Here is a 461,373-nt window from a genome sequence, read left to right on the forward strand (position 1 = left end):
CGTTATGTGATTTAGGTATGATTAATATTTTTAAGCGTGGTTCGCGTGGTAGCCATGCTTATACATTCAATGTGTTGATTGATGACGAGGTAGAGTTTATCACGCGATTCCCGGATGCGATTCCGAATTACGAGAAGAAGTTGGCTAAGGTCGAGCGTATCGATGCGAAAAAAGCTGCTTTTGATAAGTTGATTCCGGTACGTGGTCAGGACATTGAATTGTCACAGTCTGATTTTTAGACCTCGACTATCTCGTTTATTAGTATATATAAAGACTTAACGATAAAGACCTAATGTATAAAGATTTAAAGATATTCCGCTATTTGCAAAAAGACGCAAATAGACGGGCTAGTAATATCGCTAAATATATTATTGATTGTAGATAAAAGAGAGATAGAGCAAAAGAAGGCTCGCAGTCTAATTTTTAGACTATGAGAATAACCAAGGGGGATTCAGCCAATGACGAAAGCAGTCGCAGCTAAAATGAGAGCCAGTAAAACAACGTTCGCACTAATCGAGTATGCCGAAGCTGAAAAGAAATTAACAGGTATTCCAGTCACTTATGAAAACGTCTATCCTGGATCGGTATTCACTCATAAAATACTCACAGCGTACCATCACGTCAAGACTAGCGAAGATATGCCGAAATCTAAAAGTCCGTCAATACTTGAGCGGTTTGCAAATGTAGATGACGTACCACTGAAAACTGCGAAGGTTACAACGTTGGAGGGGATGGCAAGAGAGTTCGCTAAATTGTCGGAGCATCTAGATCGTAAGAGTATTCAAGCAAATCCGCCTGTTAACGATCGTGCTTACGTAGAACGTTCCGAATTTACAATTACAGATTTATATAACGATTTAATGTCAAGAATCGAATGGTCACTGTTTCGATATATGGCGTTGGTTTACACGTTTGGATTCGATGCTTTGCCGTACTATTCTACCGTGCTGGATTACTCGTATTACGTTAAACAGCGTAAGAAGTTTCGAAGATGTAAGTATATGTTTTGTTTGAACATGTTCGCTATAGAAGATAACTTCCGGGATGCGAAATCAAAGCGAGTAGATAGCCGATTCTGCTGCGATGCATGTCGCAAAGCCTCGCATGAATCGAAAAAGCGATTCGATAAAACAGGCTCGTATTTACCGATTGAGTATTATTTGCCTTTATATAGTGAGTCGATAGATGATCGGTTTAGACTTCGTGAGGAAACACAGCCATCCTATAAGGTTGAAACGGAGATAATGAAGAAGAAGCCTATGTTCAAAGCGAAACTGAAAAATGAAAGTTATAAGCATGGAGAAATGGTCAAATATAAAACGTTGGCCGAAGCTAAACAAGCCCAAATAATTGCTGAAAAAGTTGATAAAATAGCCGTTTATCGTCAGATTATCCGTCAGACGAACCCCTATATTAGTGAAGGGCAATAGCCCGCATTTATTTTTAAGGTAGTAGCGTCAATATTGAACAATAGAATACAAAGGAGGACAAAGATGAGACCGCACACTATTAAGTCGTTACGTAAGTTTCACGGATTAACGCAAGCTGAGTTTGCATCTCGAATTGGTTACGCTCGTACTACGATTAGCGACGTGGAGAACATGCGTAAAAATCCGTCACTGACACTTTTAGCAGCGATTACTCGGCAGTTTGAAATTACAGATGAGTTTATAGCTTTTTTGCGCAGTTTTGAAAAATTAAATGGAATTATCCATGATTACACGATAACACATTAAATGTCAAAAGTAAAGTGTTTCGAGAATCAGCAAATAATCAGTGCAGAGGGGATGACTGCTATCACAGCAGAACTTTGGAGACAAACAGATTCAACGTTCGCACTCTATGTAGACGCGGTGCATGAACGTGAAATCCGCAACATTAAACGATCACGCGATTGGGATATTACCGCGACATATCAAAAAGGGGGACAAGTAGTCGGATTACAATGGCGCGTACCAGAATCGGACTATCGAGCAGCGAAGCGTATTGAAAAACGCATCAACAATAGTGTACACGATTCAGCGATAGAGCCTTCATTTTGGCGTGAGGAAAGTGGCTAGGATAAATACTATTAACTTTTAAATTTAACGTCTAATTTGAAGGCGTTATAACGAGTTTATGTCAATATACGTATCAAATTTTAAGGGGTGTTGGTTAAGGAATGCAGATTTACTACAGTAACGATAACGGAGAGCATTGCGTTTACATTGACGAAGAGGAACGTCAGCATCGGATATTTTTACCACCGGAAGTTGCAACGCTAGATGCTCGATATTTCGTGCAATCAGAGGCAGCAACATATGTAATTGAGCAACTGTTAAAAGGCGGTGATTAATATGGAAGTTGTAGTGACGAAATATGAGCGAGAAGTAAATCACTATGGTGGACTTGAATACATTTTTAAAGTTCATAAAGTGCCAGGCGGCAGGGTAATTAACTCATTTTATGTACTTCATAGTTACGATCCTGAAGAAATGCTTGAATCTGAAGAGAGAGTAAGAAAAGAAATTCATGAATATCTAATAAAGAACGATTATAAAGCAGTCACAAAATATTAAAAAGGGCGGTAATTAAATATGACAAAAACAAACATTGAAATTTTAGAAGAATTAATTGAAAAAGGCTACACACTAGTACGAAAAAATCCTACATCAATCGCATTAGAATTTAAGCAAGATTATTATGCGGAAGTAGATAAGATTAAACGTGATAGAGACCTTACGCCTGCTGCAAAGGCGTATAAGCAAGAGCAATTACAAGAGAAGTTCGGTAAACGATTATTTGAAGTATTAGCGGAGCAAAAGGCTGATTATAAAAAGGTAGTAGATCAAGCACAAAAGCTGGCGCAAACAATTCAAACTACACCTCATGATAAACCCAAAGACGATTTAAAGGTTAAATTATTTGAGGATGAAATCGCCTCACTCGTTACATCGACAATGTTAGGAACTAATGCAGGACGTTCAATTGAGGCGCTAGATGACTTTATTGGGAAGTATGGAGATGAGCCATATTTTGCACAACAAATTAAATCGCAGTTCCCACAATTCGCTAGCAATGTCCTAGGTATTGAAAGTTCGCCTCAGAATCGATTCGCACTTTCTAAAGTATTAGAGCGAGTAGAATCGAAGGTAACAACCCCAGAGCGCGCAAAAGCAGCCGAGGCATTAGGGTTCTTCGGCAATGGTGACGTCAAGTTCTATCCGGAAGGTTTAGCGCCATATAACGCAATCCAACAAATCATTGGACGTGATGCAGCGCGGTATTTAAATGAGCCGGAAAAAGCGATTGAACTAATCTCTACTGCAGAGTAAGCACAAGAAAATGTAAGGCATGGCGGACTTAGTTCCGCCTTTTATATTTTCACAAATAAATAACGAATGGAGACGATAGTATATGATTAAAATTTATTACCGAGAAGATGGAGCAGCAGTGATTAAGGAAGATAATCTATTAAAAGAAAAATTACCTGACGACTTAGATATACCAAAAGTCGATATTTCAGACGAAAAAATCGACGCACATAACTTAGCTTTCTTAGCAGACAAAGTATCTTGTGCTGGAGTTTATTATGTATAGCGTTATATTGCAGTCAAGGCAGCGTTCGAGCGACGGTTGGAATTAATCGCGGAGCAAGCAAGACAACCGAAAGTTTCGCATCCGCCGGCTATCACATCACGATCAATTAAGCCAGTGGACGCATAATAAATCTAATCACGCATGGCATGATATATAATTGGTTTAATTAGTTTATATTTAACAAAGAGGAAGGTGATTAAGGTGATTAACGAAAAAAAGCTAGCTGATATGGTAATTAGAATGGATGCGATGCATCCAAACGATCCTGCTATTGAATCGTGTTGGCAACAGATGGTCGACGAGTTTAACGATGAACAAGATACAATTAATTATCTAAATAGTTGTTCAGAAAAAGAAATTTACTGGATATCTTCCGTTTTTGATGATCTCGCTTACAAATTCCCAAGCAAAACATATGTAGATTGTATTAAACAGTTGGCAAAGAAGTTTCCAAAAGTAGATATGGCCCTTGAAATTAAAATTGCAGAATCATACATTTCTTAAAATAAAGTAACGCAAGGCATGACGTTTAACCGACGTTGTGCCTTTTTCTATGCAAAAAAACAAGAGGGGGACACAGGGATGGACGGAAAACAAATAGTAGTAAAAGCTGGCGGTATCGTTAACTTTATCGATAAGTACAAATTTAAAGTTAATGCTGATTACATTCGATACGCGAACGATATTAAGCCTTTGTTGTTACAGGTGGTTGTAAGCGATGCTCAGTGGTCACTAGCGGCAGGAAAGATACTAGAGGCGCTTATGCTGGCTATCAAACAAGTAGAGGGACAAGATGTCCAAGCTGAATTTAAACGCGCTTGCAAAGAGTTTGATTCTGTTATCAGCAATATGAACGGTGGGAAATCGTATGGAATTTAATCTAGATTTATCCCAGCTAACACAATCTTTAAATCAATCTCCGAATGCGGTAGGCAGAGCATTGCTAAACGGTCTCACTGACGTTAAGAACGATTGGAAAGCAGAATCAGTCGACATTGCTCCAATTGCTGAGAAACTAGGAGGTACATTACGACGAAGTATTGACGCAGAAGTATTTACAGACGGTGACAGTACTGGCGTTGAAATTATAGCCAATGCAACACGGGGACCGAGGAATTTCAATTATGCATATTACATTCATGAAGGTAACGGGAACGCTGTTACTGGTGAGAAGAAATTTCTTGATAAACCAGCACAACAAAATCAGGATAAGTGGCGTCAGTGGCTTGAAAAAGAGCTTGAAGAAGAGCTTAGAAGGGTGGGGTGGTGATTTATGAACCTAACCGCAGTATTCCGAGTTCGTGATCAAGGTAGCTCACGATTACGTCAAATTACTCAGGCGATGGAACGTATGAATCGGACTAGCCGTAACGCTAGTGATAGTATGTCACGTTCCCAAGCTGCAGTAAATCGTTTCGGAAGTTCAGTATCTTCCACATCTAATCGTGTGGGAGGATTTGCAACGCGGGTCTCATCGTTGAGAGTTGGTGCAGACGGTGTAAGTGCATCATTACGAGGTATGCAAGGTGCTTTAGTTGGACTCATGGGTGCGTACGTTGGAGTAACAGGGGCGTCTAAGTTGTTTAGCGCTACAATCGGTGCTGCAGCAAACTACGAACAAAATGCGATGGCTATTACAGGGATGTTTGGTGACGATAAACAAGCTAAAAAGTATCTTCAAATGGTCGAAAAGGCTGCTATTGATAGTCCGGTATTGAACAGTACAGATATGATGACAAACTCAAAAGCATTCATAGGAATCAGTAAGAACCTTGATGAATTAAAACAGGTTTGGGGTTTAGTTGAACGTATACAGGCGCTTTCAGGCGTAGACACTCAGCAAGCAGCTTTCTCGACAAAAGAGCTTATGCAAGGTGACTACGTTTCAATGTATGAGGCAGTCGGACTAGATAAAAAGGAATTGCAAAAAATCACTAAAATGGACGGAATGTCTGCTAAGATGGCTGGCCTAGATAAATTATTAACCAAAATGGGCGTAAATGATGAAATGGTTAATAATATGGCGAATACAACAAAAGGATTGTGGTCGCAACTCGAGGAGAAGTCACAGACGTTCTTTAGAAACATAGGAATGGAAAGCAATACAAAACTAGCGGACTTTCTAAGGCGATTAAATAAGATGTTTGATGGTATTGATACCGACGCACTTAGTAACAAACTAGGTGGAATGCTTGGAAAAGTGACAGATAAAGCGATTGCTTTATACGATATATTCGTGAAATGGCGAACACAAATAGCATACGTAGCAGGGGCGATTGGCACGTTTGTAGCTGCGCTAGCTGTAGTAGGAACAATTTCCGCCTTAGCGAATCCAATAGCGTTAATAGCGATGGGGATATCAGCTGCAGCCGTCGGACTCAAAGCGCTTTACGACAATAGCGAAACGTTCCGCGGAGCTATCGAAAAAGTTGTTACCGTAGTAAAAGACTTGTGGTCCGTGTTCCAAAAAGGCGGCGTAGAAGGTTTAATAAGCGTCCTATTTCCACCGGATGTGGCTGAAAAAATCAACGGAATTATTACCGGGATTAAATCGAAAATATCTGAGTTGATGACGGCTTTTAACGAAGGTGGATTTGGCGGAGTATTCGATAAGATTTTCGGAGAAGGCTCTTTTGAGTCGCTTAAAACAAAATTTGAAGAAGTCAAGTCGTACATTACTGAAAAAATAACACAATTTCAGCCTGCATTTGAACAGCTAGTAGACGCTTTCTCTACAGCATGGGACACGGTATCTGACATCTTAACAAGCGCATGGGACATTATAGGTCCGATTTTAAGCGGTTTATGGGATTGGATACAAATACTCGGTGACATTATAATGATCGTTTACAATAATGTAATTGCTCCAGCAATTTCGTTCTTAGCGCAACTATTCTCGACTTTATGGTCAATCGCAAAGCCGATCTTAGAGCTATTAGGTATAGCATGGGAAGCACTTTCCGCAATCATTAAATGGGCATGGGACAACGTTTTAGCTCCATTAGTTGAATTCATTCTAACTGGCGTCAAAAATGCGTTGGATGGTTTTTCTGGCGCACTAGAGATCGTCCAGGGCTGGTTTGAAACACTCAGCGGATGGGTCTCGACTGCATACGGACATGTTAAGGACTTTATCGGTTTTATTTCCAACGCTAAATTGCCGAGCTGGATTACGAACGGAATTAGCGCGGGGGTAGACTTTGTTGGTAATTTAATCGGTGCTGGCGGAGATAAAAAGGGCGGTAAGAAATCGCACTATAGCGGATTAGACTCCGTACCATATGACGGATATTCAGCGCGTTTACACAAAAACGAAAAAGTTCTTACGGCGCAAGAAGCGAAGGCTTATGACGAAGGTCAAGGCGGCACAGGTGGTGGAGTAGTTATCACCGGCAACAACTTTACAGTACGTGAAGAAGCTGACATCGAAAAGATTGCGTATCAACTAGCGAAATTAATCGAGGAGGTGAAGGTGCGTCGTGGCTAAAAGTACTATCGGACTATGGCTCAAAGATCGTCATAACTTTGGTCTTGTGAAATTAATTGAATTGGAGAGGATACAACGTGGTTAAATATACACCAAATTATAATTTAGGAAAGCCGGAAGGTACTGATATGTATAGTGTGCTTCCGCAAAACGCGAATATGGATATCATAGATACAACATTAAAGGGATTAGATACAAAAGTTACTGACCTTTTGGCTGATGTAGTTTGGCAAGAAGCAGAATTACTAAACGGTTGGGAATCTTATGGTGAAGGATATGAACCGAAATTTGCCGTAGATAAGCACAATAATCTAATTATGAAAGGCGCTATTAAAAATGGGGTGATGACTAGAGGGACAGTTCTATTTATCTTGCCAGAAGACATGCGTCCTATCGTGTATCGTATCTTCGTAACATCTTGTAATAATCAAATCCATGATCACTATGAATATAGGGCCATCGAATTGGTAATCGAACCTAATGGAGCTGTGGCTTTAGGTAGCTCTATACCTTATACACGATTCTTAGGGTTGGAAAACATATCTATAAAACTATAGCAACAACTATTAACGGGCAGGCATCGGCTTTTATAGCGTTGCTTGCCTTTTCTATTACAACGAAAGAAGGGGCGATGAAATGAAGCGATCATCCACAATTGAAGAATTAAAAGAGGACATTGAGCGTTTACAGGCAGAGATTAATGCGTCAGATATGGAGCGAGGTTATTGTAATGTTCCGTTCCCATCGGTTAGTGACGTTTGGGCAGAACAAGCATATAAACGTAATTTAGTAGATATAAAGCAGTTTTTAGCAGAATATACAGAACTAGTTTTAACTGCAAAGGAAATTATACCTTTAGGTGAACAAGACCGTATTAATGAGTGGTTAGAGATGCTAAAAGTTGCGAGAGAAGCGAAGGATTTAATACTAGGTTCTACGTGTACACTGATTGCTGCTTTATTACTGATCGCTACTAACGGTGACAGCAGAATGCACTACGCAAATTTAGCGGATATGCTTGTAAGTATCATTGAAGAAACGCCTTATTCCGTTTATTCCGAAGATGTCTATAAAGGCGACTATGACGGAAATTATGATAAATACTACGCTGAAAAGCGAGAGGAGCTAATTAAATGGCACGAAAACTAGATGAAATTTTGAAGGAACTGACGGCCGATCAGGCGAAGGCTGCTGAGTTAATTTATGAAAACGACCTATTGCCGAAAGGTAAGCGTCGTTCTTACGTTGAAATTGCAAAGGAAATTGGCGTATCTGACCGGACATTACGTAAATGGAGACAGTTGCCTGGGATGTTAGAATATAAGACAGCGGTAACAGATATGTATTTAGCGGATAATCGTACACGCGTTATGCAGGCGCTTATTCAAGGTTGTGTGGACGGCAACGCTTCGCATATGAAACTGTACATGCAAACGATGGGTATGCTAGTTGATAAGGCGGAAGTTGAGATTAAAGCGCCTAATGCGGATCCGGACGCAGTTGCAGCACGACTAGCGAATATTAAAAATCGATATTAAAAGGCGATATATCAATGATTTAGTGCGATAAAGTGCTAAAAATGCGGAGTTGGCTACGTGCTGGTTTCGCTCTTTTTTTTATGCGTTGAAATAGCGTTGAGGCTTCCGTTTAATTCCGAAATATGGCGAAAACATCGGGCAGAAGGCGCTGGCGCGCGTGGGTACTCGAAAACAAATCGTTATCTGACAATTTAACCGGTATTTTATGCAGCATTTTATGCAGTATTGTAACGCATATGCAAACAGGGATAGTCGCAAGAATTGCTGCATATCAACGATGTATAAGATTGTGTATATGTTGTTTCTGCGCAGAAGTAGAGAAACACTGTTATATCAATGGTTTTGCGTATATTTTAGTTTACATAATCAAGCTTATGGGAAGTTAGAAACGAATAATTATTCAATCGTCATGTATTGCGTCAATTCAACGTTAAAATACCGAAAATCCCCCCAAGCCGCCTACTTTCGAATCCGCCTTTCTGCTGTCCGATAATTGCAGATACCATTTTTAAAACAAGCAGTTTTTTTTGCGCTGCCAGACGCATCGAGAATCGTTGAATAGGATAGTTATGCGTGTAAGCTTGTCTGAGGTGCGTTTATTATTAGGTTGTTTATGTCAACATTTCGAATTTATAGAAGTGAATTATCCCGATTGAATTTGCGTCAGTTTTGCGTTAAAAAATGAGCGCAGGAATCCCTTGCGCTCATAACTCGTTTTTTAAATGTTACATAAATAATAACCTAAAATAAAAGTGCCGTAAATACCTTTTTAAAAAGCCGTTAATCAGTCGCTAAAGCCTATTCCCATACGGTTTCTTTCAGTATATACTCCGAATAATAGATGGGGGTGATACGGATGTTAAAAAGAAGACATTCGGTAAAGGACGTATTAGAGAAGCTAAATATTACGGACAAAACATTAACTAGTTACGCGGATTTAATGTGTGAAGTAGACGACAATTTTGCTGATTCGTTGGAAAAGACCAGAAAGTATAGCGGTAAAGAAATCGAAGTTATTCAGTATATGCTGCGTAGAAAATCCGAGGGAATTTCGAAAGAGATGGCGCGCGATGAAGCTGCTGAAGTATATTACGATCAAAGTAAATGTGAAGAAGTGCTCTCAGAATTTCAGTGTTTGTTAGATAAAATTAAGAAACGATGATTAGTAGTTTGGAAAATATTATGATATTTGACTTTAGAAAAACACTACTTTACAATTGATTTTAGTAATCTAATAGGAATGTGGAGTACACTCGATTCCTATGACAACTGAATAGCGTGTAGTAATAGGTGTAAATTGCGTGCAATTTACTTAAAAGGGAAGTCGGTGTGAATCCGACACTGTCCCGCAACTGTAAATGTGAGCGACTTTTCAGCAACCACTGTCAAATGATGGGAAGGGGAAAAGTGGCGATGACCATGAGTCAGGATACCTGCCTAGTTACGAGTACACACCATAAACCTACGAGGAATAGGAGGTGGCATGTTGACAAAACAGAATGCTCTGTTCGTCACAGTACGTCAAACGCCCAAAGTTCATGAAAGGGTTCATTTTAGAACTCCTTCGCATTTACTTAGGGTTTGTTTGGCATTGTGTGATGAAGCACATTAAAGCGAAGGATTTCCTCAAACATAGTAGGAAGTCCTTTTTGTTTTGAAAATATGTACGCAAAGGGGATGCACATAGGATGAATATTCATGCAACGACAACAGAGGAAACGCCTTTTGTAGATATGACGATTTGTAAGCAGCCACGGACAGAAATTGCCAAGAAAGCGAAAACCAGAATGGTGGTTGAATCACTAATTGATCAATTATTAGCAACGAGACTGATTCGCAACGATCGCTTTTTTGAGCAAATCTTATATAATAAAGACATTATTTGGATACAAAATGGGGAGGTAGAGGGCCATCTTTTTGCACAGGCAACGTTAACGGATCAACTGAAAACGAAGACGAATAGCTTTATGATGTATATGCCAACCAACCCTATTGTTTATGAGGTGAATGGGGAGCAGTACCACTTAATTACACGCATTGATTCAACACGAGCAAAGCCTAATCTTGACCGTCTTTCACAGGAGCCCAATCCAGTGTTAAGCGCTGCACGTGTCAATGATTTACTGTGCTCGATTGTCATTCGTTTTTATGAAACGTATATGAACGATTTAGAGCAAATTCCTCATCAGGATAAACTAATCGCATTTGTGCAGCAGGAATACACACAGTTTCTTCAAGCCGTTCAGGAATTAAATGATTATCACTTTAATTGGCATCCACGTGGGAACGGCCACGAGCTATTATTAACATTAATTGATCAACTACAAATATTAAAAAGTCAGCCTGGAAAAGTAGTTATCGACTTCACGAATACGCAAGGTTACGTGGTGGTTGAACCTGCCTATCCAGTGCACAAGCCTTCAAAGAAAGCTGTTGGTGCCATATAAAAACAAGCCCTCCATGAAGCGGAGGGCTTGCTTTATTTTTTGTATGGATATTCTATCTTCATCTGAAGTACTAGTTCAACAGATTTGCCATGCTAGTACATAAACTTAACTCTGACAATGCATGGCTGCTTGCGCCTCTTGCCAGGGGACGGAATAGCCTTTACCTTTTGCACAAAAAATGCTGGAAGAACTGTATTCAGGGTCGGCATTTTTATCATAGCCTATTTGAGTTATTACTTCTTCTGCATTATGACACACATCATAGCCATCAAATTGGAGGGTAAGCGCACCTTTCCCATTTGTATAGGCGGCAAAAATCGTGCTATAGCTCATGAAGGTCGCTACTGGTGCACGTCCTGTTAATACAACGTCTGTTTCAGTGAGTACGGGGTCGTCAAAGGTGCCAGCAGCCTGTTGAATGTCGGTCATCATACGGCCAATAAAATCATTGGAAGCCTTCATTTTAAAGCGATAATACGGCTCAAGCAGGACGTTCTGTGCTTGTTCCAGTCCTTGGCGCAGTGCTCGGAAAGTGGCTTCTCGGAAATCACCGCCAGACGTATGTTCATTATGCCCACGTCCCGTCAAGAGCGTAAAATGAATATCTGTTACTGCGTAGCCTGTGAGTAAGCCATGATGATCACGTTCAAACAAATGCTTTTCTACGAGGCGTTGGTTGCCCACTGATAAATCATCTGCATGACAGGCATTGCTAAAGGTAATTCCTGTCCCACGTTCATTTGGCTCCATTAATAAATGAATTTCTGCATAATGCTTGAGTGGCTCAAAATGTCCGTAGCCTGTAACGGTTGTCGCAATTGTTTCCATGTATAATATTTGCGGCTCTCCAAAAGAGATGTTTAATGTAAAGCGCTTCATTAAAATTTCAATCAGGACCTCTAACTGAATGACACCCATTATATGCACATGGATTTCCTGAAACTTTTCCTGCCATACGACACGCAATGATGGCTCCTCGGCCTCTAGTAGACGGAAAATCTTTAATACTTCTTTAATATGTTGTTCACCCTCATATTGAACTTTTGCCTGTAATGTAGGGACAAGCTCATAGGGCTGTGATAGCGTGTTACTGCCAATGCGATCGCCAATGTTTGCCTGGCTGAGCCCTTTAACAGCGAAGATTTCACCAGCCTCAACTTGTTGAACAGTTTCAAATCGACTGCCATTATAAAGACGAATTTCCGTTACTTTCTCTGTGAGGTCTCCAAACATAAATTCATCTCGAACATGTAATTTGCCTGTTAAAGCCTTGATGAAAGTTAAACGCTGATGGCCGTCATGTCGTATTTTAAAAACCTCTCCTTGAAACGGTGCTTCCGGCTCGAAGTGAGTACCAGTTATGAGTGGAAGTTGAGCAATAAATTCTTGAATGCCTTCATCCTTCAATGCAGAACCTGTAAAGCAGGGGAAGGCGTATTCATTTTTAATCATCGATAGGAGCTGAGTTACGCAAGGACCATGTTCCAATGTTTCATTCAAAAAGGCATCCAGCAGCTCTTCATCACGCTCCGCCAGCCATTCCATGATTGTCCTTGAAACATAGTTTTCCTGAAGTGGTTCATCTACGAATAATACATGTTCAGAGAAATCTTTATGGAGCTGAGTCATCACAGCCCTTACATCTGCTCCGTCACGATCTATTTTATTAATAAAAAAGAATGTAGGGACATGATAGTTCCGTAAAAGCTGCCATACAGTTTCAGTATGACCTTGTATACCTTCTACTGCACTAATAATAATGATAGCATAATCCATGACACGGATGGCACGCTCCATCTCTGGGGAGAAATCGACATGTCCTGGTGTATCAATCAACGTATATGTATCGTCGCCAATAGTCATGCGTCCTTGCTCGGCAAATATCGTAATGCCACGCTTGCGCTCAAGCTCATGATTATCTAAATAGGCGTCCTGATGATCGACACGCCCCCGTGCTTGTATACTATTTGTATGAAAAAGCATTTGCTCGGAAAAGGTTGTTTTTCCTGCATCAACATGAGCAAGAACCCCAATCGTCTTGTACATAATAAATCCTCGTTTCTATAAGTGGCTATCTTCTCATTGTATCAGAATACTAGCACAACTATTTCTTGTAAAATGATTCGTCTTTTTGTCGAAATAGTGCTAATATAATGATGATTATATTTTTTGCATTCTACTACAGATCGCGAATTAACGCATGAACTGCTAGTCTATCAATAGCATGAATAGAACATATTGGTGCAAATGGCCTTTGTCATTTGCTTAAAAGGGAAATCGGTGCAATTCCGATGCTGTCCCGCAACTGTAAATGGGGAGTCTATACAGCATGCCACTGTAGTTTTACTATGGGAAGGCGTATAGATGATGAACCTAAGCCAGGATACCTGCCAGTATATGTATGTTAACTAAGAACCACGAGGATGGGGATAGTGATAAAGGTACTAATACCGTTTTTTCACTATGCAACTCTCTTGGCGACAAGAGGGTTTTTTTATGCCCTTCCAATTATCCTGGTAGCAAAGAAGTCTCTGATTTCTTTCTATATTTATCACAACAAAGGAGAAAAGGACATGAAAAAATGGAGAAGTATATGGCTAGTCATGGTCATCGCCTTAATCAGCGTTTTAGGTGCGTGTGGCACAAACGACAAGCCTGAATCAGCAACGCAAACTGAAAAAGTTGAACCGTCTGAGGCGACAGCATCTGAGGTAATCATTGAAAATAATGAAACTACCCAAACCTATAAGGAAGCACCTAAAAAGGCAATCAGCTTAAATCAGCATGTAACAGAAATTATGCTTGCATTAGGCTTAGAGGATTCCATGGTAGGGACAGCTTATTTAGATGACAAAATCTACGAGCCGCTTCAAGCAGCCTACGATAAAGTTCCAGTTCTTTCAGATCAATATCCAACGAAGGAGCAAGTCATTGATGCCGAAGCAGATTTCTTGTATGCAGGCTGGAAAAGTGGCTTTGGTGAAAAAGGTGTTGGAACACCAGAGGAGCTTGAGGAATTAGGAATTCATACGTATCTACATACGGCTTCCAATATGACAAAGCCAACATTAGAGGATATTTTCACTGATATTCGTCATATCGCGGAAATATTTCGCGTGGAAGATCGTGGCGAAGCATTAATTGAACAAATGACAAAAGGTGTGGAAGAAGTTCAAGCTCAATTACCAAAAGACAGCGAAAATTTACGTGTGCTAGTCTTTGATAGTGGAGATAAAGATGTGTTCACGGCTGGTCAAAACTTTATGAATGAGCTAGTAACAATTGCTGGCGGTCAAAATATCTTTGGAGATGTGGAGTCAGGATGGACAACGGTATCGAAGGAAAATGCAGTAGATCGCAATCCAGAGGTGGTTGTTGTCATTGATTATGGTGAAACAACTGCCGAACAAAAGATAAAATTCTTAAAAAATGATCCAGCGTTGAAGGAAATGGAAGCAGTCAAAAATGATCGCTTTGTCATCCTTCCACTTTCAGCGGCATCTGAAGGAGTACGTGCCGCAGAGGCCATTCAAATTTTAGCCAAGGGCTTCTACCCAGCAAACTTTTAAAAACATTCGAGCTAGCGCTTTGCTAGCTCCTTTTTCTTAAGGAGTGATAACAATGAATGCATTTCGTCAAAACATACCAGATAAAACGTTTGAAACCCTTAATCAGCAAGGTGGATATTCACGATTAGCGGTAAGCCCTGGCATTATTAATAAGCATTACACGCCAGCCCAATTTCAAAAAATAGCTGAAATTGTAGGGGAGAAGGGGGCCATTAAATATTCGGCTTCCTATAGCCTATTATTATCGATCCCCTCTAGCGAACTGACAGAATCTACCCATGCCTTACAGGAGGCTGGGCTGTTTGTTGCTTTGTCAGGTCCTCATATAGCCATGAAGGCATGTGATTTTTGTGATGGCGAAAAAATGGAGGCAGTTCCTCAAACAGAACAGCTCTATCAGGCGTTGGACGGTATAACTGTGCCTGCAAGAGTTCGAGTCAATGTGAATGGCTGTGCATCGGCTTGTTATAATCCTACATATGACGATATAGGACTAGTCTATCAGCATGAGAGCTTTGATGTTTATTTAGGATCCATTCCAATGGGGGCAAAGGCACAGGCGGGTACTCTCTTTGCGAAGAGAGTAGGGATCGACCATATTGAAGATTTCTTGCTACAAATCATTCGTCTCTATCAGGACCAAGCTCGTGCCAATGAACCTTTTTATAAGTTTTATAGCAGAACAAAATCGAATGCTGATTGGAAACTAGTAAAAAAATTGATAGAGTAGCAGGAATAATACTTAGGGTGTCGAAATATTGTAGTAGAGCATAGAAAATGACAATATAAAGGAGCAAGAACATGACATCTAAACAAGGGATTCAACCAGAAGATCTTTATCACTTGAAATCAGTGGCAGATCCACAACTCTCACCTGATGGGACTGAGGTAGTTTATGTAGAGACACGTATTGATGAGAAGAAAAAAGACTATGTATCGAACTTATTTTATTTAAATTTAAAAGACAAACGTCCTCAGCAATGGACATATGGTGAATATCGTACAAGCTCTCCTGTATGGTCGCCAGATGGCAGTCAAATTGCTTTTTCCTCTACAAGATCAGGCAAGCCGCAAATTTTTGTACTGTCGAAAACAGGGGGAGAGGCGAAGCAAGTGACGTATTGTAAAAACGGTGCGTCCACGCCTGTCTGGTCTCCATGTGGAGAGAAAATTGCGTTTTCAGTTATGCTAGGTAAAGATGAAACTATCCTAGATAAAGCTGAAGATGACAAGAAAGAAGAAAAAGAACTCAAGCCACTTGAAATCGATAAGATGAAACATAAATCGGATGCGGGTGGATTTATGGATATGGACCAATATACTTACATTGCCATTGTCGATTTAAAATCTGGTGAATTAGAGCAAGTGACAGAAGGGAACGAGCATTTCCATCTGAGTACATGGTCGCCAAATGGCAGTTATCTTACGTACTTAGCAGATAAAGCAGAGGATTTAGATTTTTCATATAATGCTGATATTTATTTATTCGATGTAGAAACAAAACAGAGCCGCAGGGTAACAGAGGGGATTGGCTCTTATTACCAAACGTCCTGGTCGCCTAATAGCCGCTTTCTATCCTTTGTTGGAGGAAAACGTGAATTTGAAAATGCCACACAAGCGAAGCTATGGATTTATGATATGGAACAAAATCTGCTAAACTGTGCAACAAGCGAGTTTGATGCCCCTGTTGGTGATTATGTCATCGGTGATTTCCTGCAAGGGGTAGCAGCACCACGTGTGCAATGGATGAATGATAATCATAGTTTCTACTTCCAAGTAACTGATCACGGTAATGCGGCAATTTACTTTGGTAATGTAGATGGTGAAATTTATCCAGCAATTCACGATGATCAATACGTTTATGGTTTTTCACTAGATACTCACAATGATCAAGCCGTTGTCGCAATAAGTACGACAACGAATCCGGGCGATTTATATTACGTCAACTTAAAAACGGGTGAAAAAGAACGATTGACGACAGTCAATGAAGATGTTTTAAAGACGAAAGAGTTAGCTGTTCCAGAGAGCATTGAGTTTGAAGGAGCTGAGGGCTGGAAGGTCAACGGCTGGATCATGAAGCCAGTGGGCTATGAAAAAGGAAAGAAATATCCCCTTATTCTTGAAATCCATGGTGGTCCTCATGCGATGTATGGCAACACCTATTTTAATGAATTCCAAATCCTAGCTGCTCAAGGCTTTGCAGTCCTATATACAAATCCGCGTGGAAGTCATGGCTATGGGCAAACATTTGTGGATGCCGTACGTGGTGATTATGGGGGCAATGACTATCAAGACCTGATGGCCGCTGTTGACTATGCTTTAGAGCAATATGATTTCATTGATCCAGATCGACTAGGTGTAACAGGTGGGAGTTATGGAGGCTTTATGACAAACTGGATTGTTGGGCATACCAACCGCTTTAAGGCAGCAGTTACACAACGCTCTATTTCGAACTGGATTAGCTTTGCAGGAGTTAGTGATATCGGCTATTACTTTACAGACTGGCAAATTCAAGCGGGGCTCGATAATATTGAGAAGCTATGGCATCATTCACCATTGAAATATGTAGACAATGTTGAAACACCATTGCTCATTTTACATGGTGAAAAAGACTATCGTTGTCCAATTGAACAGGCGGAGCAATTATTTATCGCCTTGAAGTATCGGAAAAAAGAAACGAAATTCGTCCGTTTCCCTGAAGCAAATCACGAACTGTCAAAAAGCGGAAAGCCAACATTAAGAATTAATCGTCTCGAATATATACGAGATTGGTTTGTGGAAAAACTTTAAAAAAGAAGTGGCTTAAGAAGTGAACATACTTCTTAAGCCATTTTTTATAGAAAAAAGAATCACAGCAAAGTGTGATTCCAGATCAGTTAGTCCATTTTTTGAATAAAAACGACCTTCAAATAATTAAATTCAGGATATTCACGAGGCACACGGAAATCCTTTGGTAAACCGTATTCTTCTACAATTTTATAGCGTGTACGAGTCTCTTTAAATGCTTGGTCGATAAACCCTTTAAACTTTTTCATACCGAAGCTTGCGTTGTTTGTAGAAGCCACAATAATGCCATTTTTGGCTGTAATCGCAATCGTATCCTTCAGTAATTTTGGATAGTCCTTCGCCGTTGAGAACGTCATTTGCTTTGTGCGGGCAAAGCTTGGTGGATCTAATACAACAAGGTCAAATTTTAATTCGTGACGCTGTGCATATTTAAAATAATGAAAAACGTCCATTACTTTTATATCCTGAGCTTCGTAATCAATTTGATTGACGCTAAACTGCTCAATCGTTTTGGCTAAACTGCGCTTCGCAACATCGACACTTGTTGTTTTAATAGCTCCTCCAAGCGAGGCTGCTACAGAAAATGCCCCAGTGTAGGAAAAGGTATTTAGCATATTTGTTGTGTTCGCATAGCGCTCACGAATAGCTAATCGTACTTCCCGTTGATCAAGAAAAATCCCAGTCATAGCACCATCATTTAAATGGACTGCATAGGTCATCCCATTTTCCTTAACCATGATTGGAAATTCGCCAGGAGTCCCCATAACAAAATCATCCTGTTCCATATATTGCCCTTTACTATCGAATCGTTTTTTCTCATAAATTGCTTGGTAGTTGATGGTTTCAGCAAGCGCCTCATAAACGACTTCTTTCAACGAGTAAATGCCCTCGCTATACCAACTCACCATATAGTAGCCATTAAAGAAATCGATAGTTAGACCTCCGATGCCATCACCCTCGCCATTGAAAACACGGAAGGCTGTTGTATGTTCATTTTGGAAGAATGCTTCTCGTAGCTGTATGGCTTTTTTGAACTTTTTAATGAAAAAAGCTTTATCGATGGTTTCATCTATATCTGTCGTCAGTACCCAGCCAATCCCTTTATTTTGAATACCGTAGTAACCTGTACCAATAAAACGATTATGGTGATCCATCAGCTTAAGCAGTGTCCCTTGCTCGGAAGGTAGTTGTCGTGCATCCACTGCATCTTTTGAAATTAATGGGTAGCCTTTTTTTACTTGATCAGCAAAAGGCTGTTTTAATTGTAGTGCAATTGTTTGTGTCATGTTGTCATCCTTTAAAAACGTTTTGCTCTATTATCGCACTGTTTGGATGGGATAGCCAAACTTATTTCAGGAATTCAGCAATTTTTGCCACCGTTTCGATTGTTGCCTCTTCAAAATAATTCATTTTGCTAAAATAACTATGAATTAAACCAGACATGGTCATATGCTCCACAGATACTCCAGCGTCGGTCAGTTTTTGGGCATAACTTAAACCTTCATCAAAGAGAACATCTGCCTCTGCTGCAATGAGGAGGGTTTTAGGCATATGACTTACATCCTCGAGCTGTAGGGGAGACACCAATGGATTTGTAAAGTTCGATTCATCCGTATAGTGTTGAGAAAACCATTGCATGCCCTGTTTATCTAGGCCGAAATTTTCCCCATAAGCCTGATAGGAAACGGTCGTGAAATCCACATTCGTAACAGGATAAATGAGCGCTTGTGCTTGCAAAGACGGTCCACCTGAAGTTACAGCTAAGTAGGCCACAACAGTTGCTAAATTACCGCCGGCACTATCCCCAGCCACCGTCAACCGAGCAGCATCGCCGCCAAATGCTTCGATATGGTCATGCACCCATACTAAGCTATCGTAGGCATCTTGCAATGGAGTTGGAAAAGGAAATTCAGGAGCCAAACGATAATCCACTGAAACCACAATAGCTTGCGCTTGGTCTGCTAAAAGCTGACAGCCAGCATCAACAGACTCTAAATTACCATATACCCAACCACCGCCATGATAATAAACAATAACAGGTAATGGTTGGTCATGAGTAGGTATATAAAGTCGTAGCGTAATTTGAGCACCATCACGCACTGTAATTTGTTGGTCTTGCATCAACGCTAATTTTGGCTTGTGTGGTGATTGCCATGGCGTAACAGTACGCATTGCGCGTGCTTCCTGTGGTGTAACTTGATAGTAAGGTGTAGCAACATGTTGATCTTGAATATAATGAACAGCTTCTTTTCTTAAAGTAGTCATCCTCATCAGTCCTTTATCGTGACGTTTATTACTTATATTATAAACTATTCGTATAATTTTACTAGGATTTAATTTTAGAAAAAGAAAATTCTTTCATAATAGAGGTGAAATTAGCGAATTGTGTTTATAATAAAAGGGAAGAAAGTATTTGGAGGGACAGTATGATTTCTTTAATTGTGGCACATGATGACAACCATGTAATAGGTTATAATAACGGAATGCCTTGGCATTTACCAGGAGATTTGCAGTATTTTAAAAACAAAACAATGGGCAAGCCAATGATAATGGGACGAAAAACGTTTGAATCCATTGGTCGTCCACTTCCAGGACGTCGCAATATTGTTATTACACGAGATGAAAATTATCACGCGGAAGGCATTGAAACTGTGACAAGCCTAGAAGAAGCAATAGCGGTAGCAGGGGATGTAGAGGAAATCATGATTATTGGCGGCGAGCAAATTTTCCGTTTATCGATGGAAATGGCAGATCGCTTATATATTACGAAAATTAACCATTCTTTTCAGGGCGATACCTTTTTCCCGAGCTATGAGGAGGCTTTTGTAGAGGTTTCTGCTGAACAGCCCGAAACAGCTTCAGAAGGCTATACTTTCCAATATCAAATTTTTGAACGTAAATAACATGGGAAACGCACGGTTTTGATAGACCGTGCTACTTCTATATTTAGGGGAGATATTGCTGCGCAACATCATGTTATCGAGTGGAGAAATTGCTCATGTTGATTGCTTGAGCTGTGCAATCATAAGTGGACAGGTCGAGCCTAATGGTGGTGTTGTCATTGAAACGGATTATTTTCACGCCCACCAGGATATAGCTTATCCTATAAAAGGATTAGTTATCTTAGCTTCAAAGCGTCACATCTATTGCTTTGATGAATTAAATAATGACGAAAAACTGGATTACATCAAACTCTTAACAAAATTTAGAAAAGCTCAAAGGGAAGTATTGGGCATAGAATACGTTTATTATTTTTACAACGAAGATACGACTCATCATTTCCATACTTGGATGGTGCCTCGCTATGACTGGATGAATGCATTTGGGCGATCCGTTGAATCCTTGAGGCCAGTGTTACTTCATGCAAGAAATAATTTGAGTAATGAGCAGCATGAAAAAGAAGTAAGAGAAGCTATTAAGCTTTTACGAGAATCCATAAAAAATCGCTCCTTATGAAGGGAGCGATTTTTTTATAAATAGAAGTACACACAAGCGTACATGGAAGCACAGCCAGCTAACACAAAAAGATGCCATATTGCATGGTTATAAGGTAGAGAACGCCAAGCATAAAAGATGGCTCCAATTGTATAGAACAGTCCACCTGCAAGTAGTAAAGCAAAGCCGTAAAATCCTAAGTATAAGTAAACAGGCTTAATAGCAAAGATGATTAGCCAGCCCATGCCAATATAAAAAATTAAGGATAGCACTTCAAAACGATTAATGAAGAAACATTTAAAAAGAACACCTAATATTGCGAGGGACCAAATAATACTTAATAAAGTTATGGCTAGGGTGCCACCAACAGCAATTAATAAAAACGGCGTATACGTACCGGCAATTAAAATGTAAATGGACGAGTGGTCCAAAATAGCGAAAAAGTGTTTATATTTTTCTGGCATACTGTGTAGCAATGTGGACATTAAAAACAGGATGATGACAGAGGCACCAAAAATACTAAAAGTAGTAATATGTAGAGCATTACCTGTTTGCACAGCTGTAAGCAGTAAAACAACTAGAGCCGGAATACTTGCAATAAAGCCAATACCGTGTGTAATAGCATTCCACAGCTCTTCCTTCCAAGATTTATAGTCAAATGAATCAATCATTTACAACACTCCTTTCGTTCATATATTTACTATACCCCAATAATTTATACATGAACATTTACATTTGTCATATATTTCATATCAAAAATGTCATAAGGCTGTCATATTCTTTTAGGGGCTTTGATAGACAAGAGATAAAGGAAACGCTATAGTATCAAAGGTAGCGTTTACATTCTCAAGAAATCAATGCTTTGCCTAATGACAAATGTCATGTTTACATAATGATTCATTAGTCTATATAATAAATTTTAATGAAGTAAAAGGATGTGTCGAAGTGGGACGAATTCATATAGTAACGGACTCAACTTGTGATTTAACAAAAGAAGAAGTAGCACAGCATGGCATACATATCGTGCCATTAACAATTCAAATTGATGGTGAAACATATATAGATGGTGTGGATTTAGAGCCACAACCTTTTTTAGGCTTAATGAAAAATGCTAAAAATTTACCGAAAAGTTCACAGCCTGCGCCAGGGAAATTTAAGGAATTATATGATGAGCTAGGCAAGGAAGGCGATCAAATTATCTCCATCCATATGACAGGTGGTATGAGTGGCACGGTAGAGTCAGCACGACAAGCAGCTCAAATGACAGACGCTGATGTGACTGTGATTGACTCCCGCTTTATTGCGATCGGTTTAGCTATTCAGCTACGTGAGGCAATTAAAATGCGCGATGCAGGAGCGACAGTTGAAGAAATCGTAGCTCGTCTGGATAAAGTACGTGCAAATACAAATTTATATGTGATTGTGGATACGCTTGAAAATCTTATTAAAGGTGGTCGAATTGGTAAAGGAACGGGCTTTATCGGTTCATTGCTGAACATTAAAGTTATTGCTAACCTAGAGGGTGGCGTTTACAATCCTGTTTCTAAGGTGCGTAGCCATAAACAGGTAGTGAATTACTTATTTAAACAATTCCAAGCAGATACGGCTGGGAAAACAGTCAAAGCTGTCGGTATTTCTCACGCAGATGGCCTCATCACAATGGGGAATCCATTAAAAGAGTTAATCGAAGGTACTGGTTTTAATGATGTTGAGATTGCCTTTACATCTCCAATTATTTCGACACATACTGGACCAGGTGCCATCGGATTTATTTATTTTGCAGAATAATAGTGAGGAGCTACTACATAAGTAAATGTAGTGGCTTTTTTTCGTTTTGGCTCTTAAAGCTGGATGCTTGTTCGGCTATTTGGAAAAGAGGAAATTTGGCAACAACACAAAATTATGGAGAACAGAGGGTAAGTCACTTTTCATTAGGGTATGAACTATTCTATAATAGAAGGTACAGAAAGGGATGGAAGGTGGTCAAATGGACATTTGGCGATTTATGTTGTCATGTTTGACCGTCTTAGTACTAAGTGGTTGTGCAATATCAATCGATGAGCCGAATCCGCAAGCAGAGCCTGACGGTGAGCAAGCAGAAACGGAGCAAGATATGACGCAGGATGAGCAACAAACAGTAGAAGAGGAAAAAACCTCCAAGAATATGTTGACGCAAATTTTTGAACATTTTTTTGAGCCATCAGCAGAGGATTTATCGCAAATTGATGAAGAAAATGCAAAGCAACTGCATTATCTGGCACTAGGAGATTCATTAACAGATGGTGTCGGTGATGAGTATAGTCAAGACGGTTATGTAGGAAGATTAGCAGATTCATTGCTTACGTGGCCCTCGATTTCCGAGGTAGATGTTGATAATCGTGGCAAACGGGGCAGACGCAGTGATCAGCTACTAAAATTAGTGAAAAAAGGGCATTATGATGAAGAGTTGCAACAAGCGCAGCTCGTTTCTTTAACAATGGGTGGCAATGATGTCATGAAAGTTGTTAAACAGGATTTGTTTAATTTGAAGCGTGACGCATTCGATAAAGAATTGCGGACGTATAAGCAGCGCTATAGCAAAATCATTGAAGGAATTCGTGCAAAAAATCCGACAGTACCCATCCTACTCATTGGATTCTATAATCCGTTTTCGATTGTGACCAATGAGGCGAATGAATTCGATACAATTATCACAGAATGGAATAATGTGATTGAGGAAGTAGCGAGCGAAGATTCCAATGCTTGCTATGTATCGGTGGAGGATTTATTTGATTCAAATGAAGAGCTCGTCTATCATACTGATTTTTTCCACCCCAATGCAAAGGGATATGAAAAAATGACAGAACGTATACTATCAGCAATGGAGCAGTGTGGTATGGAAGAAAAGATTAACAAGGCAATAGGCTTCGAGGAGTGACAAAATGAATAAATGGAAAGTCGCGTTTTTCGCCTTAGCAGGCACAGTGCTTTTTGCAATCCTCCTCGTCGTTTTTTTAGCAACTAGACCAGTAGATGGAGTCGATGTTGCCAAGAGTTCAGCAGGTGAAAGTGAAAGCAAAGGAAATGTACTCGTGGTGCAAACCACAACAAAGGAATTAGAATCGATTTCCAAAAAATATTTAAAGGATGCAGCAAAAGGCTCGCCTTTACCACTTGATTTTACAATCGGTGATGATATTCAATTACGAAGCACGCTCACGGTATTTTACACGGAAATCCCAATTTCCATGAATTTTGAGCCCATTGTGGATGACAAGGGCAATATTATTTTAAAGCAGACGGGAATGAATGTCGGGCTATTAAATATTCCGCCGGAGACGACGATGAAAATTATGCGGGATTCGGTGGAATTCCCTTCATGGATTACCGTGAACCCGAATAAAGCAGAAATCTATATTGATTTATCGCGCGTTAACATTGCATCCGGATCACGTGTCCGTGCTAAAGAATTGGACTTACCAAATGACAAAATTTTATTAGAAATTATTGTTCCTGGTGAATAAGGAGTGAGATGAATGGCAAAGCAATATGCAACATTTGCAGGAGGCTGTTTTTGGTGTATGGTCAAGCCATTTGACGAAACACCTGGCATTGAGTCGGTGCTATCAGGCTATACAGGTGGACATGTTGTCAATCCAACCTATGAGCAAGTGTGCTCAGAAACTACCGGACATGCAGAAGCTGTCCAAATCGTATACGATGATGATCTTTATAGCTATGAGCAACTACTGTCTATCTATTGGACCTTAATAGACCCGACAGATGCAGGTGGCCAGTTTTATGATCGCGGCGAATCCTACACAACAGCCATTTACTATCATAATGAAGAACAACGTCAATTAGCAGAGCGTTCAAAGGCTGATTTAGAAGCCTCTGGAAAGTTTAATAAACCGATCATGGTGAAAATCTTACCTGCTAGCACATTTTACCCGGCTGAGGACTATCACCAATATTATTATAAGAAAAATCCAATGCACTACGAACGCTATTCGGTTGGAAGCGGTCGCCGAGCATATCAAGAGCATCACTGGGGGAATAAACATGAATAAAGAACAACGTTTAAAAGAACTGACAGACATGCAATATTATGTGACACAGGAAAATGGCACAGAACCACCGTTTCGCAATGAGTTCGATGAGCATTTTGAAGAGGGCATCTATGTGGATATCGTCTCTGGAAAACCACTATTCAGCTCATTGGACAAATACAACTCAGGCTGTGGCTGGCCAGCCTTTACGAAGCCCATCCAAAAAGAAGAAGTAACCGAGCACTTCGACACAACCCACGGTATGCGCCGGGTAGAAGTACGCAGTAAAGAAGCAGACTCCCATCTAGGACATGTCTTCCCAGACGGCCCAAGCGAACTAGGAGGCCTACGCTACTGCATTAACTCAGCATCCCTTCGCTTCATAGCAAAAGAAGATCTAGAAAAAGAAGGCTATAGCCAATTCCTTTCATTATTCAAATAAAAAATCCTAGCAAGAGCAATCTTGCTAGGATTTTTTTGTTTGGGTGGATACGGATCGAGCCGCAAGGGTGGGGAGAGGTAGAGGAAGAATTCTAATGAATGGAGGGAATTAGCTAAGAGGTGGATAGAACGGGCAAAGAGACAGATAGAACTCCGAAAGTGACGGAAAGCCTGCTCAAAGAGAGGGACATAACTCACAAAGAGCCGATTAGCCACCCTGACCGTGACTAATCCACCTCTCCCCAATGGAAGCATTCCCCAGCCAAAAAAAGAGGGGATCCTTCCAACGAAAAGATCTCCCTCACAAATTCGTAATAAAAAACTTAAACTTTAAATGCACCTACTAAATTACGGAGGCTGTCTGCTTGTTGGGCAAGCTCTGTGGCAGCCGCGTTGATTTCCTGCATGGAAGCCGAGCCCTGTGTGGCAGCGGCGGCGGATGTTACGGTGTTAGCTGCGGACTGCTCGGCATAGGCATTGACGTGAATGAAGTCACTTGCTACCGCGTTGCTAAAGTCCAGTGTCGACGCAATTTTATCCACCATGGCTGCAATTATCGTTGTAGTTTCTTCTGTATGCGATAAAATGTTGGCCAAGGATTGATTGGTTTCATTGGTCACTTCTACGCCACGAATAACAGTAGTGACCCCTTCATGGTTTTGGGCAATGATGGATGTGACTTCATCCTGAATAGATGTCACTATAGCAGTTACTTCCTTGGCAGCACTTTGGGATTGCTCTGCTAGTTTTCGAACTTCATCCGCAACCACGGCAAAGCCTCGACCATGCTCCCCAGCTCGAGCCGCTTCAATCGCTGCATTTAAAGCTAATAGATTTGTTTGCTCGGAAATGGCTGTAATGGTACCAATGATCGATGTAATGTCGGCAGATTTACGACCTAACGCCTCGACCGTGGATGTTGTGGAAGCCATTGTTTCTTCGATTGATTGCATAACAAGCGAAGATTGCTCCACAGAAAGACTTCCTTCATCGGCTGCTTGTTGCATCGCTATTGAGGCACGATGTACGGCACTGGCTTGTTCGCTTAATTGATGCATAGAGTGCTCTAGGTCGCTCATTTTTTGTTGCGCACTATTCATACTAGAAATGGTATTATCACTATCGCTTGCAATATCTGCGGTTGCATCTGCAATATCTTGAATAGTACGAGCATTTTCATCTGCTAACGACATGAGTTCCTGACTACTACTTGATACATGATCAGCCAGTTCGCTTACACGTCGAATTAAATTGGAAATCGACTCAATCAACGTATTTGTGGAAGCAGCAATAATGGAAAATTCATCGCGATTTCGCACTTTCACACGTCTAGTTAAATCGCCTCCTGCCTGAGCAATATCAAGGATGGAGTCATTAATCGCTTGTGTATTACGTTTCAAAGATTTAAATAACATGAAACCGAAAATGATGATCGCTAAAAAGCCGATAATGGATACGATAAAAAATGTAGCGATCGAAAGGTTGACTTGCTGATTAAGCTTGTCTAACTTTGCTTTATTCGACTCATCCATCACCATATTTATGGATTCGATATTAGTATCAATATGCGTTTTCATTGTTTCCCCAGTAGCACCCATCATAAGCTTACGAGCCTGCTCAAGACCAAGTTCATCACGCATAGTCATTACTTTTTTTGAATAATCCAGGTAATTTCTATAATACTGATCAATGGCCTGCATATGACCAAGTTCAACTTGCCGATCCTGAAATTGTTCATTTAATGCTGCTAATTTTTTATTAATGGTGTCAATTTTCAAATGATATGAGGTAGAATAAATGCCATTCCCTGTTATTAAGTAACTTTGCTCCAAATTCGTCAACCTTGCTATTTCATACGCAAGTTGGTTAACTGTTAATTGCTCAAGGACATTCTTCTTAGTGAAGTCCTCCATCTCCTGCTGAAGCTTCTGTATATTGACGTAAGACAATATACCCATTACACCGTTAATTACAATAAGAAGTGCGAACATAATAAGCACTTTGCCTCGAATTAAATGGTAAAAACGTTGTCGTTTTTCTTTAATAGGAGGGGGATTAATCCCGGTTTCCTCTTGTATAGAGGCTTTCTTACTCTTAAAAAAGCTAAAAGTGAAGAGAGTCGGGCGTTTTTTTGCTGCATCATGAGTTTTTTTAGTCTTTTTCATCGCATCACCTTCCTATTTTTTAGTAATCGATTTCAATTTTATCTTATTTTACTAGATTTTTCTATATTTTTTCTAAAAATTAAAATTTTTCTGATAGATATAACTGTGTCAAAAGTCAGGACATCCAAGAAAATAGTTCTAAAATTATGAATAGGTAATATATCTTAGTAGTGGGAATTATGACGAATAACGTTTTTTCTGATACACTATCGAAAAGTAAATGCAAAAAAGGGGAAATTGTGTGATGAAAAAAAGTTTTTATTTATATGTCCTTACATTTCGGGGCGGCGACTGGTCCGATGCCAAGGTACGGTTTGCAGAGGAAATGTTTCATGAGCATAATTTTCCAAAGCAAAGTACAGACTTTAATGAGTTATCTAACTACATTGAATCCTATGCAACAGAAAATTTAACAATTGAAGCTTTTGATCATTTGTGGGAGTTATATGAGGGACAGGCATAATTGTACGAAAACTATAAATAATTTTTCAGTTGCTAGACGTCTAGCATTGCGTAAATGACAGAAACACAGTATTATTTATAGTGATAACTGACAGAAAAGAGGGATTGCAGTATGAGTGTTCATATTAATGCAAAAAAAGGTGAAATCGCTGACACAATTTTACTTCCAGGAGATCCACTTCGTGCAAAATACATCGCGGAAACATTTTTAGAAGATGTAACTTGCTACAACGAGGTACGTAATATGTTTGGTTATACGGGTACGTATAAAGGCAAACGTATTTCAGTACAAGGAACTGGTATGGGTGTGCCATCTATTTCAATCTATGCGACAGAATTAATGCAAGAATATGATGTTCAAAAGTTAATCCGTGTAGGTACTTGTGGTGCAATTCAAAAAGATGTGAAAGTGCGTGACGTGATTTTAGCGCAAGCAGCAACATCTGATACACGTATGAACCAAATCATTTGGGGCGGTGCTATCGACTTCGCACCAATCGCAGACTTTGACCTATTATTAAAAGCGTATAACGCAGGAAAAGATGCTGGACTTAACTTACAAGTGGGGAATATCTTCACAGCAGATTTATTCTACTCAGATGAGCATCAAAATGAAAAATTAGCACAATACGGTGTACTAGCTGTAGAAATGGAATCAGCAGCTCTTTACACATTAGCAGCTAAATTCGGCCGTAAAGCACTTTCTGTTCTAACAGTAAGTGACCACATTTTAACTGGCGAAGTAACAACATCAGAAGAACGTCAAACGACTTTCAACGACATGATGGTTGTAGCGTTAGAGGCAGCTATTCAAGACTAGTTGATATAACAAGGTTTTCAACATGTATTAAATACCTTAAATAAGAGCAACCGACCAAAAACCGACCGTTTTTTTATAAAATGGAGTTGAAGTAGTCGGTTGCTTTTTCTTTGTCTTTCATAGTTAAGTGGCTATAGGTATTAATCGTTTCTTGAATGTTAACATGTCCAAGTTGTTCTTGAATAATTTTAAAATTTACATTTTTACTAATCATAAAAGATGCGTAGGTATGCCTTAAACCATGAAATGTTAGTTTAGGTAAATTGTGACGGTCTACAATCTCACGCCATCTTCCAGACATACTATCTGGATGTGAAGGAAAGCCGTTTGTTTTTGTAAATAGTAGATTTATTGAGTTGCCCTCATTATCCTTCATCGGCTTCCAAGCTTCACCTGATGCGAGTTGTAACTTCTTGTGATCCTTTGCATATTGTTTTATTTCTTTCGTTAACTCAATAGGGACATTGACAGTATGTGATCTTTTTGTTTTTGTGGTACCTAAGAAAAATTTTTTTACTTCTTTATCATATTGAAGTGTCGAGTCAATATATATGGTATTGTTTATAAAATTTATGCTTTCATGTCTTATTCCAGCAATTTCGCTCATTCGTAAACCTACTAGTGCTGCTAGTTAATCTGTAATGCATGTTTAGGATACATTTCTTTTGTTTTTTTTAAGAGTGATTTCAATTGTTCTTCATCATAAAACTCAATTTCCTTATACCTTTTAGATTGAGAGGGTCTTTCTACACCAATCATCGGATTGGTTTCTATAACTTGCCATTTAATGACTGTACTAAAAATACTTTTTAAAGCCATATATTTTCCTTCTAATGACTTTTTATTTTCTTTCTTTTGTTTAGAAAAAAATTGCACAATGTGAAATGTTTTAATATTTTTCATCTGTAATGAACCAAGACTATCTAAAATACCATTTTTTAAATATGACTCATACGAGTTTCTACTCTTTACTGAAAGATCAATTTTTACATACATGTCCATCCAACGCTCAGCAAAGGTTTCAAAAGTAATTTTTTCTGAACTAACATTTGGTTCATTTGAAACTTGGATTTCAAATTCGGTAATAGCTTTTTTTATTGATTTTTCGGATAGACTATTTAAAGTAACTGTTTTGTATTTTCAAATACGCTTTCCTTTGTCGTCATACCCTAGTTCTACAGTGATTTCAATACGGGGCTTGGCTTTTTTACTAGGTTCTAATTCTCTGTAACTTGCCATCAATATTTCCTCCTTCCAATTAACAACAATCCTTAACAACCTTTTTTAGATAATAATCACCACCTTCAAAGGGAATGTTTGTTCTGTTTAGGGCAAAATTTTTTTACCATCTACTATTTTCAAAGAAAGTAGTTCAAGTGGAACGCCTTTTTCTTCAATTGCATCATAGATGGTAAAACCTGAAAATATTTGATCGTTAAATAAATCATCAGGTAGTAATAGTTCAACAGCAAATGTATTAGCTTCTATTTCAATTTTTTCAGTAGAAAGTAATGTATTTAATTTTAAAAATCCGGTATTTTCGTTTGGATGTAATACAGCATGGCCTAGTTCATGAGCGCATGTTGAAAACTGTTTATTGTGTGGTATATTCTCATTGATATGAATTACTTTGGTACGGTGAGATCTACTATAATAGCCATAAATTGGCCCTAATGGCTCAACAACAATCACTATTCCAAGTAGATCGGCTAACTTAAAAGGATTACTCGTGCCGTATTTACCGCCTTTTTATGGCGGTCACGTGGTAACAAATGTTTTAATCTTCATGCCTGAATCTGTCAATACTGTACTATTCAATATTCATTATGAAAGGGAAATTTTATTTTGTATATTTTATTGTGAGTGAAGAAAAATCTCTTCTAGGTATTATACTTAATGTATTAGGGCCATCTGCTTACATATGTGCCCATCCCATTCCTTTTCCTGCATAAACCTGTTCCTTAACTATATCAAAGTTTGCTGCACCTCCAGCAAATTGCTGGTGCTATTGCGATTTTACTTAAAGTTATGAATCCAGTAATAAGAAAAGTCCATCCTAACGTATTTGATTGTTTGTATACGTATTCCACATAATCTCTTAATTGTTTATTTGTTAGGTAACCTTGTTCTTTTATGTAATATCCAGTTTGTATAGTCATAGTGGCACGTGGTTGCACACTAAAATTTTGTAAATTATTATCATTATCATGGATATACGTTTCTAATGGTAAGTAAGTTAAATTTTCTTCTTGAGAGAGTTTTTTTTAACATGTAAATTACTCCTTTTGTTAATATAGTATTATACTGGTTAAGTACAAGTAATATATTACTATAACAATCATTTTTTGTAAAATAGTGTTATTCTAAATCAAAAACTGGTGGAGGTTATTGTGAATTGAAAAAATTTATTATTTTTAATTTTTTATTTTTATTTTTAGTTGGATCTGTAATTAGTTATTATGGGATATATGTTTCTAGAGACGATTGGAGCTTCCACATTAGCTCAATAGGTGGGGCATTAATGGGATATAGTATATATGTAAGTTTAAAATTATATTTTCACGTCTATAAAAGAATTGCAAAAGAGAGTATTATAAATTAATAATTGCTAATGAAACATGTACTTAACAACATAAAAAGACCACTCCGTTATGGGTGGTCTTCTTTATTTCTTATTATATATGTTTTTTCATGTTCCTATTATCATTACAAGTCATGCTGTTTCAGGTGGGAAAATTGAGTTGTGAATTAAGGGTACATGAGTGTCTCGCTTAATTATACAATTTGCGATTAATCTATGTAAGTCAATAGGTGGAAGCCCGTCCCAACAACAACTATTAGAATAGAATAATACAGTTGGAGGTGAGAAATTGAATTTTTATAACTACTATAATCGTAGATGTCGTAAATGTTGTAAAAGTTGTAAATGTAATATAGATGCTTGCTCTTGCAGTAAAGTTTGTAGACTACCTAGAGTACACATAGGACCAATAAAGGCTATCGAATCTAAGGAGCTATTATCAGTAAATCATATTTATGTAGCAAATTTTAATGAAAATACAGTTTCTGTAATTGATGGAGCAACCAATACAGTAGTTGCTACTATTCCAGTTGGAGTCAATCCAGCAGGGGTAGGTGTCAATCCATTAACCAACCGAATTTATGTGGGGAATTTGAATAGTGATGATGTTTCAGTAATTGATGGGTTTACTAATACATTGATTACTACTGTTCCTGCTGGGGATGGAGCAAGTGCGGTCGCGGTCAATACCGCTACAAATACCATATATGTAGCAAATTTTAATGATAGTACAGTTTCCGTGATTGATGGAGCAACCAATACAGTAGTTGCTACCATTATTCCTGTCGGAGGTTTGTCACTTCCAACTGGAGTAGGAGTCAATCCATTAACCAACCGAATTTATGTAGCAAATTTTAATTTTGATATCGTTTCAGTAATTGATGGGTTTACTAATACCGTGATTACTCAGATTCCAGTCGGAGTGAATCCGTTCAGAATAGGGGTCAATCCAAATACTAATCGTATTTATATATCAAATTTCACTAGTAACACTGTTTCCGTGATTGATGGAACAACTAATACAGTGATTGCTACTGTTCCTGTCGGCATTACTCCAGGTGAAGTGGCAGTTAATATAGCTACGAATAATATTTACGTACCAAATCGTGATAGTGATAATGTTTCCGCAATTAGTGGATTAACAAATACTGTGTTTGCTACCATTCCAGTTGGAGATAATCCAAATGGTATAGGAGTTAATCCATTAACTAATTTAATTTATGTGACAAACCAGAATGATAATACAGTTTCAGTAATTAATGGCGTAACTAACACGGTGATTACTACGATTTCAGTCGGAGCTCGTCCATTTTCAGTAGGGGTCAATCCGTAAGGCAGGTTTACTTGTTCAATTCTATGCGTTTGAAGAAAATATAAATTAAGACCACTCCATGATGGGTGGTCTTAAATCATAAAAAATCAACCGACTTAACCGACTAAAAACCGACCAAATCATGATTTTTAAAGATTATTTATGATGATTCTTGAGGATTAAAGAAAGTTTGCAGACAATAAAATACTGTTATATCAAGCTTTTGACCAGTCATGATTTATCATGATAGCACAGATACTTCAACGACATGATGGTTGTAGCGTTAGAGGCAGCTATTCAAGACTAATTGATATAGCAAGGTTTTAGAGTGTTTTTTAAATGTTAAAACTAAGCAAGTGATCAAAAGCGACGAAAAGGAGTCCTTTTTACAAGATTTCGTCAAATAGGTCACTTGCTTTTATTTTGTCACGATCAGTTAAATGACTGTAAGTATTAATCGTTTCTTGAATGCTAGCATGTCCAGGTTGTTCCTGAATGACTTTGAAATTTACATTTTTACCGATCATATATGAAGCATATGTGTGACGTAATCCATGAAAAGTCAGAGTGATTTTGTAAATCTAATGAAGTGCCTACAGAGTATCCATTAGGAGAGCCTCACCGCAAGGCTTATATGCACAGTAGCTCTAGTCGTGCAAAGTTGGAAAAAGAAGTGCCTCCAGTGCAAGTGAATGCGGTATTTGCAGTATGGGGAGAAAAACCAACAGTAGAAGAATAAATCTTATAATCGTATCGAATATCATGCCTTCCACAGATAATTGTGGAGGGCTTTTATTTTTAAAATAGCAAAGGAAAGGTGATTAGATGAACATTGTAGCCACAGTAAAAGCAGCAAGTAACATTGCGAATTCTCAGTGGTCGATTTTATGTATTTGCTTAGTCGTATATGTTTTTGAAGGGTTGAAGATTATCATTGCACAACGTTAAAGAGAAAAGCCCGTTACCTTAATTGGTAATGGGCTTTACAAAATTATTGTTTATTTCTAGCTATTAATGAATCTTACCAATGAACTTGAAGTTTATTACCATTTGGGTCATAAAAGTGGAAAAAGGCATGACCATTATCTTCTTTAATATTTTCTACCTTAACTTGATTATCAATTAAGTGTTGGTGAAATTTGGATAGCTCTGAACTTGTAAAGCCAATGCTAAATTCTTGTTCATTATCAATTGTAAAATGTGCAAATGTTTCATCTTTGGTTGGAACTAAGATAAGTAAGAAAGGCCCTTCATTTACTTTTAATATCGCAAGTTCCTCAGTAATGTTTAATAACTGTAACCCTAATACGTCTTGATACCATTGTACAGATAGTTCTAAATCTTTTACTGGAATTCTAACATAATGCACTTGTTCAATAAATGATTTACTCATGCCTCTCTCCTTTAATTTAATATGGTATATCGAATAGTTTCCTTTCTACATACATTTTTCCTTCCAATTATTAAATTAACCTGCACCGTAGAATAAGAATCAGTTTCACAACTTTCAAGCAGCGGGTAATAATGCTGACAATGCTCTAATGTAAAATAATTTCTTGTATAAAATCTCCCTTGTTATTACCATTTTAGGAAATAACGCAAAGAAAGTATACAAAAAACAGACAACCTTGTTTAGTTATCTGTTGAATGATAAAAAGTTTATTTTGTAATCTTTACATTATTAAATTTGTAGTCTTCCCAGTTAACAGTAATCGCAATGTTAATTGAATCGGCATTGACAGGCTCAAAGAAAATCACATTTTCAGCAGTTACACCTGGTTCTATAGATGAATCAGCGTGAGGAACATCTTTTTTATACCATCTTTTAAAATTGAAGTCAGAGTTGTAACTGTATTGTTTTCCATTTGCAACTACCTTAGACAAAGAAACAGTAGTATTTACTTCATCATCTGAATTATTAACATATGTTAAATAAACTCTTAAAGAATCTGAATCCTGAATTACTTTGTCAATTTTAACAGTTACTTCATCAATAGTTTTCGTCAATTCAGATTGAGTAGTAGATTCAGTAGCGTTTGTTGAAACAGCAAATGTTTTAGTTTTGCCATCGTAAGTTAGTTTACCTTCAAATAGTTTAGTAACTTCAGCTAACGGTACATATGCAATATTATTAATATACTGTATATCAGTAGATTGCTTTTTTCCGTTAAAAGTTAAATTGTATTTAGTTGCAGCGTAAGCGCCCATACTAAAGGTAAAAAGTAAAATAATTACACTAAATATAACTGTTGATTTTTTCAAATTAAATTTCCCCCTTTTTTAACTATATTAGGGAATTTAACAGGCCTTGTACATAACAAAAAGCAGACAACTATATTAGATATCTGCTCTTTAAAACAGAGTGATTTCAGAATCGTCGTCGATTTTAGAGCTTCGTCGATTTTTTCTAATGCATTCTTCTTATAAAAGTCTCTTCTGATCCCAACTTCGTTTTCCATAAATCTAGTCCATACAAAGACTGTTTATCGATCGATGAAGAAATTAGTGGAGTTAGGAATCATTGAAAAAGTACCAAGCATTAAATTGTACGGCATAAAAGGGACTAGTAATTATCGATTTTCGTATGTCCCAACGAGAGAAAGTCGATGAAGCTAGTAATGACAAGGTTTGCCCTCCACAATCTCAGAATCAAGCACTTAATTCTTTTAAGTTCTTTCATGAATAGTTTGCCATTGGCTGATACCTTGAAAGATGAATTTCACAAGGTTGTATTGGCTACTCAGGTTCAAAATGCACCTGACTTTATAAAAGCAAAGAACGTGCTATTTAAAATTGCCATGGATAGTAAAGAAGGTACTTTATATAGTAGCAAGTACATTGAAAGCTGTATTTGTAGGAGCGTGATAACAAGGCTGTAGAGGGTTCAAATGTGAATCCTAATAAAAAGCATCATCTATAGAAGAAACTCCTTCTAAAGAACGTCCAGTACCTTCCAACAATTGGTTAGAGGGACTAGGCGCTCAACTACTTTTTAATAAGGAGATATTGTTTTAGAAAATTTGAATGTTGATGTATGTATCTTGTGCACTATCGAACCAAGTTAAATAGTTGTTTTTAACTGCATTCATTACATCTTGTAGCTGAAATATGTGTGTTTTCTATCTTTGCTGTAATGATTGCTTTCTCAAAGAGAAGGTGATGGTCCTATTGAAATTAGGGTATAGAAAAAGGTACTTGTGCAATAGAGAGACAAAAGTACCTAGAATCTATATTTAGGGTTTTAAAACTACTTTAATACAGTCTTCCTGTTTTGTATCGAATATTTCATAACCATGTTTTGCTTTTTCAAGAGGAAGGACGTGTGTAATGATATCACCTGGATTTACTTTACCATCAGCGATTAAGTTATAGACATAAGGCATGAGATGAACAACTGGAGCTTGTCCAGTACGAATTGCTACATTACGCTGGAAAATATCTCCTAGTGGGAAGGCATTGTATCGACCACCATAAACACCAGTAATTTGGATAGTTCCACCTTTACGTACAGCTTGACTGGCTGTGACAATGGCTCCCATAGCACCACTTTGAAGTTTTACGCCACTTGCAAGAAATTCGAGAGGCGTCATTTTTCCGCTCATACCCACACAATCAATGACAACGTCTGCACCACCCTTAGTAATCTCTTTTAAATATTCACCACAATTTTCATGGTCTTCAAAATTAACGATTTCGACGTTATTTGTCTTTTTTGCATGTTTAAGCCGATATCCGATGTAGTCAACTGCGATTACTCTTTCTGCTCCTTTCAACCAAGCAAATTTTTGTGCTAATAGTCCAACAGGGCCGCAGCCAAGAATAACAACGGTATCTCCTTTCTTTACACCGGCATTATCTACACTCCAAAAAGCAGTAGAGGCAGCATCGGCAAGGAGAACTAGACTTTCATCAGGAACTTCAGATTTCTCCGGAATTTTGAAAGGGATAAAATTGCCATATGGAACCCGCATATACTCTGCCTGTCCTCCCGGAAAACCGCCTGTTGTGTCTGAATAACCAAAATAGGCACCCATTTCACCATTATCGTTTGCATTATCACACTGACTTTCCAAATCATGATTGCAATACCAGCATTCCCCGCATGCAATATTAAAAGGAATGACAACTCGGTCACCCTTTTTAACTTTCGTCACCCCCTTGCCAACTTCTTCTACAATGCCCATCGGTTCATGGCCAATGACATAGTCTTGTCCAATATTTGGGATCATTCCATGGATCAAATGCAAGTCTGACCCGCAAATGGCAGTAGTGGTTAAACGAACAATAATATCATCGGCTTTTTTAATTTTAGGATCTTTTACTTCTTTAACCTCAACATTTTTTATACCTTGAAAAGTGACAGCTTTCATAAAAAATTCCTCTTTTTCGTTTATTTTTTCGGTGGGGTAGGGAACATTCCTTTTCGATTCATGCTTTTAGGGAATAAATCCAACTGTGCAATACTAATCGCATTTTCGGCAGATTTAATATCCAGTTCTTTTTGACCTTCTAAATCATAAGGTTTTAACCATTCTTTTTTTAGCATCAGTTCAGAAATTTCAAAGTATAAATCAATCATGACATCCAGCTGTGTTTTCATGATTTTCCGAAGCGTAGGAGAAGCTGTTTCTGTTAAGGCAATTGAAAGATTTCTAATACCAGTCTTTGTTGTAAGTAAAAACTCCAGAGCAAGCCCCGAATCAGTTAGTTCAGGCATTCCAATTGAATTTATAGGATCTAAATAGTCTTCCATACAATTGTCCTCCTAATATTCTAATTCCGATTTAGAGTAGAGCTTAACCATAGCAGTGAGTGCGGGTGTAGATAATTTTACATTTTTGTCCAATAATGCTCTTAAATCATCATCAAAGACCACACCTTGACTCAGCTTCGATTTAAGTAAACTAGTTGTCATAAAGTTAATGACTTCATGAAATTCCATTGTTTCATGAAGTGCTAATTTTTTCTCAAACACGTATTTCCCACCTCCAGAATTTTTTTTAAAAAGTCTACCCTGTAGGAAGTCTATTTATACAAATTCGCCTTAGGGTTTAGATTAAATTGTATTTCTGAAAAATATTTTGATAGCTAGAAATCATGTATTAAAGCGCGGTTTAATTGAAATAACCGTAGAAAAGCTTAGAGAACTCTGAATTTAAATTGAATATCCTCCATTAGTGACTATTTAAAAAATAAAGACCACTCCGTGATGGGTGGTCTTAAATGATAAAAAATCAACCGATTAACCGACTAAAAACCGACCAATTCATGATTTTTAAAGATTATTTATGATGTTTCTTGAGGATTAACGAAAGCTTGAAGACAATAAAATACGGTTATATCAAGCTTTTGTCTAGTATTTGTTACAACTAACTATTAATAATCTTCTTTTTGCATAAATGTTGCACCAACAATAATGAGTAGGATGAATAGAATAACGATTAAGACAAATGTTGAACTATTACCTTTGCCATGGTCCATGCAGTAGCCCATGCTATATTCATTCCCATAAACGCTGTAGCAACAACTGTAATTACCTACACTACCATAATATCCTGCGTTTCCTACGTTTCCGTAATATCCCATGAAAACCTCTCCTTTCTTCAGTTTATAGTATGTAATTTGTCATTGAAGGAAGTGGGGTATTCGTCTAATGTAAGCTAAAAAAGAGTCAGCGAAATAATAATGGTCTACTTCGCATACATAATTAAACGCCGATGTAATCCAATTTGAGGTACTATGTAAGTAACAATAGAAAAGGAGAAATAAAAAATGTTTACCTTTCTTAAAAACGATATGAAATTTGTGGAAACCGAAAAGAACATTATGAATTCGAATCAGGAATATAATTTAATCGCCTATGATAAAAAAGTTCTTGGGAATGAGGATATTCTAGATATACACGAAGAAACAGAAGAATTACAGATTGAAAGATATTTGGTGAAAAAAGGGGATGACTTTATTGCTATTTTGGATTATGGATTGTCAAGCCCCCGTCATCAAAAACCTTGGATAAGTTTATTGGCAGTACACAAAAAATATCAAGGTTTAGGATATGCAAAAAAAATTTACTTGTTGTATGAGGAACTGATGAGAACCCAACAAGTAAACTGTATCCATATTGCTGTACATTCTACCAATAAAAGCGCTTTAAACTTCTGGACGTCGCTTGGTTTTATACAGTTTGATGAAAGAATTTACGAAGATAAAGTTATCTTAAGTTTTGAGAAGATTTTAGATTGAAAAATTTAACTTTACTCATGTTTATTTTAAACGAGTAGAATAAACATGAGTTGTAAACATTAGAATTTTTTGAATGCACCGACAAGAAGTATAACCAGTCCGACGAGAAATAAAGTGGGAAACAAGATGGCCATAAGTCCTACTGTTGCAAAACCATCGCCTTCTTTTATGCCATACAAAATAGAAATGACCCATGCAAACAGTGGAGCTATGATTAACATTATAGTGATTCCCCAAATAATTAATGTCGTTTTCTTCGATTTACCAAGGCATATAATAAAAACAATGGATACGGTCAACACCAAAGCAATAACAACTAAGCCAATCGCCAACTTTCACCCTCCTAATCTGTAGTTAATGGCTGCAAATTCATTTGGGTACCTTTATTCATTCAATAATAGTTCAATTACTTTAGTGATATCATCCCATTCAAAAACTAACTCCTCTAATACTTTGCCACCAATATTGATTTCTAGGCTTGTTATAAGCTTTGCACCAAAATGTTCGTAGAAATATTTTGTTTTATTGTCAGCCAACACTTCTACATATATGGTTTGATAGTTTTTCTGCTGTAAGAAAAGGAAGAGTTCTTTCAATAAAAGCTTACCTAGTCCTTTCCCCTGATAGGCTTCTAGGAGATAGAGTGTTTCTAAATAAATCGAATTGGGAAAAGGAGCTGTTTCCCTCTTACCAGCAGAAGAAAAGCCAATAATATCTCCGTCGTCATTTTCAACTACAAGTATCAATTTAGTAAGATCTTCAAGATGACGTTCCCATAAAAGTGTTCGTTGTTTATAAGATAATTTATTTAAAAATTCATCTGGAACAATATCTTTATAGGTAGTTCTCCAACTATCTACATGTACTGTCCCAATGCCTTCAGCATCTTGTACGATTGCCTTTCTAATTTTCATTATGAATCCCTCCAATAATATAGCTTTTAAGTAATATAACATACCATTATTTGGATTAATAATATAAAATAGGAGATACATATAGTGCAAATTAGTAAAGATCAACTTTTCTTGCAACAAAAATACGAATATCTAACTTCATGAATAGGAGGTTTTCCATGAGTAGCAACTATCAGGTAAGAGACAGCTATTTTATACTTGTTGGTCCACTTCCAATTATTATTATTGGAATGACTATTGTATTTCTAATGATGTTTGTTTTAGTCTTGTGGAAAAAAAGAAAAAACGTATGACAGAACTCACTTGTGTGGGGCGATATCATTATTAATGTAGAAGGGATAATTCATCCCAACGTTTTATGAAATAAAATCCAGTGATTTAAAAATGAAACTATGGTCTATCTGCATAACCATAATAGAAAGGAAGGGTTCTATGGAAATGATTCAATCTATTCCTATTCAACCCGCGGTGAAAGTATTACTATCCTATGCCACATCAAAAACAAAAGTGGATCAAGAATATGATTTGTATATACATTCTCCAGCAAGAAAATTATATGGCTATTACATAGATCAAGAACTTGTTGGCTGTATAGGTATTGAAATAGGTGATGCACATCAGTGTGTCATTAAACATATTGCCGTATCATCAGCGCTTCGTGGGAAAGGAATTGGGCGTGAGATGGTTCAGTTTATTAACCATCATAATTCGTTTTCTTCCATTTATGCTGAAACGGATAGAGATGCTGTGATTTTTTATAAAAATATTGGATTTCACATTACGAGTTTAGGAGAAAAATACCCAGGTGTGGAGCGATTTGCATGCCTATTATCTGGTCCTCCATTGCAGCATACAACTTCCAACTAGTACATAATAATTATCAATCTATAGAGGGAAGAAAGGAGCGGCATCTATTAAAAGGAAAATGTGGTTGACCATGAGTGTCTTGGCATTTTTAATAGCGGGCTATTCTACCGTCCAATATATTGTGTTGGATGCAAAGCAAGCAGGTTTTGTTCAATTAAAGCTCATGCTAAGTGATACTTTAAACTCATTTTGGTTCATCATGCTGTATATTCATATTATTTTTGGAGTGCTAGCGTTAGTAATTGGTCCTTTTACCTTGTCCTCAAAATTAAGAGAGAACAATGTGAAGCGTCATCGAATATTGGGGAAAATTTATTGTGCCAGTATTTTATTTGGGGGCAGTGCAGGTCTTTATTTAGCATTTAACGCCACAGGAGGATGGGTCACGAAATTAGGGTTTTGTGTACTATCCATAGGTTGGTTATTGACAATGTTGCAAGCGCTCATAAAAATCAAACATCGAAACATTCAAGCCCATCAAAAATGGATGCTAAGAAATTATGCTTTAACGTTTGCAGCAGTAACCTTACGCATTTGGTTACCGTTGTTTACTATCCTATTTGGGGGTGAAAATTTTCAGTATTATTATGCTGTTATTGCTTGGTTATGTTGGGTGCCGAATTTAATCGTAATCGAATGGTATATCCGGCGCAAACTCGGACCAATTCTTGTAAACATTTATTGAAAAATAATCAGACATTGAGTTCTAATTAGAGCCCAATGTTTTTTTATGTTATGGCCAAATTCAAAAGCATTCATCTATTAATTAACCAAATAGTCAATAAACTAGGTGCATTAATTATCCCCATAGTAAACTTTCGAATATGATGCAAAAGAATGGGAGGTGAAATGTTTGAGGTTTAGTTACAGCCGTAATTTTGATAATTTCAAATGTGATTCCAAATGTAACTATCCCATGAAATATAAGTGTAATGAATTTGGGTGTAATGGATATCCATATGATTTATCTGGCATCCAAGATCCTATAGGTGTAACTGGAGCAACAGGTGCCACGGGTGCGACAGGCACGACAGGTCCGCAAGGTGCACAGGGATTGCCAGGGGCAATGGGACCCCAGGGCATAATGGGCGCAACTGGAGTGACAGGTGTGCAAGGACTAGCAGGAGCAACTGGCAATACAGGTCCACAAGGAGCGGCAGGAATAACCGGAGCAATGGGACCTCGAGGGCTTGTGGGAGCAACTGGCGAAAGAGGATTGCAAGGACTAGCAGGATTAATCGGTGCTACGGGATCTCAGGGAGCAACAGGGGCAACAGGTGCGACAGGCACGACAGGTCCGCAAGGTGCACAGGGATTGCCAGGGGCAATGGGACCCCAGGGCATAATGGGCGCAACTGGAGTGACGGGTGCGCAAGGACTAGCAGGAGCAACTGGCAATACAGGTCCACAAGGAGCCACAGGAATAACCGGAGCAATGGGACCTCAAGGGCTTGTGGGAGCAACTGGCGAAAGAGGATTGCAAGGACTAGCAGGATTAATCGGTGCTACGGGATCTCAGGGAGCAACAGGGGCAACAGGATCTCAAGGGATAGCAGGTGTAACAGGAACGACAGGACCCCAAGGAGAAATAGGAATAACAGGTGCAACAGGACCCCAAGGAGAAATAGGAATAACAGGAGCGACAGGACCACAAGGAGAAATAGGAATAACAGGTGCAACAGGGTCCCAAGGAGAAATAGGAATAACAGGTGCAACAGGGCCCCAAGGAGAAATAGGAATAACAGGAGCGACAGGACCACAAGGAGAAATAGGAATAACAGGTGCAATGGGACCACAAGGGATAACGGGATCAACAGGAAACACAGGACTTCAAGGACTAGTAGGGAATACGGGAGCCACTGGGCAACAAGGTACAACAGGAAACACAGGGGTGACAGGAAATACTGGGGCAACAGGAACCACTGGAGCAACGGGCCTCCAAGGATTAGTAGGAAATACCGGAGCGACAGGACAACAAGGTACAACAGGTATCACAGGAGCGACAGGCCTGCAAGGAGCCACAGGAATTGCTGGAATCACAGGGGGTACGGGAGCAACTGGAGCAAGAGGGACTACGGGTGTTACTGGTATAACGGGCACGACTGGCTCTACGGGTCCGAGTGGTTCAGGTCTCATGGAAGTATACTTATCTACAGATCAATCAGTTGGCAATAATGATTTTCTAGGAACAGGCAATTCGTCAGCTTCTTTTGTGAGAAGTTCAATCGTTATTCCGGAAAATGCTATCATTCGAAGCTTAACTTTGAATATACGGGATCATTCACTAAGCGCAGGACAAACCGCTTCTGCACAAGTATTTATAAGCACGAATGGTGGTTTCACTGCCCCAATTGCAACGGGGATTATTGCGACAGTGACAGGACCAAGTTCAATAACAACTCCAAATAGTTGTGCGAAGGTAAATGCGAACTATTCCATAAATAGCTGTACACTTCTTTCTGTGGAAGTGACTACAACAGGTGGAGCCTTTTCAAATGGTGTTTCGGCAACCATCATTTTGACCACTATTTAGTTTCGTTCGATGTGACTCATTTAATATAGGGAAAAACTGCAAATTGTCATGTTGATCAATGGTTGCTAAGAGTATTTTTTAAAAATTCACTTTATGAGTTGTCGTTAGTTGTTCATGTATCTAGTCCTCCGTATGTTCAGTTTTTTGTAGCTCATGATAATCAATTTTTTCTTCTTTAATAAGAATAATTGGTAGAAAAAGGGGCTGAGGGTTTAGGTTCAAATCTGTACGCATAGTTGTTTGGTGTTGTGTGTGTAAAAAACTAGAGGTGGAGGATCCGTCAGGTTCCCAAAAAGCAACCGCAACATTTTGAACCTCTTCTATTGTTTCTTTTCTTCATTCAGTCAATAAAAAATCTACTGTTATTCGAGCTTTACGTAAGTTTTCGGATATGATTTCCCCATTTTAATATTGGGGGAGCGTCGATAAAATGTCGAAATGTTAACCATTTCGGACTCAAAAAAACACCAATCAGATATAAAAAAACTAAAACAGTTATGGTAATCATGGAACCCTTCATACCTAACCTTCCTCAGATAAGGGAAGGGCGATAATAATATCAAATGTAATGGCCATAGCAAAGTGCAATAATCTTAGTTGTGAAATAGAACGCTGCCCCATTATTTTTGCTGCAATGAATAAGAAGAAAAAGGCTACAATTGCTCGAAGTGCCCATTGAATGGCAGTAACTTCGACTTTAGAAGAAATTCACATGACACATCCAATCTATATTGTTAAAATAGAAAGAGTTATTATTTAGAAAATTTAATAAAATTAGGAGAATCTGTATGAATACAAAATTACATAACATCATAATGAACATTCAACAGAAGGTTGATTTTTCAGGGACAGTGCTTGTGGAGAATCGAGAGAAGGGTGTCTTAGTCAATCAAAGTTTTGGGTATGCAAATCGTTCTGAGCAAATCAAAAATCAGGCAAAAACTCGTTTTGGAATTGCCTCTGGTTGTAAAATTTTTACGGCAATAGCTATTTGTCAGCTAATAGAACAAGGAAAACTTTCTTTTGACACGAAATTATATGAATGTCTCAACCATCATTTTGCACATTTTGATAAGGACATAACGATTAATCATTTACTGACGCATACTTCCGGGATACCAGATTATTTTGATGAGGAAGAAATGGAAGATTTTGAAGAGTTGTGGGTTGAAAATCCGATGTATCATTTTCGAACATTAAGTGATTTTTTACCTTTATTTCAAAATCGCCCTATGAAATATAAAGTAGGCGATAGATTTCACTACAACAATGCAGGCTATATTTTATTAGGATTAATTGTCGAGCATACATCTGGTATGGTTTTTTCAGAATACATTCAACAATATATTTTTGATCGAGTGAAAATGACGGAATCGGGCTATTACTCGTTGGATGCTCTGCCGTCAAATACAGCCTTAGGTTACATTGACAACCCAGACGGTACATGGAAAACAAATATTTACTCATTACCCGTGAAAGGTGGTTCTGATGGAGGAGCATTTGTCACAGTAGGTGATATGGCGAAGTTATGGCATGCCCTGATGAACTTTGAACTTTTAAATGAAGATTTAACGCAGCAACTTCTAACAGCACATGTAGAAACGGGTGAAAATAATGGCTATGGACATGGTGTATGGATTAAGAAAAATAGCAAACAATCTATTCTGAAATATCATGTTATGGGGTATGATCCTGGGGTCTGCTTCCACTCAGCATATTACCCAGAATATTCTGTCAGGGTTGTGATTTGTTCCAATAAATCAAATGGAGCCATTGATATTATGAGAGGAATAGAAGAGGCATTATTTTCAATTTAAGAAACTTGAATTGTGCGTATTTCGAAAAAAATTTTAAGAAGGAAACCGATTTTGTTTTTTTAATTTTTTCTGCTTATAAGTAATATAAGAAGTTTTCAAAGAAGCATAACTACCAATTGCCGCATAGCCATAAAACCAGCCCATAAATAATCCAGCTAACAAATTGTGGCGATGGCTAATGAAGACGGAAATGAGTAAGCCGATAACTAAAGCGATGGAGGGAACCCAAAAAGGCTTAATATTACACATTCTCTTAATCAACTGTGTTAGAATCATCACTACTGGAACGGCAATTACGGCATCCCAAAAGTTTGTATGTATTAGTGGGAAATGTTCCATACTTTATCACCTCGATTTGAACGATTTACAACTATTGTTAGCCGTAAATAATATTTTATACTCAAAATGATGGAGCATTGCCTAGGAGGTAACGAATGAAATTAGTTCTTATTTTTGGTCCTCAAGCTGTTGGGAAAATGACAGTAGGGCAGGAATTAGCAAAAATAACAGGTTTAAAGCTATTTCATAATCATATGACGATTGATTTGGTTAGTCATTTTTTTGACTACGGTACGAAAGAGGGGAAGAGGCTAGTCAATTTGTTTCGACAGGAGATATTCGAGGAAGTTTCAGCTAGTCATTTATATGGATTGATCTTTACATATGTTTGGGCGTTTGATCTTCAAGAGGATTGGGACTATGTGAAGCAAGTTGCTGAGCTTTTTGAATCCAAAGGTGGCATGGTGTACTATGTAGAACTTGAGGCTGTTTTAGAGGAGAGACTTCAGCGCAATAAAGGATCTAATAGACTTGAGCATAAACCTTCAAAAAGGGATCTTATTTGGTCTGAACAGGACTTGTTAACCTCTATAGAAAAATACAGATTGAATTCAGTCGATGGCGAAATTCAATTCCCTAACTATATAAAAATAAACAGCACAAATTTAAGGGCCGAAGACGTTGCAAAAATGGTCCAAGAAAAATTCCGTTTATAAGAAAAAACGCTTGGCTCCCAAGCGTTTTTTTTATTCAGAGGAATCTGGTCTTTTAATTTTAATGATTTCAGAAAACGTTTTGCGCCCTGGGTTTATTTGCGAAACGTCAATAGAAATTTTACGAATAGTATTCTCTTGTAAAGGGATTTTTCCATCTGTCTCCAACTTTTTCCATGCTTTGACGTTGTCGCGATAAAGCACCTCTGATAATCGAAAAATATCTACATCTAATTTTAATCCCTCATTATAGGTTTCACGAATTTCCTGTTTCACTTCCTTAATAATATGTTTTTTCAGTTCTTTTTCGCTGACTTTTCCTTTAAAACCATTGACGGTTGCACGAAGTTTTAATTCCACATCAAAATAAACATCCTCTTTGTTCACTACAGGTATTTTTTTAACCTGTAATTTGTCAATACTTACGGTTAATTCCTCTTTACCGTCTGTTCTTAATTTAAAGGTGATTTCACCTCTGTTTGTGTAATTATGCATCCATTGATTACCTCGGGCAGCCTCATCTTTCACAAACCCTTTAAAACCGTCTTTCGATAAAATGCCGACTCCAGAAAAATAGGTTTCTTCTACTTTTTCCTCGTCCGTTTGCCAATCTTTTTTAATGGATACATAAGGTACTGTCACTTCATGATTTGGCTCATTTAATCCAATAACAATTTCTCGTAAATTTTTTGGTTCAACAAACGTTTCTTGTTCTGTTGGGTTGATCGGATTACTTAGTTTTGAGGAAGACAGTGAATTTTTTAATATTGGTGAGACAAGGAGGACATCGTGCACTGGATCCTTTGTACAATACATCCAAATTTGATACCTTGTATCTCGAAAACGAATAAACGTATCAATAACGGGGATAAATCGCTCATTTTCCAGGGCTCTCTCCGAGAAAATTATATATCTCATATGCCCCCAAAAAATTTGTTGGTCAGACGATCGATACAATTTGTAGATAGCTTCCTCTACGGTTCTTCCTTTGGCATGGCCGATTTCAGCAGGGTCAGCATTTGAACTAGGTTGAACGGATTTAGCGACATCAGCAAAATTGATAATTTGTAAATAGACCTCATATTCATCATCAACGTAATCAACACCGACTGCATTGACATAGTACATTCTTTGTGGCTCTGTAATATCCCAGCAACCTGCGAGCAGGGTTGTTAGAAAAATCATCACTATAAATTTGAAGGTTGTTTTCATCGTTTCTCCACTCTCAAGTAGCTATTTTATAATAGTAGCTTGGACAAAAGCTGGTGTTTTTATAAAAAAATGTAGGGGGTATTAATACGTTTTGATTGTTTATAAACCAAGGGGAAAATGAATCGAAGAAAATGAAAAAATTTTTTATTTTATTTGTAACTTTTTTTAGCGGAATACGCCTAATCCATTAGTAGAATACAAAAAACTAAAGCAAAGTAGTAAAATTCACTTTTCACAAAATGACCAGGGCTCACAATCGAGTACCTGGTTATTTTGTGTTTATTGAAAAAAGGACATGCGTTATTTGCATGTCCTCAGTCCTTTAATCGTTAAGCATAGCTTTTAATGTTCGTTTTTGCCAGCCTAGCTTGAAGTAGGCATACTGCATAATAAAATGTACACAGAAGGTAATTGGGTAGGCTAACCATACACCATTTAGGTCTAGTGAAGTGTGGTGAGATAGTAGGAAGGCTAATGGTACCTCAACTACCCAAATCGTAATAACTAAGAAGATTGTAGGCCATAAAACGACACCTGTTGCACGCATCGTAGCTGAAACCGTTTGTGTATGACCGAAAATTAAATAACTCCAAAATGCGATATATAAATAATTTTTGGCAATGAGCACAGTATCATGTGAATCGATAAAGAAGGCCAAAATTGGCTCAGCAAATAGATACATAATAAGTATAATGGCGCCTCCTAAAAGATAATTGATACGTACGCCCATTTGGCGAATTTTTTTAATCATCTCTGTAGAATTTGCACCTAATGCCTGTGCGACAAATACAGATGTAGCAATGGCAATACTCATCGCAGGTACCTGTGCATAGCTAGCTACCTGATTAACAACGCCGTAAGCCGCCGTCGCATTGGAGCCATAGACGTTGACAAAGCCAATGACAGCAATTTCTGCGACAGAGATAGCGACCATACTAATACTAGATGGGATAGCTAGCTTTAATAATGAAGCTAAAATATCTTTCTTCCATTTAAAATGCTGTAAAATAGATTTGTCTAAACGCAGTAAATGCTTTGTTTTATGCAAATACGCCAGTAACAGAATCATTGTTACTAGGTTTGATAAAACTGATGCATAAGCGGCACCATTTAAGCCAAAGGCAGGTAAGCCAAACCAACCGAACAGTAGTGGGGGAAGGAAGGCGATATTTAATACAACACTAATAACTAAAAATAGAAATGGTGTTTTCGAATCACCAACTCCACGCATAAAGGTTGTATACACCATATACCAGAACATAATTGGTAATGTGAAGAATAAAATTTGGGCATAGCTAATACTCATGTCTAAGATATTTGCTGGTGTTTGCATAAAACGTAAAATCCACTCAATAAAAAAGCCGCCAAAGATCGCCACTACAATGGATAAAATCGTTGTGAAGGCGAGAGTTACTCCAACAACTTCCTTCATCTTAGCATGATTACCAGCCCCGAATGTTTGCCCGACTAAGATGGAGCTACCTGATCCAATGCCAATGGCAAATGCCATTAAAAAGAAGAAAAATGGGAAAAAGGCTGAAATCGCTGCTAGTGCATCGACACCTAAATTACGGCCCACTAAAAACATAGCAAAAACTTGGCCAACGGATTGCAGGACATTCGCCAACATAACAGGAATTAAAAAATTAAAAAAGGCTTTCTTAAGTTTTTGATCGTCTTGTAACATTTGTGCATTCATCAGTATGTTCCCCTTGAGTTTTAATAACCCATTTCTTTTAAGATTCGTGACAATGTGCGCAGTCGTTCACCGATTAGCTCACCATCATTATTTAACGCTTGCTGAAAAAGTTGAATATCTTCATTGATTTGCTCATTTTCCGTGCAAACTTCCACAGTCATGGCATCTCCCTGTAAACCTACACGCTTAATCACAGGATTTTCCTCATCATATAAATGCTCGAAGCGATAGGCCTCTTTAAAATGGAGTTGCGCCTCACACACTAAAATAGCAAGGTCGAGCACACGATGTAGGGGAAGTTCTTCTGATTGACGAGACCATTTGCCACCCGTATGGCGCCAAACTTTTGCTGAAATATCCACCTTACCTCTGTCATTCCACTGTGCTAAACCGAGAGAAAGCCCTTGAGCATCAGTTTGATAAGCTGTACGTCCATCAATATTGGCATAGTTTTCGGCAACAATTACAGGTTTATGTTTTAAATGTGTTGGGATGTTCATGTTAAAAAACTCCTTATCATTTGGATTTAGTAATTTACTAAATTACTGCTTTAGTAAATTTAGCATTAGCGACTTCATAAGTCAATCCAAAATTAGTGGAGTTAATTGTATGACATTGGCTATGCAATGGTACGCTAGACAAATTGAGGGTTATGATGCATGTTTTTGTGATCCTAAGTTGACCCTGTTTTTTCTGGATGAATCGCATCGTTGTATGGAGCGGTATTATTTATATTGCATATGCAAATCGAAGAAGGATTACGAGATATTCGTATGTACAAGCAGCATGGAGGGATATACAAATTCTAAAAGTATGCTGGATGCTTTGGACTATGTCTTGTGATTTATTCTCATCGCTTACCTTGGAGGAATCGGTTAGGTGTTCATCCAAAAGATCCAAAAGATTTAAATGTAGAATTGAAATAAAGTTGCGATGTTTATAAAAAAGATACGATGTTTAAAATAAAGTCGCGACGATTATAAAAAAGTTACAATTAATAACCCAGGTATTGGCTCAGTGGGCCACGTCCGGACGATGCTAGGTACGTGCTTTCCTTGTAGGTCGCCGTTTACATGCTTCAGGATGAGTTTGGAACGGTATCTGAAACCTTATTCCCGCAAGTTTTTCATCTTGTTCAAGAGCTGTTACTAGAAGATGAATTGCTTTACATTGAGAGAACGCTTGAAAAGCGCCTTGGTAGACCTCAAGTGAAAATAAAACATGCACAAACGACGAAAAGAATATGAAATTGAAGGGAATTTTAGAAACTGCATAAATTTTTATACAGTTTTTTCTTTACTTTCAAATAATTATTTTGTAAGATAAAGCCAACTTCAAAAGTGGCCAGACCACTTTTGGATTCATTCAGTAAGAGACGCCATCAACTGAAGGTGGTGGATTTAGTTTCTTTATAGTAGGTATCCAAACACCTACTGAATGAAGATAAAGCCTTTGGATGCATTGTTTATCTGCGCGAAAGGAAAGCGACAGCAATAATTATTCCAAGGCGAATAGATTGACCGAGGAGTTGATCGTATGGATAAAAAAACCGAACAAAAGAAAGTGTTTTTAGATATCGTCCAACAATTACGACAACTTATTAAAATAGAAAAAATACAGGCTGGTGAAAAGTTACCTTCCGAACGAGTCCTTTCAGAACGTCTAGGTGTCGGGCGATCCTCTGTGAGAGAGGCATTGCGAAGTTTAGAGTTATTAGGTCTTATTGAAACGAGACATGGGGAAGGTACGTTTCTAGCTTCTACACAAATGCATCAGCTCGTAGAAATATTGTCGATGTTTATATTAGAAGACATGAAAAGGAAGCCATTCGCGTTATAAGTTGTACAGAGACTCTGTGAACACTACCAGTGTGGGGCAGTTTTTTTTGTAAAGCTAGAGATAGAAAGTACGATTAATTGTCAGGATGTTTTACGAGAAATAATCATCACGTAAGGAAATCGTCTTTCACTAAAAGTCTGGTTTCAGTTAGCAGTTTATGCCGGTGACCGTTTAAATCGAAACTCAACAGAAGAAGAAAAATTAATCATTCAAACTATGTTGAAATCGTTGCAGCTTGGCTATGAAAAAGAAGCATTAAAAGCTTACGAACAGTGGATGAATGCTGAACAAGGCATTTAGACAACAAAGGGGGAGTAAAACATGGCAATACGTAGCTTATTTAGTAAAAAGAAAGAGGACGGACAGGAAAAGGGATTTCCAGAAGGACTTATGACAAAATGTCCAGAATGCCGTCACATTCAGTTAACAAAGGAATTAGAAAAAAATCATAAAGTGTGTACAAAATGCGACCATCATTTCAAAATGACTGCACAGGAGCGCGTAGCATATTTCTTAGATGAAGGTTCATTTGTTTCAATGGATGATCATTTACAAACAAGTAATCCACTTAATTTCCCTGATTATGTAGAAAAAATTTCAGTGGCTAAACAACAAACGGGATTAAGCGAAGCTGTACTGACTGGGTTAGGTACTCTTGATGGAGAAGAAATTGTTGTAGCCATTATGGATTCTCATTTCCGTATGGGCTCAATGGGCTCCGTTGTAGGAGAAAGAATCACACGTGCCGTTGAAAAAGCTATTGAATTACGTGTACCGGTTATTATTTTTACTGCTAGTGGTGGAGCGCGCATGCAAGAAGGTATTCTATCATTAATGCAAATGGTAAAAACGAGTGTGGCATTAAAACGTCATAGTGAAGAAGGACTATTATTTATTTCGATCATGACGCATCCTACATACGGTGGCGTTTCAGCAAGCTTTGCTTCTGTTGGAGATATTAATATTGCTGAACCACAAGCATTGATTGGCTTTGCTGGTCGCCGTGTCATTGAAGAAACATTAAGAGAAAAATTACCAAGTGATTTCCAAAAATCAGAGTTTTTACTAGAGCATGGTCAGCTTGATGCAGTTTTCCATCGGAAGGATTTACGAAATCAAGTAGTAATGCTTGTAAAAATGCATACAAGAGGCGGTGTGCAACATGTCTAAAAATTTAGCTTTTGAAGAACCAGTAATACAATTACGAGAAAAAATTGATGAATTAAAAACGATTGCTACAGAGGCAGATGTAGATATGACAAGCGAAATCGAAAAGCTTGAAACACGTCTAACACAGCTAGAACAATCTATTTATGCCAATATGAAGCCATGGGATCGTGTACAGGTTGCTAGAAATCCAGAACGACCAACAACTTTACAATGTATAGAAGCTATGTGTGAAAACTTTATTGAGTTACATGGAGATCGTACATTTGGTGATGATGCAGCTATTCTTGGAGGAATTGCTCTCTTTGAAGGACAGCCCGTAACAATTGTTGGACATCAACGCGGAAAATCAACTAAAGAAAATATTCGACGAAATTTTGGTATGCCACACCCTGAAGGATATCGTAAGGCATTACGCTTAATGAAGCAAGCTGAGAAATTTAAGCGCCCAATTATTTGTTTTATTGATACAAAAGGAGCCTATCCGGGTAAGGCAGCCGAGGAACGCGGCCCAAGTGAAGCCATTGCTAGAACTCTCTCCGAAATGGCGATTCTAACAGTACCAGTTATTAGTATTGTTATTGGGGAAGGCGGAAGTGGGGGTGCCATTGCATTAGGGGTAGCTAATCGCGTCTTTATGTTAGAGAACTCAACGTATTCGGTTATCTCGCCTGAAGGGGCTGCATCGATCTTATGGCGAGATGGTAACCTAGGGAAGCAAGCTGCAGAAGCAATGCGTATAACAGCACCTGACTTAAAAGAGCTCGACGTTATTGATGGAATAATCCCTGAAATAACTGGTGGTGCACACCGCAATGTTGCGAAGCAAGCATCTTATATAAAAGAATGTATAAGCGTCACACTAAAAGCATTGAATTCTCTAAATGGCGAACAATTAATTGAAGATCGCTATGAGAAATTCAGAAAGATTGGACAATATACAGAAGTTTAAATTCATTTTTAGGTTATTGGATATGTGAATTTGCTCGTAAAGAGATAAAAATTGTTTCTTAAAATAAATTAATATCCTAATGATGGAAGAAAAAAGAGTTGTAGTTTGTAAAAAAGATTGATCAATTAAAATAAAGTTCGATTATTTATAATAAAGATCGATAATTTGTAATATAGTTTGATAAAAATAACTTCGCATTTAAATAAAACCCATTCATTTTGATCAAACTTTTTTCAAAATGCATGGGTTTCTTCTATTATAAAATCAACGTTTGCAACAAACTATTAATCAAACTTTTTTCCAAACCAACATTAAAAACGTTTAAATAAGCTGTAACTTTTCTAGCGAGAAGACGACTACTGTAATAGTAGGATACAAAAACTAAAGCAAGCTAGTAAGTTTCACTTTTCACAAAAAGACCCGGACTCCCAGTAAGGTGAGCATCCTGGTCTTTTTGTGTTTAGAGAAAGAGATTGCCTGTAATTTGCTTGATTTTCATGATAGTATGGAATAAACATTTAGAAATTTCTTACAGAAATATACGTAGGGATTAGATAGTCAGTATGATTAGTGTCATGTATAACAGACAAATTCAACAATTACTGCGGTATTTGTGTCATTAAACAAAGGGGTGAATAAGGATGGAAGTAGTATATTTTGCAGGTGGTTGCTTATGGGGAGTTCAAGCTTTTATAAAAACCTTACCAGGCGTTGAATTTACAGAGGCAGGAAGGGCCAATGGTACAAGCTATACTCTTGAGGGTGATTACGATGGGTATGCTGAATGTGTAAAAACAGGATTTGATCCGTCCGTTGTAAGTATCCAGGAATTAATGGGATATTTTTTTGAAATTATTGATCCTTATAGTTTGAATAAACAAGGACAAGATGTTGGCAAGAAATACAGAACGGGAGTTTATAGTGAAAAACCTGAACACTTACTAGAGGCGAAGGCGTTTATTGGTGAGAGAAATGATTATGATTTGATCGTTGTTGAAGTATTACCTCTAACAAATTATGTGAGAAGTGCAGAAGAACATCAAGATAGGTTAGCAAAATGTCCAAATGATTATTGTCATATTCCAGAAGAACTATTAAATAAGTATAAGTAAGATAGATTATTAGTTTGGGAGGCGAAAAATTGACTACTACTTATGTAAATTGGGGAGAATCAAAAGTTAAATTAACTTGGGAAAAAAATAACTTACTGCCCCCATATCATTTAATAACAAGTGTCCACGGCTTTTGTTTTCAAGAGGATCAATTATTATTGGTGGATGTAAATGATAGAGGATGGGATTTTCCAGGAGGACATATTGAAACTGGTGAAAGCCCAGAAGATTGCTTTAAACGGGAAGCGCGGGAAGAGGGCTATGTGGAAGGCGAATGTAAGTTGTTAGGACACATCATCGTTGACCATAGTGAAAATCCATTATGGACAGAAAGCAGTTCCTATCCCAAAATTGGCTTTCAAATATTCTACAAAATGACTATAACAAATCTGCTCCCATTTGAAGGGGAATTTGAATCTGCTCAACGGATGTTTGTAAATCCGAATGATATTGCCTCTTATTATCACAAATGGAACATTCTTTATAAGGAAATAGTAGATTGTGCAATACAATAAAGACCCTCGGATCTATTAAATATACATGGAGCCTTAAGCGCTCGAATTTAAATGGAAGTTCCAAATTGGTGATGAAGGATGCAGTATTTTTAGAATAATGAAACTTTTACTAATGGGGTGCGTAAGGAAAGAAAGAAGGTGGTTTTAGAATGAATCCAAAACATTTTGTTATGATGGTTATTGCATTTATTGTAGAATTTGCCCTAACTTATTGGATTGCCTCCGTATTTTCTGTCAGGTTTATTGAAGTCATGTTTTTCACAGGGGCTGCCTTTACATTAGGAATGCTCTACTTTACAAGTAGTGGTGGAGCTATGACAAGATTTTTTGCAGCTCAATCTGGAGCCGTAACAGGCATCATCCAGGAGCGAGACCGATTTCAATTTAAAGTGGGTCCTGTATTTATAGCATCACTTATATTTGTACTAATAGGTTTAGTGTTCTTTATCTTACTTGTTACAGGTATCATCCCGCCGCAGAAATGATAATATGTAAGGGAAATCAAGATAGTCTCTAGACTGTCTTGATTTTTTTAGGGGGAAAATAGGTTGTTCAGATTCTGTATAAGTAGGCTTGGTAGAATAGGAGGTTATGGGATTACTTTTAGATTTAGGAGGTGTTATGATCATTCACTATGAAACATAGAAAAATAGCTGTCATCATTATACTGTTTATAGTCTTCTTAACAGGTTCTCGTATTTTATGGCTTCATTCATTTACCCAGCCAGATCAACCATATGCCATGAAAGGGCAAATGGATGTCCGTAATTTTGATTTTCATCAAAGTGCATTAACACTTGATGGCGAATGGTCCTTCTATCCATCGCAATGGTTGATGGAAAATCATTCTTCCAACCAAACATACATACAAGTCCCATATGGTTGGGACAAAGTTTTTCAGGAAGGGGAGCAAAGCCCATTTGGATATGGCTCTTATCATCTAAAAATACTGGTTAATACAGATGAGACAAAAACCTTTAGTATAAGAGTACCAAGTATTCGCAGTGCTGCAGAAATATATGTGAACGATCGCTTAATTGCGAAATCAGGAGAACTAGGTGAAAATAGAGCACAAACGGTGGCTAAAAATGTACCGTTTACAGCCTCATTTGAGACAAATGGTGAAAGTGAAATCGAACTGATTATTCAAGTAGCCAACTTTCAAGATCCTCGTAATGGGGGAATTGTACGTTCTATAAAATTTGGACAAGAAGATGTGATCAATCGGGAGACTCAATTGTCCGTCACAATGCAGCTATTAGTGGCAGTTGTTTTAGTCTTGCATGCCATTTACTCTGTTATTCTCTATTTAGTTGGAAATAAAGATAAACGCTTACTATTCTTTTCAATCTTAACCGTAAGTATCATGTTTTATTATTTATTAGGAAGTGATGATAAACTTCTTTCATTTTGGTTTCCAATAAATTATGATTGGGGATTTATATTAGTCCATCTTTCTATGGTGGGCATTGGCTACTCATTACTGCAATGTATAGATCACTGGCTACCGCCACATTTACAGCTCTATAAACGTGTGTACACTTTTTTCTGCATTGTAGCGATCTTATTAGCCTTTACTTTACCTATACGTTATCTTGTTTCCATGCAAGCTTTTTATATTGTTCTTTTAGGGGCTCCAATAGTTATTACTTTAATCTTGATGATTGGAAAATCAATAAAGGATATTCGCGGGAATGTTTTTATTTTATTAGGGATAGTGGCCTTTGTGAATAGTATGATTTGGGATGTCATGTTGCTAATTACAGGAATAAAAGTCATTTCTTATCCATTTGATTTGATTGTGACAATTGCCTGTTTAGCGACATTGTGGTTTAAGGATTACGCAAAGGTACATGCCGATACGAAGGAGCTTGCTCATAAATTGCAAGAGACTGATAAAATCAAGGATGAATTTTTGGCAAGTACCTCTCACGAATTACGTAATCCACTTCATAGCATCATCAATATGTCAAAAGCAGTACTTGATCGTGAAGCCAATATGTTAACTACAAAAAGCGTGAGTGATTTAGAAACTGTCCTGTCCGTTGGTAATCGAATGTCTTTGTTGTTAAATGATTTGCTGGATGTCATGAGCTTGAAAGACGATACACAAAAATTACAACTAAGTATGGTTTCCATTCATTCTATTGTTGTAGGTGTATTTGATATGCTGCGCTTTATGATTGAAGGGAAGCCTGTTCAGTTCGTCCTGAAAATACCAGAAGATTTTCAAAGAGTGCTGGCTGATGAAAATCGTGTGATTCAAATAGTCTTTAATTTAGTGCATAATGCTGTGAAATTTACGAATGAAGGGTCGATTACAATTTCGAGTTATACGCGCAATGGGATGGCCAATATCGTTATTACAGATACAGGCATCGGAGTGGAAGATGAAACCTTGCGTCGAATATTTGAACCATATGAGCAAGGTACGATCAGTAAAACTATGGTAGAAGGAGGGTTTGGGCTAGGGCTTAATATCTGTAAGCGGCTCATTGAATTGCATGGGGGGACATTGGAAGTGCAATCCGTTGTAGGACAAGGCTCGACCTTTACTTTTACATTGCCCCTAGCGGATGAATTGAATGTCCAAGAGCCACTTGAAAAGGTACGACAGAGCGTTAGCAAGAGTTCAGAGCGCACAACAAATTTACAAGGTGACTTGGAGCACGATGAGAGTGTGGAGTGGAATCATCCGCGTATTTTAGTAGTGGATGATGAGCCTATTAATTTGCGAGTAGTTGAGACAATTTTAGCAAATGAACCATATGACATTGTTACGGTGACCAGTGGTATAGAAGCGCTAGTATGTATTCAGTCGTACGAATGGGATTTAGTTATTTCAGATGTGATGATGCCGAAAATGTCAGGGTATGAATTAGTGCGTCTCATTCGGAAGCAATTCTCCATCACCGATTTACCTGTATTATTACTGACAGCGCGTAGTCAACCCCAGGATCTTGAAAATGGTTTTTTAGCAGGTGCGAATGATTATGTGACCAAGCCTGTCGATGCTCTAGAGCTACGATCACGAGTAGCGGCATTAATAAAGGTGAAGCGATCCATTCAGGAACGTCATCGTATGGAGGCTGCCTGGCTGCAGGCACAAATTGAGCCTCATTTTCTTTTTAATACGTTAAATGCCATTTTAACGTTGAGTGAAATGGATAGTGAACGAACAAGTAGATTAGTAGAGGCACTCAGTGATTTTTTAAGAGAATCCTATAATTTTCAAAATGTTGAAGCACTTGTGCCGTTAGAAAATGAACTTACGTTAATTCAAGCTTATCTCTATATTCAGCAAGAGCGCTTCGGCGATCGTATTCAGGTTAAATGGGATTTAGAGGCAACTGCCGATGTGCTCATCCCATCATTAACTATTCAGCCCTTAGTTGAAAATGCCTTACAGCACGGTATTTTAAAAAGGACAGAAGGGGGAACAATCCATATTCGGATTTTTGAAAGTGAATCGCAACTTGAAATTACGGTGTCGGACAATGGTGTTGGCATGGATGAACTACGTTTGTCCCAGTTACTTCAAACAAAGCAAAAGCCGTCCAAAAGCATTGGTTTAATGAATACCCATCTTCGCCTTCAACAGCATTATGGGCAAGGATTGAATATTACGAGTAAGCTTCATGAAGGAACATCTGTTTCTTTTGTAGTACTTGTTAAGAAGCCAGTAAAAAAAGATGCATGATACTTCTATGTGCCATGCATCTTTTCTTTATAGTATAGCCTGTGGAACTTTTGTTTTAAAATGGGTGAATAGATAGCATCCCATAATGACGATAAGTCCACCAATTCCCTGGAGCCAAGACATATTTTCTCCAATAAATAAATAGGCGAGAAGGGCAGTGAAAATGGGATTGAAGTTTAAAAAAATCCCCGATGTTGTCGCGCCTAACTTCTGTACACCTATATTCCAAAATACCATACAAACAACCGTGGAGATAATGCCGGTATATAGCATGGAAAGAATGAAAGATGTATTGACATTCGTGAAGGTAAAATCTGTAGTTGTAAATGGTAGGAGCAGTAGCACACCAAATATCCCTGCATACAAAGTAGCCATTAATGGGGAGGTTGTTTGCATAGCCCATTTGCTACATACGGAATACAGTCCCCAAACACACACGGCTGCCAGCATCCATAGATCGCCTGTATTCAATTGGAAATCTAGCAACAGCTGCAAATCTCCTTTTGAAAGAACTAGAACTACCCCGAACAATGATAAAACCATTGCCGATAACTGCCATTTAGTTATTTTTTCTTTCAACAAGACAAACGAAAAAAGGGCAATGGATATTGTATTCATAGTAGAAATAAGCCCAGCATTAGTAGATGTCGTACGCTCTAATGCTAAAAATTGAAAAATATTAAAGAAAGCAACCCCTGTAACACCCATTAAAAGTAACGGGACAATGGCTTGTTTTGGGGGAACTAATTTTTTTTCTTTCCACCAAACCAAAGGGACAAGGACAATGATGGCAATTAACCATCTAACCATTGTCAATGTCATAGGAGAAGCATGAGCAACAAGCGTCTTGGCAACAACAAAATTCCCTCCCCATAGTAAACTTGTGACAAGCATTAGACCCATATACAATTTAACCAAATCTCGTAACACCCCTCTTAACCTTATGTATATTAAGAATCATAGCATTAACAGTTGTTTGGCTGTATAATATTTTGTGAAAGTGATTAAATTCGAAATAAATTAAAGTATATGGGGTTTTATTTGAATAATCTTCGGAAAAGAAGCTCTGTGGATACGTCGCGAAAAATAATCAAAAGGGGAGTCATCAATGGAGGATAGCAAAAATAAAGAACTAGACAGTATGGATCTTCAAATTTTAGATATTTTGCAGAGAGAGGTTCATATTAGTAATGCCGAATTGGCTAGACGTGTCAACTTATCGCCACCAGCGACTCATACAAGAGTCAAACGATTGGAAAACGAAGGCTACATCGATCAGCAGGTCGCTATTTTAAATCAGGAAAAACTGGGCTTTGATTTACTGTGCTATGTTTTTATGAGTACGGATATCCATCAAGCGAAGGAAATAGAGGAATTGGAAGCAAGCTTAAAAACGATGACAGAAATATTGGAATGTCACTGTTTAACAGGTGCCTATGATTATTTATTAAAAATCGTCATTCGAGATCGTCAAGAATTGAATCAATTTATTCGGAAATTAAATAAGTTAGGCATCTCTAGAATTCAAACAAATTTATCGTTGCGGGAAATCAAATATTCCACGGTGTTACCCTTATAAAAACACAGCAAGTGTGAGTGATCTACTCATGCTTGCTGTGTTTTTTATCATACATCTATAGAAATGTATATAATTAAACCTGTATCGTTTAAACTTATTGGTAACTACTAGGTTGCTTATTGTTGACACGCAACCTGAAAGTTGCCTATAATCGATTTATGAAATGGGACAAAGACGCTATATTTAAAGCACTTGCAGACTCTACTCGGAGGCTTATAATTGACGAACTATGTGAACGAAATGAAATGACCTTATATGAGTTGACGGTTCGTCTACTTATGAAGTATGAGCTTTCCATAACGAGACAAGCAATTGCTAAACATCTTGCTGTTTTGGAGGGGGCAGGGCTTGTCACTTCCAGGCGGAAGGGCAAATATCGAGTTGTTAGGTTTAACAATGAGCCACTTAAAGATTTATTAAAAGGATGGGTAGAGTAACTTTTCGAACATCATACACTAGGGCGGACAAGTATTTTGCGCCAACTAGCAGAGGAGGCTATTCAAATGAACATTATCGTGAACAGTATATTTGTAACAGACCAAGCAAAGGCATTGTCATTTTATACAGAAAAGCTTGGATTTGTTAAAAAGGAAGATGAACCATTAGGAAAACATAGATGGCTGACGCTTGTATCGCCAGATGATCAAGGTGGAACTGAGCTTTTACTAGAGCCGGATGAGCACCCTGCCGCAAAGGATTATCAAAAGAGAATCTTCGCTGAAGGTATTCCTGCAACGATGTTTGGTGTTGGAGATATTCACGAAGAGTACAAGCAATTATTAGAAAAGGGCGTGGAATTTACAATGGCGCCAACAAAAGTGGGCGCCGTCACAATAGCTGTCTTGGATGATACTTGTGGCAACCTTATTCAGATTATCCAAAAATAATTCATGATGAAAGCGTGTTTTGAGTCATTTCAAAACACGCTTTTTATTTATTCATGTATTGCTAAACCTCGGTCATTTTCAAACAAATCGAGGTTTTCTTTTGGTTGTGCATTTACGGTTTGTTCTTTAGCTTCAGCTTCTTCGCTTGGCGGTGCTTCTTCCGATGAACAGGCTGCTAAAGCAAATAGTAATAGTAATACCAAACTAAATGACAGTAATTTCTGCATGAGGCAAATCTCCATCCATAAATCGTTGATATGAATATTTTGCACATTTTCATACAGAATATGTTTAGTTTACTGTTATTTTTTAAACAACGGTATTGCTAATAATTTTGTTAAATCCGTTAGTAGTGGCAGCATTCATAAGCCTTTGAATAGCCTGCACTGCATTATCTGAGAATATGTACCAGCTATTTTCATCAAAATTATGGAGAAGATATTCTGAATAGCCTTCTAATAGTTCCTCAGGGAATGGGCCATTTAACGTATAAATATCAAACTGCTCAACGCTTTTATTATCAATGCTCATAAAATCATATTGTCCAAGCTTGTAATAAGATCCTGGTGAATCTAGGTTAAAGTGCCAATAATATTCTTTTGGTTCGTCTACTTTATCACCTTTTTGTTCTTGAAAGATCTTATAAATTGCTTTGTTATAAGCATTTCCTTTAATCTCTTGAATAATTCCACCCATTGTCATGTGATATTCATAACGAAGAGTATTTACTTTTTCGTTTTCAAGTAATAGTGGTTCAGTAACTATACTAACAACACCTTGTTTGTAATCAACCTGACTGCCAAAAGTTTCTGCAAAAAAACGAATAGGTAGGTAAATACGATCACTTTTAAGGTATGGCTTTACTTCCAATTGTTCCGTTTTGCCATTTTTAATAACTGTCTTGCTGTCAGGATTTAAAGTAATAGTATCCTTGTTCAAAGTAAGAGTAATTTTGGAATTACTCCACTGAACTTGAGCACCTAAATTTTCACTGATTACTCGTAAAGGGACCATTGTTCGATTGTTTTTTAATTCTGGAGCAGCATCTGTTTTTAGCACGACATCATCAATTTTAATTTGAGTCGTTGCTGCGTCAGCAGGTGAAGCTGCCCATAACATTGATGTTAAAACTATCCCTGTAATAATTTTTTTCATGGTAATTAACCTCCTCATCATCGAAATTTTACCATAATATTCTTATGTATATAATAAAAATTTTACAATTTTTTTATAATAACTACTTTTTTACAACGAATAAGATGATTTTCAAATCGAATACTAAACGTGAAAGGAGGTTTTTTTGTGAAATTTTTAACATGGGGCATAGTTGGTGCAGCATTGTTTGCTGCGATGAAAGGCTACGGGAAATCCAATCAAGGACAGAAGGATAGCTACCAACAAACGACAACACCTGTTCAATTAGTAGCTAATGCAAATCCTTTAACAGCGAATACACCGAAACAGTAAAAGGCAGGCATCACAGCTTATAGATTACTTTGATCTATAAGCTTGTTTTATTTTACATAAAAATCCTATGGTTTTTATATGAAAGATGGATAGAATATTTGTTTCATTCACGATCACTTTGAAAAGCCTCAGACAGAGACTCATTAAGAATCCGATGAATCGTTAAGATGGCCTGCACATGCATGCCCTCATGGAAAATAGTCCGCACTAGTACTTGTTCTATAGTTTGCATGCCCATCTCAATAGGAGGGAATTCTTCCATTAATCGATGACCATATTGTTCCTTTAGCTGTTCGGGCTGCTGTGCCAATAACATTTTTAATGCGTCAAAAGATGGGGTTTTTTCATCAAAATGATCCGGTGAGGTACCAAATCCAAACCAGTTGGTGAAATTGTCTAGTTCCTTATGTTTGTCTTTTGTTAGAGCCTCTATCCATAAATATTGATCGAGATATAAATGTCCCATATTCCAGCGGATATTATTATGAAAGCCAGTCGGAATGATATTGGCCTTTTCCTCTGTTAGTTGATCAAGTATTTGTAGTAACTCGCTTCGGTAATGCTGTAGTTGTTGAAATAAATTTTCTTGCCGCTGATTCATTGTAAAAACCTCCTTTTAGTATGTATTAGCTATTTCCACCAATTTTCCTCCAAAAAAAAGAAGAACTCCGATTTTGGGTTCTTCTCGTCATTTATTTGCTTTGTGTTTGTAGGGCTAATCTGACACCTAGGCCGATATAGACAAAGCCAACCGTTTTCTCAAGCCAACGGGAGCTTCCGCTTGTTTTCGTAAAGATCTTTTCACCAATAAAGCTTGTTACAACAGCTAGTAAAATAGTATACAACGCACTCATCACAACAAATGTAATGCCGAGTGTTAGCAGTTGGACTGTAACAGATGTCTCATTATGCTGGATAAATTGCGGCAAAAAGGCAAGGAAAAATAATGCCGTCTTTGGATTTAGTATTTCTGCTAAAAAGCCTTGGCGGAATGAAGTACTTGCAGGGCTTTGTTCCACAGTAGGCTGTTCAATTTTCTTCGGCTTCGTTACGAGCATTTGTATTCCTAAATATACAAGATAAGCTACACCTATATATTTCACTACTTCAAAGGCTGTGGCAGATTTCATTAAAATAGCAGATAGACCTAAAACAGCTGCCAGTGTATGGACTAAGTCGCCGAGACCGATACCTAAGGCTGTATAAATGCCATTCTTTTTACCACTTTTTAACGTTTGTGTAATTGTGATAATGACTGCAGGTCCTGGAATTAAAAATAATAAAAGAACTATTGCGATAAAAGATAACATGCTTACCATCCTATTCTAATAAACTAATCATTCTAGGGTGAATGCATGACATATTATATTCTAGCTACTATAGAGCTGTCGATAAAGAAATATTGAAAAAGGAATGAAAAAATATTCAGAAAATAATAAACGAACAGTATATTCGGATTGATGGATGATTCGCCTTTTAGTTAAGTGTATTTTTTAGTACCAACTAATAATATTTAATGATAGAATGAGATCATAAAAAAAGTTGGAGGTATTCGCATGTTAACTAGTCAACAAATACAAGAAATTTTACCACATCGTTATCCATTCCTTTTGGTGGATCGTATTGAAGAATTAGAGGAAGGAAAACGAGCAGTAGGTCTTAAAAATGTGACGATCAATGAGGAGTTTTTTAACGGTCATTTCCCCCAATATCCTGTAATGCCAGGTGTGCTAATTGTGGAAGCATTAGCGCAAGTTAGCGCGGTCATCATGCTGACGAAGGAAGGCAATGAGGGAAGACTGGGATTGCTAGCAGGGATAGATCAATGTCGTTTTAAAAAACAAGTGAAGCCTGGAGATCAATTGCGTCTTGAAGTAGAAATTACACGTGTAAAAGGCTCAATCGGTAAAGGTAAAGGTATCGCGACGGTTGATGGAGAATTGGTTTGTGAAATGGAGCTTGTGTTTGCGTTTGGCAATTAATAAATTTGCTTAATGAAAGGTGTTATAGCATTTTTTGCGGAAAATAGCTAAAGACTTGCCACAAGGCGTACTACACCCCTAATTTTCTTTCATATAATAGTAATCATTATGAACGAATGGGGGGATTGAGGGTCGCTATTTTGAATGTAATGAAAAGCTGTTAAGGCCGGAGGAAGCATTGGATAATGATTTTTGTGATCGATTTGTACAAAAAATGCATAAACAGATTCTCCATAAAAAGCTTCACCAAGATATCTATCAGTCCTATTTTGTTATTTTTCAGCAACAATATACAACACAGGAGCTACGCTTTATCATCCGTATTTTAAGGCAGCAGGCGGAGGAAATTATGCGTTTAAGCCAATTTTCATCACTTTAAGTGGGGTCATTCTGTCCATGTTTACGTTGATCGCTGCAGCTATGAATAGCCAAATGATGATGGGACATTCGCTTGTCCAAATTGTGGCATTGGCGATATTGAGTCTGAATGTCACTATTCTATTTATTTCCTATAAAATTGAAAAAGAACATAAAAGAGTGCAGGCTGTGATTGCGTTAGTAGATTATTACGTGACCATTTATCAAACAGGGGATGACCATTATGCAGAACATCATTGAACAATTACATTATTGGCTGCTGAAAGTGCCAGAAATGTTTCATGTTATGACAGAAACGGAAATGACAGAACGAACTGCTTCGAATAAATGGTCTAAAAAAGAATACTTAGGTCATTTATGCGATTCCGCTCTCATCAACTTGGAACGATTTATAAGGATTCAATACGACGTTTCACCATATGTAGTGTCTACATACGATCAAGTTCAATGGGTCGAGCTACAGGGTTATCAAAAAATACCAATAGAAGAAATCTTATTATTATGGACGAGCTTAAACAAAAAAATAGTGGTGGTGTTGGAAAACCTCTCAGAACAGACAGTATCTCGGCCATGTGAAATGGGTCAGCAAAAGGTGACACTAAAATGGCTCATTCAGGATTATCTCGATCACCTAGAGCATCATGTGAAAAAGCACTTATAATATTTATCGAAACGTAAGCATTTTTTTGCGAAATCCTCAAATAATAAAGTACGAAAAAACTTTTGGGGACGTGAAAATTTGAAAAAATTATTACTGTTTTTACTGCCGCTTTGTCTGATTACGGTGTCATTTTTCTATGTCAAGGCGAGTTCTTATGAAAATAAAGGCAGAAAGTATTATGAAGAAGCTGGACAAATACTTTGGGAAATCAAAACTGAGGAGAAAATCATCGCTCTCACCTTTGATGATGGCCCACACCGTACGTACACAGCGGATGTTCTCGATGTATTGGATAAATATCAAGCAAAAGCCACTTTCTTCGTTGTCGGACAAAATGCAGAAAAAAATCCTGAACTTATTTCGAGAATGTACGATGAAGGGCATGAATTGGCTAACCATACGTATACCCATCCTTTAAAAACAAATGTATCAAATTTGTTGAAGGAAATTGATCAAACAAATGAGACTCTCTATAGTATTACCGGCTTTAAACCTACTTTATTCCGTCCGGTGGAAGGGCAATTCTCAGATGCGATGATAGATGCAATCGCAAAAGAGGGCTATAAAGTGGTGATGTGGTCATGGCATTTGGATACACTTGACTGGAAGAGCCCAGGCGTTAATCGAATTGTGAATACCGTATTAAAAGGGGTAAAGGCAGGTAATATTGTGTTGTTTCATGATGGTGGAGGTAACCGAGCACAAACTGTGAAGGCGCTAGAGCAAATTTTACCGGAGCTTGAAAAACAGGGCTATCGCTTTGTGACCGTTTCAGAATTGCTTGAAGTACAGATGGACCACAAAAAAATGGAAAAAAAACAGTAGTGTTGAAAGTCTTTTTTCAACACTACTTATATTGTGCTTTCTCTTTATGTAAAGGTTATTTTAACATTTTTTTGATGTGCTTCAGCTCACCAATTAAATAATCAATTTGCTTCTGCATATTATCAATTTGAACGTTTGACTGGCTGTCACCATTATTATTTTGAGAAGAATCCTTATTCGCATTGACGAGTGCCTCTAGAGCAAGACCTGCTGCTATGGTCTGTAGGCCATCTCCTAGTGTTGAAATGGCTGTGCCAATATAAGATAACTTAGCTGCATAAATTTCCAAGGAATCGTTGTTTTGATCGGGCTTATTATTTCTCCCCATTATCCTTCCTCCTTATGTTTGTCATTACTTGCATCATATGCGTGAGGAAGAGAAAAGGGGAACGATTTAAATGATTCATAAGAAATGGTAAAATTAGCAGAACGACTAAATATTGGAGGAGCGGCCATTGACACATATAGAGATTGTTGAAATGGATGGACAATTGGTGGAAGGGATAGGCAGTTATTGTTTAAGAAGCAAGAAAAAAAGTGAAGGCTATAAGGGTAAAAATAAATGGCTAAATCAACAATTTGAAAAGGACTTGCGTTATGTTCAATTATTAGAAGATCATAAACAAGTGGGCTTTATAGAGTATACTGATGCAGAATACTCATCTAGGGTTGTGCATGCGGATGGCTATGTCATGATTCATTGTTTATGGGTTAGCGCAGTGGGGAAGGGGTACGGTACACAATTATTGAAGAAGTGCATGGATGATGCTAAACAACGGGGCAAAAAAGGAGTAGCTGTTCTTACTAATGACCATACATCATGGACCCCAAGTAAGGCTTTATTTTTACAGCACCAATTCCAACTAGTCGCCACTGCACCTTATAATTTCGAATTATTGGTTTATCCATTTAGTGAAGATGTAGAGTTACCGTATTTTCCTCATAATTGGCATGACCGATTAACTGGCTATCACAATTTGACGATTCTTCGATCTTTTCAATGTCCATATGTAGAAGTCGCGACAGAGAACATCTTAGCCGCTGCCAGTAAGCTTGGTCTCTCTGTCGACTTGGTCGAAATCCAAAGCCGTGATGAGCTGATGGAGAAATCGCCGACACCTTACGGCATCTTCTCTGTCATCTATAAAGGACAACTTATTTCCTTTCACCGATTAACTGTTCAATCTGTTTATAAAAAGCTTCAAACACTCTTAAAAGGACCTGTGTAAAAAAAACACCATGATTTGCAACTTTTTCAGTCTCTGGCACGTTATATTCTTATAGTATTTCTATGAATCAATTGATTTTTTAGTTGACTGCTACTAGGAAATGAGTAAAATTAGAAGGCAGTACCATTATATACCTTAAGCTTCTATAGGGAATGATGGGTCCATAAGCATTTGGATGCGAGATGGTTTGAAGCAGGTTCAGACAAGGTCTGTCATAAAATTTCGACAGTCTTTTTCTTTTCGTCTTCTGTATAACCTGTTAAGATGGTAATAGTGTGACAACAAGTTAGTGTATATGAGAGTGGTGACAATCAAGATGGATGAACAGAAAAAAGAAAGTACGGAACAGCAGCAAGAGCCAACGCCCGCTGAGATCAAGCCGGCAGGACAATTTATACAATTAAAACCGTTTAAATTCATCATGCTAATGTTCTTTACAATTCTTATTACTGCCGGTTTAACGATTTTTGCGTTAACATTTGGTGATAAGAAAGTAGTAGAAGTGAAAGTTCCTGTAGAACGTGAGGAATTTACGAAATTATATGAAGCATTTGATTTACTGAAAAATAACTATTACAAAGATATTGAAGATGAGAAAGTAGTCGATGGTGCTATTAATGGCATGTTCGACGCATTAGGAGATCCGTACTCTGATTTTATGGTAAAAGAAGAAGCAGACCAATTTAACTCTGGTTTATCTTCAAGCTTCCAAGGAATTGGTGCAGAAATTCAAGAACGTAATGGTTATATTACAGTTGTGTCACCGATCAAAAATTCCCCTGCTGAAAAGGCAGGCTTATTACCAAAAGATATCATCTTAACGGTTGATGGGAAAAGCATTCAAGGTTTCAGTGCTACAGAAGCAGTAGCGTTAATTCGCGGCGAAAAAGGAACGTCTGTGAAATTATCAGTGAAACGTGGTGACAATACTGAGCCTATTCAAATGACAATTGTTCGTGATGAAATCCCAGTAGAAACTGTTTATGGTGAAATGCTTGATGGCAATATTGCCCATATTCAAATTACAACGTTTAGTGAACAAACTGCCCAAGAGCTTGAAAAAATCCTTGTGGAGTACGAAGGCAAAGGCATGAAGGGGATTGTTTTAGATTTACGTCAAAATCCTGGTGGCTACTTAAAGGCTGCGGTGGATATTTCTAATCTATTCGTTCCAGAAGGCAAGGCCATTGTACAGGTACAAGAAAAGGATGCAGAACCAGAAGTCACAAATGCGATTGCTGGTAAAAAATATAACCTACCAATTACAGTTCTAGTTGATGGTGGTAGTGCTTCTGCCTCCGAGATTTTAGCCGGTGCTTTAAAAGAATCTGTTGGTGCAAAGGTTGTCGGTGAAACATCCTTCGGTAAAGGCACAGTCCAAAATGTGACTCCGTTAAAAGACGGCTCTAATCTGAAATTTACTACAGGTAAATGGTTAACGCCGAATGGTAACTGGATTAATGAAAAAGGGATTACTCCTGATGTCAAGGTCGCTTACCCAACATATGCCTCATTACCATACTTGAATGCTTCTATAGAGATGAAGGCAGGTATGCAATCAGACTCTGTAAAGGCTGCAGAGGAAATGCTCCAAGTATTAGGGTACGAGCCTGGTGAAATAGATGGTCTTTTCGATGACAATACAGCGCATGCAGTAGAACAATTACAAGCTGCCAATAATCTTGAAGAGACAGGTGTTTTAACAGGAAACACAACGTATGCATTAATGGATGCTTTACGTGCAAAAATGAAAGCTGATGATCCTCAGTTGTTAAAAGCGAAAGAGCTTCTTTTAGGTACAGCTGATAAGACTGAGGAAACAACAAACTAACATTACAGCTGTCGCAACAGTCGTCTTCACGGCATCTGCGACAGCTTTTTTTATAGGGGGAAGAAAAGAATGAAGGATGTATACCTATTTAGTGGCTTTTTAGGAAGTGGCAAAACATCGATGCTGACAGATGTGATTCGCCAACTAAAAGAGAAAAATTTAAAGCCCGCCGTTATTATGAATGAACTTGGCAAGCTACCATTTGACTCACAGGCCGTGGAAAAGGATATTCCGCTCAAAGAGATGCTAGAAGGCTGCATTTGTTGTTCAGGTGCTGAAAAAACGGAGGCACAAATTCAATCTCTTCTATTAGATAGTGATTTTGATGTATTAATTATTGAAACAACTGGTGCTGCCCATCCGGTGGAGGCTTTAGATGCGGTTTATTCACCATTGTTTGCTGATAAGCTTAATGTCAAAGGTATTGTTACAGTGGCAGATTCTAAGCTGTGGCTTCACCGTGATACGCTGACACCACAAGTACGTTCTCTATTTATGGAACAAATTCGCCATGCTCACTTATTATTAGCAAATAAAACGGATCTTTTAACAGAGGCAGAGCAAGCGCAAGTTGTCTATGAGTTACAAAGCTTAAATCCCTATGCCTTTATTTTGCAAACGACGAATGGACGAGTACCACTGTCATTATTAGAAAATTTAAAGGCAACGGCACAAATGGATAAAGCTGATATTGTGAAAGCGCCGATAGCCTCTATGCAACTTGGCTCGCGCTTAGTGGAATTCACTGATATGGAGTTTACCCAGGAGCAATTTGAAGAATGGGTGCGTGCAATACCTGAAACAATTTATCGAATGAAAGGATATGTGCCGATAGAAGGCATTAAAAATCCAATGCTGTTCCAATATGCATATGGCATGGTTCAATGGCTACCGGAATATATAAAAATGCCAGCGAAACTTGTTATTATCGGTGAAAATGTAGGATCTCTTCCTGTCATTGGAATTCAATAAAGAAAATGTAAACCTGTAGATTTTTGCACAATTTAGACAATGTGTAGATTACGCAGGTTTTTTTATTTTTATGTAAAGAGAATGTAACGTGTCTGTAATGTTTTTGTAATATATATGATAAGAAGAGCCACTAAAACTAGTGATATCACAATTCTGGTGCCTTTCCATAAGAATAATTAGAGTGACTGAATCATTGAATAGCGCATACATTTTGGATACACTTTCAGAGGGAATATACGATAATATTTGCTAGATTTATAGGGGTGTCAACCCACTTTCAAACGTAAGTATTTCATAGATTGGTTAATTCTACTAAGAAATATAGCAAAAAAACCCCGATTTTTCGCGTATTTATTTCCGTGTTGGGGTAGTTAGCAGATGCTGGTAAGAATTTAATGAAATTTATCCTTTACGATTAGTGGCATAGAAGGAGGAATTGCAAACATGAAAAAAACACTAACTGCAATTTGTGCAACATTTCTTTTAGCAGCTCCAATTCAAATAGCTTCTGCTGCTACAAATACAACAGAGGGGAATTCAGTAAAGCAAACAACAAACTGTAAAGTTTATTATAAATGGTCTAACAATCATAAATGGAATATTCAATTCCCGCAGGCATCTACACCATCTAAAGAGACGCCTACAACAAATAATAATAATACGGCAACTACGCCAAACAATAATCAATCATCACAAAACGAAAAACCAGCAACACCACCAACTAGCTCTACACCTTCAACAACAACTTCAGATGTGAACGCATTTGAACAAGAGGTAGTAAAATTAACAAACGCTGAACGTACAAAAGCTGGTTTATCTCCATTACAAACAGATGATAAATTAATGGCGGCAGCTCGTGAAAAATCACAAGATATGCAAAGTAATAACTATTTCTCACATACAAGCCCAACTTTCGGTTCACCATTTGATCGTATGAAAGCTTTAGGCATCGCCTATAAAAGTGCAGGAGAAAACATTGCACAAGGTCAACGTTCACCACAAGAAGTAGTACAAGCGTGGATGGACTCACCTGGTCACCGTGCTAACATTTTAAATGGGAAATTTACACATATTGGTGTAGGTTACGTGAAATCCGGTAATTACTGGACACAACAATTTATTACGAAATAAGATTTTTGTTAACGAAAATGTCTTATAAGTCTATTAGGCTTATAGGGCATTTTTTTATTGTATGAATGTAGAAGAGGGATGTACAGTTAAAGCTAAAATAATTATTAGTAAGATGCCTAGATAAAATCGTCGGGGCATCTTTTTTATGCCGGTGAATTCTGTTATAAACTTGTTTGAAATAAGACAAAAATGCTTATACTCTTCAGTAGAGGAGGCGTTTTATGGATAGAGTGGAATATATGATGAAAAGCCTGCAAAAAGCATTCTACCATTCCTCTGATTTGACAGTCAGACAGGTAGATTGGCATAAAGGCAATACAGCTATTTTATGCTTTTACGCTTCTCTTGTAGATGCTAAGGAAGTTCAAAAAGTTTTAGATACAATATATGCACGTTTAGATACAGCAAAGCCGTTTTGGAGTGAAACATTAATTACGACATTAGAAAATTTTTCATTACCCCTTGCGATTGAGCGAGTTTGTCAGGGAGAAACCATCGTTATTTTGCCTGATACAGGAAAAATGCTGGCACTTACTATTGTGAATGAAGTCCGACGTAACCTCGAAGAACCGAGTAGCGAAAGTATTTTGCGCGGTTCGCATGAAGGCCTGATTGAACGTGTGGATACCAATTTAGCGTTAATACGTAGGCGTATCAATAATCCTGCTTTGGTAGTGAAATCATTTTCGATTGGCCAGCAAACGAAATCAAAGGCGTATTATCTTTATATGGATGGGGTTATAAAACCAGAGACATTACAAGAGATAGAGAAGCGGATTGCTGCTCTTCAAATTGATTATTTTTATAGTTCTGGTCAATTAAGCGATGCGTTGGAGGATTCTGTGTTATCTCCATTTCCGCAATTGTTAAATACGGAACATCCAGATCGGGTAGTAGCCAATTTAGTAGAGGGTAAGGTTGTAGTCATGACGGATATTTCACCGACCGCATTTATTGCTCCTGTCACTTTTTTTTCATTCTATCAGACGCCAGATGACTATAATGGTCGTGTTGTTGTCGGTTCTTTTTATAAAATTGTTCGACTCCTGTCGTTTTTAACCGCTGTTTTTTTACCAGCCTTTTATATTGCAATAATAAGCTTTCATTTTGAAGTACTACCATTGGAATTAAGTAATCAAGTGAAAAATGATGTGAATGACATTCCATATCGACCGCTAATTGAAGCATTGATTCTAGAGATTATTATGGAATTGATTCGAGAGTCCAGTATTCGATTACCACAATCGGTAGGGCAGACGATCGGAATCGTAGGAGGATTAGTAATAGGGGATGCTATCGTCAGTGCAGGATTAGTTTCTAATTTAATGGTCATTGTTGTTGCATTAACGGCTATTTCCAGCTATGTTGTCCCGTCAGTCGAGTTAAATAGTACTATTCGCATGATCCGTTTTCCGTTTATGGTACTTGCCTCTTTGTTTGGTTTTTTAGGGATTGTTGTAGGAGTTGTCATTTTACTTATACATTTAATTAACTTAACGTCTTTAAAACAGCCTTATTTTTCACCAATCATTCCTTTTCAACCGAAGGCTGTGCTTAAAATTTTTTTACGCTGGCCGTTTATTAAACCAACCGTGCAAGTCACATCGTTTCAACCATCAAAAGATGAGCAAACGAAAAACGAGGATACACCATGAATGTTTCCCTAACAAAGGCGCAGTTCTTTTTACTATTATTTATTTTTCAAACAGGTGTTGTCTATATCGCCTTTCAAACCCCTCTAATTATTTCCAGTAGAAATAGCTCATGGTTCATTTTTATTGTTGCGAGTGTCATACATTATGGTTTACTCCTATTTTTTGAACGTTATCACTCGTATTTCTACTTAAATGCTTTCTTTCGTTGGGTATATCAAATCTATTGGCTTCTTGTGACCGTTGTCTTTATTGCCTATATGAGCTATGTTTTGGCATCGTGGGTGCTACCACAAACACCTGAATGGATTGTTGTTGTCATCATAGTAGCCCTTTCGCTATATGCCAACTTAAGTAGACCAGAAACTGTTATCAATATTGGTGTATTACTCATTCCCCTTATTTTTCTATTTGTGATTTTTCTCATGCTCGCCATACCAGATTTAACGTGGAGTAATCTTTTTCCAATTGAATGGAATCATACAAAACAAATAGTAGCTGGCCTGATTCATAGTATCTATGCCTATTTTGGCATTGAAATGTATCTTATTTATCGCCCATTTTTACAAAAAGATTTACAAGTTAAGGGAAGACCCTTATTGACCTATCAACTAGTCATTTTTGTCTTTTACTTTATCTCGGTTCTTTTTACGCAAATGTTCTTTTCTTTGGATGAAATCAATCTCATACCAGAACCTATTATGTATATTTTAAAATCACAGGAAGTCACATTTGTGAAGCGACTTGATATTTTTTTCGTCTATATTTGGCTTTCCTGGTCGATTGTTACTATTATGATTTTTGGGCTATCTTTCCGAGTACTCCATTTTATGAAAGAAAAGAAACATCCGAAAAGAAGTATTATGGTTTATCATCTTTTACTAGCCATTCTACCGCTTTTTGTTCTGCATTTCCGCAGCATTGAGTTTATCAAAAATTCTTTACACTACGTATTTATCTTCTTTACTATTTTATTGCCTATGGTCATAATTGGTTGGAATAAATGGAGGGGAAAAAGTGTTTCGTAAAGGAATCGTGATGATCTTGTCGATGTTACTGCTAGCTGGCTGCTGGGATGAAAGACTTTATAAAAACTCTTCCGTTGTTACGCTTGTTGGGATAGAAGGTTATGTTGGCGCGTATAAGGGGTATTATGCCTACCCGACTTCAATGACTCAAGAAACGGAGATTATTGAGGCTGAAGGGTTATCACCTCGTGAAGTACGGACAAATGCCAATTTAAAAGTGGAGCAAACGCTTGATTTATCGGAGCTATCAACAATTCTGATTTCCGATCATACAGCTAGGGAGTCCATCTATGAACTATTGGACATATATTTTCGGGACCCCCAAAATCCTATATCAATCAAGATGGCTCTTACTGAAGGGGATGTCAAACCGTTTGTAAATTTGACAAAAGATCTTGCTAGTAGCGCTGGGGGATATTACCAGCGATTTATCGAAAGTTCAGAGGATAATACCTATTTTCCAAAGATTGATTTGCAAGTAGTGGGTTCTATGCTATTGGATCAGACAATTGATATTGCTCTGCCTTATTTTCAACTTAGTGAAGATAAAAAGCATGCGGTGGCAGGTGGCTTAGCTTTATTTTCTGGACGAAGCTTTACGGGTACTGTATTAACACCGTCCCAATCCTTAACGATGCTGCTATTAATGAATCAAAAAAGTAAGGCAGCACGCATGAGCTATCTGTGGCAAAATGATGGGAAAGTCAATCCGATTACGGTTGATGTGTTAAAGGTGAAGCGTAAATGGACTGTCAATGAGGAATTGCGAACAATAGATATGAGTTATACCATTGATGTGGAGGTTGAAGAATTTCCTCACGATCATTTATATAAGGATGAAATTTTTCAAGACGTACAACAAATGATAGAGGAAAAAATGCAAGCTGAGTTTGAGGAAGTTTTGCGGATTCTTCAAAATCAAAAGTCTGATACATTAGGGATTGGTCGTCATATTCGGGCGTATCATCCAAAAATGTTTAAGGAAGATTGGCATACAGAATTTACCTCTTTATTACTTAAACCGAAAGTGGATGTAAAAATTATTCGAACAGGAGTTTTACGTTAAAAAATCGCCTTTCCTAGAACTAAGGAAAAGGCGATTTTTATTATGCAACAGTCACTCTTTTTTGAACAAGGAGCAAGCGAATCAATAGCGTAGCAGCGCCAGTAGTCAATCCTGCGACGAGTCCAATCCAATAGCCAAAAGGCCCTAAATCTGTGTGGGTCGCAAGCATATAACCAACTGGTAAACCAATTACCCAGTAAGAAATAATAGCCATAATAAATGTTATCATCACATCTTTGTAACCTCTTAAAGCTCCTTGCACAGGGGCTTGAATAGAATCAGATAGCTGAAAAATAGCGGCAAAGACTAAAAACTGCACAGCATATTCAATTACATTGCTATCTGTCGTGTACATATGTGCAACGGGTTCTCGCAAAATAAAGAGTATGCAAGCAGAAATAAAACTAAAGACGATGGCAGTACCAACACAAAGGTAACTATAAGTACGTGCATCCCGCATCCGACCTGCACCAATCTCAAAGCCTACCAATATCGTGACACCCATTGAAATACTTAGGGGCACCATATAAAGGAGAGAGGTAAAATTAATCGCAATTTGATGTGCTGCGATGATGATTGTGCTAAAATTACTCATCATCATTGTGACGGCCGAAAAGATACTTGTTTCTGCGAAAAGTGAAATGCCTATCGGCACACCAATTAGCAAAATTTCCTTCCATTGTAGCCATGAAGGCTTGCGCCAATTGTGAAACATACGGAAGCGTTCGAAAGGCACTCGTTTTGCGATAATCCAAGCAGTAATTAAGAAGATTAGCCAGTAAGTAATTGCTGTGGCTACACCTGCTCCAATCCCACCAAGCTCAGGTGATCCGAATTTTCCGAAAATAAAGATGTAATTTAATACGATATTAATGGGCGTTGTCATTAAGGTAATGATCATCGTGACACGTGTTTGGCCTAGTGCATCAATGAAACAACGCATAACAAAAAATAAAAATAGTGGCAAAAGACCAGCACACATCGCATAGATGTAGCCCTTTGCTATATTATGTACAGATGTTTCTAAACTCATCTTGCTAAGTATCCAATCGATGCCGAAGAAAAGTCCAAAGAAAATAATGATGGACAGTGTAATGGCGACATAAATGCCTTGCTGAACAGCCTTTTTAGCATCCATTTCCTTTTTTGCCCCTACAAGCTGGGAGACAATCGGTGTAATGGCTAGGAGAATACCGGATAGTCCAGTATAAATCGGCATCCAAATGGAGGAACCAATCGATACACCTGCTAAATCCGCCGTCCCATAGCGACTTGACATTAACACATCAAAAAAAGAAACAAGGTAGATAGCTACTTGGGTCACTAAAATAGGGATGATCATTTTTAAAAGTAGTGCGTATTTTTCTTTCAAAGTGGATGTTTGATACATGTATGATACTTCCTTCATTAACATAATGAACAAGTATAGCATATGTAAAGAGAGAAAAGCTGAAATTTTATTGCTTCATCTATATCTTTTCGTCGGCATATAGTAAAATAGAACACTGTAAACAAAAAGTAGTCTACCTACAATGTTTTTTTAGGAATAGGAGAATTCATGTGAAACAACAAACAATCATTTTAACCGGTGGTGGGACAGCTGGCCATGTATCGTTAAACCAAGCGATACTCCCGTCTTTACTTGAACTAGGTTATGATGTCCACTATATTGGCTCAGAACAAGGTATTGAAAAAGAATTAATTGGCGAGGCGTTCCCTAATGTGCCGTTTTATGGCATTGCAAGCGGTAAATTGCGTCGTTATTTTTCGATGAAAAATTTTACAGATCCATTTAAGGTGCTTGCTGGAATGATGCAGGCTTTTCGTATTATCAAAAAAGTAAAGCCGCAAGTCGTATTTTCGAAAGGGGGATTTGTTTCTGTCCCTGTTGTCATGGCTGCCAAGCTGGCGGGTGTTCCAGTCGTAATCCATGAATCAGATGTGACACCTGGGCTTGCCAATAAAATAGCTTTACCTTTTGCCTCTCATGTGTTCACCATTTTTGAGGAAACACTGAAGCATTTACCAAGTGACAAAGCTACTTGTACAGGTTCCATCATTCGCCCTGAATTGTTGAAAGGGGAAAGAGCAAAAGGATTAGCATATTGTGGCTTTACAACATTAAAGCCTGTTTTACTTGTCATGGGTGGTAGCTTAGGCTCCGTTGTTCTGAATGATGCCCTTAGGGGAAATTTACCAGAGTTGTTAAAGCAGTTTTACGTGATTCATTTATGTGGAAAAGGGAACTATGATGAGTCGTTAGAATCATTGTCTGGCTACAAACAATTTGAATATGTGACGACAGAGCTGCCCGATTTAATGCATGCAGCAGACTTCATCGTGTCTCGAGCGGGATCAAACTCTATTTTTGAGTTTTTAGCACTTCATAAACCAATGCTTTTGGTGCCATTATCTGCCCAAAAAAGCCGTGGTGATCAAATTTTGAATGCCAATTTATTTAAAAAGCAAGGCTACGCAGAAGTGTTACAGGAAGAAGCTTTAACAAAGGAATCCTTTATGAAGTCTATTTATACACTAACAGGGCGCAAAGAGGAAATGGTTGAAACGATGTCCAAAACTCAAAAACCAAAAACGCCTGACGAGATGGCGTCATTAATATTGCACTATCAAAAGTAAAAGTCATTAAAAAAGCTATGAGGGATGTCGATGATGACAACACCTCATAGCTTCTTCTTATTTTAATAGGCTTACATTGCTTGTTCTTCGCCTTCTTGCATTTGATAAGCAGTTGTTAAATAGAATAAATCCTTTGGAATTTTAAAAAGATCAAATTGTGCCATTCCACTATTAACTTGGGCTAACAAAGTTGGATGACTTTCATTAGCACTCACAACATAGGGTAATTTTAATGCAGCACGCTGTGATTTTATATTTTCAACACGAATACGGAGGAATACCGTATGGAAATTATATTCAAAAAATAACTCATTCAAAAAAAGCATTTTTGCCTTTTGATTGTAGCCTTTTCCTTGGTAAGGGAGTCCAATCCACGTTCCTAAAAAACCTGCACCGTCCTCAACATCGTGTATACTAATGGTGCCGATTGGTTGACCCCAGTCATCAGTGATGGTCCTCGAGATAGCGAGTCCTCTCGCCTCCTCTTCGATCAGTTGCTTTGTCATAAACCAGTATTCATCAGCGGATGTGGCTTTCTGACGGACAAAAGGGAATACAGAAGGGTGTGATAATAGCTCATAAAGCTCTGTACATTCATGCAGGTCTCGATGTTTAAGCATACGAAACGCCTCCTTTACTAGGGTAGTTAAAACAATTCCGTTGAAGCATAAAGAAGAAAACTAAAATTCGTACTGGAATTAAAACCCAAAGAACTAGACGTTATAACTATGATATTCCATAATCTCCCGCTGTCTTACTGATTTCGACCATACCGAAAAAAGACTAGTTTTTTAAATATAATATAACATGCTAGCTGTTTCATGCAATCATTTTGCTCGTAAAAAACAAAATTTTAAGTTTAATAGTCAGTAAATTCTGATAAATGAACAGAAATGTTCAATTTATTTTACATGTTTTAAATCAAGTAAATTCTATCACTTTTATCTATAATTAATCAATTGCATGAATCTTTAGTAGTGTATTTTTAAGTTTAAATAGTTAAATTATCAAAAATATCCTTAAAAGGATATAATTTATCTAATTCTAGAAAGGTAATTTTTGATTTTTATGTTATAATAATAGAATTAGTTTTTGCGTATAATTAAGCATATACATAGTTTTTTATTATGATGGCAATAGCCTTTTCTGGAGGTGACAGTATGGAGTATCTTTTAAGCGAAGATTTTTTTAATGAATTATTTATTGGTAATGATTTTGTTTTTCTTATGAAAAAAGTAGAGGAAGATTTTCAATATATTCGCTTAAACTATGCAGCTCGAGAACTGTTATCGATCGATGTAATTGGAAAAATGCTTTCCGCCGTTACCTCGAATCGGAATTTTTCGATCATTCAGAAAAACTATCATCATGCAATTGCAGAACATATACAGGTTGACTATGTAGATTATGCATATGTGCAGTCGGAGGTTCGTAAATATGAAACAACTGTACGCCCATTGCACTATAACCAGGAGGACTATGTTTTAGCAATCACCAAGGAAATTCATTATGATCGTAGTATTGAAGATAAGTTTTTGTTTATGCGGTCCATGTTTGACCATGCCTTTTTTTCGACTGTTGTGTTATCAGCTGAAGGTATGATTTATGAAGTGAATTCAAGCTTTATGGAAGATTTTCAATTAGATAATGAAGACGTTAAACAAAAAATGTTTATTGATTTACCGATTGTTCCAAAAGAAGAAGTGAAACAAATTAAATTGTATTTACAACAAGCGGCTAGAGGAGAAAACGTTCATGAAAAGTTTGTAAAACTGCTTACGTTGGACCAGCAAGAACGCATGTATTTACTGTCACTATCGCCTGTCATGCAGGAGGATAATTCCTTTGCAATCTTTCTTATTATGCAGGATTTCACACAGTTCACCTTGCAAAAGGCAGAACTACGTTCGAAATCTCACGGCTTTGAAGTGTTTAAGTCGGCATTAAATTCAGCTACGGCCATTGCTATTTTAGATAGTACAGCCCGTATTTCAGAAGTGAGCGAGATGTTTTTGCAAGCTTCGGGTTACACCGAAGAGGAATTAATTGGGCAGTCTTATGCGTTACTTAAGCCTCGGTACCAAACACAAAATTTTTTACAATTAATCAATGACAAACTTGCTAGTGGAGAGATCTGGCGGGGAGAGTTGTGCTATCGCACAAAATATCATGCTGATTATTGGGTGGAGGCAACCATTGTTCCATTAAAAAATGAATTTGGTCAGATTGAACAAATTTTAACCATTAACTATGATATTACAGACAAGAAAAGAATGTTCACAGAATTAAAAAATATTGAACGTACTTTCCGTCTCATTACGGAAAATACGAATGATTTAATTGTCATTACGAATGAGGATGGAATCATTATTTATACGTCACCATCCTATGAAATATATTTAGGCTATGAAAATGTGGAGCTACAAGGTCAATTTTACAGTGCTATTATTGATACAGAAAGCCAGCAAGAATGGCAAACATTTTTAAATAACTTTACTGGACAAACAGATACCCAGTTCGAACTTTTACTGAAGGCAAAGGACGGCACACCTATTTGGACAGAAGTTAATGTCACGGTGGTTCATGACCCTGATCGAGAAAAAGTTTCTCAAATTATGATGGTGTCCCGTGAAATTACCCATCGTAAAGAGAGAGAAAATGATTTGCTGTATCTGGCCTATCATGATTCTTTAACACAGCTCCCAAATCGCCGTTATTTACAAAAAGAGTTTCCTACTATATTGGCAGAGGCCGACGAAAACAATGCAAGTGTAGCGATGCTTTATTTGGATGGTGATGATTTTAAAGCTGTCAATGATCGCTTTGGTCATGATACAGGGGATGCTTTTATTCAGAGTTTTGGTCATGCTCTGAGCAAAACCGTTAGAAGTCATGATATCGTTATACGAATAGGGGGCGACGAATTTCTTGTCATTCTAACAGGTTTAACGAGGGAAATTGATAAAAGGCATAGTCAAATTATGCATATTATTCGTCGCATCCGAGATGAATTAGCAACAGGCTGGATGATTGAGGATCATCAGTTCACGCCAACTGCTTCAATAGGAATTTCTTATTATCCAGATCATGCCCAAACATTGGATGAATTAATGGATTTGGCTGATCAAGCTTTATATAAATCAAAAGAAGCAGGAAAAAATAATCTCTTTATTTCTGAAGCTTATTAAAAAAGTCTGTCCACAAGTTATTCCTTGTGAGACAGACTTTTTATTTGATGTTATGCTATAACAGTATAGGGATAAAAATCCTACATCGTTATTTAGGAATAGAAGGTGATTATGTGCCTAAGAAAATATTAGTAGTCGAAGATGAAAAGCATATTGCGCGTTTTGTCGAGCTAGAGCTACAGCATGAAGGCTATGATGTGACGGTTGCCTTCGAGGGACGTGAGGGGCTATCTTTGGCAACGACTGAAGCATTTGATGTGCTATTACTAGACGTGATGCTACCCGGCATCAATGGGATCGAGATTTGTCGGCGAGTTAGGACACAATCTCAAGTGCCCATTATATTAATAACGGCAAGAGATGCTGTTATGGATCGTGTAGCGGGCCTAGATGCTGGTGCAGATGACTATATTGTCAAGCCATTTGCGATCGAAGAACTATTAGCAAGAATTCGAACGATTTTACGTCGTACAACAATAAAAGAGCCTACAAATAGTGAATTTTTGAGTTTACGTGATATTGAAATAGATATCGCAGCCTATGAAGTTTTCGTGCAAGGGAATAAACTTGACCTCACAAAGACAGAATATGATTTACTGAAACTATTAATCGAACACAAAAATAGAGTTTGTACACGCGAGCATATTTTAACATCTGTCTGGGGCTACGATACAGATATAGAGACTAATGTGGTAGACGTGTATATACGTCATTTACGGACGAAGCTCCCAGGTGATACGAATGCCTATATTGAGACGGTTAGAGGGGTTGGGTATGTGATGCGGGAATGAACAAGTTACTCATGTATCTACGTCGTCAATCTTTGCAGAAAAAATGGATGCTCACATCGAGTATTGTGATTTTTTTAAGCTATACGATTATTTGCGTGGTTGTTTATATTTCTCTCCATACATGGCTTTTAAATGATGAGGAAAGCAAGGTTGAACGGACTAGCAGGGATATCATTTCATTTTTACAATCCCAGGGACAGGATATTACGATCCAACAAATCCAACAAAATACTGGTTTGCTCAAATCGATTGTCGACCGAGATGAAACTGTTAGAATGTTTAATGCGGACGGCGTGGATATTTTGCGTATCAATAATACTTCAGCTGCTGCACCACTTAGCTCCATGCAGGAGATTTTTGAGACAACTATTGATAAGCAGGATGTACTGGTCATGAATGAACCAATACGACTAGGCTTTTTTCAAGGATATGTCCAAGTTGTCCATCCGCTCACTGGTTTTCAATCGCTTATGCATTATCTATTAACAGCTATGCTCATCGCTGGTCTTGGGGCATTGGTGTTATCAGGCTCTATTGGGTATTATTTAGCCAATTATTTAATGAAGCCATTACGTGAATTACGTGCTTCTATGAAAACGGTGATGGATCAAGGCTTTAATGAGCCCATACAGCTAACGTACACATCACACGATGAGATTGGTGATTTGTTGAAAATGTACAATGCCATGATGAATGAGCTGCAAATTTCTTTTACACAGCAGCAACAATTTGTCGCAGATGCTTCTCATGAGCTTCGTACGCCAATCCAAGCAATTGAAGGGCATCTTTCTTTGCTCAAAAGATGGGGCAAAAATGATCCAGCTATTTTAGAGGAGTCGATCGATACTTCATTAACAGAAATAGCTCGCATGCGTAAAATGATTGAGGAGTTATTAGAGCTTGCAAGACGTGAGGAAAAAGATGAGATGAGTGAGGCAAATGCACTATCGGTGATTGAGGCTGTTATCGATGAAATGAGGCTTGTACACCCAAGAGCGCGAATTTTGTTGTCGAAAAATGATGAAATGGGGCCTTTATTTATAACTGAAAATGCACTAAGTCAAATCATTCGTAATATAATAGAAAATGCAATTCGTTATTGTGAAAAAATTCCTGAGATACAAATTTCTATTTCAGTTGCTGGAAATTATGCATGTTTAGAAATTGCTGATAATGGTATAGGAATAGCAAAAGACAATATTCCTTTTATCTTTGATCGTTTTTATAGAGTGGATGAGGCAAGGAACCGTCAAATTGGTGGAACTGGCTTAGGATTAAGTATTTCGAAGATGTTGCTTGAAAAATATAATGCAACGGTAGAAGTCAAGAGTGAGGTTAATATTGGAACCGTTTTCTCTTTAAAGATCCCGCTAAAATATTAAGAAAAATGCACGCTTTATTTCATTATTCTATCCTTTGCGAAAAAAATTGCTTAATTTGCTAAAAAGAGTTGTATTTTTTGTGAAGAGTAGTAAGATTGAGATGGAAAAAACGTTCTTTAAAATATGGAAAAGTAGTGTAAAACATTCTTTTAAAGAACGGCTAAATATTATATAATTAATTGCAATTTAATTAATGGAACTGCCGAAAGGCAAAATTTGGAGGTCATTTTTCATGTCGAACAACGTTACAACTGTAAGTTCTCCATGGTCAGCTTTCTCTGGTCCTAACCTAGGATATGTGATGGAGCAATACGACTTATTCTTACAGTCTCCTGAAGAAGTAGAACCGGAGTTAGTTTCTTTATTCCAACAATTTGGTGCACCAGTAGTAGTAGAAGGTGAAGTAGCTGTAGCTAGTCATACAGCAGCGGCTCCTGCTGGCGATTACAAAAAAGTGTTAGCCGCTGTGAAATTAGCCGATGCAATCCGTTCACGCGGTCATTTAGCAGCAGATATTTATCCTCTGAAAAACCGTGAACTACAAACAGCTCAAATTGAAGAAAGCGCGTTCAACTTAAGCGCTGCAGATTTAGCAGAAATTCCTGCAGCAATCTTCTTCAAAGAAGTGCCAGCAAACGTGAAAAATGGTAAGGATGCAATTGACTATTTAAAAGCTATTTATACAAATAAAGTAGCGTTTGAATATGAACATGTAGTAGCTACAGAAGAACGTAATTGGATTCAAACACAAATTGAATCAGGCTCTTTCCAACAAGCACTTTCTGCTGATGAAAAGAAAGCCTTATTAGATCGTTTAACACGTGTTGAAAATTTCGAGAAATTTATCCATAAAACATTTGTAGGACAAAAGCGTTTCTCTGGTGAGGGCTTAGATACGCAAATTGTACTATTTGATGAAATCATTAAAACAGCAGAAGCGTTAAGTGTTGAAAAAGTACGTATTGGTATGGCACACCGTGGTCGCTTAAATGTTTTAACACATATTTTAAATAAACCTTATGACATGATGTTCTCTGACTTTGCACATGTATCAAATGATTTATTTATGCCAGAAAATGGTCGCCTTGAAATTACAAAAGGGTGGACAGGTGATGTGAAATACCATATGGGTGCTTCTTATAACCGTGATTCAGGTATGAATGTAAAACTTGCATACAACCCATCACACTTAGAAGTAGGCAATCCAGTAGTCCTAGGTGCTACACGTGCAACGCAAGATGACACTTCAAAACCAGGTCAAGCGATTCATGATCGCACAAAAGGCTTAGGAATTCTTGTGCATGGTGATGCAGCATTCCCAGGGCAAGGTATCGTAACTGAAGTATTAAACTTTGCTAAAACTGAAGGATTTACAACAGGTGGTACTATTCACATTATCGCGAACAATATGATCGGTTTCACGACTGAACAATATGATTCTCGTTCTTCTGTTTACTCTTCTGACCCAGCAAAAGGGTATGAAGTACCAGTAGTACATGTGAATGCAGATAGCCCAGAAGCAGTGGCACAAGTTGGTCGCTTTGCAGCTAACTACCGCCAAAAATTCGGCAAAGATATTGTCGTTGATTTAGTTGGTTATCGCCGTCATGGTCATAACGAAACGGATGATCCAACAGTTACAAACCCAGAAACTTATAAATTAGTATCTAAACACGAAACTGTACGTTCGTTATATGGTGCAGCACTAGTAACAGAAGGTCTTGTATCAACTGAGGATGTAGCTGCTTTAGATACAGCTATTTATGCAGAAATGCAAGCGGCTTATGATCATGTAAAAGAAATGGCTTCAAAAGATGAGCACCATCAATTAGAAATGCCAGAAGAATTAAAAGTAGAGTTCCCACAAATTGATACAGCAGTTGGAGCAGAACGTTTAGGTAAAATTAACGAAGAGCTTCTAGTGTTTGAAGAAAACTTCGAGCCACAGAAAAAGCTTGGCAAAATTTTAGAAAAACGTCGTGATGCATTTGCATCTGCAAAAATTGACTGGGGTCACGCGGAAACTTTAGCTTATGCAACGATTATCCAAGATGGCACACCAGTACGTTTCACAGGTCAAGATGCACAACGTGGTACTTTCTCACAACGTCACTTAGTGCTTCACGATAAAAACAATGGTAATGTCTTTACACCACTTCATCATATTTCTGGTGCAAGTGCATCCTTTTCAGTGCACAACTCACCACTGACTGAAGCAGGGGTAGTTGGCTTTGAATATGGTTACAACCTAGAAAACGGCCATGTATTAACAGTTTGGGAAGCACAATTTGGTGACTTCGCGAATATGGCACAAGTAATGTTTGATAACTTCATTTCAGGGGCACGCTCTAAATGGGGTCAAAAATCTGGCATGGTGATTCTATTACCACATGGTTATGAAGGCCAAGGTCCAGAGCACTCTTCAAGCCGTATGGAACGTTATTTACAAATGTCAGCAGAAAATAACTGGTTTGTAGCAAACTGTTCAAATGCAGGTAACTACTACCACTTATTACGCCGTCAAGCAGCGTTATTAGGCACTGAAGGTGTACGTCCACTTGTGGTTGTATCACCAAAATCATTATTGCGTCACCCATTAGCAGCAGCTAATGCTGAGCAATTAGCAGATGGTTCATTCCAAGAAGTGATTGAACAACCTGGCTTAGGTACAAAAACAGAAGCTGTAGAGCGTATTGTATTAGGTACTGGTAAAGTGATGATCGATTTAGCAGATCGCGTGAAAGATGGGGAAGGTTTCGATCACGTACACATTGTTCGTGTAGAACAACTTTACCCATTCCCAAAAGAGCAAGTTGCTGGTATTATTGCTAAGTATCCTAATGTAAAAGAAATCGTATGGGTACAAGAAGAACCTAAAAACCAAGGCTCATGGAATTATGCACTAGAAACATTATATGAACTTGCAGAAGGTAAAAAGCTTCGCTATGTAGGTCGTCCTGCAATGAGCTCAACTTCTGAAGGGGATGCAGATTCTCATAAAGCAGCTCAATCATCACTTATTGAAGAAGCAGTTGCTGAGCCAGTAAAGGTTAAATAATAACATATAAATATTGATAGCTGGGCTACTTGCCCATAAGCAGTAGCCCTTTTATGTGCGTCATGCACGTTAATCAAAGGAGGAAATGAAAGTGGCTGAAATTAAAGTCCCTGAATTAGCAGAATCGATTACAGAAGGTAGTATCGCACAGTGGGTTAAAAAAGTGGGCGATCGCGTTGAAAAAGGTGAATTCATCGTTGAACTTGAAACAGATAAAGTAAACGCTGAAATCATTTCTGAAGAAGCAGGTGTATTAACACAAATTTTAGCTGAAGAAGGCGATACTGTACTAGTTGGTCAAGTTATTGCTATCGTAGAAGCAGGCGAAGGCGCAGCAGCTGCACCAGCAGCGGCGGCACCAGCTGAAGCAGCTCCAGCTCCAGCAGCGCCACAAGCGGCTCCTACAGCACCAGTTGCAGCAGCTCCTGTAGTAGAAGAAACTTCTGGTGAGCGTGTCATCGCATCTCCAGCGGCACGTCGACTTGCACGTGAAAAAGGCATCGATCTTGCAGCGGTATCTCCAGTAGATCCACAAGGCCGTGTTCGTGTACAAGATGTATCAGCACATGGTACAGCACCAGCAGTAGCGGCACCTACACCAGTAGCAACTACAGGTGGCCCAGTTGTATTCACACCAGCAGCTAATTCTGACCGAGTAACAATTGAAAAAATGAGCCGTCGTCGTCAAACAATTGCAAAACGTTTATTAGAAGTTAAACAATCAACAGCAATGTTAACAACATTCAACGAAATTGACATGACAAACATCATGGCACTTCGTAAACGTAAACAAGAAGAGTTTGTTAAAGCAAACGACATCAAACTTGGTTTCATGTCATTCTTCACAAAAGCTGTTGTTGCAGCACTGAAAAAATACCCATATGTAAACGCTCAAATCGTTGGCGATGAATTACATTTAAATAACTTCTTTGATATCGGTATTGCAGTATCAACTGAAGAAGGTTTAGTAGTACCAGTTGTACGCGATGCAAACAGCAAAAACTTCGCAGAAATCGAAAAAGATATCGCTAGCTTAGCGACTAAAGCTCGTGAGAAAAAACTAGGATTAAATGACATGGCTGGTGGATCATTCACAATCACAAACGGTGGTGTATTCGGTTCATTAATGTCAACACCAATTATGAACGGTACTCAAGCTGGTATTTTAGGTATGCACTCAATTGTTAACCGCCCAGTTGCGGTAAATGGTGAAGTTCAAATCCGTCCAATGATGTATGTAGCACTTTCTTACGATCACCGTATCATCGATGGAAAAGATTCTGTAGGATTCTTAAAAACAGTTAAAGAATTAATCGAAAATCCTGAAGATTTATTATTAAATTCATAATTCCTTTAAACCCTGTAAACTTTGTTTTACAGGGTTTTTTTCTTGGTTTTCTGTATCACTAAAGTCTTTAGTTATTTTGAAAATACGAAACTATTTACTTAGAATAAAAACCATTGATCGTAAAAATTTGTGGTTTTCCGGCGGTTATATTGACAAAAATACATAGATTATTAATGGATAGGCCAAGCATAATACCCTAATATTGTCATTAGTCAGAAAAATGATAAAACTCTCTTGACGTACATACTAGTTTTATAGTAGTATCTAAATATCAATTAAATAAACAAACCTCACTAACATATAACAGTGAGGTAGAGGCGCGGTATTTATTAGTTCATTGTTGAGTACAAGCAAACAAAGACGCAATGAAGAAGGAAATATCGCCGAAGTATAAAAGGAGCTCGTACTTTTATGCTGGGTCTGCAGTGAATAAGTGCAGGACTGTCCTAGTAAATTCAATTCCAGGTTTACTAGGTTGTGCTATCTCGGAAACATGGAATAATAGTGAGGATTTGGGCAACTGTCATAAAAGGTAAGACCTAAGTTCACAAAACTTAGGTCTTTTTTCGTACAGTTGTCTTATTTTTTTACAGAAAAGGGGAGTTTTTCATGAAAAGAAAATGGTTGTTAGTAATAATCTCTATCATGACGGCAATTGTGCTAGCTGCATGTGGCACTAGTGACAAAAAAGAGGGCAGTTCAGGTGATGCTGGCGCAGATAAAGAAGAAAGCGGCGGTGAATTCCGAATTGGAATGGAGGCTGGCTACCCACCATTCAACTGGACACAGCAAAATGATGCAAATGGTGCAGTGAAAATCGCAGATAACGCAGAGTATGCAGGCGGCTATGATGTACAAATGGCGAAAAAAATTGCTGAAGGTTTAGGTAAGGAATTAGTGATCGTTAAATTGGAATGGGACGGCTTAGTACCAGCGCTACAATCTAATAAAATTGATGCGATCATCGCGGGAATGTCGCCAACAGAAGAACGTAAGAAAACAATTGATTTTACTGAAAACTACTATACTTCTGATTTTGTCATGGTTATTAAAAAAGGCAGTAAATATGAAGGCGTTAAATCGATTCAAGATTTCTCTGGCGCAAAAATTACATCACAACTTAATACATCCAACTACAATGTGATTGACCAAATTAAAGGTGTCAATAAACAAACAGCAATGGAAAGCTTCCCAGCTATGCGTGTAGCTTTAGAGGCAGGTAAAATTGATGGCTATGTTGCAGAACGTCCAGAAGGTATTTCCGCAGCTGCTGCCAACGATAAATTCACATACGTAGCATTCGAAGAGGGCTTCGATACAGATCTTTCAAATACGTCAATTGCTGTAGGCTTACGTAAAGACGATGCGAATCTTGATAAAATCAATGAAATCCTAAAAGGTATTTCTGAAGATGATCGTCAAGCGATAATGGAAGAAGCTATCTCTCAGCAACCAGCAGCACAATAAAAAATGGCACGGACTAGTGGCTAGTCCGTGCACTATCATTTCATCATTATTAAAATGAGAACCTCTCTACATAATGATAATGTCCTAGCGAAATAAAACATAGACTAGTAAAAAGAGCTAAGGCACGAAAAGATAGCAAGCAACATGACATTGTTAGGAGGAACATCATGAGTCTTGAATGGATACTTTCAATTATTGAAAACAACTGGCAAATGTTTTTACGAGGTGCGTATTATACGTTACTGATTTCAACTATAAGTACAATTATTGGTGCATTTATCGGATTTTTCATCGGAATTATGCATACGATTCCAGTTCGTAAAAAAGGTGTGAAATTTTATAGCTTAAAGCTTATTAATTTTATACTCACATGCTATGTTGAATTTTTCCGTGGTACACCAATGATTGTACAGGCAATGGTTGTCTACTATGGATTAGATATTGCATTTGGCATAGACATGCACTTTATTACAGCGGGGATTTTAGTTGTTTCGCTTAATACAGGTGCCTATATGGCAGAAATTGTTCGCGGTGGTATTGTGTCGATTGATAATGGTCAATATGAGGCAGCATCAGCTATCGGTATGAATCACTTCCAGATCATGCTTCACGTAGTTTTACCACAAGTAGCGCGTAACGTACTACCTGCGACAGGCAACCAATTAATTATGAATATTAAAGATACAGCCGTATTAAACGTTATCGGAGTAACTGAATTATTCTTCCAAACAAAATCTATCTCCGGTAACAACTTCCGTTATTTTGAATCATTCTTTGTAGCTTGTATTCTTTATTTCATCATGACATTTACTGCATCACGTATCCTGCTATATGTTGAAAAACGTTTAGATGGACCAGATGCCTATCAAAAAGAACAAAAAGAAGCAATATAGGGGGCGCACAAATGGCAGTCATTAAAATTGAGCATTTAAGTAAATCATTTGGACGTAACCAAGTGTTAAAGGATGTTAATTTTCAAGTGGAAAAAGGGGAAGTCGTATGTTTAATTGGCTCCTCTGGTTCAGGTAAATCCACTTTACTTCGTTGCATTAATTTATTAGAAATACCAAGTGGTGGACAAATTATTTATCAAGGGGAAGACATCCTAGACGAAAAACACAATATCCAAGAATATCGAACACATCTAGGAATGGTATTCCAGCAGTTCAATTTATTTAACAACCACAATGTTTTAAATAATTGTACAGTGGGTCAAATAAAAGTTTTAAAACGCTCGAAGAAGGAAGCTGAGGAAACGGCGCTTAAATATTTAAAAATCGTTGGTATGGATCAATATGTAAACGCAAAGCCTCGCCAACTTTCAGGGGGGCAAAAACAACGCGTAGCCATTGCCCGAGCATTATCCATGAATCCAGAAGTGATGCTTTTTGATGAACCTACATCAGCACTAGACCCGGAGATGGTAGGGGAGGTACTCAAAGTCATGCGTCAATTGGCCGATGCAGGCAATACGATGCTAATTGTGACGCATGAGATGGAATTTGCCAAAGAGGTAGCGGATCGCGTAGTCTTTATGGATAAAGGTGTAATTGTTGAAGAGGGCCCACCATCACAAGTATTAATAAACCCTCAACATGATCGTACGAAAGAGTTTTTAAAACGAACATTAAAGTAGTAGCAATAAATGAAAAAAGTGAGTCCTAATTTAAGGACTCACTTACTTTCTAGAATTCCACTCTGCATAAAGGACAAAGCAGATTACAAATGCTATTGCAATAATAAAAAACCATTGCGGTACTCCGCCAAAGCTCATTATAACACCTCAAATGTAAAATTATTTTTGGTTAGATTAGGGATTGTATTTCTTTTTTCTCCACAAAAGCCTAAAAATATTATAAAATAAGCATTAGACATTAGCTTTATGCTAGTAAAGAGAGGTAGAGAAAATATGTTACATTTAAAATGGAAAGATGCGCCAACATTACGAACAGTGACTTGCAAACATACCAATGCATCAAAATACTTAGTATCGAACGTTTTAACAGTAGGAAAAGACTATGAAGTGAAAAATGAAACAGAAGAGTTCATTTTTATCATCGATAACACTGGCAACGTCGGTGGCTACTATAAAGATTATTTTGCATAAAAAGAAGACAGGGTGGTTCAGACAATTTACTGAGCCACCCTTTTTTCATTAGTCCCTCTGATAGCCTTTTATATCCGTCGCATCTTGCAACTGTTGTTTTTCTTGTTCAGTCGCCGTATGTAAGGCGAAGACATCTTTTATAGCTGTTTGTAGCTCATGTTGTGTTTCCTTGAATTTCGATACTTGTTGTTCAAATGAAGGCCTTGCAAAACGATCCTGTGTCTGTGATAATCGCTCCTCCAGCTGTGCATAGTGATGATCCATATGCATGGAAAGCATCATCGCCAATTGATTTTTCCATAAAGGAATTAGTGTTACAATGGAAAATTCAATTTTTTCAGCTAATGTTTGATTCGCTTGCTGTATCATACGAATTTGTGGTGCCGTTTGAAGGGCTACTTGTTGAGAAACCTGTAAATCATAAATGCGTTGATCCAGCCTCTCAATTTGTGCCGCGAAATCATTTAGCTGTTGTATGGCAAGCGGCTGTTTATTTGCTTGGACACTTGTTATTTTTGTAGGAAGCTCCACTTCAATGGCTTGCTGTTTTTTCATTTGACCAGCTGCAATCGCAGTAGCTAATTCCTCGAAAAACCCTCGATTATGTGTATAAAGTGCTTCTAAATTTTCTACATCACGAATTAGTTGGAGCTGAGCACGTTCCAATTGGACCCCAATACGTTCCACCTGAATACTAATACGCTCAAATTCTGTTAGCGTTTGTTTCACAGTAGGCTCTGTTTTACTACCAAATATTTTATTGAAAAAGGTTTGCTTTTTCGGTTCTAAAGCTGTCGGGTCTACACGATCTAAAGTATGCATTAAGGAATCCAGCATTTGACCGATTTTGGTCACGTCTTTTTGCTTCACCTGCGCTAACATCCGATCTGCAAACTGGGATAGGGAACGCTGTGAATCTTGCCCTAAGGACAGCAAAGATTCAAAATCAGTTAAATCAATTTGGCTAGCATAAAGTAAGGCTCGACTTTGCGCAAGAGGCGATAGCGTTTCGTACGTCGCCATCGCCTCATTTTGTGGAGTTGTTTCTAAATAAGATTGTACTAATGGAGAAAGACCTGGAATGGTATTTAATTCGAAAGCATGTTCATTTGCCGTCATTTATCATCGCCTCGCCAGTCCAATTGTTCTCTACGTCTAAGATTAGAACGATTTGCGAATTCAATCTCCATTTGTAGGTGGTCAATATCATTAGCTAGCGCATCCTTTAAATCAATTTGAATCGTATCATTTAAATCCGTAAGTGTTTCACGCGTTTTTGATAACGTCAACTGAATTTCTTTGTCCTTCACTGGCTGCCTAGAAAGCATTGTATACTTATCCGTTAATTCCACTGCTGAAGGTAAATGTGCATAGAAAAAGGGTTCAACATTATAAAATTTACGTGGATCCGTCTTTACAATTTTGACGATATTTTTTGAAATACGCGTCATCTCTAGTAATTGTTTAAAAGCCGATACAGAACGTACACGTAAATAGTTTTGACTTAATGTTTGAATTTGCTTATTAGCGGTTGATAATTGTGTTTCAATGTGTTTGAATTCTTCTTTTGTGATACCTGCTATTTGCATGACTTTCTTTTTTTGTCTATGTTTCAGCAACGCTGTACTCGTCGCATATGAACCAGCAAACAGTAAACCACCAAGGAAGAATCCAGGATTTGCTGCTATTGCTGCGATAGAAACAGTTGTTAGCGAAATAACGAAGCTAGCAGTATGTCTAGAAAAAAACTGTCCAACACTAAGCATTGTTTTTTCCTCCTTGCATTTCAATATGTCTATCTTCTTATACGAAATAATCGACATAAAGTTTCAATGAAAAATGAAACCTTACATAAATTTTACTGCGAATCGCAAATTTTCTCAATGATATTACCTAGAATACCTAGGAATAAGTCGTTCATTATTTATGTCCACTTATTTTTAAGAGATTTGTGAACACTAATTATAGGTATAGATTCGAATTTCTTATGATTAGGTTTATGTACGGTTTGATTAGAAAATAAACGTGGATGGCTTGTTGTTATGAATAATTATTGCTAGCATCATACTTTTAGACTGTATAATTCGTGTTATCTATATATTTGAATTATATGGAAGAATTAATTGGTCTATATTATTTTTAGCAATATGTATGATTGGTTTAATAGAAGTCGCAATAGCTAGTATAAAATAAAATTATTAAACAGAACATAGATCATAAACTATTAAGGCCTTTTTAGGGTCATACTATGGCCTGACACTTTGTAAAAAAGAAGACTAAACAATGTGTGTCTACTCGTTTGTCCATGGAATGGAAAGACAAGCGTATATCGGCAAATGGAACTTCAAAGGTAAAAAAAAGACTTTAAATTAAAACAGCAACAAGAATCGCAACAAAATAGCAGCTTTTTTAAGTTGGACAATCATTGATATATAAGGGTTTCTTGACTAAATAGGTGAAAATGTTGCGTGTTGCGGAAAGAAATCTGTTAATCCATTAGGTGTGTAACAGTAATAGTATATGTGTTATTTAACATACACCCTTTATATTTTTATGATTTTCTAAGCAACAAATAATAAATAATAGATAAACCCTTGATATTACTGATTTTCTTCCGCAACATTTCCGCAACAATAACGCAACGTGTTGCGACAAAGCGACAAAAGGAGTTAGGACAATGACATTTAAAAAATGGATACTACAATATATTAACGAAGATTCACCAATAGGGGATTTGGCTCGCGATAATAAACAAGATCCAAAGTTCCCGGATAGCAATTCATATGACAATTTGTATAGTTATTTATTTTATCAAAATGCTAGTTACTTATGTTTACAATCATTTGAAAAGGCGTGGCAATTATATAAATCTCAAACAACTAATCATGGTGCTAGCTCATGAGATTAGAAAAGTATGAAATAGAAGTAATAGAAAAATATTGGATAGACTACGAAGAAGTTAAAAAGCGTGTACAACATCGTGAGTATGAACTATCTCAATCTGGTGAAAATCTTGCTGAAAATGCTTTTTTAGAAAGACATACAACAATCATTAATGCAATAAAGCAACTCTATAGTGAGATAGGCGAAGAGTTAAAAAATATCGTCGATATGCGGTACTGGAATCCAAGTGGTGTAGGTGAAGACTGGTTGATTATTTCAGAATGTTTGTATATGTCTAGAAGTAGGGTGTTAAAGAAACGTAAATGGCTGATTGAAAAAACTGCTGAACGTATTGGGTGGGTTTAATTAAAAAGAAGATATGCTACTTGACATGATTAAATAAGGTAGGTGTTGCACATGCATTACGAGTGGTTAAAAAATTTTCAAAAATTAGAGGATGAAATTGCAGACATCGAATTTAATTTAGAACGAAATAAGAAGGAATTGAAACGTTGGGTGGAAGGCGATCTAACAAAAATGAAATTGACTTCAGAAAGCCATGGAGCTCAATTAGAGGAAATTATTGAAGCCGCTGAACGTGAGTTAGCCCATAAAATGAATGACTTGGATGATATGAAAAATCTGATTAATACATTCAGAGGGTTAGATAATCAAATACTGTACAAGCATCATGTGGAGGGCAAAACGCTTATCTCCATTGCAGATGAGTTAGACAAAAGTCCAAATTACATTTACAACAAACACGCTCAAATTATGAAAATGGTTAAGTATAAATATGCAGAGAGTGGAAATGGTTGATTAAAAGATATTGTTCATTAGCAATAAGAAAGCGATGCAATAAAGCAACGCTAAGTTTGTTTAATCCTAGACAACTTTACAACACTAAAAACAAAGCCTATCAATCCGGTAATAAAGAAAATATATGCTGCTAGTATGGACATAGCTTCTATGTTACTTGTAAAGATTCTATATCCTCCTAATGAACCTAATACCAAGCAATAAACCGAGCTAAGCAATGTTCTATTCTTTTCTGTCAAAAAAACACCTCCAAATAATGGGATTTATAAAATGTTAACACGAATTTAATTTTTAGTTAACTAATATTTGGGATTTTAATGTCATGAAACAAAGAATCTTAATGAACAATATGAACATACTATTCCAAACCTAACTTAATGTAATGTTAAGTTGTAATTAAATTATAGAACCTATTGAATAATCGGGATATTATAGGAGTATCAAAAAGCGTACGGAAATACGCTAACAAAAATATTATTACAAAATAAACACGTTCGCTTGTATGTGTATGTCGGAAACAAACAAAAGGGCCATTCAATAAGGTCCTGCACCCTAAATTTAGAGTCAAAAATCTAAACTTTAGGGGTGTTTTTATATGGCGAAATACAGCGAAGAATTCAAAATACATGTGGTTAATGAATATATGAAAGGCCCTTTAGGTTATAAAGTGCGTATTGCTACAAGATTATTTAATAAAGAAGCTCAAATTATTAAAACCGCAAATTTATTGGATATTGCTATTAGATTATGAAAGAATAAAATTTAACTCTATATATACATAAATAGGTCTACATTCGTTGGAATGTGGGCTTGCTTTAACATCTGTTAAATATGTCATTGCTCATGAATCAGGAAACCCAAATAATTGTGGTCCAAATGCTTTGGAAAACGAAATTGCATACATGAACCGTAATAAAGCTAATGCGTTTACGTCTCATTGGGTAGGCGGTGGCGGTAAAATTGTTCAAGTTGCGCCAGTCGGCAAGTTGCAGTATAGTTGTGGTCCAAAAGGTAATCCACTTAGTTACGCACAAGTAGAGCTTGCTCGTACAAATGATAAAGAGCAATTTAAAAGGATTATGCTGCTTGCATTTGGCTGGTAAGAGAGCTTGCAAAAGAGGCTTGCATACCTGTTGTATTAGATGGTACAGGCAACGGTATTAAGTCACACCGCTGGATTACGGACAATTTAAAAGGCACGACATACAGAGATCCATATTCGTATTTAGCGAGTATGGGGATTACAGAGGAACAATTCAAAATAGACATTAAGAATGGTTTAGAGGAAGTAAAAGAGGCACAAGAAGCAAAAGTAATGCTTAATGATGCTAAGACCATCCCAGCTGTGATTATAGATGGCAGGACCCATGTTCAAGTGCGCGATTTAGCTGAACTATTAGGGTTGAAGTTAGTCTATAACAACGAGAGCAAAACAACAAAATTATACGAAGTAAGATGATAAAATAAGCTACCTTGTTACACAAAAAGCCAGGCACTCATTAATTTGAAGCATGGGCTTTTTGTGATGAAAGACAAATGATTAACGCAACAGCAGTGGTATAAATGACATAGTATTCAGAATGAAGGTTCATTTATTTTTAGCTAATCATATTGATTTCGGAAGGTTTTTGTAGATTCGTTTAGAATATAGTAATATATGTAAAATTGAAAGGGGGTAATATAGATATGAATGAAAAAGATGAAAAAAAAGACGATGGCTATGACCCTTATCCAGGAGCTTCAAGAGCTACGCTTGCTGTTCTAATTGTAGTTATATTGATTTGGGCATTTTATGATTATTATAAAACAGGAAGTACTGGCTTTCAATGGATGTTGATAAGTATTGCTGCTGTAGTTTTCACAATATCTAGTAGTTATTTGAAAAGAAAGAATTCGAAAAAAAGTGGAAAATAGAACTTTTATTATGTTCGAGTTTATTTGTTGCAGGTCCAGCTAGTTTTATTAATCCTTCGAGCTCTTTTGCTGCAGAAAATGATACCGGATATACAATAGTGAATTCGAGCTCCACAGCTAATACACATAACTTTAGTTTAGTAAATTTAAACAATAAAGTTGATGTAGATATGGTAGAGACTGATGAAAGTATAACTATTAAAACCATTACTAATGGAGAGGAAAATACTATTATTTATAACAAATCTGATGGTTCAGCCACTCTAAATGGTGAAAAAATGAATCTTAAGGTTAGTGAACCTGAGTTTGTTATAGATGAGTCATTATCTCTTTTTGCAAGTGATACACCGGTATATGTATCTTCAGGTAATGTTAGTTTTGCAGAGTCAGTTGATGGACTTGGGAAAATTGTTGTAGTAATCACTGCAGCAATTCTTTTAGCTAAAGCAACGGGAATAGCTATTCCTAAAAAGGTAGTTGAGACTAAAGTTGCTGATGCATTAAGTTGGGCTGGTATTGGAACTACGATAGCAATGAATACTTTCAAGGGGAGTCTAACATATAAATTATATAGAACTACTGATAAATTCAATACAGGGTACCCAGGTTCTATAAATCAGTATCAATATAAATACCGATACCAAGATTTTTCTGTAGATGCAACTTTAGTAGGAAAATCTCTCAATATTTACTTTGATGAAGTTGGTAGCTGGTGGTTCCAAGATAAACCTATGAGATAAGAAACATTTATTTCTAAGAGCTATGCACTAACTGAATATGACTATTTAATGTTTCATCTTATCGTAAAAAACCAGGGGCTCAATTGAAAGTGAGTACCTGGTCAATTTTTTATTCATCATATGGTCTGTATTTAGCATTCAATCCTTTTGCAGCTTCTTTCCTTGCTTCCACATCTTCACGTAAAAACATTCGATCTCGAGGCATCTCTTTGATAGGATTTAGCTTTCCTCGTTTTACAAGTGAATTTAATTATTGCCTAGAAATTTGCAATTCCTCCAATACTTCTGATGATGTTAGGATCTCTGTTTAAACTAATTTAATAAATTCTTCTTTACTATTGAAAGAGTAGTTTTTCGACATTGGATGATACCACCTAGTTTTATTATTTTTTTCTCATTGTAACTACTGTTGCGCCAATAATTATTAGAGCTGCAACTGTGAGAATTAAAGTTATAGTCGTCATGAAAAATCACCTCTTCTTTTCATTTTAATTGTATAACAACTGCAAATCATTTATATTTAGTGTGAAGGCTAAGGGGGTCAGCCTTAACCTTCTTTTTAAAACTTTTGTTGGACGCTACTTCTTTGAAGTGGTGTCTTTTTCTTTTTCGTCAAGTGCTTTCGCTTTCTGGTTGTTTAACTTTGCTGTTTGGAAGTTAATAATTGCGATTGCTAAGTTGACGAATGCTGTTAGCGCTACTACTCTTTCAAGTTCCATTCTTGTTACCTCCTTTCTATACTCTTATTGGCAGGTGTTTTTTTGTAGAAGGCAAAATAAAAAGGACTGAGGAATTATCCTCAATCCTAATAAACTTGCCCCCCAGCAACGTCATTTTAAAACTGCCAAAACCTTGATAAACCTTAGTTTTACAACACTTTTAAAAAGAAGAGCCAGACTAAACAATGTCTGACTCCATTCGTACATATCCTTTTAAATCATCATAAAGCTCTAAAGAAAATGAGTTGGAATCGGCTTGGGGGCTGACACCTTTTTGGACAAAAAGAAGGAATTCATTCAGCGCTTTTTCAGCTCCTTCTACTTCAACCTCGATTTGCTCGGCGGCATTCAATCTGCAATACCCTTTTAGCCCTAATTCAATGGCCTTTTGTTTAATAAAGAATCGGTAGCCTGTCCCGTAGACGTCACCAAAAAATTTAATACTTGCTCGTTTGTTCAAGGAAATACCTCCTACCATTAGAGAGAGGGGAAGAGCCTCTCTCTTTATTGCATAACTCGTTCCTTTTCTAAATAGGCGATTAAGTTATTAATATAATAAAGAACTTGAGTAGACGCTTCATCCACTTCTTTTAGATGGCTATCAGCTTGTGCGATATTGCCAGCTTTAAAGGCAGTCGCCGCGCGCTTCGCTGATTCGTGGACAAGTAAATGATAATTGTCTAAATCATGATAATCCTGTAAATGGCCGAAGCGTTCTATCGTGCGAGAAGCTGTATACCATTTGCCAAGTCGGCATTCTCTATGTGAAGAGACATCGCTTGGCTCAACATGTTCTAGGCCAAGGAACATATTGTAAATGCGCCACTTCCATAAAATATGATCAGCTTTAGATAGCTGTAAAAGGGCAATAGATGAAAGCTGTACATTATTATTGGCAATAATATCATTACGGAAACGATTGATTTCTTTCCCTAGAAGATGAATATCACTTGATGTATTATGACTATAGTCTCGAATATCCTCCTGCAAGCTAGATATTTCAATCATTCTAGAGGAGACTTCATCGATAGCCGCTGCCTGTTGCTGGGAAATGGCTGCCGTATTGGTCACATCCAAGTTAATACCTTCAATCGCATGTACAATAGCATTCAATAATGGTAACGATTCTTTCGCCTCAACGGTTGCTTCTTTAATGATTGCTGTTGTTTCTGTTATTGAGTCGGAAACGTCATTGGAATAGCTCTTTAAATGGTGAACATTTGCAGAGACTTCGCTTAAAGCTGAGACCGTGCTTTCCGCAAGTTTTCGTACCTCCTGTGCTACGACCGCAAAGCCTTTACCATGTTCACCCGCACGTGCAGCCTCAATGGATGCATTTAGTGCTAGTAAATTGGTTTGATCCGCAATTTGATTGATTAATGTTACAACTTGTTCAATGTCATTTACTCGTTTTTGCAGTTCTGTAAAAGATTCTACAATCGAAGTAAATGTTTCTTCTGTTTTAAAAATTTCTGATAATGCATGCTCAATTGCATTTTTACCCTGTGTCGCATGGTCAACAGATTCAGTTGTTTTTTCTGATATATGAGAGGACATACGGGCTACTTCATTTATAGAAGCGGCAATTTCTTCAGTCGCAGCTGTAGAGGACTGAATCTCCTCATTTTGCTTATCTAAACTAAATACTAAATCTTTCATATACATGATTTTGGCATTGACATCCATCAAGGATGATATTTCACCCACAACATTCTCAATGATGCGTTCTGTTAAAACTTCCACTAATAGCTCTTGATCAACATTGACAGCAGACTGGAATGATTTCATAAATTGGAAGGCTTTATTGGGCTTCATCCCAAAGTTATGTAAAATATAAGTAGTAATATAGAAGGCGAATTGATTGAAAACGACAATTAATTTACCAGGCTCATATTGATGCTTGCGAAATAAATTGAAAAACTTGACAGTTTCATCCACATACTCGTCATCACGTGTTGCTAGGAAAAATTGCGTTAAGTATTGATTTATATTTTCTTCACTAATGGTTAATTGAGAGGTAGGGGATATCTCACTTAAATAATGGTGAAAAATGGCATTCATAGAAGGGGTAATATCTTTTAGCTTTTCATAGAGCGTCTTTAAATGCTCTTCATCTTGCGTATTAAAATGATTAAATGCCAATGTTTGATGGAATCGGCCTGTTGCACGTAAATCAGTACCACGCTTTAGTAGTTCTTCTAGCTCAGCTTTAGGTCGAATGCTTGAAAACATATAAAAACCTCCAAAAATTATGTATAATAAGGTAATAATAGCATAATTCAGGTTGTTTTAATAGACATTTCAGATGTGTTTGCTAAAATGAAAATATCTTATGACAGCAAGGAATGGGCAAATATGTATACAATTATTTACATGAAAGCGGACTATGAGCCTTGGTGGAAATTTGAGGGCTGGGAAGCTTTTATTCAAACACACGATACATTTGAAGCGAAGGAGCAGTTTGAGCTGGCTTTACAGCATAAATTAGCACATTTTCGCTCAACATATGATAATGAAGCAGTAAAAGAAGGTCAATATTGGGCTTTTTGGTCAGAGGATGAAAGTTTTTTCTGTGAGGCGTGTGATGATGACGCACAAGTATATCATGGAATTATTGCATGTAAAATGGAAAATAAGTAAAATATTTTTGGAAATAAAGTAAAAAAACAATTTTCTTTATTTGACAATATTATGAATGATGGTTATACTTAGGTTAACAATTTAATTGCTTCACCGGAAACATGAATTCACATATTACAAAAAGTGATCGCGTTAGTACGGTACTCTTTGTAATATGTGAATTTTTTTCAATCGCTGAAGAAATTACATATTGTTCACTTTTATTTTTTGGAGGTTTTCTTAAATGAAACAAGGTACAGTAAAATGGTTTAACTCAGAAAAAGGTTTTGGATTCATCGAAGTTGAAGGTGAAAACGACGTATTCGTACACTTCTCAGCTATCCAAGGCGAAGGTTTCAAAACACTTGACGAAGGTCAAAAAGTGGAATTCGAAGTTGTAGATGGCAACCGCGGACCACAAGCTGCTAACGTAACTAAACTTTAATTCTCAGAAATTAAAATTACTTTCGTTAAACCCAGACATCCTATGCAAATAGGATGTCTTTTTTTTATATCATTGCAATGTTCAATGATTATAAATCTTAAAAATGGATAAATATAAAGTAGTGCTGTTGGGTAAAGTTAATAGCGCGGTGGAAGTGCTGGATAGAAGTGTAAGTGAAGGATAGCGTAGTGAAAGAGACGGATAGAAAAGCAAAAATGACGGATAGCCCGCGAAAGTGCTGGAGAACGAGCAAAGAGACGGATAGAATCAGCAAAGAGATGGATAGCCTGGTGAGAGAGACGGATAAGACGGCAAAAGTGGCGGATAGTCCGCAAAGTGATGGATAGAAGCGTAAGTGACGGATAGAACAAGAAAAGTGACGGATAGCTCCGCAAAAGTGCTAGAAAGCGCCATGAAGGTAAATAATTAGCGCCACAAAAATAGCATACAAAGGTACTTACTATTGGAGGTAGATTTATTTATGGAAGATTTAGTGAAATTACCGAATGATCAGGAACAGCAGGATTTTTATCAGAAGTTACGTACAAAATTAGTTGGTTTTCTTGGGTCGAAGAAGGGCAAAAGTAGTAAGTTTACACCGTATTTAATGTTTGTGCCTGATTTATTTCATCTATTAGTTAAAACGTTAACAGATGCAGGGGTGGATAAAAAAAGTCGGGCATTGATCGGTGCATCCATTGCGTATTTTGTGTTTCCGGTGGATCTGATGCCTGAGGGGATATTAGGGTTTGGCGGTTATTTGGATGATATCGTGTTGGCGACGTTTGTGGTGAATACGATTATTAATAAATTAGGGCCTGAAGTGGTGGAAAAGCATTGGACAGGGGATGATAATCTTTTGCATGCGCTCCAAAAGGTTGCTGAGGTTAGTGATGAGGTTGTTAGTAAAATACCTGTGAAATCGGCCATTGCTCAGTTTGTGAAACAGGAAAGTAAAGATAAATAATATTATTATGTAAACTTATTCAATGCCAACAAAAATGAACCTGCACTTTACAGGTTCATTTTTTGTTTGATTGTTCTAAAATATGGTGAAGTTGTTGGACTGGGACAAATAGGCCAACTCGCCCTATAGGTTCATATTTCATCGTTGCGAAGATAATCCCGATGACTTCACCCTGTTGATCAATGACGGGGCTGCCACTATTGCCACGGTAAACCGGTGCTTTCAGCATCATTACAGGTACTTGCCAATCGTCTAATTGAATGGATTCCAGCAAAGTCCCCTCATTAGCTATTCCAGTAAAGGCAAGGGGGTTACCGATAAAATGGATATGCTCATTGGCAGGGAAGGTTGGATCATCTGCTAGTGGAAGATAGGGAAGCTGATCTGCCTGTACTTGCAATAAGGCTAAATCAACATCCGGATAGTTTTTAATTAACGTTGCTTCCATTACTCCTTCATCAGGAAACACAACGGATAATGTCTGTGCTTGTTCTACTACATGGGCATTGGTGACAATGAGACCGTCCTTTGAGATGGCGAAACCAGTGCCTTTGCTGGAACCTGTTGAAATTTCCACGACAGCTTTTTTATAGGTTTGTATATCCTCTTGTGCGGATAGCTTTGTTGATACTTTAATAAATTCGATAGCCGGAATGGAATAAATTTGAAAAATAAGCGCAAATGTATTGAAAAAAAGTACAAATGCCATACTCCATACAATCCAGCGTACGAATGGTTTGGGCTTTTTTGTTTTTTTGCCATAAAGTCGTTCTTCTTGCTCTTGTGCTAATGCTTTTTGTTGTTCAGTTAATACAAGCTCAATAAATTCTTCTTCTGTTAATTCTTCCTGCTCGTTAGCAGACTTATGTAGGTCACTCATAGGATGATGCCTCCTTTTGCTACATAACAGGCGCCCAAGCAGGACGCCTATCACCATCATACTATTCTATTTTTTGTAAAGTTGAAGTCACGATAAATGGCTGCTCTTGATCAGACTCCATCGTATCTTCGATTTTGATGAGGCCAACCCGTTGAGCAAAGTATTTGGTCGTTATGAATTTGTCTTCAGTGCGTGTGAGCTGGATGACATTCGTATAGACTTTTGTTCCAGTATCGACTTGAGCGGTTGTGGATTGAATGGTCCAGCCTTGGAAGCTTGTCCCAACTTGTATAGGTTGTTGCAGTATCGTTTCTAGCACAGGGTAAGCTGCAACCTCAGTTGTACTAGGTAAGCTTGGGTTACTGTCAACGGGTTCACGATAGACTAGTTCAATCTTTGAATCTGTAATGCGATAAATTTTTAATAGGGTCACACCACCATTATCTTCAACTTGAGCAATATGTTGCGTATCCATATAGGTAGTTTGTAGGGTAAAGCTGGCAAATTCGTTTCCCTCTCCTTGAAAATATGCGATAGAGCCATCAGGTGGGAAATAGGTGAGTAGTGATACTTGATCTTGAACAATTGGGGGCACAGGTTCATTTTTCATTTCTTCATTGCACCCTGTCAATAAAAATACAAGAGCAAGTACGAAAATAGAATGTTTCATTGATACACTCCTTCGCTACTTTTTATTCATTATACGTGAATGTTGTGCATTATACGAATCATAGGCAGTTTATATATAATTTTATTATGTAAACTAAAAGCTGAAAACTTGTAACTATGAAAAAAAATAACTAAGATAGAATTGTAGTTAAAAAATGGGGGGCATGGTTATGTATAGACAAGCGGATGATTTTTTACAGGAATGGACGATGGCTGCAGAGGGAACATTGAAAGTATTACAAGCAGTAACTGACGATAAGTTAAATCAAAGTATCGTAGAGGGTCATAGTACACTTGGCTGGCTTGGTTGGCATTTAGTAGGAGCAGCTGGATATTTTAGTTATCTAGCAGGCTTAAAGGTACCGATGATTCGTCAAGAAGATCCTGTACCAACAACAGCTGTAGAAATCGTACAAGCGTATGAGAAAGTTGTATATGGTATAAAAGAGGAAGCGGCAAAACTTTCAAATGAAGATTTAGTAGAAGTGGTGAATGGCTTTACAGGGCCAATACCAAAGGGCGCTTTATTACGTGCATTAATTGATCATCAAACGCATCATCGCGGTCAAATGACAGTTCTACTTCGTCAAGCTGGTTTACCAGTACCGGGTGTTATGGGACCAACAAAAGAAATGAAATAGACGTCAATTCCAGCAGATAAACAACTTATCTGCTGTATTTTTAGTTGACACTTACCTACTAGTAAGTTAGTATAAAGCCATGACAAATAGAAAATCACAAATTATTGAATTAACATTGAAGAATATTCAAGAAAAAGGTTTCACATCATTTAGTTATGACTATTTAGCGAAAGAGCTCGGTGTAACAAAAGCGAGCATTCATTATCATTTTGAAAAAAAGGAAGACTTAGGGATTGCTGTTTGCGAAAGAATTCAAAAAGGATTAGGGGAGGTTTATACAGTAATTAAGGAATCTACAGTAGCAGCTGAGGAAAAACCTATCGCCTTTATTTTACGACGGATAAAATTCCTAGAGCAAGACGGTGTTTGCCCCATTTCTGCTTTACAAGCGGACTATCAAGAATTGTCACCTGCGATGCAAGAAAAAGTTCAACAGCTTAGCCAAATGGAAGTAGATGTTTTGGTGGATTTACTACAAGATGCTAAGAACCATGGCTCACTTGAGTCGACAATGGATTTAGAGGCATTAGCCATCCTGCTTATTTCTAGTACGAAGGGTGCTTTACAATACAAGCGGGTTTTAGGGGAAGATTTCTTTCACAAAATGATGGAGCAATTAAAGGAACTGCTAAAGTAATCGAAAAAGGAGAGGAATATATGGTACGTAGAGTAGTTGTCACTGGATATGGTGTCATCTCACCATTAGGTCAAACAGTATCAGCCCTATGGGAGAACATTAAAGAAGGCAAATCAGGTATTACAAAGTTAGAAACGGAGGAATTCAGCGGCATTAATACACAAATTGCTGGTTCTATCACTGACTTTGATGCCACTCAGTACATGGATAAAAAGGAATTAAGCAAATATGATCTTTTTGTTCAATATGCACTGGCTGCATCTCAGCAGGCTTTGGAGCAAGCAAACATAAATATGGAGCAAGTTGATAAGGAACGTCTAGGTGTTTATATTGGCTCAGGTATTGGAGGAATTGAGACGATTTTAGCGAATCATCAAGCTATGCTTGATAATGGACCAAGGAAAGTGTCACCGTTTATGGTGCCGATGATGATTAGCAATATGGCCGCAGGGATTATCGCGATAAAAACAGGCTTTAAAGGGCCAAGCTTTTCACCGGTTTCCGCTTGTGCAACGGGTAACCAAGCAATTGGTGAAGCGTTTTTAAATATACGTCATGGCTATGCTGACGGAATTTTAGCAGGTGGGGCTGAGGCACCGATAAATCCGCTGAGCTTTGCTGGATTTTCCCGTATGAAGGCGATGTCTACTAGAAATGATGCGCCAGAACATGCTAGTCGACCATTCGATAGCCATCGTGACGGCTTCGTCATGTCAGAAGGAGCAGGGGTTGTGTTTCTAGAAGAATATGAACATGCAAAGCAAAGGGGAGCCACGATTCTTGGAGAAATCGTAGGCTATGGGGTCACGACTGATGCTTTCCATATTACAGCGCCTGATTTTACTGGGGCAGCTAATGCGATGAAATTAGCCTTAAACATGGGGGACATTGATGTGACGGCTGTCGATTATATCAATGCACATGGTACTAGTACACCAGAGGGAGATAAATCGGAAACAAAGGCTATAAAAAGTGTATTTGGTGAGCAAGCCTATCAATTAAAAGTGAGCTCCACGAAGTCGATGACAGGCCATCTTTTTGGCGCAGCTGGCGGAATCGAGGCCATCATTACCTTAAAAAGTATTATGGAAGATATCATTCCACCAACAATCAATTACGAAACGCCAGATCCAGAGTGTGATTTGAATTATGTTCCAAACGAGGCACTTCATCAAACCGTCAACATTGCTTTGTCTAACGGTTTTGGCTTTGGTGGTCATAATGCTGTGTTGGCTTTTAAAAAGTTTGAGGAATAATAGTACAAAATGGTATGAAACGATCATTTCATACCATTTTTTATTGTCTTTATTAAATGACCTATACATCTTTGATAAGTTATACTTATGACATTGCGCAAATAATCAATATTTTCGCTTATGTTCTTTCTGTGATATGTTAAAAAAAAGGAGGATGGATAATGAGAATTTTTGATGCACATTTTCATATTATTGATTTTGATTTTCCGATTATAGAAAATCAAGGATACACACCACCAAGCTATGTAGTAGAGGACTATCAAAAGGAAATAGCTCTTTACAATGTAGAGGGAGGCGCCATTGTTTCGGGTTCCTTTCAAGGATTTGATCAGAATTATTTACTGAAGGCTTTGAAACAACTAGGCACCACATTTTGTGGAGTGACGCAATTACCGTATACAGTGACAGATGATCAAATCCTTCATTTACATAAAAATGGGGTTAGAGCCTTGCGTTTCAATATTCAACGAGGCGGTTCAGAGGATTTGTCCAGACTCGATAGCTTTGCAAGAAAAGTGTATGAGCTGGCGGGTTGGCATAGTGAACTTTATATAGATGCTAAATATTTACCTGAGATTGCTTCCACGATTGAAGCATTACCAGCCATTTCAATTGACCATCTAGGCTTATCGGAGGAAGGGTTGCCCCATTTGCTAAAGCTTGTAGAAAAGGGTGTACGTGTGAAAGCGACTGGTTTTGGACGGGTAGAATTGAATGTGAAAAATGCTTTGCAATCCATCTATAGCATCCATCCAGATGCGTTAATGTTTGGAACAGATTTGCCATCGACAAGAGCAAAACGACCTTTTGAATTTGCGGATGTTGAATTAATTCAAGAGCTTTTTGATGACCAGGCTGCGGATAAAATTCTCTATCAAAATGCTAGGAAATGGTATGACAAGTAAATGAAAAAATCCTCTACCCAAACATTTGGTAGAGGATTTTTATTGGGATTAGTTTAAACCTTCGCGATCTTTCCACTCTAAGAATTCATCATATGTTAATTGCTTATCTAAAATTGAGCCGTCTTCACGGATTTCAATCACACGGTTAGCAATTGTTTGAATGAACTGATGGTCATGAGATGTGAAAATCATTGCCCCTTTGAAACGAATTAAGCCTTCGTTCAATGCTTGAATCGATTCAAGGTCAAGGTGGTTTGTTGGTTCATCTAGTAAAATCACGTTTGCTGTTGCAAGCATCATTTTTGATAACATACAACGAACTTTTTCGCCTCCTGATAAAACAGAAGGTGATTTTTTCACTTCTTCACCAGAGAACAGCATGCGTCCTAAGAAACCACGTAGGAAGCTTTCTGTTTCATCATCAGGAGAATATTGACGTAACCATTCCACTAATGATTTTTCTGTGCCTTCGAAGTACTTGTCATGATCGTTTTCGAAGTAGCTTTGAGAAGTAGTTACACCCCATTTAAATGTACCAGCATCTGCTTCTTTATCTCCCATTAAGATATCAAGAAGCGCTGTTTTAGCAAGTGGACTACCAAGTAAAACGATTTTATCATCTTTGTTCATCGAGAAACGAATATCTTTGAATAGTGATTCGCCTTCATGACTTGCAGTTAAACCTTCAACTGTTAATACATCATTCCCGATTTCACGACCAATTTGGAAGTTGATGAATGGATATTTACGGCTGGATGGTTTAATGTCATCTAACTCGATTTTATCCAGCATTTTTTTACGAGATGTCGCTTGCTTCGATTTAGAAGCATTCGCAGAGAATCGTGCGATAAACGCTTGTAATTCTTTGATTTTTTCTTCTTTTTTAGAATTTTGGTCTTGAGCCATTTTTTGAGCTAATTGAGAAGATTCATACCAGAAATCATAGTTACCCACATATAATTGGATTTTAGAGAAGTCCAAATCAGCAATATGTGTACATACTTTGTTTAAGAAGTGACGGTCATGGGATACAACAATGACTGTGTTTTCAAAGTTAATTAAGAACTCTTCTAACCATTGGATAGCTTTTAAGTCAAGGTGGTTGGTAGGCTCATCGAGTAACAGTACATCAGGCTGACCAAATAGAGCCTGCGAAAGTAATACTTTTACTTTATCTGAACCTTCAAGATCACCCATTAGCATGTAGTGAAGGTCATCTGAGATACCTAAACCGTTTAATAATGTCGCTGCTTCTGACTCAGCTTCCCAACCGTTTAGCTCTGCAAATTCACCTTCTAGCTCAGCGGCACGCATACCATCCTCATCTGAGAAATCTTCCTTTGCATAGATAGCATCTTTTTCTGTTTTTACGTCATAGAGGCGTTTATTCCCCATAATTACAGTGTCAAGCACTGTATAATCATCGTATTCAAAATGGTTTTGTTTAAGGACGGATAAACGTTCGTCCTTGCCCATTGATACGTTACCTTCTTGTGCTTCAATTTCACCAGAAAGAATTTTTAAGAATGTTGATTTACCAGCACCGTTTGCGCCAATTAAACCATAGCAGTTACCTGGTGTGAATTTTATATTTACGTCTTCAAATAGTTTACGATCGCCATAGCGAAGACCTACATTACTAACTTGAATCATGCAAGTTCCTCCTTTTTTCACAATGGCACTAGTATATCATGAAATATGTTCCATAGTCTATAAACATTATGACAGCAAGGTTTATTGGCAATTGTTTTATTGATCGATTGAAAGAGGTATGGAGAGTAATGTAAAAATAGATTGATCTAAATATTTCCATTTGTATTTAAACGTTTCTAGGGAAAAGAACTGGGAAGTGAATAAAATAATTTTATCCCCAATTTGTTACCTTCTTTATTTTATTGAAGGGAAGAGGTTAAATGTCTAGAAAGGTAAAAGAATTAAGAATGGAAGATGTAGTTTTTAAGCCAACTTTACAACCTAAGAAATCCGAGAAAAAGAATGCAGTACAAAAATCTGATTCTTTATCCATATCCAAGGCTATTGAAATTGTAAATCGACAAATGCAATTACAAGGACTGAGACATAAAACATTGTTGACCTATAACCAGACGATGCAAAAATATGTAAAATTTTTAAAACTTGAGACAATGGATGATATTAATAAAGAAGGATTCATGAATTGGTTGGAATCACTTAATCATTTAGATAAGACAACTCAAGCTAACAGATTTAGGTTTGTATCGGCAATTTTAACTAGGTTTTATGATAACGGTTGGCTTAAAGATCAGGGAAAGTTTTGGAAGGATATTAAAATTAAAGTTGATAAAAAAGTTAAAAAAGCAGCAGATGAGAAGGAACTAGAAATATTATTATCGCTAATTGATACTACTTCATGGATTGGTTGGAGGGATGTAACGGTATGTTGCGAATGGAAAATCTCAAACTATGAGATCATTCACTTAGTAGGACAAGCATTAGATTGGGTTCTAGTGGATGCTAACGGAAATACAATGTGGAATGCTTATAAAACTCCAAATGCTGATAAGGTAATAAATTATGCAAAAAAATTAGGATTTGAGAGTGGTTGGGGTTGGGACGCACATCACCTACAGTACGATTATAAAGGTTATGGAAAAGATACATTTGGAAAAATTAAAGAAAATGGAGATGAGCTTACTATGTCACAGTTTAATCACCTCAAAGAAATGATTACTGCTCTTCAAAAAGAAAATACAGAATTAGAGAAACAATTAGATTATAAACTAGATAAACAAAAAGTACGTGAACCATTGAAGTATCATGTCGATGATTGGAATTGGTTAAAAACTAATGGTATTACAGATGGTTCGAATCCACAAAATTACATAACTCGTGAACAAATATCAAGTATTCTAAAAAAGTTCGAACAGTATTTAACCAAAAAATTAAGCTAGAATCTTTATACAATAGTATAGTAATGGTAAAATGGTATCATAATACAGAAAAGGGTGATGCTTTAATTATGAAGAAAATATTGGCGGGAGTTTTAGCAGTAGGTTTATCATTATCTACACTAGGAGTAGCTTCTGCAGAAGTACTCGTACCAGATAAAAATGGTGTATTTGAAAAATATAACGAGCATTTAAGCGGATATGGAGATATTTATAATTTCGTTGTATATGAAACAACATACGACAAGAAGTACTCTGAAAAATATCAGAAGGATTACAATATCGCAGGAACGGTCTATGCATTTGAGAGTAAGACATATCGTGATGGTAAGGAAGTAGATTCATTTTATATCTACTTGAATCCACTACTGATGAAACACGCAGGACATCCAGATAAGCCAATTGACGGTGATACTTATTTACTTGTTAAAGATAATAAGAAGATTAAGTTTACTAAAGTAATAAATCCAGATTCAAGTGAAGAAAATAAAGAAGAGCCTAAGAAGAAAATCAAATTCAAACCAAAACCAAAACCAAAGAAGTAATAATACTGAGACTATCTCTTAACTGAGGTAGTCTTTTTTTCTTAATTTTTTATCAATTATTTTAGTAATTTTACTGTAAGAATATTACATGAGTTCTAGCATATAAAAATAATAACAGGAAGATTAGAAATAATGAGAGGATGGATGGGTAGAAAAATAAAGATTCATAATACAGATATTGAAATAGAGTTAACAGATCCTACTGCTATATGGTTTTACGAATCACAATTAAAAGATGCAAAAGAAAGTGGTCAAGTACTTCGAGTGAAATTAACTGAACAGGGAACAATCTACTATACAATAGGAGAGTTAAATATAGATAGGGCTGCTAGGCTATTTTATGAAATGTTAAAAGAACAAGGGAAAATCTAAAATGTTTATTTATCTGTAACTAATAAATCTGAAAAGCCGTTTAAACTGTTACTGAATAAAGCTACGGATTCCATTTCCATTTCTTTTAAAACATGTCCGTATACTTTATAAATCATATCAGGTGTATTCCCCAGTCTTTCAGAAATTACTTTTACATTCAATCCTTGATTTAATAAGATGGTGCAATGTGTGTGACGTAATCCATGCAAAGTAATTTTGGGAATAAGAGTTCTTTTTGTGATTCTATCAACCATTTTTTGTTCGTTCAGCAGATAACGGTTCAAACGAGTTAGCGGAGAGAAAGACAAATGAACTTTCAGATAATTTTTTGCCACAGGGAAACATTTATTAACACGAAATGTTCAGTAATGAATATTCACCAAGAAACAGGTCTTTCTAGGAACACTGTTTACTCAATTAAAAGGCAATTAGAATTGGATGTAGATTTGAAATAAAGTCACGACGTTAATAATAAGTAAAAATCCTGTGTTGATAAGCAGGATTTTTTTTTACCACAAACGGGTCAGATCATGGAATAAGCATCAAATATGGATTTGATATCTTTCTTGCGTATGGATATTTGCCACAATATTTAACAAGAAATGTTATGAACTGTTGATAGATATCTCCTTAAATCCTCTATATTATAAAAATAAAAGGAGATGAAAAACATGATTGGTATGAATATTCGTGTTTTGCGTAAAAGGCATAAACTAAGTCAAGAACAATTGGCTGAAAAGGTAAACGTATCACGGCAGACCATAGCGAAGTGGGAAAACGGGGAGGCTATACCAGATATTCACAAATTCAAAATGCTCGGTGATATTTTTCAAGTAACCATAGATCAATTATCCCAAAATATGAATGAAGAAGAAGCAAACCGAATCGGTCCTAAAGGGAAGCAGTTCTTTGGTGTTGTGAAGGTAGGAGAACGCGGACAGATTGTAATTCCAAAACATGCACGTGAAATGTATCAGATTCATGCAGGTGATAAACTGGTTGTTTTGGGAGAGGATGCGACAAAAGGAATCGCTGTCTTAAAAAGTGACGCATTCCTAGAATTTGCAGAGATGATTCGAAATGCGGAATCGAAGGATGAGATTGAATGAGTAAAATCATCTTTTTTTCGTTACCCGCACATGGTCACACCAACCCCACTATTCCGGTAGTAACCGAATTAATAAAGAAAGGTCATCAAGTTTGGTATTATTCCTTTTTAGAATTTCAGGACAAAATAGAAGACACGGGTGCTTTTTTTATGGCTTGTGATGAATTCTTACCTAAAGTTACACATATAGAATTGGACCGTAAGGTTGGCAAAGATTTTGCAGCATTAATTGAAATGGCAGCGGATATAACGATTGCTTTGGATAAAAAGGTGTGTAAAGAATTAAGGGATATTCAGCCAGACTGCATTGTATCTGACTCTTTATGTATTTGGGGAAAATTATTTGCTGAGAAACTAGGAATTCCATATATTTGTTCGACTACTTCGTTTGCCTTTAATCAGTATACAGCAAAACTAATGGAGCGGAGTTTCATGGAAGTCTGGAGAATGATTCTAGGCATGCGAAGGATTAACAGAAAAATTAAACTATTAAATGATCATGGTTATCGAGTAGAGAATTTTGTATCGTTAGTTCAAAATGATAATGAAACGGACACCATTGTTTACACTTCGAAAGAATTTCAGCCAATGGCGGATACCTTTTCTGAGCGCTATGCCTTTGTTGGACCATCCATAAAGCAGTCTATACCGATACAGAATGATAAAAGAGTTAGAAAAGTAATCTACATCTCTCTTGGAACTATACTAAATCAGAATCAGGATTTTTACCAAAACTGTCTCAAAGCATTTGGGAAGACAGACTATGATGTTGTGATGTCAGTCGGAGAAAAAACTGAGATTTCGTCTCTTGATAGCGTACCAGAAAATTTCATAGTGAAAAACGCTGTGGATCAGATCTCGGTATTACAGAAAGCCGATGTATTTATTACCCACTGCGGGATGAATAGTACGAATGAAAGTCTATATTTTGGAGTTCCAATGGTTTTATTTCCGCAACATAGCGAACAAAGAATGGTAGCTGACCGAGTTGCCCAGCTCGGTGCAGGATTAAAACTTAATAGAAAAACTCCAAAGTATTTAGCAACAGCGGTAGCTGAAGTACTTACAAATCGAGTATACCAGGAAGAAGCGCAGAAACTGTCAGAAAGCTTTAGGAAAGCTGGTGGTGCAGTAGAAGCAGCTAATGTGATCCTGCGTAAAATTGGAGAGAAATCCTAACGGCTTTGTATTCTGCAAAAGTTTATATGGTGAACAAAACTTCAAGAAGCAGGAGCATTTCTTTATTAAGGAATGCGTCTTTCTTCATCTAAAGGGCCAGATTATAGAATAACGTACTTTAACGAAAGGTTCCAAGACGATGCTGTGGGAATTTTATATTCTGTAATCTCCAAACAAAAATTGGATGACAAAGTAACTGGGCTAACCAATGATATTCGAGATAATATCATAGAAGTAAAAGACTCTGCTAAATCAACGGTGAAACAGACCATTAATTTACTCAATATACTGGTGCGAGTTTTCAGTCTGTAGGTAAGCACCGTATTGAACACACACCTGAGAAAACGCTTGCCTTCGTAAAGAAGCATAGTGGGAAATAGCTCAATACGCACATCAGGTTTGGTTTAATGAATTGGCTTCTGTCCGTTACTAGTGAGCTAAAAAACATCACATGGTATTAATATCACCTTTGTAGGAATACCTTGTAACTTCATTTCAACTGCTTTTAATTTTACTTCTTGCGGATAACTCACTCTCGTTCCCATAAAAATAAGCACCTCCAATTGATATTAGGATACATTACCCTAAATTCAATTGAAGATGCTTTTTTGTTTTGTCTAACCCGAAGGGGTCAGTTCAAGGGGCAGCCCACCCCTCTTTTTGTTACCTAATTGAGTTTTGTGAAGTATCTTATCTCTTCTTTATCCGTATAAAAGCCAACCGATTCGTATAGAGATAAGGCTGATTTATTTGTCGTTAGTACCATGAGAGTAGCTTTTTGTAGCTTATGAGACTTAAGATATTTCAAAGCCTGTGTAAGCGTAAACTTTGCAATTCCACGCTTTCTCCATGGTTCACGGACAAAAACGTCCTCAATTACACCGTAGTCTTCTTCCTGCCATGTCATTAGTCCGCCAATAATAGTGTCTATTTGACGTATGACCATGGATGTCCATAGCTTGTTATTTTTGTATTCAGACAACCTATTAAGACCAAGTGGAGCATCTGGCCAAATTTCAGCTTCAATATCAAGGTAATCTCTTTCCTCGCTAGATGTCTCCATGCTCCAGTGTGAGAATTGAAACTCCTCCTGAAGTTTTAACTCAAGAACAGGTTCAGTCAAATCTCGATTCATGCTATACAAACTATTCAGAGGGAGATATCCTTTTTGGATAAAAAACTGATTGTTTGCTGTTTCTTTCGAATCGTTACCAACACAAAGTATTGTTCCATATTCTTGAGGTAAAGTTACCTTTAATTGCTTTGCTCTTGTTAAAAGATATTGATAGACTTTGTCAAGCAGAGTAATGTCCTGTTCTCTTTCAGAAATGGTTTTCAGATTAATATATATAGAGTGATTGTTCTCTTTTGAACGACCAGGAGGGACAACATTAATGATGCTAACTTGCCCCTTAGCGACCATTTTCCCATCTTCAAATGCGCAATAAACGTTACTCCAATTATCTTCGTCCCCGACCCACCAAAATGTCGCGTTGTCTTTTGCTGTTACTGATTGGTACAACTCACCAAGTAAAGGCATATCTCCATGTTCAAAGTTACGAATGAAAAATTCTGTTGGTGATTGGCTCAAAATAATACCCCTCTCAATAGTAGGGGGTTCCGCAGTTTAGAGGGCTAGCTATGCGTTTTCCCCTTGATAAATTTGCCCTTTGCTAACATTCGTTTTCTCGCAGTAAACTCCTCTTTTGACTATTATTACCATTTTAAATAACACACTTTAATACTTGTATCTACATATTTTTATCTCTATATTAATTTTTTTCAACAAGTATATAATCGAATTTCGATAACACACTAATTCTATTCTATTAATAAAACTTCAGTGACAAATTCAATTAAAATTTATGAATATAGCATCGATTTATTATGTATTTAAAAAGATTTCTTTGTTTCGCGTTGGATAGCCCGAAAGAAGTAATCAAAGGATCTCTTTTTATCATATAATTCCTGGGGATTCACTAGTAATTCGAGTATTTGGATACAGATTCAAAAAAATATATAGTTCTTAAAGTAAATGAGGTAGCCGTTATATAAGGTATATAGTGCATCTAAAAAATATATAATTTTTCGAGTGCTTTTTAACTATTTTTTCGGTTATAATGAGAAAAACACGAAATATGATTCTAGTTTTATAACAAATGATTCTTGAATTAGTCATGTAATCTATACAATATTGAAGGGGAACTAAGAATGTTTTTAAAAAAAGAACGGAACATAACAATTGGCGATCTTATTAAGTTGAGTGAGGCTCAATTGCAAATGGCTAAACAGGGTCAATATGATTATGAGTATACTTTAGCTTCAACAAATGATGAGGAATTAAAACAGTTAGTACATAATTTAAATCAAGTAAATAGGCTTCGGAAAGAATCTGAAGATCAATTGCAGAAAAAATTGGGTAATGTATTGAAAAGTAATGAAATTGGTCTTTGGGAATTACAAGTATTGAACGGGCGCTTGGATGATCCAAACAATGTTTTTACAGCTTCGACAGAATTAAAAGAGCTCTTAGGATTCGAGAGTTATGCTGTTAAAGACAGTTTTCAAGATTTTTTGAAGATAATTACAGTGGCGGCGCATCGTTCTGATTTTAAAAAGATGCTAGAGGAGAGTTTAGAAACACAAACTCGTTTTAATATGGAGCATTTGATATGCTGTCGTGACGGTCAAGAGCGCTGGATACAGACTACAGGGATGGCTTCTCATCTTGAAGATGATCAGTATCAAATAATTGGTATGATGATGAATATTCATGATAAAAAAATAAACTTGGAAAAATTACAGGGATATGTAACACGTTATGATTTAATCAATAAAGCTCTAGTAGAAGCGCCATGGGATATGATTGTAGATCAAGGTGATCCATTAAATCCACAAAATTCCTTTTGGTGGAGTGAACAATTTCGAAGAACATTAGGCTTCAAGGATGAACACGATTTTCCAAATATTATGAGCTCTTGGAGTGATCGCTTGCATCCAGAGGACAAGCAGCTTGCATTAGATGCGTTTAGTGCACATTTATTAGATTTTTCTGGGCGTACACCATTTCAAGTAGATTATCGCCTTCAATTAAAATCAGGTGAATATCGCTGGTTTCATGCAAACGGTACAACGCTTCGTGATAGTGAGGGAGCTCCTTTGCGAGTGGCAGGAACTATTCGAGATATTACACATGAAAAAATGAAAGAGCAAAATGTGCAAGAAACTATGACACGTATGGAGGAATTATCAGCTTCTATTAATCAAATGGTTGTAGGCATTAATTCTATTACTATGCAGGCACAGGAACTGGCGAACACACAGGAAAAAACAACAGAAGCTGCCAATGATGCGAAAGGGGTAGCAGATGAAACACAGATTATATCACATTTTATTCGAGAGATAGCAGATCAGACAAATTTATTAGGGTTAAATGCTGCAATAGAAGCCGCACGTGCAGGAGAACAAGGAAAAGGTTTTGGTGTAGTAGCTGAAGAGGTAAGAAAATTAGCAGTTAATTCGGCTAAGGCAACAGGTAATATTGAATCAAGTTTAATGCAAATAAAGGTTTCTATTGATACAATTATTGACTATATGGATAAAATTAGTGAGCTTGCGCAAATGCAGGCGGCTCTTACAGAACAATTGAATGCCTCGGCAGATGAAATTGGTACAATGTCACAGGATTTGGTGGAATTTTCAAAGCAACAATAAAATTAAAGAGTATTTATATGATTAATTTTTACTCGGAAATGGATGCAACTCTTCAGGTTACAAATCCAAAAGATGCAATGCTAGTAAATAAAACAAAGACTAAAGTTGTAAGGCTAAATAAGTGATTATTAAAAGGCTTTATATAATTTCCCTCATATTCATGATTGGAATTGGAGTAATCCTATTCCAAGATCTGGTGTTTATCCAGCACAATTTTAAAATAAAAAAACTATGTTGTGATTTTTGGCAACATAGTTTTTTTAGTAATCAATTAGTTATCCCCATACTGTCAAACTTGTACGCGTATCATTTTCGTTAGTGATATAGTTAATATTAGTGTAATGAAAACTTTTTGCACGTTCGAAAAGTTTATGAGTAATTGACTCATCTTTTGAAAAAATGGAGACATAACATGAATCTATAATTAAAAGTGCAAGTTCACAAGTGCTCTTTAAAAAATCGTCATAACTTTTAATTTCCATTACCTCTTCCATATTAGGAAAAGCCTTTAGATCCGTAAATATTAAATAATATTCATTAGTTGAAATATATTCTAAGAATGATGGACCATTTAAACTAACACTGTGGGGGAATAAATCTGAACCAAGTGTTCCTTTTTCTATTTTGTAAGACTCTCCAGGACCTACTGACCAATACCAAGAAGGATCAATGATATTTGAAAAAATATCAGATAAAAACTTGCCATACTCATTATTAATCTCGAAAGAAATACCTCGCATTTTAACATCCTTTCTTCGAACTACTAATTTTATTATAAAACAAAAAAATCTATCAATTACAAAATGTAATTTACTGGGCAACTCTCAATAGAAAAGTGTATAATTTAGCTTATATTGGAAAATGCGAACGTAGAGGTAAATTGAAAATATGCAAAACGTATTGGGGAGTATAAAATGAGGATAAAAATTATCATAACAGTAGTCATTTGTTTATGGATGTTGCCATTTAGTCAAACTGCACAGGCAGCAAATCTTAGTGAACATTATAATGATATTACAGACAATGATCTTCATAACAGTATCATTATGTCGCCTGAAAGCTCAAAGGCATTTGTCAATGGTAATATGGTTTCTGCAGTACAGCCACTTATCAAAGATGGAAGAACCTTAGTGCCACTTCGCTTTATTTCTGAAGGGTTTGGCGCAAAAGTCGATTTCAATGCTAAAAACAATACTATAACTATTAAAAATTCTGATAAAATAATAACCTTGAAAATCGGAAACAAGGCTATTGATGTGAATGGCCACTCTATTCAAATGGACGTTGCGGCTAACCTTCATCATAATTCTACGTATATACCTTTAAGATATATAGGGGAGGCTTTTGATAAGAAAGTAGTTTACTTAAAAAATGAAAACCTACAACCTTATAGTTTGATTATTATTAGGGATGTAAAGGCAGCGGAGCTTGAAAATCTTAAACTTGTCCGCATTTGTGAATGGCTATTTCAGGGGAAATCAATTGTCTATAGCGATCGTTTTATGGCAGTGATCCAAGAAAAAGGCCAATTATTCTATAGCAATTATTTTTCTGATTTTGAACCATTTGTTTATGAGGAATTTGTTGAGGATAAAAATATAGTTAAATTAGGGGATATTTGGATTAAAACAGATATGGGCAATTTTTATATGGACTACGCTTATAACACTACAAGAGAATTTATTTTATATTATGTGGATGGACAATCCATTTCAAGAGTAGCCGTAGAAAAAGCACCGATTAAAGCTGTAAAACCTTATGAGTATAATGTCTATTATCTAACAAGATATGAGCGTGGTATTGTAAATGCTCATGAAACAAGTAATTTAAAATATGCAACACGAACAAATGGGCAATGGGTTACTGATTATTTAGGTAAACCAGGGTTTTACTATGGTTTTGATACTATAGGCAATTCATATAACTGGAAAATAAATGATAATGGCATCTATATTTTTGGGTATAATAGGTTTGGCCATTTAAGCTCAGAAGATAGAAAAAAAACTTTTGGAAATTACAGGGTAGACGTAAAGGGGCATAATCATGAGGTAATATACCCTTAAAGTTTGCGTATTCATGATACAGCGAATTGGCTGGTTTAGGTTCTGTATTGTACGGAACTTGAGCCAGTCAATTTTTGCTTACTCTGTTCGTAATGATTGGAATGGGGCATTGCCATTTGTTTGATTTTACTTTCCGACACGTAAATGTTCTATTATTTACGTTTCTTTTTAGTATAAAAAACAAACCAAATATAATATAAGATTACAACAAGTGACAAACCTAATGAAACATATTTATTTTGCTCATTATTCAAAAGAATAATAGAGATAATAGCTAATATAATTGCAGGGAATACAGTGTAAAACCAGATTCGCACAGCTTTATTTTTAAAAGTAACTTCAAATCGATCCATACAAGCACCTCATTTATTATTTCTAAGTTCAAGTAGTTGAAAATTCTTTCTTAATAAAAAACATAACATAACAAATTTTGAGTTGGAAGTGAAATGGTAAATCGATGCTGAAGGGACGGAAGAAATTAACCCATGAAAGATTATTGAAAAATATCTTTTTTCTTGTAACTTTATTTGAAGTTGATGCGTCTACATAGTAGTGTATTAACTATTTTTGAAAAAGAATAGTAAATTTACATCATTTACCACAGGGGTTTTAGTTGCTTATTGACAAAAATATAGACTAAAATGATTCTGACTGTTTTTTTATCAGGTATAATTTATCCAGATCATCTAATTATGCCCACAAGCACATCCCCGTTTTGACTGCCTAATGTAAGTGACGAAACGAACCTTGCCTGAAAATCGGAAAAAAATATCCCAACTCTCTATATGATGGAATACACGTATCCTTTGCGCTAATTTTATAGGAAAAATACGGTAGTAAATGATATGTCAAACAATATTCGGCAATGAAACAAATAGGACATTCAGCTCTTTTAAGAGATGGAAATGATGATAAAATAAACATGTTATTGGAAATATTAACAATCGGAGGTATATTATGGGTAAGGGCTTATTATGGACAGCCACTTCTATCTTAGTAGTTTTACTTGGGTTTGGAAGCTACTATTTTATCAAAGAAATAACAAACTCTATGGCATACAATAAATTAGTGGATGAGTATAAAAAGCCAGTACCAATTAACAATATAGAGTCTGAATATGATGTAATTGTCATAGGTGGTGAGCCTGAGGGTGTCGCTGCTGCGGTTGCTTCAGCACGTAATGGGGCTAAAACATTATTAGTAGAAAAACGTGAAGAATTGGGTGGATTATTTACATATGGGATGTTGAATTTCCTAGATATTCCACGTGATGGTCATAATAATTCCATCAGTGAAGGTATTTTTAAAGAATGGCATGAGCTTGTTCGAGGCAATGATGCTTTTGGTATCGTCGGAGCTAAAGCAGCATTTAAAAAGCTGATTGATGAGGAACCCAATTTAACATTGTCGGTGCAAACGGAAGTTGTCAAAGCGAATCTTCAACAACACCAACTAACGTCTGTTGAGCTAAAAAATGAATACGGTACATATGTCGTAAATGGAAAATCATTCATAGATGCTACACAGGATGCGGATTTTGCTACGATGTCTAAAGTTCCTTTCTTCGTTGGTGGTGAAGATATAGGGATAAAGGATAAGCGCATGGCTGTAACATTAATGCTTCACTTGAAAAATGTTGATTGGGATCAAGTAAAAAAAGCGGCCAAGTCAGATGTATTTGGCGGGGCTAACTTGAATCATACCGTTATGTGGGGCTTTACAAAGCTTCATGATGAATATAAACCTTTACAAGAAGGTACAAGATTAAGAGGGTTAAATTTAGCGCGAGTGGATGATGAATATTTTATTAATGCCTTACAAATTTTCGGGATTGATGGCTTAAATGATAATTCGAAACAGGCGGCCATTGCTGCAGGTAAAAAAGAAACATTGCATGTACTTAAATATTTACAGGAAAACTTCCCTGGATTTGAAAAAGCAGAAATCGTCAGCTTCCCAGAAGAGCTTTATGTACGAGAAACTAGACATATCTGGGCGGAATATCAATTACCAATGTCCGATATTTGGCAAAATCGTGATCATTGGGATAGCATTGGCATTGCCTCTTATCCGGTAGATGTGCAGGCTCAAACACCACATGATTATGGCTATGTCATTTCTGCACCAAAGCAATATGCGATTCCTTTCCGATCTCTAGTACCAAAGGATATTGATGGTTTACTTGTTGTAGGACGTTCTGCAGGTTATTCATCTTTAGCAGCGGGAAGTGCCCGAATTGTTCCGACTGGTATGGTGACTGGGGAAGCGGCAGGGACAGCGGCAGCACTGGCTCTTCAACAAGATGTTACTTTTAGAGAAATGAGCAAGGATAAAAAATTAATAGCTACGTTAAGAGAGCAGTTGGATAAACAAGGTGCCTACATCGATTCATTTTCTGTGGACTATCCTTATCAGGGCAAATGGTATGATGAAGCCATTCAATCGTTAATTAACTATGGACTTGTAGTGGGTGGTTATGATAATGATTTAAAGGTCGACAGTAAAGCAACGAAAATTAAGTTTGCTAAAATGTTTAAAGAAAGTATGATTCGTGCCGGCGGAGAGAGTACAGCCGATAAGAAAGATGAGCTGGAGATTGTCATTAATAAGGTATATAGCACGGGTGATGAAGCTATTACGCGAGATGAGCTGGCGCAATATTTGGCAGATGTGCTTATCAATGAATCAACTGGAACAAGCTGGGAAAGCTTAATTGAAAAAGAAATTGTTACTGAAAAAGTAGCGAAAAAAGTGAAAGACAATAAGCAACTGAAGTTAAAAGAGATGTATGCCATCATGGCAGATGTCATTCATTATATAGAAAAAGAACGTTCCTCTAAATGAGGAGCGTTTTTTTTATTTGGATCGTTTGTATGCCGTCTGTAACTCATGAAGGTGAATGCAGATGCAATCAGTGCCAACGTTGTTGCTGACCAGGCAAGATATTCTAGACTCCCTGAAGTGATGACAATGATTATTTAATACAAAAAATGTTGACGCCAAGAGAAGACTCCTGTAAAATATGTCAAAATCATAGAAAAATTCGATGAAAAAGAGAGTAATTGATGGGACAACTGGAAAGCGAGTTAGGGATGGTGTGAGCCTAATACAGAATCCATGAATGAAGCGCACTTTGGAGAAGGTTCTCGAACTACTAGTAGAGAATAGCGGGGCGTCACCTCGTTAACAATGGAAAGTGGTCATTATGAATGGCAACTAGAGTGGTACCACGGGATTACTATGCTCTCGTCTCTAATTATAGAGGCGGGGGCTTTTTTTATTGAAAAGGGAGGAGACTATATATGAATAAACAAATTGCAAACAATATTGCTGAAATTTTAAAGCATCAGCTAACAGCTCAAGACGTGGAACAATTACTAGAAAAACCAAAAAGTTTAGAAGTTGGCGATGTGGCATTTCCATGCTTCACCTTGGCTAAAATATGGAAGAAGCCACCTCAACAAATTGCAGCGGAAATAGCGAACCAATTGCAAAATGAGATGATCCATCAGGTGCAATCTGTTGGTGGCTATGTCAACATCTATTTAAATCAAGAAAAAGTAACGCAACAAGTGTTGGGCCTTATTATGCAGGAACAACAAAATTTTGGTACGAATCAAACCGAAATGGGAAGCGTTGTCCTCGACTTTTCTTCGCCCAATATTGCTAAACCGTTCTCTATGGGGCATTTACGTTCAACCGTCATTGGGAATGCCTTGGCAAATATTGCCGTGAAAAATGGTTACCAGGCTATTCGTATTAATCATTTAGGGGACTGGGGCACCCAATTTGGCAAGCTTATCGTTGCATATCAAAAATGGGGTGATAAGGAAGCCATTACAGCATCCCCTATTGAGGAATTATTAAAGATCTATGTTAAATTTCATACAATGGCCGAACAAGATCCTACATTAAATGAAATGGCACGCTCCGCGTTTAAAGCATTAGAAGATGGTGATTCAGAGGCGTTAGCATTGTGGCAATGGTTCCGCGATGTATCGTTAAATGAATTTCAGACTATTTATCAGCTGCTAGGTATCAATTTTGATGAATATACAGGAGAAGCCTTTTACAATGATAAAATGACAGAGGTTGTGACAGAGCTACAAAACAAAGGGCTTCTAATCGAATCTGATGGTGCCTTTGTAGTAGAGATGGAGGGAATGCCTCCTTGTTTAATAACAAAAACAGATGGCGCCACACTTTATGCAACTCGTGATTTAGCTGCTGCCTTTTACCGACAACAACAGTATCAACCGAACAAAGTTTTCTACGTAGTTGGCAATGAACAAACGCTCCATTTTAAACAATTATTTCAGGTGATCGAAAAAATGGGGTACGGCTGGGCAAAAGATTTACAGCATGTACCGTTTGGGATGATGCTTAAAGATGGTAAGAAAATGTCCACACGTAAAGGAAAAGTGGTGTTATTAGCTGATGTGTTAGCCGAGGCGATTGCGACAGCTAAGCGCAATATAGAAGACAAAAACCCTCATTTGCAGCAGAAAGAGCGAGTAGCACAGCAAGTAGGAGTTGGAGCGGTTATCTTTAATGACCTAAAATATCATCGTTTAAACGATATTGAATTCTCCATCGAGCAAATGATGAATTTTGAAGGGGAAACTGGGCCTTATGTACAGTATACCTATGCTCGTATTTGCTCAATCTTGGCAAAAGGCGATGTGCCCTCTCAAATGAAGACATTTGCTCCATTAGGGCAACAGGCTTGGCCAATCATTTTATTATTGGAACAATTTCCGAAAGTGGTGGACACCGCTTTTAATCAGGCAGACCCATCCATTATTGCAAAATATGCGTTACAGCTAGCACGTTTATTAAATAAATATTATGCTCATCAAAAAATATTAGCCGATGATGCCCAGCAAGATTCACGTCTAGCGCTCTGTTATTGTGTAGCAATTGTGTTAAAAGAGTCATTAGCTTTATTGGGCATTGAGTCGCCAGAAAATATGTAGTGAACGGTCACTTAGAGCATCATTGACCATTTATTGAATACATGGTAAAAGGATAGAAGAATAAAAGAAAAACTCTTCCATTGACTGGCAGCAGAGAGGATTAAATCAAATGGATAAAAAACAATGGACCGTTTCACTGATTTTAGTCGTAATGAGTATATTTTTTGTGGCATTGAATATGAGACCCGCAGTAACGGGAATTGGGCCACTTTTTAATGTCCTCATGACAAGCTTACAGGTTTCCAATACGAGTATGAGCTTTCTCACATCCATCCCTGTTTTTTGCATGGGTTTATTTGCTCCTATTGCTGTACCATTTCAGCGTAAGCTTGGAACAAAATTAGCAATCGTGCTGTTAATGGTTATACTCATCTTCGCAAATGGGCTACGCTTTTTCGAAGAAAGCTATCTTTTATTAGTTGTTACCAGTTTTGCGGCAGGCTTGGCTATTGCGATGATTGGGCCTATATTAAATGCATTTATTAAGAAAAAATTCCCTCAACGCTTTACGATTGTTATTGGTATTTATTCATTTGGCATCGGCGTTGGTGCGACATTAAGTGCAGCATTGACTGTGAGCTTTTATCAGTATTTTGATAATCAGTGGACAGTTGCACTGGGTATGTGGGCCTTACTGGCTATAATCGCCCTTATTCTATGGAGCTGGGCAATCCCGAAAGAACAAGGGGCAGAGGGTGGAGAATTGGCTAAAAATGAACCGGCACGTAATCCTTGGGTAACTGTACGTGCTTGGTCAATTTTATTGTATTTTGGCTTACAAACCTCACTGTTTTTCTCTATGATGTCGTGGCTTACACCTCTTTTACAGGACAAAGGTATGACGCTTAAGGAAGCGAGTATGATGCTGACGTTGATGTCCATTGTACAAATGATTGGTAATATTGCTGTGCCGATGCTTATGGAGAAATGGACTAATCGATTAGCTTGGGCAGTGGCATTAGGCTGTTTAGGGCTGATAGGCTTTACATTATTATGGCTTTTATCAGGTATTTATTTGTGGCTGGCCGTATTTATAATCGGGATTGTTCTAAGTGGGCTATTTCCGATCGGCTTGCTGTTACCGCTCGATGAAGCTAGAAATGATCAGGAGGCCAACAGCTGGTCATCGATGGTATTTTCAGGCGGCTTTATGCTAAGTGCAATCATTCCTGTTTTGATTGGCGTTTGCTATGACATGACAGGTAACCATACATGGACGTACGTCATTTTCCTAGCATTAATGCTTGGAATAATCGCGACAACAGGGCTATTGCGAAAAAATTAATTCAAGAAGACATGCCATTTATAACGCATGTCTTTTTTTTGTCAAAAATATTTTGAATGCCTAAAATCCATCCATTTTCACAGCAAATCAAAGAATCCATAAATTTTAATAGGTAGAATGGAATAGAACTAAAGCGATTGCTCTATTTTACTACTAGTTAAATTCGAATAATTATATTATGTAAACTTGAAACATCCTAAGTCCTTGATTATGATAGATAAGAGAGATAGTTGAAAAGAAAGTTTTGGTGAAGGTATGTATAAAAAGATGCTCGTTTTAGGAGCGGCTACAATACTAATGACAAGTTGTGACAGTCAAATAGGTGCAGGATGGTTTCAAGCAGAAAAAGCAGAGATTCCAACAAACACTGTGGCCAAGCAAGAAGAAAAAATAGTGCCTGAGGTCAAGGTGATAGGTGAGCATGGAGTTGGTGCAGGCATTATTATTCAGCAAAAGGATGATGAGCTTTATATTTTAACAAATGGCGCACTAGTAGCCTCAAAGCCAACTGCCCTAGTGCAAATTGGTCAGAATAAGCTAAAGGCAGCAAATGTTCATTTTATGTCAACAGCTCATAATGTTGCACTTTTGCAGGTGACTTATAAAGCGAGTGTGCAAGTGCCAAAAATGTATGAGGGGGAGCTCGATCAGCTATCAGTTTACGTGAATGGCTTACCCTATACGATTCAAAAATACGAAGATAAAATAGCTGCCTATTACATTGATACACAGGAAAAGCTACCTTTGGGAAGCCCCGTGTTGGAGGCGGAAAACGGAGCAATTGTCGGTCTTTATTTTAACCGTCAGCAGCAAGGTGAAGCACAACCATACATATTGCCGATTAAGGAAATTCAACCGTTTATGCAGAAATGGTTAAAGGAAGGCATGAAGCCGAGTGTACGCCTATCCCAATCAAAAAATTTATATTCTTATATTGAACAGGGTGATCAAGAAGCCGTACAGCAAGCCATCGACCAATATGGTGAAAATATATTTGCGTATAATATAGATGAAATCAATCTTTTTTTAGATACATTCCATAAGCATTTAAAAGGAGCTGTAACTATTCAAGATGCAAGTGTTATGGAGCCGATTGTAGGATCAGAAGATTTGCAAGACACTTTGACAGGCATGGTTGCCTACTATGCCTCCAAACAGGCGAAGATTCATTTCTCGAACACAGATATTCAAGATATTCGAATAGTGGATCAGCATCTTCGGGTACGTGCTAAAACGGAGTATGTATTGACCAATGCAGCTGGGCAGGAGGCACTTGCCCATTCCATCATGCTTTATGAAATTATGAAAAATGAACAGGGCGAGTACAAGCTACTTCGTCTTACTACCGAGGAGTGAACTTTGCATGGAGCAAGCAAGACAAATGCTACAGCATCATTTTGGCTATGAAGCCTTCCGGCAAGGACAAGCCCAAATTATTGAACAAACTTTACATGGACAATCAAGCCTTTGTGTGATGCCAACAGGTGGAGGGAAATCTATTTGCTATCAGATTCCAGCGTTAATGCTTGAGGGGCTCACAATCGTCATATCGCCCCTTATTTCTTTAATGCAAGATCAGGTGGAAGCTTTACGAGCAGCCAATATTCCTGCTGCCTATATAAATAGTACATTAACAGCACAAGAAGTGAATGAAACGATGCAGCTAGCTAGTGCTGGTTATTTAAAACTACTATATATTGCACCTGAAAGACTTGAAAGTGCTTCCTTCCTTCAAGCATTGTCCTATTTATCCGTCCCATTAATTGCGGTGGATGAAGCACACTGTATTTCTCAATGGGGCCATGATTTTCGACCAAGTTATCGCTCCATTCAAAAACTTTTTACACTATGGCAGCAGAAGCCAACTGTTTTAGCGCTTACCGCCACTGCGACACCTGCTGTTTGTGAGGATATACGGCAATTATTAACCATTGATGAAGATGCAACAGTGATGACAGGCTTCACACGTGATAATTTGGCCCTTTCAGTGTTAATTGGTGAAAATAAAGAACGTTATATTAAAAATTACTTACAGAAAAATAAACAGGAAGTCGGTATTATTTACGCCGCCACACGAAAAGCGGTAGACGCAATTTATGACATGCTTAGTCGGTCGGGTGAAGCGGTAGCCAAATACCACGCTGGGCTATCAGAAGATCTACGGATGTCTGAGCAGGAGCGATTTTTAAAAGATGAGGCACGCATTATGGTGGCTACCAATGCCTTTGGTATGGGGATCGATAAAAGTAATGTGCGCTTTGTATTGCACTATCAGATGCCCCGTAACATGGAGAGCTATTATCAAGAAGCAGGGCGAGCTGGTCGAGATGGTCTTCCAAGTGCTTGCATACTACTGTATGCCTCCGGCGATGTTCAAACCCAACGTTTTCTCATTGATCAATCACAAGATGAGGCACGAATACCCCAGGAATTAGCGAAGCTCCAAACAATGGTCGATTATTGCCATACAGAGGGCTGCTTACAAAATGCGATTTTAGCGTATTTTGGTGAAGTACAAGAGGAGCCTTGTGGCCGCTGCAATAATTGTAACGATGGCCGTACGGTAATGAATGTGACGGAGGATGCACAGAAGGTACTCGCCTGTGTTGTACGAATGGGCCAAAAATTCGGCAAGACGATGGTGGCACAAGTACTAATCGGCTCCAAAAATCAAAAAATGAATGAATTTGGGTTTGCACGTTTATCGACCTATGGCATTTTGAAAGGGCATTATTCGTCTAAAGATGTCTCGAACTTTATTGAGTTTTTAATTGCTGAAGGCTTATTAGCAGTTAAGCACGGCACGTATCCGACTATTTATGTGTCAGCCGATGGCAAAGAAGTTTTACTTGGACAACGAAAGGTCATGCGGAAAGAAGCTGTTACGGTTAAAAAACTGGCTGATAATGATCCTTTATTTGAACATTTACGTGTGTTGCGAAAAGAAATTGCAGATGAAGAGAAAGTTCCACCATTTGTAGTATTTTCGGATAAAACATTGCGTGATTTATGTGACAAGAAGCCCGCAATACTGGATGATTTACGCCAGATAAGCGGCATCGGTGAAGTGAAATTTGATAAATACGGCAAGCGTTTCTTTGAGGCGCTACAATCGTTTTTAGAAACACCCATCTAAAATTATGCATGTGTTTTTACAAAAAAGAGGTGTCTCAATGAAAAATTGAGGCACCTCCGTTTGTTTATTTATCCCAATGCTTAGTTATAAACTCATCACGGCCGGAAATAGCACGGTCTTGCTTATAGTGATCAGCTTCTTTTTTATAGTAATCTTGGTGATAGTCTTCCGCTGGATAGAAGCGTTCAGCATCACGAATTTTGGTTACAATAGGTTTATCGAAGCGTCCACTAGTGGCAAGCTTTTCTTTTGAGGCCTCGGCGATTTGCTTTTGTTCATCCGTGTAAGTAAAGATGGCTGTTGAATAGGACTCACCACGGTCATGAAACTGCCCAAAAGCATCAGTGGGATCGATTTGCATCCAATAAATGTCTAGCAGTTGTTCATAGCTAAAAATGGCTGAATCGAATTCAATTTCGACGACTTCTAAATGGCCAGAAGTCCCTTTCTTAACATCTTCATATGTTGGGTTTTCTAAATGACCGCCCATATAACCAGATGTTACTTTATGTATACCATCCCACTCAACGAATGGCTTAACCATGCACCAAAAACAACCGCCAGCAAATGTAGCTTTTTCTATCATGTACATCTTCCTTTCTTTTGTGAAAATATTATAGCATTGTTTGGCGAAAAAATTGAGCATTTGGGTGTAAAATAACAATAAGATAGATGAAGATGGGACTTCCTCTATCAGCTAAATGAAACTTTCCGGCTAATCAATCGTTACATTAACTATAAAAAAATAGAGGAGTTAGTCATTATGGAAGAGCAAGATTATACAAGACGCTCACAACGCCCTACAAAACGAAAGCTTCGTAAAGGGAGAGCAATTTTTACATTATTATTACTCTGTATCATGGTAGTGGCAGGTTACTCTATCATGCAGTACCGCAGTGGACTAAAGCTTGCCAATCAAACACAAGTCGAGCAGGAGGATTTTTCTGGCGATACGTTAAAAGGCGATATTGAAAATTACTTAATCCTCGGTGTCGATACACGTGGCGAGGAGAAATCTCGAACAGATACGATGATGGTATTATCTTGGAATAAATCAAACAACGATATTAAACTCGTATCCTTTATGCGTGATATTTATGCGGATATCCCTGGCTATCAATCCTATAAACTTAATACAGCGTATTACTTAGATGGTGTACAGCTGCTGAAGGATACATTGACAAATATGTTCGGCTTACCGATTCACCATTATGCCCTTATTGATTTTAAAAATTTTGAATCGTTGGTGGATATTTTAGCGCCTAATGGTGTAGAGATGGATGTTGAGAAGGATATGTCTGAAAATATTGGGGTAGAGTTAAAGCAAGGTGTTCATCACTTAAATGGACAGGAGTTACTAGGCTATGCACGATTCCGTCATGATGCGGAAGGTGATTTCGGTCGTGTAGCACGTCAGCAAAAGGTCATCGAGGCTTTAAAAAATGAACTTATAACACCTGCGAATGTATTGCATTTACCAAAATTCGTAGGGGCAGCACAAGGCTATATTACAACGGATTATTCTTCTGCTGAAGAAATGCAACAAGTGCTGAAATTGTTATCTAAGGGCAAGGTAAACATTGAAAAAGCAACGATTCCAATTGAAGGTAGCTATCAATTCCAAAACTTTAGTCATGCCGGCGATTCAATCGTTATAGATGTAGAACAAAATAAGGCCTTTTTAAGTGATTTTTTAGGCATTTCACTGGAGTGATGTTTAGCAAAATCCAACATTATCCTGTAATATAAAGGTAGAGCTTTTTGATTGGGGTGGATATATGGAAAAAGAAAGACCAAAAGAGCGTTCAAACCTGTTAGCAACCAAGTTTATTCGTTTCTTAGGTGGTAGAAACCTATTATTTACGCTGGTTATTTTATTATTAGTTGCATGTGTTATTTTTATGTTTAATCAAGTTTCCTTTATCTTTACCCCGCTTCAAGTATTATTTGAAGTAGTCATTTTACCAGGGGTACTAGCCGTCATTGGCTACTATTTATTACGCCCATTGCTGGCGATTTTGGTTAGATGGCGTATCCCGAGAATTTGGGGTATTTTAATTCTCTACATTGCGGTCGTTGGTGTCATAACACTGCTCGTTGTGTTGGTTTATCCGTTTTTACGTGATCAATTCACGAACCTAGTGCAGGAATTCCCAGAGTATTTTATGAAGTTTACGGAAAAATTTGTTGCATTCTTTAATCATTCACGTTTTAACGATTATTTAGATAAAATTAATTTTGACTACAATGAAGTGGTTCAAAACTTTACTACAGATATGGTGAAAACTGTGAAGGATACAGCTGCAAATATAGCACAAGGTGTAGCATCCGGTATTACGGGCTTCCTATCAACATTAACAGGCATTGTTCTATCGCTTGTAACAGTACCATTCATCTTGTTTTATTTACTGAAAGAGGGCGAAAAGTTACCGAAATTTATGCTGAAAGTTTGCCCACCGCGTATGCGTAAAGAAGTGACTGAAATTTTCCATGATATGGACAAGCAAATTAGTTCTTACATACAAGGGCAAATTTTAGTATCAATGTGTATTGGTGCAATGGTAACGATTGGCTTCTTAATTATTGGTATGAAATATGCTTTATTGCTCGGCTTCCTTGCAATGATTACAAGTGTAGTGCCTTATTTAGGCCCTGTCATTGCCATCACACCAGCCGTTATTATCGCCCTTGTCACATCACCATTGATGCTGATTAAGCTAGCGATTGTATGGACGATCGTGCAGTTAATCGAGGGAAAATTCATTTCACCTCAAATTATGGGGAAATCGCTCAGTATTCACCCGATTACAATTATCTTTGTATTATTAACGGCAGGCTCACTATTCGGTGTCCCTGGTGTCATTTTAGGGATTCCTGGATATGCAATTTTTAAAGTGCTTGTGACGCATCTATTTAAGCTATTTAAACAGCGCTATAACCGTTACGAGGACGACGTTCATCAAAAATATGATGTATAAGTAAAGAAGAAACAGCTACTGCCGATTGACAGTAGCTGTATTTTTAATAGGAGATGAAGGATGGGGGAAAAGGGAATGACATACATACCGATTAATTTTCAAGAAAAATTAGCGAAATTCCAAGAGCACTGGTCACCAAAGGTAATTGCCGAAATGAATGAATATCAATTCAAACTTGTTAAAGTAATGGGAGATTTCGTCTGGCATAAACATGATGATACAGATGAAGTGTTTATTGTTATTGAAGGAGAGCTCCTCATCGAATTCCGTGATGGAGAAGTGAGATTAAAGGAGGGTGAAATGTTTGTTGTACCACGCCAAGTCGAACACAAACCTTATGCCGCTGCCGAGTGTAAAATTTTGCTTGTAGAGCCTGCTGGTGTAGTGAATACAGGGGAGGAAAATTCTACGCTTACTGCTGAAAATGATGTTTGGATATAGTTAAGAAAACCCTTCTAGCATGTTGCTAGAAGGGTTTTCTATGTTAGTTTTCTTGTAGTACTTGTATTTGCGCTAAACGATCAACAGCTTTCTGAAGGATTTCCGCTGGTTGCACGAGTGCTAAGCGCAGATAACCTTGTCCTGCTGTTCCAAATACAGTACCTGGAACCGTAACTATGCCAACCTGCTCAATCAATTTAAAGGCAAGTTCTGTGCAGTCCATATCATATGGGTATTTTGCCCAAACAAACATCCCGCCATTGGAAGGCGCTGCGTCCCAACCTAGTGCCTGTAAGCCATTCATCAGTGTTTGATGACGCTTAGAGAAGGTAGCACGTAAGCTTGCCGTAATTTCTTCAGCGTGATCAAGGGCAACGACAGCTGCATCTTGAATAGGCTCAAAAATACCAAAATCTAAATTCGATTTTAGTTGCTTTATGATCGCGATCATTTCAGCATTTCCTGCGATATAGGCAATACGGGTTCCTGCCAGACTAAAGCTTTTGGAAAGGGAGTTAATTTCCATCCCAACTTCTTTTGCACCCGGTGTAGCAAGGAAGCTAATCGGTCCATCGCCCGTAAAATAAAACTCAGAATAGGCTGCATCATGCAAAACGATGATGTTATATTTTTTAGCAAAAGCAATCACTTTTTCAAAATATGCTAAGGATGGCATCGCTGGTACTGGATTTCCTGGTAAGTTTAAAATTAATAGCTTTGCTTTTTGGGCAATATCTTCCGGAACAGCGTCTAAGTCAGGTAGATAGTTGTTGTCAGCTGTCTGAGGCATGTAATAGGGTGTTGCACCAGCTAAGTGAATGCCTGCGTCATACGCAACGTAAGCTGGGTTTGTGGAAAGCACGATGTCTCCTGGATCACAAAAGGCCATTGGAAGATGCACTAAGCCTTCTTGAGAGCCAATCGTTTGAATAATTTCAGTAGTGGGATCTAAATCAACATTGCTACGGCGCTTATAGTAGCGACTGACTGCCTCATAAAAACGCTGTGTGCCTGTAAGTGTATAGCCATATGATTCAGCTAAACCTGCTCGAAAAGATAGATGTTCACGAATTTTGGCATGTGGGGGAAGATCTGGGCTTCCTAAGCTTAAGTCAATCAGGGTCATGCCCTTTGCTTGCTGCTCTCTCGCAAAATTTTTCAAATCTCCGAAAATTGCTGGTGTAAATAATGACATTTTTTTAGATGGTACGATTTTCAAGACTAGTACACTCCTTGTAGTTGTATAACAGAATAGTAGTTCACATTTTATCATACTAAAGCACAGAAAGGGACAGATATTCTGAAAAAAGAAAATATTTATATAATGTAGAGGATGTGCGCATAGGCTAGCGAAAATGGAATGCCTAATGCTGGGAAAACCTACTGTAAATTCCGTAAATGTAGAAGTTGTATTATACTTACTATATAGTTTTCAGTCTGAATTATTGGTGCGAATTGATGGATCTAACTGCTATCATTAGCATAAGAGGGGGTGAGGGCCTTGAAGGTATATTCGTTAAGTGGACCAAGTGGCACAGGGAAAAGCACTAGTGCTCTGTCTTTTGCCCATAAAATAGGCGCACAGGCGATTATCGATGATGGATTACTCATTGTCAATGGCGTGAGAGTCGCAGGAGTTTCTGCCAAATTTGAAAAAAATACAATTACCGCTGTAAGGCGTGCCATTTTTACGGATCAGGAGCACCGTGAGGCCGTCAAGAAAGCGCTAGCAAGCCATAGAGTGGAGTCTATTTTACTTATTGGGACGTCAACGAAAATGACGAATAGTATTGCAAAGCAGCTGGAGCTAGGGGCTATCGAGCATTATTATGATGTGGGAGATGTTCGTTCCTTTAAGGACATCCAAAAAGCTCGTTTTATACGTCAAACGCAAGGGAAGCATGTCATGCCGATCCCTTATCGACAAGTTGAGCAAAACTTTTTTAAGCGACTGGTGCTAAAGGGAATGGAGATTTTTTCAACAAAACGTGAAAAGATTGGGGAAACAACCATTGTTCGTCCTGATTTTCAACGGGAATATATTGAGATTAGTAATCATGTGTATGTCCAGCTACTTACGTATTGCTGTCAACAACAAGATTTCGTGCAAAAGGTGGAGCAAGTCCAATTTGTGCTAGGTGAACAGGTCCAAGCTATATTGTCCCTACAGGTAAGGTTACCGATTGATTATCCGTTGGCAGAACGTTTATATAACTTACAACAAGCAGTGCAGACGGAATTTTATGAGCATTTTGGCTATGAATTAGATGCTATCCATGTTCATGCCAAATCCGGAATACAAAAGAAAAAGTCATAAAAAACAGGTACTCCCGTCGCTATTGGGCGAGAAGAGTACCTGTTTTTTATTTAGGTTGACGCGTAAACTGTGGCTGGCGTTTTTCAACGAATGCTCGGCAACCTTCTTCAAAATCATTACCGACAAATGGCGTGGAGCCTTGCCATAAGGCTGGAACACTATCCAGACATTCTTGGACAGATTGCTTTACTGCCAGTAAGGATTCAGGAGACATCCTCGCCACAAGCTTACCCATGCGGATCATGTATTTATTTAAATCCTTCTCTGCTACAAGATAATTGAGCATCCCAAGCTTATAAGCTTCCTCTGCTTTAAACATTCTTCCTGTAAACACTAAATCCTTCGTTGTAGCAGGGCCAACAAGCTGTACTAAACGCTGTGCAAATTTATTATTTAATGTGATCCCCAATTTACCAACAGGAATGCCGAGTTTGGCTTTATCGGAGCCAATACGGATATCGCAGGCTAACGCTAATTCCAACCCAGCCCCCATTGCAGGACCATTAATCACACCAATCGTAGGAATCGGCAAGCGCTCAATAGTGGAAATGGTTTTTTCCATATGTATAAACGCCTCTTCAGCCTTGTCGAGAGAGATGGCATTAAATTCTTTAATGTCAGAGCCAGCAGTGAAATTTTGTCCTGAGCCTCGTAAAATAAGGACTTTATTTTTGGGATTATCTAATACTTGTAGGGCAATTTTTGCTAATTGGTCCCACATATTTGCGGTTAATGCATTTTTCGCTTGTGGTCGATGGATTGTAATAATTGCTAGCCCAGCAGTTTCTTGATAAATAATTTTTGCGTCTTCTGCTTCCAGTCGAGTCGTCTTTACTTGCATTTTAGAGAGCCCCCTACATATTTTCTATATCTTTATTATATAGCACAATGAACGATAAACACGAAATTATACGAATTTTCATATAAAATTGCGTTGTTATACAAAATAGGTGGAATAAATAGCAATTGTTCTACAACAGAGGAACGGAATTTACTATTGTAAGAAAGCAAAAGTTGTGAGAAACTAATAGTCGAACATTTGTTTCTTAATTATGCAAGAAGCATTTGAATGATGGAAGCGGGTATGGACCTTTGAATACAGATTATCCGACACTACAATATTACATAAAAACAAGAACATACGCACCCAATATATAGTAAAATGAAAATAACTACCGCTCAGCTAACAAGGAGGGAACTCATGATCACACTCAAGGATGCGTGGAACAGATATATTTTGCTGCTGCAGTCATTAAAGAAAAGTGCAGCAACGATGAAGCAGTACAATATGGACGGGCAGCATTTTTTATCCTTCGCCCATGAAAAAAATTACTTGTATGTAGATCACCAATTTCAAGAGTTATTACTAATTTATTGTCACTATTTAAAGGAAACCTATAGCAATATCAATACATTTAATCATAAAATAGCAACAATGCGTGGCTTTGTAGACTTTATTTTCTTACGAGAATGGATGGAGCCCTTTGATTATCAACATATTTTAAAGCCGAAAAAAAGGCAAAAAGAGGCGTTACAAGTACTCACAAATAAGCAAATAGAGCAAATGGCTAATGTTTGGCCAACTTATTTTCGATATGCAAAAACAGCAGAGCATGCATGGCTGGCGAGACGGAATGGTTGTATTGTTCAGGTTTTGATGGAAACTGGTTGTAAGCCGGCAGAGCTTGTACGGATGAAATGGTCGCATTTCCAAAAGGAAAAATCAACTCTTTTTATTGCCAATCAGAACGGGCGCCGTGAGGTAAAGTGTTCGCCTATACTTATGGACATGCTAGCACATTATAAGGAAGAAACAGAAGCCATGCATGACAAAGAGGTAGAGGAATGGGTGTGGGTAAGTGAGGCAAGCATGACAAAGCCGATTACGACGAAGACAGTGGAACGTATTTTTCAAACGATGTCTAAAGATATTGGAAAAAACGTCAGAGCCACCGATTTGCGTTATACCGTTATGCAAAGGGCGTTTCAGGAAGAGAAAACACTGGAACATATTCAGCAAGAAATGGGCTATGTTCGCAAATGGGTACTAACAGAAAGACAACAGCGCTTTGAATAAAAAATGTGCAGCAATCGCGTATGGCGCCATTCCTGCACATGTCATTATTTATTATAAATGATTCAATGCTTTGACACTTACTTTTACGGTTAAATCATGCTTGCCTCCTGAATAAACCCCTTCAACAGGGCTTATATCACTATAATCTCGACCAATACATAAAATAATATGGTTTTCTAATACTTCCACATTATTTGTAGGATCTAAACCAATCCAGCCAATACCAGGTATCATAACTTCTACCCAAGCATGTGTTGCAATATCGCCGACGAGAGCTGAATTTTCATCGACATATAAATAACCACTAACATAACGTGCTGGAATTCCTTTAGAGCGCAATACACCTAGCATAACATGGGTGAAATCCTGGCATACTCCTCGTTTTAGGGCAAATGCCTCACTGGCTGTTGTACCCACATCTGTTGCTGAAGGATCATATTCAAAGCTAGAGTATAAGTATTGCATTAAATTAAGCGAAAAGAGCACAGGATTTTCAGCATGGCCAATTGCATGAAAAACTTCCTCCAGCTGTTGCTCGGTCATATACGTAAAATGAGTTGTTTTTAAATAGGGAAGATAATGTTCATAAAATAGCTGTGAGTGAAAAATAGTTTGCATTTCGGGCGAATATTGAATGCGATGAATAAATGGCGCACGCTGGATACTGACGATCGACGATGTATGAATTTCTAGTACTTGATGCTGCTCAGGAATATAAAATGAACCTACTGTATTTCCCCAAATATCCGTATGCTCACGGGTAAGAGAGGATGGAGTAATCGCAATTCGATAGGATAACAGCCGTTGACGCTCATCACTCCGCGGCTTTAAACGAATCGTATTTAAGCTTTGATCGACTTCAGACTCATACTGAAAAATATTTGTATGTTGAATTTCAAATTTCATCGTGTCCGCTTCCTTCTGCTTACTGACTTGCCTGTTGAAAGGGAGCTGTGATGGATTCCTTTCAAGGTTGTATGCTGGGTTCATATAAATGATAGATTGTCGAGAATGTTTCGCTAAAGGCAATCCATTGACTCAATCTTTCCTCCATTATTGTGATGGCTTCCTCAACGCTCATTGACCAAAAATCAAGATGATCGATTCCTAGGACAAAGCTTTTGATGGTCGAATGAAGCGTCAAACATCTTGACGACAAAGGATCATGCTCGATGGATTTGAGAGCTTCTTCTAATTTTTTCAGACAAAACATGACCGAGCAAGGAAAATGTTCATCCTGCAATAAATATTGAATGACGGTTAAGAGATTGGTTTGGCGGTGCTTCTGCAAAAATGATTCTTTTGCGGCAGCAAGGTCCAATAGAAACGTACCATCCATCTCATGAAGAGATTGGCCAGTTATTTTCTGTTGTTCGAGAATAATGAACGTCATCCGCATTGTTTTTTCTGCTCTTTCCAGCCATTTCCCAATCTGCATGAAATAAAAGGGGAGATCCCGATCCATCGTGCTCTCAATTAATCCAGTCACCATCCACAAGGTCTTCCGTACTTCCTGTAAAAAAGCTTGAAGATCAATTAATGGGATAGGCCGATCCGTTGTTAGTATGTCCTGTTGCTTAGTTAAATAAAAGGCATTTTGTATTTCCCAAAGCTCCGCAGGTATACGATCTCTCGTAACTCGAGCATTCTCTCGAATGGCGCGTAATGTAGCAAGGAGAGAGTTGCCGTTTTTCTCAGAAAACAGAAGATAATCAATTAATGGATTAACACGTATAGCTGTATAATTGGCTAAATACTCCTCCTTTGAGGCACAAATATTTAATACAGCCTCCCAATGATCAATATAATCATGTTCTTGCCCAGATTGCTCCAACATATTCAACAGCTGTACCTGTAATATATGTGTATTGGTTTGCGTGCGTTCACTATACCGTGCCATCCAGTATAACGCGTCGGCTACTCGACTCAGCATGCTGCAACTCCTCCTTTAAGATCCATGTGTCCTTAGCACCACCACCCTGCGATGAATTGACCACAAGGGAACCTTCTTGTAAGGCCACTCTTGATAATCCACCTGGCAACACATAACAATCCTCACCCTTCATGGCATACACACGTAAATCCACATGGCAAGGATAGAATCGCCCATTTTGAAAGGATGGTGCTCTAGACAATTTAATAGTTGGCTGGGCAATATATTGGCATGGATGCATCATAATTTTGTCCTTAAACAAAGCGATTTCTTCCTCATCTGCATGGGGACCAATCAGCATATCATAGCCCCCAGATGCACTCACATTTTTAACGACTAGCTCCTGAATATGCTCCAGTACCCATGCTCGCTGTTGCTCATCTTCTAAATGATAGGTTTTCACATTCGGTAATATCGGCTCTTCCTGTAGGTAATAGCGAATCATTTGAGGGACATAGGCATACATCGCTTTATCATCTGCCACACCATTACCAACAGCATTTAAAATGGCCACATTGCCTGCTTGGTAAACTGCCATTAAATGAGGGACGCCCAATAAGGAGTCCTCACGGAATGCAACCGGATCTAAAAAAGCATCATCGATACGGCGATAAATAATATCGATTTGCTGTAAACCGTAGATGGTTTTCATATAAACCTTCAAATCCTTTACGACTAAATCACGGCCTTCCACCAGTTGAATCGTTAAATGCTGAGCTAAAAATACGTGATCATAATAGGCTGAGTTGTACATTCCTGCTGTTAGTAGCACAGCTTTTGGTTCTCGCTCTTCATCCATAGTAGGTGGGCGATGGGCAAGCAATGTTTTTTTCATGTTAGCCATCTGCTTATCAAGAGATAAAATAGTATGTTTTGAAAAAAATTCTGGATACACTTCCTTCATGACGTCACGGTTTTCAAAAACATAAGAAATGCCAGAAGGATTGCGTAAATTGTCTTCCAGCACGAAATATTCACCTTTTTCATCTCGTATTAAATCAATACCTGCTAAAAATATATGATTAGCAATTGGCACCTTAAGTCCCTTCATGATAGGCGAGAAATATGGATTCTTTTCTACCAGCTGTCTAGGAATATAGCCATCACGGATGATTTTTTGTTCATCATACACATCTTGTAAAAATAAATTCAGTGCTTCTACACGTTGTTTGACACCTGCCTCAATAATCGCCCACTGTGTTTGAGGAATAATGATAGGGACGCAATCAAAGGGCATTGTCCTTTCGGTTCCATCTTGTGCACCATAGACAGTAAAAGTAATGCCTTGTCTGAGAAAGCTTGCTTGGGCTTGACGATATTTCTCTTCGAGTTGCTCCTGAGAAAAAATGGATAGCTTATGATGAAAAGATCGATAATGGGGCTTCGGTTGATTGCCATCAAACATTTCATCGAAAAACAGACTAGAATCATATAAATTCATCATATGGATCCCTCCGAATTTGAGTAGTTATAAAAACATGGTACACTGTGAGTAAATACATAAAAGGAGCTAACATTCATGACAATCATTAATCTAATGCAAGCTTATGAACTTGATAAACTATCTAAATTAAATTATTCAGACGAGGAGATCTTACTTGCTTTACGGGCAGGGGATGTATCAGCTTGGCAGGAACAAGTACCAAACTATGAATTTAGTGAAACAATGGCACTTTTTCAGGATGACGAACAAGAGTTCTTAGATGCGTTACATGGCCATTATCGAATCAAGTATGTAACTTTGCCTGGCATCCAACGTTTATTGCACCTGCGCTTTAACCTTGAAGAAGGAGTAGATTACCAACTGTTAGAAACTGGTATCCAACATTTGATGTGTGATGAGGAAACGGTCACAAAATTACAGCAAATGTTATCGACGAACTGGTCACTTACAAAACAAGCCGATCAGAAGTACTCGGTTTTTGTAAAATAGTTGTTTTATCCAAATAATACCATGCGCGTTATGAGACGAATCGACATAGGTAGTTACCCACCTTTCTATTTTTCGAGTCGCCTCACAAAGCAATAGAAGTATACTAGATTTTAATATTCATCGAACATCAACTTTATACCTAAAAACCAATAACTGTCACAATTTAGTTAGAAGATCCTCTATATAAAAGAGGATCTTTTTTATTCGCATGTATATCGAACGAATGTTTCTAAAACGTAAAAAAGTAGCTTGTTTTTTCAATAACGTTCCCAAATTTATATTTGGGAACGTTTTTTATGGTAAAATAGAGCAAATAGAGGTGATTGAGTTGCAAAAATCAAAACAACCAAAAATCATGAAGGACTTTCTTGTTTATTTAACGACCATCAAAGGAAAGTCCCAGCGCACAAGAAAAGAATACGAATATGATTTGACTTTATTTTTCCGTTTCCATACAGCTGTCCAGGAGGAACTGGATATAGATAATTTAGCAGCCATTAATATTGCCACCATTACAATAGATGAAATTCGAGATATTACATTGGAGGACCTTTATTACTTTATGGAGTATTGTGAGGTACAGCGCGGAAATTCTGCAGCTTCAAGAGCACGGAAGGTAGCGACATTAAAATCCTTTTTCAAATACTTAAAAGGTAAACGGCGACTCATTGAGGAAAACCCAGCAGAGGAATTAGAAACACCAAAAATTGGTCGGAAAAGACCCATCTATATGAATTTTCAAGAAGCTACACAATTTATAGATGGCATACCTGCCAATCAGGCATCACCAAGAAATTACTGTATGATGATGTTTTTCTTAAACTTAGGAATTCGTGTGACAGAGCTATGCCAGCTTAATATTACATCTATACAAGGACGCTATTTAACCGTCGTTGGGAAGGGCAATAAGGAGCGTACTGTTTATTTGAATGATAGCTGCATGCAGGCACTTGCAGACTATGAAAATAGTGGGAAAACACCATATAAGGGAAACGGAGATGAGCCTCTTTTTGTCTCACAGAAGGGAACACGTTTTACGCGGCAAACTGTTGCTAAAATCGTAAAACGTATTAATCAGCAATCAGGCCTCCAAAAAGAGCGACTTACACCACATAAGCTGCGCCATACTTCTGCAACGATGATGTATAAGGCCGGTGCTGATATTCGAAGCTTACAACACATCTTAGGGCATTCAAGTGTAGCAACCACTCAAATTTATACACATATCGAGGATGAGCAGCTACAGCAGGTTTTAGAAAACAATCCATTTAATATGGTGCATAAAAGATGATTTACATCCATCTCTGTCGAATATAAAGGTATAACGATTAAGGGGGTAGTGTATGATTTTATTTGCAAAGGATCAATTTGATGCCACAAGAGAGCAATTACTTCAGGAGATTAACCATTTAAGTGATACCGAATTTAATGACAAGCCGGATGCACAAAATTGGAGTATAGCACAAATCTGCCATCATCTGATTTTAGTAGAGGAAGCAACAAAGAAGGCTGTTGCATGGGGCTTAAAATCACAAGAGCAGTCGTCTCCTAAACGAAAAGATATGCAACTGCTGTTAAACCGTACACGAAAATTCCAAGCGCCAAGCATAGTGGAGCCTTCGGAAGAACCATTTCATGTTCAAAAAATGGTGGAATCGCTAGCAACAACAAGAGCGGAATTTCTCGGATTTTTAGAAACGATTGAGGACACTGATGCTTTAGCAAAGCGCACTGTGAAGCATCCAGCTCTTGGTGAATGTCCACTCGATCAATGGATTGAGCAAATTTATCTTCATGAACAACGTCATATTCAGCAAATTCAGGAAATAAAAAATAGCTGGCAACAGGCTCCAAATTAATTTGAAACAACCCATCTATCTATTAAACAGATAGATGGGTTGTTTTTGCGATTTATCATTGATCAGGAAGCTTTTGGATAAGGTTTGAATAAACGCTCATCTTCATTTTCTTTTCTATAAAATGTCCATTTATATCAGCATAAATGGCTTTAGTTGTACCGTCCTCATACTCTGTAAAAAGTACCTTTCCATGGTTATAGGGTTCCATGATGGGATCTGTATCTAAACTCATATCCGGTGAAATATTCCCTGCGGCTATAGATAGTACTCTTCGTTCATGGAAAAGCTGTCCAATGGCAATGGCTTGCCCATTTTTAAGTTCTACAAATGTAAACATAGAGGAATACTTGCGGTTTTGCGCAGGTACCTCCATTTGCACGACTTGCCCATTTTTAGAGGCAGTATGGCTATTTGCAGTGATTTTTAAGTAATCACCATTTTTGCTTTCCACGGTTGTCATTTTAGTCTTAGCATTAAAACTTTAAGAAAATCCAAGTGATGCAAGGGCACGAATCGGAACGAAAAAATGATGACAGTCCATTAGTGGATGTACATCCAGCTTTATACATGCACTATTGACAACAACTTTGAATGGCCTAACCTCCACTTCTGGCTTTGATACAGACACTACGAATGCAGGAATATTGGCTATTATTCCGAAACCTACTATTAAAATGATCCCTGCTATGATTTTCTTCATTCCCTCGTTCTAAAGTTTATATTTTACCATTGAATACCTAAAAAACGCCCTATTTTAGGAGTTCCTAAACGCTAGCAAAGCGATGCAAGCTTGGGATGATTTTTTCTGTCATAAGCACTTGACGTCCATCATAATCTGTTATATATTAAATAAAAATAAAAACAACTGTTATAAAACAGATTCAACTAAGGAGGAGTTTTTAATGTCAAAGTATCGAGATGGGTATGAATTTTATTGTGAAATGTGTGAGCGTTATGGATTAGAACCAATTTCATTCCGCTATTATGTATTACAGTTATCACAGCAACAACTTTCTGCTTATAATATGCAAGCGAAACAATTAGGGATTTAAAAGGATATGGTGATGACGGAAGCCGACGCGAATATTTTATGAAAAGCCCAGCCATACTAATTATAATGGACTGGGCTTTCATCTTTCTAAAAAAAGATTTCGGAAAATTCGTTGATTTATAAAGTAGAGATGGAAAAATATTATCAAAATAAAAATACAGTTATAAGTACAAGGAAAAGTAGTTCAAGTGAAAGGAAGAAATAAAGATGACTGATTATCGTGAAGGCTATGAATTTTATCGACATATATGTGAGGAGCATGGATTAGAGCCCATCAATTTTCACTATTATATTTTAAATTTATCGCAAGAGCAGTTAAATGCTTATAATGAGCATGCTAAAACATCAGGAGGATCAATAGAATATGAGGTCTCCTAGCTATTTTAGCTATTAAAATGCCTTACTGCTGCTTATGAGTGACAGTAAGGCATTTTGTCTGAGCACTTTTACAATCTGATAAATTTATAAGTTATTAGTATGTTGTATTTAATGGAGAAATAGCCTAAAGAAAGTACTATCAATAGTACAAAAGTATTCAAAAACCTTAAAATTAGACAATTTTGTATGTTAATAATAACTAATATTTGTATTTTATATCAAAAAATATTCCAACCTTGCTTTGAATGATTTCATATTTGGGTTGAATTAACTGCTTTTCTAAGACTATAATATAATTACAGAAAAAAGGGCGATATACCACAACTTTATACCTCGCTGTAAAATAAAGCAAAAGTACCAAACCCTTCATATTTTAATGAATGGAGAATGAAAATGATGAATATCACGCCTAGTAGTAATCAAATGAACTACAGTCTTAAAGAATTGCAAGATATTTTTTCCGCTATGAATAGTTCCATTATTGTGGCAATTACAGATCGTACCGGAAAAATTACTTTTGTTAATGATCATTTTTGTAAAATTTCGAAGTATACGCGTGAAGAATTAGTAGGCCAAGATCACCGTTTACTGAACTCAGGCTATCATCCTAAATCTTTCTTTAGAGAGATGTGGAGAACAATCGGTAATGGTGAAATGTGGAATGGCGAGGTTTGCAATCGTGCGAAAGATGGCAGTTTATATTGGGTGAAGACAACTATTTTCCCATTCCTTGATGATCGGGGAAAGCCTTATCAGTATATCGCAATCCGCGTCGATATTACAGCGCAAAAGGATATTAAAAAAATTACCCACATAGCCTATCACGATGAATTAACAGGGCTACCAAATCGTCGTAAATTAGAACAGCGTTTAGAAAATGAATTCCATCAATCTCGACGTACAGGAGAAAAGTTTGCGTTATTTTTCATTGATGTGAATCGTTTTAAACACATTAACGATGGGCTTGGTCATATTATCGGTGATATGTTTTTAGTGGAAATGTCGAATCGTTTAAGGAATATTGATTATACCTCTAATTCTTTCTATCGCCACAATAGTGATGAATTTGTCATGATTTTAAATGATGTGAATCGTATAGAGGAAATGGCCAAGGAAATTATGAGTGTCTTTAATGAAAGCTTTGTAGTAGATAACTATGAATTTTATGCAAGTATTAGTATAGGCATTAGTATTTTCCCGGATCACGCAAACACTGTAGAAGAGTTACTGAAAAATGCTGATATTGCGATGTATGCTGCTAAATCTACGCGAGGAAATCAATATCGCCTCTACCGTGCCAATATGGATGAAGCGAATGATAAATGGCTTTTACTAGAAACAAAATTACATCAAGCATTAAAAAAGGATCTTTTAGAATTACATTACCAGCCTAAAATTGATTTAAAAACTGATACAATTATTGGTATGGAGGCATTATTGCGCTGGTATGATCCCGAATTGGGGCATATTCCGCCGGATCGATTTATTCCATTTGCTGAAGAATGTGGACTCATTAATGATATTGGTGTATGGGTGCTAGGTAAAGCCTGTGCACAGGCTAAACTTTGGAATGAATCATATAATCTCAGATTACGTGTAGCTGTTAATATTTCACCGATTCATATAAGTACATCAGGCTTTGTAGAAATGGTGAAGGAAGTCATTGTTGGAACAGGCATTGACCCACATTTATTAGAAATTGAAATTACTGAAATGAGCATGCTTGATTATACAGAAGATTTAATTAATACGATTAATCAATTGCGCGCGCTTGGGATTACGATTTCATTAGATGATTTCGGGACAGGCTATTCATCTCTAAACTACTTAAAAAAATTCCCTGTGGATGTACTTAAAATTGATCGTGCTTTCGTTCGTGATATCGTTCCTGAAAAATCTGGTATCGCGATGATTTCTGCAATGATTTCTTTAGCTCATGCGCTCAACCTACAAGTAGTTGCTGAAGGTGTGGAGGAAGAGGCTGAATTAAACGTACTTCGTGAGCATGGCTGTGAGTATGTTCAAGGCTATTATTTTAGTAAGCCACTTTCTGTAGAGGATTTTACAAATATAATCGTACAGTCGTTCACTAATAGTTCCAGTTATTAATTGCTATTCATGAATAATTTTGCTAAAGTGAGAGATAATATAAATTACAATTTGATGATGTGGCCAAGTAAGTAAGAATAGTGAAACAGAAAATATAGCACCTGCTGAGAGCTATATCACCGCTTCTTTACTGAACACCTACCACGGAGAAGTTATGAAAAACATAACCGAGTCGTTTTCGTTACTAAACGCTAGAGGGTTTTAAGCTTGGCTTAAAGCTAAATTCAAGGTGGTACCACGTCGATCCAGCACAAAGACGTCCTTTATACAAGGACAGCTTTGTGCTTTTTTAATTCATCAAATAAATACTTACAAAAAATGGAGGTAAGCACAATGTCAAAACAACTAGAGGATTTTTCAAAATGGTATATCGAAACCATTCAAAAAGCAGATTTAATGGATTATACGCCAGTTCGTGGCTGTATCGCCTTTAAACCAGATGGCTACGAAATTTGGGAGCATATACAGGAGGAAATGGACCGTCGTTTTAAAGACACAGGCCATCGAAATGCGTATTTTCCTATGTTAATCCCAGAATCATTCTTCCAAAAGGAAAAGGATCATATTGAAGGGTTCTCACCTGAGCTTCCTTGGGTGACTGAAGCAGCGGGTGAAAAATTAGAAGAACGCTTAGCACTTCGTCCGACATCTGAAACAATGATTGGCCACCTTTATTCAAATTGGATTAAAAGCTACCGTGACCTACCTGTTCTCATTAATCAATGGGCAAATGTCTTCCGATGGGAAAAGAAAACATTACCTTTCATTCGTACCTCAGAATTCCTTTGGCAGGAAGGGCATACGGCCCATGTTGATGAGGAAGATGCACGTAAAGAAACGATGCAAATGCTAGACATTTATAAAGAAGTGGTGGAACAAGTTCTAGCGATTCCAGTCTATGATGGACAAAAAACGCCATCTGAACGTTTTGCAGGAGCTGTCGATACGTATTCGATTGAGGCAATGATGAAAAATGGGAAGGCTGTGCAAGCTGGTACGTCTCATTATTTAGGAACAAAATTTGCAGAAGCCTTTAACATAAAATATTTAAATAAAGCGAACCAGCACGAATATGTACACACAACATCTTGGGGGACATCTACACGTTTAATTGGTTCTGTCATTATGGTACACGGGGATGAGCAAGGACTTGTTTTACCTCCACGAATTGCTCCAACCCAAGTGGTTTTAATTCCAGTAGGACCATGGAAAAAGAATCCTCAAATTATGGAGCAGCTGGATGAAATTTTTGCGACATTAAAAGCGAAGGGGATTCGGGTACGACTTGATGATTCAGATCAATCGCCTGGCTTTAAGTTTAACGAATGGGAGCTAAAAGGAGTGCCTGTTCGTCTTGAATTAGGCCCACGTGATCTTGAAAACAAGCAAGCTTTACTGAAAGCACGTGATGAGGATGAAAAACAGACGATTGAATTATCAGCAGTTGTGACAGCCATTGAGAAAGAATTAACGACGATGCAAACACGATTACTAGAGAAAGCTCGTCAATTCCGAGAGGCAAATGCTCATTCAACGATTGATACATTGCCACAATTACAGCAGCACATTGAAACAGCTAAGGAAAACGGGACTATTCCAGGCTGGGTACTTGCTGGATGGTGTGGGGAAGATGTGTGCGAGGAAAAAGTGAAGGAAGAAACGAAATACACGACTCGCAATATTCCATTCAATCCACCAACAACAAAAACGACTTGTATTTGCTGTGGGAATGAAGCAAAACATACCGTTTGGTTTGCCCAAGCATATTAATAGTACGTACATTAACCCCTGGGCGAAAACTCAGGGGTTTTGTCCTTCTATATGAAGTAACTTTCTAAACGCTCCAACGAATGAATCTCGGCATATGGCTGGATAGCAGTGTCATTTTTGCGAATGGATGGATTAAACCAGACGCCCTTTATATGGGCCTGTTGACACCCATTAATATCCTTCTCTAAGTCATCCCCAACAAAAAGAGTTTCCTCTGGATTGACATCCAGTCTTTTTAAGGCGATTTCAAAGATACGCTTATCTGGTTTACTAAATCCCACTTCCTCAGAAATAATGACCGTATCAAAACAGCGATCTAAATTTGTGTAGGCTATTTTAGCTTTCTGCCTTTCTACAGAGCCATTTGTGATTATGCCCACTTTCACTTGCTGCTTTATACGATGAATGAACGTTATCGTATCCTGATGAACAGCAAAACATTGAGGGAAGTGAAGATTCCAAAAGTCTTGAATAGCATGGTTTGGCATGCCGTTTTGCGGCGGAAATTCATCAAAAAATGAAGCGATAACATCGGTTTTATCACGCTGACCAAAGTATGTTCCATCATATACTTTAAATTGTTGTCGCATTTCATTTTCTAACGTATGATCAACATCCCTGTAACACATTTTTACTAGCTTGAAAAATAATCTATCTACTGCCTCATCTCTATTAAGTAAGGTGTTATCTAAATCAAATAACATTGCTTTAAAATCGTTCAACGAAGTCACGACCTTTCATCTATTAATGAAGTTTTCCTTTAATAAATAGGTATTGATAATATCTATTGCTTTCTTGACGGTATTAGATGGCAACGCATCTAAAGAAAAATAGGCTAGCTGTAAACTCTCACCATCAACCGTTGCAAGCTGTCCATCTATTTGTTCTGCCAAAAAAACGGCGGTTACCCCATATACTTCATCGCCATTTGGGTATTGATAATAATCCTGCTGACCAGATAGCATCGTTACAAAACGTAGTTGGGAAGTATGTAGCCCAGTTTCCTCAAATAATTCACGTCTTGCGGTATCCTCTAAACTTTCACCAGGTTCCATCGCTCCTCCAGGTAAACCCCACATTTTTATATCAGAGCGTAGCTGGAGAAGAATTTGTTTCTCATTATTTAAGACAATGACCGTTGAACCTACCAAAATTAGAGGCATTGTCCCAAGCTGTTGTCTTAATGCTTTTACATAATCACTCATAGCATTCCTCCTTTTTCCATCAACCGTTAAGTATACCTTAACATAAATATCCAGATTCTCAGCATGCTTGTGATAAAATAAAGGAGTGATTTCCTACTACATCACTATCATGTAAAATTATCAATAACGTTGGTGAAAAAAATAGATGAAGTAAGTAAATTTAATAGCGACTACCTAATAAGAATGCAAGAAGGATTGATCTTCATGGACAGTAAAAGGAGAAATAGAAATGACAACTGGCTGGAAAAATAATGCGCACAATCATCCATTTATCGCTTCATTCAGTGGGGGAAAGGATAGTGTTTTAGCTTTATATAAAGCATCACAGGTGGGACGAGCGATGGGTCTTATTGTCATGCTAGAGGAGGAAGGGAAACGCTCTCGATCCCACGGCATGCCACCTGAGCTTATACAGGCTCAAGCCGATTCTATCGGATTGCCAGTCTATACAGCTGCGGCAAGTTGGACGGATTATGAAAGTGTATTTATCGAACTTTTAAAAAATGCGAAACATCAAGGGGCAGAGGTGTTAGTTACGGGTGATTTAGATATGCCTGCACACGGCTGCTGGCATGATGAGGTGACGAAAAAGGTTGGTCTAAAGCTTGGCATGCCATTATGGGAGATGAATCATCGGGACGCTGTTGATGAATTTATTCACTTAGGGTTTGTCACGATGGTGGTGACAGTAAATTTATCATTAGGCATGACAACGGAGGATTTAGGACGAGTACTTACTCCTGATTATATAAAAGAATTGGAAGAGCGTAATATCGACCCTTGTGGAGAAGGGGGAGAATTCCATACTACAGTTTTGGATGGACCACTTTTCCAATATTCAATCAAGGTTCGTAAATGTCCTATTATTCGAGATGGGGAATATGCATTTTTACCATTAGAACTTGCTTAAAAATATCCTAAAAACAACGATGGATGCCTGTTTTATGGCATGTCCTCCAAAGCATAATATCCATAGACAATCATCATTCATACAAACACAAAGGAGCTCACCTTTGTGTTTTTTGTATTCATAAGTATAAAATCCATAACAAAATGTCCAAAATAATAATTGACTAGACACTAAATGGTGTCATATAATTAGGACACCATTTAGTGTCTTAATAGAAAGGGTGGTGGTTTTGAATAACAATCATCAAGAGCGTGACGTGTATGTAGCCATTGCTGACCCTACAAGACGCCAACTAATTAATTTATTAGCTAAGGCAGATGAGTTACCGCTTCACGAATTAACGGCTCACTTTGATATGGGACGTACTGCCGTGTCAAAACATTTAACTATCCTGAAAGACGCAGGTCTTGTGATCGCTCGAAAAGAAGGTAGGGAAACAAGATATAGGCTAAATGCGGCTCCATTGAAAGAAATACAAGATTGGATATCGATTTACGAAGATTTCTGGAAAGCAAGAATTTCAAAATTACATTTATTATTGGGGGAAGACAAATGAAACCAGATGTAGCATTAGATTTTAAATTTACAAGTTCCATCGAGCAAGTATGGCATGCCTTAACTGATTCGGACACACTGGCAAAATGGATTTGGAGCAATGATTTTCAGCCGATTGTTGGCCATAAATTCCAGTTCCGAGCTGAGCCAAACGAATGGTGGGATGGCATTGTCGATTGTGAGGTACTTGAAATTGATGAGCCACATAAACTATCTTACACTTGGACAAGTGCGGGTGAAACAACAACTGTAACTTGGACATTATCGCAAGCATCTAACGGTACAACTCAGTTACATCTCGATCAAGGTGGATTTAGTGAAGAAACAAAAGCTCGTCAAGGAGCAATTGAAGGAGCTAAATACGCTTGGACTAACATGGGTAGTCAGCTTGAAAAAGTATTAGCCTAGTAATTGAATCAACCTTTATGAAAAAGAGCGCAATTCCTTTAAATGAATTGTGTTCTTTCATTTTCTGAAGGTCGCTCTTCTTAGATAAATAAAGTGTCCATGTGAAAATAGTAAACACGGAAGGAAAACAGAATGAAGATTAATCAACTTATTGCCAACAATATTAACCGTTTAGATGTCGACTTACCTGAAGATCTATCCCTTGGCATTGCTGGCTTGTCTGGATCAGGGAAAACCACTTTTTGTCAAACAATAGGGGAAGAATCCAAAAAGCGTCTTGTTTCTTTATTACCTAAAGCTGAATACCAATATTTGTTTCCAGCGATTATGGAAACGAATTTTAGCGCCATTAAAATGGAGGATATGCCATTAGTTCTTTTTCTAGGGAAATCATCCATATCTACAAATCCACGCTCAACTATCGGTACGCATACAGGTGTATTTAAGGAAATACGTGATCGATTAGCGGAAGAGTTTCATTTATCTCCAGAAGTTTTTTCCTTTAATAATGCACTAGGCTGGTGTCCGACGTGTAAAGGACGTGGGACGACGAAAAATATTGAATGTAAAAAATGTCAGGGGAAGCGCTATAGCCAGGAAGTAGAACAGCATCAGCTAACATTAAGGGATGAACTATATAGTATTTCAGATATCCATCAATTAAGTGTGGAAACGATCTATTCCTTATCAACAGAATTAAAGATTAGTGAAGAAAAACAACGTATTCTTCAAAATATTATCCAAATGAATATTGGCTATTTAACATTAAATCGCATAATGGGTACATTATCAGGAGGAGAATTAACAAGACTATATTTAGCTGAGTTTATGGCAACGAGCGAAAATACGGTAATTATTGTTGATGAAATCTCCGTAGGTCTTGACCATGACACACTCTTGAAAATTTTAGAGCAAATTCAACGACTTGGCTCTAAAAATCAAATTTGGCTAATCGATCATTCGGATACGGTTTTAGATACAGCAGATAAACATCTATTCTTTGGACCAGGGAGTGGAAAATACGGAGGAAAAACCGTGGAAGAATCTCCTCGACCACAGCCTATCTATTGGGAACGTAGTCAGGAAAAACCAAAGACCTTCTATCAATTCCGCGACCTACATTGCCGCAATATCCAAATAGATGAGATAGAAATTCCACAAAATCAACTTGTCACCTTCACAGGAGAGTCTGGCTGTGGGAAATCAACACTAGTTAATGAGTGTATCGCAAAGGATTTTCTAAAGCGCTATCCAAAAGATAAATTAGTGATGGTTGGGCAAGATCGAAATCAATCGATTACAAGCCGATCCACTGTTGCGACATTTCTTGATATTAAAAAGAAATTGACCAAATATAGTGAGGAAATCGATGATATTTTTCAACGCTCGATTGAAGATATTATCGAGGAGCTCCCGAAGGAAGATATTGCTCATAAACGTTTAAGCTTGCTCATCAAACTTGGACTAGGCTATTTAACGCTGGAAAGAAAAACACAAACTCTATCAACCGGTGAATTCCAATGTGTGCATTTAGTGTCAGAGCTGTTCGCCAATTCTCGAAATCCTCACACACTGTTTATTTTTGACGAGCCTTCCAAAGGATTATCACAAAATATTTTAAACCAATTTATTGATAGTATTAGAGATATTCTGAAAGATGATTCGATCTCCATTATCATGATTGAGCATAATGCCTATATGCTTGAAAGCTCTGATTATATTGTAGACTTTGGTAAAAGGCAGCAGGGGCCAGTGACACATCTTGATGTAGTGGGTCATGAAGCATATTTTAAACAATCGCACCTTACGAAAAGCACCACTGACCTACAAATCACATCTACCTTAGCATCGAAAAATGGTATTCATTACTTACAAGACCATCCTATTAGCTATTTTAAAAATGCCGAAAATATTTACAAAGGTGGCATCTTAAAAAGCCTTTCATCAATGGCCCGTCTAATTTACGGTGAATATGAATCGAATAAGATTGCTCCTGTCATTGCGATTGACCTTGAAAGACATTTATACAGCCAATATAGTTTTCTATATGAAATAGGTGGCCTCATAAATCATATTGTCGCTGCCCATCCGACGAATAAGGATACGAGAAGCTTTGATTTCTTTAGCCAAGAAAATCATTGTCCTAGCTGTTCAGGTCGATTACAAATTGAAGAATTCGATTTTGATTTAGTCATTCAAAATAAAAATGTGCCATTCTGGGACGGCTTATTGCATCCAGAGGTGATGGATGTTCTAAAATACTACCAACATTCAAAATTAGCATTCCTTTTTGAAGAGATAAAAAATGAACTAGGTCAAGACATCAGTAAGAGCTATAATGATATGACTGAAGAAGAAAAGTATACATTTTTATATGGTTATTGGGACAAATCATTTTATGATAAAGCAACAAAATCCTCGAAAAAATGGGAAGGCTTTAATTTTATTATTGGCCGTTATATTGTCATCTCTAAATCCATCATTAAAGAGCAAATGAAGGAAACAAGGGAGATGGTACCTTGTCCAATTTGTCATGGCTCTGTCCTGAATCACCAAAAGAAATTACATTTTGGTGACACGGATATTCGAGAAATAATTCATCAACCGATTGATGAGGTCATTAAACTAGTAGGCAATTTACCACAGCTTGAAAAAATCCAAGCCATTGTAGGTAGTGATATGTCACTGATACAAGATGTTTCATTACTGCCAAGGGAAATGCAAGTATCACTGAAAATGATGGAATTAGAGCTTGCCAGCTTTGTTGGCTATGAGATTGTTCTGCAAAATACATTACCATTCTGGGATAAAATCAAAGATAATATTGCTACGATCAGCCGTAAAAACCAAGTAACGATTTGTGATTTCCCGAATATTTATGAAACAAGAGACACAATCATTGATCAATATTTTACGAATGGTAAATATAAAAAACTAACGTATGTTTATGAAGCTTTCGGCTACAAAAAAATTGTGACGCAAATCAATAAAGTAAAAGGAAGTCATTCATGTCCATTTTGTAAGGGGAAAAAAGTTCTAACGGAAGATGGACTACATGACGGTGTCTATAAATTAACGGTTCCATGCGTTAGCTGTGGTGCAACTGGTATTAATGATGAGGGCCAAAAGGTAATCATCGAGGGCATTGACGTACATACATGGCTAACGGGTACCGTCAGTGATGTTGTAACGGAAGGAAACCAGTTGGAAGCAGTGACGCAAATTCCTATTTTCAATCGTATTAGAGAGCTAAATAAACAAGAAATGATGGCGGTTTATCAGTATCTTGAACATAATCGTTAAAATTTCGGTTCAAAGCCCATTTGCCAATGCAGATGGGTTTTTATGTATCACTAATTTTTCCAAAAAAGTAAACAATCAGTGTCGTCTTTGACATCGGAACCGTACTATAAGGATAGGTGAATTGGCAGTAAAAGGGAGGCTTATGTTTGATGAAAAAAGTGTTACTATTTGGGGATATTGGCATCGACGATACGATAGCATTGATTTATGCCAGACTACACAAAGAAATCGAAATCGTTGGGTTAATTGCTGATTATGGAAATGTCTCAAGAGAAGATGCTGTATCTAATATTTATTATGTCATGAAATTATTTGATTTTCCCGAGGGAATTCCCGTTATACTAGGGGCAGAGATCCCTCTAACTGGCGAACAGCCAACATATTATCCAGAAATACATGGAGAGCATGGTCTTGGTCCCATTATCCCGAACGAAGATCATGAAATAAAAATCGAAAACTTTTTGGAAATCGTGCAAATCATCGAGAAATATAAGGATGATGAACTAATCATTGTCAATATTGGACGTCTTACATCACTAGCGACCATGTTTATTCTTTATAATAGGCTCATGCAACATGTGAAGGAATTTTATATTATGGGTGGGGCATTTTGGGTACCAGGCAATGTTACGACCGTAGCGGAAGCAAACTTTCATGGGGATCCATTTGCGGTAAATATTGTGCTCACCTATGCAAAAAATGTTACTATTATTCCATTGAATGCCACACAGAAGGCTATTGTTACACCTGGGATGGTTGATTATATAGACTCATTTGGCAGGACAAAAATCCTCAAACCTCTAATGGAATACTATACAAAATTTTATCAGAAACGGGACCCGTCATTACTAGGTAGCCCCGTCCATGATGCGTTAACGCTAATGGCAACGATTTATCCTGAGATGTTCATTTATGAGTCATACCCTGTAACGGTCATTGATAAATTAGATGGACCAGCAAGAGGGCAGAGCATTGCCGAAACACGACCATTTAAAAATGTAAATAATGATGAAAAAAGACATCGTATTGCATTTGATATCCACTACGACATGTTTTTCCATCATTTTATATCCATTATGACAGGCCATGATTGGCAATAGCCTATTCAAAAACACCATCTCTTAAGATAACAAAATCAACATTCACATTCACTTTCATATCTTTATACATTTCATGCCATTTGTCTTTTGTTAAATCGGTATGTCTCACAACGCTTCTATACTTCTCACCAAAGCCAAAAATATCGGATTCCACTTTCTGACTATGAGCAATTACTCTTGCTATTTCCTTTGACATTTTTTTTTCAACTGCTTCTTCTAATATTCTTACACTTTTGGGGTCATCAAAATTGATATCTGGATAAACCTCTAATACACGTGATCGTATGTTGATGTTGAGGTCAAACTCTGGTGTATCGGCATTAACTAATTTCATTTTTCTTTTTGAATGTATTGCATCAAAAGCAATAGTTATTTTATTTGCGGGTTTTTGAAGAATTTTGGATGGAACATCTTCCTTTTCCAAAACGGCTTCATATAAGCCTACTTTAAATGTATCCCTGATAATCCTTACATAAAAACTGTCTCTTGCAGAGAGCGAACTAACCATTTTGCCACCTTTAAAGAGAGCTACACCACTGAGCTCGACTAATTCCTCATCTCTTTTAATGATCGGCATTGCTAAATCCTTACCAACAGAATAATAATCATGTGCTATCTGATGAAGAGTGGCCGAGATCATGTATTCCTGTCTCACATTTTGCTCGATTAGCCTGAAAATATGCTGTCCTATATCCTCAATATCTTTATATTCGTATTTCAATAAGGGTGCTGTTTTGCCTTCCACCACAGCCATATAGATACCATTGCTAACGCTAGCGTTTTCTAGGTTTGTATCGATGTAGTAACGAAGATCATCTTTCGCCAAATCTTCTCCAAACAAAACAACCCTCATTTGACCAACCATAATTTTTTTTGAAAGCTTACGGTTCGCTTCCATTCGAGTCCCTTTACTCGTATCATTTTCTGTTGTCAAAATTTCTACTTTACTTTGGAATTCCGGATTGACTTCACGAATAACGGCTGTTGTAGCCATTTTATGTTCTGTACCAACATCGTAGCCGACTAATGTGGTTAAACCTACTTTGTCTAAAATATTTGTCTGGACACATCCATATAAAAAAACAAACGGTAAAAGAACAATAAAATAGCGTTTAAGTTTGTTCATTTTTATGCACCTTCTTTGATATGAAGTTCTTTTTCAGTATGGCCAAAATCCATAGCAATATAGGGTAGACAAAGATAACATAAAATGCTACTTGTCCAAATACTGTGTTAATCGTATTAATCTGTATGCGTGTTTGAACGATTATTGTACAGATGAAAGCAAAGAAAGAAAATAGCCAAACAAACGTTGTACCGCGTATATTGACTAATCGAATCACCCCACGATAAGCAGCCCATAAATACAGACACATATTCGGTATAATAATGAGCATCCAAAAACAAACGGCTATAAATTCAAATCGCTCTACAAAAGGGAAGCTAATAAAACTAAATAATGTCAATGTTGCCCAGATTGTTTTCAAAAGCTTTCCCTCACTATAATAGGTAATCGACACCATCATGACGGATAAATAGATAAATGTTGAAAACAGTAAACCTAAATGAACGGGTTTTCTGACATTTTTCTTGTCTTTTACAAATGGATATATAACGTTAATGATTTCGAAGCCAATAATGGTAAAGGTCATTGAATGGGCTCCTTTTAATATAGAACGAACATCGTTTTCTAAAATAGGAAGCAGACTTTCAGCCACTGAATACTTCAATGGGAAGGCCAACATTGGGAAGATCCATAAAGAAAGTATAATACTAAAAAAAGAAATACCTACAATCACTCGAAGCCCACCTGTAAAGGCATAGATAGTGATAATTAATAAAGTAGCTGACAGAAACCATGTCCCAATACTAGGAAATAACCATACCTGTATCACTTCAATATAATTTCGTAAAACAGAGAAAAATGCAATAAAACAATAAAAGACATACATAGCATTTAAGAAATTGCCAATCCATTTTCCAAATATGTCCTGTTGGATTCCATATATATCATTGGAGCCGTAGATCTCTAATGTTTTAATCATACAAAAGGTGACAATATGTGAGGCGATGCCTGCAAGGAGAACGGATATCCATGCATCCTGTCTGGCATCTTGATAAATAATGCGTTGAAATCCTTGTATACCAACCCCAACTTGAGCGCCATGCACAACAAAAAAAAGCAAATAGGCATTGATCATATCTTTAGGGCTAAGTTGTATAGGATTTTTCATTTATTTCACCTTCACTTCAACTTTTTTCTGGTTTGACAGGCTCAGGCTCGAATTTGTGTTCATCTTTTGGTCTAGTTAAAGCAGGTCTTTTCGCTGTTAATGGGATAGGCAATCTGATAATACTATCCCGCATTTCTTTCAACCTTGGTGGGTAGAAAGGAGACATATAAGGGGCACCCAAGCTTGTTTGACGTAAAAGATGAATAAGAATAAAGCAAAATGCTAGCATAATGCCGTAAAATCCCCAAAAACCTGCAAGGATAATAATGGGAAAACGAATCAGACGAATTACATTGCCCATCATATAACTTGGTGAAGTGAAGGATGCGAGTGCACTTAAAGCGATGATGATCAATAGAATGTTACTAGTAATTCCTGCCTGCACTGCTGCTGTCCCAATTACGATACCCCCAACGATACCAATGGTTTGTCCAATTTTAGTCGGTAGCCTTGCCCCAGCTTCTCTGAGTAGTTCAATAATAAACTCTAAAAGTAACGCCTCGAATATCGGTGGAAAAGGGACCAAGGCCCTGGACTCACTTAATGGCACTAAAAAGGCTTGTGGAAGGACCTCATAATGAAAGGTTACAGCTGCAACATAAAATGGTGTTAAATAAACAGATAAAAAGAAGGCGGCAAGTCGCAATAAACGAAGAAAGGTGGCAATTTGCCATCTTAAATTTTGATCTTCCTGACTTCGGAAAAATTCTGTAAATGCCTGCGGGCAAATGATGGCTAAAGAGCTACCATCCACTATAACGCCAATTTTGCCATCTAATATGGCATCACAAAACCTGTCAGGCCTTTCCGTCAGAAGCATCTGAGGAAAAACGGACAATGAATTATCATCAATCATTTCTGACAAAACGGCACTATCAAGTAGCTCGTCGATATAAAGATCAGTCATTCGTTGGCGTAATGTATTGACCATTTGTTCATTGGCAATGCCATTCATATATAATAGTGCGACAGAGGTATTCGTACGCGTGCCGATTTTTAGTTTTTCATGACAAAGGTTAGGACTGACTATGTAGCGACGGATCAAAGAAATATTCGTAGTTAAACTCTCATTAAACCCAACCTGCGTCCCGATTACTTGTGATTCATTTTCAGGGGCTGATAATGATCTGGATTCTCTTGTAGCGATATTGGCAAGAAGAACCTGTGAGTAGCCATCTATATGAATAACGACAGACCCATTGACCATCGAATCTACTGTTTCCTGTAGTAGATTGGATTGTACGATTTCAGGAATAGAAAGAGTCCGTTCTATGGCATCAGGTGTTTCTTGAGGACTGTTCAGCAAATTAGCGAGTATGTCATTGTTTAATGTCTGATTATCGACTAAATTATCTATATAAATAAGCGTAAGATTCGGTGGGATAGATTTAATAATTAGATCAGCTGGGTTATTCGTCGCATTTTTAATCGACTGAATAAAATGATCAGTTGTCGGGGCGACCCTTACGAGATTTTCTTTTTCTTTTGGTGCCTCTCCGACGGATGGTGGTTGTTGTTTATTGAAAGGTAGTTTAAATTTCATGCTAAATTATAGGCTCCCTTCATGATTAACTTCGTTTATAGATTTAACATTTGAAGGATATTCTATACTTAGTTCATTCTTTTTAAGTGTAAACATTGTCAATGAATCGTAGACAACTTTTAACAGAAAGTGGTAAGATTAGAGTAATCTTAAAAACAGAAGGGAGATTAGACATTTATGCTAAAACTTATTATCGCAAATTAAATTCCCATGAATTTAATAGAAGGGCCATTCTATAATGTTTGAAATATTATAGGATTATTTAGTATTGCCCTTTTGCGATAACGTAGAGAAGCATAATTTTGTCTGATCCATATAAACAGATACTATCGTAGCCACTGAAGTGGTTAACGTTGTTTTCTGTGTATAAACAAAGGACTTTATGAGGTTTTCTCATAGGGTCTTTTTCTGTTTTTAGGAGGTGATGATTCCAATATTAATAATAATGTATAAATAGATAAAATCGGAGGGAATAAACATGGAAAAGTACGAATTAGTGAGCGATTATCGTCATGATGATCGATTAAAGGAAAGCTTTAATGATTTAACAATAAAAACGTTTGGGTTGGATTTTCGAGATTGGTATAGCAAAGGGTATTGGAACGACCAATATATTCCTTATTCATTTGTTCAAGAAGGAAAAGTGATTGCGAATGCTTCTGTTTATAAAATGTCGATTCGCATAAACGGCGAGCAATTAAAGGGGATTCAGATTGGTACGGTAATGACCGATGTAAACTATCGTCATCAAGGCTTGGCAAAGCAGCTGATGCTGCATATCATGAACGAGTACGAAGGAGCCTGTGATTTCATGTATCTCTTTGCCAATGAAACAGTACTAGATTTTTATCCGAAGTTTGGTTTTACTCGTATCCATGAAAGTGAATTCAGCTTAGACCTTACAGCAAAACCTATTCAACGACAGCAGACCAGCATCCAACAGCTAACAATTGAGCAAGATCTAGCACTCCTTGAAGATTATGCAAAAAATCGATATATCCATTCAAGTATGATCGCTGTTGAGCAAAATGAAAGTTTATTAATGTTTTATTTTACGTTAGTTTTCCCTCACGCCATTTACTATTTAGAAGACTTAGAAACAATAGTAATCATGGAGGAAGAAGAAGGGGTGTTAAATATTTTTGATATTATCTCCCTACAGTCCATTGACATTGAGGAGTTGTTAGCCAAAATTGTGAAGGATACTACCCAAAAAGTAGTATTTTATTTCACACCAGAGTTTACCTTGAATGGTATGACCGCGACCATCCAGCCAAATGATGACGACGCTTTATTCGTTCTTTCGAAAAAAGCAATTTTGCAAGGTAATTTTATGTTCCCTTTAACCTCGCATTGTTAATTGGAAGAAGATGGAACAAACTATGCGCAAGCCCGTACATTAAAAAGTACGGGCTATTTTTTACAACTTTTAATGTTTTGTCAAATAACTGTAACATTGCTGTTTTACGATACAACCATCAGTTTAATGGAAATGAGGTACAACACAATGAAAAAAATCTATATTCTATTACTTACCGTTATTTTAGCCCTTTATATGGTCAAGCTATTTGGACAAGGCCATCAAGACGAAGTTGAATTTATTGATGAAATAGCACCAGTAGCCGTTGCATTAAATAAGCAAAATCAAGAGATATTGCCTAGTGTAATTATTGCACAGGCTATATTGGAGTCGAATTACGGTAAAAGTGAATTAGCTGTCAATGCAAATAACCTGTTTGGGATGAAAGGCAGGTATCATGGAAAGTCCATTAAAATGCCGACAGTTGAATATGAACAAAATAAAAGCTACACAACTGAAGCAGAATTTAGAGCTTACCCTGATTGGAAAAGTGCAATAAAGGACCATCGTCAGCTATTATTAGAGGGTACCAGTTGGAATGAACAACAATATGAAGAGGTTTTGGTTGCTTCAACCTATCAAGAAGCTGCCTATGCCTTGAAAAAAAGCAATTACTCGACAGATCCTTTATATCCCGAAAAACTAATTGCTATTATCGAGCAATATAATCTGGAAAAATATGATGATTAGGAGTTTCATACATGAATATTCTCATTGCAGATGATGAATTAGATATGTTAAAGATTTTACAAAACTATTTTCAAAGAGAAGGGTTCACGGTTTTTACCGCAACAAATGGAGAAGAAGCACTTGCCGTTTTTTATCAAGAAAAAATTGATTTGGCCATTTTAGATTGGATGATGCCTAAAATAGATGGGATAATGGTTTGTCGTGAAATGAAAAAAACACAAAAGATTAAGGTCTTAATGTTAACAGCAAGGGACACAGGTGAAGATGAATTTCAGGCGTTAGCAGATGGGGCTGACGATTATGTCAATAAACCATTTTATCCTAAGGTACTGATAATGAGGACAAAAAAATTACTGCAAATCGAAGCTATACAACAACTACATGATGTGTCCTTCGATGTGACAAGTAAACGTGTTTGGCGAGCAGGGACCGAAATAGAGTTAACGAAAACAGAATTCGAGCTGTTACGAATTTTTAGCCAAAATCGAAGACAAATCTTGACGAGAGATCAATTACTAGATTTAGTGTGGGGGTTGGACTATATGGGAGATCCACGAACAGTGGACACACATATTCGACGATTGCGAGAAAAAATAGGAGAGAACATTATCCAAACACACAGAGGGATAGGATATAGTACAAGCGAATGAAACAGAAACTCGGCACAAAACTAACCATTTATATTACTTTAGTAGTTATTCTTACATTTTCTATATCCCTTGCTGTAAGCCAGTTTTTTCTCCCTAAATATTATCTATATCAGCTGAATAAAAAAGTATCAGAAGCCTTGGATTCTTATCAAGTTTTAGAGGATGTAGAATTGGTGGAGCGACAATTTGATGTCACGATTATAGCAGTCCCATTAGAGGACTCCATTAATGACCTAAATGAAAATTTAAGACTTCAACTGGCGAGAGAGCATATTGCCCTAAATAAATTTTGGGTTTCCGAGGAAGTACTACAAACTATCTCGGAAGATAAAATTGTTGGAAAGCTCTATGATCAAGGGAAACAAAGGTCTAGCTTTATTGTTCATTATGCGAAAGAAGGGGATCAGCTTGTCATGATTGGAGCCTCTAAGGCCCATTTTACAGATATAGCCTATTTTATAAACCGTTTTAATTTAGCCTTTCTGATAGTGAGTATTTTAATCATTATTATGGTAACAGCGCTATTATCTCGGAAGATAACCAATCCATTAAATGAATTGCAACAAGTAGCAAAGGAGATTGGAGAACTGAATTTTCAACAAGCTACCATTCAAACAGGTGATGAAATAGAAGAGTTAGCCAAAAGTATTAATAAAATGAGTACAACGCTTGAATCAGCGCAGCAATTATTAACACAACGGAATCTAGATTTAAAACAATTTATGATAGGCCTAACACATGAGTTAAAAACGCCTCTCGCCCTAATCAATGTATATTCAAGTGGGATCGAAGATGGGATGGATGATGGCACCTATTTAACAGTTATACATCAGCAAGTGGATCGAATGGAAAAAATCATTACAGATATGCTTTATTATGCTCGAACCGAAGAAAATGCTTTGAACGTATCACATTTTGACTTTTTCCCGCTACTACAAGAAATTATCCAAAACTATCAGCCCTTGCAGGGGGAGAAACAAATATTTCTTCAATCTGACGTAACTGAATTTATGCTGAATAGTGAGCAGGAAAAAGTCTATTATATTATAGAAAATTTGGTGAGCAATGCACTAAAATATACATCAGACAATGAAATACAGATTTCCTTTACTTCGGGTATATTGGAAATAAGTAATCATACAACAATACAAGATATTTCTAAAATATGGCAACCATTCTATGTAGGCGAAAGCTCTCGAAATAAGCATTTCTCTGGAACAGGGCTTGGTCTCGCGACAGTGAAAAGTATTGCCGAACAATTAGGCTTTGGAACGAATTCCACACTAACAAATGGAAAAATATCGTTTACGATAGATTTTTCAAGCAAGTAATTGTATTCTGTATAGATCTCTTCTTATGTTCCGATCTGACAAGTGACCATTATTGCCATCAAATACCTTATTTCTGGATAGTTTTTAAATGACACTATAAAAATTGGGCATTTCTCTATAGAATGGTATATATCAAGTAATTTTACTAGGAGGAAATAATGTATACAGTTGGAGTCATTGGCCCTAATTCATCTGTAGAGCGCATCATTAAATTAGGCAAAGAATACGAAATGACTATGAATTTTATAGCATTTCCATATCATGATTTTCATGAAACCGTAAATATCGTAAAGGAAAATCATCACGCTGTGGATGCATGGTTTTTTTCTGGTCAAATTTCGTATATGGTTGCGAAAAATACGTTACATTCAGGTGAAAACTTAGTTTATATTCAACATACTGAATCTGGCATTTATAAATGCTTGTTGCATATGGGCTTTTATCAGGGAGAATTTTTAAACAAGGTAAGTATTGATGAAATCACGACCTCTCATTTGGAGCAAGCCGTAAAACAGCTAGATTTTGCGCCTAAAGAAATCTATGTCAAAACCTTTGATGTAAACACCAGTACAAAGGAATTAGTGGATTTTCATATTGATTTATGGAATCGTGAAAAAACGGCAGGTGCTTTAACTTGCTTTCAAGCTGTCTATTTAGGACTGAAGGAGGCTGGTGTTCCAGCTTATCATATATCGACTACAGATATGGAAATTCTTCAAGCATTACGAATACTAGAAGAAAAACGTAGAACTTTTTATTTTAAAGATACTCAAATTGGTGTTCAAATTATCGAAATTGAGCAATTTGACAAGATTTCTGAAAAGGCGAAAAGCACTTATCATCTTCAGTATTTAGAATTAAAGTTAAAAGAAACCTTACTGCGATTTTGTGAGCAACTAGATGGCTCTTTATTAGAGAAGGGGAATGGCCGCTATATTATTTTTAGCTCTCGTGGAGCTATTGAACGGAAAATTAAGGACTTGCAGGAGACGATCTTTCAGCTTTCAAATGAATCCAATACGACCGTCACTGTTGGAATTGGCTATGGGGTAACTGTTCATTCTGCAGAAATTAATGCTCAGCGCGCTATTCAGCTATCGAAAGAAAAGTCAGAGCTGCCGATTGTCATCGTGCAGGAAAATGGAACGATCATTGAATCTGTAGGTGAAGAAGATGAAGTCAGTTTTTCTTACCAGAGTAATGATGATATTTTATTAGAAAAATTGAAAAAAGCAAAAATTAGCTTAAAAAATTATAATAAATTATGTGCAATCGTCAAAAAAATGAGCTGGCAAGAATTTACCATTAAAGATTTAGCTGCGCATCTTTATTGGGATGAAAGCAATGCTAGACGAATTTTAACAAGTCTAAGTGACGTGGATCTAGTAGAGTACACAGGCAAAGACGCTCAAATTAGCCGAGGAAGACCAAGTAAAATTTATCGTTTGAAATAACCATCTTCATGGGTGGTTATTTTTTTTGAAAAAAATATGTTGAAAAATTCAAACGATTAAAATAAAATCATTTTAAGGTAAACACCTTTTAATTACCTTTAATTAATGGTACCTAAAAAATGTGTGCAATGTTTCATCATCTAGAAAGGAGCACAATCTATAACAATTACCTACATTACATTGCAATGCAGAGTAAAATATCTAATTTTTTCTGCTAAGACGTCATTTTATTGAAGCGTCAAAATTAAAAGGGTCATACCAATATTCTCTTTTCAGAGAGGGGAACATTCATGAGTCAAGAACAATATTTGAAAAAGAAAATGGGGTTTTGGTCACTTACAACATTATCTCTAGGGGGAATAATAGGATCTAGTTGGCTCTTTGGACCATGGGTAGCTGCAAAATTGGCAGGCCCGGCAGCCATACTTTCTTGGATTATTGGTGCGTTTGTTATCACACTCATAGCGCTTGTTTATGCTGAGTTAGGAAGAGTAAAACCTGAAACAGGAGGCTTAGCAAGATATCCGCTTTATTCTCACGGAAAAATGCTTGCTACCGTTACTAGTTATTCAATCTGGTTTGGCTATTGCGCTACAGCTCCCGTAGAATCATCAGGTGTTATTCAATACGCCAATCAATTTTGGCCAGGATTATACGATGTAACGAAGGAGCAACTGACAACATCAGGTATTCTTGCAGCGATGGTTTTAATGGTATTTTTTGTTGTTTTTAATTATTTTGGGGTGAAATTATTTGCAGTTACAAACAATATTATTACAACCGTAAAGTTTGTTGTTCCTGTTCTAACGATCATTGCCTTTTTCATGACAGGCTTTCATACGGAGAATTTTTCAAGCCAAGGATTTGCACCAAATGGCTATAGTGCAGGATTAAGTGCCATTTTAACAACCGGAATATTTTTTGCTTATACAGGGTTTGGCAATGTCATTATGATGAGTGGGGAAGTAGTCAACCCTAGAAGAAATATTCCACTTGCCCTCATTACATCATTAGGTGTTGCGGCAGTATTATATGTGTTACTTCAAATTACATTTATCGGTGCAGTTCCAACAGAAATGTTAGCGAATGGTTGGAGTGGCATTAAATTTGATTCACCATTTGCTAATTTAGCCATGATGGCTAATATGGTTTGGCTATCATGGATTATTACAGCTGATGCGATGGTTTCGCCAACAGGTTCAGCTCTTACTTATACAGCTGGTACGTCAAGACATGTTTTTGGTATGGCGAAAAGTGGTTTCCTACCATCTTATTTTGGAACAATTAATAAAAAATTCGGTGTTCCAACACGTGCACTTGCACTCAATTTCCTAGTAGGATTATTATTTTTATTCCCACTTAAAAGCTGGACAGCTATCGTTGCGATTGTAGGAGCTATCGGTATTTTTAAATATGCATCAGCATGTGTAACGGTTATGGTTTTCCGTAGGGTAGGTTTGACAAAAAATAATGGGTTACCAGGTATGCAAGTCATAGCGCCAATGGCATTCGTTTTTGCCACACTGCTTATTTATTGGACAAATTGGAGTAAGGTACAACTAGCTATTACAGGACTTGTGATCGGTATTGCCTGTTATTTAGTGATTTACTTTATTCAAAAACATCAATCAGTGGAGTTCCTTGGTGGCATATACATTATTTTTTATATTTTAATGCTTGTATTTATGTCCTTCCTAGGGAATTTTGGTGGTAAAGGCATAATCCCTGATCCTTATATGTCCGTAATTGTCGCTATATTTGGCTTAGCCTTTTACTATTTTGCTGTTTACAATGGTGTCTGGTATATGCGTAAAAGAGGAAATATACAGGAATTACAGGAAAGCATTTCTGAAATATCATAACGTTTAATAGAATGGTTTAAGGAGAATGAATGATGAAGCTTTGGGGCGGTCGTTTTAGAAAAGAAGAAAACAAATTAATGGAAGATTTCAACAGTTCACTAAAGGTGGATCAAAGACTTTACACAGAAGATATTAAAGGCAGTATTGCCCATGTCCATATGTTAGTACAATGCGATTTATTGACTGAGAAAGAAGGACAAGATATTGTTAATGCACTTCTTTCCATTTTAGAGGATATTGATAATGGCACATTACAAATTGAAGGAAATTATGAGGATATTCATAGTTTCGTAGAGTCGAATTTGACTCTGAGGATCGGTGAAACAGGGAAAAAACTTCATACAGCGAGAAGTCGTAATGACCAAGTAGCAACAGATATTAGACTTTATGCAAAAAACAAGGCGTTTGAGGTGATTGCCTCTATTGAAGAGTTACAACAGAGCTTAGAACAAAAAGCAAAAGACAATAACGTTATTATGCCAGGATACACGCATCTTCAACGTGCGCAGGTTGTAACGTTTCAACATCATTTGATGGCTTATTATAATATGTTAAACCGTGATAAAAAAAGAATTGTGAAAGCGATCGAAATTATGAACGAAAGCCCGCTTGGGTGTGGCGCATTAGCAGGCACTACTCATTCGATTAACCGTGAAATGACAGCTAATGAGCTAGGTTTCTCTAAGCCTGTAGATAATTTCTTAGATGGAGTAAGTGATCGCGACTACTTATTAGAGTTAATGTCAGATTTTTCAATAATTATGATGCATTTAAGTAGATTAAGTGAAGAGCTTATTTTGTGGAGTAGTCAAGAGTTTAGATTTATTACGATTGATGATGCCTATTCTACTGGCAGCAGTATTATGCCACAGAAGAAAAACCCTGATGCAGCAGAGCTTATACGAGGCAAAACAGGACGAGTTTATGGGTCGCTAACGTCTCTATTAACAACAATGAAGGGCTTACCGCTTGCTTACAATAAAGATATGCAAGAAGATAAGGAGCCATTTTTCGATGCATTGGATACCGTATTATCTTGTCTACAAATTATGTCAAAAATGATTGCTACGATGAAGGTGAACAGTGAAAACATGAAAAAAGCCGTCAAAGGAGGGTTTCTGAATGCAACTGAGGTCGCTGATTATTTAGTGAGCAAGGGGGTTGCATTTAGAGATGCTCATAGTATTGTCGGAGCCATCGTTATTTATTGTGAAGATCATGACAAAGCGATTGAGGAATTAACAATAGATCAATTGAAAGAACTAAGTTCATTTATTGATGAAGATATCTATGACTATATCGATTATCATAATATACTAAGTAAAGGGATTAAAGTAGGTTTACTATTATAAAAAACAAACCGTTATTTTGACCATTTTATAGTCAAGATAACGGTTTGTTTATTTAATAGATGAATTAGATTTCCCCGTAAGCCAAATAAGGGAAGAAGCATTCGTTTTTTCAGCTAAAGACGGTTTAGATGGAAGACAAATACATTGTTCAATTAAATAATGTGTTTGTTTTTTTACGTTCACTTCATATTTTCTACATTTAAACATTTAGTTTCACAGTAATAGCCTTTGCCGCCAACATAAACTTTTTCTATTTCATTCTTGCTATTGGTTGCTAATTTAACTAATATTTCGGAAGGAGAGTGTAAAGAATAACCTTGTTCAAATACATATACTTCTTTTTGCAATTGGTGTTGTTCATAAAGGTAGCAGGCTAATGCACCATTTGAAGTTCCAGTTGCTGCTTCTTCATTAATATCGTATAGTGGAGCAAAATTTCTGCATATCATTCGATTGTCATTAAAAGTATATAGATGCATCCCGACAACATTATAATACTTGCTAATTTCTTTAACTTTTTCAAAATTAGCTTGCAGTGCATGTAATTGTGTTTCGCTTGTTATAGGAATTAAAATATCTTTTAAGCCCGTGGAAACAATTTGAATTGGGTATTTATTGTCTATATCTTTAATGTCAAAACAGTCGATAAACTCGTTTGGAGATATAACATCATAGAATTTCGGTTTGTTTTGTTCCATGAAAATGATGTCATCTTTTATGGTAATAGTAAGAACACCGCTGTTTGTTTCAATCGTATAGCCATCTTTGAAAAGTTTATTTAAATGCATCAGTATCGTGAAAGCGCCAATTGTGGCATGTCCACATAAATCAACTTCTTCCTTAGGTGTAAAATACTCAAATTTATAATCAGCCATTTCAGATTCTGATATAAATGCGGTTTCCGCATAGCCCAGTTGTTTGGCTATTGCCATTTTTTGAGTAGTGGTCAATGTATCCTCATTAAATACCACTCCTGCTTTATTCCCGCCTTGATGATCCTTGCTAAATGCACTTGCAACATAAACAGATATTTTCATAAAACATCTTCCTTCCTCATTTATAGTGAATTGTAGCATAAAAAGAACTACGTAAAAATGTTGTTGGGTAAATTTGCTATAAAGCAAGAGACAAACTATTTTAGCATCTGACATCTTCAAAAATAGATTGTCTACTGTCTGAAACACGGTTTAAAGACGCCTTGCTTCATCTACTAGGAAGAACGCGAATAGTAGATGATTCCGTCTTTGTTTTAACCTTTAACGTCAGACCCATGATAATGATGATTATAAATAATAAGGTGAAAAGGGCAACGTCAAATGTATTCGTCATATCTTTGATGACACCAACAAGCATTGGAATGATACCACTAATGATATAGCCACCGAATTGAATCATCGCTGTCCATTCACTTGCCTCTTTTGGTGTAGTCGTAGCATCTAAAGGTAAAATCATTGCTAACGGGAATAAACCACCAGCACCGATCCCTGTCAACGTCGCACAGAAAATTGGCGAGATTCCGCCCATAATTAACATCAAAATGCCAATAAAGGAGCTTGAAGCACAAAGTAGCATCCAAGGCTTTCTCTTGAAACTATTATTTATTAAGATCGGAATGATAAAGCTACAAATCATTTGCATGACAGAAAAAATAGTTACTGTTGTTGCTGCGTAGGCGTCACTATATCCCATATCCTGTACTTTGGGAGCGAGCCATGTCGCGAGGGAATAATAAACGCCAGATTGTAAACCGAACATGACCATAAGGAGCCAAACATATCGGTTTCCCCAAGGTAGTCGACTTTTTTGACTTGCAGATTTCTCTAATGACTCTTGAGATTGCTTGGATTTTTTGATAATTGGAATCCAAACAATAATACCCATAAGAGCGAATACCGCCCATATCGCTAAAGCTGCGTTCCAGGATTGATGAAAAGCATGCATAGCAGGTACAACTAAACCAGCACTTAAAGACGCTCCAATTCCCATACCCGCAGAATAAACACCGATCATCGTAGAAGAATATTTAGGAAATTCCTTTTTGATATAGCCCGAAATCAGTGGACCTGTAATGGCAATACCTATCCCACTAAGAATAGCGGTTACTAATAAAAATAAAGGAAAAGTTGCCACTAAGCGTAAAGCTGTTGATACACCAATTAATAAAACCGATAGCCCAATCGTCCATTCGATACCCCATCGTTCACTTAGCTTGCCAGCCAAAGGTGCAAAAATCCCCATACAAAATACGGGAAGTGCTGTTAATAAACTTACAACAACACTTGTCATCTGCAAATCCATTTGAATATTTTTCAATACTGGCGAGATAGATGTTATCGAAGCTCGTAAATTCATAGATAGTATAAACAAAGAAAAAACGCTCCAAATAATCGGAAAATTTTTTGATTTCGCCATCACTGAAAACACCTCTTTTAGTTATTATTTGATATACTATAGTTAACTTTTTAATTTCAAAAATAAACTATAATTAATCGACTTGTATACTATAATATACTTATTGTGCAAAGTCAATGAAAGGGGTGCCATCTATTGCAGGAGGAGAATATGGATTTATCTAGTCAAGTAGGTATGAACTTAAGAGAGATTCGAAAAAACAAAAGGATGAGTCTCGAAGAGCTTGCAAGCATTAGTAATGTCAGTAAGCTAACATTAGGGAAAATTGAACGAGGGGAAACAAATCCAACTGTTAATATTCTTTGGAAAATATGTAGAGGGCTTCATATTCCATTAGTTTCTTTATTATCTTTTGAAGAAAATGTAGAGGTCCATCGTTTTGGATCAGAATACCAATTTGCAGGTCATAATAACAACTGGTTTGTTGAACCTTTATTCAAAACAAATGCAACTGAGTGGTTTAGAGGTCGTCTTGAACCTAAAAGTGAATACAGCGAGTGTCACTTAGCAGGCTCTGAGGAAATAGTGCTTGTATTGAATGGGCAATTGGAGCTAAAGGTAGGAGAGAAAACCCATCAGTTAAACCAATGGGATGTCATTAAATTCAAGGGTGAAGAACTTCACACGTATATCAATCACACAGATGAAAAAGTACATTTAATGCTGTCATTAACGTATACAACCCCCTAATTGTTCAACAAAAATCAAGCAGAGGATGATATCACAATTAATGAAGTCGACTCGTTCGTTTGATGATGAAAATTACAAAGTAAAAGCTGCTGAATCTATTAAAGAATTGTTTACTCTCAGTGAAAACACCACGTAATAATTGTATTTTGTCTCTACATATATCGTGTGTTTTCATACAAAAATCGTCCTTACTATATTAAAGTAAGGACGATTTTTCTCTATTTAAATATAACCCCAAATCATACATAATAATGTTCCGAAAATGGTAACGAGCGCAATGATTAAACCATAATAAATATTGGTATAGATGGCAGGTTTATCATTTGTCTCGCCAGCATGCATAAAGACAACTAACTGCAAGCCAGCCTGTATAAATGCTGTGACTAAAAGTATCGTCATCGTAATCGGCATGGATATCTGAAAAAAATAGACACAAGCTGCAATGATGGTAAGGATGATTGACAAGGCAAATCCCATCACTTGTTTTAGTGGGAATAAATCACTCATTTCACACCATTCCTTTCAAGTAAATGAAACTGAAGATAAAGATCCAAACCACATCTAAAAAATGCCAGTATAAGGAGAAGATGAAAGATTTATTAGCTGTTTCAGGCGTTAATCCACGCGTAATTAGTTGGTAGACAATAAACATGCCCCAGAACACACCAAATGTGACATGGGCACCATGCGTCCCTAATGTTGTCAAAAGGGTAGCTGTAAAGGCGCTCGTTTGTAAGCCTGCACCAACATGCACATAATGAATAAACTCATAAACTTCAAACCCAATAAATGTTACACCTAGTAATAGCGTCAAAACATAGAATGTAATCATCGCTTTCATATAGCCTTTGCGCATAGCATGAACGCCTAGACCAATGGTAAAGCTACTTGTTAGTAGAATAAATGTTTCAAATAAAACAGGTGTTATTTCAAAAATGTCTGCTCCAGTAGGACCCGTTCCCGTACGATCCACTAACACAAAATAAGCTGCGAACAGCGTTCCAAAAAGCATGATTTCAGCGCCGATAAATACCCAAAAGCCTAGTATATTCAATTGATTTTGCTGTGTACTATATTCTAAAGGGAGTGATTGATCGATTTTCATGATTGACTACCTCGCAATTTTGATTCCGTTTCTTTCACTTTTTCGACAGGCACATAATGTCCAGGATCTTTTTCCAATGAACGGTGAGCCATACAAATAAAAATGCCGATAGTTGTAACAATGGTTGGAATCCACATACCAAATACAAATGAGAAGCCCCAAGCAAAGAATATACAACCTAAAATGAATGGTATACCACTGTTATTTGGCATATGAATGTTTTCGTATTTTTCCGGGAACAAATCATGCTGACGATATTTTGCATCCCATAAAGCTTCAGTTGAAATGACATGCGGTACTTTTGCAAAATTATAGTACGGCACAGGACTTGGTGTAGCCCATTCTAGTGTACGTGCGTCCCATGGATCTGAGCCAATGTTTCTTGGTGCATAACGAATACTGTAATAAACGTTGTAAACAATTAACATAAAGCCAATCGTAAGACCAATAGCGCCGACAAAGGAAACCATATTCCACATACCAAAGCCTGTGGATTCTGAGTAAGTATACATCCGACGTGCTTGTCCATCTAAGCCAGAGAAGAACATCGGCATAAAGGCAAGTAAGGTGCTGATCGCAATAATCCAAGCCGTCACTTTGCCGATTTTTTCATTTAACATAAAGCCAAACATTTTTGGCCAATAGTAATGTAATCCTGCTAGCATGGCAAATACAACACCAGGAATAATTACCATGTGGAAGTGAGCTACTAAAAACATGGTATTATGGTATTGGTAGTCAGCTGCTGACATACCTAGCATTACTCCTGTTACACCACCTATTGTAAAAGTAGGGATAAACAACATGGAATAAAGCATCGGTGTTGTAAAGACAATTTTTCCTTTCCACAACGTGAATAACCAGTTAAATATCTTCACTCCAGTCGGCACAGCAATAGCCATCGTTGTTATTGAAAAAATACTATTTGTTAAAGCGCCTTGCCCCATTGTAAAGAAATGATGGGTCCATACTAAAAACGAGAGGAAGGAGATAATCACCATGGAGCCGACCATCGATTTATAGCCATAGAGATTGCGTCCAGAGAAGGTCGAAATAATCTCACTGTAAAGCCCAAAGGCAGGTAATATCAGGATATAAACCTCAGGATGTCCCCAGACCCAGAAGAAATTTGCCCATAGCATATCCATACCACCATTGGAGGTTGTGAAGAAATTCGTAGCAAATAGGCGGTCGAATGTTCCCATAACAAGTGCAACCGTTAATACCGGAAAGGCAAAAACAATAATAACGTTTGCGACTAATGAAGACCACGTAAACATAGGCATTTTCATTAATGTCATTCCTGGAGCTCGCATTTTAAGAATGGTAACAATCATATTAATACCAGTAATTAATGTACCTAAACCTGAAATTTGTAGAGCAAACAAGTAATAGTTGACCCCTACTGATTGACTAAATTCATTACTAGCAAGAGGGAAATAATTCGTCCAGCCAGCATCAGGTGAACCGCCAATAACAAAGGAAATATTTAATAACATAGCTCCCATGAAAAATAGCCAAAAGCTTAAAGCATTCAAACGTGGGAAGGCCACGTCTCTTGCGCCGATTTGAAGCGGCACAATATAGTTCATAAAGGCCATAATAAATGGCATCGCCATAAAGATAATCATGACTGTTCCGTGTGTCGTAAATATTTCATTATAATGCTGGGCATCTAGTAATTTATTATCCGGTACTGCCATTTGTGCTCGCATCATAATAGCATCCGCACCACCACGGAATAGCATAAGAATGGCTGAAATTAAATACATAATACCAATGCGTTTATGATCCACTGTTGTTAACCATTCCCGCCAAAGATAACCCCACTTTTTAAAATAAGTTAATCCTACAATAATCGCTATAACCGTTAGACCAATAGCAACCATAGATGCATAAATAGCTGGGCTTGGATGGGGTATAGCAAAACGTTCAAAGTAATCCATCTGACTATGTCTCCTTTCGACATAAACCTTATCGTAAACTAGTTTCGTTTGAGAAATTCAAGATTGATTTATTGAGAGGCGTAATCTTTTACGTGAGAAGAGCCATGCTGATGTCCGCCATGTTCACCCTCAGGTGCCGGTAGAAACGTTAAATGCGTTCCATTGAATGTGGACTGTCCCACATGACCTGGTTCTAATAACGTATTAAATTTTTCCTCTGTTAATAAATCTGCTGTTTCCTTTACTTCCTTCACCCATGCGTCAAATTCATCATGAGTCACCGCTGTAACATTAAACGTATTTTCCGCGAAACCTTTTCCATTAAAGTTTGCATTTCTTCCCATAAACTCTCCAGGCATATCTGTAGCCAAATGCAATGTATTCACCATATCGGCCATCGCATATTTTTGACCCCCAAGTTGAGGAATCCAGAAGCTAGTAATCGGTCCATATGAATAAAGCTTGAATTCGATTGGGCGCTCTGCAGGAATATACAAATAATTTACGGTTTCAATATCTTCTTCTGGATAACTAAAATGCCATTTCCAGTTAGATGTTGAAGCATAAATGACCAATGGCTTTTCATCTTTGTATTTTTCTGGCGTCGATTCCACCTTGTAATTACTTTGAACTGAAATAATAGACATGTACGCAACAATTAACACAGGGATACCTACACAAATTACTTCAACCATTGTACTCCCTTTAATATGGGGAGGCTTATAGTCGGGACTTTGCTTGGAAGCACGAAATTTCATTAACATATAAGCTAAGATCACAAAAACGACTAGTACGATAAAGGACATAATCCCTATCGACAGCATAATATCTTTGGCTTGTACTTGAGCTTGAGGACCTTTTGGATCTAATACTAAAAGCGGGTCACAACCGGTTAACATAGTGACAATAGTGAAAAGACCAATTAATCTGAGCCAACTTTTTTTCATAAACAAACCCCTTTAACTGATTCTTTGAGTGGCTATCGGTTACTATAGGCTTGTATGGATTTAGATTCACAATTGATTTTTATCATAGTGGTACATACTTTGAAAGACAAGGCGTTTTGCAAGATAACACAGAACGTTCTAAAACTAAGAAAGTAATTTTAGTATAATATTATCGAAAGGGATAAGCGTCAAGTAAGGGTTTTCATAGATTTTTATGGATTAAAATTAAAAGTGGATGGCGAAAGTAATAAGGAAGTGGATGGTTATTTATCGTTAACATTATATTACGATTGACTTTTTAGCTTTTCAGAAAAAGCTAGAAATAAGAGGGCATATAGAGGTGTGAATATATGAATTGGAAACCAGATCGACATGCAAAAAAAGCTATCTATAAACAACTTGCAGAATATATTGAAAAGGGGATTGCTGACGGAACATTTCCGCCCGATAAACCATTACCATCAGAGCGATATTTAGCGAATGCTTTACAGGTAAATAGAAGTACAGTTGTTAGTGCCTATGACGAATTAGAAGCAATGGGACTCATTGAGCGCAATAGAGGAAGCGGTACAACCATTAGTAAAGATATTTGGGGAATCACAAGAAAGCGAATTCCGAGCTGGAATCGATATATTGAGGCAGGCTCCTTTTTACCGAATCTTCCTGTTACGCAAAAAATAAGAAAAGAGGCAGTGGAGCACAAACTCATCAATTTAGCGACTGGAGAATTATCAGAGGATCTTTTTCCTAAAAGCGCATTAAGAGAGATTACAGCAACACGCTCTTTCATTGGTAGTCTAGGATATGATCACCCACAAGGAAGTGAGATTCTACGAACGACCCTTACAAACCATATTAAAACTACCAGAGGAATTGATACAAAGCCTTCTTCCATCCTGATTACTTCTGGAGCTCAACAGGCGTTACATTTGATTGTCCAATGCCTGTTAAAGCCTGGAGATGCTGTCGCGATTGAAGATCCTTCGTATAACTTCAATTTACCTATTTTTAAATCAGCTGGTTTAAAAATCCATTATCTTCCTGTTGATAAGGATGGCATTAATCCGGATGATTTGCAAGCACTATATAAAAAGCATCGAATTAAAATGATATTTTTAAACCCAGATTTTCATAATCCAACAGGCTCTTCATTAGCTATAAAGAAAAGAGAGGCTATTTTAGAAATATCGTCCAAGCTAGGAATTCCAGTAGTAGAAGATGACCCCTATAGCTTAACAGCCTTTTCAGGTGAGAAAAGACCAACATTAAAATCATTAGATAAAAACGGAAATGTACTATATATTAGCTCCTTGTCTAAAATTGTAGCTTCAGGTTTACGAATTGGCTGGATTATTGGTCCTACATCAGTTATTGAAAGACTATCCGACGCCAAGCAACAAATTGACTTTGGCCACTCCAGCTTCACGCAATGGATAGCGAATGATTTTTTAGAGTCCTCCAATTTTAACTTGCATATGAAACATTTAGTGAAAGAATTAGAAAGACGCCGAGATACAATTGTCCAAAGTCTCAATACGTACTTAAAGGATCAGGTAACATTTTTCCCACCACAGGGCGGCATTCATATATGGTGCCAAGTACTGATGGAAGATTATAATGAAACGCAATTACTAGAAGAATCCATTAAACGTGGAGTCATCTATGTGCCTGGCTCTACTATGGGTTCTCAAAAGGGATTTGTCCGTTTTACGTACGGCAGAGAAGATACCCGGTCCATCGATGAAGGAATCAAAAGGTTTGCACAAGCACTGGATTGCTTAAATGGAAAAAGATGAGTTTTTGTCAATTATAGACAAGTGGATGGTTAAATTAACACTAATGTGGATGGTTAAAAAAGTAGAGAAAGTATTTATTATAGAGACATGGATAACCAACATCCATCAAAGCTATCGACAATCATGGACGTGTGGATCGATTCACAATTATTCGCACAAGTAATGAAATCTGTAAATAGGGAAGGTGATAGGGAAACCTTGACAGCAATGCCGAGGACATTAGGGACGAGGTAGGTCACTAATGCTAGTAGGTCCATGCTTTACTGAGGTTTTTACGAAAAAATGCTAGAAGCCCACTTTTAATAAAGAGGTTATAACATTCACAACACCTATCGTTAATGTTGTCTAAAAGCTTTACCTGTTCGAACAGTCTCATTTTTAGCTTTAGCTGCTGATGAAAAAATCAAGGCAGTCACTACTTATTATATTTTAATGCCCACGAGAATATATAAGGGAAATAGGCACTCCTTTTATATTTCAATTAAATCTAGTTAAAAACATCAACTAGCCACCTAGCTCCGCGATACCATCAGCGCGCTAGGTGGCTACTTTTATAGAAAAGATAGAGAAAATAGTTGAGTAACACATCGATAAGTTTTAATATTCTGATTATAATAGTTTCTTGATTACATAGCTAAGGGGGGAATGATGATATTACAAATAGGTGAAAAAATAATATTTGAACGTACATTTACAAGGGAAGATGTAGAATGATTTTCGACGGTTTCTAAAGATAAAGGGGTTCATCATATCACACGACGGTTTGTTGTGCAAGGGCTATTAACAGCTACACTTCCTACAAAAGTAGGGGGAGATTATAATGTGCTAGCACGTAAAATGAATTTCGCGTTTTTACGTCCTGTTTTTAGCGAGGATACGATTCGTTGCGACGTCATAATCGAGCAATTTGAATGAGATGAAAAAATCGAACAGCCATTACAGCACTATTTACATGCATCAATCAATTGGACAAAGAAGTATTAAAGGGGAGTTTTTCAGGTATTATTTTATAAATCAAAGTAGGGGGTATATATGAAAAGTACTGAGATTCTTTTTTTCGAACGTCCATTTCCAAGTGCTAATAGTATAATTATTCGAGATGATGAAACCTATTTAGTAGATACTGGATTTGGCAGCGATATTGTGCGAACCGAGCAGCTTTTAACATCTGCTGGCATTTTACCAGCACAATTAAACGGCATTATTAATACCCATTATCATAGCGATCATGTTGGAGGTAATCATTATTTTCAACAGCAGTATGAAATACCCGTTGCCGCACATCTTTGGGAAGGTGAAATGGTGAATCAATGTGATTTAGAGTCCTGCGGTGCTCATTTTTTAGATCAACCTGTGGAACAATATACCGTTCAGCAATTACTAGTAGATGAACAGCAAATTATGACGGGACAAAGTGCTTTCCAAGTTTTACATACACCCGGACATACATTGGGTCATATTTCTTTATACGAACCAAAACAGGAAATATTAATTTGTGGAGATTTATTTCATTATAATGATGTGGGATGGCTGAATATATTTAGAGAAGGGACAAACAGTATAAGACGTTCCATTGAAAGTTTAGATCGACTCGCTAGACTTTCTATCAAAAAAGCATATCCTGGTCACGGTCGGGCTATCGAAGAACCATCCATAATGATAGACAAAGCAAGAGAACGACTTGAAAAATGGGTGGAGTCTCCTGAAAAAATGGCTTGGCATGCCTGTAAGCGAATTTTTTCATTTTCGCTGATGATAAAAAATGGTTTAAAGAGTAGAGAAATCACTCCTTATCTACTAAGCTGCAGTTGGTTTTACGATTTCGCTGTACACTCTTTCCGTTTAAAACCCGAGGAATTTGTGCAACCATTACTAGATGAAATGATTCGATCTAAAGCAGCAGCATGGCATCAAGACAAATTAATCTCAACCGCACCTTATGAAGCACCAAATCAAAAATGGATAGAAGAGGATTGGAAACCAAGTGATTGGACAAAGTAAATGTGCAATTTTGTACTATAATGATTTTAATAATAGATGTAATAATTCAAAGAGATAAACTTGAAAGGAAGTTTGCTTCATGGATATTACATCTTTTTTATTGTACTGAGGCAGAGCACCAGCATCAAAATGTAGCTCGCTCGGACCCGAGATTACAGAAGAAAGTAAAATCTTTAAAAAATCAAAAGAAGCGAATGGACAGAGCTACAGAGCATTTTTCCAAGATTCCAAATGTAGAGGAGGCAAGCGAATTTCGATTCGATTCCTCGATCCATATACATCGCCATAAAAAAATTCTAGAGCTATCATTGGAAACGCTTGAAAAAGAGAACAAACGGCTTTCCCAAAATATAAACTTATCGATCATTGGACCAGAAAAGGTTGCGATTATTGGCGAAAATGGGGTAGGGAAATCAACCTTGCTAAAAAAGATATTGGACACATTAAAGGACCATTCTTCATTTAAAATAGGATATATGCCACAAAATTACGAGGATTTATTGGACCTAAATCAAACACCTATTCGTTTTTTAGAAAGAACAGGTGAAAAGGAAGCGATGACGAAAGTTTTTACTCATTTGGGGAGCATGAAATTTACAAGTGATGAAATGCAGCAGAAGATAGGCCAGTTAAGCGGCGGTCAGAAGGCTAAGCTGCTTTTGTTAAAATTGGTTATGGACGGTTTTGAACTATTAATATTGGATGAACCAACGAGAAAACTTTAGTCCTTTGACAACGCCTGTACTGTGTCGTGCATTAGCCCAATATGGTGGCACAATTATTAGTGTTTTCATGACCGCAGATATTTAAAGGAAGTTGTATCAACCATTTATGAATTAACGAATGATGGCTTAATCAAGAAATAAGCAATAAAAAAAGTCGATTCTCTGTAAGAAAAGAATCGACTTTTTCAAAAAAATATATGTACAACACATTGAAATCAACAATGGTTTATGGTAAATTTATAGAGATAGACAGTGTATAATTAACTTACCACGTACTTTCCCTATTTTAATTATACACTATACTCTATTCTTTCGTCAACAGTTTTATTACTTAGTTTTTAAAGGAGTGGTTGCTATGAGATCAGCAAAGGCACTACAACAGATGGGGGGAAAAACTACTCGGCTCATTGACGAAGAAGTCCAGACCTAAAAAGACAATCGAAAATCTCAAGAAAATGAAAAAGATAAAAGAAAGTAGGATTGATACTACATGTCGGAAAATACCATTTCTGTCCAAACAAAAGCGCCATACGGCATGATTGCTATTTTATTTATTGGGGCATTTGTTGCAATTTTGAATGAAACATTATTGAACATTGCCCTCCCAGCCATTATGACGGAATTTGACGTAAAAGCTACTGCCGTTCAATGGCTTTCAACAGGATACATGTTGATTAACGGTATTTTAATACCTGCAAGTGCGTTCTTTATTCAACGTTTTACAGATAAAAAGCTATTTGTTACCGCAATGGCTTTATTTACGCTAGGCACATTCCTAGCAAGTATTGCACCAGCATTTGGTGTATTATTAGCAGCACGTATGATTCAAGCTGCAGGCTCAGCCATTATGATGCCTTTACTAATGAATGTCATGCTTACTGCATTCCCAGTTGAAAAACGAGGCGCAGCGATGGGGATGTTTGGTCTCGTGATGATCACTGCTCCAGCAATTGGACCTACACTTTCCGGCTGGATCATTGAACATTATAGCTGGAGAATGTTATTTGATCTTGTTCTACCAATTGCCATTTTAACATTAATTTTTGCAGCCTTTAAATTGAAGGATGTGACACCACAACGTGCCATTAGGCTTGATGTGATATCACTTATTCTATCGAGTATCGGATTCGGCGGCCTGCTTTATGGCTTTAGTTCAGCAGGGGAAAAAGGTTGGGACAATGTACTTGTCTATGGAACAATCATTATCGGGACGATTGCTTTAATTACCTTTGTCCTTCGTCAACTTCGAATGGATGAACCAATGCTTGAGTTTCGTATTTTCAAATATCCTATGTTTGCCTTATCATCGGCAATTTCCATCGTCATTGCGGTGGCAATGTTCTCCGCAATGATTTTAATGCCTATTTATGTACAAACGATTCGTGGCATTTCACCAATGGATTCAGGTTTATTAATGCTACCAGGTGCGATTGTGATGGGGATCATGTCGCCAATTACCGGGAAGCTCTTTGATAAATATGGCGCAAGAAGTTTAGCCGTATTTGGATTAATCATCACGATTGTCACATCTTATTACTTTAGTAAAATAAGTATGGATACAGCTTATTCGACACTTGTTCTTCTGTATACACTCCGTATGTTTGGGATGTCGATGGTTATGATGCCAGTTATGACAAATGGTCTAAATCAACTGCCAGCGCATAATAATCCACACGGAACAGCAATGAACAATACTCTTCAGCAAGTATCCGGTGCGATTGGATCAGCTGTATTGATTACAGTCATGAACAATAAAACAACTGCCAAAGCGGAAGAAATAGCTGCTAGTGCCATGAATAATATGAGTGCCAATGCACAGACAACTACACAGGGTGCTGCAGAACTAAAACAACAAATCATGAATGAAGCCATGCTTCATGGTATCAATTATACCTTCTTTATTTCAACATTGATTGCGGTGATCGCACTCATTCTTGCATTCTTTATTAAAAGAGTTAAACCAAATCAAGAAAATATGATGCCTAATGAGGATGCTGAAAAACAAGTAGAAGTAAAATAAGAAGGAAACGGGTGTTGCTAAATATAAGCAGCACCTGTTTTTTAGTTTTAAGAAGATCTAGAAAAAATCTAATTGATACAACTTTTTAAATATAATGATAATTATAAAAACCAAATTGACATTGAAAATCAATTACCATACAATTTGGTTGATCCATCACTCATTTATTTGTCAGGAGCTTCTATATTAAAGCTAAGTTAACTTTAGATAAAAAAAGAACTACAATTCTAAGCTCTGCCATCAAATTATACAGAGTGCTGAGACAAAAGTTGCGATATAGCAAAAGAAGCAGGTGTTAGCTTTGGAACTGTATTTACGTATTTCGATTTTAAAGATACACTTTATGAACCAACTTTTTTATTACAAAAAATCTATACACCAAAGTAGCGAGGAGCATGAAAGGAAAGTAACGATTTCTAATTAAAGAACGGCTTTTTTCAACAACACTTTAAAAAATAATTGAATAGCAGGTTTTTTTGCCATAATGCTCAATTAAACTAAGGAGAAATTAAATTGAAGATTGAAACAATATACGACTATGAAATAAATGGTCCATTAAGAGCCAAGTTACAATATTTATTAACAGAATGTTTTACTGAAGATTATCCAAAAGAAAGGGTTTACTTTAAGCAATTACCTCATTTTAGGTTCATAGCAACGGATGACAAAAATGAACTTGTTGGTCAAGTTGGCTTGGATTATAGAATAATGAATTTAAATGGGAAACCTATTAGAGTTCTTGGCATTATCGACTTATGTGTATCGAAAAACCAGCGTTCACAGGGAATAGGTTCATTGCTACTCTCAAAGATAGATGAATTTTGTAAAGGAAAGTCAGTTGATTTTTTACTCTTGTTTGCAGATAACAAGAAATTATACGTAAATGCTGGCTTCAAGTCTGTCCATAATGAGTGTACATGGTTAAAAATAGACCATAAAAATCAATCCACCTATGGGATAGGGCATGAAAAAATTAATGAGCTTATGATTAAAGAAATAGGTAATATAAAATGGGAAGATGGCAAAATAGACTTATTAGGCTATCTTTATTAAGCTAAGATCCTTACTAAACATAAAATAACTTAAAAGTCTTGTTACTTAAGCAGATGTAACAAAACTTTTATTTGTAATTACTGGAATTTAATTTAACATACATTTTTTATATTCGAACTTCGTTTAAGAAAATTATCGATATAACGCAATCATTTGATTGGCGATATACTCTGAACTAAAATGAATGCCATCTTTGAGCCACCACATAATGATGCCTAGTACCGACGAGGCGAGTATATCCATAGAAATTGTTATTTCTGCTGGATCCATACATTCCTTTTCACGCTTAATAACAATCATGTCTTTTAACATTCTATGAAATTTTCTTTTGAAGCCAGGATGTTCAAAAAGAACAGCTAAAATTTTTCGATGCTTATAAAAATAATCTAAAAAGGTCATTGATTTTTCTTGATTATTTAAATTGTCGATTTGTAAAGTAGGAGTAATTTTTACGCAGTTAATAATACTTTGCGTCAAATTTCGGGTGCAATAGGAGCTGCTGTTGTCATCACCATTTTTACAGCACAAACGACAAGTCATAGGAAAAGCTTGCTTGTAGAAACACCCCATGCTACGGCTGACATAGTTCGTACACTTGCCTCCATCTTAGGCTCCAGTGATGCCTATTATTTCATGACCATCATAGCAATTGCCCATTTATTTTAACGCTATTTGTTCCCTCTAAAAAAATGATGCAACAAAACGGTTAAAAAGGCTTTTCGATGGGGTTGAGTGGGGAGGGGAGCTTGAAATTAAAAAAATGGCGTTTCATCAATGTGAAACGCCATTTCATGTTATTGAGTTAATCGTTGGATAAAAGCATCTAAATGTTCGATTGTAACATTATCGTTAACACCAAATAAATTATCACCTTTACCTACAGTAATATTATTGGATGCAAGGATGGATACATAGCTGTTAGCCCAATGTGATCCAGGAACATCTACAAAGTTTTCTGTAGCTCCTTGTTGTTTTAAGTGGAATGCTTCTACTAAAACTTTTGATAGTTGACCGCGTGTAATAGGTGAACCTGGATTGAATTTCCCGTTTTCATCACCAGTAAATACACCGATATTTTTTAGGGCTTCAGCAGCACCTGCATATTTAGATCCTGGCTTTATATCAGGAAAACTTGAATTTGTATGACTAGTATCTAATTGTAGCTTCTTAGCTAATTTAAGAGCGACTTCTCCACGTGATGAATAAATAGTAAAGTCTATTTCAGCATCTTTTACCTCTCCATAATCAGAGAAGTTTGCAACACGTTTTGCCCCCACGTAACGAGATCCCCAATAATATGGGTCATTGATTTTATCAATTTTAACCCCTGAACTAGTAGTAGCCGAAATAAAATTGCTGTCACCTATGTAAATGCCAACGTGAGAAACACCGCTTCCCGAAGTATTAAAAAATACGAGGTCGCCAGTCTTTAAATTGTCCTTAGCAATAGAAGTACCTTGTTGATATTGAGCATTCGATGTACGTTCTAATGAAATACCTAACTTAGAAAATACTAATTGTGTATAGGCAGAACAATCAACACCTGTCTTAATATCTGTGCCTCCATATTTATAAGGAGCACCAATATATGCTTTTGCTGTATTTGTTATATCTGTATATGTAGCTGCTTGCGCATCGTGAATACCTATTCCTGTAAAGAACATAAAAGATGCAAAAATTGGTAGTAATATTTTTTTCTTCAATTAATCCTTACCCCTTTCAAAAAGCAATCGCTTTTGAACTAAAGTAAGAATATCATGAAACGGTTAAGAGTTATTTTTCAATAATATTACTGATTAACACTTTCCTATGATTCTGACATGTTATTTTTAATTGTGTAATGTATCTGCAATAATTATGGTCAATTTTGCTAAAAATATATGAATTAATTGGATATTAAGGGATATAAGAGCTATTAATTATATTTATGCTAAATGTGGAGGCATTCAATAATTAATTCTCTTGCTAGAAAAATATAATAAGTTGAGATTTAATAATGAATCTTCGTTAAAAATAGGAAGGAGGGAATTATGGTCAATAATTTGGCATGCTTTAGAGGAATTAGTTGATCACCACGATATAGTAGATATTATTCATTGGATATAATTGCGAACAATTCATCTGATAAATAAGGATAACTTGACTTGAATAAATTAAATCTTCATCTACGCAAGACGCTATCAACTAAAGAATATTCAATCAGAGGCAAGTTTCCATGAGATGACGAAGAACTTACAGAAAAGGTACAAGGGAAAGTAATCCCAAAGCGTATTTCTAGTTATTATAAATAGTAGCTTTAGTCAAAAACATGTAATGTCGTTTCTGTTTTTGTTTAAAGTGAACAATGTTATTTAAATGGACCTATCCTACAATTAAATTAAGCAATTAACATAATAAAAAATAAAAAAGGAAGTGACTGAAAACGAAAATACCTGATTTTTTTGTGCAATATGTGCAAAAAATATCATCCACCTCTTGCTGTGAAATAACAGTCTTGAAGAAATGTGAATCTCTCTTCTATAAACCTATGGTAACTAGTTAATCAACAGACGTATTAAAAAATAATAGGAAGGAATGGATTGAAATGTTAGTCAAATTATTAGAACCATTAAATGTTTCAGATTCGATCATTGAAAAATTAGCGGAGCCAATCAAACAGGCCGGTCACGAATTTGTTTATTACAACAAGAAAACAACCGATAGTGCAGAATTAGCAAAACGTAGTGAAGGTGCAGATGTGATTATGATTGCTAATAATCCTTATCCTACAGAAGTGATTGATCAAAATGCCAATTTACAATTAATAAATGTAGCCTTTACAGGTGTTGATCATGTAGGTATCGGGCAAGCGAGAAATCAAGATGTTATGATATGTAATGCAGCTGGATATGCGAATCAAGCAGTTGCTGAATTAACAATTGGTTTAGTATTAGATGTGTACCGCCGTATCTCTCAGGGTAATAAAGAAATCCATGCCGATCATTTCCCAGGAGCATTCCAAGGTAGTGAAATTAAAGGGAAAACAGTTGGTTTGATTGGTACAGGAAAGATTGGCATGATGACTGCTCGTTTGTTTAAAGCATTTGGCGCAAAAATAGTAGCTTCAGACCAATCTAGAAGAAATCCAGAAGCTGAAGTTTTGGGTATCGAGTACATGGAATTAGATGAGTTATTAGCACAATCAGATATTGTGTCATTACATATACCACTACTTTCAAGTACAAAAGGATTAATCTCTAAAGAAAAATTAGAATTAATGAAGGAATCAGCTATTTTAATCAACTGTGCACGTGGCCCAATTGTTGATAATGATGCATTAGCAGATGCATTAAACGAAGGGCGAATTGCAGGAGCGGGAATTGACGTATTTGATATGGAACCGCCTATTCCTGAAGACTATAAACTATTACATGCCAGAAATGTTGTTTTAACACCTCATGTAGGCTTCCTTACGAATGAGGCAATGGAACTGCGGGCTAAAATTGCATTTGATAACACAATGGCATTCTTAGAGGGAAAACCTCAAAATATTATTCGCAGATAATCATTTTCTGATAAACGCTAAATGACGTGGGACTAGTTTGAAATTCGAAACAAGGAGAAAATACCATGACATTAAAACAATTAGCAAGAGAAGATTTAAAAAATCGTATTTTCCATTGGCCTGATATTCAAGAGTTTAGAGAAGAAGAAGCGACAAAACATATTTTTTATGAAACACCTAATACTGTTGGAGCTATATGGTGTATGCGCCCAGGACAAACTTTGCCACTTCACTCACACGAGAAAGCTGATGATATTTGGGTTGTTGTTGAAGGAACAGCAGATTATTATCCAGAATGTGGTGAAATGGTTCAAATTAAAGCTGGTGATGTTGTAGTTTCACGTGCAGGTGAAAAGCACGGAATGACTAATAATTCTAGTAGAGATTTCATCATGTTAGGGATTGCAGGTCCGACACCAATCGGCTTTATTGCGCATAAACATCATTAAAGAGTTAACCATCACGTCTGTTGATTAACTAGTTTTCATAGTAAAAAAGATTCTTCCTTGTAGATGCATTATCTACAAGGGAGAATCTTTCGTGCGGTCACAAAGGATTGTCACACCTGAGTAAAATTTTTTTTACAAAATAGGATTTGAGCAAAGGTGTTTGCACGTAGATTGCGATCGGTCCGATTACCTATAGGGTAGTCGGGCTTATTTTTGTTTATTCGAGCCGAGAAAAGTTTGTAGATACAAAAGCACTGAGTAGAAATCGGCAAATAAGAATGCCATAAGTCATGCATTTATAAACTTCTCAAACATTGGCTTTTGTCTAAAATGTGCAATGCTGGTTCTGTTTTTGTTAAAAGTGAACAATGTTATTTACGTACTCATCACCTAAAATTAAATTAAGCACTACATAAGTAAAAAAAAAGAAAAATGGGAGTGTCATATTATGGGACAAACAGTTAAGAATGACCCGAATTATTACAAAAAAATCATTTTTGCCCTGTGTTTAGGTTGGGTAGCTATTTGGATTTATCGTACAATACTCACACCAATATATCCACAAATTCAAGAATCGCTTGGTAATATTAGCGATACTCAAGTAGGACTTATTGCTTCTATTTATTTCTTTGCCTATACGGGTATGCAAATTCCATCAGGAATACTCGTTGATAAATTTGGACAAAAACGAGTATTGATCCCTGCGTTTATCATATTTGCATTAGCAGCAATCGTCATTGGATCAAGCACGACAATCACTCAAGTTTATGTAGGCGCCTTAATGGCAGGTCTTTCGACTGGCTCATACTATGGTGCGGCCTTCTCTTTATCCGCTAAATATATGCCAAAAGATAAGAAAAGCTTTTCTAATGCGATCATCAACAGTGGTTCGGCATTAGGGATGGTTATTGGTCTAGTAGGCTCATCTGTATTAGTAGGTGGCCTTGAAATCCAATGGAATTACATGCTTTATATGATAGCAGTCTTAATAGTAGCTGTAACATTTGTGTTTACCTTATTTGTTAAACAAGACAAAAAAACAGCTACAAACGAAACATCCGAAGATAAAATAACAGCACAAGCCACAGTATCTCAAGGCGTAGAATTATTCTCGATAAAAAAATTAGCTATTTACTTCGTCTATTTTGCAACATGTTATGGTTATTACATGATCGTGACATGGTTACCATCATTCCTTGTCGGAGAAAAAGGATTTGAACAAGGTTCAGTAGGATATGTAGCTGCTTTAGTTGCAGTCACAGCAGTACCTGGTGCATTGATATTTTCTAAGTATATTGATAAAAATGCACATATGCGTCAGAAATTAATAATCTTCTTGTTAATTGGGGCAGCCGTAACAATTAGTTTAACCGTATTTGCACCTAACCCTTCTGTCCTTTATGTAGCATTAGTTTTATACGGTTTATTAGGTAAACTTGCCATTGATCCAGTTTTAATCACATATGTAACGGATTCAGTACCTTCCAACAGCATGGCCAAAGCACTAGGTATCTTTAACTTCTTTGGAATGACTTCATCAGTTATTGCGCCAACTCTTACAGGTTATATTGGTGATATCACTGGTTCGAAAGTATTAGCATTCTATATTGCAGCAATACTTCTTGCAGCAGCAGCGATTTTATTCTTCCTTGTCGTGATGTTGAAAGAGAAGAAAGAGAAGAAAGTAATCCATCCCCTAACTAATGAATAAAGTAAAGCTACCTATTAGCGGAGGTTTAATACATCTCCCGCTGATAGGTAGTTTTGTTATTGCGGCCCAAAGGCAGCGACCGGCTGGAAGCAGCGATGCTCGTGGAACGGTTGTTAAAGCAGCTCCATTTATATGTGGATTCAATCGAATAAGCGTCTGTTTATTGATAATATCGTGAGTAGGAGCTACTTCATTTGCATACTCATAATTGAGGTAGGGAACCAAGTGTTCTGGTAAAATAGGCAAAAAGAATCCCGCTAAAAAGCATTTATAACAGCTTTTTAGCGGGATTTTTAAGTTTATAAATTTACTTTCTCTGAAGCAAATAATGCTAATCGTAGATCCAATGAAATATCAGGCGATTCGATAGACTGACCTAAGATCTCTTCACATTTTTTAATACGATATTTTACTGTATTCCGATGAATAAATATATCTTCAGAGGTCTTTGTCAGATCACAATGATTCGCCAAATAGATTTTCAATGTATGTTTTAGTTCTTTTTCTTTCGTCGATTTTGGATAGGCTAATGAACCAAGTGTATACGTGATAAACGGTTTTAATTTATTGGCTGGAATGAGTTGTAACAATTCTTCTACACTTTTAGATTTATAGAGTTCTATAAATTCCACTTTACTACTTTCAGACTTATGATCAAAAGCTTCATTCGCTTCAAAATAAGAGAGTGGTAACTGTGAGAATTCAGTCACTTCATTACCAATACCGAATGACAGTGTACTATTAAAAAGTTTTTGATACTCTTTTTGGATATATTTGCAGTAATCTAAATAATATTGATGTTTAGTTTGTAATAGGATCGTAAATCGATGATTACCTGGAGACCTATAAACACTGATAGAAGGATCAATGTCAGTAAATTTATGTGTTAGCCATTCAAAAGTCATTTGATAACGTTCATTCAAATAAATATTATTTTCCACATCCCTTTCTTGATCAATCGCACAAACGATCACTTGATAAAAATTGGATGGTTGAATAAGATGCTTTTTTAAAAACTCAGGGTGCTGTTTGACTGAAATAAGATTATCAGGATGTTCAGACATCAATGTTTCGAAAAATCGGTTGACATCTTGTTGTTCCGCTTCTTTGATTTTACTATTTTTATAAATGGCGAGACTGAGTGTATTTACGGCTTGTTCTATGGCAAGCAAACTAAATGGATATGTGAGCGTATTAACATTTGAAACCATCAAATAATACGGAAAATATTTAAATGCTGGAACTTCAAATATAATATGTTCCTCTTGGAAAGATGCTTTATTATTAGGTGAAATTTGCTTGGAATTAACACATCTTTTGAAGTAACTAAGATTTTTTTGAATTTGCTCTGAGTGTTCTTGGAAGTGATGGCTCATCGTTTTAATTTGATGAAAAGGATTTAAGAGCATCACAGGGACTCTAAGAAGTCTGCTCATTCGTTCAATCATCATTTCCAAGCTTAAACCTCTCATAAGCATTGTATTTAATTCTTGTTGAATATCTAATGCAAAATATAACTTTTCAGTTTCTTCATCCAAGATATAGGATGATATATGATGTGTAATGGATCCGAGATTCCAACTATCAGGGATTCTAATAATGGGGAATTTTAACTTGTTTGCAAATTCTATTACTTCATCATCAATTTTTTCTAAAAAACGCGATAATTTAACGCCTATGCCAGCAACTTGTATATCATTTAATTCTAGAATGAGATCCTTTAATCCGGATTGGTCGTGTTGATAACACATACCCGTAGTGACGATAAATGAATGAGGTGCTGTGAAATTTTTAATATCTGGTGTTTCCGTAATATCGACCATTTCTACTTCTCTATCTAAATCTCCCTCATCATTTAATAATGTTAAATCAGAAAATTGTTGGACAGACATGATTTCTTTTAATGTTGTCATAAGGATCATCTCCTTTATATTTGTTAGAAAAAGCCCAAAATAAGAAATAAATTTGTAAAACGCTGCAAGGATAACCTATCACTCTGATTGTATACTATTTTTGAAGGTTATTATACGTATAATTCTTTATTTCGAAATAGTAAAGGGGAATCTTACAATCGTACTTGTAATGACTTTTGCAAATCTTTCTGACTTCTCTGGGCTTAACATTTCACTATTACCCGGACCTGCCAAAACGGGTGAATTCTTCCCATTTGTTAGTCCAGTATTAGGCTGGATTGGTGGCTTTCTAACGGAATCGGTTGTAAATAATCATGCACTCTTCGGTAGCTTACAGGCAGTTACCGAGAGCAGATTGGCATCTCGCCATCAATGCTAATAGCAGCTAACACTGCTGGGCGAAGCGAAGCAAAAGTGATTTCTCCACAATCTATCGCAATTGCAGCAGAAGCCGTTAATCAAACCGGGGATGAGTCAAAAACCTTTCAATAGCCAATACGATATAGCTTAGGCTTGCTCCTATTTGTAAGGTTCATGACACACGGGCTATCGTTTTTCCTTTAATCATTTTAATAGGGACTATACCACATAGATTTACTATGTGGTTTTTGTTTTTTAGTAAGAATAGAATTGATGATTTACTTCACTCATACGCCTTCTTAAAGCCTTTCCATAATCGATAGCTAACAGCGTTCTTTTTTACTCCGAGCTACTTGCTCCTTATCCATATCTATTTGTCTAAAGTGCATAAAAAGACCATCCATTATTGTTCATTGTGTCAATGAATGGTTATGGGGGAGGACCTATAATAAAAGTGTAGAAGGAAGGAGTGAAAGAGGTATGGATATTCAATCAACTTTTGAAATGTTAGATAAGAAATTTACAGGTTTTGGTGGCTTAGAACAGGGTGGAATTACACGCCTTTTATATTCTCAAGAATGGAATGATGCAGTTCGTGAACTGGAAAAAACATTCAAAGAAGAAGGATTAGAAGCAAGCTTTGACGATATCGGGAATTTAACTGGGCGTCTGGTTGGCAGTAAATATCCGGAAGAAACCATTTTAACAGGATCACATATCGACACAGTAGTTGAAGGCGGTCATCTAGATGGCCAATTCGGTATCTTAGCTGCACTAGTGGCTGTGAAATATTTAAAAGCTAAACACGGCCAACCACTACGCTCATTAGAAGTATTATCTCTTGCAGAAGAAGAAGGCAGTCGATTCCCTTACACATTCTGGGGTAGCAAAAACTTCTTTAACTTAGCTAAAAAATCGGATGTTGACACAATTGCAGATGCTGAGGGCATTAAGTTCGAAGACGCGATGCGTAAATCAGGCTTTGATTATCGTAAAACTACTGACGTTCGTAATGACATCAAAGCATTTGTTGAAATTCATATTGAACAAGGCAAAGTGCTAGAGACGGAACACAAAACAATCGGTGTTGTTAATGGCATCGTTGGTCAAAAACGCTTCACGATCAACTTAAAAGGTGAAGCAAACCACGCTGGTACTACGCCAATGTCATTACGTCGCGATACAGTTGTTGCCTATAGTGAAATTGTCTCAAATTTAACAAAACGTGCTAGGGAAATTGGGGAACCACTTGTTTTAACGTTCGGTCATATCACACTTGTACCAAACACAGTAAATGTAGTTCCTGGTGAAATTACGTTCTCCGTAGACTGTCGTCATATTGATCAGCAAATATTAAATGATTTTGCAGCAGAAATCGAAGACAAAATTAAATTAGTCGCTGAAGCAAATAGCATGTCTTACGACATAAATTTATGGATGGATGAAGCACCAACATTGATGGACAAAAAAATCGTTCAAATCATTGAACAAGCAGCAAAGAATAATGTGGGTAATCAATATAAAGTGATGCCATCTGGTGCAGGACATGACTCACAAATCTTTGCTCAATATGTTCCAACAGCAATGTTGTTTGTACCTTCTATTGGTGGAATTAGTCACAACATTAGTGAAGAGACGAAGATAGAAGACCTTGTTAAAGGTATTGAAGTATTAAGTGATGTACTTTATGAACTAGCATACAAAGAATAAAAATAATGAAAAAGGAGCCAGATACTTATGGGTTACTTAAATCAAGTTCAAGGATACAGAGAAGGTTTATTAGAAACACGTTCTGTCATTAAAAAAGACAATTATGCGGTAATCACACCAGATGGCCTAGTTAATAATGTTGTACCTGGCTTCAAAGATTGTGACGTCACAATTTTAGGGTCCCCGCGTTTAGGTGCAAGATTTGTAGATTACTTAGTAACAGTAAAAAACCAAGGTGGAAACAAAACTGGTTTCGCTGGTGATGGTATTCAATCTTTTGTATACGTTGTTTATGGCAAAATCAATGCTTTTGCTGATGGTAAAAAATACGAATTAACTGAAGGTGGGTATTTATATGTGCCTCCACACTTACAGTTAACTTTTGAAAATAATAATAACGGTGAAGATAGCCGCTTATTCTTATACAAAAAACGTTATCAACCTCTTAAAGGACAACCTCTTAAAGGATTTACGCCAGAAGTCGTTACAGGTAATGTGCACGACATCGAACAAGAGGCATATGAAGGGATGAAAGAAGTATTAATTCAAGACTTATTACCAAAAGAAATTGGCTATGATATGAACATTCATATTCTTTCATTCAAACCAGGTGCTTCACATGGTTACATTGAAACACACGTTCAAGAACACGGCGCTTATGTTTTAAGTGGGCGAGGCATGTACAACTTAGACAATGAATGGATGCCGGTTGATAAAGGTGATTATATCTTTATGGGCGCTTATGTACCGCAAGCAACCTATGCAATTGGTTTAGATGAACCATTCTCATACATTTATTCTAAAGATGCAAATAGAGATATTGATTTATAAAAAGGGAGTCTATTATCTCCGATAGAACCAAAGATAATTTAGGCATCTTAGTTACAAAAAAATTTCTAAAATAAAATTCTGATTATTTAGAATCTGAAACAAAATATTAATTAAATGAGGAGTAAACAAGATGCGTGTATCTAAAGAAGAACTATTTAATTTAATGAAGCAAAAGTTTATAAAAGCTGGATTAAATGAAGGAGCGGCACATGATGTTGCAGACGTATTAACATACGCTGACCATAGAGGTATTCATTCACATGGTGCTGTACGTGTTGAATACTATTCTGAACGAATTGCAAAAGGCGGGATTACAAACAATCCCAACTACACATTTGAACAAACAGGACCAGCATCTGCGATCTTTAATGGGGATAATGGTCCAGGTCACCAAATTGCAAAACAAGCGATGGAAAAAGCGATTGAAATGGCTAAAAAATCAGGTGTTGCCGTTGTTGGTATGAAAAATATCTCACATAGTGGTGCTTTAGGTTACTTTGTTGAAATGGCAGCAGAACAAGATATGGTTGCTCTAAGTATGTGTCAATCAGATCCAATGGTCGTACCGTTTGGCGGAACTGAACCTTATTTTGGGACAAACCCAATTGCTTATAGTGCACCGTCTGCTGATGACCGCATCATTACATTTGATATGGCGACTACTGTCCAAGCATGGGGCAAAATCTTAGATGCAAGAAGTAAAAATGCATCGATTCCAGATACATGGGCTGTGGATGCTACTGGTGCACCTACGACGAATGCAAGAGATGTTCATGCACTCCTGCCAATTGCAGGTCCAAAAGGATACGGCTTGATGATGATGGTAGATATTTTATCAGGTAGTCTTCTAGGAGTCCCACATGGTATACACGTGTCTTCTATGTATCAAGACTTAACTAAAGGACGCGATTTAGGTCAAATTCATATCGTCATTAACCCTGCCTATTTCACAGATTTGAATGCTTTCAAGCTACAAATTACAACAATGCTCAATGAATTAAAAGCACAGCCCGCGGCAGAGGGCTATGGAGAAATTTATTATCCAGGTGAACGCGGTATAATAAGAAGTAAGGAATATGATAAGGAAGGTATTGAAATCGTAGACGACATTTACAACTATCTTGTGTCAGACGACGTTCATTACGATCGTTATCATGGAAAAAATAGATTTGCAGAATAATAAAATTGGAGGATCATCATGTTATACACAATTATAAAAGAAAACACTTATAAAGACTCCATCGTGTTAATGCTTTTATCCAACAAGTTGTCTGCAATTGATGGTGTAAACAAGGTATCGATCATGATGGGAACACCAGCGAATAAGGACATTTTTAAATCTTCTGGCTTAGGCACGGATGAATTAGAAAAAGCAAAGCCAAATGATATCGTCATCGTTGTAGATACAGAGCAAGAAGAAAAAGTAGACGAAGTGAAAGAAGAAGTAGAAATCGCTTTAAAAGGTGATTCAGATTCACAAAATACGTCTAAAGGTCAAGAAGCTCATAACTGGAAACGTGCAATGGAGCTTGCGAACAATCCAAATTTAGCGTTAATTTCAATTCCTGGTCAATATGCTGCAATGGAAGCGGAAAACGCATTGAACGAAGGTTTACATGTGTTCATGTTTAGTGACAATGTTTCGAAAGAAGACGAAGTGAAACTAAAACAAAAAGCGCATGAAAAAGGGTTATTAGTGATGGGTCCAGACTGTGGTACTGCCCTTATTCACGGCGTCCCCCTTGCTTTTACAAATAACGTCAACGAAGGCGATATCGGTATTGTTGGGGCATCAGGTACAGGGATTCAAGAAGTCACAACAATTATTGACCGTTATGGTAAAGGTGTTACGAATGCTCTTGGAACAGGCGGACGTGATTTATCGACGGAAGTTGGTGCCATCACGATGTTAGATAGCATCAAAGCGTTAAATCAAGATCCAAAAGTAAAAGTCATTACAGTGATCTCCAAACCACCTGCAGAGGAAGTACAACGCAAAGTATTAAACTTATTAAGAAATATTGATAAACCAGTTGTTACGCTATTTTTAGGTGACAAACCTTCCTACCAAGAAGAGAACATTTATCATGCTTATACACTTGAAGAAGCCGCAGTTGTAGCTGTCCAATTATCAAATGGTGATAAACCGAATTTTGAACCAACAACAGCTGATGTTAACGTTGTATTAAAAGAATCACAAGTTGGTATTAAAGGTTATTATTCAGGCGGTACATTAGCATCTGAAGCGGCTATGCTAGTGAGAGATGCGTTTAAAGATACAATGACTGAAGAGAAAAGCGAAAGCTATGTTTTAAAAACAAACACTCATGAAATCATTGATTTAGGTGATGATGTTTATACAAAAGGTAAACCACATCCGATGATTGATCCTGAAAAACGTATCAAAATGCTTGAAAAATCTATGAACGACCCTGAAACTGCAGTCATTATGATTGATAACGTGATCGGTAACGGTGGTCATGAAGATATGGCTAGTGAACTAGCACCAACAATCAAACGTATTTTGGATAGTGCACGTCAAGAAGGTCGTCAGCTTGCAGTGCTTGCAACGGTTGTAGGTACAGCACAGGACATTCAAGGTTACGATAAACAAATTGCCATTTTAAAAGAGAGTGGTGCAATTATTTGTAAGACAAACGATCAAATGGTCCGCACAGCTATCCAACTTGTAGGCGGTAAAGTGGAACAACCAATTACTGATGTACAAAAATTTGACTATACAGAAGAAAGCTTAGTAGTGGATGAGAAAATTATGTCCTTCATCAATATGAAACCAAGCGTTATCAATATTGGGCTAAAAAGCTTTACGGAAGCGGTTCAAAGCAGTGGCTCAGAGTGTGTTCAATTTAACTGGCGCCCAATTGCTGGTGGCGATGAGAAGTTAATGAAAGTACTTCAATTCTTAAACTATTATGAAGGAGGTACAATCTAATGGGATACAAAACAATAAATGAAGCGAACGAAGCTGTTATCCAGAAGATCATAGCAGCAGCACCATTTTTAACGGATGTTGTACCTGCTAAATCTGTGATTCCTGAATTAGAAGAGTACGTGCTATTACATGCTGGACCTCCAATTAAATATGAAAACATGACAGATCCTATGCAAGGTTCCTGTGTTGGTGCAATCCTTTTTGAAGGATGGGCAGAAGACGAAAAGAATGCACGTGAATTACTTGAAAACGATAAAATCAAATTCATTCCATGTCACCATGTGAATGCAGTTGGACCAATGGGTGGTATTACTTCCCCTAACATGCCAGTCCTTGTTGTTATTAACAAGGAGAGTGGTAACGAAGCGTATTGTCAAATGAACGAGGGGATTGGTGCAGTATTACGCTTCGGTGCTTATAATGAGCAAGTCATCAATCGTTTACACTGGATGAAGGATGTATTAGGTCCAGTATTAAGTAAAGCCTTAAAAACATTTGATGGAGGCTTGAACGTCAACGTATTGATTGCTAAAGCTATTGCAATGGGTGATGAGTTCCACCAGCGTAATATTGCAGCTTCACTTGCATTTTTAAAAGAACTGTCTCCAGTCATTGCTTCATTAGATAACGTTGAAAAAGATCAACGTACAGAAGTAATCCAATTCTTAGCTGACACAGACCAATTTTTCTTAAATATTGCTATGGCGACAGGCAAAGCGATGATGGATGCAGCACGTACCATCGAACACGGTACAGTTGTTACCGCAATGTGCCGAAACGGTGAAAACTTTGGTATCCGTATTGCCGGTATGGGAGACGAATGGTTTACTGGTCCTGTTAATACCCCGCAAGGATTATATTTCACTGGTTACTCAGCAGAAGATGCAAACACAGATATCGGTGATTCAGCGATTACAGAAACAATCGGTGTCGGAGGTATGGCGATGATTGCAGCACCTGCAGTAACACGCTTTGTTGGTTCGGGTGGATTTAACGATGCGCTTGAAACAAGTAATCAAATGACTGAAATCTGTATTAGCGAAAATCCGAACTTTGTTATCCCAACTTGGGACTTTAAAGGCGCATGTTTAGGTATCGATGCACGGAAAGTTGTTGAAACAGGGATTACACCAGTTATCAACACTGGTATTGCCCATAAAATTGCGGGGTACGGACAAATTGGTGCCGGTACAGTACATCCGCCAATCGAATGTTTTGAGAAAGCCATCACAGCATATGCTGAAAAGCTAGGATTTAAAGGATGATTTTACAAGCAAGTGCGGTTGGTTCAATCGCACTTCAATTATTGAATGAAGGAAAAACCTTTACCGTGCACAGTATGTTTGAAAAAGGTTTAAATATGGTTGATCAAGATGGAGAATTGATATTTGTTGGTACCGATGAAAATGGGACATTTCCGTTCGGGATCCTGCTTGATCCTCAAACGAGACAAACAGTAAAGACCAATATTAAGGTAGGCGATACATTAATATTTCGTAATAATCGTCTTTTTCATAACCACTTCGAAATGGTGTTTAATATAAAAATACTACCGTTATCTATGGATTTTGAACATGCAAATATAAATAAATTGAAAGAAAATTTTAAATTCATTTCATTTACATCATACGAATCATCAGATTTTGAACGAGCACGTGTATTATCCTTGATTAATCGATTACAAGATCCAACCCAAAATCTTGACGAGACATTCCGTTATTTTATTGGGCGTGGACAAGGTTTAACACCAACAGGTGATGATATATTAGTCGGCATATTGTACGGACATTTTATTAAAAATTTTATCGAACATAAACATCTAGAAACACTAAAAGCTCTTATCAAGGAACCTTTAACAACCATTGTCAGTAAGCGTTTCTTAACCTGTGCTATAGACGGTGTATTTAGTTCGAAGATTACAGCATTGCAACATGATCCATCTTTAGAAAGCATGAACAGTCTTATAAAAGTAGGATCATCATCTGGGATGGATACGTTATATGGCATTTACTTGTCATTAACTAAGGAGTGAAAGAAATGGGGAAAAGTGTAGTTATTGCTTTAGGTGGTAATGCCATTTTACAGCCGAAACAAGAAGCAACTTATGATAATCAATTTAAAAATGTAGTGTCGGCAACAGGCCATATGGTGGAAATTCGAGAAGCGGGTCATAACATCGTCATTACACATGGTAATGGTCCGCAAGTGGGGAATATCATTGCCCAAAATGAAGCTGCGAAAAATGTAGTCGAACCACTACCAATTCATGTTTGCAACGCAGAATCACAAGGTTTCATTGGTTATATGATGGAAACAGCTTTAAAAAACCATATGAAAGAACGTGGCATAGCTACAAATGTGGTTACATTGTTAACGATGGTTGAAGTCGATAGGGATGATCAAGCTTTTAAAAATCCGACTAAACCAATCGGTGTATTTTTCTCGGAAGAAGAAGCGAAACGTTTAGAAGAGCAAGGCTTTACTATGGCAGAAGATGCTGGGCGAGGATATAGAAGAGTTGTCCCTTCACCAGAACCAAAAGTGATTCATGGTATAGATGAAATTAAACGTTTAATTGATGAAACGATTGTTATTTCATCTGGTGGTGGCGGTATACCTGTATATCGTGAAGACAGTGGTCAATTACATGGTATTGAAGCAGTCATTGACAAAGATCGTTCAGGATTAAAGCTAGCGCAACAAGTGAATGCAGAAGTTTTCATGATGCTAACAGATGTACCAAATGTCTATATTAATTTTGGTAAAGAAAATGAGCAAAAGCTAAGCCACATTACCGTAGCAGAAGCTGAACAGTATGTTGCAGAAGGACAATTCCCGGCAGGTAGTATGTTACCAAAAATGCAAGCAGCTATAGAATTTGCAAAATTAGGGAAAGAGTCAATCATTTGTTCAATCGATCAAGCAGTAGCTGCATTAGATGGAAAAGCAGGTACACGTATTACAAAATAAGTTTAACGTATAGTTCAAGAACCATCATCCATTAAGTTTGCAAAGTCATGAAGTGAGTAATCACGGTCTATAGACGTTGCAAACTTTTTGACGCTTCAAAAAGTTTTTCATTTGTAGAATTAGTGTGGAAAAGGAGTTTGAGACAATATATGATTTCCCAGCCATTCACATACTATTAAGTGGTGTGTTTTTCAATAGAAGATCTGGAAAACGTGAAGGAGAAACAAGTAGTTGAATTTGTTGAGGAAAAGACGAGGAAAATAGTAAATCAGTAATTTTTTTCACATTCCCGAAATGGTTTTGATACTTAATGAAACGAAAGACCTCAAAGTTAAAAAATTACTTAAACTTTGAGGTCTTATTTATATACCGCATAAATTAACTTATCTTCGTTATCGTTAACATCATTAGTTAAGCAATAGTAATTTAATGAAATAATTATTGATGAGATGGACTGGGAGAGTAACAGCTGCTTTCAAGAACAAGAGGCAATTGGCAGAACATCTATTGTACTGTTCTTGGTATGGATGTTGTTAAACATAGTCAATATAAGTTGATTTTTTATTAAACAAAATTATTGAATCTTTTCTTAAATTTACTTCTGAATACTCTTACTTTTGTTTGGGCAATATATTTTTGAACATTAAACGTGATTATATAACTTTCAATTCTTTTTTGATTTAAAAGTAGGAGTGACGGACAGGGCTCGCAGTTCTATTTGGTGGAGGTCTTAGAAATAAAATGGCCATTTGAAAATTCTAAATAAAGATTTGGTAAGTAAAAATCTCGAAGCACCGGGTACAATTTAAATTTAAGGAGGAAAAAATTATGACAAAAGATTTCTACACTACACTTAAAGAAAGACGTTCTTACTACGGAATTAGTAAAGAGATAAAAATATCGGATGAAAAAATAAAAGAAATTGTAGAATTTGCTGTGAAATATACTCCGTCAGCATTTAATTCCCAAACAGCGCGTATTGTTGTCTTATCTGGTGACGCACATAATAAATTATGGGACATCACTACGGAAACATTAAGAAAAGTAGTTGGAGATCAAGATTTTTCAGGAACTCAACAAAAAATGGATTCCTTTAAGGCAGGTTATGGGACAGTATTATTCTTTGAAGATCAGGCTGTAGTTAAATCGCTTCAAGAGCAATTTGCACCCTATGCTGAGAACTTTCCAATTTGGTCAAATCAAGCATCAGGTATGCACCAATTAGTCGTATGGGCAGGATTGGAAGCAGAGGGATTAGGAGCTTCTTTACAACATTATAATCCACTAATTGATGATGAAGTGAAAAAAGAATGGAATATACCTGAAAATTGGAAACTTATTGCACAAATGCCCTTTGGTAACCCAACGGTAACACCAGGTGAAAAAGATTTCCGACCGCTTGAAGAGCGAATGAAATTTTTCAAATAATTAATTACAATATAACCCACATGTATCAAACCAGTACCGTAGCGGCACTGGTTTTTTTGTACGTAGAAACATTAATTTCTTTAAATAATTAGGCTTATTCTTATCACATATCTCATATTCGTGATAAATGGAAAGGGGGTTTTTAAATGAGTATCAATTGCTTAGAGCAAGGGTATAAAAGTTTTTGTTAAGTTTCATATTACTATTATACGTCTCTCCTTATAAATGAGAAGAATTAAAAATCGTAATAAACATACAAATAGCTGTAAAACAGCAAGCTAAACGTACAGTACTATTGCAGAAAGGCTAAATATTAAAAAATTTATCATAGATAGGGGAGCAAAAAATGGATATCTTCCTAGCTATTTTACCAGCTCTGTTTTGGGGAAGTATTGTGCTCTTTAATGTCAAGCTTGGTGGTGGTCCCTATAGTCAAGTACTTGGAACAACAATTGGAGCACTTATCTTCTCAATAGGAGTTTATTTTGTTGTTAAACCTGTGTTGACGCCTGTAGTTTTGGGGGTCGGAATTGTATCAGGTCTTTTTTGGGCATTAGGACAAGCAAATCAATTGAAAAGTATTGATTTGATGGGAGTTTCTAAGACAATGCCCATTTCAACAGGTTTACAGTTAGTAGCCACAACTTTATTTGGCGTAATTGTGTTTCATGAATGGTCTACAACAATGTCGGTTATATTAGGTGTTTTGGCACTTATTAGTATTATTGTTGGGATTATTCTTACATCTCTTCCGAATCCAGAAGAGAAGAATGAAAAGCAAGGAAGCAATTTGAAGAAAGGGATATTAATTTTACTTGTTTCAACATTCGGATATTTAGTATATGTGGTGATAATACGTTTATTTAATGTAAGTGGTTGGTCGGCTTTATTGCCACAAGCAATTGGGATGGTCATAGGTGGGGTTTTATTAACCTTTAAGCATAAACCATTTAACAAATATGCATTTCGTAATATTCTCCCAGGTTTAATTTGGGCTGCTGGGAATATGTTTTTATTTATTTCTCAGCCACGTGTAGGAGTAGCCACAAGCTTTTCTCTTTCCCAAATGGGAATCGTTATTTCAACTTTAGGTGGAATATTTATCATTGGTGAGAAAAAAACAAAACGACAACTTATAGCCATTTTCATTGGGATTATTTTTATAGTCGCTGCTGGAATTATGTTAGGGATGGCGAAAGTTTAAGAAGGAGGACTTTATATGTATCCAGATTTAGAAGGAAAAGTTATTGTAATTACAGGTGCTTCAACAGGATTAGGAAAAGCAATGGCATTACGCTTTGGCGAGGAGAAAGCAAAAGTAATCGTTAATTTCCGCTCAAATGAAAATGAGGCAAATGCTGTTGTTGAAGGAGTGAAAAAAGCAGGTGGGGATGCCATAGCTGTAAAAGGAGATGTGTCGGTTGAAGAGGATGTGATCAACCTGGTACAGACTGCTGTGAATAAGTTTGGAACCCTTGATGTGATGATTAATAACGCTGGTATTGAAAATCCAGTACCCTCACATGAAATGCCGCTCGATGATTGGAATAAAGTAATCAATACTAATTTAACAGGTGCCTTTTTAGGAAGTAGAGAAGCAATTAAGTACTTCGTCGAACATGATATTAAAGGTAATGTAATCAATATGTCCAGTGTCCATGAGAAAATTCCTTGGCCTTTATTTGTGCACTATGCCGCTAGTAAAGGGGGCATTAAATTAATGACTGAAACATTAGCTTTAGAATACGCTCCTAAAAGAATTCGTGTCAACAACATCGGACCTGGAGCGATTAATACACCTATAAATGCGGAAAAATTTGCAGACCCAGCAAAACGTGCAGATGTAGAAAGCATGGTTCCGATGGGGTATATCGGAAAACCAGAAGAAATTGCTGCTGTAGCAGCGTGGCTTGCTTCATCCCAAGCTAGTTATGTAACTGGGATCACTTTATTTGCAGATGGTGGAATGACTTTATATCCTGAATTCCAAGCTGGACGTGGGTAAGTAATAGCAACGAAAATATAATTATTTCTCACATTTAGAGCAGTTAATTTTTTATAATACTCATTGCTGCGTTTATTTATTTTCTGGGAGAAAGAATTTGGTATTTAACAATGCAATGACCTGATAAAAGAAAAAAGTTATATGTAGGAAGTGTGGAGGCGTACAATGTGTACGTCTCTTTTTAAATGTTTTTGTATTAGAAATTGTTCAAAAAATGATTGTACGAGAAAAAAACAAGACAGAAAAAATTTGGTGAAACAAGATTTGAGAAGGGAAACTTACAAACCTTATATGTTGAAAAAGAGAGTAAAATCGTTTTGAAACTGAATTTGGAATTTCATTTGTTCAACCTGGCGTATCGATATTGGAGCTCACAAATTCAATGAAACAATTTATCCTGGTAACTGATGCTTATTTAAAAGATACTTATGGCTTACGTTGTATGCAAGATTTTTTTGTTTAACAAACGGGCCAGATTGTTGAATAACAATCTTTAACGAAAGATTCGAAAACGACGTTTTGGTCACTTGTCCCAATATAATTCATTCTAACAGTAACTATATAAAATCTCTCTCAAGTGGTAATATTAGGATATATATTGTTTGGGAGGCGTAACAATGAAATTAAATATGATTATAAGTGTTATTTCTATTTTTTTATTGCTAACCCTAAGTGCCTGTTCACAAGATGAAAAAGAATATAATTTTTATGGAACAAGTAATAATTGGGTTGTAAAATACGAAACTAATATAAGTGAAGGTAAAGAATGGGCTGATTTTTCATTTGAATATATTGGAGAAGAAGGCGCACCAGCAATCTTTGGATATAACTTAAAAAGTAAGTGGTTTGAATTAACAAGCAAAGAAGAAAGATTCAATCATCAAGATAAAAATATTAATTCTGGTAATAGTGAGTGTACAGGACCTCCAATAAACAATGAAAGTTGTGCAGTAATTATTGAAGAAGATGAACAGATGGAAGCAAAAATAGAGTGGAACGGCAAATCTGAAGTTATTTTGTTGAATAGAAAATAAAGCTAATGGTTGTGAAATGCTAATAACGTATACATAAACAACCTAATAAACGTACCCAAATGGAAGTTTGGAGAGAGACCGAAATTCGCCACATATTGGATTTTCCTTTGAATATTGTTTATACAGCTTTATATGCAAATATATAAACAGAGCTATGATAGTACTTTTCAAGATTATGTAGAGTGTTTTTTCTGAATAAAAACCTGTATATTTGACGCTTTTAAACTACATTTATTATCGTTCCTATACTTCAATCACAGGGCCTTTAAGTGAATTTAACAATCGGGCGCTTTTCTAAAATTAGGAAAGCCTCTTTCTTCATGAAAAGGGGTAGGTTTGTTAATAAGAAACTAGTTGGATAATTGTGGTAATATATGAATTAAGGAGGGATAGATACGGTGAATATATTTCCATTTTTCGGGTTGATTGTATTAATATTAGTATTTGTATTAGCTGGCTTATTAAGCCCCCAAAATAAAATGAACTCCTCTAAAAAGAAGTTATATCTTTTAAGTCTCATTTCAACTGTTATTTTTGCTTTCATACCTACGGGTGGCTATCAAGTCGATAGTAATGGGTATCTTTACTTCGGTTTTCCTGCTGAGAGTTTTGTATATCGTGGCGGATTAGTTTTCACATTTAGTTCTTTGGGATTATTATTTAATTTTTTTCTGTTTTATTGGTTTTTTAAGCTATTACTATATCTATGGAGAGTGTTAAAGGTACAAGTAAAGATGTAAATTCAGACTTATATTTGTAAATCATCTTATTTAGCTAACGGAGCAGATTAGTTGAAGAGTGGTGTTTTCCATGTGTTCAACAATCGGGCGCTATCCTCGAATAAGGAATTTAAAGGGCGCTATTCTGTAGTAGGGTAAAGTATATCCTTGTGCAACTAATGATGGCTTTTGTTGAAGATTTAAAGACTGAAATCAATTAAAATGGCTTGATTCTTTTAGTGAATCAAGCCATTTTCTTTGTCGAAAAAAGCAACAATACATATGCTAATTGGGGTAATCTATTTACCTCGATGTACGTAATGTTGTGTGGTATTTCCTGCATTAAATTGATCAGTAATATATTGTACAGCCTCTTGTAGCGCTAATTTACTGTTACAAGTGAAAACATCTATTGCCGCATAGCCATACTCTGGCCACGTATGAATCGTTAAATGTGATTCTTGTATAATGACTACACCGCTAACCCCGTAAGGTGAAAAATGATGAAAATGTTCGGTCACAATTGTTGCTTTTGCTTTATGGGCAGCTTGACACATAATCTTTTTAATGTGTTGTACGTCATTGAGCAATGCATCATTGCAATCATGCAACTCTAATAAAATATGATGCCCTAATGCGTGCTGGGATTGTGATTTTTTTACTGTTCTCTTAATTTGTGAAAACTTGTTATTTTTGCAATTCGGACAACCACTGGATTGAAGCTGTGTAATCGTAGTGTATTCGTTGCCAGTGCCTACTGTAAGTGAGTTCTTACAATGATTACACTGATAAACAACAGATTTCTTCTCAACCTCTCCTGTGTAAATTGGTCGCGTAAATTTACGCTGATTAGGAATATAAGGAATCATTTGCTCTGTAGTTTGTAATACGAATAACTGACTTGTAGCACCTAAAATCTGCGCACCTTCATAGTTGTTTATGTCGTAATGAATATTATTAATCACAAAGCCCATAGCATATAAGCTTTGCTGCAGCTCCCAATGCTTTTGATAGCTACGTTTGGCATAGGAAAAAAACACATGCCGCATTGCTTCTGGCTTTAGTGCATTAATTGCACGTGATAAAAAGAGCTGCGCGCCAATCAAGGTATACGGTGTATCTGTATATACGCAATCAAACTGGTCAGCATATGTTTCGGGCAAAGGCTCCTGAACGTTATAATAATCTGTTGTAATCGAAAACTCATAGTCTTTAGCTATTTTGCTAATAGTACTTAAAACTCGTCTATCAATATCTAATACAACAATTTTAGTTGCAGAGTGTGGAGCGATTTTCTTTATTAAAAATGCTAATGCAATACTGATGAAATCATCATCGCCTAAACACAAAATACGCTTATTGAGTAGCATCGTATAGTCTAGTGCCAGCAATGCACGTTTTAAGGCAGTCTCAACTGTACATTTTGCTTGATCAATTGCCACGTCAGCTATAGGCCTAGCCTCATAAATAGTGCTTAATTCGCTTATATTTTGTGAAATCCATTCTATTCGAAATGCATCATCTGTCGTTAATTGTAGGTAGAGTTCAGCATCGGCACCTGAGAGTTGGAAATATTGCATAACGGCTAGCTGGCCTTTTTTCGTTAAGCTATGTTTACCCCAACCTTGTTTGGCAAATTCTTTCTTCATAGCTGAAACGATAGGTATTGGTAAGGCTGTCATATAAGCTAAAGATTTAGTTGTACAATTATTATGGAAATATAAAGTAAGTAGAGCTTTCTCTAATGTATGGTAATGTTCTTCAAGCTGCATATCAGCTGTAATTTGTTGTAATAGTTTTTGCATTGTAGATTCGTCCTCTCAATTTTAATAAGTAAAAAATTAAAATTGTCTAAATCAACGAACAGAAAAAGCGCGACTAAAATTAGTCGCGCTAAAGGTTTATACTAGCCTACTAATTCTAATCTTGCTTTTTTTGCACAACAAATAACACCCATATTAGGTGGTTTTGTTCAACAAAATTTAGCTATAACGTTGATTTAGATTAGAATTCTACAGTAACAAAAAGTTCACCCTTTAATAAAATAGTACTTCAACTATAAAATAGACATAGTAATTTGGCAAGTTATATTTATCGTTACCCTTTATTAAGTTAATGGATGCTTTACTTTGATAACGATATTCAACAATCGGGCGCATTTGGTAGTGACCCCTTAAAGTTAGAGTTTTTATTATGCAGCTAATTGGCTGGTAGTTTCGGTAATTTACTGGACTCATGCCGGCCAGTTTTTGTTTAATGCGATCATTATTATAATAACTGATATACTTTTCTATTTTCTTTTGTAATGCTTCGTATGAGATTGATTGTTCTCCGTAATACATTTCCTGTTTTAGTAAACTAAAGAAGTTCTCCATTGCCGCTATGAAAGAGCTTCAAAGGCGAGGTCTTATTGTTACAGCAGTGCATAATCATTGGCTTTTTGATAATCCTAGATTAATGTACATGCATTGGGAGAATGTGGGGGATCCAACAGATTTTGCGAGAAGAAGTTTTAATGCTGCTGTTGCAGCAGGCTTATTCAAAAAGTAAAAGGGATAATATCTTAAACTTAGATGAAGTTTAATGGTGTATAAACAACGAAGCTTAATAGTATGTTCCTGTTTTCCACCACGTCTTTTAAGAGGCTACTAATTTGGTAGCCTCTTTTTTTCCTTTGTAAATTGATTCATTTCGCCAATAAAGGGAGCCTGATATTCAATACTCACTTTTTGGTACAAGTCAATTCTTAGTACATCGTAAGAATGTTTATGAAACTGGCACTGATAAACGTTCAACGTTTTGATAAGTGTTGAATTAAAATAAAGATTAATGATTTATAAAAAAGAAGCGAAGTTTTGAATAAAGTCGCGACGTTAATAAAAAGTTGCGATGCTTCACCTCTTTGGATAAGGATATTTCAAAGTGTAATAAAGTTTGATCATTTCTAATAAATTCTGTTTTTCATTAGCCTTTTGATACTCTTTTATCATCTTAAAAAAGTTAAGGAAAAAGATGGATGTGCCAAATAACTTTTATCGCCGTGTAAAAAATATTAGAATCCCCAAGTAACCAGCAATAAGAAACGGCGAAATTAAAATGAAATAAATCACCATGCTATGACCTAGACTGAAAAATATAGCAATAGACAGACCACGGCTGGCATACGGGTCGTTGTACTCCTGATTGAAAGCCTGAACTTAAACAAATGAGCCTATAGTACAACCATGGTTTAAAAAATAGTCAAACTTTTTTATAAAGAATTTAATCTGCCGCATTAAATAAGAGCATGTTTTGATTAATCTTTTTTCAAAACAGGCTCTTTAGATCTATTCTTACCCTATTAATCTTCGGTGTGTGTATGTTCGTGAGTGGTTCCATTATTGGTTCCATAGCAAATCAGTATATCTTTGTGATCATTGCAAGGATTATTCAATCTACTGGAGGTAGTGCTTTCATTGCCTTGTCCATGATAATCGCCAATCAATATATGACAGCCTCTAAAAGGGAACTGGCATTAACGTTAATTAGTGGATGTTTATCATTAGGTTCAGGAATAGAATTTTTGATTGGAGGCACGTTTACTTTCTTATAGGGCTGGCATTCTTTATTTTTATTGATGTTGTTGGTGGTCCTGACACTAATCGGGTTATTTATGTTTATGCCTCCAGGGTATGCCGACGGGAAAAAGTTACCCGTCCTTTTGACTTCGTCGGGTTATTTTATTTACTGATTTTCGTTGTGTAGTTTATTCTGGGTGTTAAAATGAATGGCTATCTCCTTATCATAACTGCTCTGTCAGTAGTTAATCGTGCTAGTATAAAAATGAGTATACATCCGCATCAATTACGACACAGCTATGCAACGCATATGATTAATAACGGTGCGCCAATTGATGTCATTCAAAGTTTACTGGGTCATGAAAAGAATGAGACTACAAAGATATACGCTCAACTAAACGGAAAGCTAAGACAAGATTTATACAGTAAATACTTTAAAAAACTTTTATTCAATTAAGACACTCATGTAGAAATGGGTGTTTTTTTGTTATAGGGCCAGATTGTTGAGGAACGTTTTCGATAAATTGGATATTATTGTTGAAATATAGAGTAAAATTGCGAGATTCTCACTTTAACTGACGGCGGACTTTAGCAAATTATTACTGAGTTGCATAAAAGGTCCTTTTTTATGTTGTAGAAATAATAATGTAAAGCTTATAATTTAATTAGGTGATTAAAAGTGACGATACAACATAAAAAGATAATCAATTTCTATGATAGGCGTATACTGTTCAATAAATATCGTAAAAGTACACCCAGCGTAATCTTTATTGCAGGGTTAGGCGATAGCCATGAAACATGGAAAAAGGTCCAAGACCGAATATCGGATGAAACGTCAACCTTGTCCTATGACAGGGCGGGTATTGGCAGTAGACAAGACCTAGCTGTCCCGCGAACTTGCTGTGATCTTGTTGAGGAGCTCTCCGAATTGGTGCAAGCGCTTGACGTGGAGAAGCCTTATATATTAGTAGGCCATTCCTTTGGTGGATTGGTCGCCAGATTGTATACCAGTCTTTATCCGCTCGACATCTGTGGTATGGTTTTGGTTGACGCTGCACCGGAATATAAAGAACTTGCCTATGAAAAGGTTCTACCAGAAAATCTGCTTGCAGGAAATAGGGAATATTTCGAGAATCCTATGTTGAATAGTGAGAAAATTGATAAAATACAGAGTTATAAGCAAATTGTTGATTATTCAAAACAAAGTGACATTCCTCTCTCAATTATTACAAGAGGTTTACCCGATAGTAATGAAGATGGATGGCCCTCGCAAGAAATATTAGGAATTGAACAAAGTCTACAAGCAGAATTCCAATGGCTGTCAACGTCAAGTAAGTTCAGGATTGCTAGTCGTAGTGGACATTATATACATCATGATGAGCCTGATATTGTAATTGAAGAGATTTTATTAATGTTAAAGGAGATGGGAAAGTGAGCGAAATAAGGTTGAAACTTATGGAGGATTTACAAAGAATTGAGGAGAATGAGTATCAGTTAGGCGAAGGTGAGCAGCATCAAGATTTCTTACCTTTGTTACTTCAATATATTGGCGATCCTCAGCCAGAATTGCGGGATAACTTGATTTATCCGATGTTTTATATGTGGATTAAGGAAGAGAATAGGTACAGTGAAGAGGAGTTACGTAGTCTTTTAACTGTTCTGACTGATGAGAACCATTTGTTCTATAATATTAGCAGCGAGGAGGATCAGTCAGTTTTTACAAGGACGTTTTCTGCCTTGCCTATCGCTTTGATTATACAACGCCACAGACAGAATCCATTTTTAAATCAAGAAGAAATTGAGCAATTAATGCAAGTTATGCTCCGTTATTACAATGAGGAGAAGGATCTGCGGGGTTACCTTTCAGTAGGAGGCTGGGCTCACAGCGCGTCTCACGGTGCAGATGTTTTTGTTGAGTTGGTGCAGTGCGAGGAGAGCAGCGTTGCAATGCTACGTGAGGTTCTTGTCGCTATTTCTGGCATGCTACATAATGGAATACATATTTTTAGTGATGAGGATGATGAGCGGTTGGTCAATATCGTGGATACGATGATTGACCAAGAGTTACTTCCACATCAAGAAATTGCTGATTGGATTAGCTGCTTAGCGCAATGCTGCAATTTGCCGATAAGTCGCAGTCAGGTGATTGCTCGCGTGAACAGCAAGAATTTTTTACGCAGTCTCTATTTCAGAAGGGGACAAGATAGCCGAGGGAAAGAGCTTAATACTGCCATACTTGGCACTGAGGCAAAATTAAACAGGTTTTCTATCAGTTAAAGGATTAAGGCGTTATCCCAATCCATGAATTTTGAACAATCTTTATAATACAGCTAAACCATGTGCATCAATTTTTATGGGCTGACGAGTGGTTGCGGTGCGTTCACATTTATGGATTATTTAGAAGATATTTAATTTGGATTTTTTAATTGCATGTCATTAAAAGTAGATCAAATGGTAATTATTGTTCTAAAAATGTAGAACGAAGTTAAATATAAGTTATTCCATAAAAGGGCGCTTTGCTGAAATAAGGAAAGCGTCTTTCTTCATGAAAAGGGCCAGATTGTTGAAGTAGATGGTACAATGGGAGATAAAGTTTAATGATGTGAAAACAGGGGTGGTTATAGTGAAGTTAAAGCCTATTAAAGCAGCAGAACGATTTATTAATCAGTACTTTCCTTATTGTCAGGGAGCTGTATTGGCTGGAAGTGTTGTTAGAGGTGAAGAAACTGATGCCTCAGATCTTGATATTGTTATTTTTGAAAAAAATATAATGGCATCTTATAGGGAGTCATTCATTGATTTCGGATGGCCAATAGAGATTTTCGTTCACAATTTAACTTCCTATAAACATTTTTTCGAAATGGATTATAAAGAGGCCAAACCTTCTATGCAAAGAATGATATCTGAAGGGATTATATTAAAAGATCAAGGAATAATAGATTCTATAAAAAAAGAGGCCAAAGAGATTTTAAAAAAGGGTCCTGAAAAATGGACGGAAGAAGAAGTTATGATAAAACGGTATTTTATAACTGATGCTCTGGATGATTTTATAGGTTGTAATAACCGTGCTGAGGGACTATTTATAGCCAACTCATTAGCTGATCTTGTTCATGAGTTCGTTTTAAGAACTAATGGATATTGGATAGGTTCTTCGAAATGGATTATACGTGCCCTTAAGCATTATGATGTAAATTTTACGGAAGAATTCATTGAGGCCTTCGATGACTTTTATAAAACTGGTGAGAAGGGAAAGGTTATTCAACTAACTGAAATTGTTTTAGAACCATTTGGCGGTCGACTATTTGAAGGTTTTTCGTTAGGAAAGGAAAAACTATAAAATAACATTCTCTTAAACAAACGGGCGCTTTCTTGGAAAACTAGGGAAGGGTCTTTGTCTTTATTCGGTGTTATTGAAAACTGCATTCATTAGGAGGAGACATTGTTATGGAAATATACTGGGTAAACGGACAATATCAAGAAGATGAGCGTATTTTTGATTCTCAGTTCGAAGTTTATGAATGGACGGACTCATTATATCAAGATTTTTCAAATGGTTTTTTAAGAAAAGAAAATATCGGTTATGCAACTCCTGATGTAAATGTAATTGATTGTTTAACGGAACTTATACCACAATGGGCGGAATACACAAATGTACATGTAACAATGCACAGAGATAAGATTGAGGTAGACGGTAAAGAAATATATAGATTTTGGACTTCATATAGTGGATAAAATTATTCCACAAACGGGCACGATTGTGGGGCAACACAGATAGAAAATAATCCAACTTTTTTATAAAACCTAACTTAAAACTGCTAAAGAAGAATCCCTTTTGATCAATCTTTTTTCAAAAGGGATTCTTCTTATTTAACGTAAAATAAGGGTTTGCGAGGCATTTTTGCTCAAACTTTACTTCAAAGCAACACCTGTCTCTACACGGATTGTTTATTCTGGAGTGGGAGAAGTTAGTGTTTATATATCAAGTGATTGTAAAGGGAAAGGTATTGCCTCAAAGCTCTTTAAAATAGCAGTAAAATCAATTAAAGTATAGCCTTTTTGTCAATTTTTTTATTAAACTAACAAAAATACTTGCGACACCTATTGTAGTACTGTATAGTACTAATTATGACAAGAGTAAAATTAATGAATCAAAAACGTGTGATTGAAGTAGCTGCAACATTATTTTTAGAGAAAGGGTTTGCTTATACAAGTATGGATGAATTAGTTCGTGTAAGCAAAGTTTCAAAGTCTAATGTGTATTATCACTTCTCTAATAAGGAAGAATTGTTGGAAGGGGTCGTTGATTATTGGATTGAAATGTATCAATCTGCAATTGATGGCTTACTATCTCAAAACCAATTATTAGTTGAAGATCGTATCCAACTGTTTTTAAAGCAATTATCACAAGGAGTCCAGACGAGAGAATATAAGGGGAGCTGTCCATTTATTACGCTTTATATTCAAAGCCCTACAAATGCCACAAAAGTAAAAGAAAAAATAGGTCTTTTTTTTGTAGGATTACAAACGAAAGTTTCTCTATTACTTAAACAAGGGGTAGAGAATGGTGAATTTAGAAAGACAATAAATATTGACGAGGTTGCATCTCTTTTTATTACAAATCTTGAAGGCGCGCTATTTATTTCAGAAACACTGGAGGATGCAACAGTAATCATGAAAACAGCAGATCATTTTTTTAACTTGCTTCGATAAAAGAAGCATTTTTTTTACATCAAATTAGTACTAACTAGTACTAAAAGGAGGATTTATATGAGAACAGTATTTTTAACAGGTGGAACAGGTTTTATTGGAAAGCAATTAGTGAAGGAATTAGCCAAAGAAGAGCAAGTTACAATTCTTCTATTAGTGAGATCGAAAAGTAAAGCAACACGCATTTTTCAAGAAAGAGGCATCTTAAAAGAGGCAGTGATGCAGTTTATTGAAGGTGATTTGACGAAAATAGACTTAGGTCTAAGTGCTGAAGATAAGGAGTTGGTATTGAAAACGGATGTGATTATACACGCAGGTGGTCCCATGGATATTCAAGCGACAAGTAAAGAGGCAGCTTCCGTATTTTTGAATGGTGCCCAACATATTAGTGAATTTGCTAAAAATATTCATCAATTGAAGGGATTGCAACAATTTATTCATGTTGTAGGCTATATGAGTCCCTTTGATGATAAAAATAGCAAGATTGCGATAGATGTGTTTAAAGAAGGAAACGATTTTTTGAAAATAAAAAATCCATATGAGAGAACAAAGTTTTTAGCAGATCTTTATATCCGTCAGCAGGCATCAACAGTAGGTTATCCGCTGTCTGTCATTAATCCGCCAACTGTGGTCGGTAGTAGTAAAACTGGGAGTACAGAGCAGATAGCAGGATTAGGTTTGCTTGTGACAAGTATGCGAAGAGGGCTCATGCCAGTGATTCCTGGAGGTAAGGGATATAGGTTGCCACTGATTTCAAACGATGAGTTTGCGAAGTTTATTGTGCAGGTTTTCAAATTGGGGCAGCCCGCTATTCAAACATATACACTTGTTGAAGACAAAGAGAACGATCCGAACATTGCTGAATTATTAAGTGTTATGTCGGAAAGTATGAATATGAGGGCACCAAAAATCTCTGTTCCAATGCCGCTTATGAAAACAATAATGAAAAGTGGAGTCAGTAAAATAACAAACATTCCTTCTGATGGACTGAATTTTATGACAAAACGAACATTTTCAAATGTTTCGGTGAAAAACATGATGGGGGGAGATTGGTTTAAGAAGACGAGTGTCATGAACTTTTTCCCTGCCGTAGTAGCTGATCTGGATTATCGATTGATGTATCAAAATGGTGAGCATCATCATTTATTTGAGCGAACATTATGCGATAACAATACCCTTTACCAATTACAAGGAGAGGGGAAACCGTTTATTTTATTACATGGTTTATTAAGTGATGGAGAGGATTTATTTCCTTTAGGGAAAGAGCTTCATGAAAAAACGGGTCGACCTGTATGGATCATGGACCTTCCAGGTTTGGGACGTTCTCCTTTTAAAGGAGAGAAAAATCTTTTAAATATCTATTTGAATGTATTAAAAAAGTTATTGGAGAAAGCTACTAACGGTGCCCATCTAATTGGCCATTCATTTGGTGCGTATATTCTTTTGGAAGCATTAGTACAAAAGTACATAGATAAGAAGTATACAATTACTTTACTTCAGCCACCTATTGCTAAAAAAAATGCTAAATCGATAAATATTCCTCAATTTATGAACAAATGGACATTGAAATTGGCAACTACTAATTTGATAGAGCGATATTTATTAAGTAATGGTTTATTTGAAAGTATAGAGAGCATCCCTGAACATTATATTGAAAAAATAAGTAAAAGTTTTACTTCTCCTAGAATTTTAAATACTACCGTTCAGCTTAACAGTTTACTATCGAAAAACGTTCAAGGTGATTTCAATGAAGTAACAAAGTATAATCTTCACATTATTTGGGGGGATTCTGACAAAGGCTATTCTGCTCCTTCGCATCTGGGTAAGGTTGATTTTGTTCCATATGGTCATCATTTTCCTCTTAACCATCCGAGTGAAACGGCTAATTTGGTAATAAAAAATAGTAGCACTAGCAGATGAGAGTGTGGGATAAATAAATAGCGTGTAGTAAGATTGTGCCAAAGAAGGATGAGATCTTGTCTCAAGTGTTAAAAACTATCTGACCTTTTACAATTTCAATTATTTTAAGTAACATCCAATAGTTTTAAATTTTATAGTAATCAGGACCATTATTAATGGAAACTCCCGTTAAAAGCAGCACGAAGCTATTTCACAGAGTTCTTTTTGAGTAAATAGAAGATAATTTGAATTTGAAGACCAACAAAAAATTGGTCTTTTTTTGTAGAACCGGTCAATCTATATCTCTTTTATTTATAAAAATGCTGGTTTGTGTAGTTTTATAGAAAAGTTTGATCATTTAATACAAAGTTCGATCATTTATAATAAAATTTGTTTAAACATCCTGTGTTGATATGCAGGATGTTTTTGTTCAACAAACGGGCCAGATTGTTAAGGGACAGTTATTTTGCAAGTACAAACGACGCTTTGCTAAGGTTATATATACTGAAGACTGGAATTAGTAAAGTATTTAGGAAGGTGGTGTTGTTAATTGGAAAACAAAGAAACCTACCTTATAGTATTAGATAAAGAAAAATATCTTTCAATAAATGACTGGTATGAACAAAAAACCCGAATAGCTACACTTTTTCAGTGTTTACTATTTGGGCAAGTTCGGTTCGGTTTTTTATTTACTGAATAGCTGAGATTAATACTTCAATTATGTAGTCTGAATCATTTACAATGCAGGTAAATACATATACGGGCTGATAATAACCTTTTGTATCATAAGTATAGGTTAGGCGAACATCCGTTATCGTTAATGTATCACCTTTTTGTAAAGGATTGTATGTGCTAAACTCTCCGGTTACCAATACATTGTATGCTTGCTGTTGTGAAATTAATTGCTTTTTGGCAACCATTTCATTGTCACTGATGTCAAATAATATGTCGGGTACTTGCTGATTAAAAAGACTAATCAAAACCAGACCCTTAGAGAAATCTTCACATGTGGATTGTAAATTCTCTGGTTCAGCTAAATCCCATCGAATTGTACGTTCATCTTGTTGCTGATAGATAGCGTTATTAGGTAATAATCCTTCATTTTTTAACCAATTTTCTAAAAGTTGCTTTTGCTGTTTAACATCAACTTTTAGGGGGGCATCATTTATATTATCGAATGATAAGGACCAAGAACCATTTGACATGAAATAAGTTAAATAATAGGCACTGCCTTCATCGTCTTGAAATGTAAATATACGATTATCCACTTCAATCCGTATGCCACCTTGTTGTTTCAAATTAAATTGTTTAGCAATGGATTGGGCAATTAATTTACCTTTTTTTATATCATTCACATCTTTATTGTAATAAACACATGCGTTAGGTGATTTATTGGAAAGTTCAGTTTCCAGTTGCATCTGTATGTGTTCCATATTTTGCTTTTGTGCAGGTTTGAATGGCAGATTCCCAAATTCTTGTGCGTTATATACCATATTTGCTACGCCAAATAACGTAATAAAAACTAGTGGAATAGAAATAGCTTTCACAATCGGTATGAATGTTAATTTTCGTTGTTCGGTCCATAAAATGAATACCATCACGATAAAGTACCCTGCTAAACTCCCAATGGTATTATGCAAAAGGTCGTCTAATTCAAAAATCCCTTTACCTGTAATCAATTGGGAAATTTCAATACACAGCGTGAAAGTAATTGATATGACGAGTACACGCCAAAATGATTTGTTTTTATGATGAATCAACGGTAATAAGGCGCCTAACGGTACAAACATTAACATATTAAAGCTGATTAATTGAAATTCAGTCAGTGACCACTTGTTCCATGCATTTACATAACTGGTGAATAGACTGAAATTAATCTGTTCTGTATATTTTGCCCCTCTACTAAGAGTAGTGATTCCAAATACAACAATGAACCAACAAATTAGTAAAGTGATGAAAACAAATTTAGAAAGGTGTATTGGATACTTCCCCTGATAAAATTTTCTATATATTAAGTATCCAATTATCAAGATTATGATGATAAAAATAGAATATTTTACATACGGTAAAAGACCCGATACTATACTAATTAAATCCATTGCAACGTAACCTCCTAAATAATTTGATTTGTTCATTGTAGCAAGTAATTCTTAAGGTTTTTTAAGTATAAAACTTAAGATTTTATGAAGTATGTTTAGTTATTAAGTATTTAATAATGGCTGTTTTTAAAAAGTTCGTTGTTATTCGACTAATAGGGGCTTTACTTTAACAAGCAAAAGACTAATCACCGACTTGATATTCAGCAAAAGGGCGCTTTCCTGGAAACAAGGGAAGTGCCTTTTTAATTAATTAGAGTCGAACTATCAATATTTTTTTAGTTTGACATTAAAAACATATTGTTTTCAATACAATCTATTATTGCGATTTTTTGGTGATATCGATATGAACGAATTTAATACAGATAAATTAAAAGAATATTTAATACGATCAGGAGACCACTTAAAGCCTTCTAGTTTAGGACATAGGGTTCTTACTGGGTCATGAAAAGAGTGAGACTACAAAGATCTACGCTCAGCTAAGCGGAAAGCTAAGACAGGATTTATACAGTAAATACTTTTAAAGAACTTTCATTCATTAAGACACTCATGTAGAAATGGGTGTTTTTTTATTATAGGGCCATAGGTTTCAGTGGAATAAGAAGAATTAAAATAATCATCAATGTAAGTTGTTTTTTAACAATTAGCAAGATTATGGAGTACATAAACAAGTGTGCTTTAAGTTTTCTGAAAATTATGGGAGGATATAAAAATTGTGAACAATGTATTATTATTATTAAATTGCCCCTATAATAAAAAAAGCGCGCGCTGTATGTAATTGGAAGGAGCAAAGAAATGATTGCAAATCAACAATTAGTTATAAACAATCTGGAAGAAAAATTAAGAATATTTACTCATGCAGTTAATGGAAAACTTATCAAAGAAGAAGATTTCGTTTTGGCGAATACAGAAATACCCACGGATACATTCAATATACTTTTGCCGAAAGCGTCACATATAAAAAATGCATTTAATATTAGAAGTAGCATAGAAAATATGTCTCTTAAAAATTATCCTTTTAGTACGTGGATTGACTCTCGGTATTTGAACGCTGGTTGGCAAGACCTGATGCAAGAATACAATCTAAAAGAAGCAGAACGTAATGTAATGATGAAACTTGAAAATACTCTTAATGCCGGTCAAAGAAATTCCCATCAGCTTATGATTACTCGTGTGGGGAATTTTGAAGAACTTAAGGAATATAAAGAGGTCTTTATAAGCCTATTTGAAGGTACACCTGAAAAAAATGCGCTAGAAAATTATTTTAATAAGTTTTCTGAAGTAAATTTAGGTTCAGAAATTCAAATGTTTATTGGACGCGTCGATGAAATAACTGTATCTACTGGTTTACTAATAGATAGCAAAGAGAGTTATGGTATTTATGATGTAATGACAAAAGAAACATTTAGAGGTAAAGGATATGGCAGTGAAATGTTCCAATACCTTCTTACTCAAACAAAAGATAAACAAAAACCCGTTGTCTTACAAGCATCAGATGATGGAAAAAATATCTATAAGCGCTTTGGGTTTATAGATGTCGGAGAAATGGTTGTATTTGAATAAGGCGATTTCTTATTAAGCTAAAGAGTCCTTCGGTTTAAGAAAGAGGGTTACTACGGTAACACTCTTTCTTCTTTTTTAATCTCGTCCTAATTTTAGAATCATCGTGTAGAGATAATAGTTAAACAAGGATTTATAACGTATACATAAATAAACCTAATAACGTTACCAAATGAAAATTTGAAAAGAAGGCAAAACCCAAGAACTGCTGTTAAAACAATGTGTTAACCTGTATATTTAACGTTTTAAAACTGCATTTTTTATCGTTCCTATACATCAATTACAGGGCCTTTAATTGAATAGTGATCTTCCACAATCGGGCGCTATTCTTCAAAAGAAGACTAGCTTTTTATTTTAGCAAAAAGAGTAGCTTTAAATAAGAATTAGCCATCACATAAACCAATTCAGTTTTTATTGTTCCTAACTCTAACACAGGTATTCCGTATTTTTTAAATTATTTCCAACTTTGCTGTAAACCTTTTTACAAAAATGGACTCTTTATTAATGAAGACTTTGAAAGGAGGAGCTATGGATTCACATCTATTGTTGGAAATATACAATAAACAAGCAAAAATGATTTATTTTTATTTAAAAAAGAACGGTTGTAGTCATGAAGATGCAGAAGATATTGTTCAAGAGAGTTATACGAAATTTATCGCTTATAGTAGTGGTGTTCCTTCAGAGAAAGCTCTTTCTTATATTTTTGCCATTGCTATGAATGAATTTAAAAAGCGGTTAAAGAAAAAGGGGATAGAGAGAGCTATTTCAATTGATGATCATCGCTTCTGGAACAATTTTGAAAATAACCATGATACTGAATTGAGCGTTCTAAATATCGAAATGAATCAAGAAATTTCACTTATTTTAGAAAGCATTCAAGAAATCTATAAGCAGCTCTTACTATTAAAATACGAACTTGAACTTAGTTATAAAGAGATTGCTTTATTACTAGGGATGAAAGAAGAAACGATTAGGACATATTTATTTCGGGCAAGGAAAGAATTTCAAAAAAAGTGGAGGAATCTACATGAATAATTTTTCAGACGATCTTTATCTTTTTGATGAAAAGAAAATCAAGAAAGCAGTAAGAAGAGGAAAAATGAAGACGATCATTATAACTATTTTTGTTTCTTTAGTCGTATTTGTTATCTTGAACATAGCTAATTTAGCTATTTCATCACATTTTAGCCAAAAGGCTTTTAAGCAATGGGATGCTTATGTCCGTCTCAGCACTCCTAATGGATACATAAGTAAAACCGTGGATTCAAGGGGGTTATTAGGAGGGATAAGCAACTATGAAATTTCAAAGGACTTTAAAATTAAATCGGTCGCTATAGAACAAAAACAATATTCATTTGGTCTAATCCCATCTGTTTTAATTTCAAGAAGTTCAGGTGGAAACGTGGGAATTACAGGTGAAGATTGGCAATTTAGCTATAAAGAAAATGGTTGGAGAGAAATGCTATTTTTCCACCCCAATGTACCTTATAAACAATATAAAGATGATGAACAGTTGATTAACAGTATGCAGGGAGACAAAGTTTATGAGGTAGCACTTTCCTTTGGCCAACCTTACAAACCAAATGAACTTTTTATGCAACTTCCTGAAATGACATGGTTTTGGATAGACACATATAGTAGTGAACAGTTAAACGAATTTCAAAAAGAGGCAAGAGAAAACGATTGGTCTTCAACATTTATAAGAGAAAAAGATGCACTAGGTTTCTCGATAAATACTCCTTATATTTCAATCCATGATTTAGACGGTGAATATGAACAATTTTTAGACTTACTGCAAATGAGTATTTCCCCTGATCATCAGAATGCTTTTAACAAGATGAAAGATATCAAGTTAGAGGATGTAGAAATATTAGGGGTGGTCGTTTATGGAACGAAAGATGAATTAAAAGAAATCCTTGAGAATCCTAACATTAAAGCTACTTCACTTGGAGGAGTCATTGAAAATTATTAGGATAAAATAAATAATATTGTTTGCATTATCGAGTATTACACAATAGGGCGTGTTTATTTAGGAACGTTTTTTTTCCTTTTAAAGGGCACTATTGTTGAAAAAGATTCATAAATGAAGAAGATGAAAATGTCCTCGAGCAGATATTGACAATAAAGAAGGATGGTTTTTTTACTGACTTGGTTGAAAGGCTATCTGGAATACAGAGTCCACGGAATACGAGGAGGACTTGTAAAATCAAAAACAAACCCGGGATTGAATTCCCGGGTTTGTTTTTACTTATTGGCAACTATGACCAATTTACCTGTATCCAGTTCCTTTTCGAATTGAGCAGCTTCCGATTCACTTAATCCGACAGAAGCTAACTTATTGCGGAGTTCATCTCCACGGGAATTCACCAGGTTCTTCATAGAAGTCAGGAACCCTTGCTCGCCAATACCAGCTTCCTCTGTCCCGAGTGCTTCGTTAATATCATCTTCACGCTCTTCATAGTGCGCAAAGATGTAAATGTTATCTCGAAGATATCCTTGCGCTTCTAATTTCTCCACTTCTTGTTTCGCCTGTACTACGTTTTCTACTGTCAATTTGACTGTCATTATTTATCCCTCCTATATATGTTCACATTCAATCTATTCCACTAAATTGAATGAATAAAACATCTTTTTAGTTTTTAATTATGTTAGAGTGGCATTAACAACTAATGGAATACTAATGAACAACTCGAAAACATTGTAAGTTTTTATTCTATAATTGGGCACTATTCTATTTAAGGATTGTACCTTATTCAAGAATAGGGCGCGATTCTGTAATAAGGATCAGTGCTCGTTTTCATTAAAGGGCCAGATTGTGGAATAACGAATTTAAATAATTTGAGGGAATTATGTTAAAATAGGGGTCATTGTGTTCAACCAATTAATACCTACATAAGAAGGAGTAAGATAATGCGCTCTACGAAATTAATGTTATTTGGTATCTCAATAATGATAATCTCATTATTTATTCAAAATGAAGAAGGAATTAGATTTTATGGTAACGAGATATTTATATTAGCTTTTGGTTTTATCTTGACACTAATTGGATTCTTTATTAAAGGGAAAAGTAATAACAGTTAAAGTATATATCCTAAAACGAGAATTAAATAATGAACTTCCACAATCGGGTGCTTTCCTTGAATAGGAGAGTGTCCTTTTTTCATGAAAGGGCCAAATAGTGTAATAACAGTTTTTGATAAGTAGCAAACTACGCTTTGGGAAAATTTCTTCACCTAACGATGCAGGTTTGTTTAATAGTGAAACTTAATTCTTTCAGATTCGTACTTAAGATATAAGTGAAAATTAAACCACTTATGTTAAATACAGTTAACTGCATATAGGAGAGAAAATGATGAAGCCAAAAGACTTATCCGATGTTTTACTTAGTGGAAATTTTGAGAAAGTGTACAAACAAATGAGCGAATATTTTCAAAACGAAGTATCCTTAAAGCAGTTTCAGGAGTTATGTGAAGAATTTAATAAAGATATTACTAAATTTATATTACAGTCTGAGCTTCCTTACGATAACGGAGCAAAACAATATGTATGGATTGATGATAGTGGTACTAAAGGAATAATTGCAGTTTTTGACGTAGATTACGTTATACAGGCATTACAGCTGATTCCACTAGCTGTTCATCACGAAACAGATGAAATTTTCACTAAAACAAATTTACATTTACCTTTTCGAGACGAGTGGTTCGTATTTTGGGGAGGTACGAACAAGCTGGTAAATTACCATTATGAATTTGAAAATCAACGCTATGCTTATGATTTTGTAATAATGAATGAGAATAGGTCCTACAAAAGTGATCCAACCTTAAATGAAAGCTATTTTGCATTTGGCAAGGAATACCTGGCACCTGCTGATGGAGTGGTTGTTAGTATGGAGAATAATGTAGAAGACAATCAACCAGTTGGTACATTTAATGAGGAACAACCTTTAGGTAATTATGTTATTCTTGATCATGGAAATGAGGAATTCAGTTATCTTGTTCACTTTAAACACCAGTCAATTGTAGTGAAGCAAGGGGATAAAGTAAAGCAGGGTGACTTGCTTGGACTCGTCGGAAATTCAGGGAATTCCAGTGAACCTCATATCCATTTTCATGTAGCTGACTCTCCAAACCCCATGAATTCAAAAAGTATCCGTATCAATTTTAACGGAAAGAGGGATCTCATTCAAGGGAATTTTGTGAAATAAATCCTTTTTGAATTTAGAAGGTAGCTTTATATAAACATTACAGGGGTTTTAGTTGAAAAAAATCTTCAATAATCGGGCGCAAATGTGGAAGATCAAAGGTAGAAAATGATTTTATAAAAACCAAACTTAAATCTGTTGTAAAATATGGGTTTGTGAGGTGTAAAAATAATAATTTGATTTTAATTGTACTTTTAAGGAGGCGTTGTCGATGAGAAATTATTTATACTTGATTGGGCGAAAAAACAAGGGGATAACGTTTCATTAGCCCATAAACTACGTGGTTCCCCTTCAAAGGGAGAGTATCAGATTGAAGAAAATTTATTTAAAGCCCATTGACAAAAGTAATTGGGAAGAAGCAATTAGATTATCTGTTAAAGAAGAACAACAAACATTTATTTCATCCAACCTTTATTCTATCGCAGAAGTTCAATTTCTTGATAATTTCTATGCAAAAGGTATTTATCTTGATAATAAAATGATAGGATTTACTATGTTTGGAATAGACCCTGATGATAATAATTATTGGATTTATAGACTTATGATTGATGAAGAATTTCAAGGTAAAGGTATAGGCAAACAAGCTATATATCTGGTTATTGAAGAGATAAAACGAAATAATAATGCAAACATTTCTTTAATAATGATTGGATATAATCCTGAAAATCTTACAGCAAAATTTGTATATAAAAAAGCAGGATTTATTGAGACTGAATTATCATCTTGGGGTGAACAATTAGCTAAGTATTCCTTGTAAGCACGTGGATTTACCACAATGACTTTTAGACTTATTAAAGTAAAAGGCCAGTTTAGTTAAACAAATAGATAACTTTTATAAACTGGACAAACTACCTTAAGTGATTAAATAAGGTGGTAATTAATAATATGAAAAACAAACAATTTACCTTTATTTTGGTTTTATTCATTTTGCTATTGACGTTATTTGCTACGGGAGTAATGTTATCGAACTAAGATACAGTTGAAGCTGAGAATGTCGGTGCTGAAAAAATACACTCTGATTTATATGATGTATTATTAGTTTTATTAGACCCTGAAGCAAGAAAAGTAATTAATAAGGAATACCCAAATCGTAGTTATGCACTTTGGAATGCAGAAATATTAGAAATAAAACGACTAACTGGCAGGTATTCTCAATATGATTTTACTGTGAAAGTAAAGTATGATACGTATACAGGTCCTTTTAATCCACCTGAAGGTCCTATTACAATAACCTTTCATGTAACCACAGATGGAGTTTCAGTAGTAAAAATTCAAAAATGAGTTTCGATACATTGTATCTAATTTATCTAACGGAGACTTTAGTGAAACTAGGATTTATAACGTATACAAACTAAACCTACTAAACGTTCCCAAATCAAAGTTTAGAAAGAGATCGAAATCCAAGAAATGCTGTTAAGCCAACATTTCTTGGATTTTCCTTTGAATATTGTTTATACAGCTATATATGCAAATATATAAACAGGGCTACATAGTACTTTTCAAGATTATGCAGGGTGTGTTATTTGAATAAAAAACCTGTATATTTGACGTTTTAAAACTTTATTTTTTTATCGTTCCTATACTCCAATTACAGGCCTTAAATTGAAAATCGATCTTCAACAATCGGGCGTAATTCGGTAATGCATCCCAAAAGTTAGAGTAAAAAACTAACTTTTGGGGTGATTTTTTTTGACTAAATATAGTGAAGAATTTAAATTGATGGTGGTTCAAGAATATTTAAGTGGCTCTCTAGGATATCGATCGATAGCGAAGAAGTATGGTGTAGATGATTCTCCATTAAGGAGATGGGTACGTGCTTTTAAAGAGTTTGGGAGTAGCGGCTTATCCGTTAAGATAACGAAGCAGATTTATTCTGTTCAATTTAAATTAGATGTATTAAACTTTATGAAACGAACAGGTGCTTCTTATCAAGATACTGCGATTCACTTTAACTTGAATGATCCAACTTTAGTTGCTAGTTGGTATCATCGGTTTTTAAAAGAAGGGATAGAGGGCCTGCAAAAAAATCAAAGGGGCACCCGTCTATGTCTAAGAAACAAAAATCACCAGCGAAGAACCAAGAAAAAATAATGTCACGTGAGGAGCAGCTAGAACGCGAAAATGAACTGCTTCGTTTAGAGGTGGCGTATTTAAAAAAGTTGAAGGCTTTTTGAGAGAATCCAGATGCCTTCCTCGAAAAGCTCAAGCAGCCATCTCCTTCGAGCTTAAACAAGAAGGATTCCGATTAAAAGATGTTTTAAAACAAGTGGATATTCCAGAAGCAACATACCATTATCAGATGAAAATAATGAAACAAGCAAATTCGAACGAAAAATGGGAAACTTTGATTTTAGAAACCTTTAAAAAGCATGAAGGTCGATATGGCTACCGCCGTATTCATGCGGAATTAAGAGCGCAAGGATACACAATTAATCATAAAAAAGTTCAACGAATTATGAAAAAGCTAGGATTGAAATGTGTAAAATTTGTACGTAAATCACGCTATAAATCCTACAAAGGAATGGTTGGGAAAGTCGCTAAAAACCTTTTGAATCGTAGATTCAGAACTCCATATACTCTTCAAAAATTGGTGACTGATGTAACTGAATTTAAATGTACAGATGATGAAAAACTATATTTAAATCCAATTCTGGATTTATATAATGGTGAAATTATTGGGTTTAGTATGTCAAAACGGCCGAGCCTAGATTTTGATTTAGATTCACTTAAACAAGTACTTACAATCATTCAGAAACGTGCTGAATAGCGGACAACAATTCATTCCGATCAAGGATGGCACTATCAACACAATACGTGGGTGAAAACATTAAGGCAGAACAGGATTTTCCAAAGCATGTCTCGTAAAGCAATATGCGCAGACAATGCGGCCATGGAGAACTTCTTTAGTTTACTAAAACAGGAAATGTATTACGGAGAATAATTAATCTCATACGAAGCATTACAAAAGAAAATAGAAAAGTATATCAGTTATTATAATAATGATCGCATTCAACAAAAACTGGCCGGCATGAGTCCAGTAAATTACCGAAAAACATACCAGCCAATTAGCTGCATAATAAAAACTCTAACTTTAAGGGGTCACTACCTTCCTATAAAAGGGGTTGTGTCTTTTTAGTTAACATCTTTAAAAGTAGTTTTGCATACTTGAAGGAAAATGTGCAGTAAAAGAACTATTATTAATTAAGAAACAGTCCCTTCACATTTGAAAGGACTGTTCATTAGGGGGGCATTGTTCTATTTTACAAGTTTTAATGGGGAGCTTTAGTTTGAAGCAGCTTTAACCCCATACAAATAAATATTATTCCTGTTATCTTATTCAGGACTATTCCTACCTTCTGGTTTCCTCTTAGTTTTTTAGTAACGTAAGAAGAGAAATACGCAACAAATAAACACCACAGAAGTCCAGTTGCAGTAAAAGTAAGTCCTAATATTAAGAAAGGAATAGGACCTGATGCTTTTACATCTATAAACTGTGGAAGAAAAGCAATAAAAAATAACGAAACTTTGGGATTCGTTAGACTTGTTAAAAGCCCTTGTATATAAATTTTTCTTAAGTTTAATTTATTTGATGACGCTTCAAAAACTATGTTTGATTTATCAAGTATCATTTTTATTCCTAAATAAACTAGATAAATAACACCGATAATTTTAATAGTATTAAACAATACAATAGATTTTGTCAGTATAAGCGATAAGCCAAAAGAAACTAATAAAGTATGAACCAAGGAGCCAGTAATAATACCGAATACTGAATAAACACCAGCTCTTTTACCTTGTGAAATACTTCTACCAACTATATACATGGTGTCGGCACCAGGGATTAGATTTAATAATATCCCTGTTAATAAAAACATTTCATAATTAATAATACCGTACATTTTAGCACCTCTATCTCTTTTTTTGGGGTGCCCTTATCGATATTAAAGTAAATGAAAGAAAAATAAAAGATTTTTTTGATGGATCAGCGCAAAAGAAAATTTAAAAGGCGAGTATTCTACTGAACACTTTGAGGATCGTGTCATACTAATAATCTTCAGAAAGGGCATCTTTAAAAAATTCTAATATTTCTTCGCCGAAAAACGCAATAGACAATAGTATTAGTACAATTAAAATGGTTAAAATACCGAATATTAATGAGAAAATTATTCCAACTCTTTTATTATTCAATAAAATCCCTCCGATAAATCTTTTATTACAAACCTGCACTGTTAGTTTATGTAGTTTTCTTTACAATGTTTAATTTTACCATAAATATCAAAAATCTTTCCAAGAAACGCTAACGAGGTAAATTTAAAGTTATCGATCACTATTATAAAACAGCAACCTTTTTTACAAAGGTACAACTGAACAATATGAGTAATATGAACAGAAAATATTTAAGGGTCACCTGGGATAGTGGTGACCCTAAGTAACAATTCAGGAGGTCTCTAGTTAAACTTATTTAGCTTAACACTATTATTTATATGCTAAGTAAACTTGAGTTTTATAGTTAATTGCCTTTTGGAAAATAAAAAAAGCTATAATTTATCCTCAAGAAAATAGACGTGATCATACTGTGAAAAATAATTTATTCTTGAGAATAATCATCTAGGATATCGTCGAACTATAGAGTTCCATAATGCTTCATTCCCACGCTATCTGCATTTCATAAATGGACAACTATATCGGCAAAGTTCACCCAATTTCACTCGAGTTAGTGCCATTTAAGTATAGCCAGCCTCCAGATTGTCCAGTTCGAAGAAGGGATAGACTAAACTAAGCGCCTTTTGTGTGTCCGAAATCTACACTTAGATTCACATAACACTTTTACCTCTTATAAGATTCTCATATTTGATTTTTTACGCCCCATTTGCACATTTCCTCTAATATTGGCATTAAACTCTTTCCTTTTGGCGTTAAGGAGTATTCCACTTTTGGGGGAATTTGAGGGTATTCTTTTCTGTTAACAATTCCAGAGTTCTCTAGTTCTTTTAACTGAGAACTTAACATTTTGTGAGTGATAGCTGGAATTTTCTGCTTTAACTCTCCATAACGTAATATCGTATCGAAAGATAATTCATACATTATTTTCATTTTCCACTTGCCACCGATTAACGATAATGTAAAGTCAAAGGGCCTTTGATTGTTGCAACTTATGAAATTATTATCTAATTCCGGCAATAACATCACTCTCCTTAAAGTAAGTACCTAACAAAAAAGTGCATACTAGTTTTATTTGTATTCAAGTTTATAATTTGGGATGGAATTATGAGTATTTCAGAAGTCAATAATAATTCAATTATAAAGTCGACATATTACTTAATCAAATAAGTTGAAGGAGAATGAATAGATGTCTAAAGAACAGAAACTCATATTTAATACAATTGATTTGAGGGAAGATGAGATGTATAAATTGTTAATTGGCTCTGTGATACCTAGACCGATTGCATGGGTTTCATCAAAAAGTAAGGACGGCATTTTAAATTTAGCACCATTCAGCTTTTTTACTGTAGCATCTAGAAATCCACCAACACTTTTGATCTCAATAGGACCAGGTGTTAATGAACGAATGGGAAGTATTAAGGATACGTTAACGAACATTCGTGAAGTAAAGGAATATATAATTAATATGGTACCTGAGCAGCTTGGAGAAGCGATGTATCGTACATCGGCAAGTGTAGAAGCTGAGAAAAATGAGTTTGAGCTTGCAGGAGTAACTGTCCAGAATGGTAAAGTTTTGAATGTACCGGCAGTGCGAGAAGCGCCAATCTCAATAGAACTTAAGTTAGACCAAATTATCCCTGTCGGTGGAGATAATCTAGTGCTAGGAATAGTTGAATGTGTCCAAATAGATGAAGCAATCTATGCAGGAAACTATAAAATAGCTATCGATAAGTGGAAGCCGCTCGCTAGTTTGGCAGGAGACTTTGCGGGACTGATGCCCTCATTTTCATACGGACAAAAAGGTACATAAATCATTTTGTTAGCTGAGAGGGTTCTATTTTGTATTACTAAAACTCATTTTCACAAGTTTTTAACATGGATTCCACTTTATTATACGCCCCCAATATGAAAATTACTTTTTGAGATATAAAAGTAGTTAATCAATCTTAACTCTTTTAGATTTTCCTCAACTAACTAGGGCTTTTTTGCTCCACAATCGGGCGCTATCCTAGAATAAAGGGAAGTGCTTTTTTCATTAATAGGTGAGGTTTCGAATAAATAGAGAAAGATTACTTAAGTATGATTTTAATAAAGTTAATTGAGGGGGAAATAGATGTGAACATAGCAGATTTCAAGGAGAATCTCTTTGCTTTAAATGATATTATTTTCTTTGATCAAAATGACTATCTTCGTGAAAAAACCTCTAATCCATTAAAAATACTCCAAGTTATTAGTGATGCAGAAGCATTACTAAAAGTCAGTAATGAAGATGATAAGTATTTTCTTTATGGTACATTGGGTAATTTATATAGAATAATTGAACAACCAAAAAAAGCGATTCATAGTTTATCTTATTGTCTTAATCATTCAGTAGAAGAAAGAAATCTTTCAAGAGAAATTGTCTCTTTAATTCGTCTTGGTGAGGCTCTTAAATACGATAGTAATCATATAGAAGCATTGGATAAATTTAATGTAGCATTGAATCTGTGTAAAGCCAACAAGATTGTTGAGTACCTAGACTTTGTATTGCAACATAAAGGTAAATGTCTTATGGAATTAGCAATCTTAAATGAAGCCCAAGAATGCTTTTTAGAAGCATTGGCATTAAGAAAAACAAAAGGGAATTTCTCTTTGATTGACTCAACTCAACAAGCATTAAATCTGTTAAAAGAATTGAAACAGCACAGAGCCTCTATTGACAATAGTGATATATAAATATAAGAGCATAGGTTTATTAAACAATCGGGCGCTTTTCTGAAAAAAGGAAAGCGTCTTTATTCATGGAAAGGGCCAGTTTGTGGAGTATCACACGTAGAAAGTGAACTTAGTTTTCTATAAAAACCAAATAATTAAAAAGAGAGAGCTAGTAGCCCTCTCTTTTAGCGTTACACGTAAACGTATCCACGACTGTCTTTAATCTTTTCAGTTACTTCTAAAAGAGCATCCTCTTCATTCTTTGCTTCAAGTTGATGGAGCTCAACTGCTCCTTGTTCAGCAACGTTAATTTGTCTAAATCCGCCAGAATAGATTATTTCATTATTAGCACCAGGATAAAAAGCAAACTGTACTTCATATACATGTAAAACTTCTTTACCGTACGATTCCACAACAAAACGAACGATTTTCGATGTTATATGACCTGATTCAACGGAAGCAAAGTTAATCATCTAATAATCCCCCTATTAAAATAAAGTGGTCATTATTTTAATTAAAATCTCAATTATTTCCTATTATATAATTTTAGTTGCATTTTTCAAATAATATAATGATGTGGTCTTTTAATAAGGATTGATAATTTATATTTAAGTTCGATTATTTATAATAAAGTCTGATAAGAAACCTGTATGGAAATGTAGTTTTTTACTTATTCCGCAATCTGGGCGCGTTTCTCTAAGAAATGCGCCTTTTTTATGAGCCAAATTGTTAATACTTTATTATTCTGGGGGATATTTATACGTTTTTAAGTGCGTGTGATTTATCAATTTAACCTCAGGTCCAGGAGATATTTCATAGGTCATTCGATCTTTCCCTAGTGAGATATACTGACCACCATCTGTAGGTTCAATTTCAAATGTAATTTGTATAATAAAGCCTCGAAAACCATTTTTTCTTTTTGTTTCAATCAAATCAATTTTCCACGGAGTAACAAAGGGTGAAACATCCTTAAAAATTTTGGGATTATAATAGCTTCTTAAATCCTTTTCAATATGAGGAGTAAGCATGAGCATGAGCATATCATGTAATCTAAGTTCTTCAGAGTCTTGAGTTGGTTCGGAAGATGTATCAGCTGTTGATTGAAAAGAAGTAATAAAAACAAGTGAGAGTACAAAAGTGATTAACATTTTTTTCATTTTTCTTCAAACCACCTCTTATACCTTTATCAAAATTAATTGTATTGTTTCCTATACTGAATAAAGTATGTACTTATTGAACAATCGGGCGCGTTTGATAAACAATATAGCTGGAAATTGATCAAACCTTTTAAAAAAATCTCATATTTATTTAAAAGGAGTAACTCCATTTTGAATACTTTTTTTCAAAATGGAGTTTTTGAAGTTGCTAAAATTCTGATGTATTGTTTTTAAGGGAGTTGAAAAAAGAAATTTTCAAATTGGGCAAATTACTGTTGCAATTCAAAACATTAAATCATAATATAATAATATAGTTATATATGTATTAATTCACCTTTCCTTAACGAGGTGATTTTATTTAAATTAATATATAAGCAAATGATTATATAAGGAGTGCAGATAAATGGAAAACACACTAATTGAAAAACAATTAAAAGCAGCAGCAGATTTAAATCGGATTAAATTACTTGCATGCATGAAAAATGGGGAGGTATGTGTATGTGATTTTGTGGATGTTCTCGGAATATCACAACCAGCTGTAAGTCAACATCTACGAAAATTAAAGGAGGCAGGCATTATTACAGAACGAAAAGTAGGTACTTGGAAACATTACCGTTTAGTAGAGGAGCAAACGCCACTGATGAAGGGCATTTTAGAACAAATTCAGCCTTTAAACGGGTGCAACTGTGGCGCAGATTGTTGCCATGTAGGAGGAAATGATAATGAATAATAAATCTTTAACCAAGCAGCTTTCATTTCTAGATCGTTACCTTACCTTATGGATATTTGTTGCTATGGGAATAGGGGTCTTATTAAGTGTCACTATGCCTAATATTGGTGAAGCTTTAGAGTCCATGTCTATTGGAACAACGTCCATTCCGATTGCTGTAGGGTTAATTGTCATGATGTACCCGCCATTAGCGAAGGTAAAGTATGAAGAAATGTGGAGAGTGTTTAAGGATTGGAAAGTGCTTTTACTATCGCTTTTTCAAAACTGGTTACTCGGACCGTTCTTAATGTTCTTTTTAGCCATCATTTTCCTGCACGATTATCCAGAATATATGGCTGGACTTATCATGATTGGTTTAGCTCGCTGTATTGCCATGGTCATTGTATGGAATGATTTAGCTCGTGGAGACCGTGAATATGTAGCTGGTTTAGTTGCCTTTAACTCTATCTTTCAAATCGTGACGTATTCAATTTTTGCATACTTTTTTTTAAATGTATTACCTGGTTGGTTTGGCTTAGAGAATTTCCATGTATCCATTTCCATGTGGGAGATTACAAAAAGTGTACTTATTTACTTAGGTATACCATTTGCTGCAGGATTCCTCACACGTTGGATAGGGATTAAAGCAAAAGGGAAACAGTGGTATGAGGAAAAGTTCTTACCGAAGATTTCACCGCTGACTCTAATTGCACTGTTGTTCACGATTGTGATGATGTTTGCTTTAAAAGGTGAGCAATTAGTAGAGCTGCCACTTGATGTAGTACGAATTGCTATTCCATTATTTATTTACTTTGTGGTGATGTTTGCTGTTTCATTCTTCTCTTCCCGTAAAGCTGGCGCATCTTATCCTGTCACAGCAGCTCTTTCTTTTACAGCTGCAAGTAACAACTTTGAGCTAGCCATTGCGGTTGCAGTTGGTGTGTTTGGCTTGCATAGTGGCGTTGCATTTGCTGCTGTTATTGGTCCACTTGTAGAAGTACCTGTTCTCATAGGTCTTGTATGGGTTGCCTTACGTTGGCAGAAAAAATACTTTAAAACAATTAAATTATAAGGAGCAATTACTATGACAAATACACTTTATTTCTTATGTACAGGAAACTCATGCCGAAGTCAAATGGCTGAAGGATGGGCAAAGAAATTACTACCTACCAATTGGACAGTTAAAAGTGCTGGTATTGAAGCACATGGCGTAAATCCGAATGCTATTAAAGCGATGGCTGAGGTAGATGTTGATATTTCAAATCATACATCCGATTTAATTGATATGGAGACATTAAACAACGCCACGTTAGTTGTCACGTTATGTGGGGATGCAACTGATAAATGCCCAATGACACCTCCTCACGTTCGTGGTGAGCATTGGGGATTTGAAGATCCAGCGAAAGCAACAGGTACAGATGAAGAAAAATGGACTGTATTTCAAAATGTACGTGATGCAATCGGCAAACGCATTGAGCAATTTGTAGCTGAGGATAATACTGTCTGTTAGCAATTATTCAATCAGTTGAATGGAGGATACAATATTGACAGTAAATCATGCTAGCGTATTAACTCAAGATTATTTTATCGCTTATTTAAAGTTAATTATGAATAGTAGAGAATACACATTGATACAGGCTAAAGAGTTTGCATTTGATTTCTTTTTTAAAGGAAATATGGATTGTTACGGCACTTCTACATGGTTACAATTTGAAAAAGCTATAAAAGAAATTGATAAAACAATGTGTGAAATTGAAATTTGTTAATTATAAAGTTTAAAACGTCTAGCTAACTGCTAGACGTAAAAAATACATTATATATAAGTAAATGATTATATAAAGAAAAAAAGGAGAAGTTAATGATGAAAACGCTAAAAGTAATCAACCAAAATGTTTCTTGTTGTACAACTACTAAGGATATTAAAGTACAGGAGAGTGGTAATAACTCCAATAAGAATTTACCAATTGTCATAATTGGCGCAGGTCCAATTGGATTAGCTGCAGCTGCTCATTTAGTGGAACAAAAGCAAGCATTTATTTTACTTGAGGCTGGGCGTGAAATAGCACACAATATTCGTACTTGGGGGCATGTTACATTATTCTCACCATGGCGATATAACATTAATAAAGCTGCTAAAGCTTTATTAGATGCCTCAGGTTGGGGAGAACCTAATTTAGATATGTTACCGACAGGACATGATTTAGTTGATCTTTATTTAAAGCCTTTGTCCGAGCTAATACAAATAAAGCCTCACATTCAATTGAACGCAAAAGTAGTAGGGGTTTCCCGACAATTGAATGATAAGATGAAGACAAAAAATCGAGTAGAACAATCCTTCATTATTTATTTTGAACAAGAGAATGACATCCGTATCATTGAGGCAAGAGCTGTTATTGACGCGACGGGTACATGGGGGAATCCAAACCCAGCAAATTCTACAGGTGTATGGCTACAAAATGAAAAGGCATTAGCAAATCACATTGAGTATGGTATCCCAGACATAAATACGAATACGAAGCGATATGCCAATAAGAAGATTGCAGTTATTGGTGGTGGCCATTCAGCTATCAATACATTATTGGCGCTTGCTGAATTACAAGAAAAGAATCCAGCAACAAAGCTAGTGTGGATTATGCGTAAAAAGTCTGTAGAAGAAGCCTATGGTGGCGAAGAAAAAGATGCATTAGCAGCACGTGGCGCACTCGGTGTTCGCATTCACGAATTAGTAGATACAGGTAAGGTTGAAGTAATAACTCCTTTCTATATCTCACATGTGAAGAAAGAAGAGAACATCCATATTGTTGGTACTATAAACGGAGAACAAAAAGTATTAACAGGATTTGAAGAGCTTATTGTCAATGCGGGAAATAGACCAGACCTATCAATTAACAGCGAATTACGCCTTTCGATTGATTCAGCAACAGAAAGTGTTCATGCATTAGCGCCATTAATCGATCCAAATGTCCATAGTTGTGGGACAGTAAGAGCGCATGGAGAAGAAATTCTACGCCAACCTGAAAAGGACTTCTATATAGTCGGAGCTAAAAGTTATGGACGCGCACCAACATTTTTAATGGCAACTGGCTACGAACAAGTTCGTTCAATAACAGCTTATTTATCAGATGATGAAGAAGCTTCAAAACGTATGGAATTGGAGTTACCTGAAACGGGTGTATGCGGTATAAATCTTGCTGATCCATCAAATTCATGTTGTTAAAAATTGGACTGTTAGCGAAAGCTAGCAGTCCTTTTAAAATACTAAAGGGGGAAATGAGATGGACACTCTAATTATTCGTAAAATGGAAAAGAAGGATTTAAAAGAGTGATTACGCAGCTGCAAAAAATATAAAATAGAATTTTAGGTTGAAGTACTTAATTGGAATTTCCACATATTTACTTATATCTAGAAAAGCTCGAGACAGGAACGGCGCATGATATTGAATTATTACAAAGTCCAATCATACATTTAATTATATGGATTAAATAATTATTTTCCAAAAAAACTATTGGGATTTAAGGGGATAGAATCTTCTTCAACTAATGATAAGTTAGTTAAAGAAGACATGTGCTTATTATCTTCCACAATCGGGCGCTTTTCTGAAACAATTTAAGCATCTTTATTCATGGAAAGGGCCATATTCTGGAACAAGGAAAAGCGTCTTTTTACGGATAAAAAAGATTGAGTTGAACGTCTTCTTTTGCAATAATTGGTATTAATCAATAAGTTAATTAATGCAATAAGATTCAATAGAAAAAATATAGGAGGGTCGCCCATGGATAAAAATGAATTAATATCACTATTTCACAAAGAACTTCGACAAGAGGCTCAAGTAAAAGGTTACAGAAGAGAGGAAACAGAGCATGTTGTGCGCCACATTTCACAGTTTGGTGCAAAAGGGTTCATTGTCTCATCTAATGTAAACGAAGGTGATGTAAGAGAAATTATTAAGAACGAGTTAAACTATTTTAGTAACATTGAGCAGGATTTTGAGTGGAAGGTGTATAACTACGACAAGCCTGATAGTTTAAAAGATATTCTTAAACAAGAAGGATTCACAATAGATGATCCTGAAGCATTAATGGTCATGAAGTTAGATAATCAGCACCCTTTGCTTAATAATGACCAACACTTTAATTTAAAGGAAATAACAGAAGAACAAGGCATTCAAGACATTATTGTTCTAGAAGATGCCATCTGGAATGTACCGCATGCTGAGCTGGGAGAAAGACTTTGGAGAGATAAACAGAATAATCCTGAATCCCTATACATTTATGGAATTTATGAAGATGGTCAGCTTGTAAGTGCTGCTTGGATGTACTTAGAAAAAAACTCCTCCTTTGCTAGCTTATGGGGAGGTTCAACGCTACCGTTGTTCCGAGGAAAAGGTTACTATACAGCACTTTTAGCTACTCGTGCAAAAAAGGCATATGAAAATGGGCATCCTTTCCTTACTGTTGACGCCAGTCCAATGAGTAGACCTATCCTAGAAAAGTGCGGTTTTCTATGTCTTGCATACTCTTATGGCTGCCAGTCACCTACTACAAAGTAGTAGGGCATCTTATATAAAACTAGCAAACAGAAGTTCATGTGTTATTCCGTTAAAGGGCGCTATTCTTGAACAACATAGCTGGAAAATAATCAACCTTTTTTATAAAAATCTTATACTTAAATAAAAGGAGTAACTCCATTTTGAACAATCTTTTTTCAAAATGGAGTTTTTGAAGTTGCTATTAGATAAGGATTGAAGGATATTTTTTAATCAATCTTTATTCCAAAACTACAGTAACATCGATAAAAAGGTAAAGATAAACAAATCCGGAACGAAAAGTAGGGACTCGGAAACTTTACCGTTTAGTAGAGAATCAAATGCCACTGATGAAGGGCATTTTAGAACAAATTCATCCTTTAAACAGGTGCAACTGTGCACAGATTGTTGCCATGTAGGCTACTACTGGCGAAAAAGTAACAAATCATAAATGGCTAACAGAAAGTGAGTTATCTTCTCCGTAAAAAATAAATCTAAGAGATGTTCGATGAGTCAATTTTGATAAATTGAACATCTTTTTTATATAAGAAATTCTAAAAATCCTCTTTAATTTTAATCCATAATTTCTCCATAATTGTTCGTTATATTCATTATTAATAATGTAATAATAACCGAGGAGGTATGGGAAATTAGAAAGAGGGGAATTATTTTCACTTTAGGATTATTAGCTGTTTTTTTAGAGGGTTGTACAAACGAAAATACAAACTCAAATAAAATAACAGTTTTAACAGTGGAATATTTTAGTGGAGAACCACTTAATGATTTATATGTGGAATTACTTGATGAAGAAGGAAAAGAAGTAGATTCAACAATTAGTTTTGATAACGGTGAGGCTGAATTTAATGATTTGCAACCTAATGAAACTTATACAGTAAAAGTAGGGAGTCCAAACAATTTTACAACAGGAATGTATTTAACAGAGAAAAAATTTACGTATACGTCATCTACACAATCAATATTAGTTCAAACATATGCAGTAAATCATAATAAAGGATTTGGAGTACCTGTAATTCTACAAAATCCTGAACTACCAAATGGGTGTGAAATAACTACTCTAACAGCAGTACTTAATTGCTATGGTGCAGAAACATCTAAATTAGAAATGGATCAAAATTATTTACCTAAACAATCGTTTGAATACAAAATGAAAAAAAGTATGGGCCAAATCCTGATCAAGCATATGGTGGCGAGCCAAGTAATCTAGAAACGAGTACATATGTTTTTGCCGAACCAATTGTCAAAGCAGCTAATAATTTTATCACAGAGAGAAAGTTAGATTTACATGCAAAAAATAGTAGTGGAAGTACAATAAAAGAAATAACATATTATATTAGACAGGGAATACCAGTTATTACATGGGTAACATTGGACCTCTCACCACCAAAGGTTAAAGGGGGATGGATTATTGAAGAAACAGGTGAGTACCATCAAATGTATCAAAATTTACATACAATGGTACTATTATCTGTGGGAAATAATACTGTGGAAGTAATGGATCCATGTAAGGGAATAATATCATTGGAAAAGGGAGCATTTTTTAATTGTTATGAAGCATTAGGTGAACAGGCAGTTGATATTTATTAACAAGAGTTGATGATATGCAAGTAATAGTTTAAAAAAGATAGAGTTTAATCATGGAAGAAAAATTACTTCAAGTACTTGAACAATCTGGATTATTTGCAATTTGGTTAGTTTAATGATAAATACTTTGGTTAGTATTATAGGTGTACTACCAAGTGTTTTTATTACAGCCACTAACCTTGTGTTTTTTGGAGTATTCAACGGGTTGCTAATTTCTATTATCGGTGAATCACTTGGTGCAGTTATTAGCTTTATTTTATATAGAAAAGGAATCAATAAATGGAAAAGACCATTCGTATTGCACCCTAAACTTTTAAAATTAAAGGAGTTGGAAGGATCTGATGCATTTTGGATAATTGTCAGTTTAAGGATTTTACCTTTTATGTCATCAGGTCTTGTGACTTTTACTAGTGCATTTTCTAAGGTGTCTTTAAGCACATTTGCGCTTGCTAGTACTATTGGAAAAATACCAGCTTTAATCTTCGAAGCAGGAGCAGTATATAGTTTTATGCAAGTAAATTTTATATGGAAAATTGTAATAAGTATCTTATTAATTTCAATTATCATTTTGATTTGGAAAGTTAAGAAATAAAAGAAGTTATATTAAAGTTTTCTTAGATAGAGTGGTTAATATTTGCCTCATTTAATTTCAAATCCATAAATTCTCCATATTTATTGGTTATAGTGCCTATGTAAAGAATAAAAGGAGGAAACATAATGAAATCTAAACTTTTGATTACTTCATTATTAGTAGGCGCTATTATAATAGGAGGATGTAGTGCGGGTAATTCGGAATCTAATAATAAATCAAATATGGACCATTCTAATATGTCTGGTATGGACCATTCCAATATGAGTGATGAAGAAATGAAAAACATGGAGGGTATGGATAATAAAGATAGTAGCATGGAAAATGGTCATGCGAGTCATAACAATCCATTAGCATTAAATAATTCAACTGGGGAAAATGAGCTTGCGCTTCCACCTATTCTTGAACCTAAAAATGGAATTGTTGATATTACTGCTCAACAAGGAACAACAGAAATCTTTAAGGGAACTAAAACAGAGACATATGGATATAATGGTTCCTTTTTAGGGCCAATCATTCGTATTAATAAAGATCAAACGGTAACGTTTAGAACAAAAAATGATTTATCTGAACTAACAACATTTCACTGGCATGGATTGGAAATTCCAGGTAATGGTGATGGTGGTCCACATCAAGTCTTAGAACCAGGTGTAACAGAAGATGTAAATTTTACAGTTAATCAAGGAGCATCTACGCTGTGGTTCCATCCACATCCAGAAGGTGCTACAGCAGAGCAAGTATATAAAGGTTTAGCTGGCTTAATTTATATTGATGATGAAAACTCGCAAAAAATCAATTTACCAAATGAGTATGGTGTGAATGATTTTCCGTTAGTATTCCAAGATAGACAATTTACTGAAGAAAAGCAATTAAATTATCAAGCAGTCCTTAATGAAGATGGTACAATAGGAGATACTTTATTAATTAATGGTACTTTGAATCCTAAACTTACTGTTGGTAAAGAAAAAGTAAGACTTCGATTATTAAACGGTTCTAATGCTCGTAATTATACTTTTAAATTGAATAATGGAGCTACATTCCAACAAATTGCTACTGATGGAGGTTTCTTAAATCAACCTACTGATATGAAAGAAATTACCTTAACACCAGGTGAGCGAGCAGAGGTAATAGTGGACTTTTCAAAAATGGATGACAAAACGGATATAGCATTAATAAATGAAGAAGGAACTACCCTTTTACCATTTAAAATTGAACAAAAAGCTGCAAGTACAAGTAACATTGCAGAAAAATTAAATGATTTTGGTGTTACTGAAGAGGAAAAAAACTTACCAGTTAAAAAGAATCTTGAACTATTTGGTATGGGAACAATGGTTTCAATAAATGGTTCACAGTTTGATATGAATCGTATTGATTTCACTCAAAAACAGGGAGAGACTGAAATTTGGGAAATATATAATAAACCTGATATGATGGGTGGAATGACACATCCTTTCCACATACATGGCACTCAATTTAAAATCGTATCGATTGATGGGAAAGAACCTCCTTTAAATTTAAGAGGGTGGAAGGATACTGTTTCAGTTGAAGCTGGTCAAACAGTTAAATTAGCAGTTAAGTTCAATAATAAGGGCATTTACATGTTCCATTGCCATGTCCTTGAACATGAAGAAAATGGTATGATGGGTCAAGTTGAAGTAAATTAATAATAGATACATGTTAGAAGCCTCCAAATACAATGGAGGTTTTTTTATGGGATATATTGATACTGAAAGTATACAGGAGGTTTACATGAGCTTATTTCTATAATTTTAGGGTTATTGGACAGAGCTTAAACAAAAAAACTGCTCACTCAATAGAAATAATCAACTTTTTCTAAAACCATAGGTGAATTATCTAATCGTTGCTCTAAGAGAGAGCCGGATTCTTTATTATTTGCCATCAATGACTACCTTGGAATTAAAGGAGCAGGTGAAATGATTGTGGCATTGAAACGAGTGCTTACCCTTCAGGTAATGAAAGATTGAAAAGCTGCCTTGCAATCCTTTCGCACTTTGCCAATCCCGAAATCCCCGAAATGGTTAATGCAAAGCTTGTTAATATGTGCGTTTATCTTAAAATGCTTGATGGATTAAATAATCTTGTTGAGGTTGGTGCGTCCGAAAGAGAAATAAAGTCCTTCAGAAGTACATTGAAAATCCTTTTACTTTAGGTATAGGCTAAAAAATAGCCATAGTAATGGGAGCTATTTAAAGAATACATATGCAATTGCGAATAAAACACTAACCCACCTAAACGAGAAGGTAGTAAATGTGCAACAAAAGATTTATTGTTTAAAACAAGTTTGAACATTTATAAAAAAGTTTGATTAAAAATCCTGTGTTGATATGCAGGATTTTTGTTGTTCAACAAACGGGCCAGATTGTGGAATAACAGTCTTTTAAGAAATGTTACCTAACGACGACGCTTGTGCAAAATAATATAGTTGTTAAAAAAACCTTATTCCACCAACGGAGCAGGTTAGTGGAAGTAATAGTAATTAGGTTTGACTGGGAAAATTGTCAATGATATTAAAAAAGACACCGAAGTGTCTTATGTTATTTCAAATAAGGATACCAATAAATTGAAATGTAATTCCTTAACATTATGCTTATAATGGGAGCGAGGCAATTATCGGTGAGTGTATAAAAACCATGTAATGCTTGCTGTTAATAATGCTGACGAAATCAAAGCTGTAAGAACGCTATATGTTTGCCAAATAAGTATCGTTGACCAATCGAAAGCACAGCATAGTATACCCAGGGCAATCGTAGCGATCAGGAAAATAACTGTTACGATTATTCTCTTTTTTGTCATTGGCTGCCGATCATTCATTTTCCTTTTTCGTAATCCTAAGAGAAATAGCAGAACTGCCAATAGGCACAGAATAATAGTGAAAGACGACAAAATGATATCCAAATACTGTGTGCCGCTTATTTCATATGACTGAGTTAGACTGCCGTCTAATATATCTTTAACTTTTAGTACCAGGTTTATATTGGTATTTGCGCCGTTGCTCAGTAAGCAGACGGCTGTTCGTTCATTTAGCAGTATAAGTACTTCGGTTCTGAAATTTGGATTGCCCCCTGTGTGTTCTATAATCGTTTGGTCGGCGTTTACCGACCAGCCTGCCGCATAATACATATCGTTGACAGACGAAACAGACATATCACCCCTATGTGATTTTTCAATAACCCTGTGAAATATTTCGGGTATGTTCTGCACGATACCCATCTGTATGCCCATCCAACGCGCCATATCTTTTGTATTAGAAATGATGTAGCCTGCGGGTTTATTCCCAGCATAATCCGGAGCTTTAAATGGAGCTGTCATAAAAAAGGAAGAACGGTAGCCCTGTGCCAACTGTCCAGTGGCTTGAGCATCTTTTTTATAAACATACGTCTGGTGAAGACCTAACGGCTGAAATACCTGTTCCTCCATAAAGTCTTCATAGCTTTGTCGTGACACGATCTCAATAACCAAACCCAATACGTCATAATTAACGGTTCCATAGTTATACTGTTCACCGGGAGGGAACTCCAATTCAGCATCTACGAGCATTTCCACAGTCTTCTGCAACATATCTGGTGTATTGCCTTGTGGAATATTTTGAATATGTCTACTATTTGTTAGACCACTTGTATGGTGAAGAAAGTTATTTAGTGTAAGGCTTTGCATTTCAACAGGTTTCCCTTGATACTTTAACGTAAACCAAGGTAAATATTTTTGGATAGGGTCAGTCATTGAGAGCAGCCCTTGCTCTTCCAACAGCATAATACCCATACCGGTAAAAGCTTTACTGACCGAGGCTAACTCATAGAGTGTATTTTCACTTGCAGACAACCCCTTTTCACGATCTGCATACCCTGAAGAAAAGTAGAACACTTCATCATCTGCAAGTATTGAGATTGACATTCCCGGCACACCTGATATACGAGAGGCATCATCTAGCAACGCTTGTATTGCCGCAGATTTCGAATCTGACAACGCATAACTTTGTGTTACGAATCCTGACAATAATATTAATATCGTTAATACAAAAACAATAATCTTTTTCATTAACTCACCTTTTCGAAAAATTATAAGAGAATAATATAAATAACCTACTTAAAACTAAATTTTAATTTAACTTTCTATTCACCTATATAATATCAAGTAATTGTGAAGAGTTACAATCGGGCCCGATTCTGTATTAAGAATGGTACTGCACCCCAAAAGTTAGAGTGAAAAACTAACTTTTGGGGTGATTTTTATGACTAAATATAGTGAAGAATTTAAATTGATGGTGGTTCAAGAATATTTAAGTGGGTCTATAGGATATCGAGCGATAGCGAAGAAATATGGTATAGGTGATTCTCCATTAAGGAGATGGGTACGTGCTTATAAAGAGTTTGGACGTAACGGCTTATTAGTTAAGAAAACGAAGCAGTTTTATTCTGTTCATTTTAAAATAGATGTATTAAACTTTATGAAACGAACAGGTGCTTCCTATCAAGATACTGCGATTCACTTTAACTTGAATGATCCAACTTTAGTTGCCAGTTGGTATCATCGGTTTTTAAAAGAAGGGATAGAGGGCCTGCAAAAAAATTCAAAGGGGCGCCCGTCTATGTCTAAGAAACAAAAGTCCACAGCGAATAACCAAGAAAAAACAATGTCACGTGAGGAGCAGCTAGAACGCGAAAATGAACTGCTTCGTTTAGAGGTGGCGTATTTAAAAAAGTTGAAGGCTTTTCGGGAGAATCAAGATGCCTTCCTCGAAAAGCACAAGCTGCCATCGCCTTCGAACTTAAACAAGAAGGATTTCGATTAAAAGATATTTTAAAACAAGTGGATATTCCAGAAGCGACGTATCATTATCATATTAAACTGATGGGGCAAAAGGATCCAGACATAGAGTGGAAAGTCTTGATTTTAGAGACTTTTGAAAAACATGAAGGTCGATATGGCTACCGCCGAATTCATGCGGAATTAAGAGTGCAAGGACATACAATTAATCATAAAAAGGTACAACGAATCATGAAAAACCTAGGGTTAAAATGTGTAAAATTCGTACGTAAATCACGCTATAAATCATACAAAGGAACAGTTGGGAAAGTCGCTAAAAACCTTTTGAATCGTAGATTCAGAACGTCATATGCCCTTCAAAAATTGGTGACTGATGTAACTGAATTTAAATGTACAGATGATGAAAAATTATATTTAAGTCCGATCATGGATTTATATAATGGTGAGATTATTGGGTTTAGTATGTCAAAACGGCCAAGCCTAGATTTTGTGTTAGATTCACTTAAACAAGCACTTCCAATTATTCTAAAGCGTGCTGAATATCGGACAACAATTCATTCCGATCAAGGATGGCACTATCAACACAATACGTGGGCGAAAACATTAAGGCAGAACAGGATTTTTCAAAGTATGTCTCGTAAAGCAACATGCGCAGACAATGCGGCCATGGAGAACTTCTTTAGCTTACTAAAACAGGAAATGTATTATGGAGAACAATTAATCTCTTATAAAGCATTACAAAAGAAAATAAATGATTATATCAATTATTATAATAATGTTCGTATTAAACAAAAACTGGCCAGCATGAGTCCGGTAAATTTCCGAAAACATGCCAGCCAATTAGCTGCATAATAAAAACTCTAACTTTAAGGGGTCACTACCAATCAGCGCTCGTTTTCGTTAAAGGGCCAGAATGTTTAGGAATGGTTCTATGCTACTAAATAATAAGTTAGATTTATATTTAAATTTAAGGTTACTATTTTATTAAAGGAAAGTTTCATAAGATAAACTTATGCTTATTAATAATTAATTTAAGATTTACTTATATATTTTTTGCTGTACTATTGGAAATATAAGGATTATAACTAAACCTTCCTGATAAAATAGTCTAAAGATGAAATGCGATAATAAAAAACTGTAAGACAAATTCAACTCGAAATAGAGGGCAAGGTGAAGCCCTTCATATCGACTTAGAAAGCAACAATTACGATTTATAAAGTGTACTAAGCAATGTTTTTGTTAAAAATTATATCTAGAAACACAGGGGGTAATTATGTCATTTATCATTGAACCAGTTGCTTTTGTAAACAATAATAGAAAAGAGATTTTGGATGATAATTGGGGATCAATTCTATCCGCAATTGAACTAGCAGAGAACATAGATGTATCTGCAATAAAAGGTATAGAAGAGTTTTCTCATTTAGAAATCGTTTTTTACTTTAATAAAGTAGAAGATAATAAAATTCAGTATGAAGCAAGGCATCCAAGAAACAATAAAGATTTTCCTTTGGTTGGGATATTTGCTCAACGAGGAAAAAACAGACCGAATAAATTAGGTATCACAATTGTAGAACTTATTGAGGTGAAAAATAGCCGATTAATTGTAAAAGGATTAGATGCTATTGATGGCACGCCAATAATTGATATAAAACCTGTAATGAATGAATTTTTACCTAAAGGAAATGTGAAACAACCTAATTGGTCCACAGTTTTAATGGAAAATTATTGGGGGTAATAAAAAACTCATATTTATAAAATTAGTATACCTGCCTTTATTATTGATCTACTTCAATTGCAGGATTTTAGTTGAAAAACCATCTTCAACAATCGGGCGCTTTTCTGTAATAAGAAGAGCGTCTTTATTTGTGGAAAGGGCCAATTAATTGAATAAAATACGATAATTAAATTGGACATGGAGATTGTGAAGAAAAGTACTTCAACTAACGAAGCAATTTAGTTGAAGAATCTTTGGTTCATACGGCAGTGATAATTGTAAAAGAGGCTTATTTTTGTTGACTAGCCTCTTGAATTATTGAAATTCTATCAAAGAACCTATTGATTATTACTATTGTCTGTATGCTCAATAATTTTCTTCTTCATTTTTTTTACTTCCGTTTGACTATAAAAATAAAATAACAGCCAAACAAATGCAAAAATTAATACATTGAAAAGCAACAACAGGATAGTTAATGTTATCGAAAATGTAGGAATCCATTTTAAAGAAAAGGCAACAACTATAAAGGTACCTATAGCTATAAAAAAATGATAAGCACTTTGTTGTAAGAATGTTAAACGTTCTATTCTATAGATGTAAGAAGGGAGTATACATGCAATTCCAACAATAATTGATCCTAATACTTGTTGAGGAAAAGTAGCCATAACAGCATCTAAAAATAACTCTCCTTTAAACCAATATCCAATAAGATTAACAATAACAAACACTGTACATCCCATACTTATACCGTATCCTAAACTCTTGAAAATGTTCATGTAACTATACCCCCAAACGCTCTTTAAAAGTTTTTTTATAATTACGAGAAATCACTTCTTTTATTCCTAAAATAAGCTCAATTTCCATTGTTCCATTAAAGGATGCTTCAATATTTCTGATTTTTCTAGGATTAATTATTGCTGATTTAGAAATCCGGATAAAATCATCACCTAGCTGCTGTTCTAACTCATATAAAGGTTTACTCATAATAAAACGATTACCATCGTCGCTATATAGTACTAATTCTTTTCCTTCTGTTCTAATAACAATTACAGTATGAGGTTCGATAATATGTACTTTATTGTTTGCAGTCCCTGTTAAAATTTGTTCATTTTCTTGTTGTAAGAGTGAGATTGCAGCCTGAATAGCTGGTGTTAATTTGGACACGCAGATTGTTATATATGGTTCATCGATTTGTGTATCAATTTTTATTTCTATCTTCATCTCTATCACCTCTCTCTAAAAATATAGCATAAATTACGATTCGAATAATGCAGGTTATATGTAATAAAAAGCATTTCACCTAACAATAAAGACATGTTACTCGTAAAGTATTGTTGCTAAACTTTTATGTCGTTATATTTGGCTTTAACAAAAGTAACTTAAGAATATAACTCAAGGAGGCAGCTAGTATGAACGAGGTAACAACGCTAAAAGACCGAATTAAAACGGGATGGATATTAATAAGCATATCAAGTATGCTTACAATAAGTGTTATTTATTGGTATATAAATAATCCTAAGAGGTTTATTGAGAATGGATTGGGATATTCACCGGAAATGTTACTTAATTTACCTATGTGGTTTTTCACTTTATTAATTGTTATAGGGTATATTTCCTATACGATGTTTGCAATACCATTTGTGAAAAGAAATTTATTAACATTTTCTTGGCTTAAATTAATTGGTATATGGGCCGCTATTGTAAGTGGAATAGTAGAAGAAGTTGTATTTAGACATCTGCTCATGGATTATCTATTATCTATTGGATTTCCATATCTTTCACAAGTGTTAATCTCAGGAATTACGTTTGGGATTGTTCATGGTGCATGGGTATTATTGCGAGGAGAGTTAAAAATTGCACTTCCAGCCATTCTTTCAACTACGATCTTAGGTTGTCTTCTTGCTATGCTCTATATTTATACTGGAAGGAGCACTCTTGCACCAATTATAGCTCATGTTTTAATCAATATGGTAATAGAGCCATGGTTAATGTTATCTGCCATTTCAGGGATATGGCAAATAAATAAAAGTTTAAAGTAATAATTGAAGGGGATGCTGAATAATTTCACCTCTAAATCAAATAACTCTATGGGTAAAAGGCTAGTTAATATACCACCGTAAGCAAATTTGATTTTTTTCAGAACCTATGAGAAAGTAAGGTTCACCGTCTTTCATCGATGAGCTCAGTTGTATAATCTAAGTTCTTCAACTAACGGGGCGCTTTAGTCGGATAAGGATCTTCAACAATCGGGCGCGAATGGGTAGTGACCCCTTAAAGTTAGAGTTTTTATTATGCAGCTAATTGGCTGGCATGTTTTCGGAAATTTACCGGACTCATGCTGGCCAGTTTTTGTTTAATACGAACATTATTATAATAATTGATATAATCATTTATTTTCTTTTGTAATGCTTTATAAGAGATTAATTGTTCTCCATAATACATTTCCTGTTTTAGTAAGCTAAAGAAGTTCTCCATGGCCGCATTGTCTGCGCATGTTGCTTTACGAGACATACTTTGAAAAATCCTGTTCTGCCTTAATGTTTTCGCCCACGTATTGTGTTGATAGTGCCATCCTTGATCGGAATGAATTGTTGTCCGATATTCAGCACGCTTTAGAATAATTGGAAGTGCTTGTTTAAGTGAATCTAACACAAAATCTAGGCTTGGCCGTTTTGACATACTAAACCCAATAATCTCACCATTATATAAATCCATGATCGGACTTAAATATAATTTTTCATCATCTGTACATTTAAATTCAGTTACATCAGTCACCAATTTTTGAAGGGCATATGACGTTCTGAATCTACGATTCAAAAGGTTTTTAGCGACTTTCCCAACTGTTCCTTTGTATGATTTATAGCGTGATTTACGTACGAATTTTACACATTTTAACCCTAGGTTTTTCATGATTCGTTGTACCTTTTTATGATTAATTGTATGTCCTTGCACTCTTAATTCCGCATGAATTCGGCGGTAGCCATATCGACCTTCATGTTTTTCAAAAGTCTCTAAAATCAAGACTTTCCACTCTATGTCTGGATCCTTTTGCCCCATCAGTTTAATATGATAATGATACGTCGCTTCTGGAATATCCACTTGTTTTAAAATATCTTTTAATCGAAATCCTTCTTGTTTAAGTTCGAAGGCGATGGCAGCTTGTGCTTTTCGAGGAAGGCATCTTGATTCTCCCGAAAAGCCTTCAACTTTTTTAAATACGCCACCTCTAAACGAAGCAGTTCATTTTCGCGTTCTAGCTGCTCCTCACGTGACATTGTTTTTTCTTGGTTATTCGCTGTGGACTTTTGTTTCTTAGACATAGACGGGCGCCCCTTTGAATTTTTTTGCAGGCCCTCTATCCCTTCTTTTAAAAACCGATGATACCAACTGGCAACTAAAGTTGGATCATTCAAGTTAAAGTGAATCGCAGTATCTTGATAGGAAGCACCTGTTCGTTTCATAAAGTTTAATACATCTATTTTAAAATGAACAGAATAAAACTGCTTCGTTTTCTTAACTAATAAGCCGTTACGTCCAAACTCTTTATAAGCACGTACCCATCTCCTTAATGGAGAATCACCTATACCATATTTCTTCGCTATCGCTCGATATCCTATAGACCCACTTAAATATTCTTGAACCACCATCAATTTAAATTCTTCACTATATTTAGTCATAAAAATCACCCCAAAAGTTAGTTTTTCACTCTAACTTTTGGGGTGCAGTACCATGTGAAAGATCACAGGAATAAAATGATCAAACCTTTTTATCAAAGATGTGTACCAAATACATTAAGAAAGTGGTATGGTACAGACGGTTCATCCAAACAATTAACTTTCAATAAGCTTGGTGATGGACTAGCTTTACATTTGGTGGAGTAGGTTTCAGCCAGAATAATCAGATATCAGACCCTGATCGCATTTGATTGGGGTTTTATTTATATATTCTGTATATGCCTCCTAGCTCTTCCATAGTTGAATAAGGCTATTCAACTATCGGGCGCATTTCTTTAATAAGGAATGCGCCTTCTTCCATTAAAGGGCATATAATTGAACACCACTTTTAAAAGATCTGGATATTTATGTTAACATATAGGTCAGATTGGGAAGAATGACACTTTAACTAACGGTGCAGGTTATGGGGTGCTTTACTTGAAGTGAATTGAGCTGCTTGGGTAGCTCTTTTTTCTTATTGAACTAACGAGGCAGTTTAGTTGAATAAGAATTTATAGTTAAATATTACATAATAGAAGTTTGGAGGTATTTTATGGAATAACTCATTTATGCTTTGTTTGGATTTTTAATTTGTATGTGTATTGGTTCGATACTTAATATATTGCTTAAGACGACTCAAAAACGAGATTGGCTTATCACATTCTTTGTAAAGTAATGAACAAACCAAATAAATTTTAAATAGAAATATTTAAAAATTGATGAAGAAACATCCGAGTGAAACAGCAATGAAAATTATGGCAAATACTAAACTATTCCACAGGCCTAGCATAATAAAAGGAGAAGTACTTTTATCTCCGTCTTTCTTGATGCCTGTGAATGTTCGCCAGGTTATTATTAGCTGCCAAATACCTATCAATAAAAAAATGAATCCAAATAAATATCTTATATAATTACCTCCTTTATATAAAAATACCATGTTTGGAAAGAGTTATCAATACAATTGGAATATAATGAAAAAATGTTTTATATTGTTAATTGTGAAATAAGTTTAGGTTTAGCAATAATAGTAGTACCACTATTAAATTTATCCACTGCAATTTTTTTTTGGATGAAGACTAACAGATGTTTATTAAGCTAACGGGTGCTTATCTTCAATAAGGTACTCAACAGTCGGGCGCGATTATTGAACAACATAGCTGGAAAATGAGCAAACTTTTTATAAAAATCTCATACTTATTTAAAAGGATTAACTGCATTTTGAACAATCTTTTTTCAAAATGGAGTTTTTGAAGTTGTTATTAGATAAGGATTGAGGGATATTTTATAATTAGTCTTTATTCCAAAGCTACAGTAATATCGATAAAAAGGTAAAGATAAACAAATCTTAATTCTGATGGATTGTTTAACGGAGCAGAAAAAAGAAATTTTCAAATTGGGCAAATTTCTGTTGCAATTCAAAACATTAAATCATAATATAATAATATAGTTATATATGTATTAATTCACCTTTCCTTAACGAGGTGATTTTATTTAAATTAATATATAAGCAAATGATTATATAAGGAGTGCAGATAAATGGAAAACACACTAATTGAAAAACAACTAAAAGCAGCAGCTGATTTGAATCGCATTAAATTACTTGCATGCATGAAAAATGGGGAGGTATGTGTATGTGATTTTGTGGATGTGCTAGGAATATCACAACCAGCCGTTAGTCAACATTTACGAAAATTAAAGGAGGCAGGCATTATTACGGAACGAAAAGTAGGGACTTGGAAACATTACCGTTTAGTAGAGGATCAAACGCCACTGATGAAGGGCATTATAGAACAAATTCATCCTTTAAACGGGTGCAACTGTGGCACAGATTGTTGCCATGTAGGGGGAGCTGATAATGAGTAATGAATCTTTAACCAAGCAGCTATCTTTTCTAGATCGTTACCTTACTCTATGGATATTTGTTGCGATGGGAATAGGCGTGGTATTAAGTATCACCATGCCTAATGTTGGTGAAGCGTTAGAGGCCATGTCTATTGGCACAACATCCATACCGATTGCTATAGGGTTAATTGTCATGATGTACCCACCATTAGCGAAAGTAAAGTATGAAGAGATGTGGCGTGTATTTAAGGATTGGAAAGTGCTTTTACTTTCTCTTTTTCAAAACTGGTTACTCGGACCGTTCTTAATGTTCTTTTTAGCGATTATCTTCTTACATGATTACCCAGAATATATGGCTGGGCTCATTATGATTGGCTTAGCTCGATGTATTGCAATGGTGATTGTGTGGAATGATTTAGCGCGTGGAGATCGCGAATATGTAGCTGGTTTAGTTGCATTTAACTCAATTTTCCAAATTTTAACATACTCTATCTTTGCTTACTTTTTCTTAAATGTATTACCTGGTTGGTTTGGTTTAGAGAATTTCAATGTATCTATTTCTATGTGGGAGATTACAAAGAGCGTACTTATATACTTAGGTATCCCGTTTGCTGCAGGGTTCCTCACACGTTGGATAGGGATTAAAACAAAAGGAAAGCAGTGGTATGAAGAAAAGTTCTTACCGAAAATTTCACCACTTACTTTAATTGCACTGTTGTTCACGATTGTGATGATGTTTGCTTTAAAAGGTGAGCAATTAGTAGAACTGCCACTTGATGTAGTGCGAATTGCTATTCCATTATTTATTTACTTTGTGATCATGTTTGCTGTGTCATTCTTCTCTTCCCGTAAAGTAGGTGCATCTTATCCTGTCACAGCAGCTCTTTCTTTTACAGCTGCAAGTAACAACTTTGAGCTAGCGATTGCGGTTGCAGTTGGGGTGTTTGGCCTGCATAGTGGCGTGGCATTTGCAGCTGTTATTGGACCACTAGTGGAAGTACCAGTCCTCATTGGACTTGTATGGGTTGCCTTACGTTGGCAGAAAAAATACTTTAAAACCATTAAATTATAAGGAGCAATTTTTATGACAAATACACTTTATTTCTTATGTACGGGGAACTCATGCCGTAGTCAAATGGCTGAAGGATGGGCAAAAAAAACTACTACCAACCAATTGGACTGTAAAAAGTGCTGGTATTGAAGCTCATGGCGTAAATCCGAAGGCCATTAAAGCGATGGCGGAGGTAGGAATTGATATTTCAAATCATACATCTGATTTAATTGATTTTGAAACATTAAACAGTGCCACACTAGTGGTTACGTTATGTGGGGATGCAGCTGATAAATGCCCAATGACACCTCCTCACGTTCGTCGTGAGTATTGGGGATTTGAAGATCCAGCGAAAGCGACAGGTACTGATGAAGAGAAGTGTGCTGTATTCCAAAATGTTCGTGATGCAATTGGTAAACGCATTGAACAATTTGTAACTGAGGAGCTGAATTAAATTGAAAAAAATTCATATCTATGAGCCAGCAATGTGCTGTTCTACAGGCTTATGTGGACCCTCTATAGACCCAGAATTATTGCGTATGTCATTTATTATGAATAATTTAAAGAAAACAAACATTGAAGCTGAAAGGTTTAATCTTACAAACGAGCCAAATGCTTTTGTAGAAAACGAAGCTATCAATCAATTATTAATGTCAGAAGGAATGGATGCCTTGCCTGCAACGTTTGTGGATGGAGAATTACTTTGTAAAGGGATCTACCCAACAAATGAACAATTTTCACTGTGGTCAGGACTTTCAGAAGACGAATTACTACAAAAGCCAAAAGTACGCTTGTCACTAAAAGGAGATGCGTAAGATGGAACGCTTTACAAGAAGTCATTTCCCAGACACCCCATTCCTGTTTTTCACGGGGAAAGGGGGCGTTGGGAAAACATCGGTTGCTTGTAGCCTATCAATAGCCATTGCAAAGGAAGGGAAAAAGGTACTTTTAATTAGTACAGACCCCGCATCCAACTTACAAGATATTTTTGGCCAAACGCTTTCTAGTAGTCCGACAAAAATTGCAGGCATAGACAATTTATTTGCGATAAATTTGGACCCTGAACAGGCTGCACAACATTACAAAGAGCAAATGGTTGGTCCTTACCGTGGGAAACTCCCTGATGTGGTACTTCAAAATATGGAGGAGCAACTTTCTGGTGCTTGCACAGTAGAAATTGCTGCCTTTAATGAATTTGCAACACTATTGACTGATACTTCAGTGATTGGAAATTTTGACACTGTCGTGTTTGATACTGCACCTACAGGGCATACGTTGCGATTATTACAATTGCCTTCTGCATGGTCTACGTTTCTAGATGATAATACGACTGGCACTTCATGTTTAGGTCCTTTAAGAGGGCTAGAACCACAACGCGAAGTCTATAAAAAGGCAGTTGAACGTTTAAAGAATGCTAATCAAACAACGTTAATGCTAGTGACACGCCCAGAAGAAAATCCTTTAAAGGAAGCAGCACGTGCTTCTCACGAATTGTTTGAAATAGGTATTCAAAATCAGATCCTACTAATTAATGGATATATGAGCAATGCCAATTCTACTGATGATATCGAAGAGGCTTTCATTGCACTTCAAGCTGATGCAATAGCAAGAATTCCTGAAGAACTAAATCAATTTGAGCATTTCTACTTACCGTTTGTACCGTACTCATTATCAAGTATTGAGCGTATGCATGCATGGATGACTGACCAAGAAGTTATACAGAAAGATGAATCAAATGAAGAAAATAAGATTCCTGAGATAGAAGAAATGATTGCAGATTATTTGGAACGTAAACCGAAACTCATTTTTACGATGGGTAAAGGTGGGGTTGGAAAAACAACTGTGGCTTCTTATATTGCATTACGATTAGCAGAAGAGGGTACTCATGTACATTTAACTACAACAGATCCTGCCGCACACCTTGATTGGACATTCGGTGATGACAACGTTAAGAATTTAACGATCAGTCGTATTGATCCAAAAGCAGAAGTAGCAAACTATGAAGCAGAAGTGCTTGCAAAGGCAAGTGAAACGATGAATGAGGAAGGTTTAGCATTTGTGAAAGAGGATTTGGCTTCTCCTTGTACAGAGGAAATAGCTGTATTCAGAGCATTTGCTAACGTTGTAGAAAATCATCAAGATGAAGTCATTATTATTGATACCGCACCAACAGGGCATACGTTGCTGTTATTAGATGCCACAGAAGCTTATCATCGCGAAATAAGCCGTTCACAGGGAGATATTCCTCCTGCTGTTTCAAACCTGTTACCAAGGTTGCGTGATGCCTCTTATACGAGTGTTGCCATTGTAACTCTTCCTGAAGCAACACCTGTTTATGAAGCTTCGCGCTTACAGGAAGATCTACAGCGTGCTGGATTATCTGTTGATTGGTGGGTGGTCAATCAGACATTTTCATCTATCTACACAACAAGTCCAACATTAATTCAAAAACAACAAGCTGAAATGAAATGGCTAAAAGAAGTTAGATCCATCAGCAATAATCAATTTGTGGCCATTCCATGGGTAAAAACGCCACCGGTTGGAACACAAGGCTTACATGAATTAAAAGGAGAGAAAACAAATGAAAATGAGTCCAGAAGGTAAAAATTATTTAGAACAGGTATTAGCTGATTCAGAGGTTAAAACGCTTCGTTTCTTTGGTATTGCAGGCTGCTGTGGGGTTAATTTAGGTGTAGGCTTAGAAGCACCAGCAGCAGAAGATGCAATTCAAACAATTGAAGGTATCGAAGTCGCAATTCATCCTGATATTGCACCACAATTAACAGATGTTACGATCCATGCAGAAGAAGAGAATGGTGAACTAGGTTTAGTATTAGTTGGATACTCACCGACATCTTGCTAACCAGATACCTTAAATACTGTCTGTATTAGCAATTACTCAATCCATTGAATCGAGGATAAAAAATGACAGTAAATCATTCTAGCATATTAACAAAAGATTATTTTATCGCTTATTTAAAGTTAATTATGAATAGTAGAGAATACACATTGATACAGGCTAAAGAATTTGCTTTTGATTTCTTCTTTAAAGGAGATATGGATCGTTACGGCACTTCTACATGGTTGCAATTTGAAAAAGCGATAATAGAAATTGATAAAATCACGTGTGAAATTGAAGTGTGTTAATACTATCACAAAAGCTTAAATAAATTACGTCTAGCTAACTGCTAGACGTAAAAAATACATTTTATATAAGGGAATGCTTATATAGAGAAAAAAAGGAGAAGTTTATATGAAAACACTAAAAGTAATCAACCAGAATCAATCTTGTTGTACTCCTGTTCAGGACATTGAAGTCAAAGAGACTGTTAATTATTCCAATAAGAATTTACCGATTGTAATCATTGGTGCAGGTCCTATCGGGTTAGCTGCTGCTGCTCATTTAGTAGAGCAAAACCAGACATTTATTTTACTTGAGGCTGGCAATGAAATAGCACACAATATTCGTACTTGGGGGCATGTCACATTATTTTCTCCATGGCGTTATAACATCAATAAAGCTGCTAAATCACTATTAGAGGGGTCTGATTGGTTAGAACCTAACTTAGAAACAATACCTACGGGGCATGAGTTAATCGATCTTTATTTAAAACCTTTGGCAGAGTTAACACAAATAAAACCAAGTATCCGATTGAACTCAAAAGTAGTAGGTATTTCACGACAATTAAATGATAAGATGAAGACAAAAAATCGATTAAATCAGTCCTTTAATGTTTATGTTGAAAAAGAGGATGACATCGATATTATTGAGGCAAAAGCAGTTATTGATGCAACAGGAACATGGGGGAACCCAAACCCGGCAAATTCTACAGGTATTTGGCTGAAAAATGAAAAAGCATTAGCAGATCACATTGAGTATGGTATTCCAGATATAAATACGAATTCTAAGAGATATGCAAATAAAAAGATCGCAGTTATTGGTGGTGGTCATTCTGCGATCAATACCTTATTAGCTTTGGCTGAATTACAGAGAGAAAACCCTAAAACAAAGCTAGTATGGATTATGCGTAAAAGAACTGTAGAAGAAGCCTATGGTGGTGAAGAAAAGGATGCATTAGAAGCACGTGGCGCACTCGGTATACGCATTCATGAATTAGTTGATACAGGCAAGATTGATGTAATAACGCCTTTCTATATTTCTCAGGTGAAAAAAGAAGAAAACATCCATATTGTAGGTACTTTAAACGGGGAACAGAAAGTACTAACAGGCTTTGATGAACTTATTGTCAATGCTGGAAATCGACCTGATTTTACAATGAACAGTGAACTGCGTCTATCTATCGATACTACAACAGAAAGTGTGAAAGCATTAGCACCACTAATTGATCCTAATGAACATAGCTGTGGAACAGTAAGAGCGCATGGAGAAGAAATTCTACGCCAACCAGAAAAGGACTTCTATATAGTCGGAGCTAAAAGTTATGGACGCGCACCAACCTTTTTAATGGCAACTGGCTATGAACAAGTTCGTTCCATAACAGCCTATTTATCAGGTGATAATGAGGCTTCCCAACGTGTGGAATTAGAGTTACCTGAAACAGGCGTATGTAGTATTAATCTTGTCAATCAATCAAATTCAGGTTGTTAAAAATTTGACTGTTAGCGAAAGCTAGCAGTTCTTTTAAAATACACAAGGGGGCAATGGAATGAACACACTATATTTCTGTAAAATGGAAACGGGTGATTTGAAAGAGGTATTACAAATTTATAAAGAGGGGATCGAAACAGGGATGGCAACTTTTGAAACAATAGTGCCAAGTGAACAGGTATGGGATGAAAGACATCATGCGACCTTGCGTTTTGTAGCAGAAGAACATAATAGAGTGGTTGGTTGGATTGCCATTTCACCCGTCTCTACACGCGCTGTTTATTCTGGAGTTGGAGAAGTTAGTGTTTATATATCGAGTGATCATAAAGGGAAGGGTATTGCTTCAGAGCTTTTCAAAGTACTAATTGAAGAGAGTGAAAAGGCAGGATTTTGGACACTCCAATCATCTATCTTTGCCATCAATACATCAAGTATTCAATTACATAAAAAAATGGGATTTAGAGTTGTTGGTACTCGAGAAAAAATTGTTCAGTTAAATGGCAAATGGCATAATACAGTAATAATGGAAAAAAGGAGTATACATCTATTTATATAAGAAAGCTTATTGGAATTTTATTAAATTTGCACCATCAATTTTTAAGTGTATTGAAAAAAACAACATCCTAAGATATGGTTATCTAAGGATGTTGTTTTTATTACTAAGTAGAATTAGTAGTGAATATGTCTGTTATTTATCGATTATACGATAAGAATTTAAGAGAATTTAGTTAATCGTTAAATATTCCCTTTGGTACAAATAGTGTTCCATACTTATTATCAGAACAATATAAAGTAAGAAAAGAAAAAGAATATAATCAGTCCAAGCTGCTGACTATTTTGATACTGCGACTGTTTTTAATATAAACAATTTCAGATAATAATTTTATTACTTATTCAGTTAATTTAATGATAAATGGCAATTTATCAACTAGAAAGACCTTAATATCCAATTTAAGATGTTTTATAACAACACCAACAATAGTGAGGGCTTAAAATGAATGATAATTATATAACTCCAAACATAGAGAATGTCGCAGTCATAACTGTTACAGAATTAGCAACATCTTTGTACTCAAATTTAGATCCAAAGATTAATAAAGGTGATAAAGGAATATCTTTTGATGGAGCAATAGATGTTTATAATTCTTCCAATATTATTAAAGCAAATTTTAAAGGATCAGTACCAGTTCAGGTTAAAGGTGATACTATAAAAACAGAACAACTTTCCAAATGTAGTTATCCTATCGATATGGCCGATTTGGATATTTATTATGCCCAAGGTGGAGTACTATATTTTGTAGTTCTGATAACTCCAAGCGAAGAAAAACGTATATTTTATAAGATGTTATTACCTTTAGAATTAAAAGAAGTGGTCAACCGAAAATCACGAAAAAAAACTAGAAACTTCAAATTTAATTCGGTAGATACATTACAACACCTAACAAATATTTGTCACAGATTTTTGGAAGAGTCAAAAAAACAAAGTTTAGCATTAATTGAACATAAATATACAATGGAAGAATTCAAAGATTTCAAACTAATTTTTCCTGATTTAAATGTAGAGGAAATAACAAGATTTAATAATTTCAAAAATATTATTGGTAGTTCTGCATTTATATATGGAGAAGAAAAAGGACGTGTTTATCCAATTGATTCTATAACAGTTTCAAGTGTTATAGAAGAGGGCGTTTTGCAGAGAAACATAGACAATGAAAGTATCAATTATACGTATTCAATCACTAGAAGTTCATCAGAAACAATTATAAATATTGAGGACCTCATTCTAATTAGCTGCAAAGATAATCGAAAAAGAAGTAATATTAAGCTTAATGACCTAACTACCTTATATGAAATTAAGCGTTCTAGACAATTCCTGGCGTCTTTAAGTGATACGAAACAACCGTTTTACATAGGAGAAAAATTATTTGAAAAGCCAAGTAAAAGGATACAGGAGGATGTAGAAAATCAGTTAAAAACCATTTCTTATTTAGAAAAACTATTTACTAGATTAGGTATATCATTAAATTATAAATTTAAGAATGAAGCTTTTGCAGATAAATTTTTAGCTTTACTTTTTATAATTAACAATGAAAGGTATGAGCTGCTACAAATTCCAACTGAAATTATTAAAAGTAGTGGTTTGATATCTTTAAACGTATTCGATAATTCCAAATTGTATCTTTACTATGATTCTATGCAAAAGGAAAAGCTTACAAATATCTTTTTTGCTGATATATCAAATAAAATATTAATGGGCCTAAAGGATAAATTAAACGACACTAAAATGAGTGTTTTTTTATCGATTCCGATCCAGGAGTTGGTGAATTGTATTAACTATAATCAGACTATAGTAATCCGATCATTATCAACATCACAAATGACCTATAATCACTTTACATTCGAATATTTAAATAACTATGCTTTAGATTGTTTAAAACTCTTTGATGAAACAGGAGATAAAAGATTACTCGAAATTGCATCAACTTTACTTAGTAATATTTTATTATTTAATGATGAAAGATCAATCGCATTTATCAATTTATGTCAAACAAAAATACGAAAAGGCGATTGTTTGAGCGAAGAGGAACTTAATGAAATTATTGTAATAAAAAAAGAAGCAATAAAGACTTCTGATACGCTATTAGAACTGTGTACGAATCTAATATTGAATAATAAATCAGAAGCACAAGTTAATTTCGAATCCTTAGATTTAGAACAAAAGGAAAAATTTTCGGCTTTTCCTATCCGAAAATTCCTTTAATAGAATTTTAAAATTTTGAAAAGGAGCAACAATGATGAGTAATATTTCATTTTCTATAAATATACCAACTGATTCTGATGGTTATTTTAATTTATGTTGTCCCTATTGTAAAAATGATTTCAAAATACACGGTGCAGAATTTAATGAAACAGAAATAGTTGATATTTATTGTCCAGTTTGTGGTTTAATAGCTGAATTTAATTCGTTTTATACAGATAAAGTTAAAAGTAAAGTACGTTCTATAGCAAAAAATTATGCTGAAGATCTTATTTATCAAATATTTAAAGACTTAGAAAGAAAAAATAATAGAAATAAATATGTAAAAATTAAAGCAAAGAAAAAGCCAACTACTGATGTCCTAGAACTATACGAAACTGATAATCACTTAGTGATTGTAAAAAAAATATGCTGTAATTCGCATTTTAAAGTTACGGAGTTAGACAAATGGCTTATACCTTATTGTATTTACTGTGGAGGGAAATAAATTATGAATATAAAGCAAATAAACAAATTATGCAGGGATTTTAGGGCAAATTCTTCAAGATTACTTTCCACAAAACTTGGATCAGAGCAACAAGATTTATCAAGGTTTTTACTATTTATAGAAAATAATACTTTGATAAAGGAATATGTATCTGAATGTATACAGGATACCCTTGATTTTGAGGATATATTAAGTAGTAAAGATTGGAATGATAAATTAGAGTTACCACTAAATCCCAAAGAAGAGGTATCATACATTTACCAATTATTAAAATATATAGAGCTTAAGAATGCATATATTCAGGTAAGTATTGGATATGGTAGTGGAAATAAAATTCAGGATCAAATTGACGCTTTTAACCATCAAGTTACAGTACATTTAGTAAATCATATTAGAGAATATCTCGAGGATGTAATTACAGGAATTGAATCTGTCCCTTTACAAATTATAGAAGAAGATCAACCTAAGATATTTATTTCATATTGTTGGGAAGACAAGATGTTTGCTGACTTAATCGATGAGGACTTCAAAGTTATGGGTTACACTTTAACTAGAGATATTCGAGGACTTAAATTTAAAGATAGTATAAAAAGCTTTATGGAATCAATTGGTAAACACGATTTTGTAATCAGTATTATAAGCGACAAATATTTAAAGTCAGTAAACTGTATGTATGAAATATCTGAAGTAATGCGTTTACGGGAATATAAAGAAAAAATGTTATTAGTAATACTAAGAGATTCAGATGTTGAACTTTTGCCAAAAGGATCCGATATGCCAGTTCAATTTGCTGCAAATATTTACTCAATCGAAGAACAAATAAACTACATTACTTATTGGGAAAATAAAGAAACTGAATATTTAAATATGATTAGCAAGATAACACAGGAAATAAGTAAAATACAACCTTTACAAGAATTAAAAAGAGTAAAAAGTATTTCAGGTAATATGAGCGAATTTTTATCCGATATAAGCGACTGGAACAATACTAATTTGTTCGAATTAAAAGAATCTAATTATGAAGCTTTTATAAAAGAGATTAAAACAAAAGTTAATTAATTTTGCTACTTAATAGTTAAAAGAAATAAACCTACTCAAAATGTGCCAAAATAAAGAGTAGGTTTATTTCTTTAGAATGAACAAAAGGTTTATACATATTTTATTCATTATGAATAGAGATAAGTGAATAATTTATTGAATCAACTTGATTAAGAAGATTTAGCTATAGTATTTTATTTGTATAATATTAAAAGTCTGAACTTCTTGTCTAAAAAGGTTTGATTTTCTTGTCCTTTTACATGTACCGACAATAATATTTCTAGCTTATATGACATGTTCATCAAAAGTTGTAAAGAAAATTGAATTTGAAACCTAAATTAATTTGGTCGCATTAAGGATATGTCTGGACGAGATTAGAGAACTAAAGTAACTACTTTAAGTTGGGTTTAATTATTGAAGAAGAGTTTGAAGTAAAAAAAGCAAGTATAGAGAATGGCACCTGTTAACAAAATAGACCAGACTCAAAATTATTGAGTACCTGGTCTATTTTGTTATAAAATATCTATGCTGTCGGGTCCTTTTACATAAGAAAAGACCCGAAGTTCTTATCTTAAATTAAAAATAATATAGTTAAATATAGGAGACCCGAAGTTCTTATCCTAAAAGACCTGAAGTTCATGTAAATGTACAGAAAAGTACAGATATTATGGGTAGTTGACGTATCCAAGCCCTCCTCCACGCCAAATAATTTTAGTTTACATAATATAAATTATAGGAAGTTAAGTTTCATTGAAAAGTATACTAATAATAGTGAGACAGAATTGAAAAATTGTGTTAGTAATCGCTCAGTTAATTAATTATCTTGGGTCAACAAAATTTTATATGGGTACATGGAAATTTTGTTGACCCGTCCATAGATGCTTCTATAATCTTTAAACAAATTATTTATACCTGCTTGTTACCAAACGTTTTTTAATTTACAGAAGATCATTGTTACTTTTTGTGCTTATTAATTATATTAATTAATAAGCACGTAGTCTCAAACCATCATTCCATTAATAAAGTCGCTATTACAGCTAAAACTCCATTAAGAAATGCATTCCTGATAAAACCTTCAATTGCATGATTATGTGGTTCTCTAAACGCTATTCATCTCTATAAATTACAGTCTTTTTAAGGCTCAAACCCAGCCTGGCTCACATAAACTTGATTTTCGGGAAAGACTTCAATAAATCGGTTATATACATTTTTAAGAACATGTGGTCCATACCATTCCTCTAAGCCAAGTTGGGCGTATTTGTTCTCAATACCAAGTTTTCGTGTGCGTTTACCACCACTACCATCGCCCATGAAGTAGTCATCTATACATACCCGATCGACATATGGCTTTAGTTTCAATGGAAAATGGTACCCACTTGGTAATATAGGAGCTATAGCAACTTGGGTTGGTATGCCCGCAGCTGCTAATTTTTCCAATGTTTTAAAACGCGCCTAGATTGGAGGTGCCTTCGGAGTAAAATGTTTTCGTATCGTTTCCGAATCGGTTTCAATAGTCATACTTACTCGAATTTTGTCCTTCAATTGTTGCAGTAAATCGATATCTCGACTTACAAGTGGGCTTCTAGTTTGTACTAATAGGAAATCGGGTGGATCTTCTACCATAACTTCTAGTAAAGATCGTGTCACCTTTTCCTTTTGCTCTATTGGTTGATATGGATCTGTACTTGATGACATAAAAATGGTTACATTCCCTTTAGTTTTGGCGCGATGAAGTTCTTTTTTTAATAAATTTGCAGCTCCATTTTTAATATCTACCCAATTTCCCCATTCTCCTTCTCGAAACAAAGATACTGGCATTTCACGTACATAACAATAGGAACACCCAAAAGTACAGCCTGTATAAGGATTAAGTGAATGCGTATATCCAGAAAGGAAGCCAGTCCCTTTATTCAGAATCGTTTTTGGATTTTTATAGAATAATTTACTACTCATGACGGCATCTCCAATCGTTGTGCAGTAATAATTAGATTACTCAATGTTTAATGAAACTCTCTTTTCCAGATCAAGTAGCAATGTTTTCATTTCTAATCCGCCCCGATAGCCAGTTAATGAGCCGTTCTTTCCTATTACGCGATGGCATGGCACAGTAATTAATATCGGATTAGCCCCGATAGCCGCTCCTACTGCCCGAACAGCTGCCGGTTTATTAATATCATTTGCAATATCGGAATAGGATTTCGTCTGTCCATAAGGGATATCACAAAGTGCCCTCCAGACTGCTAGCTGGAATGGTGTACCTACGTACTCAAATGGAATCGTAAAGGTTTTCCGTCTTCCATCTAGATACTGAGTGATTTCAACGACAAAGGGCTCAAGCTTTTCAGCATCTTCAACAAGCGGACATCCTGGAAAGTGTTTCGTAGCCCATTCGACTAATTCCTCGAATGGCTTGTACTGTGAACCTATAAAGACAAGACTTTTTGTCGTTGACGCTATATGGAAGTTCCAATCTTTAAACTTTAGTAAAGACCAGTAAAGTGTTGGTTTATTCATTTTTTCCATTGTCCTGTTCCTCCATCTTCCTCGTTTGACGAAATTGCGCTGGTGTCTGGCCCGTTTTCTTTTTAAATAAAGTAATAAAATAAGACGTGTTAGCCATCCCCACACAAATGGCGATATCTCCAATCGCTTTATTTGTCTGAATCAAATACTTTTTAGCTGCGTGAACTCTAATTTGCTGTATATACTCAACTGGCGTAATGCCTTTAATCTTTTTAAATGTTCGTTGCATATGATACGGACTTCCATGACAAATATTTGCTAACGATTCTAGCGTTAGTTTTTCTGTAAAATTTTTATCAATGTATTCCGTAATTAAATCAACCCACTCGCTATCAGGCAGATTTTCATTTGTGGGCTTGCACCGTTTACAAGGGCGAAAATTAGCACGGAGAGCTTGTTCTGCGTTTTGAAATATGCATACATTTTCTTTTTTTGGAACGCGTGATTTACATGAAGGCTTACAAAATATTCCTGTTGACTTCACAGCGTAAAAAAATTGATTATTGTAAGCTATATCATTATTTATAATGGCTTGCCACTTCTCATCGGTTATCATTTCTACATCATTCAAATGACTATGAGCATAGCTCTCTTTGTGGCTGTGATCAATTCTATCTGGCATTTTTCTCACCTCACCTTATAATAACTCCCTATCCATTCGAATGGACATTTCAAAGAATGGAATAGCAAAATATTGAAATTAATGTTTATTTAGAATCGTGAAAAATAATTCCAAGACCGTATCGTTCTCCCGAAGTAACCGTGCTTACACCGTGCCGTACTGTATTTTTGTAATAGCCTTTTTTACCGAGCACAGGTCTGTGGTTAGTAGGAAAAATAAGTGCACTGCCTTGCTCTAACGTAATGACATGTCCCCTGCTTTGAGCACGTGGGATTTGTTCTACTAATAAAGATTCTCCACCGCAAAAGTCTTTATCTCGTTGATTTAATACAAACACTACTTGAAACGGAAAAAATAGATCGCCATATAAATCTTGATGCAAACAATTAAATCCGCCTGTTTCATACTTTAATATCAAAGGTGTCGGTCTCATTTGATGATACCCCTCACAGGTGTTCAAAAAATCTTGAAGTTGTTCTGGATACTGCTCTGTTTTCTTTAAATAGCTCAGCCACCGATTCGCTGTTTTCGCTAATTCCAAATAAAAAGACTCTCTTAAATGTTGGATGATGTCGGGTAATGGATAAGAAAAATATTTGTACTCCCCATTCCCAAAGCGATATCTCGTCATATTGATGGTCGTTCTGTATGACTCCTCCTCACTATACATCTCCATGAAAAATTCACATTCCTCTTTTGTTAAAATTGCTGGAAGCTTTGCGAAACCTTGCTCATCTAATTCATTTTGTATGGACTCCCAATCTAAGCTTTCGACACGTGTCTTTATGTCTTGCGCCATTTTATCCCTCCTATTTAGCATTCTTGATAACTAACACTATAACCTCATCAATCGAAAAAAATAAGGTGTTTAGAATGTAATAGCAAGATAACAAAATTAGGACAGATGATGATGTGATAAAGTAAAAATGACATCAATGTATTTTGTAAAGGAGAATGAAAGAATGATATGGCATGAAGTCAAGAATGGTATTGTCATTACCCTACCTGAACATTTCAACATGAATGCCAATCTAGGCTATCTATCAAGAGAAAAGAAGGAATGCATGTATGAAATAGAGAACGACAGCATTATAAAAGTGATAGCTGTTGGAGAAATTCGGTATTTAGTACAGGTAAACGTCATTAAGAATAAACAAATGATCGTTCAATTCTTAAATGAATCTAGGCCTATTGAAAGGTGGCAGCTAGAACAGGTAGTAAAATTTATTCATGAGTGGTTTGATCTAAATAACGATTTAACACCATTTTATGAAATGGCAAAGGGAGATCCTTTACTTAAAGTACCTGCCCGAAACTTCTATGGATTGCGAGTAATAGGCATTCCTGATTTATTTGAAGCTTTATGCTGGGGCGTTTTAGGCCAACAAATTAACTTAGCCTTCGCGTACACCTTAAAGAGGCAATTTGTAGAAAAATTTGGCGATTTCATCGACTGGAATGGTAAAAACTATTGGGTGTTCCCAACGTACGAAAGAATTGCAAAGTTAACACCCTCGGACCTTGCAGATATTAAAATGACCGTGAAAAAAAGTGAATATATCATTGGCATTGCGAAATTAATGGCCAGTGGAGAATTATCGAGGGAAAAATTAAAGGAAATGGACTTTAAAGATGCTGAAAAAAGCTTAATTAAAATACGGGGAGTCGGCCCTTGGACAGCCAATTATGTATTAATGCGCTGCCTCCGGTTCCAAACAGCCTTTCCAATCGATGATGTAGGTCTTATCAATTCGATAAAAGTATTACAAAATATGAATCGAAAGCCAACGAAAGATGAAATCTTAGAATTATCAATGCCATGGAAAAACTGGGAATCCTACGCTACGTTTTATTTATGGCGTGTCCTTTACTAGATAAGAGCGATAAGAGAACAATTATAAAGAGCATGCTTTGAACAAATGAATCAAAACATGCTCTCTGCCTCTTCGCTTCAAAATTCATATTATAGCTGTAAATCTTTCATACAATCCATCGTTGTCTTTATAAACGCTTTGACAGCGGGAAGGGATTGCTTCTTTGATCGAGTAATAATGCTTATTTCACGGGAAGGTTCGGGTAAGAGAGGTTTTACAATGGAACCTTGTAAATTATAGGGTAAAGCTAGCTCCGGCATGATGGTAATGCCTAATCCTTCCCGTACCATTGCAATGATAGATTAATTATCCTCCACATTAAACTGGATGTTTGGGGAAACTTGTTGTTCCTTTAAAAATTTCTTTACACTCACCTCACATCCTAGCTTGGGCATAATAAGAGCCTCCCCTTGAAGATCTCTCACTTTTACTTGTCCATTTATTGCAAGATGATGATGAATAGGTAATGTCAGGACTAATCTATCTCTAAGTATAGGGATTGACTCCAAATGATCCAATGGGTTACTTAAAGACGTAAAACCTATATCCACTTTCCCCTCTTCTACCCAACGCGTAATTTGATCATAGCTGCCCTCATAAAAGTTTATTTCAATTCCCTTAAATTCTCCTCTAAACTTTGAGATGATAGTAGGCAACACTTTTGATGAGAAACTTGAAAAGCTACCAATATTTACCTTTCCATTTTGTATACCTAAAATAGAAGCGGTTTCTTGTTTAATGCTTTCTGCTTCAGATAAGATATTTCTCATGTTCTTTATAATCCGTTCTACACTATCTGTTAATGAGATTCCATTTCTCCCTCTATTCAAAAGTGTAATACCGAGTTCTGACTCTAAAGAAGCAATATTATGACTGATTCCAGATTGTGTCATCACCAATATTTCCCCTGCTCTTGTGAAGTTACCAACATCGACTACTTTGACGATTTACATTATTAATGAAAAAATGTAAATAGAAAGGAGGCTAGAATCTTATGAAATTATATTTGATGATTATGTTTTGGAGTTCAATTTTGGTGTTAGCTATTCTAATTATTAAAGATTATCAAAATAATGTTAATCCGTTTACCGAACCTCTCACTGCTCTTATGTATTTAATAATTATTTTTTGGATTATATTTTATTCTATAATGTATTTCACAAAGTATAAGAAAATTAAAATGGATTAGAAGTTGCTACTCTTACTCTTTTTTATTTATTCCCTTTCTTCTAGCCAACTGTAGAAGGCTGATAGAATATCGCTGTTTTTTAGTAAATATAATATAAATTTCAAAAAAAAACGTTCCCGAATGAAAGTTTGGACACACACCAAAAAGCCATGAATGTTGTTAAATCAACGTTTTATGGCTTTTTTGATGAACATTGTTTATACAGCTTTTTATACAGGCAGCGTAAACACTTGATACATCAATATTTACACGATTATGGCTTGCTGTTTCGTGTGCATAAAATCATGTATATCTTAGCGTTGTAAATCCACCTTTTTAGTTATTTATTCATGTTCATCAAGCCAGTTATAAAATGGCACATAGTTTGGTTTGCTGGTAATGTCTTTCTTTCGACGTGCATCATCTAATTGGCTTTGTAAGCTGCATAGATGACCTTTTAAGCGTTGTAAAATTTCATTAGCCTTTGTACTGGTTAATGTCGTTGTCACTTCTACACGACATTTTAAAACCTATTGAATGATGTTCATCAGGTGCAGTTTTTCAAGATCCATTTCGCCCAGTTCCTCAAGATAGTTCCACATATCAGCTTCAACAGCATCAATAATCGTTGTAATTTCTTTCAACTGATTTTCCGTAGCAGCTGTCTCTTGTTTACTTGCGACTGACCAATGTAAATCGAAACCGACAATCGCACGTCCCTTCTTCTTCTCTACATACCAGGCCTCTAGTTCCGTATATTGATTAATTTCTCTAATCGCTACATCAAGAACACCACGTTTGAATTGTGCTGAATCTTTGTAGGAAGAAACACCTTCTACACTGAACAATTTCAACAAATCAACTTTACTCATTTCTTTATGCCAATAACCATAATGCCCTTTCATAAAATCATATAAAGTCCATGTAAATGAGCTTTTAAATTTAGAGGTAATAGTCAAATTATTAGTAATATATTTTTCTTTCAAGTTTAAAATATGCGGCAAAAATTTAGGACTCCATTCAAATTTAAATAAACCTCGTTCATACTCCATTCCTAAAAAAATATTCCAGTAAATCTTTCCATTCGAATTCCTCATGTTGATGTTCAAAAACATGAATTTTACTTATTAATTTTATCATAATACAATAATCATAGAATAAAGGAGGAGTTAGTCATGAATAAAAAGATAGAGTTCTTTTATGTAGATGCTTTCACAACAGAAACTTTTGGAGGAAATCCAGCTGGCGTTATACCGAATGCAGAAAACTTAACAGACGAGGACATGCAAAAAATAGCGAATGAATTAAACCTTTCGGAGACGGCCTTTCTTTTACCGACATCGAATGCTAATGCCAATTATAAAATAAGGTATTTTACACCAACCAAAGAGGTTGATTTTTGCGGTCATGCCACATTAGGTACAGCATGGTTAATGGCTACTAAGTACAATTGGATTGATAAGGGCGATAAAATAGTCTTTGAATCAAATATAGGCCAAATTTCCGTAAAATGGCTGATGGAAAATAATCAATTAACTCGAGTATCTATGACTCAAGTACGTCCTCAAGTAAAAAGTATCGACATTAGCCCAGCAGTCGTTGCGGATCTTGTAGGTATACATGAAACAGACATTGATGATATATATCCAATAAAAATAGCGAATACAGGTGTCCCACATCTTATGGTTCCAGTGAAGACCCGTCAAGCAATTGACCAAGCAGAGCCTAACTTAAACGAGCTTAAAAAGATGAACAATGATTTTAACATTTCAACCACTCACCTCTTTACCTTTGACACAAATGGGCAATTTGATATTTACACAAGAGATTTTTGCCCCAATATAGGAATTGATGAAGATCCAGTTACAGGTGCGGCAAACGGTGCATTAGGCGGTTATTTATATCTTGAGAATATACTAGCTCAACAAGAAAGACATCAATTAATGATTGGTCAAGGACATACGATCAATAGACCAGGGATTCTTTATGTAACGATTACACCTGATGGGGAGAATGCAGTTATTGAAGTAGCAGGAGCGGCGGTTGTTTCCATTGAAGGAAAAATATTTGTATAAAGAGCAATATATATATTATTTTCCGAATTTTTAGTATTTATTTCTGAGATAGAATAAACTTCTCTAAATTTTTCGCTTTTTGCGCATTTAGAGAAGTTTTATTTTAGGTGGAAACACCATTTTAAAGTCATTGATGGCACCTGAAGCCATTGCTAATAATATCATTGTGTTATCTCAGTAATTTCCAGATCCAGCATGGTCGAACAAAAGGTACAATTCATGATAAAGCCTAAACTTCTTGTTGCCAAGGTTTGATCAAATTGATACTTGAAAAAGATCAAAGCAAAGAGCGTGTTTGGATAAAAAGATTGATCCAAACGCGCTCTTCCAGTTAAGCTATTGCCATTCACTACAGCTAGAGCGTCTCATCTAATTTCTGAATTTTTGACTGGGAAATTAAATATACGTTGCCTAAAATGTCGACGTTGTCTCCCTTTATACGTACAGCACAATCTTTATTCGACGCATAAATATTTAGTTCTTCTGATAAAGAAGACAGTTCGTCCTGCACCAACTCCATGTTATTTTCAAGATCAAAATGAGACAGGACGGAAAAATTGTCAAGACCGATTCCGTCGTATAAAGAGCTTTTTTCAACTGGATAGCCAAAGTTTTTCGAGCATAACCATTTAGCGGACATATTGATTGCTCCAGCGCTTGCCCCTAACACAACCGCTGTGCTTTTTTTGATTATATCCGACAATTCATAGTCTATTAAAAACCGATTCTGTTTAAGAGTATCTCCACCTAACAAGAAAATGGCTGACGCATTTTGAATGAAGGCTTGGGCATCTTCCTTCTGTACGTGATAATTAATTAAATGATAGTCTTCGAACATAATGCCTGCCTGGTCAAGCCACGAGCGTTCAGCAGCGCCAACATCTTCATTCAAAAGTGGATTCGAGCTAATCATAGCAAGCGATTTTCTATCAGCTATATCCTCCTCTAACACCTTGCCTAGATTCTCTGGAAAAAAATCATTAAACCAACCTAAATAATAGTGTGTTTTCATATGTACCTCCGTTACTCATTCTGTTTCTTGTCACTAACACAATACGATCCATATGTTCTGCTTGTTGTTCTAAATGTAATGATTGCGATACAATTTTATCAAATTCTTCCAAACAATACGACTTTATTTCAAATCTATATTTCTAATAATGTATAAATTAAAAAGCCCCTATGTAGGAGGCTTGAAAAAGTTGCTTTTTCGAAAAGTCGTATATATATTAAGTTAGGCTCTTTGTTATTTCTCTATAAATCTCTTGCTCCATTCCTAAATAGGAGGGACCAAAGATTGGTTATCGTCATACCATGCCAATGCTTTTCGTTCTAGTTCTTTAGCAAAAGAATCTTTCCCAGCTTTGTATGACTTCATGTTATTAGGAAATTGTTGTGCTAATCTTTCCTTTAAACTTCCATAAAGCTTCATTTCATCAGGATGTGATGTTAAATAATCCCGAAAGGCCAGATGCCTTGTGATTTCACCGCTTCCAATCTGATAAAAGTGAACGTGATGCGTGCGATTGTTCCCACCTTTTTGAAAGTATCTACGCTGAGCTATTCCATTTTCCCCTTTAGCAACATACCCAATTTTTTGTATGTCCAAATTGAATGTATCAACGAGATGATTATCTTTCACAACAGGCATGATATCTATGATTGGTTTAGCCTTTAACCCAGGAACAGAGGTACTACCTATATGATAGATATCTATGATTTCATTTCTAAATATAAAATTCAGTTTTTCAGCCTCTTCCATAAACAGTTGAATCCATTGCTCATCGTACAAACTGACTACTAGTTTTCGCAAAGTATTTCCTCCTAACCACTTCATTAACCAATACTTTATAATGTTCGTGTTTTACGAAAAAGCAAACGTGTCCAGCCGGCGAACAATTCGCATTTCATTATAAAAAACACGAACGATTAATTGTTTTCATAACACCAATGTACGCCTTTATTCTCTTTACTGCCAACAATTACTACTAACTATATAGCTCGCTCTATGTACTTAATTGATTAAATTGAGTCAACCGAAACAGCATTGTACTTTTTCACGGTTTTATTAGTTAATCTTTTAAATGAGCTTTTAAGAATTGCATAAATGGTTGCTCAATCAAATCGGATTTCCGCGAGCAAATAAATAAACTTTGCTGAATATCTGCCTGCTCAACATATACTTGAGCTAATTTTCCATTTGTTATACTATCAGACACACTATAGGACGGAGCTAAAGTCATACCGTATCCTGCCTCCACTACTTTAATGGATTCATGTAAGCCCTGCATTTGAAGTCCTAATTTAGGTAATGGAGCATTAAACGTGTAAAAAATGGACTCCAATAAATCGAGTGTCGAGCTGCCACGTTCCCGATAAATAAAGTCTTCGTCCGATAATTCATAAATGGAGACCGTTTGATTGGCTAAAGGATGTGAGGGATGGACTATAAACCAAAACGGGATATCTAATACCTTTTCAAATTGTAAATCGGTATGACCCATTTTACTTTGAACAACAAAACCAAAATCTACTTCATAATTCAGAACTTGTTCTTCCACAGATTGAACATTGCCTAATGATACAAAAAATTCAATATGAGGATGAGCAAGCTTGTACTTAGCGATGATAGGTGGAAGTATATAATTAATAGGGATATAAGAGGACGCAATATGTATTTTGTCTTCCTTAGCTAAAAATTCACCTAGCTTTTCATCGATTTGTGCTTCTAAGTAAAATAAACGCATGCCTTGCTCATACAAAAACTTCCCCTCTGGAGTTAATTGAATTCCACGCCCTTTGCCTTCTATCAATTTAGCCCCTATTTCATTCTCTAATTTCCGAATTTGTATCGTAACCGCAGGCTGACTCAGTAGCATACTATTCGCTGCTGCAGTAATTCCGCCAAGTTTGGCTACATTCGTAAAGATTCTTAAAGCATGTAAATTCATGCCATTCCCACCTTTCTATCCATAAATAATATTTATGAATAAGCAATAATTATATATTTGTTTTATGTATAGTTTATCAGTAATTTAAGTATAGAGGTGATGAAATGGAAATTTTACTACAGGAATGGTTATCAATAAAAGGGTTTATTTTATTTACGATTGGTTTACTCGCGGCCATAATAGGAGTTCTGTTTGGTGCAGCAGGCTTTATTTTGATGCCTTCCTTATTACTCGTTGGCATTCCAATTCATACAACGGTCGCCGTTAATAAATTTGCGACAGGAATATCTGCCCTATCGAATGTTGTTTCATTTGTTATAACAGGACGTTTATCTTTAAAAAAATACTTTTCTTTCATGATAGTTTCTTGCTTAGGAGGTGTCTTGGGTGCATTATTTGCAATCCTCTTATCGGAGCGAATCATGAACGTGGTTGCTTGTATAAGCTTAATTTTCGCATTTATGATGGTCCTTCGCAGTAATAAATGGATTGTAAAAGATGTCAAGGAAACAGAGGAACAACGTATTAACAAGCTTGTTCCATTTGCCATTTCAATGTATGACGGAGGTTTTGGACCAGGCTCAGCACTTATGAATATAACCTATTTCTTAAAAAAACAACACAATTATTTAAAAGCAGTGGAATTAACAAGAATGATCTCGTTGTCAAGCTGTACAGGCGCTTTCCTCTTTTATTACTTTAATGGCATTGTAAATTGGGGAATTGCTATTCCTGTTTCGCTTGGCTCAATTGCTGGCTCTTTCTTAGGCTTAAAGATTATTCCCCACATCCAAACAAAATGGATTCAAATTATATTACCCATCATTTTTTTATTCTTAATTGTTCAAGTTGTGACGGATTTAATAACATAAATTTACACCCACGCAGAAAACAAGTCCTACCCTTTATATCCAAAATTTAAGGACATAAAAGGCAGGACTGCCATCATGAATAAAATTTTAAGACAATGACAGTACCCTCTTCGGGAGTACTAGAAGCAGATATTTCTCCTCCATGGGCTACTGTTAGTTGTTTAGCGATGCTCATGCCCAGCCCTGAACCACTTGTATTTTCCTCTGAATTAGTACCACGATAGTACCGTTCAAATAATTGCTCTAACGTGGATGAATCCATTCCAATACCATTGTCCTGAATACGAACAGTGAAATAATGATCACTTTCCTTCTGCACAATAATATCTATTCTCGTATTTGACGGATTATGCTTAATAGCATTAGAAATCATATTATCAATAATACGTGTGAACCATTTCATATCAAGAGGATATGTTATCGGCTCTTCAGAAGCATGAAATGTAATATCATAGGAAGTAAATTGTGGATCATTTATAAAATGAATAACGGCTCTTCGAATGACTTCGTTTACTTCTTGCGTTTGACGAACCATGGGCAATGCATTGTTTTTCAGGCGATATGTTAAGCTTAAATCATCGATTAATTCAGACATAAAGGTTGATTTTTCACGTAATGTTTTTCCAATCTCCTTAAACTCTTCTTGTGACCAATTGTAGGGGGCTGATTCAAGGACATGCGCATAACCATTTATAGAAGATAGTGGTGTTTTCAAATCATGGGAGACACCAACAATCCACTCCTCGCGAGTTTGTTCAATTTGTTTGCGAAGCTTTTCGTTCTGCTTAAGCTGCTGGTTCAAATCATTCAAGGAATCATTAATTTCTCGAAATAAACGGAAGGACCGCTTCTTCTTGCCATGACGATTAAGTGACCTATCTTTTTTCTTAGCCTCTTGCTCGTGATAATTACCATCTGCCAATCGTTGAATAAAGTTAACAATATAGAGAACGGGTTGCCCAAATCGTTTACCGTACCAAAATGCTGTGGCGATGATAAATAAAATAAGGGCTACTCCATATAGTAGAAATGCTTTTCCTAAATAGGTATTATGCTTACCTCCCTCCACCTTTACTGCATCGGATGGTACTTCAATGACCCATGTCTGCTGTTTCTCTGCATCAAAATATATATATTGGCTACCATTATTTCTGAGATGATCAGCCTCATCCCCAAGTAAATGATCGAGTGAAAGTTTTGCTTCAGGATTTTTCACATGCCCATATTGTTGGATGATCTCCCCATTGGCTGAATAAATTGCTAGCGTACCATGAGCTTTTTCCAATAGCTGCTTCCCTCGCTGAGAAAATCGATTTCCATCCCATTCTAATGTAAGTTTTTCTGCTAGCTGTCGGGCAGGACGTTTTTGACCAACTACAACAAAATAGGTTTGTCCACCTTTCTCCTCTTGGCTAATAATGAGCTCGTATGGGAACGGAATGCTTTTCTGCCAAAAGGCTATTAATTGACCAGGTTCGTAGTGAGTTGGAACATCAGATGGTAGTTTGGAAGAGGTCAACATATTTCCGTGAGAATCGATTATTTGTAGCCATTCCTCACGTTTTTCTATATCAGAAATTTTGTTAGCATCCAACGACACAACGTCATTTTCAATTGAAAATGTTTGCCTTAGTCTACTATTGCTACTACTCGATACTTGCTGTGTTTCAGGTTCACTTTCTAACTGCAACCCAACATACACTAAAAAAATGATTGTACCTATTGCTAAAGCCACTAATACAAACACAATTTGTGAAATAAAGGTAAAGGCAAGTCGACGACTAATTCGATTCATACCAACCCCTCTTTTTGAATTAATTTATAGCCTAGTCCTCTAATGGTTAATAACAATTCAGGGTCCTTCGGGTCCTTTTCTATCCTCTCGCGAATACGGCCAATATGAACCGTAACCGTATTATCATCCCCAAAGCTATGATCACCCCAGACAGCTTCATATAACTGACTTTTCGTAAATATTTGATTAGGATGCTTGCAAAAAAAGAGTAGTAATTGATATACCTGAGCAGGACAAGAAATGACTTGCCCATCCACAATTAATTCCCCTGCACGCTCATTCACCTGGAATCGGCCAAAATCGTAAATGAACGTATTGGAAGATATGTGCTGTGGTCTTTCCTCCTCATATAATTTAACGCGGCGTAGTTGTGCTTTCATTCGAGCGACTATTTCTAATGGGTTAAAAGGTTTTGTAATATAATCATCCCCGCCCATAGCAAAGCCTGTTAATTTTTCTAAGTCTGAGTTTTTTGCTGTAATAAATAAAATCGGGGCATCTGTTGTCTCCCGAATAAATGGACAAATATCAAAGCCGCTCCTATCTGGCAGCATGACATCCAATAGGATCATGTCGTATGACTTCTTATTACATGCATTTAACGCTTCTTGAGCAGTGCTTGCACGATCAATTTGTCGAAAGCCCTCTTTAGTTAAAACCATTTGTAACATATCTAAAATTGCTGATTCATCATCAACAAGTAAAATGGCCACATCATGTAAATTCATATTTTAAATCTGTCCTTTCCCGTCTAACATGGAATTCATTTTAACATGTTTTTTCCAATGAATAATACTGCTAGTTTGTCACCACTACGAAGGAATATAAACAGAACATAAACAGCATTCTTAAAAGTTTATGAAAACGTCATCCAACGTTTCGGCTTACGTAAAAATCAGCCTTTATACTTTAAAGAGTGTTAAAAATATATTTCTATTATGGAGGAACCACTTTGATTGCAATATGGAAAAAGGAGTTTATTCAATCATTTCGCAGTATCTTTTCACTTATTACGATTGGCATTTTTATTGCCGTCTCCTATTATTTATCTGATTTTGTCACAAATAGCAGTCTCCTTACTGGCATTAAATTTGCTGAGGCTGGCTATGTAAGTGGGCTGGTATTTCTAATTTATATGATGGGCTTTTTATTTATCTTTTCTTTATTTCACGACACCATTAATAGGGAAACGGAAAGCAGAACAATTCGGTTCCTAGTAACCAAAACATCCCGATCTTCTATTATTGTAGGCAAATTATTAGGAATCTTTTCATACTGGTTTATTTGCTTATTAGCGTCATTTAGTATTATTGCATTCTTTTCTCATGAATTTTATATTAAAACATTCGGTAGCTTATTTGTTATGCTAGCGTACATCGTGTCGTTATGTGTGCTACTTTCCTGTCTCATTCCTAAACGATCGATGTCAATGTTTATCGGATTACTAATTAGTATGGCTATTCCTACATTCGGTTTATGGAGCCTTTTTTCAGAAAAACTCTGGTTAAAAATCATTAAATATATGACTCCGTACCATTATATGCTCGAGGGTGGAACATGGGGATGGCTCGTTGTTCTGTTATTTGCGGCTATTATGGTAGGAGTCTCGATACTTAGTCTTCATAGGAGGGATTTGTAATGACCGTTATTGAAACAGTGGATTTAAAAAAATCCTATCACAAGCATTTAGTCGTACGTGGTATCAATCTACAAGTACAGGAAGGTGAAATCTTTGGCTTTTTAGGGAGAAACGGCGCAGGGAAAACAACTTTCATTAATATGCTTACAGGAATTGTCCTTCCAACTAGTGGTCAATTTCGAATATTAGGTGTACCCAACAATCAGCTTGATCGTGTCAAACGCAAAGTTGGTGTTCTTCCAGACTACACAGAGTTTTACGGCAATGATACAGCTCTGGAACATCTTCAATTTTTTGCAAAGTTACAAAAGCACAAGGTGACTAAACAACAATGTGTGGATTTATTAGAGCAGGTTGGTTTAAAGAGCGCTGTACATGTTAAAACAAAAAAATTCTCGTTTGGGATGAAAAAAAAGCTAGGCGTAGCACAGGCTGTCATCGGAAATCCAGATTTAATTTTCCTAGATGAGCCTACTTCGGGGATGGACCCGGAATCTGCGTTAGAGATGCAAAAATTCATACGAACATTAGCCAGTCAAAACAAAACTATTTTTATGACATCTCATAATTTAAATGAAGTGGAAAAGCTATGTAGCCGAATTGCTATTATGAAAAACGGCATTATTTCAGGTCTAGGAACCATCGATCAATTGCAAAATCAATTTCAGACAACGATTGAAACAACTATTAAGCTCTTACCTAAAAATGACACGTTGTATCGTCATGCTCGCGAGGAAATCGAAACTTGGACAACGATTAACTATTCAGATAACCAACACCTTACTGTTGAAATACGCGATGAATCAGATATTGCTAGCATTGTGCATTCCTTATGTAAATTTGATACGGACATTTTTGATATTCAAACGAATCGACCTTCGTTAGAAGAGATATTTATGAATGACTAACAACAAGTAAGCAACTACTTTTGAAGAAGTTGCTTACTTGTTGTTTTGAAAAGGCTATATTCAATTTATCGTTAAACCATTAATGGAGTCCAACAAAGCAGTACATGATTGTAAAGATCAACATAAAGGTTAAAACGGCTCCTAGTACATTTTGGTTATACGTGTTTTTTCCATTTATTAGTTTTCTTAAAAAAGTAGTGAAATTTAAAAAATATAAAACTCCTAATACTGGTATGACAAACAACGTTATAAATAACAAAAAATACTCCCCCTTTTTTTTCATTTTATAAAGTAGAATTCGCTATACCAAATAATCAAAATAAGCGACATCTTTAGCTTAATAAAAAACGGTCCCATACCTTTTCATCCACCCAGAAGAAACCCTCGTGCGAGCAAGCTGCTAATACACATTGTTCATCTTCATAAAACATCAAATCCTCTGGTAATTCTGGCGTAATCCAACCAAAAAGTGAGTCGCTACGCTCCTTCAAGAATTGAGCAGTCGTATCGTTTAATAGAAAATAAAAAACAAATGCCGTATTTTCGCCAAGTGTTGTCGTCTCCCATTTATTTTGAACCTTTCTTTCAATAAGCTGACTTTTAATAGGAGCCAATAGCTCATCAACAGCCGCTAACCGTAATTCTTCATTATCCATTAATTGTCTGTTCTCAACGAAAGCAAAGCGGTTACATCGTTTCGCTAGTATATTGATTAGTTGTTGATAGCGTTGCCCCATTATATTTTCACTAATCATCATCAATTTCATTTATCCTCCTTCTCTATACTCAAATAAAAGCGCTATATTTCAATCAAACACCCCTATATGCCCCATAAAAAAAGAGCTGCGGGTAGCAACTCAATGATTTTGAATGAAAGCCATCGTAAAATGCACTCAGTGATTATTTTTCCCAACCTTTGTTTGTCATAACTAATGGATGCGAAATCATTAAGGTTTATGTTGATAGATTCCTCCATCCATTAGTTCAATTTAGAATGTATAACGATGTCATCTCATTTACGATTAACTATCCAGTTCCTGAATTTTAGATCGAAAGGTTTTATCGTTTCTTTATTCGTCGCGATGACCTCGCAACCTCTATCATCATAAATAAAAAAGATGACGTTTTTGGTCAAGTTTATAAAAAATACATCTGGATAGTTATAGCCTGTACCGAATTTGGGCTTCAAGCGGAAATCCTCATTACAGGCAGCTTTGATAAGTGATACATAGTGAATATCTTGTTTGTGGCACTTTAAGGAAAATCGTGAAATATAAATATCTTCATTATCAGATACATACGGCAAGGTTTGTTGTTTTAAATGGAATTTTATCTCTTTATTTTTTATATAACGATCATAAACCTTTATGCGATTTTTCTTACCTTCAGCAAGCTTATACTGATAAACATTTGTCACAAGTAAAATTTCATCCGAATACGAAAAAATTTCGTTAAAAATGGTCAAAGCTTGATGGTATACATAATTAAACATGGCTAGATTTAGATGACCATTATCTTTCAATTGATAAAATCCAGCCCCAAATTCAACGTGAATACCAATATCCCATTGCTGATAAAGGCTAGTTGTTAACGTGAGTCCAGGAAAAGCTTTATTTAAATATTGTTCTACATCTATCGTCATTCACTCAAATCTTCCTTTAATTTTAATTAAACATTACACTTTCTCACATAATCTAGCATAAAATTCAAAAAAACTAGGTCACATTTTTATACTCATGATAATACATAGAATACAAATCATTTAATGTCACTTTTCCAAATGCAAAATCCACTACATTTCTCTCAACTAAAAAAGATGTAAGCGAACTTAATAAAGCGGCTTCAGAGCTTGGTAAATGAATTAATGTTATTCCATTTGTAAGTGTTTGAAGCTTTATGTTTGGAAATAGCTCATACAGTTGTTTTTCAGTAGAACTCTCCATATTGTTCACGCGGATAGTTTTAATATGTGCTTGACTGAAACCTTCTATTATTTGATTGGTATCCACTAGTTTTCCTTCGTTAAACAAGAAAATTCGATCTGCATATTTCTCTAAATTATCGAGTAAATGCGAGGCAATAATAATAACCTTCCCCTTCGCCTTTTTCTCTACTAATATTTTCGAAATAATCTCTACATTATTTGGATCAAGTCCGTTCATAACTTCGTCCATCATCATAATGTCCGTATCCGTAACTATTTGCATAGCAAAGCAAAGACGCTGGCGCATACCAAGGGAATACGTGCCTGTTTTTTTATTTACATAATGCCCCATATTCAATATTTCAATGGTTTCATCTATAAGATTTAAATCGGATTGCCACATTGTTGCAAACATTTTTAAATGTTCGCGCCCGCTTAAGTGATTATACAAGTCACTTTGGTCTGGCATCATCGACACAAAACTATGAATTTTTACTTCATTTGATTTATTCGAGTAGCAAAGACCACCTTTAAATAGTACCTTCCCTTTCATAGGCTTTACATAATTCATCAACACATTCATAAATGTAGATTTTCCTGTTCCATTTGGTGCAACAAGCCCAATCATTTCACCTTGCTCAAATGTCATTGAAATATCATTTAACACTTTATTTTCCGCAAATTGCACAGTAATATTTTGAATGTCAATCACCTGTGTCCCTCCTATTTAATTAGCTTATAACGTCTATTCATAACAATAAGTAGCATGAATAAAATGACGACTACAGCTAAGACAAGTAACAACTGTAATCCTAAATTGAAATCTAAAAAATCGTTCATATAATAAAAATTCCGTTGTTTTGAAACAATTTGTCCGACTTGAATGTAAGAAGTTGGGTAGATTTGAATATCCCAAAAGTAACCAACATATCGGCTGAAATAAAACTTCTCCCCAAAAATAAGGAGTAAGCCGATGGCAAAATTCATCATCTCGTTACGGAATATGATACTGCACAATAACACAACGTTGATTATGACCATAAACCAAGTTAAAAGCAAAATGAGGGTTTGTCCTAAAAACATCCCTAAAGTCATCGGTTCAAATTTACCCTCCTGACGCCATTCGAGATGAGGAGCATACATTGGAGATGGTAAATTGAAAGTTCCAAAGCCGGATTGTAAGCCTATAATAATGAGCCCAGCTATAAGGGGTACAAATAATACTAAACTCCCTAGTAGGACAACGATCATTTTCACCAATAGCTTTTTCCAATCGCTAACAGGAAATCCTTTGATAATGGATGGATGACGGCGATCTTTTGTGACGATATCAATGGCTAAAAGTAGTACACACACAATTAAAATAACAGGTAGTAATCCCTTTAATAAACGCTCGAACGTTTGCAGTGCTGTCCGCTGTTCGAAAATTTCCATTGATAATTCATACTTTGCGTTCGCATACGTATCATAACGGGCTGCCTGCTCTAAATAAGCATAAAAGGCATCATCTTCTGCATAATCATTATTTTTTATAAAATACTTTGAGTTATAGGAGAATGAATCACTTTTGTATGTAATCGCATTCGTAAAGTAGTACCAATCACGAGTTACCTCTGCATATTTTTTTAGATCCCCCTCATCTAATGCTTCTAATCTCGCTTTATCTATTGGATTTATTTGCTTAAATATATCAATCGCAAAGATGATGGCCGGATGTAGTCTATATATGTTTTGACCTTCCATCGAATCTAAAAATTCCTGCCGTGTTAAATAGCGAGCCTCAATTTCTTCATATTCAACTTTTTCAATCGGATCATATGCGGGTGCTATTTTAAATACATAAAAGAAGGTTGCAAAAGCAAGCAAAAAATAGATTGCTAAGTTTTTCTTATTCGTAAAAAATTGTTTGAATTCAAATTTGAAATAATTCCACATTGCTAATGAGTACCTCCTCTATGCCCTTTTAATTTTCCCTGTTGAGAAAAACGTTTTAATAATGAATAACATTAAAATAATACAGATAAATATAATAATTAAGCCTAGATTCATCGTAATATCAACAGGCTGTGCCAAATCTACTGGTGCGCCTCGTAAAATATCATTGAAGTTCATGAAATTAAAAGGATTATAGGGAAATACACTCATTAAAGATGGGAAAATCATCGGTAAAAAGAACAAAATAAAGTGCACAAATAATGTTAAATACATATTTTTCAGTAACACATTCAATATAATCGACAACAGCATGACGAAAATTGAAATGACAAACATATAGCCAAGGCTCATCGCGATATAATGGACGGAAGAGATTAATACAGCATCTCCTACGTAAATTCCTACAGGATCTAGTGGGTTACCAAGTCCATTTAATACCCACAATGGACTAGCGCAAATAAAAATGAGTAAAAAGCTTGTTAGGATGGTGAACAAAGAAATCATACATTTGGATAAAATATAGGAATCAAAACGAACAGGAAAGCCTTGGATTAAACTAGAATGCTCAAAATCATCTAGCAAAATAGAACTTGTTTGGAAGCTAATAAATATGTACCAGCCCGCCCCTACGTAACTAAAGAAAAATAATAAGAAAGGTATGTATTGAAATAAGTCGGTTATTGTATCCCTTCCCGCATCATTCATCCATTTAAAATAAAGATAGTCCATCGAATTTTGTAATTTAGAGGGTAATAATTCTGCGATATCATTGTATCCTTCTAATTGGAATGCCTCTTGTCTTAATTCAGCAAGCTGAAGTGAAGCCTCATAATACATGGATTGTCTGTCCATCGTTAATGTGGCTATTTGCAATGCAATCTTACTTTTTTGCTTCGTTAAATTTTTAAATATGTCGCTGCCATCACCTGTTTCAGAGGCATCCTTCACTTGAAATTTTGATAGTATGGCCTGTGTTGAATAATAATCACCCTTTTTCTCAATAAGCTGATTACCAACGGCTTGCGCCTTTATATAAAACATAAAGCCAAAAACGATCATGACAACAGCAATTAGTGCAACTAAATTTCTTCGATTCGCTCGCTCTATCACTAGACCTACTTTTAATGCTTTTAACACTGGTATCCTCCTCGCTTTGAATTGTGAAAGTCTTTAGAATACTATGATAATGCTTCGTGGATATTTTTTCAATTTTTTGTATTTTAAAGGTTGTGAATATTACAAATAAAAAGTTTTCTATTTATTGGATGAATAGCAAATAAATAATATGAAACTATAAAATCTAGATACTTTTTAATAGCTTATTTAACCATTCTAAGTATTTAGATTTTCATATTGATAGTAATTATCTAGTGTGCTGCTTTTAAAACAAATTTTTAATATAACTGGTACATTTATAAACGTTATAAATAAAAGGACTGCTTTTACAGTCCTCAATTGATCAATTATTTAAAATGGCTTATTTGCATTGTTCCACATAAGTTAAAAGGAAAATTCATAGCCAGTATAATTAAACACCTTCGAACCATTTTAGTTGAACTTTTTTTGCTTCTGGAGTTCCCTACATTTACTAAAATCAGCATTATCTAATTCTACGATCATCCAACATCCCTTCCCTTTTCTACTATGAAAGATACTCTGCTACATAGGCTATTATGTTATTTATCTCCCACCACTAACATTTATAATTTCACCAAGAATATATTTGGCGGCATCAGAAGAAAGGAAGGCAATGACTTCTGCTACTTCCCTAGGTGTCTCTACCATTCCAGGTGCAACCCCGTTTACAATAATTCCATAGTCAATTAGCTCTCTGGACATGCCAATTGTCATTGTATTTATGGCCCCTTTTGCAGATGCGTAATGGATACTTTCCCCTGCCCCTCCAATTCGTGCAGCTGCTGAAGAGACATTAATGATTTTTCCGGATTTTACGGGAATCATATATTTTAATACTGCTTGGGAGCATAGGAGAACACTAGTAACATTTAATTGAAATGTTTCCTCCCATAGCTCCTCACTCATATCCATAAATGTACTTTGACGGATGCCACCACCTGCATTATTAACTAACACATCAATTGTGCCAAAAGAGGAAATAGCTTGTTCAACCATTGCGTTCACTTCGTCTTTATTCCTAACATTAGCTTGAATGGCAATAGCCGCTCCATCCTTTTCTTGAATACGTTGGACCGCTTCCATGGCCCCATTCACATTTGTATGATAATTAATAATTACTTTAGCGCCCTGAGCGGCCATCAACTCCGCAGTAGCAAGCCCAATACCTGAGCTTGCGCCTGTGATGAGAACAACCTTTCCTAATAAGTTCTGCATAGCTTCTCTCCTAACAAAACGTTTACATTAGTTATTCTCTATTTAACATTGTTAAACCTTTTAAGAAGGTTCGTATATTCATGTAAATATAACTATTACTATTTTGGGTATTTACTTGAAATTAATTCCTTACTTATTAACTCAATGTCTTGTGAAAAAGATTTTACTTGGAAGGCATCTGAATATGCTTTATTTTCAGATGAAGCTACTACTTGTTGCAGTTTTGCCTCATAGGTTTGTATAAAATAATCTAGTGTTGGACTTTTCAAATTCAAGGCTTTTGCAACACCCTGAATGATTTTTACACGATAGTAATCTTCTTTTGGCATTCTAGGAATATCCCATTCTCTATTATGATTAATAAAAATCCTTTTAAGAGGAACTGCTGAGAAATCATAGTACTTTCCTTCTCGATCTGGTTTAGAGTATGGATCAATTAACAAGGATGCATAACGAATATAGAGCAAATACTCTTGATGGATAGACTCAAGGTTATTAAAATTTTCTATATCTTTCCTATCTATACTTGCGGGATGCAATGGATAATTATCATCTACCATAAACTTTAATAGATTTAGAGGTTGAATATTGAAATCATTCACCACTGTCATTACTTCTTTCCAATAATTTAGCATATGACGGATTGTTGTGTATGTGATGGGACCTTCAGGATAAAGTTTATACACATACTTTGGTGTCTTTGGTTCATCAAATATTACTTGTAAGGAAAAATCATTCATAAATAAGGGAGGATGTACGTATAAAGATATATTTCTTGTTTCTGCTTCAAGTGGAGATGTGAATTTTGTTAATTGAATTCCCAAACGATTAAATAATTTACATAATTCATCTAATCGTTCTGTTTTTGAGTTAGTTGAACCAATATAAAGTGTTTTCTTTACCCCAGTTGTCATTACTTTATTTGACGGAATGTCATCCAACCATCTAGTATCTCCATAATAGGTTGAAAAACTAATGACTTCAGCGTGTGTAGATAGATTCTTTAGGAAATTGGTAATTAAATGACTTGAGCCGAACGTTGGTGAAATTAATATAAAGCAGTTAACTTCCCTCAAGACTTTGATATCTATTTGTTCTAATACAGTAATATAGGAATCTGAAGTAACGCTTAGTACAACGGTATCCCAATTACCGTATATTGTATGGTATCCTTTAAACAATCCATCAATTGTACATTCTCCTGCAACAGATTGATGTTGTGTATTTTGAATAGAAACCTGAAGTGCAAGCTGATGTTGAACGATAGTTTCAAAGAAAATTTTAGAGCGTTTAGATTCACGACCTGCAATAGCTACTTTACTATTAAGATGACTTTTTTACAGCTAATTGAATGGCTGTTGGTCCTGTTCCTAATATCAACACACTATTAAAATATGTCATAGCTTTCTCCTCATCTAAAAAAAGTCATTGTTCTTTTGATGTAAAATAACATCACTTTGAGGAAGTATTATTTCTCCATTATTCGCCATTTTGTCTGGTCTACTTTTTACATTGAATCATTAAAAAAGATGGTAGCCCCTCTCCATGACGCATATCAACTAGAACATCTTTACTTAATCCGGCTTATTATTGGTTTATGTCATATTTACGCTAAAAAAGTTGAGCTAATAATCTTGTACAACGGCGTGTTTCCTTACTGATTATTGTTCAATTGAGAGAATACTTCTTTATAAAAAGATCAGATACTAACATGAAGTCCTTTAACTAAAAACTATTAGACTCTTTTTCGATGTTATGAATACAAACAGAAGAGTTATTTTTTAGATTCTCAACTAATGATATCTATATCGATCACTTCCCAACTTCTATTTTAGAGGATTAAAATTCAATATATGCCGTATCCTTTATGACTATTTCGATGTATTTTTTACTTTAATGTCACAGTATTTCATTTTGATAGTGGTTAGAAGATTCTATAATGGTTTTGCTACGGGACGTCAGAAGCCCACTAGGTAAATTAGATATAAATGATGTTAGAAAATTGTATACCATGTGCATGTGCCTTGGCTTACATTATCGATAAAATTAAAAAGGCTATGAATGATGATCATTCATAGCCTTTTGCTTATTGAATTAATTGGCTAACGTCTTCTTTGGCTCAGCAGAGGTCAAAAACGAAATGAATTACTTTTAAAAATTTTAAGAACAAAGATGTTCCTAGACATCTGTCGTAAAGTACTTAAATAAGCATGTCTTTTAGATCTATAGCATTTTATTCATGTCGTTGTTAATTTAGCGTATATGATAAAAAACAACGTCAACTCTCCCATGATGACAACGTTTGGGACTTCTACTATCAAATTAATGATAAAGAAAGTGGCTAAGATCCCAATAAATAATGTTAAATGATAAAGCGTTAAACGATCTTGTTTAAACCTATACTGATGAAAAACTATAGTAGTTGTCATGAAATATAGGCATACAGAGCCGAATATAAAATATAAATCAAATGAATAACGAACCTCATTTAGAAACAGAAGCTTGATGGAAGCGGCAATCATGCTCAAAGACATTAATACAAAAAGATGGCCATAAATAATGGTCTGACCAGATGTTTCGATTGATTTGTCCACTTTCTTTTCTACATTTTCGAAATACTGCCACCACATCGAAACAATTAAAATAAACGAGATGATTGAAAATAAAATAGAATCCCAATCCCCTTTTTGTGGCTGTAGCACATACAAGGTGCTAACAACTGATTCTCCGAAAAGGATTAATGTCAATGAAGCAAAACGTTCTAATAAATGAGATGTATTAGTCGGAGCCTTCACCAAATATTTACGTCCCCAAAAAGGTACAAGGATATCAATCAGAATGCCTATATACAATATGCTATAGCGAATCCATGAATCAAATAAGATAGAAAAACAGGATATGATTATGCCAATCCAAAAACGTGTGCCTAAATAGTGAGCAACGTCCTTTCTATTGCCTTCTTCATAACGGTGAACAATTAGATATTGGACCGCAGTAAGGGCTCTTAATCCAATATAGCCAATTAGAAATGGCAAATAGTATTGATCAAAGTTAACCGATAGGCTAGATGTCATAATCAGGACAAATAGCATCTGGAATATTGTAAAAATCCTTTGGTGTAAAAAATCCTGTCCAAAACGATTAATAAACAATGTTTGTCCTACCCAAGACCACCAAATAGGGATAAATATTAAAACAAACTTCAAAAAATACTCTGGGCGAATTTCACCTTTTTCAACATGAAGTAATACATTAGTGGCAGTTGAAACAGCTGCTACAAAAATCAAATCATAAAAAAGTTCTAACCATGTTATTTTCTTTTCTTCCATCTCATCATACTCCTTCAAATCCTATTAGCTAATCATATAATAAAATGCTTTTCTTAATAAAGAACCTGTTTAAGCTTAAATCAAAAAATTTTAGGCAAACAAAAAAGGAACTGGAGTCAGTTCATTTTTTGTTTGCCTTGCGAATACGATCCATCCCACTTAACAATGCTAGTATGAAAATTGCTAACATAGCAAAGAAATAGACCGATATTTACAGAAATAATATAATGATACAGGGATCTCAGTCTTATCATTTTAGATGAAAAATCAAGAATGCTTGTACGTATGTCAAAACTTTAGCTATTGTAGAAAAAATACCTCCTTTGGATATCACATTCAAAGGAGGTATTTTTATAGTAAGTAACTTAATTTAAAGATTAAACGGCTTGTTCTAGCATTGCTTCTAATTCATTTTTGTCAAATTGATACGTTTCATTACAGAAATGACATTGTGTTTCTGCTTGCCCATCTGTATCGATCATATCTTGGAGTTCTTCGCTACCTAAGCTCACTAGCACATTCGTTGAGCGATCTTTTGAGCAAGTGCATTGGAATAGGACTTCTTGTGTTTCGAGAATTTTTACATTCCCCTCTCCTACAACCATTGTTAAGATTTCTTCTGGTGTTAGTCCATCACGTACCATTGCTGAAATCGTTGGAATACTTTCTAAACGTTTTTCAATTTCTTCAATAATTTCTGCCTCCGTGCCAGGTAATGCTTGAATAATAAAGCCCCCTGCTGCTTGGATTGTATTATCAGGGTTAACGATAACTCCTACCCCGACGGAAGAAGGAATTTGCTCAGACTGTGCTAAATAGTATGTGAAATCTTCCCCTAATTCCCCTGAAATAATAGGTACCTGTCCTACAAAGGGGTGTTGTAGACCGATATCTTTTGAAATGGTTACCATACCATCTGTTCCTACGGCTCTTCTAACATCTAATTTCCCAATACTGTTTAGGGGGAAATGTGTTTGCGGGTTTGTTACATAGCCTCGTACTTTACCATTTGCGTTAGCGTCAACAAGGATTGTACCTAAATCACCCCCACCATTTATACGAATCGTTAATTTGTCTTCATTTTTTAACATAGAACCAAGCATCACGCCGAAAGTCATTGAACGTCCTAACGCTGCTGATGCGGTCGGCCATGTATAGTGTCGATGTTGAGCTTCCCCTACTGTATCGACTGTTCTTGCTGCTATAACTCGAACTTGTCCGTTATATGCTAAACCTTTCACTAAATAATCCTTCATTATTATCTCTCATTTCTTCAATTTTTTAATAGATGTTTGAGGGTTCCTCTTCATAAATTAGCATCTTCTGACGCCCCTAACCCAACAATTTCCCTTCGACTTTATTATCGTGTTATACATTTAACAAAGCCCTCAGTTGCATATCATGCGAGTACCGTTTGTGGAAATTTAGGATATTTTCGCTGTCATAATCTCTTTTATTTGCATTGGCTCGCGTTTCTGTATAATCAACCTAAGTATTGTAAAGCGCACACAGAGGAAATACACACATTAGTGCATAATTCCAATATTTCACCTATTTATATTGATGTCCAACATAAATCAACATTTTGAGAGGACAAAAGAAAACAAATAGTTCAATTTTGAACTACAAGGGGAAATAAAAGTTAGAACAGATCTGCTCTAACTCAAATTACCTAACACTTTTTGAAGTAAAGAAAAAGAAGTAGCTTTCTCCTCTTCATTAAATCCATGAAACATTTTGTTTGTAAGATGATCAAAGATTTCTTCAAAATATTTCTGGACATCCAGTGCTTTTTTAGTTGCAACGACATACATTACTCGTTTGTCCTCGCTATGCCCCTCTTTTACAAGATAACCAGTCTTGACTAAACGGATAATCATTTCAGTAATGGTTGATTTTTGTTTGAGCATTGTATCACAAATACATTTGATTTGTATGCGTCCCCCATTTTTGTACACAATGTATAACAGCATGAAATGGCTTGGGGCTAAGTCAGTATAGCCTAGTCGTTTTAACTCTAGTTTTAATTCATCTTGTACAGCGGTAGAAATTATGGAGTTCAATAAAATTGCTTCATGTGATTGTATATTTGCCATTCGTATCACCGTCTTTAGAATAGTTCAATTTTGAAGTTATTTCAACTTATATACATTTTAATGCGCTCCCTTTTCCTTTCACAATGATTTTCAGTAGCTATTTATGATCAAGATTTAGGTGATGAAACAATAAGGAGGTATATCGATGTAAGATGTTTTTAAAATTTTATGATGCAGTGTGGTGATTTCACTAAAGGAAGCAATAAGGTACAAAAAATGGACGATTTGGGAGGTTTAAATAAAATTTCTGGAAAAAACTATGAAAGCCCAAGTTTTTTTGAAGGTGTGTTGCCTGTCTATTGGTAGCAAATAAGTAAAAAAACCACCTACTATTTCAGATGTAAGTGGTTGTATTTCAATAAATTATAGTTTAACTTTTACCACTGTACCATCCTGTGCTTTGACATCAACTAGCAAGATCCCTTTATAATTCTTCAGCTCCTGGACAATGGGCTTGAGTGTTTTTTTGTCTATTGGCGGCAAGGTAAAGTCCAGTTTTTTTCTTTCAAAGTATTCTTTTGTCCATTTGTTTATATTACGCTGAAATAATGTTGAAGACAAAATGGAAATAACAATGTTTAACATCGCATATGGGATTGGGATGGTAAGTCGAACATCCTTTGTTTTCACTTTGACATGTATCATCAGTCGGTCACTAGTCAATGAACACAGAAACGGAATCCCCGTTTGCCGATTTAATATCAACGATTTGGCCATCTAATTCATTTTCAATAGCTTCCATTATAAGGCTGATATCTAGATCTTTCACATATTTTTCAGATTGTGGAATACTAGCTGCGATACTGTGTCCAGCCATTAATACTACCTTGACCAACTTGATAGGTAAATTGACAGTCACGTTATCATTTTCGGTTGATACAATACGAACTTTTAATGTTTTATCTAAATATTTAGTTGGTTTTTCTAAAAGCTTATTCCCTGCTTCATCTTTCTCTTGCAATACTTGGATAAGTTCGGAACCTTTTTCTGCATCAATTTTCCCTTCCTGAACCATCGTTAACACTCGTGCAATTTCCTCTTTCATGATCATTTCCTCCTATTCTTCTTTTAAAAGCTTAATGGCTTCTTCTGCTGTGATTTCGCCATTTTCTAGTAGGGTAACAACATTTTTCTCATCTATTTCATTTTTCTTCTTCTTCTCCACATGTCCGAGGGATGAAATAATATCTGTTAACTTTCCTCGAACTGTTGGATACGAAATCCCAAGTTCTTTTTCAACATCTTTAATATTCCCTCTACACGTTAAAAATACTTCCACAAAATGAAGCTGATCCTTTGATAAGGAGGCCAGTTTCGATAATTCAAACTCATTTTCGATTGTAGTGTGGCAATGAGAGCACTGCAACTTTGTAATTTTCAATGTTTTACTGCAAACAGGACAATTTGTGATTACTTGATAGGCCATTTTGAAATTCCTTTCTTTAGGTTGATTTGATTATATAACAAAGAATTTAAAAAATAAATAATTAAGTTTAATTATTTATCAAAAAAAATTAAAAATATTAATTTGTTGTTTAAAATAATTAATTTTTAAAAAGATATCTATATAAAGTGGAGGAACGTCATTTTATTTTAAAATGATAACCAATTGGAGTAGGTAGAGGCAATATGGTAAAACAAAATTCCCCCTTTTTTCAATGATTCAATCCAAGATACTGAATAGATCGCCTTAGTGAAGTAGGTTCAGGTCTTTTCACTGAGCTATCATTAATTATTAGAAGGTTAGAAAGTGACAAGAAATTCTCCCTATATGCCAAGTGAAATGTATCCCCATGTACGGTGGATTTGGACGTAATCCTATAAAGCGAATGGTTTTCTCATTGGATGATTTCAACCATATCGCTACCCGCTAAACAGCTATCCTCGCTATGTATAATCGTTAATCTTTCAGTCAATGAATGATTTTTGTATAAGAGTAGCAGCATCAATACAAACTGATAAAAACACTTACTTCGTTAACCCCATCAATAGGAAAATATGAAGGGAGTTTTATTAGATGCCATTTGTCACCGTGTTTGGAGGAAAAACTTTTGAAGTAGAGAAAGGAAAAAAATTAGTGCTAGCACTTGAGGAAAATGGTATAGAAATACTATCTTTAAAAATATCTGACAGAAAAACTCCACAAATGTATTATAAGAACTGTTCTAAACAAAAGTAAGTACGCACTTTAAAGTTTTATAGTAAGTAAAAAGTGATATAGGCACTTTAAAGTTCCTATCCACCAACTTAATTTCTTCAGAACAATCATTCATGGCAAGTCTTCCATTGAAAATAGGTTTTATGAATGAATTTGCATATATCATCCAATAAGATAATTTTATATGATACCCTTAAAGAGAAATTTCCCTAGTAATATACTGGGTTAAAAAATAGGAGTTCAATGATTATGATTTCAAAAGAAGCATTAGAAAAAAATCAGATTTCCCTGTATGTATTTGTTTTATTAATAGCAGGAGGTATAGGGTTATTTGCCCCTGATATGGGCATGCGGTTAGACATTATCCTTTCTTTTGTTATTGCGTTATTAATGTACAGCATGTTTTCACAAATTCCTTTCGGCTCTTTAAAAGAAGCTTTTGCAAATCGTCGTTTTTTGGGGGCATTGCTAACAGTCAACTATATTGCGGTACCAATTGTTGTTTGGCTACTAACTTTGTTTTTACCTAACCACCCACCTTTATTACTTGGTGTCTATTTGGTATTACTGACACCTTGTATTGATTATGTCATTGTTTTTACAGCACTAGGTGGGGGAAATGAAAAAGCCATGCTGATTTCGACACCTATGCTTTTCATTACCCAAATGCTATTACTACCCTTCTATTTGTGGTTATTCATTGGACATGAAGCAGCGGAAATAGTTGAAGTGGGCCCTTTCCTAGAGGCATTTTTGGTGCTAATCGTCGTTCCATTAGTCATCGCTATTATTCTTCAACTACTTGCTAAAAAATCAGTAGTTAGTCATAAAATCATTCAATTTTCTGCATGGCTACCTGTTCCCTTTATGGCATTAACGCTGTTTGTTGTTGTGGCTTCACAAATTGGAAAACTATCGACGTCCATTGATTTGATTGTAAAGGTTATTCCCATTTACGTGGCCTTTATGTTTATCATGCCATTTATTTCAAAACTCATTGGCAAACGATTCAAGCTTGACCTTGCATCTGGTCGAGCTTTAATTTTTAGTGGTTCAACACGCAATTCGCTTGTTGTTCTGCCATTGGCCCTATCTTTGCCAGATCCAATTCATACAGTAGTGGCTGCTATTATCGTTACACAAACGATTGTCGAAATTATAGGAGAAATCATTTATATTCGTGCTGTGCCTTATCTACTGTTACGCGAACAATAGGCTGATTTGTAATTCATGAAAAAATTTGGTACGATATACATACAATTATGAGAGGACTGATGGATGAACAATGATGAACTAAACTATATTTTAAGTTGAAATCAATAACTTCAAACTACAAAATATAGGATTAGTCTGTCCATTTTTATCAATCAGTTTATACTTTTTTCGTCATTTTCCTATGGCAAAAAAGTCCTTTATCAATACCTGTAACCGACTAATCCTTCCAATGACAATTGGGGGGATTTTTTTATTCTCTCATAGTTACATCAAAATCCTAAAAAAGGAGTGTGGAAAATGAGCGATTTAGACACAATTGTTACACATGTATATCTCCGTATAAGTCGTTAATATCCATCCTACTTATGCGGAGACATGGACACCAGATGGATATGCCGACTTTGTATAAAAGAAAGAAAAAATTATTGCTATACAAAGGAGGAGTTATCATGTCAATGATACAAGTTCAAAATTTAACATTTTCCTATCCAGGTAGCTTTGATCCTATTTTTGAAGGTGTTAACTTTCAATTAGATACGGATTGGAAACTAGGATTTATCGGTAGAAATGGTCGAGGGAAGTCAACATTCTTTCATTTATTATTAGGGAAATATGAGTATAGTGGGAAAATAAATGCTTCAGTAGATTTTACTTATTTCCCCTACCCTGTTGCAGATCGGAATAAATATACGTATGAAATTTTTGAGGAGATTTGCCCGCAAGCAGAGGATTGGGAGTATCTTCGTGAAATATCGTATCTAAATGTAGATGCGGAGGTTATGTATCGCCCCTTTTATACATTATCGAACGGAGAACAAACAAAGGTTTTGCTTGCTGCTCTTTTTCTGACGGAGGGTCAATTTCTATTAATTGATGAGCCGACTAACCATCTTGATACAGATGCGCGAAAAATTGTCGCTAACTACTTGAAGAAGAAAAAAGGATTTATTTTAATTTCGCATGACAGAACCTTTTTAGATGGCTGTGTGGACCATATCCTATCCATCAATCGAGCCAATATTGACGTTCAAAGTGGTAACTATTCTTCATGGAAGTTAAATTTTGATAGACAGCAGGAACACGAGGAAGCAACAAACCATCGTCTACAAAAGGACATAGAAAGATTAAAACATTCCTCGAAGCGTTCGGCAGGCTGGTCCAATCAAGTCGAGGCTTCCAAAAATGGGACGACGAATTCAGGTTCTAAGCTAGATAAGGGTTTTGTCGGACATAAGGCAGCTAAGATGATGAAGAGAGCGAAGCACATTGAATCTAGACAGCAAAAAGCAATCGATGAAAAATCAAAATTGCTAAAAAATGTAGAAAAAACAGAGTCATTAAAATTAGAGCCATTGGCATTTCAGTCAAAGGAACTAATAACTTTGACCGATGTATCTGTTCGATATGATGACCAAATGATTAATCAACCATTAAGCTTTAAAGTTGAACAGGGTGATCGTATTGTTCTTGATGGAAAAAATGGAAGCGGTAAAAGTAGTATTTTAAAACTCATTCATGGAAATGACATACAGCATACGGGTACCATCCATGTAGGCTCAGGTCTTATTATATCTTATGTGCAGCAGGATACTTCCCATTTGAAGGGATCATTATCGGATTTTATTGAAGAGCATGGCATTGATGAAACATTATTTAAATCCATCCTTCGTAAAATGGATTTTGATCGAATTCAATTTGAGAAGAATATAGCTCATTATTCAGGTGGGCAAAAGAAAAAACTACTTATTGCCAAAAGTTTATGTGAGAAAGCTCATATATATATTTGGGATGAACCACTAAACTTTATAGATATCTATTCCCGTCTACAAATTGAAGAGCTCATTCAGAGCTTTAATCCTACAATGGTGTTTGTAGAGCATGACCAAATATTTCAGCAAACGGTGGCGACCAAAATTATTTCTATGTAGCTAAGTATGAAAGCTTTGAAAATTGATCGTTTGTAATCAATAGCTCTTCAGATGTTGCTCTAAGAATAATAACGCCAATATAAAGACAAAATCCCAAGGAACAGACGACAATGTTTTTCCTTGGGATTCTCTTTAGCCTTATACTATATTTGCACTAGCTGTAAAGCCTTCTTAATATCCTGTATATCCTTTGTTAAAACACTCTTCACATTTGATCCAAACCATTCTAGTGAGGCATCTATCTCCCTATTTGGATCTATTTCTGCTAGGAATTCACCGTAATCAATGGCCCCTTCAAATAATGGAACCATCCCTTCTCGAGTCCCTGATGCAGCATAGACATTGTTTGGTGCAAAAACATCCAGTTGTGTACGGGAGGCAATATTTTTAAAGTGAAAATGTGAAATATAAGGGCGAAGTTGCTTCATGGCGACAATAGGGTCCATCCCTGATTCCCATACGTGTAAAACGTCAAAGTTAACTCGTAGGCTTGAGTGGTTCGTTTCTTCGAGTAACTGTATGGTTGAGGGTAGATTATCTGTCAAAGTATTCGGATGAGTTTCAACAAGCAAGTATTGTCCTTTTGACTCGAGATAATCACAGATCAATTCAAGTCTGAAAGTAAGTTCTTCTCTTTCCTTCTTACTCGTTTCTAAGCTGCCCTGCTTGCCGACAAAAGTACGAATCTTATTTGTTCCCCAGCGCTCTGCAAGTGCAGATAACCTCTCTGTTTCAGCCATCATTTCAGAAACAGGTGCCTCTAATGGTAAATAATCACTAAGCATACTCGTTTCCAAACCGAAGGATTTTAGCCAATCTGCTCCATAATGAAGATCATCTGCTAAGTTCTTTGCATGAATACCCCAAAGCTCAATACCATGAAAGCCTTGTGCTTTGGCAAAGTGAGCTAATTGATCTATTGAATGAAGATGGTGTCGAAACGAGATTGTACAAATAGATAGTTTCATAACGTAACCTCTTTCTTGTGCTGTAGTGTTAACCATGCTTGAAAGCATTCTTGTAAACCTTGCTTGATCTTGAACTCAAGTAGATTTTGTTCTTCTAGCTTCACAAAAATATCTTCTATTAATAATGGATCATATGTCATCGCAAGCTTCATCACTCGATATTGAACTGTTGTATAGCCCTTCACTAAATGCTCAATTTCATCACACCATGTGTCAAAGCCTTCTTCAGCACGGCCAAGTGCTTCCCAAAAATATGCAAATGCATGCTCATATGCATATTTTCTTATTGCTATAACTGGCAATTGTTTTATTGCAGCCGGAAGTTTTGAGATACTTTCTTTATCATTTTTTACAGTATGCTCATTAATAATTTCAGCAATGGCATCTGTCAATGGATTACAATGAAGCTTGATACATGTATTAAAATAGGCTTCAACCGTCTCTATAGTTGGAGCAATAATCGCCTCCGAATCAAAATAATAACCTCCTCCGACAGTTGGCTCTTGGATGGCAGCTAAAATTCTTTCCTTCGGTAATAACCCCTCCCAACGGAAATCAGGGTCATACATAAACCACTCTTCTTCATTTTCTGTCGATTCTAGCATCACATAATGAGGGAATGGACTTTGATGAAATTTATTCTCTCGCTCTGGAAGCTTTGATAAATCTAACATCACCATTACATGTTGCTGGGGAGATTTATGTTCTAATAACGCTAGTAGCTTATTTATATTTTCGTGTTTTGTTTGATTTTCGTCATACCATTTGTGAAGCTTGATTCCATAAAGCATTTCATACCATGTTTGAAAGAAATGGTGATCAATTTGATCAGAGTGGTATGTCAGCACGCCATTATCAAGCACATCGAAATCTGCATCCCATACCCCAAAATAATAAGGCCTATGATCGACGCCTTTGGTCTTCTTAATAACCTCACAAACACAGCTTACAAAACAATGAACTTTTATCATTTTTAGCCTCCGATTATTCTACCTTTTGCTGTTTTTCTAAGAAGTTTGCTAGTGTCCCTACTGTTTTGAAATCTTTAGGAACAAGCACCTCATCGGGAATAGAAATGCCAAGATCCAACTCTATATGAAGAATGAGTTGAAGGACCATAATGGAATCCATATACAAATCCTCATTTAATCGGGCATCTTCATTAAAAGAAGACAATGTCTGCAACTCTAATGAATTTTCCATAATATCATAGATGCCTTTGATCAATTGTTGCCGTGTCATACGGGTATGCCTCCAAGTTTTTTTCTACTTATTTTTCCATTAGGTAACTTTTCGATTTCATGAACAAACACGAACTCCACCGGAATTTGATGTGGAGCAAGAAATTTCCGGCACCATTCTCTAAGTTCTATATGATCAATCGGTTCGGTAGACACATAGAGTGCGCAAACTCGCTCTCCTGATAAATGATCTTGTTTCTTATATACGACTGCTTCGACTATTCTTGGCTCATCCATTAACACGTTTTCTACTTCTTGCGGATACACATTCAAGCCTGCTACATTAATCGTGTCATCGATTCTTGCAAGAAAAGAAAGAATATTATTTTCTAGATAGCCAAGATCTTTCGTATAAATCGTTTGTGTAGATGTTTCAATGATAATCTCGCTTGGTGTTTGTTTGTCACCAGCTGTCACCTTCACATGAGGGAGAGGATATCCCATTTCTTTCGGATCTTCCACATTAGGGTGAATCGCAACACAGCCGGATTCTGAGCATCCATACTGTTGAAGGACTTGGTTAGATTTCTCTCTTAATGATGTTAACCAGCTATGTGGCATCACAGTCCCTGACGTCATCACATGATCAAATTGTTGATCAATCGGTAATAATCGACTTAATGTATAAAGTAACGCTGGGGCTCCATAGAGTATGTGCTGAGGAAATTCTTTTAGCTTTTTCAACATATATTTAGGATTATTATTCGTAATAATAACCGGTTTTGCTCCTCTTCTTATACAAGCTAGGACACCACAAATAAATCCATAAGAGTGAGTAACTGGACAAGCAACGATAGAATTTGTCAAGGAATCAACAGGTAATGTCTTAACATAGCTTTCAATCTCCTCGTCCACTGAGCTCCACGTTCGTTCAATGCATTTCGGATCTCCTGTTGTACCAGAGCTCATTTGAACTAATACCCCTTCTTGGTTATTGGAAAGATTGGATAATTCGATACAATCATCAAAGGATTGGAACAATAACAGATGACTACCCGCTGTCGAAGCGATTCTTACGGCCCCCTCTTTGGGCGTCGCTGGATGGATGGGGACAACTGACCCTCTTTTTTCACGAATGTATAAACAAAGAGCTATATATTGGAAAATATCATCCGTACAAATTGCTAATCTCCGATTGTTACATTCCTTTAGATGAGGTAAGCGTTCATAAATATCAAACTGTTTTTCAATATCTTCTACTGTATAAAATTGATCATTGACATAAAACATCATGATTTCCCCTTTTCATTCTTTTGTGCCAACGCATTGTTGACGATATGGCGAAAATTACCTTCTTCTTGATTTTGCAATTTCTTTTTTAGTAAGGATTCAACATAAATATATGTGCTAGTATGCTGAAGCTGTTCATTTCTTGCACGGAAAGATGGAAAGCGTTCAAAGTGCTTCTGTATGCCGTCATTAATTTGATTCCAAAAGCGTATTTCTTCATATCCATATTGCTCTTCTAGCAAATTAGATAGCTCACTTAAATGAAACACGAATAGTGTATCCATAGCTAACTCACGTAAAGCCTCTACAGAAGACATCCAATAATAATGATCGGCAGGTGCATCTTTAAATCGGTCATGTATCAATCCAAAATCGGGAATGAGGGTTCTATCTGCTATGAATTCTTCCGTATATTCGATACTGTCATGGAAATCTCTCAGTACAACCCGAGTCGGCCACCCATTTTCATGCAACAAAATCATATTTTGCGCATGGGCCTCCACTGCAATTCCGTGAGTGGCAAGTAGGTGCCAAACTGGAATAACACTCACTTCAATCAAGCGTTTTATCCACGCCTCCATTCCATATCGGCATAGCCAATCATCAATAAACGGACGCCCATCTAACTCCATCATCATGAGTACCGTAAAGGGTACTGCTTCCTCCTCCCCCTTCATATACAAGCGCACACTTTCTCGCCATATGGTGCCAAGCTGACCTTCTAATTTACTACTATGCTTTGTGGCATGCGGTTCAAAAATAATGCCTGCATATTCTCCCAGTACAATAACAGTCTTTTGTAAATAGGCATCTGATTGAAGTACCTGTTTAAGCCATGCAGAAATATGAGGAGCAGCACAAACAGCATGAGCATGTAACTTTCGTAACGAAGAGGTATTCACCATATTCATTGAACATTTTAATTGCGCCTTTTTGGGGTGTGAAGAATTCCATAATGTTCGCACTGATTGAGTTGCCCTATAGTCATCTCCTTTCACATCTAGAGGTATGAAATCTTTTTGTTCCATTAAATCAGCAAGTTCCTGTTTCATGGTACGCCATTGCCATGGATGAACAGGTAAGAACGTATAGTCTTCGAATGTGCCATTGAATACCGCAAGCTTGCTAAGAAGGTCGTCCCACAGTAAATGCCCTAGCTCTCTTTTCCAGAAATCTTCTTCTTTCTCAAGAACAGCGATTCGTACATAGCTTCTTCTCACTGCCACCCATTGAAGGGTGAATGATTGCTTTCCTTCAGGGCCATAGTCTATATGGTCGTCAATCGTAAAACCGGTTCTAGATTTAAAACATGGATGATACGGATGTCCTTCCATAATTTCCGATTCTAATTCCTCATAGCTCGAATTTCTTCTCGATATCGGTATTTGGAGATATCTATCGTTCCAATCGCAAAGATTACTCGTTAAATGAAGTTCTTTCAGTAACCGAATTTTATCTTGCCGACTCGTCAGTAATTCATCGACAAGTTCCTCAAATGTTGCCTCCTGCAACGTCTCATCCTTGCTTACTAGAAAAATATGATCCCCCTTTATTCGGATGCGATCAAATGCCATTCTTCTTCCTTCACAGCGAAAGGTGTATGTCTGTCCAATAAGAGTAAAAATTGAAGTCCATTGATCTAGACATGTTTCTTCATAGTTGATTAGTCCTTCAAAGATCATCGCTTCTACAAGCTGCCGCCTTACACGTAGCTCTCCTCTTTTAGAAGCTAAAGGCTGTAGCTGCTGCATAGTCTGCCTCCTCATACTGACGAACAAATGGGTTTGGAATTTTCGTATATACGGCTTGTTCAAGTTCGGCTTCAAGTTCATCTACATCATGAAACCTTGTTAAAAGGTTTGCTTTGAAGGCAAGCTCTTCTTGATTTAGAATGTTCCGAACAAACGCTTTCCCGAAGCCGGTAAATTCTTTTTCTAATAAGTGCAGTTGATCGATAGACCACTTTAAAAGAACATTTTCGTTAATAAGCTGATCCGCTCCAAATCGAGAAATAACAGGAAACAGTTGATTCATAAATAAATAATACGTAAATCTATCTTGAATAAGGGCATCTTCGTAAAACAGCTCTTCTGTTTCATGTAAAGATGGCTCTATTGAAAGAAGTACATCTTTATAGGCTTTTGATAAGTAATAACCTTGGTTATCGCGATAATAATATGTGGTTGGATAACCAGAAGAGATGTTTAATAGACTGTTTTGCTGATGGGCTTCGAGAGCGATCCCATTCTCATCGTATAATCTTAATAATGGTTCAATCGCACATGTCCAATAATCTTTAAACCAATCTAAACTGACACTCTCTAACGGACGGAATTCGGATTGAGCGATTTTCATGATGAGCTGACATAGCTTTGAGTTTTCTTCTAGCAGGGGCTCTTGCACAAGCGTAGCGATCATGCAGATTCCTTCATCTTGGCCTTCTGGAAATACGTTTGAACGAAAAATAACCTCAAACCCTGATTCCGTCTGTTTTGGAAACTCTACAGTCATATAAGCAGGGTCATGAATCATCTGAAAGGATGGATGATTTTGTAAGAAGTCTATCTTATGCATTAATCGAGCCATAGCAATACCAGCTTTAAGTTCATGAGTTCTATTGACCCTCAATGAGTTTGTTATTTTTACAGGGATTGAAAACTTATACATCATTTCTTCCTGTGAGTTATAAACCGTTCTGATTGAAGAGGTTGCTGTATAAAAAGCGCCTAAAGCACCTTCGTATTTTATGAATCCTTCAGCAATCGCCTTTTTTACATATTGTTGCTGTAGAAGCCATTGTGCTTGTAGAGGGTGTACCGGAATGAAACAATTCTTCTCTGATGTAACAAAATCAGGCTGTGATTTTAGTAAAGATTGAACAATATGATCACTCGCACTTTTTTCTAATATGGAGGACTCTTTCACCATTTTACGGTCGACACGAAAATAGTGAAGTTGGAAAGAACCTTGTAACTCTGGAGCAAAACTGGTTTGTTGCCAATCTGCCATCCCTTGTCTACTTTTGGGTGTCGGATGAAGCCAATGACCAAGTAGGAGAGACTGCTCCGCTTCAATAAACGTACCGCTAGCTTCTGGTTGCTTGTCACCTCCCAAACTCTTTTCAATATAATTGGCCATCGTTTGATAGCTCTCAATTATGCGAAGAATGAGTTCATCATAATGAGAAGAAAGTTTAAGACAGCCATCCATCTTAGCCATACAATGCAGTTCCTGAATGAGCGTGATAAGTATCGTTAATTTATCTTCGACAAGCCATTGTTTTTGTTTTGTACAATACTTCAACGGCGTACCAATGACCTGTCTTCCAACAAGAGATTTATATTCTACACCAAATGCAAAACGTATGTTTTGTCTTGGTAACTCAAGCTCTAATATATGTGCCTCTGTAATCAGTGCTGATAGTCGTTGTTCTTTAATCCACTCCTCCTTTTTAACCCAATGCCCGCTTCTCACCTCTCGTATATAACAATTTATAAACGCCTGAAACGTTGCATTTTCTGCAATCTGTTTAGCAATCTGTTGCATGAAATAAACCAATCCTTTCACAGAGCCTTTTTACTATTAATTGATAATGATTATCACTCATTGTTAAAAAAATGAGTCTCCCTTATTAGAAAGATTGAGAAGTAAATGGAAACAATGTTGATTATAATTGATAATGATTATCGTTTTCAATAATAATTACATATTATAGGTAATTTGGAAATGACTCAACTGTCTAAAGACCTATATGGCAATATAAACCATCGAAATAGGTAAAAGTATAGAAAAATACGTCGTTTTTTGCATCATCCACGAAAGATTATTAATATTTAAAGGGATATAAAGACGAAATATTACAAAGGAATAGAAAGAAGAGGTCAATCTCGGAATAGTTCTTATGAATGGAATGCTTTTATTTTTAAAAGCAATTGCATCAAGATGTTCATGCAGAAAAATATTAAGTATGCATAGAAAAATGGCAGAAATGCTGCGATATCAACGTTTCTGCCATTTAAAATTTAAATGAGTGTTTTTGTCATAATTAAATCTATTTGTTCTTCCTCACCCATGTAAAAGCTGTGCGCCCCAGTTTGAACAAAGCCTATTTTCTTATAAAAGCCTATGGCATTGTCATTTTTATCCCAAACCCCTAACCAGATACTACTTTTGTTTTGGGCTTCAGCTAATTCGATGGCCTTATTCATAAGATATTTGCCAAGACCCCTTCCTTGAAATGACTGTCGAATATAAATACGTTCAATTTCAAGTGACTCATTCCCCATTTGTTCAGATTGGGCATCATTGACATTCACCTTTAAATAACCAGCAATGACATCATTGTCATAGATAAAATAGAATTCTGAAGCTTCATTACATAATTCCTTTTCCAGCTGAAACTCTGTAAATGCTTTTTCCAAGTAAGCAGTCATATTTTCAGGTGAATTCTGATCTTTAAAGGTATCATTGAATGTTTCAATACTCACCTCTTGGAGTTTATTTAAATCACCTATGCTACATTTTGCTAATTTAATTGACATTGATAACACTCCTTTAAAACTCTTTATAGATTTATATTGCAAATGCAATAAAAAGAATATATATTGAATGTAACTTAATTTTGTTGTATATGCAATAAAAAAGCAAGGAGGTAGTAAAAGTGAAGTATGTTTTCTATGTCATAGGCATTTTCATCTTAACGCTGGGCATTTCTTTAACTATTCAATCCAATCTAGGTACTTCCCCCTTTGATGCTCTTTTAGTAGGATTATCTAAAAATATAGGGCTGACAGTTGGTAGCTGGGAAATTATATTGGCCATTATTTTAATAGGCTGTAATGCAATATTAAACAAACAGAGGCCCGAATTTTTGGGCTTTATTACAGCTTTTATTACGGGAATTGGGATTGATATGTGGTTATTTGTGTTACACAATGTGTTAACGCCTGTAGCTTGGTATAGTGAAGTTGTTTGTTTTGGTGTTGGTTTAATTGTAATTGGGTTAGGGACTGCCACCTATTTACATACGAATTTTGCACCGATTCCTGTTGACCGATTAACCTTAATAATTAAAGAGCTAACGAAAAGGAGCATCTTTTTTGCAAGAACGACTATTTATATCCTGTTTTTAGTGCTGGCATTAATGGTTAAAGGTCCAATCGGCTTCGGAACAATCATAACAGTTTGTTTAGGAGGTTTCATCCTCCATTTCTTTATGCCGATTACTGGTAGTATACTAGATAACATCCTATACCGCTCTAATACGTCTCAAAATGAAGAGCTTAAAAGCTAGTATTCATGTTTTGAATGGGGTGATGTCTTTTGATAAATTTTTTTGCCTAGTAGCTGGCAGTCCCACCTTTCTTCCATAAAAAAATCCTGCTGCTAACAGGATTTTTAAACGAAATCTATAATGTTACACTGTTTTCTTGAAAAAACCTTTTTTTATCCTCTTCTGTGAATTCTTCTAATGATTGATAGGTATAATGAGGATTTCGATCCTTATCAATGACAACGGAGCGGACACCTTCATAGAAATCCCTATGTCTTAAAAAGTTTCTTGCCAAAATGAAATCTGTCTTAAAGCATTCTTCTACTGTTTTTTCACGAGCGTCAATAAGCTGCTGTAACGTAATTTTTAAAGAGGAAGGTGATTTCGACAGAAGCAAGTGCTTCGTGACACGGGCAAATTCGCTTGGGTCACTGTCTAAGGATTGTATGATTTCCTCTACTGTATTTCTTGAAAAATGGTGGTTTATTGCAGTTTGAAGATTCTTAAGTTCACTGTTTGCGGATGCCTTACTAGAATATTTCTTTATTAGTTGGTTTAAGATTGCGTTTATATTGTTAGAATGCCAGTCCGTCTGTTTTACACTTTGAAGGAAATCAAATAGCTTATCACTCGTCATATAATAATCTGCACCATTAGCAAAAAGGACGTCTGCTGCTTTAATAGTGGACGCAGTTAATGCTAGGTAGTAACCAATAAAACCTGGCGCTTTGTTTAAGAAATAGCCCGCTCCAACGTCTGGAAAAAAGCCAATATTCATTTCCGGCATCGCCCATTTTGTACACTCTGTAACGATTCGGTGGCTTGCTCCAAAGGTTAAACCGACTCCACCTCCCATGACAATGCCATCAAGACAAGCAATAATGGGTTTAGGATAATGATAGATCGCCAAATCCACTTCATATTCTACTTCGAAAAAGTTTTCAGCCCTTAGTAATGCATCTTGACTGGTTTGTGCTTGATAAAGTGTTTTGATGTCACCCCCAGCGCAAAATCCCTTCTCCCCAGCCCCTTGTAGTACAATAAGACGAATTTGATCATTCGCTTCCCATTCTTTTAATTTTTCTCTAATGGGGTTAAGCATGTCAGTGGAAAGTGAATTTAAAGCTTTAGGGCGATTCAATGTAATGGTTGCCGCTCCTCCATATTCGACCGAAAATAATACTTCGTTTGCCATGTTGGACCCCTCCTTTAACAATGTTTAAAGTGTGGTTGTCTTTTTTCAATAAATGCCTGCACACCCTCTTTAGCATCATTTGTTAACAATAGCTCAGCAAAACGAGTTCGTTCAAGTTCAAGTCCTTGTTGTAAATTAGCCTTCGTGCTTTGAATCACACATTCAATTGTACGAGAGACACTTGTCATACTTTTACCCTCAACAAAGGACTGCGCAACAATCTTAGCCGTCATCAAAAGTTCCTCAGGTTCTGTTACTAGTTGGATAATACCGAGCTGTAATGCCTCGTCTGCACTCAATTGTTTACTTGTTAAAATTAATTGGAGCGCCGTTGCTTGATTTGTTATTCTGCTAAGTCGTTGAGTCCCCCCGAATGTAGGGAGTAGTCCAAGCTTTAATTCTGGTAAGCCAAGAATGGCCTGATTCGAAGCAATTCGGAAATGACATCCTAACGCCAGTTCGAGTCCTCCTCCAAGGGCGGGTCCATTAATGGCCGCAATAACTGGCTTCTTCATGGCTTCCACTTCATCGCATAGCGCTTGCCCTGCTTGAGCCATTTGTAATGCTTTTTCCTGTTGGCCAAAGGCTGAAACAAACTCCTTTATATCAGCCCCAGCGACAAAAAATCGGCCAGTGCCTGTAATAATAATGGCGCTTGTTTCTTCATCCTCCGCTAGCTCTTGGAAAATACGACGCAGGTTTTCAATAGAAGCTGATGACAAAGTGTTTGCAGGTGGATGATCTAAATGGATAATAGAAATAGAACCCTCTTTCCTAACGTTTGCAAATGTACCGATCATGCTGTTCCTCCTAACTAATCATTTTTGGATTGTCAATGAATGTTCTCGTAAGTGCCCTTTTTTTCAAAAAGAGATTTTGCTGTAGTGGAATATTTAACTGTCGAATATTATTTAGCAAGCTTACTCGTTTTTGCTCATTGCTTTCAGCGGCCGTAATTATAGTAATCGCACTTTCTTCTATTTTGCGGTAACCCTCCTGGCATAATATGTCTGTCATCAATTGTTTTGTTTGCTCATGCACAGCTTTTTTCGACCTGAGCCAGGCTGATTCCATGACATAGCTTTCCATGGCTATATCTGCCAATAAACGCATAAATTCTTGCTCCTGTTCGAGTTGAATCTGTGCATTCGTAATGACTGTAATTGCTAATTGCATCAAATGCTTGGAAAGTAGGATATAATGGTGATTTTTATCTAATGGTTGATTGTCGATAAAATCATCTTCTATTGCAGTTATTTGTACATATTTTTTCCACAGCATTTTAGCCATTGTGAGGCGATTGATTTCATTCGTGCCTTCGAAAATACGGCTAATTCTTGCGTCCCGATACAAACGTTCCACATCATAATCTTGCATATAACCATATCCCCCATGTATTTGAACAGCTTCATCAGCAATTTTTCCAAGTGCTTCGGAACAATGTACTTTATGGAGTGCGCATTCAAGTGCAAATTCGGATATTTTCTGAACCACCGTTTCATTACTACCTGATGCAATAGCCTCATCCATTTTTCCAGCCGTTCGGTATGCAGCACTTTCTGCTCCATAAATCAAAACGAACATGTTAGCAAGTTTTTCCTGTATCATTGTAAAATCAACGATAGATCGTTCAAATTGTCTCCGTCCCTTTCCGTAATTCACAGCTAATAGAAATGCCTGTTTGGCCGTTCCTATATTGGAAAAGGCTAGCTTTAGACGTGCCATATTCAAGATGTTCATAGCGACGATATGCCCTTTGCCGATCTCTCCAAGAACATGATCGATTGGCACCATAACGTCTTCTAAAATGAGCGTTGCCGTTGAAGAGCCTTTAATGCCCATTTTTTCCTCTTCCTGACCTACGGATACCCCTTTAAAGGAACGTTCGACAATCAACGCAGTCATTCCATTTTGCGTCTGGGCAAAAACAACGAAGACGTCTGCTAGCTGAGCATTCGTAATCCATTGCTTTTCTCCGTTTACTATCCATGCTGTACCATCTTCTGTTAATCTAGCATTCGTTTTGGGGCGCAGTGCATCAGAACCTGAATCGGACTCTGTAAGTGCATAGGCACCAATCCATTCCCCAGATGCAAGCTTTGGTAAGTACCTCAGCTTTTGCTCCTCATCGCCAAAATAGACATAGGGTAATGTGCCCACCCCAGCATGGATATTGTAGGAAACGCTGAAAGAGCCCCCAAAGCCCATTTTCTCTGCTACAAGACCAGAAATTGTTTTATTGAGCTCGAGTCCTCCATAGGCTTCTGGTATTTCAATAGCCAGTAAACCAAGATCACCTGCTTTTTGAAATAGTTGACGAGTGATCCCATACTGTTGCTGTTCAATAGATGAAATATTCGGTGAGACATCCTGTTTAATGAAGAGCTCAGCAGTTTTTGCAATGAGCTCTTCTTCATCATGAAAATCCTCTGGTGTAAAGATCGTCATTTTGTCTTCTAGTCGATCCATATGAGTCCTCCTTGAAAGAAAGTTATCTATCCTACTTTATTTCCTCCTTAGGTAAAATGGTTTTCGCTAATTCACGATCTAAATCCTCGTATTGATAATAGGAAATCGTTTCATATAATTCGCTTCTTGTTTGCATATCCTCAATTGCTTCTTGTTGTGTTCCAGTATTTTTTATTAATTCAAATACACGCTCGTATGCTTTCGCTGCAACTCTCATAGACGTAACAGGATAAATGACCATCGAGTAGCCCATTTTTTCAAATTCTTTGGCGGTATAATAAGGAGTTTGACCGAATTCAGTCATATTAGCTAATAAGGGTGCATCTAACTCATTGGCAAATTGTTTAAACTCCTTGTCAGTTTGTAATGCCTCTGGAAAAATAGCATCTGCCCCAGCAGCAACATATGCTTTGGCTCTTAGAATAGCCTGTTCTAAACCTTCAACTGACCTTGCATCCGTGCGAGCAATAATTACTAATGTAGGGGCTATTTGTTTAATCGTTTTTATTTTTTGTATCATTTCTTCCATTGAAATAAGAGTTTTGCCATTTAAATGTCCACATTTTTTAGGAAGATTTTGGTCCTCTAGCTGTACGGCAGCGACCCCTGCCTCTACCATTTCACGAGCAGTACGAGCAACATTTAATACACCACCAAAGCCCGTATCAATATCCACTAGCATAGGTAAATTAGTAGCCCGAATAATATCACTAGCACGCTGAGCTATTTCATTTGAATAAATCATTCCTAAATCCGGTAGGCCTCTACTCGCTGTATAAGCGGCACCCGAAAGATACAATGCCTCGAAGCCAACTTTTTTAGCCATCAAACCAGCCATTGCATCATGTGTCCCTGGTATTTGCAAAATAGCTGAACGAGCGATCAGAGCTTTAAATTGTTCAGCTAATTGTTTTTGTGTCTTCGCTTCTTGGACAATCCACGCCATTTTAAAAAACCTCCTCTTTATTGTGTTCGGAATCCTTCTAAATTAAATAAATAGATTAATAAATTCATGGACAGCAATTTGTTCAAGCAGCTCTTTATTTGCACAAACCTCATTTATTGTATTGAGTTGTTTTTGAGAATAATGCGTACGAATGTTTTGCTGGAATTTATCAATGATCTGAGGAAATGCTTCCTTACGGCGGAAACGATGTCCTAAAGGATATTCACACTCAATTAGCTCGGATGATGTACCATCTTTGTAATAAACTTGAACAGCATTCGCAATGGATCGTTTATCAGGGTCCAAATAGTCGATTGTATATTGGCTTTTTTCCACGACAATCATTTTATTTCGCAAGTCATCAATGCGTGGGTCTACAGCCACCTCATCTTCGTAGTGATCTGCTGTAATGTCACCATAAATAAGACCAATAGCTGTAATATATTGAAGGCAGTGATCACGATCAGCAGGATTGTGAAGAGGCCCTTCTTTATCGATAATTCGTAAGGCTGATTCATGCGTCGTAATGTCAATGCGGTCAATTTCAGCTAGGCGATTCTTTACTTCAGGATGTAAATGAACAGCACATTCTGCAGCCGTTTGAGCGTGAAATTCTGCAGGGTAAGACACTTTAAAGAGGACATTTTCCATAACATAAGATGCAAGTGGTCTCGCAAGCTTTAATTCTTGCTTATTAAAGAGCACATCTTGGAATCCCCAGCCTGGTGCAGATAATGCAGTTGCATAGCCCATTTCCCCTTTCACAGCCATCATTGCTAGTTGTACCGCCCTGCTTGTAGCATCGCCAGCAGCCCATGATTTTCTAGAGCCCGTATTAGGTGCATGTCGATAGGTTCTTAAACTTGAATTATCAATCCAAGCATTTGATAAAGCATTGACAATTTCTTGATGAGTACCACCTAAAGCCTTTGTTACTACAGCTGTTGTCGCTATTTTGACGAATAAGACGTGATCTAAGCCAACACGATTTAAGCTATTTTCGAGTGCAAGTATTCCTTGTATTTCATGAGCTTGAATCATCATTTCTAAAACGTCTTTTATTTGGAGAGGCTCTTGCCCTTCTGCAACATGTACACGACTCAAATAATCGGCTACAGCTAATATGCCACCTAGATTATCAGAAGGATGCCCCCATTCTACCGCCAACCATGTATCGTTATAATCCAACCAACGGATCATACAACCGATATTAAAGGCACCTTTTACTGGATCAAGGACATAGGATGTTCCTGGAATACGAGTACCATTTGGAACAACTGTACCTGGTACTACAGGACCCAGAAGTTTTGTACATTCAGGATATTGTAAAGCTAAAATGCCGCAACCTAACGTATCCAATAAAACATATCGAGCTGTTTCGTAAGCTTCTTCGCTCGTAATCTTTGTGTTTAATACGTAATCCGCAATATCAACAAGAAGCTGGTCTGTCGCCGTTTTTTCATTCGTTTTGATCATCTATATCTTCCTTTCAAGGTATGAATTTGATATACTAGTTTGCTAATGGGCATTGGTCAGAATGTCCATCAGCTCTATGGCGAGTTGTTAAAACTTGATTATACCGACAATTCTTCAAGGTTATGACGCTCGCCTATATAATGAACACGAGGTCTAAATAATCGATTATTGTCATGTTGTTCGATTACATGTGCACATAAACCGATCGTTCGAGAGCCAAAGAAAATAGGCGTATATAATTCGATTGGTAAGCCCAGCATGTAGTACACTGGCGCAGCGTAATAATCTAAATTTGGATACAAACCTTTTTCCTCCACCATCACTTTTTCACCAGCTTCACACATGTGATATAAGCGGTCATCCCCTTGCTCCAAGCATAATTTATACAAAGCTTCTTTCATGATCTGCGCTCTTGGGTCCATTTTTTTCATATAGACACGATGGCCAAAGCCCATTATTTTATCTTTATTTTTAAGCTTGTTTTTCAGCATCGCTTCAAAGCCTTCTGCAGTCTTAGCTTCAAGCAGCATATACATGACTGCCTCATTTGCCCCACCATGTAAATTTCCTTTCAATGATGCGACAGCACCAGTTAGAGCACCATACAGATCAGATTGTGTGGAAGCAATAACACGAGCAGCAAAGGTCGAATTCGGCATTTCATGTTCACTATATAAAACAAGTGATTGGTCAAAAATTTCATCTTCTAATGGTGTTGGTTTTCTTCCAGTAATCATGTAATAAAAATTAGCACTATATGAAAGCTCACTATCCGGTTCTACTACCTCTTGACCATTTAATACACGGTAGCTATTCGCAACGATATTGGGCATTCCACCTAAAAGTCGATATGCTCGTGTTACATTCCTTTCAGTCGAACGATCATTGATATGCTGATCATATCCTGCTAACGCTGAAATTCCAGTTCTAAGGCCGTCCATAGCATGTGTCCCATTTGGTAATAAGTTAAAAATTTGAAAAAGCTCTTGTGGAACGTGATAGTTATCTTTCAAATTATCCTGTAAGTCAGCTTGTTGCTCAGTAGTTGGTAGGTTTCCGTGCAATAATAAATGGACAATATCTAAATAGGAATATCGCTGAGATAGTTCAATCAAATCATAGCCCCGTATAACAATTTGGCTTCCTACTACGTCTAAGAAAGACAGTTTTGTTTCCGCAGCAATAACTCCATCAAGACCTGGTGAATACGTTAACTCCATGGATTACAACCCCTTTGTTTAATCATTCTTGTAAGCGTTACCATTCAAACTCGAAAGAACAACAAAAAAACAACTTCTACCCCTTTAGAAGTTGTTAATCTACAAAAGTATGACAGAACAAAAAACAGTGAACTTACATCCATTCACACTCATCATACAGTAGCTACACCTCCCTATCCTCGTAGGTCAATTGATGCTTATTTAGCGGCAGGTCTCCTGACTTATCATCAACATTCCTATAACACCTTCCCGTTTTGAAGAACAAAACAGTGGTCTCGTTATGGAACTCCTACATACAGTTGCGAGACAGTGTTGGACTCACACCAACTTCCCTTTTAATCAAATGGAATCAAACCCATTTGAACCACCAAAATTTAGCATATTCAATTTGTCTTTTTACCTTAACATAGAGGTTTCCAAACAATCAATATAGGTAAAATTCAGAAAAGACTGATTATAAAAAGCTATTTTTCATTTTTGACGAACTATTCTGCATATTTAAGCATTATTTCGCTCAAAAAAAGATTGTTAATCAATCCCAATGGAGCTATATTTATGAAGTCTGCTTTAAAAAAGCGATTTGTTTTGCATTACGATGAAACGAGGAGTGACGGGATGGGCTATATAACAGAATTAAGAAAGCTTATCGGTAATAGACCGATTATAAGCGTTGGTTCGACAGTTGTTGTTGTTAATGATGATAAGAAAATACTCTTTCAACATCGTTCAGATACATTGGATTGGGGATTACCTGGCGGCTCAATGGATATAAACGAAACATTAGAGCAGGTTGCTGCGCGTGAACTTTATGAGGAAACTGGACTCGTAGCTAAAGAGTTTGAGTTTATCGGTGTTTTTACAGGACCTGATTATTACTACTGTTATCCGAATGGCGATGAAATCTATACAGTCATTCACCTTTATAGAGCTAAACATGTAAGGGGTGTATTGGAAATGAAAGATGGTGAGAGCTTAAGCCTCACCTATTTCAGTAAGGAAGAACTTCCGAATAATATGGAACAGAGGACGGTCGCTCTCTTAAACAACCTAGAGGGCAAAATATGGGAGTTCGAAAGCTCCTTTACGAAGCTTTCCAAATAGCAATGTAAGAATTTTAATAAGGACTTTATTCGCAAAGGTATTTCAGATTATTCCAAACTAGTATTCTTGTGAATTCTTTCGCGAGGGTGAGTGGGTAAAATCGCGTTGCATAGCTCAAGTGATGCGGAATGCTTAAATGGTTCACCTTTCATACTTTCCTCTACTAGCTGACCATTTTGCATGACTAGGATGCGATCTGAAATAAAGCGTGTAGCCTGTAGGTCATGAGAAATGAAAATGTAGGCAAGTTGCAAATCCTTTTGTAGTGTCTGTAGTAATTGAATGATATGTTTTTGCAAAATCATATCTAAACTACTAATGGCTTCATCTAAAACAATTAATTTTGGATGTAAGGCAAGCGCTCTTGCAATGTTCACACGCTGTTGTTGTCCCCCACTAAGCTGGGAAGGATACTTTTCGGCAATAGATTTTTCTAACTCTACATGATCAAGTAATTCCTTTACGTTAAAATGTCTCTCAGCTGAGCTATAATGCTCGAAATTTAGGTACGGTTCCTCTAAAATTTGAAAAATGGTGTGCTTTGGATTTAATGAATGATAGCTATTTTGAAAGACTGCTTGTAAATCTCTCCGTATCATTTTTTTCTGTTGGCTAGTGGCATCATAAAGATTAACCCCTTGAAATAGAACCTCCCCGGCTGTTGGTCTTTCCATTCCTAATATAATTCGGCCCAATGTGCTTTTTCCTGAGCCACTTTGTCCAACAACCCCTAAGCATTCTCCCTCCTGAAGTGAAAATGATACTTTCTGTAATACAGGAGCATCCTGTTTTCGCTTGAATATGAATGGTCTATGTGCATAGTTCTTCTCAATATTTCTCACTTCTAGTAGCTTCAATCTTTTCACCTCTAAAACATAATTCGGGATTGTAATAGTTTCTTTGTATAAGGATGCTGAGGGGCATCAAAAAAATCATAGACATTCGCTTGTTCAATTATTTCCCCCTTATACATCACGGCTACATCATCAGCAAGTTCAGCGATAACGCCTAAATCATGTGTCACAAGAAGAATGGCTGCCTGTGTTTCCAAGCGAACACGATCAAATAATGTCAATATCTGCTTTTGATTGACTGTATCAAGAGCTGTCGTTGGCTCATCAGCTATGTATATAGAGGCTTGAATTGCCAGTGACAAAGCAATCATCACACGCTGTAGCATTCCCCCACTTAGTTGGAATGGATAATAGTGTAAAAGGCGCTCGGGATTAGGTAAATTAACTTTTGACATGCTTTCAATAGCAATTTGTCTTATTTCATTTTTAGTTATAACAAAATGAGCTTTTAATGATTCACGAAAATGACTTTCAATAGTTTGAACACGGTCAAAGGCAGTCGAAGGATTTTGCATAATAATAGAAAGATGTCTACCACGATAAGCTCTCATTTGAGCAGCAGTTACCTTCAATAAATCTTGTTGATGGTAGAAAATTTGCCCTTTGGTGATCTGCGCTCTAGTCGGCAAGGCTTGCATAATAGCTTGGCAAAGCATCGTTTTCCCACTACCGCTTTCCCCAATAATTCCTAATACTCGGCCTTGATAGGCTGTTAAATGAATGGAGGATAAAATATTCTGTTCTCCAATTTTGACCGATAAGTCTTTCACTTCTAAAACTTTCTTCATAACTACCCCTTTACTGATCAGGCTTCTTCAAACTACTTGCTAAAACATTACATACTAGGACAACAAAGACGATAGCAAGCCCAGGATATAGCATTAATTCAGGATGTTGGCGGATATATTGCTTCCCTTCATTTACCATCATTCCCCATTCAGGAGTGGGAGCTTGCACACCAAGCCCAATAAAGGAAAAGCCCGCAATCTCTAAAATGACCTTCCCCATATCTAATGCCACAATCGTTACAATCGGTGGCCAAACATGAGGGAGATAGTGTCGAATAATTAATTTTGCACCTGTAGTACCACTGATTCTTGCCGCTAGAATAAAATCTTTTTCATTCATGCCAATAAATAAACCTCGGATTAGCCTCGAATAATAAATAAGCTGTGTCAAACTAAGTGCAATTAACACATTTTTCAAGCTAGGACCTAATACACCTAAAAGCCCAAATGCTAGTACAAGTGTTGGAAAAGCTAATAAAATATCGCATATCCGAATAAATAGCGCATCTATTATACCTCTTTTTAAGGAGACTAATGCGCCCAATAGAATCGCTACTAGAATAGCAACTATTTGTATGACGAGCGCCGCACCTAAAGAATACCGAATCCCTAAAAGCAATCGGGAGAAGACACATCTTCCTAAATGGTCTGTTCCTAATGGATAGTCCCATGAGGGTGCTAAAAATTTCTTAGAAATATCGACTGCTAAAGGGTCATGAGGCATAATGAGTGGGGCTAACAGTCCTAGTAAACCAATGATCATTAGTAAGGTGATACTAATATATCTTCTCATATGTATACGTCCTAAGTTCACTCTACTCTCTCCTATCCTTCATCATCAGATGAGGATCCAATAAACGATGCAATACATCTGTGCCTAAATTGGCGAGCACATAGATGACAGCACTCACCAACACATAGCATTGTACAACGGGGTAATCACGATTCGTTATGGATTCTATTAAATATCGACCGAGCCCCGGCCAACTAAATACTTGCTCGACTATGACAGCACCACCTAGCAAATTTCCGAGTGTCATCCCAAACAAAGTTGATATTGGTATGGCAGCATTCCTCCCCACGTGTCGGATGAGTATGACCGATTTTTTCAAACCTCTAAGCTGTGCATATTTTACATATGGTTGCTCGTATTCTTCGATTACGGCAGAGCGGATAAACTGTGAGAACAATCCGATTGTAGGTAAAGCTAAGGTGAAGGCTGGTAAAACAATATGTGCTACCGAACCTTTTCCATTCGTTGGAAAAATGCCAAGTTTTAAGCTAAAAAGATAGAGTAGGATAAACCCTAACCAAAATGTTGGGATGGATACACTTATTACTGTAAATAATCGAATGATTTTATCGATAAAGGAATGCTTATATAATGCGCTCACAACCCCTAATGGAATACTAAAAGTTAAAATTAGGATAAATGCTACTATAGCTAATTCAATGGTAGCGGGTAGCTTAGCAAATAGCTCATGAGCCACGGGTAATTTACTAACAAAAGATGTACCAAAGTCTAGCTGTAAAACGCCTTTTACCCATAGCAGATACTGCATGATAAAAGGCTTGTCTGTCCCTAATTCTTCTCGTAAAGCTTGTATAGCCTCTGGTGTTGGGGCAATTCTTGAGAGTCGAAGGATGACCTCTGCCGGTTCTACTGGTACGAAACGAATAAACACAAAGGTCAGAATAGATACGCCTACTAATACAAATGGTAGTGTGAGAATTCTTTTTACACAAAACATCCAAGTCGATTCGTACATGCCGTCACTTCCTATTCCATCCTATGATAAAAAGAGAGTTGTCATGGTTCGACACACTCTCTCTTTCATACTTAGTTTTCTTTATCCATTTGTGCATATGGAATGTCATACTCAGAAGCACGTGGTGCAAAATCCTTCATATATGGTTGATAAATAACATTATTCGTTTCATACGATATTGGATAGAATAATGCTTGATCGTGGAAAATTGTTAAAATATCCGTGTAAAGCTGCACGCGTTCTTCTTCATTGGTACCAACTAATAATTGATGTATGTTAGTATCGATCTCTTGAGCATTTGGTAAGCCTAATTTTGCTTCATATACACCACTAGCATTTGGTGTAGCTGATTCATTTGCAAAGCTATGTGGATCAGTTGGCGGTCCATTTGTTCGCCAGAAGTTAATATCAACCTGATCATCCATTAATTTTTGCAGACCAACCATAACATCAGCGCCTTCAATATTTAACTGTACCCCTATTTTTGCTAGCTCGCCTTGCATTAACTCTGCCATAGGTTTTTGAATGGCATCAGTAGCAATATAGATTAAATCTAATGTAAGGGGTTGACCATTTTTCGAACGAATTTTCTCACCCTTCTCTAGCGTCCAGCCCGCTTCATCTAGCAATTTCTGCGCCTTTTCAGGATTATATAAAATAGGTGCTAAATCAATATTGGCATAAGGAATGGCATCCCAAAATAGCGTGTTTGCCACTTTTTCTGTACCATGTGTAATACTATCTACCATTTGTTCTTTATTGATAGCATACTGAATAGCTTGTCGAACCTTTAGCTCAGCTAACGGTCCAGACTGAGTATTGAACAGTAATGCTTTCGTAGACAACGGCTCAGATGTAGCTGTTTTATATTTGCCACTATCTCTTAAGTACGTATAGTTATCTAAACTAATAATCCCTCGACCATAAATGACATCTAATTCTTCATTTTCAAAGGCTAACGAAAGGGATTCCGAATCTGGAATGATCTTAACCTTTATTTTATCTACGAGAGGTTTTTCACCCCAATAATGTTCGTTACGGCTAAATACAGCAAATTCATCTTTTTTATAGTCGGCTAATACCCATGGTCCTGTGCCAATAGCTGATTGAATGGAATCATTTGTCGCATCACCGTTCGGGAAGCCATTATCCCCTAAAAAACGAAATGGTCTGACAAAGGCTAATTCGTTTAACACAGGGTAATATGGTTTATCTAATTGCAACCGTATTGTTGATTCATCTACTTTGACGACCTCTTTAATATGGTTGACCATACCCATCCAAGAATGCATGTCACGATTCGCTAATACCGCATCAAAGTTGCGAATCACATTATCAGCATTAAAGGCAGTCCCATCCGAATAGTTAACATCTTTGCGTAAATGGAACGTATAGGTAGTTTTATCCTCTGAGATGTCCCAACTTTCTGCTAGCTTTGGGGTAATTGTCCCTTCATCGTTATACTCCACTAAAGATTCATAAACCATGGCTTGAGCAGTCATCTGATTTGGTAAATATGTATGGGGATTTAATGGACCTACATCTAATGGCCATCCAATGGTAATCATTTTTTCATCTGTCTGTTCTGTTGATGCTAAATTTCCTTTGTCCTTTTCCGAGCTTGTACAACCTGCTAGAAAGCTCAAGGTCAAAACAAGCATGAAAGGCAGTAAATACTTCGTCCATCTCATCTTTTGTCTCCTATCTCTATTCCCTGTTCATATCTACAAATTGAATAGAAAGAAGGCATAAAAAAACCTTATTCTACTAGAATAAGGACAGATAAACCTACAATACGTAAGCTTCCATCCATCTCCCTATCTTTCGTAGATCATCAATGAATCTTCTTACAAGCAGGCATTCTGGCTTATGAATCATCATTTTGCTTCACCTTTCCAAGAAAGAACTCAGTGGTAATCGAAACAAAACTCCTCATTTACAGCTGCGGGACAGCATGGGATTTACACCCATTTTCCTTTTAATTGAATGAAAAATAATTTCATTCAAACTTGTAATGCAATATTTGAAATTAGTAATAAACATACCATGCTGAAATGTTCACGTCAATTTTATTTTCTGAATATAATAAAACCTCTATACAAAAAGACCAGGTAGATAACCTGATCTTTATTTAACTCTTTTTATTATGTTGTTTTCGTTATCTTGATATAGATTCCTTCACCTCCTGACGCAATATTTTAGTAGCGCCTACCATATTAGCTAAAGCCGCGATTGTTTCTGGCTCTTTCCTTGTTTTTAAGCCACAGTCAGGATTAACCCAAAATTGATGCTTGTCAAGAACTTGTAAGCTATCTCTCATGATGGCTAACATTTCGCCTTCACTCGGCACACGTGGGCTATGAATATCGTAAACACCTAATCCGATTCCTTTTGTATAAGGATTTACTTGAAGGGAAGAAATAAGCTCTCCATGGCTGCGTGATGTTTCAATGGAAATCACATCAGCATCTAGCGCGCTAATAGGTTCGATGAAATCGTTAAATTCGCAGTAACACATATGTGTATGAATTTGTGTTTCATCTTTAACACTCGATGTAGCAAGTTTGAAGGCATTGACCGCCCAGTCTAAGTAAGCCCCCCATTCTTCTTTACGAAGAGGTAACCCTTCACGGAGTGCTGGTTCATCCACTTGAATAATGGAGATGCCAGCCGATTCTAGTGCTTCCACTTCCGTGCGAAGTGCTAATGCAATTTGATAAGCCACATCTTTTCGAGAAATATCATTGCGTACAAAGGACCAATTTAAAATGGTCACTGGCCCCGTCAGCATCCCTTTGACAAAGCGCTTCGTTAAGCTTTGGGCATACGCAGACTCTTTCACAGTAATGGAAGAAGACCATGCAACATCTCCATAAATAATTGGAGGCTTCACACAGCGAGAGCCATACGAAACAACCCATGCTTTTTCAGTAAAGGCAAAGCCCGTCAATTTCTCACCGAAATATTCAACCATGTCTGTCCGTTCAAATTCTCCATGAACCAGTACATCTATATCAAGATCCTCCTGCAAGTGAATCCAGCGCTTTGTTTCCAGTTCAATAAATGCTTCATAGTCTTCATTCGACAATTGTTTCTTTCGCCAAGCATTACGATTTCTCTTCACCTCATCAGATTGAGGGAAGCTGCCAATTGTCGTTGTTGGGAATAGGGGTAGTCCTAACGCCTGCTGCTGTATTTTTTGACGTTGACTAAAATCACTATGTCGCTCAAAATCCTTTGTTGATACGGATTGAGCGGCTTGCTGGATCATTTTGTTTTGACGAATTGGATGATTTTTTAGTGCTTCAATGGCCTTCATACTTGCTGAGAAATTATGACGTAGCGTTCCGTCTTGATTTTTTCTATATTTAGTGAGGTCAATAATTTCTTCGATTTTTTCATCAGCAAACGCCAGTGCTTGTTTGAGAACAGGGTCCAGCTTCTTCTTTTCAAGTGAAGTAGATATTGGTACATGTTGAAGGTTACTTGAAGGTTGAATCCACAATTCCTTAGCATCACAGAGCTTTTCAATAGCTTGAATCGTGGCGTTAGCTTCCGCTAAATTTGAACGCCATATATCACGACCATTAACAATTCCAATGGCTAAAACTTTATCTTGAGGGAAACCAAATTGTCGAAGTGACTCCATATTCCCTTTATAGCCATGTACGAAATCTAAACCAAATCCTTGGACAGGCAATGAAATCAATGTTTCATAGGAGCATAATGCTTCAAAATATGTTTGTAGCATTAGTTTTGCTGCTGGAACGGTTGTCGTTAATTGAGCATAGATTTCTTGTACTAGCTTCCGTTCTGCAGAGTCAAGTGTCGTCACTAAAGAAGGCTCTTCTAATTGAATCCACTCGGCACCTGCGTCTACTAATTCTTGAATAATCTGAGCATAGAGAGGTAATAGGGCTAATAAATATTCAACCTGTGTTAATTTATTGTAGCCCTTAGTTAGCTTATAAAATGTATAGGGGCCAATAAGTGTCGGCTTCGCAATAATTCTGAACGCTTCTTTTGCCTCTAAAAAGTCGGCCAATACCTTATTTTCTGTTAGTTGCAACGGTTGCCCTTCATATTCAGGAACAATGTAGTGATAGTTGGTATTAAACCATTTGGTCATTTCACTAGCTACTGCTGAATGATTTCCTCTCGCTACACTGTAGTAGGTATGTAAATCTACCCTTCCACCTTGCCAGTTAAAGCGCTTGGGTACTAAGCCAAACATTAAGGCTGTATCCAACATTCTATCGTATAGTGTGAAATCTCCCACTGTCACCATATCGATGCCAAGTTGTAGCTGCTTTTCAATCCGCGATAACCGAATACTTTTTAGGATTGCCTGAAAATCCTCTTCCGTTCGTTCTTGACGCCAAAATGCTTCTAACGCCTTCTTCCATTCGCGATCATCTCCGATATATGGATAGCCAATGAGTGTACTTGTATAAGTCATATTTAATCTCCCTTTCATCAATAAAGTTTATGGTTACTTGCTCTTACAAATTTGTGTCATCCCATGCTAGATTCAGTGGCTCTATATGAAAACCAGTGGACTTTGCTTTCGAATACAGAATAACAGCATGAAAAAAAGCCATTCTCCTTCTCGGAAAATGGCTGCATGGTAAAATTATTAATACAAAAACAATACGAAAAAATAGAACTTTCGTTTAAAATCATTTGTTATCGCACAGTGCCTGTTTAGTCACTATTCACCACCTATTTCCACGTAGGTATTTGGTGTGTACTAGAAATTGGCAGGTCTCCTGGCTTCTCATCAACACGCCTCACAGCCTTCCCGGTTTCCCAGTGGCATTTGTGATTTGCTCCGAATTACAGTTGCGGGACAGCGTCGGATTTGCACCGACTTCCCTTTTAAGCCAGACTTTCATCTGGCACCATTTCTTACACTATATTCAGTTATGCCCCTACTATAACATATATTTCAGAATAGTAGAAATTGTTTTTACATAAAAATTTATCTATTTACTCTGTTTTTAATTGTAAACCATCTGGCCCTTACCCTTAGTGATAATACCTTAATTATGTTTGTTGGCCTTAAGGCTTCTATATCTTCTATTTGCTACTCCGAAAAAAATCAGGTAACTAACAATGTAAAGCAGCAAAGAGTTCTATTAGTCATTAACACAATCAGGAAATCTTAGTAAAAGATGTTTACAAACAACTTAAATATAGTTATACTTACAAAGTAAACAAAAATTCTTAAGGAGGTCGAATGAAATGTTCGTTATCGTTAAATTGATGTCATTGGTAGCTACAACTTCAGTAAAAATGAAAATCACACATTCGACCAGATCGGAATGGATCGCTTAAGGTTTTTTTGTAATTAAGCATGCCCATACCGCAGGGAGAAGTGTGCCCCTGCGGTATTTTTGTGCCTTTTTTAACCGTAGGGGAGTCTCTCTACGGTTTTTTTCATTTTTCATGGCAATTTAAGGAGGTGATAATATGATATTAAACTTTTTTGTTCTCACGATAACTATTACGAAACGTGAGATCTCTCTTGAGCAAGCACTTCATAATGAAAATGTGAAAAAAATCTTTGAAGAGAACCGAAGAAAAGTAGAAAATTACATTCGTATTCGTCAATATTAATTTGGTTAATTAAAAAATATGAAAGGTGGGAATTGAAATGATTTATATGATCAAAAGACGTCATGCAGTTTTATGGCTGGAGAAAGACACAACCACCAGATGAAGTAATATAAAGTGGCAATACAGCTATTTAATATTATAATCTCCGTAAAGCTAACCCGTTCTAATCTAGGACGGGTTGCTTCAGGAGGTATTATGCACTTTTTTAAGCGATCTTCATACAACTTGATGTACTTTAAGAAAATGCGGTATTACAATAGTAGGAAAAACTAATTCTAAAAAGCGTAATTCCTCGATACTAAAATTGAATTTGCAAATTTATTAATTTCATTATTCTGCCCCGTCAGCCATCCATGTAGCTCAAAAACAGCGCCCAATTGTTGAATATCAAGTCGGTGATTTGTCTTTTGTTTGTTAAAGTAAAGCACCTCGTTACTTGAAGAACATCCAAAGTGTCCCCTTAAATTTTTTTGGTTACTTTCTACATAACTTTCAGTTATTAGTCCACATTCAGTATGGGTTAGATTAACCGACTGATAAATAGCAAACAAATAAAAAATAGTGCTCATTATTGAGCACTATTTTCTGGTTTTAATGGTATTGTAAAATAAAATTTAATATGAGCTTGTTCTTCCTCGGACGTCAACAAGCGAATTGCTTTACCAACCTCACCATCTTGCATCTCCCAAATTTCGTTATGATCTTCAACTGCGTTTGAAAAATCGTCTACCGACCATCTCTCCAAAATTTTCATATATACATCGCCATTGTCGTAATTTTTTATATTGAGTTTTGCTATTTCTAACAATCGATCTACTTTGGCTTGTGTTATTTGTGTATTTCCCACTTTATTGTCATCGTTAGTTTTGACTTTTTGGTGGGACATGTTGTGTATGATGTTTCTCATTTTATATTCTTCTAAGTTGTCAGGATATGGGACCTGTTCTTTTTCATCAGGAACAGTGGTATCTTCAAATGCTATTTCGACATATTCAGCGGTTGCTTTTTCTCTTTCTGGAGTAGGTTTATCTATTTGGTTATTGAATTTGATGTAACCAAAAATTCCTCCCATAGCTGCTACTATCGCAATGATAACGATAGCTGACTTTGTTTTTCTCTTCATGTTATTTCCCCCCCTTATACTTGAAAAAGGAACTTTTAAAATATGTTTGTAATTTTTTTTATTTAATTAATTCCAATAAGACCTGCCATTAGAATACCAATAATCACTAAATATAACAATAATAAGACGATTTTCATATTCCTTTCTGGGCTTTTATCGTCAGGAATAAACCTAAAATAATTCCTTAAATTTACATATTACAATTCAAATAAAGAATTTTATAGAATAAAAAAATTTAGGATTGATAAAACAAGAGCATATACTCCAATTAAATGATGCGCATGATTGTCGTATTTCATTTCGCCACTAAAAACACTCCTAAAGTTAGCTTTTCGACTCTAACTTTAGGAGTGTAGGACCCATCCAGGGTAATGCCTAATTATAGACTTTGACATTAAAATAGAAATTTAACCACAACTTTAAATAGCCTTATAAGTTTCTATTTAAACATAACCAAAATCTAATTTGGTCCAGTACGTTTCATCACTCGATAACCTTCATTGGAAGCTGTAGCAATTCCTTCACGATTCGGCATGCAATATTTTCCTGGTTTACATGTTCCGTCATTTCGGACTAACAGTTGCCCTAATAAACTCACAGCCACCCATGAAGGGCTTTTTCATTAAAGGATATTCAACCACCGAAAGTTTCGACCTCTAATTAATCTAAAAAGGCACTTTCCGCAATTCAAGAACATGATTATGGAATAAGCTACTATGTCCTTGAAATGTACAATAAATATTTGAATGGCGTAGTTAATGATATCTAAATTTAAAAGGAGTATAATTTTAATAGTTCATGTTTTGATAAACGAGTAGTAGCGTCCACTTTAATAAAATATGGTGATTGCCACTTTTTAGTTGCTATTGCTTGTTTGCTGGTAGGTGTATCCCAACTAGGATAAACTCTAATAGCCATTTTCCCCTTTGTATTAGCAGTTCTAAGAATGTTTTGCTTTATAAGAACTTCTTTTGGAAAAACAAATTGGCCAAAATCACCATTATTATTAAAAGTGTTTATTACTAGTAAATCAGTGGCATTATCATAGGAGAATGCTTGATTTTTATTAGCTTCATCCTTTTCCCAAAAGGAAACAAACTGCCCTACCTTGGTGGGTGTTATTTTTGCAACTCTAAATCTAACGGATTTAGAGTTTAACTGAAATATCCCAGCTCCATAATCAGAATTTTGAGTTTCCTCTCGGATGTTTTTTATAGTTAAATGATTAGGCTCATAAAGTAATTCATTTACATATGTTAATGTTCTATTAAATTCATTCATAGTTTTCCCCTTTTCTTTTACTACGAATACCAGTATATCATCTGTGGACTTGTAACCTTAATTACTTATAAAAAACTTTATTTCATTTGTTTCTTCATTTGGATTTACTGGACAATCTGCTCAAGTAAATAATACCTCTTTTGAATTAGGGTTTATTTTTGTATACGTTATAAAACCTTGATTACCAATTATCTCTACACAATGTTTCTAAAATTAGGACGAGATTAAAAAAAGAAAAAGAGTGTTACCATAGTAACCCTCTTTCTTAATCCGAAGCACCCTTTAGCTTAATAAGAAATCTCCTTTCGCTACAGATCATAGATAACTTTGTCATATACAAACACATTAGAACAATGTCCGTTAACTTCTTTTAAACTTCCACTAATTATAATTTTTTTCTCTATATAGTTTGAAGGGGTTTAAAAAAGGTTATATAACACTATAGCGAAATATTTAAAATACAAAATAGGAGATGGTTAGTATGAGTTTCATTTGGTTTTTAATAATTGGCGGGGTTATCGGTTGGCTTGCAGGAATAATTTTAGGAAAAGATATCCCAGGTGGAATTATTGGTAATATTATCGCAGGTATTATCGGTGCATGGATTGGTGGTATGCTTCTTGGAAGTTGGGGTCCTAAAATTTCTGATTTTTATATCTTCCCTGCTCTCATTGGAGCAATTATACTAGTTTTCATTGTGAGCTTAATTATGAAATCATTGCGTCAAGCTGCGTAAGCTAAATTGATCTTTTAGTTAATTTCTATACGGTCAAATGAATCAGACGTAACCAACAATAAATGGTGACTGTACGAATACTAAAAAGGCGGCCTTCCACAATCTAATCTGTGGAGGACCGCTTTTACTTTGTTCTTATTTACTTACCATCCTTGGCTCCGTAAATTCAAGGAACAGAACGGCTTATTCAACAATAGCACCCAATTGTTGAATATCAAGATTGTGTTCGCAATTAAAGAAGGAAATCAAATTCCGCTAAAACAAGAAAAATATGCAGGCTATTAAAGCAAAAATTCCAGTCCCTAAAGCAATAGTTCCATTAGCAATGTTATATTTATTTTTGTTTTTCAGCTTAAAAATTAAAAGTAGTCCCGAGGTCGTTGAAATAAGGAAAATTATAAAAAGGCCGATAGGCACAATATACATTTAATTAATTCCTCCATTTTTAGGCTTCCTTAAAAGAGTTTATTTAATTTCATCTTCTGTCCTAATTACATGATTTATTACCCTTACACCAAACTTCTTGAATATAAATTTGTTTCATTACAGATTTTTCAAAAGATCTTTTCTATACTTTATTTCTTCTAGTAAATAGTCTGGTAGTGTAATAATTAAGCTTCTAGCTTCTTCCCTCACTTAAAGGTAAATCAAATGAATGTTAGTGGAATTATTATGTGTGCCTATATAAAAATCTATATAAACAGAAAATGGATCTATCAAACTGATTCTATTAATAATTTCTTTTATCTAGAAAACCTCTTATTAACGCAATACTATAAAGCATTATATAACAAGAATATTTGATAGGAATCCTACATATATTGATTTAGTATTTCTTTAAAACAGAAGTCTAAAATGATTCTATTCTAATGATGGAATTTTAATATAAGCGAAAATTATTTAAAAAAAGGATGATGACTATTATTGATAAATCTCTTCTTGCTATGGTTATTTTACGGGTTTTGTCTGGAAGTATTGAAGTAAGTGCTGGATTGTTGATGCTAAAGTTGAATAGTTTAGAAAAAGCTTTCTATATTAATACAATGCTTGCTTTGGTTGGTCCAACTGTTTTAATCGTAACGACAGCAATTGCATTATTTGGACTAGCTGATAAAATTCCTGTAATGAGAATCGTTTGCCTATTTACGGGAATTACACTTATTCTAGTAAGCTCTCATATTAAGTAATAATAAAGTATCCCAAAAATAACAAAGGCAAGTAATTCAAGTACAATAAAATCCTACAAACAGTATGTTTTACAATAGATGTTATTTAAATCTTAATACATGATATTTACTTTCTATCATGATTACTAAACAAACAGCCATTTATTTCTTCACAGCAAATAGACATGCCATTCATACCCTATTAAATACTTTATTACAAGCATTACATTTATCTACCCTATTGATGACATATTATAATATCTACACTTTAATTAAAATCATCTGATCATCTTTTAACGTGATAACCATCAACAATGTCATCTGGTTTTGTACTTTACCAATTTACTCGCCACTTTAATAAAGTTTCGATATGGATCTGACTGAGCGGACGCCTGTACATTCGAAAAACTCTAGAAAGCTTTATTTACACTTCCATCGTTTCTAAATAACCTTGCTGTAAACATGTATCCGTCACAAACTTCTTATTTCCTGTTGTAAATGACAATTCAATCGTGCTACTTGTAACAGCTACTATTTCCCCTTCTCCAAAAATCACATGCATTACTTTCGAGCCAACGATTAACGCTGACTCGGTTGTAATTGTCCGCTCATTGTGATATTGCTTCAGTGCTTTCCTCGGGCTTTTCTGCGCTTTCTTTGGTACTTCCTGCGGTGAAATGATTTCTTTTAACTCCTTCATGAAAATCGATGGCTCCACACTTGTTTTAAAGCGCTTGCTATACGAAATTAATTCCAAATGGCGAATCGCTCGCGTGATCCCTACATAAAAGAGCCGCGTTTCTTCTTCAATTTCTTCTTCTTGCTCACTAGGTAAAATCCCCTCAATTAAGTCAATTAAATACACACGGTCAAATTCTAAGCCTTTTGAACTGTGCAATGTTGTCAGTGTAATGGCATTCAAATCATTTTTTATATGTGACGAACGTGCTAAATTTTCAAGCTGCTTTAAACGACCTGCAAATTCGGTCATCGTCTGCGTATGACGCGCAATTAAACCAAGTACATCCACAATATCTAGTAAATTTTCATAATTAAAACCGAGAGTCTCACTCATTTTCTTTAAAGTACGCTCATAACCAAAGTCATAACGAATATGCTCTAACATAGCTGTCGGTGTCGTTCTATCAAATTGAATGCTATCATACGTTTTGCGAATTCGCTTAATATATTCTGGCTGATAATCCTTTAACTCAACATGCTCTAACAACTGTGTGAACACACAGCATTCCTCCGGCACCCTTTGTAGTGCCTTCAATTGCGCTGGTGTAATATAAGCATTCATTTTTCTGTAAATTTTTTCAAAGACAGTGATGTTTTTTGTATTGTACGCTAGACGCATGAAGTTCATAATATCCTCCACAACCCAATGCGTAAAAAAACGAATGGTGGAATCTTTCATATAGAAAGGCAAACCTGCCCTGTCAATCGCGTCCATAATCGGAATAGCGGACGTATTATTTCGATATAAAATAGCCGTTGAGCCACGCTTAGACAGATTTTTCAACTGGTCCACTAAATATTTGGCCTGTAAATGGTAATTCTCTAGGATTTTAAACGAGATTGGCTCTGCTGCAGGATTATCCGTAAACATTTGTTTGTTATAGCGTTTTTTATTGCGCTGAATGAATATATTGGCTGGCTCTACTATCGTTGCTGATGAACGATAGTTTTGTGTCATAAGTAAAACTTGCGCCTCCGGAAACACCTTTTGGAAATCCAACAAATAGTCTGGGTCTGCACCGCGCCAGCTATAAATGGCCTGATCTTCATCCGCTACGACGCATAAATTTTGGTGGACTGCGACGAGCTTCGCAATAATCTCATGTTGGACGGTCGATGTGTCCTGACTCTCATCCGTAAAATAATAATCGTAGCGGCGTTGGTATTGTGTCAGCACTTCTCGGTTTTTCGTAAAAATTTCATTCGCCATTAATAGCATATCGTCAAAATCAATTAACAAACGGTCACTACCTGTGCGTTTATATTCCTCATAACGTTGTAAAATCTGCACTTTTTTTGGCACCTTTACATTTGCAATTTCCCATTCCTGTTCTGGCAGCATTTTATTTTTGATAAACGTTATGTACGTCAGTAGCTCATCTAGCTGATCTTCGGTAATTTTTGTGCCATTTAATTGTTCAAAAATTTCGCGAAGCACTCTTTTTTTTGAAACGACACCCGGCTTGTCCGATTCTTCAATAATGCCGTATGAAATGCCCTGACGTTCAAGTGTCTGCCGCACAACTTGAAAAGCTAAACTATGAATCGTCGAAAAATCAACCGGTGGCAAATGCGGGAAAAACTTTGCAAAACGTGCCTTCATATCACCTGCCGATGCCTTGCTAAACGTAACAGCCTTTATGCGAGAAGGTTTCACACCAAGCTCCTCAATCATATACCCAATACGCATAATAATCGTCGTCGTTTTTCCTGAACCAGGCGATGCTAATAGTAGCAACGGACCATTTGTTTGCAGCACTGCCTGCGTCTGCACATCATTTAGACGAACGCCAAGTGAACGCTCCTTTTCCTCAAAAAATGCTTTTTGCGCTCCATTCATATCAATCGCTCCATTCAAAAAATCTACACTATATTATAACCTAATGAATACAATGATGTGGATTCTGCAAAGGAAAGCAGCACAATTAACGCCACTTCATGTTCTTAATCCACAACAAAAACCGAAATCCACTTTATAGAAATAAGAAATTCCGGTTCGTCATTTATATATATAGATTGACTTTACTTCACCAACAAAAAGCAATCGTTTTTGGAGTAAAACAATTAAAGGTAAAAGTAAAAATTACTAATTTAATTTAAGAAAAAAAGCGGATTTGAGATAAATCCCTTCCGCTTTTTATTCTTAGTTGATCTCAGTTTCTAATGTTTCTTTCCAATCTTGGTCAGAGTCATCTTCATCAAGAACAACGTTATAAATTTTCCATTTACCATCATCATTTTTCTTAAGATAAGCAGTACCTGATAAGTCAATGTTCATGTTAAAAGACATATCTGGAGCTGTCATAGATATTTTATATACTAGGTTATCAATGCGAACTTCAGCAAAATGATTAGTTACAGAAACTGCATTGATCACATGTTCACCAATCTGTTCCATTGTGAATTTAGTATCTGGATCTTCTTCAATCATATCTGCCAAATCCATACTATCAAGTGAATAAGCTAGTTGGTAACCCATTGTCGTTTCATGATACAGGGCTTTTAATGCTTCTACGTCTTGTTGTTCAGTAAACTTCATCTCGTCTTTAATGTAACGTTCCACTGTTTGAATGCTTGCAGCTGGATCTTCATCTGTTCCTGGCACTAAATGTAAGGCACGGTCAATCATCACGATAGCTTCAGCTCGAGTTGCATCATTGTATGGTTTGAAGACATTTCCATACCCTTTGATAATTCCTAAAGCTGCCGTTTTCATAACCGCTTCATAGGCAAAATTCCCCTTTGGTACATCCGGGAATACTTTTCCTGTTGCTGAAAAATCTAGCGTTGACTCAAATGCACGGTAAATCATGACTGCCATTTCGTTACGTGTAATCTTATCATTCGGTCGGAAAGTACCGTCTGGTTTACCATTGATGATGCCTTGGCTACTAGCAACCTTCACATACTCGTAATACCATTTCGCCGGTTTTACATCAGGGAACGATTTAACTGTTTCACCTGCACGTAAATTCATCGAATTCACTAAAATTTTCGTGAATTCAGCACGAGTAATAGAGTTTTTTGGTTTTATAGAGACGTATGTATATTCATATTTCTCCCCATCTTCCTCAAACGATTCTGTTTCCACATATCCGTCTATAATATCTGCATACAGGAAGCGTTCCAATTCATTGTATGCCCAATGATCGTAATCAACATCATCCAAATAATATAAATCGATGGGTTTTTCTGCTGCTGCTGCTGGTGAAACACAAATAAATCCAAAAAATACAAGGGAAGATAAAAAAACATAAAGTGCTTTCATTGGTGGTTGCCTCTACTTTCTTCTATTAAATTTTTACCAATAGACGTAGTTTACATGACTGCTACAAATATTAATAGAGAGTAAAATATGGAAATGTATAATATTTTCTAGAAAAACAATTCATATCAATTAAGTCTGACGGAGGTTTAATTAGCTACTGTTTGGTTATATGCTAGGATCATTTCGAATCGAAAAAGAAAGTATTTCAGGAAATCTTTTCTAGAGGGCAAAGTTGTTTGAATATGAGGAGAAGCAGAAATTATTACTATCATAAAGACGCTTTCCTTAGTTCTGAAAAGCGCCGGATTATTTTGCAAGAAAGCCTAATTTATTTTTCAGAGGTAACTAATTGTTTTGTCGTTTGTTCACTTCAATCGTAATGAATTCTGGCAAATAGCTGGGCGTACATCCTTTTGCCACTTTTTCATTTTTGTAAAGACCCGTTTTCTCACCAAGTTTAATACAACGTGCACGATTCTTTTCATCATAAACACCTATCCAGCCTGCGGTGAAATTCATAGCCCACTGTACTTCCGGTTCTTCCTGCATAATATTAGCTTCTAATGCAGATAGCAGGTGTGCAGTATTATCAGGGGGTATTTGCCCAGTCCATCTCAATCGCCCTTGATAATACCAGAAAGCTCGCCTTTGAAGAGTTGATTGACTATTCTCCCATGACTCCATCAACTCAATTTTCTTCTTGTCTTTTGTGAGCTGATTCGCCATTAACCAATCCATTAAGTTATTTCGCTCATCAAAAGTGTGAGTCTGCATATCCTTATCAAGCTTATTTAACACTTCATGTGAAAGACATTTTTTGTCCATAATTAAAATCGCTAATAGTCTAGGTAAAAACTCTTTGGTTGACCAAAGTTCCATAGCTAGTTCATGGTCTTTTTTTATGTCCTTCGCGATTTTTCGTAGGTCGCCTAGCTTCGTTTTACTATTGATCTGAGATAGAATGTTTTCTGCTTTTGAAGGGCGTGTTATTTCTGTATCTTTTTGTTCATCCATTTTATACAGCTCCTTTATTAAAGCATTATTTCATAATACGATATATCCAAAACTTAATTTCGTTATAAGTTTTATGGCCGTGCTGTTCCTCCAAAGTTTATCTTTTTTCATAGAAAAAGTCCAAGAAATGTTGGTTTAACAGCATTTCTTGGACTTTGATTTCTTTTTGGGACATTCACGTTTTCTAAACCATACAAATGATTAATCTTAAGTTAGGTGTATCCAATCGATTTACGTCCCATTGAAGGAAATATCGGTTAATTAAAATGATTTAACTATTTTTTCACATTTATACCTTTGTATCCAACAAATAAGATTAAAAACCAAACTGGTGCGACATATAGCGCAATACGCATATCTGGAATAAATGCCATTAGCACAATCACCATTAATAAGAATGCAATGGCAATATACGTAGAAAGTGGATAAAGCGGAATTTTAAATTTCAGCTCGGCTACTTCCTCTTTCGTTTTTGACTTTCTAAATTTCAATTGTGCTAATAATATAATCATCCAACTTGTAATGACTGCAACAGTTGCAACAGCAGAAATATAGATGAACACTTTTTCAGGTACTACATAGTTTAAGACAACCGCCATTAGTAACACTGCTGAAGAAAATAAAATCCCTCTACTTGGACTACCGTTTTTGCTTACTGATTTGAAATATGTTGGACCATTTTTTTGTACTGATAAGTTATGTAGCATACGTCCTGAACCGTATAGACCACTATTAAATGCAGACATTGCTGCTGTAATGACAACAAAGTTAATAATGTGAGCAGCAGCAGGGATGCCGACGTAATCAAAAATTTGAACAAACGGGCTACCTTCTGAACCAACTTCGTTCCATGGATAAATAATCATCATAACGCCTAATGCACCAATATAGAAAATTAAAATACGCCAAACAATGTTGTTAATAGCTGAAGGAATTGACTTGCTAGGATTTTTTGCTTCTCCTGCAGAAATACCAACTAATTCAACTCCACCGAATGAGAACATAACTAATACTAATGACATTAAAATACCATGGAATCCATTTGGCATAAAACCGCCATGTGCCCATAAATTATCGAAGCCAATTGCTTCACCTTGGTTGCCAACACCGAAGAAAATAATGGCTAATCCTAGAACGATCATACCTATAATCGCAACAACTTTAATCATCGCAAACCAGAATTCGAATTCTCCGTAGGCTTTTACATTTGCTAAGTTTACAAGCGTCATCATAACAAGTACTACAAGGGCAGTTACCCATTGTGGAATATCAGGGAACCAGTAGTTAATGTATACACCGACTACTGTTAATTCTGCCATGCCAACGACAATCCACATGAACCAATACGTCCAACCCGATAAGAACCCAGCAAAGCGTCCTAAATACTTATTCGCGTACGTACTGAACGAGCCTGATACAGGTTCCTCTACTGCCATTTCGCCTAATGCACGCATAATTGTGAAAATAACTAATCCGCCAATTAAATAAGCTAGTAAAATAGAGGGCCCAGCCATTTGAATGGTTGAACTAGAGCCATAAAATAAACCGACCCCAATGGATCCGCCAAGTGCAATTAATTGCATGTGACGAGTACTTAATCCGCGCTTTAGCTGTGAATCTTGATGATTGTCTTTCATAATGTCTAACTCCTATTACATTTAGATTTTCAAATACTTTGCTCAAAAAAGGAATAAAAAAAAACGCCCTTTTGGATTAACCAAAAGGACGATTCAACTCGTGTTACCACCTTTAATTTATAAGCAATTCACATTACTTACCTTAAGAAGTACGGTCATTTGACGATACTCTCGCACATGATTACGGGTGCTTACCGGTGTAGCCTACTTAGAATGATCTTTTCGGTACACAGCTCCAAGATGAATTCTCAATCGTTTTACATGCACCTCTCATCAACCGGTAACTTTCTGTTCGTAAAAATAATTGATACTATTTCTTTTCATAGCCTTTGTTCTATACAAATATTTTTGAATTGTTTTTCATTTTACAGCAAAAAAATATTTTGTCAATATAAAATTTCTTCATAACCCATTTAAATTGCAGATGATATTTTATTAGATAAATAGAATTCACCAATTTAATTTATTTTGGCATAAACACAAGTGTCAGTCTTGCTACCATCTGCGGGTAGATCCTCATTCCTTAACGTTCCTTCCAATATGCTGAAAAATGACTGTTCCATACCATTTTTTCACTTCTATTGTAACTGTCTTCGTCACCTTTGTACGCTAAAATATCAACTTGCTGGTAATCCAAAGTCTTGCTTCTAATGTTGAAAAAACAACCGCTTTTGCTCCCCCATTTTTCACAATAGTAAGATTCACCATAGTCAATCCAGCTCTTTCGGAAAGCTCCGATATGCCCATTTTTTGTTTTGCTAACATCACATCAATATGAATAATAGTAGCCACATCATCCACCTCAGACCGTCCAATCATTTTCTGATTTTATATGAATCGCTTCTTGTAGAAGCCGTTGGAGGATAGAAGCAAAAACAGCAATCATCAATGAAGCGAAAATAATAATGAGCACTATTATGCCAATAGGAGGGTCAACTTTCCTTGCTATAAAATGGAAGATCGGCATTCCTAAAGCATACAACCCACTGATTAAAATCGCGCAACACTTTATCTTCTTTAATGCCTTTACAGATAACTTTGAAAACGTAGTATCCTCGTCAATATACTTTAAAAGTTTAAAAGCCTGATAGAGAGCAAAGAAAAAAGGCACGGCCGCTCCATACATCACGGTGAAAATAAGAGTTGTCATTGGAGAAAAATTTGGATACAAACTTGATGCGAAATTAGCGATTTGAGGCACTAAAAATATACATAAAGTAAGAATTGCAATTCCAGCCAGAAAAATAATAACCTTTAAGAAAGTCGTTGAACCTCGTTTAACACTCATTTTCAGCACCTCACTTATTTAATAACATTATCAATTTACCACAGAATTTATCGTTTTGCGATAAAATTAAATTGTTTTGGATTATATTATTATTGTTTTTTATATAATACCTAAAATTTTAACTCAACTATAATGACCCTTTTTCTAAGATCTTCGAGCACATTGCACAGTCCCCGCCTTTAAGCTCATTTTAATTTTAATAGGAATTTTTTTATATTTTGATATGATAACAGTAAAGTACTTCCATTTTCGGAGGGTTCACAGAATTATAAAAATTCATATACTTAAATACGCTGTTGAAGGGTTGGATGATAGATTGAATAATACATGGAACAAAATAATTTACAAGATAGGCTCTTCCTTCTACGATAGCTTTTTTAACACAGGTATTTTTCTAAAAGCGAGAAGGAGGATTTTTCAAGAAGTACCTTTTAAAAGCAAACAAAAAATATTGTATGTAGGCATTGGTACTGGAGCGGATTTAGAATTAATTGATTACGCTAAATATGATATTACAGCCATTGATTATTCTCCTGACATGTTAAATAAAGCTAAAAATAAATTCAAGAACTCTACTATTCATTTTTTAGAAATGGATGCTCAAAAAATGGCGTTTGAAGATGAATCCTTTGACTATATTGTAGCGAGTTTAATTCTTTCGGTCGTTCCTGATGGAAGTAAATGTTTTGGAGAAATGATAAGAGTTTTAAAAAAAGATGGAAGAGTGTTGATTTTTGATAAATTTGCTCCTAAAAATCAAAAAATAACATATACAAAAAAGCTGTTACGTCCATTAATAAGTTTGTTAGGAACCGATATTGGTAGAAATTTTGAAACACTCATTATTCAAAACAAACAACGGATAAAAATAGAAAAAGATCATCCTGTAATGTTGAATGGCATGTATCGATATATTGAAGTAATTAAAGTATCTTAGCTACTATATAGGCATAGTTGTCCTTATTGTCAAACATGCCCCTAGAAAATTAATAGTGAAAATTTAGTTACCATTAATTTTATTATGTAAACTAAATGCAATAAAATACACGCACCAATACATGCTCAATGATTATGTATTGGTGCTTCCGTCAGCAATTAAAAGGACAATTAAGTTTTCTTTCTTCTTTTAATATCTCTAACATTCAAAATGGCACCTAATATAACTATAATGACCAATTAAGAAATCAGTTTATATTAATTTTTCCTTTAATAACACCTGGAATAGTTAAAGTCCCGTCCAAATAATCCTTTAACGAAACCTTAATTGGTTCACAACTCTCTCCTACACCGATTATCAGAGATAAATCTTTTGGTGAATAGATCACTGTATGTAACGTTCCAAAATACTCTTTATAGTATTTAAAAAACAAGGGAGAGTTTCCATCATTAAAATTATTATATAATGATATTGATGAAAGTTTCTTTTTTAAAAGACTATTTACATATTCCTTCCGCTTTAATGAGCCTTGTATCTCTCTTCTATTTTTCTCTTGTAATATTTCTGATTCAAAATGATTTGTACAGGATAGTGAATTTCCGAGACGGATAACCTGTTTGTGGGGAGAAGCTTCTACGACTACCCCTACTCCACTTGGATCTGTGATCGAATAATTGTAACAATATCCATGAGGAATATTTGAAATAAAGTCGACTGCCTCTTTTATACATCCACACTGATCTAATAACATTCGAACAATTGTTGTTGCCATAAAACCTTCTTCTTTGTCATGATTATTTACAAATGTAATCCAACAACAAGCCCTCGCTCATTCATCCCATCAAGCCTGCCAATTACAGAATGGCTAAATCCAACACTTGCATAGCCATCTGTTGGATTACAAAATACGAGTCTTGCATCATATAACTCTGGACTAAAATCATAATTACGTGCGTAATAATTATCATTTATAAATGTAGTACAGCCCATCGGTGGAAAAGATACATCATATCCGCTATATAGCTTCACGATAAGGTCTAACTCCATCTCTAGCCCTTTTGCTATACCTTTAAGTTCCTCTAAAATACCTGGTGAAACAGTCTTTAGTATTTTTTGAGCCTTTGTTGAATTAGTGTTAGTACTTAACGTTTGAAGCAAATTTAATTGTTCGAACAACATGGATGATTTAATCTCTTCACTTTGTGTCAATCCTAAATCATTATAACTACCTTTTAACTCAACAACGCCTACAAACAACTCTTCCATGTCTCATACCCCTCTCCTTACAATTTGAGTAACTGGCATTAACAAATCCAATTCAGTAAAATCCACACCATGATACCACTCCAGGATTGAAGACGTTGGTGTCCATTTATGTTCGGAAGCATAGCGTAACAATTTGTGATAACCATTTTGAATTATTGAGATTGAATCATGATAAGGCATTGCAATACAGATGCATTGCGGTATGTGTTCTATAAAGGCAGTTTCTGATAAAGTATTTATTTCTAGATCAATTGGGATACCAAAACCAATTTGTGCTTTAATAAAATCATTACCAGATACATATTTCAAGTAACAATTTTTAATAGGAATTTTTAATTTTTTTAATTCATTTCCTCTACGCAAAAAGTGTTCTTTGAATTCTCCTATTTTAGATTCAGCATTATACCAAATAATTTGTTCTGCACTTTTTTCTGTTAGATAAATCTCGCTCCTTATAGAATCACTTTCTAAATAGCGTAGGCTGACCGTTAAATGATCCCTTTTCTTGTTAATATTATTAATCCAATTCTCCATCATCTGCTTTTGTTTTGCTTCATCGTTCTCCATTAAATAAACTTTTATATCTTTTATTGGTATATCCGCTAAACGTAAACTGGAAATCAACTTTACTGTCGCGATTTGATCATTGGAATATACCCGATAACCATTCGCGCTTCTTTCCCGTGGTATAAGTAAATTCTTTGCCTCATAATACCTTAATGCACTTTTAGAAATACCCGTTTTTTCAGAAAAAAGCTGTATATTCATGAATTCAGTCAAATTACCATCTCCCTAAGTCTAATGTTAAACCTTAAAGTAACTTGAATGTAAAGATAAATTTCCCAGAAAAAATGACTCACTCGTTCCAGCATGTCAATTCAAGAAATGCATTAATTATGTAAACCTTATTTACCCCATACATATTTAGAAAAAAATTAAGTTTTACGAATGGATGTAATCCTATTTGCAACTAGTACGGTACGGAAAATAAACCGCTAAAAAAGATATGGAAGAGCACCAACTAAGGGCAAGTTTTCATACAGTTAGAATTAATAACCTAAAGTAACATCTTTGTTCCAAATAATATTGATAATACATAACTAAAGAACTATAATTAAAAAAAGTTGAGATAGTTAAAAAGAAGGTGGTAAGTATCTATGAGTCAACAGCTGAAAAATGGTAAGGTCAGAAATGGAAGTTTAAAAAATCGCATTATCGGAATTTCACTTTTGCTGTTTATTTCGGTTATCAGTATTAGTTCCTACTTGAATATTAGTACAGTTAAAGAAAATGTTTCAGATGCGCTATTAGAAAAGAGTATCCAACAAGTCGATGAAATTGCACGTCAAGCGGAGAATATCTTACTTTCCACATCTAATCCTACAGTGGAATTGCAAAATTTCGTTGAAAACAAAGCTAAGCAAAGTGGAATAGCTTATGCAGTTGTCATTGATAAAAACGTTACGGCAATTGCTCATAGTGATCAAGAAAAAGTAGGTAAAAACTATGAAGATGACCCCTACTCTGTTGATGGAGCAAAAAATGGGAAAACTATGACGAGTAGATTTTATGCTGATGTTCAGAAAAGTTGGACGTTCGATATAATGGTACCCATTTACATAAATAATACGTTATACGGTTCTATGGATGTAGGTATTTTTGAGGGCGATATCACAAAGGTCACGAATGAAATTTTAATAAAGGAAATTATGACAGTTGGTGTTGGCTGTTTAATCATCATTATACTAATGATTGTTATTTTTAATAAAATGTTCAAACCTTTGTTGTTAGCAGTTGATAAATGCAATGAAATGGGAAAAGGAGAATTCACTGAGTTAATCAACCAAAAGTATACAAGTAGAAACGATGAAGTAGGCAAGCTTACATATGCATTAAATGAGATGCAGAACAATTTTGTCGATTTACTTAATGAAATCAGTCTAACTTCAAAAAAGGTAACTGCATCATCTGAAGAACTTAAAGATGCTACAAGTATTTCTTTAGAGTCTTCAAAGGATTTATCATCCGCTGTTGAAGACATCGCTAAGGGTGCAGTGGAACAGGCAAAAGATACCGAATACGGGACTACCAGTATTGGAGAGCTTGGAGAATTAATTGAAAATAATCAAGGTCATTTAGAAAACCTAAATAAATTTGTCGATGAAGTAAGCAATATAAAAGATGAGAGTTTACTCATATTAAAGGAGCTTGTTGCTACAACAGAAGAAAATAATATGGCAGCAAAAGAAATTTATACTATCATTCTCACGACTAACGAAAGCTCTGGGAAAATTCAAAATGCAAGTCAAATGATAAGAACTATTGCGGAACAGACGAATTTACTAGCTCTAAATGCGGCTATTGAAGCGTCTAGAGCTGGTGAAGCAGGAAAAGGATTTACGGTCGTTGCGGACGAAATACGGAAGTTGGCAGAACAATCCAATCAATTCACTAAGGAAATTGCCACGGTTATAGGGGATTTAACAGGAAAAACGGGACAAGCAGTTCAAACAATGCAAGAAGTGAATAATCTTGTCAATTCGCAAACAAAAAGTGTTGAAACTACAAATGGCAAATTCGAAGATGTTGCAGTTTCTATTGAAAAAATAAAAACGGTAATTGAGGATTTATATAACTTAGGCAATAATATGGGTGAAAAAAAAGACGAAGTCATAGATATTCTACAAAACTTATCTGCCATATCCGAAGAAAATGCAGCTGGGACGGAAGAAGCAGCCGCATATTTACAGAATCAAACAACCTCCATTTATGAAGTTGCCCATTCTAGTGAAGAATTAGCAAAGTTAGCTAATACAATGGAGAAAAATGTCTCTAAGTTTACAATTCAAACAAATGCAAATCGATAATAAAAGCAAAGCTCAATTTCTCTAATTTTATACAGAGAAATTGGGGTTTTTTCAAAAAAACAGCTTTTAATTCTTCCTTAGCACTACCTATCCGTTATACATAAGGTATATGTAAGAATGCAATAAAAGAAGACGATTTATTGTAAAGTTGAGAGATCAGAAGTCCGTATAGAAGAGGGATTCTGCACCGAAACCACAGTTTTGACCGAATCCCTACTTTTCAAAAATTTAATTAGTTGTTTATATAGTGAACTTTTGTAGATTTTCTGAACAAAGACTATATGAAATCACTTTCTCTTTACGCTTTTTAACTACATCCACATGATCATCGTAGGGGAAAATTAAGAAATCCACATCTTTTTTGCCACTTTTTAAGTTGATGACAAAGGGTGTAACATTCGTCTCAGGTCGTAAAAATAATTTTTCATTGCCCGGAAATATATAATATTTTTTCAAAAAGATAGCTTTATTAAAAAATTCTATAAATCTTATTTTTTCTCCCTCTTCTAAATTATTTCCATTAAACGTGACCGTAACTTCTTTTGAGTCGAGTTCTTTGTGAAGCTCAAATTTATTTACTACCCATGCCACAGCTATACTTGGTGGGCTCATTAACAATTTAATAATAGATCCAATCACTATTGTAATAATCAATCCCGTTGTCATATTATATCAACTCTTTCAGCCATTTTTTATTAATAGCTATTACTATATTAATAAATTGATTTCTTATTAATATGTAATTGGGCTATATGGATGTTTTATTATCTGCCTTTCAATGATAAAGGATTTATATTTTTTATCACCATCCAATTTTAAATTTTTTTGACCATCCACTTAGGATTAATACAAATTCTGAAGCATCTATCTATTTACAAAACTCAAATATCAAAATAAATCTAATTATCAACCATACCTAATTAATCCAATAAAATAAAAATAGCCCAAAACTCCTTGTCCTTTATAAGACAATTAGTTTTGGACGTTCCTTTTATACTAAGCATTTTCATTTAAGGTGGCAGACATTTGCTAAAATATGAGCTTTCAATCTAGGTTTCTACCTTTTTCGAATGAAGAACCTTCGCTCATGGTGTTTGTTCGTCGGCCGAGGGACCGTAGATGCCAGGGACGGGAATATCGAGAAGGCGCAAGTATACCCCGAGTTGCGCCCTGTGGTGGACCATATGGCTTAGTCCGAAGGTACGGAATGCAAGTGCTCGTGGCTCGCAGCGGATGATATGATCACCTTGACGCAATGTCCATTCTTCACCTAGCATTTTCTCGTCACATTCAGCAAGCAAGTGTTCAAGTTTGGCAACGTTTCCATCAAACTCATTTAGAATATCAGATTGTTTTTCTAATGGATCTCTTCTTAGGGGTACGGTTAAAAGATCAAACTCTAAGTATTGAAGTATAGCGATTTGCCAGTTCAATATGTTAATCAAATGTGTGGCTAGCCCACCGAGCGTCATCGATTTCTCGTGTGGCTTCCATGACAGATGCTCCTCAGGCAAACGTTCCAAAATGCGACGTGTAGCGGTTAATTCTTGCGATGTGTCACCAACAATCAGTTGTTTAAACATGATATCTCTCCTCCCTTTTGGTTAGTTTACTATAAATTTCATATAAATAGAAAGTCTCTCTTGTTACTAAACTGTTATAAATAAAACGGTGATTTCTTGCAAATTTAATTCAATGTAATTTATGAAGATGATGAAAGATTACGAAAGGCAATGGTAAATGCGGATGTTACTTATCAACGAGGAACTTGCTACCGATCAGGTATATTCGATATTGCTGAAATTAAGTTTTTAGATTAAAAGGTAATTCTAGTAGAAAATGCTTCTGTTACGATTACTTAGCCAAAAGTGATAGGGATCCTAGCTGGGGAACGTATTGAAGATGACATATGTTAAACAAGGGTTTAGCAAAAAGGTAAAAACGAATTAAAGGTAATTTCAAGTTCCTGTAGTTTTGTTCAAAAATGAATTTTATTGAATATAAAATCAAAATGGATTGTTAAAGCTATGACGGATGCTTCCATCTTCTCTTTACAAATAAACTGCTATTTCCAGTAAAAAAGAAGCTGCAATCACAGCTCCTTTCATAAAAACTATAGCCATTCTTCACTATTATCAGCAAGTCTTTGCAGCTCATTCATAAAAATCCCCGCATGATAACCATCACAAACAGCATGATGCAATTGTAATGAAATTGGTAAGCGGTACTCCCCATTTATAGAAGTATATTGAGCACCCGTTATAATCGGTAATAAATAATCTCCACCATTATGAATGTTCAAATTAAATCCGGTGAAAGAACACCAAGGTATCATGGAGATAGGAATATTGTTTTCGGGTATAGGCATTTTTGGAAACATTCGACCTATACCATTATATGTTTCTACATCTTGTTCATATTGAGTGTGGAATTCAGTAAATGTAGTGAAATTGGATGTCCAAACGCAAGAAAATGTGCATGACTGTTTATCAAAAATTGTGTATGAAGGCAACATTTCCTCCCAATACCCTAACTGTCCTTCTGCGTTAAAGTTTGTTCTGAATTCTTGATATGCATTGACTATTTTAGTAATCATAAAAATAAACGCAGGATATAGCTTCAAATTCTTTTTCTTTAAATTTTCCATCAAAACAGTAATATTAATTTCATTCGTTATACTGAATGATGTTTGTTGTTGCAAATAGTGTTCAAAATACTCTTTTCGTTGCCAATTCTCGCGGTCTATCAAATAAAATTTCATTTTTTCACGCCTCCTAAAATTTTGGTTAGTTTTAGGAGGCTATTTTCACTGCTTTCTTCATTTAAATCATCCTTTTTTTCTAAATGAAATATGAGAACAGTATAAGGATATGTGATACTATAGTCAATCTTCATCTTCTACCTAATTCTAGAGCTTATTTATGGCAAAGTTTGCGGTAATAAAACAAAATTTATAAGTTAACATTTGCTTTGCCAACATTGCATAACAACTAGAGTCGCTTAGATGACTACTTGATTTTAACAATTATCTTCCCCTTAGCCCTTCCAGACTCGGCATACTCCATTGCTTGTTGAGCTTCTTCAAATGAAAAAGTTCTATCTATGACTGGTTTGATTTTACCCGATTCAATATAGTCCGCAATTATACGTAATTGCTCACCACTTGGCTTCATAAATAAAAATGAATATTGAGCATCATGCTTCTTTTCAAGTGCAGTCAGTTTATAACTTGCTGCTGAAAACAATAATTTTTTTAAAAAACCTGAGCCATGTTCTTTCGCAAAGCGTGCATTCGGTAAACCTGAAACTGAAACGATTTTTCCTCCACGTTTAACTACCTCAAAGGATTTTTCGAGTGTCGTCCCTCCAAGTGTGTCGAAAACTGCATCGTAATTTTCTAATAGCTCCTCAAACTTTTCTGTCTTGTAGTTGATCACTTCATCAGCACCGAGAGTTGTTACTAGATTTGTCCCAGCTTCACTAGCAGTCGTTGCTACGGTTGCTCCCATTAATTTAGCTAGTTGAATAGCAAAAGTACCGACACCACCAGACCCTGCATGAATCAATATTTTTTGTCCTTTTTGTAATTGTATGATGTCATGCAATGCTTGGTATGAAGTTAACCCAACGAGTGGGATGGCTGCAGCTTCCTCAAAACTTAAATTTTTAGGCTTTAACGCTATGTCATCTTCATGAATTGCAATAAATTCGGCAAAGGTGCCGATTTTGCTTTTACGTGGCCGTGCGTATATTTCATCTCCTACTTTAAATCGACTTACCTTTGTACCAACCTTTACCACAATTCCTGAAAAATCATTTCCAAGGATTAGGGGCATTTCATACTTAATTAACAGTTTTACTTTTCCATCCCGTATTTTAAAATCGATAGGATTAATACTGGCCGCACGAATTTCTGTTAGTATCTCATATTCACCAATATTAGGTGTAGGCACATCTGCTAAACGCATTGGAGCATTGCCATATTTATCAATTACCATTGCTTTCATTGTTTATTCCTCCTATAAATGTCCGATATCAGTCGTTTCAATAATATTCCTTTAACAACGATTCAATATCTGTAACAAGTGTTTTTAGTAAACCTAATTTCGTACGTATATCTATAAAATAAAAGTTTTTTGTCCCTTCTTTACGCATTAAAATCACGCCAGCATCTCGTAAAATTTTAAGATGGTGTGACACAGCAGGTCTAGAAAGATGTGTTTGCTCTGTGATTTCGCCAACACGCAAGCCTGTTTGACAATCCGTTGCCATTAGAACAAGTAAAATAGATTGACGTGTTACATCACCAATTGCCAATAATACCTTTTGACAGTTCATAAAATTTTCTTTAATGATGTGTAGTTGTTCCTGTTTTGTCATAGATTAAATACCTCCTTTAATTAGTTGAATAGTTTAAGTTATTGAACCGTTGTGAATACAACAATATAATACAGGGCTATTCCGTGCAATATTGAGAAAGTAAATCGAGACGAATCAATTTAAGCATGCGTGTCCCTAAACAACAAAAAAACACAGAGGTCACATGGACCTCTGTGTTACTTGCTTTCATTGATAAGAGCCTTCATATCTCCAACGATTGTTTCAACTGGTACGTTTGTCGCGCCATCATAGTCTTTTACAACTGTGCCATCTGCATTCACTAAATAATAGCTCGACATATGTATGACTTGGTCTGAGTTAGGATCATTTTTGACTAATGAATTGAATGATTTACGTGCAAATTGCTCGATAAATTTCTGCTGATAACCTGTTAATAGCTGCCATTTGCTTTCATCTACAACGTTATACGTATTTAAATAGTTTGTTAATACGTCTGGCTTATCCACTTCCGGATCTACACTAAATGCAACAATTTGATAATCTTCAAGACCTTCATCCTGTAGCGCCTGCTGTACTTCTGTCATATTAAATGTCATAGGCGGACAGATTGTCGTACAGTTTGTAAAAATAAACATGGCCAACCAAGGCTTGCCCTTTAAATTATCCAGGCTCACTTGTTCATTTTTTTGATTGGTTACATTAAAATCTTGAACCTCAATATTTAGAGATGGCTCAAACTTGTAACTTCCGCAAGCAGCTAAAATGCTACTAAATGCTAGTACTAGAACTAGCAGCATGCTTTTCTTTTTCATTTATTTTTGCACACTTCCCTTCATTTCTTCACCTTATTTTATGCATTCTAGATGCCAAATACAAGATAATGAACTTATCCAATCGATGCATTTTGTGTAAGTTGTGAACATTAACTATTTTTGGAATTACACCACTCTACTTCTTCCAAATGGCTCTCCTTTTCAAAAAAATTTTCAAAGCTTTTTTTTATTATTTTCGTTATTTCCCAAAGAAAAAAATCATTGTTATATAACAATTAGTTTCACACTTTCAAACGTCGCTGGATATTAATAGCAGAATAATAAATTACAGAATATTCTCTTTTAAGTTCATATTTTCTCCTGTAGTCATTTTTATTAGCAGCAATCTATTTCAAGAATATTATATCAATAGAAATAAATACTCTCTTCCATACAATATTTTTCTAGTAAACCCTTAATATTTCTATGTTATTACCATAAAAATGAAATGACTAAAAATTATAAAAACTCAAAAATTAGTATTGCATTATAAGAATATCCCCCATAAAATAAGTGAATATAACGGCGAACGAAAAAGAAATATGTCGTTTAAAACAGAAATATATAACTTTAGGGGGAATAATAATGGCGAATGTTTCTAGTGAAAAACAAGCACCACCCATTGATTATCATGCAATTGAGGCAATGGAATCGTTCAATAGCTTTGTAAAAAAGAAAAACACCTTCCTTTTTTCGATTACTGCAGTGTTTCTTATTCTTTATATTTTGCTTCCGATTCTTGCATTTCAGCCTGTACTACAACAAAAATTATTCGGAAATATTACAGGGGTATGGGTGTACTCAGCTGGATTATTTGTAATGACCATCGTGCTCTGTACAGTATATGTAAAAAAAGCTGCTTCATTCGATAAAGCTGCAGCTGCTGTGTTAGCCGAATATCGTGCGAAAGGTGGTAACTAAATGAATATTGTATCCGTAGGTTTCTTTCTAGCTATTGTTGGTTTAACACTTGTTGTTACCTATGTTGCAGCAAAGCGCACTTCCTCAGCAGCTGATTTTTATACAGCTGGCGGCGGATTAAAGGGGTGGCAAAATGGCTTTGCAATTGCTGGTGATTATTTATCAGCTGCAGCCTTTCTTGGTGTGTCTGGTGCGATTGCTTTAACTGGCTTTGACGGTTTCTTTTTCTCTGTGGGCTATGTTGTAGCCAACTTAGTTCTTCTATATATTATTGCTGAGCCTATGCGTAATTTAGGCCGCTATACACTTGCTGACATGTTAACGGCTCGTTTTAATGAAAAGCGAATTCGTGGCGTGGCAGCATCAGGTACGATTATTATAGTCATTCTTTATATGATTGCACAGCTAGTAGGTGCTGGTGCATTAATTAAACTACTATTCGGCATTGAATATTGGATTGCCGTGTTAATTGTAGGTGTGATGATGACTACCTACGTATTATTCGGTGGTATGACAGCAACTTCTTGGGTACAAATTATTAAAGCTAGTCTACTATTATTCGGGACAGGCTTATTAGCTACATTAGTATTAGTGAAATTTGATTTCTCACTAATGAAAATGTTTGACACCATTGCTGTCGATCATGGGGAGGAATTCCTTATACCAGGAATTAAATACACAAGCACGATTGATTCAGTATCGATGATGATGGCCTTAGTTTTAGGAACATCTGGTTTGCCACATATTTTAATGCGCTTCTTTACTGTAAAAGATGCCAAAACGGCACGCTCGTCTATATCATGGACAACTTGGATTACGGCTATCTTCTTCTCATTAACAATATTTTTAGGCTTCGGTGCGTTAAACTTTGTAGGCTTAGATCAAATTTTAGCTGAAAGTAAGGCTGGTAATACAGCTGCCCCACTGCTGGCACATTATTTAGGTGGAGATGTGTTGATGGCATTTATCGGTGCGGTAGCCTTTGCGACAATTTTAGCGGTTGTTTCCGGCTTAGTTTTAACAGGAGCATCAGCAATTTCACACGATATATATGGAGAAATTATTAAAGGTGGAAAATTAACGGAAAAGCAGCAGGTAGTAGCAGCACGGACAGGCTCTATCTCAATTGCAATTGTCTCCATTGTGTTAGCCCTGTTTGCACAAAGCTTAAACGTTTCATTCTTAGTGTCATTTGCGTTTTGTATTGGTGCATCCGCGAATTTACCTGTAATTCTTTATACGATCTATTGGAAGAAGTTCAACTCTACTGGTGCTGTAGCAGCGATGCTAACAGGTTTAATTTCTTGTTTAATCTTAGGAGCAATGGGACCAAATGTATGGAGTCCTGTTGAAGGCGCAGCTATTTTTGTTGGTAAACCACTTGTACCACTAGCTGTACCAGCCATTATTACCATTCCATTAGGCTTTATTGCAGGTTATTTAGGATCAGTACTTTCATCTAGTAAAGTGCCGACTGAAGAGGCAGAACGTATTTATAAAGAAATTCGTGTAAAAGCGAATACTGGAGTTTCTGTATCTGATATTTCACATTAATTTTTATACACCGTATGCATAATGAATCGAAATTCAAAATATACAAAAAAACAGGCAAAAAATTTGATTTTTGGTCGAGTTTTTCGCCTTTTTTGTTATTCCACAACTAGCAAATTACTTATCGAACAATATTATTCGACTTCCAAAATACAGAAAAAAACCAATTTTCACTAAGGCAATAGTATTTAAATATGGATAAAAAACCAAGGCATTTTTGCGGATTTATCGTTCTTTTTTTGTCAAGAATCTAGATTTCTCTTTGCTTCATTTATTTATCTGAATATTCTAAAACCCTAGATATTCTTGGTTTAGGAGGTTTTTTTCTCTTTCAGGACTATTTTCAGAAAAATTTTTTTTACATAATTTTTCTGAAATGTATTGCAATTTTGTGAACTCTTTCATAAAATGAGAATGTGAATTCACTAAACTAGCAAAATCAAGTCTTAAGGCAGAAAAAATATACACAAAATGGGGAATGTTAATGGCAAACAATCAAGCAAAAAAAGGTGTCGTGATTGACTATGATGCAATTGCAAACCAAGAATCCTTTAAGTCTCTTGTACGCAGAAAGAACTCTTTTCTTTGGTCTATAACTGCCATATTTTTATTGGCCTACATGTTGTTACCAATTCTGACATCGTACACAACAATTCTACACCAAAAGGCATTTGGGGAAATTACTTGGGTGTGGATTTATTCCGCAGGGCTATTCATCATGACATGGGGGTTATGTCATTTATATGTAGCTAAAGCAAACAACTTCGACAGAGAAGCAAAAGCGATTATCGCAGAATACGAGAACGGAGGTGGCCGCCGATGAATAACGGAATGAGTTTTACAGCCATATTCTTCTTCGTAGCCATTGTTGGTTTAACATTAGTTATCACATGGTGGGCATCTAAACGTACATCTTCTGCAAGTGACTTCTATACAGCTGGTGGGGGCTTAACAGGCTGGCAAAATGGACTAGCTATCGCAGGTGACTATTTATCAGCTGCCTCTTTCTTAGGGATTGCAGGTGCAGTAGCATTATTTGGATTTGACGGATTCTTCTTCTCTATTGGTTATTTAGTAGCTTACTTAGTGGTATTATACATCGTTGCTGAACCATTACGTAACCTTGGAAAATTCACTTTAGCTGACATGATTACAGCTCGTTTCAATAACTCAAAAGTACGTGGAACAGCTGCTTTAAGCACTATTACAATTGTTTTATTCTACATGATTGCACAACTAGTTGGTGCAGGAGCACTTATTCAATTACTTTTAGGTATCGACTACTGGGTAGCTGTATTGATCGTAGGTTTCATGATGACAACTTACGTATTATTCGGTGGTATGACAGCAACTTCATGGGTTCAAATTATTAAAGCTTGTCTTTTAATGCTAGGTACAGTTATTATCTCATTCTTAGTATTAAAAGAGTTTGGCTTCAGTATTGCAACAATGTTTAAAGAAATGACTACAGCAACTGACAGTGGTGCTGCTTATTTAAACCCAGGTCTAAAATATACAAATGGACTTGACACAATTTCTATGTTAATTGCATTAGTATTAGGTACTGCGGGTCTTCCACATATCTTAATGCGTTTCTTCACAGTAAAAGATGCAAAAACGGCTCGTTCATCTGTTATTTGGGCTACTTGGATTGTAGGTATTTTCTACGTTTTAACAATTTTCTTAGGTTTCGGTGCAGCAGCATTCGTTGGAAAAGAAGATATTATCGCGGCAAACGCTGCTGGTAATATGGCTGCCCCACTTCTTGCAGAAGCACTAGGTGGCGACATTCTATTCTCATTCGTATGTGCGGTAGCATTCGCAACAATTTTAGCGGTAGTAGCAGGTCTTGTACTTTCAGGTGCCTCTGCCCTATCACATGATATTTATGGTCAAATCATTAAAAAGGGTAAAATTACTGAAAAAGAGCAAGTTCTTGCAGCTCGTATCGGTTCAATTACGATCGCTGTCATTTCTATTTTATTAGCACTTGGTGCACAAACATTAAACGTTGCGTTCTTAGTATCTTTAGCATTCTGTATTGCAGGTTCTGCTAACCTCCCAGTTATTATTTACACAATCTATTGGAAACGCTTTAATACAGCTGGTGCTGTTACAGCGATGTTAACAGGTTTAATCTCTGCATTAGTATTAGTAGCTATGTCACCTAACGTATGGAATCCAGTTGAAGGGAAGGCGATTTTTGTGGGTGATCCGTTAATTATGTTAACGAACCCTGCTCTAATCTCTGTACCACTTGGTTTCCTTGGTGGTTTCATCGGCACATTACTTTCTAAAGAAACTGATGATGCAAAGTATCGTGAAGTTGACGTTAAAGCAAACACAGGTATTTCTGTACAGGACGTATCTCACTAAATCTATGTCATAAACCTCGTAAGTTTTTGCTTACGAGGTTTTACTTTTTCTTTCGTTTCCGTTACTATAATTGTTAAAAGGAGGGAATGAACATGGCTCAATCTAGGGCGAAAAAGAAGCGAATGCATATAAAAAGAACTGTTGGCAAGGATGTGGAGAAAAATCGCCAATCCAATTCCTTCAGTACACATGAACGCACCACCAAAACAAAGACGGAGAAATTGATGCATGATTCCACTAAACATAAAAAGCAGTATACGGATAATTAGTTTGTATCCTATACTGCTTTTATTATTGTAGAAAATACATGTGTCACTTGCAAAATTAGTTTAAAGTCGATAAAAGTTTGTCGTATTCTGAGTGATAATTTGAGCCGCTTCTTGTATAGACAATCCTTTGATGGCTGCAATCACCTCAATCGTTGAATGCATCATCCACGGAGACGTAGGTTTATTTGTAAATGGTCCTTCAAACGGCCATGGACCATCTGTTTCTACCATCATCAATTCGATCGGGTAGATTTGAATTAACTGCTGAATTTCCTCTTCATACAATGCATCAGGCGTAATGGAGATAAAATAACCTTGCTGAATCATGCGTTTCACAACTACCTCGTCCCCTTTAAACCAATGGAAATGTGCCTGACGAAGCTGATGCTTTTCTAGTAAATCGCACACGACGGTAGCGTCTTCATACACAGCATGCAAAACAATCGGTTTGTCCAGCTCCTTAGCCAATACGATAAATCGTTCCAATAAAGCCTCATACGGACGAGCATCCAAAGCTTGTTCTTGCCTTAAATAATAGGGTAAACCGACCTCACCGACTGCTATCATCTCATCACTATGGGAGCGAATCCAATCAAATAAAGCTTTCTCTTCTATTTCACTCGGTAAAGGCTGTTCAGGATGGAAACCAAAAGCCGCCTTCACCTTGGGATAGACCTTCGCTAAATTCAACGTATTTTGACAGGAAGTCAGCTGCATACTCACCGCAATTAATGCCTCTACTTCTTCCAATAAAGAAGGTATTTCCACGTCCTTATACTGATCTAAATGAATATGTGCATCAATCAACATTCAGATCCCCCTTTTCTTCCTGTAAATACATGAATAATTGTTGCTTCAAGGCTGTGAATGTGGCCGAATGACGAATTTCTTCTTTGCGGGGACGTTCAAACGGCACAATGATTTCTTTTTTCACCGTTGCAGGCCGTTTTGATAAAACAAGTATACGATCTGCTAAAAAGAGTGCCTCTTCAATACTATGTGTGACAAATAAGATGGATTTTCGATACTCTTCCCAAATGGACAGTAGCCATGCCTGCATTTCCAGTCTTGTAAATTCATCGAGCGCAGAAAATGGTTCATCTAGACATAAAATAGGTTTATCACTGACAATGGCACGGATAAAAGATACACGTTGTTGCATCCCTCCAGATAGCTCGTTTGGATAAGCATGACTAAAGGAAGCAAGTCCTACCTTTTCTAGCCACCCCTTTGCACGCTCAACATTAGGCTTTTGCTGCAATTCCTCGACAATTGTTACATTCTCTAAAATGGTACGCCAGGGCAATAAACAAGGCTGCTGTGGCATATAGCCAATTGCTCCTCTTTTTCGCTGGATATCCTCTCCATTTAATAAAATTTCCCCTTGATCAACCGGGGAGACCCCACCAATTAATTGAAAAAGGGTACTTTTACCACTGCCTGATGGTCCTACAATGGCCACAAACTCACCATCCTTGACATCGAAGGAAACATGGTCAAGAACATGTAGACTGTTAAAGGACTTAGCGATGTTTTGTATGCTGAGCATGATAACCTCTCCCCTTTACCATTAATTTTTCAAGCAAACGAATACTACTAAACAGCAATAAGCTTAACAAGACAATCGCAAAAATTGCGACAAACACTCGATCTGTACGGAAGGAGGATTGTGCTAAGGTCATGTATACACCAATTCCCTTTTTCGCACCAAGCCACTCCGCAATGACTGCCCCCATTACGCTATAAGTAGCAGCAATTTTTACGCCCGAGAAAATTGCTGGGTAGGCATGTGGCCATTCTAATTTCCAAAACGTTTGGGCCTTCGTTGCACCAATCATATCAAAGTAATGCTTTAACTCGGGTGCTGTTTGACGAAAACCGTCCATTGCCGCAATGACAATAGGGAAAAAGCACACTAGACAAATAATAATGAGCTTTGGTAATAAGCCAAAGCCAAACCAAATAATAAGGAGCGGTGCTAACACAAGAATGGGTATGTTTTGCGACATAATGAGAATCGGATAAAATAATGACCGAATGAAAGCAAAACGATGCAAAACAATTGCCACTGTTAGACCACAGCCCACCCCAATAGCAAGTCCTAATAAAGCTAATTGCACGGTAGCCAGAGCATGTGGCAGGAATGTCTGATACGATTGAAAGCCTTCTTCTACAATTATGCTTGGTGCTGGAAGGAGCCAAGGAGGAACATCAGCGATATGCACAACAAGCTCCCATATGAATAAGAGGAAGGCGATAAAAATTATCGTCCTTCCCTTTTGTAATGCCCGTTTCATGACTGATATTTCTCCGTTAATGTAGCCATTGTAATCCCATTTTGTTGATATAAAATTTTTACTTGTGTAATGACATTAATGGCTCCTAGCTCGACCATCTTAACATTCATTTTTTCAATGATTTGAAGAAGCGTTGTAAGCTCACCTTCCATTGTTGTTTCAAGGGGATGAACCTCATATTTCACACCAGATGCATCAATAACTGCAATGGCCGCATCTACATAAGGAATTACATCCTCATACTTCTCTGTCTTCGGAATGATTTGGACACTGATTAATGAATTTGCCATGTTAATTGGCCTCCTTTTTCGGTAAGAACTCATTCGTAAACGCCTGTTTAGCATCAAATTCGCCTTCTAATACTTTGTTACTCGACATCCATTTAGCATAGTTTTCCCATACAGATAGCTTTTGCTCACCCCATTGTTTAGCGTCATCCTGATACTTATCAGCCAACCACTCTTGGCTTTTATGCACTAACTCTTTATCTAAGTCCGGTGCCGCTTCTAGTAAAATATCAGCAGTTTCATTCGGATACTCGATTGCATATTCATAGCCCTTCGATGCAGCCGCAACAAAAGCTTTGACGATGTCTGGATTGTTTTGAATCATCTTTTCATTAGTTGCTAAAACAGGTGTATAGTAATCTAACTGATCACTGTAGTCCGTTAAATACAGCATATTAATCTTTTCCCCACGAAGCTCTGCCTCAATCCCTGTCCAAGCATAATAAATCCAAGCAAAATCGATATCTTTTTTCATCATTGTGAAGAAATCTAAATCTCCTGCATTGACAATATCTAATTTATTACTATCAGCGTTTTCTTTTTGCATTAATGATTGTAATACGGCTTGTTCGAGTGGTGCTCCCCACCCACCATACGTTTTTCCTTCAAAGTCCTTTGGAGATGTAATACCCTTTGATGCTACAGAAGCAAATCCAGATGTATTATGCTGAATGATGGCCGCTATTGAGACAAGTGGCACATCCTGAACACGAGCCTGTGTAATGCCCTCCTGATAGCTCACGCCAAATTCTGCCTTACCTGAAGCTACGAGCTGATCGGCTCCTGCCTCTCCTGGCATAATAATATCAACATCTAAGCCCTGTTCTTCAAAATAACCAAGCTTTTTCGCAACATACAATCCTGTATGATTCGTATTCGGTGTCCAATCGAGAACCACTGACACCTTTTTCTTTGTATCAGCAGTTTGCTTGTCCTCCTTGTCGCTACAGCCTACTAACGTCAATAGCGCAGCTAATAGGATAAATAACCATTTTTTCATGCTAGTTCCTCCCAGTTTGTAATATGAAAGTGTTCATGAATGAATGTTTCACCAGAAGAAAGCGTAATATACAGTTAGTAGATATTGCTTGGAAAACAAAAAAACGCCTAGGATTCCTCCCAGACGTATTGCAATCAATCTCCAAAACTTTTGCTTTTTTGAATAGATGTTCCCTACGCTGGTACGAGCCAAATCAGGTTCAAAGGGTCAGTGTCTATCGGACACAATCTCAGCTAGCCATAACTAGCCCCCCTACATTCTTTCGCTATGAACTTTTCGTTGATTATTATACCCATAGTTGATCTAAAATGACAAGATGCTATTTTTGGATAGTTGTTCCACTCAAACAAATAGCCCAGCTCTCCTATATAGAGACTGGGCATATTTTTAGCTTGGTTTTTGTTCTTTTTTGGCCGTTAAGACATGTGAAATGGCTCCATCTGTTGCAATATCCACTTTAAATGAACCATTAGAATGGCGATCAGCACGCGTCAATGTTTGAACATCAATAAACTCTTGGACGCCTTTTTCAGTTTCGATCACAACCTGCTCATCGTCTGTTGCTTGAATAACAGCGACAATTCGGTGAGGATTTGCTTTTAATTCTGTCAGGACTTTAAGACCACGTTTGGCACGACTTGCTACTTCTACCTCTGCGACATTCATTTTCTTAACAGCCCCTCGTTGTGTCACAATAACGACATATTGTGTTTCATCTGGCTGTAGAACATTGACCCCTACTAATGCTTCTCCATCTTTTAGCGTAATACCTTTAACGCCGCCCGTTTTCACACCAGTAACCGGCAATTCCTCGATAGGGAATCGAATTGCATACGCCGTATCAGTTGTTAAGAGCAGTTCCACATCATCCGTCATAAACGATGCATAAATCATGGCATCGCCCGCTTTAACATTCATTGTTTTAATCGGCTTCGAGTAACGCGTCACTGCATAATCTGCAAGTGGTGAACGTTTAATTTGACCATCTTTCGTAGCAGTTAAAATATACGTATTTGGCTGTTCAAATGTTTCAAAACCATAGACCGCAATAATTGATTCATCTTCACTTGTTGGCACAATACTAGAAATATGCTGACCAAGGTCCTTCCAACGAATATCAGGCAGTTCGTGGACTGGCTGATAAATATAATTCCCTCTATTTGTAAATAACAATAAATTATGTTGCGTATTTAAGTTTGCTTCATACAATAAGTAATCGGAATCCTTCATCGCAAAATCTTGACCATTGGAAGCGGCATGAGATCGTGTAGATGTACGTTTAATATAGCCGTCTTTCGTGACAGTCACCACAACCTCTTCACTTGGAACAAGGACATCTAATGTAATTTTAATTTCTTCTATTTCTTGTTCAATTTTCGAGCGACGTGGCTCAGTGAAGCGTTTTTTAATATCTAGTAATTCTTGTTTAATGACGCGTACAAGCTTGGCCTCGCTTTGTAAAATTCCTTCCAGCTTGGCAATCAATTTATTTAAGTCATCCTGTTCTTGGCGGAGCTCTGTAATATCGGTATTCGTTAAACGATATAATTGCAGGCTCACAATCGCCTCTGCTTGTACCTCGGTAAAATCGAACTTTGCTTGTAAATTGAGCTTGGCATCCTTCTTATCGTTAGAAGAACGGATCGTAGCAATGACTTCATCTAAAATTGATAGTGCTTTAATTAAGCCCTCCACGATATGGAAACGATCCTTTGCCTTTTGTAAATCATATATAGAACGATTTGTGACCACTTCTTTTTGGTGAGTAATATAGGCATCCAGCAATAGTGGCAATGTCATCATCGTTGGGCGACGATTATGAATCGCAATCATATTAAAATTGTAAGCTACTTGTAAATCTGTTGTTTTAAATAAGTACTGTAAAATCCCTTGTCCAGGAACATCCTTTTTCAGCTCGATTACGACACGTAACCCTGTACGGTCAGATTCATCACGAATTTCAGCAATTCCTTCAAGGCGTTTATCTACGCGCTGCTCATCAATTTTTTTGACAAGATTGGCTTTATTCACATCGTATGGTAATTCGGTAACAACGATTTGTTCTTTGCCACCCTTGATAGGTTCCACCACAGCCTGTGCACGGACAATAATTTTACCGCGCCCAGTTTCATATGCCTTTTTAATGCCGTCCACACCTTGAATAATACCGCCAGTTGGGAAATCAGGACCTTTGATGACTGTCATCAATTCATCCACTGTCGCAGTAGGCTTGTCTAAGCGCATTAATACAGCATCCAGCACTTCATCTAATGCATGAGGTGGAATATCGGTTGCATAGCCCGCAGATATCCCTGTAGAGCCGTTTACTAGTAAATTAGGGAAACGTGCTGGTAAAACAGTTGGTTCCATATCCTGATCATCGAAGTTTGGCACGAATTCAACCGTTTTCTTCCCGATATCTCGTAACATTTCACCAGCAATCGCAGATAGTCTTGCCTCGGTATAACGCATGGCAGCTGGTGGATCTCCATCAACCGAACCGTTATTCCCATGCATCTCAATAAGCATATGACGAGCTTTCCAGTCCTGACTCATACGTACCATCGCCTCATAGACAGAGCTATCTCCGTGCGGATGGTAATTACCGATTACATTACCGACTGTTTTAGCCGATTTACGGAAAGGTTTTTCATGTGTATTACCTTCTGTAAACATCGCATATAAAATACGGCGCTGTACTGGTTTAAGACCGTCACGTGCATCTGGCAACGCGCGGTCTTGAATAATATATTTACTATAGCGACCAAAACGGTCACCCATTACTTCTTCTAAAGGTAAATCTTGAAATATTTCTGTACTACTCATGCTTGGCCCTCCTCTTGTTGGATGAATTCATTTTCTAAAATGTTGGCATCATCCTCCATACCGAAGTCTACATTGGCTTCGATCCATTTACGACGTGGCTCTACTTTATCGCCCATTAACGTCGTGACACGTCTCTCTGCACGTGCACCATCCTCAATTGTGACACGAATTAATGTCCGTGTGTCAGGGTTCATTGTTGTATCCCAAAGCTGGTCTGCATTCATCTCACCAAGACCTTTATAGCGCTGTAATATGTAACCCTTTCCAACTTGTTTGATGGCCTTTTGTAAATCTTTTTCCGTCCAAGCATATTCAATCACTTCTTTTTTGCCAGTCCCTTTAGAAACCTTATAAAGTGGCGGTAACGCAATAAAGACTTTACCAGCCTCAATGAGCGGACGCATATAACGGTAGAAGAACGTTAATAGCAATACTTGAATATGAGCGCCATCCGTATCAGCATCGGTCATAATGACTACTTTATTGTAGGCTGAATCCTCTACAGCAAAATCTGTACCAACACCTGCACCAATCGCATGAATAATCGTTGAAATTTCTTCGTTTTTCATAATATCCTGGAGCTTGGCTTTTTCCGTGTTAATAACTTTCCCGCGCAGTGGTAATATCGCCTGGAATGTACGATCGCGACCTTGTTTTGCAGAACCACCCGCTGAATCACCTTCGACTAAATATAATTCATTTTTCGCTGCATTACGTGACTGTGCAGGCGTTAATTTCCCTGACAGAATCGTACTACCCTTTTTATTTTTCTTACCATTTCGAGCATCCTCACGAGCTTTACGAGCCGCTTCACGTACTTGCTGCGCACGAATCGCTTTACGCACAAGAGACGCTGACAATTCAGCATTTTCCTCTAGCACATATAAAATTTGCTCAGACACCACACTATCTACTGCTGAACGAGCCTCACTTGTACCAAGCTTGCCCTTTGTTTGTCCTTCAAATTGTAATAAGTGCTCCGGAATACGGACTGACACGATAGCCGCTAAGCCCTCTCGAATATCCGTTCCTTCCAAGTTTTTATCCTTGTCCTTTAATAAGCCAATTTTTCTTGCGTATTCATTAAAGACACGCGTCAAGGCTGCTTTTGCACCTGTTTCATGTGTACCGCCATCCCGAGTACGTACGTTATTCACAAACGACAAAATCGTTTCTGAATAGCCATCGTTATATTGGAAGGCAAACTCTACTTCAATATCATCTTGAATACCTTCAACGTATTTCACAGGATGAAGAACATCTTTCTCTTCATTCAAATACGCAACGAAAGCTTCAATGCCGTTCTCATAAAAGAACACATCATTTTTGCCTTCCTCGCGCTCATCAATTAATTCAATTTTTAAGCCCTTTAATAAAAAAGCCGACTCACGTAAACGTTCTGCTAACGTATCATAATTAAATTTTGTGACAGAGAAAATCGTTTCGTCAGGTAGGAAATGAACAAGCGTACCAGTCTGCTTTGTTTGACCAATTTCTTCAAGTGTTGTCACTGGATGTCCACCATGCTCAAAGCGCTGGCGATATTTTTTACCATCACGATGGATGGTTACTTCTAAAAATGTTGATAGCGCATTCACGACAGAAGAACCTACACCGTGCAAACCGCCACTCGTTTTATAACCACCTTGTCCAAACTTACCACCTGCGTGTAGGACGGTAAAAATAATTTCAGGAGTAGGTTTACCCATCTTATGCATACCAGTTGGCATTCCTCGGCCAAAGTCGCGTACGCTAATACTCTGGTCTTTGTGAATCTTGACTATAATATGAGATCCAAAGCCAGCCAATGCTTCATCCACCGCATTATCAACGATTTCATACACAAGGTGATGAAGTCCACGGCCATCTGTCGAACCGATATACATGCCTGGTCGTTTGCGCACCGCTTCTAATCCTTCTAATACTTGTATAGCGTCATCATTATAGACGCTAGGTGACTGTTTATTCGTCAACAAAATTCCCCTCCAAAAAACAAACACATGTTCTATTTATGTTCTCATCCTAATAATAATAGCATTTCCTGTCAATAGTTAGCGACAGGTCCAATTAAATTTTTAAAAATTGCTCACAGTTTTAATAAACATTTCAATAGTAAACATCTTCAACAGTTGCTTAAAATTGGAATTTAAGCAAGGCAGACTACCACTAGTATCCGTAAACACCTGACGCATCGTAGCTTATTTAGTTGCAGTATAGTTAATGTTTGCTGCGTCATCGTCATGTAAATGAATAAAGTTAGACTTCTATTCTACCAAAGGAATGAACGATTGACAAAATTGCCATTTTGCCTATATTTTAATAAAGAATTTTTTCGTTCCGTCATCAATCATGTCTAAAAGCCTACCTCCAACTTACTTTAGTTTCTTTTGTATTGAATTCAAGACTCCTGACGAAATCTCCTTCATAACATTGTAGATTAGCAAGAAAAAGTGTAAAATACTTGTTACAAACTATTAGTACCAAGTGATGGACTATGAATGAAAGGAGTCCAACTATGATCAATGGACTTATTATTTTATGTGCTTATCTAATCGGCTCTATACCTTCAGGGCTATGGATAGGTAAAATTTTTTATAATACCGATATTCGAGAACACGGAAGCGGTAATCTAGGAGCAACTAATACGTTCCGAACGTTAGGAAAAAAAGCAGGTATTGTTGTAACTGTGATGGATGTTCTAAAAGGGACTTCCGCTGTCTTACTAGTTGCACTACCAATATTCTCAGACAGTTCTATCCATTCCTTAATCCTAGGTCTTGTTGCTGTGATCGGTCATATGTTTCCGATCTTCGCTAATTTCCGTGGTGGAAAAGCCGTTGCCACATCAGCAGGTGTTTTATTAGGCTATTCATGGCCATTGTTTGTCTTACTTCTAATTGCCTTTCTTGTGACATTAAAAATCACAAAAATCGTCAGCTTAACATCTATGATAGCCGCTTTAGTAGCACTTATCTATTCAATCGTTTATTATTTTGTTACAGGTGACTTTGCATTAAGCATCTTGGTAGCCTTTTTATTTACTTTTATTATTTATCGTCATCGTGCCAATATTGCACGGATTAAAAATGGTACCGAGCCAAAGGTAAAATGGCTGTAAGAAGAGAGGAGCATTCGCTATGAAAATTGCACTGACAGATGAAGCCCTACAATGGTTCAAACATGAGATGGAAGTAGAACCAGGCGATACTATTCGCTTTTATGCACGCTATGGTGGCTCAAGTCCTTTTCACGAAGGCTTTTCACTAGGCATGACGCGAGAAGAGCCCATCGCCATTGGAGCAGAAGCAGTCATTGATGGCGTAACCTATTACATCGATGAAAAAGATTTATGGTTCTTTAACGATCACAATCTACATGTGGACGTGGATGCTAGTTTAGATGAATTACAATACGAGTATCGTACATAAAGCAGTATTTTCCTTTCAGTCTCTGAAAGGAAATACTGTTTTTTTATTTGAAAAATAGTCGCTAGAATTTCATTCCTTTTTTCGTTTATCTCCGCACAAAGTTGTCCATTCTATAAATAATGAACATTCATTTGAGGAGGAAAACGCATGTCCATATCAAACAAGATCGATCCCTCCCCATCCCTTACAACGGACGATTTACTCAATACTTCCCTTGCCAAAAATATAAAAGTCATTCAAAACACTCTTGGTCATAGCAATGACATCATTATTCGAGAAATTACGATTGGTGAAGATGAACCCCATCGGCTCGCCATTATTTCCATTGACGGCTTATCTGATAAAACAATGATTTCGGATTCTGTAATTGATAAATTAATGGCGAATATTGAGGAAGAACAAGAAATTGAAATTACTACCATTAATCAATATGTGCGAAGTTCCTATTTAACTGTTGGTGATGTGATGAATATCGAAAATTTCACATCACTGTATTATGCCATCCTTAATGGTGAAACCGTCATTTTATTAGACGGCTTTGCGGAAGGTATCGTAACAAGCACGAAAAGCGCAAAAGATAGAGCTGTTACAGAGCCTTCAACTGAATCCGTTATTAGGGGACCTCGAGAGTCCTTTACTGAAACTTTGCGTACGAATACCGCGCTCATTCGGCGCAAAATAAAAAGTCCAAATCTTTGGATTAAGTCTCGAGTCATCGGTGAAGTGACACAAACAGATGTCGCTGTGATGTATATAAATGGTATCGCCAGTGACAAAATTGTTGCGGAGGTGTTAGCGCGGTTAGATCGCATTAATATCGATGGCATTTTAGAAAGTGGGTATATTGAGGATTTTATTCAAGATTCTAAAAATACCATGTTTCCAACCGTATACAATTCCGAACGTCCTGATGTTATTGCTGGCGAATTATTAGATGGCAAAATAGCGATTTTGGTAGATGGAACACCCTTTGTCTTAGTGGTGCCTGCATTATTTACTTCCTTTTTGCAATCAGCAGAAGACTATTACCAACATTGGATGATTAGTTCCCTCATTCGTATCTTACGTTTCTTTGGTATTAGTTTGGCATTGGTAGCACCATCTCTCTATGTTGCGATTACGACGTTTCATCAAGAAATGCTACCGACGGCCATGCTAATTAGTATTGCCTCACAACGAGAAGGCGTGCCCTTCCCTGCCGTAGTGGAAGCACTTATTATGGAGCTTGCCTTTGAGATACTACGAGAGGCAGGGCTTCGAATGCCGCGAACAATCGGTCCAGCGGTGTCCATCGTGGGTACGTTGGTAATTGGCCAGGCAGCGGTAGATGCCGGTGTTGTCTCGGCGGTTATGGTTATTATAGTGGCATTAACAGCCATTTGTAGTTTTTTATTCCCTGCTTATGGATTGTCGAATACGATTCGTGTACTGCGCTTTCCATTAATGATTTTAGCCGCTATGTTTGGCCTTTTTGGAGTTATGTTTGGCATTATTGTCATTATTCTTCATTTATGCAGCATTCGTTCATTTGGTGTACCGTATTTAAGCCCGTTCGCCCCATTCATTATCCAGGATCAAAAGGATGCTTTTTTATTGCTCCCTCGTAGACGCTTACTAACACGTCCACGTTTAGTGAATCAGAAAAATGTTGTTAGAGGGCATAAATATGTCCCAAGAACAGGCCGGAAATAAAACTACTGAACAAATGAGGAATGAAATATGGCAAAAGTAAAAGCAATTTGCTTACTATGCATCCTCACTTTACTGTTAAGTGGTTGCTGGAGTAAGCGTGAATTAAATGAATTAGCCATTGTTGTAGCGCTTGGTATAGACAAAGTAGATGATGAGTATGAGATTACCGTTCAAATAGTTGATCCTAGTGAGGTTTCCATGCGACAAGCTTCCACTCAGCGCTCCCCTGTTATCAGCTATCATTCGAGAGGGGAAACAATTTTTGAGGCCATCCGCAAAATGGCGACCCTTGCTGCACGGAAACCATATTTTGCCCATCTACAGGTAGTTGTCTTAGGTGAAGACCTCGCCAAAGAAGGGATTAGTGATTCATTGGATTTGATTGCACGAGATCATGAGTTTAGAAAAGATTTCGATGTTATTATGTCTCACGAGGCTACGGCTAAGGAAGTGTTAAATGTGCTCACACCTATTGAAAAAGTGCCTGCTAATAAAATCTTAAATTCCCTCAATGTTTCTGAAAAAGTTTGGGGCTCTACAATTGCTATTAATATAGACGAATTAGTCACAAGGCTCAGTGAAAAGGATAATGGAGCTTTGATTTCTGCGATTGAAATTCATGGGGACAAACGATTAGGTGCCGATCAAACAAACGTCCAACGTGTTAAAACACCTGTGCTGTTAAAATATGCAGGATTGGCCGTCTTTAAAGGAGATAAATACATTGGTTTACTTTCAGAGGGAGAAAGTAAAAGCATTAGTTTCCTCAGTGACAAAATACAAAGTACGATTGAAATTGTCACCTGTCCAAAACAAGGTACACTCTCGACTGAGATTACAAAATCCTCCACGACAGTAAAGGGGTCATTTAAAAATGGGAAACCACAAATTGATGTCCAAATAAATGTGGAACAAAATGTAGGAGAGGTCGAATGTGATATCAATCTGACAAAAAATAAAACGATGGATTATATCAATAAAAAAACTGCACAGGGTATCGATGAACGTATTGAAAAAACTTTAGAAAAAATTCAGCAGCAATACCAAGTGGATGTTTTAGGCTATGGTGATGCCCTCCATCGTGCAGATGCAAAACAGTGGAAAAAAATCAAAAATGATTGGCCAAGTATCTTTCCTGATCTTCCTGTCCATGTTCATGTAAAAGTGACGACACAAGGTTTAGGCACAATGCAAAATTCATTATTAAAAAAGCCAAAGGAGGAATAGTGGCATGTTACTAGCGGTAGCTGTTTTCATCATTTCGGTCATTATTGCATTACTAGTTATCCCAAAGCTCAAAAAACAAAAGGACACCAAGACCATCCTTGTTTTTTCTATTCTATTACTAATTGGGACAGCGCTTAATATGGGCATTGCCCTCAAATTAAATATCCCAAGCCCTTTAGATTTTATAACGTTCATTTTTACACCCATTAAGGATTTTATCGTTTCACTCACAAAATAGTAGACACATCGACATGTATTGGAGGATAGTTATATGGAAAAAGAAGTCATTAGTTCAAGACAATTTACAATCATTACGTGCCTCCTTTCTATCGGTACAGCCATTTTAATTATCCCTTCAACTATTGCAAGCTCCAGTATGCAAGATGCATGGATTGCTGCAAGTATTGGCGTTGTCCTTAGTTTACTAGTGGTGAAATTATTTTTGACGCTTGGCAACCAAACACCAACACTGAACTTTATTGAGGCAAATGAAAAAATTCTCGGGGGCTTTCTTGGAAAAATTACAGTGATTGGTTTTCTTTCTCTTACCCTATTTTCCGGAGGAGAACTATTATACTTTATTGGCATTTTTATGAAAACAGAGGTAATGCCGGAGACACCCACGCTGGCATTCGCCTTGTTGTTTAGCATTATTATTATGTATGCTGCCTATTTAGGGTTAGAGACCTTTGCTCGCTCAGCAGAAATTCTTTTCCCTATGTTTATCTTAATTTTTATTTTCTTTATTGTTTGTATTACTCCACAAATTAAGTTCGAAAATATACAACCGATTATGGAAGCATCCAAAACATCCATGTTCTATAGTATTTTTCGCTTTATGAGTGTCTTTTCTTTTTCGCTCGTTATGTTATTAATGATTTACCCTGCCAGTGTCAATGTCCAGCAATCCTCAAAGAAAGGATTTTACATAGGCACTATTCTCGGTGGATTTGTTTTAGTAACATTGATTACCCTTTCCATACTAGTATTAGGGGCAGCCAATACGGCTTACCGAACTTTTCCTAGCTATGCTTTAGCACAGAGAATCTCTATCGGCAACTTTTTACAGCGTATTGAAATCATCATGGCTTTTATGTGGATTGCCTCTATTTTTATTCGAACATTTATGTACTTTTATACGACGGTTGTGGGGATTGCACAAATTATGAAACTGAAGGATCATCGCCCACTTATCTTACCTATGGGTATCATTATGATCGGACTTTCGCAAATTCTTCACCCTGACATCGTCCATTCCGACAATTATAATAATGAAATTTGGCCCATTTATTCATTTGTTTTCACCATTTTATTACCTATCCTGCTACTCATTGTAGCCGTTATACGTAATCGGAAATCACAAGAGAATTCGGCTGAAATGGGTAATGCGGATTCTAATCAAGGGAATCAGGGTAAACCTGTTAATACAAATTCCAATCAAGATAATCAGGCGAAATCGGATAATATGGATTCCAATCAGGATAATCAGACGAAACCGGATAATTTAGATTCCAATCAGGATAATCAGACGAAACCGGATAATTTAGATTCCAATCAAGGCAATCAGGCGAAACCGGATAATATGGATTCCAATCAGGATAATCAGACGAAAGCTGTTAATACCGATTCCAATCAGGATAATCAGGCGAAAGCTGCGACTGTGGACTTCAATCAAGATAATCAGACTAACAATGCTAATACAGATAGCACTCAGGATGATCAGGAAAAAACAGATAATCCAGTTTCTACTCAAAACAATCAAGATAAATCTGCTACGACGAATTCCAACCAAGTGATTCAGTCTGAAGCTGGCAACGCTACATCCAAACAGGACGATCAGGCGACACCAGATAAAACGAGTTCTGACAAGAAAAATCTAGAATAACAAAGTCTAATTCCTTCAGCTGCTTAGAGAAGAAATTAGACTTTTCCATTGTTATTTAAATATGATATTCAATTTCGTCCACAAAATCCCATTCATATGGTGTCTCTTGGTATACGTAGTAGTTCAACCAGTTGGAGAACAATAAATGCGTATGGGCACGCCATGTATTCATCGGTGCCTTTGCCGGATCATCATTTGGGAAGTAGTTTACTGGAACGTCTATATGGATGCCTTTGGCAACATCGCGACTGTATTCATCGGCTAATGTTGTCGCATCATATTCTAAATGACCTGTAATCATAATGTTTTTATTATCTTTAGATTGCACGATAAATACACCCGCATCCTCTGAATAGGATAATAAGCGTAACTCTGGGTGATTGCGAACCTCGTCAATTGAGACAGATGTATAGCGAGAATGAGGGGCTGTAAATAAATCACTAAAGCCTCGTACTAAATCCACTGTTAAATCAGTAATCACATGAGAATAAACGCCGGAGCATTTGGCAGAAAGCTCGACCTTTCCAATCCCATAATGATGATATAACGCAGCCTGTGCCCCCCAACATATATGTAGCACAGATGTCACATTCTTTTTAGACCAATCCATAATTTCAGAAATTTCCTGCCAATAGTTAACCTCTTCAAACGGCATTTTTTCTACTGGTGCGCCAGTAATAATCATACCATCATAGCGTCGATGACGAATTTGGTTAAACGTTGTGTAGAATAATTGTAAATGAGATTTACTCACATTTTTAGATTCATGAGTAGCCGTGTTTAAAAAAGTAATATTCACCTGTAAGGGTGTATTTCCCAGTAATCGTAGTAATTGTAGCTCAGTTTTTTCTTTTTCGGGCATCAAATTTAAGATTAATATATTTAATGGACGTATTTGCTGTGTTCTCGCACGGTCCTCTTCCATTACGAAGATTTTTTCCTCACGTAAATGTTCTCCAGCAGGTAAATTTTTCGGAATATTAATTGGCATCTGGCGTTCCCCTCTCTTTTTTTGCTCCTTTTTCTAAAAATTAAAAAATCCTCCACATTCCATATGAGATAGAATGAGAAGGATTTTTTTCACGTTCACTCTTATCTCTCAAAGGAAAAACCTTTGCTGGAATTAGCACCTTTCTAACACTTGTTAGAGGTTGCTGAAGCGTCATCGGGCCAAATCCCTCTGCTTCTCTTGATAAGATTATTTAATTATCTTGAATTGTAACATGGACTAGTTAGAATATCAATAATTCATAGAATATTTTGTTATTCCTATGCATGTTCTCCATTCATTTGTTAAACACTAAGCTTGCTGTATATGGTTATTCCACATGAAATTTTATGGTAAACATGCCGCTATTATGTTACCATATATCTTTAGTAATAGAGAGGAACGTGAATACTTTGATTAATATTGAATTTCCAAAACCAGATGTAGTCATTCGCCAACGCGAACAAGATGTAAAACCAGGTGATGTCCCAATTACACCATACTTTGGTTTCATCGACTTCCACAAAATCACACGTGATAAAGGCGGCATTTTCTTATTCTATAATGAAAAGAATGAGCTATTGTTTGTCGGCAAAGCACGTAAAATTCGCCAACGCATTAAAAAACATTTTGAAGACAATGTATCTCCGATGAAAAACTATCGTGACGAGGTCTTCAAAATTGAAGTCTATGAAGTAGAAGATCCTATGGAACGTGAAATTTATGAAACGTATGCGATTAATACGTTCCGCTCCAAATACAATGTAGATAAAGTATTTTATTAATATCAATAAAAACCGAAATCTCTTTTTTAGAGATTTCGGTTTTTTATTACATCATGGTAATACGATCTATCGGCATGCTTTTTCCGTTAATATATAAGCTCCGGGCTTTTGTTGATAGCATAGACATACGGTTGAGCTTCTTTCTTTTGCTCGCTTCCTTCCTTGAAATGAATGACTAACCGATCTTCATTTGCTGCCGCGCTTGCTAGCACATTTCCTTTCGAAAACATGACAAGATAGTACGTCACGTTATCTTCATACAATAACTGAATTCTGTCTTTAGCTATAATATGTTGTTGGATATGGTCAGGAACGATTGTTAACTCCTGAATCTTAGGAGAAACCGGCAGCGGTGCAGAATCACATCCGCCAATTAAAAATAAACAAAATAATACTGGCAACATCCATTTTTTCAAGATGCTCCCCTTCCCTTATAGCTACTCTAAGAAAAATGCTTTACGTTCTTTAGCAATCCAGTCCTCAAGCTCTTTATCATCACGCTTCACTAGTCGATTGATAAGAACATCATGCCAAATATAATCCTCTAATAAATAAATATGCACTGGATCATTCGTTATAAAAGCTGTTTCCTGGTTCGACGGCGAGTGACCATAAATCATTTCTTGTCCATCAACCGATAAAATAAACCAATGAGGTGTAGAAGTCTTTCTCGTATAGTGAGTGGCTCTGTGCTGATCGATAGATGCCAGATGTTCTCCGACATATAAGGTAATGCCATGCACCTCCAAATGCTGTGATACCTCTTCGATATCCTCGCGTAAGGCATCGTACATATCCTCCCACATCGATAGGATAACTTTTGTCTCTGCTTTTTTTAATAAGGTTTGACAATAATTGAGGATCGTCTGCTTCCCTTTTAGCATTAACACTTTAGGTTCCGCTTCTTGTTCTTTCGTTTCTAATTTTTCTAATTGATCACTAATCGACGTAAAATTCGATTGCCAGCGCTGTTGAATTTGCTGCAAAAACATCTCGACAGGAATGGAAGAATACGTCGTTTGATCCGCCGTTTCCTCTTTCAAAACGAATCCCTTCTCAACAAGACCATTTAATATGTCATAGATTCTAGCTCTTGGAATTCCAGAGTTTTTGCTAACTTGGTAGGCACTGACATGACTATTTTGTACGAGCGCTGTATAGGCCTTTGCCTCATATTCTGTCAATCCCAGTTCTTTTAATTGGGCGATTAATTCATTCATATCATCCCTCCATATTTTTATTATAGGCTACTGTTGTGAACATTTGCCAATGAAAAAATTAGACTTTACAGCACCGAATAAATTAGTTACTATTTCAGTAGTAACTAATTAAGAAGAGGTGTAAACATGGTTTTCGATGTGGATGTACATATTTTAATACTATTAATTTCCTTTGGATTTCTGGCGGCATTTATAGATTCAGTAGTTGGAGGTGGCGGTTTAATTTCCTTACCAGCCTTATTGTTTGTTGGCTTAAATCCCGCCGCTGCTGTAGCAACCAATAAATTAGCAGGCGCGATGGGCTCACTCACTTCGTCCATTTCTTTTTACCGTTCTGGTCAGCTTGAAATTCGATCTGTCCTGAAATATTTCCCTCTCGCCTTCATTGGATCATTATGTGGGGCATGGACTGTTCATTTAATTAACCCAGCCCTATTAAAACCATTAATGCTTATCATGCTGGCAGCTGTTGGGATTTATACGATCTTTAAAAAGGATTGGGGTGCTGTTTCAACGGTAAAAAATCTATCTAAAACCCACTTATTTTTATTTATGATGCTATTATTTGCTATTGGGTTTTATGATGGGTTTCTTGGTCCTGGAACGGGCTCTTTTTTAATCTTTAGCTTCTTGCTTGTTGGCTTTGATTTTTTAAAAGCGGCAGGAAATGCGAAATTTTTAAATCTAGCAAGTAATGTGGCAGGTGTTTGTATGTTTGCATACTTAGGTCAAATCCATTATGTATATGGTTTAGTCATGGGGGTAGCTCAAATTGGAGGGGCTATGCTTGGCTCTCGTATGGCCATTCAAAAAGGAAGCGGCTTTGTCCGTACGCTTTTTATCATTGTGACGATGACGCTCCTTGCAAAAAATGCCTACGATTATATGATTCATTAAATAAAAACAACGCCACAGTCGAAAATCTGCGGCGTTGTTTGACATTATATGAGGAAGTGCTCGTCCTTAAATTTATGACTAGTAGCAAGACTTACGATTACAAAAATAATGAAGGAAGCTACAATAGGAATCGTAACGGTATGCATACCGAAAGCGGTCGGATAGAACCGGTCGATGAAAATATACAAAGACATACCTGAAATCATTGACGAAATGGCGCCATATTTGTTTGCTTTCCTCCAGTATAATCCGAGTACTACCGTCCAAATAAAGACTGCCTCAAGTCCACCAAATGCAAATAAATTTAACCACACTAATAAATCAGGTGGATGGAGTGCAAAGATGACAACTGCTAAGCCAATGACCGTTGTCACAATAAAACTGGCACGCTTAATTTCAGCATCACTTGCCTGTGGCTTCATGTAATTTAAATAGATGTCTTTGACAACTGTAGAGCTTACTAGCATGAGCAGTGCATTGACAGTAGACATGGTAGCGGCCATTGGTGCTGCTAAGACAATCCCTGCTAAAAAAGGCGGCAGTACCTTTAATGTTAATAGTGGCATGACTTTATCACCAATATCGATGCCAGGTAGGACAGGTCGTGCTAACACACCAATTAGATGCATCCCAAACATGATTGTCCCGATGGCAATCGTGCCAATAATAATCGCTAAGTGCATACTTTTAGAATCCTTATAACTCATCGCACGCACGGCGATTTGCGGAAGTCCGACCACTCCTACACCAATTAATATCCAAAATGTCGAAACATACAGAGGCGTTAAATCCCCTTCTGCTCCAAATGGAGATACGAAATTCGGATTTTCTGCGACCAGCGAGGTCATAATTTTATCGATGCCTCCACCTGCAATAATAGTTCCGATTAATAAAATTACAGTTCCTATAACCATGATTGAGCCCTGTACAGTATCCGTTAAAGCAACTGCTCGGAATCCACCAATAATGACATACACTAAAACCGAAATCGCAAATATAAACAGTGCCGCCGTGTAATGTAAGCCTGTTAAAGACTCAATTAATCGGGCTCCTCCTACCCACTGTGCCATCATCGCTGAAAATAAAAAGACAATAATACTAATAGCAGACAGAATGACAATGACATGGCTTTTGTAGCGTTCTCGTAAAAAGTCGATAAGCGTAATAGCTTGGTAACGACGAGCAATAATAGCAAATTTTTTCCCTAAAATCATCAGGACAAAATAGCCCGCAGGTAGCTGTGCCATTGCGAGTAGCACCCAGCCGAGCCCCTTCGTATAAGCTACTCCTGGTCCTCCGATAAAGCTACTCGCACTACCATATGTAGCTATCATTGTCATCGCTAGGATAAATCCACCCATTTCTCGACCACCAAGGAAGTACTCCTGTAGAAACGAGTTAGAAGAGCGGACATGTTTATTGGCCCAGAAACCAATTCCAAAAATAATAATTAGAAATAATAGCAATGGAAATACAACTTGCCAATGCATTAGCGCTCCTCCTCCTCATCTTCAAATGGAACCTCTTTAAAGAAGAGCTTCATAACAATCCAGATGAGCAGGATCATAAAGCCTGTCCCTGCGATACAGCTATAGAAAAACCAAGCAGGAAAACCCAAAACATACGAATAATTTGCGGGATCCCCTGCACCTAGTCCATAAGCAAAGCCAAACCAAATCGCAAAGTTGACAAGGACTAATCCAATTCCAATAAGCGCCTCTCGATGCGCAATTTTAAAGCGTTGATCTTTCACAAGACAATCCCCCTAACCTACTCTATTTTACTGATATGTTGGTCTGATGGGAAGAGATGTGAAAAAATAAGCCGTAACAAGAACTAAACAACGATAAATGGGGGTTCTTGCACGATTACCAGTCTAAAAAGCGCAAAAACCCTCGCCTATTACATTAGACGAAGGTTATTTGAAAAGGTAATTTTTATTGGATCTTTCCCCAAACATATAAGGTTTCAACGCTAAAGAATTGTGCATGTTGAATAAAAATAATAGGTTCTCCTTTTAATGAGGCTATCTTTGATGGATCTGTCGATTCCGATAATAGAAACATGAACGCTTTTATTCACATGGCGTAGCATCTACAAGCATATGCAAAGCTTTTTTATCAATTTTTCCGACGCTTGTTTTCGGTAATTCCTCTAAGAAAAGGATTTGTTTAGGAATCTTATACCGCCCTAGCTGTTGATGGCACAGATCGTGGAGTTCATCTAAAATGGTCGCCACTTGATTGTGACAGACAATGAAAGCAGTCACGACCTCTCCCCAATAGTTGTCTGCCACGCCAATTACGGCAACCTCCTGTACATCAGGATGCTGTAACATACACTGTTCGACTTCCTGAGGATAAACATTTTCACCACCAGAGATGATCATTTCTTTTCTACGTCCAACAATAAAGAAATCGCCATCCTCATCCATCATAGCTAAATCGCCCGTCTTTAACCAACCATCTTGCATGATATTGGCCGTTTCGTGCTTGTTATTCCAATAGAAACGAAACATATGCTTACCTTTTACCAATAGCTCCCCCACTTCATGAGGAGCACAATTGTGTCCAGTCGGTTTGATGATTTTAGCTTCAATGAACTGCATGCTTTTCCCAACGGCTCCTTTTTTGGCATAGGCATCCTCGCGAGCAATGAAAAAGTTATTAGGTCCTGCCTCCGTCAAGCCGTAGCCCTCTTTAAAAAATAACCCCTTCCTATAAAATGCATCGTAAATTGGATGAGGACATGGGGCACCACCTGATAAAAATACTTTCATCGAAGGAAATTGATTTTCCTGAAAATATTTCGTGGCAATCATTGCTTGATACATCGTTGGGACAAAAAGCGAGATCGTTGTTTTATATTGGTTTGTAGCTCGCAGCGCTGCCTCCGCTTCGAATTTATCACCAATAATAACAGTCCCACCAGCCATCAGTAAGGGGATACAAAGCGCATTTAAGCCACCTGTATGAAACATGGGCATATAATTTAAAGTACGATCTTTGTCGTGCAAACCCCAGCTAATAATTGTATTCATGGCATTCCAATTGACTGACTCAAAGGATAACACGACCCCCTTTGGCCGACCTGTTGTCCCCCCTGTATAAATCATGAGCCAGGGATCGTCTACTTCCATAGGTTGCTTATTAACGCTCCCATTCTTCTCTTGTTGGATACTTTGAAGCGAAAACATTTTGTCTAACACGACTGGACAAGTATCCTCCTCTTCATACAATAAGATTGAAGGGGTAGCATCCTCCAAAATTTGGGTTAGTTCTTCCTTACTCAAACGCCAATTTAACGGCACATAAATGAGCCCGCGCAGCCCACAGGCAAAGAGAACAGCAAAAAGTTGAATATGATTTTTGGCAAATATTGCGACTCTACTTCCCTTCAGTAGCTGCTGACACTCGAAAAATTGACACCATTTACTGATTTCCTCACTTAATTGCTGATACGTCCATTGCTCTGCTGTAGCAAGATTAATCAATGCGATGTGGTGAGGTGTTAATGCAGCACGTTTTAAAATCCACGCTTGCTCAACAAACATGTAGTAAACCTCCCGTCACATCATAATGGCGCCATCCACATGAAGCGTATGACCATGGACGTAAGCGGCTTCATCAGATGCTAAAAACAAGTAAGCATTAGCAATATCGCGTGGTGTGCCTAAACGCTGCAATGGGACGATGGATCGCATTTGAGCAAGGATATTTTCAGGCATTTTCTTTACCATATCGGTTTCTGTAAAGCCAGGAGCAACCGCATTGACATTGATCCCTTTCCGACCTAATTCCTTTGCCCATGTTTTGGTCATACCTACAATCGCCGCTTTTGTGGCTGCATAATTCGTTTGACCAACATTGCCATAAACACCACTTACAGAGGATGTATTAATAATTTTGCCACCCCCAGCCGCAACCATATGAGGAATGACTTCCTGTGTACAGTGAAAAACGCCTGTCAAATTCACATCTAACACTTGTTGAAATTGATCCTCCGTCATCTTTGTTAGCATTGCGTCTCTTGTAATCCCTGCATTATTCACTAAAATATCGATACATCCTACCTGTTCAATGACGGTTGCCACTAATTGTTTTACGCTCTCCCGATTCGCTATATCCACTTGTATAAATGTTGCCTTTTCACCTAATCGTTGTGCTGCAGCATTCCCCGCGTCGTTATCATAGTCAGCTATAATAACAACCGCCCCTTCTTCTATAAAACGCTCAGCAGCCGCATAACCAATTCCATTTGCGGCACCTGTAATAATAGAGACTTTATTGTTTAAGCGCATAATTTCCCCCTCCAATTTCTAAAAAGGTCTCAATTTCAGCTGTCAGCTGTGCGACATCATCCACCAATGGCGAGTGCCCACAATCTTTTAAGCTCACAAATTGAGCCTCTTTGCCTAAATCCTGAAGCAATTCTGCATTCATTTCCTCCGTAATGACTAAATCACGATCTCCTCTTAATACTAAAATGGGAATATTAATAAGTAAGGCTTCCCGTGTCCCTTTAGCCACCTCATGATCAACAGCACTTATATTAAAAGTATTCAGTGCATGATAAACTTCAGCTAAATTTCGCTGTGTCAGCATATCCTCAACATATTCTTCATATTTTTCCTTGCTCGGCTGTTGATGGGTATAAATTAATGAATTCCACAATGACTGTAAGCCTTCTCTATTTTTCGTATGATAGAAACCCTGTACAAGCTTCGTTTTCGATGTATCCACAAGTACTTCTTCATAGCTGTAAGCTCTTTTGAAGGATGCAGGGTTACCCGTTCCTAAATCCGTGTAAAATGGATAGCCACGTGTGGAAGCAGATGCTAGTAAAATCAGTCGTTGACAATAGCCTGGATAATTGGCGGCAAACTGTAGACAGACTGCTCCACCCGTTGACCAGCCAATCATATCAAAGGTTTGTAATTTTAGTGCATCCACAAATAATTTAACATCCTCACTAAAATCTCTGATGGATGCAATAGGTTGATGGTAAGAAGATCCACCAAAACCTCGTAAATCAATCGCATAAATCGTAAATTTGTCGTCTAAAGCATCTATCAATACGTCCCAATGCTTAGAGGAGGTCATATTCCCATGAACCAGCACTAAAGGATACCCTCCACCCGAACGTTTTCGATAGGCCATCGTTTCCCCATTTGCTAACTGAACCGTTTTTAACATTCCAATTCCCCCTTATCCCCAACGTATCGTAATAGCCCCCCATACATAGCCAATGCCTGCACTAACCAAAGTAACAATATTGCCAGTTTTTATACGATTTTGTTCCAAGGCAAGCTGTAAGGACAATATTTGATCAATCTGACCAATATGCCCATAGTCTTGTAAATAAATAGATTGCTCGGGCTGCAGACTAAGCTCCGTTAAAATATAATCATGCGCGGACCTTTTCATATGCAGCATCGCTAAGTAATTTAAATTCTCTTCACTATATCCACTTTTCGATAAAGAGCTGCGAATGACCTTCAAAAAATTGCTTAAAGATTTCTGTTCTAACCGTTCTTTCATGCCAATCGGATCTAGAACATCCAACTGATATAAATGTTCTGTTAAATGATAGGGTGTTAATGGCGTTTTCGTGCCACCAACAGGAACGACGACATCCTCAGAAAAGGTACCATCTGTCATGATATCCGCCTCAAACAGCTGATTTTTTGGATAGTTTTTTTGTAACAGCATTGCGCCCCCACCAGCAGCCAAATTGTACATAAAGCGTGTTCGTGGATTGCGATAATTGATAAAATCAACATTGCGATAACCACCAGCGATGAGAATTGTGTTTATCGTGTCGTCAGAAGCCATTAAACTTTTTGCGACCTTCAGCGCCATAATCGTCGTGCCACAACGTAATTGCACATCAAATGCCCACGCATTGACCGCACCAATCTCTTCTTGCATTTTGATGGAGGCTGTCCATAAAGGATATTCCTTATGCTCCTCTCCCATATAAATAACAACATCAATATCTTTCGGCTCTATATGTGCTTTTTTAAGAGCATCCTGTGCTGCCCATATCCCCATTTGCACTGTATGATCATGCTCTCCAGGAATCGGTTTTTCATGAATGCCCATTTTTTGACGGATAATATCCTCTGGAATATTGGAAAGTTCCGCAATTTCGCTCGATGACATTCTGTTTTGTGGTAGATAAATACCTGTACTGACAATACCTACTGTCATTCAAATCGCTCCTTTTCCTGCGGCAGGGCAACTTGTGTTTTTCTGTTTTTTACTTTTCCTCGCCATTTCCATATTAGCAAGCGAAGTGTACCAATAATGCCCTTTGGGAAAAAGATCACTGCTAAAATATAGAGAATTCCAAAGAAAATAATCCAACGTTCAAAAATAGGATAATCTCGTGCCAACCCAGATAAAGTGTGCTGAGCATATTCAATGACCGCTGCCCCTAATAATGGTCCCACTAAAGTGCCGACTCCACCAATAATAGTCATTAATAAAGCATCGAGTGTAATATCCATCGTCATCACACTTGTATTAACAAAGCGTAAGGATACGGCATATAATGAACCGGCGAAGCTCGCCACTATGCCTGCCACAACTGAAGCGATGACTTTATAGTGCAATGTGTTATAGCCTAATGATTTCGTCCGTTGCTCATTTTCCCGAACGGCAATTAAAATTCGACCTGTCGGAGAGTTAACGAAGCGATAAAGGGCTAAAAAGATAAGGACTAGGCTCCCGAGAACAAAAAAATAGAACGTCATACGATCTCTAAACATATCTGGTGCTCGAAATGTAAAGCCATCATTGCCGTAAGTAACCGTGCGCCATTTTTCGGCTAGTACCAAAAATAATCCTGAAAAGGCTAATGTCAGCATAGCAAAGAAATGACTTTTTAAACGAAGTGTCAGTAACCCTACTAAGAAGCTAACAAGTCCTGCTAACAGCATGCCGATTACTATGGACAGGACAAAAATAAACATTGTATTTTCCATTTGTTTGAGCATTACCGCTGTTGTATAGGCACCGATACCAAAAAACATGGCATGCCCAAACGACACGATTCCTGTATAGCCTAGTAAAATATCATAGCTCATTGCTAATATCCCAAAAATGAAAATTTGCGTTAATAAAATAAGTAATGTCCTTGAATCATTGACGAAAGGAAGTATGAGAAAAATCGCGAATAATAGGAAAAAGGCGATATGGGGTAAGGTAATTTTTGGCTTCATGATGTTCGCTCCTTTCGCAACGCAAACAGTCCTTGTGGGCGGAAGATTAATACAATTGCCATTAATATCATATTGACTGCGAGTGATAGCACAGGCACATAATAAGCCATAAAGCTACCTGCAAGCCCTACTAAAATAGCCGCCAGCAAAGAACCTGAAAAACTGCCCATTCCACCAATGACTACCACAATAAAGCCTAAAATAGCGTATTCCATCCCCATTTCCGCATAGATTACCCCTGAATAGGGAGCCATCAACATGCCACTTAGTGCTGCAAGTGCCGCACCGACCATGAAAACATATAAAAACACGCGTTTAATATGAATACCAAGAGCCTGCGCCATTTCCTTGTCTTGAACGCCTGCCCGAACAATTAAACCAATCTTCGTGCGCTTCAGCATATATTGGAAAATCCCAAAAATCACAAATCCAATAATAATAATAAATAAACGATATTTGATAATAATAATGTCACCAATTTCCCAGCTACCAGCTAAATAACTTGGTGTTTTCACGGCAACTCCATTCGGGCCAAAGACTACTTTAATTAGCTCCTGCAAAACAAGCATCAATCCTAACGTTATTAAAATTTGCTGAATATGATTGCCGTAAACAGGTGTGATAATTAATTTCTCTGTGATAAATCCTAGCAATGCCCCCGTTAAAATAGCACCAATAATCCCTACAATGAAACTCTCCGTATACATATAAGTGAAGATTCCCGCATAAGCTCCCCAAACGAATAACCCACCATGCGCAAAGTTTAACACATCCATTAAGCCGAAAATTAACGTCAAGCCAGCCGCTAGTAGAAATATCAGCATGCCTGTTGCCAAGCCATTAATGATTAAATTGACGAACAGCTCCAATGATGGTCACCCCCTTTATCCAATTCCCAAATACTTGCGTTTTAGTTCTTCATTATCAATAAGTTCCTGCATATTGCCTGAATGTACAGTTCTGCCATCATCAATTAATGTATAAGTATCACCGATTCGGCTAGCCATCATAAAGTTTTGTTCCACAAGAACAATGGACGTTTTCTTTTTCATTTCCACAATGGCCTCCATCACCTTTTCAACGACTATCGGAGCTAGCCCTTTCGAAGGTTCATCAATCAAAATTAATGGACTATCATTGATAAAAGCTCTTGCCATTGACAGCATTTGCTTTTGGCCACCTGATAAATGGCCACCAGCCTTCTTCCAAAATTTCTTTAAGTCAGGAAAAAGCTCAAGCACATATTGCTGTCGCTCTAACGTCACTGTATCCTCCTTACGCATCGCTACCTTCATATTCTCCTCTACCGATAAATCAGCAAAAATCCCTTGATTTTCTGGAACATAGCCTATCCCTAATTTGGCTACCTTGTAAGTGGGACTTCTTTTAATAGAGTGAGAGCGAAAGGCGATTTCTCCCTTTGTGGCAGGTGTTAAGCCCATGATCGTTTTCAGCGTTGTCGTTTTGCCTGCACCATTACGACCTAGCAATACTGTCACCTGCCCCTCCTTCGCTTCAAAATTCACGCCCTGTAAGATGTGATATTGGCCGATATGCGTATGAACCTCATTTAGTGTAAGTAAGGTGTTCATCGTACAGCCCCCCCAAATATGCATGTTGTACGGTGTCATTATTCATGATTTCCTCAGGTGATCCGTCTGCTAATAATTGACCATTAAACAACACCATTATCGAATCCGATAAATCTAAAATCATGTCCATTTTGTGTTCAATGAGCAAAATGGTTTTATTCCCTTGCTGTTTTATTGTGCGAATCACTTCTAAAATGGTTGGTACTTCCTCTAAAGACATGCCAGCAGTTGGTTCATCAAGTAACAGAATTTCCGTATCTAACGCAAGCAGCATAGCAATCTCAAGCTTTCTTTTCTCCCCATGTGAAAGCATCGTTGTAAGGGCATCGCGTTTATTATCTAGTAACACAAGTGCTAATAGCTCTTCCGCTTTTTCAGTGATCGCCCTATAGTTTTTGTAGTGTCGAAATAGCTGATAACGGATTTTTTCCTTAGACTGCACAGCTAAACGGACATTTTCTAAAACCGTTAAGTTTGGAAAGACATTCGTAATTTGAAAGGATCGACCTAAACCCATACGTGTTCTTTCAATGGCTGACTTTTGTGCCAATGATTGCCCCTTAAAATAAACATCACCCGCAGTTGGCCTTAATTCACCACTAATTAAATTAAAGAACGTTGTTTTACCTGCCCCATTCGGTCCAATAATGGACTTCAGATGCTTTTCAGGCATTTGAAAATTGACACCATCCACAGCTGTATGCCCACCAAAACGGATTGTTAAATTATCAGTGCGTAATATAGGCTCCATCTCTACTCCCTTCCCTTCTACTAGTTATGTAGAGAGACAGAATTTCTGCCTCTCATAAGCTAATTCATAACAGGTGGTGCTGTTTCCTCAGGACTCAGCTCACGAATAAGGACTGGTACTGGGTAATCCACACCGTCTTGATTTTCTAATCGAATTGAATACATAGATTGAAGGGCTTGGTGATCCTCTTCACGGAATGTCATCGTACCTTTCGGTGTCTCAAATGACATCCCTTCCATCACATCAATTAGCTTATTAGCATCGGCATCCCCATCGGATTTCTTCAATGCCTCCACAATCGAAATGGCTGCGGACATACCTCCAGGTGTAAATAAATCCGGTACCTCATTGAAACGTTTTTGATGCTCCTCCACTAACCATTTATTCACATCATTTTGCGGTAACGTATGATAATACACGGAGAAGCCTTCCATTCCAACTAATGGATTCATAAATTGAAGCGCAATAATATCAGGCGCACCCGTAGAAATTTTAATGCCTTTTTCTTGAATTTTAAGATCAGCAATTTGATTCCAAGGAGAATTTGCCCCTGCCCATACGACAAATAAATAATCAGGCTTGGCATCAATCACCTTTTGCAGATTCGACGTAAAGTCTGTTGCGGCTGGATCAGCATACTCCTCTAGCACAATTTCTGCTCCCAACTTCTCTGCAGCTGTCTTAAATGCATCCACACCGTCCCATCCAAACGAATAATCTGGCGCAAACGTTGCAATCTTCACACCATCTCCCGCAATAGCTGCCGCCGCCGCATACGCATCCTGTGATGAATTACGTCCTGTACGGAAAATATATTCATTAAATTCTGAACCTGTAATACTATCTGCTACCGCAGGCTCCACAACCATAATTTTTTCATACTCCTCTGCAAGCGGAAGGACAGCCAGCGTATCACCAGAGCTCGACGACCCTACTAGAAAATCAACCTGATCATCCTCTAATAGCTTTGTGGCCTTTTGTACAGCAACCTCAGGCTTCGTCTCCGTATCCTCATAAACAATCTCAATTTTTTTCCCATTGACCTCCATCGTACCGCCAGTGGCATACTCTACCCCTAAATCAAACCCACGCTGCGTCTGTTTCCCATAAGACTCAAGTGCCCCTGTTAACGAAGCAAGCACCCCAATCCTAATCGTTCCCCCTTCGGCCGTAACAGCCTTCGTCTCACCATCAGAAGTGTCTGCATCCGCAACCTCTTCCTTTGTATCCTTTTCGCCACAAGCCACCAACAACACAGCTACCATCACTAAAAGAAACCAATACCAATGCTTCCTCATCCCATATCCCCCTTCAAAATTATCTCCCAAGAAAGCGCTTTCGTTGCTATGACCTCACTATATATAAGTCCAGTTACAAATTAGTTACAAAAAATGCTCTGCACTTTTTGTGCAGAGCATTTTTCTGTCCCGAAAGTGAAGCGTAGCGCAACGACAGGGACAAAACAATTATTTTCATTAAACACACAACAAGCAGCTAGGGATAAAAGAAATAATGCAGAAAATATTACGAATAAACCTGTCTCTTGGGTAATTAACAGTCATTTCCATAATGATCATACATGAAATCATATTTATGGCTGACCTTCTATTTGTCGGTATGCATTCATCATTTTTCCCGTATTCCAATCCAACAAAATGGAAAAATATACAGTAGGAACGAAAAAAGATATCACTAAGTTAATAAACTACATTAATAAAATGAAATTGGTATCGGAAAAAATTAGTAATTTGGAAGAAGTTTCAATTCCTTGAGTCTATCAAAATTGGACTACTATTCCTATCTACGTTATGGAATTGTTTATGAAAAATTTATACGTGTTAAAAGATTTGTAGCGAGTATTTAATTCAATCAGATAAAAAGGAAGACAAAAACGTTGAAAGGACAACATTTTTGTCTTATATATTTTGGAGCTATTCATTCGAAATTCCCGACTGCATGCTGTAATTTCTAATGAGCATGCCATTGGATTTCATCATCCCAAATTTCTCATATAAAGGAACTAAGTCATCGTCACAACATAGATCAATCATGTAAATATGTTGAAGCTCAATAAGCATTCTATTGATTAATTCCTTGCCAATACCTTTACTTTTATATGCTGGAAGCACTTCAAGAAATGGTATATAGGCAGATAAAACTCCATCACTAATGGCTGTTATAAATCCAACTATTTGATTGGATTGTTCATTAAGAGCAACGACGACTTTGCTGCTATTTTCCATTAGCTTTAAGTGCGTTTCTGGGCTTGGTGGATGCGGCCAATCTACAAAAAAGCCCTTTAACATATCAGATGAAATATCCTCTAGATTGTTTTTATATAGTAACAACTACTAGCTCCCCCATTCAGATAGCATATCCTATCGATAGTTTAATAGTCATTTGTTGACCTCCAATCATCGATTTAGCTTTTAGCTAACTATTTTTGACCATTCCTGTTTTAATACGCTATACAATAATGAATCTCGCCAAACACCATTCTTCATTAACAAATTTTCGCGCAGAATTCCTTCTTTTGTCATCCCTATTTTCTCCAACACTTTGAATGATCCAATATTTCTTGGGTCGCATGTTGCATAGATGCGATGGAGCTTTAATGTTTCAAAACCGAAAGTTATGACTAATTTAGCACTTTCCGTTGCTATCCCTTTTCCCCAGTAATCAGGGTTTACGATGTACCCAATTTCTCCGACCTTGTTTATAAAATCCCTCATCATAATCTCTACCGCACCTATTAGCTTTCCATGATAAATAATGGCAAAAACATATCTTTCTCTTGGCGTCAGCTTTGCTTCTTCCAGTACATCATGAATAAACTCTTTAGAATCCTCCTCTGTATTCGGCCCCCATATTTGATATTGACAGACAATTTCTTGTGAGGCATATTGATGAACATCTGCCCAGTCATGTTCCATGAATTCTCGTAAAATGACCATGTCACTTGCTAGTATTAAGTCATTATTTTTAATCATTTTGATTATGCCTCCTTTGTTCTGCCTCTACTCGATTCAACCATTCACTCATTAAATTAGTAAACAATTCAGGTTGTTCAATTTGCAAATTATGACCAGCGATATCTAGTATTGCGAAGGTTGCTCTAGGAAATTTTTTTAAAATTGTAAAGGCATCCTCATAGCCAACAACGGAATCCTGTTTGCCTAATAGGAAGAGGGATGGTTTAGCAAAGGACTGTTCATCCACAGCAAAAGAAAAGCCGTAACTTTGCTGAATTTTATCTAAAAATGCATGATCTGCTATACTACATCCTACTAGGACCTCTGTTGTATATCGCTTCCAATTATAAGCATCCAGAACAACTTGATTCGACTGAAAATCTTCTAGCTCCTGCTGGCTTAATGTTGCTAAAAAGGCATAATCTGATGTCACAACACAATGTTCTGGCACTGTACGTTGCTCCTTTTCTGGAATAATAAGAGGACAAATAAAGGCAGCCCCTAAAAGCCGCTCCGCTGACTTTCGCATAATACCACGCGCTAAATAGCCTCCATAAGATTCACCCACCAGCAGGTAGGATTCATCGGGAATCAGCGCTTGTATAAATTCATTGACCACTTCTAACATTTCATCTGAGTTCTGAATCGATGAATAGTTCGTAGTCTTTCCCATCCCAGGAAGGTCAAAATAGATACGTTTCCATCCCTCTTGCTCTAAAAAAATCGGCTCCATACAGCCCTTCATTAACCGATGATCAGGCGTAAAACCGTGTAACATAATAATAGGTATTCCTGATCCGATTATTTCAAAGTAAATATTTGCTTTACTAGTCTGACAAAATGGCATTGTTGTACCTCCGAATATATGGTCTAAAATAAAGTTTCTTTCTTGTTTGAATCATTAGTCCCCAACAATGAATAAACATTCTCTACCCCATAATCAAATCATAAACAGCCATTGTTGATTCCATTGGGGTAGTGTTCAATTCCTGCTGTAATTGTTGGACGCATTTTTCATACCATTTCAAGGCTAGTGAACGGTTTTGAAGTTGGTAATGACTATACATGAGCAGACGATACCCTTCCTCCCATAACGGGTCCTCTCGAAGCATCCTCTCCGCGTAGCCAATGGTCTTTTTATACTGTTGCTGTCTTGTAGCGTTTTGGGCGAGGCGTTCAAGTACCTCAATATATAAATACTGTAGTTTTTCGCGATCCTGTGTTAGCCAGTCTAGTTGTTTTTTTTCCGCATATAATGCGTCCGTATAACTCGCGAGAGCTAATTGTAGCCATTCATTGGACAGCTCTGGATCAAATTCCTCCATGCCTAAATGGAAGTAATAATGAAAGCGTTCTACGTCAATTTGAAGAAAAGAGATATGCTGTAACTGATACATATTATTTTTTCGCTGAATAAAAAGGCTATCCTGTCTGGCATGTCGTTGTGGTTCCAGTACTTTTAGTAAGGTATTCAAAACCACTTTAAAATCTCGATCCAAGGACTCAACGCTCCGTTCAGGCCATAATGCTTGAGCAATTTCTTCCTTCGGTGTAAAGCGATGCCGATGACAATACAAATACACGAATAACTCCTTTGCCTTATCACGCTGCCACTCTTTATCTTCAAGCTTTCGTTGTCCCCTTATTAGGCTTACACTCCCAAAAAGATGGAGCTGAATTTCGTCATGCGAATAGCTCATACTCTCTTCCGCCTGTAAAAATTGTCGCAACCCAACGATGGCTGCATGCTCTTCCCCTCTACATTGTTGACTGTACTGCAATAGCTCATAAAAAATCATATGATTGCTTGGACCAAGTATCATTTTCTTTTGCAGAAAATAATAATAGCCATTTGTCATGCACAATTGTGCGAACTGTTGAAAAGAAGATTGAAATTGATCGATTGACTTCTCTTGAAAGGCAATCACGGATTGATAAAATAAAACATGCATCAACCCATTACGATCACCACATTCTTGAAATAATTGCTGAGCTTTTATTAGCAACTCCTTCGCTTGTGCCGTTTCTTGCTGGGAAACAATGATTTTAACCTCTGCTATGAGAATTAGCGCCGTCATCCAAGCATCTTGGACCTGTTCTGTTTCCTGTAAGCCAAGCGCTAAATATTTCTTAGCAGCTTCCATATCCCCTAGCATATGTTTGACAATGGCCAGTCCCATATATGGTTCTGCCTTAACCCGGGAGATATTAATCGTATTCATTAATGTCAGTGCTTTTTCATAGGCATGACACGCCCCTTGATAATCTGGGTATTCCATTAATAACAAAGCATGAGCTTTTCTAATATAGCCAACAGCCTCAATGAAGACTGACTTTTCACGTAAACCCCTTTGAATACCATGCTGGGCTGCATACCAAGCATCTTTTCCTTCCCCTAACAATGTATAAACAAAAGCTGCTAACAATTCACTTTCACGATGAGTTGCGACTAGCTGAGGTGGTAATTCAAGACGTTTTCCTAATAATTCTTTTGCCTCTTGCAATTGCCCTGTGCGCAATAAGACACGTACATCGACATTTGCCCGTTGTACGACCTCCTCTGGTAAAGCCACATCATCGATAAATAATTGTGCCCCGTTTGCCTTCCCTAAATTCACTAAATTTTCAGCATATTGACGTTGGAGCTCTACTAATTCCGTCTTCGGTAAGGGAGTATATTTGGCGAGCTCTAAAGCTTTTTCTAAATGAGGTTCTGCCAATGCTGGTTGAATCGTGTCTAAGTAAATATGGGCTAATCCTGCTTGTGCTTTTGTCAAATAAACATCATCCCGCTGCTGCTGTGCAATGGTTGCACATTTCTCATAGCATTGCTTAGCTTTTTCATAAAAAGCACGGTAACGATGGCATTCTCCCTCAAAATAATATAATTTATAAAATTTTGTTTTTTCTTGTACGGTAAAGCGATTAATTTTTTCTATCAACCATTCAAATTGACCAGCTCGAATTAATGGCTCTGCATGATGCTGTAAGAGCTCTCCACAAAATTCATGATCATTTGTTTTAAAGGCATGATAAAGGGCTGCTTGAACATTATGTTGATCCACATAAAACAACGCTGCTTGTTGATGAAGGTCATTATATTGACTCGGATACTGTTGCCATTTTATTTCTAAAAAACGACTAAACAACGCGTGGAATCGATAAATACCATCTGTTGTAGCGGGCTGAATAAAGACGTGGCGTTGCGTGAATGGATTCAACATTTGTGCAAGTTCAGAGCCATAAAAATCCTCTAATAATTTCGCTGAAAAGGTTGGGAAAATCGCTAATTTTAAGATGATTTCTTGCTCAGTGGATGTCATCGTACTATAAACTTCTTCCGACAAATAACGGAAGAGATCATTTGTCGGAATGGTTAGCCAATGATCTAAAGGAGTATGATGCCATTGCTCTGCTAATAAAGAAATACTAATAGCCCAGCCTTCCGTCATTTCTAAAATCTTTGCGATTTCAGAGCTAGATAAATGCACATCTACATATTCTTCAAAAAATACGGCAATCTCCTCGTTTGAAAATGCTAGCTCGTTCTCTGTGATAACAAGTAATTTTTTTTGTAGCTTTAATTTCCTCGTAATATCCCAATTGAGTAATGTTCTTGAGGCAATAATGAAATGAACAGTTGGCGGCGCAAACTCAATAATTTTCTCCATTAAATAATTTATGTGAAATACATGATCGACGAGATGATAGTCATCTAGAACAATCAGGAGAGGCTTATCTATGTTACATAAGCCATTGACAAATAGTTTATACCAGCGATTGAGCTCCTCCATTTTCGGAAAGCGAGATAATTGATCCCATGTATCAAATGTCTGACCAAAATTAGGCACAATTCGCTGTACACTGAAAATAAGATGCGTTAAAAAGGGTAAAATCGTATCATCCTCATCGGAAATATTGTACCAAGAAAAACGTCGAGATTCGTGGTAAAGAAATTGAGTGAGGATGGTCGTCTTGCCATACCCTGCTCCACTATGAATAAATGTGCATGTATGCTGATGGCTTTTTTTTAAAGTTCTCATAAGCGCCGCTCGATTAATACAATGATTGGATGGATTTGGTGCTATACATTTGGATTGTATGATAATATCTGTCATGTAAACGATAACCTCCGTTTGTGTAAGGTTACAAAAATTCTGATTATTAAATTATTGACAGTTTACCATATTTTAATAGCTTTGATGGTAATAAATAAAAAACCCGACTATCAAATAAATGATAATCGGGTTTTTGTTCTATGATTATAGTAATTCTTTACGTAACTCAGCAGCTGATTTTGGTGAAAGCAAACTGAATGGGATATCAAATACTGTTTTCGCCCCTTTATCACCAGCTTGGCTTAGACGATGTGCTGCACGTGCATAAGCGACTAAAACACTAGACGTGAAGTTAGGATTACTTTCTAATTTTAATGAGAATTCAAGAATTTGTTTATCGTTTGCACCACTATCACCACTGCGGATAACAAAACCACCATGTGGCATACCTGTGTGGTTTGCTTTAAACTCTTCTTCTGAAATGAAGTTTACAGTTGTGTTATATTCATCGAAGTAGTTAGGCATTGTCACAATTTCTTGCTCAACTTTTGCCGCATCTGCGCCGTCTTCTAGTACAACCCAGCATTCACGAGCATGTTTCTCACGTGTTGTTAGCTCTGGATTTTCACCGTTACGTACACGATCTACTGCTTCTTTAATTGGTAAAGTATATTGTACAGCATTTTTAACGCCTTCAATACGACGAACTGCATCTGAGTGACCTTGACTTAGACCATCTCCCCAGAAAGTATACGTTGTACCAACTGGTAATACAGATTCACCTAATAGTCGATTTAATGAGAATAGACCTGGATCCCAACCAACTGAGATGACAGATACTTTGCCAGACTTTTGAGCTGCTGCATCAACCGCATCGAAAAATTCAGGAATTTTCGCATGTGTATCGAAGCTATCAATTGTATTAAACCATTGAGCAAAATGTGGACCTTGCTCTGGTAAATCTGTTGCTGAGCCCCCACATAAAATCATAACATCAATGTCATTTTGGAATTTTTCAGCGTCCTCTACTAAATATACGCTCGCATTGCTAGCTACGTTTACTGTTGAAGGGTCTCGACGTGTGAACACCGCTACTACTTCCATATCTGGATTTTGTGATATAGCATACTCCACACCACGTCCTAAATTCCCATAACCAACAATACCTACTCGAATTGCACTCATTAAAATTCCTCCTCACGATTACGCGACTTTGTGAAAACCTTCACGTTAAATCTAACTACAATAATACTTCGTGTTAGAAAAATTCACAATAGTTTGAGTATGAGTTTTTTTGAAAGAATATATATCAGTTTTCTATGATTTTTATCCAATGATGGTATGAATACGGTTACAAATTACTTAATATTCCATGAACCTTTAAGTTTTCGTTAAAGCCTTGTAAATGACGGCTATTTTTCGAACCAGTCTTGTACAATAAATGTAACGACAAAAGGGGGCATGTTGAATGAAAAGTACTGGTTACTCATTAAGCACAACAACGGCACAAGGAGAACTACTTGCATTCCATATGATACAAAATTCTGTGGATCACAACAGTGAAGCGATTCAAACTGTAAGGAAGCCGCTTGAAAGTTTTTCACCAAACAAACATTTATGTATCGGTGTTCTACCTTTTGACGTTATGGAAGACACCTTAGACAAATCCATTCAAAAAAACAGGGTTAATGAAGTAGACTTTTATAATAGCGGTAAGGAAATTGCTCGCTGGCTCATTAAAAAAAGTGAATACAACAAATCTAGCCATGACTTCTTAACTTGAAGTCTTGAAGAACCGTTTATTTCGAGTCTAGATCAAACGATAGCTTCATGCTCCTCCTGTTTTTAATTCCCCTCCCCTACTACTGAATCTCCTGAGCCAATTGTGCGAGGCGTACTTCATCAATAATATGATAGCCTGTCTTTCGTTTTTCTAAAATCTTCTCCTCACAAAACTGTGCCAATACATATAACAAATGGCGATAGGAAACCCCTAAATACTCACAGATTTCTGTATGTTTTTCCTTATAGACACCCTGATCCGCAGATAATTGAATAAAAGCTGCTAAACGACTTTCAAAAGGATATGCCTGATTTTGTGTATATTTGGAGGTCATTTTTGTTGCCTTTTCCCCTAAAAATACGCAAAGTCGGCGTAAGAATAGTACGTCAGCAAGTAACTTTTCCTTACATGACTGAGTAATGGAGTAACAAATTGTCTTCGTTACTGTTTGAATTCCCTTTGTATATCTTGCCTCATTTAGCAATTCAATTTCTCCCATAAATAAAGGCCCCTCTAAATATTCGATAAGCGATACCTTGCCATTCTTATGCGTCATATAAAGCTTCGCCTTGCCCTCAATCATGTAATACAATGTTTCTGGAAAGGAGCCTTCCTGGAAAATCCACTCTCCTTTGTTAAATTCACAAACCTCTAAATAGGGATCAATGTCAAATGAGAAAAAATCATGGATCGGATATTTTTCAAGATAATGGGTGCGATTTTCTGCTGTTAGAATATGCATTTTTTTACTCTCTCCTCTGAAAAATATGAGATATCTCACATTATTGTAGCGATGAACGTGCTATTATTCAACATAGTTAAATGGAGGTACGGTAAATTTATGAATAATCAACGATGGCTTTCTCAAAATTTCTTTACATTTTTTATTACTTGGGGCATATTCTTACCCTACTGGACAGGGTGGCTTGTGGATGCAAAACATCTGTCTGTCTCGCAGGCAAGCGTTGTAATGGGCTGTGGGTTACTTGCCCGTGCCACGTCTAATCTTTTCTTCTTCCCTACGCTTGCTAAATATGTAAACAATAAACGACTCATTACCATCTTAGCAGTCGGTGCTCTTCTGACAGCACTGCTTTACATACCTAGTTCGGGCTTTAGTGCATTATTAGTTGTAACTATTTTGTTTAGTATTTTTTACCCAGCACTGTTACCAGCTGTAGAAAGTAGTGCCGCAACGCTTGTCCAGTATGGCAACATTCATTATGGTAAAAGCCGTTCCTATGGTTCCTTTGGCTTTGTTATTGCTGTATTAATTATTAGTATGCTAACAGGAGTATTCGGTAAAAATATTATCTTTTGGAGCATGATCATTGGTTTAATTGGCATGTTGCTCATGCAGCAATTCGCTACACCAAAGGAATTGCTTATTGTACCGACAAAGGAGCAACGTGCTAAATCATTGTCCATGAAAACACTATGGAATATTAAAGGCTTCCCTATTGTCTTATTCATCGTTATTTTATTGCAAGGTGCACATGCCTCCTATTATAGCTACGGTTATATTTACTTGGAAGATTTACATGTAGATCCATTTTATATGGGCATGATTATTAACATCGCGGTTATTTGTGAAATTTTATACTTTATGAAGGCCGATACACTATTTACGAAATGGCGTTCTTCTTCATTATTATTGTTAGCAGCTATCGGGTCTTCTCTACGTTGGTTACTAATATTTATGTTCCCAAATGTTTGGGTATTTATTGCCTCACAGACTTTGCATGCATTATCCTTTGCCCTGGCACATTTTGCTTTTATTCGTTATCTAACGCAAACCCTTCCAAAGGAGCAAATTCCAAACGCACAAGGCATATATTCTGCATTAGCCATGGGGTTAAGCACAGCCATCCTGACATTTTTGGGAGGCTATTTATACGAAATATCGCCTGGTTTATCCTTTGCTGCTATGTTAATTTGTACCGTTCCAGCCATCGCTATAGTGCTCATGACACGACGCAAATATCAATATTAATATGAAACGCAGGTGAGAATTACTTCACCTGCGTTTTTCATTTCGGATAATAGGAAAATCCAGGATATTTCACCACAGGCCACTTTTCTTTTCTTAGCGCTTGTATTAGCTCCGGGCCAACGTGTAGATTGCTTTGTACCAGTTCGGTTGGTGTTAGCGCCATCCATTGATTTAAAGAGACGTCCTGGAAACGGTCACTTTTAAACATTTCTAAAAACCATAATGGCTCCGTACCCGTATTTTCAATATAGTGACCAGTCGCAAACGGCACATAGCCGACATCTCCTGCACGATAATCGAATGTTCGAGCAGTTCCATCCCCAGTGAATACCGTCATACGCCCTTTTCCTTGTAGATAATATTGCCATTCATCATTGTTCGGATGCCAATGTAGCTCCCGCATTGCCCCAGGCTCAATTTCCACTAATGCTGCCGCAATATTTTTAGAGATTGGGAAATTGGTCGAATCAACAATGCGTACACTGCCACCCGGTGTCTTCAAGGGTGGCTGAGCTAGCAAACGATGTTTAAAGGTTTGTGGCACCTTACCATAGGGAGATTGGATTTTTTGCGAGTCTATTGATCCAGGAACAGTGTCTTGATAAATATACACCTGTTCATTCGGAATATCGTCAAAGGCACTAATCGGTACACCAAAGTTCGCTGACAGCACTTCCTTTGGCGTATGAGCAAACCAATCTGAAATAGAAAGTGTATTGAGATCTGAGAAATTCCCATCATCAAAGACTAATAAAAATTCACAGCCACCCGCTAATCCTTGTATGGAATGAGGAATTCCTGGTGGGAAATACCACAAATCCCCTGGACCTACATCCGCAATAAAGTTACAGCCATTTTGATCGACTGCCGTAATACGCGCATGCCCCAATAGCATATAAGACCACTCTGCCTGCTGATGCCAGTGTAGCTCACGTACGCCCCCCGGTGTCAAACTCATATTAACACCTGCCATTGTTGTCGCAATTGGTAATTCGCGAACCGTAATTTCGCGCGACCAGCCACCTTGATTCAAGGTCATATGCGTGTCTGAAAATGAAAATCGTAGGTTTGGAATCAAACCTGCATCTGTTGTCGGCGGCACGAGCATATCAGGATTTTCTAAATCTCGCATAATATCGCGTGGCCCTTTATCTATGCCTCCTGCCCCATCACTACGCATAGGCTGAGGCACCTGAAAATAACCTGACGACATATTTTCCAATTATTCACCTCTTTATGTTAGAAATCGAACTAAAATGCTATGATTCTCTAAAATGTATGGGTATACAGCTTGGATTATGCACTTTACTTTCAGGGACGGTTTTCACCTATCATTTCGTTTCACCTATTTTGAATGCTCCTCTTACTTCTTGCAAACTGTACAGCCATCATGTACGGGCGTTACAAAATATCCGTAGCCTCCATCACACATTCATGCAAAATGTCTAATCCTTCCTCCAATTCCTCGTAGGTTGCGTAGGCATAGGATAATCGAACATGATGCTGATCCTGAAGATCGTAAATATAGCCTGGATTAATTAAAACACGACGCTGTAATAGCTTGAGAAAGAAATCCTTATCGACAACAGGCTTATGGAACTTGAGCCAAATGTAAAAGCCTCCCTTCGGCTTATGCCAGTCAGCCACTCCTCTAAATTTTTCCTGTAATATTCGCTCTGTAAAATCAGCACGATCCTGTAATTGTTGACGTAAACGTATAAGATGTTTTTCATATTTTCCTGACCGCAGCCAATGCAGCACAATTTCTTGTGAAATAGCACTGGAGCCATAGTCCGTTTGCATTTTAATATCTGCCAATCGTTGGATAACTGTCGTTGGACCGATTAGCCAGCCAATGCGTAATCCAGGACTCAAGGATTTAGAGACACTACCAATATAAAGAACCTGTCCACTACTATCCATTGCCTTTATCGGTGGTGATGGGTCATCAAAAAGCAATTCATGGTAAACATCATCCTCGATTATAGGAATGCGTGCTGCTTGGCAGACCTCATAGAGTTGTTTTTTTTCCAAAGATGTCCATACATGGTTGGTTGGATTATGCAGGGTAGGAATGGCATAAAACACGGCTTGTTTTTTTCGTTTCCTATGAGACAGCGTCTGAGCAAGCTGTTCATCGCGTTGAATCCCAATCATTTGCATACCAACAGATTGAAATGGATGAACAGAATTCAAATAGGAGGTTGGTTCCTGAAATACAATGGACCCTTGCTCTAATAAACCAACGGCAATTAGCTGTAAAGCTTGTAGTGCGCCAGAGACAATACAAACGTTCTGAGGCTCCGCTTCAATCCCTCGTTTCTGTACATAATCACATATAGCTGCCCGGAGTTGATCATTGCCCTGTGGGGAAGAGTAGCCTAATGTTTTGGGCTGCAATGTTAGCTCCCTTAGTGAAGCTTCAATTTCATCTGTTGGTAACAGACTCGGCGCTAGTTCTCCTGTTCCTAATCGAATCACATCATCTCGCTGCTCATATTCGTTAATTAATTGAATCGTATGATAATTTGGCTTATGCAGGCTCGTTTCAATATAGTTTTGCCAGTTTGGCTGTGTTTGTTGAAGTAGAGCATGCCAGGAATTGCGAGTGACATAAACTCCTGAGCCTATCGTTGCTTCAAGGATGCCCATCGCTTTTAATTCCTCTAAAGCCTGTTGAACTGTACTGCGATTCACGCCAAATTGCATGGCCAACTGTCTTTGAGGAGGCAGTTTGGTCCCTGCTGCCCAATCCCCTCTTTCGACTTGTGCTGTTACCCATTGAACAATTTGTTGCTGTAATGTGCTGTCACTTTGTCTATTTGGCTGCCAGCTCATAGTCATCACCTTCCATTTAAAATTGGGTGGATAAAAAACCATCCAATTGGTCGTTTTCTTTTAGTTATACCATAGCTAAAATGAATAAAGAAAGGAGGGATTGATCGTTGGAAGTATTTTTTCATGGCATCATTTTAGCATTCGGCCTCATTTTGCCATTAGGCGTACAAAATGTTTTTGTTTTTTCTCAAGGTGCTACACAACCAAATATATGGCGCGCTCTGCCAGCAAGTGTGACTGCTGCTATTTGCGACACCATGCTAATTTTACTGGCAGTTTTTGGTCTATCATTAATCGTCCTACAATTTGAATGGTTACGTATTATCCTCATGTCGGTTGGTATATTGTTCTTACTTTATATGGGCTATACGATTTGGCGTTCAAGTCCAGCAACTGCCGATCAGAGTGAAGCACTTCCGGTGAAAAAACAAATTCTTTTCTCACTTTCTGTGTCACTTCTGAATCCACATGCCATATTAGATACGATTGGGGTCATTGGCACAAGTGCCTTAAAATATAGTGGTACAGAGCAAATTATTTTCACTACAGCATGTGTCCTCATTTCATGGCTATGGTTTTTCGGCCTTACTTTGACCGGAGCCTCTTTCCAAAAGATAGATAGCTCTGGTAATCTGATGAGAATTTTTAATAAATGCTCAGCCATTTTTATTTGGGCAACAGCTTGTTATCTCGCTTTTGGCTTCCTGTAACCTACATAGAAAATGCTCAGGATTTCTCCTGAGCATTTCTTTTATAAGGAGACAAAAACCATGAGCTTTTCATCAAACAGCTCTGTTTCTGCCGATCTTCCCTCTGTCCATTCTTCGCCATAATGTATGGATTTGACTAAAACATTGGCTTGTAATAATGCTTCATGCTGCTGAATGATGGAAAGTACCTCTTCACTACCGCAAAAGGCGATTGATATATATTGTTCAACAGGCAGCTGCCACTTTTTACGAGAATCTTGAATAAACCGAATTAATTCTCGCATTTGCCCCTCTTGAAGCAAACTCTCGGTTAATTGAACATTCATCAATACACGGCAAGTACTATCTTCAGCTAAAATATAGTGGTCTTTCACAATCGCTTCAGCTAAGACATGACTTGATAATAATGTTAGCTGCTGCTCTTCTACCATGATCGGTACTTCCCCATTGCGCTGTAGCTGTTCTTTCTCCTCATCCTTTAACGTCAGCATATACAACTTTACTTGATTGACCTTTGAACCAAATGCGGCACCAGCTGTTTTAAAATTAAGATTATATTGGATGCTTTCATATGCAGAGAAATCATGTGTCCATTTGCAAGCTTTCATGTTTAATTCTTCTTGAATTAGCTCGCTATAGGCTTGATAATCAGTCAGCTCTCCAGATACAGCAACAATAAGCTCACTTAAGGGCTGTTTAACCTTCATCCCCTGACTATTACGAATACTCCTGCCAAGCTCTACAACTGTTAAAACCGTAGCCATTTCTTGTTCAAGCTGGCGATTCACTAGTTTTTCGTCGTAGATTGGATAGTCTTCTATATGCACACTCTTGCCTGTTAATTGTCGGTAAATATCTTCTGTGATAAAGGGTGTAAATGGTGCAAGTAATCGGCAAATGTTCGTTAAAACCTCATAAAGGGTACTAAATGCGCCCCGTTTATCCGCTGTCAGCCCATGTGCCCAAAATCTGGCACGTGATCGACGAATGTACCAATTACTTAGCTCTTCCATTAATTGTGCCATTTCCCTTGTTGCGTGTGTAAATTGATATTCCTCCATAGCTGCTGTCACAAGCTGGATTGTGTGATGCAATCGGGACAATATCCACTGATCTAAAGGTGTTCGTGTACCAGTATTTGTAGCATCGTACGTAAATCCATCAATATTGGCATAGAGCTGATAAAATTTAAACGTATTATCCAATGTATCCACTAGCTTTGATTTAGCATCCACCACAATCTTTTTGGAAAAACGCTTTGGATTCCAAGGGGAGCTATCAACTAAAAACGCCCAACGTAATGCATCCGCTCCATATTGCTCTATTAACTCTACAGGCTCTAAAGCATTGCCTTTACTTTTTGACATCTTTTGTCCATGTTCATCTAACACATGCCCTAACGATAACACCTGTTTATAAGCTGGCTTTCCTGTAAATAACGTCGATACCGCTAATAAGCTATAGAAAAAACCGCGAGTCTGGTCTATCCCCTCAATTACAACATCTGCCGGAAATTGATTGTGAAAAGTTTCTACATCTTCGAAAGGATAATGTTGCTGAGCAAAGGGCATTGAGCCGCTGTCAAACCATACATCAATGACCTCTGGTGTACGCGTCATATCCCCTTGACAAGTAGGACAAGTACAAACAATTTCATCAATAAATGGCTTATGAAGCTCGATTTGTTGATCGACATCTCCCTTGGCTAATTTTGTTAACGCTGTGATACCGTTGGGAGCCTCCTCATGCCCGCAATCCTGACAAATCCAGACATTCAACGGTGTACCCCAATAGCGGTTACGGCTTATATTCCAATCCACTATATTTTCGAGAAAATTGCCGAATCGACCGTCCTTAATATGATTAGGATACCAAGTCACCTGCTGATTGTTTCCTAGTAACTGCTCTTTTAAGGCGGTCATTTTGATAAACCAGCTGTCCGTTGCATAGTACAATAATGGAGAATCACAGCGCCAGCAATGAGGGTAGCTATGCTCATATTTTTCTTTACTAAATAAGAGCTCCTTTTTCGCAAGCATTTTTATAATATCCACATCACAATCTTTTACAAATCGTCCGACAAGCTCTGGCACCTCCTCTGTGTAACAGCCTTTCAGATCCACTACATTGACAAAGGACAAGCCATGCTGTTGAACCGTCTTATAATCGTCCTCCCCGTATGCTGGAGCAATATGCACAATCCCTGTACCGCTATTCTCAGTGACATAATCAGCCATCACGACAACATGACCTTGCTGAACAGTTACATATGAAAATGGTGGTTGATACGACACACCAGCAAATTCCTGCCCAGTATGCTCACTTAAAATTTCCACAGCTTCTGTGAAAACCTTTGATACTAATGATTTGGCAAGAATAAATACTTGATCCCCTTGCTTTATCCGTACATATCGTAGGGATGGATTCATCGCCAATGCCACATTGGCAGGTAATGTCCATGGTGTTGTTGTCCAGCCTAAGAAATATTCATCACGATCAGCAAGCTTAAACATGGCTGTAACAGATAAATCTTTGACATCTTTATAGCCCTGTGCTACCTCATGTGAGCTTAAGGAGGTTTGACAACTCGGGCAATATGGTGAAACTCGATGCCCTTTATATAAAAGCTGTTCCTTATGAACATGGCTTAAAATATGCCACACCGATTCTATATAGTCATTACTTAATGTGAGATATGGATCATCCATATCAAGCCAATAGCCAAGCTGTTCTGTAAAGGAACGCCATTTTTGTTCGTAGGTAAAAACACTATTTTTACACGCTTGAATAAAACGCTCCACCCCATAATTCTCAATCTCCTGCTTTCCTGAGATACCTAATGCCTTTTCTACTCCTAGTTCCACAGGTAAACCATGTGTATCCCAGCCTGCTTTTCGTTCAACCAAATAGCCTTGCATTGTTTTATAGCGGGCCACTACATCTTTAATCGTTCTACCAAAGGCATGCCCGACATGTGGTAAACCATTTGCTGTTGGTGGTCCCTCATAAAATACAAAGGGTTGCTGTCCAGCTCTATTTGTGACGGAAGCTAAAAATGTTCCCTCTTGCTCCCACAATGCCCGTATCCGTGTTTCTCGTTCAAGCGTCGATTCCTTCTTTTGTTCTGTTTTCATTTCATTTCCTCCTATACAATATTATTTTGTATAAAAGGCATACAAAAAACCCCGTCCCAAGGAAAGGGACGGGGTTAACCGCGAATACCACCCTAATTCTATTGACACCTTAGTCAATAGCACTTAGCAACGTACTATCATACGTGTTCTTTTTAACGGTAGACACCCGGGTTAGCTTACTATTTTCAGCTAACCTTCTCAGAGAGGATTTTCATGTAACATCTGCACACCGACTTCCACCAAATGCCGGCTCTCTGTAGAACAAAATGAAACATTACTTTTTCTCATCAACGAATTTGTATGCTTTTATTGTCACTCATCTTATCAAATTACCAATTGTCTGTCAACGGTGGACAACCTTAATTTATTTCGTTTAGACAAGTAACAATACTTTCATACAAAGATGCATATTGAGCTTGGTGATTCGTTTGAATAAAAAAGCTCTTAAGCAATGTTTTACTATTAAACCTTACGATATAAAAATTCGCTTCTTCCAATTGGTCTTTTAATGTGGATAAGGTTGCTGGCATTTGCTGTATTAACATGGACTGTAAAAGCTGTTCTTGATTCTCTTGTTCCCATGTCGTATGACCCTACTTCAATGCGTTTAGCTTATCCTTTAAATGATCTGCCATCAATATGTTCTGTATCAATTGTCAGACTCCCCTTTGTTCATTATTGTTATGTTCTCACGGTAGAGCCCTTCTAACTTCCAACCATCATTAAAACGGACATATGTAAATTCCTTTTGCCAATCATCCAGGTGCACTATTACCTTGCTACGCCAAGGTAAGGTGGAAGCAACTATTTTCCCCCTGCGAATCTCAGCTATATCATCCGCTACACCAAGAAGTGTGGAAGGTGCAATTGTGTGATGTATTAAATACTCCTGACGATCTGGATTAGACTCAATTTCCACCATTACCTGCTGGTGAAAAGCAATTACCTGCTGATTGGCCTGAAGCAGTGAATAGATTAGAGTACCACCGAATAGAATCATGAACGAAAATATAATAAGTACATACTTCTTCTTCAAACCTATGTAAAAAGCCCAATGCTTTTCTTTGTTGAATAAATGGATATACATTGCAATACTTAAGGGCCACAAAAATAGTAACTGCCAACATAGGACTACCCAAAACAATTCTCCAAACGAGACAAAATAGCGAATACCTAGGTAATTGAAAATCCATAATGGCATCGCCCAACGCCAAGTAGATTCTTCCTGTGACTTACTTTTCAAATAAATGAGTAAGAGTGGCAGGCTTAGGAAAAAAGCAGTTGCATTATCCAATAGAACGAATATCAACTCTTCACCCCTTTCACTTAGCAAATTATTACAACTATTGTAACTGAATCCAACAACGAAGAAAAGCTTGGATACAAACAAAAAAAGAGCCTGCCATTTAATGCAGACTCACTTATTGAAAATTATTAATCGAGTTACGCATTCATACTGCTTAGCCATTCATCTCGCTATATGGCCCTTTCACTCGATCACCTTTTTCCAAACAGCCGATGTCTCATGAGCCTACATTGTATCGCTAAGACCTGTAAATGGTGTGATCACCTTTTTTTCATTTGAAGATAACACGATGTTCGTAGAGGGTGTACCATAGGGCATGGTCGCATCAATAAATTGTTCTAATGTTTCTACTGAATAGGTAGCTAGTTTAACAATATAGCTGATCTCCCCTGCTACACGATAACATTCAAGAACATCCGGGTGGCTATTACAAAAAGCAGATAGGCTTTTACAATCGATGGATTTAAATAAAATAATTGCCTGAATGGTACGTTCCATTTTTTTGATGTTCACTTTAGCGTGATATCCTTCAATCACACCTTGTTCCTCGAGCTTTTTGACGCGTTCAATTACAGCAGGAGAAGATAAATGAACGGTAGCGGCTAAATCCTTCATAGAGATTTTGGCATTTTCCTGTAACTGCTGTAAAATTTGAGTATCAATTTGATCCACCATTAATCACCTTTCTTAATCAAGTTTTTTTCACATAATTCCTGTTTTAATAAGGAGATTTATCTAAAATACATTATACAGCTTCTGTTATCGGTTGGCCGCTTTGATTACAATAAAAGCATAAAGGAGGCAGAAACAAATGAAAAAAATAATGTTACTTTTAGCAAATGGCTTTGAGGCTGTGGAAGCAAGTGTTTTTACAGATGTGCTTGGTTGGAATAAATGGGAGGGTAATGGATCAACAGAGGTTGTCACTGTAGGATTACATACACAGCTTCAATGCACATGGAATTTTAAGGTCGCTCCTGAAAAGTTACTCCATGAAATTGATTTAGCAGAATTTGATGCTTTGGCTATCCCAGGTGGATTTGAGGAAGCGGGCTTTTATGAGGATGCCTTTAGCGAGGAATTTCAAACGGTTGTCCGGCATTTTCATGAACAGCAAAAGCCGATTGCAACGATCTGTGTAGCTTCCTTAATATTGGGACATAGCGGTATTCTCTACAATCGTCAGGCGACAACCTACAACCATCCAACTAGTAAACGATTAGCACAGTTAGAAAGCTACGGTGCGACTATTGTCAACGAACGAATTGTGCAAACAGATCATATAATTACTTCCTCCAATCCAGGAACAGCCTTTGATGTAGCCTTTCGCTTACTAGAAACACTAACATCTACCACCAATACAGCAAGAGTAAAAGACTTAATGGGTTTTCACTAATTGGTAAAAAAGTAGGCTACACCATGTATTTGGCGTAACCTACTTTTAAATTCACTTTTATTTGCTTACTGGTGGTACTGTTTCAGTTGTGCTTAAATCTATTTCCTTTGCATTGTCTAGCACATCTTTTGGAATTGTAATTGTCGTCACAGCATTGAAATCATGGTATTTGATGGTCATTTGCTGTTTTGTTTTGATCGTATTGCCCTCTACTTTCATGCTTAATGTCATATCCATAGCAATTTCTTCTACATCAAATGTTTTTTTATTAATTACTAATTTGTATGTGAGGCTATCAAAAGACATATTGCCTAATTGTCCATCCAAATCAGCATCCATTCCTAAATCCATGGAACCAATCTGTTGCTTCACCAGCTCTGTGAATTTATCACCAGCACCTTTCAAGGTTAATTCATAACGGTCCGCTGTTTCCTTTAAAGTGAAATCCTCAGCAAATGATTGAAGCATTTCTAATTGCTCAGCTGCATCTGGCTGCATGCCTGTTTGACTTAGAACATCTTCAAATAATTGTTTCGGGAATTTTACCCAAGCCTTCTGGTCTGCCTCATACATATACATACCATCTTTAGCCGTCATATACATTTTAATTGGCAAATTAATCGCTTCACCACTTGTTGGATCTGTTAATGACATGGTACCATCTGCAAAGAACTGCATTGGCTCTGTAACAATTTCCATCTTCATATTGCCTTTAGAATCCATTTTCATGGTTTCCTGACCATCATTTGCTTCTACTGACTGTGAAATCGTCATAGAAGCCTTCATGCTTTTTACCTCTTTTTGCTTGGCTAATGCTTTAGTAAACACTTCCTCTAACAAAGCACTATCATTTGTTGTAGTAGGTTTTTCTTCAGTTACTGGCTCATCTTGAGGTTTTTCCTCTTTTTCTTCCGTTGTAGGCTGTGTATCCACAGTTAAGCCTAAGGCGTTAACAATAAATGTCGCCAACTGACCACGCGTTACATTTTTATCCACCCCAAATTCTGTTGCCGTAATGCCCTTCGCAATTCCTGTTTCATACAAGGCTGTTACAGCATCTTCAAATGGGCTATTTTGTGGTACATCCGTAAATGGACTCTTTCCTTCTGCTGTCAAGCCTGTTGCCTGTGCCAACATAACCGCCATTTGACCACGTGTAATTGTCTCATCAGGTCGGAAAGTATCATCCTCATAGCCATTTACAACACCTAAATTAACCAATGTAACAATCGCCTTATAATATGGACTAGATGAATCTACATCTTTGAAATTAGGATTTTCAACATTTTCCATATCCGTTGTCGTAAGATCGAAAGCCCCTGCAATCATCTTCACGGCTTCTCCGCGTGTTACGTCCTGTGTTGGTTTAAATGTTCCATCAGGAAAACCATTAATTATATCAGCTGCATGTAATGTTGAAATACTTTTAAAATGTGCATAATCTTCACTTACATCTTTAAATGGACTAGCTGCCGATGCAGGTACAACAGCTACCGCCGTAATGGCTACCGCCGAAGTTGCCGCCATAAAAAACTTACTTTTTTTCTTTGTCATGATAATTCTTCCCCCATTTATGTAAAAATTTAAAGACTTACCCTTTAATTTTATATAAACATTTGGGAAAATGCTATGTATTTGGAAATTTTCAAGCTTCTTGTTTTTTCTCTCTGTCACATTTAGCGTTTTATTCGTCACTTTTGCCTCTCTATCCATCACTTTCTCCGTTTTATCCGTCACTTTGGCTATTCTCTCGTTTTCTATCGATTACTTTATAAGGAATTTTATCCTCGCGATTTTTGCCAGGCTATTCATCACTTTTTGTGTTTTATCCGTCACATCTGCCTCGCTATCCGTCACTTTCTGTGTTCTATCCGTTACTTTTATCTTCATCACTTTATAAAGATTTCAAGACCAAACAAAAAAAGCCGACCTCCTAAGAGATCGGCTTGTGAATGGTATGATTACTCAGCAGCTTTTGCGCGTAGAACCATTTGTAGGATACCACCATGACGGTAGTAGTCTACTTCTACTTCTGAGTCGAAACGAGCTAAAGCTTGGAAAGTTTTAACTGTGCCGTCTTCAGATTTAGCAGTTACTGTTAAGATTTCACGTGGTTTCACGTTATCAGTAATGTTTACAGAGATTTCTTCTTTACCAGTTAAGCCTAATGTTTCAGCAGATTCACCTGGCATGAATTGTAGTGGAAGAACACCCATCATTACTAAGTTAGAACGGTGGATACGCTCGTAAGATTGTGCGATAACAGTTTTCACGCCAAGTAGGAATGTACCTTTCGCAGCCCAGTCACGAGAAGAACCCATACCGTAGTCGTTACCAGCAAGTACGACTAAGCCAGTACCTTGCTCTTGGTATTTCATACATGCGTCATAGATGTACTCTACTTCGCCTGTTGGCCAGTAAGTAGTGAATCCACCTTCTGTACCAGGAGCAACTTGGTTACGGATACGGATGTTTGCAAATGTACCACGCATCATTACTTCGTGGTTACCACGACGAGAACCATAAGAGTTGAAGTCACGGATTGCAACACCGTTTTCAATTAAATATTTACCTGCAGGTGTATCTTTACCGATCGCACCAGCTGGAGAAATATGGTCAGTTGTGATTGAGTCACCGAACTTCGCCATAATGCGTAAGCCGTCTAAGCCTTTAATAGCTTCTGGCTCTTTTGCAAGACCTTGGAAGAATGGTGGGTTTTGGATGTAAGTTGATTTGTCATCAAATGTGTATAGAGACTCAGTTGATGTTTCAATTGCATTCCATTTTTCGTTCGCTGTGAATACAGTTTCGTATTCTTTTTGGAATAATTCACGGTTAACTACAGTACCTAATACTGCGTTAACTTCTTCAGTTGAAGGCCAGATATCAGCGAAGAATACTTCGTTGCCATCTTTGTCTTTACCGAATGAATCTTTTTGTAGGTCAACATCCACTGTACCAGCAAGTGCATAAGCAACAACAAGTGGTGGAGAAGCTAAGTAGTTAGCTTTTACAAGTGGGTGTACACGACCTTCGAAGTTACGGTTACCAGAAAGAACTGATGTTACAAATAAGTCATTTTCTTTAATTGCATCTTCGATTTCAGGTAATAATGGACCTGAGTTACCGATACATGTTGTACAACCGTAACCTACAGTGTTGAAACCGATTTGGTCAAGGTAAGTTTGTAAACCTGAATCTTCAAGGTAACCAGTTACAACTTTAGAACCTGGTGCTAAAGAAGTTTTAACCCATTTAGGTACTGTTAGACCTTTTTCTACAGCTTTTTTCGCTACTAAGCCCGCAGCAATTAATACGTATGGGTTAGATGTATTTGTACAAGAAGTGATTGCAGCGATTGCAACAGCACCTGTTGGAATTTCTACATCGCCTTCAGCGAATTTTGCTACAGATGTTTTTGCAAATTCATCTTCTGTTAAACCGAAACCTTGTGTACCTTGTGGTGCCACTACTGCTTCTTTGTAACGAGAACGCATTTGAGATAGTGGAATTAAGTCTTGTGGACGTTTTGGACCAGAAAGGTTTGGTTCGATTTCAGCTAAGTTTACTTCTAGTACGTCAGTGTAAACTGGCTCTAAAGTTGGATCGAAGAACATGTGGTTAGACTTTAAGTAAGATTCTACAACCGCGATGTGCTCTTCGTCACGACCAGTTAAACGCATGTAGTTTAATGATTCTTCGTCAATTGCGAAGTAACCACATGTAGCACCATATTCAGGAGCCATGTTAGAGATTGTCGCACGGTCAGCTAGTGGTAATTTAGATACGCCAGGTCCGAAGAACTCAACGAATTTACCAACTACGCCACGTTGACGTAATACTTGTGTTACTTTTAATGCTAAGTCAGTAGCAGTAGTTCCGTTTGGAAGGTCGCCAACTAATTTAACACCGATAACTTCTGGAATTGGGAAGTATGAAGGTTGACCAAGCATACCTGCTTCAGCTTCGATACCACCTACGCCCCATCCAAGAACGCCAATACCGTTGATCATTGTTGTATGAGAGTCAGTACCTACTACTGAATCTGGGAATGTTTCGAATGTGCCGTCAGCATTTTCGTTTACGTGTACAACTGGAGCTAAGTACTCTAAGTTTACTTGGTGAACGATACCTGTTGCTGGTGGTACAGCACGGAAGTTATTGTAAGCAGTTTGAGCCCATTTTAAGAAGTTATAACGCTCAGCGTTACGTTCAAACTCTAGGTCCATGTTTGCTTGTAATGCAGATGCATTACCGTATTTGTCAACTTGTACTGAGTGGTCAATTACAAGGTCAACTGGAATAGCAGGGTTGATTTTGCTTGGGTCGCCGCCCATTTCCTTCATTGCTGAACGAAGAGATGCAAGGTCAACAACTACTGGTACACCAGTAAAGTCTTGTAATACAACGCGAGAAGGTTTGAATGGAACTTCTGCTTCTGGATCAGCACCATTGCCCCATTTTGCTAATTCGTTTACGTGCTCTTCTTTAATTACATATGCATCATATTGACGTAAAACAGATTCTAATAATACTTTAATTGAGTAAGGAAGGTTTGAAACTTTTGCAACGCCAGCTTTTTCAATCGCAGCTAAGTCATAGTAATTGTAAGTTTTACCATTCACTTCGAATGATGCACGGCTGTTGTGTAAATTACCTTGTGCCATTTGCGGATCCCCCTAAATATATCTTTTTGAAAAGGCTTTAAAAAGTGTAGCATCTTTTCTCCAATACCCATGATAACGCATTTATATTCATAAGTAAATTACATTAATATTATCTTTTTTGATAAGCATAACTTATGACCTTGGTTTCTATCCTGATGTTTTTAATTTTTTGATGTGCATACTATCAAGGTTTTGTTTTTATGAGGGTTTCTATACCTATGTAACTAAGTGTATTTAAATGTATTTAAATGGGGTACGATGTGGGGTACAAATTGGGGTACATGAATTTTTTCTAAAAATTGTACCCCATAAGAAAATAATAAAAAAATTCTTCACCCGGACAGGTTTATTTATATAGTAGAAATCATAACAAAAAAATTATGTAGAAATACTTCTACTTTTAGAAATATAATTAACTTCTTCGCAATTAAACAAAAAGAACCATTCTATGGCTATTTAAATACAAATTTAATCTATATTTATAATACTGACAACGCCTTCCATTTATTGATACACTTTTATTAATACAACTCATACAAGGAGCAAATAATATATGAAGAAACTCATTTTAAGCGCATCACTTATTTTTACACTTGCCCTAACTGGATGCGGTGAAAGTGATTCCTCAAAACCAAAAAAAACTGTAAAGAAAGTATCATTAGAAGAAAAAAGCAAAAAATTTATAGATGAAAATTTAGAAGGTAAAACAATCGTAGATTTTACAAATAAATTACTAACTGTAGAAGATGAAAAATTGGTGGATATGATTATTCTTGGTCATAAAAACGGACAACAATTTATAGATGATTTTGATATTCTTGGTAGAAAAGCAATGGCCACTGGTGTAATCACAGAATTTGTATTCGAAAGTTCTAATATTGGTCAAAAAAGAAGAAGAGAAGGTTCAACTACTGCTATGCGTGCAGATAAGTTTATCATATATATGGGCAATAAAGACATTGAAAACTTCGAGTTTATTGATTACGATGAGCTCTATGATAAAAATAAAAATAAAGACGAATTTTTCTTAGGCACTTATCCTGAAGAAATAACTAATTTCGCAATAATCGATTTGGATCAAGAAGCTGATTTAACTGCTGGACAACAAATAACAGTCGAAGGAACCATTGCAAACTACGTTCTAAGAAAAGATTATTTAGACGAAAGTAAAGTTGACGAATTTAATGTTTTGATAAATGATTCTGTATTAAAATAGAAAAATAACCAGGTACTCATTCTGAACTGCACCCCGTCAAGTAGACAGTGGAAATAATAAAAAATGTATTAAGCGGCTTGAGTCCTGAATTCTAACGGACTCAAGCCGCTTAATCTTTTCTGATAACGATAGTAATTATAAAAATGAATATAATCACCAATCGCTAGTTTTAACTCTTCATATGAATCGTACTTATGTAAATAATATTTCTCACACTTCAATGTGCCCCAAAATGATTCAATTGGTCCGTTATCAATACATCGACCAATACGGGACATACTCTGTGTCATATTGGCAGTTTCCACAATTCGCTTAAATTCCTTTGATGTATATTGAAAACCTCGATCACTATGTATTAATGGCTGTTCGCCTGATTGTAATGATTGAATAGCTGATTTTATTGTTTTGAAAACAAGGGAATTATTATTCGAATGACTGAACACATAACTCACAATTGAACCATCATATAAATCGATAATTGCACTTAAATAAGCTTTTTTCCCATTTCCATACTTAAACTCTGTGACATCTGTACACCATTTTTCATTGGGCTTTTTCGATGTAAATGCTCTATTTAATACGTTCTCCGCCACATGATGTGCTGGGGATTTACGATAAGGCTTGCGCTTTCTACGAATAACAGACTTCAATCCACTAATCTGCATTAGACGATAAATACGCTTTTCGTTAACCATCGTTTGATTATGTTCTTTTCGCTGACGATTGATGGTCAACGTTGTACGACGATAGCCGTAAATACCATCTACTTGTTGGTAAAGGAGATGAATGTCCTTTAAAATTGCTTCATTTTCAACTTCTCTGTTAGAGGGCTTGCGACTTAGCCACTTATAGTAAGCTGCACGCGAAACATCAGCTATTTCACATAGTAAAAGAATCGAAAGCTCTTCCTCTCGATGTAATTCTTGAATCGCTAAATAGCGTTGCTGTAGACGTATTTGGCTTAACGATGCCTCCTTTCGATTTCCTCTAACTTTTTTAAAAATAAATTTTCTGCACGTAAACGTTCATTTTCACGTTCAATACGCTGAATCTCTAATTTCAATTTCTCCTCAACGGTTAATTCGACTTCATCTTTTGTGCGACCACGACGATCACGTAATCCCTCTTCACCGTTCGTTTCAAATTTCTTCGTCCATTGATATACCTGTTGATACGAAACACCATAGGTGTGCGCTGCCAACTGATAATTTTTCTGGTGCTTCAAACAGTACTCGACAATCTCAATACGTTCTTCAAAAGTTGTCTTTCTTCCTTCTGTTATAGCTTGACTCATTCCTTTACCTGAATCTTTTATTTCACTATGACTAGTATACTTTTTTACCCAGCTTTTTAAAACGGAGGTACTGCTAATCTCGTATTTCGCCAACACCTCCATCTGTGAATAATTTCGTTGAATGTAGTCCTCCACAGCCGCTAATTTTAACTCTTTTGAATAGAACTTACATGAAGTAGCTTCTTGTAATCCTTCACGTCCACCTGCCTCAAATTTCATTTTCCATCTATGAAAAGTTTGATGATCTATTGAAAACCTTTCACACAATTCATTGATAGAATAGTGACCTTCTTCGAACAATTGAAGGATATATAGTTTCAACTCGAGTGGATGTTTGCTTCGCCCCATAAAAAATACTCCCCTTAGATAAACAGATTTTATTTTTTCATCTGTCTACCTAATAGGGAGCATATCATTCGAGCGCCTGGTCTTTATTTTGGTGACTGATTAATAATTTTTCTACCTGGGTTTTAGTGCCATATTAGCATAGCGAAGCACTACGTCATTTCCTGCTGTAGCTATATGCACATCACTAAAATACTCGTCTATCTTTTCTACCTTTACTAACCTAATTTTGTATTTTGCCAACCACCTTTTTGAATCGTAATAATCTTGGGTTATGTCTTTTAGTAACCTTTCGAGGATTGGCAAATAAATTTTACTCAGTTTTAAATTTTCAATTACTGGGAAATCACGTTGCAATGATTGTACTGCCATTTCTAGAATTAAAAATTTATGAAAAAGTTTCCGTTGTTCAGGTTTCAGCATACAACCGAACGATCCTTGTGGCTGATTGGAACAACTGCTAATACATTATCAATCATAAATGTGCGCTTGGCTTGCCTTGTAAAACAATACGCCTGAAACGAATCACCAACAATTTTAATAATCTTGATACGCCTTTTTGACACGTTGCTGTCCTTAGCTATGTACATCATATTTAATAATTGGTTCCGTTGCATTGCTTTAATTAGTTGTTCCCTCATCATTCCACACCTCTCAACAGGAACATTCGTTTGCATTATTTTAGAACAAACGTTTGTATTTTGACAAGTATTAATTTGTGGGAATAAAAAAGACCAGGTACTCAATTGAGCGCCTGGTCCTTTTGGGTATGAGAGTTTTGTTAAAATAAATTCGATAATATCAACAATGTTGGAACTTGATTATTTTATGATGGTTGGTATTATTAATAGTAATATTGAAGAAGAAATTAAAGTTAAAGTTAATTTTTTTGATAGTTTTTTTTGATTGGGACCTTCATAAAATCCTGAGAATTGTAATTTATTACGATATAGAACGAACAGTATAATGTATACTGCTATCCCTGGCAACCAGCCATTATCATTACCAATATTTATTTGTAAAGTTGAATAAATGGACTTTACTACTCCCCAAATAAGAAAACCAAAAACTATACAAATAAAAATGATTCTTATTAATTCTAAGAATACACTCATTGTATTCGATCTTTTCCCACTAACTTTAATCATCCCCTCTTATTCCTATTCGAATGCTCGTACTGAATAAGATGAACCAGACGTTGTTGTAATGCGTATTTTAGCATTAGTATATGTATATACAACGCCTACTGCACCATAATCTTTCATTTCATTAAGAGTAAAAGCCTTAGAAAAATCCTTTGTTTTTGTACTATCTATTGAACCATCATAAACAACACCAAATCCATTACCTCCAACAACTCCATAAGCAGAATTAGTTACCGAAAGTTCAGCTTTAGAGGTATCATGTCCAGAATTGAAATTAACAGTTATTCTTCCACCATAGCTATGGCTTAATAGATTGATATTAGAAGTAATAGCTCCCGAAAATTTAATTTTACCAAATCCGCCAGTTTTATCAAACTTCTCTGTATATGAGCTTTCAAACATACCCATCCCAAAAGGTTGTATATCACCTGTTTGACTAGTTTGCTCAACTTTATTATTAGCATAGTTTTGAACAAATTCAGTATCTTCCATAGAGAATGGTTCATATAATTCATATGTAGAGTTTATTTGTTCAAATCTATCATAAATTTCTTCTGATGTTAAATTCATATTAGCATCGTATACTAAATTTTCTTTATCTGTATTTATCATTTCTTCTGCAAAAGCAGGGGCAGTGCTAACACTAACTATTGCTGCAGTCAAAGCAGTTGCAGCTACAAATTTTTTACAAAACATTAATATCTCTCCCATATTTGAATTAATTTTAATATAAAATATATTTTTTTTGCTATAGCAGCTTAACTTTCCCTCGAGGTCATTTATTAACTTACCATCCAGGATAATACAATTTCAACAGTGAGTTCACGCCATTTTTTTGGCGTTACACCGCCATTTATTAACCATTTTTCTTTAATTCACGCCAAATCACGCCACTCAATGTATTTTTTTTTGGCGCACTTCACATTTCTTATACTATAATAGTAATGATATTTGTAAAAAATATGAATAAAGTGGTTTAAATATATATTTTGTGATTAAAAATCATTTAATCCCTGTTCACATATTTTACATATTTAAATAAAAAAGCCCATTACCAATTAAGGTAACAGGCTTCTGCTGCTAAGCGCTACGTTGTGCAATGATAATCTTCAATCCTTCAAAATCACCACTTGTCATAGTTCCATTATCGAATTTTTCAAGCCAGGACTTATCAATCACCTTTTTGTCTACGGCTTGTTGAATATAATCACGTACTGCAGCTTTTGCGGTTGTGCTTGTGAATTTCATCGTATCATCATCCTTTTCTGTTGGTTTCTCAGAATCTTTTGGTTTCATTGCTTCTTCAATTCGTTTTAAGAAACTACCCCAACGATCTTCACTTAAGATTCGGTGAGGGCAATATTTACCGTTCCAGTCTTGGTGCTTTTTCACTCGGTCAATACCCCAACCGAACTGTTTTAAAAGCACTGCAATGTATTGAACAGCATTTTCCTCTACTACTCCATAACGTACACCACCACTTTTGCTGTAACAAATTTCAATACCTATTGAAAGGCGATTACCTTTCTTTAAAGCGTTAGGGTCGGTACTACCTCCACCGTCCCCACAATGCCAAGCATTACGGTTGAAAGGGATTGCCTGAATAACCTCTTTATCATCAATACGTTATGTCAAATTTTTTATTCAGTATTACTCTTTCATAACTTCTGAATGGCAAATCATCAAAACATTTATGTTTGCTTCCTTCCCATACATCATCATTGATTTTTATTTTCAACCTTTTTATCTTTCTCATTTTCAAGGAAATCGTACTCACATTTATAGGTATAGTATGCCTTTAAAGTTGCCTTATAATAGAACCAAGTTTTTACGAATTCATAACAATAATAAAAAATGAGAAGTATAATAGATAAAAGCATAATCTCTTTAATATTTAAATTATTAAACTTCATACTTTTTAAATTATCAAATGTCAATAATATTTCTTTCACCAAAATATTTGTATCCGAGTTTAATAAAAGACCTAGTAAAAGGACAATTATCGGGACTGGAACTAGACTCTTCAGTATATCAATTTTCATTTTAATTACTTCTAAACTTTCAGCATAGAGCATTGATAAATAATAAAAATTACTTTTCGGTGACCTACCTCCAATTACATTTTCCTCGCTCTTTATTTCGTAAATATTATCAGAACGATTTAAATGTACCAACAGACCTTTATAAGAAAAATAATTTCTTACAACAATATAAATTATCACTAATATAAAAAATATTTTAAAAACTTTGTTGTCGAAGCTGACTACCTTTGGAATGATGTCATTGAAAAAGAAATACATAATAAACAAAATACTTATACTTAAGACAATATTTATAGACACCCTTTTTAAAACATAGTTTCTATTATACTTTTGATAATCATCTTTCATGTTTTCAATCCCCTTTGTATTATTATAAAAAACAAACATTCGTTCCTTTTATTATATCTTATGTTATTTCAAGCAAAAGTAAAAAATAGAAAGGGAATATTATATTTATTATAAAACCAAAAATTTGTATTATTTCATATTAAGGGATTTAGCCCCATATATAAGATATTCCGTAGTATGTGGAATTTTTCGTCTTTCAATTTGTTGAGAATTTACTATCAAAAGTAAGTACCCATGAAATCAACGAGGAGGAAAACTCTGCTCTTACTCACTTTTCAGCGCAAAATAAAAACATCCCGAAGGATGTATTAAAAAAAGGATAATTAACTTTTATGTCGAATATTGGTATTTAAGGAGGTGAATAACATGGCAACTTATATCGTAAATACTGGTCCTAACAAAGAGGTTCATCGTACTGCTTTTACAGTAGCATCTTGCAAAATATCTGAAATTAGTCCTTCTCACAGGGTGGATACTGATACTGACTATACTGTAGCTTATCCAAATGAATATGACGGATGTGCTTATTGTTACCCAGAAAAACACCGTAAGTAAGCTTTTACAAAAGAGGAGTTGGCAGACTCCTCTATTTAATTATTCCTAAATCTCTTTTATATTCGACACTATTTGATTGATGCCATTTTTTACAATCCAATTCTGTTAGACACCCACTCTTCAAAGGCATTATTGAAACACCATTATCTTTGCCATCTGCAGAGAAGTAAGGATAAGGGTTATACCCCAATTGTCTAGCTAAATTAATACTTTCTTGAACAATTAAAACGTGTGGTGGATATTCACGTTCTTTCCAAATTCCAAATCCATTTTGATATTCCACTATTTGCCCTGCTCTTCCGTGGCCGCAACAACATCCTATCGTTTTTATTCCTCTTTCATTTAAAATTTGAACTTCCTCTGCTATACATGCATCAACAGCAACCACATTTTTATTCTGATTCTTATTTATTATGTTTACCCATCTATAAACACCATATAAACACATATATTCACCTCATTATTTAGTATGCTCTTTAAACAGAAAAAATTTACATAGAATTCCACTCTCAAAACCACACCAAACTCTGCCCTCTCAACTCGTAGTGTTTTGGCTGTTTGATGCAGTTTTCAAAGCAAAAGAAAAAGCCTCCATCCGAAGATGAAAGCTTAAATATTGTGGTAATCCTAATATCGAGAGCTCACTTTTGACATCGTGGCAGAGCGTACCACGTTATTTCGTAATTGTGTTTTAGATTTATAGTGCATTTCCGCGCACTTTGTTAATGTAGTAAGTTTGACTAAAAGGTAAGTGGACGAAGTTCACATAAAAACCAAGCCATAATTTTGAGCAATATGAAACTCTGAATTGACACAAATACTGAAAATAAAAATACCGCGATTAGTAGCCAACCATAAACTTTTCGCTCTTGTTGAAATTCTCTAATTCCCCAAATTAACATTACTAACCCTAAGAAGAATATCGTTAAAAAATTCAACTGATAATTCTTTGTGATAAGTCCATAAGCTGAGAGTGATACTACTATAATTGAAAAAATAAATTGTAAAATTTTCAGCAAAACTACCATCACCTCTTAAATATTGTACTTTTATTATACAATACAAAACCTTATGTGGATATAAATTCCAATAGTTAGCCTTTAGATTAATTAAGATACCTAATCTCTTAAAAAAATATGGGCCGGCCGTGTATGTCACGCTCCGAACTAGTCTGTCAAGCGCTGGTCGGTCGTCGGTCTGTCTTTCCCTAATATTTAGGTTTTTATAAATACCAAGGGAGGAAAACCTTACCGCGCCGACCTACCTCCGAGTTTACATCATATTTTTTCTATCACAAAACATGCTACATGTTTTACATTTGTTCCTTTTGTTACATTTGTTCCTTTTGTTAAGCAAATATTCATTAAAATAGGTTTTCATCCACCGTTTAATACAAACACCTTCATACGTTATAGAGATGTTTTAAAAAGGAGGAATTATTTAGTGTATATTAATAATCCCTATTATCGTTATTATTTACAAAATAATCAACATAAACAACCGCCCGGAGAAGGATATAAATGGATTAATAAAAATGTAGATATTATGTTAAATAATGGTTCTAAGTTCTGTGATGTTCGTTTTATAGCTGTCCAACCATCTCCAACTGTTCCTGGTCTACCTGTAGAGTATGTTTGGGTATTTGATGACTATAGTACTGGTGGTGCTCCTGTCACAAGAAGTATTAATCCTATTGATGTTCTTGAAATAAATCAGTCAGGAACTATATGTGGTGGTCCTAGTGGTCCTAGTGGTCCTAGTGGTCCTGGTGGATGTCAATGGAGATGGGTTCCTCCTTTTGGATGGATTTGTATATAAAATATAAATACAATTCCAATCATTGTTTATGAATATTATTTAATAAATACTTCAATTAATTCCTTATACAGACCGGAAAAACTAATAATAGATGTATAACAATTACATCAGTACAAATAAATTTATTGCATAAAGATAGTACTTTAGGGGGGAAATTATTTAGTCCCTCTTTTTTTTGAGTTTTATACAACCCTAAAATAATAGAAACTATGTTTAACACACTATATAAGTGTAATGATACTACTATATAATTTAGACCAAATAATACTTTTTAAATCCTACTGCACGTTTGTTGAATTAAACAATAAATACAAAGAAACAGCATTTTGACTACTTTATCATCTGAACTAAAATATTGTTTCTTACCCTGAATATCGTTGTACTAGAAAGTTTCATGTGCTTTCCAATTGCACGCATACTATCTCCATCAAGCAATCTATGGAGCACCTCAATCTCTCGATCCCCATGCACTAAAGGAATACGTTTTTGAACCTCTGCAATCTTTTGCTCATATTCTTTAATCCGATAATTTAGCGAATATACACGACGTTGCACTTCTGTATACACTGGATCACTTGTGCCTCCACTAGCTTTAGGCAATGTTGCCTCAATCCCATACATAGCCGTTTTCGCCCCAATGTAACTATTGTTATTTACCTTTGCTACTGGCTGCCTTGCTTCCTCAATCGTTTCAACCATCCATCGATAATTCTCAATCCACTGAAGTAAATCCTCTTTTGTAACTTTAATTTGCCCTGTTAACATAGGTTTGCCCTCCTAAGTTGTGTTATAATTACTTATCTGACTAGCCTAAAAGGGCATAAACCAATTCGAGCTGTAGCGTCTGCAAACGCTGCGGCTTTTTAAATGTATAACTGGATAAAATTCGTACAAATTATATTATGTAGTGGCGAACTACTTACAGAGCTGCAGGGATTTTATCGCTGTGGCTTTTTTACTCCGAAACGCCTAACTTAATTTAAAATTGATACATAATATAAAAGTGACCTATCGAAATGTTATTCCTGTTATTCCTGTTACTCATATTATTCCTTGAGAACATCACGCCTAATGTTCCTTAAGGATAACAAAAACTGTGATCACTTTCTTAATTGGAAGTGGTCCTTTTTATTTTGGTAAAAAAATTATAAAAATGAATGTTTTTCTTTTTCCACCCATACTAACCATGCTTTAGCCAAAAACAAAAAAAGGATGTGTAAGTATGGGTATTATGGGCGGAAATCCAAAAGACGAACCATTGCATTATGGTGAAGTATTTAGTGTTTGGTCGGGTTTAGTTGTGAACTATGGTATAATCTCTGGCTACCAAACGTTTTATAATCATGCTGGTGACGAAGATCTTAAAAAAATTATTGAAGATATAATCGAACTTTGTAGAGATGAAGTAAAGCAATTAGAAAAGATTCTAAAAACAAATGGAATTGCTTTACCTCCTGCTTCACCAGAAAGACCAGTAGCAAGAATGGAAGATATCCCTGCAGGAGCAAAATTTAATGATCCTGAAATAAGTGCTGCACTTACAGCTGACCTTGCTGCTGGACTAGTTGCATGCAGTCAAGGAATGGGAATTTCTACTCGAGAAGATATTGCACTAATGTATGGCCAATTCCATACAGCAAAAGCTCAAATAGGTGCCAAACTACTTCGTCTTAATAAAAATAAAGGTTGGTTAGTTCCACCACCATTACATGTAGATTATCCTGAAAAATAATTTTTATTATGTCTGACAAACCGTCTCCCCAGTATTAAACTGGGGCTTTTATTTTGTATAAGAAATTTTAATCTGCACACATTATTATTGAGTGTATCGCACGCACTTGCTGTGGCGCTGGTTGACCGTCACAGCCTCCCTCATTTAAACCTTCAGTTAGGATAATAGTGTTGTTGGCAAAGATCAGTACCTTCATGAGTATTACATTATAATTCCTAGTGATAATAAAACCTCTTCTGAACAGACTAATTTGAGGAGGTGAAATCCATGTCAAAAAATCGAAACAAGAACCAAACTGCTGACCAAATTAGACAAAAAATCCAGCAAGCTGAAGCTAACAAAAATCAAGCTTCTGGTCGTTTTTCAAATCAAAATTTTGTGAGATCAACGAACAACGTAGAATTCGGAACTGAGACTGATGCGAACCAAGTAAGACAACAAATTCAAATTGCTGAAACAGAGTACCTTCAAGGAGCTTCTGGCCCTAAAGCAAATTATGGTTTTGGAAATTACTTAAATTAATTTTTTCCGGCAGATTTAATCTGCCGGTTTTTGATTTAATCCTTCCAATTTACCATTCAATCGTCACCTCTGCTCTCGGATTATCCAGATACCACTTACGAGCAACTAACTCTGTCACTTGGCTGTCGTCATGCCATATAACCTTGCTCAGGCCGTCTTTAATGCCTTTTGCTAAGTTGTAGGTCTTAATTGGCCATTTAACTGTGCTGTTTCTTGGCTCTAAGAATTGGATGCTGTCAGGTACAACATTTGTAGTGAACACACGCTTTCCATACTGCCCCTTATAGCCACCTGTTTGGATTCGCCCTTCCAAACCTATTAAGCTTCCTTTCTTTATGAAGTTTGCTAGATTCTCTGCCTGTTTACGCCATGCCTGGCAATTTATGAAGTCTGCCTCTTGTTCGCCGTTCTGCCCTTTGAATGTACGGTTTACTGCAACTGTGAAGCGACATGACGCAATTCCATTTGGTGTGTAGCGTAATTCAGGATCTTTAGTAAGTCGGCCAACTAAAACGACTCGGTTAATCAAGCCTCTACACTCTCCTTCTTACCTAACATTTCGATTAGCAAACCACTCTGGTACTACCTCTGTACGTCCTTTTGGCTTTTGATAAGTGAACTGGCTAGATTGCTGTCGCTTGTTTTTCTCTCTTTCTTCCTTGGCCTTTAGTTGCTCGACATTTCTCCAACAACTTTTTATCACAATTTTCCTCCATACGAGGATCACAAATAATATATTTTTCTAAAGAAGCTTTACTGTATCTAGTTTCTCTAACTAGATCATCAATATCCCAATACAATGTTCGCTTTCTGAATGTGTCTTGTGCTAGACGATCATACCTATCTAATAAAACCTTTTTATTAAGACCAGTTTTTTCTAAAACTAATTAAGATAAGTCATTTTCTTGAATAGCCATTTCAAACGGCTTCCCCTCAACAAGTATTAACCTGTTTGATTTCTTTCAGTAATCAAACACTGTCGCTTAGTAGCTTTTAAAAGTCCAAGATTTATCGAAGGATAAAATTTGTTTACATATTTACTTCCATTCCATATCCTCACCAACTTCATTGGTGCAGAAAAAAATTATTTTTTGAACAAGATTCTTGTACATTATAATTAGTTGTTCTTTCATCATTTCATACCTCTCGACAGGAACGTTAGTTTGCATTACTTTTAGAACAAACGTTTGTATTTTATCAAGTGAAAATTGTGGAAATAAAAAAGCCCAGGCTCAAACTAATGAGTACCTGGGCCAAAATTTAGCTATGTAATATAAAATGAAGCATGATGACATTCACACATATCTTCAGTTCTATATCTTTATCTATTAATTGTTTTTGTCTGAAATCAATCAGCTCTTGTTCTTCTACATGAATAATTTTCGATAAACTTTCAATTGATAACATGTAATTCGTTATCAGATCATTTAATAGTATTGTTGTTCTTTCTTTTGCATTAAAACTTTCAAACCCAAAATTTAACATGGTTATTTTATTCTCAATTTTTTCAAATTGTTCATTTGAAATGTTACCTTTATTATTCATTAAATTCTCCAAATCATTCATTGGTAAATCTAATATTTTCGAAATTTGTTGATGATTGAAATTAAATTTTTCAACCAATTCTTTAATATTTTCTTTAATATAATCAAATTGTGATGAGTTTGTTCCAAAAGATATTTCTACATTATCCTTAAATTCTACCATAATATTATATCCTTTCATTTCATTATGTAATTATATTCACTACATCAATGTAATATTTTATCCTATTTTTTTGTAATTAATACATATTTTATGGAGGTAGAAAATGAAGAAATTATTTTCACTGGTACTAACTTTATTATTATTTATTGGATTGATGCCAACAAATAATGTATGTCTTTTTTAGTACCTCTGCAACGGATAAGACAATTGCGATCATAAAAATGTTTGTTAAATCCATATAAAATACCTCCAAAGTTTAATTTTTCAGTAATGATTCGATTAATAAGTAGATTAATCCACCAAATAAAAAGACATGAGGCGAATCGAGATTCAGTACAATGTACCGTTGCCCCATCTCGATTGCTCCCATAGCTCATAATAAAAGCCCTCCACTGATTGATAGTGGAAGGCGCATTACTGTTGTTAAATCATTCATCAATTATATAATGACTCTTATATTGAATACTCGACCAACCATTTGAAAGCTAGTCCGTAATTATCGAAAAATTCAACAGACTCTTTTGTGTTGGATTGCTTTAAGTGGTTCATTATCTCTCCTTCTTCAAGGAGAAACGCAATTGCTTTGCTGTGTTTTAGAATGGTATCATTAAAAAACTTATCTTTCCATTCTTTCTGGACAGAAAAATGGTCTGGAATATAGCCTTTTCTATCAACCAACAATTTGTACTTTCGACCTTCAGAAATAAATTGCTGACACACCTTTTCAAAACCATTAAACCAATCATCAACATCTTCAATTTTTATGTGACCTATTAGGTGAGTAACTATTATATCTCCAAAAACTTCGGTGTTGATGCTTTTTTCTATCAACTTTGAATCATCTCCCTTAGTTTCTATTATCCGTTAAAGCTCTATAAAATCAAATACTCACCATCTAATATTTAGACAATAAAAATAACGCTAAGCTTCTGCCTGCGTCTCGAAATCTTGTTTTGTTATAGCCTCATATTGTTCAGGGGTAATCTCACCAAACGGATTAGCCTCCGTTTTCACTGCAATTCTTAATTGTTCAGCAGTCACCCACTTAAACATGAAAGCAATTTGCCGTTACAGATTGGTCTTTGTCAGAATCATAAGCATTTCCTGCGATGCTCATAACATCGTTTTCATACAAAGTCATTAATGATACTTATTTTTGTACATCAGTAAACTGATGTTAATAGTACTGAACGAATTTTCAAAAACCTCCATTTATTAACTTTAACGGTTATAATAAAGTATAAAAAATACCAAATTAAACCTTATGCAAATTTAACTAAAGTGTTTGATTTAAAGTATTTTGTATTTAAGGAGCGTTATTAATGAAAATTCAAACCAGTAATACATTAAATTATTTGAAAACAGAGGTAACTAAAAATATAAAAAGTGAAAGTCTCTTAGATTTATTTGGAATTAAAAATATACATAAAGACGAAGACGAAAACGAGAAAAATATCAAACCTAAACTCGAAACCAGATATGAAGATGGTTATATACGTACATATCTTGTGAAATCGAATGGACAAAAATTAGTTAGATTACTTGTTAGGGAGGTTAAACAAACTCAAGAAAACATGAAAGAGTCCATAGATATAGAGGATATGTTAATACAAGAGCTTGAAAAGTTATCTAATCTCAAAAAATTTGAACAGAATACTTCTATTTTTGAAAAAGAAAAAAATATTTATAAATATAAAACAGGTATTTGAAGACGAAACAGTAAAAACCCTGATTAGAATTGATTATTAATTAGCTAGGTTAAGAAATCCTTATTTATTGCTTATTGCCACAATCCTTGGAATGTGGCAATAAATTCCTATAAGGCCCACATCAGTCCAACATCTGTTTTACAATGTTATCCTTAAAAGGGCATGTTATAAACATGTCCTTTAATAGCACCATTATTGGGGAATTTACTTATTTATGTTTTTATACTATTCTTTTACCAAATCATTTCAGAAAAATAAATACGAGGTGACAAAATGAGCTTTTTCAAAAAAATAATGGGGACATTTGAAAAGACTCCAGAGAGACAAGCTGTTATAGATGCAAAAGAACGTACAAAACAAGAGGATATCCAACAGCGAGAGAAATATGTGGGCACTAGTTTAAATAGAGGAATGAAGTACACTTTTTATAAGCCAGCAATCCATTATTTCGAAAGCACTGTGCAGTTGGCGAATGAAATTGTACTCTCCTCTTTACCAGCTGAATACGATTTTCGAGATTTAGAAAAAAAAGGTCTTTTGATAGCAACAAATATGCGAGTAGTTTTTGTTACAAAAATGGGTGTTAGCCAATTCTATAAGTCAATTTACTATAAATATATGGAAGGTATTTTTTTTGCCTCTGATGGTATTGCTCAAAAAGAATTGATAATCCTCACTCCAGGTTTACGTGAAACATTTGATGATATTTTAAATGATGATCGTTTAAACAAGTTTATAGATGTTGTGCAAAAACAAATGCAAGATAGCAAAGATAACCCTCGTATGACTAATGATAAAAAGAAATTATCTGCCTCAGCCGATCCATATAGTGATTTAGAAAAAATTGCGAATTTACGAGATAAAGGGATTTTAACTGAAGAAGAATTTTTAGAAGAAAAGAAAAAAATTTTAGGCTAGCTCAGGATGCCATGTGGAAAATAATAATTAATACTAAATTTCATTTACAAATATTTAGTAAAATTATCAAAAGTATTTGAGAAGCTGGGTAAGTTGTGAGAGATATTAAAGATAAAGGTGCTTTAAAAACTAATTGAACATTCTAGTAACAGAACATGACATAAACATGTCCTGTTAAAATCGATATCTGACCATCTTAAACCACCTTCTTCGCCCCGTCTCATGCCAGTGGCAGCTAGAATTGACATTGTGCATAGCCCTAATAGGTTGACTCAAGCGATCTTCAATTTGTATCGCAGTGTGAATTGTTGCCATGATCTCACCCCTTTTTGGCATAATAAAAAGAACACCATAAAATCACTGTTTTGGTGTTCTTGAGTTACAAATTATAAAATGCCTTTATTTTTTAAATCTTCTTGGTTAATGTAAGTATCTCCATTATAAATTTTAAATCGTATTCCATTAAAAGTATTTTCAACATCTTTTTCATTATCCAGATAATCTATGGGCATATCTGGAACTTCGTATATTACTTTTTCAACAGTGCCAGTAAGAGTGCTAGTTTTTGAGAAAGCCATTATTAAAACGGTTTGATCCCCTACTCGTTTAGCATGTGCAGAGAAATCAATTCCCTCTGAATTCATATGAAACTCTTTCAATGAAATCCATTCATTGGGTTCTATGTTTTCTAAATCTATATCATTAAATGGATCTCTATCCAGAAGATTAATACCTTCTTTAACTTCTAGATATCTATCAACTATTCTAGTGGCTTCTTGTGAATACATACCTTGGGTTAACCAATCCTGGTATGTTTCACCGAATGTTTTTGCTAACCAATTTTGATTTATTAAACCCTCATTCTGCCCCAATAAACGCTCTAGAGAAGTAATATCTGAGAAAAAACTATATAGTTGACTTCTTGTATGAGTATAAGTTTCCCCATCGTATATCCAACTGATTTTCTCTTTCAAATCTTTAGGCTTTAAATCTTCATAGGTAACACTGTAAGAAGAAGAGTTTCCAGTATAGTAAATAGAATAATGATTTTCATATGGATAGCCAATTAACTTTTTATAATCAGAATATTTTCCTGTTCCATTAACTTCATAAATTTTTCCAAAATCAATACTATTTATATCTATGATAGTATCAAACTGAGTTGAAACGTTTGCTTGTTTGTCAATTATAGCTATATCTGTATCAATTAAAATGCGCTGGGTGGCACTATCCCATATAACATCGTGCCCTAAATATTCAGATATAAAGCGTAAAGGCACATAAGTACGATTGGATATTACTTGTGCAGGCGCGATTAAGTTTACAACCTTAGCATCAACTAATGCACTATTTTTCCCGATTTCTAAAATTATTTTATGACCACCTTTTACAATTTCCACCTGCTGTTTGGCTTGATTCCATTTTGTTTCGCCTTTTAAAGCAGTATTAATAGCACGTATCGGAACTAATGTACTACCATTAATAACTGTTGGTTGCACGTCCATTTCCACTTTTTCATTTTGGTAAAATACGTCGATTGCGAAAGCTGTAGTAGATATACTCAGTGTTATAACTACAGTGAATACAAGTATTAAAAATTTTTTCATAATACCCCTCCTTATACACAAATATACATAATTAGAAGAGATTACTCTATAGCTATCTAGCATAATTATCTAATTTTTATCGTTTCTTACCTTTTCTAGATCCACGTTTCACTTCGTGTTCTTGCTTTTTGTCATCTGCAATTTTGTCTTGTAGTGACGTGATGACACATGCTTTATCAGTCATTGATAGTGACATGTACTCAGACGGGAGACGACGCATTTTTTGTACCCACCAGTACATTATATTAGCGTCAACATCGCCGTCCTCAATTAGTTTTTTACTTCTTCAACCATATCCTCAAGCGGCTGCCGCATTCGCAATTTCACCGATTGTCAGCATGTTCCCAAGTAACTGATCTGAGCCCATTAATTCCGCTGAAAGAAGTAGCCTCTCGGCTACTTCTTCATTAGTTTCAATATATTGTTTCTGACCCTAAATAGTGTTGTACTAGATAATTTCATGCAATAGCACGCATACTATTTCCATTTAGTAGTCTATGAAGGATCTCACTCTCTATCTCTAAATTCCAATGGAATACGGTTTTGCACCTCTGCAATTTTTTACTCGTAACCTTCATTCGATAGTTTAACAAATATACACGACGTTGGCTTCTGTATACACTGGTTTATTCGTGTCTCTACTAGCCTTTGGCAATATTGCTTCAATGACAAATACATAGCTGTTTTCGCCCCAATGTAACTATGGTTATCACAATCTCCGCTACTAGCTGGCGTGCTTCCTAAAAATTGTTTCAACCTTCCAACGATAATTCTCAACCCAATGAAGTAAACCCTCTTTCGTAACCTTAATTTCTTTTCCCTGTTAACATAGGTTTGCCCTCCTAAGTTGTAATGCTAATGACAAAGCCATATTTCAAAGAGCATGTAGCGTCTGCTAACGTTTTTTTATGTTTAAAAAGTTTATTACATGATAAATTTTGTGTGATGTCTCGCGATCATAAAGCTATAAGGGAAGTTACAGCTTTTTTATGTACCACAACCTGAAGCTTGTGTTCTTAATTTGGTTGTTGTTGTTCTCCCTTTTGCTCTTTTCTTCATTTCTTTCTAATTCTACAGGAGTAAACTCAATAGCAATTTCCTCTGCTCGTTTATACTTTATTGGGAAGATCTATACTTTTAAATCTATACCAATATAAATCAGATGTATAAAAACTTAATAAAAAACTTGAAGGAGCTACAGAGATTTTACTCGCTGTGGCTTTTTATAAAGTAAACGCCTATCATAGTCCTTAGTTACTTGTTCACTTTCTGAATAGAAGGTGGTCCTTTTTAATTTTATTTTATTAAACTCGACCTTAAATACTTTTTTAAAAAGTGAATGGTAATTATTATTTCACCCATACTAACCATGCTTTAGCCATAAAAAAGAAAAGGATGTGTAAGTATGGGTATTCTTGGTGGAAATCCAAAAGATGAACCGTTACATTACGGTGAGGTATTTGCTGTTTGGTCTAGCTTAATTGCTGACTATGGTATGATTTCAGGTTATCAAACATTTTATAATCACGCTGGTGATGAGGATTTAAAAAAAATAATTGAAGATATCATCGAACTTTGTAGGGATGAAATAAAACAATTAGAAAAAATCCTTAAAACAAATGGAATCGCTTTACCCCCCGCGTCACCTGAACGACCTGTAGCTAGAATGGAGGATATTCCTGCTGGTGCTAAATTTAATGATCCCGAAATAAGTGCTGCTCTTTCCGTAGACCTAGCTGCAGGATTAGTTGCGTGTAGCCAGGCAATGGGGACTTCTACTCGCGAAGATATCGCGTTAATGTATGGTCAATTCCATGCCTCAAAAGCTCTAATCGGGGGCAAATTACTGCGACTTAACAAAAATAAAGGATGGTTAGTTCCACCACCATTACATGTTAATTATCCAGAAAAATAAAATTAACTCTATTTCCCCGAATCGAGAGAATGTAAATGTATTATTTGGAATGGCTCTTGGGTGTATGCTCACGGAAACCTCATCGCAGATTTATTAGATAACTTAGTTCTTGAGTCAACTGGTGTACTTCAAAAAACACGAATATATGAAATGAGTTCTAATCAGACTTTTAGGGAAACACTTGCTTTTCTAATAGTTCGTGACAATGCTCATCAAAACGCTTTTGCCAAAGCATTAGAAACTTTAGGAGTAGATTGGGGAAAACTATTCCCTGTACCTAACTACGATATCAACAAATATCCTGAATGTAGGAAGTTCGTTGAAATGGGCTATCATAATGCTCAGTTTAACTTTAGATTAGATCCAACTCGTATCGGTGAAATCTTCCAAGGACAAACTCCTAGTAGAAATGGTGGAGAACTAAATGTGACTCCACCGCCTGAAGGATTCGCTGCACCAGCTATGCCAGAGATGCCAAACGAACACAGCCCTGGCCTTAAAGATATGAGAAATTAATTAAAACATTTTAAGCTGTAGCGTGCGACGACGTTGCAGCTTTTTTCAATGTATGAATACTAATATTCTACACATACTAATAAAAGTGTTTCGCACACACTTGCTGTGGCGTTGGTTGACCGTCACGGCCTCCTAATTACTTAGAGTCACTACCAACTCAGTGACTCTTTTTTGTTTCTTCCCTTAATAGTTCACTATTAGGCTAATGTACTAAACATATATATTTTAGTGCTAACCTAAAGAGAAACTTTTCTTATTAGGTTAGTGCCCATATATACCACCATAATATTTTTTTACATACAAAAATACGGATACTAACTCACCTTCTGTACAAACTATTTTCAGGAGGTGATTTTCAATGGTGAACAACAATCAAAACTTTAACTCACAAATTCCGAATGCAATGAGCCAAGAATTTGGAAACGAAACTGATATTAATCAAATTAAACAACAAATCCAAAAAGCTGAAGCTAACAAAAAACAAGCTTCTGGTTCAACGAACTCGATGAGCCAAGAATTTGGAAATGAGACTGATGTTAATGAAATCAGACAGCAAATCCAGCAAGCTGAAGCTAACAAAAAATTTGCTTCTGGTCGTTTTTCAAACGAAAACAATACAAAGTAAAATTACTAATCAACCGGCAGTCTCTGCCGGTTTTTGTTTACATTTATGGTGTTGTTTTTCCCTACTAAAAAAGCTGCAAAGATAACGCTGTGGCTTTTCACATTTCTTCTATACATAAATAGACCTCAATAACATCACGTCCTAGTTGTCCCCTCTTTAATTTTACATCTTAATCATTTTCCGTATTTCCGACCTCAACACCAAGTTAGTCATTAAGCTAAATGTAATAAGCACATTAAGTTGCATATTTCGTATTAACAGGTGTATCAATGGACGAAGAAATTTGAAACTAACGTTGTAAATGGATTACGTGATCGCCGTGGTCAAGTAAATGGTATTTATGACTTTGACCATCAATCGTCCGCGAAATGAAAATAATCAAGCGATAATTAACGAAAAGCATATATATGTTTAATGCAGATTAGTGGATGGAAGTCTATTATTCGTAGAAAACGCAAGCCTTATCGTAGATCCCCAGCACATCATGTGGCCGAGAACGTGTTGAATCGAGCATTTACATCTGAAAAGCCAAATAAAAAATGATGTACTGATGTCACAGAAATTAAGTATGGAAACGGGAAAAAAGCTTATTTAAGTGCAATTATCGATTTGTATGATGGTTCGATTGTGAGTTATGTGTTGGGTCATCTGAATAATAATTCCCTAGTTTTCAAAACAATCAAATCAGCTATTCAATCATTAAGTACGATTCATATGGAGAGTTAGAACAAGCGATAAATGACTAGATTCATGTTTATAATCATTATCGCTACCAAAAACGATTAAACGGCTTGAGTCCTTTAGAATCCAGAGCTCAAGCCGCTTAATGCAATTTTTATTATTTCCACTGTCTACTTGAGAAGGGGTGCAGTTCATGGACTTTTCAACTGCTTAATATGAAACAACACTCATATACGTGTACTTTTATTATTTCTTCTCGTTCAAAATATCTGGATAAACTATGGTATTAATCACTTCTCCACTTGATTCGTCTTTAAAAATTACTGTCACTTTATAATTCTCAACGTCTGAACCATTAAATAATTGATAGTACATGCCTGTTAGACCAAGTCCAAATGATGCCATTGTATCGAAACTAGTTTCAAACTCTTTTTTGTTTACAGATACTGTGAATTCTGAAAAGGATTTGTTATATGTAATATCTTTTACAGATTTGATATTATCACTAGTTTTAAGTTCATCTACACTTGCTAATATCCCTTCTTTTAAACCTTTCATCATTTCTTCGTGCTCTGGTTTAGGCATTTTATAAGTTAAAGATCCATCATCATTTTTAATGACTTCTTTAATCCCACTGTTTTTTGCCTTTGAAATAACAGAATCGATGTCTTGTCCTTCGAAAAATAAAGCGGGGATGGTTACTTCTACGTCTCCACCCTTTTCTTGATCCTCACTACATGCAGCCATCAAAGCACCTAGTAATAAAAGTAATGGTAACATCCATTTTCTAGCCATTAAATCTCCTCCTCATACACAAATATACAGAATATGAAGGGATTTCACTATAACTATTACAAAAAAACATTTATTCATATAGTAAATACTTTTCATCGATTGCTATTATCTGTGTACGAATGCGGATAGAATCCTTCGACTTTTCATTCAAAATCACCTCCCGTTAATAAATAGTAACATCTATTTTTAGAATTATATTTCCATGATTGAAAATAAACAATATACATGTATTCTTCGTATTCTTCTTTAGCAGTCATACTGAAACCGACTCTTATGAATATTTTTATTAAAAATTCTTCACTCTTCCTTCCTTATAGTCTAGAGAATCGCATTCCATATGAATAACTTATTTATAGAATGGAGGTGAAAATAAAATGGCATCATTTGAAATTGGAGCGAGAAGTCTTTTCAATTTTCGAAACGAACGCTTTTTCCTATTAGTTGAGGATGAAATTACAATTCCAGATAAAGGTGTGGAGATTGATCCAGTTAACATCTATGAGATTGACCAACAAACTTTCAATTTTATCAGAGATGAAGGAGATACACCTGTGGTTGTACCACGTTTTAACCTTCCTCCTGTACCACCTGGATTTAAATTAGAACGAAAATGTATTTTTTCAGTCAATAATTCTTACTTTGTCATCTATGATTTAGAAAATGGCACTGATAACAATGTTTTATTAAGAATTAGTGCAGCTTTATTTAACTCATTGAGAAATTCCGGTGTTCGTGAATGTATTCCTCAGGATTTCATTAATTAAGAATGCTATAAGAAACAAGTAATCAGTTTATTTTTATTAAGCTGAAACTATTTTAAATAGAGAATTCTTAGTTAATGTTTAAAAGGATAGAAGAGCTTAAATAAAATTCGCTCTATCTATCCTCTTTTTCCCTACAAATGACCTTATTTATTACAACAATTAAATTAATCTTATGTTTCTTTACTCCACAACCGGGCATTTTTGTAGTGTAAATAATGTATAGCATTTTGCAATTTAAACTGTACTATTAGGCTTTTAAAATGATTTAAAGCTCTTTCCTGATTTATTTACTTTTTATTTTTACTCGTGCCCAAATAAAAGTAATTATGCAATTGGCCCTAAAGCCGAAACAACCTCTGAAATAATTCCACTTCCCAAGATTGGAGATTCCTGTTCCGTGTTATTTGATCCTGCATGGGTTTCTTTGAAAGTAGCGCTATTTTTCCATTGAGTAAAGTCTTCAATCGTGTTCCAATACATATTTACATTCAGTTCTTCCTATCCGGTTAGATTTTTAGTAATTAAAACCTCCACTTTAATAAGCCCTTCCGTTTTTTGTAAAGGTCCTGACCTAGTGAACATGAGCGCCATCTTTGCAGCAAAACCTAATTTCGTTTTAATACTGTTTGTTACAATAATCATTGATTAATGCTCTTTAATTTTCTACAAAAATTTCTATTCATTAGTAGAGGTAATTTTCAAGTTTTCACAATTAAAGGATTCATCATGTTTAAGTCTGCCATCTTCCATTCGATACACTTTATCGCAGTATTCAAGCATCCGTTCGTCATGGGTAACCATAATTGCTGCTTTGTTTCTTGTTTTTGCTTGTATAGATATGAGTTGAACCACTTCATGAGCTCTTTTTGAATCCAGACTAGCTGTTGGCTCATCTGCCAGAATAATAGATGGGCTGTTTATAAATGCGCGGGCAATTGCAGTACGTTGGCGTTCTCCTCCAGATAACTGTTCGGGCAATTTATTCAGTTTTTCTGCTAAACCGAGACTTTGCAATAATTCCTTTGCATATTCCTTATCCTGTTTTAGAAGTTTCCCTGACATTCTTTTTACTACAAGTAATTGTTCAAGAACATTTAAATAAGGAACAAGATTACTGGTTTGTAAGATAAATCCTATTTCATCCAGCCGCAATTGAGCTAAGTTCTTTTGGTTTAACTGATTAAGGCTCTTGCCGTTAAGAATAACTTCACCTTCAGATGATTGGAGTAAGGCGCCTGCAATTGCAAGAAAGGTACTTTTACCCGAACCTGATGGGCCAATAACAGCAATAAACTCACCTTGTTCCACAGTTAGGGAAATATTATCAAGGGCAAGAATTTGATTTTCTCCCTGTTGATACAGTTTGGAGACATTTTCTAATTGTATACCTGACATTTATTCCATCCTCCCAATCGCTTGAAGTGGGTCTATTTTTGTAATTTTCCGAACTGAAACTAATGAACTTAAAATAGAAATGACAAGTAAGGACAGGGCATAAAGGACAACTATTTTAAGGTCAAGTGAAAATGGCATTTCATCAGGAAGAATAAGGGCTGTCCCATAGGTTAACAAGATACCTGCTGCAATACTAATAAATGATAATAGAAATACTTGTGATACAATAGCTTTCCCGAGGAAACGATTGCTGGCACCAATGGCCTTCAATATGCCAAACTGATTCGATTTTTGCAAGGTAAGTACGTAAAAGAATACCCCCAGTACAAATGCCGAAATGGCCAAAAGGAAAGCAAGCATCATCATAATTGTGCCATTCTCTTCCTTATAACCGGGCATTCCCTGTATGGCAGTGGCCTTAGTTACTGTTTCAGTATTTTTGAATACTTGACTTAGTTTCTCGGAGTCAATTTTCTCCCCCTGCAGCATAATTGCGTTTACAGGTTTCTCAATACCTTTATCAGAACCAGGTGCTGCAAATTGAATGGAGCGCCATTTATCCAAAGTAGTAAAAATTGCAGGCAAATGATTGTATGTTTCATTTTTTACAAACCCGACAATTTTCAACTTCTCTAATGATCCCTCTATTTTCATCGTATCACCAATTTTAAACCCCTTTTTCTTTAAAGTATCATTAGCGATAACTTCCAAAGACTGATTTGCATCGAGGTGCTTTCCTTCTTCAACATTAGGTTCCAGAAAACTACCGGGATTGATTCCTAGAATGGCAATATCTACTTTTTCATTTTTATTCGAACTTGAATTATTTGTTACTGTTCCCATAGTGGCACCCATTGCTGATACCGCTGAAACATTAGGTTGGCTTTCTAGTTTCCCTGCTAATGATTCACTCAATAGTGATCGGCTCATAGAGGCTCTTGATTCCTCTTCAAAGGTTACATAATCGGTATCCATATTTTTAAAAGTTGCTGCACTAAGAGTGGAAAGGCCGTTACCTAATCCAGATAAAATGAATACTAGCCAAGCAATTAGAATAGTTATAACGCCAATCATCAGAAAGCGTAATTTACCATACTTTAATTCTCTAATAGCAAGAAACAATATACGTCACTCCTTTATCATAAATATATAGTCATGTTTGACTAATTGAATTCTAATAGTTTATTACTGATTAGTCAAGCATGACTATATAATTTTAATATGCACCTTTTTTTGATCCAAATAAAAAAAGGAACCCACTTTGGTTCCTTTTTTATTTGGATATACTATTTAATCCGAATGTATAAAATTTTGAATAGTATTTTCAAGAAAGACTATTTCTGCTTCTAACATGGTAATTTTATGTTTGACCGCTAGATTAACACCGGTTCGTATCCCATGTGTAGGAGTTTCCTTAAATACATCTATACGTTTTTTGTTTTTCTTTAATCGTTCTTTCAAGGCTGGTATTGCTTGATCCATAGGAAGGAAATCAATAAACATTAACCCAATATCTCCTTGATAATTAACACTTTCTGCAGAGGATAGATTATCCAATAGTAATTGATAAAAATACGTTCGGCCGCTTTCATTTATTGAGTATACTTTTCTGGTAGGCCTATTTCCTTCTTGCACTAGTTGAATATCTATATAACCCTTTTGATTTAGTCTATCCAGAGTAGCATAAGCAGTTGGCTTTTTCATATCTGTAACTGTACTTAAGTTTCTTTCGATAAATTCATTAATTTGATATCCATGTTGACTTTGTCCCATTAATAGCCCAAGCAGAATTAGTGAGCGATGTTCCACAGAAATCCTCCTTTCTTTCAGCATACTTTATATATTCTCTCTTAAATTCTACTTGTAGTCAATTGAGTGTTAATTTAGTGCTTTATCAGTGAATGGTTTTAAAAATAAAGGGAACTTTTATATCTAGAAAAATAACATGTATATTTTCATTGCTTTCTATTTTAATTTTAAATTAACCTTATAGTGAGCAAATTATTATATTTTCACTATCATGTTATTTACAAAATGGCGCGATTATTTACTAAAGAGATGTGTATTTTCAAAAGTTCCATTTATTAGAATTAAGTACTAATTTCTAAATACATACTCTAGAATAATTGGGGTAGAAAGTAACCAAGAAATGAGGTGTTAAAATGAATATGTTACTTTGGATAACACTTGTTTTAATCGTAGCTGGACTTTTTGTCCTTATGTCAAAGAAAAAAAGCATGGAGGAAAGAGTTGCCTTCGCAATAGAAAACAAGGACAGTAAAGAAGAAAAACAGACATCAACTAAACCCGTAGTTTGGTGGATAGTAGGAGCCACTGTGTGGGGATTAGTAAGTATGTTATTAATCGTGTGGATTTTTTCTGTTTATGTATAAATCATGGATTTACTATAGATAGGTATTGTAAATAATTGATTTTTGTGATAGTCCATATTTAAGGAAACGGGAGGATGGTTTAATCCTCTTCAACTAACGGGATGCTTTAGTTGAGGAAGAGACAGCAAACGCTGTCTCTTTTTACTATTTAAATGAAATTTTCATCTGCTTGCCAGTGCGTAAAATAAATATGGACACCATCGGCCGCTAATTTACTACAAATGGCAGTTTCTATATCTCTTGGATTACTTGCACCTGTTATGATCGCAATAGTATTTTGGACTTTACTCATTCTTTTTCCCCTTTCTTTCTACAAAAAAAGAGCAAAACCATAATGGTCTGCTCAGCATTTAAAAATGAACGCTCGAAACCCGGCATTTCTTTATTCATTTATCGTTCGCAAATATTTTATTTTGTATTTCAATATGGAATTGCTGTAATTCAAATTGATGATGCTTGATGATATCTTCAGCTACTTGTCGAGCTTCCATTTGAATCACTTCATCTTTCTCTTCTGTTAAATTGATGATGATATGGACATTTTCTGATGAAATCGTGTAGTCGATGCTAAAGGCACCAACACGTTGTGTGGTCATCGCTTCAAATAAATGAGCCATAACATCATTATAGCTAAGTCTGATCGAGTTCGTGGCAGCAGGATCAGAAAGATTTTTAAGCGTCATTTGAAATGATATCGGGTTTAAATCATTTTTTAGAATACAATTAAGCATCATTTCCTCTATTTTTTGTTTGGACAACTGATCTATTTTTTCAGGTATTGACACAAGGAGCTCTATTTTCCCATTCGGCAGTACACCATAATCTAAATAGAAAATAAAAGATTCTTTTTGCAGGGCTATAGCAATATCACTCATAAGAAATTGATAATGCTGCATATAACCTAGTAGTTCATCGTTGCTGGGTTGCGATAGAGAAACATTTGATTTCTCTGCATATTGAATAGGTACATTGGCAAAAAAGAAAAAGCCACCACAAACGATGATGGAAAGAAGAAACCATAAGGTAAATAGTTTTTTGATAAACATTTATAGCCCCCTTATTCGGGACTATATGCAAGTTCAGTACCGTAAATTACGGTAGAATTTTATAAAATAACACACGGTCTTGATTTTCGCCGCCATAATCACTATGGATAGATAAATGATCCATCACCTTGTCACCTTTCTCCATTCTAAACCCCATATTTGTGTGAAAGGCAATGGACACTTCGTTTATAGGTGATGTCACACACTTAACGATATTACGATGATATTGTTTCACCACATGGAAGAATACATCATACAACCTTTTTGCAATATTCTGTTTTCTGTAATCAGGGTGAACCCCTACAAAATGAATGAACGCTTCATTTGTGTTGGATTGCGATAAAAAGCCGACAAGAAAACCAATAATCTCGCCATCCTTTTCCATAATGAGGCTTGTATTCGTAAAGTGATCGAAAAATAATTTAGGCAGTTTATCTGACATATTCCTTCCGCCCCACCACTCATTAATCACTGGTGATAACGTATAATAATCTGCACTTTGTAAGCTACGAATATTCATTTTATCCTTCCTCCCTTTCAACTTCACCTTTTCATTGGTCAGCATTATACAAAACACGCTACCAATGCATATAAGTTTAATTTGCAATTCAGGTATCTCAGATGAATAACAACACTATACCCTCGATCTAGGATGTTTAATCATACTGTTATTTTACCCTACCAATTATTTCAATTTCAATATTTCCCTTAAATCTTTGCCATGACCAATGATTTTAATGTATCGCTTAAAGTTTGAATGCGATTTGTCGTGTCCGTCATCTTCACTAAGAGCTGATTTTCGTCCTCCACAGAAAGTAATATATCACCTGTTGATGAGGCATTTTGCTCTGTCATTTTATTCAGCTTTTCAATTTGCAATTGGATTGCCTCAAACTGTAAGATAGCACTGCTTAATTCGTGCATGCCCCTCGTCAATTCTGTATTCGTTTCGGTAAATGAATCCTTTAAAGTAGTAAAGAAATGACTGACATCCTGTAATAGCTGTTCTCCGTGCTGCAATGCTTTTTCACCATCATCAGAACGTTGATGCGCCTCCGTCGATTTCTCAAACAAGGTTTTCGTCACATTCGTAATACTGACTGTAATGGTGGCACTTTCCACAGCCAGCTTTCGCACCTCTTCCGCTACAATAGCAAATCCCTTTCCATGCTCCCCAGCCCTAGCCGCTTCAATGGCTGCATTTAGTGCCAATAAATTTGTCTGCTGTGCAATATGCGTGATTCCCTGCAACAAGCTATCCACTGTTTGTAAACTATATTGAAGCTCGTTGACGGTTGCTACGGTTGAACTCATCGCATGACTCATTACGCCTATTTGAGCCATCGCGTCTTGCATTTTAGCCCATCCTGCCAAAACCTCTTGCTGAAGTTCAGTAGATTTCACCACTGTGTCCTTTGAAATCGTCAAGGTTTCATTGACAAAATGAACAGAATCACTCATAGTGCCATGAATCATATGCAAGCTAGAAGCCTCTTGCTGAATACTTGCAGAAATATCCTCAGTCGCTAACAATATTTGTTTACTAGAGCCTGAAATATTTTGCATGGTTTGCTGGAATTGTGTCACATGCTCGTCCAAAGCCTGGCTACTTTTCTCGATTTCCTGAAATGTATTTTGTAATTGATTGAAGGAAGCTTGGACCTCATTTTGCTGAATTTCTGCATGTTTTATTAGCTCATTGCCCCATTTAGCTAGTAAATAAAAAGCAATAATGACGCCGTTCATAATCGCTAGAAGTGTGACGAAAACAATGATGTCGTCAAAGGGCCCTAACAAAGATGATGAGTTGACCAAATATAAAATGATAAAACTAATATTAGTCAGTATTCCAAAAAACACGATTAATTCCTTCTTAAAATAAAGGGCGATAATAGCGATGGTGCACAGCAAAATATAATGTTTATTCAATGAAAAACTATCAAGTAAAAATAATGTAAACACTACACTTGAAGGAATAAGACCAAAGATAAATCCCTTCACATAAGTTTTAATCGGTAAGAAATAATTGCACACGGCTAAAGCGATGACAGCTAGTCCAACAAATAAAAATAATATTCCTTTTGATAGGATCATAGGTCCACAAATTAGAATGGCTAAAATCGATATTATTGCCAAATTAACTCGGTGCACTTTCCTTGTATCATAACGAATTTTGTTCTCCATAACGATCCCCCTAAAAATGAATGGACATTCAGTTTGATTTTCTATTATTATATAGTATAACTACTACTTTTTGTAGCTAAAATTTGACTTTTAGAGCATATGTTTCACATTTTCGAAATTTAAGGGGGAAATGCATTTGAGTAGAGTCCAACAAATCGCCGCAAATTTTTATTGTATTGATACACATGATTTAAATAGGGAACAGCGAACAAGCTCCTATCTATTAATTGATGAAAAAATAACCTTAATTGAAACGTCTGCTAGTCCATCCGTTCCATACATCATGGAAGGGTTGAAGGAATTAAATATTGCTTTAGAGGATATTCATTATGTCATTGTGACACATATTCATTTAGATCATGCTGGTGGTGCTGGCTTATTTTTACAGAGCTGCCCTCATGCAAAATTAGTCGTTCACCCTAGAGGGTCGGCACATATGATTGATCCGAGCCGGCTTATTTCCAGTGCCAAAGGAGTTTATGGGACCGAATTTGACCGTCTTTTTGATCCGATTGTTCCCATTGATGCAGCCCGAATTATTGAAATAAGTCATGAACAACAACTTCATTTAGGACAACATCATTTAACGTTTTATCATACAGAAGGTCATGCAAAGCATCATGTTTCTATGCTTTATTCCGCTACTAATGGCCTTTTTGTTGGAGATACAACGGGTGTACGTTACCCAGAAATGGACGGTGAATCAATTGATTTAATCATACCTTCCACTTCCCCAAACCAGTACAACCCTGAAACGATGGAGCGATCCATTCAATTGTACGAAAAGCTACAGGCAAGTGAATTATATTTTGGTCATTATGGAGCTTATAAAAATCCACCAGAGGCATATCGTCAAGTACGCTATTGGACACCTATTTTTTTAGAAGAAGGCCGTAAAGCACGAGCAGCATCCAGCCAGTTTCAGGAACAAGTTCACTATTTAGATGCTCGATTAAAGGAGGTTTTATTTAGCTATTTACAAGCAAATGATATACCGCCAGATCACCCTGTCTATCAAACCATCCCTTTCGATACGATTGTGTCATCGATGGGAATATTGGATTATTTAGAAAAAGTGAAAGCACAGGTACCACTTTAATCATAAAAGGAGATGTCTCAGGCATCTCCTTTTTTAAATAGATGAAAAAGACCATGAAGTAGCTTACAATACTTCATGACCTTGTCAAATTTTTTTGATAGAGCATTTATTCTTTTAAACGCTCTAAAACCGCTTGAAAATCCTGTTGTTCCCCTACTTCTCGAAAGTGTTTAAAGGGATTATTTATTTTCTTCATTCGCTCCATAACAGCAGGAATCGAAAAGTAATAAGGTTTTAAGTCGTCATTAACCTCTTCCCAATGGAGTGGCGTTGCGACTAAGCCTCGTTCATTTCCACGAGTGGAGTATGGGGCAATAATAGTCTTGCCTTCAGCATGCTGCACATAATCTAAATATAATTTATTATGGCGATTCTTTTTTAATCGCTCAATCGTATATAGATGTGGCTTTTGTTGGCATAAAAAACGACAAACAAATTCAGTAAAGACGCGAACTTCCTCATAGGTAAATCTGTTTGCGGGTAATGGGATATAAAGCTGTAAGCCTTTCCCGCCCGAAGTTTTGACAAATGATTGTAGCTGAAAATAATCAATAATACCTTTTAGATCCAGTGCACCTGCAATCGCCAAAGAAAAATGTTCCGTTGAAGGGGGATCTAAATCGAAGACAATTTCTGTTGGATACATGGTTTGTCGTGTTTGAAACGGAATGTGCAATTCTAATGCCAATTGATTGCCCAGCCATAATAATGTTTCAAGGTTATTACAGACAATATAATCAATCTCATCCATCATCGCTGTGGCTACAAAATTAGGTAGTTTATCTGGTCTACTTTTTTGATAAAAGCTTTCCCCCGGCACACCGTGTGGATAACGTATTAATGTTAATGGTCGATCTTGAAGAAACGGCAATAAATATGGTGAAACACTTTGCAGGTACGATAAATAATAATCCTTTGTCACACCTATTTCTGGCCATACAGGTTTGTCAGGATGTGTAATGGGAACTGTTTCAGGAATAGGAAACAGCTGACGTTGCATATGCTGCCATTGACAACTATCTGGTGATAATTCCAATCGAAAGGCATGAAATTTTGGCTCGCGAAGCTTACTACCATCAAAATCTATGCAGGCAATATCAACACAAATAGAGGGCTCTAGCTCCCATAATTCTTTCTTACGTTGCCCTTGAGCCTGAAAAAAGGCGACGAGTGTTTGATGCTCTTCTTCCTTCATGCCATGTTTAAATGTAACGACCACTCGTAAATGTCCCCCATCATAAACCGAACCTTGGAAGTAGCCATTACTATGATCATATTGCGTCACAATGACCGTCACATAACGCCAGTTTTTAATTTTCAACCAATGGCTTGAACGTGTGTTATCCAGCCACTTACTTGTTTTCTTCTTTGCAACTATTCCTTCCCCATTGTAGACCTTGATCGCCTGCCATAAAATTTTACTTTCCTCACTAGCCTGCACAATTTGTATAGCCATTCCGTCTTCATAATCTACATTTGGAAGCTTTACCTTTGCCGCTAGCTTCGCCAATTGCTCTTTACGAGTTTTTAAATAACGATTGCTGTACGATTCTCCTTTCAACGTTAACACATCAAACACTAGAAGCCGCATTGGAAAGGCTTGTGCATGTTTTGCAATGACATCTTGATTTTGCATTCTCCCCCTTTGTTGGACAACGGAAAATTCACTCTTATATGGATTGCTTAAATACACAAGCTCCCCATCAAAGGTGAGTGGTAAAAATGCTTTTACTGAAGCATATATTTGGTGACAATAATCTATAATTTCCGGAAACGTATGATTTAAATTGCGCCCATTTCTACTAATAAGTACCGGTTGTTCATCCCATATTAAGAGGCATCGAAAACCATCATATTTCGTTTCATAAAGCCAGTCATCTCCTATTGGAATTTCATTTGATTCCGTTAAAAGCATTGGTTTCATGTCACAATACCTACCTTGCTTTTTATCTACAGTGTTTGACGATTTTGATTTACGATACATAAAAAACTGCAAAATATATCATAGTAAGAAAAACGAGGTGACAATTGTATGCATACAGTATGGAAAGGAAGCATTTCCTTTGGACTTGTCAATATCCCAGTAAAGCTTCATGCCGCTACAGAAAATAGAGATATTAAACTGCGACAGCTTCATAAGGAATGCCATACACCCATTAGCTATAAAAAGGTTTGCGAGGGCTGCAATCAAGAAGTAAAAGATGAGGATATTGTAAAAGCTTATGAATATACAAAAAATAAATTTGTCGTACTGGATCAAGAGGATTTAGAAAACCTACGAAAAGAAAATGAAGAGAAAGCCGTTGAAATTATTGATTTTGTACAATTAACGGAAATCGATCCGATTTATTTTGAACGCACCTATTTCCTATCCCCTGATTCAACTGGTGCTAAAGCCTATTCGTTATTGCGTAAAACGTTAGAGCAATCAGGCAAAATTGGTATTGCTAAAATCATTATTCGTTCAAAAGAACAGCTTGCGGTCGTGCGAGTGTATCAAAATGCCCTAGTGATGGAGACCATTCATTATCCTGATGAAGTAAGAAGTGTTGGTGATGTCCCGAATATTCCAAGCGAGCAAGACGTTGTACCAAAGGAATTAGAGACAGCTCTAATGCTTGTCGACCAATTAACGACCTCATTTAACCCGGAGAAATATACAGATGATTATCGGAATGCATTGCTGGAATTAATTGAAGAGAAGAAAGCAACCAATATGGTAGCCACGAGCGATCAACAACGACCAGTTCCTGATAATGTCACAGATTTAATGACAGCGCTACAAGCATCTTTAGATAAGACGAAAAAACCTACGACAAGAAAGCGTACAACACGCACAAAGAAAAATGCCTAATCCAGAAGCGTATCCATTCATCGGGATACGCTTTTTATTGGTTGAAACTGACGAAAATAATTATCTACATCCTTTTTATCCCTAACAACTACCAGTTTATCTATTACGTCATCCTGGTTGATAAAAAAATTAGGCTTCCCTACCTCTTCAAAACGTTTATTCCATCGAAACATTTTAAAAAAAATCGAAAAGGTTGGCTCATAATGGGATTTTTCAATCCCGATTTTTTGTTTGAAAAATCTCTTAATAATTCGAGCAGTACGAATTTTATACGGAGTATCCAGAAAGATGATACAATCCGCTTGCTGGAAGCTTTGTGACACCCATTCCTCTTGATGAATTCCTTCAATAATCCACCCGTCCGTTTGGATAATACTTTGTAGATATTCCTGCCTTTCTTGCTCCGTCCTTCTAATATCCCCCGATTGTTTGCGAATCCAAACTACATTGTCTAATTCATGAAAAGGAAGCTGAAGAGTTTTGGATAATGATCGTGCTAATGTCGTTTTTCCACTACCAACAGAGCCAATAATATGTATTTTTTGCGGAAGTTCCATTGTCATTGTAGAATCACCTCTCATGTATCTTTGTAGAATTTTTCCCTATATTATACAATAATATTAATAATAGAAAATAGGAGGACAAGATGAACCCACACAATTTCGAAAATAATTTACAGACTTATAATAATCCATCCGATTATGACTCTCTTTATGCCCACTACCAAGACGACCTTCACTATATTCAACGCTATCTTGGTACGAAAAAAGACCCCATTATTGAATTAGCCTGTGGCACTGGCCGTATAGCCATTCCATTAGCTGCTCGTGGATTCCTGTCTTTGGGATAGATCTTCATGAAGGGATGATTCACATGGTATCGAAAAAGCAGAAAAACAAGATGTGGAAGTGCAATTTATTGTACAAGATTGTACACAGCTACAATTACCTATCACCACAAAATTTATGTATATGACAGGCAATTCCTTTCAACATTTTTTAACGAATGACAGTCAAAATGCATTATTACAATCAGTTAAAAAGCATTTACAGCCAGGTGGTGAGTTTCTTTTCTATACAAGAAATGCTATTTTAAGTGAGCTTTCGAGCATTGATGAATATGAGGAACAAATGGTCACTAGCAACGGCGAACAACGATTCACTTTCCATCGTGAGGAATATGACCCTGTCACGCAAATTTTAACGTGCCATGCCGTCCATCAACAGGATGGAAAAACCTACGAGGATTCCATTTTACTGCGCTATACATACCCTATGGAAATGATGAGACTATTGCAGCAAAATGGCTTTGAATTGGTACACCTATATGGTACATGGCAAAAACATGAATTCCGTGCACAGAGTCCCTCAATGATTATTCATGTACGTTCACGATAGGTAAGAACATACATTCCTTTCTCATGTTATAATACAAGAAAAACTAGGAGCCTATATTATATGCTAACTATTTATGACCTCATGGTGCAAAATCAAATTGCAGGGCTTAGTCTTGCTTTTATTGAACATGGAGAGATTCGAAGAACAGAGTGCCTTGGAGTGTTAGAGGTTGGAACAACTGATTATGTAAATGAAGAAACCATTTTTAATGCCTGTTCGATTAGTAAATTACTTACAAGCATTTTAGTGCTAAAGCTAGTAGAGCAAGGAAAAATCGACTTAGATGAGGATATTAATCGTCATCTTCTCTCTTGGAAGTTGCCAGAGAGTGATTATACTCGGGCAAAAAAAGTGACATTGCGAAATTTATTAAGTCATCAATCTGGTATAGTTGATCCGGAAGATAGCTTTTCTCCCCTACATTCTTTGGCTCAATGGCCATCTATGAAGGATTTATTACAAGGTGCAACGCCTTATTGCAACAGTCCAATCGAGAGCACACTCGAACCAAATCAAGAATTTCATTATTCGGATGCAGGCTATTGCATCATTCAATTGCTAATTGAGGACCTCACAAATACGCCATTTTCATCTCTCATGGGCGACCTTATTTTTCAACCATTAGCCATGCATCACAGCTTTTTTTCATCTGCACTCCCTATAGCTAATACAGCAAGTGGTCACCATAAGGATGGCACTAGAACAATACCAAGCCACCCGCTGTATCCTTACGATGCAGCATGCGGCATTTGGACGACACCTTCGGATTTGGCTAAGTTGTTAATCGACATGATGCAAACACTTAGAGGAAAAGGAAAACTAGGTCTGACAGCTCCTACAATGCATGAACTCATGCATACAAAGGGTTGTAATGAATCTGTAGGACTTGGCGTATTTTTTGATGGCCAAGGTGAGCAGGTTGAAATTTCCTCTTTAGGCTGGGGTGTTGGCTATCAATGCATGCTAGTTGCTTACCCCTATTTAGAAAAAGGCTTTGTTGTCATGTCTAACTCAGATTCAGGTGTTCATCAAATGCAAGGAATTATGGGTGATATTTACCGCTCCTTTGTCTTGTCTCTTTAGCTTACCTATACGTTTGAAACATAAGATTTCTTACATCTATATAAATTATTCCTTGAAAAAAGGATAGATTTTCATCATCTATCCTTTCCTTTTAATCCGTAGTATCTTACTCCTCTTTCTTCACCTTGTAATGCATTTGAACCATTTGACCGTATCGTTTTGTCTCAAGCAGCTTTAAATCTTCAAAAGGTCGGGGCTGTTTAAATAATGGAATACCTGACCCTAATAAATGTGGGGTAATGGTGATGATCCATTCATCAACCAACTGCTCCTGTAAAAAAGCATCCAATATATCAGCACCACCGACCATCCAAATTTTTGCGCCGGGTTGTTCTTTTAATTTCTTAGTAAACGCCACCACATCCCCTTGAACAAACTCCACATGCTCATCTTTTCCCGTTTGAGATTTGCTGAACACATAACATTTCTTATCAGAATACGGGAATGTATCAATATGCTCTATGATATAATCATATGTTCGTTTTCCCATTATAACGGTATCAATTGTTTGATACATATCCGTATAGCCATTATCCCTTTCTCCCTCTGTTTCTTCCAGCCACTGTAAGTCATCATTCTCTTTCGCTATAATCCCATCTAAACTTATTCCGATAAATACCACTATTTCTCGTGACATCATGTCAGCTCCTCTTCTTTTGAAAATCTTTTGTACAACGTCTATACTAAACATAAAACATGACAACTATTGACATGATTAATAAAAAAGGTGAAGAAATATGTCCAAAGCTAAACGATTAATTGATATTTTGTTATTTGTCAGCGCTAAAAAGCAATTTACAGCTCAAGAAATTGCCGATGCCTTCAACATTTCGGTACGAACCGTGCATCGTTATCTGCTAGATTTAAGTGATATGGGGCTGCCAATTTATGCGGAGCAAGGAAGAAATGGTGGTTATACAGTGCTTTCAAGTGCAATCCTTCCCCCTATTTTATTTACAGAGGAAGAAGCGGTTGCTATTTTCTTTGCATTCCAATCGCTGCACTATTATCGTGATTTACCATTTAATACAGAGATGAAGTCTGTGTCACAAAAACTATATGAATCATTGCAGAAGGAGGCGCAAAAAAAGGTAGATAGTTTGCAATCCTATATGGCCTTTTGGAACCCTAAACGCGCCATATCTACCCCCCTATTATCAGACGTATTGGAAGCGGTTATTAACCATTCACAATTAGACATTCAATATGAATCAAAATCAGGTATCACGACTAAGCTTGTCCATCCTATTGGCGTATATGCGCATGATGGCTTGTGGTATATGCCAGCCATTCATTTACAAACAGAAAAAACCCTTTTATTTCGAGTCGATCGCATTCATTCAATGCATGTAAGCGATAAAGGCTATGAGACATCTGTTCATTTACAACAATGGCTAGAGAGTCCCCATGAACCTCAGCAGCCTATACGCTTGCATGTCGAATTAACAAGAGAAGGTGTAAGACAGTGCAGAAGTGAGCCAAACTTTGAGAAGGCAGTGATTACTCATGGCAATGGAACTGGCTATATCGATATGATGATCGATCAAGGAGAGATTCACTTTATAAGCTCCTTTTTTTATCGCCTAGGTCCGGATGCGATTGTCCAAGAACCACCTGAATTAATTCAGCTTTTGCGGAAACATGCGCATGCTATATTATCGACATACCCTATGGACAGCTAATTCCAATATGACAATTTTGTAAGATTCACGTAACATTCTTCGTTACTAATTTTTAGGAAATGTCCTTATACTTGCTTATAAGGAGGAGATGACGTTGCAACCAACCGACAACAACAAACGTATTGATACATTAGATTACTTAAGAGGATTTGCCTTACTTGGGATTATTTTAGTGAATATCCCTGCATTGATGTGGATTGCACCACCCCAATTTGCTAGCGATATTGCCTATAGTCACTTTCTTACACTTTTTATAGAAGGTAAATTTTTCATTATTTTTTCTTTTTTATTTGGGATAGGATTTTATCTTTTTCTTTCCCGTGCAATGGCTAGAAATGATAGAGCCTATGTTTTATTTAGTCGCAGACTTCTAATCTTATTACTAATGGGTATTATCCATTTCTTTTTTCAACCAGGAGAAGCTTTAACTGTTTATGCTATCTTTGGCTTTTTAGCCTTACCTTTTTATAAAGTGCGGAAAGAAATTAATGTAATAATTGGGCTTATCCTATTAGCCCTTACAGCTTATTTTGGGATGAAAATCTTCATGCCTTTCCCACTAATTTTATTAGGTTTAGCTACTGGCCAATATCACCTATTTGAAAACATCCCACTACATCGAAAAAAAATCCTGATAGCGACAATTGTCATGTTCCTTGTAAGCATAGGAAGCTGGTTGTATCAATGGCAGTATGTCCCTACAGTCAATGTGGATATCGATCAATTATCCAGAATTCAGCTAGAAGAGCATATTACTAATATGGAGCAATTTGCGTTAATTGGACTACAGTTTAGCCCGTTTGTTTCAGCGTTTTACATGGGAGCCGTTATCCTATGTTTACAGAGTGCACTATTCCAACAACTATTATCACCATTAAAGGCTTATGGACGCATGGCCTTAACGAATTATTTAGGGCAGACGGCACTCATTTTAATCATTGGTCATACATTCCAACTAATAGGTCAACTTCGATTCATCGAATCACTATGGATTTGTCTAGGTATTTATGTGTTCCAATTGATTTGTAGTAAGCTATGGCTACACTATTTCCGCTTCGGCCCACTGGAATGGCTGTGGCGAATGGGCACCTATTGGACAGTGCCTCCCCTAAGAAAAAGAAAAGATTCTTAGCCAAGGATATATACCTATCAACCTAAAGTGAAACGTCATATATTGGTAATGTACCCTACTCGCTTTCCATCTTTGCTCATATCTTCAGCAAGATACACATCCCCATTTTATTTGGTCACTTATTTTTCAATAAGTGACCTTTTTTGCTGCTTGACTCCCATGTTCTGCACCTGTCTCTTACAACATGCATACTATGCAAATAATACCCTTTTTTGCAGGGAGGATTTTATGAAAAATAACAAAGGCAATCGGAATAGTGAAGGAACTGAATCAGTGAGTCAAGCAGCTAAACTGGCTGTTATTGCGGGAGCCATCACAACACTAGGTGATGCACTAGCGACCATTGCAGCAGGTCTTGCTTTGGAAGATGAGATACAGGAGAACGAAAGTAAAAATAATGATATTGATAAACTGCAAAAACAAATTGATGATTTAAATTATGAAATGAAGCAATTAAAAAAAATGTTCCGATAATCTTGTGGCAATGGACGAAAAAAGACGACAATATTCAAATGATATTGTCGTCTTCTAATTGTACAATGAAATAAAGTTAAGCAAGTGATTTTCACTACTGGCGGACGCTTTTCGCAGACGGGACCGCCCACCCGTTCCAATCATCCTCGTAAAATAAACGTTTAAGGAGATAGACGATGATGACGAAGCGTCGAATTAGTTAGCCGCCCAAATATCAAGCTCTATTTTAATTTCAGGTAAACCTAGTGCCGATACGTAGGCTATGGTCATTGATGGAAAGGATTCGCCAAACATACCTTCCCATTGCTCGTAGAAATGATCCCAATCTATTTCCTCTGTAGCCCAAATATTGACCTTTACAATGTGAGTGGCATCAATTCCCTCTGAAGCTAAAATCGTTTCAATATGTTTAAAGGTATTTGTAATTTGTTCCCATAATGTCTGTGGTAATTGATCATATTGGTCCAAACCAATTTGTCCTGAAAAAGCATACATTGTCGCATCTTTTGGAATAATTGTGACATGACTATATTTCCCGACAGGTTTAGGTGCCTGCATCGGATTTTTACGTATTAGTTTTGATTTCATGTTGAATCTCCTTTAGGTTTTTTTCTAAAAAAGGACAGACTTATCCCTTGATCAACCTTCTAGAAAAAAACAGCAGTGGAGAATCCAATGCCCATGCTTAAAAAACGTATAGATCTTTTTTTCACAAGCTATCTCCCCTTTACCTAAAGTTATTTCCATTTTACCATTTCTATCCCTTTATTTTCAATTTATAACTGAAACTATTCAGGAGTTTCTTTTTATGATCATTCAGGCAATTAACTATTTAACGATAGCGAACCTAACATATACTTAATAGTGTAAAGCTAAATTAGCCTTACACCTCCGAATTGTTACTAGGGTTACTCCATCCCAAGTGACCCTTCCTTTTTTCATAATTAAAACTAGGTACTCTCTTAGTGGAGTACCTAGTTTTTTGTTAGTATGCGTGTTCATCCATAGAATATCATGTCATCCTCTACAATTTTTCAACAAACTACCTTTAAGTGCGAGCGATTGTCTATGTATAGCAATAATATTCTTTTTTCTTTTTACAGGTTACATGGTATACAATTTACAAAATAAGTAAATAATATGTTTTGTAAGGGGGGAATCGCTATGAACACTAATGTGACTAAACCCTTTATTCCATCCCCTAGTTCATAGCGATTACCATTCTTAAAAATACAGGTCTCATTAGAGTACCTGTTTTTTATAGTTTTTATAATTTTTTAGGACCATACCATTTACTACGTATTGACAAGCATAACAAAAGGACTTGTAGTGATTTCAACTTCAAGTCCCTTCATAGTATCCATTGTTATTGTTTTATACTTTCTTTAATTTCTTCTAATAATTTTGTTTGTCTTTTAAGTTGCTTAGTCGTACTAATAGCAAACCAAATTATAAAAACAATCGGAATTATGTAAAATAACAGTCCTAAAATTGAAAATAAACTAAAAATAATATCTCCACTAGTATATTTATTCAAAGTCCAAAACCCCCTGTCTTTTCTATCTATAAAGAAAATCATAGCATACTAGCGTTAGATTTGGCATAAAAATGGAAAATTTAATATAACTATTACTCTATGCGGACTACTCACTTTTCCCAAAGGAGGCGAGTAGCCCTCTACTACAAAGAATTAGCCTGAAACAATACGCTTTTCTTTTATTGCTCCCACTTGACCAAGAACTAGGGCACCGAACATTTGTATAATTGTCTTCACAATAATTTGTCCTAAAATAGCGGCTGGTACTGCTTCCCAAGGCAATATATTGGCTCCAAGTGGGCTCAAACCAATTACAACGAAAATTGCGGAATCTAGAAACCCTCCAACGATTCCACTGTATAACACTCGCCAAGCCATTGGTAATTTCAGTCGAGTATAGATTTCTGTATCAGCTGTTTCAGCGACAACAAATGAGACAGCCGATGCTACCACAATTAAAAGTGTATCCCCCAATATGAATGACACGACTGCTGATAAAATTAAAGCTGCAATAATAAATATATATGTCTTTGCTCTACCATATTTATTTTGCACAAGGTCCCGAAAAATAAAGGTCGCCCCAATTAAAAGCGTCCCCATGGGAACAATAAACATTCCAAACTGCAATGGCGCAAATGCCGCCGTTACCACATTAGCGATGACAATCGATAATAAATAAAACAAAATTCTCAAAATACTACTCCTCCAATATATATATAGACATTTTGTAACGGCACACTATACACCTCTTTTATTGCCCCATACAAGTGCATGCAACTGCGGCAATACTTTGACAGCTTTTAATTCTTCATCTTTCATCACTCTATCAATCAATGCATGATATTTTTCTAATAAATCGCTTATTAAGCGTGAATTGTCAATCGTTGTGAGATCATCATTTCCGACTTGCAGATAAAAAGGAATCATTGGATATAGAAAGTGAATTTGTTTGGCAAAATCGTAATCCCCTTGATTAAAAACGACTATTTTGAGTGAAATATGGTGATTCCTATTTCGCCTTTTAAGTTTTTCGAGAATATCAGCGAGCACCGAATGCTCAGTGGTCATTCCCGAACTAGGAGGCTTTGGTGAAATTGTTAATTCATCAATGTCATACATCCAGTTTTGCCACCTACTACCCTGTGTTTCCACTCCGATCTTTATGTCGTTTTCTTTTAAAATCGCAATAAGCGCTTCTAAATTGGGATAAAGGGCAGGGTTCCCCCCTGAAATCGTTACAAATGAAAAGCCATTACCTCCAAGGCGCTTCAACTCAGACCAAATCTCTTCCGCTGTCATTTGAACAATAAGATGTTTTCCGCTCCCGTCCCACGTAAAATAAGAATCACACCAAGAACAAGAATAATCACAGCCCGCCGTTCTTACAAACATGGTCTTTTGACCAACTACCATTCCCTCACCTTGAATTGTCGGTCCAAAAATCTCGATAACAGGTACCTTACTCAACTTCCATCCACTCCCGTCTCGCTTCTGCATAGCTTGTCGGAGTTTCATATAGCCTGATAAACTCTACGCACGCACCGTTATCTCTTTGTTCTTCACGCAAGGCCTCTACCAATTGTTCGTATATCCAAACAACTATATTTTCTGCTGTCGTATTCATAGGTGGAAGCGTTTCGTTTAAATAACGATGATCCAAATGAATCTCGATTTTTTGTTTCCATATTCTTTTAATATCGCCAAAATCAATCATCAAGCCGCGTTCATCTGTATATCCACTCAGTCCCAATACGACACGATACGTATGACCGTGTAAATTTTTGCATTTCCCCTCATATTGATGTAAATGATGCGCAGCGTCGAAGGTAAATTCTTTGCTTACAAGCACACGCTTAGCATGATAGTTCAATTGATTGCTTTGAATATCTTCACCTATTTTTTGGAGCTTATCGACAATTTTAAAATCTAACATGCCTAAAACTCCTTCCTATAGCTTAAATACTCATCAAGCCCTTTTTTTCGCAGTTTACATGCTGGGCATTCCCCACAACCATCTGCTATTACACCGTTATAGCAAGTCAATGTTCTCTCCCGAACAAATTCTAGTGCCCCAAACTGATCAGCAAGCTCCCATGTCTGTGCTTTATCCAGCCACATCAATGGTGTATCAATTACAAAGGAATCATCCATCGATAAATTTAACGTTACATTCAAAGACTTAATAAAAACGTCTCGGCAATCTGGATATCCGCTAAAATCCGTTTCACATACACCAGTTACGATATGCTTAGCTCCTACCTGGCTCGCTAAAACGCCGGCGAATGAAAGAAAAAGAAGATTTCGTCCAGGTACAAACGTCGATGGAAGCTCACCATTTTCACCATCTTCCACCTTAATATCTTGGCGCGTTAATGCATTCGGAGCGAGCTGATTCAGGAGTGACATATCAAGGATGTGATGCTTGATACCAAGCTCCTCTGCTATCAGCTTCGCACAATCAATTTCAAGATGATGCCTTTGACCATAATCAAAAGTGACTGCCTCAATCTCTGCAAAACGTTCTTTTGCCCAGAACAAACAAGTTGTACTGTCCTGACCTCCACTAAATACAACAATTGCTTTTTCCTGCTTCATCAATAAAAACTCCCTTTGATTGAAAAAACAGCACTCTAAGAAAAAGTGCTGCCTTCCCCTTAGTTTTTTTAAGAGGGTAGCTAAAAACCTCTTTCTGGATTGGACTTACCAATTCCTCATTTATCGATTATCAATTTTTTCCGGATTAAGATCATGGTTCATTAAACGATAATTTGCGATTTCCTCGTATTTAGTTCCTGGTTTCCCATAGTTACACCAGGGATCGATTGAAATCCCCCCACGTGGAGTAAATTTCCCCCAGACCTCGATATATCGAGGGTCAAGCAATGTAATTAGGTCATTCATAATGATATTAACGCAATCCTCATGGAAATCACCGTGATTTCTAAAACTGAATAAATACAACTTTAGTGATTTACTTTCAACAATTTTTTTGTCCGGAATGTACGAGATGTACATCGTTGCAAAATCAGGCTGATTGGTAAGCGGGCATAAACTAGTGAACTCTGGACAATTAAACTTGACGAAATAATCTCGATTGGAATGAAGATTATCTACGGCCTCCAATACCTCAGGTGCATACTCAAATGAATAGTTCGTCCCTTGATTACCTAATAATGTTAAATCTTTCAATCCTTCTTCATGGCTTCGACCAGACATAAAAAAACCTCCTTGTTAAATGTTTCCCAACACTTTTCAAGAGAGGCTTCACCCATTAATCTATTCAAACATACGTCTAAACATAAAAAAGCCACGTCCGATATGGACATGGCATAATGTCATGTTTCCATAGTTTTTTATAGAGGGTATCAGCTATGAACCTCTCCCGTTTAAGTCCGGGCATTCTTTTCCTCCATATAATACGAAAAATAGTATGAAACGTCAATTGGTTTTTTTCATTCAAATTTCTCCGTAATACCTCTTTGGTAAACAAACACAGTAATACTACCCTATCATTTAGCAGTGCATGATGCCTTCGCTGAGCATAGATTTATTATTATTCGTATACAATAAAACCTTAACCATTTATTTCATCGGAATGTATCTTAGTACATTATTATGTAAACCCTATCAGTCATTCTAAAGTGATTTTTAATTAAAAAGTTACCTTTCTCAGCTCTATTAGCGCAAAATTAGCTAGATAATGCTCTCTTGAAATGAAAAAACTCCTAACATATTTTCAAACTAAAAAAAATCAACTACAATGTAAAAATGGTAGAAATTCTAAAATCTACCCAATTCCCTTTATTTATACAAATTCACTAAGAAGGAGCACGAAGATGAAAAAGAAGTTTTTATCCTTACTCATGGCCATTATAATGGCCCTGTCAGTAAGTGTAGCGGTATATGCCGATGAAAAGTCCCCACCAGCGACAAGAGGAGAGATTGTTAAAACCTTGTTGATAGCAGCAGATGCATATCAATCAGGACTAAATAAAGAAGCGATTATACAAGGCCCAAAAAACAAAGATTTACGAGAAAATGAGCCAGCTAAGAAAGTTGAAGCTTTAGTTATGTTGAGCAGAGCATTCGGCGAATTGCCAGAGCCTGTTGGAAATGATCTTCGTAGTGGCACATTTGGAGTTGAGTACACTGATATACCTACTTGGGCTAAGAAAGATATTGATAATCTGACAAAAGCAGGCGTACTGACAGGCAACCCTGACGGCACATTAGGCGCAAACGACCCTATTTCAATCGATGAGTTCCAACAGATGATCGCCAGAATATGGACACTCAAAGGCTCCCATTTACATGACGATTTTTACGAAGCAATCAATAAGGAATGGTTAAATAAATCAACAATTCCAGTAGGAGAAATCATGGGCGGTGGATTTCCTGAGCTTCAAAAACAGAATACAGATAAAATTGAAAAAATAATTACTGAGCTTTCTGGCAAACAATTTGCTGAAGGAACAAAAGAACAGAAAATTGCCGACTTCTATTCGACGGCATTGGATACAAACAATAGAAATAAACAAGGGATTGAGCCTATTCAAAAATATGTAAAGGCAATTGACGATGCTAAAACCCTTGGTGATCTTGTGCAAGCAGATCTTACCCTAGAGAAAGAATTGGGCCTAAGCTCACTATTCAGCTTTGCCATCATGAACGATGCAAAGAACAGCAGTAAAAATGCTCTGTATTACACTGGATTAGCTACTGGTTTAGATAAGAACAGTTTTGTAACAGAAGACTCTAAAGCGAAAAAAGCCTATATTCAATATATGACTAAACTTTTAGTCGTGTCAGGCGAGAAAGAGTCTACTGCAAAAGCACTTGCCGAGAAAATTTACGAAATGGAAAAAGTCCTTGCTTCCGTATCGCTTGATCCTCATGAACAAGGCGACGTCAATAAATACTATAACCCATATTCAATCCAACAATTCGATGATATGTTCAAAACCGTAGATATGAAACAAGTTTTGAAGTCGATGAAAGTTGACAGTGCTGATAAAGTAATTGTATTTGATGTAAAGCTAGCACAAAAAGGCGCGGAGCTCTTAACTGACACTAATCTTAATGTGCTTAAAGCTTACTCTAAAGTGCAACTTCTTATGGCAACTGGCGGTCTGTTGTCAGATGAATTCGGAGATGCTGCTAATGAGTTTGCCGCAACATTATACGGAGTTACAGGAGAAAAAACAGATCAAGATATCGCAGTAGCTAAGACAACTAGCACAATGAGCGGCTATTTGGAGCAAATGTTTGCCGAACAACATTTTTCTCCAGAAGCTAAAGAAGATGTTGAACAAATGGTAGATAAGTTAATTGCTACGTATGAGGAAAGAATCAAATCTCTTGATTGGATGTCAGAAACAACAAAAGCTAAAGCCATTAAAAAACTGGATACGATGATTGTTAAAATCGGTTATCCAGACAAGTGGGATACGACATTAGACAAAGTAGCTATCAAAACATATGACGAAGGTGGTTCGCTATTCTCTAATACCTTCACAGTAACAAAAGCATACATTGATAACACGAAAGCCAAGCTAGATAAACCGGTGGATAGAACGCAATGGGTAACAAGCGTATATACTGTAAATGCCTTTTACAATGCTCTTAATAATGAAATTACGTTCCCTGCTGGTATTCTTCAAGCGCCTTTCTATGATATAAATGCTAAACCTGAAGAAAATTATGGTGCTATTGGCATGATTATTGGCCATGAAATCAGCCATGCATTTGATAACAACGGCTCTGCATACGACGAAAATGGCAATGCTAATAACTGGTGGACAGAGGAAGACTTTAAGAAATTTGAAGAGAAAAATCAGAAATTGATTGAGTTTTATAATGCCATTGAGATTATCCCTGGTGTTTTAAATGACGGTCAGCTTACATTAAGTGAAAATGGTGCTGATTTAGGTGGAATGGCGGCTTCATTGCAAGTTGTATCCCAAATGAGTAATCCAGATTATAAAGCATATTTCGAAAGTAATGCAGAAATGTGGAAATCCACAACAACAAAAGAATTTGCAGCAATGCTGAGCAAAAACGATGTACATTCAGCTAATAAAGTTCGGGTAAACCGCACAATTGTTAACTTCCAGGAATTCTATGATACCTATGGAATTAAGCCTGGAGATGGCATGTATATAGCTCCGGAAGATCGAGTTTCAATTTGGTAAAATGCAGAGTAGATAGAGTTAATTTCCGATAGCTCTTATTTCAGAGTAAAAGCTAAGTGATTGTCCTGAGAAGCCCTTTTTAGTCTGGCTGCTTTCTCTAAGATTGTTACTGTTAAAACAAAAAGGCAGATTTAATCTAGAAAATTTTTAGATTAAATTCTGTCTTTTTGTTTCATGAGGTATCCATCTTTAATGAGTAATAGACAGAATAAAACTCAGATCGATCCTTGGTGGTCATTTGAATAATTGCCCCTGAATTTATTACCACTTTTTAAAGCCTTGAAAATGTTCCTTCTAAGCTACTTTTTCGTTTTTGCACGCAATGATCTTTAATTAAAACACCCATTAGTGCAATAAAGAAATATTCGTTTAATTTTGTTACCAAATCTTCATCCTTTAAAGTATGGACAAAGTGTTGTGGAATGAAAATGTTACTCAATTCAAACCTTTTGTAATCACATATTGTAAATTATACGGATAAAAAATCATCTTTCACTCACACTAATGGTGGAGGTGAGATGATCATGGGTAATAATAAACATAAGAATAATAAAACTCAAGACAACAAAAAACAACAGAATCAAAATCAAAATGCTAACAGAGAGCGTAAAAACAGAGAAGAGTTCGCTGAGGAAGTAGATTTCAGTCGTATTCAAAATGAAAAAAATAAATAATTAATGTGGAACTGCCCCCCAATATTCACTTTTAACAAAATGTATATTGGGGCTTTTCTTCGATTTCTTAAAGTACAAAAAAACTAGAAATAGACCGGGCTAATTAACACTTGCTTTTTTTCCATACTACCATGTCTTGCTTTTACATATGTTCTTAAGAAAAACCTAAGGCAACCGGCTTTATTTTTCATTTGAAAGGGATTATTCTCAATTGTGAAGTCATCTTCTTCGGAATTATTGCTTGTGTAGTAATTGCCTTGCCTTTAACGAAACTAGATTAAAGCTAAAGCACCTTGATATTCGGCTATTTAGGCATTTCTATTTAAACGTTAGAGATAATGGCTTTCGTGTTAATTGTACCTTTAGTGAATTTTGTGGTGTTAGCACATATTCCTTATGGATCATGATGTTGTTCAATGCGTTCATCTCTTGATTACCGTAATTAATAAAATTATGCACAGTGGCTTCTTGTAGCTCCACAAGTTTGAGATGCTTGTAACCGAATATGATTTCACCTATACCGACATAATCAGCACCTCCATTATTCGCTAATACATTTAATCGATAATAGCGATAAGATCGATGATTATTGATTGTATATGTTCTGGATTCATTCATCTTCCATCCTGTCTGATTTCTGATTTCACCAATTTTGTCGAAGTTGGTACCATCAGTGGATGCTTGTACATCGATATCCTTTGGTGCATTCAGTTCCGAACCAGATGCATTTCTACAGAATAAAGTGATTACGTTTATTTTGCGAAGAATACCAAAATCTAACTGTATGTATCCAGTTGTCAATCTATTAGAAGTTGCCCAATAATCATAGACATCTAAATTAGTTCCATTAAATGCTTTCCAGGGTAAGTAGTCTGTACTCCAGTTGCTACTAGCACTTGCTACTAGAGGGGCTGGTGAATTATTCGATGTCATCTTTGTGCCATATGCACCATCTTCTCCTACAATGGCATATGCTTTATTATCAAAACCAAATAAGATCTTCTCTTGTTTTACAGTTTCAAAATATAGCTCGTTAAATTGCACATAGGAGGCTTCACATTGGAATCTATAGGTTCCTTTTGGTAAATGATCACAAAGAACATACCACTTTTCTGTTATTGTTGTTGGCACAGTTTTATACAATGAATAAGTTTGAGATGCTTCGTCTAATTTGTAGATAAGGAGATTCTTCCCGGATGGTCCACCTGAATCGCTATAGAGCCCACTAGATGCCCAAACTTTACAGTCATCTTCTACTGCAAATACAATCGTAGATGTGACTGGAACTCTAAATAACACAGCACCGTAATTCCCTTGTTTAGTAATTGTTCCATCATGTAATAGAGAAATCAACTGTTCAGGTGTTAATGAGACACCGTTTCCAAGTGGAGTTGCTAAATTACTAGACGACACATATCTAAATTTGACCGGGTCTTTTGTTGGAATGTTATCTGTTATTGAAAGAATTTTACTTTCATCATACGAAAGTGTGCCTTTCGGTAGATCTTTTGGCAAGAATCTAAAATCAGTTGCACCAAAGTTTGCAGTACACTGTACCCCTACAGCACTACCCCCAGAAGAAAATGCAGCAAATACTTCACCCATTGTTAAAATGTTTGTGAAAGCATACCCTTGTGACACTCCATTTTTATAATATTCAAGATGGCCATTATCTAAATCTAATAAAACCCCGATAACATCGTTGAACGTATAAATGTTACCATATGCCAATGCACCTGGATATTTCCCACCAGTGTAAGAATAATAATACCGTATATTATTTGATCCAAATTCTCCGGCAATTACTGAGGCCAACCCATTTATAATACCGACCATGGCATTTGTACTACCACCGCTTACATATGTTATTTCCCAAAAATACTTTCCTTTTGTTTTCCCAACGTTCGCTTTTGCAGCATAGCTTGAGTTTGCTACACTCGCTGTTAAATTATTATTGCTTAATGTAACGCCAGTTGAAGCATTCCAAAAAACATCCATGTTACTTCACCTCTATCTTAAGTGGTTTTTGGGTTAATTGTACTTTAGTTATTCCCTCTCTTTTGGTTGAAAGTGTAATATTAAGATTTTGTTCTGCCGCCATACCGTATTCAATAAATGGGATATCGGTGGTATTCGAGATTTCAATAAGCTCGTTTAATTTGATTGAATAAACTTTTCTGTCATACAAATCTCCATGCCTTGAGTCCACGGTCATATCTACAGACTACTCCATATCCTCCTACCTTTACTTTCCTCATGAAGTTATAACCCACTTTTCCATCCCTTTGTTTATATTCCATAGCGTAATCAATAGAATCACTTCTATCTGGGCTCTTGTTCGTAAAAGCTTCACCTTCTGGACATGTATTGGATTTCATAAGAGGAACCTTGCAACATAACCAGGTAGTGTAGCAGGTTTTTCTTCATTCCATTTCATTTATTACCATCATGGAGAATAAAAGTTATTTTCTGCCAAACTTAAACCTACTCCCTTTTCATCATTGTAATCCAATCCGTTTCTATAGCACTGCGATTAAGAAGTGTAGACAATGACTCCATACCTATTTCTAAAACTTCTTTGACAGTAGAAGGTATCGTTACTATTTCAGACCAATGAGCAGGTATTTTAGGCTTATATTCTTCTAGCAATAACTTAGGTGGGAAGAAGCGAAGCTCTGCAAAACCTGTAATTGTATCATTGGTAGCAACTGTATTTAATCTAAGTGCTTTGAATGTTGATGACTCACTTAGCTCAAAAGATTTCTTTTCGTATTGAGTAAAGAATATACCTGTTCTTGAATCGAGGGTTGTCCATGTTCCGTCAAGACCTGAAGTAGTGTCATTCGAACCTTCTATGGTGAAAATTCTAGGGGCATATTTTGCAATGTTATGTGCTTCTATTTCATACCTAGCTACTGTAACTTCTTTTGGGAATATGATGCCTACTATACCCGAACCGCTACGTCTGCTTATACCAGTGTTTTCACCGCCGGTGGCATAATCAAATGCGTTATATGCAATACCTGCTCCTGGTTTATCAGTGTTATACGTCCAAAATGCTAATTGACCGCCAGAGGAATTACTCGTCATTTTCGTTACTAAGTTAATTTTGTCATCAGACCAGACTTCGGGTTCTGCTGGGACTTCCTCATTCCATCTTTTGTACTTACCTTCATGGAGAATAAGAGATTTGTTTTTAATACCTTCAGACAAAATTCTAATTTCTTGATCAGACAATGTATCTTCATATACTTGTAATTCTACATAGGAACGATTTACTTTCGAATGTATTCCAGAACTATTGCAGTATTGACCTGTAAGAAATGGAGCTCCTGCATGTGTGGAATGTGCAGTAACGGTATGAATCAGTTGACCATCTAAAAATACATCGATCACATTTCCTGTCTTTCGATAAGCAATGATATACCATTTTCCTTTTTGAATGCTAACATTTGATGGCACTAATACGTGACCTGTTCCGTAATAGCCTACACCTATTTTATTTCCATTACTAACTGTAATGGCACTACCTAAATAAGTTCCATTTGTAATACCTAATACTTGGCATTCATAATGAACCGTATAAATAGAATCAGCATTTAATCGGAATGCACAGATAGCAGTTACGTTTGTATTATCTGTAAATCTCTGTGCGGATATAAACCCATTCTGAGAGCCAAATGTAGCTATTGTTTTTACTTGATCCTTTACTTTATCCATGGAGAATGTAGGATTCCTGTAAACATTTAATCTACATCCTTCCTCCCCTAAAAGGCTAGATCCTTCGAATGTCCATTTATCAAATAAGGTCGCCATATGTTCACCTACTCTCTTTTCATCATTACAATTGGCTTTAATTCTTTTGTGAATCGATCCAGTAATAGAAGTAACGAATCCATAGCCTTTTCTGCTAATTGCTGTTGAGGAACAGTTTCCCATCTTTCTTCTAAGGAAAATACATTCTCTTGTCCTATAAACTCTAATTCCCCAATGATAGAATTTCCATTGGCAGCCCCATTATTCTTTTCTACAAAGACTCTGAATGCTTTGAAATACGATAACGGAATAGGAAACTCTCTTCTTTCTCTTGGTGATTTCCAATCTGTTATATATTGAATATCTATTACAGTCCAGTTTACTAAATCATCGCTTCCTTCAAATTTAAAAATTTGAGGGGCATATGTCGGACTACTTATATTGCCAAGAGTAATAATATATTTACAAATAATAGCTTTATTCTTAAAATTAAATCCTACCCATCCTCCGCTAGTAGAGAAAAAAGCATCGCCCCCACTAGTATTTGCATTTACTTTATCAAACACTGAATAGTTGTATACCACAGAGCTATTAGAACTTGCGGAAAGACCTATTACTTCTCCTCCTGAATATGAAGTATTGCTTGTTAATGCAGGGATCATATTTTTAAAATCATTTGTGTTATATGATGGAACCCATTTTTTATATTTGCTATCATGAAATATAAGGGCTTTATTAACAACGTTGATCATTGAAAAGCCATCAAGAGACCAAACTCCCATGTCTTTGATTAAGCACTCCTGGTAAATGAATGGCGTCGCCCCGAAGTTCGCCGTGACAGTTGATGTTCTTCCTGTAGCTGCATTCGTAAAGTGAGCGTAGACGCCTCCTAAATTAAGAAGGTCTGTAAATGGTGTACCCATTAACTTATTGTTTTTAAAATACGTCAATGTGCCATTATCCATATCCAGGTAGACACCAATGACATCTTCTTTAGCATATAGTTCTCCAAAAGTTTTGTTGGTTGTTGTTCCACCTGTTCTGGTATATCCATCTGATGAATAGGATCGCTGATAGGGTGATACCTGAGTGTTCCCAGCTAAACTCGCCCCGATATCTTTTCCTAGTACACCAATGAATACTAAACCTGCTAAATCGACAGTGATCTCCCAATACCATTTGCCACTTGTGATTAATCCTTTATCAGCATAGTGAGTAGTTGCTAGATTCCTTGCTGTTGCCGTTAATTCTCCAGTATTCCATTTTACAGTTATTTATGAATCACCTGCTCTTTTTAATCATTGGAATGGGATCGAATTCTTTCGATATTTGATTTAGTAACGGCGTTAAGTTTTCCATCCCTTTTTCCACTAACTGATGTATATCAAAGACGGATTCCCAGAGACTGCATTTGCTAATTTCTTTAGTCTCAATTTTTATTTCTGCTATGGCAATGTTTGTATGCCCATTGTTGCTAATAATGAATAATCTATAAAAATTATGGAAATTATTTTTACAAACTGTAAATGTCTTGTAATTTCTTGCAGTCCAAGTAACCCCACTCTGACTATCAAGAACATCCCAATTACTACCATCATTGCTACCTTCAAAACGCCATGTGTTAGGCATTTGATTTAAGTTTAAAGAAGAATTACTAAATGGAAGAAGACTGTATGAAGAAACTACATTTCTTACAGGAAACTCATATTGTATCCACTGATATGCATTAGCCCCATATAAAGTAGCCCAACCATCTGACTCGTTTCTGTTAAATACTTTCCATCCGTCATAATTGGTATCATAGATTGAACTAGTAGTTACCTTGCCACTAGGGGCAGTATTGCTAGTCATAATAGGTACTGCATTTGCATAAGCAACTGATACTTCTCCAGGATTCCATTTCTTATATACACCATCATGAAAAATAAGAGCTTTATTTTCAGACCAAGCGTATTTTCCATTATATAGCCCAATATGCTCACCACTAATAACTTCAAAGTTATCGGAGAAACTTAATTCCTTGATAAGATTGCCTGATGCATTCCAATTGGCATCTACTGTTGCATATCCGCTTTTAAATGGTCCTGCCGAATCATACACCTTTATTGTTCCATTGGTTGTTCTTAGAAAGCCGATTGTCGATTTATGCTTAATACAATTATAGAATTCTAATTTGCAGCCATTAGGTATAAAGAATCCTAATTGCGGGAAGGTTCCATTACGATCATCAGGTATATTGACAAATGCAACGTTTCGCATAATCCAGTTCCATCTAAAGCAATTGCAGTTTACTGTTGGCCCTTCAATTGTCGTTTTATAAATCAATCTACAAAACTCAATGGTCGTTGTGTTGTAGCCAACACCACTGCCATTAGAATTGATACCAGTTGATTGAACAAGAGATGTCTTGACTCCTTGTCCTATAATTGTAATTTGCGAACTTTGGAAATATCGAAAGGTCGTTTCTGAAAATGCATACTCTCCTTTGCCTAATAAGATCTGATATGACGATCCACTTCTGGCTGCTATATTCACCATGAAATGATGCAAAGTCTTATAAGGATTCTGCGAGCTTCCTGTGCCACTTGTATCATTACCGTTTACTTCATCTATATATATTTGTTCGACCATAGACTTAGCTCCTTTATTTGACGTTAAGTCGATCGATTCGTCGCCATTTAGCTTCATCGATTTTAATAGATATTATTGTTCCGCCTTCAATTAAATCAGGGATAACTTGCATTAGTTCGGCTTGGCTTATTAGAAGTAAGTTATTCTAAATACACTGCGTTCATGGACTTCTGGGATCGTAGCAAAATGAACTTCAGTGAAGTAATCAAATAATATCGAGTAACTTTCATACATGTCACGTTGACATCCTCTAGCTTCATTTGTACTGCAAAACTTGCTTGAATTCTTGCTGAAATTTTTGGTATTGAATCGGATCGAATAAGTCTTAATTCCTCTACAGTAATTATAGATAAGTCAATATCAAACCATTGATTATTATATCGATAGTAGGTTTTATTTTCGTCTTTAATAAAATATTTATCGAGATTTAAAAAATCTATAGAGATTGAACCTTTCCCCCTGTAGAGTGATTCGATGACCCCCCCACCGATACCTCCGCCCGCGTTGACGCCTGAATAATCTAGATCAGATTCGGATCAGTGTAAAAAATGTTAATACTTCCTCCACCAGTACCTGATCCTGCTGCATCTAATGCACCGCCTCCATTGGAACCTTTGGATGAAATCCATCCCATTTTTCTGACTTCAGTTACAAAAAGAATGAGCAAACCCCCTGCTCCATTTTGACCTGGTTGTGGCGCTGTCGGCATTGTTCCTGAGCTTACTCCATAAGTGCCTGTTCCACCATTGATGCCTGCACCGCCACCTGCAGACAAGCGAGAGTTTGTTCCACTTACATTGGATTGGAGGGCATATGCTTTTCCTCCTACACCATCGTTTTCTTCTGGATTGTAAGGATGAGTGTATTTCCAGCTCCCACTAGTATGCTTAACAATACCTCCTGCACCTGTACCACCCGAATAAGATGTTCCGTTTCCGCCTTTTGCTCAAATTAATCTAGCATAGGAACTTGTCCATATATTTGTACAGGAAGATCCTCCGCCACCGGATTGCCGATTAATCCCATTCTTTCCGTTATTGCCGTATGTGACTTTACCACCATATCCAACAAAGGAAGAATCAATGGCTGCCCCACCCATAATCCTGTATAAGCCGCCATGCCTTCACATCCTTTCTAAACAGACGGTTGTCGGACAGGTGTCACGTTAATTTTAATAATGTCTTTATTTTTTTTGAGATTAATTTTTTGAGAAAATATAGCCATGACTTTCATCTCCTTATTATCTTTATTCATCCGTCCTATTTGTATTTCAGTCGGCCTTCTGTCTAAATCACTAGCTGCTATCATCGCCTGATTTTCGAAATCAATAGACTCAATATTATCATCGAGTGTAACCCATTTCTTGGTATCATCTATTTTCTTGTATACATTGTCATGCTTAATTAAGAAATGATTTTTCATGCCGTTCCACGGGTACAGGCCAGCGTACAAACCATAAACTTCATTTTTTGTAGGATCATTCAATACCAAAGTCACTGGATTGAAATTAGTTCCTATACTAATATTTGTGGCATCTTGTCTGCTTAAAATTGTTGTACTTCGTGCAGCACAGTATTGAAAAGTCCCACCAGTAGTAGAGGCTCCTGTCTGTATGCCTCCTAAATTTGGCGTGATCAAACAATTTTTAAATAGGAGTGGATCTAATGTTGAGCTACTATTATTCGCTGTATATACAACATTCGTAGTTGGTATTAATGGCCCACCTGTAAATGCACAGTTATGAAACTCCATCATAAATGTAGAACCGTTATACCAATACTCCCATACACGTGCGTCTCCAGCAGCCCCACGCCTAAATATAATACCTAAGTATCGATACTTAGCTTTCATCTTGTATGCTGTGTTATATGTGCCTAGTAAATTGATTGACGATTGCCGTTTTGCATCAAACAATGCATGACCTATAATATCTACGGAATAAGAGCTTCCTGAAATAGTAGCTAATGAAGCTACATCGTATGTCCCTTCTGCTAAGATAATCGCCGTGTTATTTGCCTTTACTTTTAATATGGCTGTAGGCAACGTTCTTAATGGTTTACTTTTACTGCCATCATTTGTGTCAGCACCTTTTACGGCATCCACATATATAATGTTGCTATATGAATTCAAATCTAAATTACTTCGTACCATCTTGTATTCCTTTCTTCAAAAAAGCTAAGGTCTGCCCTTCCCGCCTATACACTCCAATAGGATCACTGCCATTATTTTTCTCACTAATGAAGAACACTTTTTAATGAAATGAAGATTCATCGATTGTGAGTCCCCCCATTCTTTTGTTGCCACATTGCGGGGTAGTTTGAATTGACAGTCCGCAAAGCCAATTCAGCAAATGGTATTTCTTTTCCGTTACGCCCTAACGAAATATTAGTTCTATTCACATTCCCCTCAAGATCTGTCTTCACCTATTTTCTTTTCACCTTATGTTTTTACGGCTGCTTTCGCTTTGTATTGGAATACTTTTGAAAAGCCACATAACAATGACTATAGTTATGTCGAAAAACTTCGCTTGCAAAAGATGATAGTCATACCATAGGTGAAGCATCATATGATAATTTCATTTACGTAAAATGTATTTTAATAAAATATAACTCGTTCACCTATTTCATTACTGTTAGGATATGAGTTAATACACATAGTAAAATAAATCTTTACCTGGCTGGTAAATATTCCAGTTAGGTCATTAGGCTGGATCGCCTAAACCCGAATAAGCAATATCAATTATCCCTGAAAGCATCCTTCTTTCGACATTCCACAAGAATAAGGTGTGTAATCTCCGCCTATAAGTGTTATATCTTAATTTCAAGATATCTCTTTTTCCTATGAAATCAGAAAATTTAAATTTAGATTCTTTTCGTATATAGCTAATCATCTCTTCACGAGAAATACGTACCTTTAGTTTCAAAACTTTCCTTACTCTCTCCTGAAATAGACTGGCATTCTACAAGAAAAGAGACAAGTCCTTTTACCATCCCTATAACCAATCCAACACGAATACTATTACTGAAATAAACTTTTTTAATAAAAATGAAATTCGTAATTCAATCGTATGTATGTTCACATGTTCACTTCTTAAAAATAAAAAAAGATAGGATCTTTGTAGAATCCCATCTTGATTTATAGCATCTGTTAACCAAAGTGCAATGTTTTTAATCTTAAGTTACTGCTTTACAAATCATTAATAAATTTCCATCTAAATCTTTGAACACAAAATAAAAATCATCCTGTATTTCTGTAACAAGGTCAACATTATTGTCTTTCATAAATTGATAAGTAGCATGAATATCGTCTGTTAAAAATTGGATTGAAGGAACTTGATAAGTGGGAATATCACCATCTTCTTTTCTCCACTTTGGCATGGCATCTAAAATTAAACTAGCTGTTCCTTCCATGGGTGCCACGAATAAATGCCCAAAATGTTCTTCTCCTCCTTCCAAACCAAGTATTTTTCTGTACCATTCTATTGCTTTCTCTAAGTTACGAACTGGAATAAACACAGCACCGATTCTATTTTTAATGAAGGTACTATTGTTAGGTGTAGTCAACATACATTCTCCTTTCATAAAGCTTTACATCTACTTTTGAATTCTACATCACCTCATTTTTCACCTCTATTAGTTAAGTAATAATCTATTACAGCATCACTAGATCATTAAAAACGTCAAAAAAAAGCGTTAATCGAATGAGGATTAACGGCACAATGGTTTCTTTATTTTTTTCTCTCATCTTGAAATCTAACTTAAGAACAAGTCTTTATCTATCTTGATTTTCATAATAGGCCTCATCTGCATATTTCCGGTCAGTCCCTTTCAGATAGGCTAAGATAATTGATGGACGTTTAAGTAAAATCCAATCTCCGTTTTTATCAAATTTCCTACTTGAAGTGATCATTCCATTTTGAATTGTCCCATATTTCTTCCCACTTTTTTGGCCCCACACTTTTAATCGTTTAGCGAAATCTGCATCTTCTGCCATAAGCATTTCTTCATTAAATCCATTAATCGATTGAAAGTCCTTTTTGTAACACCAAAAGATTCCCACAGAAATAGCTCCGTATTTTAAGAATAATGGGCCAATTAATAACAATGCCGAAACAAAAATTCCTAAGGACATTCTTTCAAACTTTCCTGTTACACCGCCGCCAATGTACTTTCCAGAGCTTAAATGCTCCTCTGCCTTAGACAACACATGTGCATTCATCAGTGTATCTGCATCAATCGTAACGATGATTTCACCTCTCGCTATTTCAACAGCAGCGTTCCTAATTTTAGATAAGTTCTTGTCGTTATTCTTTAATACAATACAATTATACGATTTTGCAATTTCCTCCGTTTTGTCCGTACATCGATTTAATACAACAATGATTTCAACTTGATTTTCAAATGGTTTAGAAGCTTTTAAGATGGATTCTATGCATTTCCCAATGTACTTTTCTTCATTATGCGCGGGTATTACAATTGAAAATTTTATATGCTCCTTATTTTTTTCTTCTAAAGAGTTCTCCTTTTCGCTCATACAATATCTCCCCTTTGAAAGAATCATTTTTATTTCTGTAACAGTGACTTGACCCAAGAGTGAATGATATGGAAATGGAAGTGACACTATCTATTTACTTCCCGCTACCAAACATCACCCTTATAAGGAATATTATCTCATTAAATATTGACTTGAACTAATCAAAATTTGAAATTTTTTCTAATTATTATGTATTGCAGTTATAAGACACTTTGAAGTCTTATTCGCACCAATTAGGCAATAAATTATTTTATACATTTATAGAGCTCTTCATTAAAATCCATACAGACAAATGTAAAAAATAGCAACTAGTCTTTCCTCCTTTGGAGCCATATCATCTCATTTTAGCTCTTTAAAAATACCATGGTTATTGTAATTCACTTTCCGGTCTCACGATTAAGATTGTATTATATTCTTCATTTGGAAAAGGAAATACCCTTTTTTAACCAAAAATGGTACATTAAAAAGATATGAGTGTATGTTTCAAAGAATGAGCTCCACAATAAACTATTTCGAGAGTAACGTGCGATGATTCTGCGACTTTTCGTAAAAAGGACTGATAAGATGAAAAGATTTATGTGGAATATCAGCTACATACCAAGCTTGTAGGGAGTGCAGATACATCCCTTGACCTCTCTACAAGCTTGGGTTTCTCAAGGGAGCTGATATGGATGAAAAACCGATCAAAGGCCTATATTCGCCATCAAAGAGAGCGAACTATTCAAAAGAAATGGGCTATTTTACAGAATGTTATGTTACGGGAAAATGCATACATGTCTGTACGGGGTACATTGAGTAAAGGTAAAGTGCACTGCTCTTGTAGAATGTGCCGGTATGAGCATCACTCGATACCAAAAGCCAAACATAAAGCAAAGTTAAAAGCTATGGAACAGGAAATAGACGATTATGTCTATTTCCTTTTAATTTGCTATTCTTGCATTCCATAACGATGTTGTATGATATTTCCCCTCGCTTGGAAATAAAAAATAATTTCCCAGGTAAGCGCAAGAAATGACAAGTTTAGTCTTCCCTAGTAACACTAAGCGACTGATTTCATCATTATTCATGACTTGCTTAAGTAATTAAGCAAGCATTTTCCCTCGTAATAGTCCATTTCAATAATAGTAGATAATTAATTTCCTCATGTTGTATTTATTGCCGACCATGAATGTCTTGCCCTAAGCACGTTAATGTAGTGTTGGTTGGGCATCTGCCACTCACTTCCCTATATTTCTTAATCCTATATCAAATTTTCTTTAATAGACATATCGCCAAGCCATCCTCCATATTCAATTCATATAATAATAGTGGAAATATGATAAGTTGTTTTTTCTTGAAAACTTTCATTTTCTGGTGTGAAAATAATCTACTTTTGGACCTGTATAACAACTTCTTAAATCTGAACTATTTTTTTCACTAAAGATTATTTTTTTGAAAGGAGGTGAAAAAATGGCACTTTCAATTATAAATATCCATGTAAATGTTACAGGAACTTCCACTAAATTCTTTAATATTTTAGCAGCAAATTTAGCTGTCACAGATGGCACGACTATTGCTGCAACTGCATTTTTAAATGATAGTGGAAATGCCGCTACTGCTTTCCCAGTAGTAACTAATGGCTACTATAATTTCTATATTAATGGGGTATTACAAGAAGGTGGCTCCTATACAGTTTCTGCAACAGAGTTAACCTTTAATGACGTTACGGGTACACTCACTGCAGGTACGCCTTTAGTAATCGAAGCAGTAGAATTAGTTACACAAACGTAATAAGTTAGTAAATCCCATTATTATTTGTTCGAGGGTCACTACATCCCCAAGTGACCCTTAAATTGCTTAAAGGATTAATAACATTAATTTTTCTCATACTTTAATAAAGTAATAAACTAATAAAACGTTCATAAAATAGCATTGCATCATTCATTTGATTAGGATGGATACTAAAATATTTAACGAAGGAGAATAACTATGAGCATTGAAATAATTAAACTCGCACCAACATTATTACATGTATTTAAAGCTGGAGAGTCGAATCCCCAAAAAGAAAAGCGCATTATTTATGGACAAGCTACATCAGACGCAAATGGTATCGCTACATTTTATGTTACAGACAATGCATTAGCGAATGGCAATCCTTTGTTATCAACTATTGATTTCGCAGTATCAAGCGTATACTCTACAAATGCATCGATTAATTTAAGACCTAGAGTACAAATGAGAGAAAAGAATATTGCTGCAAAATATGTCTCTGCTAATGTGACAAATATTAGTGGTGTAACGGTATTAGGCATTAGTGTATTGGGGTCTGAAAATCCAGTAAGCGGCGTTGTTGTCGACTTTATGGTTCTAGGGAGCCTTTGATCAATAAAAGAGGGTATGGGTGTTTTTCATTGGAATTCATCTATTTCACACTGCTTAATTACCACAATTATAAAAAAGTTGCCCAAAAAAGAGAGCCTTTTTGAACATCGGAACTTTATTGCAAAGGAATATTCAGTTCAATATTTTTCCTAATAAGATTGGCGTAATAGTTCAAATATAGTTTAGCCCTTCCATTATATTCTTCAAATTGTGTTGTCTCCACTACGTATTGCTCATCTCGTGAAATCGAAATACCTTTGAACTCTAACATCGTACCATCTTCTTTTATTGCATCAGAAAACATTAAAAATTTACCTTGATTATCCTTATTCATCTTTACTGAAACACTTTGCGGCGCTGCGGAAATATCACCATTAAAATAGTTAGGCTTCATGAGTATTTCTTTTGTGCCAAAATCAACTTCGATAAAATCCTCGCCCTTTGGCACAGCATGAACCGCTCCAATCATAACCGTCAATGCCTCTGGATCATCGAAATATTACTTTGTAAATATAGCGTAAATTTTCCATCGCGTATATTTCCTCCTATTGAATTGCCATTTATCATACTATCTCTACGCTCACCGCTTTCTGTTATGATGGCAACATCATCCAGCGCTAATATTTGCATTGCATTATCTTTGGCTACCTCAATATCGAGTGCCACTTTTAATGGGGAACGGCGAATTTGTGTAATTGTAAATTTCTGACCATCGATATCTATCGTACGATTAGCAGTAAAAGTTTTTTCCTTTGCGATATCTTTTTTGAGTGAAAACGGTAAAGTAATATCAATATTACCTTTCTGTTCATCATTAAAGTGAAAAAATGCTTTAAAATCCTTTGACGTATAGACGATAGGCTCTAAAAAATTATATTCCACCGATGAAGAAATGTATGTTTGATTGCTTTCATTCTTAGTAAGCGTACAGCCACATTCAATTTCATCATCCCCTTGGAACAATTGAACTTTCTCTAAGGTTAATGCTGAAATATCAAATGAAGCATCGGCATCATAGAACAGTACAATTCCCGAATTATCAGCAATCGCCCCCTGCAAAGTAAGTGATAGGCCATTTTTGGATTGTGTCACATTGATTTCTTCATAATAATCATGATCGACAATATCTTTTATTCCTTTATCTATTGCTATCGCTGATACAATTGCTTGAAAGCCAGGTATTTTTGCAACTTGGCTAGCAATCGTTGGGGAAACGCGAATAGATAATATAAGACTTACGCAAAGTATGGCGATGAATGTAACCGAAACAATGCGCTTCTTTATCTTTTTTTCTCGCTGGACTTTCCGAAACATGTCCATTCGAACTTGTTGAAGTTCCTCCTTTGGAACGTCGATCAATGGTTTACTCATAGCCAGTCCTCCTTTTCTTTAGCAAAGCTTCTAAGTTTCTTTAATATGTAATGAAGCTTAGACTTTACAGTACCCTCAGCAATTTCTTTATTCTTTAGCTGCTGGAAATATTTCATATAGACGAGTTGCTGCTCCGACAAAGATAAATGTTCCAATAATCTCTCCATATCTGAATAAATGACCCATTCAGATAAGTGGTGTTCCTCAATCTGAACAGTAGGTGGACGTTTTCTTAAATGGTCTTTACAACAATTAATGAAGACGCGCACAAGCCATGTTCTGGCATATTCTTGTTGTTGAACGGTATGCATTTTTTTAAGTGCTTTGTAAACAAGATCCTGCATTACGTCCATAGCATCCTGCTTATTTTTCATATATGTAAAGGCCATGCGATACAAAATA

At 36.4% G+C, this 461,373-nt stretch carries 460 protein-coding genes, 20 pseudogenes, 9 riboswitches and 3 other annotated features (2 of these 492 only partly in view); of the genes and pseudogenes, 257 read left to right on the forward strand and 223 right to left on the reverse strand.

The window, feature by feature from the left end:
• From MKY88_RS10750 to MKY88_RS10830, 17 genes are all read left to right on the forward strand, one after another.
• On the forward strand, positions 1-239 hold the 3' portion of the coding sequence (locus MKY88_RS10750; RefSeq protein ID WP_069481205.1) for a helix-turn-helix domain-containing protein. Its footprint begins 247 nt before the window's first position; 239 of the gene's 486 nt are visible here — the last part of the coding sequence; the start codon falls outside the window, past its left edge; its stop codon occupies positions 237-239.
• Positions 240-458: 219 nt separating this feature from the next.
• Positions 459-1,430, forward strand: coding sequence for a hypothetical protein (locus MKY88_RS10755; RefSeq protein WP_069481206.1), 972 nt, complete (start codon positions 459-461; stop codon positions 1,428-1,430).
• Positions 1,431-1,493: 63 nt separating this feature from the next.
• The gene (locus tag MKY88_RS10760; protein WP_340813595.1) at positions 1,494-1,736 is read left to right on the forward strand and encodes a helix-turn-helix domain-containing protein; all 243 of its coding nucleotides are present in this window, start codon (positions 1,494-1,496) and stop codon (positions 1,734-1,736) included.
• The gene (locus MKY88_RS10765) at positions 1,737-2,060 is read left to right on the forward strand and encodes a hypothetical protein (RefSeq protein ID WP_069481208.1); all 324 of its coding nucleotides are present in this window, start codon (positions 1,737-1,739) and stop codon (positions 2,058-2,060) included.
• Positions 2,061-2,161: 101 nt separating this feature from the next.
• Positions 2,162-2,335: a hypothetical protein gene (locus MKY88_RS10770; protein ID WP_175423019.1), complete on the forward strand. Its 174-nt coding sequence runs from the start codon at positions 2,162-2,164 to the stop codon at positions 2,333-2,335.
• Between the two features lies 1 nt (position 2,336).
• Entirely contained in the window at positions 2,337-2,558 is a 222-nt protein-coding gene (locus MKY88_RS10775) for a hypothetical protein (RefSeq protein ID WP_069481209.1), read from the forward strand.
• 18 nt (positions 2,559-2,576) lie between these two features.
• A complete protein-coding gene (locus tag MKY88_RS10780) occupies positions 2,577-3,314 on the forward strand; it encodes a hypothetical protein (RefSeq protein WP_340813597.1) in 738 nt (245 codons plus the stop codon).
• A gap of 82 nt (positions 3,315-3,396) precedes the next feature.
• Complete coding sequence (locus MKY88_RS10785; RefSeq protein WP_340813598.1) at positions 3,397-3,579, forward strand: hypothetical protein; 183 nt, start codon at positions 3,397-3,399, stop codon at positions 3,577-3,579.
• 201 nt (positions 3,580-3,780) lie between these two features.
• A complete protein-coding gene (locus MKY88_RS10790; RefSeq protein WP_083244666.1) occupies positions 3,781-4,083 on the forward strand; it encodes a hypothetical protein in 303 nt (100 codons plus the stop codon).
• Between the two features lie 78 nt (positions 4,084-4,161).
• Entirely contained in the window at positions 4,162-4,458 is a 297-nt protein-coding gene (locus MKY88_RS10795) for a hypothetical protein (protein WP_069481212.1), read from the forward strand.
• The gene (locus tag MKY88_RS10800; RefSeq protein ID WP_340813599.1) at positions 4,448-4,849 is read left to right on the forward strand and encodes a hypothetical protein; all 402 of its coding nucleotides are present in this window, start codon (positions 4,448-4,450) and stop codon (positions 4,847-4,849) included. Before MKY88_RS10795 ends, MKY88_RS10800 begins: the two co-directional genes overlap by 11 nt.
• Before the next feature lie 3 nt (positions 4,850-4,852).
• Positions 4,853-7,066 carry a phage tail protein gene (locus tag MKY88_RS10805; RefSeq protein WP_340813600.1) on the forward strand — a complete coding sequence of 738 codons (2,214 nt, stop codon included), beginning with the start codon at positions 4,853-4,855 and terminating at the stop codon, positions 7,064-7,066.
• Positions 7,067-7,143: 77 nt separating this feature from the next.
• Positions 7,144-7,623, forward strand: coding sequence for a hypothetical protein (locus tag MKY88_RS10810; protein ID WP_340813601.1), 480 nt, complete (start codon positions 7,144-7,146; stop codon positions 7,621-7,623).
• 79 nt (positions 7,624-7,702) lie between these two features.
• Positions 7,703-8,215, forward strand: coding sequence for a hypothetical protein (locus tag MKY88_RS10815; protein WP_340813602.1), 513 nt, complete (start codon positions 7,703-7,705; stop codon positions 8,213-8,215).
• A complete protein-coding gene (locus tag MKY88_RS10820) occupies positions 8,200-8,604 on the forward strand; it encodes a phBC6A51 family helix-turn-helix protein (RefSeq protein WP_340813603.1) in 405 nt (134 codons plus the stop codon). The genes MKY88_RS10815 and MKY88_RS10820 overlap by 16 nt, the downstream gene beginning before the upstream one ends.
• Positions 8,605-9,460: 856 nt before the next feature.
• On the forward strand, positions 9,461-9,766 hold the full coding sequence (locus MKY88_RS10825; protein WP_340813604.1) for a hypothetical protein: 306 nt from the start codon (positions 9,461-9,463) through the stop codon (positions 9,764-9,766).
• 109 nt (positions 9,767-9,875) lie between these two features.
• Positions 9,876-10,059: riboswitch (cobalamin riboswitch) on the forward strand.
• Positions 10,060-10,292: 233 nt separating this feature from the next.
• Positions 10,293-11,051: a hypothetical protein gene (locus MKY88_RS10830; RefSeq protein WP_340813605.1), complete on the forward strand. Its 759-nt coding sequence runs from the start codon at positions 10,293-10,295 to the stop codon at positions 11,049-11,051.
• Positions 11,052-11,156: 105 nt separating this feature from the next.
• Here MKY88_RS10830 and MKY88_RS10835 read toward each other — a convergent pair whose 3' ends face one another.
• Positions 11,157-13,097 (reverse strand): translation factor GTPase family protein, encoded by a 1,941-nt coding sequence (locus MKY88_RS10835; protein WP_340813606.1) that lies wholly within the window; start codon positions 13,095-13,097, stop codon positions 11,157-11,159.
• Between the two features lie 176 nt (positions 13,098-13,273).
• Positions 13,274-13,460, forward strand: a riboswitch (cobalamin riboswitch).
• Between the two features lie 164 nt (positions 13,461-13,624).
• Between MKY88_RS10835 and MKY88_RS10840 the strand changes: the two genes are divergently transcribed.
• The 3 genes from MKY88_RS10840 to MKY88_RS10850 all read left to right on the forward strand — a co-directional run bounded on the left by MKY88_RS10840 (position 13,625) and on the right by MKY88_RS10850 (position 17,410).
• Positions 13,625-14,620, forward strand: coding sequence for an ABC transporter substrate-binding protein (locus tag MKY88_RS10840; RefSeq protein ID WP_258268615.1), 996 nt, complete (start codon positions 13,625-13,627; stop codon positions 14,618-14,620).
• A gap of 52 nt (positions 14,621-14,672) precedes the next feature.
• A complete protein-coding gene (locus MKY88_RS10845; RefSeq protein WP_340813607.1) occupies positions 14,673-15,350 on the forward strand; it encodes a precorrin-3B methylase in 678 nt (225 codons plus the stop codon).
• Between the two features lie 71 nt (positions 15,351-15,421).
• Positions 15,422-17,410, forward strand: coding sequence for a S9 family peptidase (locus MKY88_RS10850; protein WP_340813608.1), 1,989 nt, complete (start codon positions 15,422-15,424; stop codon positions 17,408-17,410).
• An 86-nt stretch (positions 17,411-17,496) separates the two neighbouring features.
• Here the strand turns inward: MKY88_RS10850 and MKY88_RS10855 are convergent, their stop codons facing one another.
• Both MKY88_RS10855 and MKY88_RS10860 read right to left on the reverse strand, forming a co-directional pair.
• The gene (locus MKY88_RS10855) at positions 17,497-18,693 is read right to left on the reverse strand and encodes a class I SAM-dependent rRNA methyltransferase (RefSeq protein ID WP_069481224.1); all 1,197 of its coding nucleotides are present in this window, start codon (positions 18,691-18,693) and stop codon (positions 17,497-17,499) included.
• Positions 18,694-18,754: 61 nt separating this feature from the next.
• On the reverse strand, positions 18,755-19,672 hold the full coding sequence (locus MKY88_RS10860; RefSeq protein ID WP_340813609.1) for an alpha/beta hydrolase: 918 nt from the start codon (positions 19,670-19,672) through the stop codon (positions 18,755-18,757).
• A 161-nt stretch (positions 19,673-19,833) separates the two neighbouring features.
• Here MKY88_RS10860 and MKY88_RS10865 point away from each other — a divergent pair, with 161 nt between their 5' ends.
• Positions 19,834-20,310 carry a dihydrofolate reductase gene (locus tag MKY88_RS10865; RefSeq protein ID WP_069481226.1) on the forward strand — a complete coding sequence of 159 codons (477 nt, stop codon included), beginning with the start codon at positions 19,834-19,836 and terminating at the stop codon, positions 20,308-20,310.
• A 58-nt stretch (positions 20,311-20,368) separates the two neighbouring features.
• Positions 20,369-20,863, forward strand: a complete 495-nt coding sequence (locus tag MKY88_RS10870) for an HIT family protein (protein WP_340814822.1) — start codon at positions 20,369-20,371, stop codon at positions 20,861-20,863.
• A gap of 14 nt (positions 20,864-20,877) precedes the next feature.
• Here the strand turns inward: MKY88_RS10870 and trhA are convergent, their stop codons facing one another.
• On the reverse strand, positions 20,878-21,513 hold the full coding sequence (trhA, locus tag MKY88_RS10875) for a PAQR family membrane homeostasis protein TrhA (RefSeq protein WP_258268620.1): 636 nt from the start codon (positions 21,511-21,513) through the stop codon (positions 20,878-20,880).
• Positions 21,514-21,787: 274 nt separating this feature from the next.
• Between trhA and MKY88_RS10880 the strand changes: the two genes are divergently transcribed.
• The 5 genes from MKY88_RS10880 to msrB all read left to right on the forward strand — a co-directional run bounded on the left by MKY88_RS10880 (position 21,788) and on the right by msrB (position 25,312).
• Entirely contained in the window at positions 21,788-22,630 is an 843-nt protein-coding gene (locus MKY88_RS10880) for a DegV family protein (protein ID WP_340813611.1), read from the forward strand.
• 199 nt (positions 22,631-22,829) lie between these two features.
• A complete protein-coding gene (locus MKY88_RS10885) occupies positions 22,830-23,759 on the forward strand; it encodes a GDSL-type esterase/lipase family protein (RefSeq protein ID WP_258268621.1) in 930 nt (309 codons plus the stop codon).
• A gap of 4 nt (positions 23,760-23,763) precedes the next feature.
• Positions 23,764-24,345 (forward strand): YpmS family protein, encoded by a 582-nt coding sequence (locus tag MKY88_RS10890; RefSeq protein ID WP_193831845.1) that lies wholly within the window; start codon positions 23,764-23,766, stop codon positions 24,343-24,345.
• 12 nt (positions 24,346-24,357) lie between these two features.
• Complete coding sequence (gene msrA, locus MKY88_RS10895; protein ID WP_291759087.1) at positions 24,358-24,891, forward strand: peptide-methionine (S)-S-oxide reductase MsrA; 534 nt, start codon at positions 24,358-24,360, stop codon at positions 24,889-24,891.
• Positions 24,884-25,312, forward strand: coding sequence for a peptide-methionine (R)-S-oxide reductase MsrB (gene msrB, locus MKY88_RS10900; RefSeq protein ID WP_340813614.1), 429 nt, complete (start codon positions 24,884-24,886; stop codon positions 25,310-25,312). The genes msrA (MKY88_RS10895) and msrB overlap by 8 nt, the downstream gene beginning before the upstream one ends.
• Before the next feature lie 322 nt (positions 25,313-25,634).
• On the opposite strand, the gene MKY88_RS10905 is transcribed toward msrB, so the two are convergent.
• Positions 25,635-27,476 carry a methyl-accepting chemotaxis protein gene (locus MKY88_RS10905; protein WP_340813615.1) on the reverse strand — a complete coding sequence of 614 codons (1,842 nt, stop codon included), beginning with the start codon at positions 27,474-27,476 and terminating at the stop codon, positions 25,635-25,637.
• Between the two features lie 244 nt (positions 27,477-27,720).
• On the opposite strand from MKY88_RS10905, the gene MKY88_RS10910 reads away from it, so the two are divergent.
• Complete coding sequence (locus MKY88_RS10910; protein ID WP_069481235.1) at positions 27,721-27,939, forward strand: YozE family protein; 219 nt, start codon at positions 27,721-27,723, stop codon at positions 27,937-27,939.
• Between the two features lie 111 nt (positions 27,940-28,050).
• On the forward strand, positions 28,051-28,758 hold the full coding sequence (gene deoD, locus MKY88_RS10915; protein ID WP_008174795.1) for a purine-nucleoside phosphorylase: 708 nt from the start codon (positions 28,051-28,053) through the stop codon (positions 28,756-28,758).
• Between the two features lie 73 nt (positions 28,759-28,831).
• Here deoD and MKY88_RS10920 read toward each other — a convergent pair.
• From MKY88_RS10920 to MKY88_RS10930, 3 genes and pseudogenes are all read right to left on the reverse strand, one after another.
• A pseudogene (locus MKY88_RS10920) lies at positions 28,832-29,368 on the reverse strand (site-specific integrase); the annotation flags it as partial.
• A gap of 17 nt (positions 29,369-29,385) precedes the next feature.
• On the reverse strand, positions 29,386-29,856 hold the full coding sequence (locus MKY88_RS10925) for a hypothetical protein (RefSeq protein ID WP_328203578.1): 471 nt from the start codon (positions 29,854-29,856) through the stop codon (positions 29,386-29,388).
• 228 nt (positions 29,857-30,084) lie between these two features.
• Positions 30,085-30,453: an ImmA/IrrE family metallo-endopeptidase gene (locus MKY88_RS10930; RefSeq protein ID WP_445669180.1), complete on the reverse strand. Its 369-nt coding sequence runs from the start codon at positions 30,451-30,453 to the stop codon at positions 30,085-30,087.
• A 1,175-nt stretch (positions 30,454-31,628) separates the two neighbouring features.
• Between MKY88_RS10930 and MKY88_RS10935 the strand changes: the two genes are divergently transcribed.
• Positions 31,629-32,672, forward strand: a complete 1,044-nt coding sequence (locus tag MKY88_RS10935; RefSeq protein WP_328203545.1) for a YVTN family beta-propeller repeat-containing protein — start codon at positions 31,629-31,631, stop codon at positions 32,670-32,672.
• Positions 32,673-33,037: 365 nt separating this feature from the next.
• On the opposite strand, the gene MKY88_RS24565 is transcribed toward MKY88_RS10935, so the two are convergent.
• The gene (locus tag MKY88_RS24565) at positions 33,038-33,232 is read right to left on the reverse strand and encodes a tyrosine-type recombinase/integrase (protein WP_419182586.1); all 195 of its coding nucleotides are present in this window, start codon (positions 33,230-33,232) and stop codon (positions 33,038-33,040) included.
• 8 nt (positions 33,233-33,240) lie between these two features.
• Here MKY88_RS24565 and MKY88_RS10940 point away from each other — a divergent pair, with 8 nt between their 5' ends.
• Positions 33,241-33,390, forward strand: a complete 150-nt coding sequence (locus MKY88_RS10940) for a hypothetical protein (protein WP_328203547.1) — start codon at positions 33,241-33,243, stop codon at positions 33,388-33,390.
• Between the two features lie 86 nt (positions 33,391-33,476).
• On the forward strand, positions 33,477-33,599 hold the full coding sequence (locus MKY88_RS10945; RefSeq protein WP_328203548.1) for a hypothetical protein: 123 nt from the start codon (positions 33,477-33,479) through the stop codon (positions 33,597-33,599).
• Positions 33,600-33,672: 73 nt separating this feature from the next.
• On the opposite strand, the gene MKY88_RS10950 is transcribed toward MKY88_RS10945, so the two are convergent.
• The 6 genes from MKY88_RS10950 to MKY88_RS24570 all read right to left on the reverse strand — a co-directional run bounded on the left by MKY88_RS10950 (position 33,673) and on the right by MKY88_RS24570 (position 38,237).
• Positions 33,673-34,044, reverse strand: a complete 372-nt coding sequence (locus MKY88_RS10950) for a VOC family protein (RefSeq protein WP_328203550.1) — start codon at positions 34,042-34,044, stop codon at positions 33,673-33,675.
• Between the two features lie 266 nt (positions 34,045-34,310).
• Positions 34,311-34,913: a hypothetical protein gene (locus MKY88_RS10955; protein ID WP_340813617.1), complete on the reverse strand. Its 603-nt coding sequence runs from the start codon at positions 34,911-34,913 to the stop codon at positions 34,311-34,313.
• A gap of 971 nt (positions 34,914-35,884) precedes the next feature.
• Positions 35,885-37,021, reverse strand: a complete 1,137-nt coding sequence (locus MKY88_RS10960; protein WP_328203553.1) for a zinc-dependent alcohol dehydrogenase — start codon at positions 37,019-37,021, stop codon at positions 35,885-35,887.
• A gap of 20 nt (positions 37,022-37,041) precedes the next feature.
• On the reverse strand, positions 37,042-37,404 hold the full coding sequence (locus MKY88_RS10965; RefSeq protein WP_340813618.1) for a spore coat protein: 363 nt from the start codon (positions 37,402-37,404) through the stop codon (positions 37,042-37,044).
• Between the two features lie 12 nt (positions 37,405-37,416).
• Positions 37,417-37,626 carry a hypothetical protein gene (locus tag MKY88_RS10970; protein ID WP_016993944.1) on the reverse strand — a complete coding sequence of 70 codons (210 nt, stop codon included), beginning with the start codon at positions 37,624-37,626 and terminating at the stop codon, positions 37,417-37,419.
• Between the two features lie 401 nt (positions 37,627-38,027).
• The gene (locus tag MKY88_RS24570) at positions 38,028-38,237 is read right to left on the reverse strand and encodes a YjcZ family sporulation protein (protein ID WP_445669167.1); all 210 of its coding nucleotides are present in this window, start codon (positions 38,235-38,237) and stop codon (positions 38,028-38,030) included.
• 186 nt (positions 38,238-38,423) lie between these two features.
• Between MKY88_RS24570 and MKY88_RS10980 the strand changes: the two genes are divergently transcribed.
• The gene (locus MKY88_RS10980) at positions 38,424-38,894 is read left to right on the forward strand and encodes a GNAT family N-acetyltransferase (RefSeq protein WP_193831856.1); all 471 of its coding nucleotides are present in this window, start codon (positions 38,424-38,426) and stop codon (positions 38,892-38,894) included.
• Between the two features lie 59 nt (positions 38,895-38,953).
• Here the strand turns inward: MKY88_RS10980 and MKY88_RS10985 are convergent, their stop codons facing one another.
• Together MKY88_RS10985 and MKY88_RS10990 are read right to left on the reverse strand one after the other, a co-directional pair.
• Positions 38,954-39,226, reverse strand: coding sequence for a hypothetical protein (locus MKY88_RS10985; protein ID WP_328203556.1), 273 nt, complete (start codon positions 39,224-39,226; stop codon positions 38,954-38,956).
• Positions 39,227-39,277: 51 nt separating this feature from the next.
• A complete protein-coding gene (locus MKY88_RS10990) occupies positions 39,278-39,808 on the reverse strand; it encodes a GNAT family N-acetyltransferase (RefSeq protein WP_328203557.1) in 531 nt (176 codons plus the stop codon).
• A 158-nt stretch (positions 39,809-39,966) separates the two neighbouring features.
• Between MKY88_RS10990 and MKY88_RS10995 the strand changes: the two genes are divergently transcribed.
• The 5 genes from MKY88_RS10995 (at position 39,967) to MKY88_RS11020 (ending at position 45,025) form a co-directional block, all read left to right on the forward strand.
• On the forward strand, positions 39,967-40,101 hold the full coding sequence (locus MKY88_RS10995; protein WP_258268632.1) for a hypothetical protein: 135 nt from the start codon (positions 39,967-39,969) through the stop codon (positions 40,099-40,101).
• 139 nt (positions 40,102-40,240) lie between these two features.
• Positions 40,241-40,675 (forward strand): GNAT family N-acetyltransferase, encoded by a 435-nt coding sequence (locus tag MKY88_RS11000; protein ID WP_340813619.1) that lies wholly within the window; start codon positions 40,241-40,243, stop codon positions 40,673-40,675.
• A 46-nt stretch (positions 40,676-40,721) separates the two neighbouring features.
• Entirely contained in the window at positions 40,722-41,360 is a 639-nt protein-coding gene (locus tag MKY88_RS11005; protein ID WP_340814823.1) for a DUF2306 domain-containing protein, read from the forward strand.
• 168 nt (positions 41,361-41,528) lie between these two features.
• On the forward strand, positions 41,529-43,208 hold the full coding sequence (locus MKY88_RS11010; RefSeq protein ID WP_340813620.1) for an exosporium protein: 1,680 nt from the start codon (positions 41,529-41,531) through the stop codon (positions 43,206-43,208).
• Between the two features lie 788 nt (positions 43,209-43,996).
• Positions 43,997-45,025, forward strand: a complete 1,029-nt coding sequence (locus tag MKY88_RS11020) for a serine hydrolase domain-containing protein (protein ID WP_340813621.1) — start codon at positions 43,997-43,999, stop codon at positions 45,023-45,025.
• Between the two features lie 33 nt (positions 45,026-45,058).
• Here the strand turns inward: MKY88_RS11020 and MKY88_RS11025 are convergent, their stop codons facing one another.
• Entirely contained in the window at positions 45,059-45,364 is a 306-nt protein-coding gene (locus MKY88_RS11025) for a hypothetical protein (RefSeq protein WP_291759143.1), read from the reverse strand.
• A gap of 95 nt (positions 45,365-45,459) precedes the next feature.
• On the opposite strand from MKY88_RS11025, the gene MKY88_RS11030 reads away from it, so the two are divergent.
• Complete coding sequence (locus MKY88_RS11030; protein WP_328200993.1) at positions 45,460-46,020, forward strand: AAA family ATPase; 561 nt, start codon at positions 45,460-45,462, stop codon at positions 46,018-46,020.
• A 30-nt stretch (positions 46,021-46,050) separates the two neighbouring features.
• Here MKY88_RS11030 and MKY88_RS11035 read toward each other — a convergent pair whose 3' ends face one another.
• The 3 genes from MKY88_RS11035 to MKY88_RS11045 all read right to left on the reverse strand — a co-directional run bounded on the left by MKY88_RS11035 (position 46,051) and on the right by MKY88_RS11045 (position 49,428).
• Positions 46,051-47,229 carry a Ger(x)C family spore germination protein gene (locus MKY88_RS11035; protein WP_340813624.1) on the reverse strand — a complete coding sequence of 393 codons (1,179 nt, stop codon included), beginning with the start codon at positions 47,227-47,229 and terminating at the stop codon, positions 46,051-46,053.
• A 322-nt stretch (positions 47,230-47,551) separates the two neighbouring features.
• On the reverse strand, positions 47,552-48,928 hold the full coding sequence (locus MKY88_RS11040) for an MATE family efflux transporter (RefSeq protein WP_340813625.1): 1,377 nt from the start codon (positions 48,926-48,928) through the stop codon (positions 47,552-47,554).
• Between the two features lie 20 nt (positions 48,929-48,948).
• A complete protein-coding gene (locus tag MKY88_RS11045) occupies positions 48,949-49,428 on the reverse strand; it encodes a DUF6530 family protein (RefSeq protein WP_036225502.1) in 480 nt (159 codons plus the stop codon).
• 573 nt (positions 49,429-50,001) lie between these two features.
• Here MKY88_RS11045 and MKY88_RS11050 point away from each other — a divergent pair.
• From MKY88_RS11050 to MKY88_RS11085, 8 genes and pseudogenes are all read left to right on the forward strand, one after another.
• Positions 50,002-50,175, forward strand: coding sequence for a hypothetical protein (locus MKY88_RS11050; protein WP_340813626.1), 174 nt, complete (start codon positions 50,002-50,004; stop codon positions 50,173-50,175).
• 289 nt (positions 50,176-50,464) lie between these two features.
• Positions 50,465-51,067: pseudogene (locus tag MKY88_RS11055) on the forward strand (FadR/GntR family transcriptional regulator).
• Between the two features lie 21 nt (positions 51,068-51,088).
• Positions 51,089-51,937: an acetyl-CoA carboxylase, carboxyltransferase subunit beta gene (accD, locus tag MKY88_RS11060; protein WP_258268638.1), complete on the forward strand. Its 849-nt coding sequence runs from the start codon at positions 51,089-51,091 to the stop codon at positions 51,935-51,937.
• Entirely contained in the window at positions 51,930-52,886 is a 957-nt protein-coding gene (locus tag MKY88_RS11065) for an acetyl-CoA carboxylase carboxyltransferase subunit alpha (protein WP_340813627.1), read from the forward strand. The genes accD and MKY88_RS11065 overlap by 8 nt, the downstream gene beginning before the upstream one ends.
• A gap of 641 nt (positions 52,887-53,527) precedes the next feature.
• Positions 53,528-53,998 carry a peptide-methionine (S)-S-oxide reductase gene (locus tag MKY88_RS11070; RefSeq protein WP_340813628.1) on the forward strand — a complete coding sequence of 157 codons (471 nt, stop codon included), beginning with the start codon at positions 53,528-53,530 and terminating at the stop codon, positions 53,996-53,998.
• Positions 53,999-54,027: 29 nt separating this feature from the next.
• On the forward strand, positions 54,028-54,513 hold the full coding sequence (locus tag MKY88_RS11075; protein WP_340813629.1) for an NUDIX hydrolase: 486 nt from the start codon (positions 54,028-54,030) through the stop codon (positions 54,511-54,513).
• Positions 54,514-54,662: 149 nt separating this feature from the next.
• Positions 54,663-54,998 (forward strand): hypothetical protein, encoded by a 336-nt coding sequence (locus MKY88_RS11080; RefSeq protein WP_193831870.1) that lies wholly within the window; start codon positions 54,663-54,665, stop codon positions 54,996-54,998.
• Between the two features lie 149 nt (positions 54,999-55,147).
• Entirely contained in the window at positions 55,148-58,213 is a 3,066-nt protein-coding gene (locus tag MKY88_RS11085; RefSeq protein ID WP_328200984.1) for a hybrid sensor histidine kinase/response regulator, read from the forward strand.
• Between the two features lie 27 nt (positions 58,214-58,240).
• Here MKY88_RS11085 and MKY88_RS11090 read toward each other — a convergent pair whose 3' ends face one another.
• Positions 58,241-59,116 (reverse strand): DMT family transporter, encoded by an 876-nt coding sequence (locus MKY88_RS11090; RefSeq protein WP_328201068.1) that lies wholly within the window; start codon positions 59,114-59,116, stop codon positions 58,241-58,243.
• A gap of 205 nt (positions 59,117-59,321) precedes the next feature.
• Between MKY88_RS11090 and MKY88_RS11095 the strand changes: the two genes are divergently transcribed.
• The 3 genes from MKY88_RS11095 to MKY88_RS11105 all read left to right on the forward strand — a co-directional run bounded on the left by MKY88_RS11095 (position 59,322) and on the right by MKY88_RS11105 (position 60,679).
• Entirely contained in the window at positions 59,322-59,792 is a 471-nt protein-coding gene (locus tag MKY88_RS11095) for an Lrp/AsnC family transcriptional regulator (protein ID WP_193831873.1), read from the forward strand.
• A 158-nt stretch (positions 59,793-59,950) separates the two neighbouring features.
• On the forward strand, positions 59,951-60,229 hold the full coding sequence (locus MKY88_RS11100; protein ID WP_193833664.1) for an ArsR/SmtB family transcription factor: 279 nt from the start codon (positions 59,951-59,953) through the stop codon (positions 60,227-60,229).
• Between the two features lie 66 nt (positions 60,230-60,295).
• A complete protein-coding gene (locus MKY88_RS11105; RefSeq protein ID WP_193831874.1) occupies positions 60,296-60,679 on the forward strand; it encodes a VOC family protein in 384 nt (127 codons plus the stop codon).
• 47 nt (positions 60,680-60,726) lie between these two features.
• On the opposite strand, the gene MKY88_RS11110 is transcribed toward MKY88_RS11105, so the two are convergent.
• Positions 60,727-60,906, reverse strand: a complete 180-nt coding sequence (locus MKY88_RS11110) for a hypothetical protein (RefSeq protein ID WP_193831875.1) — start codon at positions 60,904-60,906, stop codon at positions 60,727-60,729.
• A gap of 82 nt (positions 60,907-60,988) precedes the next feature.
• Entirely contained in the window at positions 60,989-61,834 is an 846-nt protein-coding gene (locus MKY88_RS11115) for a copper amine oxidase N-terminal domain-containing protein (RefSeq protein ID WP_069481266.1), read from the reverse strand.
• Positions 61,835-61,981: 147 nt separating this feature from the next.
• On the opposite strand from MKY88_RS11115, the gene MKY88_RS11120 reads away from it, so the two are divergent.
• The gene (locus tag MKY88_RS11120; protein WP_175423022.1) at positions 61,982-62,146 is read left to right on the forward strand and encodes a hypothetical protein; all 165 of its coding nucleotides are present in this window, start codon (positions 61,982-61,984) and stop codon (positions 62,144-62,146) included.
• Positions 62,147-62,249: 103 nt separating this feature from the next.
• Here the strand turns inward: MKY88_RS11120 and MKY88_RS11125 are convergent, their stop codons facing one another.
• Both MKY88_RS11125 and MKY88_RS11130 read right to left on the reverse strand, forming a co-directional pair.
• Positions 62,250-62,747 (reverse strand): DinB family protein, encoded by a 498-nt coding sequence (locus MKY88_RS11125; RefSeq protein ID WP_328200976.1) that lies wholly within the window; start codon positions 62,745-62,747, stop codon positions 62,250-62,252.
• A gap of 91 nt (positions 62,748-62,838) precedes the next feature.
• On the reverse strand, positions 62,839-63,456 hold the full coding sequence (locus MKY88_RS11130; RefSeq protein WP_069481268.1) for a LysE family translocator: 618 nt from the start codon (positions 63,454-63,456) through the stop codon (positions 62,839-62,841).
• A 246-nt stretch (positions 63,457-63,702) separates the two neighbouring features.
• Here MKY88_RS11130 and fabZ point away from each other — a divergent pair, with 246 nt between their 5' ends.
• The 5 genes from fabZ (at position 63,703) to MKY88_RS11155 (ending at position 65,992) form a co-directional block, all read left to right on the forward strand.
• Positions 63,703-64,128 carry a 3-hydroxyacyl-ACP dehydratase FabZ gene (gene fabZ, locus MKY88_RS11135; protein ID WP_258268646.1) on the forward strand — a complete coding sequence of 142 codons (426 nt, stop codon included), beginning with the start codon at positions 63,703-63,705 and terminating at the stop codon, positions 64,126-64,128.
• A 178-nt stretch (positions 64,129-64,306) separates the two neighbouring features.
• A complete protein-coding gene (locus MKY88_RS11140) occupies positions 64,307-64,507 on the forward strand; it encodes a hypothetical protein (protein WP_328200974.1) in 201 nt (66 codons plus the stop codon).
• 17 nt (positions 64,508-64,524) lie between these two features.
• Positions 64,525-64,746, forward strand: a complete 222-nt coding sequence (locus MKY88_RS11145; protein WP_328200973.1) for a hypothetical protein — start codon at positions 64,525-64,527, stop codon at positions 64,744-64,746.
• A complete protein-coding gene (locus MKY88_RS11150; protein WP_328200971.1) occupies positions 64,730-65,167 on the forward strand; it encodes a DinB family protein in 438 nt (145 codons plus the stop codon). Before MKY88_RS11145 ends, MKY88_RS11150 begins: the two co-directional genes overlap by 17 nt.
• Positions 65,168-65,245: 78 nt before the next feature.
• Positions 65,246-65,992 carry a polysaccharide deacetylase family protein gene (locus tag MKY88_RS11155; protein WP_328200970.1) on the forward strand — a complete coding sequence of 249 codons (747 nt, stop codon included), beginning with the start codon at positions 65,246-65,248 and terminating at the stop codon, positions 65,990-65,992.
• A 55-nt stretch (positions 65,993-66,047) separates the two neighbouring features.
• Here MKY88_RS11155 and MKY88_RS11160 read toward each other — a convergent pair whose 3' ends face one another.
• On the reverse strand, positions 66,048-66,320 hold the full coding sequence (locus MKY88_RS11160; protein ID WP_089984403.1) for a translation initiation factor 2: 273 nt from the start codon (positions 66,318-66,320) through the stop codon (positions 66,048-66,050).
• Positions 66,321-66,447: 127 nt separating this feature from the next.
• Between MKY88_RS11160 and MKY88_RS11165 the strand changes: the two genes are divergently transcribed.
• The 7 genes from MKY88_RS11165 (at position 66,448) to MKY88_RS11195 (ending at position 74,901) form a co-directional block, all read left to right on the forward strand.
• On the forward strand, positions 66,448-67,221 hold the full coding sequence (locus MKY88_RS11165) for a GNAT family N-acetyltransferase (protein ID WP_328200969.1): 774 nt from the start codon (positions 66,448-66,450) through the stop codon (positions 67,219-67,221).
• A gap of 316 nt (positions 67,222-67,537) precedes the next feature.
• Entirely contained in the window at positions 67,538-69,052 is a 1,515-nt protein-coding gene (locus MKY88_RS11170; protein WP_193831881.1) for a lmo1851 family serine protease, read from the forward strand.
• Positions 69,053-69,121: 69 nt separating this feature from the next.
• Positions 69,122-70,024 (forward strand): CobW family GTP-binding protein, encoded by a 903-nt coding sequence (locus MKY88_RS11175; RefSeq protein ID WP_328200968.1) that lies wholly within the window; start codon positions 69,122-69,124, stop codon positions 70,022-70,024.
• A gap of 444 nt (positions 70,025-70,468) precedes the next feature.
• The gene (locus tag MKY88_RS11180) at positions 70,469-71,155 is read left to right on the forward strand and encodes a CAP domain-containing protein (RefSeq protein WP_008181638.1); all 687 of its coding nucleotides are present in this window, start codon (positions 70,469-70,471) and stop codon (positions 71,153-71,155) included.
• Between the two features lie 221 nt (positions 71,156-71,376).
• Complete coding sequence (locus MKY88_RS11185) at positions 71,377-72,810, forward strand: spore germination protein (protein WP_069481277.1); 1,434 nt, start codon at positions 71,377-71,379, stop codon at positions 72,808-72,810.
• Entirely contained in the window at positions 72,807-73,835 is a 1,029-nt protein-coding gene (locus MKY88_RS11190) for a GerAB/ArcD/ProY family transporter (RefSeq protein ID WP_069481278.1), read from the forward strand. The genes MKY88_RS11185 and MKY88_RS11190 overlap by 4 nt, the downstream gene beginning before the upstream one ends.
• Positions 73,825-74,901: a Ger(x)C family spore germination protein gene (locus MKY88_RS11195; RefSeq protein WP_328200966.1), complete on the forward strand. Its 1,077-nt coding sequence runs from the start codon at positions 73,825-73,827 to the stop codon at positions 74,899-74,901. Before MKY88_RS11190 ends, MKY88_RS11195 begins: the two co-directional genes overlap by 11 nt.
• Before the next feature lie 40 nt (positions 74,902-74,941).
• Here MKY88_RS11195 and MKY88_RS11200 read toward each other — a convergent pair whose 3' ends face one another.
• Entirely contained in the window at positions 74,942-76,291 is a 1,350-nt protein-coding gene (locus MKY88_RS11200) for an MATE family efflux transporter (RefSeq protein WP_340813633.1), read from the reverse strand.
• 170 nt (positions 76,292-76,461) lie between these two features.
• Here MKY88_RS11200 and MKY88_RS11205 point away from each other — a divergent pair, with 170 nt between their 5' ends.
• Positions 76,462-77,538: an undecaprenyldiphospho-muramoylpentapeptide beta-N-acetylglucosaminyltransferase gene (locus MKY88_RS11205; RefSeq protein WP_193831887.1), complete on the forward strand. Its 1,077-nt coding sequence runs from the start codon at positions 76,462-76,464 to the stop codon at positions 77,536-77,538.
• 71 nt (positions 77,539-77,609) lie between these two features.
• Here MKY88_RS11205 and MKY88_RS11210 read toward each other — a convergent pair whose 3' ends face one another.
• The gene (locus tag MKY88_RS11210; RefSeq protein WP_193831888.1) at positions 77,610-78,158 is read right to left on the reverse strand and encodes a GNAT family N-acetyltransferase; all 549 of its coding nucleotides are present in this window, start codon (positions 78,156-78,158) and stop codon (positions 77,610-77,612) included.
• Between the two features lie 540 nt (positions 78,159-78,698).
• Here MKY88_RS11210 and MKY88_RS11215 point away from each other — a divergent pair.
• From MKY88_RS11215 to MKY88_RS11255, 9 genes are all read left to right on the forward strand, one after another.
• Positions 78,699-80,726, forward strand: a complete 2,028-nt coding sequence (locus MKY88_RS11215; RefSeq protein ID WP_069481282.1) for a diguanylate cyclase domain-containing protein — start codon at positions 78,699-78,701, stop codon at positions 80,724-80,726.
• 113 nt (positions 80,727-80,839) lie between these two features.
• Positions 80,840-81,517, forward strand: coding sequence for a response regulator transcription factor (locus MKY88_RS11220; protein ID WP_069481283.1), 678 nt, complete (start codon positions 80,840-80,842; stop codon positions 81,515-81,517).
• On the forward strand, positions 81,514-82,899 hold the full coding sequence (locus MKY88_RS11225; protein ID WP_069481284.1) for a HAMP domain-containing sensor histidine kinase: 1,386 nt from the start codon (positions 81,514-81,516) through the stop codon (positions 82,897-82,899). Before MKY88_RS11220 ends, MKY88_RS11225 begins: the two co-directional genes overlap by 4 nt.
• 232 nt (positions 82,900-83,131) lie before the next feature.
• Positions 83,132-85,957 carry a 2-oxoglutarate dehydrogenase E1 component gene (locus MKY88_RS11230; RefSeq protein WP_069481285.1) on the forward strand — a complete coding sequence of 942 codons (2,826 nt, stop codon included), beginning with the start codon at positions 83,132-83,134 and terminating at the stop codon, positions 85,955-85,957.
• A 91-nt stretch (positions 85,958-86,048) separates the two neighbouring features.
• Positions 86,049-87,305 carry a 2-oxoglutarate dehydrogenase complex dihydrolipoyllysine-residue succinyltransferase gene (odhB, locus tag MKY88_RS11235; protein ID WP_036125744.1) on the forward strand — a complete coding sequence of 419 codons (1,257 nt, stop codon included), beginning with the start codon at positions 86,049-86,051 and terminating at the stop codon, positions 87,303-87,305.
• A gap of 304 nt (positions 87,306-87,609) precedes the next feature.
• Positions 87,610-87,796: riboswitch (Lysine riboswitch) on the forward strand.
• Between the two features lie 118 nt (positions 87,797-87,914).
• Entirely contained in the window at positions 87,915-88,772 is an 858-nt protein-coding gene (locus MKY88_RS11240) for a transporter substrate-binding domain-containing protein (RefSeq protein ID WP_340813635.1), read from the forward strand.
• A gap of 167 nt (positions 88,773-88,939) precedes the next feature.
• Positions 88,940-89,665: an amino acid ABC transporter permease gene (locus MKY88_RS11245; RefSeq protein ID WP_012294408.1), complete on the forward strand. Its 726-nt coding sequence runs from the start codon at positions 88,940-88,942 to the stop codon at positions 89,663-89,665.
• Between the two features lie 11 nt (positions 89,666-89,676).
• Positions 89,677-90,408, forward strand: coding sequence for an amino acid ABC transporter ATP-binding protein (locus MKY88_RS11250; protein WP_069481287.1), 732 nt, complete (start codon positions 89,677-89,679; stop codon positions 90,406-90,408).
• Positions 90,409-90,681: 273 nt separating this feature from the next.
• Positions 90,682-90,879: a DUF6501 family protein gene (locus MKY88_RS11255; protein WP_069481288.1), complete on the forward strand. Its 198-nt coding sequence runs from the start codon at positions 90,682-90,684 to the stop codon at positions 90,877-90,879.
• A gap of 48 nt (positions 90,880-90,927) precedes the next feature.
• On the opposite strand, the gene MKY88_RS11260 is transcribed toward MKY88_RS11255, so the two are convergent.
• Positions 90,928-91,998 (reverse strand): toxic anion resistance protein, encoded by a 1,071-nt coding sequence (locus MKY88_RS11260; RefSeq protein ID WP_069481289.1) that lies wholly within the window; start codon positions 91,996-91,998, stop codon positions 90,928-90,930.
• A complete protein-coding gene (locus MKY88_RS11265) occupies positions 91,995-92,645 on the reverse strand; it encodes a 5-bromo-4-chloroindolyl phosphate hydrolysis family protein (protein WP_025115387.1) in 651 nt (216 codons plus the stop codon). Before MKY88_RS11265 ends, MKY88_RS11260 begins: the two co-directional genes overlap by 4 nt.
• Before the next feature lie 911 nt (positions 92,646-93,556).
• Between MKY88_RS11265 and MKY88_RS11270 the strand changes: the two genes are divergently transcribed.
• From MKY88_RS11270 to MKY88_RS11305, 8 genes are all read left to right on the forward strand, one after another.
• Complete coding sequence (locus tag MKY88_RS11270; protein ID WP_328200956.1) at positions 93,557-93,781, forward strand: YozE family protein; 225 nt, start codon at positions 93,557-93,559, stop codon at positions 93,779-93,781.
• Positions 93,778-94,128 carry a hypothetical protein gene (locus MKY88_RS11275; protein ID WP_328200955.1) on the forward strand — a complete coding sequence of 117 codons (351 nt, stop codon included), beginning with the start codon at positions 93,778-93,780 and terminating at the stop codon, positions 94,126-94,128. Before MKY88_RS11270 ends, MKY88_RS11275 begins: the two co-directional genes overlap by 4 nt.
• 51 nt (positions 94,129-94,179) lie before the next feature.
• Positions 94,180-94,581: a hypothetical protein gene (locus MKY88_RS11280; protein WP_328200954.1), complete on the forward strand. Its 402-nt coding sequence runs from the start codon at positions 94,180-94,182 to the stop codon at positions 94,579-94,581.
• 595 nt (positions 94,582-95,176) lie between these two features.
• Positions 95,177-95,332 carry a hypothetical protein gene (locus MKY88_RS11285; RefSeq protein ID WP_340813638.1) on the forward strand — a complete coding sequence of 52 codons (156 nt, stop codon included), beginning with the start codon at positions 95,177-95,179 and terminating at the stop codon, positions 95,330-95,332.
• A 46-nt stretch (positions 95,333-95,378) separates the two neighbouring features.
• Positions 95,379-95,684, forward strand: a complete 306-nt coding sequence (locus tag MKY88_RS11290; RefSeq protein WP_340813640.1) for a peptidoglycan recognition protein family protein — start codon at positions 95,379-95,381, stop codon at positions 95,682-95,684.
• A gap of 131 nt (positions 95,685-95,815) precedes the next feature.
• Positions 95,816-96,040 carry a hypothetical protein gene (locus MKY88_RS11295; RefSeq protein ID WP_340813641.1) on the forward strand — a complete coding sequence of 75 codons (225 nt, stop codon included), beginning with the start codon at positions 95,816-95,818 and terminating at the stop codon, positions 96,038-96,040.
• Positions 96,041-96,267: 227 nt separating this feature from the next.
• Positions 96,268-96,495 carry a hypothetical protein gene (locus tag MKY88_RS11300; protein ID WP_193831895.1) on the forward strand — a complete coding sequence of 76 codons (228 nt, stop codon included), beginning with the start codon at positions 96,268-96,270 and terminating at the stop codon, positions 96,493-96,495.
• 170 nt (positions 96,496-96,665) lie between these two features.
• Positions 96,666-97,235 carry a hypothetical protein gene (locus MKY88_RS11305; RefSeq protein WP_340813642.1) on the forward strand — a complete coding sequence of 190 codons (570 nt, stop codon included), beginning with the start codon at positions 96,666-96,668 and terminating at the stop codon, positions 97,233-97,235.
• A 578-nt stretch (positions 97,236-97,813) separates the two neighbouring features.
• Here MKY88_RS11305 and MKY88_RS11310 read toward each other — a convergent pair.
• From MKY88_RS11310 to MKY88_RS11320, 3 genes are all read right to left on the reverse strand, one after another.
• On the reverse strand, positions 97,814-97,954 hold the full coding sequence (locus tag MKY88_RS11310) for a hypothetical protein (protein ID WP_193831897.1): 141 nt from the start codon (positions 97,952-97,954) through the stop codon (positions 97,814-97,816).
• Positions 97,955-98,132: 178 nt separating this feature from the next.
• On the reverse strand, positions 98,133-98,414 hold the full coding sequence (locus MKY88_RS11315; RefSeq protein ID WP_025115385.1) for an acylphosphatase: 282 nt from the start codon (positions 98,412-98,414) through the stop codon (positions 98,133-98,135).
• A gap of 44 nt (positions 98,415-98,458) precedes the next feature.
• Positions 98,459-100,186: a methyl-accepting chemotaxis protein gene (locus MKY88_RS11320; RefSeq protein ID WP_340813643.1), complete on the reverse strand. Its 1,728-nt coding sequence runs from the start codon at positions 100,184-100,186 to the stop codon at positions 98,459-98,461.
• A gap of 87 nt (positions 100,187-100,273) precedes the next feature.
• Here MKY88_RS11320 and MKY88_RS11325 point away from each other — a divergent pair, with 87 nt between their 5' ends.
• The 3 genes from MKY88_RS11325 (at position 100,274) to MKY88_RS11335 (ending at position 101,985) form a co-directional block, all read left to right on the forward strand.
• Positions 100,274-100,594 (forward strand): DUF1033 family protein, encoded by a 321-nt coding sequence (locus MKY88_RS11325; RefSeq protein ID WP_254664271.1) that lies wholly within the window; start codon positions 100,274-100,276, stop codon positions 100,592-100,594.
• Positions 100,595-100,817: 223 nt separating this feature from the next.
• On the forward strand, positions 100,818-101,018 hold the full coding sequence (locus tag MKY88_RS11330) for a cold-shock protein (RefSeq protein ID WP_004230088.1): 201 nt from the start codon (positions 100,818-100,820) through the stop codon (positions 101,016-101,018).
• Between the two features lie 481 nt (positions 101,019-101,499).
• Entirely contained in the window at positions 101,500-101,985 is a 486-nt protein-coding gene (locus MKY88_RS11335; protein WP_340813644.1) for a YkvA family protein, read from the forward strand.
• Between the two features lie 55 nt (positions 101,986-102,040).
• On the opposite strand, the gene MKY88_RS11340 is transcribed toward MKY88_RS11335, so the two are convergent.
• Positions 102,041-102,865, reverse strand: coding sequence for a S1C family serine protease (locus tag MKY88_RS11340; RefSeq protein ID WP_193831899.1), 825 nt, complete (start codon positions 102,863-102,865; stop codon positions 102,041-102,043).
• A gap of 61 nt (positions 102,866-102,926) precedes the next feature.
• Positions 102,927-103,535: a hypothetical protein gene (locus tag MKY88_RS11345; RefSeq protein WP_291759289.1), complete on the reverse strand. Its 609-nt coding sequence runs from the start codon at positions 103,533-103,535 to the stop codon at positions 102,927-102,929.
• A gap of 169 nt (positions 103,536-103,704) precedes the next feature.
• Between MKY88_RS11345 and MKY88_RS11350 the strand changes: the two genes are divergently transcribed.
• The 4 genes from MKY88_RS11350 to MKY88_RS11365 all read left to right on the forward strand — a co-directional run bounded on the left by MKY88_RS11350 (position 103,705) and on the right by MKY88_RS11365 (position 106,973).
• Positions 103,705-104,175 (forward strand): DinB family protein, encoded by a 471-nt coding sequence (locus MKY88_RS11350; RefSeq protein WP_069481299.1) that lies wholly within the window; start codon positions 103,705-103,707, stop codon positions 104,173-104,175.
• Between the two features lie 79 nt (positions 104,176-104,254).
• Positions 104,255-104,812, forward strand: a complete 558-nt coding sequence (locus tag MKY88_RS11355; protein WP_291759293.1) for a TetR/AcrR family transcriptional regulator — start codon at positions 104,255-104,257, stop codon at positions 104,810-104,812.
• Positions 104,813-104,832: 20 nt separating this feature from the next.
• Positions 104,833-106,068 carry a beta-ketoacyl-ACP synthase II gene (fabF, locus tag MKY88_RS11360; protein ID WP_069481301.1) on the forward strand — a complete coding sequence of 412 codons (1,236 nt, stop codon included), beginning with the start codon at positions 104,833-104,835 and terminating at the stop codon, positions 106,066-106,068.
• Positions 106,069-106,229: 161 nt separating this feature from the next.
• A complete protein-coding gene (locus MKY88_RS11365) occupies positions 106,230-106,973 on the forward strand; it encodes an amidohydrolase family protein (protein WP_328200943.1) in 744 nt (247 codons plus the stop codon).
• A 48-nt stretch (positions 106,974-107,021) separates the two neighbouring features.
• Here the strand turns inward: MKY88_RS11365 and MKY88_RS11370 are convergent, their stop codons facing one another.
• Positions 107,022-108,626 carry an ABC-F family ATP-binding cassette domain-containing protein gene (locus MKY88_RS11370; RefSeq protein WP_193831904.1) on the reverse strand — a complete coding sequence of 535 codons (1,605 nt, stop codon included), beginning with the start codon at positions 108,624-108,626 and terminating at the stop codon, positions 107,022-107,024.
• 260 nt (positions 108,627-108,886) lie between these two features.
• Between MKY88_RS11370 and MKY88_RS11375 the strand changes: the two genes are divergently transcribed.
• The 3 genes from MKY88_RS11375 (at position 108,887) to MKY88_RS11385 (ending at position 110,817) form a co-directional block, all read left to right on the forward strand.
• Positions 108,887-109,903, forward strand: a complete 1,017-nt coding sequence (locus MKY88_RS11375; RefSeq protein ID WP_340813648.1) for a phage integrase SAM-like domain-containing protein — start codon at positions 108,887-108,889, stop codon at positions 109,901-109,903.
• 68 nt (positions 109,904-109,971) lie between these two features.
• A complete protein-coding gene (locus tag MKY88_RS11380) occupies positions 109,972-110,445 on the forward strand; it encodes a hypothetical protein (RefSeq protein WP_340813649.1) in 474 nt (157 codons plus the stop codon).
• Positions 110,446-110,577: 132 nt separating this feature from the next.
• A complete protein-coding gene (locus tag MKY88_RS11385; protein WP_340813650.1) occupies positions 110,578-110,817 on the forward strand; it encodes a hypothetical protein in 240 nt (79 codons plus the stop codon).
• A 5-nt stretch (positions 110,818-110,822) separates the two neighbouring features.
• Here MKY88_RS11385 and MKY88_RS11390 read toward each other — a convergent pair.
• A pseudogene (locus MKY88_RS11390) lies at positions 110,823-111,041 on the reverse strand (tyrosine-type recombinase/integrase); the annotation flags it as partial.
• Positions 111,042-111,488: 447 nt separating this feature from the next.
• On the opposite strand from MKY88_RS11390, the gene MKY88_RS11395 reads away from it, so the two are divergent.
• Both MKY88_RS11395 and MKY88_RS11400 read left to right on the forward strand, forming a co-directional pair.
• On the forward strand, positions 111,489-111,926 hold the full coding sequence (locus MKY88_RS11395; RefSeq protein ID WP_340813652.1) for a helix-turn-helix domain-containing protein: 438 nt from the start codon (positions 111,489-111,491) through the stop codon (positions 111,924-111,926).
• Positions 111,923-113,104, forward strand: a complete 1,182-nt coding sequence (locus MKY88_RS11400; protein WP_328200886.1) for a macrolide family glycosyltransferase — start codon at positions 111,923-111,925, stop codon at positions 113,102-113,104. The genes MKY88_RS11395 and MKY88_RS11400 overlap by 4 nt, the downstream gene beginning before the upstream one ends.
• A 667-nt stretch (positions 113,105-113,771) precedes the next feature.
• On the opposite strand, the gene MKY88_RS11405 is transcribed toward MKY88_RS11400, so the two are convergent.
• Complete coding sequence (locus MKY88_RS11405; protein ID WP_340813653.1) at positions 113,772-114,695, reverse strand: GNAT family N-acetyltransferase; 924 nt, start codon at positions 114,693-114,695, stop codon at positions 113,772-113,774.
• Positions 114,696-115,384: 689 nt separating this feature from the next.
• On the opposite strand from MKY88_RS11405, the gene MKY88_RS11410 reads away from it, so the two are divergent.
• Entirely contained in the window at positions 115,385-116,818 is a 1,434-nt protein-coding gene (locus MKY88_RS11410; RefSeq protein WP_445669181.1) for a methyl-accepting chemotaxis protein, read from the forward strand.
• A gap of 275 nt (positions 116,819-117,093) precedes the next feature.
• On the opposite strand, the gene MKY88_RS11415 is transcribed toward MKY88_RS11410, so the two are convergent.
• The gene (locus MKY88_RS11415; RefSeq protein ID WP_069481332.1) at positions 117,094-117,558 is read right to left on the reverse strand and encodes a DUF2691 family protein; all 465 of its coding nucleotides are present in this window, start codon (positions 117,556-117,558) and stop codon (positions 117,094-117,096) included.
• A gap of 174 nt (positions 117,559-117,732) precedes the next feature.
• Between MKY88_RS11415 and MKY88_RS11420 the strand changes: the two genes are divergently transcribed.
• Positions 117,733-118,881: a copper amine oxidase N-terminal domain-containing protein gene (locus tag MKY88_RS11420; RefSeq protein WP_340813655.1), complete on the forward strand. Its 1,149-nt coding sequence runs from the start codon at positions 117,733-117,735 to the stop codon at positions 118,879-118,881.
• A 152-nt stretch (positions 118,882-119,033) separates the two neighbouring features.
• On the opposite strand, the gene MKY88_RS11425 is transcribed toward MKY88_RS11420, so the two are convergent.
• Positions 119,034-119,234: a hypothetical protein gene (locus tag MKY88_RS11425; protein ID WP_340813656.1), complete on the reverse strand. Its 201-nt coding sequence runs from the start codon at positions 119,232-119,234 to the stop codon at positions 119,034-119,036.
• Positions 119,235-119,838: 604 nt separating this feature from the next.
• Here MKY88_RS11425 and MKY88_RS11430 point away from each other — a divergent pair.
• The 5 genes from MKY88_RS11430 (at position 119,839) to recQ (ending at position 128,278) form a co-directional block, all read left to right on the forward strand.
• The gene (locus MKY88_RS11430; RefSeq protein ID WP_340813657.1) at positions 119,839-121,725 is read left to right on the forward strand and encodes an FAD-dependent oxidoreductase; all 1,887 of its coding nucleotides are present in this window, start codon (positions 119,839-119,841) and stop codon (positions 121,723-121,725) included.
• Between the two features lie 193 nt (positions 121,726-121,918).
• Positions 121,919-122,138 (forward strand) — a binding site (T-box leader).
• 45 nt (positions 122,139-122,183) lie between these two features.
• Positions 122,184-123,857, forward strand: coding sequence for an arginine--tRNA ligase (gene argS / locus MKY88_RS11435; RefSeq protein ID WP_340813658.1), 1,674 nt, complete (start codon positions 122,184-122,186; stop codon positions 123,855-123,857).
• Between the two features lie 109 nt (positions 123,858-123,966).
• Positions 123,967-125,142, forward strand: a complete 1,176-nt coding sequence (locus MKY88_RS11440; RefSeq protein ID WP_340813659.1) for an MFS transporter — start codon at positions 123,967-123,969, stop codon at positions 125,140-125,142.
• Positions 125,143-125,439: 297 nt separating this feature from the next.
• Positions 125,440-126,498, forward strand: a complete 1,059-nt coding sequence (locus MKY88_RS11445; RefSeq protein ID WP_340813660.1) for a hypothetical protein — start codon at positions 125,440-125,442, stop codon at positions 126,496-126,498.
• A gap of 7 nt (positions 126,499-126,505) precedes the next feature.
• Positions 126,506-128,278 (forward strand): DNA helicase RecQ, encoded by a 1,773-nt coding sequence (gene recQ, locus MKY88_RS11450; RefSeq protein ID WP_340813661.1) that lies wholly within the window; start codon positions 126,506-126,508, stop codon positions 128,276-128,278.
• 64 nt (positions 128,279-128,342) lie between these two features.
• Here the strand turns inward: recQ and msrA (MKY88_RS11455) are convergent, their stop codons facing one another.
• Positions 128,343-128,864: a peptide-methionine (S)-S-oxide reductase MsrA gene (gene msrA, locus MKY88_RS11455; protein WP_258270098.1), complete on the reverse strand. Its 522-nt coding sequence runs from the start codon at positions 128,862-128,864 to the stop codon at positions 128,343-128,345.
• A gap of 177 nt (positions 128,865-129,041) precedes the next feature.
• Between msrA (MKY88_RS11455) and MKY88_RS11460 the strand changes: the two genes are divergently transcribed.
• The 3 genes from MKY88_RS11460 (at position 129,042) to MKY88_RS11470 (ending at position 131,697) form a co-directional block, all read left to right on the forward strand.
• Positions 129,042-129,992 carry an LCP family protein gene (locus MKY88_RS11460; protein ID WP_193831941.1) on the forward strand — a complete coding sequence of 317 codons (951 nt, stop codon included), beginning with the start codon at positions 129,042-129,044 and terminating at the stop codon, positions 129,990-129,992.
• Positions 129,993-130,056: 64 nt separating this feature from the next.
• The gene (locus MKY88_RS11465) at positions 130,057-131,256 is read left to right on the forward strand and encodes an AI-2E family transporter (protein ID WP_144789099.1); all 1,200 of its coding nucleotides are present in this window, start codon (positions 130,057-130,059) and stop codon (positions 131,254-131,256) included.
• A 75-nt stretch (positions 131,257-131,331) separates the two neighbouring features.
• Entirely contained in the window at positions 131,332-131,697 is a 366-nt protein-coding gene (locus MKY88_RS11470; protein ID WP_193831943.1) for a cupin domain-containing protein, read from the forward strand.
• Positions 131,698-131,740: 43 nt separating this feature from the next.
• On the opposite strand, the gene MKY88_RS11475 is transcribed toward MKY88_RS11470, so the two are convergent.
• Complete coding sequence (locus tag MKY88_RS11475) at positions 131,741-132,916, reverse strand: aminotransferase class I/II-fold pyridoxal phosphate-dependent enzyme (RefSeq protein ID WP_069481341.1); 1,176 nt, start codon at positions 132,914-132,916, stop codon at positions 131,741-131,743.
• A 282-nt stretch (positions 132,917-133,198) separates the two neighbouring features.
• Between MKY88_RS11475 and MKY88_RS11480 the strand changes: the two genes are divergently transcribed.
• Positions 133,199-134,014: an ATP-binding protein gene (locus MKY88_RS11480; protein ID WP_340813663.1), complete on the forward strand. Its 816-nt coding sequence runs from the start codon at positions 133,199-133,201 to the stop codon at positions 134,012-134,014.
• Positions 134,015-134,060: 46 nt separating this feature from the next.
• On the opposite strand, the gene MKY88_RS11485 is transcribed toward MKY88_RS11480, so the two are convergent.
• Positions 134,061-134,855 carry an enoyl-CoA hydratase/isomerase family protein gene (locus tag MKY88_RS11485; protein ID WP_258270100.1) on the reverse strand — a complete coding sequence of 265 codons (795 nt, stop codon included), beginning with the start codon at positions 134,853-134,855 and terminating at the stop codon, positions 134,061-134,063.
• A gap of 360 nt (positions 134,856-135,215) precedes the next feature.
• On the opposite strand from MKY88_RS11485, the gene MKY88_RS11490 reads away from it, so the two are divergent.
• Positions 135,216-136,091 (forward strand): tyrosine-type recombinase/integrase, encoded by an 876-nt coding sequence (locus MKY88_RS11490; protein WP_340813664.1) that lies wholly within the window; start codon positions 135,216-135,218, stop codon positions 136,089-136,091.
• A 51-nt stretch (positions 136,092-136,142) separates the two neighbouring features.
• On the opposite strand, the gene MKY88_RS11495 is transcribed toward MKY88_RS11490, so the two are convergent.
• The 3 genes from MKY88_RS11495 to MKY88_RS11505 form a co-directional block, all read right to left on the reverse strand.
• Positions 136,143-136,997, reverse strand: a complete 855-nt coding sequence (locus MKY88_RS11495) for a transglutaminase family protein (protein WP_008177642.1) — start codon at positions 136,995-136,997, stop codon at positions 136,143-136,145.
• A gap of 61 nt (positions 136,998-137,058) precedes the next feature.
• Positions 137,059-138,024 (reverse strand): alpha-E domain-containing protein, encoded by a 966-nt coding sequence (locus MKY88_RS11500; protein ID WP_193831947.1) that lies wholly within the window; start codon positions 138,022-138,024, stop codon positions 137,059-137,061.
• Positions 137,978-139,468: a circularly permuted type 2 ATP-grasp protein gene (locus MKY88_RS11505; protein ID WP_328200855.1), complete on the reverse strand. Its 1,491-nt coding sequence runs from the start codon at positions 139,466-139,468 to the stop codon at positions 137,978-137,980. The genes MKY88_RS11500 and MKY88_RS11505 overlap by 47 nt, the downstream gene beginning before the upstream one ends.
• A gap of 75 nt (positions 139,469-139,543) precedes the next feature.
• Here MKY88_RS11505 and MKY88_RS11510 point away from each other — a divergent pair, with 75 nt between their 5' ends.
• The 3 genes from MKY88_RS11510 (at position 139,544) to MKY88_RS11520 (ending at position 141,816) form a co-directional block, all read left to right on the forward strand.
• The gene (locus MKY88_RS11510) at positions 139,544-139,957 is read left to right on the forward strand and encodes a hypothetical protein (protein ID WP_193831949.1); all 414 of its coding nucleotides are present in this window, start codon (positions 139,544-139,546) and stop codon (positions 139,955-139,957) included.
• 328 nt (positions 139,958-140,285) lie between these two features.
• Entirely contained in the window at positions 140,286-141,248 is a 963-nt protein-coding gene (locus MKY88_RS11515; RefSeq protein WP_328200853.1) for a tyrosine recombinase XerC, read from the forward strand.
• Positions 141,249-141,300: 52 nt separating this feature from the next.
• Positions 141,301-141,816: a DinB family protein gene (locus tag MKY88_RS11520; RefSeq protein WP_328200852.1), complete on the forward strand. Its 516-nt coding sequence runs from the start codon at positions 141,301-141,303 to the stop codon at positions 141,814-141,816.
• 55 nt (positions 141,817-141,871) lie between these two features.
• On the opposite strand, the gene MKY88_RS11525 is transcribed toward MKY88_RS11520, so the two are convergent.
• Both MKY88_RS11525 and MKY88_RS11530 read right to left on the reverse strand, forming a co-directional pair.
• A complete protein-coding gene (locus MKY88_RS11525; RefSeq protein WP_328200851.1) occupies positions 141,872-142,276 on the reverse strand; it encodes a hypothetical protein in 405 nt (134 codons plus the stop codon).
• A 21-nt stretch (positions 142,277-142,297) separates the two neighbouring features.
• The gene (locus MKY88_RS11530) at positions 142,298-142,516 is read right to left on the reverse strand and encodes a hypothetical protein (RefSeq protein WP_340813666.1); all 219 of its coding nucleotides are present in this window, start codon (positions 142,514-142,516) and stop codon (positions 142,298-142,300) included.
• A gap of 202 nt (positions 142,517-142,718) precedes the next feature.
• Here MKY88_RS11530 and MKY88_RS11535 point away from each other — a divergent pair, with 202 nt between their 5' ends.
• The 4 genes from MKY88_RS11535 to proS all read left to right on the forward strand — a co-directional run bounded on the left by MKY88_RS11535 (position 142,719) and on the right by proS (position 147,124).
• On the forward strand, positions 142,719-142,868 hold the full coding sequence (locus MKY88_RS11535) for a hypothetical protein (RefSeq protein ID WP_004230023.1): 150 nt from the start codon (positions 142,719-142,721) through the stop codon (positions 142,866-142,868).
• A gap of 206 nt (positions 142,869-143,074) precedes the next feature.
• Positions 143,075-143,245 carry a hypothetical protein gene (locus MKY88_RS11540; RefSeq protein ID WP_012294474.1) on the forward strand — a complete coding sequence of 57 codons (171 nt, stop codon included), beginning with the start codon at positions 143,075-143,077 and terminating at the stop codon, positions 143,243-143,245.
• A 393-nt stretch (positions 143,246-143,638) separates the two neighbouring features.
• The gene (locus MKY88_RS11545) at positions 143,639-145,354 is read left to right on the forward strand and encodes a putative bifunctional diguanylate cyclase/phosphodiesterase (RefSeq protein ID WP_340813667.1); all 1,716 of its coding nucleotides are present in this window, start codon (positions 143,639-143,641) and stop codon (positions 145,352-145,354) included.
• Positions 145,355-145,687: 333 nt separating this feature from the next.
• Complete coding sequence (proS, locus tag MKY88_RS11550; RefSeq protein WP_328200848.1) at positions 145,688-147,124, forward strand: proline--tRNA ligase; 1,437 nt, start codon at positions 145,688-145,690, stop codon at positions 147,122-147,124.
• Positions 147,125-147,171: 47 nt separating this feature from the next.
• Here the strand turns inward: proS and MKY88_RS11555 are convergent, their stop codons facing one another.
• Both MKY88_RS11555 and MKY88_RS11560 read right to left on the reverse strand, forming a co-directional pair.
• Positions 147,172-147,828 carry an HAD family hydrolase gene (locus MKY88_RS11555; RefSeq protein ID WP_340814825.1) on the reverse strand — a complete coding sequence of 219 codons (657 nt, stop codon included), beginning with the start codon at positions 147,826-147,828 and terminating at the stop codon, positions 147,172-147,174.
• Positions 147,829-147,861: 33 nt separating this feature from the next.
• Positions 147,862-148,329 carry an NUDIX hydrolase gene (locus MKY88_RS11560; RefSeq protein ID WP_340813668.1) on the reverse strand — a complete coding sequence of 156 codons (468 nt, stop codon included), beginning with the start codon at positions 148,327-148,329 and terminating at the stop codon, positions 147,862-147,864.
• A gap of 229 nt (positions 148,330-148,558) precedes the next feature.
• On the opposite strand from MKY88_RS11560, the gene MKY88_RS11565 reads away from it, so the two are divergent.
• The 5 genes from MKY88_RS11565 to MKY88_RS11585 all read left to right on the forward strand — a co-directional run bounded on the left by MKY88_RS11565 (position 148,559) and on the right by MKY88_RS11585 (position 154,605).
• Positions 148,559-149,239: a Dph6-related ATP pyrophosphatase gene (locus MKY88_RS11565; RefSeq protein ID WP_340813669.1), complete on the forward strand. Its 681-nt coding sequence runs from the start codon at positions 148,559-148,561 to the stop codon at positions 149,237-149,239.
• Positions 149,240-149,468: 229 nt separating this feature from the next.
• Complete coding sequence (locus MKY88_RS11570; protein ID WP_036125832.1) at positions 149,469-149,795, forward strand: ArsR/SmtB family transcription factor; 327 nt, start codon at positions 149,469-149,471, stop codon at positions 149,793-149,795.
• The gene (locus MKY88_RS11575) at positions 149,792-150,202 is read left to right on the forward strand and encodes an SRPBCC family protein (RefSeq protein ID WP_340813670.1); all 411 of its coding nucleotides are present in this window, start codon (positions 149,792-149,794) and stop codon (positions 150,200-150,202) included. Before MKY88_RS11570 ends, MKY88_RS11575 begins: the two co-directional genes overlap by 4 nt.
• A 132-nt stretch (positions 150,203-150,334) precedes the next feature.
• Positions 150,335-153,505 (forward strand): ATP-binding cassette domain-containing protein, encoded by a 3,171-nt coding sequence (locus MKY88_RS11580; RefSeq protein WP_340813672.1) that lies wholly within the window; start codon positions 150,335-150,337, stop codon positions 153,503-153,505.
• A gap of 146 nt (positions 153,506-153,651) precedes the next feature.
• The gene (locus MKY88_RS11585; protein WP_328200842.1) at positions 153,652-154,605 is read left to right on the forward strand and encodes a nucleoside hydrolase; all 954 of its coding nucleotides are present in this window, start codon (positions 153,652-153,654) and stop codon (positions 154,603-154,605) included.
• A 1-nt stretch (position 154,606) separates the two neighbouring features.
• Here the strand turns inward: MKY88_RS11585 and MKY88_RS11590 are convergent, their stop codons facing one another.
• Genes MKY88_RS11590 through MKY88_RS11600 form a run of 3 tightly spaced genes read right to left on the reverse strand, consistent with a single transcriptional unit; the run spans position 154,607 to position 158,382 of the window.
• Positions 154,607-155,731, reverse strand: a complete 1,125-nt coding sequence (locus MKY88_RS11590) for a Ger(x)C family spore germination protein (RefSeq protein WP_328200841.1) — start codon at positions 155,729-155,731, stop codon at positions 154,607-154,609.
• The gene (locus tag MKY88_RS11595; RefSeq protein WP_340813674.1) at positions 155,718-156,839 is read right to left on the reverse strand and encodes a GerAB/ArcD/ProY family transporter; all 1,122 of its coding nucleotides are present in this window, start codon (positions 156,837-156,839) and stop codon (positions 155,718-155,720) included. Before MKY88_RS11595 ends, MKY88_RS11590 begins: the two co-directional genes overlap by 14 nt.
• Before the next feature lie 16 nt (positions 156,840-156,855).
• The gene (locus tag MKY88_RS11600; protein ID WP_340813675.1) at positions 156,856-158,382 is read right to left on the reverse strand and encodes a spore germination protein; all 1,527 of its coding nucleotides are present in this window, start codon (positions 158,380-158,382) and stop codon (positions 156,856-156,858) included.
• Between the two features lie 478 nt (positions 158,383-158,860).
• Here MKY88_RS11600 and MKY88_RS11605 point away from each other — a divergent pair, with 478 nt between their 5' ends.
• The 8 genes and pseudogenes from MKY88_RS11605 (at position 158,861) to argH (ending at position 167,081) form a co-directional block, all read left to right on the forward strand.
• On the forward strand, positions 158,861-159,742 hold the full coding sequence (locus MKY88_RS11605) for a GNAT family N-acetyltransferase (protein ID WP_340813677.1): 882 nt from the start codon (positions 158,861-158,863) through the stop codon (positions 159,740-159,742).
• A 147-nt stretch (positions 159,743-159,889) separates the two neighbouring features.
• Complete coding sequence (locus MKY88_RS11610) at positions 159,890-160,432, forward strand: glycoside hydrolase family 73 protein (RefSeq protein ID WP_340813679.1); 543 nt, start codon at positions 159,890-159,892, stop codon at positions 160,430-160,432.
• Between the two features lie 11 nt (positions 160,433-160,443).
• Positions 160,444-160,792 (forward strand): annotated as a pseudogene (locus MKY88_RS24575) (response regulator transcription factor); the annotation flags it as partial.
• Positions 160,793-160,869: 77 nt separating this feature from the next.
• Positions 160,870-161,082 (forward strand): annotated as a pseudogene (locus MKY88_RS24580) (winged helix-turn-helix domain-containing protein); the annotation flags it as partial.
• Positions 161,079-162,413, forward strand: a complete 1,335-nt coding sequence (locus tag MKY88_RS11620) for a sensor histidine kinase (protein ID WP_340813680.1) — start codon at positions 161,079-161,081, stop codon at positions 162,411-162,413. The pseudogene MKY88_RS24580 and the gene MKY88_RS11620, both read left to right, overlap by 4 nt.
• Positions 162,414-162,571: 158 nt before the next feature.
• Positions 162,572-163,867 carry a hypothetical protein gene (locus tag MKY88_RS11625; protein WP_340813681.1) on the forward strand — a complete coding sequence of 432 codons (1,296 nt, stop codon included), beginning with the start codon at positions 162,572-162,574 and terminating at the stop codon, positions 163,865-163,867.
• Between the two features lie 290 nt (positions 163,868-164,157).
• Positions 164,158-165,729, forward strand: a complete 1,572-nt coding sequence (locus MKY88_RS11630; RefSeq protein ID WP_193831963.1) for an APC family permease — start codon at positions 164,158-164,160, stop codon at positions 165,727-165,729.
• A 29-nt stretch (positions 165,730-165,758) separates the two neighbouring features.
• On the forward strand, positions 165,759-167,081 hold the full coding sequence (gene argH, locus MKY88_RS11635; RefSeq protein ID WP_340813683.1) for an argininosuccinate lyase: 1,323 nt from the start codon (positions 165,759-165,761) through the stop codon (positions 167,079-167,081).
• 179 nt (positions 167,082-167,260) lie between these two features.
• Here the strand turns inward: argH and MKY88_RS11640 are convergent, their stop codons facing one another.
• Both MKY88_RS11640 and MKY88_RS11645 read right to left on the reverse strand, forming a co-directional pair.
• The gene (locus tag MKY88_RS11640) at positions 167,261-168,118 is read right to left on the reverse strand and encodes a PhzF family phenazine biosynthesis protein (RefSeq protein ID WP_340813684.1); all 858 of its coding nucleotides are present in this window, start codon (positions 168,116-168,118) and stop codon (positions 167,261-167,263) included.
• 166 nt (positions 168,119-168,284) lie between these two features.
• Positions 168,285-169,493 carry an MFS transporter gene (locus MKY88_RS11645; RefSeq protein ID WP_340813686.1) on the reverse strand — a complete coding sequence of 403 codons (1,209 nt, stop codon included), beginning with the start codon at positions 169,491-169,493 and terminating at the stop codon, positions 168,285-168,287.
• Positions 169,494-169,643: 150 nt separating this feature from the next.
• On the opposite strand from MKY88_RS11645, the gene MKY88_RS11650 reads away from it, so the two are divergent.
• Positions 169,644-170,183 (forward strand): helix-turn-helix domain-containing protein, encoded by a 540-nt coding sequence (locus MKY88_RS11650; protein WP_328200831.1) that lies wholly within the window; start codon positions 169,644-169,646, stop codon positions 170,181-170,183.
• 222 nt (positions 170,184-170,405) lie between these two features.
• Here the strand turns inward: MKY88_RS11650 and qoxD are convergent, their stop codons facing one another.
• The 4 genes from qoxD to qoxA all read right to left on the reverse strand — a co-directional run bounded on the left by qoxD (position 170,406) and on the right by qoxA (position 174,181).
• Positions 170,406-170,690 (reverse strand): cytochrome aa3 quinol oxidase subunit IV, encoded by a 285-nt coding sequence (gene qoxD / locus MKY88_RS11655; protein WP_193831967.1) that lies wholly within the window; start codon positions 170,688-170,690, stop codon positions 170,406-170,408.
• 1 nt (position 170,691) lies between these two features.
• Positions 170,692-171,288, reverse strand: a complete 597-nt coding sequence (gene qoxC / locus MKY88_RS11660) for a cytochrome aa3 quinol oxidase subunit III (protein WP_069481370.1) — start codon at positions 171,286-171,288, stop codon at positions 170,692-170,694.
• On the reverse strand, positions 171,285-173,234 hold the full coding sequence (gene qoxB / locus MKY88_RS11665; protein WP_340813687.1) for a cytochrome aa3 quinol oxidase subunit I: 1,950 nt from the start codon (positions 173,232-173,234) through the stop codon (positions 171,285-171,287). The genes qoxC and qoxB overlap by 4 nt, the downstream gene beginning before the upstream one ends.
• Before the next feature lie 68 nt (positions 173,235-173,302).
• Entirely contained in the window at positions 173,303-174,181 is an 879-nt protein-coding gene (gene qoxA, locus MKY88_RS11670; RefSeq protein WP_340813689.1) for a cytochrome aa3 quinol oxidase subunit II, read from the reverse strand.
• A gap of 350 nt (positions 174,182-174,531) precedes the next feature.
• Here qoxA and pdxR point away from each other — a divergent pair, with 350 nt between their 5' ends.
• From pdxR to MKY88_RS11705, 7 genes and pseudogenes are all read left to right on the forward strand, one after another.
• Positions 174,532-175,977 (forward strand): MocR-like pyridoxine biosynthesis transcription factor PdxR, encoded by a 1,446-nt coding sequence (pdxR, locus tag MKY88_RS11675; RefSeq protein WP_328200830.1) that lies wholly within the window; start codon positions 174,532-174,534, stop codon positions 175,975-175,977.
• Positions 175,978-176,625: 648 nt separating this feature from the next.
• A pseudogene (locus MKY88_RS11680) lies at positions 176,626-176,990 on the forward strand (enoyl-CoA hydratase).
• A gap of 19 nt (positions 176,991-177,009) precedes the next feature.
• Positions 177,010-177,978, forward strand: a complete 969-nt coding sequence (locus tag MKY88_RS11685; RefSeq protein ID WP_328200829.1) for an MBL fold metallo-hydrolase — start codon at positions 177,010-177,012, stop codon at positions 177,976-177,978.
• Positions 177,966-178,703 carry an ATP-binding cassette domain-containing protein gene (locus tag MKY88_RS11690; protein ID WP_328200828.1) on the forward strand — a complete coding sequence of 246 codons (738 nt, stop codon included), beginning with the start codon at positions 177,966-177,968 and terminating at the stop codon, positions 178,701-178,703. Before MKY88_RS11685 ends, MKY88_RS11690 begins: the two co-directional genes overlap by 13 nt.
• 490 nt (positions 178,704-179,193) lie before the next feature.
• The gene (locus tag MKY88_RS11695) at positions 179,194-180,723 is read left to right on the forward strand and encodes a DHA2 family efflux MFS transporter permease subunit (RefSeq protein ID WP_328200827.1); all 1,530 of its coding nucleotides are present in this window, start codon (positions 179,194-179,196) and stop codon (positions 180,721-180,723) included.
• A gap of 276 nt (positions 180,724-180,999) precedes the next feature.
• On the forward strand, positions 181,000-181,110 hold the full coding sequence (locus MKY88_RS11700) for a hypothetical protein (RefSeq protein ID WP_232540761.1): 111 nt from the start codon (positions 181,000-181,002) through the stop codon (positions 181,108-181,110).
• Positions 181,111-181,236: 126 nt separating this feature from the next.
• On the forward strand, positions 181,237-181,776 hold the full coding sequence (locus MKY88_RS11705; RefSeq protein WP_328200826.1) for a GNAT family N-acetyltransferase: 540 nt from the start codon (positions 181,237-181,239) through the stop codon (positions 181,774-181,776).
• 132 nt (positions 181,777-181,908) lie between these two features.
• Here MKY88_RS11705 and MKY88_RS11710 read toward each other — a convergent pair whose 3' ends face one another.
• Complete coding sequence (locus MKY88_RS11710; RefSeq protein WP_340813691.1) at positions 181,909-182,316, reverse strand: TetR-like C-terminal domain-containing protein; 408 nt, start codon at positions 182,314-182,316, stop codon at positions 181,909-181,911.
• Here MKY88_RS11710 and MKY88_RS11715 point away from each other — a divergent pair.
• Entirely contained in the window at positions 182,245-182,442 is a 198-nt protein-coding gene (locus tag MKY88_RS11715) for a hypothetical protein (RefSeq protein WP_328200824.1), read from the forward strand. The two genes, MKY88_RS11710 and MKY88_RS11715, sit on opposite strands and share 72 nt — an antisense overlap.
• 128 nt (positions 182,443-182,570) lie before the next feature.
• Here MKY88_RS11715 and MKY88_RS11720 read toward each other — a convergent pair whose 3' ends face one another.
• A complete protein-coding gene (locus tag MKY88_RS11720; protein ID WP_069481381.1) occupies positions 182,571-183,479 on the reverse strand; it encodes a C40 family peptidase in 909 nt (302 codons plus the stop codon).
• Positions 183,480-184,360: 881 nt separating this feature from the next.
• Between MKY88_RS11720 and MKY88_RS11725 the strand changes: the two genes are divergently transcribed.
• The 3 genes from MKY88_RS11725 (at position 184,361) to MKY88_RS11735 (ending at position 187,480) form a co-directional block, all read left to right on the forward strand.
• Positions 184,361-185,320, forward strand: coding sequence for a 2-hydroxyacid dehydrogenase (locus MKY88_RS11725; RefSeq protein ID WP_340813692.1), 960 nt, complete (start codon positions 184,361-184,363; stop codon positions 185,318-185,320).
• A 65-nt stretch (positions 185,321-185,385) separates the two neighbouring features.
• Positions 185,386-185,769 carry a cupin domain-containing protein gene (locus tag MKY88_RS11730; RefSeq protein WP_069481383.1) on the forward strand — a complete coding sequence of 128 codons (384 nt, stop codon included), beginning with the start codon at positions 185,386-185,388 and terminating at the stop codon, positions 185,767-185,769.
• 448 nt (positions 185,770-186,217) lie between these two features.
• Positions 186,218-187,480: an MFS transporter gene (locus tag MKY88_RS11735; RefSeq protein ID WP_340813694.1), complete on the forward strand. Its 1,263-nt coding sequence runs from the start codon at positions 186,218-186,220 to the stop codon at positions 187,478-187,480.
• A gap of 299 nt (positions 187,481-187,779) precedes the next feature.
• Here the strand turns inward: MKY88_RS11735 and MKY88_RS11740 are convergent, their stop codons facing one another.
• Positions 187,780-189,393 carry a PucR family transcriptional regulator gene (locus MKY88_RS11740; RefSeq protein WP_258270138.1) on the reverse strand — a complete coding sequence of 538 codons (1,614 nt, stop codon included), beginning with the start codon at positions 189,391-189,393 and terminating at the stop codon, positions 187,780-187,782.
• A 151-nt stretch (positions 189,394-189,544) separates the two neighbouring features.
• Here MKY88_RS11740 and MKY88_RS11745 point away from each other — a divergent pair.
• The 13 genes and pseudogenes from MKY88_RS11745 to MKY88_RS11805 all read left to right on the forward strand — a co-directional run.
• Positions 189,545-189,957, forward strand: a pseudogene (locus MKY88_RS11745) (L-lactate permease); the annotation flags it as partial.
• 276 nt (positions 189,958-190,233) lie between these two features.
• Positions 190,234-191,463: an allantoate deiminase gene (gene allC, locus MKY88_RS11750; RefSeq protein WP_340813695.1), complete on the forward strand. Its 1,230-nt coding sequence runs from the start codon at positions 190,234-190,236 to the stop codon at positions 191,461-191,463.
• A gap of 27 nt (positions 191,464-191,490) precedes the next feature.
• Positions 191,491-192,294, forward strand: coding sequence for a (S)-ureidoglycine aminohydrolase (gene allE / locus MKY88_RS11755; RefSeq protein ID WP_328200820.1), 804 nt, complete (start codon positions 191,491-191,493; stop codon positions 192,292-192,294).
• A 130-nt stretch (positions 192,295-192,424) separates the two neighbouring features.
• Complete coding sequence (allD, locus tag MKY88_RS11760; protein ID WP_258270140.1) at positions 192,425-193,474, forward strand: ureidoglycolate dehydrogenase; 1,050 nt, start codon at positions 192,425-192,427, stop codon at positions 193,472-193,474.
• An 18-nt stretch (positions 193,475-193,492) separates the two neighbouring features.
• Complete coding sequence (locus MKY88_RS11765; RefSeq protein ID WP_340813696.1) at positions 193,493-195,247, forward strand: acyl-CoA synthetase FdrA; 1,755 nt, start codon at positions 193,493-193,495, stop codon at positions 195,245-195,247.
• Positions 195,247-196,512: a YlbE family protein gene (locus MKY88_RS11770; RefSeq protein ID WP_069481392.1), complete on the forward strand. Its 1,266-nt coding sequence runs from the start codon at positions 195,247-195,249 to the stop codon at positions 196,510-196,512. The genes MKY88_RS11765 and MKY88_RS11770 overlap by 1 nt, the downstream gene beginning before the upstream one ends.
• Positions 196,509-197,279 (forward strand): DUF2877 domain-containing protein, encoded by a 771-nt coding sequence (locus tag MKY88_RS11775; RefSeq protein ID WP_193831981.1) that lies wholly within the window; start codon positions 196,509-196,511, stop codon positions 197,277-197,279. Before MKY88_RS11770 ends, MKY88_RS11775 begins: the two co-directional genes overlap by 4 nt.
• Before the next feature lie 5 nt (positions 197,280-197,284).
• Positions 197,285-198,217 (forward strand): carbamate kinase, encoded by a 933-nt coding sequence (gene arcC, locus MKY88_RS11780; RefSeq protein WP_258270144.1) that lies wholly within the window; start codon positions 197,285-197,287, stop codon positions 198,215-198,217.
• A gap of 828 nt (positions 198,218-199,045) precedes the next feature.
• Positions 199,046-199,645 (forward strand): nitroreductase family protein, encoded by a 600-nt coding sequence (locus MKY88_RS11785; RefSeq protein ID WP_328200817.1) that lies wholly within the window; start codon positions 199,046-199,048, stop codon positions 199,643-199,645.
• Positions 199,646-199,991: 346 nt separating this feature from the next.
• Positions 199,992-200,849 (forward strand): RhaT/GlcU family sugar-proton symporter, encoded by an 858-nt coding sequence (locus MKY88_RS11790; protein ID WP_328200816.1) that lies wholly within the window; start codon positions 199,992-199,994, stop codon positions 200,847-200,849.
• A 15-nt stretch (positions 200,850-200,864) separates the two neighbouring features.
• Positions 200,865-201,650, forward strand: coding sequence for a glucose 1-dehydrogenase (gene gdh / locus MKY88_RS11795; protein WP_193831985.1), 786 nt, complete (start codon positions 200,865-200,867; stop codon positions 201,648-201,650).
• A gap of 617 nt (positions 201,651-202,267) precedes the next feature.
• Entirely contained in the window at positions 202,268-202,684 is a 417-nt protein-coding gene (locus MKY88_RS11800) for a hypothetical protein (RefSeq protein WP_328200814.1), read from the forward strand.
• A gap of 398 nt (positions 202,685-203,082) precedes the next feature.
• Positions 203,083-203,424: a hypothetical protein gene (locus MKY88_RS11805; RefSeq protein ID WP_328200813.1), complete on the forward strand. Its 342-nt coding sequence runs from the start codon at positions 203,083-203,085 to the stop codon at positions 203,422-203,424.
• 278 nt (positions 203,425-203,702) lie between these two features.
• On the opposite strand, the gene speD is transcribed toward MKY88_RS11805, so the two are convergent.
• From speD to MKY88_RS11820, 3 genes and pseudogenes are all read right to left on the reverse strand, one after another.
• On the reverse strand, positions 203,703-205,208 hold the full coding sequence (gene speD / locus MKY88_RS11810) for an adenosylmethionine decarboxylase (RefSeq protein ID WP_340813699.1): 1,506 nt from the start codon (positions 205,206-205,208) through the stop codon (positions 203,703-203,705).
• 231 nt (positions 205,209-205,439) lie between these two features.
• Entirely contained in the window at positions 205,440-205,562 is a 123-nt protein-coding gene (locus MKY88_RS11815) for a hypothetical protein (RefSeq protein WP_328201079.1), read from the reverse strand.
• A gap of 57 nt (positions 205,563-205,619) precedes the next feature.
• Positions 205,620-205,784 (reverse strand): annotated as a pseudogene (locus MKY88_RS11820) (IS3 family transposase); the annotation flags it as partial.
• Positions 205,785-205,794: 10 nt separating this feature from the next.
• On the opposite strand from MKY88_RS11820, the pseudogene MKY88_RS11825 reads away from it, so the two are divergent.
• The 9 genes and pseudogenes from MKY88_RS11825 to MKY88_RS11865 all read left to right on the forward strand — a co-directional run.
• Positions 205,795-205,953, forward strand: a pseudogene (locus MKY88_RS11825) (DUF1259 domain-containing protein); the annotation flags it as partial.
• An 814-nt stretch (positions 205,954-206,767) separates the two neighbouring features.
• Positions 206,768-206,995 (forward strand): hypothetical protein, encoded by a 228-nt coding sequence (locus MKY88_RS11830; RefSeq protein ID WP_340813700.1) that lies wholly within the window; start codon positions 206,768-206,770, stop codon positions 206,993-206,995.
• Between the two features lie 230 nt (positions 206,996-207,225).
• Complete coding sequence (locus tag MKY88_RS11835) at positions 207,226-207,417, forward strand: tyrosine-type recombinase/integrase (RefSeq protein WP_340814826.1); 192 nt, start codon at positions 207,226-207,228, stop codon at positions 207,415-207,417.
• A 222-nt stretch (positions 207,418-207,639) separates the two neighbouring features.
• On the forward strand, positions 207,640-208,395 hold the full coding sequence (locus tag MKY88_RS11840) for an alpha/beta fold hydrolase (RefSeq protein WP_340813701.1): 756 nt from the start codon (positions 207,640-207,642) through the stop codon (positions 208,393-208,395).
• A complete protein-coding gene (locus MKY88_RS11845) occupies positions 208,392-209,237 on the forward strand; it encodes a DUF2785 domain-containing protein (RefSeq protein ID WP_340813702.1) in 846 nt (281 codons plus the stop codon). Before MKY88_RS11840 ends, MKY88_RS11845 begins: the two co-directional genes overlap by 4 nt.
• Positions 209,238-209,532: 295 nt before the next feature.
• Positions 209,533-210,297: a nucleotidyltransferase domain-containing protein gene (locus MKY88_RS11850; RefSeq protein ID WP_328200807.1), complete on the forward strand. Its 765-nt coding sequence runs from the start codon at positions 209,533-209,535 to the stop codon at positions 210,295-210,297.
• A 107-nt stretch (positions 210,298-210,404) separates the two neighbouring features.
• Complete coding sequence (locus MKY88_RS11855; RefSeq protein WP_291759589.1) at positions 210,405-210,692, forward strand: hypothetical protein; 288 nt, start codon at positions 210,405-210,407, stop codon at positions 210,690-210,692.
• Between the two features lie 411 nt (positions 210,693-211,103).
• Positions 211,104-211,670 carry a TetR/AcrR family transcriptional regulator gene (locus tag MKY88_RS11860; protein WP_337990097.1) on the forward strand — a complete coding sequence of 189 codons (567 nt, stop codon included), beginning with the start codon at positions 211,104-211,106 and terminating at the stop codon, positions 211,668-211,670.
• Between the two features lie 57 nt (positions 211,671-211,727).
• The gene (locus MKY88_RS11865) at positions 211,728-213,587 is read left to right on the forward strand and encodes an alpha/beta fold hydrolase (RefSeq protein WP_340813704.1); all 1,860 of its coding nucleotides are present in this window, start codon (positions 211,728-211,730) and stop codon (positions 213,585-213,587) included.
• Positions 213,588-214,255: 668 nt separating this feature from the next.
• On the opposite strand, the gene MKY88_RS11870 is transcribed toward MKY88_RS11865, so the two are convergent.
• A complete protein-coding gene (locus tag MKY88_RS11870) occupies positions 214,256-215,665 on the reverse strand; it encodes a VanZ family protein (RefSeq protein WP_340813705.1) in 1,410 nt (469 codons plus the stop codon).
• A gap of 319 nt (positions 215,666-215,984) precedes the next feature.
• Here MKY88_RS11870 and MKY88_RS24585 point away from each other — a divergent pair.
• From MKY88_RS24585 to MKY88_RS11885, 4 genes and pseudogenes are all read left to right on the forward strand, one after another.
• A pseudogene (locus MKY88_RS24585) lies at positions 215,985-216,095 on the forward strand (integrase); the annotation flags it as partial.
• A gap of 362 nt (positions 216,096-216,457) precedes the next feature.
• Positions 216,458-217,225 (forward strand): GNAT family N-acetyltransferase, encoded by a 768-nt coding sequence (locus tag MKY88_RS11875; RefSeq protein ID WP_340813707.1) that lies wholly within the window; start codon positions 216,458-216,460, stop codon positions 217,223-217,225.
• Between the two features lie 525 nt (positions 217,226-217,750).
• Positions 217,751-218,257, forward strand: coding sequence for an RNA polymerase sigma factor (locus tag MKY88_RS11880; protein ID WP_193832000.1), 507 nt, complete (start codon positions 217,751-217,753; stop codon positions 218,255-218,257).
• The gene (locus MKY88_RS11885) at positions 218,250-219,194 is read left to right on the forward strand and encodes an anti sigma factor C-terminal domain-containing protein (RefSeq protein WP_193832001.1); all 945 of its coding nucleotides are present in this window, start codon (positions 218,250-218,252) and stop codon (positions 219,192-219,194) included. The genes MKY88_RS11880 and MKY88_RS11885 overlap by 8 nt, the downstream gene beginning before the upstream one ends.
• 272 nt (positions 219,195-219,466) lie before the next feature.
• Here the strand turns inward: MKY88_RS11885 and MKY88_RS11890 are convergent, their stop codons facing one another.
• A complete protein-coding gene (locus MKY88_RS11890) occupies positions 219,467-219,787 on the reverse strand; it encodes a general stress protein (protein ID WP_328200801.1) in 321 nt (106 codons plus the stop codon).
• 784 nt (positions 219,788-220,571) lie between these two features.
• Here MKY88_RS11890 and MKY88_RS11895 point away from each other — a divergent pair.
• The 7 genes from MKY88_RS11895 (at position 220,572) to MKY88_RS24595 (ending at position 224,559) form a co-directional block, all read left to right on the forward strand.
• Positions 220,572-221,426, forward strand: a complete 855-nt coding sequence (locus MKY88_RS11895; protein ID WP_328200800.1) for a M23 family metallopeptidase — start codon at positions 220,572-220,574, stop codon at positions 221,424-221,426.
• Between the two features lie 307 nt (positions 221,427-221,733).
• A complete protein-coding gene (locus MKY88_RS11900) occupies positions 221,734-222,180 on the forward strand; it encodes a GNAT family N-acetyltransferase (RefSeq protein ID WP_328200799.1) in 447 nt (148 codons plus the stop codon).
• Between the two features lie 251 nt (positions 222,181-222,431).
• On the forward strand, positions 222,432-222,704 hold the full coding sequence (locus MKY88_RS24590; RefSeq protein WP_445669182.1) for a DUF3888 domain-containing protein: 273 nt from the start codon (positions 222,432-222,434) through the stop codon (positions 222,702-222,704).
• Between the two features lie 408 nt (positions 222,705-223,112).
• Positions 223,113-223,514 (forward strand): transposase, encoded by a 402-nt coding sequence (locus MKY88_RS11905; protein WP_340813712.1) that lies wholly within the window; start codon positions 223,113-223,115, stop codon positions 223,512-223,514.
• Positions 223,469-223,597, forward strand: coding sequence for a hypothetical protein (locus MKY88_RS11910; protein WP_340813713.1), 129 nt, complete (start codon positions 223,469-223,471; stop codon positions 223,595-223,597). The genes MKY88_RS11905 and MKY88_RS11910 overlap by 46 nt, the downstream gene beginning before the upstream one ends.
• Positions 223,594-224,190, forward strand: a complete 597-nt coding sequence (locus tag MKY88_RS11915; RefSeq protein ID WP_340813714.1) for an IS3 family transposase — start codon at positions 223,594-223,596, stop codon at positions 224,188-224,190. The genes MKY88_RS11910 and MKY88_RS11915 overlap by 4 nt, the downstream gene beginning before the upstream one ends.
• Positions 224,191-224,367: 177 nt before the next feature.
• Complete coding sequence (locus tag MKY88_RS24595; protein WP_419182572.1) at positions 224,368-224,559, forward strand: IS3 family transposase; 192 nt, start codon at positions 224,368-224,370, stop codon at positions 224,557-224,559.
• Positions 224,560-224,692: 133 nt separating this feature from the next.
• Here MKY88_RS24595 and MKY88_RS11920 read toward each other — a convergent pair whose 3' ends face one another.
• A complete protein-coding gene (locus MKY88_RS11920; RefSeq protein ID WP_328200795.1) occupies positions 224,693-225,322 on the reverse strand; it encodes a LysE family translocator in 630 nt (209 codons plus the stop codon).
• A gap of 946 nt (positions 225,323-226,268) precedes the next feature.
• Positions 226,269-226,604 carry a winged helix-turn-helix transcriptional regulator gene (locus MKY88_RS11925; protein WP_340813715.1) on the reverse strand — a complete coding sequence of 112 codons (336 nt, stop codon included), beginning with the start codon at positions 226,602-226,604 and terminating at the stop codon, positions 226,269-226,271.
• Between the two features lie 169 nt (positions 226,605-226,773).
• Here MKY88_RS11925 and MKY88_RS11930 point away from each other — a divergent pair, with 169 nt between their 5' ends.
• On the forward strand, positions 226,774-227,397 hold the full coding sequence (locus MKY88_RS11930; RefSeq protein ID WP_328200792.1) for a flavin reductase family protein: 624 nt from the start codon (positions 226,774-226,776) through the stop codon (positions 227,395-227,397).
• A 305-nt stretch (positions 227,398-227,702) separates the two neighbouring features.
• Positions 227,703-228,302 (forward strand): hypothetical protein, encoded by a 600-nt coding sequence (locus tag MKY88_RS11935; protein WP_328200791.1) that lies wholly within the window; start codon positions 227,703-227,705, stop codon positions 228,300-228,302.
• Between the two features lie 170 nt (positions 228,303-228,472).
• On the opposite strand, the gene MKY88_RS11940 is transcribed toward MKY88_RS11935, so the two are convergent.
• Both MKY88_RS11940 and MKY88_RS11945 read right to left on the reverse strand, forming a co-directional pair.
• Positions 228,473-228,754 carry a hypothetical protein gene (locus MKY88_RS11940; RefSeq protein ID WP_328200790.1) on the reverse strand — a complete coding sequence of 94 codons (282 nt, stop codon included), beginning with the start codon at positions 228,752-228,754 and terminating at the stop codon, positions 228,473-228,475.
• Positions 228,755-229,021: 267 nt separating this feature from the next.
• The gene (locus MKY88_RS11945; RefSeq protein WP_340813716.1) at positions 229,022-229,438 is read right to left on the reverse strand and encodes a DUF3888 domain-containing protein; all 417 of its coding nucleotides are present in this window, start codon (positions 229,436-229,438) and stop codon (positions 229,022-229,024) included.
• A 403-nt stretch (positions 229,439-229,841) separates the two neighbouring features.
• Between MKY88_RS11945 and MKY88_RS11950 the strand changes: the two genes are divergently transcribed.
• From MKY88_RS11950 to MKY88_RS11995, 10 genes are all read left to right on the forward strand, one after another.
• On the forward strand, positions 229,842-230,168 hold the full coding sequence (locus MKY88_RS11950; protein ID WP_328200788.1) for an ArsR/SmtB family transcription factor: 327 nt from the start codon (positions 229,842-229,844) through the stop codon (positions 230,166-230,168).
• Positions 230,161-231,219 carry an ACR3 family arsenite efflux transporter gene (gene arsB, locus MKY88_RS11955; RefSeq protein ID WP_328200787.1) on the forward strand — a complete coding sequence of 353 codons (1,059 nt, stop codon included), beginning with the start codon at positions 230,161-230,163 and terminating at the stop codon, positions 231,217-231,219. The genes MKY88_RS11950 and arsB (MKY88_RS11955) overlap by 8 nt, the downstream gene beginning before the upstream one ends.
• Before the next feature lie 12 nt (positions 231,220-231,231).
• Positions 231,232-231,657 carry an arsenate reductase (thioredoxin) gene (gene arsC / locus MKY88_RS11960; protein ID WP_340813719.1) on the forward strand — a complete coding sequence of 142 codons (426 nt, stop codon included), beginning with the start codon at positions 231,232-231,234 and terminating at the stop codon, positions 231,655-231,657.
• A gap of 34 nt (positions 231,658-231,691) precedes the next feature.
• Positions 231,692-231,913 carry a hypothetical protein gene (locus MKY88_RS11965; protein ID WP_328200785.1) on the forward strand — a complete coding sequence of 74 codons (222 nt, stop codon included), beginning with the start codon at positions 231,692-231,694 and terminating at the stop codon, positions 231,911-231,913.
• 95 nt (positions 231,914-232,008) lie between these two features.
• Positions 232,009-233,364, forward strand: a complete 1,356-nt coding sequence (locus MKY88_RS11970; protein ID WP_328201060.1) for an NAD(P)-binding domain-containing protein — start codon at positions 232,009-232,011, stop codon at positions 233,362-233,364.
• A gap of 556 nt (positions 233,365-233,920) precedes the next feature.
• A complete protein-coding gene (locus tag MKY88_RS11975) occupies positions 233,921-234,697 on the forward strand; it encodes a GNAT family N-acetyltransferase (RefSeq protein WP_340813721.1) in 777 nt (258 codons plus the stop codon).
• A gap of 727 nt (positions 234,698-235,424) precedes the next feature.
• On the forward strand, positions 235,425-235,898 hold the full coding sequence (locus MKY88_RS11980) for a C39 family peptidase (RefSeq protein WP_340813722.1): 474 nt from the start codon (positions 235,425-235,427) through the stop codon (positions 235,896-235,898).
• Positions 235,832-236,278: a C39 family peptidase gene (locus MKY88_RS11985; protein ID WP_340814827.1), complete on the forward strand. Its 447-nt coding sequence runs from the start codon at positions 235,832-235,834 to the stop codon at positions 236,276-236,278. Before MKY88_RS11980 ends, MKY88_RS11985 begins: the two co-directional genes overlap by 67 nt.
• A 100-nt stretch (positions 236,279-236,378) precedes the next feature.
• Complete coding sequence (locus MKY88_RS11990) at positions 236,379-236,867, forward strand: TVP38/TMEM64 family protein (protein ID WP_340813723.1); 489 nt, start codon at positions 236,379-236,381, stop codon at positions 236,865-236,867.
• Positions 236,868-236,992: 125 nt separating this feature from the next.
• The gene (locus MKY88_RS11995) at positions 236,993-238,528 is read left to right on the forward strand and encodes a multicopper oxidase family protein (protein WP_340813724.1); all 1,536 of its coding nucleotides are present in this window, start codon (positions 236,993-236,995) and stop codon (positions 238,526-238,528) included.
• Positions 238,529-239,492: 964 nt separating this feature from the next.
• Here the strand turns inward: MKY88_RS11995 and MKY88_RS12000 are convergent.
• Positions 239,493-240,920 (reverse strand): serine hydrolase domain-containing protein, encoded by a 1,428-nt coding sequence (locus MKY88_RS12000; protein WP_340813725.1) that lies wholly within the window; start codon positions 240,918-240,920, stop codon positions 239,493-239,495.
• Between the two features lie 193 nt (positions 240,921-241,113).
• On the opposite strand from MKY88_RS12000, the gene MKY88_RS12005 reads away from it, so the two are divergent.
• From MKY88_RS12005 to MKY88_RS12015, 3 genes are all read left to right on the forward strand, one after another.
• The gene (locus MKY88_RS12005; protein ID WP_036223000.1) at positions 241,114-241,674 is read left to right on the forward strand and encodes a helix-turn-helix domain-containing protein; all 561 of its coding nucleotides are present in this window, start codon (positions 241,114-241,116) and stop codon (positions 241,672-241,674) included.
• Positions 241,638-242,501 carry an IS3 family transposase gene (locus tag MKY88_RS12010; protein WP_340814809.1) on the forward strand — a complete coding sequence of 288 codons (864 nt, stop codon included), beginning with the start codon at positions 241,638-241,640 and terminating at the stop codon, positions 242,499-242,501. The genes MKY88_RS12005 and MKY88_RS12010 overlap by 37 nt, the downstream gene beginning before the upstream one ends.
• Positions 242,502-242,922: 421 nt before the next feature.
• Positions 242,923-243,384, forward strand: coding sequence for an SAM-dependent methyltransferase (locus MKY88_RS12015; protein ID WP_258270162.1), 462 nt, complete (start codon positions 242,923-242,925; stop codon positions 243,382-243,384).
• 317 nt (positions 243,385-243,701) lie between these two features.
• Here the strand turns inward: MKY88_RS12015 and MKY88_RS12020 are convergent, their stop codons facing one another.
• Positions 243,702-244,139 carry a DUF3021 domain-containing protein gene (locus MKY88_RS12020; protein WP_340813726.1) on the reverse strand — a complete coding sequence of 146 codons (438 nt, stop codon included), beginning with the start codon at positions 244,137-244,139 and terminating at the stop codon, positions 243,702-243,704.
• A 4-nt stretch (positions 244,140-244,143) separates the two neighbouring features.
• On the reverse strand, positions 244,144-244,584 hold the full coding sequence (locus MKY88_RS12025) for a LytTR family DNA-binding domain-containing protein (RefSeq protein ID WP_340813727.1): 441 nt from the start codon (positions 244,582-244,584) through the stop codon (positions 244,144-244,146).
• A gap of 188 nt (positions 244,585-244,772) precedes the next feature.
• On the opposite strand from MKY88_RS12025, the gene MKY88_RS12030 reads away from it, so the two are divergent.
• Positions 244,773-245,402, forward strand: coding sequence for a CPBP family intramembrane glutamic endopeptidase (locus tag MKY88_RS12030; protein ID WP_340813728.1), 630 nt, complete (start codon positions 244,773-244,775; stop codon positions 245,400-245,402).
• 250 nt (positions 245,403-245,652) lie between these two features.
• On the opposite strand, the gene MKY88_RS12035 is transcribed toward MKY88_RS12030, so the two are convergent.
• Both MKY88_RS12035 and MKY88_RS12040 read right to left on the reverse strand, forming a co-directional pair.
• Positions 245,653-246,516 carry an IS3 family transposase gene (locus MKY88_RS12035; protein WP_340814809.1) on the reverse strand — a complete coding sequence of 288 codons (864 nt, stop codon included), beginning with the start codon at positions 246,514-246,516 and terminating at the stop codon, positions 245,653-245,655.
• Positions 246,480-247,040 (reverse strand): helix-turn-helix domain-containing protein, encoded by a 561-nt coding sequence (locus MKY88_RS12040; protein WP_036223000.1) that lies wholly within the window; start codon positions 247,038-247,040, stop codon positions 246,480-246,482. Before MKY88_RS12040 ends, MKY88_RS12035 begins: the two co-directional genes overlap by 37 nt.
• Before the next feature lie 54 nt (positions 247,041-247,094).
• On the opposite strand from MKY88_RS12040, the gene MKY88_RS12045 reads away from it, so the two are divergent.
• From MKY88_RS12045 to MKY88_RS12105, 13 genes and pseudogenes are all read left to right on the forward strand, one after another.
• A complete protein-coding gene (locus MKY88_RS12045; RefSeq protein WP_340813729.1) occupies positions 247,095-247,244 on the forward strand; it encodes a hypothetical protein in 150 nt (49 codons plus the stop codon).
• 1,368 nt (positions 247,245-248,612) lie between these two features.
• Positions 248,613-248,939: an ArsR/SmtB family transcription factor gene (locus MKY88_RS12050; protein WP_340813730.1), complete on the forward strand. Its 327-nt coding sequence runs from the start codon at positions 248,613-248,615 to the stop codon at positions 248,937-248,939.
• Entirely contained in the window at positions 248,932-249,990 is a 1,059-nt protein-coding gene (gene arsB / locus MKY88_RS12055; RefSeq protein ID WP_340813731.1) for an ACR3 family arsenite efflux transporter, read from the forward strand. Before MKY88_RS12050 ends, arsB (MKY88_RS12055) begins: the two co-directional genes overlap by 8 nt.
• Before the next feature lie 12 nt (positions 249,991-250,002).
• Positions 250,003-250,423 (forward strand): annotated as a pseudogene (arsC, locus tag MKY88_RS12060) (arsenate reductase (thioredoxin)).
• A gap of 1 nt (position 250,424) precedes the next feature.
• Positions 250,425-250,784: an arsenite efflux transporter metallochaperone ArsD gene (arsD, locus tag MKY88_RS12065; RefSeq protein WP_340813732.1), complete on the forward strand. Its 360-nt coding sequence runs from the start codon at positions 250,425-250,427 to the stop codon at positions 250,782-250,784.
• Position 250,785: 1 nt separating this feature from the next.
• Positions 250,786-252,573 (forward strand): arsenical pump-driving ATPase, encoded by a 1,788-nt coding sequence (gene arsA / locus MKY88_RS12070; RefSeq protein WP_340813733.1) that lies wholly within the window; start codon positions 250,786-250,788, stop codon positions 252,571-252,573.
• On the forward strand, positions 252,551-252,832 hold the full coding sequence (locus MKY88_RS12075) for a hypothetical protein (RefSeq protein ID WP_054768668.1): 282 nt from the start codon (positions 252,551-252,553) through the stop codon (positions 252,830-252,832). The genes arsA and MKY88_RS12075 overlap by 23 nt, the downstream gene beginning before the upstream one ends.
• Positions 252,833-252,894: 62 nt before the next feature.
• Positions 252,895-253,116 (forward strand): hypothetical protein, encoded by a 222-nt coding sequence (locus tag MKY88_RS12080; RefSeq protein ID WP_340813736.1) that lies wholly within the window; start codon positions 252,895-252,897, stop codon positions 253,114-253,116.
• A gap of 106 nt (positions 253,117-253,222) precedes the next feature.
• Positions 253,223-254,578 carry an NAD(P)-binding domain-containing protein gene (locus MKY88_RS12085; protein ID WP_340813737.1) on the forward strand — a complete coding sequence of 452 codons (1,356 nt, stop codon included), beginning with the start codon at positions 253,223-253,225 and terminating at the stop codon, positions 254,576-254,578.
• Between the two features lie 58 nt (positions 254,579-254,636).
• On the forward strand, positions 254,637-255,134 hold the full coding sequence (locus tag MKY88_RS12090) for a GNAT family N-acetyltransferase (RefSeq protein ID WP_340813739.1): 498 nt from the start codon (positions 254,637-254,639) through the stop codon (positions 255,132-255,134).
• A gap of 438 nt (positions 255,135-255,572) precedes the next feature.
• Positions 255,573-257,339, forward strand: coding sequence for a hypothetical protein (locus MKY88_RS12095; protein ID WP_340813741.1), 1,767 nt, complete (start codon positions 255,573-255,575; stop codon positions 257,337-257,339).
• Positions 257,340-257,370: 31 nt separating this feature from the next.
• Positions 257,371-257,823, forward strand: coding sequence for a hypothetical protein (locus tag MKY88_RS12100; protein ID WP_340813742.1), 453 nt, complete (start codon positions 257,371-257,373; stop codon positions 257,821-257,823).
• A gap of 3 nt (positions 257,824-257,826) precedes the next feature.
• The gene (locus MKY88_RS12105; RefSeq protein WP_340813743.1) at positions 257,827-258,882 is read left to right on the forward strand and encodes a toll/interleukin-1 receptor domain-containing protein; all 1,056 of its coding nucleotides are present in this window, start codon (positions 257,827-257,829) and stop codon (positions 258,880-258,882) included.
• 1,113 nt (positions 258,883-259,995) lie between these two features.
• Here MKY88_RS12105 and MKY88_RS12110 read toward each other — a convergent pair.
• The 4 genes and pseudogenes from MKY88_RS12110 to MKY88_RS12125 all read right to left on the reverse strand — a co-directional run bounded on the left by MKY88_RS12110 (position 259,996) and on the right by MKY88_RS12125 (position 262,805).
• Positions 259,996-260,814, reverse strand: a pseudogene (locus MKY88_RS12110) (SPL family radical SAM protein).
• Positions 260,815-260,850: 36 nt separating this feature from the next.
• Positions 260,851-261,384, reverse strand: a complete 534-nt coding sequence (adaB, locus tag MKY88_RS12115; protein WP_340813745.1) for a methylated-DNA--[protein]-cysteine S-methyltransferase — start codon at positions 261,382-261,384, stop codon at positions 260,851-260,853.
• A complete protein-coding gene (locus MKY88_RS12120) occupies positions 261,368-262,006 on the reverse strand; it encodes a bifunctional transcriptional activator/DNA repair enzyme AdaA (protein ID WP_193832043.1) in 639 nt (212 codons plus the stop codon). The genes adaB and MKY88_RS12120 overlap by 17 nt, the downstream gene beginning before the upstream one ends.
• A gap of 85 nt (positions 262,007-262,091) precedes the next feature.
• The gene (locus MKY88_RS12125; RefSeq protein ID WP_340813748.1) at positions 262,092-262,805 is read right to left on the reverse strand and encodes a 2OG-Fe(II) oxygenase; all 714 of its coding nucleotides are present in this window, start codon (positions 262,803-262,805) and stop codon (positions 262,092-262,094) included.
• A 163-nt stretch (positions 262,806-262,968) separates the two neighbouring features.
• Here MKY88_RS12125 and MKY88_RS12130 point away from each other — a divergent pair, with 163 nt between their 5' ends.
• Positions 262,969-263,880: a DNA-3-methyladenine glycosylase family protein gene (locus tag MKY88_RS12130; protein ID WP_069481431.1), complete on the forward strand. Its 912-nt coding sequence runs from the start codon at positions 262,969-262,971 to the stop codon at positions 263,878-263,880.
• Between the two features lie 89 nt (positions 263,881-263,969).
• On the opposite strand, the pseudogene MKY88_RS12135 reads toward MKY88_RS12130, so the two are convergent.
• From MKY88_RS12135 to MKY88_RS12145, 3 genes and pseudogenes are all read right to left on the reverse strand, one after another.
• Positions 263,970-264,827: pseudogene (locus MKY88_RS12135) on the reverse strand (LysR family transcriptional regulator).
• Positions 264,828-265,392: 565 nt separating this feature from the next.
• Positions 265,393-265,557 carry a hypothetical protein gene (locus MKY88_RS12140; protein ID WP_340813750.1) on the reverse strand — a complete coding sequence of 55 codons (165 nt, stop codon included), beginning with the start codon at positions 265,555-265,557 and terminating at the stop codon, positions 265,393-265,395.
• A gap of 21 nt (positions 265,558-265,578) precedes the next feature.
• Positions 265,579-266,163 (reverse strand): replication initiation protein, encoded by a 585-nt coding sequence (locus MKY88_RS12145; protein ID WP_340813751.1) that lies wholly within the window; start codon positions 266,161-266,163, stop codon positions 265,579-265,581.
• A gap of 60 nt (positions 266,164-266,223) precedes the next feature.
• Here MKY88_RS12145 and MKY88_RS12150 point away from each other — a divergent pair, with 60 nt between their 5' ends.
• Complete coding sequence (locus MKY88_RS12150) at positions 266,224-267,123, forward strand: PhzF family phenazine biosynthesis protein (protein WP_340813753.1); 900 nt, start codon at positions 266,224-266,226, stop codon at positions 267,121-267,123.
• A gap of 355 nt (positions 267,124-267,478) precedes the next feature.
• Here MKY88_RS12150 and MKY88_RS12155 read toward each other — a convergent pair whose 3' ends face one another.
• From MKY88_RS12155 to MKY88_RS12165, 3 genes are all read right to left on the reverse strand, one after another.
• Entirely contained in the window at positions 267,479-268,135 is a 657-nt protein-coding gene (locus MKY88_RS12155; RefSeq protein ID WP_340813754.1) for a Type 1 glutamine amidotransferase-like domain-containing protein, read from the reverse strand.
• A gap of 264 nt (positions 268,136-268,399) precedes the next feature.
• Positions 268,400-268,936, reverse strand: coding sequence for a GrpB family protein (locus MKY88_RS12160; protein ID WP_340813756.1), 537 nt, complete (start codon positions 268,934-268,936; stop codon positions 268,400-268,402).
• Positions 268,937-269,195: 259 nt separating this feature from the next.
• The gene (locus MKY88_RS12165) at positions 269,196-270,074 is read right to left on the reverse strand and encodes a LysR family transcriptional regulator (protein ID WP_340813758.1); all 879 of its coding nucleotides are present in this window, start codon (positions 270,072-270,074) and stop codon (positions 269,196-269,198) included.
• Between the two features lie 104 nt (positions 270,075-270,178).
• Here MKY88_RS12165 and MKY88_RS12170 point away from each other — a divergent pair, with 104 nt between their 5' ends.
• A complete protein-coding gene (locus tag MKY88_RS12170) occupies positions 270,179-270,946 on the forward strand; it encodes a sulfite exporter TauE/SafE family protein (RefSeq protein ID WP_193832053.1) in 768 nt (255 codons plus the stop codon).
• A 73-nt stretch (positions 270,947-271,019) separates the two neighbouring features.
• Here the strand turns inward: MKY88_RS12170 and MKY88_RS12175 are convergent, their stop codons facing one another.
• Both MKY88_RS12175 and MKY88_RS12180 read right to left on the reverse strand, forming a co-directional pair.
• On the reverse strand, positions 271,020-272,741 hold the full coding sequence (locus MKY88_RS12175) for a sensor histidine kinase (RefSeq protein ID WP_340813760.1): 1,722 nt from the start codon (positions 272,739-272,741) through the stop codon (positions 271,020-271,022).
• Positions 272,738-273,469, reverse strand: coding sequence for a response regulator transcription factor (locus tag MKY88_RS12180; RefSeq protein ID WP_193832055.1), 732 nt, complete (start codon positions 273,467-273,469; stop codon positions 272,738-272,740). Before MKY88_RS12180 ends, MKY88_RS12175 begins: the two co-directional genes overlap by 4 nt.
• Before the next feature lie 224 nt (positions 273,470-273,693).
• Here MKY88_RS12180 and MKY88_RS12185 point away from each other — a divergent pair, with 224 nt between their 5' ends.
• Together MKY88_RS12185 and MKY88_RS12190 are read left to right on the forward strand one after the other, a co-directional pair.
• On the forward strand, positions 273,694-274,380 hold the full coding sequence (locus MKY88_RS12185; RefSeq protein ID WP_340813761.1) for an ABC transporter permease: 687 nt from the start codon (positions 273,694-273,696) through the stop codon (positions 274,378-274,380).
• On the forward strand, positions 274,380-275,288 hold the full coding sequence (locus tag MKY88_RS12190) for an ABC transporter ATP-binding protein (RefSeq protein WP_340813763.1): 909 nt from the start codon (positions 274,380-274,382) through the stop codon (positions 275,286-275,288). Before MKY88_RS12185 ends, MKY88_RS12190 begins: the two co-directional genes overlap by 1 nt.
• A gap of 332 nt (positions 275,289-275,620) precedes the next feature.
• Here the strand turns inward: MKY88_RS12190 and MKY88_RS12195 are convergent, their stop codons facing one another.
• The 13 genes from MKY88_RS12195 to MKY88_RS12255 all read right to left on the reverse strand — a co-directional run bounded on the left by MKY88_RS12195 (position 275,621) and on the right by MKY88_RS12255 (position 288,350).
• On the reverse strand, positions 275,621-276,055 hold the full coding sequence (locus tag MKY88_RS12195) for a stage III sporulation protein AH (RefSeq protein WP_340813765.1): 435 nt from the start codon (positions 276,053-276,055) through the stop codon (positions 275,621-275,623).
• Positions 276,056-276,300: 245 nt separating this feature from the next.
• Entirely contained in the window at positions 276,301-276,930 is a 630-nt protein-coding gene (locus MKY88_RS12200; RefSeq protein WP_340813766.1) for a DUF3885 domain-containing protein, read from the reverse strand.
• A 73-nt stretch (positions 276,931-277,003) separates the two neighbouring features.
• A complete protein-coding gene (locus MKY88_RS12205; protein WP_340813768.1) occupies positions 277,004-277,924 on the reverse strand; it encodes an ABC transporter ATP-binding protein in 921 nt (306 codons plus the stop codon).
• A gap of 11 nt (positions 277,925-277,935) precedes the next feature.
• Positions 277,936-279,147 carry an ABC transporter permease gene (locus MKY88_RS12210; RefSeq protein WP_340813769.1) on the reverse strand — a complete coding sequence of 404 codons (1,212 nt, stop codon included), beginning with the start codon at positions 279,145-279,147 and terminating at the stop codon, positions 277,936-277,938.
• 18 nt (positions 279,148-279,165) lie between these two features.
• A complete protein-coding gene (locus MKY88_RS12215; RefSeq protein WP_340813771.1) occupies positions 279,166-280,284 on the reverse strand; it encodes an ABC transporter in 1,119 nt (372 codons plus the stop codon).
• Positions 280,285-280,827: 543 nt separating this feature from the next.
• Entirely contained in the window at positions 280,828-281,499 is a 672-nt protein-coding gene (locus tag MKY88_RS12220) for an SDR family NAD(P)-dependent oxidoreductase (protein WP_340813773.1), read from the reverse strand.
• Positions 281,500-281,597: 98 nt separating this feature from the next.
• Positions 281,598-282,809: an opine metallophore biosynthesis dehydrogenase gene (locus MKY88_RS12225; protein WP_340814828.1), complete on the reverse strand. Its 1,212-nt coding sequence runs from the start codon at positions 282,807-282,809 to the stop codon at positions 281,598-281,600.
• Positions 282,810-283,736: 927 nt separating this feature from the next.
• Complete coding sequence (locus MKY88_RS12230) at positions 283,737-284,828, reverse strand: low temperature requirement protein A (protein ID WP_340813774.1); 1,092 nt, start codon at positions 284,826-284,828, stop codon at positions 283,737-283,739.
• 377 nt (positions 284,829-285,205) lie between these two features.
• Positions 285,206-286,084, reverse strand: a complete 879-nt coding sequence (gene hslO, locus MKY88_RS12235) for an Hsp33 family molecular chaperone HslO (RefSeq protein ID WP_193832066.1) — start codon at positions 286,082-286,084, stop codon at positions 285,206-285,208.
• Between the two features lie 402 nt (positions 286,085-286,486).
• On the reverse strand, positions 286,487-286,924 hold the full coding sequence (locus MKY88_RS12240; protein WP_340813776.1) for a MarR family winged helix-turn-helix transcriptional regulator: 438 nt from the start codon (positions 286,922-286,924) through the stop codon (positions 286,487-286,489).
• Between the two features lie 363 nt (positions 286,925-287,287).
• Positions 287,288-287,569 (reverse strand): hypothetical protein, encoded by a 282-nt coding sequence (locus tag MKY88_RS12245; protein WP_008177759.1) that lies wholly within the window; start codon positions 287,567-287,569, stop codon positions 287,288-287,290.
• A gap of 10 nt (positions 287,570-287,579) precedes the next feature.
• Positions 287,580-287,969, reverse strand: a complete 390-nt coding sequence (locus MKY88_RS12250; RefSeq protein ID WP_036148449.1) for an SHOCT-like domain-containing protein — start codon at positions 287,967-287,969, stop codon at positions 287,580-287,582.
• A gap of 12 nt (positions 287,970-287,981) precedes the next feature.
• A complete protein-coding gene (locus MKY88_RS12255; RefSeq protein ID WP_193832068.1) occupies positions 287,982-288,350 on the reverse strand; it encodes a DUF2089 domain-containing protein in 369 nt (122 codons plus the stop codon).
• A 591-nt stretch (positions 288,351-288,941) separates the two neighbouring features.
• Here MKY88_RS12255 and MKY88_RS12260 point away from each other — a divergent pair.
• From MKY88_RS12260 to MKY88_RS12270, 3 genes and pseudogenes are all read left to right on the forward strand, one after another.
• Positions 288,942-289,037, forward strand: a pseudogene (locus MKY88_RS12260) (2Fe-2S iron-sulfur cluster-binding protein); the annotation flags it as partial.
• Positions 289,038-289,331: 294 nt separating this feature from the next.
• The gene (locus MKY88_RS12265) at positions 289,332-290,297 is read left to right on the forward strand and encodes an arsenic resistance protein (protein ID WP_328200755.1); all 966 of its coding nucleotides are present in this window, start codon (positions 289,332-289,334) and stop codon (positions 290,295-290,297) included.
• Positions 290,298-290,746: 449 nt separating this feature from the next.
• A complete protein-coding gene (locus MKY88_RS12270) occupies positions 290,747-292,225 on the forward strand; it encodes an Lsa family ABC-F type ribosomal protection protein (RefSeq protein WP_193832070.1) in 1,479 nt (492 codons plus the stop codon).
• A gap of 143 nt (positions 292,226-292,368) precedes the next feature.
• Here MKY88_RS12270 and MKY88_RS12275 read toward each other — a convergent pair whose 3' ends face one another.
• The 7 genes from MKY88_RS12275 to MKY88_RS12305 form a co-directional block, all read right to left on the reverse strand.
• Positions 292,369-293,193, reverse strand: a complete 825-nt coding sequence (locus MKY88_RS12275; RefSeq protein ID WP_328200754.1) for a sugar phosphate isomerase/epimerase family protein — start codon at positions 293,191-293,193, stop codon at positions 292,369-292,371.
• Complete coding sequence (locus tag MKY88_RS12280; protein ID WP_340813777.1) at positions 293,190-294,164, reverse strand: DUF6005 family protein; 975 nt, start codon at positions 294,162-294,164, stop codon at positions 293,190-293,192. The genes MKY88_RS12275 and MKY88_RS12280 overlap by 4 nt, the downstream gene beginning before the upstream one ends.
• A gap of 13 nt (positions 294,165-294,177) precedes the next feature.
• Positions 294,178-294,435, reverse strand: coding sequence for a petrobactin biosynthesis protein AsbD (gene asbD / locus MKY88_RS12285; protein ID WP_069481468.1), 258 nt, complete (start codon positions 294,433-294,435; stop codon positions 294,178-294,180).
• Positions 294,432-295,667: an AMP-binding protein gene (locus MKY88_RS12290; RefSeq protein ID WP_193832074.1), complete on the reverse strand. Its 1,236-nt coding sequence runs from the start codon at positions 295,665-295,667 to the stop codon at positions 294,432-294,434. Before MKY88_RS12290 ends, asbD begins: the two co-directional genes overlap by 4 nt.
• Positions 295,664-297,415 (reverse strand): IucA/IucC family protein, encoded by a 1,752-nt coding sequence (locus MKY88_RS12295; RefSeq protein WP_193832075.1) that lies wholly within the window; start codon positions 297,413-297,415, stop codon positions 295,664-295,666. The genes MKY88_RS12290 and MKY88_RS12295 overlap by 4 nt, the downstream gene beginning before the upstream one ends.
• Positions 297,387-299,210, reverse strand: coding sequence for an IucA/IucC family protein (locus MKY88_RS12300; protein ID WP_193832076.1), 1,824 nt, complete (start codon positions 299,208-299,210; stop codon positions 297,387-297,389). The genes MKY88_RS12295 and MKY88_RS12300 overlap by 29 nt, the downstream gene beginning before the upstream one ends.
• Positions 299,211-299,686: 476 nt before the next feature.
• Entirely contained in the window at positions 299,687-300,205 is a 519-nt protein-coding gene (locus tag MKY88_RS12305; protein WP_193832077.1) for a GNAT family N-acetyltransferase, read from the reverse strand.
• Positions 300,206-300,324: 119 nt separating this feature from the next.
• On the opposite strand from MKY88_RS12305, the gene MKY88_RS12310 reads away from it, so the two are divergent.
• Complete coding sequence (locus MKY88_RS12310; RefSeq protein ID WP_340813781.1) at positions 300,325-300,957, forward strand: YczE/YyaS/YitT family protein; 633 nt, start codon at positions 300,325-300,327, stop codon at positions 300,955-300,957.
• A gap of 115 nt (positions 300,958-301,072) precedes the next feature.
• On the opposite strand, the gene MKY88_RS12315 is transcribed toward MKY88_RS12310, so the two are convergent.
• From MKY88_RS12315 to mmgD, 6 genes are all read right to left on the reverse strand, one after another.
• The gene (locus MKY88_RS12315) at positions 301,073-302,131 is read right to left on the reverse strand and encodes an enoyl-CoA hydratase/isomerase family protein (RefSeq protein WP_340813783.1); all 1,059 of its coding nucleotides are present in this window, start codon (positions 302,129-302,131) and stop codon (positions 301,073-301,075) included.
• Between the two features lie 14 nt (positions 302,132-302,145).
• Positions 302,146-302,931, reverse strand: a complete 786-nt coding sequence (locus MKY88_RS12320) for an enoyl-CoA hydratase-related protein (RefSeq protein WP_193832080.1) — start codon at positions 302,929-302,931, stop codon at positions 302,146-302,148.
• Positions 302,932-302,941: 10 nt separating this feature from the next.
• Positions 302,942-304,600 carry an acyl-CoA dehydrogenase family protein gene (locus tag MKY88_RS12325; RefSeq protein WP_340813784.1) on the reverse strand — a complete coding sequence of 553 codons (1,659 nt, stop codon included), beginning with the start codon at positions 304,598-304,600 and terminating at the stop codon, positions 302,942-302,944.
• Between the two features lie 31 nt (positions 304,601-304,631).
• Entirely contained in the window at positions 304,632-305,546 is a 915-nt protein-coding gene (prpB, locus tag MKY88_RS12330; RefSeq protein WP_340813786.1) for a methylisocitrate lyase, read from the reverse strand.
• A 42-nt stretch (positions 305,547-305,588) separates the two neighbouring features.
• Complete coding sequence (locus MKY88_RS12335; protein WP_340813787.1) at positions 305,589-307,022, reverse strand: bifunctional 2-methylcitrate dehydratase/aconitate hydratase; 1,434 nt, start codon at positions 307,020-307,022, stop codon at positions 305,589-305,591.
• Positions 307,023-307,120: 98 nt separating this feature from the next.
• Positions 307,121-308,242 carry a citrate synthase gene (gene mmgD / locus MKY88_RS12340; protein ID WP_340813788.1) on the reverse strand — a complete coding sequence of 374 codons (1,122 nt, stop codon included), beginning with the start codon at positions 308,240-308,242 and terminating at the stop codon, positions 307,121-307,123.
• A 189-nt stretch (positions 308,243-308,431) separates the two neighbouring features.
• Positions 308,432-308,626, reverse strand: a riboswitch (cobalamin riboswitch).
• 231 nt (positions 308,627-308,857) lie between these two features.
• On the opposite strand from mmgD, the gene MKY88_RS12345 reads away from it, so the two are divergent.
• Entirely contained in the window at positions 308,858-309,343 is a 486-nt protein-coding gene (locus MKY88_RS12345) for an NUDIX hydrolase (RefSeq protein WP_340814829.1), read from the forward strand.
• A gap of 47 nt (positions 309,344-309,390) precedes the next feature.
• Here the strand turns inward: MKY88_RS12345 and MKY88_RS12350 are convergent, their stop codons facing one another.
• From MKY88_RS12350 to metE, 6 genes are all read right to left on the reverse strand, one after another.
• Entirely contained in the window at positions 309,391-310,209 is an 819-nt protein-coding gene (locus MKY88_RS12350; protein WP_340813789.1) for an ABC transporter ATP-binding protein, read from the reverse strand.
• Positions 310,210-310,211: 2 nt separating this feature from the next.
• Positions 310,212-310,985: an ABC transporter ATP-binding protein gene (locus MKY88_RS12355; protein WP_340813790.1), complete on the reverse strand. Its 774-nt coding sequence runs from the start codon at positions 310,983-310,985 to the stop codon at positions 310,212-310,214.
• 10 nt (positions 310,986-310,995) lie between these two features.
• On the reverse strand, positions 310,996-311,778 hold the full coding sequence (locus tag MKY88_RS12360; RefSeq protein ID WP_340813791.1) for an ABC transporter permease subunit: 783 nt from the start codon (positions 311,776-311,778) through the stop codon (positions 310,996-310,998).
• Between the two features lie 22 nt (positions 311,779-311,800).
• On the reverse strand, positions 311,801-312,754 hold the full coding sequence (gene nikB, locus MKY88_RS12365; RefSeq protein WP_340813792.1) for a nickel ABC transporter permease: 954 nt from the start codon (positions 312,752-312,754) through the stop codon (positions 311,801-311,803).
• Between the two features lie 71 nt (positions 312,755-312,825).
• Entirely contained in the window at positions 312,826-314,445 is a 1,620-nt protein-coding gene (gene nikA / locus MKY88_RS12370) for a nickel ABC transporter substrate-binding protein (RefSeq protein ID WP_340813794.1), read from the reverse strand.
• 144 nt (positions 314,446-314,589) lie between these two features.
• A riboswitch (cobalamin riboswitch) is annotated at positions 314,590-314,782 on the reverse strand.
• Positions 314,783-314,912: 130 nt separating this feature from the next.
• Positions 314,913-317,213, reverse strand: a complete 2,301-nt coding sequence (gene metE, locus MKY88_RS12375; protein WP_340813795.1) for a 5-methyltetrahydropteroyltriglutamate--homocysteine S-methyltransferase — start codon at positions 317,211-317,213, stop codon at positions 314,913-314,915.
• A 283-nt stretch (positions 317,214-317,496) separates the two neighbouring features.
• A riboswitch (cobalamin riboswitch) is annotated at positions 317,497-317,675 on the reverse strand.
• A 551-nt stretch (positions 317,676-318,226) separates the two neighbouring features.
• On the opposite strand from metE, the gene MKY88_RS12380 reads away from it, so the two are divergent.
• Entirely contained in the window at positions 318,227-318,373 is a 147-nt protein-coding gene (locus tag MKY88_RS12380; protein WP_193832088.1) for a YrzI family small protein, read from the forward strand.
• A gap of 568 nt (positions 318,374-318,941) precedes the next feature.
• Here the strand turns inward: MKY88_RS12380 and MKY88_RS12385 are convergent.
• The 3 genes from MKY88_RS12385 to MKY88_RS12395 all read right to left on the reverse strand — a co-directional run bounded on the left by MKY88_RS12385 (position 318,942) and on the right by MKY88_RS12395 (position 320,777).
• A complete protein-coding gene (locus MKY88_RS12385) occupies positions 318,942-319,496 on the reverse strand; it encodes a DUF6241 domain-containing protein (RefSeq protein WP_328200738.1) in 555 nt (184 codons plus the stop codon).
• Between the two features lie 460 nt (positions 319,497-319,956).
• Positions 319,957-320,094: a hypothetical protein gene (locus tag MKY88_RS12390; protein WP_328200737.1), complete on the reverse strand. Its 138-nt coding sequence runs from the start codon at positions 320,092-320,094 to the stop codon at positions 319,957-319,959.
• Between the two features lie 173 nt (positions 320,095-320,267).
• Positions 320,268-320,777 (reverse strand): MepB family protein, encoded by a 510-nt coding sequence (locus tag MKY88_RS12395; RefSeq protein ID WP_328200736.1) that lies wholly within the window; start codon positions 320,775-320,777, stop codon positions 320,268-320,270.
• Between the two features lie 481 nt (positions 320,778-321,258).
• Here MKY88_RS12395 and MKY88_RS12400 point away from each other — a divergent pair, with 481 nt between their 5' ends.
• Positions 321,259-321,513: a GlsB/YeaQ/YmgE family stress response membrane protein gene (locus MKY88_RS12400; protein ID WP_069481490.1), complete on the forward strand. Its 255-nt coding sequence runs from the start codon at positions 321,259-321,261 to the stop codon at positions 321,511-321,513.
• Between the two features lie 911 nt (positions 321,514-322,424).
• Entirely contained in the window at positions 322,425-322,700 is a 276-nt protein-coding gene (locus MKY88_RS12405) for a YqhV family protein (protein WP_069481491.1), read from the forward strand.
• Positions 322,701-323,103: 403 nt separating this feature from the next.
• Here the strand turns inward: MKY88_RS12405 and MKY88_RS12410 are convergent, their stop codons facing one another.
• The 7 genes and pseudogenes from MKY88_RS12410 to MKY88_RS12440 all read right to left on the reverse strand — a co-directional run bounded on the left by MKY88_RS12410 (position 323,104) and on the right by MKY88_RS12440 (position 330,627).
• On the reverse strand, positions 323,104-325,260 hold the full coding sequence (locus MKY88_RS12410) for an ATP-dependent helicase (protein WP_340813797.1): 2,157 nt from the start codon (positions 325,258-325,260) through the stop codon (positions 323,104-323,106).
• A gap of 303 nt (positions 325,261-325,563) precedes the next feature.
• On the reverse strand, positions 325,564-326,688 hold the full coding sequence (locus MKY88_RS12415) for an S-layer homology domain-containing protein (RefSeq protein ID WP_340813798.1): 1,125 nt from the start codon (positions 326,686-326,688) through the stop codon (positions 325,564-325,566).
• 345 nt (positions 326,689-327,033) lie between these two features.
• Positions 327,034-327,702 carry a DNA alkylation repair protein gene (locus MKY88_RS12420; protein WP_069481494.1) on the reverse strand — a complete coding sequence of 223 codons (669 nt, stop codon included), beginning with the start codon at positions 327,700-327,702 and terminating at the stop codon, positions 327,034-327,036.
• 275 nt (positions 327,703-327,977) lie between these two features.
• Positions 327,978-329,339 (reverse strand): amino acid permease, encoded by a 1,362-nt coding sequence (locus tag MKY88_RS12425; protein ID WP_340813799.1) that lies wholly within the window; start codon positions 329,337-329,339, stop codon positions 327,978-327,980.
• 81 nt (positions 329,340-329,420) lie between these two features.
• Positions 329,421-329,672 (reverse strand) — a binding site (T-box leader).
• A 125-nt stretch (positions 329,673-329,797) separates the two neighbouring features.
• Positions 329,798-329,878 (reverse strand): annotated as a pseudogene (locus tag MKY88_RS12430) (GNAT family N-acetyltransferase); the annotation flags it as partial.
• A pseudogene (locus tag MKY88_RS12435) lies at positions 329,863-330,131 on the reverse strand (helix-turn-helix domain-containing protein). The pseudogenes MKY88_RS12430 and MKY88_RS12435, both read right to left, overlap by 16 nt.
• A gap of 10 nt (positions 330,132-330,141) precedes the next feature.
• Positions 330,142-330,627 carry a DUF2975 domain-containing protein gene (locus tag MKY88_RS12440; protein ID WP_069481498.1) on the reverse strand — a complete coding sequence of 162 codons (486 nt, stop codon included), beginning with the start codon at positions 330,625-330,627 and terminating at the stop codon, positions 330,142-330,144.
• A gap of 316 nt (positions 330,628-330,943) precedes the next feature.
• Between MKY88_RS12440 and MKY88_RS12445 the strand changes: the two genes are divergently transcribed.
• The gene (locus MKY88_RS12445) at positions 330,944-331,564 is read left to right on the forward strand and encodes a class I SAM-dependent methyltransferase (RefSeq protein ID WP_340813800.1); all 621 of its coding nucleotides are present in this window, start codon (positions 330,944-330,946) and stop codon (positions 331,562-331,564) included.
• A gap of 247 nt (positions 331,565-331,811) precedes the next feature.
• On the opposite strand, the pseudogene MKY88_RS24600 reads toward MKY88_RS12445, so the two are convergent.
• Both MKY88_RS24600 and MKY88_RS12460 read right to left on the reverse strand, forming a co-directional pair.
• Positions 331,812-332,830 (reverse strand): annotated as a pseudogene (locus MKY88_RS24600) (C45 family autoproteolytic acyltransferase/hydolase).
• 3 nt (positions 332,831-332,833) lie between these two features.
• Entirely contained in the window at positions 332,834-333,610 is a 777-nt protein-coding gene (locus MKY88_RS12460) for a MerR family transcriptional regulator (protein ID WP_328200729.1), read from the reverse strand.
• Between the two features lie 377 nt (positions 333,611-333,987).
• Between MKY88_RS12460 and MKY88_RS12465 the strand changes: the two genes are divergently transcribed.
• A complete protein-coding gene (locus MKY88_RS12465) occupies positions 333,988-335,697 on the forward strand; it encodes a methyl-accepting chemotaxis protein (protein WP_328200728.1) in 1,710 nt (569 codons plus the stop codon).
• A gap of 240 nt (positions 335,698-335,937) precedes the next feature.
• On the opposite strand, the gene MKY88_RS12470 is transcribed toward MKY88_RS12465, so the two are convergent.
• The 6 genes from MKY88_RS12470 to MKY88_RS12495 form a co-directional block, all read right to left on the reverse strand.
• Positions 335,938-336,363, reverse strand: a complete 426-nt coding sequence (locus MKY88_RS12470; protein ID WP_193832100.1) for a YfmQ family protein — start codon at positions 336,361-336,363, stop codon at positions 335,938-335,940.
• 419 nt (positions 336,364-336,782) lie between these two features.
• Positions 336,783-337,280, reverse strand: coding sequence for a DinB family protein (locus MKY88_RS12475; RefSeq protein ID WP_193832101.1), 498 nt, complete (start codon positions 337,278-337,280; stop codon positions 336,783-336,785).
• Positions 337,281-337,810: 530 nt separating this feature from the next.
• The gene (gene catA, locus MKY88_RS12480; RefSeq protein WP_328200726.1) at positions 337,811-338,458 is read right to left on the reverse strand and encodes a type A chloramphenicol O-acetyltransferase; all 648 of its coding nucleotides are present in this window, start codon (positions 338,456-338,458) and stop codon (positions 337,811-337,813) included.
• A 247-nt stretch (positions 338,459-338,705) separates the two neighbouring features.
• Positions 338,706-339,704, reverse strand: a complete 999-nt coding sequence (locus MKY88_RS12485) for an NADP-dependent oxidoreductase (protein WP_328200725.1) — start codon at positions 339,702-339,704, stop codon at positions 338,706-338,708.
• Positions 339,705-339,741: 37 nt separating this feature from the next.
• The gene (locus tag MKY88_RS12490; protein ID WP_340813805.1) at positions 339,742-340,077 is read right to left on the reverse strand and encodes an ArsR/SmtB family transcription factor; all 336 of its coding nucleotides are present in this window, start codon (positions 340,075-340,077) and stop codon (positions 339,742-339,744) included.
• Positions 340,078-340,253: 176 nt separating this feature from the next.
• Positions 340,254-340,850: an SCO family protein gene (locus MKY88_RS12495; protein WP_069481506.1), complete on the reverse strand. Its 597-nt coding sequence runs from the start codon at positions 340,848-340,850 to the stop codon at positions 340,254-340,256.
• 585 nt (positions 340,851-341,435) lie between these two features.
• Between MKY88_RS12495 and MKY88_RS12500 the strand changes: the two genes are divergently transcribed.
• The 5 genes from MKY88_RS12500 to MKY88_RS12520 all read left to right on the forward strand — a co-directional run bounded on the left by MKY88_RS12500 (position 341,436) and on the right by MKY88_RS12520 (position 345,967).
• The gene (locus tag MKY88_RS12500) at positions 341,436-341,771 is read left to right on the forward strand and encodes a DUF485 domain-containing protein (protein ID WP_328200724.1); all 336 of its coding nucleotides are present in this window, start codon (positions 341,436-341,438) and stop codon (positions 341,769-341,771) included.
• On the forward strand, positions 341,772-343,325 hold the full coding sequence (locus tag MKY88_RS12505) for a solute symporter family protein (protein WP_328200723.1): 1,554 nt from the start codon (positions 341,772-341,774) through the stop codon (positions 343,323-343,325).
• Positions 343,326-343,806: 481 nt separating this feature from the next.
• Positions 343,807-344,145 (forward strand): DUF485 domain-containing protein, encoded by a 339-nt coding sequence (locus MKY88_RS12510; RefSeq protein ID WP_069481509.1) that lies wholly within the window; start codon positions 343,807-343,809, stop codon positions 344,143-344,145.
• Between the two features lie 8 nt (positions 344,146-344,153).
• Positions 344,154-345,698: a solute symporter family protein gene (locus MKY88_RS12515; protein WP_258269679.1), complete on the forward strand. Its 1,545-nt coding sequence runs from the start codon at positions 344,154-344,156 to the stop codon at positions 345,696-345,698.
• A gap of 92 nt (positions 345,699-345,790) precedes the next feature.
• Positions 345,791-345,967 carry a hypothetical protein gene (locus MKY88_RS12520; protein ID WP_328200722.1) on the forward strand — a complete coding sequence of 59 codons (177 nt, stop codon included), beginning with the start codon at positions 345,791-345,793 and terminating at the stop codon, positions 345,965-345,967.
• A 60-nt stretch (positions 345,968-346,027) separates the two neighbouring features.
• Here MKY88_RS12520 and MKY88_RS12525 read toward each other — a convergent pair whose 3' ends face one another.
• The 7 genes from MKY88_RS12525 to parE all read right to left on the reverse strand — a co-directional run bounded on the left by MKY88_RS12525 (position 346,028) and on the right by parE (position 354,350).
• Positions 346,028-346,777, reverse strand: a complete 750-nt coding sequence (locus MKY88_RS12525) for a TatD family hydrolase (RefSeq protein WP_328200721.1) — start codon at positions 346,775-346,777, stop codon at positions 346,028-346,030.
• Positions 346,767-347,516: an ABC transporter ATP-binding protein gene (locus tag MKY88_RS12530; RefSeq protein WP_328200720.1), complete on the reverse strand. Its 750-nt coding sequence runs from the start codon at positions 347,514-347,516 to the stop codon at positions 346,767-346,769. Before MKY88_RS12530 ends, MKY88_RS12525 begins: the two co-directional genes overlap by 11 nt.
• Entirely contained in the window at positions 347,491-348,264 is a 774-nt protein-coding gene (locus MKY88_RS12535; protein WP_340813807.1) for an ABC transporter permease, read from the reverse strand. The genes MKY88_RS12530 and MKY88_RS12535 overlap by 26 nt, the downstream gene beginning before the upstream one ends.
• The gene (locus tag MKY88_RS12540; protein WP_340813808.1) at positions 348,261-348,554 is read right to left on the reverse strand and encodes a thiamine-binding protein; all 294 of its coding nucleotides are present in this window, start codon (positions 348,552-348,554) and stop codon (positions 348,261-348,263) included. Before MKY88_RS12540 ends, MKY88_RS12535 begins: the two co-directional genes overlap by 4 nt.
• 1 nt (position 348,555) lies before the next feature.
• Positions 348,556-349,551 (reverse strand): ABC transporter substrate-binding protein, encoded by a 996-nt coding sequence (locus tag MKY88_RS12545; protein ID WP_193832109.1) that lies wholly within the window; start codon positions 349,549-349,551, stop codon positions 348,556-348,558.
• A gap of 153 nt (positions 349,552-349,704) precedes the next feature.
• Positions 349,705-349,815: riboswitch (TPP riboswitch) on the reverse strand.
• A 123-nt stretch (positions 349,816-349,938) separates the two neighbouring features.
• Positions 349,939-352,377, reverse strand: a complete 2,439-nt coding sequence (parC, locus tag MKY88_RS12550; protein WP_340813810.1) for a DNA topoisomerase IV subunit A — start codon at positions 352,375-352,377, stop codon at positions 349,939-349,941.
• Positions 352,374-354,350, reverse strand: coding sequence for a DNA topoisomerase IV subunit B (gene parE, locus MKY88_RS12555; protein WP_069481516.1), 1,977 nt, complete (start codon positions 354,348-354,350; stop codon positions 352,374-352,376). Before parE ends, parC begins: the two co-directional genes overlap by 4 nt.
• Positions 354,351-354,892: 542 nt before the next feature.
• Here parE and plsY point away from each other — a divergent pair.
• From plsY to MKY88_RS12585, 6 genes are all read left to right on the forward strand, one after another.
• Entirely contained in the window at positions 354,893-355,495 is a 603-nt protein-coding gene (gene plsY / locus MKY88_RS12560) for a glycerol-3-phosphate 1-O-acyltransferase PlsY (protein ID WP_193832111.1), read from the forward strand.
• A gap of 19 nt (positions 355,496-355,514) precedes the next feature.
• Positions 355,515-355,805, forward strand: a complete 291-nt coding sequence (locus MKY88_RS12565) for a HesB/YadR/YfhF family protein (protein ID WP_025116312.1) — start codon at positions 355,515-355,517, stop codon at positions 355,803-355,805.
• Between the two features lie 147 nt (positions 355,806-355,952).
• The gene (locus MKY88_RS12570; protein WP_340813814.1) at positions 355,953-357,497 is read left to right on the forward strand and encodes a spore germination protein; all 1,545 of its coding nucleotides are present in this window, start codon (positions 355,953-355,955) and stop codon (positions 357,495-357,497) included.
• Between the two features lie 27 nt (positions 357,498-357,524).
• Positions 357,525-358,724, forward strand: coding sequence for a Ger(x)C family spore germination protein (locus MKY88_RS12575; protein ID WP_193832113.1), 1,200 nt, complete (start codon positions 357,525-357,527; stop codon positions 358,722-358,724).
• 4 nt (positions 358,725-358,728) lie between these two features.
• Positions 358,729-358,962 carry a hypothetical protein gene (locus MKY88_RS12580; RefSeq protein ID WP_193832114.1) on the forward strand — a complete coding sequence of 78 codons (234 nt, stop codon included), beginning with the start codon at positions 358,729-358,731 and terminating at the stop codon, positions 358,960-358,962.
• A 33-nt stretch (positions 358,963-358,995) separates the two neighbouring features.
• A complete protein-coding gene (locus MKY88_RS12585; RefSeq protein WP_340813815.1) occupies positions 358,996-360,609 on the forward strand; it encodes a GerAB/ArcD/ProY family transporter in 1,614 nt (537 codons plus the stop codon).
• Positions 360,610-360,664: 55 nt separating this feature from the next.
• Here MKY88_RS12585 and metA read toward each other — a convergent pair whose 3' ends face one another.
• Positions 360,665-361,600 carry a homoserine O-acetyltransferase MetA gene (gene metA, locus MKY88_RS12590; protein ID WP_340813816.1) on the reverse strand — a complete coding sequence of 312 codons (936 nt, stop codon included), beginning with the start codon at positions 361,598-361,600 and terminating at the stop codon, positions 360,665-360,667.
• Positions 361,601-361,698: 98 nt separating this feature from the next.
• A riboswitch (SAM riboswitch) is annotated at positions 361,699-361,808 on the reverse strand.
• A gap of 202 nt (positions 361,809-362,010) precedes the next feature.
• On the opposite strand from metA, the gene MKY88_RS12595 reads away from it, so the two are divergent.
• Positions 362,011-362,382: a nucleotide excision repair endonuclease gene (locus tag MKY88_RS12595; protein WP_025116318.1), complete on the forward strand. Its 372-nt coding sequence runs from the start codon at positions 362,011-362,013 to the stop codon at positions 362,380-362,382.
• Positions 362,383-362,468: 86 nt separating this feature from the next.
• Here MKY88_RS12595 and MKY88_RS12600 read toward each other — a convergent pair whose 3' ends face one another.
• Entirely contained in the window at positions 362,469-362,798 is a 330-nt protein-coding gene (locus MKY88_RS12600; RefSeq protein WP_340813819.1) for a hypothetical protein, read from the reverse strand.
• 21 nt (positions 362,799-362,819) lie between these two features.
• Complete coding sequence (locus MKY88_RS12605) at positions 362,820-363,602, reverse strand: TrmB family transcriptional regulator (protein WP_069481523.1); 783 nt, start codon at positions 363,600-363,602, stop codon at positions 362,820-362,822.
• 126 nt (positions 363,603-363,728) lie between these two features.
• Between MKY88_RS12605 and MKY88_RS12610 the strand changes: the two genes are divergently transcribed.
• Complete coding sequence (locus tag MKY88_RS12610) at positions 363,729-364,499, forward strand: TSUP family transporter (RefSeq protein ID WP_008178734.1); 771 nt, start codon at positions 363,729-363,731, stop codon at positions 364,497-364,499.
• A gap of 44 nt (positions 364,500-364,543) precedes the next feature.
• On the opposite strand, the gene panF is transcribed toward MKY88_RS12610, so the two are convergent.
• The 16 genes from panF to MKY88_RS12690 all read right to left on the reverse strand — a co-directional run bounded on the left by panF (position 364,544) and on the right by MKY88_RS12690 (position 382,282).
• A complete protein-coding gene (gene panF, locus MKY88_RS12615) occupies positions 364,544-365,989 on the reverse strand; it encodes a sodium/pantothenate symporter (protein WP_193832117.1) in 1,446 nt (481 codons plus the stop codon).
• On the reverse strand, positions 365,989-366,252 hold the full coding sequence (locus MKY88_RS12620) for a YhdT family protein (RefSeq protein ID WP_258269565.1): 264 nt from the start codon (positions 366,250-366,252) through the stop codon (positions 365,989-365,991). The genes panF and MKY88_RS12620 overlap by 1 nt, the downstream gene beginning before the upstream one ends.
• Before the next feature lie 321 nt (positions 366,253-366,573).
• Positions 366,574-368,052: a class I adenylate-forming enzyme family protein gene (locus tag MKY88_RS12625; RefSeq protein ID WP_340813824.1), complete on the reverse strand. Its 1,479-nt coding sequence runs from the start codon at positions 368,050-368,052 to the stop codon at positions 366,574-366,576.
• A 15-nt stretch (positions 368,053-368,067) separates the two neighbouring features.
• Positions 368,068-368,799: a 3-oxoacyl-ACP reductase FabG gene (gene fabG / locus MKY88_RS12630; protein ID WP_340813826.1), complete on the reverse strand. Its 732-nt coding sequence runs from the start codon at positions 368,797-368,799 to the stop codon at positions 368,068-368,070.
• The gene (gene phaZ, locus MKY88_RS12635; RefSeq protein ID WP_340813827.1) at positions 368,783-369,694 is read right to left on the reverse strand and encodes an intracellular short-chain-length polyhydroxyalkanoate depolymerase; all 912 of its coding nucleotides are present in this window, start codon (positions 369,692-369,694) and stop codon (positions 368,783-368,785) included. The genes fabG and phaZ overlap by 17 nt, the downstream gene beginning before the upstream one ends.
• A gap of 12 nt (positions 369,695-369,706) precedes the next feature.
• The gene (locus MKY88_RS12640; RefSeq protein WP_340813828.1) at positions 369,707-370,711 is read right to left on the reverse strand and encodes a 3-oxoacyl-ACP synthase; all 1,005 of its coding nucleotides are present in this window, start codon (positions 370,709-370,711) and stop codon (positions 369,707-369,709) included.
• On the reverse strand, positions 370,708-371,724 hold the full coding sequence (locus tag MKY88_RS12645) for a branched-chain amino acid ABC transporter permease (protein WP_340813829.1): 1,017 nt from the start codon (positions 371,722-371,724) through the stop codon (positions 370,708-370,710). The genes MKY88_RS12640 and MKY88_RS12645 overlap by 4 nt, the downstream gene beginning before the upstream one ends.
• On the reverse strand, positions 371,721-372,593 hold the full coding sequence (locus MKY88_RS12650) for a branched-chain amino acid ABC transporter permease (RefSeq protein ID WP_193832124.1): 873 nt from the start codon (positions 372,591-372,593) through the stop codon (positions 371,721-371,723). Before MKY88_RS12650 ends, MKY88_RS12645 begins: the two co-directional genes overlap by 4 nt.
• 15 nt (positions 372,594-372,608) lie before the next feature.
• A complete protein-coding gene (locus tag MKY88_RS12655; RefSeq protein WP_193832125.1) occupies positions 372,609-373,316 on the reverse strand; it encodes an ABC transporter ATP-binding protein in 708 nt (235 codons plus the stop codon).
• A complete protein-coding gene (locus MKY88_RS12660) occupies positions 373,291-374,067 on the reverse strand; it encodes an ABC transporter ATP-binding protein (RefSeq protein ID WP_328200709.1) in 777 nt (258 codons plus the stop codon). The genes MKY88_RS12655 and MKY88_RS12660 overlap by 26 nt, the downstream gene beginning before the upstream one ends.
• A 59-nt stretch (positions 374,068-374,126) precedes the next feature.
• A complete protein-coding gene (locus MKY88_RS12665; protein ID WP_340813830.1) occupies positions 374,127-375,365 on the reverse strand; it encodes a substrate-binding domain-containing protein in 1,239 nt (412 codons plus the stop codon).
• Between the two features lie 633 nt (positions 375,366-375,998).
• Positions 375,999-376,415 carry a GNAT family N-acetyltransferase gene (locus MKY88_RS12670; protein ID WP_328200707.1) on the reverse strand — a complete coding sequence of 139 codons (417 nt, stop codon included), beginning with the start codon at positions 376,413-376,415 and terminating at the stop codon, positions 375,999-376,001.
• A gap of 81 nt (positions 376,416-376,496) precedes the next feature.
• Complete coding sequence (locus MKY88_RS12675) at positions 376,497-377,057, reverse strand: GNAT family N-acetyltransferase (protein WP_340813833.1); 561 nt, start codon at positions 377,055-377,057, stop codon at positions 376,497-376,499.
• Positions 377,050-377,886: an alpha/beta fold hydrolase gene (locus MKY88_RS12680; protein ID WP_193832129.1), complete on the reverse strand. Its 837-nt coding sequence runs from the start codon at positions 377,884-377,886 to the stop codon at positions 377,050-377,052. Before MKY88_RS12680 ends, MKY88_RS12675 begins: the two co-directional genes overlap by 8 nt.
• An 82-nt stretch (positions 377,887-377,968) precedes the next feature.
• Positions 377,969-381,157, reverse strand: a complete 3,189-nt coding sequence (locus tag MKY88_RS12685) for a BTAD domain-containing putative transcriptional regulator (RefSeq protein ID WP_340813834.1) — start codon at positions 381,155-381,157, stop codon at positions 377,969-377,971.
• Between the two features lie 144 nt (positions 381,158-381,301).
• The gene (locus tag MKY88_RS12690) at positions 381,302-382,282 is read right to left on the reverse strand and encodes a diaminopimelate dehydrogenase (RefSeq protein WP_193832131.1); all 981 of its coding nucleotides are present in this window, start codon (positions 382,280-382,282) and stop codon (positions 381,302-381,304) included.
• A 283-nt stretch (positions 382,283-382,565) separates the two neighbouring features.
• Between MKY88_RS12690 and MKY88_RS12695 the strand changes: the two genes are divergently transcribed.
• Entirely contained in the window at positions 382,566-382,880 is a 315-nt protein-coding gene (locus MKY88_RS12695; RefSeq protein WP_193832132.1) for a hypothetical protein, read from the forward strand.
• A gap of 79 nt (positions 382,881-382,959) precedes the next feature.
• Here the strand turns inward: MKY88_RS12695 and yeiL are convergent, their stop codons facing one another.
• Positions 382,960-383,622: a transcriptional regulator YeiL gene (gene yeiL / locus MKY88_RS12700; protein ID WP_069481539.1), complete on the reverse strand. Its 663-nt coding sequence runs from the start codon at positions 383,620-383,622 to the stop codon at positions 382,960-382,962.
• A gap of 99 nt (positions 383,623-383,721) precedes the next feature.
• On the opposite strand from yeiL, the gene MKY88_RS12705 reads away from it, so the two are divergent.
• Complete coding sequence (locus MKY88_RS12705) at positions 383,722-384,873, forward strand: MFS transporter (RefSeq protein WP_069481540.1); 1,152 nt, start codon at positions 383,722-383,724, stop codon at positions 384,871-384,873.
• Positions 384,874-384,910: 37 nt separating this feature from the next.
• Here MKY88_RS12705 and MKY88_RS12710 read toward each other — a convergent pair whose 3' ends face one another.
• Together MKY88_RS12710 and MKY88_RS12715 are read right to left on the reverse strand one after the other, a co-directional pair.
• Positions 384,911-386,086, reverse strand: a complete 1,176-nt coding sequence (locus MKY88_RS12710) for an oxalate decarboxylase family bicupin (protein WP_193833686.1) — start codon at positions 386,084-386,086, stop codon at positions 384,911-384,913.
• Positions 386,087-386,274: 188 nt separating this feature from the next.
• Entirely contained in the window at positions 386,275-387,711 is a 1,437-nt protein-coding gene (locus MKY88_RS12715; RefSeq protein ID WP_193832133.1) for an aminotransferase-like domain-containing protein, read from the reverse strand.
• Positions 387,712-387,818: 107 nt separating this feature from the next.
• Here MKY88_RS12715 and MKY88_RS12720 point away from each other — a divergent pair, with 107 nt between their 5' ends.
• Complete coding sequence (locus MKY88_RS12720; protein ID WP_193832134.1) at positions 387,819-388,421, forward strand: LysE/ArgO family amino acid transporter; 603 nt, start codon at positions 387,819-387,821, stop codon at positions 388,419-388,421.
• Positions 388,422-388,462: 41 nt separating this feature from the next.
• Here MKY88_RS12720 and ileS read toward each other — a convergent pair whose 3' ends face one another.
• From ileS to MKY88_RS12735, 3 genes are all read right to left on the reverse strand, one after another.
• Complete coding sequence (gene ileS, locus MKY88_RS12725) at positions 388,463-391,555, reverse strand: isoleucine--tRNA ligase (RefSeq protein ID WP_193832135.1); 3,093 nt, start codon at positions 391,553-391,555, stop codon at positions 388,463-388,465.
• 61 nt (positions 391,556-391,616) lie between these two features.
• Positions 391,617-391,855 (reverse strand) — a binding site (T-box leader).
• A 349-nt stretch (positions 391,856-392,204) separates the two neighbouring features.
• Positions 392,205-392,864, reverse strand: a complete 660-nt coding sequence (locus tag MKY88_RS12730; RefSeq protein WP_193832136.1) for a hypothetical protein — start codon at positions 392,862-392,864, stop codon at positions 392,205-392,207.
• A 222-nt stretch (positions 392,865-393,086) separates the two neighbouring features.
• Positions 393,087-393,533: an Lrp/AsnC family transcriptional regulator gene (locus MKY88_RS12735; protein WP_193833687.1), complete on the reverse strand. Its 447-nt coding sequence runs from the start codon at positions 393,531-393,533 to the stop codon at positions 393,087-393,089.
• A 139-nt stretch (positions 393,534-393,672) separates the two neighbouring features.
• On the opposite strand from MKY88_RS12735, the gene MKY88_RS12740 reads away from it, so the two are divergent.
• Entirely contained in the window at positions 393,673-394,257 is a 585-nt protein-coding gene (locus tag MKY88_RS12740) for a DJ-1/PfpI family protein (RefSeq protein WP_193832137.1), read from the forward strand.
• A 57-nt stretch (positions 394,258-394,314) separates the two neighbouring features.
• Here MKY88_RS12740 and MKY88_RS12745 read toward each other — a convergent pair whose 3' ends face one another.
• Together MKY88_RS12745 and acnA are read right to left on the reverse strand one after the other, a co-directional pair.
• The gene (locus MKY88_RS12745) at positions 394,315-395,811 is read right to left on the reverse strand and encodes an S-layer homology domain-containing protein (protein WP_193832138.1); all 1,497 of its coding nucleotides are present in this window, start codon (positions 395,809-395,811) and stop codon (positions 394,315-394,317) included.
• 407 nt (positions 395,812-396,218) lie between these two features.
• Positions 396,219-398,924: an aconitate hydratase AcnA gene (gene acnA, locus MKY88_RS12750; protein ID WP_069481547.1), complete on the reverse strand. Its 2,706-nt coding sequence runs from the start codon at positions 398,922-398,924 to the stop codon at positions 396,219-396,221.
• A gap of 553 nt (positions 398,925-399,477) precedes the next feature.
• Between acnA and MKY88_RS12755 the strand changes: the two genes are divergently transcribed.
• Positions 399,478-400,140, forward strand: a complete 663-nt coding sequence (locus MKY88_RS12755) for a hypothetical protein (RefSeq protein ID WP_193832139.1) — start codon at positions 399,478-399,480, stop codon at positions 400,138-400,140.
• A gap of 68 nt (positions 400,141-400,208) precedes the next feature.
• Here the strand turns inward: MKY88_RS12755 and MKY88_RS12760 are convergent.
• From MKY88_RS12760 to MKY88_RS12790, 8 genes and pseudogenes are all read right to left on the reverse strand, one after another.
• Positions 400,209-401,782 (reverse strand): IS3 family transposase gene (locus MKY88_RS12760; RefSeq protein ID WP_340813836.1). Its coding sequence is split into 2 segments (ribosomal slippage): positions 400,209-401,140 and positions 401,140-401,782, totalling 1,575 coding nucleotides; the frame shifts between segments, so codons are not numbered across the junction.
• Between the two features lie 111 nt (positions 401,783-401,893).
• Positions 401,894-402,202 carry an aconitate hydratase gene (locus MKY88_RS12765; protein WP_340813837.1) on the reverse strand — a complete coding sequence of 103 codons (309 nt, stop codon included), beginning with the start codon at positions 402,200-402,202 and terminating at the stop codon, positions 401,894-401,896.
• On the reverse strand, positions 402,196-402,420 hold the full coding sequence (locus tag MKY88_RS12770) for a transcriptional regulator (protein ID WP_069483361.1): 225 nt from the start codon (positions 402,418-402,420) through the stop codon (positions 402,196-402,198). The genes MKY88_RS12765 and MKY88_RS12770 overlap by 7 nt, the downstream gene beginning before the upstream one ends.
• Positions 402,421-402,600: 180 nt before the next feature.
• Positions 402,601-402,927 (reverse strand): hypothetical protein, encoded by a 327-nt coding sequence (locus MKY88_RS12775; RefSeq protein WP_254664288.1) that lies wholly within the window; start codon positions 402,925-402,927, stop codon positions 402,601-402,603.
• A gap of 12 nt (positions 402,928-402,939) precedes the next feature.
• Positions 402,940-403,620: a hypothetical protein gene (locus tag MKY88_RS12780; protein ID WP_340813838.1), complete on the reverse strand. Its 681-nt coding sequence runs from the start codon at positions 403,618-403,620 to the stop codon at positions 402,940-402,942.
• 384 nt (positions 403,621-404,004) lie between these two features.
• Complete coding sequence (locus MKY88_RS24605; protein WP_445669168.1) at positions 404,005-404,316, reverse strand: hypothetical protein; 312 nt, start codon at positions 404,314-404,316, stop codon at positions 404,005-404,007.
• 18 nt (positions 404,317-404,334) lie between these two features.
• A pseudogene (locus MKY88_RS12785) lies at positions 404,335-404,547 on the reverse strand (N-acetylmuramoyl-L-alanine amidase); the annotation flags it as partial.
• 95 nt (positions 404,548-404,642) lie between these two features.
• Positions 404,643-405,314: a hypothetical protein gene (locus tag MKY88_RS12790; RefSeq protein WP_340813840.1), complete on the reverse strand. Its 672-nt coding sequence runs from the start codon at positions 405,312-405,314 to the stop codon at positions 404,643-404,645.
• A 366-nt stretch (positions 405,315-405,680) separates the two neighbouring features.
• Between MKY88_RS12790 and MKY88_RS12795 the strand changes: the two genes are divergently transcribed.
• Positions 405,681-405,869 carry a hypothetical protein gene (locus tag MKY88_RS12795; RefSeq protein ID WP_025114415.1) on the forward strand — a complete coding sequence of 63 codons (189 nt, stop codon included), beginning with the start codon at positions 405,681-405,683 and terminating at the stop codon, positions 405,867-405,869.
• Positions 405,870-405,900: 31 nt separating this feature from the next.
• Here MKY88_RS12795 and MKY88_RS12800 read toward each other — a convergent pair whose 3' ends face one another.
• Both MKY88_RS12800 and MKY88_RS12805 read right to left on the reverse strand, forming a co-directional pair.
• Positions 405,901-406,317: a hypothetical protein gene (locus tag MKY88_RS12800; protein ID WP_025114414.1), complete on the reverse strand. Its 417-nt coding sequence runs from the start codon at positions 406,315-406,317 to the stop codon at positions 405,901-405,903.
• A 292-nt stretch (positions 406,318-406,609) separates the two neighbouring features.
• A complete protein-coding gene (locus MKY88_RS12805) occupies positions 406,610-406,897 on the reverse strand; it encodes a DUF3953 domain-containing protein (protein WP_340813841.1) in 288 nt (95 codons plus the stop codon).
• Between the two features lie 415 nt (positions 406,898-407,312).
• On the opposite strand from MKY88_RS12805, the gene MKY88_RS12810 reads away from it, so the two are divergent.
• Positions 407,313-407,687 carry a hypothetical protein gene (locus MKY88_RS12810; RefSeq protein ID WP_340813843.1) on the forward strand — a complete coding sequence of 125 codons (375 nt, stop codon included), beginning with the start codon at positions 407,313-407,315 and terminating at the stop codon, positions 407,685-407,687.
• Positions 407,688-408,017: 330 nt separating this feature from the next.
• On the opposite strand, the gene MKY88_RS12815 is transcribed toward MKY88_RS12810, so the two are convergent.
• Positions 408,018-408,452: a hypothetical protein gene (locus MKY88_RS12815; RefSeq protein ID WP_340813845.1), complete on the reverse strand. Its 435-nt coding sequence runs from the start codon at positions 408,450-408,452 to the stop codon at positions 408,018-408,020.
• A gap of 457 nt (positions 408,453-408,909) precedes the next feature.
• Between MKY88_RS12815 and MKY88_RS12820 the strand changes: the two genes are divergently transcribed.
• On the forward strand, positions 408,910-409,419 hold the full coding sequence (locus MKY88_RS12820; RefSeq protein WP_193832159.1) for a DUF3231 family protein: 510 nt from the start codon (positions 408,910-408,912) through the stop codon (positions 409,417-409,419).
• A 267-nt stretch (positions 409,420-409,686) separates the two neighbouring features.
• Positions 409,687-409,941, forward strand: a complete 255-nt coding sequence (locus MKY88_RS12825; protein WP_193832160.1) for a hypothetical protein — start codon at positions 409,687-409,689, stop codon at positions 409,939-409,941.
• A gap of 49 nt (positions 409,942-409,990) precedes the next feature.
• Here the strand turns inward: MKY88_RS12825 and ssb are convergent, their stop codons facing one another.
• The 5 genes from ssb to MKY88_RS12850 all read right to left on the reverse strand — a co-directional run bounded on the left by ssb (position 409,991) and on the right by MKY88_RS12850 (position 412,701).
• Complete coding sequence (ssb, locus tag MKY88_RS12830; RefSeq protein ID WP_193832161.1) at positions 409,991-410,470, reverse strand: single-stranded DNA-binding protein; 480 nt, start codon at positions 410,468-410,470, stop codon at positions 409,991-409,993.
• 18 nt (positions 410,471-410,488) lie between these two features.
• On the reverse strand, positions 410,489-410,644 hold the full coding sequence (locus tag MKY88_RS12835) for a hypothetical protein (RefSeq protein ID WP_193832162.1): 156 nt from the start codon (positions 410,642-410,644) through the stop codon (positions 410,489-410,491).
• Between the two features lie 557 nt (positions 410,645-411,201).
• Positions 411,202-411,648 (reverse strand): HTH domain-containing protein, encoded by a 447-nt coding sequence (locus MKY88_RS12840; RefSeq protein WP_193832163.1) that lies wholly within the window; start codon positions 411,646-411,648, stop codon positions 411,202-411,204.
• 453 nt (positions 411,649-412,101) lie between these two features.
• Positions 412,102-412,509, reverse strand: coding sequence for an STAS/SEC14 domain-containing protein (locus MKY88_RS12845; RefSeq protein ID WP_193833691.1), 408 nt, complete (start codon positions 412,507-412,509; stop codon positions 412,102-412,104).
• Between the two features lie 60 nt (positions 412,510-412,569).
• Positions 412,570-412,701, reverse strand: coding sequence for an XkdX family protein (locus MKY88_RS12850; RefSeq protein ID WP_193832164.1), 132 nt, complete (start codon positions 412,699-412,701; stop codon positions 412,570-412,572).
• Between the two features lie 269 nt (positions 412,702-412,970).
• On the opposite strand from MKY88_RS12850, the gene MKY88_RS12855 reads away from it, so the two are divergent.
• Together MKY88_RS12855 and MKY88_RS12860 are read left to right on the forward strand one after the other, a co-directional pair.
• Positions 412,971-413,357, forward strand: coding sequence for a hypothetical protein (locus tag MKY88_RS12855; RefSeq protein ID WP_340813846.1), 387 nt, complete (start codon positions 412,971-412,973; stop codon positions 413,355-413,357).
• A 273-nt stretch (positions 413,358-413,630) separates the two neighbouring features.
• Positions 413,631-414,275: an SHOCT domain-containing protein gene (locus tag MKY88_RS12860; protein WP_340813848.1), complete on the forward strand. Its 645-nt coding sequence runs from the start codon at positions 413,631-413,633 to the stop codon at positions 414,273-414,275.
• 386 nt (positions 414,276-414,661) lie between these two features.
• Here the strand turns inward: MKY88_RS12860 and MKY88_RS12865 are convergent, their stop codons facing one another.
• Positions 414,662-415,882: a stalk domain-containing protein gene (locus MKY88_RS12865; protein ID WP_340813849.1), complete on the reverse strand. Its 1,221-nt coding sequence runs from the start codon at positions 415,880-415,882 to the stop codon at positions 414,662-414,664.
• 76 nt (positions 415,883-415,958) lie between these two features.
• On the reverse strand, positions 415,959-416,123 hold the full coding sequence (locus MKY88_RS12870) for a hypothetical protein (protein WP_340813850.1): 165 nt from the start codon (positions 416,121-416,123) through the stop codon (positions 415,959-415,961).
• A 1,164-nt stretch (positions 416,124-417,287) separates the two neighbouring features.
• On the opposite strand from MKY88_RS12870, the gene MKY88_RS12875 reads away from it, so the two are divergent.
• The 5 genes and pseudogenes from MKY88_RS12875 (at position 417,288) to MKY88_RS24615 (ending at position 419,765) form a co-directional block, all read left to right on the forward strand.
• Entirely contained in the window at positions 417,288-417,797 is a 510-nt protein-coding gene (locus MKY88_RS12875) for a DUF3231 family protein (RefSeq protein WP_069481558.1), read from the forward strand.
• A gap of 45 nt (positions 417,798-417,842) precedes the next feature.
• Positions 417,843-418,313 (forward strand): annotated as a pseudogene (locus tag MKY88_RS12880) (manganese catalase family protein); the annotation flags it as partial.
• A gap of 358 nt (positions 418,314-418,671) precedes the next feature.
• On the forward strand, positions 418,672-418,938 hold the full coding sequence (locus MKY88_RS12885; RefSeq protein ID WP_340813851.1) for a gamma-type small acid-soluble spore protein: 267 nt from the start codon (positions 418,672-418,674) through the stop codon (positions 418,936-418,938).
• Between the two features lie 555 nt (positions 418,939-419,493).
• Positions 419,494-419,664, forward strand: a pseudogene (locus MKY88_RS24610) (hypothetical protein); the annotation flags it as partial.
• Between the two features lie 20 nt (positions 419,665-419,684).
• Positions 419,685-419,765: a hypothetical protein gene (locus MKY88_RS24615; RefSeq protein WP_419182570.1), complete on the forward strand. Its 81-nt coding sequence runs from the start codon at positions 419,685-419,687 to the stop codon at positions 419,763-419,765.
• Positions 419,766-419,865: 100 nt separating this feature from the next.
• Here the strand turns inward: MKY88_RS24615 and MKY88_RS12890 are convergent, their stop codons facing one another.
• Entirely contained in the window at positions 419,866-420,414 is a 549-nt protein-coding gene (locus MKY88_RS12890) for a hypothetical protein (protein WP_069481561.1), read from the reverse strand.
• Positions 420,415-420,788: 374 nt separating this feature from the next.
• Here MKY88_RS12890 and MKY88_RS12895 point away from each other — a divergent pair, with 374 nt between their 5' ends.
• Positions 420,789-421,178 (forward strand): spore coat protein, encoded by a 390-nt coding sequence (locus tag MKY88_RS12895; protein ID WP_340813852.1) that lies wholly within the window; start codon positions 420,789-420,791, stop codon positions 421,176-421,178.
• A gap of 324 nt (positions 421,179-421,502) precedes the next feature.
• On the opposite strand, the gene MKY88_RS12900 is transcribed toward MKY88_RS12895, so the two are convergent.
• The 4 genes from MKY88_RS12900 to MKY88_RS12915 form a co-directional block, all read right to left on the reverse strand.
• A complete protein-coding gene (locus MKY88_RS12900; protein ID WP_328200675.1) occupies positions 421,503-421,658 on the reverse strand; it encodes a hypothetical protein in 156 nt (51 codons plus the stop codon).
• A gap of 195 nt (positions 421,659-421,853) precedes the next feature.
• Positions 421,854-422,573: an ABC transporter ATP-binding protein gene (locus tag MKY88_RS12905; protein ID WP_340813853.1), complete on the reverse strand. Its 720-nt coding sequence runs from the start codon at positions 422,571-422,573 to the stop codon at positions 421,854-421,856.
• Positions 422,574-423,695, reverse strand: coding sequence for an ABC transporter permease (locus MKY88_RS12910; RefSeq protein ID WP_328200673.1), 1,122 nt, complete (start codon positions 423,693-423,695; stop codon positions 422,574-422,576). It lies immediately after the preceding gene.
• A 168-nt stretch (positions 423,696-423,863) separates the two neighbouring features.
• A complete protein-coding gene (locus MKY88_RS12915; protein WP_069481565.1) occupies positions 423,864-424,382 on the reverse strand; it encodes a PadR family transcriptional regulator in 519 nt (172 codons plus the stop codon).
• 353 nt (positions 424,383-424,735) lie between these two features.
• Here MKY88_RS12915 and MKY88_RS12920 point away from each other — a divergent pair, with 353 nt between their 5' ends.
• Positions 424,736-424,966 (forward strand): hypothetical protein, encoded by a 231-nt coding sequence (locus MKY88_RS12920; RefSeq protein WP_328200672.1) that lies wholly within the window; start codon positions 424,736-424,738, stop codon positions 424,964-424,966.
• 148 nt (positions 424,967-425,114) lie between these two features.
• On the opposite strand, the gene MKY88_RS12925 is transcribed toward MKY88_RS12920, so the two are convergent.
• The 4 genes from MKY88_RS12925 to MKY88_RS12940 all read right to left on the reverse strand — a co-directional run bounded on the left by MKY88_RS12925 (position 425,115) and on the right by MKY88_RS12940 (position 428,196).
• A complete protein-coding gene (locus MKY88_RS12925) occupies positions 425,115-425,258 on the reverse strand; it encodes a hypothetical protein (RefSeq protein WP_328200665.1) in 144 nt (47 codons plus the stop codon).
• 94 nt (positions 425,259-425,352) lie between these two features.
• The gene (locus tag MKY88_RS12930) at positions 425,353-426,012 is read right to left on the reverse strand and encodes a hypothetical protein (protein WP_328200664.1); all 660 of its coding nucleotides are present in this window, start codon (positions 426,010-426,012) and stop codon (positions 425,353-425,355) included.
• 46 nt (positions 426,013-426,058) lie between these two features.
• The gene (locus MKY88_RS12935) at positions 426,059-426,532 is read right to left on the reverse strand and encodes a GNAT family N-acetyltransferase (RefSeq protein ID WP_328200663.1); all 474 of its coding nucleotides are present in this window, start codon (positions 426,530-426,532) and stop codon (positions 426,059-426,061) included.
• A gap of 188 nt (positions 426,533-426,720) precedes the next feature.
• On the reverse strand, positions 426,721-428,196 hold the full coding sequence (locus MKY88_RS12940; RefSeq protein WP_340813855.1) for a methyl-accepting chemotaxis protein: 1,476 nt from the start codon (positions 428,194-428,196) through the stop codon (positions 426,721-426,723).
• A 136-nt stretch (positions 428,197-428,332) separates the two neighbouring features.
• Here MKY88_RS12940 and MKY88_RS12945 point away from each other — a divergent pair, with 136 nt between their 5' ends.
• A complete protein-coding gene (locus tag MKY88_RS12945; RefSeq protein ID WP_340813856.1) occupies positions 428,333-429,295 on the forward strand; it encodes an MBL fold metallo-hydrolase in 963 nt (320 codons plus the stop codon).
• Between the two features lie 106 nt (positions 429,296-429,401).
• Here MKY88_RS12945 and MKY88_RS12950 read toward each other — a convergent pair whose 3' ends face one another.
• Positions 429,402-431,219 (reverse strand): DNA ligase D, encoded by a 1,818-nt coding sequence (locus tag MKY88_RS12950; RefSeq protein WP_328200660.1) that lies wholly within the window; start codon positions 431,217-431,219, stop codon positions 429,402-429,404.
• A gap of 108 nt (positions 431,220-431,327) precedes the next feature.
• Between MKY88_RS12950 and ku the strand changes: the two genes are divergently transcribed.
• Complete coding sequence (gene ku, locus MKY88_RS12955) at positions 431,328-432,149, forward strand: non-homologous end joining protein Ku (RefSeq protein ID WP_328200659.1); 822 nt, start codon at positions 431,328-431,330, stop codon at positions 432,147-432,149.
• 17 nt (positions 432,150-432,166) lie between these two features.
• Here ku and MKY88_RS12960 read toward each other — a convergent pair whose 3' ends face one another.
• Positions 432,167-432,712 carry an AAA family ATPase gene (locus tag MKY88_RS12960; RefSeq protein ID WP_328200658.1) on the reverse strand — a complete coding sequence of 182 codons (546 nt, stop codon included), beginning with the start codon at positions 432,710-432,712 and terminating at the stop codon, positions 432,167-432,169.
• Between the two features lie 83 nt (positions 432,713-432,795).
• On the opposite strand from MKY88_RS12960, the gene MKY88_RS12965 reads away from it, so the two are divergent.
• The 3 genes from MKY88_RS12965 to MKY88_RS12975 are packed head-to-tail and all read left to right on the forward strand — an operon-like array spanning position 432,796 to position 434,629.
• Positions 432,796-432,999 carry a class I SAM-dependent methyltransferase gene (locus MKY88_RS12965; protein ID WP_328200657.1) on the forward strand — a complete coding sequence of 68 codons (204 nt, stop codon included), beginning with the start codon at positions 432,796-432,798 and terminating at the stop codon, positions 432,997-432,999.
• Between the two features lie 52 nt (positions 433,000-433,051).
• Positions 433,052-433,546 (forward strand): hypothetical protein, encoded by a 495-nt coding sequence (locus tag MKY88_RS12970; RefSeq protein WP_340813857.1) that lies wholly within the window; start codon positions 433,052-433,054, stop codon positions 433,544-433,546.
• A 60-nt stretch (positions 433,547-433,606) separates the two neighbouring features.
• Complete coding sequence (locus MKY88_RS12975; protein WP_340813858.1) at positions 433,607-434,629, forward strand: serine hydrolase domain-containing protein; 1,023 nt, start codon at positions 433,607-433,609, stop codon at positions 434,627-434,629.
• 106 nt (positions 434,630-434,735) lie between these two features.
• Here the strand turns inward: MKY88_RS12975 and MKY88_RS12980 are convergent, their stop codons facing one another.
• The gene (locus MKY88_RS12980; protein ID WP_340814830.1) at positions 434,736-435,266 is read right to left on the reverse strand and encodes a dihydrofolate reductase family protein; all 531 of its coding nucleotides are present in this window, start codon (positions 435,264-435,266) and stop codon (positions 434,736-434,738) included.
• 100 nt (positions 435,267-435,366) lie between these two features.
• Here MKY88_RS12980 and MKY88_RS12985 point away from each other — a divergent pair, with 100 nt between their 5' ends.
• The 3 genes from MKY88_RS12985 to MKY88_RS12995 all read left to right on the forward strand — a co-directional run bounded on the left by MKY88_RS12985 (position 435,367) and on the right by MKY88_RS12995 (position 437,917).
• On the forward strand, positions 435,367-436,311 hold the full coding sequence (locus tag MKY88_RS12985) for a helix-turn-helix transcriptional regulator (RefSeq protein ID WP_328200654.1): 945 nt from the start codon (positions 435,367-435,369) through the stop codon (positions 436,309-436,311).
• 88 nt (positions 436,312-436,399) lie between these two features.
• Positions 436,400-437,443, forward strand: coding sequence for a DUF418 domain-containing protein (locus tag MKY88_RS12990; protein ID WP_340813859.1), 1,044 nt, complete (start codon positions 436,400-436,402; stop codon positions 437,441-437,443).
• Between the two features lie 228 nt (positions 437,444-437,671).
• Positions 437,672-437,917: a hypothetical protein gene (locus MKY88_RS12995; RefSeq protein ID WP_193832184.1), complete on the forward strand. Its 246-nt coding sequence runs from the start codon at positions 437,672-437,674 to the stop codon at positions 437,915-437,917.
• Positions 437,918-438,112: 195 nt separating this feature from the next.
• Here MKY88_RS12995 and MKY88_RS13000 read toward each other — a convergent pair whose 3' ends face one another.
• The 7 genes from MKY88_RS13000 to queF form a co-directional block, all read right to left on the reverse strand.
• Positions 438,113-438,505 (reverse strand): RidA family protein, encoded by a 393-nt coding sequence (locus tag MKY88_RS13000; RefSeq protein ID WP_340813860.1) that lies wholly within the window; start codon positions 438,503-438,505, stop codon positions 438,113-438,115.
• A gap of 778 nt (positions 438,506-439,283) precedes the next feature.
• Positions 439,284-439,454 carry a hypothetical protein gene (locus MKY88_RS13005; protein ID WP_340813861.1) on the reverse strand — a complete coding sequence of 57 codons (171 nt, stop codon included), beginning with the start codon at positions 439,452-439,454 and terminating at the stop codon, positions 439,284-439,286.
• Positions 439,455-439,607: 153 nt separating this feature from the next.
• Entirely contained in the window at positions 439,608-440,147 is a 540-nt protein-coding gene (locus tag MKY88_RS13010) for a VUT family protein (RefSeq protein ID WP_328200650.1), read from the reverse strand.
• 45 nt (positions 440,148-440,192) lie between these two features.
• Positions 440,193-440,921, reverse strand: a complete 729-nt coding sequence (gene queE, locus MKY88_RS13015; RefSeq protein ID WP_340813862.1) for a 7-carboxy-7-deazaguanine synthase QueE — start codon at positions 440,919-440,921, stop codon at positions 440,193-440,195.
• Positions 440,914-441,387 (reverse strand): 6-carboxytetrahydropterin synthase QueD, encoded by a 474-nt coding sequence (gene queD, locus MKY88_RS13020; protein WP_193832188.1) that lies wholly within the window; start codon positions 441,385-441,387, stop codon positions 440,914-440,916. The genes queE and queD overlap by 8 nt, the downstream gene beginning before the upstream one ends.
• Positions 441,388-441,389: 2 nt before the next feature.
• Positions 441,390-442,049: a 7-cyano-7-deazaguanine synthase QueC gene (gene queC / locus MKY88_RS13025; protein WP_069481582.1), complete on the reverse strand. Its 660-nt coding sequence runs from the start codon at positions 442,047-442,049 to the stop codon at positions 441,390-441,392.
• Between the two features lie 120 nt (positions 442,050-442,169).
• Positions 442,170-442,670 carry a preQ(1) synthase gene (gene queF, locus MKY88_RS13030; protein ID WP_069481583.1) on the reverse strand — a complete coding sequence of 167 codons (501 nt, stop codon included), beginning with the start codon at positions 442,668-442,670 and terminating at the stop codon, positions 442,170-442,172.
• A gap of 123 nt (positions 442,671-442,793) precedes the next feature.
• A riboswitch (PreQ1 riboswitch) is annotated at positions 442,794-442,840 on the reverse strand.
• A gap of 450 nt (positions 442,841-443,290) precedes the next feature.
• On the opposite strand from queF, the gene MKY88_RS13035 reads away from it, so the two are divergent.
• Entirely contained in the window at positions 443,291-445,645 is a 2,355-nt protein-coding gene (locus MKY88_RS13035; RefSeq protein ID WP_340813864.1) for a M13-type metalloendopeptidase, read from the forward strand.
• Positions 445,646-445,916: 271 nt separating this feature from the next.
• Here MKY88_RS13035 and MKY88_RS13040 read toward each other — a convergent pair whose 3' ends face one another.
• A complete protein-coding gene (locus MKY88_RS13040; protein ID WP_340813865.1) occupies positions 445,917-446,084 on the reverse strand; it encodes a hypothetical protein in 168 nt (55 codons plus the stop codon).
• Positions 446,085-446,169: 85 nt separating this feature from the next.
• Here MKY88_RS13040 and MKY88_RS13045 point away from each other — a divergent pair, with 85 nt between their 5' ends.
• Positions 446,170-446,319, forward strand: a complete 150-nt coding sequence (locus MKY88_RS13045) for a hypothetical protein (protein WP_164908719.1) — start codon at positions 446,170-446,172, stop codon at positions 446,317-446,319.
• 318 nt (positions 446,320-446,637) lie between these two features.
• Here the strand turns inward: MKY88_RS13045 and MKY88_RS13050 are convergent, their stop codons facing one another.
• From MKY88_RS13050 to MKY88_RS13090, 9 genes are all read right to left on the reverse strand, one after another.
• Positions 446,638-448,317 (reverse strand): SPRY domain-containing protein, encoded by a 1,680-nt coding sequence (locus MKY88_RS13050; protein ID WP_340813867.1) that lies wholly within the window; start codon positions 448,315-448,317, stop codon positions 446,638-446,640.
• A gap of 486 nt (positions 448,318-448,803) precedes the next feature.
• Entirely contained in the window at positions 448,804-450,135 is a 1,332-nt protein-coding gene (locus MKY88_RS13055) for a LamG-like jellyroll fold domain-containing protein (RefSeq protein ID WP_328200646.1), read from the reverse strand.
• Between the two features lie 8 nt (positions 450,136-450,143).
• Positions 450,144-451,349, reverse strand: a complete 1,206-nt coding sequence (locus MKY88_RS13060; RefSeq protein ID WP_340814831.1) for an SPRY domain-containing protein — start codon at positions 451,347-451,349, stop codon at positions 450,144-450,146.
• Between the two features lie 7 nt (positions 451,350-451,356).
• Entirely contained in the window at positions 451,357-452,706 is a 1,350-nt protein-coding gene (locus MKY88_RS13065) for a discoidin domain-containing protein (protein ID WP_328200645.1), read from the reverse strand.
• A gap of 520 nt (positions 452,707-453,226) precedes the next feature.
• Positions 453,227-453,481 (reverse strand): hypothetical protein, encoded by a 255-nt coding sequence (locus MKY88_RS13070; RefSeq protein WP_328200644.1) that lies wholly within the window; start codon positions 453,479-453,481, stop codon positions 453,227-453,229.
• Positions 453,482-453,657: 176 nt separating this feature from the next.
• Entirely contained in the window at positions 453,658-453,825 is a 168-nt protein-coding gene (locus MKY88_RS13075; protein ID WP_328200643.1) for a hypothetical protein, read from the reverse strand.
• Positions 453,826-453,840: 15 nt separating this feature from the next.
• Positions 453,841-454,857 carry a DUF1565 domain-containing protein gene (locus tag MKY88_RS13080; protein WP_328200642.1) on the reverse strand — a complete coding sequence of 339 codons (1,017 nt, stop codon included), beginning with the start codon at positions 454,855-454,857 and terminating at the stop codon, positions 453,841-453,843.
• A gap of 1,022 nt (positions 454,858-455,879) precedes the next feature.
• The gene (locus MKY88_RS13085) at positions 455,880-456,272 is read right to left on the reverse strand and encodes a VOC family protein (protein WP_419182563.1); all 393 of its coding nucleotides are present in this window, start codon (positions 456,270-456,272) and stop codon (positions 455,880-455,882) included.
• Positions 456,273-456,477: 205 nt separating this feature from the next.
• Positions 456,478-457,239 (reverse strand): glycosyltransferase, encoded by a 762-nt coding sequence (locus MKY88_RS13090; protein WP_340813868.1) that lies wholly within the window; start codon positions 457,237-457,239, stop codon positions 456,478-456,480.
• A 1,449-nt stretch (positions 457,240-458,688) separates the two neighbouring features.
• Here MKY88_RS13090 and MKY88_RS13095 point away from each other — a divergent pair.
• Both MKY88_RS13095 and MKY88_RS13100 read left to right on the forward strand, forming a co-directional pair.
• Positions 458,689-459,009 carry a DUF4183 domain-containing protein gene (locus tag MKY88_RS13095; protein ID WP_069481596.1) on the forward strand — a complete coding sequence of 107 codons (321 nt, stop codon included), beginning with the start codon at positions 458,689-458,691 and terminating at the stop codon, positions 459,007-459,009.
• A 198-nt stretch (positions 459,010-459,207) separates the two neighbouring features.
• Entirely contained in the window at positions 459,208-459,600 is a 393-nt protein-coding gene (locus MKY88_RS13100; RefSeq protein WP_328200639.1) for a hypothetical protein, read from the forward strand.
• Positions 459,601-459,715: 115 nt separating this feature from the next.
• On the opposite strand, the gene MKY88_RS13105 is transcribed toward MKY88_RS13100, so the two are convergent.
• The 3 genes in view from MKY88_RS13105 to MKY88_RS13115 are tightly spaced (at most 5 nt apart) and all read right to left on the reverse strand, a layout consistent with a single transcriptional unit that may run on beyond the window.
• The gene (locus MKY88_RS13105; RefSeq protein WP_328200638.1) at positions 459,716-460,069 is read right to left on the reverse strand and encodes a hypothetical protein; all 354 of its coding nucleotides are present in this window, start codon (positions 460,067-460,069) and stop codon (positions 459,716-459,718) included.
• Positions 460,070-460,074: 5 nt separating this feature from the next.
• Positions 460,075-460,971: a DUF4179 domain-containing protein gene (locus MKY88_RS13110; RefSeq protein WP_340813869.1), complete on the reverse strand. Its 897-nt coding sequence runs from the start codon at positions 460,969-460,971 to the stop codon at positions 460,075-460,077.
• Positions 460,968-461,373, reverse strand: partial view of a sigma-70 family RNA polymerase sigma factor gene (locus tag MKY88_RS13115; protein WP_328200636.1) — the 3' portion only. Its footprint extends 77 nt past the window's final position; 406 of the gene's 483 nt are visible here — the last part of the coding sequence; its start codon lies beyond the right edge, outside the window; its stop codon occupies positions 460,968-460,970. Before MKY88_RS13115 ends, MKY88_RS13110 begins: the two co-directional genes overlap by 4 nt.

The sequence above is a fragment of the Lysinibacillus sp. FSL R7-0073 genome (genome assembly GCF_038009065.1).
Lineage (GTDB): Bacteria > Bacillota > Bacilli > Bacillales_A > Planococcaceae > Lysinibacillus > Lysinibacillus fusiformis.

Bases quoted from the DNA above. Each gene is read 5' to 3' on its own strand.
- MKY88_RS11995 (WP_340813724.1), top strand. From the start codon at position 236,993: ATGAAATCTAAACTTTTGATTACTTCATTATTAGTAGGCGCTATTATA.
- MKY88_RS10950 (WP_328203550.1), bottom strand. From the start codon at position 34,044: ATGAGTAAATCATTTATTGAACAAGTGCATTATGTTAGAATTCCAGTA.
- MKY88_RS12315 (WP_340813783.1), bottom strand. From the start codon at position 302,131: ATGGCAAACGAAGTATTATTTTCGGTCGAATATGGAGGAGCGGCAACC.
- MKY88_RS12865 (WP_340813849.1), bottom strand. From the start codon at position 415,882: ATGAAAAAATTTTTAATACTTGTATTCACTGTAGTTATAACACTGAGT.
- MKY88_RS11215 (WP_069481282.1), top strand. From the start codon at position 78,699: ATGGAGTATCTTTTAAGCGAAGATTTTTTTAATGAATTATTTATTGGT.
- MKY88_RS12780 (WP_340813838.1), bottom strand. From the start codon at position 403,620: ATGTTTTGTAAAAAATTTGTAGCTGCAACTGCTTTGACTGCAGCAATA.
- MKY88_RS12130 (WP_069481431.1), top strand. From the start codon at position 262,969: ATGATATGGCATGAAGTCAAGAATGGTATTGTCATTACCCTACCTGAA.
- MKY88_RS12675 (WP_340813833.1), bottom strand. From the start codon at position 377,057: ATGATTAAAAATAATGACTTAATACTAGCAAGTGACATGGTCATTTTA.
- MKY88_RS12805 (WP_340813841.1), bottom strand. From the start codon at position 406,897: ATGGTAGTTTTGCTGAAAATTTTACAATTTATTTTTTCAATTATAGTA.
- MKY88_RS11395 (WP_340813652.1), top strand. From the start codon at position 111,489: ATGATTGGTATGAATATTCGTGTTTTGCGTAAAAGGCATAAACTAAGT.
- nikA (WP_340813794.1), bottom strand. From the start codon at position 314,445: ATGAGATGGACGAAGTATTTACTGCCTTTCATGCTTGTTTTGACCTTG.
- MKY88_RS12875 (WP_069481558.1), top strand. From the start codon at position 417,288: ATGGGTATTCTTGGTGGAAATCCAAAAGATGAACCGTTACATTACGGT.
- MKY88_RS11200 (WP_340813633.1), bottom strand. From the start codon at position 76,291: ATGTATCAAACATCCACTTTGAAAGAAAAATACGCACTACTTTTAAAA.
- ku (WP_328200659.1), top strand. From the start codon at position 431,328: ATGCATACAGTATGGAAAGGAAGCATTTCCTTTGGACTTGTCAATATC.
- MKY88_RS11975 (WP_340813721.1), top strand. From the start codon at position 233,921: ATGGATAAAAATGAATTAATATCACTATTTCACAAAGAACTTCGACAA.
- MKY88_RS11275 (WP_328200955.1), top strand. From the start codon at position 93,778: ATGAGATTAGAAAAGTATGAAATAGAAGTAATAGAAAAATATTGGATA.
- MKY88_RS11575 (WP_340813670.1), top strand. From the start codon at position 149,792: ATGAAACCAGATGTAGCATTAGATTTTAAATTTACAAGTTCCATCGAG.
- arsC (WP_340813719.1), top strand. From the start codon at position 231,232: ATGACAAATACACTTTATTTCTTATGTACAGGAAACTCATGCCGAAGT.
- MKY88_RS13045 (WP_164908719.1), top strand. From the start codon at position 446,170: ATGGGTAATAATAAACATAAGAATAATAAAACTCAAGACAACAAAAAA.
- MKY88_RS12515 (WP_258269679.1), top strand. From the start codon at position 344,154: ATGAGTTTTACAGCCATATTCTTCTTCGTAGCCATTGTTGGTTTAACA.
- arcC (WP_258270144.1), top strand. From the start codon at position 197,285: ATGGGGAAAAGTGTAGTTATTGCTTTAGGTGGTAATGCCATTTTACAG.
- MKY88_RS12095 (WP_340813741.1), top strand. From the start codon at position 255,573: ATGAATGATAATTATATAACTCCAAACATAGAGAATGTCGCAGTCATA.
- MKY88_RS11230 (WP_069481285.1), top strand. From the start codon at position 83,132: ATGTCGAACAACGTTACAACTGTAAGTTCTCCATGGTCAGCTTTCTCT.
- MKY88_RS12520 (WP_328200722.1), top strand. From the start codon at position 345,791: ATGGCTCAATCTAGGGCGAAAAAGAAGCGAATGCATATAAAAAGAACT.
- MKY88_RS12825 (WP_193832160.1), top strand. From the start codon at position 409,687: ATGTCAAAAAATCGAAACAAGAACCAAACTGCTGACCAAATTAGACAA.
- MKY88_RS12960 (WP_328200658.1), bottom strand. From the start codon at position 432,712: ATGACAATGGAACTTCCGCAAAAAATACATATTATTGGCTCTGTTGGT.
- MKY88_RS11850 (WP_328200807.1), top strand. From the start codon at position 209,533: ATGGTACAATGGGAGATAAAGTTTAATGATGTGAAAACAGGGGTGGTT.
- MKY88_RS11800 (WP_328200814.1), top strand. From the start codon at position 202,268: ATGAAATTAAATATGATTATAAGTGTTATTTCTATTTTTTTATTGCTA.
- MKY88_RS12295 (WP_193832075.1), bottom strand. From the start codon at position 297,415: ATGCAGCAGCTACAGCCTTTAGCTTCTAAAAGAGGAGAGCTACGTGTA.
- MKY88_RS10885 (WP_258268621.1), top strand. From the start codon at position 22,830: ATGGACATTTGGCGATTTATGTTGTCATGTTTGACCGTCTTAGTACTA.
- MKY88_RS12015 (WP_258270162.1), top strand. From the start codon at position 242,923: ATGTCATTTATCATTGAACCAGTTGCTTTTGTAAACAATAATAGAAAA.
- MKY88_RS12170 (WP_193832053.1), top strand. From the start codon at position 270,179: ATGGAAATTTTACTACAGGAATGGTTATCAATAAAAGGGTTTATTTTA.
- MKY88_RS11270 (WP_328200956.1), top strand. From the start codon at position 93,557: ATGACATTTAAAAAATGGATACTACAATATATTAACGAAGATTCACCA.
- MKY88_RS12255 (WP_193832068.1), bottom strand. From the start codon at position 288,350: ATGGCCTATCAAGTAATCACAAATTGTCCTGTTTGCAGTAAAACATTG.
- MKY88_RS12265 (WP_328200755.1), top strand. From the start codon at position 289,332: ATGATTTCAAAAGAAGCATTAGAAAAAAATCAGATTTCCCTGTATGTA.
- MKY88_RS12975 (WP_340813858.1), top strand. From the start codon at position 433,607: ATGCTAACTATTTATGACCTCATGGTGCAAAATCAAATTGCAGGGCTT.
- MKY88_RS12895 (WP_340813852.1), top strand. From the start codon at position 420,789: ATGGCATCATTTGAAATTGGAGCGAGAAGTCTTTTCAATTTTCGAAAC.
- MKY88_RS12245 (WP_008177759.1), bottom strand. From the start codon at position 287,569: ATGATACATGTCAAAGTGAAAACAAAGGATGTTCGACTTACCATCCCA.
- MKY88_RS12500 (WP_328200724.1), top strand. From the start codon at position 341,436: ATGGCGAATGTTTCTAGTGAAAAACAAGCACCACCCATTGATTATCAT.
- MKY88_RS11345 (WP_291759289.1), bottom strand. From the start codon at position 103,535: ATGAAACATTCTATTTTCGTACTTGCTCTTGTATTTTTATTGACAGGG.
- MKY88_RS11970 (WP_328201060.1), top strand. From the start codon at position 232,009: ATGAAAACGCTAAAAGTAATCAACCAAAATGTTTCTTGTTGTACAACT.
- MKY88_RS10755 (WP_069481206.1), top strand. From the start codon at position 459: ATGACGAAAGCAGTCGCAGCTAAAATGAGAGCCAGTAAAACAACGTTC.
- MKY88_RS12690 (WP_193832131.1), bottom strand. From the start codon at position 382,282: ATGAGTGCAATTCGAGTAGGTATTGTTGGTTATGGGAATTTAGGACGT.
- MKY88_RS11595 (WP_340813674.1), bottom strand. From the start codon at position 156,839: ATGAAAAATCCTATACAACTTAGCCCTAAAGATATGATCAATGCCTAT.
- MKY88_RS13000 (WP_340813860.1), bottom strand. From the start codon at position 438,505: ATGAAATCAAAACTAATACGTAAAAATCCGATGCAGGCACCTAAACCT.
- MKY88_RS10995 (WP_258268632.1), top strand. From the start codon at position 39,967: ATGAGTAGCAACTATCAGGTAAGAGACAGCTATTTTATACTTGTTGGT.
- MKY88_RS11565 (WP_340813669.1), top strand. From the start codon at position 148,559: ATGACAACTGGCTGGAAAAATAATGCGCACAATCATCCATTTATCGCT.
- MKY88_RS11510 (WP_193831949.1), top strand. From the start codon at position 139,544: ATGACAATCATTAATCTAATGCAAGCTTATGAACTTGATAAACTATCT.
- MKY88_RS10910 (WP_069481235.1), top strand. From the start codon at position 27,721: ATGAAAAAAAGTTTTTATTTATATGTCCTTACATTTCGGGGCGGCGAC.
- MKY88_RS12395 (WP_328200736.1), bottom strand. From the start codon at position 320,777: ATGAATGAATTTAATAGAACATTAACATATGTAAATGAATTACTTTAT.
- MKY88_RS11685 (WP_328200829.1), top strand. From the start codon at position 177,010: ATGAAAAGTACTGAGATTCTTTTTTTCGAACGTCCATTTCCAAGTGCT.
- MKY88_RS11880 (WP_193832000.1), top strand. From the start codon at position 217,751: ATGGATTCACATCTATTGTTGGAAATATACAATAAACAAGCAAAAATG.
- MKY88_RS12900 (WP_328200675.1), bottom strand. From the start codon at position 421,658: ATGTATTGGAACACGATTGAAGACTTTACTCAATGGAAAAATAGCGCT.
- MKY88_RS11240 (WP_340813635.1), top strand. From the start codon at position 87,915: ATGAAAAGAAAATGGTTGTTAGTAATAATCTCTATCATGACGGCAATT.
- MKY88_RS12580 (WP_193832114.1), top strand. From the start codon at position 358,729: ATGTTACTAGCGGTAGCTGTTTTCATCATTTCGGTCATTATTGCATTA.
- MKY88_RS12335 (WP_340813787.1), bottom strand. From the start codon at position 307,022: ATGATCAAAACGAATGAAAAAACGGCGACAGACCAGCTTCTTGTTGAT.
- MKY88_RS10835 (WP_340813606.1), bottom strand. From the start codon at position 13,097: ATGTACAAGACGATTGGGGTTCTTGCTCATGTTGATGCAGGAAAAACA.
- MKY88_RS11855 (WP_291759589.1), top strand. From the start codon at position 210,405: ATGGAAATATACTGGGTAAACGGACAATATCAAGAAGATGAGCGTATT.
- MKY88_RS11295 (WP_340813641.1), top strand. From the start codon at position 95,816: ATGGGGATTACAGAGGAACAATTCAAAATAGACATTAAGAATGGTTTA.
- MKY88_RS11285 (WP_340813638.1), top strand. From the start codon at position 95,177: ATGGCGAAATACAGCGAAGAATTCAAAATACATGTGGTTAATGAATAT.
- MKY88_RS12020 (WP_340813726.1), bottom strand. From the start codon at position 244,139: ATGAACATTTTCAAGAGTTTAGGATACGGTATAAGTATGGGATGTACA.
- MKY88_RS11150 (WP_328200971.1), top strand. From the start codon at position 64,730: ATGCAGAACATCATTGAACAATTACATTATTGGCTGCTGAAAGTGCCA.
- MKY88_RS11250 (WP_069481287.1), top strand. From the start codon at position 89,677: ATGGCAGTCATTAAAATTGAGCATTTAAGTAAATCATTTGGACGTAAC.
- MKY88_RS12490 (WP_340813805.1), bottom strand. From the start codon at position 340,077: ATGACAAAACAGGAACAACTACACATCATTAAAGAAAATTTTATGAAC.
- qoxC (WP_069481370.1), bottom strand. From the start codon at position 171,288: ATGAAAATCGATCAATCACTCCCTTTAGAATATAGTACACAGCAAAAT.
- MKY88_RS12145 (WP_340813751.1), bottom strand. From the start codon at position 266,163: ATGTTTTTGAACATCAACATGAGGAATTCGAATGGAAAGATTTACTGG.
- allC (WP_340813695.1), top strand. From the start codon at position 190,234: ATGGATATTCAATCAACTTTTGAAATGTTAGATAAGAAATTTACAGGT.
- plsY (WP_193832111.1), top strand. From the start codon at position 354,893: ATGATCAATGGACTTATTATTTTATGTGCTTATCTAATCGGCTCTATA.
- MKY88_RS11340 (WP_193831899.1), bottom strand. From the start codon at position 102,865: ATGAGTGACCTACATAAGTCTGCTAACGAGCAGGAAGAATTAACAGAA.
- MKY88_RS13080 (WP_328200642.1), bottom strand. From the start codon at position 454,857: ATGGTACGAAGTAATTTAGATTTGAATTCATATAGCAACATTATATAT.
- MKY88_RS11260 (WP_069481289.1), bottom strand. From the start codon at position 91,998: ATGACGGCAAATGAACATGCTTTCGAATTAAATACCATTCCAGGTCTT.
- MKY88_RS10775 (WP_069481209.1), top strand. From the start codon at position 2,337: ATGGAAGTTGTAGTGACGAAATATGAGCGAGAAGTAAATCACTATGGT.
- argS (WP_340813658.1), top strand. From the start codon at position 122,184: ATGAATAAACAAATTGCAAACAATATTGCTGAAATTTTAAAGCATCAG.
- MKY88_RS12790 (WP_340813840.1), bottom strand. From the start codon at position 405,314: ATGAAAGATGATTATCAAAAGTATAATAGAAACTATGTTTTAAAAAGG.
- MKY88_RS11335 (WP_340813644.1), top strand. From the start codon at position 101,500: ATGGAAGATTTAGTGAAATTACCGAATGATCAGGAACAGCAGGATTTT.
- MKY88_RS11020 (WP_340813621.1), top strand. From the start codon at position 43,997: ATGAATACAAAATTACATAACATCATAATGAACATTCAACAGAAGGTT.
- MKY88_RS11815 (WP_328201079.1), bottom strand. From the start codon at position 205,562: ATGCGCCCGATTGTTGAATATCGTTATCAAAGTAAAGCATCCATTAAC.
- MKY88_RS12815 (WP_340813845.1), bottom strand. From the start codon at position 408,452: ATGTTAACAGGGCAAATTAAAGTTACAAAAGAGGATTTACTTCAGTGG.
- gdh (WP_193831985.1), top strand. From the start codon at position 200,865: ATGTATCCAGATTTAGAAGGAAAAGTTATTGTAATTACAGGTGCTTCA.
- MKY88_RS10945 (WP_328203548.1), top strand. From the start codon at position 33,477: ATGAACATTGTAGCCACAGTAAAAGCAGCAAGTAACATTGCGAATTCT.
- MKY88_RS11860 (WP_337990097.1), top strand. From the start codon at position 211,104: ATGAATCAAAAACGTGTGATTGAAGTAGCTGCAACATTATTTTTAGAG.
- MKY88_RS12100 (WP_340813742.1), top strand. From the start codon at position 257,371: ATGATGAGTAATATTTCATTTTCTATAAATATACCAACTGATTCTGAT.
- parC (WP_340813810.1), bottom strand. From the start codon at position 352,377: ATGAGTAGTACAGAAATATTTCAAGATTTACCTTTAGAAGAAGTAATG.
- MKY88_RS12120 (WP_193832043.1), bottom strand. From the start codon at position 262,006: ATGCCAGATAGAATTGATCACAGCCACAAAGAGAGCTATGCTCATAGT.
- prpB (WP_340813786.1), bottom strand. From the start codon at position 305,546: ATGGCGTGGATTGTCCAAGAAGCGAAGACACAAAAACAATTAGCTGAA.
- MKY88_RS11535 (WP_004230023.1), top strand. From the start codon at position 142,719: ATGTCAAAGTATCGAGATGGGTATGAATTTTATTGTGAAATGTGTGAG.
- MKY88_RS11555 (WP_340814825.1), bottom strand. From the start codon at position 147,828: ATGTTATTTGATTTAGATAACACCTTACTTAATAGAGATGAGGCAGTA.
- MKY88_RS11325 (WP_254664271.1), top strand. From the start codon at position 100,274: ATGAAAATATCTTATGACAGCAAGGAATGGGCAAATATGTATACAATT.
- MKY88_RS11070 (WP_340813628.1), top strand. From the start codon at position 53,528: ATGGAAGTAGTATATTTTGCAGGTGGTTGCTTATGGGGAGTTCAAGCT.
- MKY88_RS12855 (WP_340813846.1), top strand. From the start codon at position 412,971: ATGAAAATTCAAACCAGTAATACATTAAATTATTTGAAAACAGAGGTA.
- trhA (WP_258268620.1), bottom strand. From the start codon at position 21,513: ATGATTGATTCATTTGACTATAAATCTTGGAAGGAAGAGCTGTGGAAT.
- MKY88_RS10780 (WP_340813597.1), top strand. From the start codon at position 2,577: ATGACAAAAACAAACATTGAAATTTTAGAAGAATTAATTGAAAAAGGC.
- MKY88_RS11540 (WP_012294474.1), top strand. From the start codon at position 143,075: ATGACTGATTATCGTGAAGGCTATGAATTTTATCGACATATATGTGAG.
- MKY88_RS12535 (WP_340813807.1), bottom strand. From the start codon at position 348,264: ATGAAACGGGCATTACAAAAGGGAAGGACGATAATTTTTATCGCCTTC.
- MKY88_RS11710 (WP_340813691.1), bottom strand. From the start codon at position 182,316: ATGACTTGTCGTTTGTGCTGTAAAAATGGTGATGACAACAGCAGCTCC.
- MKY88_RS11115 (WP_069481266.1), bottom strand. From the start codon at position 61,834: ATGAAAAAAATTATTACAGGGATAGTTTTAACATCAATGTTATGGGCA.
- msrA (WP_258270098.1), bottom strand. From the start codon at position 128,864: ATGATAGAAAAAGCTACATTTGCTGGCGGTTGTTTTTGGTGCATGGTT.
- MKY88_RS12345 (WP_340814829.1), top strand. From the start codon at position 308,858: ATGGGCTATATAACAGAATTAAGAAAGCTTATCGGTAATAGACCGATT.
- MKY88_RS11420 (WP_340813655.1), top strand. From the start codon at position 117,733: ATGAGGATAAAAATTATCATAACAGTAGTCATTTGTTTATGGATGTTG.
- MKY88_RS13090 (WP_340813868.1), bottom strand. From the start codon at position 457,239: ATGAGCGAAAAGGAGAACTCTTTAGAAGAAAAAAATAAGGAGCATATA.
- phaZ (WP_340813827.1), bottom strand. From the start codon at position 369,694: ATGTTAAAAACGGTTCAGTTAGCAAATGGGGAAACGATGGCCTATCGA.
- qoxD (WP_193831967.1), bottom strand. From the start codon at position 170,690: ATGAGTGATTTATTCCCACTAAAACAAGTGATGGGATTTGCCTTGTCA.
- MKY88_RS11920 (WP_328200795.1), bottom strand. From the start codon at position 225,322: ATGTACGGTATTATTAATTATGAAATGTTTTTATTAACAGGGATATTA.
- MKY88_RS10800 (WP_340813599.1), top strand. From the start codon at position 4,448: ATGGAATTTAATCTAGATTTATCCCAGCTAACACAATCTTTAAATCAA.
- MKY88_RS10850 (WP_340813608.1), top strand. From the start codon at position 15,422: ATGACATCTAAACAAGGGATTCAACCAGAAGATCTTTATCACTTGAAA.
- MKY88_RS11300 (WP_193831895.1), top strand. From the start codon at position 96,268: ATGAATGAAAAAGATGAAAAAAAAGACGATGGCTATGACCCTTATCCA.
- MKY88_RS11085 (WP_328200984.1), top strand. From the start codon at position 55,148: ATGAAACATAGAAAAATAGCTGTCATCATTATACTGTTTATAGTCTTC.
- nikB (WP_340813792.1), bottom strand. From the start codon at position 312,754: ATGTACGAATCGACTTGGATGTTTTGTGTAAAAAGAATTCTCACACTA.
- MKY88_RS12655 (WP_193832125.1), bottom strand. From the start codon at position 373,316: ATGAACACCTTACTTACACTAAATGAGGTTCATACGCATATCGGCCAA.
- MKY88_RS13065 (WP_328200645.1), bottom strand. From the start codon at position 452,706: ATGGTCGAACAAATATATATAGATGAAGTAAACGGTAATGATACAAGT.
- MKY88_RS11650 (WP_328200831.1), top strand. From the start codon at position 169,644: ATGGATTTATCTAGTCAAGTAGGTATGAACTTAAGAGAGATTCGAAAA.
- MKY88_RS11410 (WP_445669181.1), top strand. From the start codon at position 115,385: ATGGCTAAACAGGGTCAATATGATTATGAGTATACTTTAGCTTCAACA.
- MKY88_RS11785 (WP_328200817.1), top strand. From the start codon at position 199,046: ATGACAAAAGATTTCTACACTACACTTAAAGAAAGACGTTCTTACTAC.
- speD (WP_340813699.1), bottom strand. From the start codon at position 205,208: ATGCAAAAACTATTACAACAAATTACAGCTGATATGCAGCTTGAAGAA.
- MKY88_RS12930 (WP_328200664.1), bottom strand. From the start codon at position 426,012: ATGTTTATCAAAAAACTATTTACCTTATGGTTTCTTCTTTCCATCATC.
- MKY88_RS10865 (WP_069481226.1), top strand. From the start codon at position 19,834: ATGATTTCTTTAATTGTGGCACATGATGACAACCATGTAATAGGTTAT.
- acnA (WP_069481547.1), bottom strand. From the start codon at position 398,924: ATGGCACAAGGTAATTTACACAACAGCCGTGCATCATTCGAAGTGAAT.
- MKY88_RS10905 (WP_340813615.1), bottom strand. From the start codon at position 27,476: ATGAAAAAGACTAAAAAAACTCATGATGCAGCAAAAAAACGCCCGACT.
- MKY88_RS12155 (WP_340813754.1), bottom strand. From the start codon at position 268,135: ATGAAAACACACTATTATTTAGGTTGGTTTAATGATTTTTTTCCAGAG.
- MKY88_RS11490 (WP_340813664.1), top strand. From the start codon at position 135,216: ATGATCACACTCAAGGATGCGTGGAACAGATATATTTTGCTGCTGCAG.
- MKY88_RS11125 (WP_328200976.1), bottom strand. From the start codon at position 62,747: ATGAATCAGCGGCAAGAAAATTTATTTCAACAACTACAGCATTACCGA.
- MKY88_RS11245 (WP_012294408.1), top strand. From the start codon at position 88,940: ATGAGTCTTGAATGGATACTTTCAATTATTGAAAACAACTGGCAAATG.
- MKY88_RS12585 (WP_340813815.1), top strand. From the start codon at position 358,996: ATGGAAAAAGAAGTCATTAGTTCAAGACAATTTACAATCATTACGTGC.
- MKY88_RS10825 (WP_340813604.1), top strand. From the start codon at position 9,461: ATGTTAAAAAGAAGACATTCGGTAAAGGACGTATTAGAGAAGCTAAAT.
- MKY88_RS11100 (WP_193833664.1), top strand. From the start codon at position 59,951: ATGAAATGGGACAAAGACGCTATATTTAAAGCACTTGCAGACTCTACT.
- MKY88_RS11940 (WP_328200790.1), bottom strand. From the start codon at position 228,754: ATGATTAACTTTGCTTCCGTTGAATCAGGTCATATAACATCGAAAATC.
- MKY88_RS10795 (WP_069481212.1), top strand. From the start codon at position 4,162: ATGGACGGAAAACAAATAGTAGTAAAAGCTGGCGGTATCGTTAACTTT.
- MKY88_RS11415 (WP_069481332.1), bottom strand. From the start codon at position 117,558: ATGCGAGGTATTTCTTTCGAGATTAATAATGAGTATGGCAAGTTTTTA.
- MKY88_RS11210 (WP_193831888.1), bottom strand. From the start codon at position 78,158: ATGCTTAAACATCGAGACCTGCATGAATGTACAGAGCTTTATGAGCTA.
- MKY88_RS10765 (WP_069481208.1), top strand. From the start codon at position 1,737: ATGTCAAAAGTAAAGTGTTTCGAGAATCAGCAAATAATCAGTGCAGAG.
- MKY88_RS11445 (WP_340813660.1), top strand. From the start codon at position 125,440: ATGACAAGTTGTGACAGTCAAATAGGTGCAGGATGGTTTCAAGCAGAA.
- MKY88_RS11945 (WP_340813716.1), bottom strand. From the start codon at position 229,438: ATGAAAAAAATGTTAATCACTTTTGTACTCTCACTTGTTTTTATTACT.
- MKY88_RS12325 (WP_340813784.1), bottom strand. From the start codon at position 304,600: ATGGATCGACTAGAAGACAAAATGACGATCTTTACACCAGAGGATTTT.
- MKY88_RS11265 (WP_025115387.1), bottom strand. From the start codon at position 92,645: ATGCTTAGTGTTGGACAGTTTTTTTCTAGACATACTGCTAGCTTCGTT.
- MKY88_RS11580 (WP_340813672.1), top strand. From the start codon at position 150,335: ATGAAGATTAATCAACTTATTGCCAACAATATTAACCGTTTAGATGTC.
- MKY88_RS10830 (WP_340813605.1), top strand. From the start codon at position 10,293: ATGAATATTCATGCAACGACAACAGAGGAAACGCCTTTTGTAGATATG.
- MKY88_RS12465 (WP_328200728.1), top strand. From the start codon at position 333,988: ATGAGTCAACAGCTGAAAAATGGTAAGGTCAGAAATGGAAGTTTAAAA.
- MKY88_RS11560 (WP_340813668.1), bottom strand. From the start codon at position 148,329: ATGAGTGATTATGTAAAAGCATTAAGACAACAGCTTGGGACAATGCCT.
- MKY88_RS12840 (WP_193832163.1), bottom strand. From the start codon at position 411,648: ATGGTAGAATTTAAGGATAATGTAGAAATATCTTTTGGAACAAACTCA.
- MKY88_RS12220 (WP_340813773.1), bottom strand. From the start codon at position 281,499: ATGCAGAACTTATTAGGAAAGGTTGTTCTCATCACAGGCGCAAGCTCA.
- MKY88_RS24570 (WP_445669167.1), bottom strand. From the start codon at position 38,237: ATGGGATATTACGGAAACGTAGGAAACGCAGGATATTATGGTAGTGTA.
- MKY88_RS12685 (WP_340813834.1), bottom strand. From the start codon at position 381,157: ATGACAGATATTATCATACAATCCAAATGTATAGCACCAAATCCATCC.
- MKY88_RS12405 (WP_069481491.1), top strand. From the start codon at position 322,425: ATGATGACTATTATTGATAAATCTCTTCTTGCTATGGTTATTTTACGG.
- MKY88_RS12240 (WP_340813776.1), bottom strand. From the start codon at position 286,924: ATGGCAAATATACAATCACATGAAGCAATTTTATTGAACTCCATAATT.
- MKY88_RS12990 (WP_340813859.1), top strand. From the start codon at position 436,400: ATGACGTTGCAACCAACCGACAACAACAAACGTATTGATACATTAGAT.
- MKY88_RS11645 (WP_340813686.1), bottom strand. From the start codon at position 169,493: ATGGCGAAATCAAAAAATTTTCCGATTATTTGGAGCGTTTTTTCTTTG.
- MKY88_RS12575 (WP_193832113.1), top strand. From the start codon at position 357,525: ATGGCAAAAGTAAAAGCAATTTGCTTACTATGCATCCTCACTTTACTG.
- MKY88_RS12715 (WP_193832133.1), bottom strand. From the start codon at position 387,711: ATGAGCTGGCAGCCAAATAGACAAAGTGACAGCACATTACAGCAACAA.
- MKY88_RS12090 (WP_340813739.1), top strand. From the start codon at position 254,637: ATGAACACACTATATTTCTGTAAAATGGAAACGGGTGATTTGAAAGAG.
- MKY88_RS12050 (WP_340813730.1), top strand. From the start codon at position 248,613: ATGGAAAACACACTAATTGAAAAACAACTAAAAGCAGCAGCTGATTTG.
- MKY88_RS12995 (WP_193832184.1), top strand. From the start codon at position 437,672: ATGAAAAATAACAAAGGCAATCGGAATAGTGAAGGAACTGAATCAGTG.
- MKY88_RS11495 (WP_008177642.1), bottom strand. From the start codon at position 136,997: ATGAAATTTGAAATTCAACATACAAATATTTTTCAGTATGAGTCTGAA.
- MKY88_RS12125 (WP_340813748.1), bottom strand. From the start codon at position 262,805: ATGGCGCAAGACATAAAGACACGTGTCGAAAGCTTAGATTGGGAGTCC.
- MKY88_RS12440 (WP_069481498.1), bottom strand. From the start codon at position 330,627: ATGAGTGTTAAACGAGGTTCAACGACTTTCTTAAAGGTTATTATTTTT.
- MKY88_RS11225 (WP_069481284.1), top strand. From the start codon at position 81,514: ATGAACAAGTTACTCATGTATCTACGTCGTCAATCTTTGCAGAAAAAA.
- MKY88_RS12965 (WP_328200657.1), top strand. From the start codon at position 432,796: ATGAACCCACACAATTTCGAAAATAATTTACAGACTTATAATAATCCA.
- MKY88_RS10820 (WP_340813603.1), top strand. From the start codon at position 8,200: ATGGCACGAAAACTAGATGAAATTTTGAAGGAACTGACGGCCGATCAG.
- MKY88_RS12510 (WP_069481509.1), top strand. From the start codon at position 343,807: ATGGCAAACAATCAAGCAAAAAAAGGTGTCGTGATTGACTATGATGCA.
- MKY88_RS12860 (WP_340813848.1), top strand. From the start codon at position 413,631: ATGAGCTTTTTCAAAAAAATAATGGGGACATTTGAAAAGACTCCAGAG.
- MKY88_RS12030 (WP_340813728.1), top strand. From the start codon at position 244,773: ATGAACGAGGTAACAACGCTAAAAGACCGAATTAAAACGGGATGGATA.
- allE (WP_328200820.1), top strand. From the start codon at position 191,491: ATGGGTTACTTAAATCAAGTTCAAGGATACAGAGAAGGTTTATTAGAA.
- MKY88_RS12645 (WP_340813829.1), bottom strand. From the start codon at position 371,724: ATGAAGCCAAAAATTACCTTACCCCATATCGCCTTTTTCCTATTATTC.
- hslO (WP_193832066.1), bottom strand. From the start codon at position 286,084: ATGAAGGATTATTTAGTGAAAGGTTTAGCATATAACGGACAAGTTCGA.
- MKY88_RS11065 (WP_340813627.1), top strand. From the start codon at position 51,930: ATGTCTAAAAATTTAGCTTTTGAAGAACCAGTAATACAATTACGAGAA.
- MKY88_RS11080 (WP_193831870.1), top strand. From the start codon at position 54,663: ATGAATCCAAAACATTTTGTTATGATGGTTATTGCATTTATTGTAGAA.
- MKY88_RS12755 (WP_193832139.1), top strand. From the start codon at position 399,478: ATGAAGAAACTCATTTTAAGCGCATCACTTATTTTTACACTTGCCCTA.
- MKY88_RS12320 (WP_193832080.1), bottom strand. From the start codon at position 302,931: ATGATCGGTACATTTGCAAACGTTAGGAAAGAGGGTTCTATTTCTATT.
- MKY88_RS11000 (WP_340813619.1), top strand. From the start codon at position 40,241: ATGGAAATGATTCAATCTATTCCTATTCAACCCGCGGTGAAAGTATTA.
- MKY88_RS12705 (WP_069481540.1), top strand. From the start codon at position 383,722: ATGAATAATCAACGATGGCTTTCTCAAAATTTCTTTACATTTTTTATT.
- MKY88_RS12870 (WP_340813850.1), bottom strand. From the start codon at position 416,123: ATGTACTGGTGGGTACAAAAAATGCGTCGTCTCCCGTCTGAGTACATG.
- proS (WP_328200848.1), top strand. From the start codon at position 145,688: ATGTCAAAACAACTAGAGGATTTTTCAAAATGGTATATCGAAACCATT.
- MKY88_RS12380 (WP_193832088.1), top strand. From the start codon at position 318,227: ATGATATTAAACTTTTTTGTTCTCACGATAACTATTACGAAACGTGAG.
- MKY88_RS11950 (WP_328200788.1), top strand. From the start codon at position 229,842: ATGGAAAACACACTAATTGAAAAACAATTAAAAGCAGCAGCAGATTTA.
- MKY88_RS11440 (WP_340813659.1), top strand. From the start codon at position 123,967: ATGGATAAAAAACAATGGACCGTTTCACTGATTTTAGTCGTAATGAGT.
- MKY88_RS11865 (WP_340813704.1), top strand. From the start codon at position 211,728: ATGAGAACAGTATTTTTAACAGGTGGAACAGGTTTTATTGGAAAGCAA.
- MKY88_RS12175 (WP_340813760.1), bottom strand. From the start codon at position 272,741: ATGAATCGAATTAGTCGTCGACTTGCCTTTACCTTTATTTCACAAATT.
- MKY88_RS11470 (WP_193831943.1), top strand. From the start codon at position 131,332: ATGACATACATACCGATTAATTTTCAAGAAAAATTAGCGAAATTCCAA.
- MKY88_RS11280 (WP_328200954.1), top strand. From the start codon at position 94,180: ATGCATTACGAGTGGTTAAAAAATTTTCAAAAATTAGAGGATGAAATT.
- MKY88_RS12290 (WP_193832074.1), bottom strand. From the start codon at position 295,667: ATGATGTTTTATGTCAATGATCAATTTTATACAGTAGAAGATATTGAA.
- MKY88_RS12925 (WP_328200665.1), bottom strand. From the start codon at position 425,258: ATGAGTAAAGTCCAAAATACTATTGCGATCATAACAGGTGCAAGTAAT.
- MKY88_RS11430 (WP_340813657.1), top strand. From the start codon at position 119,839: ATGGGTAAGGGCTTATTATGGACAGCCACTTCTATCTTAGTAGTTTTA.
- MKY88_RS11130 (WP_069481268.1), bottom strand. From the start codon at position 63,456: ATGTTATCTTTTATCGCAATAGTTCTTTTATTATTTTTAATTCCAGGA.
- yeiL (WP_069481539.1), bottom strand. From the start codon at position 383,622: ATGCATATTCTAACAGCAGAAAATCGCACCCATTATCTTGAAAAATAT.
- MKY88_RS12920 (WP_328200672.1), top strand. From the start codon at position 424,736: ATGAATATGTTACTTTGGATAACACTTGTTTTAATCGTAGCTGGACTT.
- metE (WP_340813795.1), bottom strand. From the start codon at position 317,213: ATGACTTATACAAGTACACTCATTGGCTATCCATATATCGGAGATGAT.
- MKY88_RS12150 (WP_340813753.1), top strand. From the start codon at position 266,224: ATGAATAAAAAGATAGAGTTCTTTTATGTAGATGCTTTCACAACAGAA.
- MKY88_RS11400 (WP_328200886.1), top strand. From the start codon at position 111,923: ATGAGTAAAATCATCTTTTTTTCGTTACCCGCACATGGTCACACCAAC.
- MKY88_RS12000 (WP_340813725.1), bottom strand. From the start codon at position 240,920: ATGAAAAAGATTATTGTTTTTGTATTAACGATATTAATATTATTGTCA.
- MKY88_RS12940 (WP_340813855.1), bottom strand. From the start codon at position 428,196: ATGGAGAACAAAATTCGTTATGATACAAGGAAAGTGCACCGAGTTAAT.
- qoxA (WP_340813689.1), bottom strand. From the start codon at position 174,181: ATGAAAAAAAGTTGGCTCAGATTAATTGGTCTTTTCACTATTGTCACT.
- MKY88_RS11620 (WP_340813680.1), top strand. From the start codon at position 161,079: ATGAAACAGAAACTCGGCACAAAACTAACCATTTATATTACTTTAGTA.
- MKY88_RS11180 (WP_008181638.1), top strand. From the start codon at position 70,469: ATGAAAAAAACACTAACTGCAATTTGTGCAACATTTCTTTTAGCAGCT.
- MKY88_RS12275 (WP_328200754.1), bottom strand. From the start codon at position 293,193: ATGAAACTATCTATTTGTACAATCTCGTTTCGACACCATCTTCATTCA.
- MKY88_RS12200 (WP_340813766.1), bottom strand. From the start codon at position 276,930: ATGACGATAGATGTAGAACAATATTTAAATAAAGCTTTTCCTGGACTC.
- MKY88_RS11870 (WP_340813705.1), bottom strand. From the start codon at position 215,665: ATGGATTTAATTAGTATAGTATCGGGTCTTTTACCGTATGTAAAATAT.
- MKY88_RS12540 (WP_340813808.1), bottom strand. From the start codon at position 348,554: ATGGCAAATTCATTAATCAGTGTCCAAATCATTCCGAAGACAGAGAAG.
- MKY88_RS12545 (WP_193832109.1), bottom strand. From the start codon at position 349,551: ATGAAAAAATGGTTATTTATCCTATTAGCTGCGCTATTGACGTTAGTA.
- MKY88_RS12605 (WP_069481523.1), bottom strand. From the start codon at position 363,602: ATGAATGAATTAATCGCCCAATTAAAAGAACTGGGATTGACAGAATAT.
- MKY88_RS11775 (WP_193831981.1), top strand. From the start codon at position 196,509: ATGATTTTACAAGCAAGTGCGGTTGGTTCAATCGCACTTCAATTATTG.
- MKY88_RS11485 (WP_258270100.1), bottom strand. From the start codon at position 134,855: ATGCAAGTAAAGACGACTCGACTGGAAGCAGAAGACGCAAAAATTATT.
- MKY88_RS10760 (WP_340813595.1), top strand. From the start codon at position 1,494: ATGAGACCGCACACTATTAAGTCGTTACGTAAGTTTCACGGATTAACG.
- MKY88_RS12800 (WP_025114414.1), bottom strand. From the start codon at position 406,317: ATGTGTTTATATGGTGTTTATAGATGGGTAAACATAATAAATAAGAAT.
- MKY88_RS13050 (WP_340813867.1), bottom strand. From the start codon at position 448,317: ATGGATGTTTTTTGGAATGCTTCAACTGGCGTTACATTAAGCAATAAT.
- MKY88_RS12190 (WP_340813763.1), top strand. From the start codon at position 274,380: ATGACCGTTATTGAAACAGTGGATTTAAAAAAATCCTATCACAAGCAT.
- MKY88_RS11090 (WP_328201068.1), bottom strand. From the start codon at position 59,116: ATGGGTCTAATGCTTGTCACAAGTTTACTATGGGGAGGGAATTTTGTT.
- MKY88_RS12695 (WP_193832132.1), top strand. From the start codon at position 382,566: ATGAAAAGTACTGGTTACTCATTAAGCACAACAACGGCACAAGGAGAA.
- MKY88_RS11890 (WP_328200801.1), bottom strand. From the start codon at position 219,787: ATGACAGTCAAATTGACAGTAGAAAACGTAGTACAGGCGAAACAAGAA.
- asbD (WP_069481468.1), bottom strand. From the start codon at position 294,435: ATGACACGGCAACAATTGATCAAAGGCATCTATGATATTATGGAAAAT.
- queD (WP_193832188.1), bottom strand. From the start codon at position 441,387: ATGTTAGATTTTAAAATTGTCGATAAGCTCCAAAAAATAGGTGAAGAT.
- queC (WP_069481582.1), bottom strand. From the start codon at position 442,049: ATGAAGCAGGAAAAAGCAATTGTTGTATTTAGTGGAGGTCAGGACAGT.
- MKY88_RS12625 (WP_340813824.1), bottom strand. From the start codon at position 368,052: ATGTTTGTTGAGCAAGCGTGGATTTTAAAACGTGCTGCATTAACACCT.
- MKY88_RS11630 (WP_193831963.1), top strand. From the start codon at position 164,158: ATGAGTCAAGAACAATATTTGAAAAAGAAAATGGGGTTTTGGTCACTT.
- catA (WP_328200726.1), bottom strand. From the start codon at position 338,458: ATGAAATTTTATTTGATAGACCGCGAGAATTGGCAACGAAAAGAGTAT.
- MKY88_RS12770 (WP_069483361.1), bottom strand. From the start codon at position 402,420: ATGAGGGAACAACTAATTAAAGCAATGCAACGGAACCAATTATTAAAT.
- fabF (WP_069481301.1), top strand. From the start codon at position 104,833: ATGGTACGTAGAGTAGTTGTCACTGGATATGGTGTCATCTCACCATTA.
- MKY88_RS10815 (WP_340813602.1), top strand. From the start codon at position 7,703: ATGAAGCGATCATCCACAATTGAAGAATTAAAAGAGGACATTGAGCGT.
- MKY88_RS12985 (WP_328200654.1), top strand. From the start codon at position 435,367: ATGTCCAAAGCTAAACGATTAATTGATATTTTGTTATTTGTCAGCGCT.
- MKY88_RS10855 (WP_069481224.1), bottom strand. From the start codon at position 18,693: ATGACACAAACAATTGCACTACAATTAAAACAGCCTTTTGCTGATCAA.
- argH (WP_340813683.1), top strand. From the start codon at position 165,759: ATGATGAAGCTTTGGGGCGGTCGTTTTAGAAAAGAAGAAAACAAATTA.
- MKY88_RS12025 (WP_340813727.1), bottom strand. From the start codon at position 244,584: ATGAAGATAGAAATAAAAATTGATACACAAATCGATGAACCATATATA.
- MKY88_RS12795 (WP_025114415.1), top strand. From the start codon at position 405,681: ATGGCAACTTATATCGTAAATACTGGTCCTAACAAAGAGGTTCATCGT.
- MKY88_RS11460 (WP_193831941.1), top strand. From the start codon at position 129,042: ATGGAAGAGCAAGATTATACAAGACGCTCACAACGCCCTACAAAACGA.
- MKY88_RS12660 (WP_328200709.1), bottom strand. From the start codon at position 374,067: ATGGAGCCTATATTACGCACTGATAATTTAACAATCCGTTTTGGTGGG.
- MKY88_RS11255 (WP_069481288.1), top strand. From the start codon at position 90,682: ATGTTACATTTAAAATGGAAAGATGCGCCAACATTACGAACAGTGACT.
- MKY88_RS12410 (WP_340813797.1), bottom strand. From the start codon at position 325,260: ATGAATGGAGCGCAAAAAGCATTTTTTGAGGAAAAGGAGCGTTCACTT.
- MKY88_RS12250 (WP_036148449.1), bottom strand. From the start codon at position 287,969: ATGAAAGAGGAAATTGCACGAGTGTTAACGATGGTTCAGGAAGGGAAA.
- MKY88_RS11185 (WP_069481277.1), top strand. From the start codon at position 71,377: ATGGATAGAGTGGAATATATGATGAAAAGCCTGCAAAAAGCATTCTAC.
- MKY88_RS12610 (WP_008178734.1), top strand. From the start codon at position 363,729: ATGGTTTTCGATGTGGATGTACATATTTTAATACTATTAATTTCCTTT.
- mmgD (WP_340813788.1), bottom strand. From the start codon at position 308,242: ATGGAGTTAACGTATTCACCAGGTCTTGATGGAGTTATTGCTGCGGAA.
- MKY88_RS11525 (WP_328200851.1), bottom strand. From the start codon at position 142,276: ATGACAACCGTGGAAAGCAAAAATGGTGATTACTTAAAAATCACTGCA.
- MKY88_RS10860 (WP_340813609.1), bottom strand. From the start codon at position 19,672: ATGACTACTTTAAGAAAAGAAGCTGTTCATTATATTCAAGATCAACAT.
- MKY88_RS12850 (WP_193832164.1), bottom strand. From the start codon at position 412,701: ATGTTTAAGTGGGTGACTGCTGAACAATTAAGAATTGCAGTGAAAACG.
- MKY88_RS11770 (WP_069481392.1), top strand. From the start codon at position 195,247: ATGGGATACAAAACAATAAATGAAGCGAACGAAGCTGTTATCCAGAAG.
- MKY88_RS11910 (WP_340813713.1), top strand. From the start codon at position 223,469: ATGTCTAAGAAACAAAAATCACCAGCGAAGAACCAAGAAAAAATAATG.
- MKY88_RS12470 (WP_193832100.1), bottom strand. From the start codon at position 336,363: ATGACAACGGGATTGATTATTACAATAGTGATTGGATCTATTATTAAA.
- MKY88_RS11145 (WP_328200973.1), top strand. From the start codon at position 64,525: ATGTTTACGTTGATCGCTGCAGCTATGAATAGCCAAATGATGATGGGA.
- MKY88_RS11895 (WP_328200800.1), top strand. From the start codon at position 220,572: ATGATGAAGCCAAAAGACTTATCCGATGTTTTACTTAGTGGAAATTTT.
- MKY88_RS12165 (WP_340813758.1), bottom strand. From the start codon at position 270,074: ATGAATTTACATGCTTTAAGAATCTTTACGAATGTAGCCAAACTTGGC.
- queF (WP_069481583.1), bottom strand. From the start codon at position 442,670: ATGTCTGGTCGAAGCCATGAAGAAGGATTGAAAGATTTAACATTATTA.
- MKY88_RS11370 (WP_193831904.1), bottom strand. From the start codon at position 108,626: ATGATTCAAGTTAGTAATGTAGGTCTTCGCTATGGCGATCGTAAACTA.
- MKY88_RS12565 (WP_025116312.1), top strand. From the start codon at position 355,515: ATGAAAATTGCACTGACAGATGAAGCCCTACAATGGTTCAAACATGAG.
- qoxB (WP_340813687.1), bottom strand. From the start codon at position 173,234: ATGGATTACTTTGAACGTTTTGCTATACCCCATCCAAGCCCAGCTATT.
- pdxR (WP_328200830.1), top strand. From the start codon at position 174,532: ATGAATTGGAAACCAGATCGACATGCAAAAAAAGCTATCTATAAACAA.
- MKY88_RS12935 (WP_328200663.1), bottom strand. From the start codon at position 426,532: ATGAATATTCGTAGCTTACAAAGTGCAGATTATTATACGTTATCACCA.
- metA (WP_340813816.1), bottom strand. From the start codon at position 361,600: ATGCCAATTAATATTCCGAAAAATTTACCTGCTGGAGAACATTTACGT.
- panF (WP_193832117.1), bottom strand. From the start codon at position 365,989: ATGCATTGGCAAGTTGTATTTCCATTGCTATTATTTCTAATTATTATT.
- MKY88_RS10965 (WP_340813618.1), bottom strand. From the start codon at position 37,404: ATGGAAGACTATTTAGATCCTATAAATTCAATTGGAATGCCTGAACTA.
- MKY88_RS12415 (WP_340813798.1), bottom strand. From the start codon at position 326,688: ATGAAAGCACTTTATGTTTTTTTATCTTCCCTTGTATTTTTTGGATTT.
- MKY88_RS11735 (WP_340813694.1), top strand. From the start codon at position 186,218: ATGGGACAAACAGTTAAGAATGACCCGAATTATTACAAAAAAATCATT.
- MKY88_RS11530 (WP_340813666.1), bottom strand. From the start codon at position 142,516: ATGAAGAAAATCATAGCAGGGATCATTTTAATAGTAGGTTTCGGAATA.
- MKY88_RS11160 (WP_089984403.1), bottom strand. From the start codon at position 66,320: ATGGGGAGAAATAATAAGCCCGATCAAAACAACGATTCCTTGGAAATT.
- MKY88_RS12640 (WP_340813828.1), bottom strand. From the start codon at position 370,711: ATGACAGTAGGTATTGTCAGTACAGGTATTTATCTACCACAAAACAGA.
- MKY88_RS10980 (WP_193831856.1), top strand. From the start codon at position 38,424: ATGTTTACCTTTCTTAAAAACGATATGAAATTTGTGGAAACCGAAAAG.
- MKY88_RS13110 (WP_340813869.1), bottom strand. From the start codon at position 460,971: ATGAGTAAACCATTGATCGACGTTCCAAAGGAGGAACTTCAACAAGTT.
- MKY88_RS11695 (WP_328200827.1), top strand. From the start codon at position 179,194: ATGTCGGAAAATACCATTTCTGTCCAAACAAAAGCGCCATACGGCATG.
- MKY88_RS12280 (WP_340813777.1), bottom strand. From the start codon at position 294,164: ATGATAAAAGTTCATTGTTTTGTAAGCTGTGTTTGTGAGGTTATTAAG.
- MKY88_RS11045 (WP_036225502.1), bottom strand. From the start codon at position 49,428: ATGAACATCCCAACACATTTAAAACATAAACCTGTAATTGTTGCCGAA.
- MKY88_RS12980 (WP_340814830.1), bottom strand. From the start codon at position 435,266: ATGTCACGAGAAATAGTGGTATTTATCGGAATAAGTTTAGATGGGATT.
- accD (WP_258268638.1), top strand. From the start codon at position 51,089: ATGGCAATACGTAGCTTATTTAGTAAAAAGAAAGAGGACGGACAGGAA.
- MKY88_RS10840 (WP_258268615.1), top strand. From the start codon at position 13,625: ATGAAAAAATGGAGAAGTATATGGCTAGTCATGGTCATCGCCTTAATC.
- MKY88_RS12075 (WP_054768668.1), top strand. From the start codon at position 252,551: ATGAAAATGAGTCCAGAAGGTAAAAATTATTTAGAACAGGTATTAGCT.
- MKY88_RS11765 (WP_340813696.1), top strand. From the start codon at position 193,493: ATGTTATACACAATTATAAAAGAAAACACTTATAAAGACTCCATCGTG.
- MKY88_RS12475 (WP_193832101.1), bottom strand. From the start codon at position 337,280: ATGTTTAAACAACTGATTGTTGGTGACACATCGCAAGAATTAACCGCT.
- recQ (WP_340813661.1), top strand. From the start codon at position 126,506: ATGGAGCAAGCAAGACAAATGCTACAGCATCATTTTGGCTATGAAGCC.
- MKY88_RS12400 (WP_069481490.1), top strand. From the start codon at position 321,259: ATGAGTTTCATTTGGTTTTTAATAATTGGCGGGGTTATCGGTTGGCTT.
- MKY88_RS10890 (WP_193831845.1), top strand. From the start codon at position 23,764: ATGAATAAATGGAAAGTCGCGTTTTTCGCCTTAGCAGGCACAGTGCTT.
- MKY88_RS12385 (WP_328200738.1), bottom strand. From the start codon at position 319,496: ATGAAGAGAAAAACAAAGTCAGCTATCGTTATCATTGCGATAGTAGCA.
- MKY88_RS11355 (WP_291759293.1), top strand. From the start codon at position 104,255: ATGACAAATAGAAAATCACAAATTATTGAATTAACATTGAAGAATATT.
- MKY88_RS11875 (WP_340813707.1), top strand. From the start codon at position 216,458: ATGATTGCAAATCAACAATTAGTTATAAACAATCTGGAAGAAAAATTA.
- MKY88_RS11600 (WP_340813675.1), bottom strand. From the start codon at position 158,382: ATGAAATTTAAACTACCTTTCAATAAACAACAACCACCATCCGTCGGA.
- MKY88_RS11625 (WP_340813681.1), top strand. From the start codon at position 162,572: ATGTATACAGTTGGAGTCATTGGCCCTAATTCATCTGTAGAGCGCATC.
- MKY88_RS12890 (WP_069481561.1), bottom strand. From the start codon at position 420,414: ATGGCTAGAAAATGGATGTTACCATTACTTTTATTACTAGGTGCTTTG.
- MKY88_RS13095 (WP_069481596.1), top strand. From the start codon at position 458,689: ATGGCACTTTCAATTATAAATATCCATGTAAATGTTACAGGAACTTCC.
- MKY88_RS12105 (WP_340813743.1), top strand. From the start codon at position 257,827: ATGAATATAAAGCAAATAAACAAATTATGCAGGGATTTTAGGGCAAAT.
- MKY88_RS11385 (WP_340813650.1), top strand. From the start codon at position 110,578: ATGAGAGGATGGATGGGTAGAAAAATAAAGATTCATAATACAGATATT.
- MKY88_RS13055 (WP_328200646.1), bottom strand. From the start codon at position 450,135: ATGGCGACCTTATTTGATAAATGGACATTCGAAGGATCTAGCCTTTTA.
- MKY88_RS11835 (WP_340814826.1), top strand. From the start codon at position 207,226: ATGAGTATACATCCGCATCAATTACGACACAGCTATGCAACGCATATG.
- MKY88_RS10805 (WP_340813600.1), top strand. From the start codon at position 4,853: ATGAACCTAACCGCAGTATTCCGAGTTCGTGATCAAGGTAGCTCACGA.
- MKY88_RS11740 (WP_258270138.1), bottom strand. From the start codon at position 189,393: ATGACAACATTAAAAGAAATCATGTCTGTCCAACAATTTTCTGATTTA.
- arsB (WP_328200787.1), top strand. From the start codon at position 230,161: ATGAATAATAAATCTTTAACCAAGCAGCTTTCATTTCTAGATCGTTAC.
- MKY88_RS11350 (WP_069481299.1), top strand. From the start codon at position 103,705: ATGTATAGACAAGCGGATGATTTTTTACAGGAATGGACGATGGCTGCA.
- MKY88_RS11310 (WP_193831897.1), bottom strand. From the start codon at position 97,954: ATGGAACTTGAAAGAGTAGTAGCGCTAACAGCATTCGTCAACTTAGCA.
- MKY88_RS12180 (WP_193832055.1), bottom strand. From the start codon at position 273,469: ATGAATTTACATGATGTGGCCATTTTACTTGTTGATGATGAATCAGCA.
- MKY88_RS11320 (WP_340813643.1), bottom strand. From the start codon at position 100,186: ATGTTTTCAAGCATTCGACCTAAAGCTGAGCTAGAAGAACTACTAAAG.
- MKY88_RS12680 (WP_193832129.1), bottom strand. From the start codon at position 377,886: ATGCCATTTTGTCAGACTAGTAAAGCAAATATTTACTTTGAAATAATC.
- fabG (WP_340813826.1), bottom strand. From the start codon at position 368,799: ATGCGCTTAAACAATAAAGTCTCTATTATTACAGGTGCCGCAAATGGA.
- MKY88_RS12525 (WP_328200721.1), bottom strand. From the start codon at position 346,777: ATGTTGATTGATGCACATATTCATTTAGATCAGTATAAGGACGTGGAA.
- MKY88_RS12765 (WP_340813837.1), bottom strand. From the start codon at position 402,202: ATGCTGAAACCTGAACAACGGAAACTTTTTCATAAATTTTTAATTCTA.
- MKY88_RS11365 (WP_328200943.1), top strand. From the start codon at position 106,230: ATGAGAATTTTTGATGCACATTTTCATATTATTGATTTTGATTTTCCG.
- MKY88_RS13075 (WP_328200643.1), bottom strand. From the start codon at position 453,825: ATGGCGGCTTATACAGGATTATGGGTGGGGCAGCCATTGATTCTTCCT.
- MKY88_RS13100 (WP_328200639.1), top strand. From the start codon at position 459,208: ATGAGCATTGAAATAATTAAACTCGCACCAACATTATTACATGTATTT.
- ileS (WP_193832135.1), bottom strand. From the start codon at position 391,555: ATGAAAACAGAACAAAAGAAGGAATCGACGCTTGAACGAGAAACACGG.
- MKY88_RS12905 (WP_340813853.1), bottom strand. From the start codon at position 422,573: ATGTCAGGTATACAATTAGAAAATGTCTCCAAACTGTATCAACAGGGA.
- MKY88_RS12300 (WP_193832076.1), bottom strand. From the start codon at position 299,210: ATGCAACAGATTGCTAAACAGATTGCAGAAAATGCAACGTTTCAGGCG.
- arsB (WP_340813731.1), top strand. From the start codon at position 248,932: ATGAGTAATGAATCTTTAACCAAGCAGCTATCTTTTCTAGATCGTTAC.
- MKY88_RS12505 (WP_328200723.1), top strand. From the start codon at position 341,772: ATGAATATTGTATCCGTAGGTTTCTTTCTAGCTATTGTTGGTTTAACA.
- MKY88_RS10960 (WP_328203553.1), bottom strand. From the start codon at position 37,021: ATGAAAGCTGTCACTTTTCAAGGTATAAAAAATGTTGAGGTTAAAGAA.
- MKY88_RS11105 (WP_193831874.1), top strand. From the start codon at position 60,296: ATGAACATTATCGTGAACAGTATATTTGTAACAGACCAAGCAAAGGCA.
- MKY88_RS11790 (WP_328200816.1), top strand. From the start codon at position 199,992: ATGGATATCTTCCTAGCTATTTTACCAGCTCTGTTTTGGGGAAGTATT.
- MKY88_RS13105 (WP_328200638.1), bottom strand. From the start codon at position 460,069: ATGATTGGAGCGGTTCATGCTGTGCCAAAGGGCGAGGATTTTATCGAA.
- MKY88_RS11110 (WP_193831875.1), bottom strand. From the start codon at position 60,906: ATGCAGAAATTACTGTCATTTAGTTTGGTATTACTATTACTATTTGCT.
- msrB (WP_340813614.1), top strand. From the start codon at position 24,884: ATGAATAAAGAACAACGTTTAAAAGAACTGACAGACATGCAATATTAT.
- MKY88_RS11545 (WP_340813667.1), top strand. From the start codon at position 143,639: ATGATGAATATCACGCCTAGTAGTAATCAAATGAACTACAGTCTTAAA.
- MKY88_RS12485 (WP_328200725.1), bottom strand. From the start codon at position 339,704: ATGAAAGCAATGGTAATTGATAAATATGGCAATGCTCCAATGCGTTTA.
- MKY88_RS11500 (WP_193831947.1), bottom strand. From the start codon at position 138,024: ATGCTGAGTCGAGTAGCCGACGCGTTATACTGGATGGCACGGTATAGT.
- MKY88_RS12775 (WP_254664288.1), bottom strand. From the start codon at position 402,927: ATGATTAAAGTTAGTGGGAAAAGATCGAATACAATGAGTGTATTCTTA.
- MKY88_RS11175 (WP_328200968.1), top strand. From the start codon at position 69,122: ATGAAGGATGTATACCTATTTAGTGGCTTTTTAGGAAGTGGCAAAACA.
- fabZ (WP_258268646.1), top strand. From the start codon at position 63,703: ATGTTAACTAGTCAACAAATACAAGAAATTTTACCACATCGTTATCCA.
- MKY88_RS13035 (WP_340813864.1), top strand. From the start codon at position 443,291: ATGAAAAAGAAGTTTTTATCCTTACTCATGGCCATTATAATGGCCCTG.
- MKY88_RS11465 (WP_144789099.1), top strand. From the start codon at position 130,057: ATGGAAAAAGAAAGACCAAAAGAGCGTTCAAACCTGTTAGCAACCAAG.
- MKY88_RS12885 (WP_340813851.1), top strand. From the start codon at position 418,672: ATGGTGAACAACAATCAAAACTTTAACTCACAAATTCCGAATGCAATG.
- MKY88_RS11030 (WP_328200993.1), top strand. From the start codon at position 45,460: ATGAAATTAGTTCTTATTTTTGGTCCTCAAGCTGTTGGGAAAATGACA.
- deoD (WP_008174795.1), top strand. From the start codon at position 28,051: ATGAGTGTTCATATTAATGCAAAAAAAGGTGAAATCGCTGACACAATT.
- MKY88_RS11375 (WP_340813648.1), top strand. From the start codon at position 108,887: ATGTCTAGAAAGGTAAAAGAATTAAGAATGGAAGATGTAGTTTTTAAG.
- MKY88_RS10770 (WP_175423019.1), top strand. From the start codon at position 2,162: ATGCAGATTTACTACAGTAACGATAACGGAGAGCATTGCGTTTACATT.
- MKY88_RS10990 (WP_328203557.1), bottom strand. From the start codon at position 39,808: ATGAAAATTAGAAAGGCAATCGTACAAGATGCTGAAGGCATTGGGACA.
- MKY88_RS11590 (WP_328200841.1), bottom strand. From the start codon at position 155,731: ATGAACAAACTTAAACGCTATTTTATTGTTCTTTTACCGTTTGTTTTT.
- MKY88_RS11190 (WP_069481278.1), top strand. From the start codon at position 72,807: ATGAATGTTTCCCTAACAAAGGCGCAGTTCTTTTTACTATTATTTATT.
- MKY88_RS12270 (WP_193832070.1), top strand. From the start codon at position 290,747: ATGTCAATGATACAAGTTCAAAATTTAACATTTTCCTATCCAGGTAGC.
- MKY88_RS11305 (WP_340813642.1), top strand. From the start codon at position 96,666: ATGGTAGAGACTGATGAAAGTATAACTATTAAAACCATTACTAATGGA.
- MKY88_RS11930 (WP_328200792.1), top strand. From the start codon at position 226,774: ATGTCTAAAGAACAGAAACTCATATTTAATACAATTGATTTGAGGGAA.
- MKY88_RS11640 (WP_340813684.1), bottom strand. From the start codon at position 168,118: ATGAAAATATCTGTTTATGTTGCAAGTGCATTTAGCAAGGATCATCAA.
- MKY88_RS11730 (WP_069481383.1), top strand. From the start codon at position 185,386: ATGACATTAAAACAATTAGCAAGAGAAGATTTAAAAAATCGTATTTTC.
- allD (WP_258270140.1), top strand. From the start codon at position 192,425: ATGCGTGTATCTAAAGAAGAACTATTTAATTTAATGAAGCAAAAGTTT.
- MKY88_RS11040 (WP_340813625.1), bottom strand. From the start codon at position 48,928: ATGAATGCACAAATGTTACAAGACGATCAAAAACTTAAGAAAGCCTTT.
- MKY88_RS11025 (WP_291759143.1), bottom strand. From the start codon at position 45,364: ATGGAACATTTCCCACTAATACATACAAACTTTTGGGATGCCGTAATT.
- MKY88_RS12710 (WP_193833686.1), bottom strand. From the start codon at position 386,086: ATGTCGTCAGGTTATTTTCAGGTGCCTCAGCCTATGCGTAGTGATGGG.
- MKY88_RS10785 (WP_340813598.1), top strand. From the start codon at position 3,397: ATGATTAAAATTTATTACCGAGAAGATGGAGCAGCAGTGATTAAGGAA.
- MKY88_RS12195 (WP_340813765.1), bottom strand. From the start codon at position 276,055: ATGAAATTGATGATGATTAGTGAAAATATAATGGGGCAACGCTATCAA.
- MKY88_RS10845 (WP_340813607.1), top strand. From the start codon at position 14,673: ATGAATGCATTTCGTCAAAACATACCAGATAAAACGTTTGAAACCCTT.
- MKY88_RS11330 (WP_004230088.1), top strand. From the start codon at position 100,818: ATGAAACAAGGTACAGTAAAATGGTTTAACTCAGAAAAAGGTTTTGGA.
- MKY88_RS12665 (WP_340813830.1), bottom strand. From the start codon at position 375,365: ATGAGGAAGCATTGGTATTGGTTTCTTTTAGTGATGGTAGCTGTGTTG.
- adaB (WP_340813745.1), bottom strand. From the start codon at position 261,384: ATGGAAAAAATGAATAAACCAACACTTTACTGGTCTTTACTAAAGTTT.
- arsA (WP_340813733.1), top strand. From the start codon at position 250,786: ATGGAACGCTTTACAAGAAGTCATTTCCCAGACACCCCATTCCTGTTT.
- MKY88_RS12305 (WP_193832077.1), bottom strand. From the start codon at position 300,205: ATGTCAATTAAATTAGCAAAATGTAGCATAGGTGATTTAAATAAACTC.
- MKY88_RS12360 (WP_340813791.1), bottom strand. From the start codon at position 311,778: ATGAGAAGATATATTAGTATCACCTTACTAATGATCATTGGTTTACTA.
- MKY88_RS12820 (WP_193832159.1), top strand. From the start codon at position 408,910: ATGGGTATTATGGGCGGAAATCCAAAAGACGAACCATTGCATTATGGT.
- MKY88_RS12740 (WP_193832137.1), top strand. From the start codon at position 393,673: ATGAAAAAAATAATGTTACTTTTAGCAAATGGCTTTGAGGCTGTGGAA.
- msrA (WP_291759087.1), top strand. From the start codon at position 24,358: ATGGCAAAGCAATATGCAACATTTGCAGGAGGCTGTTTTTGGTGTATG.
- MKY88_RS13085 (WP_419182563.1), bottom strand. From the start codon at position 456,272: ATGTTGACTACACCTAACAATAGTACCTTCATTAAAAATAGAATCGGT.
- MKY88_RS11380 (WP_340813649.1), top strand. From the start codon at position 109,972: ATGAAGAAAATATTGGCGGGAGTTTTAGCAGTAGGTTTATCATTATCT.
- MKY88_RS12425 (WP_340813799.1), bottom strand. From the start codon at position 329,339: ATGAAAGACAATCATCAAGATTCACAGCTAAAGCGCGGATTAAGTACT.
- MKY88_RS12040 (WP_036223000.1), bottom strand. From the start codon at position 247,040: ATGACTAAATATAGTGAAGAATTTAAATTGATGGTGGTTCAAGAATAT.
- MKY88_RS12420 (WP_069481494.1), bottom strand. From the start codon at position 327,702: ATGGATGAACAAAAAGATACAGAAATAACACGCCCTTCAAAAGCAGAA.
- MKY88_RS11425 (WP_340813656.1), bottom strand. From the start codon at position 119,234: ATGGATCGATTTGAAGTTACTTTTAAAAATAAAGCTGTGCGAATCTGG.
- MKY88_RS12210 (WP_340813769.1), bottom strand. From the start codon at position 279,147: ATGTGGAATTATTTCAAATTTGAATTCAAACAATTTTTTACGAATAAG.
- MKY88_RS12085 (WP_340813737.1), top strand. From the start codon at position 253,223: ATGAAAACACTAAAAGTAATCAACCAGAATCAATCTTGTTGTACTCCT.
- MKY88_RS11725 (WP_340813692.1), top strand. From the start codon at position 184,361: ATGTTAGTCAAATTATTAGAACCATTAAATGTTTCAGATTCGATCATT.
- MKY88_RS12950 (WP_328200660.1), bottom strand. From the start codon at position 431,219: ATGAAACCAATGCTTTTAACGGAATCAAATGAAATTCCAATAGGAGAT.
- MKY88_RS12495 (WP_069481506.1), bottom strand. From the start codon at position 340,850: ATGAAAAAGAAAAGCATGCTGCTAGTTCTAGTACTAGCATTTAGTAGC.
- MKY88_RS11095 (WP_193831873.1), top strand. From the start codon at position 59,322: ATGGAGGATAGCAAAAATAAAGAACTAGACAGTATGGATCTTCAAATT.
- MKY88_RS11610 (WP_340813679.1), top strand. From the start codon at position 159,890: ATGAAAAAAATCTATATTCTATTACTTACCGTTATTTTAGCCCTTTAT.
- MKY88_RS11050 (WP_340813626.1), top strand. From the start codon at position 50,002: ATGCTTCAGGATGAGTTTGGAACGGTATCTGAAACCTTATTCCCGCAA.
- MKY88_RS12745 (WP_193832138.1), bottom strand. From the start codon at position 395,811: ATGACAAAGAAAAAAAGTAAGTTTTTTATGGCGGCAACTTCGGCGGTA.
- MKY88_RS12080 (WP_340813736.1), top strand. From the start codon at position 252,895: ATGACAGTAAATCATTCTAGCATATTAACAAAAGATTATTTTATCGCT.
- MKY88_RS11035 (WP_340813624.1), bottom strand. From the start codon at position 47,229: ATGAAAACAACCTTCAAATTTATAGTGATGATTTTTCTAACAACCCTG.
- MKY88_RS12570 (WP_340813814.1), top strand. From the start codon at position 355,953: ATGTCCATATCAAACAAGATCGATCCCTCCCCATCCCTTACAACGGAC.
- MKY88_RS12355 (WP_340813790.1), bottom strand. From the start codon at position 310,985: ATGAAGAAAGTTTTAGAAGTGAAAGACTTATCGGTCAAAATTGGAGAA.
- MKY88_RS11605 (WP_340813677.1), top strand. From the start codon at position 158,861: ATGGAAAAGTACGAATTAGTGAGCGATTATCGTCATGATGATCGATTA.
- MKY88_RS11505 (WP_328200855.1), bottom strand. From the start codon at position 139,468: ATGATGAATTTATATGATTCTAGTCTGTTTTTCGATGAAATGTTTGAT.
- MKY88_RS12005 (WP_036223000.1), top strand. From the start codon at position 241,114: ATGACTAAATATAGTGAAGAATTTAAATTGATGGTGGTTCAAGAATAT.
- MKY88_RS11520 (WP_328200852.1), top strand. From the start codon at position 141,301: ATGATTTTATTTGCAAAGGATCAATTTGATGCCACAAGAGAGCAATTA.
- MKY88_RS11885 (WP_193832001.1), top strand. From the start codon at position 218,250: ATGAATAATTTTTCAGACGATCTTTATCTTTTTGATGAAAAGAAAATC.
- MKY88_RS11170 (WP_193831881.1), top strand. From the start codon at position 67,538: ATGGATGAACAGAAAAAAGAAAGTACGGAACAGCAGCAAGAGCCAACG.
- MKY88_RS12530 (WP_328200720.1), bottom strand. From the start codon at position 347,516: ATGCTCAGCATACAAAACATCGCTAAGTCCTTTAACAGTCTACATGTT.
- MKY88_RS12230 (WP_340813774.1), bottom strand. From the start codon at position 284,828: ATGGAAGAAAAGAAAATAACATGGTTAGAACTTTTTTATGATTTGATT.